Source organism: Streptosporangium sp. NPDC002524 (assembly GCF_040295985.1).
Taxonomy (GTDB): domain Bacteria; phylum Actinomycetota; class Actinomycetes; order Streptosporangiales; family Streptosporangiaceae; genus Streptosporangium.
Genome location: NZ_JBEOWK010000006.1, coordinates 113304 through 461290 on the forward strand (window position 1 = coordinate 113304; position 347987 = coordinate 461290).

A 347987-nucleotide genomic window follows, 5' to 3' on the forward strand; every position below is an offset into this window, starting at 1 on the left:
GCGCGGATCTGCGAGGCGCCGATGACCCACACCGTGCTTGTCACCGGGGTCTCGCGCCACATCGGCGCCCGAGTGGCGAGCGTTCTCGCGGATGACCCGGACATCGACCGGGTCATCGGAGTGGATACGGTGCCGCCGCCCTCGCTCTCACGTGATGGCGGCGTACCTCTCGGCCGGACGGAGTTCGTCCGCGTCGACCTGCGCAGCCCCGACATCGCCCAGGTGATCGCGGCCGCCGACATCGACACCGTCGTTCACATGAGTCTGGTGAGCGCTCCTCCCAGGAGCGGCGGCCGCGCGCTCATGAAGGAGCACAACGTCATCGGCACCATGCAACTGCTCGGTGCCTGTCAGCGGTCCGCGACGGTCCGCCGGGTCGTCATTCGCTCGACCACCGCCGTCTACGGTTCCTCCCCGCACGACCCCGCGGTCTTCACCGAGGACGCCGAGCCGGGAGAGCCGCCGAGCCGTGGCTACGCCAAGGACGCCTCCGAGGTGGAGGGCTATGTCCGGGGCTTCGCCAGGCGGCGCCGCGACGTGGCCGTGTCGACGCTCAGGTTCGCCAACTTCATGGGACCCGGCGTCGACTCACCGCTGACGCGTTACTTCACCCAGCCCGTCCTGCCGACCGTGCTCGGGTTCGACCCGCGGCTGCAGTTCGTCCACGAGGACGACGCGGTCGAGGTGCTGCGGCGGATGGCGATGGAGGACCACCCCGGCACGTTCAACGTCACCGGAGACGGCGTGCTGCTCCTGTCGCAGTGCGCGCGCAGGGCGGGCCTGCTCCCGATGCCCGTCCCCTCTCCGGTCTTCCGTTTCATGGGCGACCTCGCCCGGAGCGCGGGACTGGTCGGATTCTCCCCCGAGCAACTCCGCCTGATGTGCCACGGGCGCGTGGTCGACGGCACCGCGCTGTCGACGGCGCTCGGCTGGAGGCCGAAGTTCTCCACCGCGGCCGCCTTCGAGGACTTCGTCCGCGCGCGTGACCTGGCCGGAGGCCTTCCCGCCGCCCTGGTGGACATGGTGTCCCGGCCGGTGGCCGGATGAGCGAGACGGTCGCCGGGAGCGAGGACGCCGAGGTGATTCCCATCACCAGGGCCCGCGCCTCCCGCGAACACCGGCACCTCCCCGATACGCCCGACGCGCCTTCCAGCACGCCCGACGCGTCTGACGCGTCTCCCGATACGTCCGACGCGTTTTCCGGTACGTCCGACGCCTCCTTCCCGGAAACGTCCGACATGTCCGGCGACCCTTTTTCAGAGGCGTCCGGTACGTCCGGCGAACCCCTCCCAGAGGCGTCCGACCGGTTCGACCCCGACGCCGGGTGGCCTTTCCCAGAGCCGTCGAGCGGCGAGGAGGGCGGCGATCACCGGTTGACCGGGTTGCTCGCCTTCCTGCGCCGCCGGGTGACCGGAGACTACGAGGTCGACGAGTTCGGGTTCGACGCGGAGCTCACCGACAGGGTGCTGCTGGAGCTGATCCGCCCGCTGTACCGCCACTGGTTCCGCACCGAGACCGTGGGCACGCACAACGTGCCCGGCGACTCCGGGGCCCTGATCGTGGCCAACCACTCCGGCACCCTCCCGCTCGACGGGCTCATGCTGCAGGTGGCCCTGTACGACGACCACCCCGCGCGTCGCGCGCTCCGCCTCCTGGGGGCCGACCTGGTCTACCGGCTCCCGGTGCTCGGCCACCTGTCCCGCAAGACCGGCCACACCCTCGCCTGCCGCGAGGACGCCGACCGGCTGCTCCGCAAGGGCGAGGTCGTCGGCGTCTTCCCCGAGGGTTTCAAGGGGGTCGGCAAGCCGTTCTCCGACCGCTACCGGCTGCAGCGCTTCGGCCGGGGCGGCTTCGTCGCCTCCGCCATCCGCGCGGGCGTGCCGATCGTGCCCTGCGCCATCGTGGGTGCGGAGGAGATCTACCCCAAGATCGGTGACCTGCGGCTCCTGGCCAGGGTGCTCGGTCTTCCCTACCTGCCGGTCACGCCGCTGTTCCCCTGGCTGGGGCCCCTCGGGCTGGTCCCGCTCCCGTCCAAGTGGATGATCGGCTTCGGCGAGCCGATCCGCACCGACGAGCTCGACCCCGCCGACGCCGACGACCCCATGCTGGTCTTCAACCTCACCGACCAGGTCAGGGAGGTCGTCCAGCAGCAGCTCGACGAGCTGCGGCTCAGGCGCGGCCACGCCTTCCCGCCCTTCCTCTGATCCTCCCGGGACCCTTCCCCGGGGCTTCGAGGCCCGTGGCTCTCCGGCGTACCCCGAGCGGAGGGGTCAGCGGCCGGAGCGGTAGTGGCGGCGCAGGGCGACGGCGGCGGCGATGCCGCCCGCGACGGCTCCGGCACCCGCCGCGATGGGCAGGCCGATCATGGTCGCCTTGCGCCCCGTACGGAAGTCCTTGATGTCCCAGCTGTTCTGCCGGGCGAACTCGCGCAGCTCGGCGTCCGGGTTGATCGCGGTGGCGCGGCCGACGAGGGAGAGCAGGGGCAGGTCGTTGGCCGAGTCGCTGTAGGCGGCGCAGCGGGACAGGTCGAGCCCCTCCCTGCGGGCCAGGGCCCTGACGGCCTCCGCCTTGGCGGGGCCGTGGAGCAGGTCGCCGACCAGGCGGCCGGTGTAGACGCCGTTCTCGGTCTCGGCGACGGTGCCGAGCGCGCCGGTCAGGCCGAGGCGCTGGGCGATCACCCGGGCCAGCTCCACCGGGGTCGCGGTGACCAGCCAGACCCGCTGGCCCGCGTCGAGGTGCGCCTGCGCGATGGCGCGGGTGCCCGCCCAGATGCGATCCGCCATCACCTCGTCGTAGATCTCCTCGCCGAGCCGGACGATCTCCTCGACCTTGCTGCCCGCGACGAAGGCCAGCGCGGTCTCCCTGGCCTCGTCGATGTGCGCGGGGTTCTCGTCGCCGCGGATCCGGAAGACCAGCTGGCCGATCGCGAACCTGAACAGATCCTTGCTGGTGAACAGGCCCCGGGAGGCGAGGCCGCGGGCGAAGTGGTAGATGGAGGCGCCACGCATCATGGTGTTGTCGACGTCGAAGAAGGCGGCGGCCACCGGGTCGGGCTCGGCCATCGGCATCGCCACGGCGGCCGCGGCGGCGACCTCGCCCGCCGCGACCTCCCCGACCGTCGCCCGTCTGGCCGTCTCCGCTTCGTCCCGCCGTCGTAGTAGCCGCCTCATAGCACCTCAGCTTAACCGGGACACAGGGGTGAGATCGGTAGCGCCGGTATGAGTTGGATGTGACGTCTTGGTGTCGTACGACATCCCGCGATCCCCGGCGGGACCGGGGATCGGGTTACGCCGGCGCGGTCCGGGGCGGGAGGGCGGCCCGGCGGTCCGAGGCGGTGGGGCGGGTTCCGTCGTGACGTTCCAGGCCGGGAGGTCCGGGCCGGGAGGTCCAGGCTGGGAGGTCCAGGCTGGGAGGTCCAGGCTGGGAAGGTCCGGGGGCGGGAGGTCCGGGGTACGAAGGCGGCTCGGCCGTTCGAGACGGTGAGGCGGGTTCCGTTGTGACGTTCCAGGGCGGGAGGTCCGGGACGGTGAGGCGGGTTCCGTGCCGGAGCGGTCACCCGGGTGGGGCGAGGCCCTCGATGTAGTTGAGGTAGACGTGGGCCTTGCGCTGGTTCTCCGCGCCCATCTTGGGGATCATCCCGGCGATCTGGGTGCGCTGTTTCTGGACGAAGCGCTTGAGCTCCTTGGCGCTCGCCGAGTCGCGCCGCCGCATCTGCCGCAGGGAGGTCACCGCGGAGCGCGTGGTGTCCTCCATGGCCTGGAGGGTCTCCCCGATCACCTCCTCGCGCTCTCCCTTCCCCTCGCCCTCGCCGGAGCCCAGGAGTTCCTTGACCTCGCGGGCGCGGGTCTCGGCGTAGCCGAAGGAGCGGTCGGCCCGTTCGGCGTCGTCGCTGCTCAGGTGGAACAGCGTCCTCTCGGCGGCGCGCTTGAGCGGGTAGAAGGTGTCACCGGGCATCGACCGGTAGGTCCACATCCCGGACACCACCATCGCGGCCACCATGGCGATGCTCAGCAGCTGCGGGAGCAGCCCCGCCCGGGACCTCCGCCGGGAGTGGCGGGGGCCCGCCGGCCGCCGCTCGGGGACGTTTTCCCCGGAACCGGGGGGAGACTGCGTGAGCTGCTCGCGGAGCCTGGCGTTGAACTCGGGTCTGGGGGTGGCCGTCATGCGGGCGCCGAGCCGTGACACGCGGTCCTGAATGCGCGCCTGCGACCTCCGCGAGAATCCGGGCAGCCACTTCCCCATGAACGCTCCCTGCCGCCCCCAGCTCATGATCCATCGGTGTCACTTGCCTAACGACGACTCGGCACGGCAGGTTACGCGCTGCGCGACATCGGCATGGGAACATTGTTTCGGGCATGACGGCCGTAACCGGGAGCCGGCAGGCCCGGGCGGGCCGGTCTCAGCTGAGGTCCGAGGGCAGCGCGCGGGCCAGGGCGCGGATCGCGCGAAACTGGAGTGCCTTGATGGCGCCGCTCTTCTTGCCCATGATGAGCGCGGTCTCCGCCAGCGACATGCCGTGCAGGAAGCGCAGCACCACGCACTCCTGCTGCTCGGGACCGAGGTCGCGGACGGCGGTGAGCACCCGGTCGCTGATCATCGCGGTGACCACGGCGTTCTCCGGGATGTGCGGGCCGTCGAGCGGGGTGTCGATCACCTCGGCCGTCGTGACCTCAAGCCGGTACCTGCCGGACTTGAAGTGATCGGTGATCAGGTTCCTCGCGATGGTCACGAGCCAGGCCCCGAAATCACGCCCTTGCCACGTGAAGTCCGTGATCCGGCGGAGTGCGCGGAGAAAGGTCTCGCTCGTGAGATCCTCGGCCAGCGGGTGTGAGCCGACCCGGAAGTAGACGTAGCGATACACCAGGGTGAGGTAACGATCATAGAGCGTGCCAAAAGCGTCCGTGTCTCCGGTTTTGGCACGCAAAACGAGCCTCCGGAGTTCTTCGGAGGCATCCTCACGCACGGTGAGGTCACTACTGCGGACGGGCTGGGCTACCCCGGCTGTCGTGGGGAGGTGCCCGGCGAGCGGCCACGTTTCAGGCATCCGGTATCCCTGAGGGGAGGGGGTACGGCGTGCTCGATCACTCTAGAAATGAAGTGGAAATTCCACAATCCACTTTGATGCGTCGTGACTGGGGGTAACCGCCGGATACGGTGTGGGGTCGGTCGTTTCAGACCGGCACCGGGAGCCAACCGAGGGTTCGGCTACCGGTTGGGGGGTAATGTCCGGCAGCATTGGAGACACCATGGAAGTCCTCGTCGCTGTCATCGCCTTCGCCGGTGCATTGCTCGCAGCCATCGCCACCGGTGCTCTCGTCAGTCGCCTCCGCAGTGAGCCCAAAGGCTGGCTGATCGCCTGGAGCATCACGACGGCGTCTCTCTCCGTCTCACTCGGAGTAATCGCCACCGGTTACCTGATCGGGTTTGGGGCAGGCACGTTCCGTATTTATCAACTGACCGGATCCATGCTGGCGCCCCTGTGGCTCGCCGTCGGGGTCATCCAGTTGCTGGCCCGCAAGAGCACGGCCAGGTTCTCCTCCTGGCTCCTGGGGATCGCTCTCACCGTCATCGCCACGGTGATCCTGGCGATCGACCCGGTCCTGCAGGAGAAGGACTTCTCCAAGGTCCTCCCGCTGGGCAGCCGTCACTGGAACCTGCCCCCGGCCTACCTGCTCGCGGCCGTCCACGTGATCGTCGTGCTCGTGCTGCTGGGCGGGCTGCTGCTCGCGGTCCTCCGCTGGCGCGGCGGCGACGACTACGACGCCGACAACATGCACGCCCTCCTGGTGCTCGGCCCCACCGGCCTCGCCCTCGTCGGAGCCGTCAGCTTCGCGGTGCCCGGCATGTTCACCGCGCTCCTGCTCTTCGTCACCGCCGCCGCGGTCTGGTACGCCATGCTGCGCCCGCTCGCGCCCTACGAGGACGACGACGAGGACGCCGACGACGCGGACGACGAGTGGGAGAACCGTCCCCCGCAGCCGCGCCGCCCCGAGCACCAGCCCCGCGACGTGCAGGTCGCCGGCCGCCGCGTGACCCCGGAGGGTCCCCCCACCCGCGCCCTGGCCGAGGAGACGCCCCGCCGTTCGGGCCTCGGCGACCTCGTGGCCGAGTACCGGGCGGGTGAGCAGGACGTCGACTACGCTGCGCGCATGCGGCAGCAGCAACCCCCACCACCCGACGACCGGTTCGGCGGCCCCGCCACGGGGATGTTCATGGCGGGCGAGTACGGCATGCCGCCCGCCGACCAGCCGCCCGGCGGCGACCCCGGCAGGCGCGGCGGCGACCCCGGCAGACAGCAGCCGCCGCCGGTCACCGGCCAGTTCGGCATGCAGGGCGTGCCCGGCCCCGCGACCGGTGAGTACAACATCCCGGCCCACGAGTTCGGCAGGCACGGCGCCCCCGGTTCCGGCAGGCAGCCGGGTCCGGGCACCGGCGAGTTCGGCAGGCCGGGGGGCACGGGGGAGTTCGGCAGGCCCGGAGGACCCGGGGGACCCGGCACCGGTGAGTTCGGCAGGCCCGGTGAGTTCGGCAGGCCCGCGGGACCGGGCACCGGCGAGTTCGGCATGCAGGGCGTGCCCGGCCCCGGCAGGTCGGGCAGCCTCCAGCCGATGCCCGCCGACCAGGCCTTCGGCGGCGCGCCCTCCCCGGGCTCCGAGCAGGGGCGCGGAGGCTCCCGGGGCTACGACCGGGGAGGCCCCCAGGGCTACGACCAGGCGTTCGGCTCCGCCCCCTCGACCGGCGCCATGTATCCGGGCGGGCCGGGAATGCCGGGCGGTGCCGGTGACCTGCCGGGCGGCTCGAACCGCCCCTCGCCGAGCATCTTCGGCCTGCTGACCGTCTTCACCCTGCTCGACGGCACCGGCGAGAGGTTCGACCGGCTCGCGGAGGAGACCGTCGAGGCGGTGCGCCGCTCCGAGCCCGACACGCTCGTCTACACCTGCCACTCGGTGAAGTCGGCGCCCCTCCAGCGCATCGTCTACGAGCTCTACCGGGACGAGGTCGCCTACAGCGATCACCAGCGCCAGCCCCACACCCAGCGCTTCGTCACCGAGCGCCAGGTGATGGTGCTCGCCACCAATGTGATCGAGCTCACGGTGAACGCCGCGAAGGTGATGCCGCTCCCGACCGCCTTCAGGTCGTGAGCGCGGCCAGGTCGTGAGCGCGGCGCGGGCGGCCTCTCAGCTGGGCACCCGCGAGGCAGACCCGGGCGGGGAGATCCTCAGCCGCCGAGCACGAGCGTGGAGGTTCCCAGCCGTCGAGCCCAGGCGCCGAGCACGGGCGAGGACATCCCCAGGCGTCGAGCGCGGGCGAGGACACCCCAGGCGTCGAGACGCGGGCGGGGAGGCGTCCCCGGGCGTCAGAGCGCGGGCGGGAGCATCCTCAGGCGTCGAGGGGTGAGGAGCGTCAGGCATCGGGAGCGCCGAGGGCGGCGCGCAGGCGGTTCTCGTCGACGCGCCAGAAGTCGTGCTGCACTCCGTCGACGAGGGTGACCGGGATCATCTCCCAGTAGCGGGCCTGGTCCTCCTCGGAGGCCGTTATGTCGCGTTCCTCCCACGGGACGCCGAGGTCCGCGGCGACCCGCTCGATCACCGCCCGCGCGTCGTCGCACAGGTGGCAACCGGGTTTGCCGAGCAGGGTGATGCGATGGTCTCGCGGTGACATGACCGCCACGGTAGCCGAGCCGCGGCGGCGCGACGGCCCTCGCGGCGAGGGGTGAGGATCCGGTCTCGCGGCCGGGAGAACCCTGTGGCGACGGGGCTCGTACCCGCCGAAGGCGCAGGTCAGGTGCCTGGTGAGGGGGTCGGACGACGGACCGGAGGGGGACGCGGCCAAGATTGTGAACACTCACTTTGTGCACCGGTTCACAAAAGGACTAACCTGAATGACAGTGGTTTCACCTCGTCATCCGTCGCGTCCGGGCCGCGCCGGCCGCCTGTCCCCCTGGAGTTCCGGCACGTGATCCGCCGTCTGTCCCAAGCCCGCGAACGCGGCATCCCCGAGGCGACCGTCGCCCGGCTGCCGCTCTATCTGCGAGCGCTGAACGGCATGGCCGAGCGTGGCCTGGCGACCGTGAGCTCGGAGGACCTCGCCGTCGCGGCGGGCGTCAACTCCGCCAAACTCCGCAAGGACCTCTCCCACCTGGGGTCGTACGGCACCCGGGGGGTCGGCTACGACGTCGAGTACCTCATCTACCAGATCTCCCGCGAGCTGGGCCTCACCCAGGACTGGGCCGTCGCCATCGTCGGAGTGGGTAACCTCGGGCGTGCGCTCGCCAACTACGGCGGGTTCGTCTCCCGCGGGTTCAGGGTCGCGGCGCTGCTCGACGCGGACCCCGAAGTGGTGGGCGACCACATCGCGGGATTGAATGTGGAGCACATCGACGAGCTGGAAGCCGTCATAAGGCGGCGGGGAGTGTCGATCGTGGTGCTCGCCACACCGGCCCTGGCCGCCCAGCAGGTGGCCGACCGGGTCGTCGCCGTAGGAGTGACCAGCATCCTGAACTTCGCCCCCGTCGTCCTTTCCGTGCCGGAAGGCGTTGATATCCGTAAAGTCGACCTGTCGATTGAATTGCAGATCTTGGCGTTCCACGAGCAACGCAAGGCGGATCGGATGAGTGGGGGGCCCGCGATGGCCGAGGAGTGGCCCGAGGCGGTGGACTTGTGAGGAGACACGGCGCACGAGCCTCCCGGAGCGGTCTGAAGACGGGAGAGGGCCGATGAGCGTTCTCGTCGTCGGCCTGAGCCACCGGACGGCACCGGTGGCCCTGCTGGAGCGGGTCTCCGTCTCCGGCGACTCGCTGGTCAAGCTGCTCCACGACATCCAGCAGGACGTCCACGTCGCCGAGACCATGGTCGTCTCGACGTGCAACCGGGTCGAGATCTACGCCGAGGTCGACCGGTTCCACGCCGCGGTGACCTCGCTCTCCCGGCTGCTCAGCGCCCATTCCGGCGTTCCCATGGAGCAGCTGGCCTCCCACCTCTACGTGCACTACGAGGACCGCGCCGTCGAGCACCTGTTCTCGATCGGCTCCGGCCTCGACTCGATGGTCGTGGGAGAGGGGCAGATCCTCGGCCAGGTGCGTTCGGCGCTCAGGCTCGCCCAGGAGGAGGGCACCCTCGGCCCGACGCTCAACGAGCTCGTCCAGCAGTCACTGCGGGTGGGCAAGCGCTCGCACACCGAGACCGGCATCGACCGGGCGGGCGCCTCCCTCGTCGGGGTGGGGCTCACCCTCGCCGAGCGCGCCCTCGGCCCCCTCCAGGGGAAGCGGGCCCTGGTGGTGGGCGCGGGCTCGATGAGCGCCCTGTCGGCCGCGACCCTGCAGCGGGCGGGCGTCACCGACATCGTGGTGGTCAACCGGACCCACGACCGCGCCGTACGGCTGGCCCAGACGGTCGGCGGCAGGGCCGCGGCGTTCGGCGACCTGGTGGCCGAGCTGGCGGAGGCCGATCTGGTCATCTCCTGCACCGGCGCCACCGACGTGGTCATCACGGCCGACATGGTGACCCCCCGTGAGACGTTCCTGCTGGACCTGGCCCTGCCGCACGACATCGACCCCGCCGTACGGCGGCTGCCCGGGGTGACGCTGGTCGACCTGGGGTCCATGCAGGAGGGCGAGGCCGACGCCGGCACCGACGACGGCGGCCGCGCCGAGGCGGTCGCCGCCGTGCGCGGCATCGTCGCCGAGGAGGTCACCGCCTACCTGTCGGCCGAGCGCGCCGCGCGCGTCACGCCGACCGTGGTGGCGCTGCGGAGCAAGGCGGCCCAGGTGGTCGAGGCGGAGCTGGGGCGGCTCGTCGCGCGGGTCCCCGATCTTGAGGGGCGCGTCAGGGACGAGGTCGGCCAGACCGTCAGGCGCGTGGTCGACAAGCTGCTCCACGAGCCCACCGTGCGCGTCAAGCAGCTGGCGGAGTCCCCGGCGGGTGATCATTACGCCGAAGCGTTGCGTGAGCTGTTCAATCTTGACCCGAAGGTGCCCGAAGCGGTGAGGCGCATCGAGACGATCGACGCCGAGCCGGGTAAGAACACCGAGCCGAGCAAGAAGGAGGCAGGCCTGTGAGCAGCGTTTCTCCTCCGCTCCGGCTGGGAACCCGGCGGAGCGTCATGGCGACGACGCAGTCGGGCCTGGTCGCCGCTCGCCTCACCGAGCTCACCGGCGCGGCCGTCGAGCTGGTCGGCGTCACCACCTTCGGCGACGTGACCAAGGCCGACCTCACGCAGCTCGGCGGCACGGGGGTCTTCGTCAGCGCCCTGCGCGACAAGCTGATCGAGGGCGAGATCGACTTCGCGGTGCACTCGCTGAAGGACCTGCCCACCACGCCCGACCCGCGCGTGGTCATCGCGGCGATCCCGCCGCGCGACGACCCCAGGGACGCCCTGGTGAGCGTCGCCAAGCTGGCCGACCTGCCGTCCGGCGCGAAGATCGGCACGGGCTCGCCGCGCCGGATCGCCCAGCTCAGGATGATCCGTCCTGATCTTGACTACGTGCCGATCCGCGGCAACGCCGACACCCGCATCGGCAAGGTGACCTCCGGCCAGCTGCAGGGCGTCGTGCTCGCCGCGGCCGGGCTCGGCCGGCTGGGCCGCGACTCCGAGATCTCCCAGGTCTTCGAGGTCGAGGAGATGCTGCCCGCCCCCGGCCAAGGGGCGCTGGCCGTGGAGTGCCGCTCCGGCCGCGCCGACCTGGTCGAGCTGCTGAGCGTGCTCGACGACGCCCGCACCCGGGCCGCGGTCACCGCCGAGCGCGCGGTGCTCAACGCCCTGGAGGCGGGGTGCGCCGCCCCGGTGGGCGCCTACTCGGCCGAGAACGGGCCCGATCTGATCCTTACCGCCGCCGTCGTCGCCGTCGACGGCAGGCGCGCGGTGCGCAAGTCCACCGCCGGAAGCTCTTCCGCGCCCATGGATCTCGGCCGCGACCTCGCGGCCGAGATGATCGCGGAAGGGGCCGGCACGTTGATAGGGGAGCGAGCACATTGAGCTCCGGAAGTACCACCTTCGAGCGCCCGTCCGGGTTCGTCGCCTTCGTCGGCGCCGGTCCCGGGGACGAGGGCCTGCTCACGCTGCGTGGCGCCGACCTGCTTGCCAGGGCGGACGTCGTCATCCTCGACCGGGAGGCGTACGGCCCGCTGTTGCGCCACTGCAGGGAGGACGTCGAGATCGTCGACGTGGCCGAGGACGGCGCCGTCTCGCTGAAGGTCGTCAAGACCGCCAAGGGCGGCAGCGGCGTCGTTCGGCTGTGCGCGGGCGACCCGATGTTCTTCTCCTCGATCACCGAGGAGGTCGCGGCCTGTGCCAAGGCGGAGGTGGACTTCGAGATCGTGCCCGGCGTGCCGCCGGCGACGGCGGTGCTCACCTACGCGGGGATCCCCGCCGCGGTGTCGGTGCCCGAGTTCCGGGTCGTGGACGCGACCCAGATCGACGACTGGTCCGCGTACGCCACCGGGGCGGGCACCCTGGTGATCTACAACGGCGTCGCCGAGGCCGTCCCGATCGGCAAGGCGCTGATCGCGGCGGGCCGTCCCGACTCGACGCCCGTGGCGGTGAGCAGCGCGGGCACCACCACCGAGCAGCACACCGTGGTGACCACGCTGGGCCGTCTCGCGCCCGATCTCAAGCACGCGGGGATGACCGAGCCCGCGCTGATCGTGGTCGGCGAGGCCGTCGGCATGCGTGACCGGCTGTCGTGGTTCGAGACCAAGCCGCTGTTCGGCTGGCGGGTGCTCGTGCCCAGGACCAAGGAGCAGTCGGCCAGCCTGGTCGAGCAGCTGCGCTCGTACGGCGCGGTGCCCGAGGAGGTCCCCACGATCTCCGTCGAGCCGCCGCGCACCCCGCAGCAGATGGACCGCGCGATCAAGGGCCTGGTCACCGGCCGCTACGAGTGGGTCGCCTTCACCAGCGCGAACGCGGTCAAGGCCGTGCGCGAGAAGTTCGAGGAGTACGGCCTGGACGCCCGCGCGTTCGCCGGGCTCAAGGTCGCGGCCGTAGGCGACAGCACGGCGCGGGCGCTGGTGAGCTTCGGCGTCAAGCCCGACCTGATGCCGTCCGGCGAGCAGTCGTCGGAGGGCCTGCTGGCCGAGTGGCCCCCGTACGACTCGATGCTCGACCCGATCAACCGGGTGCTGCTGCCGCGCGCCGACATCGCGACCGAGACGCTCGTGGCCGGGCTGACCGAGCTGGGCTGGGAGTGCGACGACGTGACCGCCTACCGGACCGTCCGCGCCGCGCCGCCGCCCGCCCCGACCCGCGAGGCCATCAAGGGCGGCGGGTTCGACGCGGTGCTGTTCACCTCGTCGAGCACCGTCCGCAACCTGGTGGGCATCGCGGGCAAGCCGCACAACGTCACGGTCATCGCGGTGATCGGCCCGCAGACCGCCAAGACCGCCGAGGAGTTCGGGCTGCGCGTCGACGTGATGGCCGACAAGCCCTCGGCTTCCGCCCTCGCGGCGGCGCTGGCGGAGTATGGTGCCAAGCAGCGGCAGGCCGCCGTCGTGGCGGGGGACACCCCCCGCAGGCCCTCGCAGACCCGGCGAGGGGCCCGGCGCCGCGCGAAGTGACCTCGAGACGCGCCGAGTAACCTTGGAAGTGGCGCCCGCCCGCGCACGACGGGCGGGCAGGCCGCGTTCGACGGCCTTGGGGTCAATGATCCTGGGTTCGACGGCCTTGGGCTCGACGATCCCGGGCGAGCGCCACGGGGCGTGGTCGTCGCCGTGAGGATCGGCGTCGCGGTCGGCGTCGTGGCCGGCACCGTGTCGCGCTGGAACGGACCTGCGTCACGCCGGGACGGTCGGCGTCGCGTCACGTCGATCGGCACCGCGCCGCGTCGAGCGGCGAGCCAGGAAACACACACCGAGCTCCTCCGGCCCGCGGATCCCCTACCGGCCGGGGAGAGGGGGAGACAGCATGACGGCCCAGTTCCCTGTCGCGCGACCGCGCAGGCTCCGTCGTACGGCACCGATGCGCAGGATGGTGGCCGGGACCCGGCTGCACCCGGCGGAGCTGGTGCTGCCGATGTTCGTGAAGGAGGGCATCGCCGAGCCGAACCCGATCGGCTCGATGCCCGGGGTGTTCCAGCACACCCGCGACTCGCTGCGCAAGGCCGCCCACGAGGCCGCCGAGGCCGGGGTCGGCGGGCTGATCCTGTTCGGCGTCCCCGAGGTGAAGGACGGCCGGGGTTCGGCCGCCGACGACCCGGAGGGGATCGTCCAGCTCGCCGTCGCCGACCTGGTCGCCGACGTGGGCGACACGCTGGTGGTGATGACCGACACCTGCCTGGACGAGTTCACCGACCACGGGCACTGCGGCATCCTGACCCCGGAGGGGGAGGTCGACAACGACGCCACCCTGGAGCGCTACGCCGCCGCGGCGGTGGCCCAGGCGCGGGCCGGGTCGCAGGTCATCGCGCCGAGCGGCATGATGGACGGCCAGGTCGCGGCGATCAGGGCGGCGCTGGACGGCGACGGCTTCGAGCAGACCCCGATCCTCGCGTACTCGGCCAAGTACGCCTCGGCGTTCTACGGCCCGTTCCGCGAGGCGGCCGAGTGCGCTCCCCGGTTCGGCGACCGCAGCGCCTACCAGCAGGACGCGGCGGGACCGGTCGGCGAGGCGCTGCGCGAGGTGCGGCTGGACCTCGACGAGGGCGCCGACGCCGTCATGGTCAAGCCCGCGCTGGCCTACCTCGACATCCTGCGCCAGGTGCGCGACGCTGTGGACGTCCCGGTGGCGGCGTACCAGGTCAGCGGTGAGTACGCGATGGTCGAGGCCGCGGCGGCGAACGGCTGGATCGACCGGGACCGGGTGATCATGGAGTCGCTGGTCGCGATCCGCAGGGCCGGGGCCGACATGATCCTCACCTACTGGGCGACCGAGGTGGCCGCGAAACTGGGATGAGATCGACGGCACGTACCGAGAACTGGAGGTTCGTCGCTTGATGGAGAAGCGTGTGCGTTAGAGTGCGATAACCGGTGCGGATGTGTCCCAGGTGGCGTAGACCCTGGGTATTTGACGTTCTTCACTGACCAGAGTGGGACAGGTCGATCGCATCCGGGTGGCACGCGGGATGCGCGGACGACGGAGGACACAATGGTCGGGGTACCGATGGTTCGTCGAAGTAGACGGCATGCTCATCCGAAGCAGATGATCAACTCTGTGCTGGAGTACGCCGCCCTCGGCTGGGCGAGCTGTCCCGGCGCGAGGCCGCTGAAGGGCGGTTCGCGCTCCTGTTCCTGCGACCGGATCGGCTGTCCCGACCCGGGGGCCCACCCGCTCTCGCGGGCCTGGCAGATGCAGGCCACCACCGACCCCACCCTGCTCACCAACTGGTGGCGGTACGAGCCCGAGGCGAACGTGGTCCTGCCCACGGGGCGGGTGTTCGACGTCTTCGACGTACCGCTCGCCGCGGGGCGCACCACCCTCGCGAACATGGACTCCGCGGGAGCCACCTCGGGCCCGGTCGCCGTCAACGGCGACCGGGCCCTGTTCTATGTGGCCACCAGGAACGCCTCCGACGACGAGGACGAGTGGTGGACCTGCGCCCTCGACTTCGGCCCGTCCAGCATCGACGAGATGCCCGGCCTGCGCTGGCACTGCCGCGACAGCTACGTCCTCGCCCCGCCCTCGCTGCTGCCGACCGGGGGGACCGGTTCGTGGCTGCGCCCGCCCGACGGGCGCCCGCTGCCCGACCCGCTCCGCGTCCTCGACTGGCTCGCCGACACCTGCGAGTGAGTCCTCTCGCCCGTGCCCGCCCGTGCCCGCTCGCGAGGCCGGACGGCCGGATCCTGATCGCGCTCTCGCTGTCCGTTACGGCGGTGTACGACGGCTGAGAGCCCGTCTTCCGGTGGCTACGCTGGAGGGCGTGAGCCGTACTGAGAACTCCGAGGCCCTGTTCGCCCGCGCACGCGAGATCGTCCCCGGGGGCGTCAACTCCCCGGTCCGAGCCTTCGGCGCCGTCGGCGGGACGCCGCGCTTCATGACCTCGGGGCAGGGCCCCTACATCACCGACGTCGACGGCAACCGTTACGTCGACCTGGTCTGCTCCTGGGGGCCGATGATCCTTGGCCACCGGCACCCCGCCGTGATCGAGGCCCTGCAGGAGGCGCTGCGCGACGGCACCTCGTTCGGCACGGCGACACCCGGCGAGGTCGAGCTCGCCGAGGAGATCGTCGCCCGGGTGGAGCCGGTGGAGAAGGTCCGCCTGGTCAGCTCCGGTACCGAGGCCACCATGTCCGCCGTGCGGCTGGCCCGCGGGTTCACCGGCCGGTCCAAGATCGTGAAGTTCGCGGGTTGCTACCACGGCCACGTCGACGCCCTCCTCGCCTCGGCCGGTTCCGGCGTGGTGACCTTCGGCCTGCCCGACACCCCCGGGGTGACCGGCGCCTCGGCCGCCGACACCGTGGTGCTGCCGTACAACTCGGTCGAGGCGGTCACGGAGGCCTTCCGGGCCTTCGGCTCCGACATCGCGTGCGTGATCACGGAGGCGTGCCCGGCCAACATGGGGGTCGTCCCGCCGCTCGACGGGTTCAACGCCGCGCTGCGCGAGCTGTGCACCGCGCACGGCGCGCTGCTGATCGTCGACGAGGTGCTCACCGGCTTCCGGGTGTCGGAGTCCGGCTGGTACGGGCTCGACCCGGTCGACGCGGACCTCATGACCTTCGGCAAGGTCATGGGCGGCGGCCTGCCCGCCGCCGCGTTCGGCGGGCGCGCCGACGTGATGGCCCATCTCGCGCCGGAGGGGCCGGTCTACCAGGCCGGTACGTTGTCGGGAAACCCGCTGGCCTGCGCGGCCGGTCTGGCGACCCTGCGCGCCTGCGACGAGGGGGTCTACGACCGGGTCGACGCCGCGGCGCTGGTCATCGGCCGCGCGACGGCCGACGCCCTGTCCGCGGCCGGGGTGCCGCACCGCCTCCAGCGTGCCGGGAGCCTGTTCTCGATCTTCTTCACCGACGAGCGGGTCACCGACTTCGCCGCCGCCCAGAAGCAGGACACCGCCGCCTACCGGGCGTTCTTCCACGCGATGCTCGACCAGGGCGTCTACCTGCCGCCGTCGGCGTACGAGGCGTGGTTCCTGTCCTCCGCCCACGACGACGAGGCCCTCTCCCGCATCGCCGAGGCTCTTCCGGTCGCCGCGAAGGCCGCCGCTCAGGCTTCCGCTTAGAGGTACGGGTGTTCGCCGGCCGGGCGTGCGCGGGTGTGTTCGTCGGTTGTCCGGCCGGTGAGTGCCGGGTTCGCGCTCCGGTGGGTGGGTGCTCCGGGCGGCCGTCGTTGGTGGCGGCTCCGGTGTGTCAGGCCTCCGGCCTGGCGGGCGCGCTGCTCGCGGATTTTTATAAGCCGCCCGGAACACCCACCCACCTCCGCACACGACTCGTCTCGCCGTATGTCGTGTGGGCCGTAGTCGCTCTGTGTCGGGCCGCCCACTGGGCCCTTTGACGCTGAAGCAATCCGTACGGGGGCGTTCGGGGTCTGGCACCGTAGCTGAAGCGCCGGTGCGGAAAGGAGCGCACGGGCGCTCGCCGGGGCTCGCTCGCCGTACGAGGCCCGTGGGGGCGTGCTCTGGACTGCTTGCCGGGGAGACGGCCTTGGCCGAAGGCGATGTCCCGACGACCGGCGAACCTTCGGCGGATTCGACGGTCTGGGCTGATCTGAGTGCCTACCTGGGCAGGTCGCCGAGGTCGATGGTGAGCGGGAAGGGCACCGGGACGGTCAGCCGGTCGTGGTGGATGCCGGTGAGGGCATACGCGTGGGTGGCGGGGTCGAGCTCGTAGACGTAGACCACGGGGGAGCCGCCGTTGTTCTCCACCCGCCAGAAGTGCGCGATGCCCGCCTCGGCGTAGCGGGACGGCTTGGTCTTGCGGTCGCGATCCTCGGACTCGGGGGAGACCACCTCGACGGCGAGGTGCACCTCGCCGGGGGTGTAGAACGTCCGGTCGTCGTCATCGGCCGCTTCCGCGTCGACGACCACGACGTCGGGGCAGGGACGCATCCGATGGCCGAGCTTGACGTCCATCCGGGTCACGACCGCGAGCCGCTCGGGAGCCCGGGTCTTCAGAGCGATCGCCAAGCCGGTCAGGACGCGCTGGTGGAAACGTGTCTGGGGGGCGGCGAAGACGAGTGCTCCGTCGATCAGCTCGACGCGTTCGAAGAAGCCGGGTTCGCCGTCGGGGCCTTCGCCGAGGCGGTCGAGGTCGTCGGCGGTCCAGCCTTGCGGGGGTGGGGACGGCCAGTGGTCAAGGGCGGCATCCATGCCGGTCACCGTAGCTTCCGGCTCCGTCGCCCGCCGGGGTCATTCAGACTCTCTCCGCTTCCGGTGTCCTGTCCGTCAGGGTGGGCGTACGGGCTCGGGTGCTGGCGTAGAGGACGCCGGAGAGGATCAGGGCGGCGGCGGTGAGTTTGGCGGGGGAGAGGGATTCGCCGGTGAACAGGGCGGCCGAGGTCATGCCGAAGAGGGGGATGAGCAGGGCCGACGGGGCGACCACCGAGGCGTCGTAGCGCTTGAGCAGGAAGCCCCAGATGCCGAAGCCGCCGAGGGTGGCGATCAGGGCCACGTAGATCACCGACAGGCCGCCCTCCACCGAGAACTCCAGCCGGGGGACCCCCTCCACCAGCAGGGCCAGGACCATCATGGGGATGGCCGCGACCCCGCAGATCCAGACCATGAAGCGGAACGAGTCGGGCGGCGCGGCGTTCCTGATCACGATGTTGCCCACGCTCCAGAAGAACGCCGCGCCGACGACCAGCAGGAACGCGCCGATGGGGCCGCCGGAGCCCAGGTCGGCGGCGATCAGTGCCAGACCGGCGAACGCGACCGCCATGCCGGTGATCCGCCGCCGGGTGAGCCGTTCCCCCAGCAGGAGAACCGCCAGGACGGCGGTGAAGACCGCCTGGATCTGGACGACGAGCGAGGTCAGCCCGGCGGGCATGCCCGCCCGCATGCCCATCAGCAGCAGGGTGTACTGCCCGATGCCGAGGGTGGCCCCGGCCACGAGCACCTTCCGCCAGGGCACTCCGGGGCCGCCGACGAGCAGTACGGCGGGGAAGGCCGCCAGCAGGAAGCGCAGCGCCACGTAGAACAGCGGGGGGAAGTGCCGGAGCCCCGCTTCCATGACCACGAAGTTGAAGCCCCACATGGCGGCGAGGCCGATGGCGAGGAGAAGGTGCCGGGTACGCATCCAACAATCGTCGTTTCCAACGATATTTCAGCACAAGTGAGACTTTCTGGCGGGTGCCGTTTAGGATTGCTTACATGTTGGATCTCAACCGGCTCAAGGCCCTGCACGCGGTCTCCGTCTACGGCTCCGTGGGCGCCGCGGCCGAGGCGCTCATGGTGACCCCCTCCGCGGTCTCCCAGCAGCTGGCCAAGCTGGAGCGGGAGACCGGCGCGACCCTGCTGGAGCGCAACGGGCGCGGGGTGCGGCTCACCGACGCGGCCGGGCTGCTCGCCGACCACGCCGAGCGCATCCTCGCGCTGGTCGAGACCGCGGAGGCCGACTTCGAGGCGCTGCGCGGCAAGGTCGTGGGGCGGCTGAGCATCGGCGCCTTCCCCACGGCGGCCCGGGGCCTGATGCCCGCCGCGCTCGTCCTGCTGCGCACCCGCCACCCCGACCTGCGCCTCCAGCTCACGGAACGCGAGCCGGAGCGGCAGATCCGCGAGGTGGGCAGGGGCGAGCTCGACCTCGCGGTGATCCAGGACTGGATGAACCGCCCGATCGCGATCCCCGAGGGGCTGTCCAGGGCCACGCTCTTCGACGACATCGCCGACGCGATCCTGCCCGCCGCCCACCCGCTCGCCGACCGGTCCGAGATCGAGCTCGCCGAGCTGTCCGGGGAGCAGTGGATCAGCTCCGCGCCCGGCACGGTCTGCCACGACTGGCTGGTCCACACGCTGCGCTCGGCCGAGCTGGAGCCGGACATCATCTGCATGACGGACGAGTACCCGACCCAGATGGCCCTCGTCGCGGCGGAGCAGGGATGCGCGATCATTCCCCGGCTGGGCCGCGACTTCGTCCCGCCGGGGGTGCGGGTCGTCCCGATCCGGTCGCGCCCGACGCGCAGGATCTACGCGCTCTGGCGGAGCGACGCCGCCCGGCGCCCGGCCATCCGCGCCGCGGTCGAGGCGCTGAAGGCCGTCTCCGCCGACTTCCGCGGCCCCGTGTCCGAGCCGGTCGGGCCGGTCGGGCCGGTGGCGGCTCCGCCGGTGGTCTCCCCGGTGGCTTCGAGCGGTCCCGGCGGCTCCGGGTGACCCCGGGTGACCCCGTCCCGCTCCATCCCGTCCCATCCGACCCGAGTGGCCCACCTGCCCGGCCACCAACCCGTACCTGTCGGTAGGCTGGCGGCACCATGGCTGAGACCACCGTCGTTCACCTCCTGCGCCACGGTGAGGTGCACAATCCCGCTAACGTCCTGTACGGCAGGCTTCCCGACTACCACCTCTCCGACAACGGCCGGCAGATGGCCGAGACGGTGGCGAAGACGGTCGCCGGACGTGACGTCACCGCGCTGTTCTCCTCGCCGCTGGAGCGTGCCCAGGAGACGGCCGCCCCGTTCGCCGAGACCTTCCACCTGGACGTCACGGTCGACGAGCGGCTCATCGAGGCCGAGAACATCTTCGAGGGCCTCTCCCTCGGCAGGGGCGACACCCTCTTCCGCAACCCGCGCTTCTACCGCTACCTGTGGAACCCGCTCCGCCCCTCCTGGGGGGAGCGCTACACCCACCTGGTCAGCCGGATGAGGGCCGCGATCGACGCCGCCCGCGACGCGGCGCGCGGCCATGAGGCGATCATGGTCAGCCACCAGCTCCCGATCTGGACCATCAGGCTCGCCGCCGAGGGCAGGCGACTGCCGCACGACCCGCGTCGCAGGCAGTGCGGCCTCGCCAGCCTCACGAGCTTCTCCTTCGACGGGAACCGCCTGATCGGCGTCGGATACAGCGAGCCCGCGGCGGCGCTCGTCAAACGCCCCACTGTGCCGGGCGCCTGACCCCGCCGGTACAGTGATTGCTCTACCGCTTGTAGTACAGGGAGCCTCCGTCACCCATGCGCGCACAATCCTTCGCCGCCGCCGCGCTGCTGATCGCCGTGGCCGGATGCGCCGGAAACCAGGGATCGCAGCCGCAGACCGGCGACACCCGCTTCGTGGCGGGCGACGGCAAGATCACCCTGTTCCAGGCCGCTGACCGCAAGGTCGCCCCGCAGGTCCGGGGAGAGACCCTCGACGGGGGCACCGCGAGCCTCGCGGCCCACAAGGGCAAGATCGTGGTACTCAACTTCTGGGCCTCCTGGTGCGCGCCCTGCCGGGCCGAGGCGCCGGTGCTCAAGGACATCTCCGCCAAGACGAAGGCCGGCGGCGTGGAGTTCCTCGGCGTCGACTTCAAGGACCGCAAGGCCGACGCGCTCGCGTTCGAACGCAGCCACCAGCCGGGTTACCCGAGCATCTTCGACCAGCCGGGCAAGGTCGCGCTCTCCTTCCAGGGCACGGTCCCGCCCGCGGCCATCCCCTCCACCCTGATCATCGACCGCCAGGGCCGGATCGCGGCCAGGGCCCTCGGCGCGGTCAAGTACACCGACCTCCTCGACGCGGTGACCAAGGTCCGCGATGAGGGCTGACGGCTCCGGGCGACGGCCGGGCCCGCGATGAGCGCCGACCTCGTGGGCACCGTCGCGAGCGGCTCGCTGGCGCTCGCGCTGCCGATCGCGGTCGCGGCCGGGCTGGTGTCGTTCCTGTCGCCGTGCGTGCTGCCGCTGGTCCCCGGCTACCTGTCGTACGTGACCGGCATGAGCGCCGACCCCCGGCGGGGGCGCATGGTCGCGGGCATCGTGCTGTTCGTCCTGGGCTTCTCCTTCGTGTTCGTGGCCGGAGGAGCGCTCTTCGGCGGCCTCGGCGCGGCCCTGTTCGGCAACGCCGGGATCATCACGCGGGTGCTGGGCGCCCTCACGATCGTGCTCGGCCTGGCCTTCATGGGGGTCGTCCCGGGGCTGCAGCGCGACTTCCGCATCCACCGGCTCCCGGCCGCCGGTCTGGCCGGGGCACCCCTGCTCGGCCTGGTGTTCGGCCTGGGCTGGACCCCCTGCATCGGCCCCACCCTCGGGGTCGTGCTCACCCTCGGCCTGAACGAGGGCAGCGCCGGTCGCGGCGCGATCCTCGCCTTCGCGTACGCGCTCGGCCTCGGCCTGCCGTTCGTGGCGGCCGGGCTGGCGTACAGCAGGGCGCTGAGGACGTTCAAGGCGGTACGCCGGCACTCGCGGCTGATCACGCGGGTGGGCGGCGTCATGCTCGTCGTCGTCGGCGTGCTGCTCGTCACCGGGCTCTGGGAGCAGCTCGTCGCGATGACCCAGGGCTGGGTCGGCGGATTCGAGCCGGTGATCTGATGGTGTCCGTCGACCCGAGGACGGGGGAGCGAAAGGTGAGCGAGGCGCAGCGGCCCACGGGTCTCGGGGTCCTGGGGTGGGCGCGCTGGTTCTGGCGGACGCTCACCTCGATGCGGACCGCGCTGATCCTGCTGTTCCTGTTCGCGCTGGGCTCCATCCCCGGCTCGATCTGGCCGCAGCGCGGCGTCTCCGACGCCAAGGTCTTCCAGTACTTCGAGGACAGCCCGCGACTGGCCGAGTGGCTGGACCGGTTCTGGCTGTTCGACGTGTTCCAGGCGCCCTGGTTCGCCGCGATCTACCTTCTGCTGTTCGTGTCCCTGATCGGCTGCGTGCTCCCCCGCACCGCGACCCACCTGCGGGAGCTGCGCAGGAAGCCGCCCGCGGCGCCGCGCAACCTGAGCAGGCTGCCGCAGCACGCCTCCTTCGAGGCCGACCTCACCGTCGAGGAGGCGGCCAAGAGGCTGCGCGCCAGGCGGTTCCGGGTGACCACGGGGCCCGGCTGGGTCGCCGGGGAGAAGGGCTACCTGCGCGAGACCGGCAACCTGCTCTTCCACGTGGCCCTGCTCGGCCTGCTGGTCGCGGTCGGGGCCGGGTCGCTGTACGGCTACCGGGGCAACGTGCTGGTCGTGGAGGGCGAGGGGTTCGCCAACACGGTCGCCGCCTACGACCGCTACATGCCGGGCCCCCAGGTGAACGCCGAGTCGCTGGAGCCGTTCTCCTTCACCGTCGACGACTTCCAGGCGACCTACATCGCGAAGGGCGAGAAGGCGGGGCAGGCCCTCGACTACGAGGCCAGGCTCAAGGTCGAGGACGCCCCGGGCGCCGCCCCGCGCGACTACGTCCTGAAGGTCAACGAGCCGCTGGACGTCAACGGCACGCTGAGCTACCTGATCGACCACGGCTACGCGCCGACCTTCAGGATCACCGACGGCAAGGGCCAGGTCGCCTTCGACGGCCCGGTGCCCTGCCTGGTCGTCCAGCCCGCCACCTTCACCTCCGAGTGCGTGATCAAGGTCCCGGACGCGCGGCCCGAGCAGCTCGGCATCCTCGTCGGCTTCCTGCCGACGACCGTCCCGATGGGCACCGAGTGGGTCTCGGTCTTCCCCGGCGCCGCCAACCCCACCGCCCAGGTGTACGGCGCCTTCGCCGGCGACCTGGGCCTCAAGGACGGCCGGCCGCAGTCGGTCTACGAGCTCGACCCGGCGAGCCTCAAGAAGATGAAGCCGCTGGTCATGAAGGCCGACCCGCTGGACGTCGGCGGGAAGCTCACGCTCCCGAACGGCGCGGGCTCGATCGAGTTCACCGGCGTGAGGGAGTGGATCGCCCTGCAGATCACCCACGACCCGGGCCGGATGCCCGCGCTCGTGGCCTCGATCCTCGCCGTCCTCGGCCTCGTCCTCACCCTGACCGTCCGCCGCCGCAGGGTGTGGGTGCGGATCCACGAGGACCGTACGGTCGAGGCGGGCGGCCTCACGCGCACCGAGGGCGGCGATTTCGGCGAGGAGTTCACCGAGATCGTCTCCGCTTTGAACCCAGGAGTTTTGAACCCGGGAGTTACCGATTCAGGAGTGAAGGATGTCCGCTGAGGTCGACGCCGGCCTCGCCACGTTGAGCGACCAGCTCATCCTGGCGACGGTGCTGCTCTACGTCTCCGCAATGATCGCTTACGCCCTCGACCTGGCCTTCGGCCGGGCCGCGGCGGCACCGGCCCGCGCCGAACGGCTCGTTCCGGCCACCGTCGGCGGGGGCGCCGCCGATTCCGTCCCGGCTGAGGGCGGTCCCACGGAGAAGGCGCCGCCCGCCTGGACGGTGTGGGCGGGACCGGTGGCCGTCGGGCTGAGCTGGCTCGGCTGGGCCGCCAACCTCGCCTCCCTCCTCACCCGCGGCCTGGCCGTGGACCGGTGGCCGTGGGGCAACATGTACGAGTTCGTGGTCGCGATGTGCTTCGCGGCGGTGAGCGCGTTCCTGTTCATGCAGCTCCGCTACCCGGTCCGCTTCCTGGGCGCGTTCGTCACGGTCGCCGCCGCGCTGGGGCTGGGCTTCGCCGTACGGTACCTGCACGTGCAGGCCGGTCCCGTGGTGCCCGCGCTGAACTCGTACTGGGTCGCGATCCACGTGTCCGCGGCGATCGTCGCCAGCGGGCTGTTCATCGTGGCCGGGGTCTCCGGCATCCTCTACCTGGTCAGGAAGGACACCGCGGTCCGGCTGCCGTCCCGGCAGGACCTGGAGCGGGTCGCGCACCGGGCCATCGTGATCGGCTTCCCGATCTGGACCTTCGCCGTCATCGCCGGGGCGCTCTGGGCCGACAAGGCGTGGGGCCGTTACTGGGGCTGGGACCCCAAGGAGATCTGGGCGTTCATCACCTGGATCGCCTACGCCGCCTATCTGCACGCCAGGGCGACCGCGGGCTGGAAGGGAAAGGCGGCCATGATCGTGCAGCTCGTCGCCTTCGCCTGCCTGCTGTTCAACCTGGTCGGGGTGAACATTTTCCTCGGGGGGCTGCACTCCTACGCCGAGGTTCCCTGAGTTCCGGGCCGATTCCCGGCATCGGGATGATTCTCGATGCCGAGACTTCCCCGGGCCGAATTTTCACATCGGAATTTTCCGGCGAATTTCCGCGCCGTGGTTCACGCTGATTTCACGCCGGATTCCCGGCGGGTTTCCAGCCGGAATTCCCGGCCGATCGGCGTGATCGGCCGATCACGCCGATCGGCTGTATGGCTGTGTGGCCGCACGGCCATGCGACCACATGGCCGATCAGTCGTCGTCGCGCAGGCGGCGGTCGAGGTCCTTGAGGAAGTCGGGGTCGTCGTCGGGGCCCTTCGGGGCCTCGCCGCGCGGCGGCCTCTCCTCGGCCAGGAGCGAGCGGGGCGCCGTGGGGCCGGTCGGCCGGCCGAGCAGCAGCCAGAAGGCTCCCCCGGCGATCGGCATCAGCACCACGATGACCACCCAGAGGAGCTTGGGCAGGTTCCTGGACTCCTCGTCCGGCGTGGTGATGACGTCGAACAGGCAGTAGAGCCAGAAGGCGAGTATCGCCAGACCGACAAGCAGGGGCATGCCCGAACTGTAAGCCATCGTGGGACCTGCTGCGGTCCGGCTCCGCGTTACGGATGACTGGCAAGGCTCCCACCCCGTACCGTGGACCCGTTGCCACTTCCCCAGGGGGTGTGATGGCACATTCGGGCGACAAGGGCCGCCATCGACGGCGGTGGTGGCAGCGAGGTCCGGGCGCGCGTGCGGAGAGTGCCGTCAGGGAGGCTCCGCGTGAGGTTCCCCGCGAGGCCGAGCGCCGGGTCGGGACGGTCACGGCCCCGGTGGCCGACCGGCCGCAGTACACCTGGAAGGACTTCGAGCTCGACGACGAGAGTCCCCGGGCCCAGCCCAACTCCCCCGACACCCCGGACCTGGGTGACGGCCTGCGCCACTGCGGGCGCCTGGAGCGCATCCTGCACCGCCAGTGGGACTCGCGGCGGGAGACACCGTCCCCGGAGGTCGTACGGGCGGTGGAGAGCCTGGCGAGGCTGCCCGACGTGCTGAAGGACAAGCTGGCCGAGGGCCTCGACGGCATCTACGTCGGCGAGGGCGGGGTGCCCGACCTCGACGACATGGGCTACCTGCGCGGCGCGCCGCTCCCCTCGGGCCGGGCGACCTGGGACGTGTGCGCGGGGGCGTACGGCGACCGCAAGATCGTGGTGGGGGACCGGCCCTCGCCGACCCCCGACGTGATGATGCACGAGGTCGGGCACGCCCTGGACGACGTGGACGCCCCCCACGGCGGCTGGGTCTCCGACTCCCCGGAGTTCGCCGCCCTCTACGCCCAGTGCGTTCCCGCGCTGGCCTCGGGGTTCCATCTCCAGTCGGGCGACCTGGGCCGCAAGGAGTTCTTCGCCGACGCCTTCGCCGCGATCGTCTCCCGGCAGCGCCCCGCGCTGGTCGACATGCTGGGCGGCGACACGCGGATGGCGCTCAACGTCATGTTGTTCTTCAACCGGCGCTACGGAATCTAGGTGATCTGGGATGTACGTCATCAGACTCGCTGACGGGACCCTGCGCGTGCCGCAGACCCTGGCCGGCGATGACGGGCGCCTGATCGGCAACGCCTACGTGGAGGTCTCTCCGGGGGATCCCGACTACGACCGCTGGCTGGCCGAGTCGCTCACCGAGGAGGAGTGGGCCGAGAGGCGGCGGCGGTGGCTGGAGGAGAACGACGAGCTGGAGCGGGAGTTCCTGGCCTTCAAGGCCGAGCAGGAGACCTAGCCGGTCCTCGCCGTGGCCGTCCTGCGGAGGAGAACCTGGGCCCTGCCGAGGAGAACCCGGGCGGGCGCCGGGGGGGGGCCATTCGGGGGCCGGAGCACGCCGTGGGGTTCCGGGTGCGGAACGCGGCGGCGGGCCCGGCGGGGCGGGTGGCCCGGTGACGGGGGAGGTCACCGTCCGTGTCGTGTCGTACTTCACACGACTCCACGGTGACCCTGCGGCTTCCGGGTAAGGCGCGCAGGATCACCGATGGTGTGACGTCCTAAGTCGTCAGACGCGCGGGGACTCGCCTGCCGGCCGTTCGGCCGTCAAGACGTCCTCTCCACGCAGAAGGGCGTGCACTTCCGACTCGCGGAAACGCCGGTGCCCTCCGGGGGTACGGATGCTGCTGATGCGGCCTGCCGCGGCCCAGCGTGTAACCGTCTTTGGGTCGACCCGGAAGAGGGCGGCAACCTCTCCGGGCGTCAGCAGACGCTCGCTGCTACTCTCCACAATCTCTCCCCCTCGCATCCCGCTTCCTGCCAGCGGGCGGACAGGTAACCAGTGTGCCGAGCGAAGCCTGATTTATCCGTGGTTTTCAACAAAGATCACGGGTTGTTATCTACTGCCTGCCCGATTGTTATATGATAGAGCCTTTTTGGGACTCTCGTGGGTGTTTCTTTACGAAACAGATCTCTTGGGAAGACTAGCAGCGCTCGCAGTAGATGCGAAGAGTTACCCGTGCAACCACCGCGATCGCGACCGCGGGGACAGGGTGACGTAGCCTTGGCACCGTGCGTCCCGTCATCGTTTACACCGCGTCCCGGGCCGGGCTGCTGCTCGTGACTCTGGGAGTGCTCTATATCCTCGGCCTGCGCGAGCCCCTGGGCCTGCTGATCGTCGCATTCCTGATCAGCGGGGTGGCCAGTTACGTCCTGCTCTCGAAGCAGAGAGACGCGATGAGCGAGCGAATCACTAAGAATCGGGAGTGATCGGCAACGGGAACATGCCGACTCGGGCATGGTACTCGTGACCAAGGCGAGTTGTGTCACTACCAACCAGTAATCCGCCGGGGTGCGCGAGGAATGCCTTGATCCCGATTCCGCGGTCCCGTGTCGGGTTCCATGTCAGGGCCTTGCCGGTGCGCGGATGGATCGCGCCGATCCCCGGCCGCGCCACCGCCCCGGGGCCCGCCGAATCATGGCCGGACGGATTGTCCAGCCAGCGCTGGTGCCCGCCGACGTAGACGGCCGGGCCCGTCGCCGCCACCGCGTACAGCGAGTCACCGCCGGTGTGGTTCACCCACGTCGGCCGCACCGCGGCGTTCCCGGGGCGGGCGGCGGTCTCGAACCGGGCGGCGGTGTCGCACATTTTCGCCTGGCCCCCGGGTCCGCCGGTCGTGACGACGGCGAGATAGCTCCCGTCGGGGGCGAAGTCCAGGCCCCGCACGTAGCTCGGGAAGTCGGCCATGCACCGGCCCCGGTAGGCGTCGGTCCGCCACGGCGCGACCGCGGCCGGTGAGGCGGCGAGGCCCGGGGCGGAGGCGTCCGGCGCGGTGACGGGGCCGGAGACGGTGATCAGGCCGAGCTGGGCCCGCGGCAGGCCGCCGAGGGTGGTGAAGTCGCCGCCGACCGCGAGCCTGCCGCCGCCGAGGGAGATCGCGTGGACCCTGGTCCTGCCTCCCCTGGGCGCGCCCGGCTCGATCGCGAAGGACGGGTCGGCCTCGCCGGTGACGGCGTCGAGCCTGGCCAGTGCCGTACGGGCGGCGGAGCCGACGTGGGTGAAGTCGCCGCCCGCGTAGAGGTGCCGGCCGAGCCTGGCCAGGCTGGTGACCGTGCCGCCGCGGACCTGGGCGCCGAAGCGGGGGACCGGGGAGCCGTCGGAGAGCCTGAGCAGGGCCAGGCCCCGCGTCCGCGCGCCGCCGGTCCTGGTGAACCGCCCGCCCGCGTAGACGGTGCCGTGGACCCCCGCCGCGAGGGCCTGGACCGGCCGGTCGAGGCGCGGCGCGAAGCCGGGCAGGATCCGGCCGGTGGCCAGGTCGTAGGCGAAGAGGTTGGCGCGAGGCAGCACCCTCGCCGCCCCCGCGCCCCCGGCCTCGCGCACCTCGCCGAACGAGCCGCCGACCACCACCGTGCCGCCCACCAGCGCGATGGCGTTGACGATCCCGTCGAGCACGTGGGGGGTGGTGTTCACCGGATCGGCCGAGACGACCCTGCTGTGCTTCGTGGTGCCGGCGGCGGCGATCCCGGGGGGAACCAGGATCAGGACCGCGACCAGCGCGTAAGTGGCTCTGGCAAACATTCGACAATTTTTAGCATGCGCTGGGTAATGGAATGACTACTTTCCGTGGATTATCGGGGCGGGCCTAGGGTGGGAGTCATGACGCGCGCTTCTCTGGACAAGCAGCCGCACGAGGTCGCCGCGATGTTCGATCGCACGGCCAGGCGGTACGACCTTGTCAACGACGTTATCTCCCTGGGCCAGGTCCGACTGTGGCGCAGGGCCGCCGCCGCGGCCGTCGACGCGGGCCCCGGTGAGCTGGTCCTCGACCTCGGCGCGGGCACCGGTACGTCGACCGACGCGTTCACCACCCTGGGCGCCCGCGCGATCGCCTCCGACTTCTCGCTCGGCATGCTGAGCACCGGGGTGCGGCGCAGGGGAGGCTCGGGGATCTCCGGGGGCGGGGTGCGGGGCGTCAGCTTCGTCGCGGGCGACGCGCTGCGGCTGCCCTTCGCCGACGGGGTCTTCGACGCGGTGACGATCTCCACGGCGCTGCGCAACGTGCACGACACGGGGCAGGCGTTGCGGGAGATGCACCGGGTGGCCAGGCCGGGCGCGCGGCTGGTGATCCTGGAGTTCTCGCACCCGACGCCCAGGTCGTTCGACCTCGTATACTCGCAGTACCTGATGAAGCTGATGCCCCAGGCCGCGAAGCTCTTCGGTTCCAATGACGACTCCTACGAATACCTGGCGGAGTCGATCAGGGCCTGGCCGGACCAGGCGGGGTTGGCGAAGATCATTCAGGGAGCGGGCTGGGAACGGGTCGCCTGGCGCAACCTGAGCCTCGGGATCGTGGCCCTGCACCGCGCGTACAAGCCCGCGTAGCGCCCCCCGTGGAAGTTTGGCGACGAGGGCAACACCCGCCTGACACTTTGCCCCGCAAAGGCGTTAGACTTCGGCCCGACAAGTTTGTGAAGCCCTTCACAAAGGAACGAAAGGCCCCTTACCCCGAGGCCCCCACAGCGTGTAGGACAGGACAGGTCCCGTGACCGTGCCAGCCGCCACACAGCGGAAAGTCGCTGAGGCTGACGCCGACGTCATCGTCGTCGGCGCCGGGCCCGCCGGTTCGACAACCGCATTCCACCTCGCGCAGGCCGGGCTCGACGTCCTGCTGCTCGAGAAGACCACCTTCCCCCGCGAGAAGGTCTGCGGCGACGGGCTGACGCCCCGAGCGGTCAAGCAGCTCATCGCGATGGGGATCGACATCGACGCCCCCGGCTGGGTCCGCAACAAGGGCCTGCGCGTGGTCGGCGGCGGGATGCGCTTCGAGCTCGACTGGCCGGAGCTGTCGAGCTTCCCCGACTTCGGCCTGGTGCGCACCCGCCAGGACTTCGACGAGATCCTGGCCGCGAACGCGGTCAAGGCGGGCGTCCGCCTCCTGCAGGGGGTGAACGTCACCGCCCCGGTCCTCGACGACCGCAGCGGGCACATCGTCGGCGTGACCGCCAAGCGCGACGGCGAGGAGGTCACCTACCGCTCCCGGCTGGTGGTCGCCGCCGACGGCAACTCCACCCGCGTCTCCCTGGCGATGGGGCTGCACAAGCGCGAGGACCGCCCGATGGGCGTCGCGGTGCGGACCTACTTCGAGAGCCCCCGCCACGACGACGACTACCTGGAGACCTGGCTGGAGCTGTGGGACGGCGACACCCTGCTGCCCGGCTACGGCTGGATCTTCGGCGTCGGCGACGGCACCTCCAACGTGGGCCTGGGCCTGCTGAACACCAGCGAGTCCTTCAAGGGCATGGACTACCGCGACCTGCTCAAGCGCTGGGTGAAGGGCATGCCCCCCGAGTGGGGCTACGTCGAGGAGAACATGACCACCCCCATCAGGGGCGCCGCGCTGCCGATGGCCTTCAACCGCCAGCCGCACTACACGCGGGGCCTGGTGCTGGTGGGCGACGCCGGCGGGATGATCAACCCGTTCAACGGCGAGGGCATCGCGTACGCCATGGAGACCGGCCACATCGCGGCCGAGACGATCGTCCAGGCGCTCGGCAGGGTCACCCCCGCGCAGCGGGAGCGCGTGCTGCGCGCCTACCCTCAGACGTTGAAGGACGCATACGGTGGTTACTTCACCCTCGGCAGAGGATTCGTGGAGCTGATCGGGCACCGCGGTGTGATGAACTTCGCGACCCGTCACGCGCTGCCGCACCCCCACCTGATGCGGTTCGCGCTCAAGCTCCTTGCTAATCTCACCGACCGGCGGGGCGACGCGTCCGACCGCATCATCAACGCACTCTCGAAGGTGGCGCCACCGGCATGAGAGCGACGAGGGCCCGGCACCTGGAACCTGGGGCGATGATCGCCCTGCCTAGACTTTCGAAATACACCACAACGCAGAGCTACGCGCCGGCGCGCGTGGAGATTGGAGAGGAGGCGTAGCGATGGAGTTGTACGCACCCATCCTGGTGCTCGCCGTTCTCGCGGCGGGATTCGCGATCTTCTCGGTGACGATCGCCCCCTTCACCGGTCCCAAGCGCTGGAACCGCGCGAAACTCGACGCCTACGAGTGCGGGATCGAGCCGACGCCCCAGCCCGTGGGCGGAGGCCGCTTCCCGCTGAAGTACATGGTCACCGCGATGCTGTTCATCGTGTTCGACATCGAGATCATCTTCCTCTACCCGTGGGCGGTCGCGTTCGACCAGCTCGGGATGTTCGGGTTGGTCGAGATGCTGCTGTTCATCGTCACCGTGCTCGTGGCCTACGCGTACGTGTGGCGCCGCAAGGGTCTGGACTGGGACTAGATATGGGTCTTGAAGAGAAACTTCCGAGCGGGTTCATGCTCAGCACGGTCGAGCAGGTCGCGGGCTGGGCGCGCAAGAACTCCGTCTGGCCGGCGACGTTCGGCCTCGCCTGCTGTGCCATCGAGCTGATGTCCACCGGCGGTCCCAAGCACGACCTGGCGCGCTTCGGCATGGAGCGCGCGTCGGCGTCTCCGCGCCAGGCCGACCTGATGATCGTCGCGGGGCGGCTGTCGCAGAAGATGGCCCCGGTGCTGCGCCAGATCTACGACCAGATGGCCGAGCCCAAGTGGGTCATCGCGATGGGCGTGTGCGCCTCCAGCGGCGGCATGTTCAACAACTACGCGATCGTCCAGGGCGTCGACCACGTCGTCCCCGTCGACATCTATCTTCCCGGCTGCCCGCCGCGGCCCGAGATGCTCATCGACGCGATCGTCAAGCTGCACGACAAGATCCAGAACACGAAGTTCGGCGCGCACCGTGCCAAGCAGATCGACGAGCTCGAGCTGCAGGCCCTGCGGACGCTGCCGCTGATCGACCAGGGGACCGCCAAATGACGAGCGAACCCGCCGACAACCTCCCGAAGGTGCCGGAGGAGCCGGTCGCGCACCTGGGCATGTTCGGCGCCTCGGGCACCGGCGACACCTCCGGCTACGGCCGCCTCGTCGTGCGGCGCAAGCCCGAGCTGTCCAGCGCCCGCCCGTACGGCGGCTACTTCGACACCGTCGCCGACGAGCTGGAGCGCGCCCTCGGCGGCGATCTCGGCGACGCCGTCGAGCGCGTGGTGGTCGACCGCGGCGAGCTCACCTTCCACGTCAGGCGCGAGCGCCTGCTCGACGTGGTCAGGGTCCTGCGCGACGACCCCGCCCTGCGCTTCGAGCTCTCGCTCGGCGTCTCCGGCGTGCACTATCCCCACCTGGCGGGCCAGGAGCTGCACGCGGTGATCCACCTGTGCTCGATCACCCACAACCGCCGCCTGCGCGTCGAGGTCTCCTGCCCCGACGACGACCGGCACATCCCCTCCACGGTCTCGGTCTACCCGACGCACGACTGGCACGAGCGCGAGACCTGGGACTTCTTCGGCATCGTCTTCGACGGGCACCCCGCGCTGACCCGCATCATGATGCCCGACGACTGGGACGGTCACCCCCAGCGCAAGGACTACCCGCTCGGCGGCATCCCGGTCGAGTACCGCGGGGCCGAGATCCCCGCGCCGGACCAGAGGAGGTCCTACACATGAGCGTCCCCTACCAGGAGACGAAGGAGACCATCGGGTCCCCGTACGACGACCCGTACGACGAGGCCACCGAGGGCAAGGTCTACACCGTCTCGGGCAACGACTGGACCGAGCTCGTCGAGACCCTCTCCGGCCAGCAGGACCAGCAGCTCGTCATCAACATGGGCCCGCAGCACCCGTCCACGCACGGCGTGCTCCGCCTGGTCCTGAACCTCGACGGCGAGACGGTCACCGAGGCCCGCACGGTCATCGGCTACCTGCACACCGGCATCGAGAAGAACCTCGAGTACCGGACGTGGACCCAGGGCACGACGTTCGTCACCCGGATGGACTACCTGGCGCCGATCTTCAACGAGACCGCCTACTGCATGGGCGTCGAGCGGCTGCTGGGCATCACCGACCGGATCCCCGAGCGGGCCCAGGCCATCCGCGTGATGATGATGGAGCTCACCCGGATCTCCTCGCACATGGTGGCGATCGGCACCTTCGGCATGGAGCTGGGCGCGACCACGCCGTTCCTCTTCGGGTCCCGCGAGCGCGAGATGGTGCTCGACGTGATGGAGTACATCACCGGTCTGCGGATGAACATGGCCTACGTCCGGCCGGGCGGCGTCTCCGTCGACCTGCCCGCGGGGGCCGTCGACAAGGTCGGCGAGCTGCTCAAGGTCATGCCGGGGCGCATCAAGGACATGCGCAAGATGCTCGACGCGAACCCCGTCTACCTGGCCCGCACCAAGGACGTCGCCTACCTCGACCTCACCGGCTGCATGGCGCTGGGCGTCACCGGCCCGATGCTGCGGGCCGCCGGCCTGCCCTGGGACCTGCGCAAGTCGCAGCCCTACTGCGGCTACGAGACCTACGAGTTCGACGTCCCCACGGAGAAGACCGCCGACGTCTACGGCCGCTACCTGGTACGGGTCGCCGAGATGGAGGAGTCGCTCAAGATCATCGAGCAGGCGCTCGACCGCCTCTCCGGGCCGCTCAAGAACGACCGCGTGATGGTCGACGACAAGAAGATCGGCTGGCCCGCGCAGCTCGCGCTCGGCCCCGACGGCCTGGGCAACTCGCCCGACCACATCGCGCACATCATGAGCGGCTCCATGGAGGCGCTGATCCACCACTTCAAGCTGGTGACCGAGGGTTTCCGGGTCCCGGCGGGGCAGGCGTACGCCTCGGTCGAGTCGCCCCGCGGCGAGCTCGGCGCCCACGTGGTCAGCGACGGCGGGACGCGCCCCTACCGCGTACACTTCCGCGACCCGTCCTTCACGAACCTGCAGGCCATGCCCGCGACGTGCGAGGGCGGCGCGGTCGCCGACGTCATCTCGGCGGTGGCCTCGATCGACCCGGTGATGGGAGGTGTCGACCGATGAGCTCCAGCAAGGGCCCGGCCGGCCAGTCGGCGAACGCCGCGGACGAGAAGGTCGACGCGAGCACGGGCACCGGCCTGACGGGCGAGAGCGCCCTCGGGACAAGCACCGCCCTGGGCGGTGAGCCCTCGAACGAGGAGGTGAGCGCGACCGTGACCAAGGGGTACGCGCCGGAGGTGCGCGAGCGCCTGGAGCGCGACGCCAAGGAGATCATCGGCCGCTACCCGAAGCCGCGGTCGGCCCTGCTGCCCCTGCTGCACCTGGTGCAGTCGGAGGACGGCTACGTCTCCGACGACGGCCACGAGTTCTGCGCCGAGATGCTCGGCCTGAGCAAGGCCGAGGTCGTGGGCGTCTCCACCTTCTACACGATGTACAAGCGCAGGCCGATTGGTCAGTACCACGTGGGCGTGTGCATCAACACGCTCTGCGCGGTCATGGGCGGCGACCAGATCTGGGACGAGCTGTCGGAGCACGCCGGCATCGGCCACGACGAGACGACCCCCGACGGCAAGGTCTCGCTGGAGCGGCTGGAGTGCAACGCCGCCTGCGACTTCGCCCCGGTGATGATGGTCAACTGGGAGTTCTTCGACAACCAGACCCCGGCCTCGGCCAAGCAGCTCGTCGACGACCTCAGGGACGGCAAGGAGCTCTCCCCGACCCGGGGACCGAAGAAGCTCTGCACGTTCAAGGAGGCCTCGCGGGTGCTCGCGGGCCTGCCCGACGGCCTGGCCGGCGACGGCCCCTCGGCGAACGGCGCCTCCCTGGAGGGCCTGAAGATCGCCAAGGCCAAGGGATGGAAGGCTCCGGAGGCGTGAGCGTGCCACGGAGCGGAGCCACCACGAGCGGGCGCGCCGGCCAGACCGGCGCGTGCGGGTGTAACGAGCGTGCCGGCAGGCACGGCGCGGCCTCGTCACGGAGCGACGGGCTGCCAGGCGAGGAGACGAAGTGACCACTCTCACCCCGGTTCTGACCGCGAACTGGGACCAGCCCAACTCCTTCACCCTGGAGGGCTACGGCGACTACTCGGCGGCCAAGAAGGCGCTGGGCATGGACCCCGACGCCGTCATCCAGGCCGTCAAGGACTCCGGCCTGCGCGGGCGCGGCGGCGCGGGCTTCCCCACCGGCATGAAGTGGGGCTTCATCCCCCAGGGGGACGGCAAGCCGCACTATCTGGTGGTCAACGCCGACGAGTCCGAGCCCGGCACGTGCAAGGACATCCCGCTGATGATGGCGAACCCGCACTCGCTGATCGAGGGCGTCATCATCACCGCGTACGCGATCAGGGCCAACCACGCCTTCATCTACGTGCGCGGCGAGGTGCTGCACGTCGTGCGCCGCCTGCAGGCGGCCGTGGCCGAGGCGTACGCCAAGGGCTTCCTCGGCACCGGCCTGTTCGGCTCCGGCTTCGACCTGGAGCTGGTCGTGCACAGCGGGGCGGGCGCCTACATCTGTGGCGAGGAGACGGCGCTGCTCGACTCGCTGGAGGGCTATCGCGGCCAACCTCGGCTCAAGCCCCCCTTCCCCGCCGTGGCGGGCCTGTACGCCTCGCCGACCGTCGTCAACAACGTCGAGTCGGTCGCGAGTGTTCCCTCCATCATCGCCAACGGCGCCGACTGGTTCGCCGGGATGGGCACCGAGAAGTCCAAGGGCTTCGGCATCTTCTCGCTGAGCGGCCACGTGACCAGGCCCGGCCAGTACGAGGCCCCGCTCGGCATCACGCTGCGCGAGCTGCTGGAGATGTCCGGCGGCATCCGCGAGGGCCACCGGCTCAAGTTCTGGACCCCCGGCGGGTCGAGCACCCCGATCTTCACCGACGAGCACCTCGACGTCCCGCTGGACTTCGAGTCCGTCGGCGCGAAGGGCTCGATGCTCGGCACCCGGGCCCTGCAGATCTTCGACGAGACCACCTGCGTGGTGCGCGCGGTGCTCCGCTGGACGGAGTTCTACGCGCACGAGTCGTGCGGCAAGTGCACCCCCTGCCGGGAGGGCACCTTCTGGCTCAAGCAGGTGCTCAAGCGGCTGGAGAAGGGCCAGGGCACCGAAGAGGACCTGACCACGATCACCGACATCGCCGACAACATCCTGGGACGCTCGTTCTGCGCCCTGGGCGACGGGGCCACCAGCCCCATCCACTCGTCGGTGAAGCACTTCCGCGACGAATACCTCAAGCACTTCGAGATCGGCGGCTGCCCGTTCGATCACGCCCCGTCCACGGTGTGGGGTGCCCAGTGAGCGCGCGGACCCCGGCAACCGGCAAGCACACCGGCAAGCACAGCACCGTCTCGGTCATGAGGCCGACGGAGGAGACGCCATGACCGTCGAAGCCACCACCCCGGCGCAGCAGGTGCCGGTGAACCTGGTCACCGTCACCATCGACGGCTTCCAGGTGAGCGTCCCGAAGGGCACTCTGATCATCCGGGCGGCCGAGCTGCTCGGCATCCAGATCCCCCGGTTCTGCGACCACCCGCTGCTGGAGCCGGCCGCCAACTGCCGCCAGTGCCTGGTGGACATCCCCGACGCCGGCAACGGCCGGGGCTTCCCCAAGCCGCAGCCCTCCTGCGCGATCGAGGTCGCCGAGGGCATGGTCGTGCAGACCCAGCTCACCTCCCCGGTCGCCGAGAAGGCGCAGCGCGGCGTGATGGAGCTGCTGCTCCTGAACCACCCGCTCGACTGCCCGGTCTGCGACAAGGGCGGCGAGTGCCCGCTGCAGAACCAGGCGATGTCCAACGGCCAGGGCGAGAGCCGCTTCGTGGAGAAGAAGCGGACCTTCGAGAAGCCGGTCGCGCTCTCCTCCGAGGTGCTGCTCGACCGCGAGCGCTGCGTCCAGTGCGCGCGCTGCATCCGCTTCTCCGACGAGATCGCCGGAGACCCGCTCATCGACTTCTTCGAGCGCGGGGCCAAGGAGCAGGTCGCCACCGCCGACGGGCGCCCGTTCGAGTCCTACTTCTCCGGCAACACCGTGCAGATCTGCCCGGTGGGCGCGCTCACCGGCGCCGCGTACCGCTTCCAGGCCCGCCCGTTCGACCTGGTCTCCACGCCCAGCGCCTGCGAGCACTGCGCGAGCGGCTGCTCCCTGCGCACCGACCACCGGCGCGGCAAGGTCACCCGCCGCCTGGCCGGGGACGACCCCGAGGTCAACGAGGAGTGGAACTGCGACAAGGGCCGCTGGGCCTTCACCTACGCGACCCAGCCGGACCGGCTCAAGACCCCCCTCGTCCGTGACGAGGAGGGACGCCTCGTCCCGGCCTCCTGGCCCGAGGCGTTCGCCGCCGCGGCCAAGGGCCTGTCCGCCGCCCGCGGGCGCGCGGGCGTGCTCGTCGGCGGTCGCGTCACCGTCGAGGAGGCGTACGGGTACGCGAAGTTCGCCCGGATCGCCCTCGGCACGAACGACATCGACTTCCGCGCCAGGCCGCACTCCGAGGAGGAGGCGCTGTTCCTGGCGCACGCGGTCGCGGGCAAGGGCATCGAGGTCCGCTACGCCGACCTGGAGAAGGCGCCCGCGGTGCTCCTGGCGGGCTTCGAGCCCGACGAGGAGTCGCCGATCGTCTTCCTGCGCCTGCGCAAGGCCTGGCGCAAGAAGGGCCTGAAGGTCTTCTCGGTCGCGCCGTTCGCCGGCCCCGGGCTCGCCAAGATGGGCGGCACCCTGATCCCGGCGGTGCCGGGCACGGAGACCGCCGTCCTGGACGACCTGGCCGCCGTCGACGCCCTCGCCGCCGAGGCGGTCAGGCAGCCGGGCGCGATCATCCTGGCCGGTGAGCGGCTCGCCACCGTGCCGGGCGCGCTGTCGTCGCTGCTGCGCCTCGCCGACACCACCGGCGCCCGCCTCGCCTGGATCCCGCGCCGCGCCGGTGAGCGCGGGGCCGTCGAGGCCGGGGCGCTGCCGAACCTGCTGCCGATCGGCCGCCCGGTCGGCGACGAGACCGCCCGCGCCGAGGTGGCCAGGGCGTGGGACGTCGCCTCGCTCCCCGAGGGCGAGGGCCGCGACACCACCGCCATGCTGGCGGCGGCGCTCGACGGCGAGCTCGACGCCCTCGTCATCGCGGGTGTCGACCCCTACGACCTGCCCGCCCCGCAGGCCGCGCTGCTCGCCCTGGAGAACACCCCGTTCATCGTGAGCCTGGAGCAGCGCGCCAGCGCGGTCACCGACCGCGCCGACGTGGTGCTCCCCGTCGCCGTGGTGGCCGAGAAGTCGGGCACCTTCGTCGACTGGGAGGGACGCGGCCGGACCTTCGAGACGGCGCTCCCGGTTCCGGGGATCATGAGCGACCTGCGGGTCGTCTCCTCGATCGCCGACGCGATGGACGTGCACCTGGGCCTGCCCGACCCCGAGGCCGCGCGCCGCGAGCTCGGCGCGATCGGCGCCTGGCGTGGCACGCGAGCCGCCGCCCCCGACGCGGCCGGCCGCGACGCCGCCAGGCCGGGAGCCGGGGAGGCCGTGCTGGCCAGCTGGCACCTGATGCTCGACGACGGCCGCCTGCAGGCCGGGGAGCCGTACCTGGCGGGCACCGCCCGTCCGGCCGTGGCGCTGGTGTCGGAGTCCACCGCGGCCGAGAACGGCCTGGCCGAGGGCGGCGAGATCGTCGTGAGCACCGAGCGCGGCTCGCTCGCCCTGCCGGTGCGGATCGCCGACCTGCCCGACCGGGTGGTGTGGCTGCCCGCCAACTCCGCGGGCCGTTCGGTCACCCGGGACCTGCGCGCCGTCGCCGGTGACGTGGTCGGGATCGGCGCCTCCTCCGGGAGCGCCGCGTCCGCCGCCGTCGCGCCCGTCGCCGCCGCCCCGGTCACGCCGGGACCGGCGAGCACCGTCGCGGGTGCCGTCACGAGCACGGCCACCGGCACCGGGTCCGACGAGCGTGCCACCGGCACGACGGCCGGCGAGGCACGTGCCGCCGGCGAAGCCAACGAGGAGCGGTAATGAATGCCCGGACTCTTCTAGCGGCCGATCCGAACTTCCCGGGCCTCGCCGACTTCGGCAAGGACCCGCTCTGGATCAGCATCATCAAGGCCGCCGTCATCTTCATCGTCCTGATGCTGGGCGTGCTGTTCGGCGTGTGGTTCGAGCGCAAGCTCATCTCCCGCATGCAGAACCGGTACGGCCCCAACCGGGCGGGCAAGTTCGGGTTGCTCCAGTCGGTGGCCGACGGCCTCAAGATGGGGCTGAAGGAAGACCTGATGCCCCGGACCGTCGACAAGGTGATCTACTTCATCGCCCCGGTGGTCCTGGCGGTCCCGGCCTTCCTCGCCTTCTCCGTCATCCCGATGGGCCCGATGGTCTCGATGTTCGGGGTCCAGACGCCGCTGCAGCTCACCGACCTGCCGGTCGCGGTGCTGCTGGTGCTGGCGATGGCCTCGATCGGCGTGTACGGCATCGTGCTGGCCGGCTGGGGCTCGCGCTCCCCCTACTCGGTGCTCGGCGGCCTGCGGGCCAGCGCCCAGGTGGTCTCGTACGAGATCGCGATGGGCCTGTCGTTCGTCGGGGTCTTCCTGTTCGCCGGGACCCTCTCCACCTCGGAGATCGTCGCGGCGCAGGCCAACGGCGGGGTGGTCACGCTGGGCGGGCTGCAGATCACGATGCCCTCCTGGTACATGATCCTGCTGATCCCGTCCTTCCTGATCTACATCATCACGATGCTGGGCGAGACCAACCGGGTCCCCTTCGACCTGCCCGAGGGCGAGGGCGAGCTGGTCGGCGGCTTCCAGACCGAATACTCCAACTCGTTGAAGTTCGCGGTCATCATGCTCGCCGAGTACGTCAACGTCTTCGTGGTCTCCGCGGTCTCCATCACCCTGTTCATGGGCGGCTGGCAGGCCCCGTGGCCCATCTCCGTCTGGGACGGGGCCAACACCGGCTGGTGGCCGCTGCTGTGGTTCTTCATCAAGATGGTGCTGGTCTTCTCCTTCTTCGTCTGGTGCCGCGCCTCGCTGCCGCGCGTCAGGTACGACCAGCTGATGGCCCTCGGCTGGAAGATCCTCATCCCGGTCAACCTGGCCTGGATCATGCTCGTGGCCACGGTCAGGGCTCTCCAGATGGAGAGCGCCGACCGGTCGCTGGTGCTCATCCTGGCCGCGGTCGTGGTGATCGGCTGCTTCGGGATCTGGTGGCGCTTCGACAGCGTGCTGCAGAGGCGCAAGGAGGAAAGGGCCGCCCAGGTCCAGGCCGAGTTCGAGCAACTCCAAGCCGAGCCGTCCGCCGGTGGCTTCCCGGTGCCGCCGCTCGACCTGCCGCACTACCACGGTGTAGCGCGCAAGGAGGTTCCCAGTGGGAGCAACTGATTGGCTGAACCCCATCAAGGGGTTCGGCGTGACCTTCCACACGATGTTCAAGAAGGTCGAGACGGTCAACTACCCCGAGGAACAGCGGCCCACGGCCCCGCGCTTCCACGGCCGGCACCAGCTCAACCGCTGGCCCGACGGCCTGGAGAAGTGCGTCGGCTGCGAGCTGTGCGCCTGGGCCTGCCCGGCCGACGCGATCTTCGTCGAGGGCGCGGACAACACCGACGAGGAGCGGTTCTCGCCCGGTGAGCGCTACGGGCGCACCTACCAGATCAACTATCTGCGGTGCATCCTGTGCGGCCTGTGCATCGAGGCGTGCCCGACACGGGCGCTCACGATGACCAACGAGTACGACCTCGCCGACAGCAGCCGTGAGAGTCTCATCTACACCAAGGAGATGCTGCTCGCGCCGCTCGGCCCCGGCATGGAGGTCCCGCCGCACCCGATGCGTCTCGGCGAGACCGAAGAGGACTACTACCGGCTGGGACGCAACAATGGGTGAGACCATCACGTTCTGGGTTCTGGCGGTCGTCTCGGTGGGGGCGGCCCTCGGGCTCGTCTTCAGCCGCAAGGCGGTCTACTCGGCGCTGATGCTGGGCGTCGTCATGCTGTCGCTGGCCGTGCTGTACGCCGTCCAGGACGCCCCCTTCCTCGCCGCGGTGCAGATCATCGTCTACACCGGCGCGGTCATGATGCTCTTCCTGTTCGTCTTGATGCTCGTCGGCGTCGACTCCGCCGACTCGCTGGTCGAGACGATCAGGGGACAGCGTCTGTGGGCGTCCGTCGCGGGCCTGTCCTTCGCGGCGCTGCTCGCCCTGGGCGTCGGCAACGTGGCCTTCGCCGCGCCCACCGGCCTCACCGAGGCCGCGAAGGTCGCGGGCGGCAACGTGCCCTCCCTGGCGCAGCTCATCTTCACCAGGTACGTCTTCGCCTTCGAGGTCACCTCGGCGCTGCTGATCACCGCCGCGCTCGGCGCGATGGTGCTGGCGCACCGCGAGCGCGTCCGGCCCAAGGCCACCCAGCGCGACCTGTCCCGCGCCCGCTTCACCGGCCCGCAGCCCTCGCCGCTGCCGGGGCCCGGCACCTACGCGCTGCACAACGCGATCGACATGCCCGCCCTGCTGCCCGACGGCACGGTCGCGGAGAAGTCCATCAACCGGGTGCTCGCCAGGCACGAGATCGAGGACGGCTTCGCGCCGACCGACCCGGCGAAGGCGGCGCTCATCAAGCAGGTCCTGGAGAGGGACGCGGCGCAGGGCCGCGGCTCCGACCCGGACGACGAGCCCGTCCATGTGAGGGACGCGGCACTCCAGCAGGAGGACGGCAAGTGACCACTCACTACCTGGTGCTCTCCGCGCTGCTGTTCGCGATCGGCGCCGTCGGTGTGCTGGTGCGGCGCAACGCGATCGTGGTGTTCATGTGCGTGGAGCTCATGCTCAACGCCTGCAACCTCGCGTTCGTCACCTTCGCCAGGCAGCAGGGCAACCTGGACGGCCAGATCATCGCGTTCTTCGTGATGGTGGTGGCCGCGGCCGAGGTCGTGATCGGCCTCGCCATCATCGTGATGATCTTCCGAACCCGCAGGTCCGCGTCGGTGGACGACGCCAACCTGCTGAAGTACTAAGAGGTGGCCGTGGAACCCGCTGAGATCATCCAGCATTCCGGGGGCGTGATCGGAGTCTCCTGGCTCATGATCGCACTCCCGTTGCTCGGCGCCGCGGTCCTGCTGCTGGGCGGGCGCCGCACCGACCGCTGGGGTCACCTCCTCGGTGTCGCGATGTCCCTGGGCGCCTTCGTGGTGGCGGTCGTCGCCTTCGCCGAGATCCTCGGCCTGCCCGACGCCCAGCGCCGGCAGGGTGTCGCGCTCTACCAGTTCATCCCCGGCGTCGCCGACATGGGGCTGCTGATCGACCCGCTGTCGATCAGCTTCGCCCTGCTGATCACCGGTGTGGGATCCCTGATCCACATCTACTCGATCGGCTACATGTCGCACGACACCGACCGGCGCAGGTTCTTCGCGTACCTGAACCTGTTCGTCGCGGCGATGCTCCTGCTGGTGCTGGCCGACAACTACGTCGCCCTGTTCATCGGCTGGGAGGGCGTGGGCCTGGCCTCGTACCTGCTCATCGGGTTCTGGCAGTTCAAGCCCTCGGCGGCGGCCGCGGCGAAGAAGGCCTTCATCGTCAACCGCGTCGGCGACTTCGGCCTGCTGATCGCGATCTTCACGGTCTTCACGACGTTCGGCACGGTCGCCTTCGGTGACCTGACCGGCGAGACCGTGAGCGGGGCGATCCAGTCCGGCGGCGCCTCGCAGGGCACGATCACCGCGATCGGCCTGCTGCTGCTCCTGGGCGCCTGCGGCAAGTCGGCCCAGCTGCCGCTGCAGTCGTGGCTGCTGGACGCGATGGAGGGCCCGACCCCGGTCTCGGCCCTCATCCACGCGGCGACCATGGTCACCGCGGGCGTCTACCTGGTCGTCCGCTCGGGCGCGTTCTTCGAGGCCGCCCCGGCCGCGCAGCTCGTCGTGACGATCGTCGGCGTGGCCACGCTGCTCGCCGGTGCGATCATCGGTTGCGCCAAGGACGACATCAAGAAGGGCCTCGCGGGCTCGACGATGTCGCAGATCGGCTACATGATGCTCGGCGCGGGCCTCGGCCCGGTCGGCTACGCCTTCGCCATCGCGCACCTGATCGGGCACGGCTTCTTCAAGGCCAACATGTTCCTCGGGGCGGGCTCGGTCATGCACGCCATGAACGACGAGGTCGACATGCGCAAGTACGGCGGGCTGTTCTCGGTGATGAAGGTCACCGCGGCCACCTTCATCGTCGGCTACCTCGCGATCATCGGCTTCCCGCTGCTGTCCGGTTACTTCACCAAGGACGGCATCATCGAGACGGCCATGGAGCACAACCAGATCCTGGGCTGGCTCGCGGTCCTGGGTGCCGGAATCACCGGCTTCTACATGTCGCGGATGGTCTTCATGACCTTCTTCGGCAAGAAGCGCTGGGCCGACGACGCGCACCCGCACGAGTCGCCCTCGGTGATGACCGTGCCGCTGATCCTGCTCTCGATCGGCTCGATCGGCCTGGGCGCCTTCCTGGTCCTGGACAACCGGTTCATGAGGTTCCTCGCCCCGGCGGTCGGCCTGCCCGAGGAGCTCCCGGGCTTCCACCCCTTCAGCGTCCCCGGCCTGACCACGCTCGCGCTGGTCGCCGTCGGCGTCGTCCTCGCCTGGTTCCGCTACGGTGCCGCCGAGGTGCCCCGGGTCGCCCCGCGCGGCTCGTTCGTCACCACCTTCGCCCGCCGTGACCTGTACGGCGACGCGCTGAACGAGGCGCTGTTCATGCGCCCCGGCCAGTGGCTGGCCCGCATCGCGGTGTTCTTCGACAACCGCGGCATCGACGGCCTGGTCAACGGCCTGGCGGCGGGGATCGGCGGGACCTCCGGGCGGCTGCGCCGCATCCAGACCGGCTACGTGCGGTCCTACGCGTTGTCCATCCTCTTCGGTGCCGCCGTGGTCGTTGGCGCGCTGCTCTACGTAGGGAACATGTGATGCCCTGGCTCTCGACCCTGATGGCCGTGCCCGTTCTGGGCGCGGTGGGTGTCTCCCTTGTCAAGAGTGACAAGCTCGCCAAGCAGCTGGCCCTCGCGGTCTCGCTGGTCGTGCTCGCGCTGACCGTCGTGCTCGCGGTCCGGTTCCAGCCGGCCTCCGAGACGCGCTTCCAGTTCGCCGAGGTCTACGACTGGATCCCGCGCTTCGGCGTCCACTACGGCGTCGGCGTCGACGGCATCGCCCTGGTGCTGATCGCGCTGTCGGCGGTGCTCGTGCCGATCGTGATCCTCGCGTCCTGGCACGACGCCGACGGCCCCGGCGGTGACGCCCGCCTGGGCGAGGCCTCGCCCAAGCTGGTCGCGACCCCGCCCAAGCGGTCGGTGAAGACCTACTTCGCGCTGCTGCTGGTGCTGGAAGCGATGATGATCGGCGTCTTCGCGGCGACCGACGTCTTCCTCTTCTACGTCTTCTTCGAAGCCATGCTCATCCCGATGTACTTCATGATCGGGTCGTACGGCGGGGCGCAGCGGTCCTACGCGGCCGTGAAGTTCCTGCTGTACTCGCTGTTCGGCGGCCTGCTCATGCTGGTCGCGGTGATCGCGCTCTACGTGGTCGCCGGGAAGAACACCTTCATGTTCCCCGAGCTCATCGCGGCCGTCCAGGACCCGACGACGCAGAAGTGGCTCTTCGCGGGCTTCTTCATCGCGTTCGCGGTGAAGGCGCCGCTGTGGCCGTTCCACACCTGGCTGCCCGACGCCGCCGCGCAGGCCCCGGCCGGCGCCGCGGTGCTGCTGGTGGGCGTGCTGGACAAGGTCGGCACGTACGGGATGCTGCGCTTCTGCCTGGAGCTGTTCCCCGAGGCGTCGAAGTTCTTCACCCCGCTGGTGATCGTGCTCGCGGTCGTGGGCATCGTCTACGGCGCGATCGTGGCCATCGGCCAGACCGACATGAAGCGCCTGATCGCCTACACCTCGATCTCGCACTTCGGCTTCATCGCGCTGGGCGTCTTCGCGATGACCACGAACGCGGGCGCGGGCGCCACCCTCTACATGGTCAACCACGGCTTCTCGACCGGCGCGCTGTTCCTGATCGCCGGGTTCCTGATCTACCGCCGGGGGTCCAGCCGGATCGCCGACTACGGGGGCGTGCAGAAGGTCGCCCCGCTGCTCGCGGGCACCTTCCTGATCGCGGGCCTGTCCGGGCTCTCCCTGCCGGGCCTGTCCACGTTCGTCAGCGAGTTCATGGTGCTGCTCGGCACCTACCAGCGCTACCCGGTCCCGGCGATCATCGCGACGAGCGGCGTCGTCCTGGCGGCCGTCTACATCCTGTGGATGTACCAGCGCATGATGACCGGCGCCCCGAAGGAACCGGCGTACGCCGTGCCCGGTTCCCCCGGGGAGGCGGCGCACGTGCTGCCCGGGGCCCCGAAGGAGCCCGTCTCCTCCGAGGAACCTGTGGAGCCCGTCGCCTCGAAGAAGCCGGCGCTGAGCCTGCCCGACCTCAACCTGCGCGAGATATTCGTGGTGGCCCCGCTGGTCGCGGTCCTCCTCGTCCTGGGCTTCTACCCCAAGCCGGTGCTCGACGTGATCAACCCGGCGGTGGACAAGACGCTCAGCAGTATCAACCTCGAACAGCCCAAACCCGCCGTGGCGGACCAGAAGGGGGCCGGGCAGTGAACGACGCCATCATCCAACCCCCGACAATCGAGTACGCGCTGCTCTCGCCGATGCTGCTCGTGTTCGGCGCGGCCATCGTCGGCGTGCTGGTCGAGGCGTTCGCGCCCCGCTACCTGCGCAAGTCGATCCACATGCCGCTCACGCTGCTGGCCCTGGTCGGCGCGTTCCTGATGACCGTGCTCAACGCGGTCAACGGCCTGCCGGACGCCCCGGCGGCGATGGGTTCGGTCGCGGTCGACGGCCCCTCCCTGTTCATCTGGGGCATCATCCTCGTGCTCGCCCTGGTCAGCACGCTCCTGATCAACGACGAGGAGCAGTTCGTCGCGCAGGCGGCGGCGGTGCCGGGAAGCCCCGACGAGGAGGAGGCGATCCTCAGCGGGTACGCCCAGACCGAGGTCTACCCGCTGCTGCTGTTCTCGGTCGGCGGCATGCTGCTCTTCGCCTCGGCCAACGACCTGCTGATCATGTTCGTCGGCCTCGAGGTCATGTCCCTGCCGCTGTACCTGCTCTGCGGCCTGGCCCGCCGTCGCCGCCTGCTCTCGCAGGAGGCCTCGGTCAAGTACTTCCTGCTCGGCGCGTTCTCCTCGGCCTTCTTCCTGTACGGGATGGCCCTGATCTACGGTTACGCCGGGTCGGTGGACCTGCGGGCCATCAGCGCCTCGCTCAGCGCGGTCAGCGGCCAGGAGACCCTGCTGCTGATCGGCACCGCGATGCTCGGCATCGGCCTGCTCTTCAAGATCGGAGCCGCGCCGTTCCAGGCGTGGAAGCCTGACGTCTACCAGGGCGCGCCCACCGCGGTCACCGCCCTGATGGCCTCCACCGTGCTCGTCGCGGCCTTCGGCGCCGTCCTCAGGGTCTTTTGGGTGGCTCTGGGCGGGCTTGAGTGGAACTGGAAGCCGGTCATGTGGGGCGTCGCGATCCTGACGATGATCGTCGGCGCGATCCTGGCCATCACCCAGACCGAGATCAAGCGCATGCTCGCCTACTCCTCGATCGCGCACGCGGGCTTCCTGCTCACCGGCATCGTCGCGGTCGGCGCCGCCGAGCAGAACGCCCAGGCCCTGTCGGCGATCCTGTTCTACCTGGCCGCGTACGGCTTCACCACGGTCGGCGCCTTCGCGGTCGTCACCATGGTCCGCGACGCGGGAGGCGAGGCCGGGCACCTGTCCCGGTGGGCCGGTCTGGGCAAGCGCTCCCCGGTCCTGGCGGGCATCTTCGCCTTCTTCCTGCTCGCCTTCGCCGGCATCCCGCTCACGAGCGGTTTCTTCGGCAAGTACGCCGTCTTCTCGGCGGCCGTCGCCGGGGACGCCCTGCCGCTCGTCGTCGTGGGTGTGGTCAGTTCGGCGATCGCGGCGTTCTTCTACGTCCGCGTCATCGTGCTGATGTTCTTCAGCGAGCCCGCCGCCGACGGGCCGTCCATCGCGGCTCCCACGGTGGGCACCTCGGCTGTGGTCGCCCTCGCGGCAGCGGCTACGGTAGTGCTGGGGATTTTCCCGCAGCCGGTGCTCGATCTCGCGGATCAGGCTGCGTCCGCGTTGTTCATTCGCTAAAGGAGTAACGTTTCATGGCTGCGCCACCGGTTGTTGATCTTCCGTTCGTCGACGAGCGGCTGGCGCAGGACATCGCTACCGGACTGGCAGAGGTCGAGAAGCTGCTGCGGTCCTCGGTGCAGAGCGACGACGCCTTCGTCACGGAGGCGTCCAAGCACCTCATCGAGGCCGGCGGCAAGAGGTTCCGGGCCATGCTGGCCCTGCTCGCCGCCCAGTTCGGCTCCCCGGAGGCCGCCGGTGTGGTGCCCGGGGCCGTGGTGATCGAGCTGACCCACCTGGCGACGCTCTACCACGACGACGTGATGGACGAGGCCCCGGTCCGCCGGGGCTCCCAGTCGGCGAACGCCCGCTGGGACAACACCGTGGCCATCCTGACCGGCGACTACCTGTTCGCCCAGGCGTCGGAGATCCTCGCGGACCTCGGCGCCGACATCATCAGGATCCAGGCCCAGACGTTCTCCCGCCTGGTACGCGGCCAGATCCGCGAGACCATCGGCCCCCGCCCCGGCGACGACCCGGTGGCCCACTACATCGGGGTGCTGGCCGACAAGACCGGTTCGCTGATCGCCACCTCCGGCCGGTTCGGCGCCATGCTCAGCGGCGCCTCGCCCGAGGTGGTCGAGCGGCTGACCCGGGCCTGCGAGGCGATCGGGGTCGCGTGGCAGCTCAGTGACGACCTGCTGGACGTCGCCGCCGAGACGGTCGAGTCGGGCAAGACCCCCGGAACCGACCTGCGCGAGGGCATCCGGACCCTGCCGGTCCTCTACGTCCTCGCCTCCGACGCCCCCGAAGGCGCCCGCCTGCGCGAGCTGCTCGCCGGTCCGGTGGCGGAGGAGGACGTCGAGGAGACCCTGGGCCTGCTCCGCGCCGACCCGGCCATGGAGCGCGCCCGCGCCGAGCTGCTCGCCTGGGCCGGCCGCGCCCGCGAGGACCTGGCCAGCCTCCCCGACATCCCGGCCCGCACCGCCTACCTGGCTTTGTGCGACTACGTGGTGGAGCGGTCCGGCTGACCGCTGCTCGTTGACCGCTGGGGGCCCGGTGGTGTGCGGGTCCGGCTCGCCTGATGGGGGCGCACGCGCGGCGGGGCTTCGTGGTCCGGGTCCGGTTCGCGTGGTGGGGCGTTCGGTTGACCGCTGGGGTGCTCGGCGGTGTGCGGCTTCGTGGTCCGGGTCCGGTTCGCGTGGTGGGGCGGTTGGCTGACCGTGGCCTGCCCGGTGGTGTGCGGCCCCGCCGTCCGAGTCGAGGCGTCCGAGCCGAGGGATCTGCCGGCATCCGGCGTGACGTCAGCTCACGGACTGCTTGACGAGGGTGGCGAGCGTCTTCTCGGCCTCCTCGCTCAGCTCGGCCACCGCGAAGGACGTGGGCCACAGGCCGCTGCCGTCGCCGAGGTTCGCCTCGGAGGTGAAGCTGAAGGTCGAGTAAGGCTCCTTGTCGGCGTGCCCGCTGCGGAAGAAGCACACGACCTTCCCCTTCCTGGCGTAGGCGGGCTGCCCGTACCACAGTTTCGGCGACAACCCCGGGGCGTTGGCGGTGACGATGGCGTGGACGCGTTCGGCCACCGCGCGGTCCGGCGCCTCCATCTCCGCGATCTTCGACAGCACGTCGAGTTCCTCGGCGGCCGTCTTGTTGCCGCGGCCGCGGTTCGTCTCCTTCCTCAGTTCCGCGGCACGCTCCTTCATCGCGGCACGCTCCTCCTCGGAGAAGCCGTCCGTGCTCCTCGTGCTCTTAGTTCTCTTCGCGCCGGTGTCCGCGCTCATCGCCGTCACTCTCCTGGTCGTTTGGTCGTCTGTTCGTTTGGTCGTTGTCGGGGTGGGGCGCTTTCGACGCTAGCCGTGCCGGGAGAGCCGACGCTTCTCGATTCTTGATCGATGCGCGCCCCGTGCCACGGGGGCACACCCCGTCGTACGGCCCGGCTGGTCCGGGTGAGCCCGGTCCCATGGCGGCGGTGGGCCTGTCGCCCGCGCGGCGGGCGCGACGTGGAACGATGGTGCGCATGGGTCTCGGGCGTGCGGAGGCGCAACGGTTGCGCGACATCGCCGTGATCCGCCGTGTTCGGGACCGGATCGATCGTGAGTACGCCGAGCCGCTGAACCTTGAGGCGCTGGCCCGTGCGGCGCACATGTCGATCGGGCACCTGAGCCGGGAGTTCCGCCGCGTCTACGGTGAGTCCCCGTACTCGTACCTGATGACCCGGCGAATCGAACGGGCGATGACGCTGCTGCGCCGTGGGGACTTCAGCGTGACAGCGGTGTGTTTCGAGGTGGGTTTCTCCTCGCTGGGCACGTTCAGCACGAGGTTCGCCGAGCTGGTCGGCGTGCCACCGAGCGTCTACCGGCGCGACCACTCCCAGGCCGCGGCGGGTATCCCGCCGTGCCTGAGTAAGCAGGTGACCAGACCGGTCAAGAATCGAGAAGCCCACCCCCGGTAGTCGTGCATAGCGTGGCGGGGTGAAAATCACCATTCATCACGCCTTCCTCCCGCACACCGATCCCGAGGCCGCCCTGGTCTTCTATCGCGACATCCTGGGCTTCGAGGTCCGGGCCGACGCCGGTTACGAGGACATGCGGTGGATCACCGTCGGCCCGGTCGGGCAGCCGGACACCTCGATCGTGCTGCACCCGCCGGCGGCCGATCCCGGCGTCACCGACGAGGAACGCCGCGTCATCCTGGAACTCATCACCAAGGGCGCCTACACCGCCATCACCCTGGCCACCGACGACCTCGACGGGCTTTTCGACCGGCTTCAGGCCGCGGGTGCCGATGTCGTCCAGGAACCCATCGACCAGGACTACGGGGTCCGCGACTGCGCCTTCCGCGACCCCGCCGGCAACCTCATCCGCGTAACCGGATCGCCCGGGTGAGTGCGCACGACCGCCGAAAGCCCAGGCCCTTCTCGTTCGGCGGCTGATGACGCGTTCGTCGGCGGCACCCCGCGATCCAGGAGGCGTTTCGGGCGGAACGCCTCCTGGATCACGCTTCCGAGGAACGGCAAGATCGCGGGCGATGGTACGGCTCTCCTCCCGGCCGATTCGAGTTTTTCGTGCCTCTTCCACGATTTTCATTGCATGTATAAGCAAAGATTGTACGTGCATGTAGACTCCTGCCGACAGAACACTCCAGGAGGAATCACCATGTCGTGGGACCGTTTCGCCCTCTTGCACGCGCGCGTGGAGGCGGAGTTGACCAAGGCACTCCAGCGCGGACACGGCCTCGGGCTGTCGGAGTACCGCGCGCTGGGACGACTCGCCACCGCCCCCGGCGGCTGCATGCGCATGCAGGAGCTCGCCGAGGCCGTGGGGCTCAACCAGAGCTCGGTGACCCGCCTCGTCGCCCGCCTCGAGGAGGCCGGGATGACCCGGCGCGACCTCTGCTCGGACGACCGCCGCGGCGTCTACTCGGTGATCACCGACGAGGGGCGGGCCCGCCTGGCCGGGGCCACGCCCACCTACGAGCGCTCCCTCGCCGCGGCCCTGGAGCAGGCCGGAGTCGACCCGGACCTCACCCCGCTGGTCCTCGCCGTACGCGGCTCCTGACCGCCCCGGCTCGCCTCGGCGGCTCTCCAGTGCCACCAGGTGGCGCTACGAGGCCCTTGTGCGGCATATGGAACGCTTATGTGGGCTTATCGCACCGGAACGGGCTCGGGAGCCGCCCGGCGGGCCTGAGCGGCCGTCCGGAGGCTGTCCCAGGTGAAGACCGACAGCGCCAGCCAGATGACGCCGAACCCCAGCCAGCGGCTGGGCGGCATGACCTCCTGCATCACGAACACCCCGCACAGGAACTGCAGTATCGGAGCGATGTACTGCAGCAGGCCGATCGTGGTGAGCGGTATCAAGATCGCGGAGGCGGTGAAGCAGAGCAGCGGGACGGCGGTGACCACCCCCGCCCCGGCCAGCAGGAACGCGTGACCCGCTCCCGCGTTCCCGAACGTGCTCGTCCCCTGCTGCCCCAGATAGAGCAGGTAGGCCAGCGCGGGCAGCAGCAGCACCAGCGTCTCGACCGTCATGCTCTCCACCGAGCCCACCCCGGCGATCTTCTTGACCAGCCCGTACGTGCCGAAGCTGACGGCCAGCACCAGCGCGATCCACGGCGGACGCCCGTAGTCGACGGCCAGGATGATCACCGCCGCCGCGCCCAGCCCCACCGCGACCCACTGCCACCGCCGCAGTCGCTCCTTCAACAGGAGCACCCCGAAGAGCACGCTGACCAGCGGGTTGATGAAGTAGCCGAGCGCGCCCTCGACCACGTGCCCGCTGTTGACGGCGTAGATGTAGACGCCCCAGTTGACCGTGATGATCATCGCTGCCAGGACGAGGAGGCCGAGCGTCCGCGGGGTGCGCAGGAGCCCGCGGAACCAGGACCAGTGGCGCCGTACCGCCAGGATCGCGACGACGGCGACCAGGGACCACGCGATGCGGTGCGCCAGGATCTCCAGGGCGGCCGAGGGCTTCAGGAGCGGCCAGTACAGCGGGAACAGGCCCCACATGCTGTAGGCGGCGATGCCGTACAGGACTCCACGGCGCGTTTCAGGCATGATGCCCATCTTCGCTGCTTACAGGGTTTAATACAATTTAGTAGTACTTTCTGCTCTGTTAAGCGGGCCTTACGGGAACACGGGAAGGTCGCCGGCGGTTGCCTCCTGGTGAGAACGTGTCAGGAGGAGGTTCACAATGGGCTGGTTGTTCGGCAAGGACAAGACGACGATGGTGTCCCCGGAGAACGCGCTCCCGGGCCGCCCCACGCGGATCACGACACCCGGCCGCCACGCGGTCCTCGACGCCCCGCTCGCCCCGCCGTACCCCGAGGGAAGCGAGATCGCCGACTTCGGCCTCGGCTGTTTCTGGGGCGCCGAGCGCATCTTCTGGCAGACCCCGGGCGTGATCACCACCTCGGTCGGCTACGCGGGTGGCTACACCCAGAACCCGACCTACGAAGAGGTCTGCACCGGCCAGACCGGCCACACCGAGCTCGTCCGCGTCGTCTTCGACCCCACCAAGGTCTCGTACGAGGAGCTGCTGCGCGTCTTCTGGGAGGCCCACAACCCCACCCAGGGCATGCGCCAGGGCAACGACGTCGGCACGCAGTACCGCTCGGCGATCTACTTCCACTCACCCGAGCAGGAGAAGTCGGCCCTCACCTCGCGCGACACCTACCAGAAGGTACTCACCGAGTCGGGCTACGACCCCATCACCACCGAGATCGCCCCGGCGGGTGACTACTACTACGCCGAGGAATACCACCAGCAGTACCTGTACAAGAACCCGGGCGGCTACTGCGGGATCGGGGGGACCGGGGTGTCATGCCCGGTCGGTTTGACCTCCGGCGAGGCGTAGACCTGCGGATTTAGCTAGATTCTGGCCCTTGATCGCCCGGTACGTCCGGTGTCGATCTTGGGCCAGAGCCGTTTTCGGCGACAAGTATCACTACAGGGTCAAGGCGCGTGCTGTCTGCGGCGCCCCGCGCGCGTCGGGCGGTCGCTGGCCACGCTGCGGCCCTTCGGCCGGTCGCGGCCAGCACCGCCCATGCGTAGAGAGCCCGAGGCGGCAATGCAGGTATCAAAGCTGGCCGAACACAACTGAGTCAGGTGACAAAACTACATGGCCACGGCTTTTCTTCTCCCTAAACCTGCAGATTCAGTCGCGCGCCCGCATCGTCGCATCCGCCCAGATCAGCTAACGAATGGCGGCTGTCGTACTAGGCTGAGTGCCATGCCATCCGCAGATGAAGTCGCAGATGAGTCAGTATGCGCCGAATACAACGCCGCCGAAGGGCGACCGCTGCGCCTCACCACGGGCCGTGACGCTGATCATTGGGACAGCTCCATTGAACATGACTTCTGGCTGCTCAGTAGCGATGCATCGGAGCCGCGCACAGCTCGCTATTTGGCGCGGCTGGATAAGCATGAGCGTGCAAAGCAGGAACGGGAGCGCCGGGAGCAAGAGCGGTGGGAAGCTGCTGGCCGCCCTCTATATCACATGATGTCGTTGGACGGCCCTGATCTCAATGTCGTGGAGAAGTTGGCAGACGAAGCCATCAAGCGACATAAGGATGACGGTTCCGCGCTCATCAGCATCATGTTCTGCCACCCACGCTCAGTCGTGTTCCGTGATCTGAACCAAGACTTCGCCTACCTTGACCGTCGCTCCGGCGTGCACTGGGATCTCTTCTTTGCCGGATACAGCGGCCGGCGCCGGTGGCTCAGTCCTCGCGCGCTAGGCGTGCCGATTTGGAAGTTCTCCCCCTCCGACTTCGATGAAATCAGACGCCACGTGGAGCGACTCCACCGCGAAGCGCTAAGCGATGACGTGCCCGACGGTCTCACCCCGTGGCGATACTCCGGAGTTCCTGAGCTCGTAAGTGTGATGGCCTACCGGGCAACCTGGACTGATCGCCAACAGCAATTCGTCAATCGCTTGCACGAGTTCGGGGAGCGCGCTCCTGGCTTGTGGAAGGAACTCGACGCGGTGAATGATAACGTCTCCGCAAGAATCCGCGCTGAGGTCATCACCCAATACACGAGTCCGGTGAAGATCGATTGGGCCTCCCTTCACGCAGTTCGTCTCACGGATTTGAACGGCGCATACGAGAATCACAATCTTGCGACCGTGGCCGAAATTCTCAGCGGCTGGCGAGAAGACGCCGACAGTCCATGCCCCCGCCGAGAGTTTCTCGAACTCGCGCCCGGGGAGGTACCGTCCGAGACCGCGTCCTTAAAAGTCTTACACCCTCTTCTCCAAGCTGCTGGCGCCGCGATCGCAGGCGGTGTTACGGGCAACGCTGCCTATGATCTTATCAAGAAACTGATCGGGATCTAGGAGCAGCGAGTCCGATCGATTTTCAGAAGGGAGATTCGTCAGAGAGGGTGGCCAAGAGAAGCGTCAAGGGCGTTTCCGGGCCAATTGCGAGCTGCTTTCGTGATCTTCCCACTCGTCGCAATAAAGGCATTATCAAAGAGAACTGGCAACTTTCTGAAAGCGTGGAGACTTTCTATGCAGCGATGAGCTGCTGAAGTCTCGCCGTGATGGCCGCTCTGGCGGTGGTGATCTGCTGTTCATAGATGAACGGTGGTAGTCCATCGGCGGCGCTGTGCCAACGTCGGGTGTTATAGAAATCGGCGATCCAGGTGACGATCTTCAAGCGGGCCCCAGCCCGGGTGGTGAACCGATGGCGGTAGACGAATTCGACCTTGAGTGTGGAGTTGAATGATTCGGCCGCGGCATTGTCCAGCGCGCAGCTGCCCCGGCCCATCGACTGCACCACACCCCAGTGCTGGCAGGCGCCCTGAAAGCGGGCGGCGGTGTATTCGCTGCCGCGATCGAAGTGAAAGATCACCTCGTCGACGTCATCGCTCCGGGGCACCGCGGCCATCTGCAATGAGGCCACCGTGAGGGTGGCGTCGTGATGTTCTGACATGGCGTAGCCGAGCAGTCGGCGTGCAAACAGGTGCTCCACCGTGGCCAGATATAGCTTGCCCTCATCGGTGAGGATCTCGGAGACATCGCCGCACCACAACACATCCGGTGCGACGGCGGTGAAACTGACGGCCGACCAGATCTGGCGCCGTCGGACGCTGCCCTTGACGGGTCAGCGCCCGAGACTTTCTGCGCACTCGGGCGACCAGCCCGAGCTCGGCCATCCGGTCCGCGGCCGTGTAAACCGACACCCGCCAGCCTTTCTCCCACAGATTCCGGGTGATCCGTAGATGCCATCGGAGGCGGTGAAGTTAGCAGTGATCGCCGTATCCAGCTCGGCCTGTTCGAGACCGCCGCGAACCGCTGTGGGATGACCTTTGCCGACGTGGGACGGATGGTCGATGACCATCTGGTTGCTGACGTCGGCGGGGGATGGGCGGCTGGCCTCCGTACGGTGTGGCTGGACCGGGAGCATGGGGCGGATCACGTTGTTACGGACGTGCTCCAAGCGATGGAGACCCTCCAAGCGGAATAGCAACCGGTCCGGAGGGCCGAAACACGAAAACTGATCTTGCTAACGCGGATGCTAGTAACAGGTTCGGACGACTCTGGACGACCCTGGACCGAAAGAGCCTGCAGATCCCGCTCGATCAGGCTAGGAAGACGGCCGTGGACGGTCTTGGACGATCGCCCCTTAATTTGCAATGAAGTGTTCTGACTCCCCGCTCCATTGCTTCCTGGTCGACTTCATATCCGTCCGTACCTACTGGGTTGAGGACACATGATTCGGCAGCTATCGGGGGCGGGGAGGAATGGACCAGGAGTTGGTGAGATGACTTCTGGCAGGCGTGGCGGCGCCGTCCCTCTAGATCCCACGCCGCCACGCCTGGTTTACCGGGTTCTTCCGGACAGCAGGGCCGCCCAGATCGCCCGAGCCTCATGGATCGAGTAGACAGAGGTCTCGTAGACCTCGTGTCCGCCGTCGCGCTGAACGGTTCGCCGGATGAACGCCCGTCCGCCGCCCTCGCACAGTTCGTAGACCGTGGCGCGACAGAAGCAGGTCCAGGCCACCGGCCGCACCCGTTCCAGTGCCGGGTACGGTCGTCGCCATTCCAGTCTCAGGTGATCTCGCTGGGCCAGGACCACGTGCGGGCTCAGGCACTCGTCAGACAGGATCACATCGAGCCTCGGCCAGCACGGCCGGCAGCGAACGGCTGGTGTGAACCTCGCGATACCGGAGGGCGACATGGCGCGCGGTGGTGACTGGGTTCTCCGTACTGTGGACGGCGTACAACCGTCTCCCCGTCTTCTGTGACACCTGCCCTGTCCACCACCGGTACCAGCGCCCGTTCGTCCAGACGATGAGATTCAGCCAGACCGACACGAGCGCGATTCCCTGCCCCTCGTGGACATCGGCGGCGATCTGAAGGTCTTCTAGGGAGAGCTTCAGGCGCTCGGCGGAGGCGACATGTGACGGATGACAGACAAAGTCGTCAGCAGCACCTCTGATGATCTTCGTTCTGGGGGGCGATTCCATTGCTCCGCCTGAATGAGTCGGTCGCGCCAGGCCCTTGCGGGTTACGCTGGATCGGCTTGTCCGTGCTGGTGACAACGCTAGGAACAGCGCGGATGTCGCAGAACTGACCGGAAGTACGAGTACGGACGGCGGTGGCTCCCTTTCATGACTGTCCACGGCGCGGGAACCCTGACCACCCGTCGGGGTAACGCTGAGCGCGGCCGTGAAGGCCGGATCTCCGGGTATGTGCTCAAGGTCATCCGTGAGTCCGCGGGGTTGACTCAGGAGCGGTTCGCCGAACGCCTTGGCCTGGACGTCACGACGGTTCAGGGGTGGGAATCCGGGCGGCGCCCACTGATGGCGATCCCCACGGGCACATACCTATCGTTGAGACACTGGCTTCTACGGCTCGGTGTCCGGTCGCGGCTGCTCTCTCAGCTGGACATGGCCCTTGAGGCGGACCGGTTCGTCGGCTACGTGCTCAGCACGGAACCCGGAAAAGCCGGGACCGGGGATCATCCGCTGGCGTCATGGGTGATCACACGCCCGTTCACCGATCTCGTGGCGTGGCTGTTCACCAAGTCTGCGCCGTCTGCCATGGCGGGAGCCGTTCGCGGGACCGGCCACCGAGGGCCGGTGGCAACCGCGCCTTCTCTTCTGCCCGACGAACGCACGCACTTCTTCGAGCATCTGAAGTCAGTGGCCGAGGGCGCCGATACGGACCGGGTGGACGGCATGCTGCTGCGCCGCCAAGCCCACTATGTCGCCAGCTTCGACGACACGGACGACACCGCCGGCTGGCTCACGGCCATGCAGCACGCCGAAGAACGACGGATGGGCCGGGCGGGCGAATGGACCCCGTCATGGGCCGTCGTCTGATCCGGTGCCCATTCACTGGCCCGGCTCGGCGACCGCGAAGGGTTGCAACACTTCATTCGGGTTCATCTGGCCGACGAGATCTGTGAGATGGCGAACCTCAACTACTGGGCTTACTGGCTCGGTGAGGTCAGCGAGCCACAGCTGGCGGACACGTTCATGGTCGAGCTGAACCCGGACGTCTGGCGCGGTAACGAGCTTCCCAGGCATCTGACCAGGAAGCTGGACTCCACCAACCCCTACCCCGACGTGGTGGCGCACACACTGTGGGCGCTGGTCATGCTGCGCCCCTCGGCGCTGGACACCCAGAGCACGGATGCTCTCAGAGATGCGGCCGTTCGTACCCTGGACGAGGCCACCGCGTCGCCACAGTCCCAGCGGGAACTGGAGGCGGTCATCTACGCTCCGCGCATGATCCACCAAGGGTGAAAGAAGGGCTTCCATGGCGGAGGAACTGTCGAGGCTGACGGGCCTGCTGTACGAGATCGGATTGCTCAAGCGCTACAAGCGCACCGGCTGGCTGGTCGCGGGGGTACGGGATCCCGAGAGCATCGCCGACCACTCCTTTCGGACAGCGATCATCGCGAGTGTGATCACGGTGTTGGAAGGCGGCAACCCCGAGCGGGCGGCGTTCATGAGCCTGTTCCACGACACCCAGGAGACCCGCGTCACCGACATTCCCTACATCGGCAAGCGGTATCTGAAGACGGCGCCGAACGAGGAGGTCACCGCCGACCAGGTGCGCGGTGTTCCGGAACCGGTGGCGAAGATGGTGAGCGGCGCGGTCGGCGAGTACGAGGAGAAGACCAGTCTCGAAGCGGTCTGTGCCCGTGACGCCGACAAACTCGAATGCCTGATCCAGGCCATCGAGTATCGCGAGCAGGGGCACCAGAACGTCCAGCCGTGGATCGACAGCTCACTCGCCGCGCTGAGGACGGCGTCCGCGAAGCGCCTCGCGGACGAGGCGCTCAGGACGGGGTCGCTGGAGTGGGTAACCCGCGTCTTGAACGGAGACTGAGACACCTGACGCTCATCAAGGATCGAGCTCTTTCCAACTCGCAGGACTATGACCAGTGTTTTGCTACTTCAAGTAGTAAGCTATTTCCATGAGTATGCCTGAGCGGGAGTTCGCTCCGGGAGACGGGCCGGCCGCGAAGGTCAGTGTCTCTCTGAGGGCAGGCAACATTCGCGCCGTCAGGGAGCGGGTCGGAGCCCGCGGGTTCTCCGCCTATGTCGACGCCGCGGTGGAGCGCCAGATCGAGCGGGATCTCCTGGAGGAGGCCCTTCAGGAGAACGAGGCCGCTTCCGGTCCGATCCCCCAGTCCTTGCGTGACGAGGCGGCGGCACTGTTCCACCGCGTCAAGTCGGCACCCGAACTCCAGGAGGAGGACGAGTGACGCGTGCACGAAGCAGGCTGAGCGCGGGCACTGTGGTCCTCGACTGCGAGGGACTCGTGAAGTGGTGTGAGGCCGACCGGCGGGTGACCGCGTTCGTACGGGAGGCCCAGGACAATGACTTTCGGGTCGTGGTCAGCGCGATGACACCGATCGAGGCGCAAGACGTTCGCGTCAAAAGCGATCGTCTCAGGTGGTATCTGTCACGCTTGAAGATCGAGCCCGTGACCGAGGACATCTCGTCACGGGCGATCGAGCTTCTCCGAGATGCACGTCTGCACGGTCACAAGTACGCCATCGACGCCGTGGTCGCGGCTACCGCGCTGCGCTCGGTGCGCCCGGTCGTCGTCCTGACATCCGATGAGGACGACATGGGCAAGCTGTGCGGGAAAACCGTGGAGGTGGTTCACGTCTGAGACCGCTGAGACCGCCCTTGAGGTGACCAGGCATCGGTGTCCGGAACCATTGCGAAGTACCACAGCGGTATCTGTACGAGAACCCGGACGGCTATTGAGGAATCGGGGGACCGGGGTCTCGTGCCCGGTCGGCCTGATTTCCGGTGAGGCGTAGACCCGTGGATTCAGCCGGGTCCTGGCCCTTGATCACCCGGAAGATCCGGTGCCGATCTTGGGCCGGAATCGTTTTCGGCGACAGGTGTCACCACAGGGTCAAGGCGGGGCGGTGCCGGTCAGGGCCGGTGAAGAGGCCGCCGACGCCACGGGGCGGGTGGGGATGCGTGCCGCTGCGGCGCGTCTTCGGAGTCGCTACCACCGAGGAGGAGATACCCCGGGGCGGGACCGAGTCGGCCGCCTTCCACCTGGTGGTTCACGGCGACGGCCGTCGCTGGGCCGGGGCTTGTGTCATCGGGGGGACGGGAGCCCGCGAGGCGTTGACTTTGTCGCAAGGTTTGACGCACCATGTTGCTACAAACCTTGCGACAAAGGAGGCGCCGTGACACGCGGACCATTGCCGGACGCCGACCCGCCGGTGCGTGAGGTCGATCTGCGGCTGGCGGGCGAGTGGCTGGCCCGGCACGACCTGGCCGACGCCGGTCCAACCCCGCTGCTGGCCAGCCGGCTGGCGGTTCGCAGGCGCGCCCGTCTGGCCGCTCACATCATCCTGGCCGTGCTGATCATCGCGAGCGCGCTCGCCGCGACCTTCGACCGGTTCGCCGGTTCCGTTCGCCCGTGGCCGCTGCTGGTCCTGGCCGCGCTGGTGGCCGGGCTGCTGCTGGCGCAGTCGCTGCTCGACTGGTGGGTACGACGCGTCGACCAGCGGGCGGGCGCGACGCTGTCCCGCAGGGCCGCCCATCTGGTCCAGCCCGGCTGGCGGGCCGTGCTCGGCCGACCGTACGCCGTCTTCGTGGTCGCCACGTTCGCCGGCGCGATGGTGCTGGCCGGGAGCGCGCTGGCCCTCCCCGACCCCACCGTGCGGCAGCTGGCCGTCGTGCTGCTGATCGGCCTGCTCGGCGTGACGGCCATCACCGTCATGCAACTGCGCCACCTGCTGCGGCGTCCGGTCGTGGCGCAGGACGAGGAGTCGCTGACCGCCGACGTCATCATGCGTGTGGAGGACGCCCGCGAGCTCACCACGCCGAGCGTGCAGTGGTCGCTGCCCATGGTGCTGCTGTTCGGCACCGCGCCCGGCTGGTGGAGTGCCGCCGCGGTCGTCTACCTGATCCTGGGCCTGGTCGCGCTCATCGCGCTCCAGGCCAGGATGCCGTCGAGTGTGACGGTGGCCCGGCGGGTCATGAGCGTCTGATGATCGTCATAGACGCGGCCTCGCCGGTGCCGCCGTTCGAGCAGCTGCGGGCCCAGCTCGCCCGGCAGATCCAGGACCGCACGCTGGCCGTGGGCGCCCGGCTGCCGACCATCCGCAACCTCGCGGCCGACCTCAGCCTGGCCGTCAACACGGTCGGCCGGGCCTATCGGGAGCTGGAGGAGGCGGGGCTGATCGAGACACGCGGGCGGGCGGGCTCGTTCGTGTCGGCCGCCGGAGAGGAGGGCCGGGAGCGGGCCCGCCGGGCCGCCGCCGACTACGCGGCCGTGATCGCCAGCGTGGGCATCGACGCGGGCGAGGCGATCCGCATCGTGCAGGCGGCCCTGACCTCCGGCGCGGCAACACCGGCTTCGTCGTGACCGTGCCCCGGCTTCGACTCGGCTTCGACCCGGTCTCGTCGTGAGCGTGCCCCGGCTTCGGCCCGGCCTCGATCTGGCTGCGGTGGCCGAAGCCGGGGGAGCGGCTCCGGTCTGGGGCGAGTGCCCGTCGGCGGCGCCCGGCGGCATCGCGCGGGGCTGTGACCGGCATTCCGCTACTTCTTCGGAATCCGAGGAGTGGGCTTCCCTGACCGGTCGGGCTCGGCGGTTACTGCGTAGCCCGACATGTCATACTTGCGCCCCCAGTGAACGGTCTCGGTGGAAGGTCGACGGACGGGAGCCGCGTGGAGCTACGGGACATCGAGATCTTCCTCACCCTGGCCGAGGAGCTGCACTTCGGCCGGACCGCTGAGCGGTTGCACGTCTCCGTGGCCCGGGTCAGTCAGGCGATCAAGAAGCAGGAACGGGCCATCGGCGTCGAGCTCTTCGTGCGGAACAGCCGCAACGTACGGCTGACGCAGGTGGGTGAGCAGCTCCGGGACGACCTGCGCCAGCTGCACTCGGGCCTGACGCGGAGCCTGGAGCGGGCCCGGCTCGCCGCCCGGGGCAAGACGGGCACGCTCCGGATCAGCCTGTTCCCCGCCAACCTCCAGGAACTGCGCCGGTACTGGGAGACCTTCCGCGCCCGCCACCCGCAGTGGGAGCTCCGCCTGCGGATGTCGGGGTACGCGGATCCGTTCGCCCAGTTGCGCGACGGCGAGGCCGACATCCTGGTCACCTGGCTCCCCGTCGAGGAGCCCGACCTGACCGTGGGGCCCCTGCTCTTCGCCGAGCCGAGGGTGCTGGCCGTGGCCGCCGACGACGCCCTCGCCAAGCGGTCCTCGGTGTCCCTGGAGGCGATCGGCGACCGTCGGCACATCTCCGTGGAGCCGGTGCCCGGTTACTGGTTCGACCGCTACGTCCCCGAGTTCACCCCGAAGGGCAGGCCGATCGACCGCGCGGCCCCCGTGGGCAACCTCGAGGACATCTTCGTGCACACGGCCATGGGGGACGCGGTCTCCCTCTTCCCGGTCCACGTGAGCTGGTACTACTCCCGCCCCGACATCGTCTACCTGCCCGTCAGGGACATGGAGGCGCTGCCGTACGGGCTGGTGTGGCTCGGCGAGGCGGAGAACGACCTCATCCGCGCCTTCGCCCGGGTCGTGCGTGACCTGGGACCGCTGCCCGGCTGAGACCGTCGGCCGTGGGGCGTGGGGCTGACGGTCGTCGTGTTCCCCGTTCCTCGATCTTCCCGGCGTGACGCACGGTTCGGCCGAAGATCGCGAAATGTGGGAGCCGGCCGTACGCGCCGGTTCACGACCCCGGGGGCGGGGGCGGACCTGCCGGGCGGCGGGCGGTACCCTCCTTCTCGGCTCGTCGCTGACCAGGGAAAACGCGAGCCACGGGAAACACGGGGGAGACAGCCATGGACACCACCGCCGATCGGACGGCGGCGGCGTACTTCGGGGCCGTCGAGTTCCTCCGCGAGGTGACGCCGATGGGCCGGCACGCCGGGCGGGGCACCGCTCGCGCGGCGGTGACCGGTGCGGGCAGCGCGACGCCGAACGCGGTCTACGACACGGCACCGAAGCCGGATCGCATGACGCCGGGCGTCGGGACCCGCCTCCACGCATGACGCCGACCACCGGGACCTACCCGCACACATGGGGAAGAGGAATCATGAACTTCAGCGAGAACGTGCGCTCGGCCTTCCGGCGCGGTGAGAGTGACGCCGTGGTGCGCATGAGCGAGGCCGAGATCGAGCGGGCCCGGGCGGCCGGCGACCCGGCGGGCGAGGTGGAGGCACGGTACAGCCTGGCCCGGGTCGCCATCCGCGGCGGTGACCTGCCGGGCGGAGAGACCCTGGCCCGGGAGGCGCTCGCGGTCGCGCTGCGCTCCGGTGACCGGAGCCTTGAGGAACGGCCGAGGCACGTGCTGGCCGCCGTGGCGCGCATGTCCGGCGACCTGCTCCGTGCCCGGGGGCTGTACCGGGAGAGCATCGCCCTCAACGAGGCGCTCGGCCGACCCGAGGCGGTCAACTCCGAGTACCACAACCTCGCCTTCTGCGAGCTGGGCCTGGGCAACCTCGACGTCGCGAGGGAGCTGTTCGCCGAGGGCCGTGAGCGGGTGTTCCGCAACGGCTGGGACGACTTCGTGCCGTACGTCTGCGTGGCGGGTGCCGCGCTCGCCTCGGCCGAGGGTGACCACGCGCGGGCGGCGCGGCTGGCCGGAGTCGCGGACGCCGCGTTCGCGTCGCTCGGCCAGGTACCGGATCCCGACGACGCGGCCGACCTCGCCAAGGTGCGTACCGCCGCCGTCGAGGCGCTCGGTGCGGGCGCCTTCGACGAGGAGTACGCGCGGGGCCGGCTCCTCGATCCGCGCGCGGCGTTCGCCGACGACCGGCGCTGACCCGGCACTGATCTGGCGCCGACCCGGCGCTGATCCGGCGGTCCCCGAGGCTGCCCGTGGTCCGGACGACGGCACACGCCTTCTTCGGCTACTCGACTGCTCGACGATTCGCCGGTGCGGGCTGTGCGGGCTGTGCGGGCTGTGCGGGCTGTGCGGGCGCGTGGCCGACGACACCGGCGAGCACCAACGAGCACCGGCCAGCACCGCCGAGTGCCGGTCAGCGCCGGAGAGCGCCGTCGTGTGCCGGACGGATCGGTGCCGGGCGTGCGAATACCCCGGTTTCCGGGAGATCGAGGAGGTCGTGTTCCCGCCGTTGCTCTCCGTGGGCACGTGACGTATGTTCCGGCTATATACCGCCGATACCAGGGAGAAGTCGTGCCCGAAGTCGTGGCCCCCCAGCTCGTCGTCAACAGCCGGATGATCTATTTTGGCTGGGTGCCGGCCGACCCCGAGGCCGTCGCGGCCCTGGTGCCCGACGGTCTGGAGCCCATGGCCAACCGCAAGGTCTTCATGAACCAGTACGTCGTCGACCGGCCCGAGCAGACGTCCGGTTTCGGCGCGTACTCGCTCACCTACATCGGGCCGGACCTGGAGGGCGCCTACGCTCCCGACGGTGAGACCCCCGGCCGCTGGTGGACGCACTACTTCAACTCCAGCGCGGTGGTACGCGAGTACGCGGCGGCCCGAAGCGTGCCCGCGACCGTGGGCCGCACCACGATCGAGGTCGGGGACGGGAAGCTGGTCGCGACGACCGAGGCGGACGGCGTGCCGGTGATCCGCACGACCGCGCGGGTCGGCGAGACCGGTACGGCGGTCAACCGTGGCCAGCTGCGCTACATCACGGACGTCGGCGGGCAGCGGCTCAGCGGGATCTATCCGTTCGTAGCCGAACCGGTGGACCCGTTCGAGGTCGTGTCGCTGGAGTTCCTGGACCCGAGCCACTCCGTCTACGCGCTCCGTCCCGCCGATCCGCTGCAGATCGAGTGGGGCTTCTACTCGCCCCGGTCGTCCTTCACCTATCCCGGCGGGGAGTCGGTGATGACCTGACGCCCGTCACCGGCCGGCACGTCCGGTCCTCGGCGCAGGGCAGGACTGTGCGCCTGAGGCTCCTCCGGGTCGGCCGGGACGTGGAGGAGCGTCAGGAGACGGCGGCGGAGGTCGCCGAACCCGGGGACGTCGACGGAGCGGGGGTGGCCGAGCTCGACCTCGATCTCCTCGGCGATGCGGCCCCTGTCCAGGACGAGGAGCCGGTCGGCGAGGAGGAGTGCCTCCTCCACGTCGTGGGTGACGAGGAGGGCGGCGAAGCCGTGCCGGGCGCGCAGCCTGCCGAACAGCGCCTGCATCTTCAGCCTGGTCAGCGCGTCGAGCGCGCCGAACGGCTCGTCGAGCAGGAGCAGGTCCGGCTCGCGGACGAGTGCCCTGGCGAACGCCACGCGCTGGGACTGCCCGCCGGACAGCTCCGACGGCCAGGCGCCCCGCCGGTCGGCGAGCCCCACCTCCTCCAGCGCCGCCGTCGCGCGTTCCTGGGCGTCCCGGCCGCGGACGCCCAGCGCCACGTTGTCGGCCACCCGCTTCCACGGCAGCAGCCGGTGCTCCTGGAACACGACGGCCGTCGACCCGGAGGTCGTGAAGTCACCGGACGCCGCCTCGTCGAGTCCCGCGAGGATCCGCAGGAGCGTGCTCTTGCCCGATCCGCTCTCCCCGAGCAGGGCGACGACCTCGCCCCGCCCGATCCGCAGGTCGACGCCGTCCAGGACCGTCGTACCGGCGAACACCCGGCGTATCCCGGTGGCGGTTACGACGCTTGCAGGCCGCGTCGCCATGACAGCGTTCTCCTCTCCGCGGTGCGCAACGCCAGGTCGGACAGCAGGCCGAGGGCCGCGTACACGACCAGGCCCAGCACGACGATCTCCGTCTGGCTGAAGTCTCGGGCCTCCATCATCATGAAGCCCAGGCCGCTCTGCCCGTTGACCTGCTCCCCGACGACGAGGCTGAGCCAGCCCGCGGCGAACGCCAGCCGCAGGCCGAGGAACAGGGACGGCATCGCGCCCGGGAGCACGACGTGCCGGATCCGTTCGAGCTGGGTGAGACCGCAGGTCCGGGCGGCCTCGACCAGCCTCTCGTCGATGTCGCGGATGCCGGCGTAGGTGTTGAGGTAGATCGGGAAGAACGCGCCCAGCGCCACCAGGGACACCTTCAGCGACTCCCCGATGCCCACCCAGATGATGAGCAGCGGGACGAGTCCGAGGTGCGGCAGCATCCGGGCGGCCTGGACCGGCGGGTCCACGAGGTCGTCGCCGATCCGGAGCAACCCCGCGATCGCGCCCAGGACGAGGCCGAGCGAGCCCCCGATGAGCAGCCCGAGGGCGGCCCGCTCCACGGATTCCAGCAGGTGCAGGCCGAGGGACCCGTCCAGGGAGAGCCGCCAGGCCGCCGCCGCGATCTCGCTCGGCGGGGGAAGCTTGTCGGGCGAGAGGACACCGGCCTGCGCGGCGCCCTCCCATCCGGCGACGAGTACGACCGGCGTGATCAGCCGCCGTGGTCTGAACCTCACTTCAGGACGTCCGCGAAGCTCGGGTCGATGAGGCCCTTGACGTCGACCTTGCCGGGAATGAGCGCGAGCTCGGCGAAGCCGTCGGCGATCTGCTGGAGCTCGCCGCCGATCGTGGCGTCCACCTGCGCGAGGGGCTGGGCGCTGCGCTCCAGGGCGCGGCGGGCGACGTCCTCGGGGATCTTCAGCTCGGGGGCGAGCAGCTTGACGCGCTCCTCGGGGTTGGCGATGCCCCAGTCCGTGACCTCGCGGTAGACCTTCAGGTACTCCCGTACCAGGTCGGGCTTGTCCCGCAGGGCTTCGGGCGACACCAGGAGATACTCGCGGTTGTTGGCCAGGCCGGTGGCGTCGGCGAGGACCTTCACGCCCGGCTGCTCGGCGAGGGAGAAGTACGGGTCCCAGATGATCCAGGCGTCGACCTGGTCGTTGTCGAACGCGGGACGGGCCTCGGCCGGCTTGAGGTACTGGACCTCGATGTCGGTGATCTTCATGTCGTTGGCCTCGAGCAGCTTGACCAGCAGCCAGTTGACGTTCGACCCCTTGTTGAGCGCGACCTTCTTGCCCTTGAGGTCCTTGAAGGAGGCGAAGCCGCTCTTCTCCTTGACCAGGACGGCCTCGCCCTTCGGCACCGGCTCGGAGGTTGCGATGATCTTGAACTTGGTGCCGCCGGCCGCGGCGAAGATCGGCGGGGCCTCGCCCGTCTGGCCGATGTCGATGGCGCCCGCCTTGATCGCCTCGGTCAGGGCGGGACCGCTCTCGAACAGCGACCAGGAGGCGTTCGGGGCAAGGCCCTTGGCCTTGAGCAGGCTCTGTCCGCCGAACCGCTGGTATCCGACGCGCAGCTGCTCCTTCTCGGCCTTCGTCTCACCTCCCCCGCACGCGGTGAGACTGCCGAGCAGGATGAACAGGCCGAACAGGGCAGCGACGCGGCGCATGGGGGGCTCCTTGGGGGACGAAGCAAACGGCCGCAAGTATGCCTACTAATCCTACCTTTTGTATAGGGTTAGTAGAGAATTGACCCGGAGATCACGAATGGTGCGAGGGTGCCTGCCGAACCTGCCGAACCTGCCCGCCGACCGGACCTGCCCGCCGACCGGACTCGTCTGCCGGGTCGGCCTGCTGGATCGGTCGCGGACGGCGTATCGGTCGCGGGCGACGCGCCGGTTGCGCGCGGCGCGTTGGTCGCGGGCGACGCGTCGGTTTCGGACAGCGCGTCAGCCGTGGGCGGTGCCTTGGTCGCGGACGGTCGCCTCGGTCGCGAACGGTGCCTCAGTCGCGGACAGCGCAGAGGAGACGGTTGTGGCCGCGCTGCCAGAGGGTGCCGGTCTCGGCGAACCCGGCGTCGCGGAGGGCCTCGACGTGCTCGGAGAGCAGCGAGGACTCCGAGCCGTGATGGTCGGCGCCCGCGGTGGTACGCGCGGTGCGCAGCTCGGCGAAGTCGGGATCCGCGTCGACCGCCTCCCACCACCGGCGCCAGTCCTCCGGGTGGCCGTCGGCGAACACGCGCCGGGTCTCCCGGTCGTGCACGGCGCGTTCGAGGCGGGCGATGGCCGGGGTGGTGTCGTCGCTCTCCAGGTGGTCGCCGTTGAGCAGCAGCCCTCCCGGACGCAGCACGGTCGCCAGCTCGGCGTACATCTTCCGCAGGTCCGGTCCGGAGATCCAGTGCAGCGCGGTGGTGCTCACCGCGACGTCGGCCGGCCCGTCCAGGCCCAGGGACTCCGTCCAGCCGGGGGTGCGCAGGTCGAGGGAGACGAAGGTGAGGTGCGGGTAGGCGGCCCGGCCGAGGCCGAGCAGCAGGGGGTCCGCGTCGACCGAGATCACCCTCGCCTCGGGCAGTCGTTCCAGGAGGCGGGCGGAGAGCGAGCCCGGTCCGCAGCCGAGGTCGATGACCAGCGGGTCGGGGCGGCCCGTCGCCTCGACGGCGTCGATCAGCGCGGTGAAGCGCTCCTCGCGGTCGGGCAGGTAGCCCTCCTGCTGTCGGTCCCATCGTGCGATCCACTCGAGTGCGGCATCGTGGGTGAGCACCATGAACTCCTTGTAACTGTCTTATAAGCTTATGACAGTCACAATCTAGAACGCGAGGATGTAACCGGTCAAGTGAACTTCAACAGTCACGCTGATGCGATCGTCCGGGTGGCGGTGGGGTTGGTCAACGAGCTGACCCCGGGAGAGAGGCGGGGTCGCGACTTCCCGCCGCCGCACGATCTCGCCGCCGCCGCCGCGGAGGGCCTGCGCACCGGCTACCCGGGTCATCGGGAGGTCACCGAGGTCGAGGCCGGTGAGCTCGCCGAGATCGCGACGCGGCTGCGCGTGGTCTTCGACGCCGTCACGAGGGGGGACGTCGACGCCGCCGCCCTGCGGATCAACGATCTTCTGGAGGAGGCCCGCGCCCGGCCGATGCTCGAACGTCACGACGGGGAGCCGTGGCACCTGCACTTCCACGGCCCGGGTGGCACCATGGCGGGCGACTGGGCGGCGAGCTGTGCCACCGGTCTCGCGATCGTGCTGGGGAGCGAGTACCACGACCGTCTCGGCGTGTGCACGGCACCGCACTGCGACCGGGTCTACGTGGACGTCTCCCGCAACGGCACCCGCCGGTTCTGCGGCACCACCTGCCAGAACCGCGTCAAGACCGCGGCCTTCCGCGCCAGGGGCAAGGCCTCGTGAAGGCGCGCTCCCGGCTTCTGTGCCAGGGGCAAGGTCTCGTGGAAGCGTGCTCCCGACGGCCGGCCCGGTCTCGCGGGACCCCTTCCGGCGATCCCGCGCGGGCCCGCGGCCGGGTTCGTGCTCAGCCGACGAGGCGTTTGCGCCAGTCGAGGGGGACGACGGTGATGGCCCGTGAGGGGTCGCCGTCCCACTCCGCCGGGAGGCCGGCCGCCGCGAGCGCGGCCACGACCTCTCGCCCGATGGACGCCGTCGTGTCCGGTGAGCCGTCGAACCCGCCGTACAGGAGTGTCAGCCCGTGTCCGGCCGCGGCCGAGACCGTGCACTGGCTGTGGAAGTAGACGTGGCCGCGGGCGTCCGGTGAGCCCGCCGCCCCGATCTCCGCCTGGCCGCACGTACGGCAGCAGGTGAAGTTCTCCCTCGCCGTGATGCCCGTGGCCTCCAGGGCGGCGAAGGCCCGGGTGAGCCGTTCCGGGTCGGTCTCCCCCTCCCAGGAGGACTGCTCCCCGACGCGTTCCAGCCACATCCGGTCCACCAGCAGGCGCGCCTGCTCGGCGGAGACCGGCCGGCGGTCCCCCGACACCAGGTGGTCCTGGGCGATCTCGGCCAGTTGCGCTCGCGTCGCGTAACCGCCCACGATCACCTCACGGACGCGCGCGTCGAGACTCTTACGCTCGTCCTCGTCGAGTTCGAGTTCGAGTTCGAGAGGGGGCGGAGGTCCGGGCAGGCCCAGGTCCAGGGGGGTCCAGCGCGCCTCGGAGTCCCATCCGTCCTCCGAACGCGCCCAGCGGGTCATCGCCGCGACCACCGGCTCGGGCGCGTCGAACACCGCCTGGAAGTGCCGGTCGGGTGCCCCGTCGCGGTGTTCCAGCGTGTAGTCGCCGCCCTCCTCGTGCCACACCTGGACGAAGACCTGGGGCAGGTCGGGAATCCGCTGGACGACCAGGAACCTGTTGTCCCGGCCGCCCAGCCCGCCGACCAGCTCGGCGAGTTTCCCGGCACTCGCCCGGACGTGCCGGTGACCGTCTTCCGTCAGTACGGTGATCGCTAGCATGCCGGTCACCCTGGCACAGTGCGCGGACGGGTGGCCAGCCCCCGGATCTCTCCCGCGGTCCGCGCCTCACGGGTGCGAGCCTTTCTCACCGCCCGGGTGCCGGAGCGCTTTTCCATGACGCGCTGGAACGCGATCGGCCGGATTCCGTTCATGCGCGTCGGGACGAATCCGAGATAGCGTCGTGATCTTCGATTGGCAGGATTCCCTCCCTCTCCGGATGTCGAAGGAAATCACATGAAAAGGGTTGTCGCCGGCCTCGTCGCGAGCCTCGTTCTGCTCACGCCGTTGCCCGCCCGTGCCGCCGCTCCCGATCCGGTGAAGGCGCTCCGCGCCCAGGTCGTGCCGGGCAGGGGTGTCACCGTCTCCCTGGTCACCCGCATGTCGGCCGACGGCAAGCGGTTCATGACCACCCGGACCGACCGGGTCGCCGGATTCGGCAAGGGAGGGCTGGTGGAAACGGATGACAGCATCACGTACTACGCGCCCGACCTCCCGGAGGAGCTTAAATCAGACATACTCTTCCCGGCACTGCTCATCAGGGTCAGGGACGCGCACTACACCTCGGGTGGTGAGCTGGTCGGCAGGCTGCCGCTGGGCAAGAAGTGGGTACGCAGCCAATGGCCGGAGAGCAGTCCGGCGGACATCGCGGTCGATCTCTTCCAGCCGGGCGCGCTGCGGGCGCTGCTCGACACCGCCTCCTCCGTCGGCCCACGTGCCGCGAAGGGCACCATCCGCACCTCCAAGATCCCCGGCCTGCCCTTCGGCGGGATCCCGTCGGAACGCGGCGAGAAGCTCACCTGGGCCCTCTGGTTCGACGCGAGGGGCAGGGTCACCCGCCTGACCACCAGGACCTCTCAGATGACGAACGACAACGTCGAGCTGGGCATCAGCTCCGACCTGCGCTTCACCGGCTGGGGCGCCAGGGTGACCATCGAGCCGCCGCCCGAGGACCTGGTCGTCAAGGCCGAGGACCTTCCCGAGGAACTTTCCGGGTTCGACCTGTTCGGGGAGTCGCCGGTGACGCTCGAAACCTCCCCGAAGGGAAACTGAGGTCCGGGGCCGCACGGTTGCCCCGCCGGAGCACTGAACCCGCGATCGCGGCGGGCGTGAGCAGTCCGGTCTTGTCGTGGTGGCGCAGGGTGCGCTCAGTGACGCCGGCCATGCGCGCCAGTTGTCCGGTCCGCCACATCTCGCCCCCTCGTGTTGACCTTGTCCCCGCGTCAGGGGCCTACCGTCACCGTCCATGACCGGCTCGAACCCCGGGAACCGGCGCGCTTTCCTGGCCTCATCTGAGGAGGACGTCCGGGAAGCGCGCCCGCCGCGGGCCTGATGCCGGTGACTCCGGTGCCGATAACCCCGGTGCCAACGACTCCGGTGCGGGCGGCCCGGATGCCTGCGGACTTGATACCGGTGGCCCAAATGGCGGCGGCCCGGATACAGGCGGACCGGATGGCGGCGGCCCTGATGCCGGTGGCGCCAACACCGGTGGCGCCAACACCGGTGGCGCCGATGCCGGTGGCGCCGATGCCGACGACCTCGATGACGGCAGCAGGGCCGCGTCGCCGTTGAGTACGGCGGCCTCCATGGCGCGCAGTTCCGGTCCGGGTTCGAGGCCGAGTTCCTCGACCAGCACCCGGCGGGCCCTCCGGTAGACGTCGAGCGCCTCGGCCCGCCGCCCGCCGCGGTAGAGGGCGAGCATGAGCTGGGCGTACGGCTTCTCCCGCAGCGGGTTGGCCGCCACCAGGCGGCGCAGCTCGCCGACCAGCTCACCGGAGTGGCCGAGGGAGAGCTCGGCCTCCACGCGCGACTCCGCCACGACCTCGCGCCGCTCGTCGAGGGCGTCGGCCGTCGCGCCGATCGGGCCGCGCCGCGGTACCTCCGCGAACGACGTACCTCCTCGCCACAGCGCCAGCGCGCCGCCGAACGAGCGGCTCGCGGCGGCCGGGTCTCCGGCGGCGCGGGCGGCCAGTCCTCGGTCGGACAGCTCGGTGAAGGTGTCGGCGTCCAGCTCTCCTGGCCGGACTTCGAGGGCGTAGCCGTACACGCGCCGGACGATCCTGCCCTCGTCGCCCAGGATCCGCCGCAGGTGGTACACGTAGATCCGGAGGTTGTCCCCGGCCGAGCGGGGTGGGCGCTCTCCCCACAGGGTGTCGATCAGGCGGTCGCGGGAGACCGCCTCGTTGGCATGGCACAGCAGCGTCGCGAGAAGCACGCGCTGTTTGGGAGCCGAGATGTCGGCACACAATCCATCACGCCATACCTCGAGTCGCCCCAATACTCGAAACTCCATGTCCGGTTCCCCCCGTACAGGCCCCCGCCGATCCCCCCAAGCATCCGGTGATAACGGATGAATGACGATGAAAGTTTCTAAAGCGCATTAAAGGCGGAATATACGGTTCCCTCAACGGGGTGCGGTCACCATGGGCGTGCGCGGCGGCCAGAGGGGCGTCCTCGGAGGAACCGGGGGCGGGTCGCGGGCACTCTTCAGGGGAGAGAACGCTTTGAACCACTTACGACCACGTGCCGCCTTCGCGGCACTGATGGCGCTGACGGCGGTACTGGCGGTGCTGCCGGTGCTCGTGGCCCCGGCGGCGGCCCAGGCGCAGGGGAGCACCACCATCCCCCGGACCCACTGGACCTACGTCTCCTCCAAGCACCAGAACGCGACGCACTGGCAGGAGGACCGGGTCTTCGTCGGGTTCCAGGAACGGCCCAGGAACATCACCCGGGCGTTCTTCCAGATGGACCTGACCTCGCTCGCCGACGTGGAGCGGATCACCGAGGCCTGGTTCGGCGTGAGGAGGACCCATTCCTCGGAGTGCCGCCGCGACGTCGAACTCTGGGAGACCGGGGACATCAAACCCTCGACCAGCTGGAAGAGGCAGCCGAAGTGGAAACGCCCGCTCCTGGTCGCTCCCGGCTGGTTCTGCATCGAGTCGCTGCCCTTCAGGATCACCGCCGTCGTCAGGGAGGCGGTGGCCGCGGGGAAGGACCACATCACGCTGGGCATCAGGTCCGTCGACGAGACGAACCCGGAGATCAACCACGAACTCCTCAACCTCGCCGATCTGTCGGTCACCCACAACGCTCCCCCCGACCTCCCCGCGGAGACCTCGGTCACGTCCGATCTCGACTCCTGCCACACCTCCGGGACGGCCGGCCGGTACGTGAACTCGGTCACGCCGGCACTGGGCGCCAAGCTGTCCGACCCGGACAGGGGCACCTATCGGGAGCTGGTGCGAGGCCGTTTCGAGTGGGCGGCCCAGGACGGGACCAGGCTGGGTGAGCTGGTCAGTGACCTGGGGGACGTCGACACCCGTTACTGCGTGACGGTGCCGGAGGGGCAGCTCACCGCCGGTTCGTCGTACCGCTGGCGGGTCAGGGCCGAGAATCCGTACACCAACGAGGCCGGAGAGCCGGACCACGACGTCAGCGAGTGGACCCCGTGGCAGGAGTTCACCGTCGACATGACCGCCCCCGAGAAGCCGCCGCTGGTGTCCTCCACGGATTATCCGAGGGAGACGCCGGGCGGGCACGTCTACCTGCCGGGCGCGTTCACCTTCACGCCCAACGGCGTCGACGACGTCGCGGCCTACGTCTACGACTTCGACGGGCTGTTCGAGGAGACGCCTGCGGGCACCGGCGGTTCCGCCACCGTCACGTTGAAACCGTCTCGCGAGACCGGCAACTGCCTGCGCGTGCGGAGCGTCGACCGCGCGGGAAACCGCGGTCCCGAGTCCGAGTACTGTTTCGACGTCAGGGGGCTGGAGCACCCGCCCGGCGTCTCTTCCGGCACCTACCCCGAATCCGGCGGCGAGCCGGGCGGGGGCGTCGGGATCCCGGGCGAGTTCGTCTTCGGCTCCGGAGACCTGCGGGACGTCGTCACCGCCTTCCGCTACTCCTACGGCGAGGTCCAGGCGGAGGTGGCCGTGGACGGGAGCGGATCGGCGAAGGCGACCCTCACTCCCACGGAGGCCGGCCTGAACCTGGTCTACGTCGAGGCCCTGGACCGTGACGGCACGGTGGTCTGGGGTTACGGTTACGCGTTCGATGTGAAGGCGAGCTGATCGCGGGTGACCCGCGTCCCGGGGACGCGGGTCACCCGTTCCGGCGACGGCGACGGCGACGGTGTCGGCGTCGGCGTCGTGGTCGTGGTCGTGGTCGTGGTCGTGGTTGTCGTACGCGTGGAGGGGCCGGGTCCGCCGTCTCACAGCGTGACGACGACCTTTCCCGGCACGTGCCCCTCCTCCTGGTATCTGACGGCCGCCCGGATCTCCTCGAACGGGTAGAGCCGGTCGATGACCGGGGTGACCTTCCCGGCCTCGATGAGCTCGGTCAGCGTCACCAGGTTCCTCGTGTTGTCCGGGCATTGGACGATGTCCGTCCTGGCCGTCCGCTGGGACACGAACGGCGCGGTCGCGAGGGCCGAGACCATGTGGCCGACGGGACGCAGCCATCGGCCGCCGGGCCCGCCGACGATGACGTAGGTCCCCTTGGGAGTCAGCGTCCGGCGGCAGGCCGACACCGGGCGGCCTCCCGCGACGTCCAGCAGGAGGTCGTAGCGCCGCTCCCTCCGGGTGAAGTCCTCCTTGGTGTAGTCGACGACCTCGTCGGCGCCGATCGAGCGGACCATGCCCACGTTCCCCGTACCGCAGACGCCGGTGACCTCCGCGCCGAACGCGCGGGCGATCTGCACGGCGAACGTCCCCACCCCTCCCGAGGCGCCGTTGACGAGGACCCGCTGCCCCGGCTGGATCCGCCCGTCGTCGCGCAGGCCCAGCAGGGCGGTGCCCGCCGCCATCGGCACCGCTGCCGCCTGCTCGTACGACAGGTTCCTCGGTTTCGGCGCCAGCTCGTCCTCCCCGACGCACACGTACTCGGCGAAGCCGCCCCCCTTGAGCAGCGCGAACACCTCGTCGCCGGGGCGGAACGCCGTCACGTTCGCGCCGACCGCCTCGACCTGCCCGGCCATGTCGGCGCCCAGGACGCCGAGCTTCGGGGCGCGGAAGCCCAGGCCGCCGGGCATCAGGCGCGCGACGTACGGCTCGCCTCTCATGTTGTGCCAGTCGTAGGGGTTGACGGAGGTGGCGCGCACCCGGACGAGCACCTCGCCGTCGCCGGGGACGGGCGTGTCGACCTCCGTCAGGTCGAGGACGTCGGGGGAGCCGTACGAGCGCAGGACGAACGCTTTCAACGCATTCTCCTCATCCATCGCGGGTGGGGTACGGGTCTGCCGGGGCGCCGTGCTCGCGGACCGGCGTCGTGGCCGGTGGCGGTGTATCGGAGGTGTCGCCGGCCGGGTGGCGCCGAGGATGTCCCGTGCCACGGGAATCACGGTAGAAGAGCCCCGCGAGGGACTCATCAGCCGAAAGTACGCCCGATCGATGGATGATCGGCCGGTCCGGGGCGGGCCGTCCCGCCGGGGAAACGCCACCGTCCGGGCCGTTTCCGCGCCGCCTAGGAGCGCCCGGGGAGACGGGCTGTTCCACCGATGGAACGCCACCGCCCGGGAACGCCCGGCGGAACGAGGTCCGGCTCAGTTCCTGACGCGTTTGGTCTCGTAGGCCCACATGGCGATCTCGACGCGGTTGCGGGCACCGAGCTTGGCCATCAGGCTCGCGATGTGGGTCTTCACGGTGCTGAGGGAGATGTGGAACTCGCCGGCGATCTCGCTGTTGGTCCGTCCCCGCGCCACGGTGACGAGGATCTGCTCCTCCCGTTCCGTGAGCGCCTCGACGGGGTGCGGCAGCGACGGTGAGGCGGGCCCGTTGTCGGCGAAGGCGCCGAGCAGCCGCGCGGTGACGCTCGGGGCGATGAGCGCGTCACCGTCGGCGGCGGCGTGGACGGCCTGGGAGAGCAGCACGGTGCCGGCGTCCTTGAGCAGGAAGCCCCGGGCACCGGCCCGCAGCGCGGCGTAGACGTACTCGTCGAGGTCGAACGTGGTGATGACGACGACGGCGAGGGGGTCGTCGACGTCCGGCCCGGCGAGGAGGCGGGTGGCCTGGATGCCGTCGAGGCCGGGCATGCGGATGTCGAACAGGCACACGTCGGGGCGCAGGCGCCGCGCGAGCTCGACGGCCCGCCGCCCGTCGGCGGCCTCGCCGACGACCTCGATGTCCGGCTGGGCGTCGAGGATCATCACGAGCCCGGTGCGGACGATCTCCTGGTCGTCGGCGACGAGCACCCTGATGCTCACGTCGCCGCCCCGGCCCTGGGCAGTACGGCGGTGACGGTCCAGCCCCGGCCGGGGGCCGGGCCTGCCTCGCAGGTGCCGCCGAGCAGCTCGGCGCGTTCGATCATGCCGATGAGCCCGTACCCCGGCGTCGCGGCCGGGCGTACGGAACCGGTGTCGCCGTCGTCGCTCACGCGCAGGCGCACCGACGTGTCGTCGGCGGTGACGCGGACCTCGACGCGGGTGGCGTGACGGGCGTGCCGCCGGGCGTTGGTGACCGACTCCTGGGCGAGGCGGTAGACGGCGGCCTCGACCGACGGGGGGAGGTCGCCGAGGTCGTCCGGGATCTCCACGTCGACGGACGGGCCGGACGTGCCCCGGCTCGCGAGCTGCCGGAGGTCGGTGACGCGCCGGCCGGGCGCGAGGTCCGCCGGTTGGTCCCGGCGCAGGACGCGGACCATGGCGCGCATCTCGGCGAGGGCGCGCGACGCCTCGGCCTCGATCACGTGGAGCGCCTCGGTCGCGGCGTTCGGCCGCGCCGCCGAGGTGGCGAGACCGGCCTGGGCGCGGATCGCCATCGCCGAGACGTGATGGGCGACGATGTCGTGCAGGTCGCGGGCGAGCTGCTCGCGTTCGAGCATCTTGACCTGGTCGAGCTCGCGCATCCTCGCCCTCGCCCGGTACCGGAGCGCCCCGCCCAGGGCGACGGCGGAGAACATGACGGCGAACGCGGCGACCACGTCGCCCGGGGCGAGACGGTCGAAGACGATCGAGAGGTGCACCGCGACGAGCATGATCGCCAGCCCGGCCACCACCTCGCGCCCGGACCCCCACCGGACCAGCGAGTACACGACGAGCAGCAGGTAGCCCATCGTGTACGTCTCCATGGGGTCGCCGCCCGTCAGCAGGGGGGCGAGGCTCGTGGTGCCGAAGACGATCATGACCACCGGCAGCGGCCTGCTCCGGCGCCACAACAGCGTGGGGACCAGCGCGACGGTGACCGCCACCGAGACGACCCGCCACGGAAGGTCCGGCCGCAGCACCCCTTCGAGCAGCGCGACCGGCACGAGCACCCCCACCAGCGCCCAGTCCCGCCACACCCGCGCCGGCGGGTCGGGGGGACGGGGCTCGTCCCACAGGGAGCGCACTAGGGGGAGCACCTCATCATGGTACGAGAGCACGCATCACTTCGGATCGGCCCAAAGTACGAGAGGTGCATTCCCCCGGGCTTCAACGCCCCGGCGACTCAGCGACCCGGCGCCCCAATGACCCGGTGACTCTGGTGACTCGGTGATCCGACGACTCAACGGCTCGACGGCTCGACGACCCGGCCGACCGGTCGACCGGTCGTCGCGACGGAGGGCCGCGCGGCTCCGGGGGCCGGCCGGGGGGTCACTCCGGCGCGGGGTCGAGGCCGCCCACGACCGCTCTCAGGCCGGCCACCACCTGCGCCGCGGACGGCGCCCGCCCGGGGTCGAGCAGCCACTGCATCATGACGCCGCTCATCAGGGCCAGCTGCACCGCGCCCAGGGTGCGCGTCACGTCGTCGTCGATCGTGTCCTCCCGAACACCCGTCAGGATCGCCGCCAGCCCGCGGCGGCCCTCGGCCTGGCCGCGCGCCAGGTGCTCCCGCAGCTCGGGGTAGTGCTCGGCCTGCAGGAGCGCCTCGAAACTGGCGATCCACAGCGGCCGGTGCGCGATGAAGGACTCGATGATGCTCGCCCACATGGCCTCGTACTGCTCGGCCGGACCGGCGCCCGGCCTGGCGTAGCCGGACAGGGTACGGCCGGTCTCGGTGCCCCACTCGTCGATGGCCTCGATGAGGGCCGCGTTCAGCAGTGCCTCGCGCGAGCCGAAGTGGTAGCCGATGGCGGCCATGCTGACCCCGCCCGCCGCGGCCGTGATGTCGCGGATGGTGGTGCGCGCCCACCCCTTCTCCTCCAGGCAGCGCCGGGCCCCGGCCAGCAGGTCTTCGCGATTTCCCATGCCAGGCATGCTATCCACGCCTGGGACGGACGAATCAGGCGTTTGCCTAATGCATCCGTCTTGCGCAAGCGCCCAAATCCGCACTAGGGTCGCCGTTATAACCGAGCGACGACACCAGGGAGACCCGCAGTGACCAGTCCCATCCGCGCCGAGCTGCGCGTCGACGGCCGCCGCCTGTCCTATCTCGACTTCGGCCGCACGGGCCGTCCCCTGCTCGCCCTGCACGGCCACCTGTCCGAGGGCGCGAGTTTCGCCGACCTGGCCGCCGGGCTGGCTCCCGGCTGGCGTGTCATCGCCCCCGACCAGCGCGGCCACGGGGACTCGGACCGGGCGCCCGACTACTCCCGCCGGGGATACCTCGACGACGTCCTCGCCCTGCTGGACCATCTCGGCCTCGACCGGGTCGCGATCCTGGGCCATTCGCTGGGCGCCGTCAACGCCTACCAGTTCGCCGCCCGTCACCCCGGCCGGGTCGAGGTCCTCGTCAACGCCGAGGGGCCGGTCTCGCTCGACCCGCACGGCCCCAACCCGCTGGCCTTCGTCCTCGCCCTGCGCGACCAGGCCCCCACCCGCCGGGAGCTCCTCGAAGGGCTCGGCGAGATGGCCCCCTTCTTCGCTCCCACGGTGCGGGAGAACGCCGACGGCACCTGGCGGCTGCCCTTCCATCCCCAGGACATGGTCGACTCCGAGGACCTGGTCCACGGCGACCACTGGGACGACTGGCTCGCGACCACCTGTCCCGCCCTGCTGGTCCGGGGCACCCAGGGCGTCATCCCCGCCGACCAGGCGCGGGCCATGGTCGAACGGCGCCCGGGCACCCGCCTCGCCGAGCTGGACACCGACCATTTCGTCTACGCGAACGACCCCGCAGGATTCGTCAAGGTCGTCCGGGAGTTCCTCACCTCGGCGACCGGCCCGCGGCGGGATTGATCACGAGGGAACGGCCGGGGCCCCGAACCCGCTCGCGCCCGCGTCACGGGCCGTCGGGTGACGCCAGGCGGGCGGTCTGGGCTTTGAGGACCGCGATGGTGTTGGTGACGTAGTCGAGGATCGCGGCCAGCTCGCGCTCGTCGTACTTCGTCATGAAGGCGCCCATCTCGCGGCCGAGGTCGGCGAAGATGCCGCCGAGGTCGGGGGTGCTCCCGGTGACGGCGGAGACGAGCACGCGGCGGCGGTCGCCGGGGTCGGGGACGCGTCGCACGTAGCCGGCCCGTTCCAGCCGGTCGACCAGCGCGGTGATCGCGCTGGCGCCGAGCCCGAGTTCGGCGGCGAGCGCCCCGGCGGGCAGCGGGCCGTTCCCGGTGACGAATCCCAGGGCCTTGTGGTCGACGGCGCTCAGCCCGAGCCGCCGGGCGACCGCCTCGTGGAAGAGCACGACCGCGGTGCTCAGCTCCCGGCCCAGCTCGTCGCCGTTCATCCTCGCTCCAATACTTCGATGTAGTGAATAGTTCACTATCTTGAAGTATCTTAGCGGTATGACTCTCTCCTCGGGACTGCGGCTCAGCGCCGACGCGGCGCGCTGGGGCGTCCGCTTCTACGTCCGGCACCTCTGGGTCATCCTGGGGCTCTCCCTGATCCCGACGGTCCAGCGCTTCGTCGCCGTGCGCTGGGGACAGGACCTCCCGGCGGCGGACGTCGCCGCCGAGATCCTCACCGGGGCGAGCCGGGTCCTGCTGCTCTACGTGATCCTGCGGCTGGCGATCGTGAACGACCCCGAGCTGGGGCCACTCGGCCGCGACGCCCGCTGGAAGCGTCTGGGGGCGTTCGTCGAACGCGGGAGGTACGAGATCGTCGTCCAGTGTCTCGTCCTGGGGGCGGCCTTCCTCGTGCTGGACGTCCTGCCCAACCTCGCCGTCGCGCACTGGGTCGCGGAGGACCGGCGGGAGCTGGTGACGTCGGTCCTCGTCTCCGCCAAGAACCCGACGGTGATCGCCTTCACGTTCGTCTGGATGGCCGGGGTGGCCCGCCGGATGATCCTTTCCGGCGGGCCACGGGAAACCGCCCCTACTCCCGCGGGTCCCGATGCCGGCGGCTGACGGCCGGCGGGTGGACGCCCGGTCCGTCACCTCATGACGCTCTGGTGGTCGTGCGCCTGTCTCTGGAGCGGGATGCCGCCGAGCGCGTCGTTCTCCACCGGGGTCTCCACCGGCCTCTCCGTCGGCGTCTCCTCGACGGACGGAGTCCGCCGGTGGCGGCCGAGGCGCGGTACCGCGGCGACGAACAGCGCGCCCAGCAGGGCGGGCAGCACGAACCCGTAGAAGTTCCATTCGAACGCGAGGCCGGAGCCCAGCAGCCAGCCGCCCAGGAGCGGACCGGCGATCGCGCCGGCCCTGCCCACGCCGAGCGTCCAGCCGAGGGCGGAGCCCCTGCCCGCGGCCGGGTAGAAGATCGCCACATAGCCGTTGACCAGGATCTGGGTTCCCACGCTGCCCAGTCCCGCGACGGCGACGCAGAGCATCAGCAGGCCGGTGCCGAGGTCGAGGCTCATCAGGTAAATGGAGACGGTGGCGGCGAGGAAGGCGCAGACCGTGATGGCCTTGGCCCCGATCCTGTCGGCGAGGACCGACATCACAATGGTGCCGGCGATCGCCCCGATGTTCAGGACGAGCAGGAACTGCAGCGCGGGCCCGAGGGGGTAGCCGGCCTCGCGCATGATCTGCGGCAGCCAGGTGTTGAGGCCGTAGACCAGCAGCAGGCCGCAGAAGCTGGCGGCCCCGAAGAGCAGGGTGGCGGCGAGGTAGCCCCGCCGGAACGGCAGCGTGACACCCTTCCCGCCGCGCGGCCCGGCGGGCTCGTCGCGGCCGTCGGCGAGGTCCAGCCCGTAGCGGGCGGCCACGGCCTCGGCCTCGGCCCGGCGCCCCCGCGCCAGCAGGTAGCTCGCCGACTCGGGGAGCAGCCAGATCGCGAGCGGCAGGATCAGCACGATGGGCGCGGCTCCGACCAGGAACATCGCGCGCCAGCCGTGGTCGGCGAGAAGCGCCATCGCCACCAGCGCGGTGAGGCAGCCGCCCACCGGGTAACCGCAGAACATGAGCGCGTTGTAGAGGTTGCGCCGGTTTCTCGGGGCGTATTCGACGGTGAGGGCGATCGTCGTCGGTACGACGCCTCCGAGGCCGAGTCCCGCGACGAAGCGGAACAGGCCGAGCGTCTCCGGTGACGTGGCCGTGGCGCACAGCACCATGGCCACGGAGAACCACGCGATGCTGACCAGGATGATCTTTCGCCGCCCGACGACGTCGGTGATCATGCCCGCGACGACCGCGCCGATCAGCATCCCGATCAGGGCGTAGCTGCCGATGGCCCCCGCCTGCGCGGGAGTGAGACCCCACTCCGGGTTGCCGAGCAGGCTGGGAACCACCGACCCGTAGACGATCAGGTCGTAGCCGTCGAAGACGATCGTGAAGAAGCAGATGGCGACGACGGCGAGCCCGCTCCTGGGGCGCGTGGGTGACGAACGGTCGGTCGTGTGCATTGTTCACTCCGGGACGTGAGGCTCGGATATAGGCGTTGTGGCGAAATTACAACGCGTGCACGACGACGGTCCAATAAAACATCATGCTGAAAACGATAAGGGCTTTTTAATTGCCATTTCTCGTTTTTGCTCTATGAGAGAAAGGCTTGGCCGCTGTTATTGATATACGGACATACGAATATACGGATACACCGTGCCGGTCAAGGCGCGGATCGGCGGATCACCGGGCGAGCGTCTCGGCGGACACCTTCCAGAGGCGGGCGGCCGCCTCGGGGTCGAGGGCGTATGCGGCGACCCCGTTGCGGGTGCCCGGCAGGTTCGGGCCCGCCTCGTTGCAGTCCTCGAAGTAGCGCCCGCCGACGCCTTCGAGCAGCGGCGACGTCGCGACCAGCACGGACGTGGCGGCACCCTGCTCGGGCGTCTTCCACGTGATGCCCGAGCCACCGGCCGCCGCGACCGCGCGGTCGAGGTCCTCCTGGGAGACGTGCCGCTGCAGGTTGGTCCGGATGCCGCCGGGCATGAGCGCGTTGACGGTGATGCCGTCGCTCTCCCAGCGCTTCGTCGCCTCGACGCCGAACAGTACGTTGGCCGTCTTCGACTGCCCGTACGCGGACCACGGCTCGTAGGCGCGCTCCTCGAAGTGGATGTCCTCGAAGACGATCGGCGAGCGCAGGTGCGCGCTCGAACTGACGGACACGACGCGGGCGCCGCCGGCCGCCGCGAGTGCCCGGTGCAGCCCGGTGGCGAGGGCGAAGTGGCCGAGGTGGTTGGTGGCGAACTGCAGCTCCCAGCCCTCCGGCGTGCGCGTCTCCGGCGAGGCCATGACGCCGGCGTTGTTGACGAGGAGGTGCAGCGGGCCGTCCCAGGCGGCCGTGAACGACGCCACGGACGCCTGGTCGGCGAGGTCCAGCGGCGCGACGAGGACCCGCTTGTTGCCAGTGGTCGCGATGATGTCGTTCGCGGTGCGCTCCCCGGCGTCGAGGTCGCGTACCGCCAGCGTCACCTCCGCGCCCGCCCCGGCGAGCGCCCGCGCGGTCTCGACGCCGATGCCGGACGCTCCGCCGGTCACGACGGCGCGGTGGCCGGTGAGGTCGATGCCGTCCACGACCTCGGCGGCGGTGGACGTGGCGCTGAACGGGGTGGTGATACGGGTGGTCTCGGTCATGATCGTGCCTGTCCTGTCGGCGGTGTTCTCGGCCGTGCACCGCTGTGCACGGTCGTGCATGGCTGTGCTCGGCCGTGCTCGGCTGTACGAAGGGAGACCCGGCCGGTACGATGTGAAAACGGAGGAGCCTCCACTACGAGCCACTGTAAGTGGAGTTTCCTCCGTTTAGCAAATCGCCCCCCGGCGTCCCGCGCGCCGGCCACCACGTCCAGAGAGACCGAGCGTCCACGGACCGAGCGTCCACAGGGACTGACGAGGAGAGACCGTGTCGGCCACCGGCCCCCGACCGTTGCGCGCCGACGCGCGGCGCAACCGCGAACGGCTGCTGGAGGTCGCGGTGCGCGCGTTCTCCCACGAGGGGCCGGACGTGACGCTCGACGCGATCGCGAAGGCCGCGGGCGTCGGCATCGGCACCCTCTACCGCCATTTCCCCACCCGCGAGGCGCTCATCGAGGAGGCGTACCGCAGCGAGCTGGACAAGCTGTGCGACGTCGTGCCGGACCTGCTGGCGGGCATGCCGCCGGACGAGGCGACGCGCGCCTGGATGGATCGCTTCGTCGACTACATGACGACCAAGCGCGGCATGGCCGACGCGTTGCGCGTGGTCATCGCGTCCGGCGGGAACCCGTACGCGCAGAGCCGCGACCGGCTGGTCGAGGCGATCACGACGCTGCTGCGGGCCGGTGCCGCCGCCGGGACCGTGCGGTCGGACGTCGAGCCGATCGACGTGATCGCGAGCATGGGCGGCGTGTCCCTCGCCGCGGGGGAGCCCGAGCAGCGCGACCAGGCCCGCCGCCTGCTCGACCTGCTGATGGACGGCCTGCGCTACCGCGCCGCCGCCGCGCCCTGACGCGGGACCCGGCCGGCGTACGGAACCGGCATGGGCCGGCGTACGGAACCGGCGACGGGCATAAACGGGCATGAAGAAGCCGTGGGCCCCCGCGGTCAGCGGGGACCCACGGCGTGGGGTGGAACGCCTGATCAGCGAGGAGAGCGCTATGACCACCGCTGATCAGGCGGGCTCAGGACCTCAGGGGTAGGAGACGAGCTTGGACGGGATCGTCGCGGTGCCGTAGGCGGGACCGCCCACACCGTTGATCACGTGGTTGATCCGGCCGTTGCCGCCGAGGGAGACGGTGAGCAGGCTGTGGAACTTCACGCCCGGCTTCACCGGAGTCTCGAACGCGCTCTCCACCTCGATCGTCGGGTCGACGTTGAAGTAGACGTAGCTGCCGAGTCCCCAGCCCTCGTGGGTGTTGACCGCGGGGCCGACCTTGTAGGCCGCCCACCCCTTGCTGGTGCCGTTCATGTAGGCCGCCTGGTTCGGCGGGTCGTACGCCTTCTCGTTCTGGAAGAAGATCGTCCGGCCGCGCTCGCCGTACCACTCGACGTCGTACTTGCGGTAGTGCTCGACGAACAGGCCGGTGGCCAGGACGTCGTCGCCGTTCACGATGAGGCCCGTCTCGGCGGTGTTGACGTTCCAGCCGATGCCCTCACCGTGGTCACCGCGCCACAGCCAGGTGTGGTCGATGATCACGTCGTCGCTGTTGACGACGACGCTGGTGGTGGCGTTGCCGGCGAAGGCGCCGCCGATGCGGACGAAGACGTCCTGCAGGGTGGTCGGGTTGGCGGCGTGGTCCGCGCTCGACCCCGCCGGGCCGACCTCGATGAGCACGTCGGACTTCTGCGGGCCCGCGTCGACCAGGAACCCGGCGAGCTTCACGCCGTCCACGTCGGCCACCTTGACCGCGGTGGAGCCGCCGCCGGGGATGATCGTCGCGAGACCGAGGCCGAGGACCACGGTGTTCGCGCGGGTCACGTTGATCGGCTGGGTGAGGTTGTAGATGCCGGGGGTGAGCAGCAGGTGCAGACCCTGGTTGAGCGCGGCGTTGATGGTCGCGGCCGAGTCGCCGGGCTTGGCGACGAAGAACTGGCTGAGCGGGAGCGAGCTGCCCGGGGTGGGGCCGTTCGCCCAGCTCACGCCGCGAGCGTTGGTCCGCTTGGCCGGGACGAACACGCGGTAGGCGCCGGCGCCGTCCACGTAGAGGTACGGCTTCTCGCGGCTGATCGGGGTGTTCTCCAGCGTGGTGTACGACTGGTCGAGGAAGTTGGTCGCGGGAGCGCCCTGCACCCCGGAGAAGACCATGTTCCACACGCCGTTGACCCAGCCGCCGACGGAGCTGTCACGGGTGTACCACTGCTGCTGCGAGTACGGGCCGACGGCGCCGTCGATCTTGCTGTCGGCGATGTAGCCGCCGCTCGCCCAGCCGTAGCCGGTGGGGGCCAGGTTCAGCGCGCCCTTGATGTGCATGCGGCGGAACGGCGCGGCCTGGGAGACGGCCCACTGGTTGGTGCCGCCGGGAGGCTGGACCGACAGGTTCTCCGTCGAGCGCCAGAAGTTCTGGGTCGCGTTGCCGCCGAACCAGCCCGCGTCGACGGTCACGCCGTTGAGGGTGACGTCGTCGGGGTTCTGGCCCAGGCCGATGATCGAGGTGTAGAAGCCGACCTTGGCGTTCACGTTGTAGGTGCCCGGCTTGAACAGGAAGGCGTGGCGCCCGGTGCCGAACTGGGCCGACTCCTGCTGGGTGAAGACCGAGTCCAGCTGGCTCTGGATGGTGGCGCTGGACATCGACGGGTCGAAGACGTGGACGTTCGGGCCCAGCGGACCGCCACCGGGGAGCTCGGGGTCGCCGCCCGAGGTGGTGTACACCGCGAACTCCCACAGTGAGTAGCCGTAGGCGGTGCCCCGCGCGCTGCCCAGCATCCGGACGTACCGGGCGGAGCCGGTCACGTCATGCGACTGGACACCGCCGGTGGCGCCGGTGACGGTCTTCAGGTCGGTCCAGGTGGTGCCGTTGGTCGAGCCCTGGAGCTTGAAGGCGCTCGCGTACGCGGCCTCCCACCTCAAGTCGATCTTGCAGAGGGTCTGCGCCGAGCCGAGGTCGACCTGGACCCACTGCGGGTCGCCGGCCGCGCTGGCCCAGCGGGTCCCGTTGTTGCCGTCGAAGGCGGCGCTCGCGGGAAGGCCGGCGCCCTGGATCGACGAGGCGCTGTAGGTCTTGTTCAGCGCGGCGTTGGTGGTGCCGCACGGCCCGCCGGGGCCGGGGCCGCCGTCAGGACCGAAGACCTGGAACTCCCAGAGGGAGTAGCCGTAGCCGGTGGCCCGCGTGACGCCCTGCACCCGGACGTACCGGCCGGTGCCGGTGACGTCCCAGGTGTCGATCCCGCCGTCACCGCCGGTGACGGTCTTCAGGTCCGTCCAGGTGGTCCCGTTCGTGGAGAGCTGGACTTTGTATCCGCTGGCGTACGCGGCTTCCCAGTTCAACACGACCTTGTTGACACTGGTCGAGGCGCCGAGGTCCACCTGGAGCCATTGGGCGTCGGTGTTGGCGCTGGACCAGCGGGTGCCGGCGTTACCGTCGACCGCGGCGCTCGCCGGGGTGCCGGCGTTCTCGGTCGACGAGGCCGTCGCGGTCTTGCCCTGCGACAACAACGTGTCGGCGAAGGCGGGAGTCGACGGTACTGCGAGCAGAGCTGCCGCGACTGCCGTGGCAGTCCATAAGGCGGCAGGACGGAACAGACCTCTCATGCATGTCTCCACTGCGGATCCGGGGGGTGGAAGGTCTAACTGCAGGTGAAGGGCGACTTACGGGGAACGGTAAATCAACGCCTTATTTCTACACTTAATTTAACTTGTCGGAAACATGGCGTCAATGGGTCAAAAGTCATGGATGGCCGTTTTGGGAACGGTTCGGCACTCCCGCCGGTCGCGGGCCCGTCCGCGAGCCGGGGACCGGCTCGGGTCTCCGCGTGGCGGATCTGGGCACTGACCCGGGCTTCCGCACGGCGAGGGCGCGGGGTTTCCGCGCGGCGGGGGCGCGAGACTTCCGCGCGGCGGGAGGCGCGAGATTTCTGGACGGCGAAGGTGTGAGACTTCTTGGCCGCGGAGGTGCGGGCCGACCCGGGTCTGTGGGCGGCGGGGCCGGGCGCACGACGTCGCCGCCAGCGCTTCGCTCGGGGGGACGTCCCGAGCGCGGTTGGAGGGTCCCACGAACCGCGACTACGCCAGCGCTTCGCTCGGGGGGACGTCCCTCTGCGCGGCGGGGCCGGGCGCGCGACCCGGTCCTCATGCGGCGCGCCGGGCGCGCCGGTCCGGGTCTCTGCGCCGCGCGGTGGAGCGGGCGCCGACCCGGGTCTGTGCGCGGGCGGGGCCGGTGGTGGTCGTACGGCGGGCTCGGGCTGTCAGTCCTCGTCGGCGGGCATGGCGAAGAGCCGGATGTGCATGGGACGCGCGCCGGGGGACGCGTTCTCGGGCAGGGGGCTGTACCTCTTCAGCAACGCGATGTACTCCTCGAAGAACTCCTTGAACTCGGCCTTGGTCATCCGGCCCAGGCCGCGCGATCCGGTGGCCCACTCGGGATCGCGCAGGTAGGCCTCGGGGAACCGCTCCATCAGCTCGCGGTCCTCCTCCATGCCGACCCGGTGGAACTCGGCGAGCACGGGCCGGTCCTCGGGGGCGAGCTGCCCGGGCGTGGGAAGCCGCAGGTCACGCGGGCCCTTTGCTTTGCGCCACCAGCGTTCCCTGCCGGTCGAGCGCTCCGGGACCTCCTCGATGAAGCCGTACTTCTCCAGCTGGCGCAGGTGGTAGCTCGTCGTGCCGGTCTTCGCGCCGAGCAGCTCGCCGAGCGTGGTGGAGGTCGCGGGGCCGTGCACGGTGAGATGGCGCAGCATGAGCCGCCGCATGGGGTGAGCGAGGGCCTTGAGCTTCCCGGGGTCGTCGAGCAGGAACGGCTCGTCATCCTTCATGAGGAGCAGCCTAGTCCTGCAGAACGATATCTGCAGACAAAGCTTTGCCGAGAACTCTCTGCAGAGTAGTTTCGGGACATGAGAAGAATCCCCCCGGCCTCCTTGGGACTCCGGGCGGTGGTCGCCACCACCGCTCTATGCCTGCTCGCGATTCCAGCGACCGCCGCCGCCACGTCCGCGCCCCTGTCCGCGCCTCTGTCCGCGCCTCTGTCCGTGCCTCTGTCCGTGCCCCCGTCCACGTTCACATCCGCCCACCCGTCCACGTTCACATCCGCCCACCCGTCCGCGTTCACATCCGCCCACCCGTCCGCGTTCACATCCGCGTCCGCGCCCACAGCCAGGACCCCCGCCACCGCTGCGGCTCCCGTCACCGCTCTTTCCCTCAACACCGCGGGGGCCGCGACCACGAGCCCGGCTGTCGCGACCACGAGAGCCGGGCTCGCGGGCACGGTCCCGGCGAGCGCCGCGTCTCCCGGTGTCCCGCCCGACCTCGCGGCGACGGAGGTGGGTTTCCGCGGGGGCGGGGGCCTCGCCATGCGCGGCACGGTCGTCTCGCCCACCGGCGCGCGATCCGCGCGTCCGGGCATGGTTCTGGTCCACGGCGCGGGCACCGGCACGCCCCGCGGGAAGCTGATGGGCGAGGCCGTCGCGTTCGCCCGCCAGGGGATGTCCGTGCTGGTCTACGACAAGCGTTCGAAGGACTACTCGCTCTTCGAGCGCTCCTACTCGCTGCTCGCCGACGACGCGATCGGCGCCCTCGGCGTGCTCCGCTCCCAGCCGGGCGTCGACCCGGCGAAGGTCGGCATGTGGGGGCTGAGCGAGGGCGGCTGGGTGGTCCCCATCGCGGCGGCGCGGTCGAGCGACATCGCCTTCGTCGTGCTCGTGGGCGCCAACGGCCTGTCACCGCTGCGGCAGCAGACCTGGGCCGTGGCGGCCGGGCTGCGCAAGGCGGGGGTGTCGGGATCGCTGATCGACCGGGCCGAGTTCAACCTGTACCGGACGATCGCCGACGGAGGCATGTTCCCCGAGCCGTACTACGACCCCGGGCCGACGATCGCCAGGGTGCGCCAGCCGGTGCTCGGCATCTGGGGGACCCACGACCTGCTGACCCCGCCCGAGGAGAGCCCCCCGCTCTTCGTCAGGGCGCTGGAGAAGGGAGGCAACGAGCACTACACGTTCCGCTTCTTCGCCGGTGCGGAGCACGCCGCCCACCTGAGTCCCGACGGCGGCGTCACCCGGCTGCCCGAACTCGCCCCGGGCTACGCGGATCTGGTCGGCTCCTGGGTCGGCGACGTCACGGCGGGCAGGCCGCCGGCGGCGGGAACGTCCGGGCCCGCTCCCGTGCAGGCCTCGCGGACCGTGCCGGTGAATCCTCCCGCCCCGTGGGAGTCGGCGCCGGTCCAGCTGGCGGTCCTGCTGCTGATCCTGGTCGCCTTCACCGCCTACCCGGTGACCGCGCTGGTACGGCGTCTCGGCGGGCGGTCGCGTCCCCCGGTGACCAGGGCCGCGCGGCTGCTCAGCGCCGGAGGGCTCGTGGCGGTGCTCGGATCGTTCTCCTACCTGTTCTACCTGGTGATGACCGGGGGCAAGCTGGCCGCTCCCGGGCCCGTGGTGGCGGAGCGTCCGGTGCTCTGGCTGGCGCTGCAGGCCCTCGCGGTGGTCTCCGTGGTCGCGGCGGTCCTCACCGCGCTGGCCTGGCGCCGCGCCCGCGCCTCGGTGCCGAGGGGGGAGCGGGTACGGCTCGGCCTCCTGCTCGCCGGTGGGGCGATGTTCGTCCCCTGGGCCCTCTACTGGGGGTTGCTGCTTCCCTGAGCTTCCCTGAGTTTCCTTGAATGAAGGTCCGTCGTGGCGCCCGGCCCGGTCACACCCGTGGAGGTGACCGTACGCCGGGCGCGGGGTGTCCCTCCGGCCCCGAAAGGCGCGGGGTCCGGGGGCCCTCGCGACAAGTCCCGTTCGGCTGAAACCAGCGGAGGGAGGTGATATAAGTGCTGATAAATTATTTATCTACGTCAATTCTGACATACAGGACATTTGTGGTGTTATGAGAGTTTTCATTTGGTCCGTGGCGGCCGTTGGCACCCTGATCGCCGTCATCGGCTGGCTGGGTGCCATCGATATCCGGGACACCTTCTCCGCCTCGGCCGTGAGCTCCGCCACAGGTCCCACCGCGAGCGCGGACAGGCGGGCGATCAGAAGCTTCATCGAGGCGGACAAGGGGGTGAGCGGCGCTTCCGCGTTGGTGGACAAATGGGTGAACGCCGCTCCCTCGGCACCGGCCAAGCGGGTGGTCAAAACCTCCGTGACCAGGGTCGGCGGCAAGTCCTATCTCAGGGTGCAGGTGACGAACGGATACGGAACCGCCAAGCGGTTCTCCGTGAAACAACGCGTCTGCGTGAAGAAGAAGTGCCGGACGGTGACGGCCGCCCTGTCGGTGAGCGCCGGGCGGACGGCCTGGCACGAAACGTATCTCGGTACCGCCACCTATAAGAAAAGCGGTAATTTCTCCGTTGCCACGACGACGCCGCCGGCCCGGACGACCCCCGCCCCCCGGGTGACCGTCACCGCGACGGTGACCGCTCCGGCCGTGAGCACCACGGTCACGGTGACCGAGACCGTGACCACCACCGTGACGGCGACCGTGATGGCCACCGCGACCGTGACCGCCACCGCGACGGTCACCGCCACCCCCACGCCGACCCCCACACCGACCCCCTCGCCCTCGCTGAGCCCCTCCGTGACCGTGACCGGCCCGCTCTGCGACGCGCCCCCCAACCCCTACGGGTTCACGTTCTGCTCCACGGTGAACAAGGTGTACGCGCCCGCCGACGGCGTCTGCCAGGTCTTCACGTGCATCGAGAACTTCCCCAACGGGAGGGGCCACCTGGTCATGTGCGTGGACGGCAGGGTGAGCCTGTCGGGCGGGATCATGGGAGCCTGCTCCTCCCACGGCGGGGTGCTCCGGGACGTGAACCGGAACATCGCGTAACCGGCCGGGGTGACGGCGCGCTCGCCGTGCCCGCTCCCGCCGTTCTCCGCCCGCAGGGGCCTCCCGCGAACCTTTCCCGTACCGACGGGAGGCGCGGTCACCCTCACCGTGATCGCGCCACCCGCCGGTACGTGGATACGTGGGTACGCGTTTCCCCGCTCCCCGGTGTGCCCGTCGGGTTCAGTCGTCCTTGTTCCGTCTGGCGGGGGTGCGTTGATCGGCCTCGTCGGCCAGCTGGTCCTCGACGATGGCGCACCAGCGGTGCCACCGCGCCAGATCCAGATGTTCGTCCACGTCGCCCACACCCGCCTCGGCCATGAGCTGATGGCTGCTCGCCGCCGCCTCGTGGGCGTTGACCAGCGCGTGGTGGCCGTGATTGGCGAGTGATTCGCTGACCGCCAGATTCACGGCTATCTCTCCCATTGTCCTGGGCCGGCCCGAAAGCTCGTCGCCGAACCCCTTCCCGGTGAAGTCGCGGTGCTCCGAATCGTCGCTCATAGCTGCTGAGTGCCCCGCACGTCCTAGATCTATCTGTGACTTCCGATCCGATGTGGACGATTTCCCGACGTGGGAGCCGCGAGCCGGATCCGGGGCCCGTTCCATGCCCAGGGCGCGATTCGCTTACGGGCGTGTTGCGGTTGGCCGGAGAGTGTCTTCTCACCAAGATCTTTAAAATAGCCTCGATGCACCCGGCGTAAGGATTGTGGAGGATGACGACGCGGCTTGATCTCTCGGTCCGCAGGCACGAGGGCGCCTCGGTGATCGCGATCGCCGGTGAGCTGGACAAGCTGTCCAGCCCTCGGCTCCGTGATGTCATGGTCACGGAGCTGGACGACGGGTCGTGTCATCTGGTCCTCGATGTCACCCGCCTGAGATTCTGCGATTCCACCGGCCTGTGGACCATGCTGGAGTTCCAGCGGCGCGCGGGCGCGGCCGGGGGTTGCCTGCGGCTGGCCGGTGTCCACGGGGTCCTGAAACGGATCCTGACGATCACCGGCCTCGCGGGCGCGTTCTCCCTCGACCCCGACGTCCCCGCGTCGCTGCGGGCCGCGTCCTCCCTCGCTCGGGCCACGAAGCCTCCGGCGGTGTCTCCGTCCGCGTCTCCATCCGTGTCACCGTCCGCTTCATCTGCTCCGTCCGCTCCATCTGCTCCGTCCGCTCCGGACGCGAAGCCGCCCTCCGGTACGGGGTGAGGCTTCCCGCTCCGCCCGCCGTCGTGTTCACCACATCTCCACCTCTGGTCCCGTACGCGTGAGATGGTTCGCGGGTCTTTCCGCCCATTGGTGCAGACTTGTCCTCCGGGTGCCACCGTCCCTCGGGGGCGGTGACCCGGTCGCGCGGGCGATACCGGCGCGCGGCGCGGTGCCGAGATGAGGGTGGGAAGCCAGTGTCGGGTGAGGTACCCGGGGTGAACGTCCCGGACGGGCGGGGTCGTACGGGACTGGACAGGATGGGGCTGGATCTGACCGGCAACCCCCGCGTCCGGGTGCGGGAGGTGCGGCTGCTCTCGTCCAGCTGGTACGTGCTGCGCAAGACGACGTTCGACTACCGGCGCAGGGACGGCGGCTGGAGCACCGAGCAGCGGGAGACCTACGACCGTGGCAACGGCGCGACGGTGCTGCTCTACGACGCCGGGCGGGCGACCGTGCTGCTGATCAGGCAGTTCCGCTATCCGGCCTACGTGAACGACCACCCCGACGGGTTCCTGCTGGAGACGGCGGGGGGTCTGCTCGACGACGACGACCCGGAGACCGCGATCCGCAGGGAGGCCTCGGAGGAGACCGGCTACGACATCGGTGAGGTGGAGCACGTCTTCGACGTCTACATGAGCCCCGGCTCGGTGACCGAGCGCGTCCACTTCTTCGCCGCCCCGTACAGCGCGGACCGGCGGACCTCCGAGGGCGGCGGGCTGGCCGACGACGGCGAGGACATCGAGGTGGTGGAGCTGCCCTTCGCGAAGGCCCTGGGCATGATCGCCTCGGGTGAGATCGCCGACGCGAAGACCATCATGCTGCTGCAGTGGGCGGCGCTGTCCGGCCCGTTCTCCGGCCGGGGCAGGTAGCCGGTCCGGGGCCGGGGGCCGGGCCCTCCCGTGCCGGCTCCGGTCGCCGGAGCCTTTCACGGGCCGGTCGCCGGGCATTACCCTGCACGGATGACGGAAGTGGAGTTGCGCGGATGGCGGCCGGACGACATGCCGGTCGTGCTCGACGCGTTCGGCTCCCCGGACATGGCGGAACAGGCGGCCCGGCCCATCGACACCGCCCAGGCGGCGCTGGAGTGGATGGGGGTCTGGGGGTTCCGCGACGACGCGCGGGCGTTCGCGGTGGTGTCCAACGGCGAGGTCGTGGGGAACGTCGCGGTGAGCAACATCGACGCGCACGGCACCGGCTGGGTCTCCTACTGGACGCTCCCGCGCGCCAGGGGGCGGGGCGTGGCCGTGGCCGCCGTCAGGAAGATGACCGCGTGGGCGTTCGGGGAACGAGAGCTGTTCCGCCTGGAGCTGGCGCACCGGGTCGGCAACGAGGCCTCCTGCGCGGTGGCCACCAGGGCCGGGTTCCTGCCCGAGGGGATCGAACGGGCCAAGCTGAGCTACGAGGGCGTCCGCTACGACGTGGAGCGGCACGCCCGCCTGGCCACCGACTGAGCGACGCGGGGCCGGGAGCCGCCCGGCTTCTCGCCCGCTTTCTCGCCGGGGTTCTGTCCGGGGTTCTCTCCGGCGTTTTTCGGCGCTCCCGCGGGAACCGTTCGCCGGTGCTCCCGGGAGGCGGTTCGCCGGTCTCCCGGAGTGACCGTTCGTCGGCGCCTCCGGAGTTTCCGGGGTGACGCCGGGAACCGGTAAGCGGTCAGAGGGTTCTGAGACCGGCGAGCAGGTCTCGGAGCAGGTTCTCGCGGGGAACCGCGGACGGGGGCGTGGGGGCCCGTACGGTGATGAGGCCGCTGTCGCGCAGGTCGCCGAGGAGCACCCGGAGCACCCCGACGGCGAGGGCGGTCCGCGCGGCCAGCTCGACGACCGGGATCGGCGCGCGGCAGGCGTCCAGGATCGACAGGTGCTCGGGCTGCAGCTCCCGGTGCGGTGCCCCGATCGCCACCACCACGGCCATCAGGTCGAAGTGGGCTCCGGCGGGCTTGGTCCGGCCGCGCGTCATCGTGTAGGGGCGGACGACCGGGCCGGTCTCCTGCCCGAACCGGTCGGACTGACCGGACTGACCGGACCGGCCGGACCGGTCGGACCGGTTGGGCTGATCGAACTGATCGAACTGGCCGGACCGGTCCGATTGGCCGGACCGGTCGAACTGGCCGGACCGATCCGACTGGTCGAAACGGTCGAACTGGCCGGACCGGTCGAACTGGTCGGGCCGGTCCGACTGGTCGAAACGGTCGAACTGGCCAGACCGGTGGTGCTGGTCGGACCGATCGAAACGGTCGGACCGATCGGACCGATCGAACTGGCTGGACCGATCGGACCGATCGAACTGGTCGGACCGATCGAATCGGTCGGACTGGCCGGGCCAGTTGGACTGGTCGGATCGGCCTGACCGGCCTGACCGGTCCGACCGGCCGGGTGAGTGCTCCGATGTCACGGTCCACCCTCCTGCCCGGCGGGCCGCCGTCCGTCGCGAAGCGTCCCGGACACGCCGCTCGGGACGGCGCCCCCGCCCGCCCCGCCCCCGCGGGTCCCCCGGCTTCCCGCGCCAGGGACCCCGCCGGCGGCCCGCTCGGCGGGTACGGTCTGGCGCACCCGTTTGGGCAGGCCGTCGGCCGAGGGTAACCGTTCGACCTCGACCGAGTAGGTGAACCGCGGATCGACCGGTTCGACCACCAGCTCGCTCGGGAGCATCACGATCGCCGTGGTGCCGCCGAAGGGGGAGGGCCGCAGGGAGACGCGGATGCCGTGCCGTACGGCGAGCTGCGCGACGACGAACAGGCCGAGCCGGTCGCTGTCGGCCAGGTCGAACTCCGGCGGGTCGGCCAGCAGCGCGTTGAGCCGGGCCGTCTCCTCGGGGGAGATGCCGAGCCCCCTGTCCTCGACCTCGATGGCGTAGCCCCTGGCGACCAGGTCGCCGTTGACGCGTACGGAGGTGTGCGGGGGAGAGAACATCGCGGCGTTCTCGACCAGCTCGGCGACCAGGTGGATCACGTCGGTGGCGACCGCGCCGATCACGGACGGGCCGTGCGGGACGCCGATCGTCACGCGCGGGTAGTCCTCGATCTCCTCGACCGCGGCGCGGACCACGTCGTAGATCGTGACCGGGTTGCGCCACCCCCGGCCGGGAGCGGCGCCGGACAGGATGATCAGGCCCTCGGAGTGGCGGCGCATCCGGGTGGTCAGGTGGTCCAGGCCGAAGAGGTCCTCCAGGGTCGCCGGGTCGCTGGCCCGCCGCTGCATGGTCTCCAGCATGGCCAGCTGCCGGTACAGCAGGGACTGGCTGCGCCTGGCCAGGTTCACGAAGACCTTGTTGACGCCCTTGCGCATCTCGGCCTGGCCGACGGCCGCCTCGACCGCGGTCCGCTGCACGGTGGAGAACGCCTCGGCGACCCCGGCGACCTCGGCGGTGTCGCCGACCTCGATCTTGGGGGCCTCGGAGCACACGTCCTCGCCCCGGCGGAGCCGCTGGACCACGTCCGGCAGCCGCTTGTCGGCGAGGTCGAGGGCCGCCTGCTGGAGGCCGACGAGCTCGGCGCCGAGCCTCCGGCCGAACCGCACCGAGACGAAGACGGACAGTCCGACCGCGAGCAGCCCGAGCCCCGCGGCGAGGCCGATCCTGACCATGATGTCCCTGGCGAGGGGCATGGACCGTTCGCTGATGTGCCTGCTGGCGTCCCCGGCGAGCTTGTCGAAGTCGTCGGAGAGCCGCGTGGCGATCCCGGCCCAGGAGGGGTCGGGCACGGCCGAGGCCGAGAGGGCGTCCTCGATCCTCTCGAACGAGGCGTGGTCGGAGGAGTCGCGCAGCGGCCTGTAGAGGGTCTGGAACCCGGCGTCGAGCTGGTCGAAGCCCATGGAGAGGAGGAGCCTGCGGCCGGTGACCAGCTGGCCGAACCGCACGCGCTCCGCGGGGCTCATGGCCCCCTCGACGACGGCCCCGGAGATCAGCGCGGCCTGCTGGCTGAGCATCTCGCGGCTCCGGCCGATCATGACGACGGCTCGCGTCTGGTCGCTCAGCTCGACGTCGGCGGATATCCGGATCTTCTCGTAGGCGTCGAAGGCGGCCGCGATGATCGCGCTGTAGGCGTCGAGGGTCCGCAGCCGGGTCTCGGTACGGGTGTCGACCCCGCTGCGGATCTCGGTGAGCCGGTCCAGCGAGGCGAGGAGCCGGCTCAGGCGTCCCCAGGTGGCGGGGTCCATGTCGGCCCGGACGGCGGAGGTCAGCCGTTCCAGCTCGGCCTGGGCGGCGTTCGTCCGCAGGCGCTGGTCGTCCAGCTCCTTGCGCGAGACGCCGACGTCCCCCAGGACGGACAGCGACAGCATCCGCTCGTGCTGGAGCGCGGTGGTCACCTTCCTGGCGGGGACGACCACCTGCTCGTAACCGCCCCGGATCCTGAGCAGCTGCTGCCCATCTTGGACCGTGATGCTGGCCGCAAATACCCAAATCACTACAAGGGATATAATGGGTACGAGGAGTAAGGTAAAAATCTTTACCCTGATTGAGTATTTTCGGCTGGCCATAATACCTCGCACACCTTGAGATGCGTGGTTAACAATGGCCAAACATAGCAATGTGGGTCACTTGGGACTAGACGTACACGTGGGCCCCGTTGAGATGATTTATCGCGATGTGGCGGTCCGGAACCATCGGCCCCTCGCGTACGTCTCTGTTAGACAGGAGGGGGGTCGACGATGCAGAAGATCGCGGACCTGATCGGAACCGAGGCCGAGCGCGCCGACCAGGCGACGCTGGCCCGTGGTGGCGAGCTGGCGAGGGCGGGGGCGGTGCAGCTGGTCCGCTTCAGCCCGCCGCGGGTGACCGCCGAGGTCGACGACGGCGCCGCGTGCGTCGAGTTCCGGCTCGTCGACGACACCCTTCTCTGGCACTGCAGCTGCCCCGAGGGCAGGAACGGCGTCTTCTGCGCCCACTGCGTGGCGACGGCTCAGTCGGTCAGGATCAGGACGGACAGGAAGGACTCTCCCGTCGCGCCGTCGGTGACCGCCTCGGCGAGAACGGTCCGGATCGCGTCGTAGGCCGGGCGGTCCCCGGCCCGGAGCGTCGACGGCTCCGGCCAGATCAGCAGGTGCTCGCCCGGCGGCAGCCACGACAGGTCGGTGAGCACGTCGTAGAGCGCGTCGAGGTTGTGCCCGAAACGGCCGGGCAGGTCGAGGGCCTCGGCGATCGCGTCCATCGCCTCGGCCGAGGTGGTGATCTTCGCACCGTCCAGCCGATGCGGCGTGGCGGATCCGAGCATGGACTCCACCTCGTCGGCCGTGCCCTGGCGGAACGTGCCCCTGGAGACCGTGGTCATCCTCGCCCCCGGCCGGTGACGGGCACGCCCCGGGTGCCCGCGCGGTCGCACTCGCGGGCGACGTCCTGGACCGTCATCGGCCGTGCCCCCTGAGCTGCTGGTTCGCGCTGTCTCTCGGACCTCTCACCCCGCCGAACTACCCGCCCGCGGAGCCGCGAAAACGGGGTGCCGGGCGTGTCGTCGTCGCTGTCGGCCGCTGGATCGCCGTTTATTGGATTGTCTAGTTGTCATACAATCTGCCTACAATCGGCTCATGAAAATCGCCGTGATCGGAGCCGCCGTGCTCTGGGGGACCGCGGGGACCGCGGGCCTGCTCGTCACCGGGGTCGATCCCGTCTCCCTGGCCTCCGCCCGCCTGGTGATCGGCGGCCTCGTCCTCGCGGCCGTCACCGCACCCGCGGCGCGGCTCCTGCTCTCTCCCACGGGCTCTTCCGGCGAGGCGGGCGCTCCCGATCAGGCGGGCACTTCCGGTGAGGCGGGCTCTCCCGGCGAGGCCGGCGCTCCCGGTCAGGCGGGCTCCCCCGGCGGCGGGGAGGGCGGGGGCCGGAGACGCGGTCCCGGGGCGCGTCCGGGCCCGCTCGTGGCGGCGGCGGTGGCCGTGGCCGCGTACCAGCTGTGCTACTTCGCCGCGGTCGGCAAGACCGGGGTGGCTGTCGGCACGGTGGTCGCCATCGGCAGCGGTCCCGTCTTCACCGGGTTGCTGTCCCGGCTGCTCGACCGCGCGTGGCCCGGCCGCCGCTGGGCGGGGGCGACCGCGGTGGCGATCGCCGGCTGCGCCGTGCTCACCGGCGGGGGAGGCGAGGTGCGGGCCGACGGTGTCCTGCTCGCGCTGCTCGGCGGCCTGCTGTACGCGTTCTACGCGGTCACCGCGGCGCGGGCGATCGGCGCGGGGGCGCCCTCCGACGCGGTGATGGGGCTGATGTTCGGCGGTGCCGCCGTCGTCATGGCGCCCGTCCTGCTGTGGACGGGCACCGGCTGGCTGGCCGAGCCGCGCGGCCTGCTCACCGCCCTCTACCTGGGCTGCGCCACCACCGCGCTCGCCTACTTCCTGTACGGCAGGGGGCTGCGCACGACCCCGGTCGCGACCGCGGCCACCCTCGCCCTGGCCGAGCCCGCGGTGGCGGCCCTGCTCGGCGTCGTCGTGCTCGGCGAGCGGCTCGCGCCCGTCTCGGTCGCCGGGCTCGTCCTGCTCGGCGCCAGCCTCGTCGCGGTCTCCCTGCCCGGGCGCGCCCACCCGGGAAGTCCGGGAAGCCGGGACCGGGGGGCAATAGGGTCGTCGGCGTGACCCTCCCGCTCCATCCCGTCTCCGCCGTCGGCGCGCTCGCCGACGCCCTGCGCCGGAGGGTGCTGTCCGGCGAGATCCCGCCGGGCACCACGCTGCCGGAGCAGGAGCTCTCTGCCCTGTACGGGGTGGCCCGCCCGACCGTCCGCGAGGCGCTCGCCGTGCTCGTGCACGAGGGGCTGCTCAGGCGCGAGCGGCACCGCAGCGCCCAGGTGGCCGAGGTGACCGCGGCCGACCTGGACGACCTGATGTTCGTCCGGCGCCCGCTGGAGGAGCTGATGGCCACCTCGCTGGCGGGGCGGCGGGTCGGGGAGGCCGACGCGGCGCTGGCGCGGATGGCCGCGCTGCCCGCCGACGCCCCCTGGTCGGAGGCGGTGGCCGAGCACATGGCCCTGCACCAGGCGCTGGTCGTCGCGGTGGGCAGCCCCCGCCTGGAGCGGCTCTACGGCATGCTCGCCGCCGAGACCAGGCTCGGCCTGGTCAGGTTGCGCGCGGTCTACTCCGACCGGCACGTGCTGGTCGCCGAGCACCGGGACCTGCTCGACGCGATCGGCCGGGGGCCCGGGGAGGCCGCGAGGGAGGCGGTCGCCGCGCACCTCGACCACGGCTGGGGCGATCATTAGGGACTCGACTTGCATGGCTCTATTGCACGCGGAGCCCTGCAGTCGTCACAATCGCGCCCATGCACGGCAACTCAGTGCCGGACTCCTACGTGTATGTCACCGAAGAAGGCGTGACCCGTCACTACGCGGACGGCAGCGTCGACGCCCTCGCGTGGGAGGACGTCGTCGAGGTGCGGGTAGTGGGCGACACGGACTCGGACATCCTGTACATCCTTCTTGATCGGCAGGGAGAGGGGTGCGTGGTGCCCAATTCGGCGACCGACGCGACCTTCCTCGCCCGTCTCCGGTATCTCCCGGATTTCGATCTCGACCGGCTCGGTGCGGCGGTGGAGTCAGCGCGCGACGATTACGTCGTCGTATGGCGCAGCCCGGAACCGCCTTCGGCACTGCCGGATTTTGAATACGACTAATTTCCCATTATCGCGCAAATGCGACGGCCAAACTTACACGTTTGGACCGTTCCGTCAAGATGCCATCTCTGCCCAGTTCGGCCAATAGTGGACAGTTAGCGGTATTCCCCTACTCAATGGTGATCACTAGGATTTCCATGGGTATCCACGCTCCTGATGCATAAGGAAATGCTGTCAACCATTGAATGAGATGCGCGGTGCTTTATCCTGTCGCGTCCGGGCATCTTGGGTGGGACGGGGTGGTATGAGAGTGGAAACTGAGGAGCTCGTCGTCGGGCTTCTCAAAGGTCCTGCACGCACTGCTCCAAGCATTTGGACGCGCTCTTATGTCCGTATTCTGCTTGCCGGAGACGTCGCGTGTTCCGTGGTCGCCTGCGAGACCGTTCTGGGGGTCCGGCTCTGGTTCGGTGCCTTTATCCCCGAGACGGAGGCCCTGCTCGGGCTGAGTCTCGCCCTGATCTGGCCGCTCGCCCTGGCGTCCGGAGGCGCCTATCGCAAGCGTACTCACGGCGAGGGAACGGACGAATTCCGAGCGGTTTTCAATGGCGCCGCCGGTCTGACGGCGGCGGTCGCGATCGGTGCGTACATCACGCAAACTCCGATCGCCCGCAGCTTTGTCATGGCGATGTTCCCGCTCGCTTTCGCCCTCACCCTCTTCTTCCGCTACCGGATGCGCAAGCGGCTGCACCGCAGGCGCTCGCGCGGCGACTACATGCGCCACATGGTCGCCGTCGGCCACCGGGAGTCGGTGCTCGACCTGGTGATGCAGCTGCGCAGGCAGCCGCACCACGGCATGACCGTCGTCGCCGCGTGCCTGCCCGCGGGGCCCGACCTGGTGGAGGTCGACGGGGTTCCGGTCCTCGGCAACTTCTCCGACGTCCCCACGGTGGTGGCCGAGGTCAACGCCGACGCCGTCGCCGTCCTGGCCTGCCCGGAACTGGACGGCGCGGCGCTGCGCAGGCTCGCCTGGGGCCTGGAAGACGCCCGCACCGACCTGTTCGTGGCCCCCGCCCTCATGGACGTGGCCGGCCCGCGCATCAGCATCAGCCCGGTCGCCGGAATGCCGCTCCTGCACGTCGAGCACCCCGACTTCCGCGGCGCCCGGCGGCTGGCGAAGAGCCTGTTCGACCGGACGGGCGCGGGCCTCGCCCTCCTGGCGCTGGGCGCGCCGATGCTCGTGATCGCCGCGCTGATCCGCGCGACGAGCCCGGGACCCGCCCTCTTCCACCAGGTCAGGGTAGGTAAGGGGGGCATGGAGTTCCATGTCGTGAAATTTCGCACCATGGTGGTCGACGCGGAGCAGCTCAAGATCGACCTGGAGCGGGAGAACGAGTTCGACGGCGTCCTCTTCAAGATTAGGAACGATCCAAGGATCACCCGCGTGGGCGCCTTCCTGCGCCGATACTCCATCGACGAGCTGCCCCAGCTGCTCAACGTGCTGCGCGGCGAGATGTCCCTCGTCGGCCCGCGCCCGCCCCTCCCCGACGAGGTCAGGCAGTACGGCGCGGACGTGCGCCGCCGCCTGGTCGTGAGACCCGGGATGACCGGCCTGTGGCAGGTCAGCGGGCGCTCGGACCTGACCTGGGAGGAGTCGGTCCGCCTCGACCTCCGGTACGTCGAGAACTGGTCGCTCTTCCTGGACCTGCAGATCCTCTGGAAGACCTGGAGCGCCGTGACCGGCGGAGAAGGGGCCTACTAGTGAAAGCGCTCGTGCTCGCCGGGGGGTCGGGCACCCGGCTGCGGCCGATCACCCACACCTCCGCCAAGCAACTCGTCCCCGTCGCCAACAAGCCCGTCCTGTTCTACGGCCTGGAGGCCATCGCCGCCGCGGGCGTCCGCGAGATCGGGATCGTCGTGGGCGACACGCACGCCGAGATCGAGGCGGCCGTCGGCGACGGGCGCGCGTTCGGCCTGGAGGTCACCTACATCCGCCAGCGGGCGCCGCTGGGCCTGGCCCACGCGGTGCTCGTCGCCCGCGACTACCTCGGCGACGACGACTTCGTCATGTATCTCGGCGACAACTTCATCGTCGGCGGCATCGACGACGTCGTCGAGCGCTTCACCCGCGAGCGGCCCGCCGCCCACATCATGCTCACCACGGTCGGCGACCCCCGGCAGTTCGGGGTCGCCGAACTCGACGCCACCGGCCGGGTGGTCGGGCTGGAGGAGAAGCCGCCCGTCCCCAAGAGCGACCTCGCCCTGGTCGGCGTCTACCTGTTCACCGCCGCGATCCACGAGGCGGTGGCCGAGCTCAAGCCCTCGTGGCGGGGAGAGCTGGAGATCACCGACGCCGTCCACTGGCTGATCGCCGACGGGCGCAGGGTCGAGTCCTCCGTCATCTCCGGCTACTGGAAGGACACCGGCAACGTCACCGACATGCTGGAGGTCAACCGGCTGGTGCTGGAGTCCCTGGAGCCCCGGGTGGACGGCCTGGTCGACGACGCCAGCCAGCTGATCGGCCGGGTGGTCGTCGAGCCGGGCGCCGAGATCGAGCGGTCCCGCGTCGTCGGGCCCGCGATCATCGGTCCCGGGGCCCGGATCCGCGACAGCTACATCGGCCCCTTCACCTCGATCGCGGCGGGCTGCGCGATCAGCGGCAGCGAGATCGAGTACTCGATCGTCCTGCCCAGATCGTCGATCGCCGGAGTCTCGCGGATCGAGGCGTCCCTCATCGGCCACGACGTCGAGGTCACCCCCGCCCCCGCCACCCCCCGAGCCCACCGTCTCGTACTGGGCGATCACAGCAAGGTCCAGATAAGTTCATGACAGCAGCCGACAGGGGGGCGACTCCTGCCCCAGCGAAGGTCCTGGTCACCGGGGGTGCCGGATTCATCGGTTCCCACTTCGCCCGCATGCTCGCCGCGGGCGGGGCCACCGTGACGGTCCTCGACAAGCTCACCTACGCCGGGAACCCGGCCAACCTGGAGGGGACGCCCCACGACTTCGTGCACGGCGACGTCTGCGACGGCGAGCTCCTGGCCGCCCTGGTCCCCGGGCACGACCTCGTCGTCAACTTCGCCGCCGAGTCCCACGTCGACCGGTCGATCGACGGGGCCGCCGACTTCGTACGGACCAACGTCCTCGGCACGCAGGCGCTGATGCAGGCTTGCCTGGACGCGGGCACCCCGCGGGTGGTGCAGGTCTCGACCGACGAGGTGTACGGGTCGATCGAGATGGGGTCCTGGGACGAGCGCGCGCCGCTCAGCCCGCGCTCGCCCTACTCCGCCGCCAAGGCGAGCGGTGACATGGTCGCCCAGGCGTACGCGGTCACCCACGGCCTGCCGGTCTCCATCACGCGCTGCGGCAACAACTACGGCCCCCGCCAGCACCCGGAGAAGCTGATCCCGCGCTTCGTCACCCATCTCCTGCGGGGCCGCAGGGTCCCGCTCTACGGCGACGGCGGCAACGTCCGCGACTGGGTCCACGTCGACGACCACTGCGCGGGCATCCGCCTCGTCGCGGAGCGCGGCGAGTGCGGCGAGGTCTACCACATCGGCGGTACGGCGGAGCTGAGCAACCTCGACCTCACCGCCCGGCTCCTGGAGGCCTGCGGCGCCGGGTGGGACATGGTCGAGCGCGTCCCCGACCGAAAGGGGCACGACCGCCGTTACTCCCTGGACGACTCCCGGCTCCGCGCGCTCGGCTACCGGCCGTCCGTGCCGTTCGAGCGGGGCCTGCTGGAGACGGTCCGCTGGTACGAGGACAACCCCGGCTGGTGGGAGGCGACGGCGGAGGAGCCGGGCGGGAGCCCGCCGCCGGGCTCGCCGAACGCCGCGGGCCCGCCACCGGGTCCGGCGAGGTCGACGAGGTCGGCGGGTGCGGTGAACGCGGCGGGTCCGGCGAGGTCGGCGGGTGCGGTGAACGCGGTGAACGCGGCGGGTCCGGACGGCTCGGCGGGTTCGGACGGCGCGGTGGGCGGGCGGCGGGGAGGGGAGACCGGATGACCCGCTGGATGATCGTCGGTGCCTCCGGCATGCTCGGGACCGAGCTGACGGCCCGCCTGCGCGCCGGGGGGCGGTCCGTCCTCGCGCTGGGCAGGCGGGAGCTGGACCTCCGCGACACCTCCGCCGTGCGCCGCCTGGTCGCGGCCCGCAGGCCCGACGTCGTGGTGAACTGCGCCGCGTGGAACGCCGTCGACGACGCGGAGACGCGGGAGGACGAGGCGCTCGCGGTCAACGGCACCGGGGTGCGCGCGCTCGCCGAGGCGTGCGCGCAGGCGGGTGCGCGGATGATCCAGCCCTCCAGCGACTACGTCTTCGACGGCACCGCGCTGGACCCCTACCCCGAGGACGCGCGGCCCTGCCCGGTCAACGCGTACGGCAGGACCAAGCTCGCCGGTGAGCGTGCCGTGCTGGAGGTGCTGCCGCGCGGCGGCTACGTGGTGCGCACCGCCTGGCTGTACGCCGCGTCCGGCCACAACTTCGTCCGCACGATGGCCCGCCTGGAGAGGCAGGGGGTGGACCCCGACGTCGTCGGCGACCAGTTCGGCCAGCCCACCTGGGCCGGAGACCTGGCGGCGAGGATCGTCGACCTGGCCGGGAGCGAGGCGCCGCCCGGCGTCTACCACGCGACCAACTCGGGCCGGACGAGCTGGTGCGGCCTGGCCAGGGAGGTCTTCACGCTGCTCGGCGCCGATCCCGCCCGGGTGGCCGAGGTCTCCTCCAAGGACTTCCCGCGTCCCGCGCCCCGGCCCGCGTACAGCGTGCTCGGGCACGACGGCTGGCGCGCGGCCGGGCTGCCGCCGATGCGGCACTGGCGAGAGGCGCTGAGGGAGTCCCGTGTGCTCGCGGCGGGCTGACGGGGGCGAGGCCGGTCCCCGCGGGGAGCCGGGCACGGGAGCGATCGAGTCGGAGAACCGTCGGACCGCGTCACGCGGCGAGGGAGCGCATACATGACAACCTGCAGGCTGTGCGGCTCGACGAGCCTCGCCAGCGTCGTCGACCTCGGGGCGACCCCGCCCTGCGAGCGGTTCCTCACCGAGCGGCAGCTGGAGGAGCCCGAGGTCACCTACCCGCTGCACCTGCGGGTCTGCACCGGCTGCTGGCTGGCGCAGATCCCGCCGATGATCACGCCGGAGGAGACCTTCACCGAGTACGCCTACTTCTCCTCGTACTCCACCTCGTGGGTGGAGCACGCGCGGGAGTTCGTGGACGAGACGGCAGACCGGCTCGGGCTGGGGGCCGGGTCGTTCGTGGTCGAGGTGGCGAGCAACGACGGGTACCTGCTGCGGCACGTCGTCGAGCGGGGCATCCGGTGCCTGGGCATCGAGCCGTCGGAGAACGTCGGCCGGGCGGCGAGGGACGCCGGGGTGACGACCTTCACGGCGTTCCTCGACCCGGAGACCGGCGTCTCGGTGCGCGCGGAGCACGGGCCCGCCGACCTGGTGGTGGCCAACAACGTCTACGCCCACATCCCGGACGTCGCCGGGTTCACCCGGGGGCTGCGCGCCCTGGTGGCCGACGACGGCTGGGTCTCGATCGAGGTCCAGCACCTGCTGACCCTGATGGAGCGTAACCAGTACGACACGATCTACCACGAGCACTTCCAGTACTACACGGTCGCCTCCGCCCAGCGCGCCCTCGCCACCGGCGGGCTCGCCCTCGTGGACGTCGAGTCGCTGCCCACGCACGGCGGCTCGATCCGGCTGTGGGCCAGGCCGGTGGAGGCCGTGAGGGAGTGCGAGCCGGGCGAGCGGGTGGCCGCGCTGCTCGCGGCCGAGAAGGCCGCCGGGCTGCACGAGCTGTCCGGGTACGCCGAGTTCGGCGAGCGGGTGTCGCGGGTGCGGCGCGACCTGCTGGCCTTCCTGCTCGACGCGGCCCGCGAGGGCAGGACCGTCGCGGGCTACGGGGCGCCGGGCAAGGGCAACACCCTGCTCAACCACTGCGGCATCCGGCCCGACCTGCTCCCCTTCACGGTCGACCGCAACCCGTACAAGCACGGCAGGTTCACCCCCGGCACGCGCGTGCCGATCCTGCCGCCCGAGCGGCTCGCCGAGGAGCGGCCCGACTACGTGCTGGTCCTGCCGTGGAACCTCCGCGACGAGCTCGTCGGCCAGCTGTCCTTCGTGCACGCCTGGGGAGGCCGGCTGGTCTTCCCCATCCCCAACCTGGAGATCGTCGAGGTGAACCCGTGAAGGTCGTCCTCTTCTGCGGCGGATACGGCACCAGGATGCGCACCGGCACCCCCGGCGACGCGCCCAAGCCCATGCAGCTCGTGGGCCCCCGGCCGCTCATCTGGCATGTGATGCGCTACTACGCGCACTTCGGGCACACGGAGTTCGTCCTCTGCCTGGGGTACGGCGCGCACCACATCAAGGACTTCTTCCTCAACTACCAGGAGACGACGTCCAACGACTTCGTGCTGCGCGGGGGCAGGATCGAGCTGCTGTCCACCGACATCTCCGAGTGGTCGATCTCGTTCGTGCAGACCGGGATCGCGTCGCCGATCGGCGAGCGGCTGCGCCGGGTCCGCGACCACCTGGACGGCGAGGAGATGTTCCTGGCCAACTACGCCGACGTGCTCACCGACGCGCCGCTGCCGGAGATCGTCGACCGCTTCACCCGGTCGGGCGCGGGCGCGTCGATGATGGTGGTGCCGCCCTCCGACACCTTCCACTGCATCGAGCTGGGGGAGCGCGGCACGGTCGGCGGGATCACCCCGGTCAGCGAGATGCCGCTCTGGGTCAACGGCGGGTACTTCGTGCTCCGCCAGGAGATCTTCGACCACATCCCGGAGGGCGGCGACCTGGTCGCGGACGGCTGCGCCGAGCTGGCCAAGCGCGGCAGGCTGCTCGCGTACCCGCACCGCGGCTACTGGCGGCCGACCGACACGGTCAAGGAGCGGGTGGCCCTGGACGAGGCCTACTCGCGCGGCGACCGCCCCTGGGCGCTGTGGGAGCACGGGCGGGCGCCGGTGCCCGTACGCGGATCCGTGACGGTCCTGGAGCGTGAGCCCGCGCCGGTGCTGGGACAGCCGCCCGCGTACGAGCCCCCGGTGGTGCTCGGCGGAGGACCCGCGGCGCCGCTCGGCGGAGGACCGGCGACGGTGCTCGGGGGAGGGCCCGCGACGGTGCTCGGAGGAGGACCGGCGGGGCTCGGAGGAGGATCGGCGGGGCTCGGGGGAGGACCGGCGGGGCTCGGCGGGGGGCCCGCGGCGGTGACGGTCACGTGATCCGGTTCAGGCCGGCCGGGACGGGCCGGATCGCGCTGCTCGCCGCGCACTGCGACGACCTCGCCATCGGGGCGGGCGGCAGCCTGCTCACCCTCTGCTCCGCGCGCCCCGGCGTCCGGGTGGACGCCCTGGTGCTCTCCGGCGGCGGGACCGAGCGGGAGGACGAGGAGCGCGCCGCGCTGGCCGCCTTCTGTCCCGGCGCGGATCTGCGGCTCACCGTGCTCAAGCTGCCCGACGGACGGCTGCCCGCGCGCTGGGAGGAGGCGAAGGAGGCCGTGGAGGAGCTGCGGGCGCGCACCGACCCCGACCTGCTGTTCGCGCCGAACCCCGCCGACGCCCACCAGGACCACCGGGGCCTGGCCAGGCTGGTGCCCACGGCCTTCCGCGACCACCAGGTGCTCGGCTACGAGATCGCCAAGTGGGACGGCGACCTCGGGCGGCCCGCGGCCTACCAGCCGCTCACGCCCGAGGTGGCCGAGGCGAAGGTGGGCCTGCTGCACCGCCACTACCCCTCCCAGCGCCACCGCCCCTGGTACGACCGCGAGGCGTTCCTGGGGCTGGCCCGCATCCGCGGGATCGAGTGCCACGCCCGCTACGCCGAGGCGTTCCACGTCAACAAGCTGACCTTCGACCTGGCTGGAGGCTGAACCGGATGCGCGTGCTGCTGACCGGGCACCAGGGCTACCTGGGGAGTGTGATGGCCCCGGTGCTCGCCGCCGAGGGCCACGAGGTGACCGGGCTCGACTCCGGGCTCTTCGCCGGACGCGTGCTGGGCCCCGTGCCCGACGACCCGCCCGGATACGCCGTCGACCTGCGGGACGTCACCCCCGGGCTCCTGGCGGGGGTGGACGCGGTGGTGCACCTCGCCGCGCTGTCCAACGACCCGCTGGGCGCGCTGGCGCCCGAGCTGACCTACGACATCAACCACCGTGCCGCGGTGCGGCTGGCCCGGCTGGCCCGCGAGGCGGGCGTGCGCCGGTTCCTGTACGCGTCCACCTGCTCGGTCTACGGCGCCTCCGGCTCGGACCTGGTCGACGAGGACGCGCCGCTGCGGCCGGTCACCCCGTACGCCGACTCCAAGGTCCGGGTGGAGAGCGACCTGCTCAAGCTGGCCGACGACGACTTCAGCCCGGTGTTCCTGCGCAACGCCACCGCGTTCGGGTACTCGCCCAGGCTGCGCGCGGACATCGTGCTGAACAACCTCGTCGGGCACGCCCTCCTGTCCGGGGAGGTCAGGGTGCTGTCCGACGGCACCCCGTGGCGCCCGCTGGTGCACGCCGCCGACATCGCGAACGCCTTCGCCCTGGCGCTGACCGCCCCGCGCGACGCGGTCCACGCCAGGGCGTTCAACGTCGGCACCGAGGAGAACAACGTGACGGTGGCGGAGATCGCCGCCGAGGTCGCCGAGGCGGTGCCCGGCTCCAAGGTCGTGATCACCGGGGAGACCGGGGCCGACCCGCGCTCCTACCGGGTCGACTTCTCCCGGATCCGGGACGCGCTCCCCGGCTATCGGACGATGTGGACGGTGAAGGCGGGCGCGGTCGAGCTGGCCGAGGCCTACGGGCGGTTCGGCCTGACCGAGGACGGCTTCCGGCGCCACTTCACCAGGCTGGCGTGGCTGTCGGCCCGCCGCGAGGCCGGAACCGTCGACGGGTCGCTGCGGCCACGCGGGGCGGTGAACGGTGACGGGTGACGCCGATGACGAGGGACGCGAGATGCACGCTCTGGTGGAACGGCTCTACCCGCTCTGCAGGAGCATCACCGGCGACGGCGTGCGCCGCACCCTGGAGATCATCGGGGAGTCCCTCCGCCTGCAGGTCCGCGAGGTGCCGACGGGCACCCAGGTCCTCGACTGGACGGTGCCCAGGGAGTGGAACATCCGCGACGCCTACGTCAAGGACGCCTCGGGGAACAGGGTCGTCGACTTCGGCGCCTCGAACCTGCACGTGGTCGGCTACAGCGTCCCGGTGTCGGCGACCATGACCCTGGACGAGCTGCGCGGGCACCTGCACACGCTCCCGGAGCAGCCCGGCCTGGTCCCGTACCGCACGAGCTACTACGCGGAGACGTGGGGCTTCTGCCTGGCCCACGACACCCTGGAGGGGCTCCCCGACGGGCCGTACGAGGTCATGATCGACTCCACGCTCGCCGACGGGCACCTGACCTACGGCGAGCACGTGGTGCCCGGCAGGGTCGCCGAGGAGGTGCTCGTCTCCTGCCACGTGTGCCACCCCTCGCTGGCGAACGACAACCTGGCGGGCGTCGCGGTGGCGGTCCGGCTCGCCCGGCGGCTGGCCGGGGCCGACCCGTGGTACACCTACCGCTTCCTGTTCGCGCCGGGCACCATCGGCGCGATCACCTGGCTGGCGCGCAACCGGGAGCGCGCCGGGCGGATCAGGCACGGCCTGGTGCTGGCCTGCGCGGGGGACCGGGGCCCGCTGACGTACAAGCGCAGCAGGCGGGGCGACGCCGAGATCGACAGGGCCGTGCGGCACGTCCTGCGCAGCTCGGGGCGCCCCCACACGGTCGTGGACTTCTCCCCGTACGGCTACGACGAGCGGCAGTTCTGCTCGCCCGGCTTCGACCTGCCCGTCGGCTCGCTCACCAGGACCCCGTACGCGGGCTACCCGGAGTACCACACCTCCGCCGACGACCCGGACCTCGTCTCCCCCGAGGCGATGGCCGACACCCTGGAGACCTGCTGGGAGGTCACCCGGGTGCTGGAGGACAACCGCGCCTACCTCAACCTCAGCCCGCACGGGGAACCGCAGCTGGGCAGGCGCGGCCTGTACGGGTCGCTGGGCGGGCGCAGCGACACCAAGGAGGCCCAGATGGCGATGTTGTGGGTGCTGAACCTCTCCGACGGGAGGCACAGCCTCCTGGACATCGCGGAACGGTCCGATCTTCCCTTCGGTGCCGTGGCGGAGGCGGCACGGGCCCTTCGCGGCTCGGGACTTCTCAAGGAGTGTTCGCTGTGACGCGGTTCCAGGTCGTGACGGGCTCCCGGGCGGGCTCCAGGGCGGGCTCCAAGGCGGGCTCCAGGGCGGGGGCGCTCGACCTCCGGGTCGGCGAGACGGTGGAGGTGCTCGGCGAGGCCGAGATCCTGGCCACGCTGGACGGGAAGGGGGAGCTGGACGAGCTGCCCTTCATGCCGGAGATGCTCGCCTTCTGCGGGCGGCGGCTCACGGTGCACAAGGTGGCGCACAAGCTCTGCGACACGATCAGCAGCAGCGGCATGCGGCGGATGGAGCGCGCCGTCCACCTGACCGGGGCCCGCTGCGACGGGCAGGCGCACGGCGGCTGCCAGACGGCCTGCCAGTTCTACTGGAAGGAGTCCTGGCTCAAGCGGGTGGACCCGGACTCCTCCGTCACTCCCATCACGAGGAACGGTCCCACCTCGGGGAACGGTTCTACCTCGGGGAACGGTCTCGCCACGGGGAACGGTTCCGCCACGGGGAACGGTCTCGCGGCGGGCAGGCCGCTGCTGCCGATCCTGCAGGCCGCCACCAGGAAGGAGCCCGGCCCCGACGGGGAGGAGCGCTTCTCCTGCCAGGCGACCGAGCTGCTGCGCGCCGCGCCCACCTGCCTGCCGTTCAAGGACGTCGGGCAGTACGTCGCCGACGTGCGCACCGGGAACGTGGGCGTGACCTGGATGCTGCGCTCGTTCCTCGTCGGGCTGTTCAACCGCTTCCAGCAGGCCAGCAAGCGCGTCCTGCCCAGGTGGCTGTGGATCAGGGGCGGGATGCGCTGGGGGTTCGTCAGGGGCGAGGCCGGGCCGACCACCCCGACGCAGACCCTGGACCTGCAACCCGGAGAGCTCGTCAGAGTCAAGTCGAAGGAGGAGATCCTCAAGACGCTCAACGACGGCCTGCTCAACCGCGGCATGGGGTTCGAGGAGGAGATGTCGCGCTACTGCGGCCACGTCGCCCGGGTGAGCGCCCGCGTCGAGAGGTGCCTGGACGAGAAGACCGGCCGGATGCTGCGGATGAAGAACCCGTGCATCATCCTGGAGGGCGTCGTCTGCGCGGGCGCGTACAACGTCAGCTGCCCGCGCGAGTTCGTGCCGTTCTGGCGGGAGATCTGGCTCGAACGCGTCGAGGAGCCCCGTTGAGCGGGCCGTCCCACGAGACGGACGACGGAACCGGCTCGGCTGACTCGGCTCGCGCGGCTGATTCGGTTGGCGCGGCCGGTTCGGTCGGCGCGGTCGGTTCGGCCGGGTCGGTCGGGTCGGTCGGTGAGGCCGGGTCGGCCGGTTCGGCCGGTGAGGCCGGCCCCGACGGCGGGGCCGGTGGTGCCGGCACGGCCGGTGAGCAGGTCGGGACGATCGGCAGGAAAGCCGGTCGCGGGCTGCGCTGGAGTCTCCTCGGCAACCTGGGGACGAAGGCCACCACCTTCGTCATGGGACTGGTGCTCGCCCGGCTGCTCGTACCGGAGGACTTCGGCCTCTACGCCATCGCGCTCGCCGCGACCACCTTCGTCATGCACGTCAACGACGTCGGCATCATCGCCGCCACCGTGCAGTGGCGGGGCAGGGTCGAGGAGATGGCGCCGACGGCGACGGTGATGGCCGTGGCGTTCAGCACCGGGATGTACGGGATCTTCTGGGTGGTGGCCCCGTACTTCGCGGAGCTGGCCGGAAGCGCGGAGGCCACCCCGGTGGTCCGGCTGCTCACCGCGATCATCCTCATCGACGGGATCACCGCCGTGCGGGCGGGCTCGCTGATGCGCGGGTTCGGGCACGACAGGCTGACCAAGGCCAACATCGCGGGCTCGCTGGTCAACGCCGGGGTGGCCGTCACCCTCGCCGCGAACGGCGCCGGTGCCTACAGCTTCGCCGTCGGCCAGGTGGCGGCCAACACGGTCACCGGCGCGCTGGTGCTCGCCTGGGCCGGGCTGCCGTTCCGCCTCGGCTTCGACCGGGAGGTGGCGGTCAGGCTCCTGCGGTTCGGGGCGCCGCTCGCCCTGGGGCTCGGCATCGAGGCGGTGCTGATGAACGCCGACTACGTCATCGTCGGCGCCGTGCTCGGCCCCGTCGCCCTCGGGTTCTACCTGCTGGCGTTCAACGTCTCCAGCTGGGTGCCCAGCGTGATCGGCACCGCCCTGCGGTACGTCACCGTGCCCAGCTTCTCGCGGCTCGCCGAGCAGCGGCCGGAGTCGCTGTCGCTGGGGGTGCAGCGCTCGGTGCCGTTGCTGGTCGCGTTCGTCCTGCCGGTCGCGGTGGTGACGGCCACGCTGGCCCCGGCGATCGTGGCGTTCCTCTACGGCGAGAAGTGGGCCCCGGCCGCCGGGGTCCTGTCGCTGCTCGCGGTCCTGATGGTCGTCCGGATGCTCACCTCCCTCGCCTTCGACATCCTCACCTCGGCGGGCGCCACCAGGGCCACCGTGTGGATGAACCTCGGCTGGGCCGTGGCGCTGGTGCCCGCTCTGTGGGCGGGCACGCACTGGTACGGCATCCGCGGCGCGGCGATCGGGCACGCGCTCGCCGGTGTCCTGGTCGCCCTGCCGATGGCGGCCTGGGCGCTGAGCCGCGCGGGGGTGCGCCTGGCGCCCGTCCTGCCCGCCCTCGTACGCCCGCTGCTGGGCGCCGCGGTCGCGGCGGCCGTTACGGTGACGCTCGCCGACCTGACGAGCGGCCTGGTGGGCGGTCCGGTGAGCGGTCCGGTGAGCGGGGTGACCGCGGGCTCCGCGCTCGTCCAGCTCTGCGTGGCCGGGGGCGGGGGGCTGCTCGCGTACCTCCTGATCGCCGTACCAGCGGCGCGGCTCAAACAGTTCGGCGCGCGGGCGGTCCCCGCCCGCGCCCGCTGACCTTCCGCAAGGCACACGAGATCCACGAGATCCACGAGATCCGCAAGGCACACGAGATTCACGAGACCCGCGAGATTCACGAGAGGAGAGACCGGATGGAGAACTCCGACACGCTGGTGTCCGTCGTGCTTCCCGTGCGCAACGGGGCCGGGCGGATCGAGGGTGCGATCCGTTCGGTGCTCGGCCAGGACCACGAGCGCCTCCAGCTGGTGATCTCCGACAACGCGTCCACGGACGGCACCGAGGAGATCTGCCGCGACCTGGCCGCGGCCGACCGCCGGATCGTCTACCGCAGGCACCCCGAGAACGTGGGCCTGTTCGACAACTTCGTCCGTACGACCGAGCTGGTCGAGGGCACGTTCTTCCGCTGGGTCGGCGACGACGACCGGCTGGAGCCCGCGTGCGTCTCCCGGTCCCTCCAGGCGTTCGCGGAGGACGAGCGGCTCGTCCTGGTCACCACGCAGGTCGCCTACACCGGACCCGACGGTACCGTCACCACCGCTCCCCTCGACGGCTCCGGGCTGGCCTCGGACGACCCGGCCGAGCGGTTCGCCGAGATGCTGCGGCTGCTCAACGAGAGCCACCTGCTCATCGACCCGCTGTACGGCACGCTGCGGCGCGACCCCCTGGCGGGCATCCCCCGGCGCAACATGCTGCGCGAGGACGAGGTGTTCGCGGCGAAGCTCGCGCTGGCCGGGCCGTGGGGGCACGTCCCCGAGGTCCTCGCCCACCGCAACTGGAAGCACGACACCCTGTCCGCGATCGCCCGCCGCCTCGACGTGCCGCCCTGGCGGGCCCGCTGCTCCAGTGTCCTGCAGTGCGGGGAGCTGTTCCGCTGGCTGCGGGAGGCCGACCTCACCCCCGACCAGCGCCGCCGCGCCCGCGCGGCCGTCCTCGGCATGTACGCCCGACGTCAGCGGCTCACCGCGGCCCGCCGTGGCCGCAGGCTCGCCCTGCTCGCCTCGGGACTCGTCCCCGGCGGGCGGTGAGAGACGCCCCGGCCGCCCCGGAGATCCCAGACCAGTGACTCCCGACCAGCGATTCCAGAAGGAGAACCCCGTGACCACCGTCTTCTCCAACAGCGTGGTGGACGACGACACGCGCAGGGAGCAGCTCTACCAAGGACAGGTCTTCGTCTACTCGGCGACGCCCGCCTCCACCCTGCTGGCCGCCTTCGCCAGGGAGCTGATCGCCGAGGCGTTCGGCGAGCGCGACCCGGAGACCGCCCAGTTCGACATGCCGGTCGAGGAGTTCGCCGGCCTGCTCGCCGGGCTCAAGCCCCGGTTCATCCATCACCCCAGGTGCAAGGAACTGCTGCCCGCGGTACTGGAGGAACTGGGCTGCGACCTGGACCGCACCTACTTCGACGTGCCCCGGCTGCGCACCTCCACCTCCCACGACTACCTCACCTCCGGCATCTCCTACGCCTTCCACCCGCACCGCGACTGCTGGTACTCGGCCCCGTTCAACCAGCTCAACTGGTGGATCCCCGTCTACGAGGTGGTCCCGGAGAACGTGATGGCCTTCCACCCCCAGTACTTCGGCAGCCCGGTGCGCAACGGCAGCGCCCGCTACGACTACGCGGAGTGGAACCGGACGAGCCGGCTCACCGCCGCCCAGCACGTGCGCGGCGACACCAGGGACCAGCCCCGTCCCGAGGAGACCGTCGTGCTCGACCCGCAGGTGCGGGTGGTGCCGGAGCCGGGGGGCGTCATGGTGTTCTCCGGCGCCCAGCTGCACTCCACGGTGCCCAACACCTCGGGCAGGACCCGCTTCAGCATCGACTTCCGCACGGTGCACATCGACGACGTACGCACCCGCCGAGGCGCCCGCAACGTGGACGCGGAGTGCACCGGCACCACCCTGCGTGACTTCGTCCGCTCCTCCGACCTCGACCCGATGCCCGAGGAGCTGGCGCTGGAGTACGAGGCGGAGGCCCTGACCAGGGTCGGGTGAGCGGCCGGACACCCGTCCACCGCCACACCGGGGCGACGCCGTGTGACGTCCACGGTGACGCCCGTAGTGACAACAAGGAGTTCGTGTGCTGCCACCAATACGCATCGTGTCCTGGGCGTCCGGCGCGCTCGGGGGAGCGGGGACGACGTAGTGGAGTTCTGGAAGACCATCCTCGACCTCGCCAGAAGGAAGCGGGTCGGGTTTCCGCTGGCCGGTCTGGCGCTCCTCGCCGCCGTGGTCGTCTTCTCCATGGTGCCCCCGCGCTACGTGTCGAGCGCCTCCATGGTGCTGACCACGCCCCCCGCGGGAGGAACGACGGACCCGGCCAAGCCGCCGGGGCGGACCAACCCGCTGCTGCAGTTCAGCGACGGCCTCAGGACCACGGCGGGCATCCTCATCCTGTCCATGAACACCGAGGCGGTCGCGACGGAACTGGGCATCGTCAAGGACGGCCCCGTCACGGTCACGATCAACGACGGGCGCACCAACCCCAACATGCTGGGCATCCTCATGAACGGGCCCTTCGTGTACCTGGAGGTGGAGAGCGACTCCGCCGAGGTCACCCGTACCGTCATGGCCAGGACCCAGTTCCGCCTCAGGACCGAGCTGGTCCGCAGGCAGGAGGTGCTCGGCGCCCCCCGCTCCACCTTCATCGGGTTCGTCGAGGTGGTGCCCGCCGCCTACCCCGCGATGGACCGGGGCGGTACGTGGCAGGCCGCGGGCGGAGCGGCGTTCGCCGTCGTCCTGCTCGGCCTCGGCACGGTGTACGCCGTGGAGCGCCGGAGGGTGTTCCAGCGGCGGAGATCCGGTGGCGGCCGGCCCGATGAGCCCCGGCCGGGCACGGACACCGCCCCGGCCACGGACACCGCCCCGGCCCCGGCGGGGGCGGACCGGTCCGACGAGCCGCGTCACGGTGACCTTCCGGAAAAGACCCGGGAGCACGAGGACGGCGAAAGTCGGGAGGACCGCGAGGGCCGGGCGGGCCGTGACGGCAGGGGCGTCCCCGAGCCGTCGATCACCGTGTATCCGGTGGAGGCGATGTCCCCGGCGCCCTCGGCGGCACCCGGACGAGGACGCCAAGTGGACGACGACAAGTAGACGGCGACAAGCAGACGGCGACAAGCAGACGACCGCGACAGGAAGACGAGAGGAAACGCGTGGACTTCTGGGGGACCGTACTCATCGTGTTACGGCGCTGGTACATCGCCCTGCCGGCGTTCCTGCTGTCCATCGGCGCCGCGCTGGGCGTCTACTCGTCGATCCCCACCCTCTACGTCTCGAACGCGGTGCTCGTCCTCACCATCCCGCCCACCGGCGGAAGCCTGCCGAGCAACCCCGAACGCCCAAACGGGCTGACCAACCCCCTGCTGAACTTCGACTGGGGCCTGAGCATGTCCGCCTCGATCCTCATCCAGGTGATCAGCGCGCCGGAGACGGCGGAGGCGCTCGGCGTGCGGCCGGAGGGCGACACCACCTTCACGGCCACCAACGGCAGCACCAACCCGGAGGCGCTGGACGGCGGGCCGTTCGTGTACATCGAGGGCACGAGCATGTCGCCGGAGGGGGCGCGGGACATCGTGACGCGGGTCAGGGACCGCGCGAGGATCGAGCTGGCCGGTCGCCAGCGGCAGCTCAACGCGCCTCTTGCGACCTACATCACGATGAACGAGATGGTGCCGCCGACGGAGCCGCAACCCCAGACCGGCGGGAAGACGCGCGGGGCCGCCGCCGCACTGCTTCTCGGGGTGCTCGCCAGCCTCGCCGCGGTGTTCTCCCTGGAGAGCTTCCTGGACGCCCGGAGGCGGAGACGAAGGGTGCCCGTGGCGGCGTCCGGGCTGCCCGCCGAACCCTCCCTCATGAGGAGGTGAGAGTCTCCGTGGCCCGTACGCTCTCGCCCCCGGCCCCGGCCGAGGCCCCGGCTCCCGTGTCCGTGGCCTCCCTGGACCGCCCCGGTCTGCGCAGTGCCGACGGGGCCACCCTCGCCGCCGCGTTCGCGGTGGTCCTGATGCTGTCCCCGGCGCGGCTGGTCTTCCGCGGCCTGCCCTTCTCGCTCACGCCCGCCGACGCGGTCGGTCTCTTCGCCGCGCTGTGGTGGTTCTGCGCGCAGCTCACCACCACGCTCGGCGCCGCCAAGGGCTCCAACCCCGTACGCACCGCGCTGTTCCTGTACACCGCGGCGATGCTGGCCACCTACGGGTACGCCAGCGCCGCCTACCTCCCGCCCGACGAGCTCGACATGGCCGACCACAGCATCGTCCTCGTCGTGGCGCTGGTGGGCATCGGTCTCGGGGCGTGCGACGGCATCCGGGGCCGGGAGCGGCTGGACTTCGTCCTGAGGTGTCTCGTGATCTCCGGCGCGGCCGTGGGGGTCATCGCGGCGCTCCAGTTCGTGCTCGAATTCGACCTGACGAAGTATCTGACCTTCCCCGGTTTCCGGTTCACCTCGGAGCTGCCGGCGATCCTCGAACGCAACACCCTGCGCCGGGTCGCGGCCACCACGGGACACCCCATCGAGCTCGGCGTCGTCTGCGCGATGATCATTCCTCTCGCGCTGCACTACGCGTTCGGCGCCCGCGACCGGGGTGAGCCCTCCCTGCGGTGGTGGGCCTGCTGCGCGCTGATCGGTACCGGCCTGATGTTCTCCGTGTCGCGGTCGGCGGTCCTCGGGCTCGGCGTCGTCAGCGTGGTGCTGGTCGCCGGGTGGCCCGCACGTAGGAGGATGTGGGCGGCGATCGGCGGCGTGGGCTTCCTGGCGGGGATGAAGGTGGCCGTACCCGGCCTGATGAGCGTCTTCCTGGGACTGTTCACCAGCCTGTCCAGCGATTCGAGCATCCAGTACCGGACCCACGACTACGCGGTGGCTGCCACCGAGATCGGGAACCACTTCTGGGTCGGCAGGGGACTGGGCACCTGGTACGCGCCCAAGCACCTGATCTTCGACAACCAGTACATCCTGTCGCTGGTGGAGACCGGGGTCATCGGCACGGCCACCTTCTCCGGGATCTTCCTGACCGGCATCTGGGCGGCGTTGCGCGTCCGCCGCCTCAGCTCCGACCCCGCCGTACGGGACCTGGGGCTCACCCTGGCCGCGTGCCTGGTCGTCCCCCTGGTCGGGGCGGCCACGTTCGACCTGCGCTCGTTCGCGACCGTGACGGGCCTGTCATTCCTGATCATCGGAGCCGCCGGATCGCTGCTGCGCGCCACCCGGCAGCCGAGGACTCAGGCCGTCCGGCCGCCGGAGGGTTCCGGCGGGGAGGTCTCGCGGTGAACCCGGTGAATCTGGTTAGCCCGGTGGGCCCGGTGAGCCCGGTGGGCTCGATGAGTCCGGTGCATTCGGTGCATCCGGCGAGAAGGCCGTCGGGGTCGTCGATGCCGTCGGGAAGGTCACCCGGCCAGCCGGGCGCGCAGATCCGCCCAGGAGCCCGCGGCCAGGTCCCGCTCGCTGATCGCGGTGACCGGCAGCGGCCACCGGATGCCGAGGTCGGGGTCGTCGTAGCGGACGGCGAGGTCCTCGGCGGGATCGTGCTCCCGGTCGATCCGGTAGCAGACGTCGGCCTGGTCGGTCAGTGCCTGATAGCCGTGCAACAAGCCAGGAGGAACGTAGAGGTGGACGAACGTCTCATCGTCGAGGATCACCGACATCTGGCGGCCGAAGGTCGGCGAGCCCGGCCGGGCGTCGACGAGCACGTCGTGCACGGCCCCGCGGGCGCACCGGACGAGCTTGGCCTCCCCCCGGCCGCCCCGGCCGTGCAGGGCCCTGATCGTCCCCAGCCGGGACCGGGACTGGCTGTCCTGGACGAACGCCTCGGGCCGCAGCCCGTGGGCGGCGGCGAGCGCCGCGTCGAAGGTGCGGGTGAACAGCCCGCGGTCGTCCCTGTGCTGGGTGGGGACGAAGAGCAGGACATCGTCGATCTCGGCGCGTTCGACTCTCATGAGCCCATCTTTCCGACTCCCGCCCCTCCCGGCCACGAAGAAGCGGGAAACGATACCGATCGGCGTACGGAGCCTCCGGGCCGTGGAGAAGCGGGAAACGGTACCGATCGGCGTACGGGATCTCCGGGCCGTGGAGAAGCGGGAAACGGCACCGATCGGCGTACCCCTGGGAGGTCCGGGGCGGGGTTCGCGCGCGTCCGGGTCGGGGCCGTCGAGGTCATGGCCGTCAGCGAGGCGGAACTCCTCGACCACGTGACGGCCGAGTGGCGACGGGGACGCGGCGGCGCGATCGTCACCGCGAACGTCGACATCGTCCGCGCCGCCACGCGTGACCCCGCCCTGGCGGACCTCGTCACCCGCTCCGAGATCGTGGTCGCCGACGGCATGCCGGTGGTCTGGGCGTCGAGGCTCGCCGGAGCGGCGGTTCCCTGCAGGATCACCGGTGCCTCGCTCGTACACTCCCTGACCACGCGGGCCGCGCGCGAGAACCGCTCGGTCTACCTGCTCGGAGGGGAGCCCGGCGTCCCGGAGGAGGCCGCGCGGGTCCTCACCGGAGGCCGCCCCGGACTGCGCGTGGCGGGCACCTGCTCACCCCCCTTCGGGTTCGAGAGCACGCCGGACGGGATGCGCGAGGTGGTCGAGGGGGTGGTCGCCGCCGCTCCCGGCCTCGTCCTCGTCGGGCTGGGCTTCCCCAAGCAGGAAAGGGTCATCGAGGCCCTCAGGGCGGAGCTGCCCGACGCCTGGTACCTCGGCTGCGGAGCCGGGATCCCCATGGCGGCCGGACGGTTCAGCCGCGCCCCGGGGCCGGTCCAGCGGGTGGGAGCGGAATGGCTGTACCGGCTCGCCCTGGAACCGCGCCGCCTGGCCCGCCGCTACCTGCGCGACGACGCCCCGTTCGCGATCGCCCTACTCGCGGGCGCCCTGCGCACCCGCCTGACATCGGGACGCCGCACATGACCCTCGATCCCGCGCCCGAAGTACTTCGCGCGACCGCCGATCCCGCGCCCGCGCCTGAGGCGTTTCACGTGACCCCAGATCCCGCGTCCGCGCCCGAGGTGTTCCACGCGACCCCGGATCCCGCGTCCTCCTCTCTCACGAGAAACGGCTCCGACATGGCTGTTCCAGACCGGCCTCCGCTGGCCGTAGTGATCGTCACGTATTCGAGCGGCAAGGTCGTCGAGGGCTGCCTGCGCTCGCTCGACGCGGCACTGGCCGGTGCCGGTCCGGCACGGGTCGTGGTGGTGGACAACGCCTCGGCCGACGACACCGTCGAGCGGGTGCGCGAGGTCGCGCCCGAGGCCGAGGTGATCCAGACCGGGCGCAACGCGGGCTTCGCCGCCGGGGTGAACGCGGGCATCGCCGCCGCGGACGGCTGCGACGTACTGGTGCTGAACCCCGACATCCGGCTCGCACCCGGCTCCGTACTCCCGCTCCGGCAGGCGCTCGCCCTGCCGGGGACCGGGATCGCCGCCCCCCGCCTCACCGGCGAGACGGGAACGCTCCACCTTTCCATGCGCAGGCGCCCCACCGTGCCGAGGGCGCTCGGGGAGGCGCTGCTGGGCGGGCACAGGGCCGGGCGGATTCCGGCGCTCGGCGAGCTGGTCGTGGATCCGGCCGCGTACGACAGTCCGCAGGTGGTCGACTGGGTGGCCGGTGCGGCCTGGATGATCTCCCGCGCGTGCCTGGACGCCCTGGACCCCCTCGACGAGCGCTACTTCCTGTACTCGGAGGAGACCGAGTACATGCTCAGGGCTGGGGAGGCGGGGTTCGCCGTCCGGTACGAGCCCCGCGCCGTGGCCGTTCACCTCGGTGGTGAGCAGGCCACGTCGAGCAGGCTGTGGGCGCTGTCGTCGGCGAACCGGGTCCGGATGCACCGGGAGCGGTACGGCCGCCCGCGCGGGCAGCTGATGCGGCTGGCCGTCGGGCTCAACGAGCTGGTCCGCGCGGTCGCCAGAGGCGGAGCGGGCGGGACACGGCACCGGGCCGCCCTGCGCCAGCTGGTCCCCCTGCGCGAATGGCCCCTCCTGCCCGGCGAGGAGGAGACCTCTCCGCCCCGGCCCTCGACGACCTCCCCCGCTCGTGGGGAAGGGGCCCTCCGGACGGCGGAGAACCCCGTCCACACGACGGCCTTCCCCGGCTACGTCTGCTTCTCGGCGCAGGACTGGTGGTACCACAACCGGGCGCACTCGGACTTCCAGCTCATGCGCTCGGTGGCCGCGCACAGGAAGGTCCTCGTAGTCAACAGCATCGGGATGCGCATGCCGATGCCGGGCAGGTCCACGCAGGTGCTGCGGCGCGTCGGGCGCAAGCTGCGCAGCGTCGCGATGCTCGTCAGGAGACCGCTGCGGGAGCTGCCCGGCTTCTACGTGATGTCCCCGCTGCCGCTGCCCTTCTACGGGTCGCCGCTGGCCAGGCGGGTGAACGCGCTGCTGGTCAGGGCCCAGGTGCTCGCCGTCTCGCGGGCACTGGGACTGCGCCAACCCGTGATCATGGTGACCATCCCCACGGCGTGGGACGTGGTGCGGCCGATGCGCAGGCGGGCGCTGGTGTTCAACCGCTCCGACCGGCACTCGTCGTTCCCCGAATCCGACCGGCCGACCATCGAGGCGCTGGAACGCGGCCTGCTCGAACGCTCCGACCACGTGGTCTACGTCAGCAACGCGCTGATGGGCGAGGAGAGCGGCGTGACCGGCGAACGCGCGCACTTCCTCGACCACGGCGTGGACACCGATCACTTCCGGCGGCGCCCGGAGAGCGAGCAGCCCGCCGACCTCCGCGCGATCCCCGGGCCGAGGGTGGGCTTCTTCGGCGCGCTGGACGACTATCTCGTCGACTTCGACCTGCTCGAACGGATCGCCGTCGAGATCCCCGGCATCTCGCTGGTCCTGATCGGCGACGCGACCGTCCCGATGGAACGGCTCACCCGCCATCCGAACGTGCACTGGCTCGGATTCCGGCCGTACGAGCAGATCCCCGCGTACGGATCGGGATTCGACGTCGCGATCATGCCGTGGCTGGACAACCCGTGGATCAGGAACTCGAACCCGATCAAGCTCAAGGAGTATCTCGCGCTGGGCCTTCCGGTGGTGAGCACCGATTTCCAGGAGCTCGCCGGATACGCCGACCGCGTGCGGATCGCCGCCGACGCCGACCTCTTCCTCCACGCTGTCCGTGAGACGTTGCGCGACGGGGGCCTGCAGCCCGCGGACACCATACGAGGGTCCGTACTCGGCGCCTCCTGGTCCTCGCGCGCCGCGCAGCTGATGGCGCTCGCCGAGCTGTCACCGGGCCCGCGATGAGGAGGACGAGACCATGAGCTCCGAAGACCACGCGCGGACGACCGACCGGGAACAGACGACGAACCACGCGCAGACCACGGACCGGGAACGGACGACGAATCAGGAACGGACGACGGAACGCCGGGCCAGGCGGTCGTTGCCGATGCTGGTCGGGGCGGGGGCCGTCTCGGTGTCGGTGGCGGTGCTCGGGCTCTCCTGGATCGACGTACCCGGTAACCAGGACCGAGGCCCGCTCGCCGGAGCGCCGGCCGGTGCGTGGTCGGCCGCGGGCCCTCCCGCGACGGCCGCGCGGGTGCCGTGGGAGGGCGGTCCCGCCTACTACGGGCGGTTCGCCGCGCCCGCGGCGGCGGGCTGGACGAACCCGTCGTTCTTCCCGGTGGGCGTCTGGTTCGAGTCCGTGATCACCCAGGACGACGCGGACAAGGACCGGGCCGCCGGGCTCAACACCTACGTGGAGCTGACCGGGACCAGCGACATGGAGCTGGTGCGGAAGAACGGCATGTCGGCGCTGACGAGCGTCCCGCTGCCCGGCCACGGCGGGGAGACGGTGGGCTGGCTGCTCAACGACGAGGTCGACATGTGGGCGAAGGCCGGGGACGCGGGGTGGACCGGCAACCATCCCGGCGAGGGCCCCCTGTGCGTCCCCGAGGACAAGGGGTGCGGTTTCACCGTGCTGCGCACCCGCAAGGAGAAGGTCCCCAAGGACGACGGCAGGATGCACTACGCCAACTACGGCAAGGGCGTGATGATGTGGGAGCGGGACGCGGACGCCGCCACGTTCGTCAACCGCTTCACCGACGTCGTCTCGTCCGACGTCTACTGGTACACCAGCGCGAGCGTCTGCCTGGACGGCCAGAACTTCCTCTCCCTGCCGGTCTCCCGCTGCCGCAGGGCCGCCAACTACGGCGCCGTCCTCGACCGCCAGCGCGAGCTGGACGCGCTGGACGGACGCCGCCAGCCCATCTACGGCTTCGTCGAGGTCGGCTGGCCCGCCGAGAACGACACCCGGGCCATCCAGCCGCAACAGGTGACGGGCGCGGTCATGAACTCGCTGATCCACGAGGCCCGGGGCATCATCTACTTCAACCACAACTTCGGCGGGCCGTGCCACTCCCAGCACGTCCTGCGCGAGGAGTGCGGGAAGAAGGTCAGACCCGCGGTGACCGAGATCAACCGGCGCATCGCGCAGCTGGCCCCGGTGCTGAACACCCAGTCGTACGCGCACCGCTTCGGCCCGGACCTCGACACCATGCTGAAACACCATCAGGGCTCGTACTACGTCTTCGCGATGCCCAGCGCGAACACGGCCACCGGCAGACGCACCTTCACCCTGCCACGCGGGATGCGCGCCACCCGCGCCGAGGTCCTCTTCGAGAACCGCACACTCCCCGTCGACGCCACAGGCACATTCACCGACTCCTTCACCGCCGAGTACTCCCACCACATCTACCGGATCACGCCTTGAGGAAGACCCAGCGGGCCCAGACGGTCTTGCCAGGGCGGTCGGGAAGGGGAGTGACGCCGTGGTCGTGGGCGAGAGCCGCGACGATGGCCAGACCACGACCGTGAACGGCCTCGGTGTCGAGGGCGAGGTGGCGGGGCTGCCTTGAAGTGGCTCCGCTGTCAGGCGGTCGGGTGGGCTTGCGCGACACCGAGGCTCCAGGGGGCACCCTTCGTGGTGAGCGCGAGCGTCTGGGACGCCTTCGTCGACGGTGCCAAGAGGGGCGAGTTCGACTTCTGAGCCACTCTCCGGAAGCACCCGAACCCCCTGGTCACCCGGCCAGCGGGTTCCGTCGTCGACCTACCCGCGCTCGATGACCGAGGCTGCCGGGCCGGAAACTCCTGCGGTGGCGCCCACGTCGCGCCGGGTCAGCTCCTGCTCGTGCCCGATCTCCGCAGCGAGCCACTCCGTCGCGGCAGACTTCTCGGCATCCGATCGCACGGATAGTCCCGCGGCCTGACGCCGCTCCCGCGCCCGCTGCCTCACCTCGTCCCAGCCGACCGCGCTCATTCGTGCTCCCGTTGGTCTCTTGACGTGTGCTCGGCATCGTCCTGGTCGCCCGGTTCGATCCTGGAGCGATCATGCTGTCAGCGGAGTCTGATCCGCATGTCGCTGAGCTTCGTCTCGTTGATCGCCATGAACCAGGGGCCAGGACCGCGTTCTTTGATCTCCCGCTCGATGTCATCCCATCGGCGTGTCAGCAGGCACATGGTGTCCCAGTTGGACAGGTCCTTCTTTCCGGCGATCCAGAAAACGCGTAATCCATTTTCGGCGTAGAGCATGCTCTTCGCGTGCTTGGTGCGAATGCGTTTGTCACGTGTGATCACCGCCAGGTTCCTGGTCGCGACCTGCGGGATCCAATCGTCATCCAGCGTGCCGAGGGGCACTTCGGGGATGAGCGGATGGTTGGTGTGGATCACGTCCCGACGCAAAAGCGCCAGGGCTCGGCCGACGCCGAGGGAGGTTTCGTCAACGAAGAAACGCAGGCTCTGCGGGTCTGTGGGGGCACGACTTTCCAGAAGGTCAGGCGCTGTGGCGCTTCTCGAACAGGACCGCAGCGTGCACCTGTTCAAGGGACAGTTCGTACAGTTCGGAAATCAGTTCTTTGGGGTCGCCCGCCCTGACCTGCTCGGCGATCACTTCGGTGGGGACGGATCTGACCGTGGGCTCGCCGAATGCCCGCAACGGGTCGATCTTGACATCGGGGAACCTTGGATCGGGGCGCATGCGTACGGCGGTTCCGTTGTCGAACTCCACCGCGTTGACGAAAAGCTCAACGGGGTCGGCCATGACGAGCTGGCCACTGCGCAGCACTACCAGCAGAAGCTCGGTCTGCAAGCCGACCTGATCCTGAACTCGCTGAACGAGCTCTTTTCCGTGCGGAGTCACGAAGTTCGCCAAATGGGCGAGAGGATATTGTGATCTGGTTTCGCTCCGCAGTCTTGCCATGGCCGGCCGCATGTTGATGATGGGGACGCCCGCGTCGCGATATCCGGCCAGCAAGCGGGTTTCGACGAACTCACCCCACGTCGCGAGCTCCTCGCCGGTGCGACGCTCCCTGATGACCGGTTCGTAGGCGCGGCCACCGCGGGTATACCCGTCGATCCATCGTCGCGCGGTGCCTGGGCGCAGGCCGAGCAGGCGATCGACCTGTGTCATCGTGTAGGTCGGCCGTTCGAGGAGGTCGACGACGACGTTCATGGCGTGAATCATCCCATGGATGCTTTCTTCGAAACCCTTGCCGTTGAGCGTTGCGAGAATCAGATCACGGAATCACGTTTTGCGTGGGTGCTTTGGATGATTCTGCGTCTGATTTATAACTTATTGGCGATAAAGGCAGTTTTCTGCTTCACTTTCGTAAGCCGTACTCACGGAGTGCGAAAATCTCCCTCATCCTTCGCTCGTCACGAAGATCCCTCTGGCGGGGCATGGTCATCGGGATGCACAATCATGACCCATGAAGACGTACGTCGGAGTGACCGATGGCGAGTGGCATCGTTTTCTCGCGGCGCGTCCCGCGCTGACCGAGGCCAATTTCTGGAGGCCTTCCGGTGGCGGGTTCCAGGCTCTGCGTCCCGGGGAGCCGTTCTTCTTCAAGACCCATCATCCGCACAACCGGGTGGTGGGCGGCGGGTTCTTCAACGGGTTCGAGAGGCTCCGCATCTCCGAGGCGTGGGACATCTTCCGGGAGGCGAACGGTGCCACGAGTCTCCAGCGGATGCGCGAGAGGGTGAGCCGGTACCGCAAGCAGCCGATCGCCGCCGGGGAGGATCCGATCATCGGGTGCATTCTGCTGCGTGACACCTGCTTCTTCCCTCTCGACGCACCTGCGGACCAGCCGCCGGACTTCGCTCCGAATCTCGTGCAGGGCAAGAGCTACGACCTCGCGTCTCACCCTCAGGCGGATTACTTCCACGAGTTGTTCCCGAGGCTGCTCGGGACCGTCGTCGAACTCGACCTGTCCAGGCCGTGGCACCGGGACGGGCCGATCTACGGCGACCCCCGCCTGACCCCGCAACGGCTCGGCCAGCAGGCGTTCCAGGCCGTCGTGCTCAATGCCTACGATCGGCGCTGCGCCATCAGCGGCGACAAGATCCGTCCCGTCCTGCAGGCCGCTCACATCCGTCCCGTCTCCGCCGGGGGCGAGCACCGTCTGGACAACGGCCTGTTGCTGCGTTCGGACGTCCACACCCTCTTCGACCGCGGTTACCTGGCGGTCGATCCCACGTACCGGCTGCGGGTCAGTCCACGGCTTCGCGAGGAGTTCGGGAACGGTGAGCAGTTCTACCGGCGCGCCGGAAGCCGGATAGCCCTTCCCCAGCACCGTCATGACCGTCCCGACCCCGAGACTCTCGAATGGCATCTCGACGAGGTGTTCCTGGCGTCCTGACTCACGCCCGATCTCCGACCTGCCATGAAGGCCCCGGAACGGGAAACGCTCACGCCCGCCTACCAGTCATCAAGGGAACTGAACAGCATCCAGGCGGGGACGCCGACGAAGAAGGCGCACAGGACGATGTCCAGGACGAGAGCCCATCCGGTGTTCAGGTCGTAGGCCAGGGCCCGCGTCGCCATGTTCACCGGCATGATGCTCATGAACATCCAGGCGAAGGTGCGCCAGACGAGCATGAAGAACCCGTCCCACCAGCCGAACAGCAGTCCCCACAGCAGGATTCCGAGTCCGAGGAAGGCCAGGCGCAGCCAGTTGCCGAGCGTCCCGCCCACCTCCGGCAGGAACCACTGCGCCCTGCCCGCCACCTCCGCGCCGACGACCTCCTCGTGCCAGGACCGCAGTGTGACCGGCTGGCCCTCCCGCGCCTTCTCGTAGAGGCTCCACGACACCTCGCGGGCCTGCCGGGCGCCTTCGGCCCGCTGCCAGGTGATCTCGTAGTGCGTGGTCGTGGTCGTGTGCCCCTCGGAGTCGGTGTGCGTCGTCGTGTAGGTGCGCCGGCCGACGACGGAAGCCGGCTCCCTGACGAAGCAGTCGTGGGTTCTCCGCTCGCATGTCACGACTTCGTGGAACTCACGGGTCTGCCGGTACGGGTCGGCGGCGGCGGCGAGCGCCGCCACGATCACGCCCAGGCCGAGCGTGACCACGATCAACCGTCCGACGGAAAATCCGGGCGCCGACCCGGAGAACGACGCTCGGCGGTATCGGCGGAGCATCATGAACCCCCACCCGTTACTCGTCAACGGCGTTCAATCGCTGTCTCTATGATGCTTCCGCGCGGCTCGCGACGGGCGCTGCCCGCTCGTTCGGGTGCTCCGGCCCGGATCCGTGCGGATCACGTCTCCACGGGATCCACACGGGTCCGGGGTCCGAATCCTCTGGGACGACAGGCGGGTGGGTCCGCGTGACGCCGAGGCTCCCGACCAGGCGTCCTTCGTGGTGGGTGCGAGCGTCTGGGACGCCTTCGTCGACGGCGCCAAGAAGGGTGAGTTCGACTTCTGGCCCCGCTCCCGGAAAAGAGAGAAGCCCTCGGCGGCCTGGCCGAAGGCCTCTGCTGTCGTACGAGCCATGCCACGGTGCGTTCGGCGTCTCCGAAGTCGGCCACCACGCGCAACCGCCCGCCGAGAGCCTCGACATAGGAGCGCGGAGTCGGCCCGGAGGTCCCGGCTGTCTCGGTGGCGGCAGAGCCGGGCAAGGGGGCGCTGGGGCGGGGAGCGTGGTCTTCCTGACCACTACTGTCCGGGCGATGTGTCCGCCGTGGGGGCGGTGCGGAGCTGGGCGGTCAAGGTGGCGTAGGCCCATTCCTCCCACCTGTCCGGCGACCAGCCGCGGTCCTGGACGAAGAGCAGGTACAGCTGCGGGCTGAGCAGCCCGAACAGCAGGTCGGCGGCCATCGCCACGGAGACGTCGGGGCGGGCGTCGGGCTTGCCGACCAGCGCCTGGGCCGCGGTGCGATGCACGGTGTAGCGCGGATCGGGGCCGTCGGGCCACTGCGCGGCGATCTGTGGGTCGGTGGCCGCGGCGTTCGCGATCAGCGGCATGAGCGGGGCGACCCGTCCGAGAATCTCGCGGGTACCGTGAACGTGCGCACGCAACTGCTCGGCCACGGTGGGCGCGGCACACGCGGCGCCGAACCACTCCCGATCCATGGTGGCCACCGGCTCGGCGTCACCGGTGATGGACGTGTCGACGACGTCCTTGAACAGCGTGCGCTTGTTGCCGAAGACGAAGTAGACCGTCTGAACGGCCACACCCGCCCTGTCCGCGACCTCCTGCAGGCTCGTCGCCCCGTAGCCCCGCGCGACGAACAGCTCCCGCGCCGCCTTGGTGATCTTCTCGCGGGTGCGGCGTGAGCGCTCGGCCCGCTTGTCCGGTGGCTTGACGATGTCCATGGTGCGAGTTTATATCTAGAGTCGAACACTAGAGTTCAACTCTAAGAATATGGAGGGGCCATGGATCAGCTCGACGCCGCTCAGCGACCGAACCCGCCTCAGGGCGAGGACGCCGGCCGGGCCGACACCGAACACGACCAGGAGGAGGCCGTCCGCCGAGAGCTGGAGGGCTACTACCGCGCGGGCAAGCCGCCGTGGGACACCGACGTGACACCGCCCGAGCTCGTCGCCCTGGCAGAGGGGCGTGGTGCGCTGCCACCCGGCCGTGCCCTGGAGCTCGGTTGCGGCACCGGAACCAACGCCGTCTATCTGGCCCGGCACGGCTGGGACGTCGTGGCCGTCGATCTGATCGACAGGGCGGTCGAGCAGGCCAGGGCCAAGGCCGCCGCGGCGGGGACGGCGGTGGGGCTGCTGTGCGGAGACGCCACCCGGCTCGATGAGCTGGATGTGCCCGGCCCCTACGAGTTGTTCTTCGACCTGAGTTGTTACTGCGGGATCCCGCCGCACCGCCGCGACGCCTACGCCGCCGGACTCACCCGCCGCGCCGCTCCCGGTGCGCGGCTGCTGATGTTCGGGTACGGCCCCGAGGCGTTCGACGACCCGATTTCCGGCGTCACCGCCGACGAACTGCGCGCCAGGTTCACCGGCTGGGATCTGGTCGACGTCACACCCGGCACGAACCCGGTGCCCACCTTCTGGTTCACGTTGCGCCGCATCGCCTGGGAAGCCTGAGCCGGCCGGGGGCGTCTTCCGCCCACCTCGCGCTGGTCGTGGTCACGGCAGTGGTGGCCGCCCGGGAACGTGGTCCATCGCGTTTCGCGCTCGTCGATTCCGACGGCTGCTGTGGATCCGCCGAAGACCTCGCTTTCGATGTGCCGTGGAGGATCGTTCATATCTGCCGAGGTCGTGGTCTCGGCCGGAACGGAAGCGCGTCGCGACGATCGACGCCGACGCCGACGCCGACGCCGACGCCGACGCCGACGGTGCCGGTTCCGCCGGGAGCACCTGCGTGTACGGGCCGCCTTCGAGGGCGCGGCCCGGCCGCACCCTCAGCCGTTCTCGCGGGCGAACCACTCGACGGTCCGCCGCAGACCCTCCTCCAGCCCCACGGTCGGCCGCCAGCCGAGGATCTCCGCGGCGGGGGCGGGGTCGGCGATCCTGGCGCTGTCCAGGGCCCTGTCGGCGAGGACGCCGTAGCGGGGGCGGGCCCGGCCGCCGACGATCTTGGAGAGCAGGTCGGCGGTGTCGCTGATGGAGGTGCCCGTCCCGGTGCCGATGTCGAAGGCGCGGCCCGCCGCCTCCGGGGTCTCGCCCGCGGCGAGGAAGGCGTCGACCACGTCGTCGACATAGACCCAGTCGAGGTGGCGCGTTCCACTGCCGAGCTCGGGGGTCCGCCCGCGCAGCAGCGACAGCGTCACGTAGGGGACCAGCTTGCGGGTGTCCTGGCGGCCGGGCCCGTAGACCATGCCGATCCGCAGGTTGCTCACCTGGACGCCCCACAGGTGGTGGAACATCCGCGCGTAACCGTCGGCGGCCCACTTGGACACCGCGTACGGCGAGGACGGTGCCCGGTCGCCCTCCTCGGGCCGGGGCTCCTCCAGCGAGCCCGCGAGCACCACCCTGGTCTCGGGGGCCTCGGCGACCGCCGTCAGCACGTTGACCACGCTGGTGAGGTTGCTGCGCAGCATGGGCAGCACGAGCCGCGGATCCCTGGCTCCGGCGACCTCGCTGGCCAGGTGGAACACGACGGCCGGGCGGGTCGAGCCGATGAGCCACTCGATCGCGCCCGCGTCGGCGACGTCCGCGACGTGCCACGTCTCGCCGTCCGAGCTCTCCCTGGACCGGCGGCTGACCGCGTGCACCCGTGCGCCGAGCGCGCTCAGGCGCCGTACCAGGTGGGCCCCGATGAAGCCACCGGCCCCCGTCACCAGCACGGGCCTCGTACACCAGTGGTCTTCGCTCGCCGGGCTCGGCATGGACGCTCTCCTCGTTCTTTCCGTACGTGACGAGTCTCGCCGGGTGGCTTCCACGTGAAGGGCGGGATCTCCCGCCGGCGGGAACGGCGCCGCGCGACGCCACGCGGACCAGGGGACCAGGGGGAGCCGGGACGGAGCCGTGCCGAGCCGTGCGGGGCCGCGCGAAGCCGCTCGGTCCAAGGAATTCATACCTTGCCGTACGGGATGCCGTGGCGACGACGGAGATAATCCCCCGAAAAGGTGATTCAAGGGGGCCGCCCCCGGAGGGGAAAGGGCAACTACCCCGGAGGGGAAGGGGCCTGCCCCGGAGGAGAAGGGGCCGAAAAACGGTCAGGGCCCGCTCCGAGGAGCGGGCCCTGGTCGTTCAGCGGTGTCTCGTGCGGTGCGGCGTCGGCCGCCGCGCCGGGTGTCGTTACTTCACCCGGTGGGGCGTCGGCCGCCGCGCCGGGTGTCGTTGTTTCACGTGGTGCCGCGTCAGCCGATGCGCCGGTGTCGTTGTCCCACCCGGTGGGGCGTCAGCCGATGCGCCAGGTGTCCCCGCCGAGCAGCAGGTCGTTCAGGTCGCCGGGACCCCGCTCGCCGACGGCCTCCTGGAGCTGCTCGGCCATGAGCTCGTCGTAGGAGGGCCGGTCGACGCTGCGGAAGACGCCGATCGGGACGTGCTCGAAGGAGGGCTCGTCCAGCCGGGAGAGCGCGAAGGCGAGCGACGGGTCGGCGCGGTGGGAGTCGTGCACGAGGATCTCGTCCTCGCTCACCGACGACCTCGGGACGACCTCGATGCCGCCGTCGGCCGCCCTGCGCACCGCCTTGGACGCCGAGGCGATGGGCTGCCCGTGCTCCAGGCGCAGCGTGATGTCGTCGCGCTGCTCCGGGTCCTTCAACGGCTCGAAGGCGTTGTCGTTGAAGATGTTGCAGTTCTGGTAGATCTCGACCAGGGAGGTGCCCCGGTGCTCGGCGGCCTCGCGCAGCACCGACTGCAGGTGCTTGCGGTCGGAGTCGATGGTCCTGGCCACGAAGGAGGCCTCGGCCCCGATGGCGAGCGAGATCGGGTTGAACGGCTTGTCCAGCGAGCCCATCGGGGTCGACTTCGTGATCTTGCCGATCTCGGAGGTCGGGGAGTACTGGCCCTTGGTCAGGCCGTAGATCCTGTTGTTGAACAGCAGGATGTTCAGGTTGACGTTGCGGCGCAGCGCGTGGATGAGGTGGTTGCCGCCGATGGACAGCGCGTCGCCGTCACCGGTGATCACCCACACCGACAGGTCGGGACGCGAGGCGGCGAGGCCGGTCGCGATCGCCGGGGCGCGGCCGTGGATCGAGTGGAACCCGTAGGTGTCCATGTAGTACGGGAACCGGGAGGAGCAGCCGATGCCCGAGACGAACACCATGTTCTCGCGCTTGAGCCCGAGCTCCGGCACGAACGACTGGACCGCGGCGAGGATCGCGTAGTCACCGCACCCGGGGCACCAGCGCACCTCCTGGTCGGACTTGAAGTCCTTCATCCCGAGCTTGACCTCGGACTTCGGGACCAGCGAAAGCGCCCCGCCCCTTCCGGGCACGGACACCGCGGGCAACTCGGTACCACTACTCACTGTCGATCACGTCCTGAATCACGCCGGCGAGTTCCTCGGCCTTGAACGGAAGCCCGCGCACTCGGTTGTAGCTGATGATGTCGACCAGGAAGCGGGCGCGGAGCAGCAGCGCGAGCTGGCCGAGGTTGATCTCCGGCAGGAGGACCCTGTCGTACGCGCGCAGGACCTCTCCGGTGTTGACGGGCAGCGGGTTGACGTGCCGCAGGTGGGCCTGGGCGACCTTGCCCCCGGACCTCCTGATGCGCCGCACGGCCGCCGCGATCGGCCCGTACGTGGAACCCCAGCCGAGCACCAGCACGCGGGCGTCGCCGTCGGGGTCGTCCACGGCGAGCGGCGGGATGTCGTTCGCGATCCCGTCGATCTTGGCCTGCCGGACCCGGACCATCCGGTCGTGGTTGCCGGGGTCGTAGGAGATGTTGCCGGTGTTCTCGGCCTTCTCGATGCCGCCGATCCGGTGCTCCAGGCCCGCGGTGCCGGGGATCGCCCAGGGGCGGGCGAGGGTCTCGGGGTCGCGCTTGAACGGCAGGAAGGTCGTGCCGTCCTCGCCGTTCGGCCCCGAGGCGAACTCGGTGGAGATGTCGGGAAGGTCGGCCGCGTCGGGCAGCTTCCACGGCTCGGAGCCGTTGGCGAGGTAGCCGTCGGAGAGCAGCATGACCGGGGTGCGGTACTTCACCGCGATCCTGACCGCCTCCACCGCCGCGTCGAAGCAGTCGGAGGGGGTCGAGGGCGCCACGATCGGCAGCGGCGACTCGCCGTTGCGGCCGAACATCGCCATCAGCAGGTCGGTCTGCTCGGTCTTGGTGGGCATGCCGGTGCTGGGGCCCGCGCGCTGCACGTCGACCACGATGAGCGGCAGCTCGGTGGTGACCGCGAGGCCGACGGTCTCGGCCTTCAGCGCGACACCCGGCCCGGAGGTCGTCGTGACGCCCAGCGCCCCGCCGAAGGCGGCGCCGAGCGCCGCCCCGACGCCCGCGATCTCGTCCTCGGCCTGGAAGGTGCGGATGCCGAACCGCTTGTGCCTGGACAGCTCGTGCAGGATGTCGCTGGCCGGGGTGATCGGGTACGAGCCGAGGAACAGCGGCAGCTTCGACTGCACCGACGCGGCGATCAGGCCGTAGGCGAGCGCCTGGTTGCCGGAGATGTTGCGATACACCCCGGGGGCGAGCTTGGCCGGCTTGATCTCGTACGAGACCGAGAAGGACTCGGTGGTCTCGCCGTAGTTCCAGCCCGCCTGGAAGGCGGCGATGTTGGCCTTGGCGATGTCGGGCTTCTTGGCGAACTTGGTCTCGAGGAACTGGATCGTCGCCTCGGTGGGCCGGTGGTAGAGCCAGCTCAGCAGCCCGAGGGCGAACATGTTCTTCGAACGCTCGGCGTCCTTCTTGGACAGCGCGAAGCCTTCGAGGGCCTTGACCGTCAGCGAGGTCAGCGGCACCGCGTGGACCCGCCACTCGGCGAGCGAGTCGTCGTCGAGGGGGCTGCCGTCGTAGCCCACCTTCTGCAGGTTGCGCTTGGTGAACTCGTCGGTGTTGACGATGAGGTCGGCGCCGCGCGGCAGGTCGGAGAGGTTGGCCTTCAGCGCGGCGGGGTTCATCGCGACCAGGACGTTGGGCGCGTCGCCCGGCGTGAGGATGTCGTGGTCGGCGAAGTGCAGCTGGAAGCTCGACACGCCCGGCAGGGTGCCCGCGGGGGCGCGGATCTCGGCCGGGAAGTTGGGAAGCGTGGACAGGTCGTTGCCGAACTCCGCGGTCCCGGCCGTGAAGCGGTCACCGGTCAGCTGCATGCCGTCGCCGGAGTCGCCGGCGAACCGGATGATCACGCGGTCGAGTTGCTGAACCTGCTTGGTCACAGCTCAGTCCTCCTCGACGCGACAGGGCGCCGTTGCTCGTGGCACATTCTTTTTTCCATGCTAGATCCTCGGGGTCACGCGTAGTCTTTTCGCGTTCCACTCGGCGAAGGAAAGTGACCTTTGTCGCATATCCTTGACGGCCGCTGAGTCGAATCTGAGTCGAAGCTGGGCGCGGACATCGCGCGCCGCGGCCGTCGCACGGCCTACGGGGGAGTCACGATCGCGGACGGTCGGCCCGACACAGCCCGGCCGCGAGCCGACACAGGTCAACGTGCAGGCGGCCGAAGAGGACAGTTGGGATCACGATGCCCAACTATATGTCCCGTTACGAAGACGCTCTCATCGCCTCCGGCTATGGCCCCATAGCCTCAGGTTATGACAGAGCCTGCTTGTCCAGCACGGTCGACACGGCTCCGGAGTCATAGGTCCGGCCCGGTTCCATCGCGCGCGGGCCGAACAGCTCCGGGACAGTGACAAAGGTATAACCCTTCGCGCCGAGCTCGCGCAGGATGGCGGGTGCCGCGTCGACGGTGGCGTGGTGGAAGTCGCGCATGAGGACGATCGACCCGGGCTTGACCTGGGCGACGGTCCGGCGGGCGATCGCCCGGGGGTCGGAGTCGTGCTGGTCCGCGGCGTCCACGTTCCAGCGCACCACGGACATGCCCAGCCGGCGCGCGACGGAGGCCACCTGCTCGTCGGTCCCGCCGTACGGCGGGCGCATCAGCGTGGGCACCTGGCCGATCGCCTGGACGATCGCGTGCTGCGCGCGGGTGAGCTGGTCGGCGAGCATGGCGGAGGGCAGCGCGGTGAGATCGCGGTGGGACCAGCTGTGGTTGGCCACCAGGTGTCCCTCGTCACGCATCCGCCTCAGCAGTTCGGGCCGCGCGGAGGCGTTGGAGCCGAGGGCGAAGAAGGTCGCCCGCGCCCTGTGGGCGCCGAGGACGTCGAGCAGCCGCCCGGTCTCGGGGCCCGGCCCGTCCTCGTAGGTCAGCGCCACGCACTTGACCTTCGCGCAGTCCACGGTGCCCGCCATGGAGCTGCGCGCCGCGGGCTTGTCCCCGCTCGCCGCGAGCATGTCCTCCTGCGAGGTGAGGGTCGCGGTCCCCACGGAGGCCCGGCGGGCCCGCAGCCCGGTCGCCGACAGCAGCGGCGTCGCGGTCGCGGACGGTACGGCGACCGCCACCCGGCCGGCGACGCCCAGGCCCACCTGCTTGTCGTCGAACTCCACGACGAGGTCACCGCGCGGGTTGAAGCCGATGGAGTCGAACATCGAGGGATCCGGCCTGAGCGCGTTGGGGTTCACCAGCGGTCCCCGCAGCGCCAGCTCGCTCTTGACGAGCCCGGCCAGCGTGGTCAGCGCCGCCCCGTCCCTGAGCAGATCGGGGGAGTCCAGGGCGTGGCGGCTCGCCCGGTCGTACCAGACGGTGGTCCGCGACTCGCTCCAGCCGGAGCCCATGGACTGGCCGATGCGCAGGCGTACGCCCAGGACCTCGGGGGACGCGGCGGCGAGCTGCCAGTCCACGTTGAACTCGGGGGCGGGCAGGGCGCCCGAGGGGACGGCCTGCCGGGTGAACCGGCCGAGACCCCCGGTCACCGTCTTGAGGAGCTTCTCGGTGAGCCGGGGGGCTCCGGCGATGACCGGGTAGGTGGCGTGCACGCGCCGGCCCGTCGTCTCCCCCGCGTTCAGGCTCCTCGTGCTCAGGTCCTGGACCATGGAGGGGTCCACATAGTTGATCAGCGTTGGCTCCGAGGGAACCGGGGGATCCACGTGGGGGGAGGCGGTGGCTACGCCGCAACCGGTCATCATTGCGGCCATCAACGCGATTCCTCCGCCGAATCGCACTTTAGGCATAAAATAACGCTATATGGGTTGATGGGGTATTTGCCTTACCTTGATGTTAAGTGGACGGAGGCTTTAGCGTTCCGCGCCCGCCGGTTTCCCCGCGTGGGGGGAGGCGTTTCCGCGCGTGACGGGAGACGCGGATGCTGCTATAGGTAGGGCGAAGAGCCTCGTACGGCAGATCCTTGAACGTCCGGGCCGTGGTTCTGGATGGTTCTGGGTGGTTCAGGGCTGCGGTTCTGGGGTGTTCGGACGGTGTTCTCGGGGCGCTGTGCGAAGTCCCGGAGCGTTCGGGGGTGCGGTCCCGGGGCGTCCGGGGTGGCGGTCTCGAGGTGTTCGGGGTGTGGTCCCGAGGTGTTCCGGGCGGTGGTTCTGAGGAGGTGAGGCCATGAGCGGATATTTCGGCTCTTATGTGGTGGTCTTCGCGCTGTTCGCGATCGGCCTGCTCATCGTCGCCGGGGCACTGCTCGTCAACCGGGGGCTCCGGCCGAACCGTCCCACCCCGGAGAAGCTGCTCACCTACGAATGCGGCGTCGACCCGGTCGGCGACGGCTGGGCCCAGTCCCAGATCCGCTACTACGTGTTCACCTACCTGTACGTGGTCTTCGCGGTGGACGCGGTCTTCCTGTTCCCCTGGGCGACGGTCTTCGCCGCCCCCGGTTTCGGGGCGACCACCCTGGTCGAGATGTTCGTCTTCCTCGGCTTCATCGCGCTCGGCATCCTCTACGCCTGGCGCAAGCGCGCGCTCACCTGGACCTGAGGGCCCGGCGGGCCCGGATCCGAGAGCTCGGCAGGCCGCACCTGGGAGCTCGAAGGACCGGGGCCGGGGCTCGAAGGGCCGGGCGAGCGCGAGCACCGACTCTGAAGGAGAATGCGTGCCATGGCGGATCTCCCGATGCCCACCGTGGGGCCAGTCTCGCGTCTGGCTCCCAAACCCATGCGCTTCATCCTCAACTGGGGGCGCCGTTACTCGCTGTGGGCGTTCAACTTCGGCCTGGCCTGCTGCGCGATCGAGTTCATCGCGACCTCGATGAGCAGGCACGACTTCATGAGGTTCGGGGTCATCCCGTTCGCCAACGGTCCCCGGCAGGCCGATCTGATGATCGTCTCAGGCACGGTGACCGACAAGATGGCGCCCGCGGTCAAGCGGCTCTACGAGCAGATGCCCGACCCGAAGTACGTGATCTCCTTCGGCGCCTGCTCCAACTCCGGCGGCCCGTACTGGGACTCCTACTGCGTGACCAAGGGCGTCGACCAGATCATCCCGGTCGACGTCTACGTCCCCGGCTGCCCTCCTCGCCCCGAGGCGCTGCTCCACGGCATCATGATGCTCCAGGAGAAGATCGCCGCGGAGAACCTGGGTGACCGCTATGCCTGACCTGCCCGAACCCCCTCGTCCCGCCACACCCGGTCCCGCACCCGAACCAGTGTCCGGTCCCACGTCCGAATCGGCGTCCGGCTCCGTACCCGCGCCCGGCTCCGCGCCCGAACCCACGCCTGGCTCCACGCCCGAACCCACGCCCATGCCCGAACCCGCGTCCGGCTCCGCGCACGGTTTCGCGTACGGCGAGGGGGCCCGGGTGTCGGAGTCCTTCGGCCAGACCACGGTCGACGTGGACCCCGGCGGCTGGATCGGCCTGCTGGAGTCCGCCAGGGCCGGGGGGTACGAGTTCTTCGACTGGCTCACCGCGGTGGACGAGCCGCCGGAGGCGTTCGCGGTCGTCGCCCACCTCTTCGCGCCCGGCTCGCACGCCCACCTGCTGCTGCGCACCCGTGTCCCGCGCGCCGACCCCCGGCTGCCCAGCGCGGTCGGCGTCTTCCGCGGAGCCGACTGGCACGAGCGCGAGACCTTCGAGATGTTCGGTGTCGTCTTCGAGGGCCACCCGAACCTGGTGCCGCTGCTGCTCCCCGAGGGCTTCGAGGGCTTCCCGCTGCGCAAGGACTTCGTGCTCGCCGCCCGGGTCGCCAAGGCCTGGCCGGGGGCGAAGGAGCCCGGGGAGTCCGGCGGCGGGTCGCCGAGCCGTCGCAAGACGCTCCCTCCGGGGGTGCCCGCCGACTGGGGGCGCGAGCGTGGCACCTGAGACCTCCCGGCGGCCGTCCCGCCGCGATGCCCGCGACACCTCTGCCGCCCACGCAGTCCGCGATGCCCGCGACACCCATGCCGCCCACGCAGTCCGTGATGCCCGCGACACCCGTGCCGCCCGCGTAGTCCGTGATGTCCGCGATGCCCGTGATGGCCGGGGGGTTCCCCCGGGGGACCGGAGGTGCCCGTGATCGCCGAGGTGCTCGACGTCGCGGTGCGGCTCGTCGTGATCGTCGCGGTCTTCCTGGTGCTGCCGCTGGTCGCCGGGCAGATGGAGCACAAGGTCATGGCGCACATGCAGTCGCGCCTCGGTCCCATGTACGCCGGGGGCTTCCACGGCTGGGCCCAGCTGATCGCCGACGGGGTCAAGTTCATGCAGAAGGAGCAGGTGATCCCGACCGCCGCCGACCGCCGGGTCTTCAGCCTGGCTCCCGGCGTGGCGCTGGTCCCCTATCTCCTGGTGATGGTCGTCATCCCGGTCGGACCCGGGCTGGTCGGGGTCGACCTGGACGCCGGGCTGTTCTTCGTCCTCGCCGTGATGGGGGTCGGCGTGCTCGGCTCGATCATGGCCGGGTGGTCCTCGGGCAACAAGTACTCCGTCCTGGGCGGGATGCGCTCGGCGGCCCAGCTCATGTCGTACGAGCTGCCGCTGGTCCTCGCGGCCTCCAGTGTCGCGATGGCGGCGGGCACGCTCTCCCTGCCGGGCATCGTGGAGGCCTGGCAGTGGTGGTGGCTGCCCTGGCAGGCGATCGGCGGCGTGGTCTTCTTCGTCGCGGGGCTCGCGGAGCTCCGCCGCCCGCCCTTCGACATGCCGATCGCCGACTCCGAGATCATCATGGGCCCGATGACCGAGTACACCGGCATGAGGTTCGCCCTGTTCATGCTGGCCGAGTACGCCGGGATCGTCGTGGTGTCCGCGCTCACCAGCGTGCTCTTCCTCGGCGGCTGGCACGGCCCGTTCCTGCCGGGGCCGGTGTGGATGCTCCTCAAGGTCTTCCTGCTGGTATTCGTGATCATCTGGCTCCGGGTGAGCTATCCCCGTCTCCGCGAGGACCAGCTGCAGCGGCTCGCCTGGGTCGGGCTGGTACCGCTGGCCCTCGTCCAGCTGGCGTTGACGGGAATCGTGCGGGTCGCCGCGGGATGAACCCCTTCCTCCCGGCCTCTTCCGTGTCGTCCGGGCTGTCCTGCCGGACGGTCCGACGTTCGAAGTGCCCACGCAGGGCAGGGAGTAAATACACTCTGTGACACCACCTGCCAAGGACGGAACGCATGACCCTCGCGCTTGCCGTGGAAAAGGATGAACTGGTCGTCGACGTGCCGGAACATCCGCCGGTGCGGCTGCCGCTCGCCGGAGAGGGCCGGGCGAGCACGCTGCTGATCTTCGGCTACCCCGGCAGGGGGAGGACCAGATACGGCCTGGCGGTGCTCGACGAGTCGGGCCTGGTCATGCTGGAGGCCCCGGGGTCCCGGTCGAAGAGGGCGGTGAAGGCGTTCGCCGCGGACAACGGGCTGGAGTTCGAGTTCCGGGCGTTCGACACGCCGCAGCACGCCAGGGTCGCCCTCGCCCGGAGGTCGCCGAGGTGGCGCGCGGTGACCTGGCGCCGGGCGCCCGCGCCCCTGCCGCGCCTGCGCGTACCCGGCGTGAGAAGCCTCAGGCCGCCCCTGAGCTCACCGAAGGTGTGGTGGCGCGAGCAGCTGCTGTACGTGCTCATGTGGGCGGTGCTCGCCTACGGGGCGGTCTTCGTGGCGCTCGTGCTCCTCAACCTGACCGAGACCCGCGGCGACGTCACCCGGGGGATGGGCGCGCTCGGGATCGCCGCCCTGGTGCTGGCCGCGCTGACGGTCGCCGGGGCCGTCGTCGTGGTCGGGGTCGGCCGCCGCAGGTCCCGCAACCAGACCGTCCAGGGACGCGTGCTCAGGCGCGAGGGCCAGCCGCACTGCCGCCTGGTGGTCGTCCACGGCCGCCTGCTGCTGGAGACCGCGCGCAGGACCCGCGAGCTGGACGCGTCCGAGCTGCTGCTGTACTCGGCGGAGTCCGGGGTGACCGGCCTGATGGTGGGCGGGGACCTGTTCCACCTGCCGGGACACTGGGACCCCGAGGAGGTCGAGCGCTTCGCCAGCGGGAACGGTCTGGCGCTGGAGGTTCGCGCGCTGACCCGCGACGCGTACCTGGACCTGACGACACGGGCGAAGGACGCGGTTCCCTAGGATCCCCGGAGTTCCCGGAGTTCCCCGAGTTCCCCGAGTCCGGGATTCGGGAGTTTTAGCCGGGTCTCCTCCATGGGGTTTCCGGTGTGGACCCCGGCGGTCGCGACCCTCCACCGCCCGCCGGTTAACCGCCCACCGCCTAACCGCCCACCGCTTACTGAACGATCCGCAGCATGATGTCGGCGGCCGTGGGCCGGTTGCCCGGCCGCTTGTCCAGGCAGGCGGCGGCCAACGGGCGCAACGACTGGGGCAGGGCGGCCAGGTCCGGCTGGTGGTTGATCACCCGGTTCAGGATCGCGGGGATGGTGTCCTCCCCGAAGGCCACCTTCCCCGAGGCGGCGAAGATCATGGTCGCGGCCCAGCTGAACACGTCGGTCTCCGGGCCGATCGCCTCGCCGGAGAGCTGCTCGGGGGACATGTAGGCGGGGGTGCCCATGATGTTGCCCGACGTCGCGGTGACCTGGTCGAGGGCTCGGGCGATGCCGAAGTCGATCACGCGGGGGCCGTCGGCGCCGATCAGCACGTTGGCCGGTTTGAAGTCCCGGTGCACCACGCCGGCCCGGTGGATCGCGGCCAGCGCGCCCGCCGTGGCGAGGGCCAGCCGGGTCAGGCCGTCCCCGTCGCGCGGGCCCTTGTCGCGGACCAGCTGCTCCAGGGAGTCGCCCTCCACGTACTCGCTGACGACGTACGCCTGGTCCTCGTTGATGTTCACGTCGAGCACCCGTGCCGTGGAGAATGTCGCCACCCTGCGTGTCGCCTCCACCTCCCGCAGGAACCGCTCCCTGACCACCTGGTTGCCGTTGAAGTGCTCGTGCAGGACCTTGATCGCGACCTTCTGCCCCTGCGGGTTGAGCGCGAGGTGAACCGTTCCCTGGCCGCCCTTCCCCAGGCTGCCGATCAGCCGGTACGGGCCGAGCCAGCCCTGCGGGGCCGGGGTGTTCCGGCCCTGCGAGGCGTAGCCGGGCCGGCCCTGTGTGAAGGGGGCCTGGGGGCCGTGCGAGGTGTGGGTGGGCTGACCTTGTACGAAGGGGACGTGCGGGGCCTGCGAGGTGTGGGTGGGCGGGCCCTGCGCGAAGCGGCCCTGGGTGTACTGGGGCGCGTACTGCGGCGGCCGGCCGTCATGGCGGGGCTGCGACGGCCGCTGGTACCCGCCTTGGTGCGGGTGCTCCGGGTGGTGAGGCTGTGTCCCCGCGCGTGTCCCTTGCGCGGGCGGGTGCATGGCCGAGGGCACGGTGGGCCCCGTCTGGTGCGGGGTCTGGTGCGGCGCCTGGTACGACGTTTGGCGCGGCGTCTGATGTGGCGTCTGATGTGACGGCATCTGGGACGGGCCCTGGGAGTGGCCGTACCCGGGATGTGGCCCGGGGTGGAATTCGCGGGAGGGGTCCTGCCGGAAAACCGCCCCCCTGAGGATCAGCGCGTGGCCCAGCCCGCCGATCCAGCTGCCGAACAGGCCGATCGTCCCGATGACGTCCAGTGTGACCGGGGTGTTGTTGGAATCCCCGTAGGTCGCCGCGATGATCACGAAGAAGCCGACGCCGAGACCGTAGAGGGCGGCGGCGACGGCCAGCAACGGGCTCCGCAACCGGCGGGCGGCGTGGCCGATGACGAACGGCGTCCCGACACCGCAGGTCAGCAGGGGTACCAGTGCCCACACGACACTCAGTGCCATATTGGATCGCGCCGGTGGTTGCGACTGCCAGGCCGGCCCGTACTGGTGGGACATGTGGCGAACAATACGATTTTTTCAGGAGGTCCGCAGTCGCTTCGGTGGGGAGCCTGTGGTTGGTGTTCGGTTATCGAACACACAGTCTGTGGATAACTTCTGTGGATAACCCGTTTCCCCGGCCGACATGCCTTACCGCTCCCCCTTGGCGCGGTGGTCTCCGGGGCCCACGCATTCCCGAGCGCCCCGCTGTGCGCCATGATGTTGAGTTGTGGCACGGATACCAGGAGTGGGACTGGCGAAGGGGCTTTCCATCACCCTTCGCCACATGCTGCGCAGGTCGGTGACCCAGCAGTATCCCGAAGTCCGGCCGGAGTTGCCCCCGAGGAGCAGGGGGGTGATCGCGCTGGTCGAGGAGAACTGCACGGTGTGCATGCTCTGTGCCCGTGAGTGCCCCGACTGGTGCATCTACATCGACTCCCACAAGGAGACCCTCCCCGCCCCGGAGGGCGGCCGTCCCCGGGCCCGCAACATGCTCGACCGCTTCGCGATCGACTTCTCCCTGTGCATGTACTGCGGGATCTGCATCGAGGTCTGCCCCTTCGACGCGCTCTTCTGGTCTCCGGAGTTCGAGTACGCCGAAGGCGACATCCGCAATCTTCTTCATGAGAAGGACAAGCTGGCCGCCTGGGCCCAGACCGTCCCGCCGCCCCCGGCCCACGAGCCCAACGCCGATCCGCCCAAGGAACTGGCCGCCACCTCCCGCCCGGTCCGCCCCCGTCCCGCTCCCACCGCTCCCGCTCCCGCTTCCGGGGCTGCTCCTGCGACCGGGGGCGCTCCCGCTTCCGGAGCCAGGACCGATCCCGCCGCAGGCCCCGGCCCCACAGCCGGTCCTGCCCCCGCCACCGGTTCCGGCTCCGCGGCCGGTCCTGCCCCCGCCACCGGTTCCGGCTCCGCGGCCGGTTCCGGCCTCACCGCGGATTCCGATCCCTCGGCCAACCCTGGTCCCGTAGCCGGACCTGGCCCCGTAGCCGGTTCTCGCCCCGCAGCCGGTCCAGGTCCCGCGACCTCCACGCCAGGCGCGTCGGCTCCCCCGGCCGGAACGCCCGGAATACCCGAAGCCCCCGGAACGTCCGGCCCCCCGGCTTCTTCCGCCGGCTCCCGCTCCGGCTCCGATTTCGGCCTCCCGCAGGGCCCCGGAACGTCCGCGTCCGGCTCCGAAGCGTCCGTGCCCGGTGCCCCGTCTTCGCCGTCCGGATCTTCGCCGTCCGAGGCATCGCCATCTGCCTCCCCCGCTCCCGGCGCCTCCGGCGACCCCGAAGCCCCCAGCGCTCCTGAAGCCACCGGCGCTGCCGACGCCCCCGGCCCGGACGCCCGGCGCGGTCCATCCCCGGGCAGGCCGTCCAGACCGGCTACCTCGGCGGGGCACGCGAGCGTCCGGGCCATCCGGCCACCGGGTGCCCTTCCGAAGAGAAGCGATCCGTCCACAGGCGGGTCATCCGTCGAGAAGTTATCCACAGGCGGGGGTGAAGCACCTCCGGCGGCGGCCACACCGGAGCAGACTCCTCCCACGGATCCGAGCGGAGAGCCCGAGGAGGAGAAGTGACCGAGGTGCCGTCCTACCTGTCGCCGACCGGGCAGGAGATCGTCTTCCTTCTGCTGGGCGCGGTGGCCGTCGGGTCGGCGCTGCTTGTCGTGACCACCAGGCAGCTCGTCCACGCGGCCCTGTGGCTGGTCGTCTGCTTCGGCGCGCTGGCCGGGTGCTATCTGGTGCTCACCGCCGAGTTCGTCGCCTGGGTCCAGGTGCTGATCTACGTCGGCGCGATCGTGGTCCTGCTCCTGTTCGGCATCATGCTCACCCGCGCCCCGATCGGCAGGAGTGCCGACCTCGACAGTCCCAACCGTCCGACCGCGGCGATCGTGGCGATCGCCACCGCGGCCGTGCTGGTCACCGTCGTCGTCGACGGCTTCCGCATGGCCTACGTCCCGCTTGAGCCCGGTGGCGGCTCGGCCGGTGAGCTCGGCGCCAGCATCTTCCGCAACTGGGTGCTCCCGTTCGAGGCGCTCTCGGTCCTGCTGCTGGCGGCCCTGATCGGCGCCATCGTCCTGTCCCGCACGGACATTCGCGGGAGGGACTGACGTGCACGTCGTCTATCCCGCCGTCGTCTCGGCGCTGCTGTTCTCCATCGGCGTGTACGGGGTGCTCGCCCGCCGCAACACGATCCTTGTCCTGATGTCCGTCGAGCTCATGCTCAACGCCGTCAACCTCAACCTGGTCGCCTTCGACGTGTGGTTGCGCGACCGGCTGCACGGCGGGCAGGTCCTCACGCTGTTCGTCATCGTGATCGCCGCCGCGGAGGTCGGCCTCGGTCTCGCGATCATCCTCGCGCTCTACCGCAACCGCCAGACCGTCGATCTCGACCGCCTCCGCTCCCTGTCCGACCTCACCGACACGTCCGGCCCTACCGATACCGGCCCCACCGACACCGGGCTCACTGGCACCGGACCCACCGACACCGGCCTTACCGACGCCGATCCCGGCAACCCCGGTTCCCACTCCCCGCCCCGGGACCGGCCCCCGGCCGAGTCCCGGAGCCTGCCCCGGACACTCACCCAACCCCAACCCCAGACCCAGACCCACACCGAGACCGATACGCGGCGGTCCCGGCCCGAGCCCGGCTCCGAGGCGGACACCAGGCCGGGTGACGCGCCATGATCACTGTTGCCTCACTCGTGATCCTGCTGCCCTTCCTCGCGGCGGCCACCGGCCTTCTCGGCTCCCGCTTCCCCCGGCGGCTCCACAACGCGACGCCCCCGGAGACCGGCGACGACGTCGTCCTCCAAGCCGATGCTCCCAAGACCGGCGCTCTCAAAGCCGGTGTCCTCAAAACCGACGTCTCCAAGACCGACGTCTCCAAGACCGACGTCTCCAAGACCGACGTCTCCAAGACCGGCGCCTCCAAGGTCGACACCTCCAAGACCGACACCGCCGCCGGTCGCCGGGCCGCCTGGATCGCCGTGGTGCCCACCGCGATCTCCGCCGCCCTGGCGATCTGGCTGGCCTACGCCACCTGGGCCGCCACCGGCGGGGGTGGAGTCGAGCCGTCCGCCCCGGCCGGGCCGGCGGGGCAGGGGGCGATCGACGGGGTCTCCGCGACGTTCACCGTCATCGAGACGGGTTCGGTGCCGATCTCGGTCGGGCTGCTGGTCGACGGCCTCGCCGCGTCGATCGCCGTCCTGGTCGCCGTGGTCGCGCTGGCGGTGCAGGTCTACTCCGTCGGCTACATGCGCGGTGACCGGCGCTACCCGTCGTACAGCTCCTTCATCAGCCTGTTCACCAGCGCCATGCTGCTGGTCGTCTACGCGGCCGACCTCCTGGTCCTCTACGTGGGCTGGGAGATCATGGGCCTGTGCTCCTACCTGCTGGTCGGGCACTGGTGGGAAGACAGGGCCAACTCGCGAGCGGCGATCAAGGCGTTCCTCGTCACGCGGATCGGCGACGTCGGATTCCTGTTCGGCATCTTCGTCCTCGGCACGGCGGCGGGCAGCTTCAGGATCGCCGACGTCATCGCCGGGGTCCCCGAGATGTCGTCCGGCACGCTCATCGCCGCGACCATGCTGCTGCTGGCCGGAGTCGCGGGGAAGAGCGCCCAGGTGCCGCTGCACGTCTGGCTCCCCGACGCGATGGCCGGACCGACACCGATCAGCGCCCTCATCCACGCGGCCACCATGGTCGCCGCGGGCATCTTCGTCGTCGCCCGCCTCTACCCGGTCTTCCTCGGGGCCCGTCCCACCCTGGACGTCCTCGCGGTCCTGGCCGCCATCGGCATGCTCGGCGCGGCCCTCGCCGCCCTGGCCCAGGACGACCTCAAACGCGTCCTCGCCTATTCCACGATCAGCCAGCTCGCCTACATGGCCGGTGCCCTCGCCGCCGGGTCCCGGAGCGCCGCGGTCTTCCACCTGATCACCCACGGCGCCTTCAAGGCGCTCCTCTTCCTCTGCGCCGGAGCGGTGATCCACGCGGTCGGCTCCAACCTGATGAGCACGATGGGAGGCCTCAGGAAGGAGCTTCCCGTCACCTTCGCCGCGACGACGATCGGTTTCGCCGCGCTGATGGGCCTGCCCCCGGCCAGCGGCTTCTTCAGCAAGGACGAGGTGCTGGTGGCCATCGAGCACTCCCTGTCCTCGGGGCCGCTGACGGGCGCCGCGGCTCTGCTGCTCTACGGCTCCGCTCTCGCCACGGTCGCGGTGACCGGCGCCTACGCCACCCGCGCGTGGCTGCGGACCTTCTTCGGGCAGCATGCCCCCCAGCCCGAACCCCGCTCCCAGCCCGAAGCACGATCCCATCCCGGACCACAGCCCGAGTCCGAACTTCGGTCCCAGCCCGAATTCCAGACCGCGTCCGGCGCGCCGCACGCCGTCCACACCACCCATGACGTCGTTCACGAGGTCCCGGCCGTTCACGAGGTCCCGGCCACCATGCGCTGGCCCATCCTCGTCCTGGCCGTCCCGGCCCTGCTCCTCGGCTTCGCCCGCGTCGGCGACGTTCACTGGGACGCCGCCGCCCTCAGCCTCGCGGTGGCGCTGCTGGGGGCCGGAGCGGTCTACGCCGCGTGGCGCTCCGACCCCCTGGCCGACCCGGCTCGCCTGCTCGGCCCCTTCCGAGCCCCCTGCGAGCGGGCCTTCCACGTCGACTCCGTCTACACCGCGCTTTTCGTCCGACCCGTGCTGCTCGTCGCACGTATCGTCGTCCGCGCCGACGGCCGCGTGGTGGACGGTGCCGTACGCGGCTCGGGCCGGGCGACCCTGGGCCTGGCGGGGCTGGTCCGCCTGGTACAGAACGGCAACGCCCAGCTCTACGTCACCGGCCTGCTGGCCGGAGTCCTCCTGATAGCGGCCGGGGCGGTGATCTTTAGATGATCTCTCTGCTGTTCTGGGGCATCGTGGCACTCGTCGTGCTGCTCCTCATCCGTCTGGCGGTGACACGCCGTTGACCTCCTCACCGCGCCCGAACACAGAACCAGACCCGACACCGACCCCGGACCCGAAGCCGAGACCAAACCCGAAGCCGGGGCCGGACCTTGGTGAGGTGGCCGCCGCATGAGCTGGGTGCTGATCGCGCTCCTCGGCGTGCCACTCGCCGGAGCCGCCGCGCTGCTCGTACCGTTCGGGGCGGACGCCGAGGCCAGGGGGCGGCTGCTCAGGGTGCACGGCCTGGTCGTCTCCGGCCTCACGTTCGCGCTGTCGGTGGTGCTGGTCGCCGCGTTCGACCACGACGACGCCGCTCGGATGCAGTTCGTCACCGACCTCGCCTGGATCCCCGGTCTCGACCTCAGGTTCCACCTCGGTGTGGACGGGATCTCATTGCCGCTGGTCGCGCTGACCACGCTGCTGACCTTCCTCTGCTTCGTCTACCTGTGCCGGGGGCGCGCCGACGGCCCCGGGCAGCTGCTGAGCCCCCGGCCCGGCGGCAACCGGCCGCGGGCGCTGGTGTTCACGCTGCTCGTCCTCGAAGTGGGCATGATCGGCACCTTCCTCGCGCTCGACCTGTTGCTGTTCTTCGTGTTCTTCGAGGTTGTCCTCATCCCGATGTACTTCGTGATCGCCATCTGGGGCGGGCGTGCCCGCCGGGCGGCGGCGATCAAGTTCATCCTCTACACCCTGCTCGGCTCGGTGGTCCTCCTGCTCGGCCTGCTGCTCATCTGGTCGCAGACCGGCACCCTGGACATGACCGCCCTCGCGCGGGCACGCGGAACGGGCATGTCCCCCGCGGTGCAGACCATCGCCTTCCTGGCCGTCGGCATCGGCTTCGCGGTGAAGACCCCGATGTGGCCGCTGCACACCTGGCTGCCCGACGCCCACACCGAGGCGCCGACCGTCGGCTCGGTGCTCCTGGCGGGCGTGCTGCTCAAGATGGGCACGTACGGCTTCGCCCGCGTCGCGATCCCGGTCCTGCCCGACGGTGCCGCCGCGACGGCCCCGTGGCTCGGGGCCTTCGCGGTGGTCGGCATCGTCTACGGCTCGCTGGCCTGCCTCGCCCAGCGTGACCTCAAACGGATGATCGCCTACTCCTCGGTCGGCCACATGGGCTTCGTGCTCCTGGGCTTCGCCACGCTCACCCCGGCCGGAATCAACGGCGCCCTGTTCGGCAACATCGCCCACGGTCTCATCACCGCCCTGCTGTTCTTCGTCGCCGGAGCGATCAAGGAGCGCTACGGCACCTCCGACATGCCGGCCCTCGGCGGTGGCATGCTGACCCGCCTTCCCCACCTCGCCTCCCTGCTCACCTTCGCCTGCGTCGCCTCACTCGGGCTGCCGGGGCTGGCGGGCTTCTGGGGCGAGATGCTGGCCCTCCTCGGCGCCTTCGAACCGGCCGCGGGTCTGTCCCGCCCCCTCTACCTGGTCTTCATGGCCCTCGGAGGTCTCGGTACGGTGCTGACCGCCGCCTACTTCCTGCTCATGCTCTCCCGCGTCACCCACGGCCGGGGCACCGAGACGGTCCATGTCCCGGTCCTCGCCGCGGTCGCCGCGGGCGGTCTCCCCTCCACGGGCCCGACCGGTGAGGAGGGCGACCACGGGGGTGGTGCCCCTGCCACCGAGGCGGAGAAGAAGGAGGGGCCCTCCATGGCAACCGTCGGCGGAGAAGACGCTTCCCCTCCGGCGACCCCGGCGACCCTGGGAGCTTCGGACACTCCGGGGTCGCCGGGCGCTTCGGGGACGACCACGCGAGTGGTCTCGGAAACGACAGGTAGGACGACAGGTAGAACAACAGGTAAGACGAGTGAGAGGAGCACAGGCAGGTCGCGAATGCCCGACGTCGCGGGCCACGAGCTGGCCGCCTGGGTGCCGCTGATCGCGCTGATCCTGCTGTTCGGGCTCTGGCCCAAGGCGCTCCTCCTCCTCACCGATCCGGTGGTCCGGACCCTGGTGGGCGCGCCGTGATCCAGTCGATCGACTACTACGCGGTCGCGCCGCCCCTGATCCTCGCCCTCACCGCCGGGCTCGTGCTGCTCCTGGACGCCTTCCTGCCCCGCAGGCCGTACGTCAGGACGGCACTCGGTGCGGTAACGCTGGCCGGGGTGATCGGCGCCCTGGCGGTGGTGATCTCCCAGGCCGTACGCACCGGAGGCCCGCTGAGAACCTTCTGCGTGCCCGAGGGGCTGCTCGGCTCCCCCCGCGCGGTGATCGGCGCCATCGTTCCCCCGGTCACCGAGCCGACCGCGACCGCGCCCGCGGCCGCCGTGGCGCCGTGCTCGTTCGTGGTCGACGACTTCACCCTCGTCTTCGCGGGGCTCGCGCTGGCCGCCGGGATCGTCGTGGTGCTGCTGTCGGCGGCCGAGCTCTCCTCCGGGGACATCCCCGTCGGGGAGTGGTACTTCCTGCTGCTCTGCACGCTGGCCGGTGCCGTCGCCCTGCCCGCCTCCCGCGACCTGATCATGCTGGTGGTCGCGCTGGAGCTCGTCTCGCTGCCGGTGTTCGCGCTCACCGCGCTCAGGCGTTACGACGGCCGGAGCTCCGAGGCGGCGGTCAAGCTCTTCCTCGTCTCCGTGGTCTCCACGGCGGTGATGCTCTTCGGGGTCTCCCTGCTGTACGGGACGACCGGCACCGTCTACCTCGACCGGATCGCCCGCGTCCTGCGACAGGACGTCAACGTCACCGGCCCGGGGCCGGGCCAGGGAGACGTCGGCACCGCCTACAGCTCCTGGCTGCAGATCGGTTACGACCTGCCCGCCGTGGTCACCGTGGCCGTGGTCCTGGTCCTCGCCGGGTTCGCCTTCAAGATCGCGGTGGTGCCGTTCCACGCGTGGGCGGGCGACGTCTACCAGGGCGCGCCCATCCCCGTCGCGGCGCTCCTCTCCGTCATCTCCAAGGCGGCGGGGTTCGCGGGGCTGATCCTCATCCTGGTCGTCGCCCTGGGCGGGCAGGGGGCCACCTGGGTCCCGCTGGTCGCGATCCTCGCCGCGCTGACCATGACCGTCGGCAACCTCCTGGCCATGCGCCAGCGCCACGCCGTACGGCTGCTCGCCTGGTCGTCCGTCGCCCAGTCGGGCTACATCCTCGCCCCCCTCGGCATCAGGAGCGACGAGGCGATGAACGCCTCGATCGCCTACCTGGTCTTCTACGCGGCGATGAACCTCGGGGCGTTCGCCGTGGTCACGCTGGTGTCGAGGAGGTCGGGCGGGGGAGGGCTGGACGACTACCGGGGCCTGGCGTTCCGGAGCCCGGCGGCCGGGCTGGCGCTGGCCTTCTTCCTGATCTGCCTCGCGGGCCTGCCCCCGGGGCTGGCCGGGCTCTTCGCCAAGATCGTGGTGTTCCGGGAGCTCCTCGGCGGGGGCGGTGGCTGGCTCGCCGCCGTGATGGCGGTCAACACGGTCGTGGGCCTCTACTACTACGCCGCCTGGGTCGTACGGATCTTCACCCCGGCCCCGGTGACCGAAACCGCCGCGATCGGGGCCGGGGTCAGGGCCGGGGGCGCCATGCCGGGCAGCGCCGCGACCGGGAACGTCGTGACCGAAAGCGCCGCGACCGGGGGCGCCGTGACGGGCAGCGCCGCGACGGAAAGCGCCGTGACAGGCAGTGCCGCGACGGAAAGCGCCGCGACAGGAAACGCGGAGACGGGCGGTCGCGGTGCCGGGTGGATACCCGCGAGTGTGGCGGTCGCGGTGGCCGGGATCGTCGCGATCGCGTTCTCGGTCGCCCCCCAGCTGGTCCTCGATCTCGTCCCCGCGGCGCTCATCTCCGCGGGCTGAACCATCCGGGAACGTTCGACCTGGCCGGAGACGTTGTCACAGGTGAATCAGCATCAACCGAGAGGGGGGTGTAGTGCACCACAACGGTCTGCGTACCGCGGTCCTTCTCGGCGCACTGTCCGCGGTGATCATCGTGGTGGGGGCGTGGTTCGGAGGCGGCGCGGGAGTGCAGATCGCGCTCCTGGTCGCGCTGGCGACCAGCGGCGTCGCCTACTTCTTCTCCGACCGTATCGCGCTGTCCGCCATGCGCGCCCGGCCGGTGGGCGAGGTCGAGCAGCCGCTCCTCTACCGGATCGTGCGCGAGCTCTCCACCGAGGCCCGCCAGCCCATGCCCCGGCTCTACGTCTCCCCGACCATGCAGCCCAACGCCTTCGCGACGGGGCGCAACCCCCGCAACGCCGCGGTCTGCGTGACCTACGGGATCACCCAGCTCCTCGACGAGCGCGAGCTGCGCGGGGTCATCGGGCACGAGCTCTCCCACGTCTACAACCGCGACATCCTGATCTCCTCGGTGGCCGGCGCGCTCGCCACGATGATCACCTACCTCGGTTACGTCGGCCTGTTCTTCGGCGGCGGGGACGAGGACGAGGGTCCCGGGTTCATCGGCGCGATCCTCATGATCGTGCTCGGCCCGGTCGCGGCCGGGATGATCCAGATGGCCATCTCCCGCTCCCGCGAGTACCAGGCGGACGAGTCCGGTGCCCGGCTGACGGGCGATCCGCTCGCCCTCGCCTCGGCGCTGAGGAAGATCGAGATGGGCACCCGCCAGCTGCCCCTCCCGGAGAACGGCCGGATCGCCTCCGCCTCCCACCTGATGATCGCCAACCCCTTCCGCGGCGCCGGGATCGGCCGGATGTTCTCCACCCACCCGCCCACCGCCGAGCGTGTCGCCCGCCTGGAGCGCATGGCCGGTTACCGTCGCTGATCCCGCGCTCCGGTAACCCTCGCGGTCCACGGCGGATCAGGGAGTCAGGCCGGTGACGATCGGATTGTGGACGGATCCGGGCACGACGAAGCCGCCCATCCGTTCCGTGACGCCCCACTCCTGATCGACCCGATACCAGGTGTAGCGGGTGCCGCCCCCCTTCCTGATCCTGCGCGGGACGACCGTCTGCAGGTCGAGGTGGCCCGCGCCGTTCCAGCGCATCCGGGTCGGGGTCCTGTCGGCGGGCACCGCGATGGGGTCGCGCCGGGGAATGCCGCCGGTGGGCACGTCCCACAGGCGGATCCCCGCGTCGCGCGCGGTGAAGTGGGCGACGATCTCACCGTCCGGGCCGAGCGCGCCCCCCACCGGGACGTGCCCCCGCTCGGTGAAGGGCGACACCGAGTAGATCCCCGCCTGGAAAGCATCGTCCACCACGAGTACGAACCGCGCGTCAGGGCTGAAACTCCACGGTCGCAGGCCAAGCGGCACCGGGATGCCCTCCCCGCTGTACGTGTCCAGGATCCGATGCTCCCCGCCGACGCCCAGCACCGCGTACCGCCCGCCGGGAGAGAGCTCGACCCGTGCCGCGCGCATCGCGTTCGACCACCTCACTCCCGGCACCGCGCGCACCTCGCCGGTGGCCACCTTCAGCACCACCAGCGCCCCGTCCCTCCGCTGGAAGTACGCGACATGCCTGCCGTTCGGCGACAGGGCGAGCGGTGCCCGTTGCCTGCCCACGGAGAACACCCGGGCGCCGGGGAGAGCGACCACCCCGCCGCCGCGTATCCAGAGTTTCCACGGAGCGCAGACGCACCCGTCGAGTCCCGCGTACCGGACCGGAGGTCGCGCGCCCCCGGCCTGCGCGGGAACACCCGCGCCCATGACCGCGGCGACCGCGACCGCGCCGACGCAAACGCTCAAGCGGCAGAACAACCCCACTGAGGCCCCCCGAGTCCTCCGGACAGGGGGGTGTCCGTCGCGTACGGGCTCACTGTACGCCCGGGGGAAGGCAGGCACCGTACGCCTCGGGTAAGGCCGGCCGCTGGTGTCGCCGTGAGTGTCATCCGACCACGGGCACCTCCCCGGGACCGGCCTCCCGCAGAGGCCGGTCCTGGGGAGGACACGGGCCGGGCGGCTCAGGAGTGCTGCGTGACCGGGTCGGTCTCCTGCGCGGAGAGGCCGGGAACGCCGTCGATGCTCTCGCGGTTCTTCCGCGCCCGGTGAGCGCGCTTCTGCTTGGTGTCCTTACGTCCCGCCCATTCGTCCAGCAGCGTCCGGTCCTTGTCGAAGGACATGAACGGCACCGAGAAGCCGCAGGAGTCGGCGATACGGTCGCAGTCGACGACGATGATCGACCGCACGCCCGGATGCGGGCCGAAATTCTTGATCAGTGTCGCGAAGTCGGGGTTCTCCGGTACGACGACCCGGCCGGTGCCGTACAGGCGGAGGATGTTGGGAGGGCCGGAGAAGGCGCAGAACATGACCGTGATGCGGCCGTTCTGGCGGAGGTGGGCGATGGTCTCCACCCCGCTGCCGTCCAGGTCCAGGTAGGCGACGGTGGTGTCGTCGAGAACGGCGAAGGTGTCGGCGTACCCCTTGGGGGACATGTTGACGTGGCCGCCCTGCTCGGGAGCCGTCGCCACGAAGTAGATCGGCTGCGCTCCGATGAACTCACGCAGCCGGTCGTTGATCCTGTCATGAATTTTCCCCATAAACAGGACGATAATTCTTTGCCGTTCGCCGGTCGGCACCGCCTCCGGTGATTGCCTCTGTGGAGTCCTTCCCGCCGAGGGGCCGTACCGCCACTCGGCCGGGCCCGGCAGGGGGCGGCGCGGTGCGACTGCGAGACAGGCCTGCCGGGCGAGAAGCCGGGACCTGGTCACGACACCGGCGTGGCCGTTTCCCGAACATGAGAGAACGGAGCGGCTGCGGAACGGGTTCGCTGAGCGAGAGGCGGGGACCTGGTCACCACGTTGCCACGGCCGTATCCCGAACATGACACGTTGCCACGGCCGTATCCCGAACGTGAGAGGACGGGGCGGCTCCCGCGAACCGTCCCGTCCTCTCGTTCGAGGGGGAGAACGTCAGGCGATCGCCGGTTCGGCCACGGGGCGCGGCGTGCTCACCGGAGCCTCGTCGAGCGGCTGCGGGGGAGCGTTGAGCACCGCCTCGTCGAGACGGCTCTCGCTGCGAGCGACGAGGACCGGCACCACGATCTGTCCCGCGACGTTGGTCGCGGTGCGGATCATGTCGAGGATCGGGTCGATGGCCAGCAACAGGCCGACGCCTTCGAGCGGCAGGCCCAGCGTGCTCAGCGTCAGCGTGAGCATCACGGTCGCGCCGGTCAGACCGGCCGTCGCGGCCGAGCCGACCACGGAGACGAACGCGATCAGCAGGTACTCGCCGACCCCCAGCGGGACGTTGAACACCTGCGCCACGAAGATCGCCGCCAGCGCCGGGTAGATCGAGGCGCAACCGTCCATCTTGGTGGTCGCGCCGAACGGCACGGCGAAGGAGGCGTAGTCGCGGTCGACGCCCAGACGCTCGATCGTGACCTTCTGCGTCAGCGGCAGCGTGCCGACCGACGAACGGGAGACGAAGGCCAGCTCGATCGCGGGCCACGCGTTGCGGAAGAACGTGATCGGGTTGACCTTGCCGACCAGCGCGAGCAGCGTCGGGTAGACGGCCAGCAGGACGATGAAGCAGCCGACGTAGACGCCGAGGGTGAGCTTGGCCAGCGGTGCGAGCAGGTCCCATCCGTACGTGGCGACCGACTTGCCGATCAGGCCGGCGGTCCCGATGGGGGCCAGGCGGATGACCCACCACAGCGCCTTCTGGACCAGTTCGAGGATAGAGCGGCTGAAGTCGAGGAACGGCTCGGCTTTCTCCCCGATCGCGAGGGCCGCCGCGCCGAGGACGACTCCCAGGAAGACGATCTGGAGGACGTTGAGCTCGGTGAACGCCGTGACGATGTTCGTCGGGATGATGCCGGTGAGGAAGTCGACCCACGTGCCGACGTTCTCGGGCGCCTTCGCGCCCGCCGTGCTCAAGGTGACACCCTGGCCGGGGTTGATGATCAGGCCGAGGCCGATGCCGACGATGACGGCGATCAGCGCGGTGGCCAGGAACCAGAACAGCGTCTTGCCCGCCAACCTGGCCGCGCCGTTGACGTTGCGGAGATTGGCGACGCTGACCAGTACGGCGGTGAACACCAGCGGCGGCACCGCCAGCTTGAGCAGCTGGACGAAGATCTTTCCGATTTCGGTGAGGGTGGTGGCCAGCCAGGCGAGGTCCCAGACGCGGGCGGCGAAGCCGAGTGCCACGCCCACGACCAGGCCCAGCAGCAACTGCAGGGAGAACGAGAATCTCTTCACGATGAGGAAGGCTCCGAAAGAAGGCACGCCTGAAGAAGGCATGCGAAAGAGAGGAGGTGGTGAGAGGCGGTGGTGAGGGATCGAGCGCTCGTCAGAGCGCGATCAGCGACATCAGAACGCGATCAGCGACAGAGGCAGCCGGTCAGGCGGCAGAGATCGACGTGCAGCCGCTCGACGAGCCACACAAACAGGACGTAGAACCTCACAGGATCAGTAAGCCACAGTGAACGGGACATCATTCCGACTGTAGAAGTGACCTGCCTCTCAAATCAAGACTTTTCCGACTGGTAGTAAGGGGATTAAGTCATCGGAGGCCGGGGTGATCGGAACCGAGAGGCCGTGACCGAGGGGATCGAAGGGCTCGGGCACGCCCCCTCAACCGAGGTGTCAGGGTTCTACGTCTTGGGCCGAACGTTCGTCCCCGGGGGTTGTGGGGGCCCGGTGTTTCGGGAGGCCGGGGGTTCCGAGGGCTCTGGGGGATCCGGGGGGTCCAGGGGTTCGCAAGCCCCGGAGTCCTGGGCCTCCCGCTGTGTCGAGCCCTTCGCCCGGTCGGCACCGGCGGTGGCGGCGTGGACGGACGACGCTCGCCGTCGCTGTTTCAGATCAAGAACGCTTCAGGCCAAGAACGCTTCAGGTCAAGGACGTCGGCCTCGGCCCGGCGTAGTGATCACCTTGAGGACCACGGAGCCATCTCGTGACTCGGTCGGGGTCGGGGCGCTCACCTTCAGTGATCTGCCCGAAACGGGGAGCGGCCGGGGCGCAAGAGAGTCTCTTGCCCCGGCCGTGTGCCCTGGATGTGCCCTTCCGGAGCGGTAAGGTCCTGAAACCACAGGTCAGAGCCTCGGTTTCCCTTCCGCTAGCGGTAGTTCGAGAACTGAAGCGCGATCTCCAGGTCCTTGCCCTTGAGGAGGGCGATGACCTCCTGCAGCTCGTCCCTCTTCTTCGAGCTCACCCGCAGCTCCTCGCCCTGGATCTGGGCCTTGACGCCCTTGGGCCCCTCATCGCGAATGATCTTCGAGATCTTCTTGGCGTGCTCCTGGTCGATGCCCTCCTTGAGGGTCACCAGAAGCCGGTACTCCTTGCCGGACAGCCTGGGCTCGTCGGCGTCCAGGATCTTGAGGGAGAGCCCCCGCTTGATCAGCTTGTCCTTGAAGACGTCGAGGACCGCGTTGGCGCGCTCCTCGCTGTTGGCCTTGATCTCAACGGCCTTCTGACCGCCCGACCAGGCGATGGTCGCGCCGGTGCCCTTGAAGTCGAATCGGTGCCCGACCTCCTTGACCGTCTGGTTCAGCGCGTTGTCGGCTTCCTGGTGGTCGATCTTGCTAACGATGTCGAACGATGAATCCGCCAAAGCACAATCCCCTCTGACCTGCTAGAACTATGAATCGCCGCCCGGCTCCCGGAGGCCACGGACCTCGAATCGCGCTGGCACCCGCGAGCCGGTTCGGTAGACGCGTACGTAACGGATCAGCCTAGCCAGCATCTCCCGCCCATGCCGAGGCGACAGCCTGTCCCTCTCCCACCCTCAGCGGGTCCTTCCTCCGCCCTCAGCGTGTCCTCCTCCCGCCCTCGGCAGGTCCCGTCCCACCCTCACCGGGTCCCGTCCTGCCCTCAGTAGGTCCCGTCCCGCCCTTGCGTGTCTCATTTCCACTCCCCCTCCTCCTGCTCACCCTGGCGTGCTCGCCCTTCCTCCGACCGTCCCGGCCATTCCCCAGGACCCTCACCATCGAGCCCTGTCCCACCCCGGCACCGCGATGCCTCTGGTGTCACTCCCTCCCCGGATTCCCCAGACGGCACCGTCGCAAGCGGCGACGTACGCACCAAAAGTCCTGATAGGAGCGGGTATCGGGAGGTGCCCGCCGTCGATGTCACGTCACACTCGGAAGTCCGCTATTCTTCTACCTGTCGCCGCCGCAAGCGGAGGACATGGCAGGTTGCCCGAGTGGTCAAAGGGAGCGGTCTGTAAAACCGTCGGCTCAGCCTACGCAGGTTCAAGTCCTGCACCTGCCACCAGCCAAACTGGCAGCTCAGAGGCCCTCCGGGGCCTCTTTTGCGTTTCCGGGAGATGCAGCCGCAGGCAGTCGGAAGCAGCCGCATGTCACTACTCCACCAATATGCGTGCAATGATCTTGAAGGCGTTTTCCCAGGTCACGCTGGGCTTTCTGGTGGCTCTGGAACGGGCATCGGCCTTTCGATGGCCTGCTGAGACGTGACAGGATGTGCCGCATGCTGACTCGAAGGAACCGTGCCGCGTAGGCCGCCCAGCACTCTGCGTTCAGGGTGCCCTCGATCACCCGCCCCCACCCCGGCCAGGCAGATACCTGGAATCTCCCGCAAAACCCATGCCGCGATACGACGACTGGAAGCCGAGCGTCTGTGGCTGAACGCCCTGGCCGACGCCTTGGACCAGTACGCGGGGTTTCTCCGGCACTCTGGCCGGTACCTCTATCTCCGTCCGGATGGGTTGCCGTGTTGCGATCCGGTAGAAGCTCGTGACCTCCTGGAGGAAGCCCTTCACGCCCTCCCCTCGTCTGCTCGATCTGAGCTCTGGCGAATCGTGGAGCCTCTGGACACGAAGTTCCGCGACCGGACCCTGCCTGATCCAGGGGCGGACGGCGGACGCTCGTTGATGTCAGGCGCATGGTGGCGCCATCGGCTGGCCGAGTTGTGATCATGTGATGGCTCCACAGCGTGCAGAACAAGCGAAAGGGCCCCGGATGGCTTCCGGGACCCTCTTCGTGCGATGAACACCTCAGCCGACCAGCGCGTCACCGATCCGCTGGTTCGCCAGATCCTTGTGGCCGTCGAGGCACTTGGCGTAGACCCGCAGCAGGACGTCCACGCTGTGCCCGGCCCGCTCCGCCACATCGGGAGCCGAGACACCCGCGTTAAGCCAGAGTGAGACCGCCGCGTGCCTCAGGTCGTACGGTCTACGAGCTAGGTTCTGTCCGGCGGATCAAGGCGTCGTACGCTCCAGAACATGCACAGCACCCTGACGGAGCACGCCCGGTGTCTCTATGGAGACGAGTACCGACCTACGCCAGAGTGCGACCTCGACCATCGGGAGCACTACTTCATCGAGGAGCTGACCTTTGCTGACGCGGATTCGATCCTGGCAATGCTGCGTGAACTCTGCCCGCAAGTGGTCGACGGCCGCCTGCCGGTCTGGGTCCGCAACTTGTCCTATCGGCTGGTGCTTTTACAGCGACCGGACGAGCCGGCGCTGATGCGAGAGGCTGCCGAGAACCTGTGGTTGCACGGACCGGACTGGGACGACATCGCAGCAGACCTGACGCGGCGGGCAGACACTCTAGAAGCGGGATGATCATGGCTTGAGCTAGAGGCGGATCGAGGCCACGGTGACGGTGCCGTGGAAGACATAGGCGCGTTTGTCATACCGCGTGGCCACGGCCCTGGAGTGTTTGAGCCGGTTGATCGTGCGCTCGACTTCGTTGCGGCGCCTGTACAGCTCCCTGTCGAAGCCGACAGGCCGTCCGCCTCGGCTGCCACGGCGGCGGCGGTTGGCCCGCTGGTCCCTCGGCTCGGGGATGGTGTGCTTAATCTGCCGTCTGCGCGGGTAGCGACGGTTGCGGCGGGAGCTGTAAGCCTTATCACCACCCAGGCGATCGGGGCGCGTGCGCGGATGGCCACCGCCCAGTCGCTTGACCCGGATGCGTTCAAGCACCGGGATCAGCTGCGGGCTGTCGCCCCACTGGCCGGGTGTGACCTGCAGGGCCAGCGGCCGACAACCGCCCTCCCCGGCAAGGTGGATCTTGCAAGTCAGACCACCCCGGGAGCGTCCAAGTCCTTCGTCGAAGCGGTGCTGCCGCGGTGTCGATCTCCTCTTCGGAAGGCGCGGCGCTCTGCGCGGCACCCCGGCCGTATGCTGATGGGCCCGGCACGAGGTGGAGTCGACGCTCACCATGCTCCAGTCCACCCGCCCCTGGGCATTGGCATCGGCCTGGACCGCCTGGAGGATACTGTCCCAGGTACCGTCCGCGGACCACCGACGGTGACGCTCATAGACGGTCTTCCAGCTCCCGAACCGCTCCGGCAGATCCCGCCACGAGATGCCCGTGCGGATCCGAAACAGGATCCCGTTGATCACCTTTCGGTGGTCACTCCAACGACCACCCTGGCGCCCGGACTTCGGCAGATGCGGCGCAAGTCGCGCCCACTCGTCATGCGTCAGATCGCCCCGCCCCACGACCGGAATAATGATCCCAAAGCAAGACGGTCGCATAATCCGCCGGACAGAACTTAGTCCGTAGGCGCATGCCTCTCCCACACGGTTGCCAGCGAGCGGCCCATCGACAGATTCACTACCGAAGACGCGCGGATCGGGCTAAGTGTCAGGTCGCAGCCCCTACGGGGTGCGGATCGCTTCACCCCCGGTCAGGGCGGCGCGCTCGGCCAGTGCCTTGGCCTGTACGTCGGCCCCCACCTCTTGCAGGGCGCTTAGCAGGCGGGATATGGACTTGGGGGAGTCCAGGGGCACGCTCACCGAAGCTCGTTCCGCAAGTGCCATGACCTGGTCGTCAGCTCCTGCACGTTGCAGGGCATACAGCCCTACGATGATGGCCTGTGGGCTGTCCAAGGAGACATTGGTGGCAATGCGTTTGGCCAGGGCTGTGATCTGCGCGTGGGCTCCTAGCCGCTGAAGGACATCCAGCAGTTTGGCCATAGCGTGCAGGTTCCTGAGATGTAGGTCGGGAAGATGCTCGACCACCCCCGCCACCTGCTCAGTGGCTCCCATCCGTCGAAGGGCATCCAGAAACCCGGCCAATTTATACGGATCCCTCAGGTCGAGCTGGAGGGAAGAAACGCGCTCAACCAGGGCCCCGATCTGCGTGTAGGCTCTTACCCGCCAAAGAGCATCCAGCAGCTTGACCATGATGTGCAGGTCGTTGAACTGAAGGTCGGGAACATGCTCGACCAACATCGCGATCTGCTCCTCGGCTCCTACCCGCCGAAGAGCATCCAGCAGTCCAATTACGGCATGCGGATCGTTGATATCGAGATGAAGGTCGGGGACACGCTCGACCAACATCGCGATCTGCTCCTCGGCTCCTACCCGCCGAAGGACATCCAGCAGCTTGACCACGGCATATGGGTTGCTGAGATGAAGGTCGGGGACACGCTCGACCAACATCGCGATCTGCTCCTCGGCTCCTACCCGCCGAAGAGCATCCAACAACCCGGCCACTTCGTACGGATCCTTCAGGTCGAGAGGGAGGTCAGGGATGCGCTCGACCAACATCGCGACCTGCCCCTCGGCTCCTGCTCGTCGAAACGAATCCAGCAATCCGGTCACGGCACGCGGGTCGTGAGGATTGATGTCGGTGGGAAGCTCGCCCTGGGTCGGTTGCTGGCTCTCCAGTTGATCGAGAAACTCTTCGAGTGCCTGAACACGATGTTCCGCTTGGCGGGCTCGGTCGCGGGCTAGTTCCAGTTGCTGGGCCAGATGGGTGGTCTCTCGGTGGTATTGAGTCCGGACGTGGTCCCAGGAAGCACGGAGACGGTCGGTCTCGGTGCGCAGCCCTTGGAGAGTTCGAGTGCGTTCTGTGAGCTGTTGTTCCAGGATCTGGGCGTAGCGCTCGGCTTCCTTCCAGCTAGTGACCGCGATCTCCAACTTGTCGCTGACTTTCCGGACTCGATACTCGTGGGGGTGGGCAACTTTGAGAGCAGTCATCTGAAGCTTGACCAGGTGTGCGCGGACCTCATCGGTCACCGGGGTGCCCGCACCTGCGCGTAGGGCCAGAACCTGGTCGAGGAACCACCGGTCGGTAGGCACGCGCTTGCCACTCAAGTAGCGAGACACGGTGCCCTTATCGATTGGGTGGAGCCGGCAGAACAGGCTGATCGACATGTCTAGGGCGGTGAACTGAGCTCGTAGCTCTCCTGTCCAGGCCATCACCTGCGGGCTGAGCTCCAGGCTCAATGGAGCCAACTCGACTGGACGACGGGCAATCTCGCTCACCCGCCCATCATCACCGCCCCAGGCGCTTTCCGCGACGAACCGCAGCCCCTGCGGGTGTTGCCGAATGTCTGCAACCCCCGTCTGTAACCGTTGCAGTGCGGCGCAACCCCCCTGGATTCTGGCTTTCTAGAACCGAGCATTTGCACCTCGCCTCGCCATCGCGCGGCGATACGAAAGAGAGGAATCCTGTGTCCCGCCCGGTTCACTCAACATCCCCGCTCTTGACCGTTAGGGCCGCCCTGATCCTTGGTCTAGCTCTGATCTTCGGTGCGGTCACCGGAGCTCTCACCTATTGGGCCACCAGTTCGGCCCCTGGGGCGATCCTGGGCGTCGGTGCTGCTACCGCCGGTGCGATTGGGCTGCTAAACCAGATCATCGACGGCACGCTTAGCGACAACGGCGACTAGGTTCTATAGATCTGCCGAACAGAACTTAGCGGTCAGACACACTGCTCCACATGCACACGGGGGGCGGAGTTCCTGAGGGCCGGAGGGGGTCGACAGGAACTTGTACCCGCAAGCGGTAACCAACGACGAGCCCCTGTTCTCACAGTCAGAGCACAGGGGCTGTTTGCTGCAAGGTGGCATCCAGCGGGATGGCGCATGAAGCTCAACGCTAGCCAGCACAAGAGACATCAGACCAGTCCCACCAGGACAATCCGTCATCGTGCACACAGGGCAATCAGTTGATGAGGAAGGCCGAGAGCAGGTACACGCGAATGACGGCGCGATCTAGCATGTCCGGAAGGGAGGTCTCTCTAGTCATCATGGCTTACGTACACCTCGATCGCCAGTCTGTGAAGAGTGGGCCGCGTGTAAGAGTCTCATCCGGTTACACCGGATTGATCTTTTTCGCTGTCGATGGAGCAAGTTCGTGAGGCAGGATCCTTCTCGACTCTCCTTACCTCGGCCTCTTGTTTGAGCCAGGGTGGCGGACCGCTCGCCAGGCCGATGGCCGGTCGGTCTAGGAGTCGGCCTCGGACTCTCAGGCCAGCAGCGATCAGGTCTCAGGAAGGCCGGCCGTCTCACGCTTACCGCTGGGTTCGAAGAACTCTCAGTGTTGACTGTGCCGAATGCGTGCCGAAGTCTTCCCTGAAAAGTACATCCCTGCTGGTTAGAGCGTTTTCGCCGTAGGACTGTAAAACCGTCGGCTCAGCCTACGCAGGTTCAAGTCCTGCACCTGCCACCAGCCAAACTGGCAGCTCAGAGGCCCTCCGGGGCCTCTTTTGCGTTTCCGGGACATGCAGCCGCAGGCAGCCAGAAGCAGCCGCATGTCAGCGCTCCACCAATATGCGTGCAATGATCTTGAAAGCGTTTTCCCAGGTCGTGCCGAGTTTTCCGGGTGGTTCGCAAGCGAAAGACGACCCCGGGAACGCAGAAGGGCCCCGGATGGCTTCCGGGACCCTCTTCGTGCGATGAACACCTCAGCCGACCAGCGCGTCACCGATCCGCTGGTTCGCCAGATCCTTGTGACCGTCGAGGCACTTGGCGTAGACCCGCAACAGGACATCCACACTGTGCCCGGCCCGCTCCGCCACGTCGGGAGCCGAGACGCCGGCGTTGAGCCAGAGAGAGACCGCCGCGTGCCTCAGGTCGTACGGTCTGCGAGCCAGGGGAGAGGCCACCTGAGCCGGAGTGAAGGCCAGCTTCCGAGCCTCCTGCCACACCTCGGTATAGGCCGTCGACGCGATCACGCCGCCACGCTCGCTACGGAAGATCCGCCCGTCCGCGCCGGTCCCGTACTCCTCGATGTGCCGACGAAGAATCGCGACCAGTTCCGGCGGGATCGGCACCGGACGCACGTCGGCCCGGCCCCGGTGCTTGAGCCCTCGTTCCTCGTGGGCGTTCCCGCTGTCCGTCCAATGTGTGTTGACCTCTGGCCGGGAGATGTCGACCGTCAGCCGCCCCCAGCCCTTGGGCGGAAGGTGGCAGTCCTGGAGTCGCAGGCCGACCGCCTCAGCCGGGCGCAGCGCCGCGTAGTACATGCAGGCGAACAACGCCATGAGCCGCCGGCCACGACCACGCCCGCCCACGTAGGTCACCATCGTGAGCAGCTCTTGAGCCTGCCGGGGGTTGACCGCGACGCGGGGATCAACGGTCTCGGTGACCTTGGGCGGCTTCCAGGTGACCTTGTGCAGCGGGTTGGCGTCCAGCTCCTCCAACTCCACCGCGTACTCCAGCACGGCATGGAAGACGGCCCGCTTCCGGGCGATCGTGTTCGGAGCCGCCGCCTTGCCGTCGAGGCGGAGGGCGAGCGCGTCGAGTGCCAGCCGTACCGTCTTGGCGTCGTTCAGGGCGGTCAGGTCGAGCGACGAGGACTGAAGCCAGCGGGCCGCCTGTGCCATCTCCGGGGAAATCTCGGCCCTCTTGCTCTCCGGGAGGAGGAGGTGTTTCCGGAGAGCCGTCCGCATGATCTGGGCATCGGGACGGCCGGGACGGTCCTTGGTCAGCGAGGGGAGAACCGTGGCGAGCGCGTCTGACATGCTGTCCCGGCTCTTGGCCGCCGCGTGGGGCCACTTCATCTCGATGAAGGCCGCGACGAATTCAAGGACGGTCCGGGCGTCCTTTGCCTTGATCATCGAGAGGGGGAGACCACTCTCGATTTCGAACGCTTCGCCTCGCTTGGCGGCCTGCCGCAGGTCCGACAGGAAGCTCTCGGCGAGTGCCTTGGTGCGATAGGTCTTCGAGGAGCGCTTCCGGGCGACCGCCCAGCGCACCACGTACGAAGGCGTCTTGCTCGACTTGTTCCGGCTGATCTCGAAGAACTTGACGTCGTATGAGGTGTTCACGCCGCCTCCCGGAGGGTTTCCAGCCATGCCTCGAACTCGCTGCGGTGGAGGCGGATCTCGTCGTTGGGGAGTCGCAGGCCGCGGGGGAACTTGCCGATCTCGCGCCAGCGGTAGAGGGTCCGGACGGAGACCCCGCCGAGCTTGTCGAGGATCTCCGGAACGGTCAGGAGCTCGTCGTCCTTCTTCTTCATGCCGCCTCCCTCGTTGCCGAAAGATCTCGTCCGGTCGCTTCCGCTTGCAGGGTCAGCAGGGTTGTTCGCCAGCGCTGGCGTTCGGCGACCATGCGCAGCAGCCGCAGGGCCAGGGAAGGGATGTTGCCGTCGCCGGCCGGGACGGGCTTCCAGACGTAGCGGTGTGGGTCGACAGGCTCGTCAGCCAGGCCGAGCGCTTCCATGACCCAGGTGCGGCGGTCGCGCTTGTGCTCGGACAGGGTCTTGTTGGACCACTTGCGCGAGACCAGGACGCGACGGCCCGCGTAGCCGAGGTGTTCGGGCTTATGTGCCTTGCTCCGGCACCGGCCCGGCGTCATGCCCGCCTTGGGATTCTTGGGCTGGACTCCGTAGCGCAGCCAGTTCGGGCAGGCCGGGGAGCAGGGTTCGTAGCGGAGCGCCTCGACCATGCGGGCCGCGTGGTCGCGTTGGGCCGGGTTGTCGGCGTCGAGGGTGTCGCCGAGGCTCTTGGTCAGGTACTTGCTCAGGTAGCGGATGCACTGGTCGGCATCCGGGGTGCCACCGAGGACGCCCTGAACGTCGACCTGGTCGCCGAAGCGGACCACGTGCAGCGGTTCGGCCTCTTCGTCGGCGTCGAGCCGGTCGAGTGCTTCGCGCCAGGTGGGCAGCACTTCCCCGGTGACCGGATCGAGGTAGTCGCCGTCCTGCCCGTCCAGGTAGGGCGTGCCGTTTTCCCGCGCGGGACGCTCGACCCACACCGGCAGGTGATCGCCCTCGAAGCGCACCTCGTCGACCGAGGGCCACCACACCTGGTGGTAGGTAGCCGCCGCGATCGCTTTGACCTCGGCGCGCGGCATGGTGCCCCGGATGGCCATGTGCAGGTGCGGCGCGAGCCGCTTCTGTGGTTCGACCGAAGAGAAGTACTGCAGGTCATAGCCCGCGACGCGGCGAAGGTTCTGCACGAAGCGGTCGACGAGCTTGGAGAAGTGCAGCGCGTCTCGGACCGCCCGCCGGTAGTCGTAGCTGTCCGGGTCGACGGGCACGCCGTTGCGCACCTTGCCGTAGGAGGGAAGCGTGAGCGTGACGAACAGCGACGGCCGGTAGACCATCCCATCAGAGCTGGTGAACGTCCGTCCCAGGGTGGTGTTCTGCCGCACCTTCCTGGGCAGGTCGGGGGCGTCCTGGCGTCGCCGGGTCGAGCGGTTGCGCTTGGCGGTGGTACGGCCGAGCAGGGTGCGGCGCATCCCGGCCGCGGTGATCTCGGCATCCAGTCCGGTGAGGATCGCGTCCAGGTCGGTGGTGTCGTCGCCGGCCTTTTCCGCGGCATCGCGCTGGGCCTGCATGTCGGCGCGGAACTCCACCAGCCAGAGCTGTTCCTCGTTGGGCTCATCCGGGGTGATCGAAGGTTCGGCCTCCAGGTGCCAGCCTTCCCGGCACTGGGCCATCCGCAGGTAGCGGTTACGTCGGGCGCACGACGAGCACTTGGCGTCCATGGTGGCCCCGCAGGGCACGTTGACGTCCTCGGTAAGCCCGGTGCGCGTGTCCAGCCGACGCAGGACCACCGGCCGGATGCACACCCCGTTGTGCTTGGCGATCTCCACCGCCACATCCAGCGCGAGCGGCATCCTTTGACGTTCGGCGCGTGACAGGCTGCGGTCGTTGGGGTTGCTCACGCGTCCGCCTCCTGGTCGTGGTCGAGGAGTGCGCCCTGTCCGCATTCGCGGCACTCGACCAGGCCGCGGATCAGGTCCAGCCACAGCGTGTTGACCGCGTGACAGACAGCACAGCGCAGGCCGTCGAGGATGTAGGCCAGCTCAGTCACGCTCGCCCCTCTCTCGCACTTCGGACAGGTCGGCCACCAGCCGGAACATGCTCTGGTACGGGTCGGTGGTGACGCGGACGTTGAACAGCTCGAAGGCCAGGACGGGCTGAGCGTGGTGCGGTCCCAGGGCGGCCAGGATGGGCCGCTCGCAGAGGCGGGTGATCTCCTCTTCGGTGCCGTAGAAGCTGACCCTCACGCGGTCACCTCCATGGCCATCGCGCGGATGTCGCTGTCGGAGACGTAGGCGGCACGGACCCGGATCGGGTCGGGTGAGGTCTCCAGCCGGACGTAGCCGATACCGGCGCCCTGCTCGGGGATCGGGGAGATGTGATCGGCCAGTGCCCCGCGGTCGCGTGCGCCGTCGCCGAGCACCATGTCGACCTGCTCGGACTCGTCGAGGCGGAGTGCGATCTTGTCGGGGAACAGGTTGCGGATGTTCATGACCTCCTTGCGCGGATCCTGGAGAGCGGCCAGGACACCGAAACCGACCGCGCGGCCCTGCGTGGTGAGCGTCGCCAGGGCGGCGGAGATGCGAAGCTTGAGACCCTTGTCGGACTGGTAGGCGGTCAGGAACGCCACCTCGTCGACCACCACCAGGACGAACGGGTCATCGACAGTGGGAGTGTGGGAGCGCTGGAGTCCGGCGTAGCGGTCAGCCCGTTCCTGCATGATCTTCACCGCCGCTTCGAGGAGATCGGCGCAGTCGGCTGGGCTCGCGGCGTAGCGGTCGCCGAACAGGTCACGCCCGTAGGACAGCTCCATCCGTTTGGGATCCAGCGCCCACACCTGTGCCAGGCCCGCACGCGTGGCGGGCAGCAGGCCGCGGATCGCCGACCAGATAACCGAGCCCTTGCCCGCCCCGGTGGCCCCGGCGACCAGGACGTGAGTGCCGTGGACCTTCAGGAGCCAGGGCTTGCCGTCTTCACACTTGCCGACCTCCACCGGACCCACCGATGCCTCATCCGGGACCGGTACGGCCGGGAGCGGAGTGGCGAGGGGATCACGGCGGGGGAAGACGAGCAGCAGCCGGCCGGAACGCGCGATGGAGACCCGGCAGGAACGGGCGCCGAACCCGTGGGCGAGGTGCTCGGTGCGGTCGGCCCAGTCCTTGACCGCCTGTCCGGTGAGCATCCGCACCGTGACCACGTCGGCCCACGAGGTGCAGGTGACGCGGACGACGTGAGGCAGGTAGTCCCGGCCGCGTAAGTGTCGTCCGAGCCCGGAGATGATCATCACCGGTTGCCAGTGCCGCCGGTAGACCCACACCAGCCGCCACCAGGCCAACAGACGCCAGCCCAGCAGGCGAAGGAACGAGGGACGAGCGAGGAAGAACCAGGCGGTGAGGCTGAGAGGGGTCACGGTGACGAGGCCAAGACCCCAACGCCAGCCACAGACGTAGGTGACCACGCCGGGGGTGAGCACGACGGCCGAGGCGATGGGGTGGCGCCACAGCAGCCGCAGACCACCGGCCAGCAGCCGCCACGCGAAGATCACAATGGTGACGATCGCCGGAGTGCGGAGGACAGCCGGCCGGAAGACGACGGCGGTATCGGGGGTGGTGGAGACGAGGTTCTGCGCCTCGTCGCCGGGCAGTTTCTTGAACATTAGGCTGGGGGCCTTCCTTGAATTCGCGTGAGAGGGAGAACCGAGGGGCCGCCGGAAGTTGGCGCTTCTGGCGGCCCCGCTTACGTGTCAGGCCGCGACCTCACCGGACGGTGTGGTCTGGTCGGTGGGGTCGGGCGGCTGTTCTGCGTGGAGGCGCTCGCAGTTGGCCAGGTAGCGCGCGGAGGCGGTGAAGATCTCCCGCGCGAGGGTCACGTCCTGCTCGGTGACCGGCCCGCCGCCCGTGGTGGTGACCGTCATGTGTGCCTCAGTGCTGGACAGGGCCAGGAACGGTCGCTCACCGTCGCCCCCGAACGCCTTGGCCGACATCTCCGAGGTGCAGAACGAGACATCGAATCGGGTGACGCCCTCGTGAATCGACGCGGTGACGTAGGTGTAGGGCTTGTGTTCGCTCATGCGGCCACGTCCTTACCGGCCGTCTCCTTGACCGGCGCCGGAGCGCTCTGCCGAGCAGGAGCCGCGGCGGAGCGGGGAGGACGCATCGAGGTAGCCCGGATGGACCAGGCCAGGCGTCCGGTGTTCTGGTTGACGTAGGCGGTGGCGGTCATGCCGTCGAACTCCACCGGCACGAACGGCAGGCCCGGCAGCGCGGCCGGAACGGTCGGCTGAATGGGGGACAGGATCTTGACCGAGACCGTCTTCTGGCCGGCCTTGACGGTCGGGTCGGCGTCCATGACGGCGACCTGCCACACCAGCTCACCGGTGTTCTTGTCCTTGGCGTAGACGGTGCGGCCCTTGGACGAGGCGTCGAAGTCCTTGACCTGCTCGACCTCGCCGACGATGAAGCAGCCGTGCGGGAATACCTGTCCGAAGTGGACGGGGATGGGGCCTTGGATGGCCATGTCGGGTGTTCCTTTCACTTGGACGGCCGATGTTCGGTCGTCCACTTGTCCGATTGAGTTGAGAGTAGCCCACAGCAACTTGTCCGCACAAGTGAATGAGTGGATCGGTGGAGAGGGGATGGTCGTGTGTGCGGGCTTGCCTCTCGGGCGTCTTAACGGCGCTCGGTGCTCAAGGAGGATGCGCGATCATGTCGGTCATGGCCTCCATGACTTCGCCGGAGCACGAGACCGCCGAGAACAACCGGATCAAGGTCTGGTTCCGGTTCGTGCCGCGGGAAGGCTGGCTTCCCTACGACACCGAGGGGATCTGGGCTACGAGGATCAGCGAGGACACCGCGCGCCTGGAGAACGTCCCCTTCCTGCAGGAGGGGGTGGCTGAGGGAGATGTCGTGCGGTTCCTCACAGACGCCGACGGTCTCCACTGGTCTACGGAGCGGGTGGAAGCGTCGGGAAACTGCACCGTTCGGGTCCTGCCCGTTCCCAGCGGTCCACTTGGGGCAAGCGCTGAGGCCGTACACGAGCGGCTGGCACCGTTCGGCTTGGGGGGAGAGGTCTTCAGTAAGGAACTGCCGCTGGTCGCCTTCAACGTGCCGGCCCGCGCAGAACTCGGCCGGATAAAGGCGCTACTGACACGTGGCGAGGAAGACGGTTGGTGGCACTTCGAGGCTTCCTGCGTCACAGATGCCTGGCACGACGCTTAACTAGCTCACCGGGTAGACGTCCTGGAGCTCGTGAAGGTCACCGGGGAGCGCCACGCTCATCACCAGGAGCACAGCCCCGGCAGCGTCATGCACGCTGGCCAGCACCCCCATGACGGGTTTGGAAGAGCCGAGCAGCTCGGCTTCTTCCTTGGTGGGGTTGCGCGCGGTCAGTCGCTCGGTGACGTGGTCGAAGCGCAGATGCTTGACCGCCTGGAGGTGATGGCGCACCCCGCGCGCGAGCGGTTCGGGCTTGTCGACGTCGGTGCCCAATGCGATCTCCAGCGGGAACCACAGGGTTTCCACCGCAGACAGCCGGCCACCCTGCTTGGCCACTCGCCGACGCGAGATGACTGGGGTCTTGTCTTCAACACCAAGAAGGCGAGCGATGTGGCGAGGAGCCGGAACACGGGCGACGTCGGTGACCATCTCGCCGCTCTCGGCCTGCTCGGCCACCGCCAGCCCTGGCCGGATGCGATCGACGGCACTCTCGGGACGGCCCTTCACGAACGAACCGCGGCCATGCTCACGCTCGATCCAGCCTTGCATGGCCAGCGTCTGAAGCGCCCGGACCACCGTCGTGCGACCTACGCCGAACTCTCTGACGAGCTGTGTCTCCGAGGGCAGCATGTCACCGGCCGCGTACTGCCCGGCCTCGATGCGCTCCTGAATCGTGCCCATCACCTGGGCATACTTCGGAGGGGCGAAATCCTTGCTCATCTTAACCGCCCGATCACTCTTCCACTTGTCTGCACAAGTACAGTACCGGCTAAGAGCAGCCCTGTCAGGACCCGCGATAGCAGGAAACAACTACCTGGCCAACCCCGCCAGAACTCTGATCCACACCACCCGTGCCTGAGCAGGCGACCACGCGTCACTGTGAAACACGGTCACCTTCCCTTTGTCCTGAACCGTCTTACGAATGAACGACAACCCGCCCGCATCGCACAATTCGTAAAACGTCACCCGATGCTCATGACAGGTCCAGGCCACTACCCGAACCCGCCCGAAACGCCGCGACCTGTGCCAGGCCAAAGGCATGCATCCTGGAGCGGCCGGAACGAGATGCTCAGACAGGCATGACACTCCCCGGCGGGAAAAATCATCGCTCACGATTCCTGCCGCTCGAAACGCACCGAACCGGCCAGGTCCACGGTGGCGTGAAAGATCACTTGCCGTGACCAGTCGCCCGGCGCCATGCCGAAGTCGTAGAGTCGCCGCGTGATCCGCCCCCACAGCGCCGGTTGCGGATCCATCCTGCGCAGCGCCTTGCGCAGCTCGTCCATCGAGGTCGCCTGCCCCGAACTGGTGCCGCACGGCCCGAGCCGGTCGACGCCCTCGGAGGTGAAGACCTCCCATTCGAACATCTCGACAATGGGCTCGGGACCGTCGCAGTACAGGCAGTCCTCCTGAGAGGAAACCGCACCTCCCAGAAACGAGGTAGCGACATGTCCCCGCCGCGTAACGATCTTCCAGCCGCGCCCATCGCATTCATCGCACTTAACCGGTGTTGTCATACCGGAAAGGATCGATGGAAGAACTTCTCAGCCCTATCCCACGCGTATATTCCACCAAGGCATATAGGGTCTCAACATGTAGCGACGCACCACCTCGGGAACCGACAGCCGGAGGGCGGAATGAACGGGAGTGCTTTTGAGCCGATCAAGATCCCAGTCGAAGTATGGGACCGCGAAGACAGCAGGGAAATCCTCAAAAATCGCGACGTAGCAGGACTTTTCAAACTCGCCGCGAAGTACGCAGGCGCCAGCCAAGTGGACATCGGCGCGGCAACCGGCCTGTCCCAGGGACGCGTCAGCCGGATCAGCCGAAACCAGTCCCACATCACCGAGCTGGACGTCTACGAGCGCATCGCCACCGGTCTCGGCCTGCCCGACCACGCTCGGATGGTTTTCGGCCTGGCCCCTCTCGACACCGCATCCCCGACCGGGAACTACGGCGACGACCATCAGGAGCAGAGCGAGGAACTGACGGCCCGGATCAAAGCAGCCGCCGCCATCGACCCCACCATGGTCATGATCCTCACCACCGACACCAACAACCTGCGCCTTATGGACCGCCGAGTCGGCGGAGTCGTCATCGCCGACAAGATGCGCGCTCAGATCGCCCAGTTAGAACGTGCCCACCGGCACGCCATACGGCCAGGCATCCGCGCCCAACTCGCACACGTACTGTCGGAGACCGCAGCCCTCGCCGGATGGCAGGCCATCGACACATGCGCCCTCTCAGACGCCTGGGACCACCACGAGCACGCCATCTCCGCCGCTCGCGAAGCCGAAGACTTCGCTCTACTCGCCTACGCGAGCGGACAACAGGCGTACGTCCTGATCGACCTTGGACGACCGGCGGAAGCCACCGAGCTACTTCAACACGTTCGCACCACCTACGACCATCGCGTCCCCGGCCATCTACGGACCTGGCTTGCCGCCGCCCAAGCGGAAGCCGCCGCGATCCTCGGCGACGAGGCCACCTGCCGCACAGCCTTGGACCAGGCCGCCGCGCTACTACCCGGAGACGACGCCGATCCCCACTTGCCGTACGTCTCCCTCAATACTCATCACCTCGCACGATGGCGGGGCAACTGCCTTGTCCGCTTCGGCGATCCCGACACTATCGAAGACCTCCGGTCAGCCCTCGCAGGGATGGACGGCACCTACAACCGCGCCGAGGCCGGCCTTCGATGCGACCTCGCCCACGCGCTTCTGGCCACAGGAGAGACGGACGCCGCACAGCCACACCTCTACCGCGCCGAACAACTCGCCACCATGACCGGCTCTCGCCGGCACGGACGACGCGTCAAGGAACTCACCCGAGCGGCTACCCGCGGCCCTCGTTAAGCCGCTCCCGCGCATACAGCAGCCCCACCAGCACCCCGGAGTTCCACACGTCCCCACGGGCAATCATGTCCGGGACCTCGGTCAGTGGAATCCACTCCAGCCGATCGGCCTCCACCTCTCCAACCGGCTCACCGACCAGTTCGGCACCCCGGCCAAGGAACACAAGGTGCTCCGAATCGACCATGCCCACCATCGGCTGGAACGTAATCAGGTGCTCCATCTCCTTGGGCCGGTAACCGGTCTCCTCTTCCACCTCACGAGCAGCCGTGTCCTTCGGATCCTCGCCAACCTCCACGAGGCCACCCGGGAGCTCCCAGCCCCAGCGATCGAACAGGAACCGATGTCGCCACATCATCAGCACACGGTTCTGATCATCGACCAGCACCGTCATGGCTGCTCGACCCAGATGAACCGCGTGATGCTCGAATCGCTCCCCGTCAGGGATCTCGACGTCCACGAGCCCGAGTCGGATCCACTCGTTGTCGTAGATCAGCCGCTCACCGTGCACGATCCAGCGCGTCTGCTCCTCGTTGGTAGCCACACAGCGAAGTTACAGCTCAACATCCCCGCCGTACACGGGCATCAGCACACAGCCAACGGACTGCGGCGATCACGGAGGATGTGCCCCGGAGGAACATTGCCGAATTGTTCTCATGAAGATCAAGGCGGCGGCGCGCCGCGCCGCCGTACCCCCGGCCCTCCGCCCGCCCGCCGTCCGGGCGTGCGGCGTGGGCGCCGGTCCCGGACGGCGGCGAGACACCGGGCCGGGCACCGCACACCGCCCCCGCCGCACGGACCGAACGCGCCAGCCGGGGTTGCCACGCCGCCGCAAAGATGCAGCCCTACGATCGCCACTGCCTGGCAGGCCACCGTAGATGGCTGGGGGCGATCGACGAGCCGTGCTTTGTTCCTCAGCACGGCTCACTGAACAACGTGGTTGCGGTCCGCTTCCAAACTCGGTCACATCATTCTGATTGTCTGTGACATTCTCTGGTCCATGGCGATCAAGGCTCTCCTGTTCGATGTCGATGGGGTGTTACTCGACTCCAGCGCAACGCACCGACGCATCTGGGATGCCTGGTCGGACATGCGCGGGCTGGACCGAGACCTGGTGTGGAGCCTCACCCACGCCCGCCGGCCTGAAGACACCATCCGCGACGTTGCCCCTGGCCTCGATCCCGCCACCGAGCGCAAGGTGTTGAACCAGTTGATGATTAAGGAAGGTGATGCCTTCCCCGCAGCACCTGGAACTGTAAGCCTGCTGGACAAGCTCGACCAGCGTCCATGGGCATTGGTCACCTCAGGTAGCCGAGCACCCGTTCACCGGCGCTTTCAGCTTGCCTCACTTCCGCTGCCCCCCGTGCAGATCTATGGCGAGGACGTCCAACGGTCGAAGCCTCATCCCGAGGGCTATCTCAAGGCGGCTGAACTTCTCTTGGTCGATCCCAGCGACTGCATCGTGATCGAAGATGCCCCCCATGGAATCACGGCAGGGAAGGCAGCGGGATGCACGGTGGTTGCTGTAGCCACGACCCACCCGTCTCACAACCTGATCAAGGCGGATGCTTGCTTCCCCTCACTTGAGGAAGCAACTCCATATCTCATGACGGCGATCAGCAACGGCGAGACCTGACTATCATCCCCGATGGTTTATACGTGCCTGTCAGCCGACCGTCATGGTTGCATTTTGGGTTGCAATACGACGCAGTTCAAAGGCGTTCAAGATGGACCGCGCATAGGCGTTGACCTGCATTGAACGATCCGGAACGGCTCGAACTGGATCTTTTAATCCGTGGGTTCTTGATTCAAAGAGCGCGACGCCTAAAGGGCTCTCATGATCAATTATTCAGTGAGCAGATCTAGTCCGAATGTACTTCATCTTCGTACGGACCGCATGCTCGCATGCAGCTTCTGGGTAGTCTCTTCGATGCGGATCCATAACCTTACATCGCTACTCTCTCTCGACGGTGACTCACCGCCTTGTATTTATTATTTCTCAACATCGTGCTTTGCCGTTTAAGAACGGGAAGTCGATCCTCGTCATCACGTTTGAGCTTGATGTTTCTACTTGCTCCGCTTGCTCTCCCCTCTGTCGAGACCTTAAGTTAGCTGGCACGTAGCGCATCCCTGTCGATCGAGGTGTGAGCATGGAAAGTTTCGAAGCACTTTCGGACTACGACTTCGAACGTCTGGTGGCTGACTTGCTCTCAGCTCACTGGAGGGTCAATGTAGCCACTTTTCCGCGCGGTAGAGATGGTGGTGTGGACCTAAGTGTCCTTGGTCCGACTGATGGCCCGATAAATTTGCTCTCCGGCGAGGAGCTTGTTGTGCAGTGCAAGCACTATCCTTTGGCAGGAATGGCGGAATTACGTACGAAGTTGAAAGCCGAGGCGAAAAAACCCATTGTCGACCAAGTGCAGCGGTACATTATAGCCACTTCTGCACGCCTAACACGCCATAACAAGGAAGAAATTGTCGCGCTGTTCGGTAACCGAGTATCGCGAAATGACATCTTCGCAAAGAATGACCTTACTGATCTCCTCAGGCGTCACCCCGATGTAGAAAAAGCAAATCTTAAGCTCTGGCTGTCTAGTAGCGCTGCGTTACAGTCGATGCTCCACCAAGTGGAGCATCTACGCTCATCGAGCCTTGCTGAAGACCTGTTGAGACTAAGATATCGCTTTGTAGAAACGCCAGCGCTGCGATTGGCGCACAACAAGCTCGATCAATATGGAATTTGCGTTCTTGCCGGTCCTCCTGGAACAGGGAAGACGACAACTGCACATCTGATGCTCCTTCAGAAGATGTCTGAGGGGTGGCAGCCTATAACGGCACTGTCGCATGTCGGTGAGCTGGAAAAGCAAATAATACCAGGTAAACCACAAGTGCTTTTCTATGATGACTTTCTGGGCCAGAACAGCCTTGATGCAAAACTGCATAAAGGCGAAGACTCCGAGTTGATCCAGCTTATGAAGCGCATTGAAAAAGATCAATCAAAGGCGTTTGTGTTAACGACTCGCGACTATGTGCTTAGGCAAGCAAAATTGTTCTACGAAAAACTATCTGATGGAATCTTCGACGTAACAAAAGTGGCTGTCAATATTTCTTTGCTGTCACATTCCTTGCGAGAGCATATTCTCTATAATCAACTATATTTCTCACCGATTCGAGAGCTAGCGGCTAGCGTAGAGGATGCGTCTACCCGCTATTCGAGCGTAGCACGACACAAAAATTACAATCCACGCGTTACGGCTGTGGCTCTTGAGAATCTCGCGCGAGACCTCGGAGTCAGGCCAAGGGGAGCGGAAAAGGCGTCGATTCCCACTAAGGAAGTTAAACGTCTGGATATCCCGCAGTATTTGATTGATGCTCTCGATAATCCCGAAACCGTCTGGCAACACATCATTCGGCGTCAGCTGACGAGTGTTCAGCGTTATTTGCTTCTCGCGCGCTCGTCTTTCGGCTCCGAGTTGGTCTACCTTGATGACTTGTACGCGGCTACTATCACCCTCACGCGCACTAAGGGCACCGTTCCTACGCTATTCGAACTGGATACAGCCTTGTCTGTCCTGGATGGGGACCTCCTTCATATCGAGGTTGGAGAATCACGCGCAACGACAGTAGTAGAAAAGCTGAGCCCCGGGCTGGCCGACGCCGTAGTCGCTTTCCTCTCGATGTATCCGGATTCTCTTGAAAACCTCGTCGTGCGAGCTGAGTACTGGATGCAGGTCGGCTGGCTAAACGCTCTATTGGAAGTACTGCCTGCGCTCGATGGCGCTAAACGTTTCTGGGCCCTGCTGACTCGTACCGCTGAAAGAGTGCTGTTAAATCCTGAATCTTATCCCGTTCCAGGAACACTCTTCGCCATTCGTCAGTCATCGAAGATTCTTGACCTAGAACAGCGAATTACACTTCTAGCTGGCCTCTACCGGAAATCTGGTCAGCTCTGCGACCCGGAAACCACAGCGGCGCTGTTTGGCCACCTACGTGTCCATATTCGTAGCATGACACCAGACGAAATTAAAGCACTACTCGCAGCATTCCGCGGTGAGATTCCAGTCTCCTGGAGAGCTAGCAGAACTGAGGTTGAATTCATTGGATTAAAGCAACTCGATCAACCACAGGACTTGACCTCCTGGAAGATACTGCGTGACGTCCTCGATATAGTGCCTACAGTCGTCGAATATCAAAGGGATATGAGAAGCCTGTTTGATGAATTCGTGCAGTCTGAGTTAGATAATTTACGACAAGAATTTATCGACGATTATTGGGAAGGCGGCGAAAGGCATCTGATCGAACAGCTCGAATATCAGGCAAGCCGGTGGGGGCTAGCTGTAGACATGGACGATGTTCGTAATAAATTCAAATCAGGAGAATCTGAAATCTCGATTTTTGATGTGGGCGATGAAGTTGTGGTGAAATATGCAGAGATCCATCAAAGGTCAAAAATGGATCGGCGAAAGGAGGAGGGGTGTTCAATATTCGACTATTTGTGATATTTGAAAGATGGTGCTCGGCCCGTAGGCTTTTAGGTGCTATCGATCAACAGAGTTGAGGGGTTATGCAGGCCAGGGTAACCGCTGCCTCCATCAAATACGAGACCATGATCGACATAGCGAAGTCGATCGATAGCAACTGCGGGATATGCGTGGGATGATCTTTTGTGAAGAAAGTCTGAAAGGGAAAATCTGTCCTGGTCAGAAGCCCTGTTGCTGTTCGGAACGCAGTCCTCTTGAAAACCGCTAGGCCGGGTGACCGGTCTCGTGGGTTCGATCGAAGGGTGAGCCGACGACGGACAGAACAACCCAGCAGACTGGATCTGCCTGCTGGGCACGCCTACGATTTAGACAAATGACCCAGCATGAGGCAGACCCAGTAGCTCATGACCTGCCATGATCCCGCGAGCGGGTGTGCCGCGAGTGCGGAGAGCAGTACCGCATGGGCTCTCGTGAAGAAGGCGGACCGTTTCACTTCTGGGCAATGTGGATGAGCGCAAGGCCGGAGGGCAATGTCAGAATTGACGGCCATTGGCGTTCTGGGGACTGGAATCCAGGCGGGGCACTTGAACTCCGGCGACGAGACGGATATAGACTCACGATCATCGGTGCTCAGATGGAGCCGGCCATCAGTGAAATGGCCGAGATCAGAGGACAACGAAGCCTCTTAGTGCCGGAGCACCGGTCACTCCAACCTGGCTGTATCTGGGCGGTGCCTTCGAGCGATGAGGCCGATTAAACGAGAGCAAGATCCGCAACATGTGCAGAACGCCAGCTTCTCATCAAGGGTGATCACATGCGTTGGCCGCAGGCCAAGGCGTTGTCCGATGGAAGAGCAGCGCTCCACTTCTAATCCGCCGGTCCCAGGTTTGAAATTTGCAGGGCATTCTTCAGTAGCCTGTAAGGCTTCCCGATACGGCTGTCACCGTGAGCCACCTCGTCCCTGTCTCCGATTTCGGGATGCTTCTCACGTGTATGGGTGTATCAATGATTGCTGCAGCTCCTGGATCACCTCACAATCTTCTTTCAAGGACGGTTTATCTAAATCGTCACTACCTGGCTGCTCATCTTGCGCGCAGCCTCGAAGCAAGCGTTTACCACGTTGCAGTCAATGATCCAATCATCGCCCACAACTGCTGCAGCCCCTAGTGGAAGCTTCCAGTAGCTGTTCTTTATCTGAGCGATCAAACCTTCCTTTGCGGCCTGATCATGAACCACGTAGATGGTGACATCACGGTACGGTGTGCGGGAGCAATCAGCCTCACTTGCTCCTGGGTCATCTGATACGTAGCCCAGTTCACACGCATACCCGGCATTCGCCAGGGCCTCGGCTATCGCTTCTACTCGCGAGGCGGGAGCGGAAGTTTGCGTCTTTGAGCCGCTTGCCTCTGCGCCGACCAATTCCAAGACGGCAACGATGGGGACCCCGAGCAAAACGATGAGGGCCAAACCAGCGATTGCCCACATCATCTTTGCCGAAAGCGCGCGAGCATCGTCGGCAGGAACCTGCGCCTCTTCCCCTACCGCTCCTGGCGCGGAGGTCAGGCCAAGCGGTGTCGCAGAGTCCCTAACCCACCAGGACCAATACGGTGGAGCATGTGGCCAGTCAGGACCAGGACCTGCCCACCCCTCTGTTGGCTCCCAGCCGTCTGGGGGTGCCGGCCATCCGGGAGGTGAATTAAAACGCCAGCCAGGTCCTGGGCGCGCAGGAATAGACATGCCATCCGTCCAGTCATCTCGACCTTGCACCATCAGATAGATCATTCCATCGGATTATGGCGGGATTTGAGTCAGGAGGTGAGCAAGTTGAACCTCACGAATCGCTGCGTGTCTTCATCCGCGTTGCTCCACTCCTTGATCGTTGAGGGGGCCGATCACGGTGACCCCCTGGCTGCGTAGCGGCAGGGCGGGTCAGCAGCCGTTTCGATGCTGGGGTCACACCTCACCAGGTGGCGAACATGGCTGATAACCAAACCTGAACTCACGTGCCATGACGTGCAATATGCGTGCAATGATCATGGGGGAGAGATCGCTGTAGAGGTGTCGCGCCGCAGGTCAGACACTACGTCGAAGCGAGAAGGGTCACGTCCTGTAAAACCGTCGGCTCAGCCTACGCAGGTTCAAGTCCTGCACCTGCCACCAGCCAAACTGGCAGCTCAGAGGCCCTCCGGGGCCTCTTTTGCGTTTCCGGGTCATGCCGCCGGATGCCGTTCTAAGCGGCCCTGTGTCGGTGGTCGCGCAATATACGCGCAATGATCTTGAGGACGTTTCCCCAGGTGGCGACGAGCTTCCAGAGACTTTGAGCCAGGACTGTCCCATGGCGCCGACCCGTGTCAGCGATCACGGGAAGGGCTCCTTGAACGTGCCTTGATCGACAGCCGTTCATACGTTGGTCCCTCCCAGGAACGTGTGAGTCCAGGAGGAATCCGGCACATAACGAAACATGATCATGTGGTGTATTCAAGCCCTCGGCCACTCGCTGCGAGACCATGCTGGCGGCATGAGACTGGTCAAGCCGTTGATCGTCATCACCGTGATAGGGCTGTCCCTGCCTGCGTGTGGTGCGGCACCCACTGTCTCCACCTCGGCGAGAGGTGTAGCCGAAGCCGGTTCGGCGTCCGCGTCCAGCAGCATGCCGACGACTTCCACTCCTGACAAGGGCTTGTATCCACCAGGCTTTGATCCGGGCGCCTACAGACCTCCCGAGCACTGGCGAACTCCCTGCAAGGACGCCTACTCGAGTTTGTCTGTGGGCTTGCTCTCCAGCTGGAACGCGATCAGAAACCTACTTGAACAAAAGGGGGATGCTGCCTACCATGCTGCGACGGTGAAGGTCGGTTACGAACAGCTCATCGATGCCCCGCAGAAAGAGGCATTGCGAAACTGCCGGCAGGCTGACCCGACGATCGGTGCCCAGTTCGACCGTGGAATCGAAGCCACCCGTATCGCTGTGGGCATCGTCTGTGCCGGGGCAGAGCTGTCGTCCTGCCAGGGGGCGGAGCTCTCGCCGGATGAGCGTGCCGAACTGGGCAACACTGTGCGGTCTTTGCTGAATGCCGTCCCCGCGCAGCGCTGAAATTTCTTCGCCTGTCTGCGCTGAGACATTGGTAGCTGTGCCAGGTTCTGTGTTAATGAACGACCTCACCGCTTTGAGCAGGTTGCATGACGCTGGGCATCGGTGGCCGCCATCAACTAAATCGGCGATGCCCGAGTCGTCGTGATGGTGCTGGTTTGCAGTGGAACAAGAACATGGCCTACACGGACGCGTGCACCTCGTTCGCCCGATCATCCCAACTGCCGTCGACCCGCACACCGAGGAAGCGGGTTATGAGCCGGACATCGTCACTCAGAATGCGTGAAAACCGTTGGTGCCACTTGGATGTGATGGTGAGGGGTATGGAAGGCATCGACGACGCCGAAATCGACACGGATCGCATCAACGAGTGGTTGGGCGCGTGGCAGCTCAACCAGTCCTATGCGCAGGATCACGATCGGGGTGAAGCCCGGCGAATCTGGGCACGGGTTGCTTTCTTCGCCCTCGGCGGTGCCGAGCAGGCCGGCTACCCCACAAGGGACGCGAACGTGTGCCGCTTCAACCTTAGGGCGTTGCTGATCGTTGATCTCGCTCCGGATGGTGACCCGCTATGGAGTCCGGACCATCTGGCCTCAGACGTTTTGGAGGCATTGCCTCTGGGCTTGGAGCAGGCGAGAGCTTGGATGACCGATTGGCGCATGCGTCCTCGACACGAGATCTCGGCTCTGCGCACGTGCAAGAACTTTCTCGGTCCGATGGAGTTGATCGCGGATCAACTGGCGGCAGGGCCGGTAAGAACTCAGATTGATCGATGGCTGGACCTCCGAGCTCACCTGCCGTGACGTGCGATATGCGTGCAATGATCATTGGGGTGAGAGCGGTGCAGAGGTGACGCGCCGCAGGTCGCGAGCAGTGTCACGCCGGTAGCGGTCACGTCCTGTGGAACCGTCGGCTCAGCCTGCGCAGGTTCAAGTCCTGCACCTGCCATCAGCCAAACTGGCAGCTCAGAGGCCCTCAAGGGCCTCTTTCGCGTTTCGGGACATGCAGCCGGAAGCAGCCGCGTGTCACCACGCCACCAATATGCGCGCAATGATCTTGGCCGTGTTTTCCCAGGTCGCGCCAGCTTTCTAGCGTCTTGGTCGCCGGCAGCCATTCCCTCGGCTTCGCGGGCGCCTGGTGGCCAGGGTTGCTCAAGACGGGCATGCTGATCAGATGATGGACGCTGTCGTACCGTGCGCTGTTCGGACTGCCCGTCCAGAGGACCTGTTGGCGGTCCTGCAGGTCTACGCCGCCGAGCAGGATCGCGGAGATGACTCTCCCCGTGCAGTTTCGGATCTTGAACAGCGGACCTGGGCGCGGATGATGCGATCCGGCGATCTCACCGTCTACCTCGCTGAGGTCGACGATCGGGTGGTCGGGACGGCGACGTTGATGACGATGCCGAACCTGACCTACGGCTGTGCCCCTACCGCGTTCGTCGAAGCGGTCGTGGTCACCGTCGGTCATCGCCGCACAGGCGTGGCCACCGCGATCATGCGTCGGCTTCTCGATGACACCCGATCCGCGGGGTGCAACAAGGTCCAGCTCCTGTCCCACAAGCGTCATGCCGCCGGCGGTGCCCACCGCCTCTACACCTCGCTGGGCTTCGAGCCGGAGGCGGAGGGATTCCGGCTCTATCTCCAGCAGGTTCCCGCCGCCGTTCGGGCCGCCAAGGTGACACAGCGCTGAGAACCGGTTTCCTGAAAGGCGGAAGGACCTCGGAGAGACTCCGAGGTCCTTGTCGTACGGCAGGCATGACGTATCGTGGCGCGGCTCACCTCGGTGAGCGTCCACGTGTTCGTCATGGGCGAAAGAGCGGCCGGCCGGATCACCGTGACGGCAGACGACATGGCAACTGGCCAAGGCGTTCGCCGGCGTGTCCGGATACCTGTCGATTGGCGGAACGGGGAGCGCGCCCGTGTTGGCGAGCCGTGTTCTCACATGCCCCGTTGACCGGAAATCCGCTGCCAGACGATGTTGCCGTACGTATTGACCTGGACGCGGTCGCCGAGCACGTCCAGGTAGGACCCAGGTCGTCCATCAGTGGCGGTGGCCCGCACCGGTGAGCCGTCGTTGCGGAGCAGTACGAGGTTGCCGTCGTACTGCATGTAGATCCGCTTGGCGCCGCTGCCCAGGGTGTCGCTTGCCCAGATGACGAAGTTGTCGCTGTTGCGGTACTGCACCAGGTTGCCGTCATCCTGCATGCAAAGGCGTGACGAACCGTTGTTGAGACAGTGCGGAGCCTGCAGGAACTGGTTCTGGCGCAGCTGGGTTCCGGAAGTCACCTGCGCCGGGGCTGCTTTGTCCACGATGTTCCAGCGGACGAGCTCCCGCCCTTCCGGCGGGTCGTCCGGGGTCACGATGCTCCGTACATCGCCGATGTTCTGCCAGGCGGGCATGTCCCAGCCGCAGCTGCTGCCGACCCCCTTGATGAGTGGTGCGCCGCGTACAGTCCAGTTGACCGCGTCCGTGCTGCGGGCGATGCCGACCGCGGTCTGTGAATTGGTCTGCCCGCAGAGTCCGTTGGCGCCTCCGAAGGCTTCAAATATCATGTACCAGTAGCCGTCGGCTTCACGGGTCATGTCACCCATTCCCAGGCCGTAGTTTCCCCACGAGGGAGCCGGGGTGAGGGTGAATTTTGTTTTGGTGCCGTTGTAGTCCTGCGTCAGGTTACTGAAGCGGACGGTCGCGCGGCCCTGCGGCAGGCGTCCGGTGGAGTCATGGTAGTGAAAGGTCATCACGTAGCCGACGCCGTCTTTTTCGATGTCGGGCGTGCCCACCTCGTCGAAAGAGTCACCGACGACTCCCTCTTTCAGAAGGCGTGTACTGCCCGACCAGTTGACGCCGTCGGAGCTTGTCACCCACCGGACAGAATGCAGTGCCCGGCCGGTTCCGTTTCCCGCGGGCACCCAGTCGCGCTGTTCGAAGACCATCAGCAAATGGTTGCCGTCAACGATGACGTCCGGAGCGAAAACCCATGTACTCCTCGCGTTGTTGTCGTTGACGCACGTATTGCCGTTCTGCTGCACCGACTGCAGCATGCTGAGCGGCTTACCTCCGTTGTACTGCGCCCACGTCCTTCCGCTGTCGCCGGAGGTGGCGAGGGCGATGCCCTGAGGTATGCCGCATATACTCCCGCTTGAACTGATGAACGTGCGATAGTACATGAGATATTGATTGTTCCATACGATGGTGCTGGTCTCGGCATGAGCGCCTATTCCCCATCCAAAGGGCTTTGGAATCTGTTGTTGCAGACCGGCGGCGTCGGTGAAAAGTTTGCAAGCCGTATCACACGCGGCGGCGATCGCTTTGTTCGTCAACGGCGCCGGCGTCACCGGGGCGACGATCATGGAGATCCCCATGACCAACACCGCCAATATCCTGGAGACATGCCCTGGGTATTTTTTCTGCGGTGCCGTCATGGGTTCCTCCTGCGTGAGACGTAGTGCATGGGGAGAGCGATCCCGCTGCTGGCCGAGATCGCGCCGAGAGCCTGGGGCGGTCACGAAAATGTCATGTTCGATTGACCGCGGTTCGTCGGAGCCAATGTTCGACTCGGGTGTCCTCTCGCGCAAGAAAAGGCATAGGAGTCTTACCTTTTAGCATCCAATCTACGTGTCATGCTCTATTTATAATGATTTATATCTATATGTATGCTTATAGCCGAAATGTAGATTTTGGTCAACTACCTTCGGCGGCCAGGGAGAAATCGGCCGCGCCCGAGGTGGGATGCGGGTGGACGGTCCGCGCGGTCAAGATTTTCGTCCCGCCTGTGTTCAGGGCTGGCGGTTGAGATCCCTGTGCACTTCTGTTGCGTATTCCAGCCCTGGTCGACTCATTTTCGGTGGATGGAACCAGTTGACGCCCTCTCCCGTTCTTGGAGTAGGGGCGGAAAGTCCCACGGCGTGGTCGGGAGTTTCCATGGGCCGGATGCGCGAATGGTGGCGACGTCGGGTGATGACGTCGATGTTGCCGCCCATCGGGGTGCCTGTCGGACGGATGCGTGAGTGGTGGGGGCGTCGAAGCGCCACGTCGAAGCTGCTGATCACAGGAGTGGCGACCGTACTCATCGCGGCGCCCTTTGTCGGCGTGCTGGAGGATCTGGGGCGGCGAGTGTTCCTGCCCGATTCGGGCGCACCGACTCCGTCGGCCCGTGTTCCCACGCATCTACCGACCTCGACGCCGAAAACCGATGACGAGATGTCGAAACGGCCGATTTACTCGTATCACGCCAAGGCTTCCTCGGCGAACGAGGACATCGACGTGAAGATCGAATCGCGTGGTTTCGTACGCCAGGTATTCGTTGCGGCCGCGCTGCGGATAAGATCTGTCGGCGTCATCGCATCGCGTGAGATGCGCCCCGGCGCTGATTTCTCCCTCGATAATCTCGGCCCGGTGGGTCTGCGAATCGACGAGGTGGATGCGAAGGACAGGGTCGTCGCGGCCGTCCCCCTGGCAGAGGCAGACGGCGGCGCAGCCCCCAGTACGTCCGGGATCGTCATTTACGCGGGCCCCAACCACAAGGACACGGTGTTCCGCCTGGCCCCCGTGAAGGTGAAGCCGGGAGCGCGGTACGCGTTCACCGTCACGAACCTGTCCGGCGGCGTCATGTCGTTCTCGCTACGGCCCCGCGGACTACCGGGTCTCCCCATGTACATGTGGGGCTACCAGCCCGACCCGCATGTACTTCAGTCGCGCACCAATCGTGCGGTCACCGGGTTCGTCTGCGACCTGCACGACGGGTGTTCCTAGAGTCAGTACGGGGTTGAGATCAGAGGGATTCGCCCGGCGTGGTGGTCTGCGGCCCTGGCAGGCCGTCGTCATCTCGGTGCTGATCGGTGCTGATCGGTGCCGAGGGCGCCGGCGAAGGGGGAGAGGGCACGACCGTGAAAGGCCTCACCAGATGTCACTCTGGCGAGGCCTTTCACGAGGTCCGGACGATTCCGCGAAGGCCGGGTAGCCGGGTAGCCGGGGCTACCCGGCTACCCGGCTCTGCGGCGGCGTTCGAGAGCGGGGGAGTGAGCGGCGAAGGCTCAGGGGCAGCCCAGGGCTCGGTACTCCCAGCCCGCCGCGCGCCAGACGGTGGCGTCGAGGGCGTGGCGGCCGTCCACGATGCGGGTGTGCTTGACGACCTTCGCCAGCGCCGAGGGCTCGACCTCGCGGAACTCGGCCCACTCGGTGAGCAGGACGACCACGTCCGCGTCCTGGGCCACGTCCAGCGCGCTCGTGCCGTACCTGAGCTCCGGGTAGGTACGGCGCGCGTTGTCCAGTGCGGCCGGGTCGTACACCCGGACGTTGGCGCCCAGGCCGTGCATGGTGCGGGCCACGTCCAGGGCCGGGGCGTCCCGGATGTCGTCGGAGTTGGGCTTGAAGGCCGCGCCCAGGCAGGCGACCCTCTTGCCGGCGAGCTGGCCGCCGAGCAGTTCCCTGACCAGGTCGATGGTCCGGGAACGGCGGCGCCGGTTGATCGCGTCGACCTCGCGGAGGAAGGACACGGCCTGGCCGACGCCGATCTCCTCCGCCCGGTGCGCGAAGGCGCGGATGTCCTTGGGCAGGCAGCCGCCGCCGAAGCCCAGGCCGGGCTGGAGGAACCGGCCGCCGATCCGGTCGTCGTAGGCGAGGGCCTTGGCCAGGTCGCGTACGTCGGCGCCGGTGGCCTCGCAGACCTCGGCCATCGCGTTGATGTAGGAGATCTTGGTGGCCAGGAACGAGTTGGCGGCCACCTTGACCAGCTCCGCGGTGGCCAGGTCGGTGACCACCACCGGGGTGCCGAGGTCGAGGATCGGCTGGAACGCCGCGGCGAGCCGCTCGTGCGCCCACTCCGAGGTGACGCCGAACACGAGCCGGTCGGGCTTGAGCGTGTCGTCGACCGCGAAGCCCTCCCGCAGGAACTCCGGGTTCCAGGCCAGCTCCACCTCCTCTCCCGCCGGGGCCAGCTCGTGCAGCAGGCCGGCCAGGCGGGCGGCGGTGTTCACCGGCACGGTCGACTTGCCGACCACCAGGCAGCGCCTGGTCAGGTGGGGGGCCAGGTTGCTGATGGCCGCGTCGACGTAGGTCAGGTCGCAGGCGTCGGAGCCCGGCTGCTGGGGGGTGCCGACGCAGACGAAGTGGATGTCGCCGTGCTCGGCGGCCTCCTCGTAGGAGGTGGTGAACCGGAGCCGTCCCGACTCCAGGGCCTTGCCCAGCAGCTCGGGCAGGCCGGGCTCGAAGAACGGCACCTCCCCGGCCTGCAGCCTTTCGATCTTCTTGCTGTCCACGTCGAGACCGACCACGTCGTACCCCAGTGACGCCATACAAACCGCGTGCGTCGCCCCGAGGTAGCCGGTTCCGATCACCGTCAGTCGTGGGAGCTCGGCTTCGCCCATGTCCGTCTTTCCTTATCTACTTGTCCTTGGGGTCGTGTTCAGGAGCAGACATCGGTCTTGGAGAGCAAGCCGCCGGTGACCTTGTTGTCACAGGCGATCTTGTTTCCGCCGGCCGTGTCGTTGATACCGAAACCGCCTGAATTGCCAAGATCGATAACGTTGGCCCGGAACACATTTCCGGTTCCCCAGCCGTCAACGATCTTGTGGGTCTGGAAGCCGTCCTCGTTGGTGCCGCTACCGGTGTTGCCCTGGATGAGGTAGCCGTTGCCCTTGACGTCGACCCAGGAGTCGTTGTGCTTGGAGCCGCCGAGGCTGGAACCGTCGAAGACGTTGCCGAGGATGTGACCGCCGGAGGTGCCCTCCTTGATGTCGATCGCCTCGGCGGTGGCCCGGATGACGTTGCCGCGCACGGTGTTGCGATCGCTGCGGTCCATCTTCCCGCCGGAGAAGGTCGCCCAGTTGCTCTCCGCGGTGCCGAGGTAGACGCCCTCCCCGAACTTCTCCCGGCGCAGGCCGGTCGCGTAGACCATGCAGTACTGGACGGTGTTGTCGGTGCTGAAGTTGCGCAGGTGGATCGCCTCGTCCCCGATGTGGTGGACGGTCAGCTGCTGGATGGTCGTGTTGGTGGTGCGGTCGGCCATCACCCCCTTCTGGCTGTTGCGGACGGTGAAGCCGACCAGCCGCACGTGGCTGACCTCGTTGAGGTGGAGGGCGTAGCCCTCCTTCACCCCGCCGCCGTCGATGATCGCCTCGGGCGAGCCGCAGATGAAGATCGGTTGGTTCTCCGTCCCCGAGACCGCCGCGACGAACCGGCCGACGTAGACGCCGGGCTCCAGCTTGATCACCGCGCCCGGCTCGGCCGCCTCCAGGGCCTCGGCGAACCCGGTGGCGTCCTCGACGGTCACCGTGGCCTCGGGGCAGTCGATCAGCCCCTTCCCGAGGGGGACGGCGATGTCGGGCGGCTCCTGCGACGCGACGAACTCCTCCACGTCGTCGTCTTCCTCCACCCGCGAGGTGTCGTTCTCCGACCCTCCCGACCCCTCCGACCCCGATGGGTCCGACGACCCCGACGGTTGCTCCGGTGCCTGGGCGGCCGGCGCGTCCGCGCTCCTCGGCCCGATGTCCTCGATCGGGGTGGCCGAGTTATCCGAACCGCCGAACAGCCCGTACAGCAACACCACGACGATCACCGTGATGACCGCCCCGGCAAGCATCCCCACCAGGGTTTTCCGGTCGATGTCGATGGTCAGGCGCATCGCTCAGCTCCTCTCCGCCGGCGGCTGGGCGGCGGCGGCAGGCTCCAGGAACCGGGCCGGTCGCTCTTCCAGCAGCGTCTGCTTCTCGTATGGGTGAACGAACCGTTGGCCCACCCGCGGACCGTCGCCGCGCAGTGCCCGCAGGGCCGAGATCACGATCAGGGAGATCACGCCCAGCCAGATCAGGTTCATCGGCTTGGCGATCCGCTTGACCGTCGTCCAGAAGCCGGCGGTGTCCTGCCAGCCGCTGGTGTTGTTCTGCGTGACGGTCGTGGTCCCCTTCGCCCGGCTCATGTCGAGCGCGCTGCGGCCGGCGCCGCCCAGGGTGTTGCCGGTGACCTTGGTGCCCTGGGCCGTGCCAAGCAGCGAGATCGCGTGCAGCGAGGCGGACTCGACGGTGTTGGCGGAGACGGTGGCCGCGGAGTTGCGGAGGTAGATCGCGGTCTGGGTGTCCCGGACGATGTTGCCGCTGATCCTGGCCCCCCGCACCCCGTCGCGGAGCGCGATCCCCTGGCTGCGCTGGCCGGTGAGACGGTTGCCTGAGAGCCGTACCCCGGTCGCGTCCTGACTCACCACGATGCCCATCTCCCCGCCGATCACCTCGGTGGTCTGTACGACGAGCTTGTCACCGCCCTGGATCTCCACGCCGTAGCGGCCGTTGTCCCGCGCCGTGCTGCTCGTCACCGAGCTGCCGCCGAAGCTGCGCAGCGACTCCCCGGACGCCGACGGCCCCCGGGCCAGCGGCAGGCCGCTGATGGTGAAGCCGTTGCCCTCGTTGCGGGTGGCCTCCGAACCGGTGATCGTGACGTTCTGCGTGCCTCTGGAGAGGACGAAACCGTCGCCCCTGCTGTCGGTCACGGTGGTGTTCTCGATGGAGGCGTTGCGCGCGAACCGGTGCAGCAGCACCCCGTGGACCAGGCTCCCGGTGACCGAGACGTCGATGATCCGGGTCTCGTTGGAGGCCGTGATGAAGATCCCGTACGCGTTACCGGTGATCTTGGTGTCGGTGATGTCGCCGGTGACCAGGTTGGCCTGGGGCAGCCGGTAGGCGACCCTGCCCCGGCCCGTCCCGTTGGTGATCTCGATCTCGTTGTTGCCGCCCCTGCTCGGCACGAGGAGACCGTTGGGCAGGAGCGCCCGCCGCTGGGAGCCGGTCGGCTGCGGGGTGGGCGTCGAGCGCGGGACGGTGGCGGCGGTGGCGGCGGTCGTGGTGGCGGTGGTCACCAGGTCCGCGGTACTGGTCGGCCGGTCGCTGCCGGTCAGCGCCAGCCCGCCGGTCGGGCCGCTCCAGAATCCGAGGTGCTCCACCTGCGCGTGGCTCATGGTGAGCTCCCCGCCGACCACGCGCAGGTAGGCGCGCCCGTCGGAGACCTTGGTGTCGGCCGTCCTCTCGTGCGCGTTCCAGCTCGTGATCCGCACCGGGTTGCGTGCCGAGCCGTTGATGCGGATGTTCGCGCCGAAGCCCACGATCGAGACGAAGGCGCCGGGGTCGCTGCGCATCCGGAGCACCAGCGGGCCGGTCGCGTTCTGGAGCACCACCTTGGCCCCCGGGCCGGCGAACAGGTTGATGCCGAGCACGTAGGAGCCGTCCGGCTGCTTCTGGAAGTGCTCCTGACCCAGGCGCTCCAGGTCGGCGATCCGGTACGGGTCGCGGCGCTGCGGCAGCACGAGCGTCTGGCCGTTGGCCGAGCTGGAGATGTGCGGCACGCGGGACCGCGCGGCGGCGGGCCCGCCCCGCGCGAGCGCCGAGGACAGCGTCGCGCGGGTCTGCATGATCCGCAGGTCTTCCTGGTCGACCAGGGCCGACTGCTGCTGGGCCTCCGCCGCGGACACCTCGTTGACACCCGGGGTCGGGGCGGAGCGGTCGAAGTAGGAGAGGTACGCCCAGGTGCCGGTCGCGGACAGGGCCACGACCAGGACCATGAGAAGGGTGCGGCCCCTCCGCCTGCGTGAGCGGCTCATCCCCTGCCTCCCACGGGGGCCGAGTCGGCGTGCCGCGACGCCTGGCGGCGTCGCGAGGGAGGTCCGGCGGGCGCGAAGGGATCCGGCGCGGTCTCGAAGGGGTCAGGCGGGGGCGGGGTGGCGTGGCGCAGCAGCTGGAACCGCCCCTCGGCGAGCAGCCGCTGCTGCTCGTAGGGGTTGCGGATCTCGGTGCGGCGCTGCCGCCGTTCGAGGACGCCGCGGGACCGGATCGCCGACACGACCACCAGGAGGATGACTCCGGCCCAGATCACGTTCATGGGCTTGACGTAGCGCTTGGCCTTGACCCAGAACGACGAGGTGTCGTTCCACTGCTCCTCGTCGTTGTTGTGCTTGTTCACCGTGTCGGCGGCCCGCGCGACGCTGATCGCGCTCGTCCCCGCGCCGATGACGGTGTTGCGGGTGATCTCCGAGCCCGTGGCGTCGCCGACCACGGTGATCCCGTGGGCCTTGGGGTTCGGCTTGGTCGTGATCTTGTTTCCGACGACCATGCCCGCGGAGTCCCGCAGGTAGATGCCGGTGACGGCCCCGGTGATCGTGTTGCCGGCCACGTGGGCGCCGGTCGCCCCGTCGCGCAGCGCGATCGCCTGGCGGCGCTGGTCCGTCAGCCTGTTGCCGGAGATCTGGACCCCGCTGGCGCCCTCGCGCACCACGATGCCCATGTCACCGCCGGTGATCTCGCTGGTCTGCACGGCCAGCCGGCTGCCGCCGAGCACCTCGACGCCGTACCTCCCGTTGTCGCGGGCGGTGCTGTTGCTGACCGAGCTGTCGCCGTAGACGGCGAGCGACTCGCCGCTCGCGGACGGTCCGCTCGCGAGCGCCCGCCCGTTGAGCGTGAAGCCGTTGCGCTTGTTCTGCGCGGCGAGGCAGTCGACGACCTTCACCTTCTCGGTCGCCCGTGACAGCACGAAGCCGTCGCCGCCGCTGCCGGTCACCTCGGTCGCCTCGATCGTCGCGTTCTTGGCGAACCGGTGCATGAACACGCCGTGCACCAGGCTGTTTCTGATCTTGTTGTTGATGATCTGCGTCTGGTTCGAGCCGGAGACGAAGATCCCGTAGGCGTCGCCGGTGATGACGCTGTTCTTGATCGATCCGGACACCAGCTCGTCGGCGAGCACGTGGGAGGCGGTGCCGGGGCCGATCGGGATGGTCTCCACGTCGCCGAAGTTGCTGCCACCCCGCTCGCCCCGCTTGGTGTTCGCCAGTCGTTCCTGCTTGTCCTGGTGGCGCTGGTCCTTCGTCCGGTGCCGGTAGACGCTGGCCGGCCGCTCGGTGCCGGTGAGCGCGATGCCCCCGGTGCGGCCGCTCCAGAATCCCAGGTGGGAGACCTGCGTGTGGCTCATCTCGAACTCGCCGCCGACCGCCCGGATGTAGGCGCGGCCGTCGGTCGTGGTCAGGTCCGGCTTCTGGGTGCGTACGTCCCAGCTGGTGATCCGCACCGGCCGCTTGGCGGTGCCCTTGATCTCGATGTCGCCGCCGAACGCGATGATCGAGCTGAACGAGCCGGGCAGGCTGCCCATCCGCAGCGTCAGCGGGCCGCGCAGCTGCAGGCGCGCGCCGTCGGCCACGAAGACCTGGACGCCGAGCAGGTAGGAGCCGTCCTTCAGCCGCCGCAGGTACCGGCCCTTCTCCACGCCCGCGAGGTCCCTGAGGGTGTACGGGGCCTCGGTGTTGCGCGCGGGCAGCACCAGCGTCCTGCCGTGCCCCGACACGAAGACCTGGGGCTGCTTGCGCTGGGCGGCCGCGATGCCACCGGTCTGCAGCATGGCCGTGAGCGCGGCACGGGTCTGGATGATCCGCTGGTCCTCGACGTCCACCAGGGTCGCCTGCGCCTCGGCGTCGCCCGCCGTGAGGGTGCCGGCCTCCAGGATCGCGTCGTCCGCCATGATCGCGTCTTCGACCAGGGCGGGGGAGTCCTCCGGGGTGGGTTCGGCCGTGGGAGCCGGGGCGGTGGTCGGTTGCGAACCGCTTCTCGTGGCCGGCTTGGCCGTCTGGCTCGCGCTCGCCGTCGGAGTCGGCTTGGCGGTCGGGACCGGGTCGGGTTTCGGAGGGGGTTCCTCCTTCGGCGGAGGTTTCTCCTCGGCGGGAGGTTCCTCCTCCTCTTCTGGGGCAGGGGGGTTCAGGAACGGATTGTCGTCCGGGGTCGCGACGCCCGTCGGGGCCGAGCTGGGATTCGTGACCGCCTCGGAGTCACCCAGCGGGCGGGGAGACGAGAGGGCGGCCGCCGGCGCGGCCGCGAGCCCGAGCGCCAGCACCGCGGCGCCTAACAGGACAGGAGCGGAGCGCGTCATCTCAGGCCAGTCCCTTGAGCGTGGCCGCGCTCTGACCCGCTCCGCCGACCTGGTCGGAGGTACGGGTGAGCCAGCCCTGCTTGTTCATCGTCACGAACGCGTACAGCTTGATCGGCAGCGCGATCATGATGACCACCAGGCAGAGCAGCGGGAGCAGCAGGATCTCCGAGGGGTGGCGGCGCAGGTGGGACCAGCCGCGGACGCCCCGGCCGAGGAGCAGCCAGCCGACGGCGAGCCCGATGCCCAGCGGGGTGAGCTCAAGCCTGCTGAAGAACAGGTAGGCGAGCGTGACGCCCATGGTCACCGGGGTGAGCAGGATCTGCAGCACGGTCACCTTGGTGACGAGCGGGGTCTTCCACAGCCACCCCTTCCACAGCGCGGTCAGGTAGCAGCGGTAGGAGTTGCGGCTCCACCGGACACGCTGCTTGACGAAGGCGCGGAAGGAGTCGGGGAACATCGAGATGGCGCGGGCCGAGGACTGGTGCACGGTCTTGTACCCCGAGGCGAGGACCAGCCAGGTGAGCCGGCCGTCGTCGCCGGCGATGCACCGGCGGCCGAGGAAGAACTCGTTCTCCAGGTGGGTGAGGACCGGGAGGATGGCCTCGCGCCGGTAGGCGGCGGTCCGGCCGGACAGGCAGGCCACCCCGCCCCTGCTGCCCATCGCCGGCACGTAGTCGTAGTAGCGCAGGTTGACCAGCCAGTCCGCGATGCGCCGCCAGACGCTGCTGGTCCGCTGGAACACGTTCTGCTGGGTGCCGACACCGCCGACCGCCGGGTCCTCGAAGGGCATCTGCACGGCGGCGAGCAGGCCGGGCTGCCACCAGGTGTCGGAGTCGGCGAAGACCACGACCTCGCCCTGGGCCGCCCGGATGCCCACCCCGAGCGCGGAACGCTTGCCCGAGTGCTCGTAGATCAGGACGCGCAGCCGGGGGTCCGTCACCTCGCGGAGCTTGGCGTGGCATTCGGTGTCCGCGACGTCCACCACGATGATCACTTCTTGCGGGTCCTGGGACAGCCAGCTGGCCAGGCAGCGCACCAGGATCTCGGCGTCCTCCCGGTAGGAGGGGACGACCACGGACACCGAGGTGCGGTAACCGTTCACGATCGGCTTGGCGAGCCGTGACAACACCACTCGATAGATCCACAGGCCCCAGACGAGCAGGCCGGCCAAGCCCAGCGGGATCAGGTCTCGCCAGGACCCGTTGGCGCTGGAGCGGACGATCCATTCATAGGCAGCATCAAACCAATCAACAACTGACGCCACTGATCCTCCTGGGCGAATCGTCCCAATATGCCCATGGGGAAAGCCCCCCTAGCTGATGGACCAGGACATTACTGGGCCAACGTTGGCCAAGTATCTTGGAACGGTACAACCGTTACAAGACTGAGTGAGTTTGCACATGGTGCGCCCGGGGTCGATGAGGTGATGTCGTGGGCATCACGGACCTCACGGGCCCCACGGACTCCGTACGACACTTGCGGAATGTCAGATATATCAGCTTTTGAGCGATTTTGGGACTGATATTGAAGGATTGAGGGACAAGTCCACGGACTGAGACGCTGGCGTGGACAAAAGCTGGGGCTCCAAGTGGGGATCGCGGACCGACACTCCAGCCGCGCCTAGGGAACCGATGGGACTCATGGGGCTCATGTGACTCATGGGACCCCTGGGTCTACGAAAATCCGCGGAGCCTGTGGACAGGACGCGGGCAGAGGCGGCGGGCATCGCCGAGCCCTTTCCGGGCGGACCCGGAGCGCGTCGCTCACGAACCCCGCGCCGCGCCAGCGGGCGCTGATGCGGGCCGCCTACCTGCTCACGGGAGACGCCCGCCTCGCCGAGGACCTGCTGCGGAGCGTCCTGATCAAGGTCGTGGGGCAGTGGCCCAAGCTGTCGGAAGGCGGCAACCCGGAGGCGTACGTGCGCAAGGCGCCGGTCAACCAGTACATCTCCTGGTGGCGCCGGCCCCGCCCCGAGTCACCGAGCGCTGACCCGCCGGAACGCGGTGCCTCCTGCGACGAGGCCGCACTCGACCGGATCGTGCTGCGCCAGGCGCCGGCCGGTACGGTCACGATCACCCGCTGGAATTCTCACCGCGGCGCCGTGGTTTCCGCCTACTGTCCGCCCGCTGTCCACGCCGTCGAACGACGGCCGGAAAGCGGCTGAGACGCTCGGAAAGCGGCTGAGACGCTCGGAAAGCGGCTGAGACGCTCGGAAAGCGGCTGAGAGGCGGTTGTGAAGCGGCTGAGACGGCCGGAAGCCGTCGGAGTTGCCGGGGAGCCGTCGTAAGTCGTCGGGAAATCTTCAGGAAGCCGTCGGGAAGCCGTCAGGAAGCCGTTGGGAAAGAGGGAGATGATGTCCGCACCGCTTGAGTTCGCGATCGACACCTTCGGGGACGTCACCGTCGACGCGGACGGAAACCGGCTGCCGTACGCGCAGGTGATCCGTAACGTCGTCGAGGAGGCCGTGCTCGCCGACAGCGTGGGGATCGACGCGATCGGCATCGGGGAGCACCACCGCGACGACTTCGCGATCTCGGCACCGGAGATCGTGCTGGCGACGATCGCCGGCCGTACCGAACGCATCCGTCTCGGCACCGCGGTGACCGTGCTCAGCTCGGACGACCCGGTGCGCGTGTTCGAGAGGTTCGCGACCCTGGACGCGGTGTCCCAGGGGCGTGCGGAGATCATCCTTGGCCGTGGCTCGTTCACGGAGTCGTTTCCGCTGTTCGGCTTCGACCTGTCGCAGTACGAGGAGCTGTTCGAGGAGAAGCTCGACCTGTTCTCCCATCTCCTGGAGGAGGGGCCGGTCACCTGGCAGGGCCGGCTCCGTCCCGGGCTGGAGGACCAGCACGTGTATCCGAAGACGGAGTCCGGACGGCTGCGGACCTGGATCGGCGTCGGCGGCAGCCCCGAGTCCGTGGTGCGCGCGGCGCGCTACCGGATGCCGCTCATGCTCGCGATCATCGGCGGCTCGCCGGAGCGTTTCGCGCCGTACGTCGACCTCTACCACCGCGCCCTCGACCAGCTGGGGGGACGGCGGTTGCCGGTCGGTGTGCACTCGCCGGGGCACATCGCCGAGACCGACCGGCAGGCCCGCGACGACCTCTGGCCGCACTACCGGGCGATGCACGACCGCATCGGCCGCGAGCGCGGCTGGGGTCCCACGAACCGCGACCGCTTCGAGGCGGAGGCCGACGAGGGCTCGCTCTACGTCGGATCTCCCGAGACGGTGGCCGCGAAGATCGCGAAAACGGTGGGCGCGCTCGGCGTCGACCGCTTCGAGCTGAAGTACAGCTCGGGGACGCTCGCGCACGAGAAGCTGATGACCACGATCCGCCTCTACGGGGAGGAGGTCGTGCCGAGGGTGAGGCGGCTGCTGGCCCAGACCCCCGCCGCGACACCGGCCGGCTGACCCCTGCTGCTCCCGGCTGACCCCGGCTGATCCAGAGTGATCCAGGCTGACCCCTGCTGCTCCCGGCTGACCCCGGCTGATCTCGGCCGATCCAGGCGGGCCCGTCGGCCATGGGCTCGCGCCCGCGGGGCCTCCCGATCCGGACGTGCCTTCACCCGCTCACGTGGCCGCCGTGTCGAGGAGGGGCGAGAGGGCGTCGCGGAGGTCCTCGATCCGGCGGTAGTGAATGGCGGTCATCCCCATCTCGCGGGCCGCGGCGACGTTGGCGGCGGTGTCGTCGACGAACAGGCAGCGGTGGACCGAGGTCCCGGTTCGCTCGGCGGCGATGAGGTAGACACGCGGGTCGGGCTTCGCGACGCCGATGCGGGCGGTGTTCACCACGACGTCGGCGAGGTCGTCCAGCCCCTGCCGGGCGAGATCGCTCTCCAGCCGCGTGGTCGCGTTGGAGACCAGGGCCACGGTCGCGACGTCGCGAGCCCGGGTGAGCAGGGCGACGACCTCCCGATCGACCCGTGGGACGACGTCGGACCAGGCGGCGACGACGGCGCGGGCGCGGTCGGCCGATCCGCAGGTGTCGGCGAGGCCCGCGGTCACCGTGGAGCGCCACCGCTCGTCGGTGATCTCTCCGGTGATCGCGGAGCGCAGCAGGGACGGTGCGAAGGCCGCCGCCGCGAGGGTGCCCGGGGGGAGTCCGTGCGTACGGTCGAGGTCGTCGGAGGCGGGCCAGTGGCGAAGCACGCCGTCGATGTCGCAGAGCACGGCGTCATAGGGGAGAGCGGTCACGATCGGAACTCCTCGGTGGTCGTTCGGCGGCTCACGTCGACGGTCCCGCCGGTCCGCCGTGGTTCCCCTCGGCGGTCTGCTGTGGTTCACCCCGGCGGTCCGCCGTGGTTCACCCCGGCCGGTACGGCCGGCTCCGGCCGGCCCGGCACGGCTCATTCTGATCGATCCGGTGGCACGACCTGCCCGGGCCGGTCCGGTGCCGTCCTCCCGGCCCGGTCCGGTGCCGTCCTTCCGAACCGGGCCGGCGCTGTCCGCTCCGGCTGGTCCGGCACGGCTCGCTCCGGCCGGTCCGGCACGGTGAGCCGGGCGGCGCGGGTGGTGAGGTAGTGCCGCTCCGGAGCGCTCGTCGTGCGGCTCGCCGCCGCGCGGTAGTCGTCGGCGGCGGCCCGCCGGTCACCGGCCATCTCCAGGAGGTGGGCCCTGGCCGTGTAGAAGCGGTGGTGGCCCGCCAGGCGGCCGTCGGCGTCGAGTGCCCTGAGCAGGTCGAGTCCGGCCGCGGGACCGTGCGTCATGGCGGCGGCGACGGCGCGGTTGAGCGAGACCATGGGATTGTCGGACATGCGTTCCAGCAGGCCGTACAGCGCCAGGATCTGCGGCCAGTCGGTCTCCCCGGCCGTCGCCGCCTCGTCGTGGACCGCGGCTATCGCCGCCTGGAGCTGGTAGGGGCCGACCGCGCCCCTGGCCAGGGTGCCGGTGATGAGCGCGATCCCCTCGGCGACGGCCTCGCCGTCCCACAGGCTCCTGTCCTGTTCTGCCAGCGGGATCGGGGTGCCGCTCGCGTCGGTACGGGCGGGGCGCCGGGCGTCGGTGAGCAGCATCAGCGCGAGGAGCCCGGCCACCTCGCAGTCGTCGGGGAGCAGGCCGTGGACCATCCTGGCCAGCCGGATCGCCTCGCGGGACAGCTCCACGCGCTGCAGGTCGGGACCCGCGCTGCTGGCGTAGCCCTCGTTGAAGACGAGGTAGAGCACGTGCAGCACCGAGCCGAGCCGTCGTGCCCGTTCCTCGGGAGCGGGCATGCGGAACGGGATCCCGGACGCCTTGATGCGCTGCTTGGCCCGGCTGATCCGCTGTGCCATGGTCGGCTCGGGCACCAGGAAGGCCTTGGCGATCTCGGCGGTGGTGAGGCCGCCCGCGGACCGCAGGGTGAGGGCGATCGCCGACGCCGGGGTGAGCGCGGGGTGGCAGCACAGGAACAGCGTGGTGAGCGTGTCGTCCCGGTCCGTCTCGTACGCGTCGTCCGCGGGCGGAGCCGTCCGCCGGTCGGGGGGTGCCTGGGCGACCACCAGCTCCTCCCGGCGCCGCCGCGCCCGCTCGTTGCGCACCTGCTCGGTCATCCTGCGGTACGCGACCTGGACGAGCCATCCCCGCGGGTTGGCGGGTACGCCCTCCCGCGGCCACTGGGCCACGGCGTCGATCAGTGCCTCCTGGACCGCGTCCTCGGCGGCGGCGAAGTCCCCGAAGCGCCGGGCGAGCACGCCGACGACCTGCGGCACCAGTGGGCGCAGCAGGTCGTCGACGGCCGGGTCATCCAGCGGTCACAGCTCCTCCGAGGAGTCGATCGACATCACCTGGCGCAGCTCGATCGGCATGTTCAGCGGCCTGCCGCCGGGGCCGGGGGCCGCCGAGACGTGCGCGGCGAGGTCGACCGCCCGCTCGGGGCCGTCGCAGTCGACGATCCAGTAGCCGACCAGGAACTCCTTCGTCTCGGGGAAGGGGCCGTCCGTGACGACGGCGGCACCGCCCTCGCCGGCCCGTACGATCCTGGCCTGGTCCGGGGCCGCCAGCCCCTGCGCGTCCACGAACTCCCCGGCGTCGACGAGCTTTTTGTTCGTGTCGTTCATGAACTGGATGTTGGCCCGGACGTCCTCGGCGGCCCAGGTGTCGATCGGCGGGACCTCATCCGTCTGCCCGCTGAACTGCATCAACAGCATGTACTTCATGTCTTCGCTCCTCGTGTTCGAGCGCCTTCGCCGGCGCTCTCACCCGCAGGTAGAAGCAGACGACCGCGTTCTCGACATTCTGCCGGGCGTCCGGTGAGAAAAGTTCCGCTCACGGAACCGGGACACGGAGCGCCAGGATGGCCATGTCGTCGGTCATGTATCCCTGGCTGTGGTCGAGCGTGGCGTCCCCGATCCGCCGTACGACATCGGCGGCGTCGAGATCCCGGCAACCGGCCAGCAGGGTGATCAGGCGTTCGTCGCCGAACAGGTCCTGCCGTCCCGGCGGGTGCGCCTCGGTGACGCCGTCGCTGTACAGCACCAGCGTGTCACCGGGCTTCAGGTCGAAACGGATGTTCCCGAGTCTCGTCTCGTCCATGATGCCGAGCACGACACCGGGCGTCCTCAGGGACTCCACGCTTCCGTCGGCCCGTCGCAGCAGGGCGGAGGGGTGCCCGGCCGTGGACAGCATTCCCGTGAAACCGTCGCCGTCCGGGCGGAAGATCGCGCACACCACCGTCAGGAACCGCCCGTCCCTGGCCCGCTGTGCCAGCAGGGCCCGGTTCAGCTGCTCCAGCACCCTGCTGGGCGAGACGTGGCGGGGCGCGTCGGCCCGCAGGGTGTACCGGGCCAGGGCGGTGATCTGCGCGGCCTCCACGCCGTGCCCGCACACGTCGCCCAGCACCGCGCACCAGCGCGAACCGCTCGCCAGGAACAGGTCGTAGAAGTCGCCGGTCACGTCCACCTCGCCCGTGGCCGGGATGTAGGTGGCGGCGGCCTGCAGGCCGGGAACCGTCGGCATCATCGGCGGCAGGAGGCTGTCCTGGAGCGTACGGGCCAGCCTCTCGGACACCTTTCCCGCGGCCTTCAGCTCCATCACGTGCCGCTCGGAGCGGGCCAGCGCGTCCCTGAGCCGGATCTCGCCCGACACGGCGCGCGCCAGGATGGCCAGCGTCTGCGCGTCGGAGTCGGACCACTCGCGCGACACCGAGTCCACCACGCAGAGCCCGCCCAGGACCTCGCCGTCCGGGCCGTGGATGGGATAACCGGCCCACCCGCCGATCCCCAGCCGTTCCACCGCCGGGAGGTGGCGTACGCGGGTGTCGGTGGCGGCGTCGTCCACGAGCAACGGCTCGTTCGTCGCGATCAGGATGTGGCAGGGGCCGTCGGGCACCGGGTTCTGCCGCTCGGACACGGACAGCTCGCCCATCCCGATCGCGCTCTTCCAGAACGACCGCCGGTCGTCGACCAGGGTCACGAACGCCCGCGGCGTGCCGGTCACCCGCGCGGCCAGACGGGCGAGATCGTCGAACGACGGCTCGGGCTCGGTGTCGAGCAGGCCGGTGGCCCACACCGCCGACAGGCGCTTGGGGTCGAACACCGCCGCCGGGATCTCAACGCCCATGTGCGTGACCGCCTTCTTCCGGGTACGCCGTCCACGATCCCGCCGCTCATACCCGGAGCCGCCGGAATCAGCCCGGGGCGGACGATTGTGCCTCACAGAGCAGTACAGACCCCTGCGGATCAAACTGTAGGTCAGCGTTCCCGGGACGGCGATGCCCATCCTGGTCCGACCTGCATGATCTGTGCCGGGTCACACGACTTCACCGGGCGGGTGGCCCGCCGTGGATCATGTGGTCGTGGCGCGGATTCTCACGGTCACTGCACGGATCGTGTCGCGGTGCGGGGCGTGTCGCGTACGGGGCGTGAGGTTCGGCCGCGGGCTCTCACCGTGGCGGTGTGGCGGCGTTGAGGTGCGGCGGTGTCGCGTGGCGGCGTTACGGGCTCGGGGGCGGGAGGGTGTGGTTACAGGCCCATCTCGCGGGTCAGCAGCAGGTGGTGCGCCTGCTGGATGTCCTCGGAGGTGTAGCCGGGAATGCTCCGGTCGAGCTGCTGGAGAAGATCCATCAGGGCCTGCTTCTGTGCCATGTGCTGGACGGGAAGCTGGTCGAGATCCACGCTCAGGAGCCAGTCGAAAAGCACCACCGCGTCGGCGGTCCACAGGCTCAGCGCGGTCTTGTCCGAGGCTGCCATCCTCAGGCCGGGCGTTCCGCTCATGCGAGCAACTTACCCCTATGCATATATGCGAAATAACCCACTTTGTCATCCGGATGCGGCGATCTTATGGCGCGGCCGTAACGGGGGCTGTCCAGTGGTCGAAAACAGTCGAAAATCGCTGGAAAGGGCTGGTAGATGCCATTCACCCGCCGGTGCGGAACGGTCGGCGACCTAGGTCGTATCCGTGGGTCGAGGACGGGAGAGGACGGGAAGGGACGGGACCGGCCATGGCACGGGTGGCGGGACGGCCCGGGGCGCCCTCACCCGCCGAGGGCGGTCCACAGGGTGCCGAACTCCTCGGCGGTGAGGGCGTTCAGACCGAAGTCGCCGGGATAGATCGGCCCCTCGGCCAGGAAGCCGTGCTCGTCCTCGATGTGCCGCCACGAGTACGTGCGGGCGATGCCGTCGGAACCCAGCTCGGCGTGTCTCACGGGCCAGTACTCCCCGCCGCTGTCGATGACGGTCTCGAAAAGCCACACGTGGCCGTCGCCGTCCACTCCGTGCCAGTACAGGTGCGGCCGGTCGCTCTCGTCGAGCGCCCGGATCGTGTCCCTGCGACGGTCCTGCAGCATCGTGCTCCTCGGTGTTCCGCAAAAGGCACCGAAGGGTGTTATTCCACCTTTTGCTGTGTTGCGTATTCTCGGTCCGCTCCGGAAGGGGATCAACGACCGTACGGCGGACCTGGGCACTTCCCGGCAGCGGGCCTTCGGCGGTCAGGCTCGTGATGCCGAGCGGGCACGTGACCTCCACCCATCGTTTCACCGATGACCCGCGGTGTGGGCGACCGCCGCCCAGGACACCGGCGGACTCGGCGGACTCGGCGGACCCGGCGGACCCGGCGGACCCGGCGGACCCGGCGAAGGGGCGCCGCCGCGGGCGCCCCTTCGAGCGGTAGTGCCGGGATCGCCACGATACGAGGACGGTCCTCTCATCCGTCCCCGGGGTGCGGGCGCCGTGTCAGGAGACGGCGCGAGGGGGTGTCTACTTCGGCATGAGCACGGTGTCGACGATGTAGACGGTGGCGTTGCCGGTGGGAACATTCCCGCAGACAACCTTGGCGTCGTTGACCGTGTAGTCCTCGCCCGAGCCCTCGACGGCCAGCGTGCCGCCCTGCAGCGTCTCCAGCGAGGCGTCGCCCAGGTCCGCCGGGGCCTTCCTGCCGGAGACGACGTGATAGGTCAGGATCTTGGTCAGCGTCGCCTTGTCGGCGAGGACCTTGTCGAGGGTCGCCTTCGGGATCTTGGCGAACGCGTCGTTGGTGGGCGCGAACACCGTGATGTCCTTGGCGGAGTTGAGCGTGTCGACCAGACCGGCCTTCTTGACCGCCGTGACCAGTGTGGACAGGACCGGGTTGTTGGACGCGGCGGTGGCGACCGGGTCGTCGGCCATGCCGGTGAAGCTTCCCTCACCCGACGCCGGTACGGCGGAGCAGGCGGCGCCGAACGGGGCGTCGGCCATGGCGTCCTCGGTGGGAGTCTCCATCGGGCTCTGCGTCGCGCTCTCCATGGGGGAGGACGTCGCCGGTGCCGCCGTGCCGCCGCTCGCCGTGGTGTCGCCGCTCCCGCAGGCCGCGGTGAGGGCCAGGACGGCCAGGGTGGTGGCGGCGAATGCCGTGCTTCTCATGGTGGTGCTCCTTCTGCCGGTTCTCATCGGTGTGTGAGGTGTGTGAGGTGTGAGGTGTGTCACGCGACGGTGACCACGACCGAGTGCCAGCCCGTCGCGCCGTCGGGGAACGGCGTCACGCGGGACGACCGCTGGACGCTCCCGGTCGCGTCGGTGGCGCGGGACTCCAAGGTGTGGGTGCCTGAGGTGGCCCGCCAGGTCCAGGTCCACTGCCGCCAGGTGTCGGGACCGGGGGTGGCGGCCAGCGTGGCCTCCTGCCAGGGGCCGCCGTCCACGCGGACCTCGACGGCCGCGACGCCCCGGTGCTGGGCCCAGGCGACCCCGGCGACCCGCACGGTCCCGGCCGGCAGGCGTTCGAGGGGAGCCGGGACGTCGATCCTGGACATGGTCTTGACGGGCGCGTCGACGGCCCAGCCGCGTTCGGTCCAGTAGGCGCGCTCGTCGGCGTAGCGGGTCAGCCGGAGGTCCACGACCCACTTGGTGGCGGACACGTAGCCGTACAGGCCGGGCACGAGGAGCCGGGCGGGGAAGCCGCGTTCGGCGGGGAGGGCCCGGCCGTTCATGCCGACGGCCAGCATCGCGTCGCGGCCGTCCATGACGATCTCTATCGGGGTTCCGCAGGTCCAGCCGTCGGCCGAGGTGCTCAGCAACTGGTCGGCACCGGCCGGAACGCCCGCCTCCCGCAGGAGGACGGGCAGTGGCACGCCCAGCCAGCGGGCGTTTCCCGCGTACGGCCCGCCGACCTCGTTGGAGACGCAGGTCAGGGTGATGTCGCGCTCGATCAGCCCTCGCCTGAGCACGTCGGCCATCGTCAGCTCGATCGTCCGGGTGCCGTGGACGCGGAGCGTCCAGCTCGCCAGGTCGGGGCGGGGGACGACCAGCGCCGTGTCGACCCGGTAGAAATCAGCGGCCGGGGTGACGAACGGGCTCAGGCCGGGGACACGGAGATCGGTTCCCGCCGGGAGCGGCCGGGCCGGGGAGGCGGGTGCGGGCAGGGCGAGTTCGGTGGCGGCGGGGACGCGGGAGGAGAGCAGGCGACCGGCCGCGAAGGCCGCTCCGGCACCCGCGCCCGTGAGGAGAAAGGCCCTGCGGTGCGAAGCGGACGGCGCCGTCCCCCGGTCGGAGAGGACTTCGTCCCCTTCCACGGGTGCCGCCTCGATGTTCTTCGGGGGTGCCGCGCCGATGTTCTTCGGGAGTGTCGTCCCGCTGTTCTTCGGGAGTGTCGTCCCGCTGTTCTTTGCGGGTTCCGCGCCGGTGTCTTTCGGGGGTGTCGTTCTTGTGTTCTTTGCGGGTGCCGTCCCGCTGTCCTTCGAGGGGGCAGTCCCGGTGTTCTTCGGGAGTGTCGTTTTGATGTCCTTCGAGGGTGCCGCGCCGGTGTCCTTCGAGGGTGGTGCCGTCCCGGTGGCGGCGCGGGTGAGGAGGAGCAGGGTGAGGGCTCCCACGCCCGCCGCCACCAGGGACGGCACCACGTCCAGGGGTACCGCCGCCGGCCGTGTCCCGGCCGCGAGGGCACCGAGGGCGCCGAGCCCGGCCACGCCCGCCGCGGCCCAGGCCCGTCGCCCGGCCGCCGCGAGGAAGCCGAGCAGGACGGCGGCGGCGAGAAGGACGATGATGATCGTGCCGATCAGGACGAGCTTGTCGTAGGTCCCGAAGGCGCTCACGGCGAACTCCTTCACCGGGGTCGGCGTCAGGTCGATGACCGTGCCGCCCACGGCGACGAGAGGAGAGGACCGCGGCCCGAGCAGCCCCGCCGCCAGCTCTCCGCCGCCGAGCGCGGCCAGCGCCGGCAGGAGTCCCGCCCCCGCCGCCCTCACCGCATGTCTCAGATTCGCCACGCAACGTATTCGGAGACCTCGCGGCCGAGGATTGGTGCGGATCTGGCCCCTTCAGCCGCCGGGCCGGATCGCCCCCTCGATCGCCGGGCCGGATCCGGTGCCGCCGCACCTCATGGCGGGGTCGCGTTCTCCGAGGTTCCCCCGTGGGATTCGAGGAGATGGGCCGATCTTGGACGGGGTGCTTCGCGAGGGGCGGCGTGGGGGCTTCGAGGGGGAGGTGTGGTGGTCCGGGCGGACCTCAATTGATTTCGCATCCCGCTGCGGAGCCGTGTATGGTTACACCTGTCCGCAAGCGAGAGCGACACGGACAGGCCCCTTTAGCTCAGTCGGCAGAGCGTCTCCATGGTAAGGAGAAGGTCTACGGTTCGATTCCGTAAAGGGGCTCAACAGCCTAAAAGCCCTAGCCTATCGGTTAGGGCTTTCGGCTTGGTTGGCCTTGATGGCAGGTAAAGGCGGGCCAGAAAACACTCAAGGTTCCTGACGCGCGAGCGGGCATACTGGGGCGACCCAGAAGAGATCGCCCTGACCTGCACAAGTTCGCAGGCGCTCCGCGGGTCGGGTATCCTTGCGGGGTCGGTCGATTTCGTCGGCCTCAAGGCGGAGTAGCTCAGCCAGGCAGAGCAAACGGCTCATAATCGTTGTGTCGCCGGTTCAAGTCCGGCCTCCGCTACTACCCATCCGGGGCTTCCCCCACAGGGAAGTCCTGTCGTGGGTTGTCCACTGTCCAGAACGTAGAAAGGCACTCCCAAGTGGCTGCCACCGACGTTAGGCCGAAGATCACGCTGGCCTGCCAGGAGTGCAAGCACCGCAACTACATCACGCGGAAGAACCGGCGCAACGACCCGGATCGGCTTGAGCTGAAGAAGTACTGCCCCAACTGCAAGACGCACCAGGCGCACCGCGAGACTCGTTAGTCTGCGCGAAGCCTTCCGCCGCGGCGGGAGATGAGTGCCTCTTCGGCACGCACACACTCCACGGAAACCGGCGTCCTCAGACGAGGCGCCGGTTTGTCGTATCCGCACAGTTCTCTGGCACGAGCGTTGACGGTGGAGGAGATCCGGCGCGGGATCGGGCCGGGCTAGGGTTTCCTGGCGGTTCGTCCGCCGGTGGGCCGCTTTCCGGTGGTCCGCTTCTCGGCGGCCCACCCGAGGGCACATACTGGAATCTTGTTCTGTCAATGTCTCGTCCGACCCGCCGGTGTCGGCCCCACCGGTTCGATCCGGTCGATCCGGTTCGATATCCGCAAAGGAGCACGATGGCTCTGAACCGTGACTTCGTCGGGCGGGCGTCCGCGCCCTCCTCGCCGTACGAGGTCAGTCGCGTGAAGATCAAAGAATTCGCGACGGCGATCGGCGACAACAACCCGATCTACCGGGACAGGGAGGCCGCCCAGGCCGCGGGGCACCCCGACGTGATCGCGCCGCCGACCTTCCCCATCGTGTTCAGCCTGGCCGGAGGGACGATCCTGACCGACCCGGAGCTCGGCCTGAACCTCGCCATGGTGGTCCACGGCGAGCAGCGCTTCGAGTACCGGCGGCCGATCCACGCCGGGGACGAGCTGGTCAGCGTCTCCACCGTGACCGACATCCGCAGCGTCGGCCGCAACGAGCTGATCACCGTCAAGAGCGACGTCAGCACCGTCGAGGGTGAGTTCGTGTGCACGACCTACAACACCATCGTCGAGCGTGGAGGGGCGGGCTGAGATGGCCGCGACGGTCAAGTACGACGAGGTCGAGACGGGCCAGCAGATCCCGCCCGCCGAATACACGGTGCGCCGCGCCAACCTGGTGATGTACGCCGGGGCCTCGGGTGACTTCAACCCCATCCACTGGAACGAGCGCTTCGCCAAGACCGTCGGGCTTCCCGACGTCATCGCGCACGGCATGTTCACCATGGCGCAGGGCGGCCGGTTCGTCACCGACTGGGTGGGCGATCCCGGCGCGGTCGTCGACTACGGGGTGCGCTTCTCCTCCATGGTGGTCGTCCCCGACGACGACCAGGGCGCCGTCATCACGGTGAGCGGGATCGTCGAGGAGAAGCTGGAGGACAAGCGCGTGGTGGTCGCCCTGACCGCCAGGTCCAACGACTCCCGGGTCCTGTCCAAGGCCCGCGCGGTCGTCCAGCTGTCGTAGGGGTTCTGCCCGGCAGGGGTCCCGTCGTGGGTGCCGCCGGCGTCCGTCCGGCCCGCGCAGGCCCGGCCCGTGCCGGTCCGGGGTGCGGTGGGCCGGGCGGGGTTTACCCGGGGGCAGCCCCGCCCGTGCCGGTTCGCCGGTACGGGCCACGATGGATCTCCGTACGTCTCGCGGTGAGGCGGGACGTGGTTCGCGGGGCTGGTCGTGGCTCGCGGCAGGCTCGTGGGGCGGGGCCGAATCTTCTCCCCGTCCAGGGGTAGCTCCCCAGCATGAGCGAAGTACCTCCTAACGTGACCGGCCTGGCCGAGCGGCGGGCCAAGGCGCGAGCCGAGCACGATCATGCCGCCTCCGACGCGCTCCGTGACGAGATCAGAACCGAGGGCTGGCTCGTCCGGGACACCGCCGACGGCTTCGAGCTCATCCCCTCTCCCTCCTTCGAGGTGTGGCCCACGGTGGGCTCCCTGCCCGAGGGGGGTTCCCCGGGGACGAAGCGGGACGGTTCTGACGGTGATCCGGACAGGGAGCCGGGAGCCTCCACGGCGCCGGGACGGGTCAGCGCCGAGGACGCCGACGACAGGGACACGGACGCCGCCACCGGACGGGACGACTCGGCCGACCCCGGGCGGGTCGCCGAGGCCGCCGAGCCGGGACGCCACCCGGAGCGGCTCGGGGACCTGGACGCGAAGAAGGTCGCCGAGAGCGAGGCGGCTCCCCAGCAGAGGCCCGAGGGGTCGGAGCTGGTCGGCCGGGCCGACGATCTCGACGGCCGTCCCGAGCGGATGGTCTCCTCCCAGCTGCTGTGGGACGCCAGCCTGTCGGTCTCCCGGCTCGACGAGACCATCGTCCCCCCGGCCGAGGTCGAGGAGGAGAGGGCCGCGCGGTCGACGGTGACCGTCGCGCTGCTGGTCGACGGCCGTCCCGACGAGGTGCGCGAGTGCGTACGCGCCCTGGTCGCCCGTACGGAGGCGAGGGTCCTCGCCCTCGACCTGGGAGACGTGGACGGCGCGGGGGCGGTCCTGCAGGAGCTGGTGGAGGAGTTCCCCCGCCGGGTGGAGGCCTGGCACGTGGCCGAGGCGCCGCACTGGAAGGGCGGCTCCGCGGGGTGGGGCGAGAGCCGCGACAAACTGCTGCGCCTCGACACCTCGGACGTGCACGTCGTCATGGACACCTCCGTGATCCTGGACGGCGACGCCGTCACCCCTCTGGTCAAGGCGCTGGACGACGACGTGACCGCGGCCGGGTGGAAGGGCGTGAACCCCCGCGAGGACGACGAGGAGTGGCTGGAGGCCGAGCCCGGGGAGGTCCGGGGACTGCTCGGTCACCTGTTCGCGGTGAGGCGCGACACCGCGCTCGACGCGGGCGGCTTCCCCGCCGAGGCCCGCTACTACCGCAACGCCGACCTGGAGTTCTCGCTCAGGCTGCCCGGCACTCTCGTCGCCCTGGGGAAGGATCTCCCGGTCCATCAGGACCGGCACCGCCGCGACGACGGCGTGGACCCCGGATACCGCGACGAGGAGTCCCGGCGCACCTATGACCGGGTGCTGGGGCTGCTGCGCTCCCCGTAGGCTGGTCGCGGATTTCGGTCGGGCCACGAGTGGTCGCGGGTGGGCGCGAGTAATCGCGAGTGGTCGCGAGTAATCGCGAGTGGTCGCGAGTGGTCACAGCGGTCGCGGGTGGTCGCGCATGGTCGCGGATGGGGAAAAGCGCATGACGGAGCGGGTGGCGGGGGTGCGGCTGGCGCCGTACACGACGCTGGGGCTGGGGGGGCCGGCCGGGGCGTTCGTGGAGGCGGGGTCGTCCGAGGAGATCGTCGAGCTGGTGGCGGCGGCCGACCGGGCGGGCGAGCCGGTGCTCGTGCTGGGGGGCGGCAGCAATCTGGTCGTCTCCGACGAGGGCTTCGACGGCCTGGTCGTGCGCGTCGCCTCCCGGGGCGTCGAGGTCGCGGGGGACCTGGTCACCGCGCAGGCGGGCGAGGACTGGGACGCCCTGGTCGAGCGCGCGGTGGGTGAGGGCCGGTCGGGTGTGGAGTGCCTGTCCGGCATCCCCGGGCTGGTCGGGTCCACGCCGATCCAGAACGTCGGCGCCTACGGGCAGGACGTCTCCCAGACGATCACCGCCGTCCGGGTCTACGACCGACTAGTCGGTGAGGTGCGGGACCTGGCGGCGGAGAAGTGCGGGTTCGCCTACCGGCACAGCGCGTTCAAGGACGACCTGGGGCGGTACGTCGTGCTCGCGGTCACCTACGAGCTGGCCGGGGACGCGCTGTCCGGACCGGTCGCCTACCGGGAGCTGGCCTCCCGGCTGGGCGTCGCCTTGGGCGACCGGGTGCCGCTCGCGGACGCCCGGACGGCGGTGCTGGAGCTGCGCGCGGGCAAGGGCATGGTCCTGGACGCCGCCGACCCGGACACCCGCAGTGCCGGGTCGTTCTTCACCAACCCGATCCTGACCGCCGCGCAGGCCGCCGAGCTGGAGCTGCGGGCGCCGGGATTTCCCCGATGGGACATGCCGGAGGGGGCCGTCAAGGTCCCGGCGGCATGGTTGATCGAGAACGCCGGGTTCCCGAAGGGCTACCGGCGCGGCCCGGCCCGTATTTCCACCAAGCACACCCTTGCCATGACAAATCCGGAAATGGTGGCTTCGACGGAGGAGCTTCTCGACCTCGCCCGCGAGGTGCGGGACGGCGTCCTGGAGAAGTTCGGTGTCACCCTGGTCAACGAGCCTGTGATGGTGGGGACCCGGCTCTGAGGTTCTCTGGGTGCTCTAGGTCTGGGGATTCCGGGTTCCTGGGTTCCCGGGTTCCGGAGGTCCTTGGGTTCCCGGGGTTCTCCACGGTTCCCCGGGGTCCTTCGGGTTCCCGAGGTCTTTCAAGGTTCCCGGGGTTCTCCACGGTTCCCCGGGGTTCTTCAGGTTCCCGGGGTCCTTCATGGTTCTCCGGGGCTTCCGAGGTCTTCCCCGGCCCTCCGGGGTTTTCCCGGGTTCTCGAGGTCTCCCGGGTTTCTCGGCTCCCCCCGGGCCGCTGAGGTGCTTCGGGGCGGGAATGGGCATCCGATTTCTGCTGCTATGGTCTGATGGAAAGACCCGAAGGGGAGTAGTCCCAATCGCGTGATCGACATGCTGGCGCCCGAGGCGCCCGGTCGCGCGGGCCCCGGATCCGGCCGTTTCGGCCAGGTTCCGTGGCGGACGAGACCTTCGGCCTGGCAGGCATTGTTGGATGCCGCCGGGCCGAAGACGTGCCCGAGACTCCCCGGGTTCCCCCTTCCGCCCGGCTGCGTACGCGGGAAGGGCACCCTCGTTGGAAGCGTTCTGGATCAGTCTTGTCGTGATCTTCGTCGCCGAGCTCGGTGACAAGAGCCAGCTCATGGCCATGACCTTCGCCACCCGGTTCAAGCCGTGGCCGGTCCTCGCCGGAATCACCCTCGCCACCGCGGTGGTCCACCTGTTCAGCGTCGGCCTGGGCGGGCTGGTCGGCGACTTCCTCCCCACCACGGCGATCACGATCATCGCCGGGATCGCCTTCCTGGGCTTCGCGCTGTGGACGCTGCGCGGGGACGAGCTGACCGACGAGGAGTCGCGGAAGGCACAGCGCACCACCCGGTCGGCGATCATCGCCGTGACCGTCGCCTTCTTCCTCGCCGAACTGGGTGACAAGACGATGCTCGCGACCATCACGCTCGCCACCCAGTACGGCTGGCTCGGCACCTGGATCGGCTCGACGGTGGGCATGGTCGCCGCCGACGCCCTGGCCATCGTGGTCGGCCGGATGCTCGGCAAGCACCTGCCGGAGAAGGTCATCCGGTACGGCGCCGCCGCGGCCTTCGCCGTCTTCGGGGTGATCCTGCTGCTCGAACCGCTGTTCGTCTGATCAGGGCCAGTAGGGGCGCGCGTGCTCGGCGGCGGCGGCGATCGCCGCGCCGTCGACCTCGGTGAACGTCAGCGGCACGTCGAAGGCGGGCCACTCGACCGCGACCTCGAACGGCTCCGCGGGAGGCAGTGGCCACAGCCACAGTTTCCAGTTGAGGGAGACGAGATGGTCGCCACCGCTTCCACCTCCCCCGCCGTGCTGCTGGAGGATCGGGCCGTCGGGACGCGGCGGGGGCCACTCCCCGTCGTAGCGCGGTCTGCCGTCGACGGTCGTGGCCTTGCCGCCGTCGGGGAAGCGGACGCCGAAGCGGAGGACCTCGTCCTCCAGGGACCTTCCCGGACGGAACCGGTGGTGGCCCCTGTCGAACATCAGGTCACGCCGCTCCCACCACGTGTCCTTGTTCACGCCCTCGACGGGACGGGCCGCTATCCGGACGTCGAGTTTCACCCCTTCGGGAAAGGCGATGGCGCTGGTGAGCACGATGGCCAGCGCCTCGCTGTGGAACAGCGTCCGGCTGATGTCGACGACGCGGCCGAGCACGGTGTCCGGGGGGCCGAGCCAGGGGGGAAGCGTTCTCTCCTCTTCGGGCTCCCGGTCCCGGGCCGGTGGTGCGGTGAAGAAGTCCATGGGATCAAGATACGTAACCATAAAATCTTGTGCGTATATATCGATATATAAGCCTTTTTGTGCATCTTTAGTGCTTTGTGGGATGCGTATCGGCCCGGATGACCGGTGTGAAAAGGCCGCCGGATTCATCCCACCGCGTCGCGCCGCTGTCCGCCGCGTCGCTGTCCGCCGCGCCGCTGTCCGCCGCGCCGCTGTCCGCCGCGCCGCTGTCCGCCGCGCCGCTGTCCGTCGTGCCGCCGTCCCCCGCGCCGCCGTCCGCGTACCGCCGTCCGCGTACCGCCGTCCGCGTACCGCCGTCCGCGTACCGCTGCCCGTGCACCACCGTCCGCCGTACCGCGGACTGGTGATCGCTCGCGACGAGGGAAAGGCGAGACGAGGGAGGTCAGCCGATCAGGGCGAGGCGGTGGGCGGTCGCGACCGCCTCGCCCCGGGTGGAGACGCCCAGCTTGCCGAGGATGTTGGAGACGTGGACGCTCACGGTCTTGGCCGAGATGAACAGCTCGGCGGCGACCTCGCGGTTGGACCGTCCCTGGGCGACCAGCCGGAGCACCTCCAGCTCGCGCGGGGTCAGCGACGACTCCCCGCCCCCGGCCCGCCCGGCGGTTCCGGCCTGCTCGGTGAGGGAGATCCCGATCCGGCGGGCGAGCGCCTCGATCTCGGTGGCGAGCGGCCGGGCGGAGAGCGCCACGGCGATCGGGTGGGCCGCGCGCAGCCGGGGCGCGGCACCGTCGCGGTCACCGGCACCGGCCGCCATCCGGCCCGCGTACAGCAGTGCCTTCGCCTGGGGGAAGGGGCGGCCGAGGCGTTCCCAGGCGGTGGCCGCGGCGTCGTGGTCGCGGGTGAGACCGAGCCGGTAGGCCTCGGCGACCGGGCTGTCCACGATCATCGTCGTCGCGGCCTTCCCGACGTGGGCGCGCAGCGCCGCCACCCGTTCGGGCGCGAGCTCCTCGACCGTCTCGCAGATGCCGCCGAGCAGGCCGAGCGTCCGCCAGCCCAGCATGGGCTTGCTCGTGATCTGCCCTTCCAGGGCGACCCGCTCGGCGACCTCCAGCGCGGTCAGTGGCTCCCCGCTGAGCACGTGCAGGCCGATCATGAGCCGGGAGTCGGTGGTCAGCTCCTGCATGAACTCCTCGGGGACGGTGCCGAACGAGGTCACCTCGTCCAGGACGGCTCTGAGCACGTCCGTCTCGCCGCGGGCGACCGCCACGTCCCCGCGGACCCGCCGCAGGTGGTGGCGGGTGCGCAGGGTGGGGTCCATGCCGAGGACCTGCTCGACCAGCTCGGTCGCCTCGTCGAACCTGCCCAGTGCCTCCAGCGCCTCGGCCCGGTTGTTGGCGATGAAGGTGCCCTGGTTGCGGTAGCGGCCGTACTCCCTCGCCAGCCGCTCGCCTTCGAGCGCGAGCTCGATCGCCTCGACGGAACGGCCCATGTTGTTCAGCGCGTCCACGTTGTTGGCGATGGCGCGCAGGACGCTGCGGCCCGACTCGACGCGCTCGCCGATCGCCTGCGCGGTCTCGTTGAGCTCGATCGTGGTCTCGATGCGCCCCGCGATCGAGTGGCCCAGCGCGAGGTTGAGCAGCAGCTCCGCCTCCAGGGTCCCCTCGCCGTGCTCGCGCGCGATCCGCAGCGCCTCCTCGGTGTGCGCCGTCCCCTCCGCCAGCTCGCCGCTGAATATCAGGTACGAGCCCAGCTTGGACAGCACCTCGGCGCGCTCCAGGCCCGGCTCGGGGACCAGCCGCTCGGCGTAGCGGAGGTCGTCGAGCACCCCGGGCCGCCGCTTGGCCTTCTTGAACTGCGATCTCCGTACGACCAGGTTCGCCACCCGGGCGGGCTCGGTCCGCTCGTCGAGCTCGTGCAGCGCGGCCTTGACGAACTTGCTGCCCCGGTCGACCTCCCCGCACGCGCTCGCGGCCTCGGCGGCCTGCTCCAGGACGGTGGTGTGGTCCACGCCGATGCGCTCGGCGGCGTCGGGGACCTTGCTCCACAGCGTGAGCACCCGGTCCAGCAGCTGCATCATCTCGCGGTGGGCGAAGGTCTTGGCGGCCTTGCCCGCCGCCTCCCAGGCGGAGATGAGGGCCCAGAGGTCGTCGCGGGCGGAGTGCCAGTGGTGGGCGATCTCGATGGCGGCCCGGCCGGGGGGCACCAGCGTGCGGTCGTTGCCGATCTCCTCGGCGAAGCGGGCGTGCAGCCGTACGTGCTCGCCGGGCAGGAGCTCGTCGTGCACGGCCTCGCGGATCAGCGCGTGCCGGAAGACGTAGGCGCGGCCGTCGGCGACCTGCAGCACGTTGGCCGCGATCGCGGTGCGCAGCGCGTCGTCGAGCTCGACGTCCGACAGCGCGCTGACCGCGACGAGCAGGGCGTGGCTCACCCGGATGCCTCCGGCGGCGGCGATGCGCAGCACCCGCTGCGTCTCCTCGGGGAGCCGCTCCACGGAACCGATGATCAGGTCGTGCAGCGAGTCGGGGAAGGTGCAGTTTCCGCCGCACTCCATCAACGCCTCGACGAACAGCGGGATGCCCTCGCTGCGCTGGAAGACCCTCTCGACCTGGACGAACTCGGGCGTGGTGCCGAGGATTCCGGCCATCTGGGCCGCCACCTCGGACTGGGTGAGCCGGGGCAGGTCCATCCGCAGGACCCCGTCCAGGCGGCCGAGCTCGGCGAGCACCGGCCGGAGCGGGTGCTGGCGGTGGAGCTCGTCGGAACGGTAGGTGAGGACCATCAGCACCGGAGCGGTGCGGAGGTTCCGGCTGAGGAAGGCGATCAGGTCGCGGCTGGAGCTGTCGGCCCAGTGGACGTCCTCGATGAGGAGGATCACCGGGTGGCGCTCCGCGAGCCGCTCCAGCAGGGTGAGGATCTGCTCGAAGAGCCGGGCGCGGGCGGTGTCGCTCTCGGTGTCGCCGCTCGGCTCGCCGAACTCGGGGAGCAGCCTGGCCAGGTCACGGGCCCCTCCCTCGGGGAGCAGGGCCGCGACCCCCTCGGCGCCGCACTCGCGGACGAGCTGGCGGATCGCCGCGGTGAACGGGGCGTAGGCGAGACCCTCGGTCGACAGCTCCACGCAGCCCCCGTTGAGCACGTGGGCGCCGTCGGCCGTGGCCCTCTCCGCGAAACACCCGATCAGCCGTGACTTGCCGACACCCGCCTCGCCGCCGAGCAGCACGGTCACCGCCGCGTCCTTCCGGGCCTGCTCGAACGCCTCGGTCAGGTCCGCAAGCTCCCTCTCCCGCCCCACGAAGACGGGACTCACCGCCCGGCCCACCATGTCTGCCAGCATGTCATGCCTTAAAGGTGCGATCTCCCTATTTTTCGTTCGGTGGAACCAGCGGCTCAGGGGGGCAGCGAGGCCCGGCCGGGCGCGTGGGAGCGGCCGGGCTCTCGGGTCGGGGTCATGCCGGGAGGATCTTGCCGAAGAGGCTCCGGCGAGGCTTCTCGGACGTGTGGGCCTTCCTGTCCTCCTGCGCCTCGCGGGCGCGCCGGTAGCTGTCGGCCTCCTGCCGGAGCTCGGTGGTGCGGTGGGCGATCATCTGAAGGTGAAGCTCGGGACCCATGGGGGTTCCCCTTCCTGGTGTGGCGCTCTGCGGCGCGCTTTCCTTACAGACTCAAGATTCGTCCTAAGACCCCCGGTCCCACATCGGGAGGATGTCCTATCTCCCGGAGGCTTCCCGGCCCCGGCACTACCTAGATCACGCCTAAGCCGTCCCGGACTACCTAGACGGCGCCGGTTCGCCCGGTCGCCGGGGTGCCTGCCTCACCTCGCCCTCGCCCCTGCCTTCCCCCCGGGGGCCTCGCCCTCGCGTGGGGTTCCCGCCGCCCTCGGCGGCGCTCTTTCCCCGGGACGGGCGCGTTTTCCCGGAACGGTCACGGCCGGCCCGCCCGACGTGGAAAACCGAAAAGGCGCCGCGCTTCGCGGTATTCCTTCCGCCGATTTTCGGTAATCACCCGGCCATTGTCCACAAGGCCGCTATTTCATGACATGGCGGTGCGGCCTGACGCGGCGAGCCAAGGGGGGTGACGGGCATTCCGCTGTTTTCCGTTCCCTCCGCGAGGGGGGCGGATCGGGGTCGCCCCGCCCGGAGGCGACCCCGGCAACATGGCCTTGACCTGCGAGTTCTTCCTCGAACGGCGTTCCGTTGCCAGGTGTTCGCCGTGATTTCGTATCGCGGGTTCTCGCGAGGGAGGACGACATCTATATGTTTGGCCCGAAATATTTGATCGTCCGGATAAAATAACTCTAATTCATTGCTTCGCGCTCGTTTCCTCGGCAACGTGATGAGCACAACAAGTGCGGACGCCCCAAGGCGCCCGTCTCGTTGAAAGGGAACTCTCATGATGCGTCTTCAGAAAATCGCTGTCCGCAGCGTCGCGGTCGCCGCTCTCGGCCTGGCCGTACTCGGCACTCCCGCCGTCGCCAGTGCCGCGACTCCCGGCCCGGCCGTCTCCGGTGCCGCCGTGGCGGCTCCGAACCCGTCCCTCTCGCAGGCCGACCTGTGCCAGACCGTCAAGACCATCGCCGGGCCGCTGCTCGCCCTGGTCGGAGCCGGGCTGCTTCCGCTCAACACGGCCCTGAACCTCATCGCCAGCCTCACCGGTGTGACGGTGCCTCAGGTTCTCGGCTGCCTCGTCTGAGCACGTCCGTGTGCCTCGTCTGAGCATGCCTATGTGTTGAAGCCGGGCCCTCGTGTGATACGAGGGCCCGGCGGTGTTCGTGCCCGGCGCGGGCCGGTCGGCGGATGTTGACGAAAACCGGCAAGCCTGCTGTGCAGGGTCCAGTTTGGAAGTAATCACACCAGTAGGCATGCTGGAGAGGTGTCAACTATGACGACCTCGCTCACCGACGTGGCAACGTCCAATGTCACGCTGCGAAGCTTCCTGCACGGCCTGCCCGGTGTCGACCGCGTGGGCGCCGACCAGCGCGCCGCGATGCTCGGCACCCGATCCATCAAGACCACCGCCAAGGCCCGGGCCATCGACCTCGCCATCGGCATGGTGGACCTGACGACCCTCGAAGGTGCCGACACCCCGGGTAAGGTCCGCGCGATGTGCGCCAAGGCCGTCCACCCCGACCCGGCCGACCCCTCCGTGCCCAGGGTGGCCGCGGTGTGCGTCTACCCCGACATGGTCGCCGGGGCCGCGGCGGCCGTGAAGGGCTCCGGCGTCAAGGTGGCCAGTGTCGCGACCGCCTTCCCCAGCGGGCGCTCCTCGCTCGACGTCAAGATCTCCGACACCGCCTTCGCGGTGGCGGCCGGGGCCGACGAGATCGACATGGTCATCGACCGGGGCGCGTTCCTCGCGGGCGACTACCTCAAGGTCTACGAGGAGATCGTCGCGATCAAGGCCGCGTGCGGCGAGGCCCACCTGAAGGTGATCTTGGAGACGGGCGAGCTGTCCACGTACGACAACGTGCGCCGCGCGTCCTGGCTGGCCATGCTGGCCGGGGGCGACTTCATCAAGACCTCCACCGGGAAGGTGCAGCCCGCCGCGACCGTACCGGTGACGCTGGTCATGCTGGAGGCGGTCCGCGACTTCCTCGCCGTGACCGGCCGCAAGGTCGGGGTGAAGCCCGCGGGCGGCATCAAGACCACCAAGGACGCGATCAAGATGCTCGTCCTGGTCAACGAGACCGTCGGCGACGGCTGGCTCGACCCCGACTGGTTCCGGCTCGGCGCCTCCAGCGTCCTCAACGACCTGCTGATGCAGCGCCAGAAGATGGCCACCGGCAGGTACGCGGGTCCCGACTACTTCACCCTCGACTAAGGCGTTCACATGTTTGAGTACGCACCGGCGCCCGAGTCGCGTGACGTCGTCGACATCAGGCCGTCCTACGGCCTGTTCATCGGTGGCGAGTGGGTCGACTCCCAGGGTGAGAACCGCAACAAGACCGTCAACCCGGCCTCCGAGGAGGTCCTGGCCGAGGTCGCCTGGGCCACCGAGGCCGATGTCGACCGGGCCGTCCAGGCCGCCCGCAAGGCGTTCGGCGTCTGGTCGGCGCTGCCCGGCTCGGAGCGGGCCAAGTACCTGTTCCGGATCGCGCGCATCATCCAGGAGCGCTCGCGCGAGCTGGCCGTGCTGGAGTCCCTGGACAACGGCAAGCCGATCCGCGAGTCCCGCGACGTGGACCTGCCCCTGGTGGCGGCCCACTTCTTCTACTACGCCGGCTGGGCCGACAAGCTCGGCTACGCCGGGTACGGCCCCGACCCGCGCCCGCTCGGGGTGGCCGGCCAGGTCATCCCGTGGAACTTCCCGCTGCTCATGCTCGCGTGGAAGATCGCGCCCGCGCTGGCCTGCGGCAACACGGTCGTCCTCAAGCCCGCGGAGACCACCCCGCTCACCGCGCTGCTGTTCGCGGAGATCTGCGAGCAGGCCGACCTGCCGCCCGGCGTGGTCAACATCGTGACCGGCGCGGGCGAGACCGGCGCAGCCCTGGTGAACCACCCCGACGTGAACAAGGTGGCCTTCACCGGCTCCACCGAGGTCGGCCGCCAGATCGCCAGGTCGGTCGCGGGTACCGGCAAGAAGGTCACCCTGGAGCTCGGCGGCAAGGCCGCGAACATCGTCTTCGAGGACGCCGCGCTCGACCAGGCCGTCGAGGGCATCGTCAACGGGATCTTCTTCAACCAGGGCCACGTCTGCTGCGCGGGCTCCCGGCTGCTGGTGCAGGAGTCGATCGAGACGGAGCTGCTCGACGCGCTGAAGCGGCGTCTCGGCACCCTCCGGCTGGGCGACCCGCTGGACAAGAACACCGACATCGGCGCGATCAACTCCGCGGCCCAGCTCGCCAAGATCCGCGAGCTGTCCGACCTTGGGGAGGCGGAGGGCGCCGAGCGCTGGTCCCCGGCCTGCTCGCTGCCCGACAAGGGCTTCTGGTTCCCGCCGACCATCTTCACCGGCGTCGCCCAGTCGCACCGGATCGCCCGCGAGGAGGTCTTCGGCCCGGTCCTGTCCGTGCTGACCTTCCGCACCCCGGCCGAGGCGGTGGAGAAGGCCAACAACACCCCGTTCGGCCTGTCCGCGGGCGTGTGGACGGAGAAGGGCTCGCGCATCCTGTGGATGGCGGACAGGCTCCGCGCCGGCGTCGTGTGGGCCAACACCTTCAACCGGTTCGACCCCACCTCGCCGTTCGGCGGCTACAAGGAGTCCGGGTACGGGCGAGAGGGCGGGCGGCACGGGCTGGAGGCGTATCTCGATGTGTGAGCATCACAGGGCCAAGCGCCGCCCCCGCCGTGCCCAGAGCACCCGGGGCCACGGCTTCGCCCGCGCCGGACGGCCGGTGCTGCGGGGCTGGTTCGCCCACCGGTGCGGCGTGAGCCGCTGCGGTCAGATCTTCGTGCCGGCCCGGCTGGCGCAGCAGGAGAGCTCGTGGAGAGGGCTGGGAAATGAGTAAGGCGGAGCGGCCGAGCCGATCACGGGCGGGCAAGCAGGCGACCGTCCCCGCGGGAGACGGTACGGGCGAGGGCGCCGGGAACCGTACCGGCGAAGGCGAGGGGGCCGGGGACCGCGCGGGTCTCGGGTCCGCGCGGCTCGCCGTGCGCAAGACGTACAAGCTGTACATCGGCGGGGCGTTCCCGCGCTCCGAGAGCGGAAGGTCCTACGCCGTGGCCTCCTCCAGGGGCGACTTCCTCGCCAACGCCTCCAGGGCCTCCCGCAAGGACGCCCGCGACGCGGTGACGGCCGCGCGCAAGGCCTTCGGCGGCTGGTCGGGCGCCACCGCGTACAACCGGGGGCAGGTCCTCTACCGCGTCGCCGAGATGCTGGAGGGCCGCCGGGCCCAGTTCGTCGCCGAGCTGGCGGAGGCCGGGACGAGGAAGGCCGGGGAGGTCGTGGACGCGGCCGTCGACCGGCTGGTCTGGTACGCCGGGTGGTCCGACAAGATCGCGGCCGTCGCCGGGTCCTCCAACCCGGTCGCGGGGCCCTACTTCAACATCTCCACGCCGGAGCCGACCGGCGTGGTCGCGGTGGTCGCCCCCGACGAGCCGCTGCTGGGGCTCGTCTCGGTGATCGCCCCGGTGATCGTCACGGGCAACACCTGCGTCGTGGTCGCGAGCGAGCGCGCCCCGCTGCCCTCGATCACCCTGGCCGAGGTGCTCGCCACCTCCGACCTGCCCGGCGGGGTGGTGAACATCCTCACCGGCTCGGCCGCCGAGATCGCGCCCTGGCTCGCCGCGCACATGGACGTCAACGCCCTCGACCTCACCGGGGTCACCGACGAGGGCCTGTCGGTCGCGTGCGAGGAGGCGGCGGCGGAGAACCTCAAGCGGGTCTTCCGTCCCGCCGTGGCGATCGACTGGTCCGCCGACCCCGGCACCAGGCGCCTGACGGCCTTCCTGGAGACCAAGACCGTCTGGCACCCTACCGGCGTCTGACCTCCCACGGCTCCGGCCCTTCGGGCTCGGTCCGCCGGGCTTCTCCAGGTCTGGCGGGCCAGGCGTCGTCGCGTCCGGCCCGTCGCATCCGGTCCGTCGCGTCCGGCCTGCCGAGCCTCACCGGGTCTGGCGGGCCAAGCCGCCGTCCGGCGTGCCAAGTCAGGTGGTTCAGGCGGGTCAGGCGGGCGCGGTGGTCAGGGGAGCGGGGCGTGGCGGGGCCAGGGGCGGGCGGTCTCCAGCTGGCCGGCCAGGGCGAGGAGCTGTGCCTCGCCGCCCGGGGCCGCGACGAGCTGGACCCCGATCGGCGTGCCGTCGGAGTGCCTGCCGTACGGGATGTTCATGGCCGGCCAGCCGGCCATGTTCCACGCCGCGGTGGCGGGCGCGTACGACAGGTTGACGCGGACGTTGGCCAGCAGCCCCCGGCGGCCCCAGCGCCCGGCGGGCGGGGGCACGGCGGCGAGCGTCGGGGTGACGAGCACGTCGGCGTTCCCGAACCACTGGTCGGCGCCGTACGCGCGCCAGCGGTCGCGGCCCGTCGCGCCGTCCGCCCCGAACCCGGCGAGCAGCCGGCCCATCCTCGCCAGGGACCTGGTGCGCCGCTCCAGCCCGCGCGGGTCGAGACCCTCGGCGTCGCCCCTGGCGCACGCGAACCAGGTGGCCACGGCGGCGGCACCGGTCCGGAAGGGCATCCGCTCGGTGTGGTCCACCACGGTGTGCCCCGCCGCGCCCAGGACCTCCGCCGCCCCGGCCACCGCCCGCTGAAACTCGGCGTCGATCGAGAACCCCGGCGGCAGCGGCATCGGCGCGACCGCGATCCGCAGCCTCAGCGGCTCCGACAGGGTGAGCCCGCCCGGGTAGTCGTCGATGGCGCTGCCCACGCCGAGGGCCTCGCTCTCGCCGGGCGTCGCCAGCGACATGTCGCCCGCCATGACGGCGAGGGCGAGGGCGAGGTCGGCGACGGTGGTGGCCAGCGGCCCGTTCTCCGACATGCCGTACCAGTCGTGCCCGGGCGGCGGGACCAGCCCGTGCCCCGGCTTGATCGAGACCAGGCCGCAGCAGGCGGCGGGGATGCGCAGCGAGCCCAGCCCGTCGGCGCCGTGGGCCAGCGGGACCATCCCCGCGGCCACGGCCGCCGCGCTCCCGCCCGAGGAGCCGCCGGCGGTGCGGCCCAGGTCCCACGGATTGCGCGTGACGCCGTACACGCTGTCGGAGACCCCGGCCAGGCACAGCTCGGGCACGTTGGTGATGCCGACGACCACCGCGCCCGCCGCCCTCAGCCTGGCGACCACGGGGTGGTCCTCGTCCGCGGGCACGTCGGGCGTCGCCGCCGAGCCGTTGCGCGACGTCTCCCCCCGGACCGGGACATTGTCCTTGATCGCGATCGGTACCCCGGCGAGCGGCAGCCCGGACAGGTCCCCCCGCTCCTGCAGGGCCCGCGCCTCGGCCAGCGCCCGCTCGGCGAGGACCACGCGGAACGCCCCGATCCGCCCGTCACGCTCGGCGATGGCGTCGAGGTGCTCGGCGACCACCACGGGTGCCGTGACCTTCCCCCGTCGCACGGCATCCGCGATCTCCACTGCGGAACTTCCCACCCACGACATGCACCGAGTGTGGTCTGGCGAGTGCGTGAGGGGAAGCTTCCCACATCTCAATCAGATGACTTGTCCGGCTCGTTGACGTTATTTCACCCGGCGCGGCCGGACCCCCGGGCCCCCGGGCCCCCGGGCCACCGGGGTCAGCGGCGGGGGTTGGTGCGGCGGGTGGCGGTGGCCGACAGGGGATCGTCGGGCCAGGGGTGCCGGGGATAGCGCCCGCGGAGCTCGGCGCGGACCGCGCGGTAGCCCTCGCGCCAGAAGGAGGCCAGGTCGGCGGTGACGGCCGCCGGGCGGCCCGCGGGGGAGAGCAGGTGGATCACGAGCGGGACCCCCGCGACGCGCGGGGCCTCGGCCCAGCCGAACAGCTCCTGCAGCTTGGCCGCCAGCACCGGCCGCTCACCCGAGTAGTCGATCCTGACCCGCGACCCGCTCGGCACCTCGATCCGCTCCGGGGCGACCTCCGCCAGCCGGGCGTTCCACGGGACCAGGCGGTGCAGCGCGGAGACCACGTCGAGGCGCTCCAGGTCGGACCGGCGGCGCGCTCGCGACAGTTCGGGCTCCAGCCAGCGGTCGGCCGCGCCGACCAGCGCGTCGTCGTCCGTCGCGGGCCACGGGTCGCCGAGCGTACGGCGGCAGAAGGCCAGCCGCTCGCGCAGGGCCACGGCCTCGGGCGTCCAGCGCAGGATCGACAGGCCCTCCGTGCGCAGGCCCTCCAGGACGGCGGGCCGCACGTCGGCCCCGCGGAGCGCGCCGCTGGACAGCTCGATCGCGCCCAGCCGCTCCACCCGCCGCGCCGACACGTCGCCGCGCCGCTCCCCCGGCGGCGTGTGCCAGGTGATCTCCTCACCGGAGCTGTACAGGGAGGCCGCGGCGAGCCTGGCGATCTCCTCGTCGATCACCACCGCCTGCCTGATCCTGGCGGACGCCGCTCCGGTGGGCCGGTCGGCGACCGCGACGGCGATCCACTCCGCCGTCCCCAGCCTCGACCCGCGCGGCAGCTCCGCGGCCGTTCCCGAGGCCATCAGGTACGAGCCGCCGCGCCGTCGCGCCACCCGTTCCGGGTAGGCCAGCGCCACGACCGTCCCCGCCACGGCGTCGTCGCCACCCGGCCGGACGGCGTCCGCCGGTTTCCGGCCGGGACGCCGGGCGGTGCCGGGTACGGCCCGCGCCAGGCGTCCCGCCTCCTGGCGCCAGCGGGCCGAGAAGCCGTCACCGCCCTGGCGCGCGGAGCGCCAGACCGCCACCAGGTCGTCGCCCGCGTCCCGGGGCAGCTGCTCGGACAGCAGCGCCACGACCTCGGCGGCGGCCCGGGAACCGGGGTCGATCGCGTCCGTGGCGTCCGTGCCAGTCTTGTCAGCCGCACCGGCCGCACCGGTTGGGCTGGTCGTACCGGTTGTACCGGCGTCGATCAGGGCCCGTGCCAGGCGGGGATGGACCCCGACCCCGGCCATCCGCCGTCCCCGGTCGGTCACCCGGCCCGAGGGAAGGTCCGGCGCGTGTCCCGGCGGACGCTCGGGCGCGCCCGGTGACCGTGAGGTGCCGGGGGAGTCCAGGGCGCCCAGGGCGTACAGGGTGCGGCGGGCGGCGTCCATCGCGGCGGGCGGCGGCGCGTCGAGCAGGGCGAGGCCGGTGGCGGCGGGATCGCCCCAGCAGGCGACCTGGAGGGCGAAGCCGGTCAGGTCGGCGAGCGCGATCTCGGGGCGCGCGTGCTCGGGCAGCCGGTCGTGCTCGGCCCGCGACCAGCACCGGTAGACCACGCCAGGCGCCTCGCGGCCCGCCCGCCCCGCCCGCTGGGTGGCCGAGGCCCTGGACGCGCGGACGGTGGTGAGCGAACCGAGACCGCGGGCGTGGTCGGTACGGGGCTCCCTGGCCAGGCCGGAGTCGACCACGATCCGCACTCCCGGCACGGTCAGGCTCGACTCGGCGACCGAGGTGGCGAGCACCACCCTCCTTCCGTCGCCCGGGGACAGGACCGCGTCCTGGACGCGGGCCGGGGCCTGGCCGTGCACCTGGAGGACCTCGACGCCGGGGAGCATCGCGGCCACCCGGCCGATCTCGCCGACGCCCGGCAGGAAGCAGAGCACGTCCCCCTCGTGCTCGGCCAGCGCGCGCCGTACGACACCGGCGACGTGGGCGAGGAACGCCGGGTCCACCCGCATGCCGTGGGGCGGGGCGACGGTCCCGGCAGGCGGGGCCCAGACGGGCGTGACCGGGTGCATGGTGCCGGAGGCGTGCACGATCGGCGCGGGTCCGCCGGGTCCGCCGGGTCCGTCGGCGGTGTCGGGAGGGCCGGAGGGATCGGAGGCTTCATAGGAGTCGCCGGTGTCGCCGGTGTCGGCGGAGCCGTCGAGCGGTGCGCCGGTGTCGCCGGGTGCCGGGGGGCCGCCGGGGGAGCCGAGGAGGCGGGCCCAGGGGGCGGCGTCGGCGGTGGCGGAGGTGGCGAGGATCCGCAGGTCGGGGCGGAGCGCGGCGCGGACGTCGAGGAGGAACGCCAGCGCGGTGTCGGCGTCCAGGTGGCGCTCGTGGCACTCGTCGAGCAGGACCGTGTCGACGCCTTCGAGCTCGGGGTCGCGCTGGAGCCGCTGCAGGAGGACTCCCGTGGTGACGACCTCGACGACCGTCCTCGGACCGACCCTGCGCTCGCCGCGTATCGAGAACCCGACCTCCGCCCCCACCTCGGACTCCAGCAGCCACGCCATCCGCCACGCCGCCGCCCGTACCGCCATCCGCCTCGGCTCGGCCACGATCACCCGCCTGGGCGCCGAGCCGTCAAGGAGCCCGGCCAGCGCGAGCGGGACGAGCGTGGTCTTGCCGGTGCCCGGAGGCGCGGTGAGCACGGCGACGCCCCGCCCGTCGAGTGCCGCGAGCAACTCGGGCAGGGCATGACGTACAGGCAGGCCGGACCAGTCGGAACGCACCCGTCCAGTGTCCCCGAGTCCTGTACCGGGTGAGACGCGGCGACCGGCCGGGCCCGTGAGGCCCCTCCAGGCCCAGGCCCCTCCCAGGCTCTTGCCAAGGCTCTGCCCGGAGCGCGATCGCGGGCTCCCGCTCGCGGTGGTGTTCGCCGTGCCGCTCGGGGGAATGATCCCTCCGTGATCGGTCTGACCGCTATGTTCGTCGCCACCGTGACCGCCTACCAACACGCCGCCCGGCTGCGGGCGGACGACCGGCAGTCTCCCGCAGCAACGGGGGCAGGAGCCGGGCTCGTCCCGGAGAGCGACGTCTCGCGCCCGTCGCCCAGGGAGCCCGTGAAGCCCAGGGAGCCCGTGGAGTCCAGGGAGCCCGTGGAGCCTGTGGAGTCCGTGGAGCCTCCTGTGGAGGACGTCCGTGGAGGCCCGAAAGCCCGGGAAGCCCGGAAAGGTCTGTGCACCCCGTGAGAGCCGGGAAGCCCTACGTACCCGGGAAAGCCTGACCCCGTGAGAGCCGGGAAGCCGAGGAAGTCCGGGAGGCCACGAGGGGTCGTGGAATCCGGGGAGGGGCAGACCCGCTCGCCACCGTGTGATCCATAACGCGGTGGCGAAGAGTGTGTCTCGGGAACATGTCAAATGGGTTACGACGGTTTTAACGTGCGCTGGTAAGGGCCGGTGATACAGGTCACAGGGCCACAAAGGAGCACGTCATGGCCGCATCCCTTCCCGCGGGTCTATTCCGCATCCTCCTCACCCTGTCGCTCGGGCTGCTCGGACTGCTCGGCGCGGCGACCGCGACGACGTCTCCCGCGCGAGCCGCGTCGCTCGTCCAGGTCGGCTCGTTCGGCAGCAACCCCGGCAACCTCACCATGTTCAGCTACCGTCCCGACGGGTCGACCGCCGGACGCCCGCTGGTCGTCCTGCTGCACGGCTGCACGCAGAACGCGAGCGGCTACTTCGCCAACTCGGGCTGGCGCAAGTACGCCGACCAGTCGGGATTCACCCTCGTCCTGGCACAGACCAGCAGCGCGAACAACTCGTCGAGCTGCTTCAACTGGTTCCAGACCGGCGACACCACCCGGGGCCAGGGCGAGGCCGCCTCGATCCGCGCCATGGTCGCCTACGCGGTCTCCACCTACGGGACCGACCCCGCGCGCGTCTACGTCTCCGGCCTGTCGGCGGGCGGGGCCATGTCGGCCGTCATGCTCGCCACGTACCCGGACGTCTTCGCGGGCGGCTCGATCGGGGCGGGGCTCGCGTACCGCTGCGCGGCCAGCCTCACCCAGGCCTCCACCTGCCAGTACGGTCCCGTCAGCAAGACCCCGCAGCAGTGGGGCGACCTGGTGCGCGGCGCCCACTCCGGCTACTCGGGGCCGTACCCGCGCGTCGCGATCTGGCAGGGGACGTCCGACTACACCGTCGTCCCGGCCAACGCCAACCAGCTGCGCGACCAGTGGACGAACGTGCGGGGCGTCTCGCAGAGCCCCACCTCCACGCGGAGCCTCACCGGCGGCACCTCGCTGAAGGTGTACGGGAGCGACGTGGTGCGCGTGTACGAGATCGCGGGCATGGGACACGGCCTGCCGATCGATCCCGGCGGCGCCGCCGACCAGTGCGGCAGCGCGGCGGCGTACTTCCTCGACACCATCTGCTCGGCCTATCACGACGCGCAGTTCTTCGGCCTGACCGGCGGGACGACCCCGCCCCCGACCACCACGCCGACCCCGACACCCACTCCGACGCCCACCCCGACGGTGCCGCAGACCTGTGTCAGGGCGAGCAACTACGCCCACACCACCGCCGGACGGGCCTACCAGTCGGGCGGCTACACCTACGCCAACGGGTCCAACAACGCGATGGGCCTGTGGAACACCCTCGTCACGCACGGCCTCAAGCAGACCGGTCCCAACCACTGGGTCCTCGCCGACAGCCAGTGCTAGAACGCCACCGGACGACGGGAACCTGAACGCGACCGGCCGCCGGCGAATCCGCCGGCGGCCGGTCGTCCGCCAGGACCGGGCTCCAAGGCCCCGTACGGAGCCTGCATTCCCGGGTGGAGCAGGGCTTGGGACCTTGGGCCCCGTGAGTTCGTCGCGCACCGGTCGGTCCACCGCCTCGGAGAGACCGGCCCGCGAGGAGGTCCGTACCGGCCCGGGCACGCTACCTCGGGCCCTCCTCGGCGAGACACCCCTCGGCGGACCCGGACCTCCTCACGTCTCAGGTGAGCTTGTCCTTGAGCTTGCCCAGCGGGCCGGCCTCGGTGCCGAAGGCGGGGCTCGCGGGCTCGCCCATGCTGCCGTCGTAGGTGGCGTACAGCTTGGGGTCGGGCGGCGGCGCGGTGGCGACGCCGCCGAGCGGCTGGGGGTCGAGGAGGTACGAGAACTCGTGACGGCCGTCCGGTTGCGGGCCGGACGCCCAGCCGCCCAGCGTCCCCTCGGTTCCCTCTGACAGGTCCCAGATGGCTGAGGCGTGCTCGGCGTACTCCTCGTCGAACAGGTCGTCCGGGACGACGACGTCCTCCAGGCCGTCGGCCTGGAGCTCCTCGATGGCCTTGAGCCACAGGTTCTGGTGCAGGGTGTCGCGGGCCAGGTTGAACTTGAGCATGTCGCGCACGCCCGGGTCGTCGGTCATGTGGTAGAGCCGGGCGGTCTGCAGGCGGCCCTGGGCCTCGGCGGCGACGTTGGCGCGGAAGTCGGCGAGCAGGTTGCCGCTCGCCACGATGTAGCGGCCGTTCCACGGGTAGCCGTTGCTGTCGGCGGGCAGGGGGCCGCATCCGGCGACGATGACCTGCTGGGGGTCCATGCCGCCCAGCACGGCGCCGACCACGGGGTCGGCGGCGGCCATCTTCGTGGTCGCGGTGGCGGGCGCGCCCTCCAGCAGGCGGGCGATCATGGTGGCGATCATCTCGACGTGGCCGATCTCCTCGGTCGCGACGTCCATGATCAGGTCCTTGTACTTGCCGGGCATCCGGCAGTTCCAGCCCTGGAACAGGTACTGCATGGTGACGGTCATCTCGCCGTAGGCGCCGCCGATCAGCTCCTGGAGCTTGTGGGCGTAGACCGGGTCGGGCTTCTCCGGCTTGGACTCGAACTGCAGGTGCTTGGTGTGCAGGAACATCGATCGCTCCTCGGCTCGGGCCCCGGGTGGAGCCGTCCGGGACCGCCCGCCGCCCGCCGCCTGCCGGCGAAAAGACGCGACCCCGCTGGTGAGTTCAGTGGGGGTCTTGCAAATCCCAACAGATCAACCAGCGGAGTCGTAGCAGCGACACACCCGCCCCTGCCGCCCACACCCTAAAATCCCGCCCAAAACGCCGGGCGCTTCGTCCGGCACGCCTGGTTGGTCGTGGACGCAGGTGGTACGGCACCGGCCGAGCCCGCACCCGCTTGTACAAGCCGTCCAGACCGCTCAGGCGGTTCAGGCCGTCCAGGCCGTCCAGTCCGTCCAGTCCGTCTAGGCCGAGGGGTCGAGGACCCCGAAGCTCACCAGGGCGATGATGACGATCCCGAGGGCGATCCGGTAGATCACGAAACCGGTGAACCGGTGGGTGCTGATGTACTTCAGGAACCACGAGACCGCCAGGTAGCCCACGATGAACGAGATCACGGTGGCCAGGATCGTGGGCCCCCACTCCGGGGCCGCGCCCTCGCCGATCTTGAACAGCTCCAGGAAGCCCGCGCCCAGCACGGCCGGGATGGCGAGCAGGAAGGAGTACTTGGCGGCCTCCTCGCGGCGGTAGTCCAGCAGCAGCCCGGCGCTGATGGTGCCGCCGGAGCGGGACACGCCGGGGATGAGGGCGAGCGACTGGGCGAAGCCGTAGATGAGGGCGTGGGTGAAGCTGAGGTGCCGCTCCAGGGTGAGCCTGTTGCGGGCGGTGTGGTCGGCGAACCACAGGACCAGGCCGAAGACGATCAGCGTCATGCCGATCAGGCGCAGGTCGCGGAAGGCGCCCTCGATGGAGTCCTTGAAGAGCAGGCCGAGCACCACGATCGGGATGGTGCCGACGATGACGTACCAGCCCATCCGGGCGGCGTGGTGGGCGCGCAGGGCGGGGGTCCACAGGGAGCGCGTCCAGGTGGAGACGATCTCCCAGATGTCCTTGCGGAAGTAGATGACCACCGCGGCCTCGGTGCCGAGCTGGATGACCGCGGTGAACGCGGCTCCCGGATCCTGCCAGCCGAAGAACGCCGACACGACCCTGATGTGGGCACTGGAGGAGATCGGCAGAAACTCCGTCAATCCCTGAATCAGTCCGAGGACCACCGCTTCGAACCAGCCGATCACTTGAGCACCTTCCGTACCAGCGCGTGCGTAACCTACGCGAGGCTAGCGGAGCGGCGGGGGAACTGTGACCCGGCCGTTCGGCCGATGCCGGTCGTGCTCCATCCGTGATCCCGTTCGCGAACGGCCGTACCTGGCCCTTCGCCCGCCGGGACGACTCCCGTCAGATCGTTCGGCCGCGGGCGTACCTGGCCGCCATCGTGTGGAACACCTCCTTCGGCACCCAGCGCTCCCGGTCGATCATCCTGACCACGCCGTAGGAGGCGAGGTCCCCCTCCCCAATACGGCCGAAGCCCGCGAAGGTGAACCAGAGCGCGGTGTCCACCCCCTCCTCGCGGGTGTTGCTCTGGCCGGGGAGGAACCCCGTGTCGTATTTGATCCCTTTCGCGCGCATCATTCTCCCGGTTGGTCGAGCGGTCGGTCGAACGGTCGGTCGAGCGGTTGGCCGAGACCGTTTTCCAGCAGGTCGAAGGCGAGCTCGACGTCCCCGCAGAGGCGCCTGCCCGCCTCGTCCGTCGAGGCGCCGGAGACCAGGTGGCGGAAGAACCTCTCCTGCAGGGTCAGCACCGAGGCGGTGATCTGGGCGGCCATCAGCGCGGCCGTCAGCTCGTCGCGTTCTTCGGCGAGCACCCGCGCCAGCGCCAGGCGCTGGCCGTGGAGCAGGTCGTTCGCCCCGCTGCTGAGGGCGGGGCTGGCGAAGATCACCCGCATCTGGACGATCAGCGTCTCCCTGTCGACCGCCTCCGCGGGCTCGGTGGCGAACCCCCGGTAGTGCTCCCGCAGCGCCTCCAGCGGCGACCGCCCGGCCGGCCGCGCGGCGACGATCCCCGCCAGATTCTCCTGGCCCACTCCCCGCAGGACGAGTGACTCCTTGGTCGGGAAGTATTTGAACAGCGTCACCTTCGCCACCTCGGCGGCCTCGGCGATCTCGTTGACGGTCACCGCGTCGAAGCCGCGCTCGGCGAACAGCCGCAGCGCCACCGCGGCGATCCGCCGCCGGGTCTGTTCCTTCTTCCGCTCCCGTAGTCCTGCCATGCGACCACTGTAAAACCGTACTAGGTTCAAAAGCAAACCCGGTTCATCTTTTTGCGACGAGGAACGGGGACGAGGAACGGGGGAGGCGGGCGGCTCGGCGAAGTGGCATATTCCTGGGTGCTGCGACCCGGGACGACGATCGGAGAGCTGGGCATGACGGACAAGACGATCGCGGACTTCTGGTTCGACCCCTCCTGCCCGTACACCTGGATCACCTCCCGGTGGCTGGTGGAGGTGGAGCGGGTGCGGCCCGTCGAGGTGCGCTGGCACGTGATGAGCCTGTCGGTGCTCAACGAGGGCCGCGAGGAGGATCCCGAGGGCGACACGGAGGGATACCTGTGGGTGCCCGTGCGCGTCTGCGCGGCCGTCCGGCAGGAGTACGGCCAGGAGGCGCTCGGGAGGCTCTACACCGCGATGTGGACCGCCGGGCGCGCCCGCGGGGAGGACTGGGCCGGTTCCCTGCACGACTCCCTGGTCGCCGCCGGCCTGCCGCCGGAGCTGGCCGAGGCCGGGACCTCGACGGCCTACGACGAGGCGGTGCGCGCCTCGCACGCGGAGGGCATCGGCCTGATCGGCGAGCACGTCGGCACCCCGGTGGTCGCCGTCACCGGCCCCGCCACCGGTGGCGGGCGCGTGGTGTTCTTCGGCCCGGTGATCTCCCGGACTCCGGTGGGCGAGCAGGCGGGCCGCCTGTGGGACGGGACGCTGCTGGTGGCCGCGACCCCGGGCTTCCACGAGCTCAAGGGCGCCCCGCACGAGGAGCCCCGGCTCGACGACGACCCGAGCTGACGGGCCGGGGCCGGGGGCGGGTCCGCTGAGAGGGGTTCCGCTGAGAGAGGTCCCTCCGAGAGCGGGCCTGCCACGAGCGGGCTGGCCAGGAGGGGTTCCTCCAATGAGAGGAGCTTCCCGAGCACGGTCTATCCGAGCACGGTCTTCCCGAGCACGGTCTTCCCGAGCACGGTCTTCCCGTGAGCTGTCTTTCCGCGAGGGGGTGCGGCCCGCGTGGCGGGCCGCCCGGACGGGAATCCGGACGGCCCGTGGAGGGGAAGGCGCGGGCCGCACCCGGTCTCGCTTACCGCCGCCGGGTCACCGTCCCGCTCACTGGCGGGTCAGCTTCACGTCGTCGACCCCGGCCTCGACCAGGGAGGCGCCCGAGGCGTCACCGGCCTCGACCAGGATGCGGACGCTCTGCCCCGCGAAGGCGGAGACGTCGACGTTGGCCGCGCCCCAGGCGCCGTTGCGGTTGGAGGCCGCGCCGAGCTGCTGGAACACCTGGGTGGTGGTGGAGCCGACGACCTTCACGCGCAGGAAGTCGGCGTTGGACGCGTTGGAACCGTGCGCCAGGTACCAGGAGAACGCCAGCCTCAGCGTTCCCGTCGAGGGCAGGGTGACGGCCGGGGACCGGACGCTGGTGATGCCTCCGTCGAGGTCGTAGTCGCCCGCGGCCGCGCCCGCGAGCCTGCCGGTGACCAGGTCGTTGGTGCCGCTGACGGTGGTGCCGAGCTGCTTGGCGCCGCTGGAGGTGGTGGCCTCGGGGTCACCGCGCTCCCACAGGCCGGAGGTGGCGGTGTCGGTCCCCGAGGGGTTGGTCGTCCAGCCGGTCGCGGTCTCGAAGGTGTCCTGCCAGACGACCGTCGGGGCCACGGCGGTCGCGGTCGTCCACACCGCGTAGGCGATGGCGTCGGCGTTGCGGTTCAGCGCGGTGTCGCTGATGTTGGACGTGGTGTCGCACGCCCGGTGGTAGCAGGGGTCGAACGCCTGCCCCGCCGTACCGCCCCAGAGGGTGGCCTGGGCGCTGGACTTGACGCCCTCGGCACCGGTGAAGGTGCCGCCCGCGGGGATGCCGACCGAGATGAACGGCCCGTAGTCGGAGCGGCCGTCGAAGTCGGTGCCCCGGGTGGACACGCCGATCGAGGTGAAGTACGCCTGGAGCGTCGCCTCCAGCTGCGCCGAACCCGCCGGGCCGGGGCCCGAGCCGACGCCGTCGGAGTTGTCGCCGTCGTAGACGAAGTAGCCGGCGTTGGGCGAGCCGACCATGTCGAAGTTGTAGTAGCCCTTGATCTTGGCCCGCTCGGTGGCCGGGAGGTTGTTCACGTAGTACTGGGAGCCGCGCAGGCCCAGCTCCTCGGCGCCCCACCACGCGAAGCGGAGGTGCTTGGTGGGTGCCAGCGACTGGCGGGAGACCTCGAGGGCGGTCTCCAGGATGGCGGCGCTGCCGGAGCCGTTGTCGTTGATGCCCGGTCCCGCGGTCACGCTGTCGAGGTGGGAGCCGACCATGAGGATGTCGTTCGGGTCACCGCCCGGCCAGTCGGCGATGACGTTGTAGCCGGTCGCGCCGTTGTAGGTGAACGACTGCAGGGAGGTGGTGAATCCCGCGCTGTTCAGCAGGCCCCTGACGTAGTTGGCCGAGGCCAGGTAGCCGGGGCGGCCGTGGGCGCGGTTGCCGCCGTTGGCGGTCGCGATGGACTGGAGCTGTGTGAGGTGTGCCTTAACGGCGGTCAGCGAGATGTCCGGTGGGGCCGCTGCCGACGCCGATGGTGCGGTGAACGCCAACGGGATGGCAAGGATCGCCGCCATGCCCATGGTCCACAGACTGCGCATCATGCTCCTCGGGTTTGAGGGTGTGTGGGTCCCCCGAGCGGCGCGCACCCGTGGCGGGTGCGCGCCGTACAGCGTGGTGGTGCGCTTGCGAAGAGCAGTCCCTAGCGGGCGGCGCCCTCGGGGGCCGCCGCGGACTTCGCCGCGGACTTGGCGAGTGCCGCGTTGCGGTCGGGAATGCCGGTCAGGTCGTAGGCGAAGTACGCGGTGCTGTAGCCCACGGCCTTGGAGTTGCGCTCGAGTGCGGCGGCGTTGATGTTGTCGATGCCGTCGCAGGCGGCGTGGTAGCAGGGGTCGTAGGCGAGGCCCGCGGTCCCGCCGAACTTGGCGGCCTGCTCGGGGGTCTTGATGCCCTCGGCGCCGGTGAAGATACCACCGGCCGGGATGCCGTTGGCGATGAACGCGCCGTAGTCGGAGCGGCCGGTGAAGTCGGTGCCCTCGAACGGCAGGTTCCGCTTGGTGTAGAACGCCTCGAGGCGCTTCTCGATCTCCGGCGATCCGGCCGGGCCCGCGGGGGCGCCCTCGGCGTCGGAGTCGTCACCGTCGTACAGGAAGGTGCCGTCGTTCGGCGAGGCGATCATGTCGAAGTTCAGGTAGAGCCTGATCTTGTCCTTCTCGGCCTGCGACAGGCCCGCGACGTACTGGTCGGAGCCGAGCAGGCCCAGCTCCTCGGCACCCCACCAGGCGAAGCGCACCTTGTACTTGGTCGGCACGTACGCCAGCTTCAGCGCGGTCTCCAGGACGGCGGCGCTGCCGGAGCCGTTGTCGTTGATGCCGGCGCCCTCGGGCACGCCGTCCAGGTGGGCGCCGACCGCGACGATCTCGCCGGACTTGCCCCAGCGGGTGTCGGCGATCAGGTTCTTGGTACGGCCGACCGTGGTCTCGGCGTCGACCTTGAGGCGGACGGTGGTGTTCGGGCTGTCGGCCAGGTCGAGGCCGACGGCCGTGCTCGCCATCACGATGGGGAAGCCGAAGCGCCACTCGATGATGTCGAAGACGAGCGGGTCCGTACGGCCGGGCTGGCCCTCGTTGAAGAAGATCACACCGGCCGCGCCCGCCGCCTTGGCGTTGGTGGCCTTGTCGATGAACGGGCAGGTGCCGCGCTGGATCAGCGCGATCCGGCCGGGGACGAATCCGGCGAAGTCGGAGGTCTCACAACCCGCCGTCGAGGTGTTCGGGGTCGGCGCCGGCGGGATCACGGGGTCGACCACCTGCACCTGCGCGGTGACGTCACCTCCGCTGGAGGAGATCACGGTCACGAAGTCGGCCGGGTTGGCGTAGGTCTTCGCCTCGGGGGCCGTCTGCTGCAGGACGGAGGGGCTCGCCTCCTCCCAGCCCAGCGGGAACTCGACGTCGGTCGTGGAGGTCTTGTATCCGGCCTTGCGCAGCTTGTCCTGCACGTAGGCGAGGGAGGCGTCGTAACCGGGCGAGCCCGCGGCGCGGTTGCCGCCGTTGGCGGTCGCGATCTGCTGGAACTTGTCCAGGTGCTTCTTGACGTTGCTGCCCTTGATCTGCGTCGCGAACACGTTAGCGAGGACGTCGGTGACGCCGGGGGATGCCGTGGTCGCGGTTGTCGCGCTCGCCGGGACGGTGAAGGCGAGGGGGAGAGCGATGGCCGTGACCAGGGTGGCGGTCTTGACCATGCTGCGTCGTAACCTCAGGCGCATAGCGCTCCTCGGGGTGGAACGGAGGGGGGATCCCCTATTACGTACATGGCGGAACGTACCGTGATCAACTGGTTTCGCCTAGATGTGCCGACGCTCGGATTCGAGAAAAGTTACCGAGCCGACCCTGACAGGGTTTTCTCAGGGGTGTCCCGGGAACGGGTGGGTTCCGGTCGTTCGTTTGAAGAGACGAAGAACACCGATTCGGGGAGAGGTATCGTGCACCGTTCGAGAAACCACAAGATAATCGCCGGGGTCTGCGGCGGGATCGCGGAGACCCTCAACATGCCGCCCACCCTTGTCCGGGTGTTCTGGCTGCTGCTCTCGCTCATCCCGGGGCCCCTGTGGGTCGCCTACGTGCTCATGTGGATCTTCGTCCCCAAGGCGCCCGCGGTCCGCTACTAGAGTCCCAGGACGTCCCCGGGGCGTCCGCGGTCCGCCGCTGAAAATAGGCTGGGGGCATGAGGCGACGCCCACTGTCCCTGGTCCAGGACGACCTGGTCGACTACGAGAAGGCCATGGAGCGGATGACCGACCTGGTCGGTCAGCGGCAGCGCGACGAGCGCTCCGACACGCTCTGGCTGCTCAGCCACCCGCAGGTCTACACCGTGGGCAGGCGAACCCCTGAGCAGCACCTGCCCGACCCCGCTCACGGCATCCCGGTCGTGAGCACGGGTCGCGGCGGGCAGCTCACCTACCACGGCCCCGGCCAGCTGGTCGGATACCTGGTCGTCAAGCTCGGCGAGGACGAGGGGATCGTCGACTACGTCCGCGAGGTCGAGCTGAGGCTCGTCCGCGCGCTCGGCGCGCTGGGGGTCGCGGCCGAGCGCCGCGACACCCCGCCGGGTTCGGAGCTGCTGACCGGCGTGTGGACGTCCGGGACGGGACGCAAGATCGTCTCGATCGGCATGCGGCAGAGCCGCGGTGTCACCAGCCACGGGTTCGCCCTCAACGTCGACGGCGACCTCACCCCGTGGGGCTGGGCGGTCGCCTGCGGCATGCCCGACGTCGACATGACCTCCATGGGACGCGAGGCCCCCGCCGCCGCGGCGATGGACCGGGTCCGCGCGGCGGTGGCGGAGGCCTTCGAGGCGAGCTGACGGGCTCTCGGGGAGTTTTTCGAGCTCGGAGGCTTTCGAACGCGCCCGGGTTCGCGCGGGCCGGTTCTCGGTGTACGGATCCGCACCGGTCGGTTCTCGGGGTACGAGTTCGCGCGGGCGGTTCTCGGGACACGGGTTCGAGCGGGCCCGGGTTCGCGCGGGCCGGTTCTCGGGGGTACGGGGTCCGAAGCGGTGACCGGCCCGGTCTCGGGGAGCGGGCCGGTCACCTCGTGCTCTCGGGGCGAGGGTCAGCCGATCGGCTCCTTGCCGGCCGGACCCGCCGACCCCGCCGACCCGGCCGGACCCGCCGGGCCCGCGGAGGCCGCCGGGTCGAACGCCTCCGCCATGTCGACCGTGCGGCGCGGGCCGGTGAACCAGTGCCTGGCCGACAGCGTCCACCACAGGCCCACGGCCAGCACCATCACGCCGACCACGATCGGCGAGTAGTTGACCGCGGTCCAGGTGAAGTCGTCGCTGAACGGCACCGCGGCCGGGACCAGCGGCATGATGAAGTAGACCGAGACGACGAAGATCTCGACGATGGCGATCCAGCACATGACCTTGTACTTCGACCCCAGCGTCCAGGGCCCCGGCTGGAACCGGTCGCCCATCCGCAGCCGGAGCCAGATCGGGATCGCGAAGGCGATGTAGAGGCCGATGACCGCCACCGACACGACCGCGTAGAAGGCGAGCGGCAGACCGCCGGGGGCCTCGTACAACGCGGGCAGGGTGAGGATCAGCGCGGCCGCGCAGCCGAAGACGATCGCGTTGACGGGGGTCCGGTTGCGGTCCACCCTCGACCACAGGCGCCAGCCGGGGATGGCGCCGTCGCGGGAGAAGGCGTAGGTCATCCGGGACATCGAGGTCACGCAGCTCATCCCGCAGAAGAACTGGCCGATGGTGGAGATCGCGAAGATCGCCGTGGCCAGGTTGCCGGGGAGCGCGCTGTCGAAGATGGCGCCGACGAAGCCGCCCGCCTCGTTGACCGCGTCCACGTCGGTGGCCGCGAACAGGAAGGCGAGGAGCAGGATCCAGCCGCCGATCGCCGAGTAGAAGATCGACTGCCACAGTCCCCTGGCGGCGGCGGTGGAGGCGCCCTGGGTCTCCTCGGACACGTGCGCGCACGCGTCGAACCCGGTGATCGTGTACTGGGTCAGCAGGAAGCCGAGCGGCAGCACGTAGAACCAGTACGACGAGTCGGAGAAGCCGGAGTTGTTGATCGTCTCGGTGAAGACGAACGACATCGACTGGTGCGAGTCGGGGCCGAAGACCAGGATCAGCACGACCACCGCCGCGCCGAACACGTGCCACCACACCGAGACGTTCTGCAGCGTCGAGATGAGCCGGTGGCTGAAGACGTTGATCAGGGCGTGCAGCACCAGGATGACCGCGAACAGGATGAACGCGTTGGTCAGGCTGGGGTCCCAGCCGGGGAAGAACCGGTTGAGGGTGATGTTCAGGAAGGTCGCGCAGCCGTAGTCGACCGAGGCCGTCACGGCGATCAGGCCGATGAGGTTGAACCACCCGGTGAACCAGCCGTGGATCGGCTTGCCCATCTTGGCGGCCCACCAGTAGATGCCGCCCGCGGTCGGATAGGCCGAGACCAGTTCCGACATGCACAGCCCGATGATCAGAATGAAGATCGAGATCAGCGGCCATCCCCACGCGATGGCGACGGGGCCACCGTTGTTCCAGGCCTGGCCGAACGTGGTGAAGCAGCCGGCCAGGATGGAGATGATCGAGAAGGAGATGGCGAAGTTGGAGAAGCCGCTCCAGGTTCTGGAGAGCTCCTGCTTGTATCCGAGTTCGGCGAGGCGTTTCGCGTCCTCGTCGACCGAGTCGACCGATGTTGGCTTGGTCACTCAAGCCTCCTTGCGTGGTGGTGCGGGGGGGTGGGGAGATCCGGGGCTCGCGCCCCGGACGTCGTCGACGAGCCGTCCGAACCCCGGGTCGTCCAGGTCCCGTACGGCTTGCGAGAACTTGTCGGCCGCCTCGGCCTCGTAGTCGAAGTCGGCGTCGGCCGCCTGCTCCTTGAGCAGCCCGTGGTGCACGGCGAACCAGAGCGTCCAGGTGAGGTTGGACATGATCAGGTTGAGCCGGACCCGGGAGGCGAGCCGCCGGTCGCCGGTGCCGAAGTAGGCGCGGGCCAGCCGGTCGGTGAGGTCCGGGTCGTAGTCCGCCTCGGCCGCGATGTCGCCCAGCTCGAAGGCCGGGTCGTTGTTCCCCGAGAGCTGGTAGTCGACGATCCTGACCTCGCTGCCGCAGCGGATGAAGTTCTCCGGCAGCAGGTCGTTGTGGCACGGCACCGTGGGCAGCGGATCGGCGGCGAGCGCCCGTTCGATCTCCGCCGCCGCGGGAAGACGGTCCCGGTAGCCGTCGGGTGTGCCCAGTTCGTGGGTACGGCAGAGGGCGAGGAACTCGTCGAGCTTGCGGAAGATGGAGAAGTCGTTGACGAACCTGGGCCCGGCGTGCAGCCGCCGGCAGGCCGCCGCGATCGGGCCGGGGATCGTCCGTACGGCGTGGGCGTCCAGGGTGACGCCGTCGAGATACTCCAGGACCAGCGCGCCCGGCAGCCGGTGCAGCACCTTGGGCCCGACTCCCGCGTCCGCGGCGTGGACCGTGTTGGCGATCTCCTGGTCGAGCGGTATGCCCAGGCCGGCCGCCGAGACCCGGGGGTCCAGCACGCGCAGCAGCCATCGCCGCCCGTCGGCCGTGGTGAGCCGGGAGATCCGGTGGCTGAGCCCACCCTTGATCAGAGTCTCGGTCACGGGCTGGTCAGCCCATTTACGGACGTCCGCTAGAGGATCTGGCATGCCGCCCTCCTTTGGCCTACCTTCATACCATTGATCCGATTCTGTGGACTAGTTGTTACAGAGGGGTTGCGCGCCTTGAAACTTCCCAGCTCCGCGCGAGCCGTCGTGATCGGCGGCGGGGTGGCCGGTTGCAGCGTCGCCTACCACCTGGCGAGGCTCGGCTGGACCGAGGTGATCCTCGTCGAACAGCACGAACTCACCGAGGGGACCACCTGGCACTCGGCCGGGTTCGTGGGCCAGCTCCGCTCCACGGTCACCCAGACCAAGATGATCATGTATTCGGCCGGGCTCTATCCCGAGCTGGCCGAGCTCACCGGGCTCGACCCGGGGTGGCACGGGGTGGGCGGCCTCCGCCTGGCCACCACGCCCGAGCGGGTGGAGGAGTCGCTGCGGCTGGCCGGGGCCGGGGAGACCTACGGGCTGGGCCTGGAGGTGATCACCGGCGCCGAGGCCAAGGAGATGCTCCCGCTGCTGCGTGCCGACGACGTGCGGGCCGCGCTCTGGCTGCCCGGGGACGGCTGGCTGGACCCGGCGCTGCTGGCCAGGGCGCTGGCGGCCGGGGCGCGGAAGCTGGGGGTGCGGATTCACACCGGGACCCGCGTGACGGGAATCGACGTGGCGGGGGGCGCGGTCACCGGGGTACGGCTCGCGTCGGGGGCCGAGGGGTCCGAGGATTTCGAGGAGTGGTCGGTCCAGGCGGAGACCGTCGTCGTCGCGGCCGGAGCGGCCAGCGGGCGGGTCGGGCGGCTGGCCGGTGTCGATATTCCGGTCGTGCCGATCAAACACCAATATGTCACCACCGAATCATTCGGGGTTCCGTCGTCCATGCCTACGGTGCGGGACCCAGACAACATTGTCTATTTCCGGGAAGGGGCCGGCGGAATTCTGGTAGGTGGATATATCCGGAATCCGGAGATATGGGATACGGATGCTCCACTGGATGAGCCGCGAACCGTCTTTCCCCCGGATATGCCGAAATTTCGGGAATCGTGGGAATCGGCGGTGCGGCGGGTCCCCGACCTGGCCCGTACCGAGATCACGAAGGTCGTGCACGGCCCCGAGGCGTTCACCCCCGACGGCGAGTTCCTCCTCGGCGAGACCCCGGTCCGCGGGCTGTGGGCGGCGGCCGGATTCTGCGTCCACGGCCTGGCGGCGGCCGGGGGCGTGGGCAAGGTGATGGCCGAGTGGATCGTGGATGGTTCGCCCGAATACGACATGTTCGGCATGGATTTGCGGCGTTTCGGAGCCCATGCCCGTTCCGCATCGTGGACCCGCGCCAAGGCCCTGGACTCGTACTCGAAGTACTACGACATCGTCTACCCCGGCGAGGAGCGCACCGCCGCCCGGCCGCTCCGCCGCTCGCCCGCCTGGGTGCGCCACGTGGAGCTGGGAGCGGCGTTCGGCGAGAAGTCCGGCTGGGAACGGGTCAACTGGTACGAACCCGCCCGGGACCTTCTCGCGGACGACGAGGGACCCCGCCCGGACGGCCAGACTGCTCCCCTGGACAGCGGGAGCCTCCCCGCTGACGGCCAGGCTGTCGCCCCGGACGGCCCGGGTCCCCGCCCGGACGGCTGGGCGGGCCGGATCTGGTCGCCCGCCGTACGCGAGGAGTGCCTGGCCACCCGCGACGCCGCCGGTCTCTTCGACCAGACCTCGTTCTCCAAGCTGGAGGTGTCGGGGCCCGGGGCCCTGGAGGGGCTGCAGCGGGCGTGCGCGGGACAGCTCGACAAACCGGCGGGCTCGATCGTCTACACCCAGCTCCTCAACGAGCGCGGCGGCATCGAGGCCGACCTGACCGTCACCCGCCTGGCGGAGGACCGGTTCCGGCTGGTCACCGGCACCGCCTTCGGCGTCCACGACGCCGCCTGGCTCCGGGGTCAGGGCCTCGACGTCCGCGACGTCACCTCGGCGCACGCCTGCTACTGCCTGTGGGGCCCGCGGGCGCTCGACATCCTCGGTTCCGTCTCCGGCGACGACCTGACCTTCGGCTACATGAGGGCCAGGGAGATCAGTGTCGGGAACGTCCCGGTGCTGGCCCAGCGGGTGACGTTCGTCGGAGAGTTCGGCTGGGAGCTGTACTGCCCGTCGGAGTACGGGCTGACGCTGTGGGACACGCTCATGGAGGCGGGCGCGCCGTACGGCATGCGCCCGGCCGGGTACCGCGCGATCGACTCGATGCGCCTGGAGAAGGGCTACCGCGTCTGGGGCATGGACATCACCCCGGAGACCACCCCCCACGAGGCGGGCCTGGGCTTCGCGGTCGCCCGCGACAAGGACTTCCTCGGCCGCGCGGCCCTGCAGGCCCGTGCGGGCGCCGGCGTCGATACCGGTGCGAGTGCGGGGACCGATATCGGGGCGAGTGCGAGTGCGGGGACCGGTGCGCCCGCGCGGCGTCTGTTCTGCCTGGTCCTGGACGACCCCAGCCAGGTCTGCCTCGGCGGGGAGCCGGTCCGCGCCGGTGGCCTGCCCGTCTCGCGGGTGACCAGCGGCGGGTACGGCCACCGTGTCGACCGCTCGATCGCCTACGCCTACCTGCCGGAGGGCACCGCCCCCGGCGACCGCGTGGAGGTCGGCGTCACCGGCACCTGGGCAGGCGCCGCCGTCACCGCGGAACCCCTCTACGACCCGTCCTCGGAACGCGTCCGGCGCCTGCCGTCCTGACCGCTCCCGGAGGCGCGCCCCACCGGTCCGGCGTGACGCCGCCGGAGAGAACCGGAGAGAAACGGAGGGCATCGGAGCGGGCCGGGGGAGTGCCGGGGCTGGCAAAGGCGCCGGTCGGCCGGGGTCCGGCCGGTTTCCCGGCCCTCCCCTGCCCCTCGCGGCTCCGGCGGCGGGCGAACGACACCCGTCCCTGATTTCCCATAGGTCCCGTCACGGACCCGCGTTTCGGCCATCCTGTGACCTGGAGACCGGAGTCAGATATACCCCCCTGGGGTTGCCGAAAAGGTGGTGGTGTGGCACTGTGGTCGAGCGAGTAGATACCCCCCATGGGTATGAGGAGGGATGGTCGAGATGAACGGCGCGATCAAGATGGGTGCGTACGCGCTGGGGCTGGCCGTGGTGTTCGGCGGGGCTCTGGGGGCGGGCCGGCTGGCCGGTCCGGTCGGGCCGGCGGGAAGCGCGGCGGCCGAGAGCTCTCGTGACACCGGCGCCGGAAGCGGCACCGGCACGGGCACCGAGCGGGGCGCGGGTCAGGACGCCGGGGCGGGTGCGGGCCACGGCGGCCACCAGGACGCCGGGCGGGAGACGACGGCCGCGAAGGCACTGACGCTTCCCGCGGGGCTCCAGGTCGCCCAGGGCGGATACATGCTCATGCCGGAGACCGACGAGGTCAAGGCGGGCAAGCGGGCCGACTTCCGCTTCTCGGTGATCGGTCCCGGCGGATCCCCCGTCACCGGCTTCACCACCCAGCACGACAAGAAAATGCACTTCATCGTGGTCCGCCGCGACCTGACGGGCTTCCAGCACCTGCACCCCACCCAGCTGGGAGGCGGGGTCTGGTCGGTCCCGCTCGACCTCCCCTCCGCCGGGGAGTACCGCGCGTTCGCCGACTTCGCCCCCGAGGGCGCGCAGCCCCTGACGCTCGGCATGGACCTGTCGGTGGCGGGCGACTACCGGCCCGAGCCGCCCGCGATCCCGGCCGAGACGGCCAAGGTGGGCGACTACACCGTCACCCTCGCGGGAGACCTCATCCCCGGCCGTACGAGCATGCTCACGCTCTCGATCGCCAAGGACGGCGAGCCGGTCACCGACCTGCAGCCCTACCTGGCCGCGTACGGGCACCTGGTCGCGCTGCGCGACGGTGATCTCGCCTACCTGCACGTGCATCCCGACGGCGCGCCCGGCGACGGGCGTACCGCGCCCGGCCCGAACATCACCTTCTACGCCGAGGTGCCGAGCGCGGGGACCTACGGGCTCTACCTGGACTTCAAGCACGCCGGGACCGTCCGTACCGCCGTGTTCACCGCCGCCACGAGCCCGGATCCCGAGGGGAGCACGGCCACGGCGCCGTCCGGGGACGGCCACGGGCACGGCCACCAGCCGTGAAATACCCCGTAGGGGTTACGTGTTCTCATAGCGAGGAGAGATGCATGCCTGGACACACCCCTCGCGCGGGCGACGCCCCGCGCCGGGCCGGGGGACGGGCCCGCTCCCGGGCGAGGGTTCCGGCCGTCGGGGGCATCGAGGCGGCGACGGCTCCGGGCCGCGTACGACGACAGAGAAGACGACAGAGGCAGAAGAGACAGAGAAGGCACGAGGAGAGGCCGTGACGTCCATGACCACCGGCGAAGCACCCGCCCGCGGTGAGATCGAGCTCGCCATCGGCGGCATGACCTGTGCCTCCTGCGCGGCCCGCATCGAGCGCAAGCTCAACAAGCTGGACGGCGTGACCGCGACCGTCAACTACGCCACCGAGAAGGCGAAGGTCGCCTACCCCGCCGGAGTCACCCCCGACGACCTGGTCGCGGAGGTGGCGAAGGCCGGATACACCGCCGAACCGCCCGCTCCGCCGGTGTCCGCCGAGCGGGACGGGACGGACGAGGACGAGAAGGAGGGGGAGCGCGCCGGGCTCGCTCCCCTCAGGCAGCGCCTGGTCACCTCGATCGTGCTGTCGGTGCCGGTCGTCGCGATGGCGATGATCCCGGCGCTGCAGTTCGACAACTGGCAGTGGCTCTCCCTCGCCCTGGCCGGACCCGTCGTGGTCTACGGCGGGTGGCCCTTCCACCGGGCGGCCTGGACCAACCTGCGGCACGGCGCCGCGACCATGGACACGCTGGTCTCTCTGGGGACGATCGCCGCCTTCTCCTGGTCCCTCTGGGCCCTGTTCTTCGGCACGGCGGGCATGCCGGGCATGCGGCACGGCTTCGAGTTCACCCTGTCCGGGGGCGACGGCTCGGGAAACATCTACTTCGAGGCCGCCGCCGGGGTGGTCACCTTCATCCTCGCGGGCCGTTACTTCGAGGCCCGCTCCAAGCGCCGCGCCGGTGCCGCGCTCCGCGCGCTGCTGTCGATGGGCGCCAAGGACGTCACGCTGGCCTCCGGGGAGATCGTCCCGGTCGGCGGGCTCACGGTGGGCGACCTCTTCGTCGTACGGCCGGGGGAGAAGATCGCGACGGACGGCGTGGTCGAGGAGGGGTCCTCGGCCGTGGACGCGTCCATGCTGACCGGCGAGTCGGTCCCCGTCGAGGTGCGGCCGGGCGACGCGGTGGTCGGCGCCACCGTGAACGCCGGGGGGCGCCTCGTGGTGAGGGCCACCCGGGTCGGCTCGGACACCCAGCTCGCCCAGATGGCCAGGCTGGTGGAGGACGCGCAGAACGGCAAGGCCGCCGTGCAGCGGCTGGCCGACCGGATCTCCGCGGTGTTCGTGCCGATCGTGATCGCGCTGTCCGTGGCGACCCTCGGCTTCTGGCTCGGTACCGGCTCCGGAGCCGCCGCGGCCTTCACCGCCGCCGTGGCGGTGCTGATCATCGCCTGCCCCTGCGCCCTGGGCCTCGCCACGCCGACCGCGCTGATGGTCGGCACCGGCCGGGGCGCCCAGCTGGGCATCCTGATCAAGGGGCCGGAGGCGCTGGAGTCGACCCACGGCATCGACACCGTGGTCCTGGACAAGACCGGCACCGTGACCTCGGGCACGATGACCCTCAAGGACGTCTTCCCCGCCGCCGGTGAGGAGCGCGAGGAGGTGCTCCGGCTCGCCGGGGCGCTGGAGGGCGCCTCCGAGCACCCCGTGGCCCGCGCCGTCGCCCGCGCGGCGGACTCCACCGCCCAGGTCGAGGACTTCGCGAACGTCGAGGGCCTCGGCGTCCAGGGCGTCGTCGACGGGCACGCCGTGCTCGTCGGGCGGCCCCGGCTGCTCGCCGACTGGTCGCAGCACCTGCCGCCCGAGCTGGAGGAGGAGCTGGAGCGGGCACGGGCACGCGGGGAGACGGCCGTCGCGGTCGGCTGGGACGGGAAGGCCCGCGCGGTGCTCACCGTCGCCGACGCGATCAAGCCCACCTCGGCCGAGGCGGTCACCGCGCTGCGCGCGCTCGGCCTGCGCCCGGTCCTGCTGACCGGCGACAACGAGACGGTGGCCCGTACGGTCGCCGAGGCCGTCGGAATCGAGGACGTGATCGCCGACGTGCTCCCCGCCGACAAGGTGGAGGTCGTCAAGCGGCTCCAGGCGGAGGGCCGTACCGTGGCCATGATCGGCGACGGGGTCAACGACGCCGCCGCCCTCGCCCAGGCCGACCTCGGCATGGCGATGGGCACCGGCACCGACGTCGCGATCGAGGCCTCCGACCTCACCCTGGTCGGGGGCGACCTGCGGGTGGCCGCCGACGCGATCAGGCTGTCCCGCCGCACGCTGCGCACCATCCGGAGCAACCTGTTCTGGGCCTTCGCCTACAACGTGGCGGCCATCCCGCTGGCCGCGCTCGGGCTGCTCACCCCGATGATCGCCGGGGGCGCGATGGCGCTCTCCTCGGTGTTCGTGGTCAGCAACAGCCTGAGGCTGCGCCGCTTCAGGTGAGGGGCGCCTTCGAGGGGTGCCCTGACGGAGTGTTCGGGTGAGGGTTGTCTTTGAGGGGGCTCTGGCGGCGCGTTCGGGTGAGGGATGCCATTGAGGGGTGCCTCGGTGGCGTGATCAGGTGAGGGGCGCCCTCGCGGCGCGGGCGTTATGGTGGAGTCCGCGCGGCAGGGCGCACCCGGTCCGCGGGAAGGGCAGAGCCCACCTGAGCACCACACTGCTCATCGGCCGACCTCCTTTTCGGCCCGATCACGCGGACGTCGGGCGTGACGAAAGGGAGGCATCCGTGCCTGTTCGCCGTCTTCCCGACAACCCCAGCCTCGAATACCTGAGGAACCAGGCCAAGCGCCTCAAGAAGGTGGTCCGCGCCGCCGACACCGCCGCGCTGGAACTGGTCGCCGAGTTCCACCCCCGCCCGCTTCCCGGCCCCCTGGGACGGCCCGCTGGACCGCCGCTGGTCGTGGGAGACCCGCTCTCCGGGTTCCGGGCGCGGCCCGCTGGATCGCCGGTCGAGGGAGATCCGCGCTCCGGGCTCATCGCACGCCCCGCTGGACCGTCGCCGGTCGGGGGCCCGCGTTCGCCGGAGGGGTTCACGCTGGCCGACGCCCAGCTGACGGTCGCGAGGTCGTACGGCTTCGCGAGCTGGCCCCGGCTCCGCGCCCATCTCGACGTCCTCGCGCGGCACTCCCGCTCACCCCACCTGGTGCCCCGCAGCGCGGACCCGGTCGCGGAGTTCCTCCGGCTGGCCTGCCTGCCGTACGGGAACGACGACCCTTCGCGCCGTCGCGAGGCGGCGCGGGCGCTCGCCCTGGACCCGGGACTCGCCGTCGCGAGTGTCCACACCATGGCCGCGACCGGTCAGGCTGAGGCGATGGCCGCGACACTGGCGGCCGACCCGGCCCAGGCGCGGGCCGAGGGCGGGCCGCACCGGTGGGAGCCGCTGCTCTACATGGCGTACTCGCGGGTCGAGGGCGGCGACGCGCTGGAGACCGCCCGGTCGCTGCTCGCGCACGGTGCCGACCCGGACGCGGGATACCTGTGGGACGGGCTGACCTCGCCGTTCACCGCGCTCACCGGGGTCTTCGGCGGCGGCGAGCGCGGCGAGCCGCCGCACCCGCGCTCCGCCGAGCTGGCCAGGCTCCTGCTGGAGGCGGGCGCCGATCCCAACGACGGCCAGACCCTCTACAACCGGGGGCTCTGCGGATTCGGCTCCGACGACACCGAGCACCTGGAACTGCTCTTCGAGTACGGCCTCGGCCGGGGGGACGGCGGGCCGTGGCACCGGCGCCTCGGTCCCACGCACGCGACACCGGAGCAGATGCTCCAGGACGAGGTGTTCGCCTCGGTCATCAGGGGGCGGCCCCGGCGCCTGCGGCTCCTGATCGAGCGCGGCGCGGGCGTCGACGGCCCCGGCACCGGCCATCCGATCTTCGAGGGCCGTACGCCCTACGAGCTGGCCGTGCTCGGCGGGAACGTCGAGATGGCCGCGATGCTCGCGGAGGCCGGGGCGGCGGGTTCCCTGGACGAGGTCGACCTGTTCCTGGGCGCCTGCATGCGCGCCGAGCGCCTGGACGCCGCTCCCGGCCTGGTGGCCAGGGCCGTCGAGCGCGTGCCGCACCTGGTCAACCGGGCGGCGGTGAGCGGAAACGTCGAGGCGGTGCGGCTGATGGCCTCACTCGGGTTCGAGGTCGGCCTCGTGCGCCGGACGTCGCCGCTGCACGAGGCCGCGTGGGCGGGGGACCTGCCCATGGTCAGGGCTCTCCTGGAACTCGGCGCCGACCCGTCCGCGCGTGACACCGAGTTCGGCGCCACGCCCCAGGGGTGGGCCGAGCACGGGGGACGGCACGAGGTCGCGGCCTACCTCGCCTCCCTCTGACCTCTGCCCCTCTGACGTCGGGCCTCTGATCTCTGCTCGCGGGCCCGGCGACCGGCCGGTCGCCGGGCCCGCGAGCGGGTCAGACCGGCGCGGGCGCTCCCGCGCCGAGTCCGTCGCGCTCCGACAGCTGGAGGATCTCCTCGACCGCGACCTCGTCCGCGGTGTAGATGTGCGGCACGTCGACGAACACCCTCATCGACCCGCAGCCCACCGTGAGGCAGTCCGCGACCTCGCGCTGGATGCCGCGCAGCGGCACGTAGTTCAGATAGGACGTGAACACGTTCTGCGACCGGAAGGCGGCGGTCATGACCAGCCGCCCGGCACGAAGCCTGAAGGCCAGGCTGGTCAGGCAGGGCACCGCGTCGGGAGGCTCGCCGGGAGCGGTCAGCGAGATCCAGCCGCTCTTGGTGTACGGCTTGGCGCGCAGCACGTCGGAGATCCAGCCGAGCTGGTCGACACCGAGGAACTGGCGGAGCCGCCCTCCGTAGCTGTACTTGAACGGCGGGACGACGGACCGTTCGCTGAACTTGCTGGAGTACAGCGGGATCTTCCCGGTGTCGCCGTAGCATTTCAGCACCGGATCGTCCCAGGCCAGGCCGGTGACCTCGAACAGCACCGCCGGAGCCTCGATGATCGGGCCGCGGTCGTCCAGGGCGGGCCCGCCGTTGTGTGTCACGTATCGCATCAGCCAGATCCACGTCTCCCCACAAGACGCGAATCTGAGGAGGTCGGACATTCAGGTCTCCACGTTGGGAAAATGGAAGGGATTGTGTGGGAGCCGGCGTTGCCGGGAGACATTGGCGCGTACGTAGTAGACGAAATAGTGGACCAGCGCGAGCAGACCGATGATCACCAGCAGCAGGGCCGTGGTCGGCGCCGCGCCGATCATCCCGAGCACTCCGACCGCGATGTAGGAGCTGTTGACCAGGGCCAGCATCATCACGTTGATCCCCGGCCAGGCCATCGGCGCGTACGTCTCCGGATAGCGGGGATCCACCGGCAGGTTGGGAGTCCAGCCGAGGGCGGCGAACTGGTCCTTGAGGTGGACCGCGTAGAGCAGGCGGAAGTTGTTGAGCGCCCGCGCGGTCCTCATGTGCGCGTTGACCGCCTCGATCAGCCGCAGGAAGGGCAGCACGCTGAGCAGCCCGAACGCGGCGACCATCGCGAACAGGTGCCAGGGGACGTTGTGCCAGGTGGTCAGCATGGCAGGACTGACCACCTTCGCGCTCGCCAGCGCGACCGCGGCGGCGAACGGGGCCGCGAGCAGGCTCATGGACAGCCGGGTCATCTTGATGCGCTCGTCCTTGGCCGCCAGGTAGACCTGGTAGGTCCCGCTGAAGTCCACGGACACGAGGGCGAGGAATTCCCCGGGTGCCACGGGCAGCCCGTCCAGGCTCTCGGGTAGTGCTTCCGCGGTCGTCCGCGGCGACGTCTTCCGCATCGGGACCCCACCTTCGCCGGATAGTGGATTTTCCCGTAAGAAGATATTGACCCACTTGTCAGGTGAATGAGTGCGTTTTAACGACATACGTCTCAGACATCTACGCGGCGCCTTTCGTCTACCCGCGCGTCAGTGCCCCTCCGCCGCCCCGAACCCCTCGTCCAGCAGGGCCTCCTCCACGGAGGGGGCCATCGTGAAGTAGGTCAGCAGCCCGGTGGTGGCCATCATGTGGCGCAGCGTCCGGCTCACCCCGGCCAGCACCAGGCGGGTCCGGGTCTCCTGGCTCCTGCGCAGGAGCCACAGCAGCTCCGCGAGCCCGGTGGAGTCGCAGAAGGTGAGCCCCTCCAGGTCGAGGATGAGCCAGGGCCCGACCTGGGCCCGCGTGTCCCGAGACGTCTCGAAGGACTCGTGGGGGGAGAGGACCTGTGGCGGGGGAGAGAGCGAGGTCATCGTGGAGAGCGACGACTGCCCGTCCGACGGCTGCTCGTCCGGTGGCGGCCTGTCCGGGGAGAGGGGAGAGGGGCCATCGGGGAAGAGCGGTGGCGGGCTTCCCGGGGGCGGCGGCCCTTGCGGTACGGGAGGCGGCGGGCTCCCGGGAAAGAACGGGGAGGGAGGCTCGGGCGACAGCGGTGACGGCGGCTCCGAGGGGAGCGGACCTCCCGCGGTGAGCGGTACTTCCGAGAGGAACGGCGTCCCCTGCGGAAGCGGCGCCTCCGAGGGGAACGGTGTCCCCGGGAGAAGCGGTGACAGGCCGGGGAACGCCGCCGGAGGCGCCGGGAACCCGGACGGCGAGGGGTCCGGAAGCTGGGACGGCGAGAGGGCCGGGAGCTGGGACGGTGAGGGCGCCGGAAGGTCGGGGGATACGTCGAGCGGCAAGGGAACCGGGGAGAGCTCGGAGGGTGAGTTACCGGCGCCCATGCTCCAGGCCCGGATGATCTCTCTCCGGAAGGTCGGCGCATAGTCGTAGTCAAGCTCGCCGATCGCCCGGACCACGATGGCGCTTCCGCGTACACCGGCCGATATCGAGAGGGTGTTCACACCTTCGGGTGGCATGGAAAGACTCCTTAGACCCGCAGTTCACAGGGCGGGCGTTCCCTCCGTCTTACCAGGTATGCAGTTCTGGTCGCCCCGATGGCGGGGAATTACAGTGTACTTGCGTGATTTCGTCCTACCTTGCAGATGGCGGGGAAGAACCACCTGCTCGAAGCCCTGGCCATCGGGCCTACGTCCCGGACGGACGACCCGCCGCGCGGGCCTGGCCAAGCAAACACTCCTGTCGCGCCGAACGAGACGGACCGGAACGAGGCGGGACGGGACGGTCCGGAGCAAGTCGGCACGGGCTGGAACAGGCTGGAACGGGCTGGAAAACCGGCAGGCCGACCCCTCGATCAAGGGGCCGACCTGCGCGTTCCGGTGACACCCCGGCAGGGGCGTTGTGGTGCCCAGCAGACTCGGGCAATGAAGGGACCGGCTTGCGCGTCCCGGTGGCCCCGGGGCCGGATGGGTCGTGCGAGGTACGACTGGATCAGAGGCCGGACCAGAGGCCGGATCAGAGACCGGACCGCGTGCCCGAGCTGATCCGGGCCGTCGTCACCGGCTGGAGCGCCGTAACCGGTTGGGCCGTGCCGGCGGGCAGGTGAGGTTCGCGTTCCGTACGGGATCGTGCCGCTTCTTCCCGCAACTCAGCCACTCCCGTCGCTTTGGGTGTCCTCGGTGCCGGGCGTAGGCGCATGCCGCGTTCGGAGGCCGGGCGTGGTCCGATCTCCTTGCCGAGGCCCAGTCGATGGAGAAGCCACCCCAGGGCGCCTCCCAGGGCCACGACCCCCGCGCCGATCCAGAAGAAGGGGACGCTGGCGACCACCATCGCCACCCCGGAGATCGCGAAGCCGGTGATGCAGACGATCGAGCCGGTCCAGCCCGCCACGGTGTGTCCCATGTCGTGCTCTTCGTGGATCTCCGCCAACTCCGCGAGGTCTTTTCCTATCCCCACGACGTCTCCTCCATCTGAAGCGCCGATCCGTGCCGTCCCTCGTCGCCCTCCGTGGGCCGTGAGGGGTCGCCGGGCGGCAGGCGCTAGGTTGAATCCGCTCGTATCATTTATCTCACGAGCTAAGCTTCTTAGATAGTAAGGAGAGTTCGCGGTGGAACGCAAGCCGGAGGCCGGTGCCTCGCCGCCGGAGGTCCTGGCCCGGATGGACCAGCTGATCGCGTTGAGCCTGGTCGGGCAGCACACGCTCGCCGAGCGCCTCGGCATCAACGTCACGGACCTGACGTGCCTGGGCTTCGTCCTCGGCGCGGGGGAGGAGGCACTCACCGCGGGACGTCTCGCCGAGCTGGCCGGTCTCACCACGGGGGCCGTCACCGGGGTGGTCAATCGCTTGGAGGGTGCCGGATACGCCCGGCGCGTTCCCGATCCGGACGACCGCCGTCGTGTCCGGATCGTCCCGGAAAAGGATTCGGCCGCCCGCATCGCGGCGGCGTACGAGCCCACCTACCGGCGGCTCACCGAGCTCTTCGAGAGCTACGGCCCGGACGAGCTGGCCGCCATCTCCGACTGGTTCACGCGCGCCGCCGACGCCATGCGGATCTCTCTCGCCGAGATCCGCGAATCCCCGGCTCCCTGAGGCGGGATGTCACGCCTTGGCCTGATCGCCGCGTTCGAGGTCCGCCGTGTTGGAGGTCCGCCGCGTTCGGGGTCCGCCGCGTTCGGGGTCCGCGGTGTTCGAGGTCCGCGGTGTTCGAGGTCCTACGGGTTCGCCGGCCGGGAGAGCGAGGAGGGCGGCCGGAGGGGGCGACCTGGGGAAGCCGGGGCGGCGCGCGGCCGGTTCCCGGCCAACGCTCATCCTCCGTCGCGGCGCGCGTTCTGCTTCGCGATTCCCTGGAGGACCTCGGTGACGTGGGGCGCGCAGACCGGATCGCGGGAGTGCCTGCCGGAGAACCAGCGCGTTTCGATCACATAGTCGGCCGGATGGCCGCAGAGACACTTGCCGGGAGCCCCGGAATCTGCCGGTACGACCGCTGTGCGGTGGGTCACCATGAGCTAACTTTAGACTCGTTTGACGCTTTTATGATGTTTCCTCGTTCTTTTTACTAATAAATCGATTGGTGCTGGCCCGGAACCGCGCCGCCCTCCGATAGGGAGGACTCTCCGGGCCGGAACGACGAGTGCGGGCGGTGGTTCACCCGACGCCGGCGGGCAGCGGTTCGGCGATCCGCGCGCCCGCCAGATCGGCGCTGACGGCGAACTTCCCCGACAGCCCGCTGACCTTCAGCAGCCCGCGCACCACCGGCGCCGGCGCGATCAGCCGCAGCGTGCCACCGTGCCGTACGGCCCTGCGCAGGGTGGAGAGCAGCACGGCCACCCCGCTGGCGTCCATGGCGGTGACCATGGACATGTCGAGGAGGAGCCGGTATCCCGGGCGGCCCAGCGCGGCCAGCAGGTGCTCGCGAAGCGCGTGGGCGGTGAAGATGTCGATCTTCCCTGCGACGTCGCAGACCATCCAGTCCGGGTGGGCGTGCGTGGACAGGTCCATACGGACCTCCGATCGGCGGCCACGGGCGTCAGCCCGTGAGGCGTCCGTTGGAATGGGCGGGCGGTGTGACCGATCGACGCCGCTGTGGCGATGTCGAAAGTGTGCCACACCGGGGTGCGTTTTCGTGGTGCCTGCGCGTCATCACCGCCGTTTCCGGGGCCGGTGATCCGCTTCTCACCGATACCCGGCCCGGTGAATTCGCTTTCCCGGAGCCCTCGGTACTCACCGTTCGTTACGCGGGACTCGTCCTTTACGCGGGACCCACCCGCTCGCCGCCGGGCCGGACCCGCTCGCCGCCGGGACTCACCCGGTCGCCGCCGAGCCGGACCCGAGTGCCGCCAGCGCGGCGGCCACCGCCGGGGGGCCGAGCGTCGCGGCCGGTACGTCGGCGAACTCCACGGTGCAGTCCGAGAGCCCGCCGATGGCCACGACCGCGCGGGCGCGGGCGGCCAGGTCGGGGTCCGGGCCGAGCAGCAGGGCGGTGAGCCGCCGCCGCCAGCTGCCCATGCGGGGCCCCAGGTCGAGATGGGCCAGGGTGGACAGGTCGCGTACCACCATCACGGTCACCTCCCGGTGCCGGAAGGTGATGTCGAAGTAGCCCTGGAGGAGCTCGCGAGGGCTCTGCGGCGCGTTCGCCTCGGTGTCGGCCAGGAAGGCGTCGACGTCGTCGATCAGCGGCTGGACGATGCTGCGGAGCAGGTCCTCCCGCGAGGTGAAGTGGTAGTAGAGCGCGGGCTTGGTGATTCCGAGGCGGTCGGCGATGTCGCGCAGGCTCGTCTGCTGCACGCCCTTCTCGGCGAACAGCTCCCGTGCGACCGCCTGGATGCGTGCCTTGGTGTCGGACGGTCTCGCCACCTGTCGCTCTCTCCTGTCCTCGTGCCGGACTCCCGTACGCGCGGGCGTCCTCGTGCTCGGGACCAAGGGTACCGGCACGGCGAAGGGGACTGACTTAACGATAGGTAAGTACTTGTGCGTGGCCCCCCGAAGGACTTACCTTCCGTTAAGTAAAACAGCTTGAGGGGAAGGAAAGACCATGCGAATCCTCGTCTCCGGAGCCGGCGTCGCGGGGCCCGTCCTGGCGTACTGGCTGGACCACCACGGCTTCGAGGTCACCGTGGTGGAGCGGGCGCCGACGCTGCGCAGGACGGGCGGGCACGCGGTCGACCTGTTCAGACCGGCCATGGAGATCGTGGAGCGGATGGGCCTGCTCCCCGCCGTCCAGGAGAGGGAGACGGGCACCCGCCTCCTCACCGTCGTCGGCGCGGGGAGCGAGCGGCCCGTGAGCCTGGACGTCGGACGCCTCGTCATCGCGTTCTCCGACCGGCATGTCGAGATCATGCGCGACGACCTGGGCGAGATCCTGCACGGGGCGACCCGCGACCGGGTGGAGTACGTGTTCGGCGACTCGATCACGTCCCTGCGGGAGGACGCCGACGGGGTCGGCGTCACCTTCGAGACGGGCGCGCCCCGCAGGTTCGACCTGGTGATCGGCGCCGACGGCGTCCACTCGAACGTACGCGGCCTGACCTTCGGCGAGGAGTCGCGGTTCGCCGAGTTCGTCGGCACCTACCTCGGCGTCTTCTCCCTGCCCGACCACCGCGACCTCGACGCCGAGATGCTGGCGTACAGCGACGTGGGCAGGATGGCCGCCTTCTACAGCGCGGCGCACCTGGACGAGGCGCGGGCGATCCTCCTGTTCCGCAGCCCGGAGCTGGACTACCACCACCGCGACGTCCCGCGCCAGAAGCGGCTGCTGCGGGAGGCGTTCTCCGGGGCGGGCTGGGAGGTGCCGAGGCTGCTCGACGAGATGGACGAGAGCTCCGCCTTCTACTTCGACTCGATCACCCAGATCCGGATGGACTCCTGGTCACGCGGCCGGATCAGCCTGGTCGGCGACGCGGGCTACTCGCCGGGCGCGGCGGTCGGGGGCGGCACCAGCCTCGCGGTGGTCGGCGCCTACGTCCTCGCCGGGGAGCTGGCGGTGGCCGGGGGCGACCACGAACGGGCCTTCCGCGCGTACGAGAGCGAACTGGGCGAGTACGTGCGGCACAGCCGGGAGCTGGGCCGCAAGATGGCGAAGACCCTCGTCCCGGACAGCCGGTTCCAGCTGTGGACCACCATGCGGAGCACGTCGCTGCTCGCCCGCCTCCCCCACGGCGTGATCCGCGCCCTGGCCGGGCTCCGGCGTACGGGCGCGCGCCCGCACGACACGATCGAGCTCAAGGACTACTCCCGCCGGGAACGGGCCGGGCATGAGGCCGAGCGTGAGGCCGGGCGTGAGGAGGCATGAGGCCGGGCGGGCCCGGTCATCCGAACCGCCAGCGTGTCGCCGTCCTGCCGTCCGGGCCGTAGCCGAAGGCGCGCGTGGGCGTGACCTGATAGAGGCCGTACTCGGGTGAGCCGGGAAGGCTGTCCTCGTAGACGGAGCCGTCGCGCACCGCGAACTCCCACTCGTACTTCTCCTTGAAGGCGGCGGACACCAGCCGGAGCTCGTCCTCGTCCCGCCCCCGGGTGGCCCTGCCCTCGACCACCAGGTCGAGGGTCTCACCGGCGACGGTGATGACGCAGCTGGGGTTGCCGGCGAGGTTCCTGGCCTTGCGGGATCCCGGGCGGGTCGCGATCCAGGGCGCGTCGCGGGCCCAGACCAGCAGCACGGGCATGGCGTGTGCGCGGCCGTCGGGCCGCACGGTCGAGATCCAGGCCTTCGGCGCGGACTCCAGGCAGGCCCGCGCCTCGTCCCACGGTTTGAGCGTCGCCTCGTCCGTGCTGATCGGTGTCGCGTCGGCCTCGCCGAACAGGAGCTCGGCGACGGGTGTCGTCACGGTCGTCGCGGGTCTGCTCATCCTCGGGGTCCTGACTCCTCGTCGGGTGACGGTCGATCGGGTGTGCTCAGGTCTCGTACTCGTCGTGCAGGCGCCACCACTCGTAGGGCCGGCCCTGTGGCCGGTCCTCGGGGGAGTCCTCCCAGGTCTCCTGCCGGCCGAGCGGCGTCAGGTCGAGGAAGGTCCAGCCGCTGCCGAGCCGCTCGACTCCCCGCCCCGCGGTGAAGTAGGTGCGGTAGACGGTGTCGCCGTCTCGAAGGAAGACGTTCAGCGCGAACCCGTCGCCCGCTCCCATGTCGTCGTTGAAGTCGTTGCCCAGCGAGGAGAACCACGGGATCGTCCAGCCCATGCGCTCCTTGAACGGGATGATCTCGGCCAGCGGGCCGCGGGACACCAGGACCAGGGAGGTGTCGCGCGCGTGGAGATGGCTCAGATGCCCGATGTTGTCGGTGAACATCGAACACCCCGAACAGAAGGTGTCGCCGCCCAGCCACATGAAGCTGTAGACGATGAGCTGGCGTCGCCCGTCGAACAGGTCGAGCAGGCTCACCGGCCCGTCCGGGCCCTCGAACACGTATCCGCCGCCGTCCCCTTCCCCCTCCCCGCCGTTTCCGCCGACCCTGACCATCGGCATCCTGCGCCGCTCCGCGGCGAGGGCGTCCAGCGCTCGGGTGTGTTCCTTCTCCTTGACCAGCAGCGCTTCCCGCGCGGCCTGCCACTCCTGGGCCGAGACGACCTGGGAACTGTTCACGACGTGCTCCCTTCGGTTAGTTCCTTCAAGGAACTTACGAGGGAGACGGTAACAGGAGACCGTTCCTTAAGGGAACCCCCTCGCCTAGACTGCCCTCATGCAGCGAACCCGATTCGGTGACATGGCCTGCTCGATCGCCCGCACGCTGGATGTCATCGGTGAGCCGTGGTCGCCGCTGATCCTGCGGAACGTCTACGTCGGCATCAACCGCTTCGACCAGATCCAGCAGAGCCTGGACATCTCGCGCAAGGTGCTCACCGAGCGGCTCAAGTGGCTGGTCGAGAGCGGCGTGCTGGAGCGGAGGGAGTATTCGAGCCGGCCGCCCCGCCACGAGTACGCGCTCACCGCCAAGGGCCTGGAGCTGTGTGACCTGCTCCTGGTGATGGTGCGCTGGGGCGACCGGTGGACGGCGGGCGAGGCCGGTCCGCCCGTCCTCTACCGCCACCACGCCTGCGGCGAAATCAGCCACGTCGAGCTGCGCTGCGCGGTGTGCGACCGGCCGATGGGCGCCGCCGACGTCGACGTGCTGCCCGGCCCCGGGGCGGGGGCCCCGGCCGGGTCGCACGACCTGCCCGGCGCGGACCGGTACGAGCACGCCGGGCCCTGAGCCGCGCGCCCCCCAGCCTGGGCGCCGGACCCGTGCGGGCGTCAGTCGTTCTTGAAGGGGTCGTGCTCGGCCAGCAGCTTGTCCAGCCTGGCCCGGTCGACGCGGCTGATGACGGAGGCCTCCTCGTTCCTGTCCCGGACGCACTTGGCGAGCGTGAACGTCGACGTCACCACGTAGAGCAGCCCGATTCCCATGAAGGACCGGACCCAGGTGGTCACGGGCAGGTAGGCGATCCCGACCCCCAGGGCCGCCACGGACAGTCCGAAGGAGAGGACGGCCTGCGCGTAGAAGGCGGTCGTCGTCGTGTTTTTCGCCGGTCGTGTCATGCGCACCATCGTCGCGACGATCCGCTCCCGGATCGTGAGCGCGGCTACTTAGTTACCGGTGAGTACGACGGCCGGTGAGCAGGCTTCCAGCGGTGAGGCGGGCCACCGGGGTCTCGGCTCACGGTGCCGGGCCCTGCCGTGCCGGTGGCCCTGCCGTACCGGTGGTCCGGTGGCCCTGCCGTGCCGGTGGTCCGGTGGCCCTGCCGTGCCGGTGGTCCGGTGGGCCGGTGCTCGTCAACCGCTCGTGGCGGTCGCGCGGGCGAGGAAGAGGGTCCGCTCGCGCTCGTTGCGGGTGAGCCCGGCGGCCCGTTCGAACTCCTCGCGCGCCTCGTCGAGGCGGCCCAGCTTCACGAGCAGGTCACCTCGTACGGCGGCCAGCAGCGGGTAGCCCCTGAGGGCGCGCTCCGTCACCAGCCCGTCCACGATCTCCAGGCCGCGTTCCGGGCCGTACGCCATGCCCACCGCGACCGCGCGGTTCAGCTCCACCACGGGGGAGGGGGCGACGTGGGCGAGCACCCGGTACAGGGCGGCCATCCGCTCCCAGTCCGTGTCGCCGGCGGACGGCGCGCGGGCGTGGCAGGCGGCGATCGCGGCCTGCAGGCCGTACGGGCCCAGCGTGCCGAGCCCCTCGGCGCGGGCGAGCGACTCCAGCCCACGGCGGACGAGCAGCCGGTCCCACAGCCGCCGGTCCTGGTCGAGCAGCAGGACCGGCTCGCCGCCCGGTCCCGTCCTGGCGCGCGTGCGGGACGCCTGGATCTCCATCAGGGCGACGAGGCCGTGCACCTCGGACTCCCCCGGCATGAGACCCGCCAGGATCCGGCCCAGGCGCAGCGCCTCCTCGCAGAGCGAGGGGCGCATCCAGTCGTCACCGGCGGTCGCCGAGTAGCCCTCGTTGAAGATGAGGTAGACGACCTCCAGGACCGACGAGAGCCGGTCGCCCAGCTCGGCCGGGGTGGGCATCTCGATGCGCACCCGCTTCTCGGCGAGGGTGCGTTTGGCCCGGAAGATCCGCTGTCCGACGGTCGGTTCGGGCACCAGGAAGGCGCGCGCGATCTCCTCCGTCGTCAGGCCGCCGAGCAGGCGCAGGGTGAGCGCCAGGCGCCCTTCCGTGGACAGTACGGGGTGGCAGGCGGTGAAGAGGAGGCGCAGCACGTCGTCGCCGATGTGGTCGTCGAGGGTGTCGTCCAGCTCGGCCTCGGCGGACTCCTGACGGATCTCCATGTCCCGGCCGACCTCTTCGAGCTTCCGCTCGTACCGGTTCCTGCGGCGCAGCAGGTCGATCGCCCGGTGCTTGGCGGTGAGCATGAGCCAGGCGCCGGGATTATCGGGTACGCCCGTCTTGGGCCACTGCTCCAGCGCGATGACCAGGGCGTCCTGCGCCAGCTCCTCGGCCAGGCCGACGTCGTGCACCATCCGGGCGAGCCCCGCGATCACCCTCGCGGACTCGATCCGCCAGACCGCCTCGACCACCCGGTGAGGATCCCCAACCGTCATGCTCCCCGATCCAAGCACTTCGTCCCCGCCCGCGACACCGTCCTTCCCGGGGGCCTTTCCGGAGCGGGTGGGACGGTGGCACGAGTATTCCAAATCCAGGCAAGATCGGCGAAACCGGGCACTCGAACACCTGGACGCCTGGACGCCTGGACGCCTGGACGTCAGGGCATCCGGACACCCCGGCCCCCGGACAACGCGACGCCCCGGCCGGGGTTCCCGAGGGGATTCCGGCCGGGGCGTCGGCGGCAACGGTTTCAGACGGCCTCAAATGACGGCTTCGGATGACGGCCTCAAACGACGGCCTCGGATGACGGCTCCGGGCGACGGTCTCACGCGGGGGCGGCGAAGTCCTCGGGGCCGAAGACGCGGTGGAGGTCGCTCTCACCTTCCCAGCCCTCCCAGTGGTCGCGGTGGAGCCTCATGAAACGGGAGGCCCACTCCACGGCCTCCTCCTTCGACCTGACCTGGTAGACGGCGTAGCTGATCAGCTCCTTCGCCTCGGCGAACGGGCCGTCTGTGATGCTCAGTTTGCCCCCGGTGAGCTCGATCCGCGCGCCTTGCGTGCTCGGCGCCAGCCCGGCGGTGTCGAGCAGCACGCCCGCCCTGGTGGCCTCCTCGCCGAGTTTGGCGATGGCCTCCATCAGCTCGGCGGGCGGCGGGGTGTCGGGCCGGTGGGTGACCTTGAGGGTGGCCATGTATCGCATCGTGTTTCTCCTTGGTTTTGTCGTTCGTCGAAGGTTCTGCCGCTGCCGGACGGTCCGGCCGGGTCAGGCGCGCCGGGGCGCGGTGCGCCGGTAGAGGTGGAGCGAGAGGGCCGAGAGCCAGCCCCAGACGACCACGATCCCGGTGATGAACGCCAGGTTGGCCCAGGTGGCGCCCCCGCCGCTCGCGATGGCGGCGAAGGTCGCGAGGAAAAGCGCGCCGGTGAGCCCCGAACAGACCGCCCATCCCGTACGGCCCTCCGCGGCGAACCGGCGGCCGATGACGAAGCAGGCGGCGATCACGCACAGGAAGCCGACGGCACCGCAGGCGAAGTGGAGCATCCCGTGCCAGCTGACCGGTCCCGGGCCCTCGGGCGTACCGGCGGGGAAGCCCATCCCCGGGTCCGCCCGGAAGATCGCCGCGCCGACTAGGCTCACCCCGTACGCGCCGACGAGCCGGGGTGCCCAGGTCGCGCCGTGCCCCGGGGCCAGGGCCCGGCGCAGGCCGGCCGCGCAGGCGACGCTCGCCAGCCCGGCGGCGACGAGGTTGGCGATCTGGATCCAGCCGAGGTCGCCGTTGGCGAGCATGCTCCACGCGTGGCGGGTGAGGTCGAAGCCCTCCCGGGTCAGCGCCTGGGCGAGGGACACCGCGACGTACACCGGCCCGGCGATGACGCCGTAGCCCAGGAGCGACCTGGTGACGCTCGTCCGCGGGTCGCGGGCCACCGTGTTCGCGGTGCTCGCCGTCTGCTGGGCCATGGCCTTCTCCTCACGTGTCCCGGGCCGGTTCCGGTGTTCCTCCCGGCCCTCTGAACACGCTTCGAACGGGCTCGGCCCGATTCGACACGGCGGCCGGATTTCTTTCAAGATTTTTTGGAGCCGATGTCCCCGGGGTGACCCCTGCCACCCTGAGCTGCGAGGACGAGGTTCGGGCGGGCGCGGGTGGAACGATCTCGGTCCGCGGCGGGAGAGGCGCTACGGGACCCGGGCGGCACCGGCGCGAACCGCCCGCGGGCGCCGGACTTCGTACCACCGGGGTGGCGTGGGATGATTTCCCCATCATGCCCGCGACGCTGCCCTTCCGCCTCGCCCGCGCGACCGCCTTCGCCGCGGTCTGCCTGGGGCTGAGCGTGATGGCGCACGTCCTCGCGGGAGGTTCGGTCTCCGCGCCGACCGCGACCGTGGCCCTGGTGCTCGCCTTCGCCGCGGCCCTCGCCGCTTCGGGGCGCGAACGGACGCTGGCGGTGATCCTGCCGCTGCTGGCGGGCGTACAGGCCGGGCTGCACGTTCTGTTCTCCCTCGCGCACGCCGCGTCCCCCGCCGAGATGGCCGAGATGATCGGGCATGTCCACTCGGGACTGCTGCCCGGCCTGGGCATGCTGGTGGCGCACGGCTGGGCCGTCGGGCTGACCGCGCTGTGGCTGGCGCGCGGCGAGGCGGTGCTGTGGGCACTGCTCCGGCGGCTCGGCGTCCGGCTGCGCCGCGTGCTCATCGTGGTCGTGACCCCGGCGTACGCGTCCTTCCTCACCGCGGGCGCGATCGAGCCGGGCGTCCTTCGTCCGGCCGTGCTGCGCCACGTCGTCAGCCGGCGCGGCCCTCCCCGGAACGTCACCGTCACCTCCGGCTGACCGCCCAGGTCACCCGGGGGCGCGACCCGTTCCCGAACCCGCGCACATGGGCGCGCGTTCCCGAACCCGCGCGCACGTACGCGCGGGCCCGCGCCGACGCGGCCCTCCGGCCGCCCGGCGGACCACATCAGCGTGACAATCCCGGCCGCGTGTCCGGCATGGCCCCATCGAGACGGCGTTCCGCCGCGGCCTGCCGTTCCGGCCAGAAGAAAGGCGTCAACGTGTCTGCTCGTCGTGTCAACCATGCCGGAACCGACCTCGCCGCGATCGGCCGTCATGAGGTCAGCCGCGCCGTGATCGGCCGTCATGAGGTCAACCGCGCCGGAACCGACCTCGCCGTGACCGGCCGTCACGGAGTGAACCGCGCCGGAATCCGCCGTACCGCCTCCGCGGGTGTCCTGATCGCGGCCATGATGGTCCTGGGCGCGTGTGGCTCCCAGGAGACCACGGCCCCGGCCACCGCCCCGAGTTCCGCCGCGCCCGCCGCGCCCGCCGCGCCCGCCGCCACCCCTTCCGCCGCCCCCGCCGCCGTCGGCGGGGTGACGATCACCGATCCGTGGGTGAAGACCGCGAAGAAGGGGATGAGCGCCGCCTTCGGCACCCTGGTCAACAACACCGACGCCGAGGTGACGGTCGTCTCCGGCGCCTCGCCGCTGTCTCCGAAGATCGAGCTGCACGAGGTCGTCGACTCCAAGGGGAAGATGATCATGCGGCCCAAGGAGGGCGGGATCGTGATCCCCGCGAAGGGCACCCACCACCTCCAGCCCGGCGGCGACCACATCATGCTGATCGGCATCACCGAGGCGGTGAAGCCCGGCGCGCAGATTCCCTTCACCCTCACCCTCAAGGACGGCAAGACCGTGGAGTTCACCGCGGTCGGCAAGGACTTCGCCGGGGGCAAGGAGGACTACCAGCCCGGCATGGACACGGACGACGACAAGGGCATGGACATGGGCGAGGGCTGAGCGGGAAGCGGGAAACGGAGATAACTCATGCGGGAACCCCGGCTCAGCCGCAGGGGACTGCTCGCGGGAGGCGCCGCCACCGCGGCCGGCGCCCTCGCCGGATGCGCCCCTGACCAGGCTGTCCCCCCAGTCGCCCCCCGAACCGCCCCCCGGGCCGCCTCGGCGGCGTCACCCGTCTCCGGAGGCTCCGGAAGCTCCGGAGGTTCCTCGACGGAACCCTTCGACGGGATCCACCAGGCCGGGATCGCGACGGCGCCCCAGACGTACGGGGTGTTCGTCGGCCTGGACCTGCTGCCGGACACCGACCGCGAGGCGCTGGTCCGGATGATGCGGCTGCTCACCGACGACGCCCGGAGGCTGGCCCAGGGCAGGCCGGCCCTCGCCGACACCGAGCCGGAGCTGGCCGTCCTGCCCGCCCGGCTCACCGTGACCTTCGGGTTCGGCCCCGGTTTCTTCACGGCGGCCGGGCTCGCCGACCGCCGCCCGGAGGCGGCGGCACCGCTGCCCGCCTTCTCGGTCGACAGGCTCAGGAAGGAGTGGAGCGGCGGGGACCTGCTGCTGCAGATCTGCGCCGACGACGCCCTCACCCTGGCCCACGCCCTGCGCATGATCGTCAAGGACGCCCGCTCCTTCGCGAGGGTCCGCTGGACCCAGCGGGGCTTCCGGCGCGGCGCGGGCACCCAGCCCTCCGGGCAGACCCAGCGCAACGTCATGGGCCAGCTCGACGGGACCGTCAACCCGGCGCCCGGCGCTCCCGGGTTCGACCGGGCGGTGTGGGTGAGCGAAGGCCCCGAGTGGCTGCGCGGCGGCACCACGCTGGTGCTGCGGCGCATCCGGGCGGAGATGGAGACCTGGGACGCCGTGGACCGGGTCGCCAAGGAGTTCACCGTGGGCCGGCGCCTGGACAACGGCGCTCCGCTCACCGGGCGCGACGAGCACGACGTGGCCGACTTCGAGAAGCTCAACGCGATCGGCTTCCCCGTCATCTCCGAGCAGGCCCACATCCGCCGGGCCCATGTCGCCGACCCGAACCTGCGGATCCTGCGCAGGGTCTACAACTACGACGAGGGGCTCACCCCGGAAGGGCACGCCGACTCCGGGCTGCTGTTCGCCTCCTACCAGGCCGACGTCTCCCGGCAGTTCGTCCCGATCCAGCGCAGGCTGGCCGAGGCGGACCTGCTCAACGAGTGGACGACCCCGATCGGCTCGGCCGTCTTCACCATCCCGCCGGGCTGCTCCCCCAACGGCTGGATCGGGGACAGCCTTCTCGCCTGACGGAGACCGCCGTGCGCCCGTGACACCCATGGCCGTCACGGGCGTACGGCGGCCGTCCCGCGTTCCGAGCGGCGGGTCCTGGGACCGCCGGAACCGGTCAGCGCCCCGGCGGGCCACCGCTCGTCCGTGTTCCGGCACCTCGTCCGTATGTCGGCACGGGGCGGGATCGATCCGGGTGCGCCGCCTCGCAGGATCACGTACCGGGACGGGCGCTTCGCGGGTTCACGCACCTGTGCGGGTGGAGAACCACGCCACCCACCGCCGTTGCCAGGGGGTCTCGACCGCGCGGTGGTGGTAGTGCTCGCGCGTCCACTCGACGGCCTCCCGAGGGGGCAGGCCGGTGAGGGTGGCCAGGCAGGCCATGACGGTGCCGGTCCTGCCCACCCCGCCGCCGCAGGCGACCTCGACGCCGAGCCCCGACCGCGCCCGGTCGTGCAGGTGGACGATGGAGCGGGCGGCCGCGTGCCGGTCCGCGGGCAGCAGGAAGTCCGGCCAGCGGATCCATTCGTGCGGCCACGGCAGGGCGTCCCGGTGGCGGCGCCGGAGGCGTTCCGAACCGAGATAGAGCGCGAAGTCGGGGGCCGGGCCGGTGGGGGCGGCATTCCGCAGTCCCCGGCCGCGCACCCGGACACCGTCGGGGAACCGGACCGCGCCGGTCAGTGATGCCGTCATGAGGTGATTGTCGCTCACCGCCGTCCTGTGGCGAGGCGTCACCTGCTCGCTCGTACGCCGGTTCCGCATGGACCGGGGCGACGGCCGGTGTCGAGAACACGCGCCCCGTCACCTGGCTCCTCGTCGAGGAGGTCGAGAGCGGCGGCCGGGGTGTCGGTGGAAGCCCGCTGACGACCGAGACCATGAAGGCCATGGCCGCGGGCGCGCGCACCTGCCGACGGGCGGTCCGGCCGGTTCATGGGCGCACCGGCTGATAGGCGGTCGGCCGGTTCACGGGTGTACCGGCCGGAGCGTAGTCCGGATCAGGGCCTCGCCGGACAGACACGCAACCCGGCTGCCTTCCGTAACGGCAAATATCCGACGAATCACAATCGTAGGCTTTTGTGGAAAACAGCGTCGGTAAAGAAAGTGAATTGCCGGTAACACCATAATTTGACAGATCACTATTGCCGCGCGCCTAACGTTTCTGCTGATGATGGCCTGGTTATCCTCTTAAAGCCGCGGTCAGGGCAATATCACTGCGGAAAGCTCGGCCCCCCGTTCAATGATTCGACACTATTTGTCGGAATTCCTGCGGGAGGTCGGCCTTGCTGTTCTGGACTCGTGTGCGGAAGGGCTTCTTTGGGAGCGCCTTGTCCGGATTTACGGTATGTGCGGTTGGCCTGGGGCCGATGGTGTACACCTCCTCCGCTGCGTCTCATGGCGACGGCGACACCCCGTCGTTCGTCGTCACGTGCGGCCCGGGCCGGACCGGCCCGACATTGCGGCTGACGCGGGAGGCGCGGCTTGACGGCGATCGCGCGATCGTCACGGTGCACGTCGCCAACACCGGTGACGTCGACGCGGAGGGGGCGAGCTTCGCCGAGGACCTCTCCGCCGTCCCCGGCGGCGAGACCGTGGGTGACAGCCACGCGACCGCGGGCACGCTGGCCTACGACAAGCCCCTGCTCAAATGGGTGGGCGACGTGGGCGCCGGTGAGAGCGTCGACGTGCGGTACGCCGTCCGGGCGGCCGGTGACCGGATGTCCATCCCGACGGTCGACGCGCACGCGGGGCGGACCTGCCAGGGCATGACCTCCGGCCCCAGGGCCGTCGGCACACCTGCCGGTGAGCCCGCCGCCGACGCCCCGACCGCCGACGCCGACGCCCCGACCGCTGACGCCGAGGCCCCCGCCGACACTCCGGCCGACGCCCCCGCCGGCCCCTCGGCCGACAAGCGGGCGCAGGCCGAGGAGACCGGTGCGGCGACCGCTCCGGCACGGAAGAGCACGCAGGGCAGGGCCGCCCGGCTCAGGGCCTCCCCGGATGTCCTGACCGAGACCAGGCTGGCCCGAGCGGGCGCCAAGGCGGGTTCGTCGGCACGCCGAGCGCCGATCACCTTCTCCGAGCGCTACACGAGCGACTACCGGGGGGCGGTGACCCGCGCGGCGAACTCGGTGGTGACCTGCTATCCCCCGCAGGTGACCAACTGCGCCACCGTCCAGAACGGTTCGGGCAACAACAGCATCGCCGCCACCTTCATCGACGTGGACAGTGACGGGACGACCTTCAACTCCAGCACCGCCGGCCTCACGCTGTCGGCCAACGCGCAGGTCGCCTACGCGCGGCTGTACTGGGGCGGCCGGGGCCAGACCACGACCGACACGACGGGCCTGCCGGCCGGCAACCGCCTGGCGCCCGACATCAGCGTGCGCGGGCGGGTGCTGATCAAGGCTCCGGGCGACACCGCCTACCGGACGATCAACGCCTCGGCCGCCGACATCGGCGACACCCCCGACAACGTCACCGCGGACGGGATCGTCTACGGAGCCTCCGCGGACGTCACCTCCCTGGTGGCGTCGGCCGGCGCCGGCACCTACACGGTGGCGAACGTGCAGGCCGCCCGGGGGTTCGACGGCCTCGGCGCGTTCGGCGGATGGTCGCTGGTGGTGGCCTACCGGGACTCGTCCCTGCCGTTGCGGAACATCTCGGTGTTCGACGGCTTCCTGGAGCAGCAGAACGGCACCCCGGACACCACGATCAACCTGAGCGGGTTCCAGACCCCGACCATCGGGGCCGTGAACGTCCAGCTGGGCGAGATCGTCTACGACGGCGACAACGCGATCGTCGGCGACTCCCTGAGCATCAAGAGCACCAACGGGCCGCTGACCGTGCTGAGCGACGCCCTCCACCCGGCGAACAACTTCTTCAACTCCACCATCGCCAACCTCGGCAGCCAGGTGACCAACCGGAACCCGGCCTACACCAACACGCTCGGGTACGACTCCAGCATCATCGACGCGTCGTCGGCGTTCCGTAACAACGACACCTCGGCCCAGTTCACCTTCAGCACGGTCGGTGACGCCTACTGGCCCCACGCGTTCTTCACGCAGACCGACCTGCACCAGGCGAACGTCCAGATGACCAAGACCGCCCAGGTGGTCGGTGGCGGGACCCCCGCGCCCGGCTCGGTCGTCCAGTACACCATCACCGCGACCAACACGGGAGACGACACCGCGATCGGGGTGCTGCTCTCCGACCCGATCCCCGCGAACACCGTCTACGTGCCGGGGACCATCGCCGTGGCGTCGGGACCCAACGCCGGATCCAAGACGGACCAGCCGGGAGACGACCAGGCGCAGTTCGTCGGCAACCAGGTCAGCGCGCAGCTGGGGACCGGGGCGAACGCCACGAGCGGCGGCTCCCTGGCGCCCGGCCAGTCCACCTCCGTGACGTTCCGGGTCACCCTCGGCCCCAACTCGCCCGGCACGACGGTGACCGACACCGCGACCATCAGGTACGCCAGCTCCGACACGCCGACCCAGCAGGGAACGGCGAGCGCGAGCGCCTCGACGGCGGTCCCCGTGCAGGTCTCGTCGCTGTCGTTGCTGAAGACGGCCTCGCCGAGCACGGTGACGGCCGCGGGCCGGACGATCACCTATTCCTACGCCGTCACCAACACCGGTCAGACCACCCTCACCGGGGTGGGGATAACGAACACGGCGTTCTCCGGTACGGGTACGCCGTCGGCGACCACCTGCCCGGTGACGACACTCGCCCCGCAGGCCACCACGACCTGTACGAGGACGTACGTGACCACCCAGGCCGACGTGGACGCGGGCACGATCGTGAACACCGCGACGGCCACCGGCACCCCGCCCACGGGCCCGCCGGTGACGTCGTCGCCGTCGACCGCGACGGTCACGATCCCGTCGGCTCCCGGCATCGCGCTGCTGAAGACGGCCTCGCCGACCACCGTGACGGCCGCGGGCCGGACGGTCACCTACTCCTACCTGGTCACCAACACGGGTAACCGGACGCTGACCGGGGTGGGGATAACGAACACGGCGTTCTCGGGCTCGGGAACCCCCTCGGCGATCACCTGCCCGGTGACGACGCTCGCCCCGCAGGCCTCGACGACCTGCACGAGGACGTACGTGACCACCCAGGCCGACGTGGACGCGGGCACGATCGTGAACACCGCGACCGCCTCCGGCACCCCGCCGACGGGCCCGGCGGTCACGTCCGCCCCGTCGACCGCGACGATCACCCTCACCTCGGCTCCCAGCCTGTCGCTGCTGAAGACGGCGTCGCCGGCCACGGTGACGGCCGCGGGCCGGACGATCACCTACTCCTACCTGGTGGTCAACGACGGCAACCGGACGCTGACCGGGGTGACCGTGGCGAACACGGCGTTCTCCGGCACCGGCACACCCCCGGTGGTCACCTGCCCGGTGACGACGCTCGCGCCGCAGGCGTCGACGACGTGCACGAGCACGTACGTGACCACGCAGGCCGACGTGGACGCGGGCACGATCGTGAACACCGCCGCGGCCACCGGCACCCCGCCCACGGGGCCCGCGGTCACGTCTCCGACGTCGACCGCGACGGTCACGATCACCTCGGCTCCCGGCATCGCGCTGCTGAAGACGGCCTCGCCGGCCACGGTGACGGCCGTCGGACGGACGATCACCTACTCCTACCGGGTCACCAACACCGGCAACCGGACGCTGACCGGGGTGACCGTGACGAACACGGCGTTCTCCGGCACCGGAACCCCCTCGGCGATCATCTGCCCGGTGACGACGCTCGCCCCGCAGGCCACCACGACCTGCACGAGGACGTACGTGACCACGCAGGCCGACGTGGACGCGGGCACGATCGTGAACACCGCGACGGCCACCGGCACCCCGCCCACGGGCCCGCCGGTGACGTCGGCCCCGTCGACCGCGACGGTCACGATCACCTCGGCTCCCGGCATCGCGCTGCTGAAGACGGCCTCGCCGACCACCGCGACCGCGGCCGGACGGACGATCACCTACTCGTACGCGATCGTCAACACCGGCAACAGGACGCTGACCGGGGTGACCGTGACGAACACCTTCTTCTCCGGCACCGGAGTACCGTCACCGATCACCTGCCCGGTGACGACGCTGGCGCCGCAGGCCACCACGACCTGCACGAGGACATATGTGACCACGCAGGCGGACGTGGACGCGGGTGCGATCGTGAACACCGCGACGGCCACCGGCACCCCGCCGACGGGTCCGGCGGTCACGTCCGCCCCGTCGACCGCGACGGTCACCATCACGACGGCTCCCGGCATCGCGCTGCAGAAGACGGCGTCGCCGAGCACGGTGACGGCCGCGGGCCGGACGATCATCTACTCGTACACGATCGTCAACACCGGCAACACGACGTTGACCGGGGTGGGAGTGGTGGACACGTTCTTCTCCGGTACGGGAACACCGTCGGTGATCACCTGCCCGGTGACGACGCTGGCGCCGCAGGCCACCACGACCTGCACGAGGACGTACGTGTCCACGCAGGCCGACGTGGACGCGGGCACGATCGTGAACACCGCGGTCGCCTCGGGCACCCCGCCCACCGGCCCGGCGGTGTCCTCCGCCCCGTCGACGGCGACGGTGACCGCCACGTCGGATCCGGAGCTGTCACTGCTGAAGACCGCTTTCCCCTCGGACGTGGGAGTCGCGGGACAGACGATCACCTATTCGTACATGGTCGTCAACTCCGGTAACGCGACGCTGACCGCGCTGAGCGTGGCGGACACGGCGTTCTCCGGCACCGGGACGCCTCCGGTGATCACCTGCCCGGTGACGACGCTGGCCCCGCAGGCCACCACGACCTGCACGGGCACCTACACGGTCACCCAGGCCGATGTGGACGCCGGGACGATCGTGAACACCGCGGTCGCGACGGGCACCCCGCCGACCGGGCCGCCGGTCACGTCTCCGCCGTCGACCGCGACGGTCACCGGAGATCCGACCGCGAGCCTGACGCTGCTGAAGACGGCGTCGCCGGCCACGGTGTCGGCGCCGGGCCGGACGATCACCTACTCGTACATGGTCGTCAACAACGGCAACGCGACGTTGAACGCGCTGAGCGTGGTGGACACCGCCTTCTCGGGCACCGGGACACCTCCGGTGGTCACCTGCCCGGTGACGACGCTCGCTCCGCAGGCGTCGACGACCTGCACCGGCACGTACGTCACGACGCAGGCCGACATCGACGCGGGCGCGATCGTGAACACCGCGACGGCCACCGGCACCCCGCCGGTGGGCCCGCCGGTCACGTCCGCCCCGTCGACGGAGACGGTGACGGCCGCCGAGGCGCCCAGCCTGGAGCTGCTGAAGACGGCGTCGCCGAGCACGGTGTCGGCCGCGGGCCGGACGGTGACCTACTCCTACCTGCTCATCAACACCGGCAACACGACGTTGACCGGGGTGAACGCGGTGGACACGGCGTTCTCCGGCACCGGGACACCTCCGGTGGTCACCTGCCCGGTGACGACGCTCGCCCCGCAGGCGTCCACGACCTGCACCAGCACCTATGTGACCACCCAGGCCGACATCGACGCGGGCACGATCGTGAACACCGCGACGGCGACGGGCACCCCGCCGACGGGCCCGCCGGTGGCCGCCGACCCGTCGACCGCGACGATCACGGCCGCCGCGGCTCCCAGCCTGTCGCTGCTGAAGACGGCGTCACCGGCCACGGTGTCGGCGGCGGGCGAGACGATCGACTACTCCTACCTGGTGGTCAACGAAGGAAACACCACGCTGACCGGCGTGAACGTGACGGACACCACGTTCTCGGGCTCGGGGACGCCTCCGGTGGTCACCTGTCCGGTGACGACGCTGGAGCCGCAGGAGACGACGACCTGCACCAGCACGTACGTGACCACGCAGGCCGACATCGACGCCGGTTCGATCGTGAACACCGCGCTCGCCACCGGCACCCCGCCGACGGGTCCGCCGGTGGCCTCCGAGCTGTCGACCGCGACGGTGACGGCCGCCGAGGCACCCAGCCTGGAGCTGCAGAAGACGGCGTCGCCGAGCACGGAGGGCGCGGCCGGGCGGACGGTCACCTACTCGTACACGATCGTCAACACCGGTAACACGACGCTGACCGCGGTGAGCGTGGCGGACACCGCGTTCTCGGGCACCGGGGCGCCTCCGGTGATCACCTGTCCGGTGACGACGCTGGAGCCGCAGGAGACGACGACGTGCACCAGCACGTACGTGACCACGCAGGCCGACGTGGACGCGGGCACGATCGTGAACACCGCCCTCGCCACCGCCACCCCGCCGACGGGGCCACCGATCACGTCCGACCCGTCGACGGTGACGATCACCATCGACGACGCTCCCAGCCTGTCGCTGCTGAAGACGGCGGATCCGGGCACCTTCGCGGCGGCGGGCCTGACGGTCACCTACTCGTACACGATCGTCAACACCGGTAACACGACGCTGACCGCGGTGAGCGTGGCGGACACGGCGTTCTCCGGTACCGGGGCGCCTCCGGTGATCACCTGTCCGGTGGCGACGCTGGAGCCGCAGGAGACGACGACGTGCACCAGCACGTACGTGACCACGCAGGCGGACGTGGACGCCGGTTCGATCGTGAACACCGCGGTCGCGACCGGCACCCCGCCGACGGGTCCGCCGGTGAACTCCGCCCCGTCGACGGAGACGCTGGCCGCCGTGCTGGACTCCGGTCTGTCGCTGCTGAAGACGGCGTCGCCGAGCACGGTGGGCGCGGCCGGGCGGACGGTCGTCTACTCGTACACGATCGTCAACACCGGCAACACGACGCTGACCGCCGTGAACGTGACGGACACCGCGTTCTCCGGCACCGGGGCGCCTCCGGTGATCACCTGTCCGGTGACGACGCTGGAGCCGCAGGAGACGACCACGTGCACCAGCACCTACGTGACGACGCAGGCGGACGTGGACGCGGGCTCGGTCGTGAACACCGCGGTCGCGACCGGCACCCCGCCGACGGGGCCGCCGGAGGCCTCCGCCCCGTCGACGGTGACGATCACCATCGACGACCTTCCCAGCCTGGCGCTGCTGAAGACGGCGCTGCCGAGCACGGTGACGGCCGCGGGCCAGACGGTGACCTACTCCTACCTGGTCACCAACGACGGCAACACCACGCTGACCGGCGTGGACGTGACGGACACGGCGTTCTCCGGCACCGGGACACTCCCGGTGGTCACCTGCCCGGCGACGACGCTGGAGCCGCAGGAATCGACGACGTGCACGGGCACGTACACGGTCACCCAGGCCGACATCGACGCGGGAGCGGTCGTGAACACCGGGGTCGCCACCGCCACCCCGCCCACCGGCCCGCCGATATCGTCCGACCCGTCGACCGCGACGCTGGACGCCGCGCCGACCTCCGGCCTGACGGTGCTGAAGAGTGTCGCCCCGCTGGCCCTGGTCGACGAGGGCCAGACGGTGACCTACTCCTACCTGGTCACCAACACCGGTAGCGCGACGCTGACCGGGGTGAACGTGACGGACACCGCGTTCTCCGGCACCGGGACGCCTCCGGTGGTCACCTGCCCGGTGACCACGCTCGCCCCGCAGGCCACCACGACCTGCACGGGCACCTACACGGCCACCCAGGCGGACGTGGACGCGGGCTCGATCGTGAACACCGCGACGGCCTCCGGCACCCCGCCGACGGGCCCGCCGGTGACGTCCGTTCCGTCGAGCGCGACGTTGCCCGCCGAACTGCTTCCCGGTGTGGCGCTGCTGAAGTCGGCGACCCCGGCCACGGTGTCGGTGGCGGGTCAGACGGTGACCTACTCCTACCTGGTGACCAACACCGGCAACGTGACGCTGACCGGGGTGAGCGCGGTGGACACCGCGTTCTCGGGCTCGGGGACACCGGCGGTGATCACCTGCCCGGTGACGACGCTGGCCCCGCAGGACTCGACGACCTGCACGGGCACGTACACGGTCACCCAGGCCGACATCAACGCCGGTTCGATCGTGAACACCGCGACGGCCTCCGGCACCCCGCCGACGGGCCCGGCGGTCACGTCCGCTCCGTCGACGGCGACGGTCACGTCCGAGGAGGCCTCGGCGCTGACGCTCGTCAAGTCCGTGGCCCCGGCCACGGTGTCGGTGGCGGGTCAGACGGTGACCTACTCCTACCTGATCACCAACACCGGCAACGTGACGCTGACCGGGGTGAGCGCGGCGGACACCGCGTTCTCGGGCACCGGGACACCGGCGGTGATCACCTGCCCGGTGACGACGCTGGCCCCGCAGGCCTCGACGACCTGCACGGGCACCTACACGGTCACCCAGGCGGACGTCAACACCGGCTCGATCGTGAACACCGCGGTCGCGACGGGCACCCCGCCGACGGGTCCCGCGATCACGTCGGCCCCGTCGACCGCGACGGTCACGGCCACGACCGTCTCGACGCTGACGCTCCTCAAGACGGTGGCCCCGGCCACGGCGACGGCGGCGGGCCAGACGGTGACCTACTCCTACCTGATCACCAACACCGGCAACACCACACTGACCGGGGTGGACGTGGCCGACACCGCGTTCTCGGGCACCGGGACACCCGCGGTGATCACCTGCCCGGTGACCACACTCGCCCCGCAGGCGTCGACGACCTGCACGGGCACGTACGTGACCACCCAAGACGACGTCGACGCCGGGACGATCGTGAACACCGCGGTCGCGACGGGCACCCCGCCGGTGGGCCCGGCGGTCGCGTCGGCGCCGTCGACGGCGGCCGTCACGATCCCGTCGGCTCCCGGCGTGGCGCTGCTGAAGACGGCCTCACCGGCCACGCTGACGGCGGCGGGACGGACGGTGACCTACTCCTACCTGGTCACCAACACCGGCAACACCACGCTGACCGCGCTGACCGTGGCCGAAACGGCGTTCTCCGGCACCGGGGCGCCTCCGGTGATCACCTGCCCGGTGACCACGCTGGAGCCGCAGGAGACGACGACCTGCACCAGCACCTACGTGACCACGCAGGCCGACGTGGACGCGGGCACGATCGTGAACACGGCGACGGCGACGGGCACCCCGCCGACGGGCCCGCCGGTCACGTCCCCGCCCTCGACGGTGGCGATCACCATCACGGACGCTCCCGGCCTGTCGCTGCTGAAGACCGCAGCCCCGCCGGCCGTGACGACCGCGGGACAGACGATCACCTACTCGTACACGATCGTCAACACCGGCAACACGACGCTGACCGCGGTGAGTGTGGCGGACACGGCGTTCTCGGGCACCGGGACACCTCCGGTGGTCACCTGCCCGGTGACGACACTGGCCCCGCAGGCCACCACGACGTGCACCAGCACGTACGTGACCACCCAGGACGACATCGACGCCGGTTCGATCGTGAACACCGCGGTCGCCACCGGCACCCCGCCGGAGGGTCCGGCGGTCACGTCCGACCCGTCGACGGAGACGGTGACGGCCGACCCGGCTCCCAGCCTGGCGCTGCTGAAGACGGCGTCGCCGAGCACGGTGGGCGCGGCCGGACGGACGGTGACCTACTCCTACCTGGTCACCAACACCGGCAACACCACGCTGACCGCGCTGAGCGTGGCCGAAACGGCGTTCTCCGGCACCGGGACACCTCCGGTGATCACGTGCCCGGTGACGACGCTGGAGCCGCAGGACTCGACGACCTGCACCAGCACCTACGTGGTCACCCAGGCCGACGTGGACGCGGGCACGATCGTGAACACGGCGACGGCGACGGGCACCCCGCCGACGGGCCCGCCGGTCACGTCCGCCCCGTCCACGGTGACCATCGCCATCGCGGACGCGCCGAACCTGGAGTTGTTGAAGACGGCGTCGCCTGCCACGGTGACGGCGGCGGGCCGGACGATCACTTACTCGTACACGCTGGTCAACACGGGTAACACGACGTTGACGGCGTTGAGTGTGGTGGACACGGCGTTCTCGGGCACGGGTGCGCCTCCGGTGGTGACGTGTCCGGTGGCGACGCTGGAGCCGCAGGAGACGACGACGTGCACCAGCACGTACGTGACGACGCAGGCGGACGTGGACGCGGGCACGCTCGTGAACACCGCGCTCGCCTCGGGCACCCCGCCGGAGGGTCCGCCGATCACGTCGGACCCGTCGACGGTGACGATCACCATCGCGGACGCGCCCAGCCTGGAGTTGTTGAAGACGGCGTCGCCGAGCACGGTGACGGCGGCGGGCCGGACGATCACTTACTCGTACACGCTGGTCAACACCGGTAACACGACGCTGACCGCGGTGAGTGTGGTGGACACGGCGTTCTCGGGTACGGGCGCGCCTCCGGTGGTCACCTGCCCGGTGACGACGCTCGCTCCGCAGGCCACCACGACCTGCACCAGCACGTACGTGACCACGCAGGCGGACGTGGACGCGGGCACGCTCGTGAACACCGCGCTCGCCTCGGGCACCCCGCCGGTGGGTCCGGCGGTCACGTCCGGCCCGTCGACGGTGACGATCACCATCGATGACGCACCCAGCCTGACGCTGCTGAAGACCGCCTTCCCGTCGGCCGTGGCGACCGCGGGGCAGACGATCACCTACTCGTACCTGCTCGTCAACGACGGCAACGCGACGTTGACGGGTGTGAGTGTGACCGACACGGCGTTCTCGGGCACCGGGACGCCTCCGGTGGTCACCTGCCCGGTGACGACGCTCGCCCCGCAGGCCACCACGACCTGCACGGGCACCTACGTGGTCACGCAGGCGGACGTGGACACGGGCTCGATCGTGAACACCGCGACGGGCTCCGGCACCCCGCCGACGGGACCGCCGATCACGTCTCCGCCGTCGACGGTGACGACCACCGTCGCGGACGCTCCGAGCCTGGCGCTGCTGAAGACGGCCTCACCGGGCACGGTGTCGGCCGCGGGCCGGACGGTGACCTACTCGTACCTGGTGACCAACACCGGCAACGCGACGCTGACCGCGCTGACCGTGGTGGACACGGCCTTCTCGGGCACGGGTACGCCTCCGGTGGTCACCTGCCCGGTGACGACGCTGGCCCCGCAGGCGACGACGACGTGCACCAGCACGTACGTGACCACCCAGGCGGACGTGGACGCCGGTTCGATCGTGAACACCGCGGTCGCCACCGGCACCCCGCCGACTGGTCCGGCGGTGTCCTCGGCACCGTCGACGGAGACGGTGGCGGCCGACCCGGTTCCCGGCCTGGCGCTGCTGAAGACGGCCTCGCCGAGCACGGTGACGGCGGCCGGGCGGACGATCACCTACTCGTACGCGGTCGTCAACACCGGTAACGCGACGCTGACCGGTGTGACCGTGACCGACACGGCGTTCTCGGGCACCGGGACGCCTCCGGTGGTCACCTGCCCGGTGACGACGCTCGCCCCGCAGGCCACCACGACCTGTACGGGCACGTACGTGACGACGCAGGCGGATGTGGACGCGGGTTCGATCGTGAACACGGCGGTCGCGACGGGCACTCCGCCGACGGGTCCGGCGGTGGCCTCCGATCCGTCGACGGCGACGGTCACCATCGCGGCGGCTCCCGACCTCACGCTGCTGAAGACGGCCTCGCCGAGCACGGTGGCGTCGGCGGGCCGGACGATCACCTACTCCTACCTCGTCGTCAACAACGGCAACGCGACGCTGACGGGTGTGACCGTGACCGACACGGCGTTCTCGGGCACGGGAGCACCTCCGGTGGTCACCTGCCCGGTGACGACGCTCGCCCCGCAGGCCTCGACGACCTGCACGGGCACGTACGTGACCGCGCAGGCGGACGTGGACGCGGGGTCGATCGTGAACACCGCGGTCGCCACCGGTACCCCGCCGACGGGTCCGGCGGTCACGTCCGACCCGTCGACGGTGACGGTCACCATCGTGGACGCGCCCAGCCTGTCGCTGCTGAAGACCGCCTTCCCGTCGGCCGTGACGACCGCGGGGCAGACGATCACCTACTCGTACACGGTCGTCAACGACGGCAACGCGACGTTGACGGGTGTGAGTGTGACCGACACGGCGTTCTCGGGCACCGGGACGCCTCCGGTGGTCACCTGCCCGGTGACGACGCTCGCCCCGCAGGCCACCACGATTTGCACGGGCACCTACACGGCCACCCAGGCCGACGTGGACGCCGGGACGATCGTGAACACCGCGGTCGCCTCCGGTACTCCGCCGACGGGTCCGCCGATCGCCTCCGACCCGTCGACCGCGACGGTCACCGGAGATCCCGCCGCGGGCCTGTCGCTGCTGAAGACGGCCTCGCCGAGCACCGTGACGGCGGCCGGACGGACGATCACCTACTCCTACCTGGTCGTCAACAACGGCAACGCGACGTTGACGGGTGTGACCGTGACCGACACGGCGTTCTCGGGTACCGGGACGCCTCCGGTGATCACCTGCCCGGTGACCACACTCGCCCCGCAGGCCACCACGACCTGCACGGGCACGTACGTGTCCACGCAGGCGGACGTGGACGCGGGTTCGATCGTGAACACGGCGGTCGCGACCGGCACTCCGCCGGTGGGTCCGGCGGTCACGTCCGGCCCGTCGACGGTGACGATCACCATCGCGGCGGCTCCCGACCTCACGCTGCTGAAGACGGCCTCGCCGAGCACGGTGACGGCCGCTGGCCGGACGATCACCTACTCGTACACGGTCGTCAACAACGGCAACGCGACGTTGACGGGCGTGAGCGTGACCGACACGGCGTTCTCCGGCACGGGGACGCCTCCGGTGGTCACGTGCCCGGTGACGACGCTGGCCCCGCAGGCCACCACGACCTGCACGGGCACCTATGTGACCACGCAGGCCGATGTGGACGCGGGCACGCTCGTGAACACCGCGGTCGCGACCGGCACTCCGCCGGTGGGCCCGGCGGTGGCCTCCGATCCGTCGACGGTGACGATCACCATCGCGGACGCGCCCAGCCTGGCCCTGCTGAAGACGGCCTCGCCGAGCACCGTGACGGCCGCCGGACGGACGGTCACCTACTCCTACCTGGTGACCAACACCGGCAACGCGACGCTGACCGCGCTGACCGTGGTGGACACGGCCTTCTCGGGCACGGGAGCACCTCCGGTGGCCACCTGCCCGGTGACCACGCTCGCCCCGCAGGCCACCACGACCTGCACGGGCACGTATGTGACGACGCAGGCCGACGTGGACGCGGGCACGCTCGTGAACACCGCGGTCGCGAGGGGCACTCCGCCGACGGGGCCGCCGGTCACGTCCGGCCCGTCGACGGTGACGATCACCATCGCGGACGCGCCCAGCCTGTCGCTGCTGAAGACCGCCTCCCCGGCGGTCGTGACGACCGCGGGGCAGACGATCACCTACTCGTACACGCTCGTCAACGACGGCAACGCGACGTTGACCGGGGTGAGCGTGACCGACACGGCGTTCTCGGGCACCGGGACACCTCCGGTGGTCACGTGTCCGGTGACGACGCTGACCCCGCAGGCCACCACGACCTGCACGGGCACCTACGTGGCCACGCAGGCCGACGTGGACGCCGGTTCGATCGTGAACACCGCGGTCGCGACGGGCACTCCGCCGACTGGACCGCCGATCACGTCCGCCCCGTCGACCGTGACGACGACCGTCGCGGACGCTCCGAGCCTGGCGCTGTTGAAGACGGCCTCACCGGGCACGGTGGGCGCGGCCGGGCGGACGGTGACCTACTCCTACCTGGTGACCAACACCGGTAACACGACGCTGACCGCGCTGAGTGTGGTGGACACGGCGTTCTCGGGCACGGGTACGCCTCCGGTGGTCACCTGCCCGGTGACCACGTTGGCGCCGCAGGCCACGACGACCTGCACGGGCACGTACGTGACCACGCAGGCGGATGTGGACGCCGGTTCGATCGTGAACACGGCGACAGCGACGGGTACGCCGCCGACGGGCCCGCCGGTCACCTCGGCGCCGTCGACGGAGACGATCACCATCGCTGACGCTCCCGGCCTGTCGCTGCTGAAGACGGCCTCGCCGAGCACACTGACGGCGGCCGGGCGGACGGTCACCTACTCCTACCTGGTCGTCAACACCGGCAACGCGACGCTGACCGGTGTGACCGTGACCGACACGGCGTTCTCCGGCACCGGGACACCTCCGGTGATCACCTGCCCGGTGACGACGCTGGCTCCGCAGGCCACGACGACCTGCACGGGCACGTATGTGACCACGCAGGCCGATGTGGACGCGGGTTCGGTCGTGAACACGGCGGCGGCGACGGGTACTCCGCCGACGGGCCCGCCGGTCACGTCCGCCTCGTCGACGACGACCATCACCATCACGGACGCTCCCAGCCTGGCCCTGCTGAAGACGGCCTCGCCGAGCACCGTGACGGCTGCGGGCCGGACGATCACCTACTCCTACCTGGTGACCAACACCGGCAACGCGACGCTGACCGCGCTGACCGTGACCGACACGGCGTTCTCGGGTACGGGTACGCCTCCGGCGATCACCTGCCCGGTGACCACGTTGGCTCCGCAGGCCACGACGACCTGCACGGGCACGTATGTGACCACGCAGGCCGATGTGGACGCGGGTTCGATCGTGAACACGGCGACGGCGACGGGTACGCCGCCGACGGGCCCGCCGGTCACGTCCGCCTCGTCGACGACGACCATCGCCATCGCGTCGGCTCCCAGCCTGACGCTGCTGAAGACGTCCTCGCCGACCACGCTGACGGGGGCGGGACAGACGATCACCTACTCGTACGCGATCGTCAACACCGGCAACGCGACGCTGACCGCGCTGACCGTGACCGACACGGCGTTCTCCGGCACCGGGACACCTCCGGTGGTCACCTGCCCGGTGACGACGCTCGCCCCGCAGGCCACCACGACCTGCACCAGCACCTACGTGGTCACCCAGGCCGACATCAACGCCGGTTCGGTCGTGAACACCGCGACGGCCTCCGGCACCCCGCCGACGGGCCCGCCGGTGACGTCCGCCCCGTCGACGTCGACGGCGACCGTCACGGAGACTCCCAGCCTGTCGCTGCTGAAGACGGCGGCCCCGGCCACCGTGACGGCGGCCGGACGGACGATCACCTACTCCTACCTGGTCGTCAACGACGGCAACGTCACGCTGACGGGTGTGGGTGTGGTGGACACGTCCTTCTCGGGCTCGGGTACGCCTCCGGTGATCACGTGTCCGGTGACGACGCTCGCCCCGCAGGCCACGACGACCTGCACGGGCACGTACGTGGTCACGCAGGCCGACGTGGACGCGGGTTCGATCGTGAACACGGCGGCGGCGACGGGTACTCCTCCGACGGGCCCGCCGGTCACGTCCGCCTCGTCGACGGTGACGATCACCATCGCGGACGCGCCCAGCCTCGCCCTGCTGAAGACGGCGGCCCCGGCCACCGTGACGGCGGCGGGGCAGACGATCACCTACTCGTACGCGCTCGTCAACACCGGCAACGCGACGTTGACCGGGGTGAGCGTGACGGACACGGCGTTCTCGGGTACGGGTACGCCTCCGGTGATCACCTGCCCGGTGACGACGCTGGCCCCGCAGGCCACCACGACCTGCACGGGCACGTACGTGGTCACCCAGGCCGACATCAACGCCGGTTCGATCCTGAACACCGGGACCGGCTCCGCCACCCCGCCGACGGGACCGCCGATCACGTCTCCGTCGTCGACGGCGGCGGTGGGCGCCGCACCGGCCTCCGCCCTGACGCTCGCCAAGACGGCCTCGCCGTCCACCATGACGGCGGCAGGACAGACGATCACCTACTCGTACCTGGTCACCAACACGGGCAACGTGACGCTGACCGGGGTGAGCGCGGTGGACGCGGCGTTCTCCGGCACCGGGACACCTCCGGTGATCACCTGCCCGGTGACCACGCTGGTCCCGCAAGCCACCACGACCTGCACGGGCACGTACGTGGTCACCCAGGCCGACATCAACGCCGGTTCGGTCGTGAACACCGCGACGGCCTCGGGTACCACGCCGACGGGCGCGGTCACCGGCTCCAACGCGTCGACCGCGACGGTCACGGCCGCGGCGGTCCCGTCGCTGACGCTCGTCAAGACGGCGTCGCCGAGCACGGTGACGGCGGCGGGCCAGACGGTGACCTACTCCTACCTGGTCACCAACACCGGCAACGTCGCGTTGACCAATGTCGGTGTGACGGACACCGCCTCTCCGGGCTCCGGGGTCCCCGAGGTGATCACCTGCCCGGTGACGACGCTGGCGCCCCGGGCCTCGACGACCTGCACGGGCACGTACGTGGTCACCCAGGCGGGCGTGGACGCGGGGTCGATCGTGAACACCGCGACGGCGTCGGGTACGCCGCCGACGGGTCCGCCGGTCACCTCCCCGTCGTCGACGGCGACGGTGACCGCCACCCCGAACCCCGGTCTGACGCTGGCGAAGTCGGCGACTCCGGGCAGGGTGTCGACGGCGGGCCAGACGATCACCTACTCGTACCTGGTCACCAACACCGGCAACGTCACGTTGCGGGGGATCAGCGTGACGGACACGTCCGTCCGGCGGTCGGGGGTTCCCGCGGTGATCACCTGCCCGGTGACGACGCTGGCGCCCCGGGCCTCGACGACCTGCACGGGCACCTACGCGGTGTCGGGAGCGGACATCGACGCGGGGTCGATCGTGAACACGGCGACGGCCTCGGGCAATCCGCTGTCGGGTGGTCCGGGCGTCACCTCCGGCGGGTCGAGCGTGACGGTCGCGGTGGCCGCGCCGGTCAGGCCGCGGGCGTCCGGCGGCACGGACCGCCAGGAGAACAAGATCCGCAACCGGACGTCGGACTCCACCAAGATCAAGATCACCGACCGCAAGAAGAAGCGCCACCACAAGTTCCACGGAGGTCACTGGAAGAGGCGCCGCTGAGCCCCGCCGGGGCGGGTGACGGCGACCTGGACAACGGGAAGTTGATCGGCTCGGCGCCCGTGGCGGCGACACCCGGTCACGGCGACCGGTAGGCCGGGGGAGGATCCACCCGGCCCGCCGGCCGGACAGATTCCGCGGTGGGTGCGACAGCGCCCACCGCGGAGTCGCGTCCGGGGCCCGTCCGGGACGAGCCCGCACCCGGGCGGCGCGAGCACGACGGCCGCGCGGACGGCGGTTCGGCGGAGGGCGAGATCGCCGGGAAGAGATCGCCGGGACGGGGCCGGCGGGGAGAGAACCACCGGCGCCCCGGCATCGGAATGGTTTTTATCTGTCATAAAAGACAGGAGAGGAGAATTCGGCCCCGATGGGCGTGAATATTACCTCAAAAGGGGGTCAGCATGGACAACGAAGAATGCCGGTCGCCGGGGGCGGTTGTATTATCGTGGGTGATATGGCATCCACTGCGCCATGGTAATCGTGAATAAATGGCTTCGACGGTCATTCTGCGCCTCGGATGCGCAGGTTCCGTGCGGATCCAGTGCATCCGGTGGATGTCCTTGGCCTGACGCTGCGATTCCGTATCGGCCGAGGGTCTGAATATCAGTATAAATCAACTGATGCTGCGGGAGTCGTTCAGTGAATATACGATGTGCATCACCTACGGCGGTAAAAGCCCCGGTGCTGGTGATGCTGGCCTCCGTGCTGGCAGCCGGATGTTCTTCGAACGTGGACACCATGCGCAACGCCGCGGTGGTGTCGGAGAGGTCGCCGGTCGTGGAGCCGACCGGGGCGAGCGGTGAGACGGGCGGCGAGGCGAACGAGCTGCCGGCGAAGGTGGCCAACGAACCCAACGTCCGCAAGAACGTCGTCCAGACCAAGTGCGAGGCCATCCCGGGCGGCTGGAGCGCCGAGGGGACCGCGAGGAACCCCGGGAAGAAGCCCGTCACCTACAAGGTCGTCGTCTACTTCACCACCACCAAGGCGACAACGCTCGACTACGCCCAGGCCCTCGTGAAGGTCCCCCCCGGCGAGACGGTCACCTGGAACGCGAAGAAGCACTTCCCCGCGAAGCGGGAGATGCTCTGCCCCATGCCCGGCATCAGCGTCGTGTCCTGACGCCGGTCACGTCCTGACATCGGCCGTGTTCTGACGCCGGTCGTGTCCTGACGCCGGTCGTGTCCTGGCATCGGCTGTGTCCTGACGTCGGTCGTGTCGTGCACGTCGAGGGAACTCGGCGACCCGGTGCGGCAGGCGGCGGGCGGCGGGCGGTCCAAGCCCGAACGTGTGAACGCCCCGCGGGTCTCCGGACCCGCGGGGCGTTCACGTGTGCCCGAGGCGCTGACGGTGGGCCCGCGGGGCGTTCACGTGTGTCCGAGGGCCGCCGGAAGTTGGCGGGGCGTTCACGTGTGTTCGGGGCGCCGCCGGTGGACCGGCGGGACGTTCACGTGTGTTCCAGGTGCTCGCGACGGACCGCCGGGGCGTTCTCCGGCGGCCGAGGTGCTAGCGGTACTGGACGAAGACCGGGTTCGAGTAGAACCACAGGTCTTCCCAGGGGCTCTCCTTGCCGTCGGCGAGCGGCTCGGCCTCGTCGGTGCTCGTGCCGCGTACGCGGGCGTAGAAGTCGCCCTGCACGTCGCGCAGGGTGTGGCGGATGACGTAGTCGCGTCCCGACCTGCGCCAGTCGCGCGGGCCGAACCGGGCCACGACCTTCGTGGTGGGGTTGGTGTCGGCGTCGAGGTTGGCGCTCGGGCCGGTGACCTGACCGGTGATCAGGTCGACGCGCCGGACCTCGGGGTGGTCGCCGTTGGCGTTCTTGCCCTCCAGCGGCCGGAACCTGATCTCGATGTCGACGTCGGTCCGGTTGCGGCGGCTCACGGTGAGGGTCTCGCCCGTGGTGGCCTGGCGGCCCTGGGTGCTCGCCGTGACGTCGAGGCTGGTGATCAGGTCGCCGGTGCCGACCCAGATCCGCCCGTTGCGGAGGCCGTCCATGATGTCGGCGTAGTCCTGCCTGGCCAGCACGTGGGTCTTGCTGTACTCGCCCGGCCAGAAGTCGGCGCCGCCGCGCGTCCAGTGCACGTGCGAGTCCGAGGTCGCGGTGATCCACCAGCGCCGGCCCTCGCCGAGCAGCGAGTCCCAGAGGCCGCCGACGCGAGCCGTCATCTGGTCGAAGCCGCCGTACGTCGGGTGGTTGCCGTAGCCTCCGCGCGCGCCGCCGTTGAGCGGGCCCGCCTGGTGGCCGGGAGCGCCCTCGAAGCCGACGTAGATCTCCGGTGCGACGTTGTTGCCGTTGCGGAACTCCTTGGGAGTGTCCTGCCCGTAGACGCCGAGGCCGGTCGCCGACCGCGAGGCGTGGTGGGCGATGACCAGGGGCTTCTGCCGCATGCCCTTCGCGGCCTTCAGGAACTCCACCATCTTGGCCTCGGTGTCGCGGCCGGGGTCGGCGGGGAACGCGTCGTGCTTGGCGAAGCGGCTCTCCAGCTCGAACAGCTGCTGCGCCTCACCGGAGTGGTGGGGGATCATCAGCGTGTGGTGGTCCAGCGCCGGGGCGTCGAACTCCATCCCCCAGAACTGGAGGACCTCGGGCACGAGGACGCGCGAGCGCAGCAGGTCGGGGTAGGCCTGCTCAAGGTTCACCTTCGAGTGCGTCGGCCCGCCGTGGTCGGTGCACATCGCCCAGCTCAGGCCGAAGTACTTGGCCATGATCGCGTTGGTGACGATCGGGTACACGGCGTCGGCGCCCTTGCTGAACTTCGGCGGGTTCGTCGAGGTGTCGAACTCGCCGCTGTACTCCGAGTGCACGTGGTGGTCACCGGCGCGCCACACCCGGTTGCGGGAGTCGCCACGGTTCTCGCTCGCGCGCTCGGGGTCCTGCTCCGCCCACGCCGCGTTGCCGGTCGCCAGCGGGCTCGCGGCGACCAGCGTCGCCCCGAGACCGGCGTACTTGACCAACCGGCGTCGTGAGAGCGACGAGCGCTCGGGGTCTTCGGTGTTCTGGTCCTTCACAATGAAGCCTTTCGGTCATCTGCAGCTTGGTCCCAATCTGCGAGTCTCGAAGGCCGCGCTGAACGCAACATGAACAGGGAATGGGACGACCACGAACAACTGCCTCAGAAGGTTATAAATCATCTCCTGGGTGGCACCTGCCGGGCGTGCCCGGGGTTCACCCGCTCGCAGGCGGGCCCGTGGGCCGCTCCGGGCCGGGCGTGCCCCAGGGTGAGGCACGGCCGCGTGCTCTCACCCTGGGATCGAGGGTCATCACTAACGGTAATTTTTCCCCGGAGGCCTGCCGGGGATCGGCCTGGCGATGAGAGCGACGGGGACGAAGAAGCAGATCTGGCCGATCGCCAGGGTGAGCGTCCAGAGCGCCATGTCGTCGTAGTGGGCGGACACCCTGGCGTACAACTCGTCGGGGACGCGTTCCCCGAGCGGGTTCGGGGTGAGGACGGCCTCCACGAGCTCCAGCGCGACCCGTTCGGCGTCGGTGAAGTAGGGGGCGTCCCGCCACGACGCCACGGCGGTGATGCGCTCCTCCGTCTCCCCGGCCTCGCGGAGGCCGCCGGTCTGCCGGACGGCGTGGTAGGTGCTGCCGACGATCTGCCCGGCGCGGAGCTGCACCAGGCCGACGGTGGTCCGCGGGATCGAACCGTTCAGGGTGGCCTTCGCCATCGCCCCGGCGATCGTCGCCACCTCGGGAAAGAACTGGGCGGGGTCGGGCAGGCGCGACCGGAGGCCGTCCTGCCCGGAGGTCGTGGGTACGGACATCGCGAGGTCTTCCTTTCTCGATTTCACTCGATTCCAGCGGCGGTCCCAAGGCCCGCGGCCCGGTGGGCGGGATCTCTCGTCACGAAGTGGCCGGCAGCGGTTCCGGCAGTGGTTCCGGCAGTGGTCCCGGCGCGGGTTCCCGACGGCGGTCCACGTACCGGCCCGGGGTCGCGGAGCCTTCTCGTGTGCTGGATGGTGTCTCGGGAGTCCGACGACACGACCACCGGGAATGTGAGGCGACGCGCCGGCCTCACAGTTCGGCGCGCTGTCTCGTCGGACGGGTGAGGGCAGCCGCGACCGAGGGAGCCGACGACACCATGACCACCCCATCCGGGCCATCCGAGCCGTTCGAGCCATCCGGGTCGTCCGGGTCGTCCGGGTCGTCAGAGCCATCCGGGTCATCCGAGCGGTCCGGGCCGTCTGAGCGGTCAGAGCCATCCGGGTCATCCGAGCGGTCCGGGCCGTCTGAGCGGTCAGAACCGTCCGAGCCGTCAGGTCCGGGAAGGCCGGGAGGGCCGGGAGGGCCGGGAGGTGACCGGTTCGATCCGGGTCTGAGCGCGATCGTCAGCGAGCGGCGCCAGCTGATCAATCTCGCCTACCGCCTCCTGGGCTCCCTGGCCGACGCCGAGGATGTCGTCCAGGAGACCTACGCCCGCTGGTACGCCATGTCCCGGCAGCGGCAGGAGGCCGTCGAGTCCCCGGGCGCCTGGCTGACGACCGTCGCCAGCCGCGTCTGCCTGGACCTGCTCGGCTCGGCACGGGCCCGGCGCGAGCGTTACGTGGGCGCGTGGATCCCCGAGCCGCTGCCCGACCGTACGGAGTGGATCGACGGGCGGCCGGGCGGCACCGCGGCCGATCCCGCCGATCCGGCCGACCGGGTCACCCTCGACGAGTCGATCAACATGGCCTTCCTCGTCGTGCTCGAATCGATGACCCCGGCCGAGCGCGTCGCGTTCGTCCTGCACGACGTCTTCCGCTACCCCTTCGCCGAGGTGGCCGAGATCGTCGGCCGTACCCCGGCGGCCTGCCGCCAGCTGGCCACCTCGGCCCGCCGCCGCATCCGCGACTCGCGGGCTCCCGAGGCCCCCGCGACCCCCACGGCCCAGCAGGCCGGAATCGTGAGGGACTTCAAACTGGCCTGGGAGGCCAAGGACATCGACGCCCTCATCGGCCTGCTCGCCCCCGACGCCACGGCGGTCACCGACAGCGGCGGCCTGGCCGCCGCCGTGCTCCGCCCGGTCGAGGGCCGCGAGCGGATCGCGCGCTACGCCGTCGACATCGTCGAAATGGTGCCCAGCATGACGATCCTGGAGCGTACGGTCAACGGCCAGCCCGGCCTGGTGGCCCAGCAGGACGGCGTCACCGTGACGGTGCTGGCGTTCGACGTCGCAGGCGACCGGATCACACACATCTGGGCGGTACGCAACCCCGAGAAGCTCCGGCCCTGGACCGTGGGGCAGCAGCCCTAGGACCGCCCGGACACGGCCGTCACGGCACGCGCGCGACGCGCCCGGCCGGGGCCGTCGGCCCGGCCACGACGAAAAAGGCCGGGGCGATCGCCGCCCCGGCCACGACGGAGAAGGCCGGGGCGATCGCCGCCCCGGCCGTCGCCGCCACCTCCACCCGTCCCGCAGCAGTCAAGGAGTCACCCGTGTTCCTGCGTATCGTGATCACCCTGCAGACCCTGGCCCTCTTCGCCGCACCGATCACCGCCGGACTGCTGTTGTCCTCGCCCGGCGGGCGGACGCTGCACAGTGTCTCGGCGTACGGGGTGTTCGCCGTGGCGGTGTCACACCTGGTCGTCGCGATCCTGCTGTGGCGTCCGGGCGGCGGCTCGCCCAGGCCCATCCTGTACGCGGCCGGGTTCCTGGGGCTCGTGCTGGCGCAGATAGCACTGGGCATCGCGCAGGTGAAGACCCTGCACGTCCCGCTGGGCGTGCTGTTGTTCGGCCTGAGCGTCCTCCAGCTCAGCCGGCTCCGGCCGGTCGCCGCGAACCGGAGGGGCGGAGACGTCCACGCGACGTCCGGCCTTCTGGATCGTCGCTCATGAGCTGGACGTGACGACGACACGGCGATCGTGATCGAGCTTTCTCCGGGGCGGCCCCCGTCGTGGGCGCCGCCGGTCCGCGCGAGGCCGGAAACAGATCCTTACGCGAGACTGTAAACATTGTAAAGAGCTGCCGTTCACGAATATCGGCGCCGATGTTGACAAAGATCTGTTCCGGCGTCACCGGATATTTCGCCTCATTGTTAGGCCGTGGCAGAGTCCTGCCGCGAGAGGTACCCCCCGGACAAAGGCAGAGTCCATGGTCAAACGCGCCCTCGTAACCGCCGCTCTCTCCCTCGTCGCATTACTCGGGTTAACGCCGCCCGCCCACGCGGTGACACTGGAGCAAAAACTCGCCGCACTTTCGAATTTCAGCCAGCCCACGGCGGCCAGCGCCGCCAGCTGGCTGTCCGCCTGGCAGAACCAGGGAGCCTGGGGAGACTACGGCTTCGACTGGTCGACCGACCTGTGTTCGAGCAGCCCCGACCAGCCGCTCGGTTTCGACTTCAGGAATTCGTGCCGGCGTCACGACTTCGGTTACCGCAACTACAAGGCGGTGAGCCAGTTCCCGGCGAACAAGGCACGCATCGACGACGCGTTCTACTTCGACATGAAGCAGGTCTGCGCGAGATACTCCACCATCCCCAGGGGCACCTGCAACAGCCTCGCCTGGACCTACTACCAGGCGGTCAAGGAGTTCGGCACCCTCAACGTCACCGGGGCGCAGATCGAGCGGATCCGCCAGGCCGCGGAACGGGCCGACCAGGAAGCGGCGGCGTGATCCGTCCCGCTCCCCGTCGACACGGGATCGTCCCTTCGCGTTGATCCCTCACCGGCGCCTCACGGATTCTTCGTGATCTCTCGCTGACACGAAACCGGGCCGGTCCCGCACCGGCCCGGTTTCGCGTCGGTCCGGTCCCGCAACGGGCCCGGTTTCGTGCCGGTCCTGTACCGGGCCTGGTTTCGCGTCGGCCCGGTTTCGCGCCGGTCGGCGTCCCGGGAGCCGCCCCCGGGCACGGCCCGGGAGCCACCCTCCGACCCGCGCGGAGCAGATGGCCGACCACGTGCCGGCCGGCCTCGCCCGTCGCCCCGGTCAACGGACCGGTCACCGGAAACGTCATCGGATTCCCCTCCGTGGACGAGACGCCGACGCTATGTCCCCCCGCCTCCGGCGCATCGGACCGTGGGCCTGGGACTTCCGGGACACGTTCCGGCACAACCCTCGAACGGGTCACGCGGGCTCTCAGGCCCCCGTACGGCCGGAAGATCCGGGAGAGCTCCTGCCGGCCCTCCCCGGCGCGTCCCATATGATGGGCCGCGAGTGACAGGGAAAAGGGAGATCAGACGTGATAGGTGACGACGACATCTCCGGGTGATACCGGAAGTGATCGGCCACCGGCCGGCGCGTAGCAGCGCTGCCGCCGTGGCCATGCCGTCGTCTCACCGATTCCCGTTTCCCGGCTGGGCGGCCTTCGCGCGCCCGCGTCCCACACGAGGTTTTCCCGCATGTCCGATGCGTTCGTCATCTGCTCGAACCTTTCCTTCTCCTGGCCCGACGACACCCCGGTCTTCCAGGATCTCTCCTTCACCGTGGGCGGCGGCCGCACCGGCCTCGTCGCCCCGAACGGCGCCGGCAAGAGCACCCTGCTCAAACTGATCGCCGGTGAGTACCGGCCCGGAGGCGGGACCGTGTCCGTCCAGGGCGTGCTCGGCTACCTCCCGCAGAGCCTGCCGCTCACCGGTGACCTGACCGTGGCCGAGGTCCTGGAGATCGCTCCGGTGATCAGGGCCCTGGACGCCATCGAGTCCGGGGACGCGAGCGAGGAGCACTTCACCACGATCGGCAACGACTGGGACATCGAGGAGCGCACCCGTGCCCAGCTGGACCGGCTCGGCCTCGGGGAGCTCTCGTTCGCCCGGCGCCTGGACACCCTCAGCGGCGGCCAGGTCGTCTCCCTCGGCCTGGCGGCGCAGCTGCTGAAGCGGCCCGACGTCCTGCTGCTCGACGAGCCGACCAACAACCTCGACCTGGACGCGCGCCGCACGCTCCACGGCGTACTGGAGGACTGGAACGGCTGCCTGCTGCTGGTCAGCCACGACCGGGCGCTGCTCGACCGGATGGACCGCATCGCCGAGCTCGACCGGGGCGAGGTCCGCTCCCACGGCGGCAACTTCACCGCCTACGAGGAGGCCGTACGCGCCGCGCGGGAGGTCGCGGAGAAGAACGTCCGCAACGCCGAGCAGGAGGTCAAGCGGGAGAGGCGGGAGATGCGGCAGGCCCGCGAGCGCGCGGCCCGCCGGGCGAGCAACGCCGCCCGCAACCTCAAGGACGCCGGGCTGCCGAAGATCTTCGCCGGGACGATGAAACGCGACGCCCAGGAGTCGGCGGGCAGGGCGAACGAGGTCCACGCCGCGCGGGTCGACGACGCCAGGGCCCGGCTCGACGAGGCGGGCCGCGCCCTGCGCGACGAGCAGAAGATCACGCTGGAACTGCCCGGGACCAACGTCCCGGCCGGACGTACGGTCTTCCTCGGCGAGGGGATGCGGGTCCACCACGGTGAGCGGGCCCTGTTCGCGGGGGAGGGCGTCGACCTGACGATCCGGGGACCCGAGCGGATCGCGCTGACCGGCCCGAACGGCGCCGGAAAATCCACCCTGCTGCGCCTGGTCAACGGAGATCTCGAACCGGGGGGCGGCCGGGTCAGGCGGGCCGACGGCCGGGTCGCCCACCTGTCCCAGCGGCTGGACCTGCTCGACCTCGACCGGACCGTGGCGGAGAACCTGGCCGCGTTCGCCCCGGGGATGCCGCAGGCCGACCGGATGAACCTGCTCGCCCGTTTCCTGTTCCGCGGCTCCCGCGTTCACCTGCCGGTCGGCGCGCTGTCCGGAGGTGAGCGGCTGCGCGCCACCCTGGCCTGCGTGCTGTACGCGGAACCGGCGCCCCAGCTGCTGTTGCTGGACGAACCGACCAACAACCTCGACCTGGTCAGCGTCGGCCAGCTGGAGAGCGCGCTCAGCGCCTACGAGGGCGCGTTCGTGGTGGTCAGCCACGACGAACGCTTCCTCGCGGAGATCGGGATCGACCGCTGGCTGCGCCTCTCCGAGGGACGGCTGCTGGAGGCGGGAGCCCCGGCAGCGACCTGAGCCGACCCGTGACCGCCCGAACGGGCGGGGGCGGCCGGTGAGGCGGCCGAGAGAGGGGCAGGGCCTCGGGCCGAGATCGTTTCCCGGCCCGGCGCCTACCGGATCGTTTCCCGGCCCGGCGCCTACCGGATCGTTTCCCGGCCCGGCGCCTACCGGATCGTTTCCCGGCCCGGGGCCTACCGGGTCGCCTCCCGGCCCGGCGCCTACCGACCCGTCGCTTACCGGCCCGACGTCTACCGGATCGTTTCCCGGCCCTGGGCCTACCGACTCGGGCCTACCAACCCGTCGCCTACCGAATCGCCGCCGCCCACCGGCGCCGTTCCCAGTCGGCCCGGGTGAGCTCGTACTCGACGTCGCCGTGCTCGGAACCCTCGATGATCTCCGGCCAGTCCTCGGTGAAGCTCCGCACGAACGACAGACCGGCCTTCTCCATCACGCGCCGCGATCGGGTGTTGACGGTCATGGTGTTCGCGGTCACCCGCTCCACCCCGAGGTCCGTGAATCCCTTGTGGATCAGGGCCCGCGACCCCTCCGTGGCATAGCCGACGCCCCAGGCCGCCCTGTTCAGCCGGTAACCGAGCTCCACCACGGCGGGGCTGTGGTCGGCCAGCGGCCGGAACGCGAACCAGCCCAGGAAGGTGCCGGTGGTCCTCTCCTCCGCGGCCCAGTAGCCGCGGGTGCCGAAGCACGGGTGGTCATGGAGGAACCGCGGCAAGGTGTGCGCCCGGATCGCCTCGCGGCTCGCCGGGCGGCCGCCGTTGATGAAGCGCGTCACGTCGGGGTCGTCGTCCAGCGCGAGCAGGTGGTCCGCGTCGACCTCGGCGAACGCACGGAGCACCAGCCGGTCGGTCTCCAGGAAGATACGCATGCCGGAATCCTCACCACCGGAGGCCGGGACCGCCACGGGATTTCCGTTCGGCGAGGGGCGGCGGGGCACCCGACTGTCCGATCGTCCGGCGGGATCTCACGGACGTCCGGTCAGGTGATCAGCCGGGGTCGGGATTGTTGTGCCACGTCTCGAAGGAGGGAGCGGGCGACCGCGTGAGGTCCAGGAACTGCTTCGCCTTGTCCAGGCAGCCGGGACAGACGGGCTCCTGGACCGACCTGGCCGTCGCCTCCGGTGTCGGCTCGCGGAAGGTGGCCAGCACCGTCATACCGGGCAGAAGGCCGGTCTCGGGGTCGATCGTGACCGTCGTGACGCTCGCCGGGACGAAACCGAAGGTGCGCTTGCACACGTAGCATCTGCCGATTGTCGTGATCTGCTCATCTGCCATATGCGTCTGTCCTCCTCCCGGCACCGTACATCGTGGGTGGTTTCCATAGATATGGCGGATATGGCGGATATGGCGGATATGGCGGAGCTCGACGCGCTGCTCGCCCCCGGCACCGCTCGCCCCGGCACCAGCTCGGCCCGAGGAGAGCGCTGAGGACCGAGCCCGCGCCGCCGAAGGGCCGGTCGGCGTACCGACACCCCGGCCGGCCCAGGTCTCCCAGCGTGTATACCTCGGCCGGTCCGAGTACCCGGGCGTACCGATACCTCGGCCGGCCCGGGTGTCTCGCGGCCTGCCGACACCCCGGCCGGCCCGGGTGTCAACGCTGGGCGTCGGCCAGCTTCGTGCGGAGCGCCGAGCCCTCGAAGGGCACTCCTGGTGACTCCCAGAAGTTCTCGAGCCCACCCGCGTAGACGAAGCCGTACGCGGGGGTTCCCGGCTGGAAACGCCACCCGTCCGCGAGCGCGCCCGCGTCGACGGTGTCGTAACCGATCCGGTCGAGGAACGCGGTCGTCTCCCCCTTCGCGCCGGCGTCGTCGCCCGCGATCGCCAGGGCACTGCGGTCCGTCGCGCCGGAGGGCCGCGCCAGCGCCCGCAGGTGCTCGAAGTAGATGTTGTTGAAGACCTTGACGACCTTGGACGCCGCCAGGTGCCGCTGCAGCAGTTCGCTGGACGTCGTGGATCCGGCGTCGAGCTCCGGGAGGTTCCCGTCCCGCTGGGGATAGTAGTTGTTGGTGTCAAGAACGGTCTTGCCGGCGAGCGGCTCCGCCGGAACGTCGAGATAGGCCCGGAGCGGAACGCTCACGACCACCAGGTCGCCGGCCGCGGCGGCCTCGGCGGAGGTCGCGGCGCTGGCCTTCGGCCCGAGCTCGTCGACCAGTTCCTTCAATGTCTGCGGGCCGCGTGAGTTGCTCAGCACCACGTCGTAGCCCGCCGCGACGGCGAGCCGGGCGACCGTGCCGCCGATGTTTCCGCTGCCGATGAGTCCAACAGTTGTCATGACAACCATCAACCTCCCCGCCGCACCCGGCATTCCCCGCCGCCACCTGGGGCCGGGCGTACGGTCCCGGAGGCGGCGAGGAACGCCGATCTTTCCGAGACCCTGGCCGAAGGCCCGAGGACCAGAGGCGTCAGGGACGCAAGGGGCGATTGGGAACGTCAGGGGTGTCAGAGATGCATGTCGTGGGGGCGCTGGTCGTGGCGACCGGACAGCAGGATCTCCCGCAGGCTGCTTCTGAGGAGTTCGACGCCGCCGTCGTCGATCCGGAGATCGACCCGGACGACGGGCTCCACCCGCAGCTCCCTCGCGGCCTCCGCGGTGAAGTGGAGTGTCAGCCGTCCGGAGGCGAGCTCGCAGCGGGTCACGCCGCCGTAGGTCGTGCCCGCCTGGTCCTCCCGGACGACGCAGTACGTGTCCATGCCGAGGTCGATCTCCTGCTCGTCCGGTTCCTCGGCGGACATCATGAAGATCAAGGCGTTCCCGGTGCCATCCTCGTGTTCGGCCATTCCGAAAACCACCATCTCCGACTCCTCGTCCCGGCCGACGGTCCGCGCGACCATGGCCCCCAGAGGAGGCCACGCGGGACCGGGCTCACCGTCCGCCGACGAGACAGGGGCGGGGCCGGCATCCGGGAGGGGAACGCCTTCGGGCCGGGCCGCGTGCATCCACGGCGGTATGAGATCCGGACTACGCGGAAACATGGTCAGTTCCTCCACGTAGGCCCAGGCGGGCACTTCGACGCCCTCGGCGAAAGGCGGCTCCATGCCGGGGATGGGCATCGTGAAGTCGTAGTCCTGAGCGAAGGGCGACTGTATGTCGAAGGTGCTCATCATGGAGTTGTACGACTTCCCGCGAAGGCCGTAGCCGAGCCAACAGGCGAACCACGTCCCCTCGCCCGGCGTGTGATGGGCCACCTTCAACCGGTGGAAAAGGTCGTCGAGGTCCTCGACCTGTCGATTCCGCCGGGAGCCGTCCGCCATCCGGTAGCTGACCACGGTGGTGCCGAAGGTGCCGAGCTGGCGGCGAAGGACGTCGACCTCCTGCCATCCGTCCGGGGCGCTGGCCCGCACGGCCCGTCCGATCTCGACACAGAGCTCGTACGCGGGGTCGGATGACATCCTCACCGTCCCTTTTCTGTTGGGTTCTGGTTCCGCGGGCGGACGAGAAAAGGAGCCTATCGGGCGTCCCTTCGCCCCCCGTTCAGGTCTTCCCGCGCTCCGGCGGCAGGCCCAGCACCTCGTCGACCGCTTGGACGATGATCTCGGGTTGCTCGTACGGAATCTGGTGGCTCGCCCTCTCGGCGACCATCACCTTCCCGTTCGAGGACCGGCCGGCCAGAGCGCGATGGTCGGCGGTCAGATGCTCCAGATGTGCCTTGGGCATCCACGGCCGCCGGCCCGCCGTGATCACGCGGACGGGCACGGACGGCAGTCCGTTCTCCTGGCGAGCCTGGGCGGCCTCACGCATGGCGTCCTGCATCCCGGTCAGGGTGACGGCCAGTTCGCGTAGCGACCGCGCGGCGGCACCGCCGAACATCGCACGCAGACGCAGCAACCGCGGGACGAGGCCGCAGACCGGCATCACCGGCACGGAGTCCGGGCCTCCAGGCTGCCGGCACGTACGCCATCGCCGACGAGCCAGGGCCACGACGGGGACCTGCTGTCGAAAAGCAGGATGCCAAAGGACAGAACGGTGCCACCGACCAATGCGATGGATCCCCAGGTGCGAACAAACGCGACGTCGTCGTAGGGAGGCGGGGTCTCTGTGGGTTCGGTCATGCCGGAGAGAATCCCATAGCGGATCTAGGGGACGAAGTCATTCATCTACGTACACCTGATCACCCCGGAGCCGGGTGCCTTCGCCGGAGGCCTTGGGGTTCATGGTGACGTGTGGCGGGTGGGTCGAGTCGCACCCAGCTTCCGGGCGCCGGCAGGAGACAGGCTCATGGGGGTGACCCGTCCCTGTCCCGAATTGTCGGTGGAGCTCTGTAGCGTCCGAGGTCACTGTGCGAAGGGGTCATCATGGCGACGGCGACGTCACGCGACGGTACGCGGATCGGGTTCGAACGGACGGGAACGGGGCCGGCGCTCGTGCTGGTCGACGCGGCGGGAGGGTTCCGCGGGTTCGGCCCCATGAAGTCACTCGCCGAACACCTCGCCGACAGATTCACGGTCGTGATCTACGACAGGCGCGGACGCGGCGAGAGCGGAGACACGCGGCCGTACGCGGTGGAAAGGGAGGTGGAGGACCTTGCGACTGTGATCGAGGAGGCCGGAGGACCGGTGTTCGTCCACGGGTTCTCTTCCGGTGCGGCCCTTGGCCTGCTCGGAGCGGCGGCCGGGCTGCCGATCTCGATGCTTTCACTCCTCGAGCCGCCGATCGCCTTCGACGAGCCGTCACGGAAAAGTGAGCTCGCGGCCGAGATCGACGCACTGGTCGCCGCCGGTCGCCGAGCCGATGCGGTCGAGCACTTCCACACGAGCATCGGCGTTCCCCCCGAGATGACCGCGGGTATGCGGCAGGCCCCTTTCTTCCCGACCCTGGAGGGCATCGCGCACACCCTCGCCTACGACAGTCGCGTGACCGAAGCCGTCTCTCCCGCCACACTCCGATCCGTTGCCGTGCCGGCCTTGGTGGTCAACAGCGAGTCCAGTGACGAACGCCTGCGCGGCTGGGCACAGGAGACGGCGGCGGCTCTTCCTCAAGGCCGACATCTGCCCCTGAAGGGCGAGTGGCACGGCGTCCCCGACGACGTGCTGGCCCCCGCGCTGGCCGAGTTCTTCCTCCACGGAGCCATCTGACAGGCGTGTGAGCGCCATGGACCTCGTACGCGGGCGAGGGGCGCCCTTAGAGAAGATCAGGACGCAGGGATCAAAAATCTCTTCCTGCCCCGGGCCTTTGAGGGCGGAGCGGGTGACGGGAGTCGAACCCGCGCTGTCAGCTTGGGAAGTCTCCAACGCGTCTGCCCCCGAGCCGGCGAACTGCCGGCCTGTGGGGGAGTGCTTCGGCTACCCGCGATCAGGGCGGCGGCGTGGGCTGTTCGACGCGGGATCGACCCAGACGTACGCGGAGCAGGGTGATGACCGAGGGGCCACCCGAGAAGCACCAAAGGGCGATCACGGGGTCGCAGATCGCGCATCCCAGGGAGGAGTGGTCCGCGAACGGGAGGATCGGGTTGCCGTGCAGGTGGTGCGACAGATCCCAGCCGGTGTGCAGCAGCCACCCGATGCCGATGAAGGTCCACGACTCCAGGCCGCGGTAGGCGCAGTAGGTCATGACGGCCGTGAAGGCGAGTTCCCACGGGCCGAAACCCCCGCCGCTGAGGTAGGCGGCCCCGGCTCCGGCCACCATGATCGCGTTGAACCTGCGCCGGTGCGGTTCGCGGATCAGGGACATCAGGCACACGTACACGACGCCGATCATGATCGGTGCGGCGACGCTCATCGTCGGTGTCCCTCCTGGCGACGGCCGCCCGGCGCGGCGGCGGCACTCGCGGTGCCGTCCGCGCGGAGGAGCTCAAAGGCCGTGGCGGTATCGAGTCGGGCGATCACGAAGGTGTCCGTTCCGTTGGGAAATATCGGGACGCGGTCGAGGCTAACCAGCGGCGTCTCCGGCTCCTAGTGGCAGGAACGACAACTTCCAACGGGATATCGCCAACGGGTGTTCGGGGCAGCGGGACCGGCGAAGAGCAGCTGGAAGCCGTTGGCGAGAATCCGGTGGGGGGATATGTTCTCGCCATGCACACCGTCGCCGTCCTCGTGCTGGACCAGGTGATCCCCTTCGACCTGTCCACCCCCATCGAGGTGTTCACCCGCACCCGGCTGCCCGACGGCCGCCCCGGTTACCGGGTGCGGGTCTGCGCCGAGCGGCCCGACGTGGACGCCGGTCTCTTCACCCTGCGCGCCCCGTGGGGACTGGACGCGCTCGCGGACGCGGACACGCTCATCGTGCCCGGCACCGCCGACCCCGCCAGGCCCCTCCCGCCGGCCGTCCGTGACGCGCTCCGCGGCGCCGCCGCCGACGGCACCCGGATCGCCTCCATCTGCTCCGGCACCTTCGTCCTCGCCGCCGCCGGACTGCTCGGCGGGCTGCGCGCCACCACCCATTGGCTGGCCGCCGCCCAGCTCGCCACCGCGTACCCGGACGTCGACGTCGACCCGGACGTGCTCTACGTCGACAACGGGCAGATCCTCACCTCGGCCGGCGCCGCGGCGGGACTGGACCTGTGCCTGCACATGATCCGCCGCGACTACGGCTCCGCGATCGCCGCCGACGCCGCCCGACTGTCCGTCATGCCGCTGGAACGTGAGGGCGGCCAGGCCCAGTTCATCGTGCAGCGGTATCCGCCCACCCCTCGCGGCTCGGCCCTCGAACCCCTCCTGCGCTGGATCGAGGACAACCTCGCCCGCGATCTCACCCTGGCGGACATCGCCGACCAGGCCGGCACGAGCACCCGTACCCTGATGCGGCGCTTCCGCGAGCAGACCGGCACCACGCCACTGCGGTGGCTCCACCGGGCCCGGGTCCGCCAGGCCCAGCACCTGCTGGAGACCACCCACCATTCCGTGGAACGCATCGCCGCCCAGGCGGGCTTCGGCTCGCCCACCGCCTTCCGCGACCGGTTCAAACGCGTCGTCGGCGTCAGCCCCCACACCTACCGGAACAGTTTCAGCTAGAGCCGGGCCGCCGGCCGAGCGCCTCTTCGGCCCGCGCGAAACAGGCCGACGAACCAAGCGGTGATCCCATTTCCCGGCGTTGACGAATCAAGGCGAATCAAGGCGAATCAAGCGGTGATCCGGGTCATCTCCCGCAGTTCCCCCCGGGTCGACTCGCAGTCCGTCGCCCGCAGCCGGGCCAGCACCGGTCCGGCGTCCGCGTTGAAGCGCAGCTCCTCCGGGCAGCTCTCGACGATCCGTCCCAGCAGCGCCATGGCCGCGCCCGAGTCGCCGTCCATCGCGTGCGCGGTGGCCACGGCCAGCAGGTGCCGCGCCTGGCTGTCCCTGTCGGGGAGGCGGTCGGCGTCGACGCCCGCCGCGAGGCGGATCGCCTGCGCGTACCGGCCCATCCGGACCGCGACCGCCACCCGGTGCAGGTCCACCTCCAGCGCGAACTCCGGGCCCAGCCGGTCGCCGAGCTTGCGGGCGTGGTTCAGCAGCTCCTCGGTACGCAGCACGTCGCTCTCCTCGGCGGCGGCGAGCGCGGCCGTCAGGTAGCAGAGCCCGGTGACCTCCGGCGACTCGGGCCGGCCGTCGATCACCGCCATGCACAGCCAGCGCGCGTCGGCGTACCGGCCGAGCGAGACGAGCACGCCCGCCACCTCGGCCTGGGCGATCGCCGAGCCCGCCGAGGAGGCCACCGCGCGATCGGCGGCGATCAGGGCCAGCGCGTGCCGGCCGCAGCTTCGCAGCAGCGCCGTGAACAGCCGGTACACCTGGGTGAGACCGGCCGTACCGGCTTCCCGGTCCGCGCCGGTGGCGGCCCTGGCCGACAGGTCGGCCATCGACAGCAGCGGCGGCAGGCGGCGGCGCGTCTCGGTGTAGCGGCGGGGCGAGCGCTGCCAGATCTCCCACGCCGCCGTCACGTGGTGCCGCACCCGCGGCACGCTCTCGGGCGCCTCGCCGGTGAACCGGCCGGGCAGCAGCAGCGCGTTCCCGACCTCGTCGGATTCGCCGTGGTCGCAGGCGAGCGGGAGTTTCGTCCGGCCGCCGACGAGTTCGGAGAGATCCTCGACGCGGAGCACCTCGGCGATCCGCATGATGGTCGACAGCCGATCCAGGGGTTTCACCCCGTTCTCGACCAGGCGGAGCCATTCCTCGCTGCAGCCGACCAGGTCGGCCAGAATTCTTCGGGTAAGGCCGCGGGAGCGGCGCCTGGCCATGATCCGCGCGCCGTCAACCAAGAAATCGCCGACCATGTCGCCACATTAGGTGAGGAATTCGAGACGCTTGGTGGACGGAAATTGCGGCAACTCCTTGCCACCCCTACCCCCCTGAAATGTGGGTTATACTGAAAGGTTTACATGACGCAACTCCAGTTGGATCTAGCCGGTCGGGATCCGCCGAAACTGCCGCTACACCATTCGGCAGGAGGAGACCACGATGGCGATCGACGTCGAGTCGATTCGGAAGGAATTCCCGTTCTTCGAAACCGCCCCTGACGGTTCCCGCCCACCCGTTTACCTCGACAGCGCCGCCACCACGCAGAAACCAGCCGTCGTCCTGGACGCGTTGAACCACTACTACATCCGCGCCAACGCGAATGTGCACCGGGGCGTGTACCGGCTGGCCGTACAGGCGACCGAGCTGTACGAAGGGGCGCGAAGCAAGATCGCCACGTTCGTGCGCGCACCGCGGGCCGAGGAGATCGTGTTCACCAAGAACGCGACCGAGGCCGTCAACCTGCTGGCCAACTCGTTCATCTGGGCGGACGGACGGCTCCGCGTCGGTCCCGGCGACGAGATCGTCCTGACCGAGATGGAACACCACTCCAACCTGATCCCCTGGCGGCTGCTGGCCGAGCGGGTGGGAGCGAAGGTCAGCTATCTCGGCATCACCGACGACGGCCGCCTGGACCTCTCCGACCTGAACGAGAAGATCAACGAGCGGACCAAGGTCGTCGCGGTGGTGCACGCCTCCAACATCCTGGGCACGGTGAACCCGGTCGCGACGATCGCCGCCCGCGCGCACGAGGTCGGCGCCCTGATGGTCGTCGACGCGGCCCAGTCGGTACCGCACCTCGGCATCGACGTCACCGCCCTGGGAGCCGACTTCGTCACGTTCTCCGGCCACAAGATGTGCGGTCCCACCGGAATCGGCGCCCTGTGGGCCAGGTACGAGCTCCTGGAAGCGCTCCCGCCCTTCCTCGGCGGCGGCGAGATGATCGAGAACGTCGCGGTGGACGCCATGCACTACGCCGCGCCCCCGCTCAAGTTCGAGGCCGGCACGCCCCCGGTCGCGCAGGCCGTCGGCCTCGGCGCCGCCTGCGACTTCCTGAGCAGGATCGGCATGGACGCGATCGCCGCCCACGACCAGGCCCTGATCGAGTACGCCCTGGACCGGCTCGGCGACGTGCCCGGCATCCGCTTCATCGGCCCGACCGACACCGCGAACCGGCTGCCGCTGCTGTCGTTCGTGGTGGACGGCATCCCGCTGCAGCGCATGCGCGCGAGTCTGGACGAGGCGGGCATCGCCGTCCGTTCCGGCAACCACTGCGCGCAGCTCGCGTGCAGCCGGTTCGGCGTCCCCGCCGCGATCCGGGCCTCGTTCTACCTGTACAACTCCCCGGACGAGGTCGACATCCTCGCCGAGACCCTGGAGACGGCCACGAGGTCCCGGGCCGCCGTGACCGCGGACACCTCCTTCGACGTCAGCCAGGTACGCCCGTACAAGGACATCCTGCTCCCGTCGATCTTCCAGCCGTGGGCGGAGTACATGGTCGAGGAGCTGGCGCCGGCCCCCGGCACCAAGGCGCTCGACGTCGGCACCGGCCCCGGCACCGTCGCCCGGGTGCTGGCCAAGGCGGTCGGCCCCACCGGCGCCGTGGTCGGCACCGACCTCAACCCCGCCATGCTCGCCCTCGCCGCCGAACTACCCGCCGTCGACGGCGCCCCCATCCAGTACGTGGAATGCGGCGCCACCCCGATGCACGTCTCCGACCAGGCGTTCGACCTGATCACCATGCAGCAGGTCCTGCAGTTCGTTCCCGATCGCGGCGCGGCGCTGGCCGAGATGCGCCGGGCCGCCCGCCCCGGCGCGCGGATCGCCGTCGCCACCTGGCAGCCGCTGCACCGCAACCCGCTCTTCCGCGCCCTGTACGACGCCGTCGCCACCGTCCTCGGCCCCGACAAGGCGGATCTTTTCGAGGAACCGTGGTCCCTGCCCGGGATCGAGGTCGCCACGCTGGCGAAGGAGGCCGGTTTCGTCGACGTCGAACTCCGCGAATGGACGCTGCCGGTCACCGTTCCCGGCGGGCCCGACGCGATCTGCTGCCTGTTCGACTTCTCCGCGGTCAGCCCGTACATCGGTTCGCGTCGCGCCGACCTCACGGCCGCCGTACGCGCGAATCTGGCGCACTGCACGGATGAGAACGGTGTCCACTCGGAGACCGCGGTGACCCTGGTAACCGCCCTGGCCTGACCGCCGCCCTGGCCTGAACCGCCCTGGTGACCGCTGCCTTGTCCTGAACCGCCCTGGCCTGAACCGCCCTGGTGACCGCCGCCTTGTCCTGAACCGCCCTGGCCTGAACCGCCCTGGCCTGACCGCCGTTCTTTCCCGCGAAGGCCACCTCCCACCGGGAGGTGGCCTTTCCGGCGCCCTTCCTCTGACCCCGGCCGTCCGATGAGAACGGGAGGTCGTCGCGCGCATAACCGCCACCGAGGAGGTCGAGCGGCGCGGCCTGCCGAAGGAGGTCCCACTGCCGCGCGTCTACGCGCGGTGCGCGACGCGGCCGACCATGCCATGCCCTGCCCTAGTCGTGGTCGTGGTCGAGGTGCTGCTCCCGGCCGATCGCCATAAGGTGGAACCGGCCGATCGCCATGAGGCGGAAGACGCCTGCCCGACCAGCTGAAGCGCCTGCCCTCATCTCAGGGCACGCCCTCGCTCACCCCCCGGGACAGTCGTTGTCCCCACCGCTGCGCTCGACGCAATAGCCGGAAGGCAGTGGATCCGGGGGCGGGACCGATCCGCCCGAGTAGTTCCCGGCGATGAGCGTCGTGGCGGCGACCACACAGAGGGCTGTGGCGGCTCCGAACACGCATGCGGTCACCTCCCTTCGCGCTTTTCCGGCGACGACGGCAGCGAGTGCCGGTGCGGCGACTCCGACGACGACTGCGGCCATGAGGAACCGCCTGGCGCGATCGTCATCGGCGGGACCTCCGAACGAGGCTGTCAGCCCTTCCCCGGCCCAAAGCAGAGCCAGGCATGGAGTTCCTATGAGCCAGACCAGTGTCAGAACGACCAGGGTGAGATCAGTCCAGGTTCCCGGCTTTCCCGTCTCCGGCTCCATGATTCGAATTTTCGCTCGGTCGCACGAGAGTCGCCACGGACGACGTGCCAAGCGGTATCGAGTCGTTGTCCTTCCGAGGCCACCTTCGCCGGTCCGCGACGGGGTGAGGTGAGCGCGCTTTGTCGCATGGACGTCGACCTTGAACTGGATGGGTGATTGTGATCGCGAGCCGTCACGAGAAGCTGCCGCGGTACTCGTTGTAGTGCCGCCCCATCCCCGGTTTTCCCGTCCTTCTCGTAGCCGCCGATCCGAAGCGTGATCGCTGCGAGAAGGGCTCCCAGATGCCGTACCACTGCCAACTGTCGGCGCTGGGTGGAAATATGTCCGTCATGACCGAATCGGATCCGAAGTCGGACCTGCACCGCTACCTGCAGACCGCCCGTGAAGCCCTGGTGTGGAAGCTCGACGGGCTCTCGGAGTACGACGTCCGCCGCCCGCTGACACCGACCGGCACCAACCTGCTGGGGCTGGTCAAACACGTGGCCAGCGTTGAGCTGGGATACTTCGGCGACACTTTCGGGCGGCCGTCCGCCGAGTCGCTTCCCTGGTTGGAAGACGACGCCGAACCCAACGCGGACATGTGGGCGACCGCGGACGAGTCGCGCGAAGAGATCGTCGGGCTGTATCACCGGGTGTGGAAGCACTCGGACGCGACGATCGAGGCGTTGGCGCTGGACGCGACCGGCCGGGTGTCGTGGTGGCCGGATGACCGGAACCAGGTAACGCTGCACCAGATCCTGGTACACATGATCGCCGAGACGAACCGGCATGCCGGGCACGCCGACATCGTCCGAGAGCTCCTCGACGGAATCGTCGGGCTGAAGAAGGACAACGACAACATGGCGACAGGTGACCAGGCGTGGTGGGAGGACTACAGGGACAAGCTGGAGCGCGTGGCGCGAGAGGTCGGCAGGAGCTGAGCCCACGATCCGGCGAGGGTGACAGCGGCACCGAAATTCCGGTGCCGGGCCTGGCCGACGGCGATGACCTCAACGCTCCGGTTCGATGAGCGAGAGGCGGCAGCCAAGGAGGCGAACCTTTCTTTCCGGCATCCACTTCCACATCCACGACCTTCGCCGTACGGGCAACACGTTCGCCTCGCAGCCGGGCGCGACGCCGCGGGAGCCGCCGAACCGGATGGGGCACTCGACCGGGCGGGCCGCGCCGACCTGCCCGCACATCGGGAACGGGCGGGTCCAGATGATCGCCGATGATCTCAACTCCATACAGGCCTAGCGGACGACCGGCGGGCCCAGCTGTCGCCTCAGCTGGACCAAGGGCTCAACTGAGGACATAGCAGCTGATCTGGGATGGCAACCAAGATCGAGGAGTGGACACGAGGCCGGGTCTGGTACTCATCCCCGCTGCGAGTTACCATCGAGTGTATATATTATCGATTGTATGTCTCAGTGGGAGATTGATCTAGAGCCGGAGGTGGAGGCTTGGCTGGATGGGCTTTTATTTCCGCTCTACCAGCGGGTTATGCGGAACGTAGACGACTACCTCGTCACCGGTGGCATTCCTGATGGGGATCATGTGAAGAAACTGAAGGATGCCGAAGGCGTACACGAACTGCGTGTTGCTCTTGACCGCACGACCTGGCGGTTGACCTTCTGGAAGCCATCCAGCAATGTGATCGTGGTCCTGACGGCCTTCCGCAAGACACAAGATGGGGCGCAGACCGCCGACATCGACCGAGCGATCGCTGCCAGGAAGCGGTGTGAGACAGAGCACGACCTAACCACCACGCACGTGTTCGAGAGGAGCGCATGATGGGTCACAGCCGTTGGGAAACCTACAAGGCGAAGCGTCTGCGCGAGATGGAGGCAGATGCGCAGCCCCACTCCGAGTACGAGCAGGCGGGCCGTGACCTGGAGCTCGGAGATCAGTTGCGTGAGATCCGCAAGCGCCGAGGCCTGTCTCAGAAGGTTGTAGCGGAGCGCTCCGGGATGTCCCAACCCGCTCTGTCTCGCATCGAGGGCGGTGGTGGCATTCCGGATATAGCGACACTGTTGCGCCTCGGTGCGGCGATGGGGGTTCGGTTTCGCGTTGAGCTCATCGTCGACGACGACACCACTGAAATCGAGCCTCTAACGGTGCATCACCGACAGCTCACGAACGCATAAGCCGCAGGCGGCCACTTCGAGGCTCGGTCTGTAAGCTTCCGCTGCTCCTTCCGTGGCAGCGGTCTTCAGCTGCGGCAGCCTTGCTCGGGAGTCGTCGGCGCAGGAGGAATGTGGAAAGGCCCAGCTCTAGGTCACATTCTTGAGCTGGGCCTTTGACGCTGGAGTAAGTGACGGAAAGCAAACCCGCGCTGTGTCAGCTTGGGAAATCTCTTACGCGCCTGGTCGCTGAGCTGGGGCCGCCCCAGCGTTCAACGTGGGCGATCGTGCCGTCACTTCCACTCATGCAATCGTCGGCGAATCGACACAGGCGATCGATCCAGCGTTTCGGCTCGGCAGGGTCGACGTTGAGTTCCTTCAGCCATGACTGTTCCCAGAGACCGCCCGGGATGAAGAACCGGGCGGCATGGTCGGTTCCCAGACGTTCGTCCAGGTGCAGGAGCGCGCCCATCGCCCAAGCCTGGTCATAGCGGCACTCCGGACGAGGAAGGTAGCGATCGAGGTAGGCGATGAGAGGTTCCACATCCTCCACCCTCCCGAAGCGGGCGAACGCGAAGCAGTACCCCTTGCCCGCATAAGGGCCGCCGCTTTCCAAGAGCAGTTCGCCAAGCTCGCGACGGAAGCGAATACGACGGTCAAGACCTATAAGGTAGGCGGCGACGAGACGGGGGCGCCAGTCCTCGCCCAGTAGCGCGCCAAGCTCGTCGTCGGTGATCTCCTTCGCGTCACTCGCGATCGACCGGGCGAACGCGGCAAGTTCGGGCCTGGGCAGACGGAGGAAACTACCGCCGAGGAGCTTCATGTACCGTCGCGATGACCTCCCCTCCGGAGTGACCTTTCCTTTCGTGGTGACGAAGCGATAGATGAGAGGCGACACCTCGGCATTCCCGGCCTCGTAGCGCATAGAAGTATCTTTCCGTCTCTACGAATCCCATGCTCCCTCCGATCGCCGGCCTGTACCGGCATGCGCGCAGTGTGGCCTGGGCCTGCTGCCATGTAGATCCCCAAACAACGTCCAAGGGTGTTCAGACTCGTTCGCTGCTAAGGTCGCGAACGAGCCTCTTGTTCATATCAGTAGGTTGTGTTTCCGCCGCCGTTGCTCCAATAGAGACCGGGAGGAAAGAACACAATATTGTAGAGGCCGAAGAGGATGAGAAAAGTTCCTGCGGTAAGAAAGAGGTTCCGAAGCATAAGGGGCGATGCTATGAGCCGGAGGGCCGAGTTACTTCTAGTTTCCGGGCACTGGCAGGGGACAGGGCCATGGGGGTGATCCATCCCTGTCGTGTCAGGACCACTTGGGCCGGGAGAGGGGTGATCGGGTAGACCTCGATGCCCTGCGCCCAGTTCGTGAGCAGTCCTTCGGTGCCGCCGGGGTCGATCAGGACGATCGAGATGGGCTGGCCGTCCTTGGCCCAGGTGTTCCAGATCGCCCATCCTTCGGGCCGGGCTTCGACGCCCAGGCGGGCGCAGATCTCGGTGTAGCTCTCTTCCATGCCAACGGGAAGGGCGTCCGGCCGGAGGATGACCACCCCGGCGAGTCTCATCAGGGGAAGGTCCTCGTCGAGACAGCCGTCCCCGTCGAAGTGATAGTGACGGAGTTGACGGGCCGTCTCGATCACTGCTCGCCGAAGTGGCGTGGCCTCATCGGAGACGGTGGCGAGAGTGAGCCAGCCCTCGTCGCCCGCCGCGTCGACGATCTCGCGCGCCAGGTGCTCGATGTGACGTAGGTACTCGATATCACTGAGGTCGATTCGGGACACCGCGACAGCATGACATCAGGGCGTGATCCCGGGCATGTGAATTATACGGCCGGGAAGATGCTGCTTTCCTGAAGTGGAATGGGTGATGGGAATCGAGCCCACACTGTCAGCTTGGGAAGTGCATCGATCACACCTCATGGGGCGGCTGACCTGAGTGTTGGGCCGGTCGTGAGTGACCGTGGTTGACCCTTTGTCACCCTGGTTAATGGCCTGCTAATGGCCCGGCTCTACCTTACGCCGTACTGGCACGCGAATGGCGCAAGATGAGAACCCCGTGCGGACGCATATCTTCCCCGCCGGAGGCACATGGTGCTCAAAACAGTAGAGGCCGGAGGGGCCGTAGATGTCGGAGGTGATCGCTACCGTCACGACATTCCCGAGAGGACGAATGAGGAGTGGTGCGGGTGGAGATCACGTCTGCCGATGTCGCCTGGCTGGCCAGGGGGTATGAGTTGGGTGATCAGTGGTGTCTGGCTTTCGCGCGAGGGCCCGACGAGGCCGAAGCGCTTCGGCGCATAGGTGCCGACGACAGGAGTATCCGGCTGCTCACCTGTAGGGAGCTGATAGATGAGGGGGTGTTCCCCGGCATGATCCTGGCCGGGCGTCTAGAGGATTGGACGGTACTCATCGAGCCGCATGGCTGGCGGGCATCGGAACCTGGTGTTCTACGAGCCCTGTCGGCTGGAACGGAGGCTGTGATGGTCATGCGGCAGGACCACTCGGCCCATCTTTTTGAGTACGCCGTTGATGGAGAGCTGGTGACCTCCTTCGACCCGATGATTCCTGCGTGGCGTTACGGGAGTGACCCAGACCGCCTTGTGGACGCTATGCGGGCCGTGGGCTTCGATCCCGGATACGCGCCGGGAGACGGAGACGAGAACGAAGAGGAAATCTTCAATCATCCGACGGTGGACGGTGCTCTGCTGCTCGCGTTTCGTCTGACCGGCGTCGTTCTGACCCAGGATGTCTTAAACAGGTTGCTGCTGGGCGGTGCTGTCAACTCGCGTGCCTGATATGGCGGCGTCCCGATGGTCGACGCGTTGACTGGTTACCGCGGGCGCGGGTCGGGAAGTCATCCCCGACCTTGGCCTTGAAGTGTGGAGCGGGTGACGGGAATCGAACCCGCGCTGTCAGCTTGGGAATCATCTACTGACCTTGCTGCCCTGAGCTGGGAAAACGGGGGTGCAGGTCAGGGCGGGCCGAGTCCACGCGGTTCCCCGTGAGCGACCGTGGTTCCTTGCCCTGTTCTGGCGCGGATCTGGCACGAAGTCTTGATGTCAAGACACCGCTGATACGGCGGTTGGGCTGGGGTAAGCGCGGACGCTTACGTAGACTCAGGGGTATGACTGCCGGGCACGCGCACGAGGAGCTCCACCATCTGGTCGATCGGCTTTCTCCGGACCAGGCGCGTCGTCTGCTGCGTCTGGTGAAGACGGATCCGGAGTTGGCTGAGACCGTGGACGAAGAGACCGATGAGCCGGTTCGACGGCGGTTGTCGATCGCGGGGATCGGTGCCTCCGGTGAAAGGGATCTGTCGGAACGGGTCGAAGATCTGCTGGCGGAGCGGTTCAATCGGTCAACGTGACTTCTACGCTCCTGGACACCGGCCCCTTGATCGCTGTTGTTGATCGAGATGACAAGCATCATGTCTCATGCGTGCGGCTTCTCGAAGGGTTGGAGGGGCCGCTCCTGCTGCCTTCGACTATCTTGATCGAGGCGGGGTGGATCATTAACAGGCACATGGGGTCTCGCGTGCATGCGCAGTTTCTTGATCTGGCGGTTGAGGAGTTTGAACTGGTCGACCTGGTGCCAGCCGATGTGCGACGAATGGCGGAGCTCGTCCGTACCTATCGAGACGCTCGGCTCGACCCGGCTGACGTGTCCGTGGTCGCCATCGCAGAGCGCCTGAATATTACTCAGATCGCCACGCTGGACCGACGTGACTTCACCTTGATTCGGCCTCGACATGTGCCGGCGTTCGCGCTTCTACCGAAAGTGCTTGGCTGACCTGGTCTAACAAGCGTGGAGCGGGTGACGGGAATCGAACCCGCGCTGTCAGCTTGGGAAGTCTCTCACGCACCTGGTGGCTGAGCTGGGGAGACGCTGACCTGCGGGGGAGTGCTTCGGTTCCCCGTGATTCCCCGTGAGTTCCCCTTGCTCCCTCTGCTGACGGGCACGCAACGGGCACGGCCTGAGAACCTCTGTGCGGACACATACCCCGCCTGCCGGATCTTCCCGTCTGCCTCGTCCCCCCGGAGGGGCAACAGCTCGGGGACGGAGGGTCAAGGCCGTCTTCGCGTGTACGTCAGCCGGTAGACGTTCCTCGGCCATGGGATGCCAACGGTCACAGACGGCCTTGATCCGGAGGAGTCGAGCTGTTGGGCTTGCCTGGGACGTGGCAGACGGGAAGATCCGGCTTCCACCTCAACCACTTACGGCCTTCGCACTGGAACGTCGATCATCCCGGAGCCGAGTACCCCCGCCGGAGGCGCTCTTTTAGCAACGGCTCTTTGATGGGAGAGTTCGCAGCATGCAATGGCAGCGATCTATCTGGTTCAGGCTTGGGGCTGCTTTCTGGTTCGTCTTCTGTGGGTGGACTGGTGCCGGCGCGGTTTTTGGGCTCTCCGGATTTCGCGGTCCGATGCCTGCCGGGTGGTTGTTGGGCATGTTCGTGTTCGGGTCGCTCGGGATACTGCTCCAGATCGTGGCCGTGGTCGTGCACGTCTGGCGGGAGCGGAGTGGCCAGCGGGATCCGAAGGATGTCAAAGGCGCCGCGTAGTAGTCAGGCCAGCCGTCGGAGCGACCTGGCGGCGGCGTGCCGGTGATCGGCGCGTTGGCCTGGTACGGCGCGGTGTGCCTACGGCGATGCCCCGCGCGGCGCTCGCGCCGTGACCGGCCCCCAGGCCGCATGCGCGGCGCGGGGCGTACGGCGGCGCGGCGCGCCGCCGCTTGATACCTATGAGAACAATTCGGCAAAGCCTTATGGCTAGTCATTCGGAACCAGGCTGCGAGACCTACACAAGGGCTAAGAAATATGTTTCGGGGCGTGGGCCTATGGAGGCTAGGAAGATGGAAGCCTGTAGGGAACTATTGAGAGAGGGTGACCGTTTGACATGACATGACGAACATGGAGCAGCTCTGGCAAGCGGCGTGGTCATGGATTGTCGTTAATTCATCGGTGGAACGAGTATCGTTAGTGATTTCTCTTCTAGCATTTAGCGTAGCTATTCGGGGCGTTCGCCATGCGAGGCGTAGCGCTAGAGCTGCGGAAATTCAAGCTAGAGCAGCGGAAATTCAGGCTAAAGCCGCGGAAGAGCAAGTGGATGCGGCAAAGGAGCAGGTGATTGCGGCTAGGGAGCAGATATGGAGTAGTAGGGTTACAAAATCAGAGCGTATTGCCGAGATTTCTGCGTTAATCGAATACCGTGGACTCTTGGAATCTAGTCTACCTAAGATTGTAATAGGGCTAGAGTCGGCGGAGTATCCTCCCCTATGGGATAAATGCGAATGGGGTGGAAGGGGTGAGAGGCGTTCAAAATATCCATCGCTAGATTCTCGTCGAAACTTTATCATCTATAACACTAGTGAGAACGAGCATGATGAACTATCTTTTTTGATTCGCGGAGTAATGATAAACGTTGGATAGGTCGCGGCACACGTATCTGCAGATGAACCTAATTTTATTGAAGGGGAGTCGTCCTTAGTCGCAGGTAACGTTCCTATCCCCCAGCGTCTGGGTAGGGGGAGGGAATATCTTTTGAATCCTGGAGAGACGGCGCTTTTCGAGTGGAGTGCGTCCAGATCGGTTCAGCAATGGGCCGATCTTTATAAGGACAGCCACCGGGGAGATTTCAGTGAAATCCCAGATGGTTGGGGATCCTCGATTAACCGTCCCGTTGGATGTTTTAACATTCGTTTAGCTGGCTCAGCGTCTGATGCAGCGATGTTAATATCCATCGACATGGACGAGAATGTGATCTGGCCGAACTTCAATTTCAGTAGTAACGACGAGCAACCTGAAGGGGAGGAATGGTTTACGCGTAAATCGGGACACGTTCATGTCTACGTGAAGCAAGAATATGCACGTCTCCCCAAAAATCTAGATGACCTGCGAAGGCTACTTAAGCCTTTGAATCTTTGGGGAAAGGTGGAGGATTAGTTAATTATATGCTCGACGCAATAATTGCGACGATTAACTGTGTCTTAAGGTGAATTTCAATCGAAAAAATCTAGCTGGTGTTTCGTGACCGCTTTGCGTGCTGTGACGTACCGTTCGTGAAATTCTTTTGCGAGGGCTTCGCGGCGGTAGCGTTGGCGTAATAATCTATCCAAATCTCCAGCGCGGTTAATAAGGTCCGTGAGCGATTTACGTTCAATATCAAAGGCCGCCATGCCTTGTTCCGCAGCGGCGTCGAGGTTGCCGCGTCGAGCGTGAACGATGCCGAGATCAATGTGGGCGTCGGCGACTCGCATGGGCGCGTTAGAGGTGCCATCAGGGCGAGTGTGCATCTGGATGGTCTCTAGGGCGTGTTCTTCGGCGCGCTCGTTGTCTTCGAGCCAGGTGTAAGCGGTGGCAGCGTAGAAGACCCACTTGGCATGATCGAACACGAAGTGGTGATCCGGATTACCAGGGAGCGGAAGCTTGGCGAGCGCGTCAGCCCCTCGGGTGAGAGCCTTATCGGCTTCGCGGCGGTCGCCGATTCGGGCCAGTCCACGGGCCTCTTGCAAGATGAGCTGAACCTGAGCGCTGGATTCGCCGGCGACGGCCTGGCCCATGCGGGCAGAGGTCACGACATCTTCGTAGCGGCCTTCGACCAGGGCGAACCACGCGGACATCTCATGTGCCCAACCCATGAGTTCGCCGTGGCCGACCTGGCGGCCCATTTCGTAGGCGGCGCGGCGGGCGGTCTCGGCCTCCTCGCGCTCTCCCAGGTCGTAGTGAACACACCCGAGCAAGGCCGTCAGCCATCCGGTGATGACGAGGAGTTCGCGATGCTGAGCAAGGGTGATGCGTCCACCAAGTAGGCCATTGACCTGGGCAAGACGTTTCTGGGTCCGGTCGCGCAAGGTGGTGGCCGAAACGACGGGGTAGGCGCGGCAGAGCAGATCGACGGCCTCGGCGAGGGCTTCGAGCGTGCCGGTTCCGACGTCGGACGCCTGGAGCTGCTGGGCGAGTTCCATGGTGCCGTACAGGTCGGCCTCGGCTCGCAACGCGTCCATGGGGATGATGCTGGTGGCCTCGATGAGCTGGCCGGCCCCGCGTCTGTTCGGCCGGAATCCCAGGTCTTCGGGTTGAAGGCCGGTCAACTGGGTGATGGCGATCCGGTACGGAGAATGGGGCCATCTGACCTCTCCGGCCTCCCAACGTCGGATGCGCTCCTCGTCGCACGCCAGGGACTCTTTGACGCCGACCGGTGTCGTGTTGATCCGGTGGGCCAGTTCGGCGCGCGTCAGGCGGTGCTCGTTACGCCACGCTCGGAGCTGGACGTTGGGGATGTTGTCGGGCATCTGGGGCCTTCCTCCCGGCTGGGGGCTCAAGAGGGGGATTCAGGGGGCCGTTTGGGGGTCCTGTCGTTCTCGGATTGCCGGTGGACTTGTCATCGGGCAACACGGTACGTCAGCCCGCTTTCCGCCGCAGGGAACGCGGATCGATTCGAGGAGGTGGCGACGGTGACCCGGCCAGAAGAGACCAGCGAGAGACTCCCCTGCCCCGCGTGCCGGGGACGTGGAACCAAGCTGTGCGGCTCGCGCCGTGCCCTTCTCGTCGGCGAGAGCGGTGGTGATCCCGAGACGCAGGGAGAACAGGAATGTCTTGACTGCCTCGCAACCGGCCGGGTCGAAAGGAACGTGAGATGAACCCGATCATGCAGACTGCTGTGACCTGCCTTCAGCAGGAACGCCAGCAGAACGAGGCGCATGCCCTCACCCGACTGCGGAACGCGCTGCTGCGGCTCGACGTGCGGGCCGAACTGCGCGACAACGACAGTGCGCTGATGATCCCCCGTCCACAGGTGGGACTGCCGGCGTGGGTGTTCGTCGGCTACGGCGGTGCCTTCTACTCCTGGCAGTCGGCCGAGAAGCGCCACCCGATCAGCGACGTGGCGGGCGCTGCCCAAGTTCTGGCCGATTACGTCGGTCGATAGGCGGGCGCGACGGGGTGGTGTCCTTCGGTGCGGAGGGCACCGAAGAGCGTTACCGCTGCCCCGTCGCGTCTGATCACGTCCCGGCAGGCGGCAGAGAACCGCGTGTGCGGCCCCCGTATAACCATCGGGCTATCGCTGACGCACTGGGGAGATCGTCAAGAAAGGACCCACGTCCAAGGATGACGACGGCGACGATCCGCCCCTTGCCGGCGCCAAGATCAACTGATCTGGCACGCGAGTAAGGCGCGGCTCGGAAAACAACGAAGGCCCCGGTCCGGATTTACGTCCTGACCTGGGCCTTTGTGAGTGGAGCGGGTGACGGGAATCGAACCCGCGCTGTCAGCTTGGGAAGCTGATGTTCTGCCATTGAACTACACCCGCGTGCGGCGTGCCGCGCGTCACCACTCTAGCGGAAAGTTGGGCGACTCTCGTCCCCCCGGGGAGCAAGATTCATGCGGTCCTCCGGGGGCGGGCTTCGTGCGCCCCTTACCGGAGTGGGTCGGGGGTGGGCTTCGTGCGTCCCTCGCGGGAGCAGGGGGAGGTGGATTTCGTGCCCCCCTCGCTGAAGCGGGCTGGAGGTGGACTTCGGGTGTCCCTTCCTGGAGCGGGATTCGTGTGTATCTCCGGGAGCGAGCTTCACGGCTCCGCCGTTGGTAGGTTCCACACGTGCTGCTTTCCGATCGTGACATCACCGCTGAGGTCGAGGCTGGAAGGGTCAGGATCGATCCCTTCCAGCCGGAGATGATCCAGCCCTCCAGCGTCGACGTACGCCTGGACCGCTATTTCAGAGTCTTCGAGAACCACCGGTACCCCCACATCGATCCGGCGGTCGAGCAGCCCGATCTGACGCGGATGGTCGAGCCGGACAAGGGTGAGCCGTTCATCCTGCATCCGGGGGAGTTCGTGCTGGCGAGCACGTACGAGGTCGTCACGCTGCCGGACGACATCGCCTCGCGGCTGGAGGGCAAGAGCTCGCTGGGCAGGCTCGGGCTGCTGACGCACTCGACGGCCGGGTTCATCGACCCCGGGTTCAGCGGGCACGTCACGCTGGAGCTCTCCAACGTCGCGACGCTGCCGATCAAGCTCTGGCCCGGTATGAAGATCGGCCAGCTCTGCATGTTCAGGCTCAGCTCCCCCGCGGAGTACCCCTACGGCTCGGAGAAGTACGGATCGCGCTACCAGGGGCAGCGGGGGCCGACGCCGAGCCGTTCGTACCTCAACTTCCACCGGACCCCTATTTGATCTTCGGCACCCCACATGGGCGGTGAGAAAGGCCCTGAACGCGGTTTAGTGGGGGGCCGTGATGGAAATCACCCTGATTGTTCGCGGGGTCCACCGGTCTGTCCGATCCTGGTGGATCTCGGGGAAACGTCGTGGAAGCGGGGCCCCGAGGGGGAGCGCGGGCGACGCGCCGGACGATGATCCGGGGGAGAGAGTCCCATACGTGACCTGTCTTCGGCATAATGTGGCCGAAAACTAGCAAAAACGGTCACCGGAAAGATGCCCGCAAGACTGCCTCAAGCCGTGTGTCGCCGGGTATACGCCGGGTAACGACATCACGAAGAGTGCGTGTCTGGCGGGTGAAGTTCGCATTTCCGCTGGTAACCCGTACCCTTCTCTGCGGACCATCCCCGCACATCTGGAGAACGACGTGCGCCTGCGTCTCACACCTAGTGAGGACAGCTACTACGACTTGTTCGCCGACTCGGCGAACAACCTCGTCACAGCGTCCCGTCTGCTGGTAGAGATCATCAGTGACGGATCGGACCGGGAAGCCCTGGCCGAGAAGATGCGCGCATGTGAGCACGCCGGCGACGAGCGCACTCACGCGATCATGAATCGGCTCAACGAGAGCTTCATCACCCCCTTCGACCGCGAGGACATCTACCGTCTCGCCTCGAATCTCGACGACGTGATGGACTACATGGAGGCCGCCGCCGACCTGATCGTCCTGTACCAGATCGACCACCTCCCAAAGGAGGTCGTCCGGCAGGTCGAGGTCCTGGAACGCGCCGCCGAGCTCACCGCCGAGGCCATGCCGAGGCTGCGCTCGATGAAGAACCTCAACGAGTACTGGATCGAGATCAACCGGCTGGAGAACCAGGCCGACCAGGTCTACCGCCGCCTTCTCGCCAAGCTCTTCGGCGGGGAGTACGACGCGTTGACCGTCCTCAAGATGAAGGAGGTCATCGATCAGCTCGAGATGGCCGCCGACGCCTTCGAGCACGTGGCCAACACGATCGAGTCGATCGCGGTCAAGGAAAGCTAAGTGGATCTCACGCTCGCACTCGTCATCGGCGTGGTGGTCGTGGCGTTGGTGTTCGACTACACCAACGGTTTCCACGACGCCGCGAACGCGATCGCGACCTCCGTCTCGACGCGCGCGCTGACGCCGAGGGCCGCGCTGTTCATGGCCGCGGCCATGAACTTCCTGGGTGCGCATCTCGGTACGCAGGTGGCCGCGACCGTCGGCAAGGGCATCATCGACGCCCCGCAGGGAAGCCACGGCCTCGTCATCGTCGGCTCGGGCCTGATCGGCGCGATCACCTGGAACCTCGTCACGTGGTACTTCGGCCTCCCCTCGTCGAGCAGTCACGCGCTGATCGGCGGCCTGGTCGGCTCCGCGCTCGCCTCGGCGAGCACCGTCCACTGGGACGGGGTGCTGGAGAAGGTCGTCATCCCGATGATCCTGTCTCCGCTGATCGGCTTCACCCTCGCCGGGCTCATCATGATCGGGATTCTGTGGGGGTTCCGGCGCTCCCAGCCCACGAAGACCAACCGGGGCTTCCGCCACGCGCAGACCGTGTCCGCGGCGGCGATGGCGCTGGGCCACGGCCTCCAGGACGCCCAGAAGACGATGGGGGTCATCTTCCTCGCCCTCGTGGTCGGCGGGTACCAGAACGACGGCGACCCAATCCCCCAGTGGGTCATCCTCGCCGCCGCCACGGCCATCTCGCTCGGCACGTACGCGGGCGGCTGGCGGATCATGCGGACCCTCGGGCGCCGGATCATCGCGCTCGACCCCCCGCAGGGGTTCGCCGCGGAGACGGCCGCGGCGACCGTGCTCTACACGGCGGCCATCGGCTTCGGCGCGCCGATCTCGACCACCCACACGATCACCAGCGCGATCATGGGCGTCGGCGCCACCAAGCGCCTGTCGGCCGTGCGCTGGGGCGTCGCGGGCAACATCGTGACCGCCTGGATCCTCACGATCCCGGCCGCCGCGCTCGTCGCCGCGCTGTCCTACTACGCGCTCCACTGGATGGTCGAGTAGTCCTCGGACGACCGCGCCGGACCGGGGTGCCGCCCCCGGTCCGGCGCGTCCTGTCTCCAGGTCTCCGGGTCTCCGGGGCTCTAGGTCTCCGGCGGGTCTCCGGGTCTCCGGCACCCCGGAGCTCCGGGGTGCCGAACCCGGTCCGGCGCGTCCGGGTCTCCGGGTCTCCGGGTCTCCGGGTCTCCGGGGTGCCCTCCCCGCCCCTCGCAGGCCGGTTCCGGTACGTCACTTCCGGTACATCACGTCGACGTCCCACCGGGTGAAGCCCAGCCGCTCGTACAGGCGGAGTGCCGCGGGGTTGCTCTCGTCGACGTACAGCATCACCTGGCTCAGGCCCCGCGACCGCAGGTAGGTCAGGCCCGCGAGGGTGAGTGACCTGCCCAGGCCGCCGCCGCGCTCGGCGGGGTCGACGCCGACGACGTACACCTCGCCGAGGGGGTCGTGCGCGTGGTCGCCGTCGCCGTGGACCTTGGTCCAGTGGAAGCCCACCAGCCGGTCGCTCTCCCCGGGACCGCCCGGCCGTACGGCGAGGAAGAACCCGGCCGGGTCGAACCAGGGCTCCCGCTCGCGCCGCTCCAGGTCCTCGATGGTCCACGCCCCCTGCTCGGGGTGCTGGGCGAAGGCCTTGGCGTTGAGCGCGACCCACGCCTCCCGGTCGGAGGTGCCGGGCTCGAACGTGCGCAGCCGCACCCCCTCGGGAAGGTCGAAGCCGGGGATGTCGGCGGCCAGGGAGCGGCGCATCCGCCACAGGGACCTGACCTTGTCGAATCCCGCCGACCGGGCGAGGGCCTCGGCGGCCGGGTGCCCGCCGTGCGCCCACAGGCGCAGGTGCCCGCCGGTGTGGTCGAGCACGGCCTCCAGCAGCCGCCGCCCGTACCCCATCCGGCGGAACGCCGGGTGGACGACCAGCTCCCCGCTGGGGCCCTCCACGGGGTCGGTCGGGTCGACGTGGGCGTAGCCCGCGAGATCGTCCCCGGCGTACAGCAGCACGGCCCCGGCCCGTTCGTCGCCGCCGTAGCGCAGGTGCAGCATCACATGTTCGTTGAGCGGCCTGACCCCGTCGGCCTCCGTGGCCGCCTCCACCACCGCGAGGACGTCGGACACCTCTTGCTCTCCGAGCGACCCCCGGTACTCCACACGCGCGTTCATGGTGTGGACTCTAAGCGGGCACATGTATCCCGAACCCACCGGGGGACTGGCAAAAGGCGCCATGTGCCCGCCGGGTGAATCGTTACCTCTCGGTCATTCCTTGCACAGACAGTCCCCCTAGTGTCGTGGTTCATGATGTCTCGTTCCTTCCAGCGGCTGGCCATGGCGGGCGTACTCGCCGGGGCCAGTCTCGTGCTCGCGATGGGACCGGCCCAGGCGGGCAACAAGCCCGCCGCCAAGCCCGTCAAGACGGTGCCGGTCCGCCTGCTCTCCCTCAACGACTTCCACGGCAACCTCGAGCCGCCGACCGGTTCGTCCGGCCGTATGGTCGACGAGACCGGTACCACGGTCGACGCGGGTGGTGCCGCGTTCGCCGCCACCCACCTCAAGCAGCTCTCCGACAAGAACACGCTGAAGGTCGCCCAGGGCGACCTGATCGGCGCCAGCCCCCTGATCTCCGCGGCCTACCACGACGAGCCCGCGGTGGAGTTCCTCGGCAAGGTCGGCGTCACCGCCTCCGCCGTGGGCAACCACGAGTTCGACGAGGGGTACGCCGAGCTCAAGCGGATCATGAACGGCGGCTGCCACCCGGTGGACGGCTGCTCGCCCGCCGGTAAATGGAAGGGCGCGAAGTTCAGCTACCTCGGCGCGAACGTCATCTTCAAGCGCCCGGAGCGGGGCGCCGAGAAGCAGGCGCTGGAGGCCCTGGGCGGCACGAACAGCAGCTCGCTGCGCAACCTCCTCAAGGACTACGGCATCCCCGCGCTGCCCCCGGTCGCGATCCGCTGGATGAACGGCGTGCCGATCGGCTTCATCGGCCTGGTCACCCAGACCACCCCGGGCATCGTCACCTCCGAGGGCATCAAGGACCTCGAGTTCATCGACGAGGTGAAGGCCGCGAACGTCGCGTCCAAGCTCCTCCAGATCGTCGGCGTCAAGGCCCAGGTCGTGCTCGTGCACGAGGGCGACCAGGTCACCGCGGGCCAGTCGCCCGACGCGTGCAGCGCCCAGCCGGGCGCGGGCAACCGGATCGCCACCCAGGTCGACGCCGAGGTCGACATGATCCTCAGCGGTCACTCCCACCAGGCGTACCTGTGCCGGGTGACCGACCCCAAGGGCGGCTCCCGCCTCTACAGCCAGGGCGGCTCCTTCGGCCGGGTCATCACCAAGGTCGACTTCCAGGTGGACGCCAGGACCCGCGACGTCGTGCGCTCCTCGGTCGTGGCCGACAACCAGGTCGTGACCAGGACCGTCACCCCCGACCCGGAGATCACCACGTTCGTCCAGACGTGGAAGGACCGCGTCGCGTCGGTGGCCAACAGGCCGATCGGCAGGATCACCGCGGACATCACCAACACCGCCGTGGCCTCCGGGGAGTCCTCGCTGGGCAACCTCATCGCCGACGCCCAGCTCGCCGCGACCAGGACCGGCGGCAACGCCCAGCTCGCCCTGATGAACCCGGGCGGCGTGCGGGCCAGCCTCAACTACGCGGGCTCGCCCGCCGGTGAGGGCGACGGCGTGGTGACGTACGGAGAGGCGTTCACGGTCCAGCCGTTCAACAACCTCATGCAGGTGGTCACGCTCACCGGCGCGCAGCTCAAGACCGTTCTGGAGCAGCAGTTCGTCGGCGGCCCCAACGCCCAGGCGTTCACCAAGATCCTGCAGCCGTCGTCGAACTTCACCTACACCTACAGCGCGAGCGCGCCGTGGGGTTCGAAGGTCTCCGACATGAAGATCGACGGTGTCGCCGTGACGGACACGCAGACGATCAGAGTCGCGGCCAACAACTTCCTGGTCGGCGGCGGCGACGCGTTCCTCGCCTTCAGGGACGGCACGGACCTGTGGAGCGGCCCGCTGGACATCGACGCCTTCGCGGCCTACTTCGCGGCGAACCCGTCGATCACGCCTCCGGTGCCCAGCCACATCACGGTCGTTCCGTAACGCGGGCGAAAGGCACGCCACGCCGCGAGGATCGCGGTACGTCGTGAGACCGTGACACGCGTGACACGTGTGACACGCGCGAGGGGCCCACCGGACACGTCCGGTGGGCCCCTTGTCCTGTGAGCCCTCCGTCCCTTGGGCTTCCCGCTTCGCGGGCCCTTCCGTCCCGTGGGCTTTCCGCTCTGTGGGTCTTTCGCGTGCGGTGTCGCGGACGGCGTACGGCCGGGGATGTACGGGTGACCTCCTCCTTCCGGGGGTCGGCACCGCGGGTGCGGTGACCTACCGTGTCAGGGGTGAGAACCCGGAGAACCGACGCGCTGGTCGCGGCCGGGGTGCTGTCGGGGATCGTCGGGGGCACCTACGGCGGGCTGTCCAGCTCGGGTTTCCCCGAGCGCCCGCTGGACACGCTCGGCATGGCGCTAATCACGGTGTCGTCGCTGGCGCTGGCGTTCCGGCGGAGCGCGCCGCTGCCGGCGGGGACGATCACCGTGGCCTGCGTGGTCGCCTACTACGCCTGGCGGTACCCGGGGATCTTCGCCGCCGCGCCCGCCCTGATGTCGATCTACACGGCGGCGGCCCTCGGACGGCGTCGCCTCGCGGTGTGGCTGGCCGTCGCGATGGCCGTGGGGGTTTACGGCCTCATCGCGCTGGCCGAGGTCGACCCCGCCCCCGACGGCGGTTTCACCCTGCTCAGCGGCTGGCTGGTGGCGATGGTGGTCCTCGGGGAGACGACCAGGAACCGCCGCGCGTACCTGAACGAGGTCGAGAGGCGGGCGGCCGAGGCCGAGCGCACCCGCGAGGAGGCGGCGCTGCGCCGGGCCGACGAGGAGCGGCTGTGGATCGCCCAGGAGCTGCACGACACCCTCACCCACAGCATCTCGGTCATCAACGTCCAGGCCTCCGTCGCCATGCACCTGCTCGACCACGACCCCGCGCGGTCCCGCGAGGCACTGACCGCGATCAAGGAGTCGGGGCGGGAGGCGATGCGGGAGCTCCGCGCCACGCTGGGCGTGCTGAGGCAGGCCGATCCCGACGGCCCCGAGGCGGGCCTCGCCCGGTTGCCCCGGCTGGTCGCCAGGGCGGAGGCGGTGGGGCTGCCGGTCAGGGTCCTCGTCGTCGGGGAGCGCCTGGACCTGCCCCCGGACGTCGACCGGGCGGCGTACCGCATCGCGCAGGAGGCGTTCACCAACGTGCTCCGGCACGCCGGGCCCGCGTCGATCACGCTGACGACCGAGTACCGGCCCGGAGCGATCGTGCTGCGCGTCGAGGACGACGGGGAGTCCGCCACGGAGGTCACGAGATACGGGATGGGGTTGATCGGGATGCGCGAGCGCGCCGTCGCCGCCGGAGGATCGCTCAGCGCGGGCCCGCGCCCGCAGGGCGGGTTCGCCGTCCGGGCCGAGCTGCCCCTGGCGGGGCGGCCGTGACCGGGATGCCACCGCCTTACGACCGGGCACCGGCGGGTGGCCGTGATCAGGGTGCTGGCGGCCTACGACCGGGCACTGGCAGGGTGGTTGTGACCGGGGTGCTGGCGGCCTACGACCGGGCACCGGCGGGGCGGCCGTGATCAGGGTGCTGCTCGCCGACGACCAGGCGCTGATCCGCGCGGGTTTCCGCGCGCTGCTCGACCTGGCCGACGACATCACCGTCGTCGGGGAGGCGGGCAACGGCGTCGAGGCCGTCGAGATGTCCCGCGCGCTACGGCCGGACGTGGCGCTGCTGGACGTCAGGATGCCGCTGCTGGACGGCATCCAGGCCACCAGGAGGATCGGTGCCGACCCCGAGCTCGACGCGGTGCGCGTGGTGATCCTGACCAACTACGCCCTCGACGAGTACGTCTTCGCCGCGCTGCGCGCCGGGGCCGGGGGCTTCCTGCTCAAGGACATCGAACCGGCCGAGCTGCTGAGGTCGGTCCGGGTGGCCGCCGCCGGTGACGCGCTGCTCTCGCCCTCCGTGACCCGGCGGCTGATCGAGGAGTACGTGTCCACCCCGCCCAGGCCCGTCGCGGGACCCGGCCTGGAACGCCTGACCGGCCGGGAGCTGGAGATCCTGGCACTGGTCGCCACGGGCATGTCCAACGCGGAGATGGCCGGGCACCTGGCCATCAGCCACGCCACCGTCAAGACCCACGTCAGCCGTTCGATGACCAAGCTGGGGGCACGCGACCGGGCCCAGCTCGTCGTCTTCGCCTACGAGTCGGGGCTGGTCACACCCGGAGCCTCCGGTACGCCCGGAGCCTCCGGTGCGCTTGGAACCTCCGGAGCCGCCGTACCTGGAGCAGCCGAAGCGGCCGGAGTGTTCGGTGCGCCTGGAGCGCCTGGCACATCCGGCTCGTCGTCCGGTGGGCGCGCCTGAGGCACGCGCGTCACGCGCCCGGCCGGAGCAACCGGAGCAGCCGGGCACGACCGCGTACGCACCCGATGTGCCCGGTCACACCCGGCCTTGACAGGCGCGGGGACGGCCCGGCGGGCGTTGCAGGTACGGGAAGGGCCCGGCGGGCGTGTCCGGCTCCCGCCCTCGCGAGAACTCCGCGGGGCGGGGGCGGGAACGTGCCACAGCCGTTTCCGGCGACTCCCTGGAACCCCGGGCTCTGGACTCCTGGAGGACAGGGCCGGGGAGACAGGGGACCTAGTGGCGCGCGGGCTCGCGCTCCTCGATGGGCTCGTTGCCGCGCTCGGGGACGAACCGGTAACCGACGTTGCGGACCGTGCCGATCAGCGCCTCGTACTCGGCGCCGAGCTTGGCGCGGAGCCGCCGGACGTGGACGTCCACGGTGCGGGTGCCGCCGAAGTAGTCGTACCCCCAGACCTCCTGGAGGAGCTGGGCGCGGGTGAAGACCCTGCCGGGGTGCTGCGCCAGGTACTTCAGGAGCTCGAACTCCTTGAAGGTCAGATCCAGCGCGCGCCCGCGGAGCCTGGCGGTGTAGGTGGCCTCGTCGATCGAGAGGTCCCCGTTGCGGATCTCGTCCGGCACCTCCTCGGCGGCGGACAGGTGGAGCTTGCCCACGGCCATCCTGAGCCGCGCCTCGACCTCGGCGGGCCCGGCGGTGTCGAGGATGACGTCGTCGGTGCCCCACTCCGCGGTGAGCCCGGCGAGACCGCCCTCTGTGACGATCACCACCAGGGGACAGGCGACGCCCGTGGTGCGCAGCAGCCTGCACAGGCTCTTGGCCTGGACGAGCTCGCGTCGCGCGTCCACCAGGATCGCGTCGGCGGGCGGGGCGTCGAGCAGGGCGGATGCCTCCGCGGGCGCGACCCGTACCGAGTGCAGTAGCAGCCCCAGCGCCGGAAGCACCTCAGTTGAGGGCTCAAGGGCGTTGGTGAGCAGCAGGAGATTGCTCACGATGCCTCCTTCCCGCGTCATGTCGGCGATAGCCGTACAAACACGTAAGGACCCGGGGGCTACGTTGCCCAGGTCCCGTAGTAGGTGAGGATAACCCACAAGGGTTCAGCGTCCAGCGAACGTCCACCTGGTGAACACCCGTTCTCCATGTGAATTCGCCGTAATGGTGCGGTAACCCTACGTGTCCTTGGGGAGTTGATTCACTGATGGCGACGGTCATTGTCAGATATTGGGCCGCGGCGAAGGAAGCGGCGGGGATCGCGGAGGAGCGTTCCGAGGCCGCGACGCTCGCCGAGTTGATGACGAAAATCACATCGAACCGTGAAGGACTGGCCCGGGTGGTGAGCCGGTCGTCGTTCCTGGTAGACGGGGATCCGGTGGGCAGACGGGCCCACGAGACGATCATCCTGACGGACGGGGCGACGGTCGAGGTGCTCCCGCCCTTCGCGGGCGGCTGAGCGGGAGCGGGCCCGAGCGCGGTGCCCCTGGGAGGGCGGCCCTGGGAGGGATGAGATCGGGGAGGGATGGGTCCGGGAAGGGGCGGCGCTACCACCGGCGCGGCGTTTCGGACAGGATTACCAGGGGAGGTCACGCCAATGGCCCCCTCGGGCCGGGGAACGAACAGGGAGTCGGATGCGCAAGCTGATCGGTTTTCTCCTCGTGCTTCTCGTTCTCGTGGTGATCCTCGACAGGGTCGCCGTCACGGGGGTCCAGCGCGAGATCGCCACGCAGGCCACGGCGAAGTACGACCTCCAGACCCCGCCCGAGGTCACGATCGAGGGCATCCCCTTCCTCACCCAGGCGATCGCCGGGCGTTACGAGGAGGTCAGGGTCGCCGCGGGCGCGATGACCGTCTCGGGCATCCGGCTGTCGAGCGTCGACTTCACCCTGCGCGGGGTCACGGCCCCGCTGGAGGACCTGGTGCTCCGCCCCCAGCAGGTGGACATGCGCGCCGAGCGCGTGGAGGGGACGGTGGTCGTCCCGGTGGAGACGCTCAACCAGAGGGCACCTCAGGGGATCAAGGTCGGTGTCGTGGGCGACGAGCTCAACGTCAGCGGGGAGATCACCGTGCTGGGCCAGAAGGTGCCCGTGAAGGCGGCGCTGAAGGTCGACATCACCGAGGACGGCCTGCGGCTCGTCCCCGGGAAGGTCACCCTGGGCGGAGGCATCCCCGTGCCCGATCCCGAGCGGTTCATCAACTACCGCATCCCGATCGGGAAACTGCCGTACAACCTCAAGCTCACCGAGGTCAAGGCCGTTCCCCAGGGGCTGCGCATCTCCGGCGAGGCCTCCGACGTACCCCTCCGAGGCTGAACGTGCCCCGTGCCTGAACCGGATCGTCCCGCCGTACGTCGTGAGGATGTGAGCCAAGCCGGAACCGCCGACGAGCAACTCGTCAGGGCGCTCTTCGACGAGCACGGCGGGCCACTCTACGGCTACGTGCTGCGGCTGACGGGCGACTCGGGGAGAGCGGAGGATGTCGTGCAGGAAACGCTGTTGCGGGCTTGGCGCCATCCTGACGCGTTCGCCGGCCGCTCCATCCGCGCGTGGCTGTTCACGGTGGCCCGCAATCTCGTCGTCGACCAGCATCGCGCGCGCAAGGCCCGTCCCCCGGAGACGGGCGACGAGGCGCTCGCCGTGGTGCCCGCCGACGACGAGCTGGAGCGGGCCGTCGAGTCGTGGGCGGTCGCCGAGGCGCTGGCCGCGCTGCGGCCCGAGCACCGCGAGGTGCTGGCCGAGGTCTACTACCAGGGGAAATCCGTCAAGGAGGCCGCCGAGTCACTCGGCATCCCCGCCGGAACGGTTAAATCGCGCACGTATTACGCGCTTCGGGCGCTCAAGCTGGCGCTGGAGGAGCGGGGGCTCGCGCCATGATGATGACCTGTGACGAAGTACGGATGTCGCTCGGGGTCTACGTTCTCGGTGCCCTGGAGCCGGACGAGCGCGTGCTCGTCGAGGCCCATCTCGCCGAGTGCGCCGAGTGCCGGGCCGAGCTGGAGGAGCTGGCCGGGGTGACGACGTTCCTCGGCAGGGTGTCCGAGAGCGACGTGGCGCAGGTGGCGAGCCCGCCCACGGCGGTGCTCGACCGGCTGCTCAGCGCGAAGGTCAGGCGGCGCCGTACGAACCGCCTGATGCTCTCGCTGGCCGCCTCGGTCCTGGTGGTCGGGCTCGGTGGCGGGACCCTGTGGACCGTCGTCCAGACCCAGGGCTCCCAGGAGGCCGTCCCGGCGTCGGCGCCCCTGGCGGACAGGGCGCCGGCCGCCGCGAGGGAGGCCCAGGAGGACGCCCGGTCCTTCTCGGACACGACCGCGCCCGAGGCCGACGCCAGGACCAGTGCCAAGAGGGCCCCCGGGACCCCGACGGGCGCCCCGGCCCCGGCGGACGGCTCCGCGCCGGCGACCTCCGGGTCCTCGACCGCCGCCCCCGTACCGAGGCCCTCCGCGTCCCCGACGTCCGAGTCCGCGCCGGAGATCCTGCTCGCCCCGAGCGAGCTGCGGTTCAAGGGGGCGGACCGTACGGGCACGGTCCGCGCGACGGTGACCGTGTCCCCGGGCGAGGGGGCGACCACGATCAAGGTCATGCTCACCGGGGTGGCCAAGGGCACGCGCTGCCGGCTGGAGGTGATCGGGGAGGGCGGCCTCAGGGAGACGGCGGGCAACTGGGTCGTCAACAGGGCCGCCTACGACGAGTCGGGTGGCTTCGAGGGCACCACGACGATCCCGCCGGAGCGGATCACGTCGTTCGAGATCACCACCGCCGAGGGACGGGTGCTGCTCACGATCCCCGTCCCCTGAACCCGTTCCGCCCCCGCCTCCGCTTCCGCCCGCCGGGACGGTGCGGGAACGGTCGCCGGGGCGGTGCGGGAACGGCCCGGAGCGGTGTGGGAATGGTCCGGGGCGGTGTGGGAATGGTCCGGGGCGCACGCCTGTTGTCGTGTTCCGTGACCGGTTTGACGGTGGTGGTCGTCACCCTCGCCCTCGCCACGCTCGTGGGCGTGGTTCTGCGGCGTCGGAACGGCGTGGCGCGAGAGGTGAGGGGCGACGTGGAGAGGCTCACGTCCGGCGACATCCAGGCGGAGCTGGGGGAGCGGGCCACGCTCGTGCAGTTCTCCACCTCCTTCTGCCAGCCGTGCCGGGCGACCCGGCGGATCCTCGGCGAGGTGGCCGGGATGGTGCCCGGCGTCGCGCACGTGGAGATCGACGCGGAGTCCCGCCTCGACCTGGTCCGTACGCTGAACATCCTGCGCACTCCCACCGTCCTCGTCCTCGACGCGTCCGGCAGGGTCGTGAAGCGCGCCTCCGGCCAGCCCAGGAAAGCCGACGTCATCGGCGCGCTCGGTCTGGCGGTCGGCGAATGAGCGGGGCACCCTATCGCCCATTGAACGATCATGTCTCAGAAATTGGACAGGGATGTGACAGATGGCGGGACGCCGGGGTAATGTCGTGGACATGAACTCCACGACAGAGCTGCTCACGAAGCGGCGCGCGGTTGATTTCTGCCGCGTGACCACCGCTCTCTGTCGCGTTTCCTAAGGGCGATCTCAAGCGGCCGTCGAGCCGCACCGATCTGCACAACCCTTCAGGAGCATCAGGCGATGCAGGTTGATTCCCGAGCCCTCCGCTTCGCAGCGGCCGTAACCACCGTCGTGCTCGCACTCGTCCTCGTGACGGGCAGCGCATGGCTGCTGGCCGCGCAGGCCGCCGTGTTCGCACTGGGCACTCTCGGCACCTCGCCGTACGGGATGATTTTCAAAGGGATAGTGAAGAGCCCGCCGAAGGAGCTGGAGGACGCCGCCCCGCCGCGTTTCGCACAGGGGGTCGGATTCGCCTTTGCTCTGGTGGGCCTGGTCGGATACGTCGCACAGATTACGCCGCTGGCCCTCGGCGCCGTCGCAGCGGCCCTTTTCGCCGCCTTTCTCAACGCCGCATTCAGTTTCTGTCTCGGCTGCGAGATGTTTTTGATCATTCGCCGTTTACTACCCGCCGCACGATGATCCTGGAGGATCAAAATGAGCCGCTCCGCCGTCCTGGTCGACGCTGACTGGGTCGAGGCCAACCTCGACACTCCCGGTGTCGTTCTCGTTGAAGTGGACGAGGACGCCAGCGCATACGACAAGGGCCACATCCGTGGTGCCGTGAAGGTCGACTGGAAGCAGGACCTGCAGGACCCGGTCCGCCGTGACTTCATCGACCGCGAGGGCTTCCAGGCGCTGCTGTCGTCCAGGGGCATCGCCAACGACGACACCGTGGTCCTCTACGGCGGCAACAACAACTGGTTCGCCGCCTACGCGTACTGGTACTTCAAGCTCTACGGCCACGAGAACATCAAGCTCCTCGACGGCGGCCGCAAGAAGTGGGAGCTCGACTCCCGCGAGCTGGTCAAGGACGTCGTCGCGCGTCCCGCGACGAGCTACCAGGCCAAGGACCAGGACCTGTCCATCCGCGCCTTCCGCGACGACGTCGTCGCCGCGATCGGCAAGCTCAACCTGGTCGACGTGCGCTCGCCCGACGAGTTCTCCGGCAAGCTGCTCGCGCCCGCCCACCTCCCGCAGGAGGCGGCGCAGCGCGGCGGCCACGTTCCCACCGCCCGCAACATCCCCTGGTCGAAGACGGCCAACGACGACGGCACCTTCAAGACCGACGAGGACCTCAAGGCCCTCTACGAGGGCGAGGGTGTCGACTTCTCCAAGGACACCATCGCCTACTGCCGCATCGGGGAGCGCTCCGCGCACTCGTGGTTCGTCCTCCACGAGATCCTCGACCAGGCCAGCGTCAAGAACTACGACGGATCGTGGACCGAGTACGGCTCGCTCATCGGCGTGCCGATCGAACTGGGAGAGGCCCGATAATGACTCAGGGATGCGCTGCTCCGGAACAGACGGTTGCCCTTCCGGCCGGGATCGACCTTTCGAGCCAGGCCGTCATCCAGGGCGTGGTGTCGGGCGCGGGCACGGCATACGCCCGCCTGCTCGACCACGCGGGAGAGTTCACCGGCGAGGTCGTGGTGTCCGAAGAGGGCATCTTCCGCTTCTTCGCCGCCCCCGGTGACTGGACCGTCCGCATCATCGCGGGCGGCGGGATCACCAAGGACATCCCGGCCCAGGCCCGCCTGGGCGAGGTCACCCAGCTCGCCGTGGCCGTCTGACCCTCCGGGGCCGGACTCGCCACAGCGGACTAGCACGTTGACCGCACGGCACGAACAGCACGAACAGCACGAACGGTACGAATCAGCAGGGTGAAAAGGACCGGTCTCTCCTCGGGAGGCCGGTCCTTTCCGTTGGGGGCCGGTTCTTCCCGTCGCGCGGGACGTGCGGGGACATGCGGGGACGTGCTGGGACGTGCGGGGAGTGTGCCGTCGGCCCCGCCGGTCGGGCTGCGCTCCGTCGGGGGAGTCGTTAGCATGCGTCGGGTGCCTGAAACGCCTGTTATGCCCGCACAGTCGCCGGCGGTCGGCCGGAGGCCCGCCTCGCTCTCCGCGGCCTCGCTGCCCATGCACACGCTCAGGATCTTCGGTGCCTGCGCCCTGTCGCTGATCCTCTGGTTCTCGGCGGGCAGGGTGGTCCGCGCGCTGCTGATGGTGGCCGCCAGCGAGGTCTCCCACGGTGACTACCGGCAGGTACGGCTCGTCATCACGATGTTCGTCTTCACGCTGATCGTGCTGAACGAACTCGTGGTCATGGTCGGCATGCTGCACTCGGTGCGCGGGGCGCTGCGGGAGATCCGGGCGCGGCGGGAGGGCGGCGAGGCGGACGAGAGCATGTTCGGCGCGCTGAACCGCGCCACGCTCGTCTTCGCCACCATCTACCTCGCCTGGAGCTTCCAGAACGCGGACGCCAGGGAGTTCATCGCCGTCGACACCGCCAGGCGGGTCGACCAGGACTTCGCGACGAGCCTCGCGGGCGGCGAAATCGAGGGCGGCACCGGGCTCTCCACCCTGGACGTACGGGTCTCCCTGGGCGTCGCCGTGGTCGCGTACCTGCTCAAGACGCTGTTCAGCTGGTGGCACGTGAACGGCAAGGTCAAGGGCAGCGGCGTGCTCACGACCCTCTTCGAGCTGGCCTTCGCCTTCTACAGCATCAACGCCCTGTTCGCCTTCACCGAGGCGCGGGCGGACTGGCTGGACCACCGGGTCGCCGTGACGACGGTCAGGGACTGGGCCGAGACGGCGGGCGAGGCCGTGCCGTGGTGGAAGACCTTCTGGGACGCGGTCGGGGACGTCTGGCCCCACGTGATCGACGGTCTGGTCGTCCCGCTCACCTGGCTGACGGTCGCCTCGCTCGTCTACGGGGCCTTCGCTGAGGACACCCGGGCCGTCGTACGGGGGACCAGGCTCGACAACGTGGCCACCCGGATGGAGCGGACGCACAACCTCACCCAGACCACGATGACCCGTGCGACGGCCGGGTTCCAGGAGCGCTGGGTCCCCCCGGTGAACGCCTTCCGGCTCGCCGTCCGGGGCGGTCCCGCGCTGTTCGGTCTCTTCTGTCTCGGTTACGTCGGCATCAGGGTGGTCACCGACTACGCGGACCGGGGCGTGCGGATGCTGATCGGCAACGAGGACCCGTTCGTCTGGCTGGCGCTGGCCGGGCCGGTGTCCTTCGTCAGGGAGATGGTGGTGCTGACGCTGACGGTCTGCCTGCTGGCGGCCACGTTCGACATCGCGGCCACCCGCAGTCGTGAAGCGGGGGAGACGCTCACCGCCTGAAGCGCAGCACCTGGTCCTGGACGGGGTCCTTCTGCTTCGCGGCTTCCTTGAAGATGTCCTTCACGGACTGGTCCTCCACGACGCGGTACGTGGCGGGACGGACGTGGACCTCGACCTGCCCGGCCAGCTTCCTGGGCACCACGCCGACCATGTCGTAGGAGTAGGCGGTACCGACCCTGTGGTCCTTGGCCTCCTGCGGGAGGTCGTTGCTCTCGGGCAGGACCTTCCACGCGCGGCCGTCGGAATGTCTTATCTCGACCTCGGGCTCACCGCGCAGGCTGACGCCCTCGGCGTCCAGCGCGGTCCTCGTCACCTTGATCTTCAGCCACTGGCGGTCGGCGGGGAGGGGCTTCTGGCCGGGCAGGCTGTCCACCTGCTCGACCGAGGCCTTCCACGACACGTGCATCAGCGTCATGGCGCCTCCCGGCGCGACGGTGTAGATCCTGTCGGCGGGGTTGCCGGTTCTGTAGACGGTGTAACCGCTCCAGGCGGAGATCGCGAGGCCGAGCCCCACGGCCACGATCGCCCCGCCGACGCGCAGCGCCGTGCGGCGGCTCCTCGGCGGCGAAGTCTCCTCCGTGGCCGTCGTGGCCGCTGTGGCCGCTCCGGTCCTCGTGGTCTCCGCGGTCTCCGGTGGGGGGCGTTCCCCGGGAGGGGAGGCGGTGGCCGCGGCCGTCCCGGTTCCGGTGGCGGAGGGTCTGGGCAGCGGGGGGCCGGGGACGGACGGGAACGGCTGGGTCGAGGCTCCCGGTGGCTCCTCTTCCGCCGGTTCCTCCACGGGAGGCTTCGGGGGCCAGACCTGCTCGTCCGGGAACGTCCGCAGCGGGCCGGGCGTCCACTGGCCACCGCCGCCCGGAGGTTGCCGGCGCTGGGGTGGGGTGGGGCGGCTCCTGGCCGGGGTGGGCGCGGCGGGGGGTACGCCGGGGAGCCCCGGGGCCGGGGTGGAGGGTGCGGCGGGGAACCCCGGGGCCGGGGTGGCCGGGGTGATCGGGCCGGCCGGGCCGGGAGGTGCCGGTGGTGCGTCGGGCCGGGGCCGGGGGGACGGGGCCGGCCGCGCCGGAGCGGGGAACCCCTGCCCGGTACGGCGGTTCCCGGGCTCGGGCGGGTTCAGCCGCCGGGCCTTGGGCGGCGCGGGCCGTTCCGGACTCTGCCCGGCGGGCGGCCGGTGGGGCGCGGGGGGTTCCGCGCGATGCTCCACCTGACGTTCCGTTTGACGTTCCGCGTGGCGTCCGCGAGGTCGCGTGGGCGCGTCGTCATCGGGATGACCGGGCGGTACCGGGTGCCCGAGGGGGGCACCGGGGCGGCCGGGAGCGCCGGGGACGCCGGGATTGCCGGGGATTCCGGTGGCGCCGGGACCACCGGGACCACCGGGGGTGCTGACAGTGCCGGATGCGCCGAGAGGTGTCGGGGCCGGTGACATCGGATGCTCACCGACGGCACCGGGAGGCGTCGGGCCGGGTCGTACCGGGCCTTGCTGTGCCGGACCGGGCCGGGCCGGGCCGGGTCGCGTCGGGCCTTGCTGTGCCGGATGCTCACCCGGGGTGCCCGGGGGCACCGGCCAGGTGCCGAGGGTGGCGGGCCAGGGGCTGCCTCGGTAGGGATCGTGAGGCGGTGCGGAGGAGTGAGGCGGTGCGGAGGAACGGCCTTCCGAGGCGGACCGTTCTTCCCGTGCGAGCCGTTCTTCCCGTGCGAGCCGTTCCTCTCGCGTGAGCCGTTCCTCTCGCGAGACGAACCAGTCGCGGCCCTGCTCGTCCTCGGGGCCTCCCTGGTGTGGCGTCCCCATCAGGTCCTGCTCGCCAACTCGTAGACGTCCTTCGCGGTGGAGGTCAGTCGTCGCGCGGCCGCCTCGTCCAGGCCGAGGTCTATCTCGATCTCGGGTCCGTTCGGCTCGACGATGAAACCGGATGAGGGGGCGAGCAGGATCCGCGAGTCCGGGAGCTCGCCGGGCGGGATCTCGAAGACCGTCACGCCCTCGGTCCACCAGCCCGGCTGGATGTAGGGATTGGTGATGGTCAGCGTCTGGTCCACCCTGTCGGAGGACACGTAACGGTGCCCGCCGCCCGTCAGCAGCCGGGGAGGTCCCAGCCGCTGCGGCTCCCAGGTCGCCGTGGCGCCCACCTCGACGATGACGAAGATCCCCTTGGCGGTCACCCGTTCCCGCTCGCCGCCGGGCTTCGGGGCCGCGATGGCCTTGGCCGCGTGCACCGCCTTGACCCGTGCGGAGAACCGCGAGCCGGTGACCTCCTCGTCGATGTCACCGGTCGAGGTGAGGGGCGCGTCGTGGTCGTCGATCCCCGAGCGGAAGGCCTGCAGCCCCACGGCCGAGGCCGCCAGCGCGATCCCGGCCAGTACGGCGCCGGCGGTGCGCCACCGGCTCGGCGGCGCGGTGGTCCCGCGCCGGGCGGGCGCTCCGGAGCGGGAGCGGGAACCGGGCCGGGGGTTGTTCTCGGGCCGGGAAGGAGACGGCGGAAGGGTCTCGGGCTGGGGGCGGGAGGAGACGTTCACGACCGCGTTCCCTTCGGTACGACGGGAAGCGTGACCTGCGCCGTCACCACGGGCTTCTCCTTGCCCCCGTCCTCCTCCGTCACCAGGAACCAGCCCGGCGCCAGGGTGACCCCCTCACGCCACTCGTACTTGCCGACGTCGATCGTCAGCTGCTTGGGGATCCGCTGCTTGTCCTCCAGCTCGTACTTGACCACGACGCTGGTCGGCAGGGCGGGGTGGAGTTGTGTGCTCTCGCCCCCTCCGGTGGGGGAGAACAATGACGCGCCGTATTTGCCCTTGATCGCCGGGGTTATCTTGAGCAGGGACGTGCCGAGGGACCCTCCGGCCAGGGTGCCCTCGTAGAGCAGTCCCGTGCTCGCGGTCTCGTCGCCCTTGTTGACGACCCGGAGCTCGATCTCCAGGAAACGCTTGGCCGGGCTGCCGAACAGGCCGGGCTCACTCAGCGTGCGGGACCCGACGAACGTGGTCGTGAACTGCTCCTGGTCCACGGTCGAGCCCTGGCCGAGCCGCTTGGGAGGCTTCTCCGCGGCCGTGGCGAAGCCGCCGAGGGCGGCGGTGGCTCCCAGACCGGCGATCGTCACCAGGGCGACGAGCGGGACCGCGATGGGGCGCCGTCTGGTGGGACCCTCGGGAGGGGGAGTCATGAGAAATGATGTTAATCGCTGACGTCCGTCTCATCCGACCCATCTGTCCCTTAAGTACTGGTGAACCTGGGGAAAATACAGCGGATTGACGGGAACGCTGCCCGAATATGATGTCGAACTCTTACGCTGTCTCCGAGGCTTCCGATGAGCCCGATGGCGGAGGTTCCGTGGCGGACGTGCATCCAGAGCATGCGCAGCTCCAGGCGGACCGGATCTACCTGGGCTGGCAGTACGCCTTGTTGCACCCTGATCCGGGTCCGGCTCCCAAGCGACCCTCGCCCGTCGAGAATCCTCCCGAGCCGCTCGACCCCGAGTGGGTGCGCAGGGAACGCCTCAACGAGGACCTGCTGAACCGGCCGGTCAAGATCGTTCGTGGGTTCATGGCCGCGCTCGCCACCCTCATCCTCGTCCTCGGCATCACCGAGATGCTCAGCTGGTCGTTCGCCGCCGTCGGGGTGATCGCCGCCGGTGGCATCGCGGCGTTCTGCAGCTACGCCGTCCACCAGGGCGACCGGGCGGTGCGCCACCGCATCAAGGAGCGCGAGGTGGCCGGCGACCGGCTGCGGGAGGAGCGCGACAGGGAGCTCTTCCTCGCCCAGGAGGAGCACGCCGCCCGCTACCGGGAGTGGGCGGAGAAGAAGGAGCGCCACGACCGCCAGCTGACCTGGTACGCCGTGGCGGTGCCCGACGAGATCGACCGGATCGACGTGGCCGGGGGCACGCTGCCCGGCTGGTCGGCGCTGATCACCCTGCTCGGCGCGACCCGCCTCTACAGCGGCGGCCACCTCACCGTGCTCGACCTGTCCGAGGGCGCGATCGCCAAGGACCTGATCGAGCTCGCGCGCAGGGGCGGCGACGACCCGCTGGTCTGGGTGCTGCCGGTCGACCTGCCCCGGCTCGACCTGGGCGCGACGCTCGCCCCGGAGGCCTTCGCCGACGTCCTCGCCCACGTGGTGAGCGTCAGCGAGGAGCACCGCTCGACCAGGGACCTGTCGTTCGACAACGCCATCCTGGAGCGGGTCCTGGAGGTCCTCGGCGAGAGCGCCACGATCAACCAGGTCACCGCCGCCCTGCGCGCCCTCGCCCAGGTCGGCGACCCCCGCGAGGACCTGCGGTACGGCCTGATCACCGCCACCCAGCTGGAGCGGATCGGCACGCTGTTCGGCCGGGGCGTCAGCGACCGGGTGGTGATCGAGCGGGCGTGGGCGCTGGAGTCGCAGCTGCGCAAGCTGGAGACCCTCGGCTCCGAGGCGGTGCGCCTGCCGCCCGCGCGCCTGCGGGTCGTGTCGATGGACCGCCAGGCGGGCGTGTTCGGCAACCGCGTCCTCGGCACGTACGTGGCGACCGCGCTCACCCACATCCTGCGCCAGTCGCCCGCCTCCGAGCGGCCGTGGTACCACACGATCATCGTCGCGGGCGCGGACAAGCTCCGCGGTGACGTGCTCGACCGGCTGATGGACGCCTGCGAGACCTCCAGGACCGGCCTCGTGCTCACCTACCGCGCGCTGACCCCGACCGTACGGGAGCGGCTCGGGCGCGGGCACGCGGCGGTGACGTTCATGCGGCTCGGCAACGCCGAGGACGCCCGGGTCGCCAGCGAGCACGTCGGCACCGAGCACCGGCTGGAGCTCGCCCAGCTCACCGAGACGATCAGCGCCGCCGGGGCCGGGATGGACGGCGGCTACGTCTCCACGGTCGGCCAGGCCGAGGAGGGCGACGAGGAGCGCGACGTGAGCCACACAGACCTCAAGGAGGACATCACCGAGTCCACCGAGTGGGGCCGTCGCGCGACCAAGGCGATGGGGGAGACCGAGCGGGTGCTGCACCGCTCCAGGGAGTTCCTCGTCGAGCCCCACCAGCTCCAGCAGCTTCCCACCACCTCGGTGATCGTCACCGACGCCACCGCCGACGGCCGCAGGGTCCGTCTCGCCGACGCCAACCCGGCCATACTGACCTTCCCCAAGACGACGCTGGGCGAGTTCGACGAGATCAAGGAAGCCGCGCTGGACCACGTGCACCAGGAGAGGCGGGCCGAGCCGCGCGCGTCGAGCGCGTTCGAGGACGCGCCGCCCAACCTCGGCCCGCCCCCGGCCAGGCTCGACTGGCGTCGCCGCTGATGCGAACCCGGCCCGCGTCGACGAGAGCCCGGCCGACGAGAGCCCGGCCGACGCGGACCCGGCCGACTCGGGCCCGGGGGGCGGAGGATCGGGGGCGGAGGCTTGGGTGACGCGGTTCCGGGAGATGCGGTTCCGGGTGGCGCGGGCCCGGAGGGCGGAGGGCCGGGCGGTGTGGTTCCGGGTGGCGCGGGTTCGGAGAGGTCGGAGGGTGAGGGATCGGGTGGGGATCGTTCGGGCGGCGGCGTTTTCGCCGGGTGCGTCAACGAGCCGTCCGTATGTCGTAATGGGATGGTCAATGCGGGGGTGCGAGCCCCGAGTCAGGTTCGACCGTGGTTGCGGGGGTGACCTACCCTCGATCTCGATCATGCGTCGGCCGGTACGACGGAGCGATCCGTGAAGCGTCAACCCTCCGGCCTGGAGCCGGGTCCCCCGGGTGGAGACCAAATGCAGCCAAGTGTGTCCCGTCCGCCCAATGCCCTGACCGGTCCCTGGTACAGAATCCAGGCGATCACGGCGCCCTCGCGCAGCTCCTCCGCCGAGTGGGACTTCGTCACCGTCCTGCCCGCCGTACTCTCCACGGCACAGCGCAACCGGCCCTTCGTGGTCGGCTGGCTCTCGCGCGGGTCCGGCGCCCCGCTGGAGCTGATCACCAACGCCGGGCCGCTCACCCCGCCGCGCCCGCCGCGCAGGGCCGCCACCGAGGCCGAGCACGCCCCCGGCGGCCCCGAGCCGCTGCTGTTCCCCAGCGGCGCCCGTGGCGTCCGGATCGGCGACGAGTGGCTCCGCGACCTGTCCGACCTCGCCTGGACCGTCTGCCCGGGACGGCAGGCCCCGCCGCTCGGCGGGCGCCGCGAGCCGGACGCCGACGAGATCAGGCGGCCCACGCTCTTCGAGTCGACGCTGGTCACGCTCATGTCCCGGCCGTTCGCCTGGCTGGTGGTGGCCGAGCAGACCGACCTGCTCGACGCCGAGGTCGCGCACCTGCGCACCCAGCTCAACGTGCTGCGGCAGTACGGGGACGCCTCCGAGCGCTCCCGCTACGACGCCGAGCGGGCCGAGCGGCGCATGCAGGAGCTGGACGCCTTCCGCGAGGCCGGGCTCTGGAACGTCCGGGTGCTCGCCGGGGCCGCCGGGCCCGAGGAGCTGCGCCAGATCGCCCCGGTGCTCGTCGGCTCGGCCGAGATGAGCCACCACCCCTACCGCCTGCGCAGCGCGCTCTCCGGCCCCGTGTACGGCTTCGCCGAGGCGCTGGCCACCACCCTGCAGGACCCGGCGGACGGCGCGGCCTCCCCGTTCGCGGCCACCGCGGGGGCCCTCGCCGCCCTCGCCGGGCTGCCGCACCGGGAGGTGCCGGGGGTACGGGTCCTCGACGCGGGCTTCTTCGACGTGACCAGCGAGGCCGACACCGTGCCCGGCGCGCTCACCGTCGAGCTCGGGTCCATCCTCGACGGCCAGGACAGGCCGGTCGGCTCGTTCAAGGTCCCGCTGGCCACCCTCAACCGGCACGCGTTCGTCACCGGCGCCACCGGCTCCGGCAAGTCCCAGACCGTCAGGCACCTGCTGGAACAGCTCACCGGCGCGGGCATCCCGTGGCTGGCGATCGAGCCGGCCAAGTCCGAGTACGCCTCGATGGGCGGCCGGATCGAGCACCTCGCCCCGGTGACCGTGATCAACCCGTCGGCCCCGGAGAGCGTGCCGTTCAGCGTCAACCCGCTCGCCCCCGAGCCCGGCTACCCGGTGCAGGCGCACATCGACATGGTCCGCGCGCTGTTCATGGCGGCCTTCGACGCCGAGGAGCCGTTCCCGCAGATCATGTCGCTCGCCCTGCAGCGGGTCTACGAGGCCAACGGGTGGGACGTGGTCACCGGGTGGGCCGCCCCGGGGGCCGCGGTCCGGCCCGCCGTACCGACCCTCGAACAGCTCCAGCGGCACGCGATGGACGTGATCAAGGAGATCGGGTACGGCCGGGAGGTCCAGGCCGACGTGGAGGGCTTCATCTCGCTGCGGCTGCGGTCGCTGCGGGTGGGTTCCGCGGGCCGGTTCTTCGAGGGCGGGCACCCCGCCGACATCGGCGACCTGCTCCAGCGCAACGTGGTGCTCGCGATCGAGGACGTCGCCAACGACGAGGACAAGGCGTTCCTGATGGGCACCTTGATCATCCGGATCGTGGAGCACCTGCGGATGCGGGCCAGGAAGGAGCGCAGCAGCGGGCTCAAGCACGTCATCGTGATCGAGGAGGCGCACCGGCTGCTCCGCGACCGAGGCGCCGGGCGGGCCAGCACGCACGCCGTCGAGCTCCTGGCGGGCATGCTCGCCGAGATCCGCGCGTACGGCGAGGGCATCGTGGTCGCCGAGCAGATCCCCACGAAACTCGTCTCCGACGTGGTGAAGAACACCGCGCTGAAGGTGATCCACCGGCTCCCCGCCGAGGACGACCGCCAGCTGGTCGGCGCGGCGACGAACCTGAGCGAGGAGCAGTCCCGGCAGGTCGTCTCGCTCCCGCCCGGCGTCGCCGCGGTCTTCGCCGACGGCATGGACCGGCCGCTGCGCATCCAGGTGCCGCTGGGCGAGGACCGCGAGCGCCCGGTCCCCGGCCACATGCCGCCCATCTGCGGACGCCGGTCGGCGGCCTGCGGGCAGGAGTGCCGCGCCGGCCGGGCCTGCACGCTGGTCGAGCTGCGCGAGGCGGACCTGCTCGCCGGGGCGTCCGACTGGGCCTGGCTGCGGATCTGGACCGACACGCTGGTGCTGGCGTTCTGCACCAACCGGCCGGTGCCCGGGGTGCCCAGGGCGCTGGCCGACCTCTGGGCGGATCTCCCGGCGCGGCGCCGCGAGTGCCTGCTGGCCACGACGGTGGAGCGCTGCGTGGGCCGCCGCGCCTGGTCGCTGCGGACCGTGAGCGACCCGGCCACGCTGACCGAGCAGGTCGCCACGGTCGCGACCAGGCTGCTCGGCCCCGACCGCGACCCCGGCGAGCGCCCCGGCCCCGCCTGGGTCATCCCGCAGGTGCGGTGGCTGCACGAGGTGGACAGGCTCTTCCCGTACGGCCAGCCCGCGCCCAACCCGCGCGGCTCCGCGCCGGTGATGGAGTACGCCCTGTTCAACCGTCCCGCGGGCGGCACCGAGCTGCTCGGCCACCGGGCCAAGGCGCTCCGCCACCATCCGCTGTCCATGGAGGTCGACAGGAACAGGGAGCTGGCCTGGCGGGTGATCCTCGGCGACGACGAGCGCGAGAGCGTGGAGCGCGACATCCTCACGGTCACCATCGGCATTGACCCGGCCGACCGGCTCCGGCACGTGTCCCAGACCATGGGGGCGGGCTGGCTGGAGAGCGTGCTGTCGTGGCCGGGCCGGTTCGTGCTGCCCTTCGACGCCGACTCGCCGGAGCCCGCGGAGCTCGCCTTCGTGGAGCAGTGAGGGGGGCGGTCCGGCGGGGGTGCCTCCTGCGGCGGGTTCGCTTCGCGGGTTTTCCCAGAGGTCTTTTCCGGCGTCTTTCCCGGGTGCTTTCTGACCGGGTCCGAGGGCTTTCGTACCTCACCGTCACCGGGGAGTGTGTGTGACGTGCCGCCGGGGGTGACGGTGCCGAAGCAGGGCTAAGATCTGCGGCATGAACGATTCGGTGATTCCGGTCCCGCGGCCGGGCCGGTCGGCCGCCGGGTCGTCCCGTGACGGGTCGCCAAGCTCGTCCCGCGGGTCGTCAACCCCGGCCCGCGGCGGGTTGTCAGGCTCGTCCCACGACGGGTCGCCAAGCGAGGAGACGGCATGACTCAGCTTCCGCTGCGGGCGCAGCTCGCCACCGCTCTCGGCCGGACGGCCGCGACCCTGTCCCGGGTCACCGGGCGCGGGGACGGATCGGTGATCGGGGGCCGGGTCAGCCTGGTCCTGGAGCCCGACCTGCTGCGCAAGCTCGCGCACGACCGCAAGCTCGCGCTGGTGAGCGCGACCAACGGCAAGACCACGACGACCCGCCTGATCACCTCCGCGCTGTCGGAGCTCGGCGACGTCGCCACCAACGCCTTCGGCGCCAACATGCCCGCCGGGCACGTCTCGGCGCTGTCGTCGGCCAAGCACGCCCCGTACGGCGTGCTGGAGGTCGACGAGAAGTACCTGCCCGAGGTGATCGACACCACCGGGGCCGGGGTCATCTGCCTGATGAACCTCAGCCGCGACCAGATGGACCGGGCGGGCGAGATCTGGCTGCTCGCCCAGAAGTGGCGCCGGGCGCTGGCCGGAAAGAACACCCACGTGATCGCGAACGCCGACGACCCGCTGGTGACCTGGGGCGCCTCCACCGCCGCCTCGGTCACCTGGGTGTCGGCGGGCCAGCCGTGGAAGGAGGACTCCTGGTGCTGCCCCGAGTGCGGCGGCCCCCTCGACCGCAAGGGCATGGAGTACGTCCCGCCCGGCAGCATCGGCGCCGGTGCCCCCTCGAAGGCGGGCGAGAACGACTGGGCCTGCCGCGAGTGCACCTTCCGGCGTCCCGAGCCGTCCTGGATCCTCGACGACGACGCGGTGATCGACCCGCGCGGGCAGCGCTGGGTGCTCGACATCCAGCTCCCCGGGCGCGCCAACCGGGCCAACGCGGCGATCGCGCTCGCCACCGCCGAGGTGTTCGGCCTGCCCGTCGAGCGGGCGCTGCCCCGGCTGCGCGAGGTCAGGTCGGTCGCCGGCCGCTACACCACGGTGGAGCGCGACGGCCGGCACGCCCGGCTGCTGCTCGCCAAGAACCCGGCCGGATGGCTGGAGGCGTTCGACGTGCTCGACTCCTCGCTTCCGGTGATCCTCTCCGTCAACGCCCAGGGGCCCGACGGCCGCGACACCTCGTGGCTGTGGGACGTCGACTACCGCGTGCTGCGCGGCAGGCCGGTCTTCGTGGCCGGTGAGCGGCGGCTCGACCTCGCGCTCCGGCTGGACGTGGCCGACGTGCCGTTCCAGCTGGCCAACTCGTTCGAGCAGGCGCTCGCCGCGCAGCCGCCGGGCAAGGTCGACGTGATCGCCAACTACACCGCCTTCCAGCAGATCCGATCGGAGTTCGGTCGTGCAGTCTGACAGCGCCCTGCGCCTTGTCTGGATCTATCCGGACCTACTGAGCACGTACGGCGACCAGGGCAACGTCCTGGTCCTGGAGCAGCGCGCCAAGCGCCGGGGCATCCCGGTCGAGACCGTGCACGTGCGCTCGGCCGATCCGGTCCCCGAGGGCGGCGACATCTATCTCATCGGCGGCGGTGAGGACCGGCCGCAGATCCTGGCCTCCGAGCGGCTGCGGCGCGACGGCGGCCTGCACCGGGCCGTCCAGCGCGGCGCGGCCCTGCTGGCCGTGTGCGCGGGCTACCAGATCATCGGCACCACGTTCGGCGGCGAGGAGGGCCAGCCGGTCGACGGCATCGGCCTGATCGACATCTCCAGCGGGCGCGGCCAGGGCCGGGCCGTCGGCGAGCTGGCGGGGGAGGCGGACCCGGCGCTCGGCATCGCGACGCTGACCGGCTTCGAGAACCACATGGGCGTCACCCGCCTCGGGGCCGGGATCCGGCCGCTGGCGCGTACGGCGGTCGGCACGGGCAACGGCGACGGCACCGAGGGCTGCTACACCGGCAAGATCGTCGGCACCTACCTGCACGGCCCCGCGCTCGCCCGCAACCCCGGCCTCGCCGACCTGCTGCTCACCTGGGCGGTGGGCGCCCAGCTGCCGCCGATCGACGACTCCTGGTTCGACCGTCTCCGCGAGGAGCGCCTGGCCGCAGTACTGCCGCACTGACCGGGCGCCGCCGCCGACGGGGACGTCTCCCTGACGGGGGCTCCGCCGAAGACAGGGGCACCTCACCGGCGGCCCGGTCTTGCCGGGCGGCCGGTGGCTCGACGGTCGTCCGGCAGGCGTTGTTACGGCGGCCCCGGCTCGATGGTCCCGGCTCGACGGGGGCGGTGTTCCGGTGGCCGCGGGTTCGAGAAGCGCTGTTCCGGGGGCCCCGGGGCCGGTGGCCGCGAGGCCGGTAGCCATGGGTTCGGTGGACCTGGGGCCGGTGGGACGGTGGCCATGGGTTCGGTGAGCCCGGGTCCGGTTGGACGGTGGCCGTGGGTTCGGTGGGCCCGGGGCCGGTCGGCCGGTGGTCGCGGGTCCGGTGGTCGGTCGTCCGGGGTGGGCGGTGTTTCGGCGTCTTTGGTTTCGGCGACCTCAGTGTTTCGGCGGCCTCAGTAGACGAGGGCCTGGACGCCCTCGCCCAGCACCTCTTCCACGAAGGTGGGGGCCCCCGCGATGCGGATGCCCTCGATCACGTCGTCGACCGTGATGTCCCGCCGGGCCGCGCACTGCGTGCACAGGGTCACCTTGCCCCCCGCGAGGACCGCGTCGAGCAGGTCGCCGAGCTGGGCCGCGTGCGGGAGGGTGAACTCCTTCGCCCGGCCGGGAAGGGCGAACCAGGCGGATTCGCCCGTCAGCCAGAGCGAGACGGGAACCCCGCTCGCCAACGCCGCCGCGGCCACCGTGAAAGCCTGATTGCAGCGCTCGGGTGAGTCTTCGCCTGCGGTAACCTTGATCACCAGTGATCGTGCCATGCTCGAAGCCTATGCGGCCCGGTGTCACCGGCGCGAACCATACCCGAGCGGCCCTAGGCTCGTTTCCATGGACGTTCCCGAACTTCATCCCGATCTTGAGTCGATCGCCTTCCTCGTGGGCCGATGGGAAGGCGCCGGGGTCGGGGGATATCCGACGATCGAGAGCTTCAACTTCGGCCAGGAGATCGTCTTCGGTCACAACGGCAAGCCGTTCCTGACCTACACCAGCCGCACCTGGCTGCTCGACGAGGCGGGCGGCAAGGTCCGCCCGCTGGGCACGGAGACCGGTTTCTGGCGCCAGCTCCCGGGCCGCCAGCTCGAGGTGTGCCTGTCGCACCCCACGGGCATCGTGGAGATCTACGTCGGTGAGGTGGTCTTCAACAAGATCGAGCTTCAGACCGACGTGGTGGCCCGCACCGCGACCGCCAAGGAGTACACGGCGGGCCACCGCCTCTACGGGCTGGTCAACGGCAACCTGATGTGGGCGTACGACATGGCAGCCATGGGCCAGCAGCTCCAGTCCCACATCTCGGCCGAGCTCAAGCGGGTCGGTGACTTCGTACCCGACGAGGTGTGAGGTCCGTGTCGGGGGCCGGGTGAGGTTCGTCGCCGACACCGGATGAGCTCAAGGTCTCCACCTGACGTCTCCGCCCGGTGTCTTCGCTCGGGATTCGAGACCGGATGAGGCCGGCCCCCTGAAGCGGCACGAATGCCCGGGCCCGGGACCCGCGACCGGGCAGGACACGGCCCTGGTTACGCTCTGGAGCATGAGCACCCCCTTCACCCCCGACGTGGTCGAGGCCATCAAGCGCCACATGAACGACGACCACGCCGATGACGCGCTGCTGATCTGCAGGGGCCTCGGCGGCCAGCCCGAGGCCACCGGTGCGACGACGACCGGCGTCGACGCCGAGGCGATCGAGTTCGCCGCCGTGGTCGGCGGGCGGGACGTCACGGTCCGGGTCCCCTGGAGCGGCACGCTGACCGAACGCGCCCAGGTCCGCATGGAGGTCGTCCGCCTCTACCGTGACGCCTGCGCCGCCCTCGGCGTCCCCGCCCGCGGCGAGCACTGACCCGCGGATCCCCGTCCTCTCCCTCGTTCTTCACGCCGCCCGTGCGCCGGGCCGGATCCGGTGGAGGCGGTGACCCGGCACGGCCCGTGCCGTCCGGTCGGGCATGGGCTGGGGTTTCCCCGAGCGGGGCCCCTTTCTTCAACGGGCCCCGGCAGGGCTCCTCGACAGGACCTCTCCCCGACAGGGCTCCTTCGACGGGGACCCTTCTCCCGAACGGGAAGCGGGAAACGAGGAACGGGAGGAGCCGGTGGGTCGGTTGATGACGGTCCGGTCACTGTCGAGACCGATCGTGGCGTTCGTGGAAAGCTCCCAGATACCAAAATTTCCTGAAAAAGGAGGCGCGGTGAAACCACGAGCACTCGTACTGGCGCCGATGCGAGGTCAGGAGTGGAACCGCCTGAGAGAGCTGATCGACGTCCACTACGACCCGGCCGACCACCGTCCCCACCAGGCGGCCGAGCTCGCCCGGCAGCTCGCGGACACCGGCGCGCGCATCCTCATCACCGAGTCCGACGAGGTCGCCGGTCCGGTCCTGGACCTTCCCCTGCTGGTCGTGGGCTGCGCCCGTAGCGAGGCGGGGAACGTGGACCTCCCGGCCGCCACGGCGAAGGGCATCCCCGTCGTCTGCGCCCCCGGACGCGACGCCGACGCGATCGCCGAGCTCACCCTCGCCCTGGTCCTCGCGGTGACCCGCCGGGTGGCGGTCGGCGACAGGGAGATCCGGCAGGGCATGGCCTCCTACCGGCGCCACCGCGCGTGGGAGCTCGCGGGCCGGACCGTCGGCCTGATCGGCTACGGGGTGGTCGGCCACGCGGTGGCCTGGCGGATGAAGGGGCTGGGCATGCGCGTCATGGTCCACGACCCCGAGGCGGCGGAGAACCGGTACGGGCTCGACGTCCTGCTGGCACAGGCCGACGTCGTCTCCGTGCACGCCCCCGCGTCGGCGGGCAGGCTGGTCGGCGCGGGGGAGTTCGCCGCGATGAAGCCCGGAGCGATCTTCGTCAACACCGCGGACGCGGCCCTGCACGACATGGACGCGCTCGTCGGAGCCCTGAAGGCGGGCCATCTCGGCGGCGCGGCCCTCGACCGGTTCGCCGGGGAGTGGCTCGACCCGGCCCACCCGCTCGCCGACATGGACAACGTGGTGCTCACCCCTCACCTGGGCTCGGGAACCTACGACACCGAGATCAACCACACCCGGATGATCTGCGAGGACATCGTCAGGGTCCTCGGCGGCGAGCGCCCGCTGCACTGCGCCAACCCCGGCTTCCAGGAGTGAGGGCCGACGCGCCCTCGCGATGAGAAGGCGGTCTCACGGAAGGGAGCGGTCCCGCGAGGGGGGACCGGTCTCTCGACGGGGGGCGCTGCTCCGTGAAGCCCGCGAAAAGGAGACGGTCCCGCGAAGAGTGGCGGCCCGGCGAAGGGGAGGCGGTCCCGCGAAAGGTCGGTGGCCCGGCGAGGGCGAGGCGGTCCCGCAGCGGGGCGGCTTCCGGGAGGGGCTTCGCGGAAGCAGGGTGATCGAGAAGGAACGTCGGAAAGGGAAGAACCCCGGGCCACTTCCCCCTGCTCCGCAGGGGGGCCGGTGGACTACAGGCGGGATCGCCCGCCTCCGGCGGCCCGGGGTTCCGGTGATTGTCGTGGATTCGCCGAACGTCGCCAGACGCCCGGACAGAGTCCGGTCGCGGCGTCCTAGCGGACAGCCACCTCGCTAGCCCAACTATGAGCAACCATCGTTCGGACCACCTCCTTTCGGCGTGCCTGTACGTTATGAAACTCCGCGCCCCCAGGGCAAATGAATTTTCCCGGCCTGTCGACGCCACCCGAAGTCGGCCGTCTGACCAGCCATAAGGGCCGATGCGTGCACCCGCTCCGTCTCCGCTGGCGGTTCCTGAATGAAAGCCGATGCCGTCGGTCGCGTTCAGAGCGCCGGGTGCGACCGGCTCATGGGCCGGTGCTCGGCCGGGCGGCAGTGGACGGTCAGCATGCCGTACAGGCGGATGGCGTCGGCTACGGAGACGCATGTTCCGGTGGCGCCGGTGAGGAACAGTTCGACGCCGGGGTGGCCGTGGACGAACCACAGGCGGCCTGTCGTCTCCGACGAGACGATGTCGCCGGGACGCGGCTCGGTCATGCGGATCTCCTCCTTGCCGGGCAGGTAGCGGTTCTGTAGCAGCGCCTCGTTCTCCAGCGTCCGCTCGACCAGCTCGTCGGCGGATGGTCGGCGGCGTCCGGCGATGAACGTTTCCAGGTCCCGCTGGGCGGCGAGCGCTCCGGCCTGGGCTTCCGCTTCGTTCTCGCTCACCATTCCTCCTGGACTGTCGGGGCCGGTCCCTGCCCGCACCCGGAGCGGGCAGGGACCGGATGCCCAGCGGCAGGCACGGGGGCACCTGCCGCTGGACGAACGGGGTGGTCTCCGCCCGAGGTGTGGGCGGGCGGAGACCAGGCCCGGCAGTGAGTCCTGCCTCTGCCGGGCGGGTGCCGGGTCGGTGGCGAGGAGGACGAGTCCCTCCACCGGCCCGGCGTCGGGCGGTCCCGCCCTCGCCCCTCCAAGCTGGGGCGGGACCGAACCTCACGGGCCCCCACGACGCGTGAGGCTCTCGGCCGCTCATGGCCGACCGAGAAACGACCCGGCTACCGCGTCAGGCGGCGGTAGCCGGAGGTTTAGGGGAACCGGGTCGTACAGATCACGGGGTGATCTCCTTGAGGGCTTCGGCGAGGTCCTCAAGCGTTTCCCTGCTGATCGTCAGTGCCGAATGCTTGTTCATCGCCCACCAGCGGCCCGTTCCGAGGAGCCAGATCAGCCAATCGGGATGGGCTTCGCGCACGCTGTCCGCGAACAGCGTTACTCGTACAGTCATGAGACCTACACTCCGCGTAGCGGTTGAGTGCTTCTATAATCACTCCCAAGACTCAAACTTGCAATACCAAAACAAGCAAGACCCAAATGTCTGCTTTGCCGTACGATCGGCTTCTCCCTCCAGGAGGCATCCATGACCTACAGCCCCACTGTGAGACGTCGCCGCCTGTCCGCCGCCCTTCGCCGGGCGAGGGAAGAGGCCAATCTCACCGCCGACGCCGCAGCTAAGCTCCTGCGCTGGCCCGCGTCCAAAGTGACGCGTATCGAGCGGAACGAGTGGCGGCGGCCGACGGTCAGCGACGTGACCGACCTGCTCGACATCTACGGCGTCACTGACGGAGCCGTACGCCTGGCGATGACCACGCTCGCCCGGCAGGCGCGTGAACGCGGCTGGTGGGAGGGGGAGATGAAGGCCGAGCTCGGTGGCAGCCTGGTCGAGTTCGAAACCGAAGCCTCACGGATCAGAACATTTCAAGCGCTTCTGGTTCCCGGCCTGTTGCAGACCGCCGACTACGCGCGAGCGGTGTTCAGGGGCGGCATGGTCCTCGACGAGACCATGGTCGAACGACGCGTCCAGGCGCGGCTCGCCCGCCAGCGGATCCTGGAGCGCGACCAGCCGCCCGTCTTCTGGGCCGTCATCGACGAAGCCGCTCTGGCCAAGCACGTCGGCGGCCCGGCGACGATGCGCGAGCAGCTCCGGCACCTGATCGAGATGGCCGCCAGACCGAACATCGGGATCCAGGTCCTCCCGAATGTCGTGGGCGCCCACGCGGCGATGACCGGCTCGTTCGTGATCCTGGCCTACGCGACACCCGACGACTCCGAGCTGGTGTACATAGAGACCGGCGCGAGCGGGGACCTCTATATCGAATCCCCGGAGGAGATAGAGCGCTATACGCTCAAGTACGACCACGTAAGGGCGAGCGCGCTCTCAGCGGACGCCTCGGTGTCTTACCTGGCGGACCTGGTCGAACAATTGAAGTGAGGGAGATCGTGGACCACACCCAGTCCGAGACGCTCACCTGGCGCAAGGCCCGTCGCAGCAGCGCCGAGGGCGGCGACTGCGTCGAGGTGGCGGACCTGGTCGATGGCGGTCGAGCCGTACGAGACAGCAAGGATCCGAGCGGGCCGATGCTTCGCTTCACTTCCGGCGAGTGGAACGCGTTCGTCGGCGGTGTGAAAAACGGCGAGTTCGGCTGATTCGCCTGGTACGGAGCGAGCCCCCGCCGGTGGATGGGCGGGGGCTCTTCGTCGCCCGCCCTGGCGAACGACCTCGCTCCCTTGACCACCGTCGGCACCCTGAGCGCGAGGAGGCACTCACCGTGTTTGGACAATCACTGAAGGCAACAGACTTGCTATAGATGCATGATACTATTCATCTATGAGGGCAATGCCACCTCTGCTGCTACCCCTGCTCCGCTCCAACGTCATAGGCGAGTTGCTCGCCTGGCTGTATCTGCACCCTGAGAACGAGTATTCGACAACCGACCTCGCCGTACGAACAGGCTCGTCCCAGGCAACGATGAGCCGTGAGGCGGACCGGCTCGCCGATGCCGGGCTGACCTTGGAGAGGCGGCACGGCAACCTGCGTCTCATTCGCGCCAACCTCGACACGATCGTCGCGCGGCCACTGACCGATCTCCTGGCGGTGACCTTTGGTCCGGCAGCCGTCCTGCCACCTCTCCTCCAGCCGATCTCCGGCATCGACGAGGCCTACATTTACGGCTCCTGGGCCGCTCGACACGCGAATCAGGCCGGGCCTCTGCCACGTGACATCGATGTTCTCGTCGTGGGATCCGCAGATGAGGACGAGCTCTACGACGCGGCGCGAACGGCCGAACGAATTCTCGGCCGTGAGGTGAACATCAGCCGGATCTCCTCGGCGACGTGGACCGGCGACGTGGACAACCCCTTCGTAATCTCCCTGCGAAGCAAACCTCTCCACTCCCTGATTCAGAAACGGATCACCTCATGAGATGGATGCAAGGGCGCGGTCAGATCGACAGCATGCTGGCCTCGGGTCAGCTGGAGCGCGTCCCGCCGAGCCGGGAACACGCGGACACCCTGCTGGCTCAGGCCGGGCGGCACATCAAACTCGCCCACAGCGGCTTCGAGACAGATTCGACGGGCGCGTATCAACTTCTCTACGACGCCTCTCGAAAAGCCCTGGCGTCCATCCTGGAGAACCAGGGCCTGCGAGCCACCAGCAGGGGCGGTCACCTCGCCGTGCTGGACGCGGTCACCGCCCAGCTGGATCCTCCCCTCGGGCAGTCGCTTCGCTCATTCGATCGGATGCGCCGTAGACGTAACAGCGCCGAATACCCCCGCCCCGACACTCCGGGGATCACTCCCGAAGACGTCGTGCGGGATATCGCCAAAGCTGAGGAGTTCCTGACACTTGCTGCCAAGGTCCTGGATCAGATGAGCCCCTACTGATGTGAGCCTGCGGTCATGCTTTTTGTATTTCGCCGGTGGGGCCCTGCTTCTGGCGCCGGGCCGTTGTTCTCCGGCCTCTCGGGCCGTAGGACGACGAGGAGAGCCCCCGTGCTCATAGACTCTGGATATGACCGAGACGTCGTGGCATGAGGAACTGCGGGCGCGCGGTTACCGGGTCACTCCGCAACGCCAGCTGGTGCTTGAGGCGGTCAAGGCCTGCGAGCACGCCACTCCAGAGGAGATCTGCACCCGGGTGCGGGAGACCGCGCGCGGGGTGAACATATCAACCGTCTACCGGACCCTTGAGCTCCTCGAGGAGCTCGGCATGGTCACCCACTCTCACCTCGGGCACGGCGCCCCCACCTACCACCTGACGGCCGAGGCCGATCATGTGCACCTGGTCTGCCGTGGCTGCGGGGAGATCAGCGAGGTCAGCCCCGACCTGGTGGAGAACTTCGTCGCCAACCTCGACCAGAAGCTCGGGTTCCTCACCGACGTGCACCACCTGACGGTCTTCGGCCGCTGCCGCAACTGCCGCTGAACGGGCGGGGAGACCCCCGCCGGGACGCGTCACCCGGTAACCCGGAGGAACGGGGTGCGTCGCCGGGTCACCGGGAGGGACGGGGTTGCTTCGCCGGGTCACCGGGAGAAACCACCGCCCGGGTACGCCGCCGAGCCGCCAAGCCGCCGAGGTGTGCCGTACGACCGGGGACCCGCCCGGGGAAGAGGCGCTGCCGTCCTCTTTGGCGGGGCCTCGTAGGCTGTGTCCATGCGAAGCCCTCTGCTGGACACTCCCGGCGCGGTCGCGGCTGAGACGCCCGACGCCGACGTCGCCGGACACTACGGCGACCCGTTCGCCGAGCAGCGCGCGCTGCTCGCCGGAGAGGCGATGGTCGACCGGAGCAACCGCGAGGTCGTCCGGATCTCCGGACCTGACCGTCTGAGCTGGCTCAACAGCCTCAGCTCGCAGAAACTCGACGACCTGAAACCCGGTCTGCCCACCGAGACGCTGCTGCTGGACGCCCAGGGCAGGGTGGAGCACCACCTCGTCCTCGTCGACGACGGCGAGGCGGTGTGGGCGCACGTCGAGCCGGGCACCGGCGCGGAGGTGGCCGCGTTCCTCGACAAGATGCGGTTCATGCTGAGGGTCGAGGTCACCGACGTGACGGATCGCTACGCCGTGGTCTCCGTGGCGGGGGAGGCGCACCCCGACCTGCCCGAGGGCGCCGTCGCCGTCGGCCGGGACATCCTGCTCCCGCGCGACCTGCTGGCCGGGCGGCTCGGGCTGCGACTCGCCGGGCTCTGGGCGTACGAGGCGCTGCGGATCGAGGGGCACCGTCCCCGCCTCGGCTTCGAGACCGACCACAAGACGATCCCGCACGAGGTGGGCTGGATCGGCACGGCCCTCCACCTCAACAAGGGCTGCTACAAGGGCCAGGAGACCGTGGCCCGCGTGCACAACCTTGGCCACCCGCCCCGCCGCCTGGTCTTCCTGCACCTGGACGGCAGCGTCGACACCCTGCCCAAGCACGGCACCCCGGTGACCCTCGACGGCACGGAGGTCGGTTTCGTGGGAAGCTCCGCGCGCCACCACGAGCTGGGCCCGGTCGCGCTGGCCGTGGTGAAGCGGACCGTGCCGGTGGACACCACGCTGGAGGCCGGGGGGGTGGCCGCGTCTCAGGAGGTCATCGTGCCGCCGGACGCCGGGCGCAACGTCCAGATCGACCCGAGCCTGCGCCGCCGCCTCCGCTGAAAGCCGAGCTGTCGCCGTTGCCTTCGCTGAAAGCCGACGGCCGACGGCCGGTGGCCGACGTCATGTCCAGGGCGGGCCGCTCCGGTATGTCCCGGGCGGGCCGCTCCGGTCCGCCCGGATGTCGCGTCCCGGCTCCCGGCCGCATCGGCTTTCCGTGTGTCCTGAAACGGTCGTCGTCCGGCGTCGGCTCTCCCGGGTGTCGTGACGACACGACCCCGGGCGCGGTGCAGATGTGTTCAGATGTCCAGGACCAGGGTGATCGGGCCGTCGTTGGTCAGGCCGACCTTCATGTCGGCGCCGAACACCCCGGTCTCCACGCGGGCGCCCAGCCCGCGAAGCTCGGCGCAGACCGCCTCCACCAGGGGTTCGGCGACCGGGCCCGGGGCGGCGGCCTGCCAGGTGGGACGGCGTCCCTTGCGGGTGTCGCCGTACAGGGTGAACTGGCTGACCACCAGCAGGGGCGCGCCGATGTCGGAGCAGGACTTCTCGCCGGAGAGGATCCGCAGGCCCCAGAGCTTGGCGGCGAGCCTGGCCGCCTCGGCGCGCGTGTCGGTGTGGGTCACGCCGACCAGGACCAGCAGCCCCGGCTCGTCGATCGCCCCGACCGTCACGCCGTCCACCACCACCGACGCGGAACTCACCCGCTGTACGACCGCACGCATGCCCCCATCATCCCGCGCTCCCGGGCATCCCTAGACTTCGGACGAAAGGAGACAAAGGTGTCTGCTGAGTCATTGTTCGTCGAGGTCGTCCGCTCGGGGTTCGTGGAGTCCACCCACCGGGCGCGGATGCTCGCGGTGGCCGCCGACGGGTCGCTGGTGAGGGTCCACGGGGAGGTGGACGCGCTGGTGTCGCCGCGCTCGTCCATGAAGCCCCTGCAGGCGCTCGCCATGGTCCGCGCCGGGCTCCCCCTGGAGGGGGAGCTGCTCGCGCTGGCGTGCGCGAGTCACGCGGGGGAGCCGTTCCACGTGGACGGGGTACGCAGGATCCTGGCCGGGGCCGGGCTGGACGAGAGCGCGCTCGGCTGCCCGGAGGACCTGCCGGAGGACGTCGCCTCCCGCGACGAGGTGCTGCGTTCCGGGGGGAGCCGGGCCAGGGTCTACATGAACTGCTCGGGCAAGCACGCGGCGATGCTCGCCACCTGCGCGGTCAACGGCTGGCCGCTGGAGACCTACCTCGACCCGGCGCACCCGCTGCAGCGGGCCGTACGCGCCACGGTCGAGGAACTGACCGGTGAGCGCGTCGCCGCGAGCGGGGTGGACGGTTGCGGCGCCCCGCTGTTCTTCGTCTCGATGCTGGGCGTGACCCGGGCGTTCCGCGCCCTCGTCCGGTCCGGTGAGGACACCCCGGAGCGCCGCGTCGCCGACGCCTTCCGCGCCCACCCCGAGTGGACGTCGGGCACCACCCGCCCCGAGGCCCGGCTGATGCGGGCGGTCCCCGGGCTGTTGGTGAAGGCCGGGGCCGAGGCGTTCGACGCCTTCGTCTTCTCCGACGGGCGCTCGGGAACCGTCAAGGTCGAGGACGGCGGCCAGCGCGCCCGGGTCCCGGTCACCGTCGCGGCCCTGACCGCCCTCGGCTTCGAGGCCCCCGGGCTCGACGAGCTCGCCGCCGGGGTCCTGCTCGGCGGGGGACGTCCCGTGGGCGAGATCCGCGTGCGGGGACCGCTGTAGATCCGGGTACGACGACCACGACGACCACGGCGACCACCGCAGATCCGCGTGCGGCGGTCCCCGTGGTTCCTACAGGGAGCGGAACTGGCGGGTGGTGGATATCGCCCCCGAGGTGGTCATGGTGAAGGTCCGCATCGAGTCGGCGAACCTGGACAGGTCCCACTCTGCCGGGCCGTGGTACCAGTACAGGTGGTCGGCCTGCTGGCCGTTGCCGGTGACCGAGGAGACCACGCGGGCCCAGCGGTCGACGCTGTCGAAGATCACGGCGTAGGGCAGGTAGCGGGAGAACAGCTCCACCCGCTGGGCCACCGGGACGTCCCCGCCGATGTCGGCACCGGACAGATACTCCCTGAAGCCCAGGGTGTGGGCGAGGGCGCCCGCGCCCTTCGCGGTCTTCGCGGGCATGTACTGGCCGCCCACGGCGAGGGCGGCACCGGCGATGATCAGAGCCAGGCCGAGCAGCCCGTACGTGGTGAACCAGGCCAGCGCGACGGTGGCGACGACGCCGAGGCCGGTGAGGACCACCCCGACGGTCGTCCAGCGGGTGCGGACGGTGTCGGGGCGGCGGGCGAACCAGCCCTGCGTGACCACGTCGCGGTAGAGCGCCTCGCGAACCTTGCCCAGCTTGGCCCCGAACGATCCCTGGAGCTCCGAGAGCAGCACCGTGTCACGGCCGTCGAAGATGGCGTCGTGGAGCTCCCGCTCGTAGGGCATCAGCGAGGCGACCTGGGCGGCGGGCATCCGGACCAGCCTCCAGTCGGGCGTCTCGTACGTCTGCCGGGGCTGCTCGTCGATCCTGAGATAGCCCCGGACGGCCAGGTCGACGATCGTGGCGGTCACGTCGATCACGTCGGCCTGCTCGTCCATGAGGGTGCCGATCTGGCCGGGACGGACGCCGTCCGGCGGGGCGAAGTGGCCGTTCTCGACACCGCTGAGCGAGCCCGACTCGTGGCCGACCACGCGGGCGTCGCGGCCCCGGGTCCAGTAGAGGAGGCCGAGGCCGCCGAGCATCAGGAGCAGCAGGGCGGCGAGCGCGCCGCCGGTGACGGCGTTCAGGGTGAAGGCGTTGGACAGCTCGAAGCGGCGCTCCAGGATCGGCGCGCCCCTGGTCGCGCCGGTGGGGTAGCCGACGACCACGGTGAGCACCTCACCGGTGCCGAGGTCCTGCTGCCCGAACTCGGCGGTGACGCCCGTGTGGTCCATGGAGGCCTCGGTGCAGGCGATCGCCGAGCTCAGGGGACCGGCGAAGCACGACAGGTTCTGCATCGTGGCGGGCCCGCTCACGCTGACCTTGGCCTGCTCGACGGGGACGGACCAGGCGCCCACCGCGTACCACCGCAGCTCCTGGGCGTCGGCCAGCGGTGTGACGGCGCCCTGGACGTCGTACTCCAGGGTGGCGCTTCCGGTGCCCTTCAGGGTGATGGTCTCGCCGGTCAGCGTGGCGTCGCCCTTGAGGCCGGTGACCCGGTAGAGACGGTCGCTGCCGTCGTCGTAGCGGGTCCGGTCGACGAGGCCGCGCGACGGCGCGTCACCCTCGAAGACGACCTCCTCCTTGACGTGGAGCACGCCGTCCTGCCGGAGCTCCAGCTGGACCGTCGTGCTCGTCACCTTCCCGGCCTGCGCGAGCCGCGTGTTCCGCCCGGCCTGGGAGGACTCCGCACCCGCGCCGCTCGCCAGCGCAGGGAAAGCCGGTGCCGGGGAAGCTGAGGAAGCCGGTGCCGAGGAAGCGAGGGCAGGGGAGGCGAGGACGGGGGAGGCGAGGGCGGGGGACGCGCTGAGTGCCAGTGCGAGAAAGGCCGTCGCGGCCAGGCTCCCGGCCGCCCGGCGGGAGAAGAACGGCCTGCGCGAGAAAGCCGACCCGCGCGGGAGAACCGTTCGGCGTGAGGGGGCCGCTCGGTGCGAGGGAGCCGCTCGGTACGAGAAAGATGCCGCCATGTGTCGGGAGCTTAGCGAGATCCACCGGCCCGCGATGGCCGACCCCCTATCCATTTTTTCCCGCTCATAAACGCATATGTGGCTATATCCGCTAGATTGCCGCCCGGAGATCAACTCTTTGGAGAGGCGGTCGCATGCGACCACGGGGGTCGAACCCGCTGGCCTTCGGTGTGCTCGGTGTTCTCGCCCTGGCGTTCGCCGCGGTCGTGGTGATCGCGGGCCTGGCCGGGGAGGAGGAGGCCGAGGTTCCCGCCGGTCCCGGGACCGCGCCGGTGGCGACGAGGAGCGCGGTCCCCCAGCAGACGGGTGACACCGAGATCACCACGCCGGACTTCACCCCGCCGGAGAAACTGGACCTCGGCTCGCTGGGCGACGTGGCGGTCACGCCGGTCGCCGCGGCGCGGAACCTCGCCGTCGACCTCCGCTACATGCGGCGCTCGGACACCGCGGCCCGGCTCAAGCGCAACCCGCTGTACGGCACGGGCCTGATGCGCCGGACCACCTGCCGCGCCCCTCGGCCCTCGACCCAGCCCCGCGACATGCTGTCCTACCTCGACGCCGTCACCGACTGCCTGGAACGGGCTTGGTCGGCGAAGTTCTCCCAGGCCGGAGCCGTCTTCCTCCCCGCGCGCAAGGTCTACTGGTCCCGTCCCGGACGAGGCCCCTGCGGGACCTATCCCGACAACTCCGCCTCCGCCTACTACTGCCCGTCCAACCGGGGCATGTACATCGGCCTGAGCCATGTGATCGAGCAGAGCGGCGACGTCGACCCCGCCAGGAACCACGTGCCCTACCTGACCGTGCTCGCCCACGAGTACGCGCACCACGTGCAGAACATGGCCGGTATCGGCGGAGCCTGGTGGTGGGAGGTCTCCAGCAAGTCCCGTACCGCCCAGGACGCCCACTCGCGCCGTCACGAGCTGCAGGCGCAGTGCCTCGCCGGGGCGTTCGTCCGCACCGTACGGGAGCCGCTGGGCGTCACCGCCGCTCGCTGGCAGGAGGTGCTGCGGACGGAGTTCGGGCGCGGCGACGACCAGAGCGGCAACCCCCGGCGCGACCACGGCAGCGGCGACCACTACGCCGCCTGGCTCCACCAGGGCTGGAAGTACGCCAGGATCGCCTACTGCAACACCTGGTCCGTCGGCCCCTCCGACGTCAGCTGACCCGCTCCCGCCCATGCCCGGGGTGGCGCCGCCCTGATACGGGAGGGCCGGGACGGGATCGTGGGTCCGATCGTGTTCGTGAGGCCGAGTCGCCACGACGGCCGGTGGACATCTGCAATCATGTCGGGAGCCCGACGTTTCCCGAGGTGGCATGCGCGCGCCCGTACGTAGACGACCGTGGACGCCCGCGGTCGCGTTTCTTGTGGCGATTTCCTGCCTCCTGTCGGGATGCAGCCTCGGCGGTGGTGCGACCACGCCGCCGGCCGCCGCCACGGCGCTCCCGCCCGCCTCGTCGCTCCCGGCCCCGCTCGTCATGATCGTCGGTGACAGCTTCACGGTCGGGTCGGGTCCGGTACGGGCGTGGGACGGCTACGCGGCCAAGGTCGCGCGGGAGCTGGGCTGGCAGCTGATCACCGCGGGCGCCGCGGGGACGGGCTTCGTCAACCCCGGCCGGGTGGGCCGGACCTTCCAGGACTCCTTCCTCAAGGAGCTCTCCTGGCGTCCCGAGCCCAACATGCTGATCATCTCCGGCGGGCGCAACGACCGCCGGATCGGAGCCGCGAGGATCGAGGACGCGGCCGTCCACCTGGTGGAGCTGGTCAGGCGGCGGTGGCCGCACACCAGGATCGTGCTGGTCGGCCCGATCTGGATGACCAGGGCTCCCCGGTGGGCCTACGACGTGCGGGAGGCCGTCCTGCTCGCCGCCGACCGGCAGGAGGTGCCCTTCCTCGACCCGTTCGAGCCCCTCGGCCCGCACGGCCGGGGCTGGGGTCGCGGGGCGGTCCTGCCCGACGGCGTCCACCCCACCCTCACCGGCCACGTGCGCCTCTCGCGCTGGATGGTCTCCGCGCTGCGCAAGTCCGGCATCGAGGCGCGCTCCTCCTGAGGGCGTCGAACCGACCGGCCGTTCCCCTTGATGGCACATAAGGGACATTTCACTATAAAACAGTCCTTAACGCCTCGATAACTCCCATAAGACGACAACCATAGTGCAAAAGGACTGAATTATCGTTTATAGGCAGAGATCGCAGGAAAGTATGACAAGCGGGGATGGGTCATATCTATCCATCACTAATGATTTCCGGCTGATCCAGAAATGCCGGGAATCGGGGTAATTGAACCTTTCGAGGGGAAAAGCAATGCCCAAGTTCAAGAGTGTTATCGCAGGGCTCGCCTTCAGCGTGGCGCTGACCGGCGGAGTTGTCGGCATGGGCGCGGCGACCACCGTCGCGAGCGCCGCCGCGACGACCACCGCGGTCACCGCGGCGGCCTTCCCGGCCTGGGGCGGCGGTGGCTGTGGCCGCCGCTGCGGTTGCGGCGGAGGTGGTTGCGGCTTCCGCGGACACCGCCACCACAGCCGCAGCCACTTCAGGGTGCGGATCAACAACCACAACAACAACAACAATTACCTGTCGAACAGGAACCGCAGCGGCGGCTTCGGCTTCGACGACGACTGACGGGTCTCCCGATCGCCGGACCACGCCCGCGACCTGATCCGGGCACGGCGTGGAGAAACCCCGTGACCGGTGCGAGCCGGTCACGGGGCCGGGGGCGGGGCGCGCGGCGCGCGGGCGCGGCCCCCCCCCCGGCGCGCCGGGCCGCGCCCGCGGCGGGGGGGGGGGCCGCCCC

The 347987-nt window shown here is 69.7% G+C and carries 319 protein-coding genes, 4 tRNA genes and 3 pseudogenes (1 of these 326 only partly in view); 194 read left to right on the forward strand and 132 right to left on the reverse strand.

What is annotated here, in order from left to right:
* The 3 genes in view from ABT053_RS11965 to ABT053_RS11975 are tightly spaced (at most 20 nt apart) and all read left to right on the forward strand, a layout consistent with a single transcriptional unit that may run on beyond the window.
* On the forward strand, nt 1 holds a 1-nt sliver of the coding sequence (locus ABT053_RS11965) for a 30S ribosomal protein bS22 (protein ID WP_018654693.1). Its footprint begins 98 nt before the window's first position; a 1-nt sliver of its 99-nt coding sequence is all that appears in the window; its start codon lies off the left edge, out of view; the stop codon is cut by the window's left edge — 1 of its three bases falls inside, at nt 1.
* A gap of 20 nt (nt 2–21) precedes the next feature.
* Nucleotides 22–1047 (forward strand): NAD-dependent epimerase/dehydratase family protein, encoded by a 1026-nt coding sequence (locus ABT053_RS11970; RefSeq protein ID WP_350968942.1) that lies wholly within the window; start codon nt 22–24, stop codon nt 1045–1047.
* Nucleotides 1044–2204 (forward strand): 1-acyl-sn-glycerol-3-phosphate acyltransferase, encoded by a 1161-nt coding sequence (locus tag ABT053_RS11975; RefSeq protein ID WP_350968943.1) that lies wholly within the window; start codon nt 1044–1046, stop codon nt 2202–2204. The genes ABT053_RS11970 and ABT053_RS11975 overlap by 4 nt, the downstream gene beginning before the upstream one ends.
* 66 nt (nt 2205–2270) lie before the next feature.
* Here ABT053_RS11975 and ABT053_RS11980 read toward each other — a convergent pair whose 3' ends face one another.
* From ABT053_RS11980 to ABT053_RS11990, 3 genes are all read right to left on the reverse strand, one after another.
* Nucleotides 2271–3170 (reverse strand): HAD family hydrolase, encoded by a 900-nt coding sequence (locus ABT053_RS11980; RefSeq protein ID WP_502991734.1) that lies wholly within the window; start codon nt 3168–3170, stop codon nt 2271–2273.
* Nucleotides 3171–3552: 382 nt separating this feature from the next.
* Nucleotides 3553–4242, reverse strand: coding sequence for a DUF5667 domain-containing protein (locus ABT053_RS11985; protein WP_350968945.1), 690 nt, complete (start codon nt 4240–4242; stop codon nt 3553–3555).
* A gap of 157 nt (nt 4243–4399) precedes the next feature.
* On the reverse strand, nt 4400–5044 hold the full coding sequence (locus ABT053_RS11990) for a sigma-70 family RNA polymerase sigma factor (protein WP_502991736.1): 645 nt from the start codon (nt 5042–5044) through the stop codon (nt 4400–4402).
* Between the two features lie 202 nt (nt 5045–5246).
* On the opposite strand from ABT053_RS11990, the gene ABT053_RS11995 reads away from it, so the two are divergent.
* Nucleotides 5247–7142, forward strand: a complete 1896-nt coding sequence (locus ABT053_RS11995) for a putative quinol monooxygenase (RefSeq protein ID WP_350968946.1) — start codon at nt 5247–5249, stop codon at nt 7140–7142.
* Between the two features lie 262 nt (nt 7143–7404).
* Here ABT053_RS11995 and ABT053_RS12000 read toward each other — a convergent pair whose 3' ends face one another.
* Complete coding sequence (locus tag ABT053_RS12000; RefSeq protein WP_350968947.1) at nt 7405–7662, reverse strand: glutaredoxin family protein; 258 nt, start codon at nt 7660–7662, stop codon at nt 7405–7407.
* Between the two features lie 294 nt (nt 7663–7956).
* Between ABT053_RS12000 and ABT053_RS12005 the strand changes: the two genes are divergently transcribed.
* From ABT053_RS12005 to hemL, 7 genes are all read left to right on the forward strand, one after another.
* Nucleotides 7957–8664 (forward strand): redox-sensing transcriptional repressor Rex, encoded by a 708-nt coding sequence (locus ABT053_RS12005; protein ID WP_350968948.1) that lies wholly within the window; start codon nt 7957–7959, stop codon nt 8662–8664.
* 52 nt (nt 8665–8716) lie between these two features.
* Entirely contained in the window at nt 8717–10057 is a 1341-nt protein-coding gene (locus tag ABT053_RS12010; RefSeq protein WP_350968949.1) for a glutamyl-tRNA reductase, read from the forward strand.
* A 44-nt stretch (nt 10058–10101) separates the two neighbouring features.
* Nucleotides 10102–10974 (forward strand): hydroxymethylbilane synthase, encoded by an 873-nt coding sequence (gene hemC, locus ABT053_RS12015; protein WP_502991737.1) that lies wholly within the window; start codon nt 10102–10104, stop codon nt 10972–10974.
* Nucleotides 10971–12551, forward strand: coding sequence for a bifunctional uroporphyrinogen-III C-methyltransferase/uroporphyrinogen-III synthase (locus ABT053_RS12020; protein WP_350968952.1), 1581 nt, complete (start codon nt 10971–10973; stop codon nt 12549–12551). Before hemC ends, ABT053_RS12020 begins: the two co-directional genes overlap by 4 nt.
* Nucleotides 12552–12897: 346 nt before the next feature.
* Nucleotides 12898–13884 carry a porphobilinogen synthase gene (hemB, locus tag ABT053_RS12025; protein ID WP_350968953.1) on the forward strand — a complete coding sequence of 329 codons (987 nt, stop codon included), beginning with the start codon at nt 12898–12900 and terminating at the stop codon, nt 13882–13884.
* Nucleotides 13885–14076: 192 nt separating this feature from the next.
* On the forward strand, nt 14077–14718 hold the full coding sequence (locus ABT053_RS12030; RefSeq protein ID WP_350968954.1) for a bifunctional DNA primase/polymerase: 642 nt from the start codon (nt 14077–14079) through the stop codon (nt 14716–14718).
* Between the two features lie 130 nt (nt 14719–14848).
* Nucleotides 14849–16147 (forward strand): glutamate-1-semialdehyde 2,1-aminomutase, encoded by a 1299-nt coding sequence (gene hemL / locus ABT053_RS12035; protein WP_350968955.1) that lies wholly within the window; start codon nt 14849–14851, stop codon nt 16145–16147.
* A 492-nt stretch (nt 16148–16639) separates the two neighbouring features.
* Here hemL and ABT053_RS12040 read toward each other — a convergent pair whose 3' ends face one another.
* Complete coding sequence (locus ABT053_RS12040) at nt 16640–17233, reverse strand: Uma2 family endonuclease (protein ID WP_350968956.1); 594 nt, start codon at nt 17231–17233, stop codon at nt 16640–16642.
* Between the two features lie 43 nt (nt 17234–17276).
* Nucleotides 17277–18158 (reverse strand): EamA family transporter, encoded by an 882-nt coding sequence (locus ABT053_RS12045; protein WP_350968957.1) that lies wholly within the window; start codon nt 18156–18158, stop codon nt 17277–17279.
* A gap of 74 nt (nt 18159–18232) precedes the next feature.
* Between ABT053_RS12045 and ABT053_RS12050 the strand changes: the two genes are divergently transcribed.
* The 6 genes from ABT053_RS12050 to ccsA all read left to right on the forward strand — a co-directional run bounded on the left by ABT053_RS12050 (nt 18233) and on the right by ccsA (nt 23879).
* Nucleotides 18233–19228: a LysR family transcriptional regulator gene (locus tag ABT053_RS12050; protein ID WP_350968958.1), complete on the forward strand. Its 996-nt coding sequence runs from the start codon at nt 18233–18235 to the stop codon at nt 19226–19228.
* A gap of 98 nt (nt 19229–19326) precedes the next feature.
* Nucleotides 19327–19965, forward strand: a complete 639-nt coding sequence (locus tag ABT053_RS12055; protein ID WP_350968959.1) for a histidine phosphatase family protein — start codon at nt 19327–19329, stop codon at nt 19963–19965.
* Between the two features lie 56 nt (nt 19966–20021).
* Entirely contained in the window at nt 20022–20591 is a 570-nt protein-coding gene (locus tag ABT053_RS12060) for a TlpA family protein disulfide reductase (RefSeq protein ID WP_350968960.1), read from the forward strand.
* Nucleotides 20592–20618: 27 nt separating this feature from the next.
* Entirely contained in the window at nt 20619–21353 is a 735-nt protein-coding gene (locus ABT053_RS12065; RefSeq protein WP_350968961.1) for a cytochrome c biogenesis CcdA family protein, read from the forward strand.
* A complete protein-coding gene (gene resB / locus ABT053_RS12070; protein ID WP_502991738.1) occupies nt 21353–22939 on the forward strand; it encodes a cytochrome c biogenesis protein ResB in 1587 nt (528 codons plus the stop codon). Before ABT053_RS12065 ends, resB begins: the two co-directional genes overlap by 1 nt.
* A complete protein-coding gene (gene ccsA, locus ABT053_RS12075) occupies nt 22929–23879 on the forward strand; it encodes a cytochrome c biogenesis protein CcsA (protein ID WP_350968963.1) in 951 nt (316 codons plus the stop codon). The genes resB and ccsA overlap by 11 nt, the downstream gene beginning before the upstream one ends.
* A 231-nt stretch (nt 23880–24110) precedes the next feature.
* Here ccsA and ABT053_RS12080 read toward each other — a convergent pair whose 3' ends face one another.
* Nucleotides 24111–24410, reverse strand: a complete 300-nt coding sequence (locus ABT053_RS12080; protein ID WP_350968964.1) for a PLD nuclease N-terminal domain-containing protein — start codon at nt 24408–24410, stop codon at nt 24111–24113.
* A gap of 113 nt (nt 24411–24523) precedes the next feature.
* On the opposite strand from ABT053_RS12080, the gene ABT053_RS12085 reads away from it, so the two are divergent.
* Nucleotides 24524–25360, forward strand: a complete 837-nt coding sequence (locus ABT053_RS12085) for a hypothetical protein (RefSeq protein ID WP_350968965.1) — start codon at nt 24524–24526, stop codon at nt 25358–25360.
* Nucleotides 25361–25370: 10 nt separating this feature from the next.
* Nucleotides 25371–25610 (forward strand): hypothetical protein, encoded by a 240-nt coding sequence (locus ABT053_RS12090; protein WP_350968967.1) that lies wholly within the window; start codon nt 25371–25373, stop codon nt 25608–25610.
* A 267-nt stretch (nt 25611–25877) separates the two neighbouring features.
* Here the strand turns inward: ABT053_RS12090 and ABT053_RS12095 are convergent, their stop codons facing one another.
* Complete coding sequence (locus ABT053_RS12095) at nt 25878–26117, reverse strand: BldC family transcriptional regulator (protein WP_012887349.1); 240 nt, start codon at nt 26115–26117, stop codon at nt 25878–25880.
* 263 nt (nt 26118–26380) lie between these two features.
* Here ABT053_RS12095 and ABT053_RS12100 point away from each other — a divergent pair, with 263 nt between their 5' ends.
* Nucleotides 26381–26578: a DUF4229 domain-containing protein gene (locus tag ABT053_RS12100; RefSeq protein WP_350968968.1), complete on the forward strand. Its 198-nt coding sequence runs from the start codon at nt 26381–26383 to the stop codon at nt 26576–26578.
* On the opposite strand, the gene ABT053_RS12105 is transcribed toward ABT053_RS12100, so the two are convergent.
* Entirely contained in the window at nt 26562–27887 is a 1326-nt protein-coding gene (locus ABT053_RS12105) for a hypothetical protein (protein ID WP_350968969.1), read from the reverse strand. The genes ABT053_RS12100 and ABT053_RS12105 overlap by 17 nt on opposite strands.
* A 78-nt stretch (nt 27888–27965) precedes the next feature.
* Here ABT053_RS12105 and ABT053_RS12110 point away from each other — a divergent pair, with 78 nt between their 5' ends.
* The 17 genes from ABT053_RS12110 (at nt 27966) to ABT053_RS12190 (ending at nt 47273) form a co-directional block, all read left to right on the forward strand.
* Nucleotides 27966–28691: a demethylmenaquinone methyltransferase gene (locus tag ABT053_RS12110; protein WP_350968970.1), complete on the forward strand. Its 726-nt coding sequence runs from the start codon at nt 27966–27968 to the stop codon at nt 28689–28691.
* Nucleotides 28692–28851: 160 nt separating this feature from the next.
* Nucleotides 28852–30129, forward strand: coding sequence for a geranylgeranyl reductase family protein (locus ABT053_RS12115; protein WP_350968971.1), 1278 nt, complete (start codon nt 28852–28854; stop codon nt 30127–30129).
* A 121-nt stretch (nt 30130–30250) separates the two neighbouring features.
* A complete protein-coding gene (locus ABT053_RS12120; protein WP_350968972.1) occupies nt 30251–30610 on the forward strand; it encodes an NADH-quinone oxidoreductase subunit A in 360 nt (119 codons plus the stop codon).
* A 2-nt stretch (nt 30611–30612) separates the two neighbouring features.
* Complete coding sequence (locus ABT053_RS12125; protein WP_030916695.1) at nt 30613–31164, forward strand: NuoB/complex I 20 kDa subunit family protein; 552 nt, start codon at nt 30613–30615, stop codon at nt 31162–31164.
* Nucleotides 31161–31847, forward strand: a complete 687-nt coding sequence (locus ABT053_RS12130; RefSeq protein WP_350968973.1) for an NADH-quinone oxidoreductase subunit C — start codon at nt 31161–31163, stop codon at nt 31845–31847. The genes ABT053_RS12125 and ABT053_RS12130 overlap by 4 nt, the downstream gene beginning before the upstream one ends.
* Nucleotides 31844–33214, forward strand: a complete 1371-nt coding sequence (locus ABT053_RS12135) for an NADH-quinone oxidoreductase subunit D (protein WP_350968974.1) — start codon at nt 31844–31846, stop codon at nt 33212–33214. The genes ABT053_RS12130 and ABT053_RS12135 overlap by 4 nt, the downstream gene beginning before the upstream one ends.
* Nucleotides 33211–34026, forward strand: coding sequence for an NADH-quinone oxidoreductase subunit NuoE (nuoE, locus tag ABT053_RS12140; RefSeq protein WP_502991739.1), 816 nt, complete (start codon nt 33211–33213; stop codon nt 34024–34026). The genes ABT053_RS12135 and nuoE overlap by 4 nt, the downstream gene beginning before the upstream one ends.
* 130 nt (nt 34027–34156) lie before the next feature.
* Nucleotides 34157–35443 carry an NADH-quinone oxidoreductase subunit NuoF gene (gene nuoF / locus ABT053_RS12145; protein WP_350968975.1) on the forward strand — a complete coding sequence of 429 codons (1287 nt, stop codon included), beginning with the start codon at nt 34157–34159 and terminating at the stop codon, nt 35441–35443.
* 79 nt (nt 35444–35522) lie between these two features.
* The gene (locus ABT053_RS12150; protein ID WP_350968976.1) at nt 35523–38126 is read left to right on the forward strand and encodes an NADH-quinone oxidoreductase subunit G; all 2604 of its coding nucleotides are present in this window, start codon (nt 35523–35525) and stop codon (nt 38124–38126) included.
* The gene (nuoH, locus tag ABT053_RS12155) at nt 38126–39484 is read left to right on the forward strand and encodes an NADH-quinone oxidoreductase subunit NuoH (RefSeq protein WP_350968977.1); all 1359 of its coding nucleotides are present in this window, start codon (nt 38126–38128) and stop codon (nt 39482–39484) included. The genes ABT053_RS12150 and nuoH (ABT053_RS12155) overlap by 1 nt, the downstream gene beginning before the upstream one ends.
* Nucleotides 39471–39986 carry an NADH-quinone oxidoreductase subunit NuoI gene (gene nuoI / locus ABT053_RS12160; RefSeq protein ID WP_344747308.1) on the forward strand — a complete coding sequence of 172 codons (516 nt, stop codon included), beginning with the start codon at nt 39471–39473 and terminating at the stop codon, nt 39984–39986. Before nuoH (ABT053_RS12155) ends, nuoI begins: the two co-directional genes overlap by 14 nt.
* Nucleotides 39979–40815, forward strand: coding sequence for an NADH-quinone oxidoreductase subunit J (locus tag ABT053_RS12165; protein WP_350968978.1), 837 nt, complete (start codon nt 39979–39981; stop codon nt 40813–40815). Before nuoI ends, ABT053_RS12165 begins: the two co-directional genes overlap by 8 nt.
* The gene (gene nuoK, locus ABT053_RS12170; protein WP_329089089.1) at nt 40812–41108 is read left to right on the forward strand and encodes an NADH-quinone oxidoreductase subunit NuoK; all 297 of its coding nucleotides are present in this window, start codon (nt 40812–40814) and stop codon (nt 41106–41108) included. Before ABT053_RS12165 ends, nuoK (ABT053_RS12170) begins: the two co-directional genes overlap by 4 nt.
* Before the next feature lie 66 nt (nt 41109–41174).
* Nucleotides 41175–43037 carry an NADH-quinone oxidoreductase subunit L gene (gene nuoL / locus ABT053_RS12175; RefSeq protein ID WP_350969263.1) on the forward strand — a complete coding sequence of 621 codons (1863 nt, stop codon included), beginning with the start codon at nt 41175–41177 and terminating at the stop codon, nt 43035–43037.
* A complete protein-coding gene (locus tag ABT053_RS12180; protein WP_350968979.1) occupies nt 43037–44713 on the forward strand; it encodes an NADH-quinone oxidoreductase subunit M in 1677 nt (558 codons plus the stop codon). The genes nuoL and ABT053_RS12180 overlap by 1 nt, the downstream gene beginning before the upstream one ends.
* Nucleotides 44710–46263 (forward strand): NADH-quinone oxidoreductase subunit NuoN, encoded by a 1554-nt coding sequence (gene nuoN, locus ABT053_RS12185; RefSeq protein WP_350968980.1) that lies wholly within the window; start codon nt 44710–44712, stop codon nt 46261–46263. The genes ABT053_RS12180 and nuoN overlap by 4 nt, the downstream gene beginning before the upstream one ends.
* 14 nt (nt 46264–46277) lie before the next feature.
* Entirely contained in the window at nt 46278–47273 is a 996-nt protein-coding gene (locus ABT053_RS12190) for a polyprenyl synthetase family protein (RefSeq protein WP_350968981.1), read from the forward strand.
* 273 nt (nt 47274–47546) lie between these two features.
* On the opposite strand, the gene ABT053_RS12195 is transcribed toward ABT053_RS12190, so the two are convergent.
* Nucleotides 47547–48020, reverse strand: a complete 474-nt coding sequence (locus ABT053_RS12195) for a DUF1801 domain-containing protein (protein WP_350968982.1) — start codon at nt 48018–48020, stop codon at nt 47547–47549.
* A 236-nt stretch (nt 48021–48256) separates the two neighbouring features.
* Here ABT053_RS12195 and ABT053_RS12200 point away from each other — a divergent pair, with 236 nt between their 5' ends.
* The 3 genes from ABT053_RS12200 (at nt 48257) to ABT053_RS12210 (ending at nt 49796) form a co-directional block, all read left to right on the forward strand.
* Nucleotides 48257–48691, forward strand: coding sequence for a helix-turn-helix transcriptional regulator (locus ABT053_RS12200; protein ID WP_350968983.1), 435 nt, complete (start codon nt 48257–48259; stop codon nt 48689–48691).
* Between the two features lie 19 nt (nt 48692–48710).
* Entirely contained in the window at nt 48711–49124 is a 414-nt protein-coding gene (locus ABT053_RS12205; RefSeq protein ID WP_350968984.1) for a VOC family protein, read from the forward strand.
* A gap of 270 nt (nt 49125–49394) precedes the next feature.
* A complete protein-coding gene (locus ABT053_RS12210) occupies nt 49395–49796 on the forward strand; it encodes a MarR family winged helix-turn-helix transcriptional regulator (RefSeq protein WP_350968985.1) in 402 nt (133 codons plus the stop codon).
* A gap of 86 nt (nt 49797–49882) precedes the next feature.
* Here the strand turns inward: ABT053_RS12210 and rarD are convergent, their stop codons facing one another.
* The gene (rarD, locus tag ABT053_RS12215) at nt 49883–50794 is read right to left on the reverse strand and encodes an EamA family transporter RarD (protein ID WP_350968986.1); all 912 of its coding nucleotides are present in this window, start codon (nt 50792–50794) and stop codon (nt 49883–49885) included.
* A 136-nt stretch (nt 50795–50930) separates the two neighbouring features.
* On the opposite strand from rarD, the gene msrA reads away from it, so the two are divergent.
* On the forward strand, nt 50931–51593 hold the full coding sequence (msrA, locus tag ABT053_RS12220) for a peptide-methionine (S)-S-oxide reductase MsrA (RefSeq protein ID WP_350968987.1): 663 nt from the start codon (nt 50931–50933) through the stop codon (nt 51591–51593).
* A gap of 375 nt (nt 51594–51968) precedes the next feature.
* Nucleotides 51969–53075: a hypothetical protein gene (locus ABT053_RS12225; protein WP_350968988.1), complete on the forward strand. Its 1107-nt coding sequence runs from the start codon at nt 51969–51971 to the stop codon at nt 53073–53075.
* A gap of 172 nt (nt 53076–53247) precedes the next feature.
* On the opposite strand, the gene ABT053_RS12230 is transcribed toward ABT053_RS12225, so the two are convergent.
* The 3 genes from ABT053_RS12230 to ABT053_RS12240 all read right to left on the reverse strand — a co-directional run bounded on the left by ABT053_RS12230 (nt 53248) and on the right by ABT053_RS12240 (nt 55209).
* Complete coding sequence (locus ABT053_RS12230; protein ID WP_350969264.1) at nt 53248–53814, reverse strand: IS3 family transposase; 567 nt, start codon at nt 53812–53814, stop codon at nt 53248–53250.
* 749 nt (nt 53815–54563) lie between these two features.
* Nucleotides 54564–54851, reverse strand: a complete 288-nt coding sequence (locus ABT053_RS12235) for a hypothetical protein (protein ID WP_350968989.1) — start codon at nt 54849–54851, stop codon at nt 54564–54566.
* The gene (locus ABT053_RS12240; protein ID WP_350968990.1) at nt 54838–55209 is read right to left on the reverse strand and encodes a hypothetical protein; all 372 of its coding nucleotides are present in this window, start codon (nt 55207–55209) and stop codon (nt 54838–54840) included. Before ABT053_RS12240 ends, ABT053_RS12235 begins: the two co-directional genes overlap by 14 nt.
* A 144-nt stretch (nt 55210–55353) precedes the next feature.
* On the opposite strand from ABT053_RS12240, the gene ABT053_RS12245 reads away from it, so the two are divergent.
* The 11 genes from ABT053_RS12245 to ABT053_RS12295 all read left to right on the forward strand — a co-directional run bounded on the left by ABT053_RS12245 (nt 55354) and on the right by ABT053_RS12295 (nt 63049).
* Complete coding sequence (locus ABT053_RS12245) at nt 55354–56067, forward strand: helix-turn-helix domain-containing protein (protein WP_350968991.1); 714 nt, start codon at nt 55354–55356, stop codon at nt 56065–56067.
* Nucleotides 56068–56109: 42 nt separating this feature from the next.
* Nucleotides 56110–56493, forward strand: coding sequence for a hypothetical protein (locus ABT053_RS12250; protein WP_350968992.1), 384 nt, complete (start codon nt 56110–56112; stop codon nt 56491–56493).
* 13 nt (nt 56494–56506) lie between these two features.
* Entirely contained in the window at nt 56507–57082 is a 576-nt protein-coding gene (locus tag ABT053_RS12255) for an HD domain-containing protein (RefSeq protein WP_350968993.1), read from the forward strand.
* A gap of 88 nt (nt 57083–57170) precedes the next feature.
* Entirely contained in the window at nt 57171–57461 is a 291-nt protein-coding gene (locus tag ABT053_RS12260) for a hypothetical protein (protein WP_350968994.1), read from the forward strand.
* Nucleotides 57458–57874, forward strand: a complete 417-nt coding sequence (locus tag ABT053_RS12265; protein ID WP_350968995.1) for a type II toxin-antitoxin system VapC family toxin — start codon at nt 57458–57460, stop codon at nt 57872–57874. The genes ABT053_RS12260 and ABT053_RS12265 overlap by 4 nt, the downstream gene beginning before the upstream one ends.
* 535 nt (nt 57875–58409) lie before the next feature.
* A complete protein-coding gene (locus ABT053_RS12270; RefSeq protein ID WP_350968996.1) occupies nt 58410–59219 on the forward strand; it encodes a hypothetical protein in 810 nt (269 codons plus the stop codon).
* Nucleotides 59219–59596 (forward strand): GntR family transcriptional regulator, encoded by a 378-nt coding sequence (locus ABT053_RS12275; protein WP_350968997.1) that lies wholly within the window; start codon nt 59219–59221, stop codon nt 59594–59596. Before ABT053_RS12270 ends, ABT053_RS12275 begins: the two co-directional genes overlap by 1 nt.
* A gap of 302 nt (nt 59597–59898) precedes the next feature.
* Nucleotides 59899–60786 (forward strand): LysR family transcriptional regulator, encoded by an 888-nt coding sequence (locus ABT053_RS12280; protein ID WP_350968998.1) that lies wholly within the window; start codon nt 59899–59901, stop codon nt 60784–60786.
* A gap of 233 nt (nt 60787–61019) precedes the next feature.
* On the forward strand, nt 61020–61229 hold the full coding sequence (locus ABT053_RS12285) for a hypothetical protein (RefSeq protein WP_350968999.1): 210 nt from the start codon (nt 61020–61022) through the stop codon (nt 61227–61229).
* Between the two features lie 44 nt (nt 61230–61273).
* On the forward strand, nt 61274–62002 hold the full coding sequence (locus ABT053_RS12290) for a hypothetical protein (RefSeq protein WP_350969000.1): 729 nt from the start codon (nt 61274–61276) through the stop codon (nt 62000–62002).
* Nucleotides 62003–62377: 375 nt separating this feature from the next.
* Nucleotides 62378–63049: an acetoacetate decarboxylase family protein gene (locus ABT053_RS12295; RefSeq protein WP_350969001.1), complete on the forward strand. Its 672-nt coding sequence runs from the start codon at nt 62378–62380 to the stop codon at nt 63047–63049.
* Here the strand turns inward: ABT053_RS12295 and ABT053_RS12300 are convergent.
* From ABT053_RS12300 to ABT053_RS12315, 4 genes are all read right to left on the reverse strand, one after another.
* Nucleotides 63019–63825, reverse strand: a complete 807-nt coding sequence (locus tag ABT053_RS12300; protein WP_350969002.1) for an ABC transporter ATP-binding protein — start codon at nt 63823–63825, stop codon at nt 63019–63021. The two genes, ABT053_RS12295 and ABT053_RS12300, sit on opposite strands and share 31 nt — an antisense overlap.
* The gene (locus ABT053_RS12305; protein WP_350969003.1) at nt 63798–64556 is read right to left on the reverse strand and encodes an ABC transporter permease; all 759 of its coding nucleotides are present in this window, start codon (nt 64554–64556) and stop codon (nt 63798–63800) included. The genes ABT053_RS12300 and ABT053_RS12305 overlap by 28 nt, the downstream gene beginning before the upstream one ends.
* Nucleotides 64553–65488: an aliphatic sulfonate ABC transporter substrate-binding protein gene (locus tag ABT053_RS12310; protein ID WP_350969005.1), complete on the reverse strand. Its 936-nt coding sequence runs from the start codon at nt 65486–65488 to the stop codon at nt 64553–64555. Before ABT053_RS12310 ends, ABT053_RS12305 begins: the two co-directional genes overlap by 4 nt.
* Nucleotides 65489–65822: 334 nt before the next feature.
* Entirely contained in the window at nt 65823–66578 is a 756-nt protein-coding gene (locus tag ABT053_RS12315) for a class I SAM-dependent methyltransferase (protein ID WP_350969006.1), read from the reverse strand.
* A 72-nt stretch (nt 66579–66650) separates the two neighbouring features.
* Between ABT053_RS12315 and ABT053_RS12320 the strand changes: the two genes are divergently transcribed.
* Entirely contained in the window at nt 66651–67220 is a 570-nt protein-coding gene (locus ABT053_RS12320) for a CGNR zinc finger domain-containing protein (protein WP_350969007.1), read from the forward strand.
* Between the two features lie 121 nt (nt 67221–67341).
* Here the strand turns inward: ABT053_RS12320 and ABT053_RS12325 are convergent, their stop codons facing one another.
* On the reverse strand, nt 67342–68271 hold the full coding sequence (locus ABT053_RS12325) for a DUF6891 domain-containing protein (protein ID WP_502991749.1): 930 nt from the start codon (nt 68269–68271) through the stop codon (nt 67342–67344).
* 234 nt (nt 68272–68505) lie between these two features.
* Here ABT053_RS12325 and ABT053_RS12330 point away from each other — a divergent pair, with 234 nt between their 5' ends.
* A complete protein-coding gene (locus tag ABT053_RS12330) occupies nt 68506–69321 on the forward strand; it encodes a hypothetical protein (RefSeq protein WP_350969009.1) in 816 nt (271 codons plus the stop codon).
* On the opposite strand, the gene ABT053_RS12335 is transcribed toward ABT053_RS12330, so the two are convergent.
* Together ABT053_RS12335 and ABT053_RS12340 are read right to left on the reverse strand one after the other, a co-directional pair.
* Nucleotides 69230–69460 carry a MerR family DNA-binding transcriptional regulator gene (locus ABT053_RS12335; protein ID WP_350969010.1) on the reverse strand — a complete coding sequence of 77 codons (231 nt, stop codon included), beginning with the start codon at nt 69458–69460 and terminating at the stop codon, nt 69230–69232. The genes ABT053_RS12330 and ABT053_RS12335 overlap by 92 nt on opposite strands.
* Before the next feature lie 96 nt (nt 69461–69556).
* Complete coding sequence (locus ABT053_RS12340; protein ID WP_350969011.1) at nt 69557–70483, reverse strand: AfsR/SARP family transcriptional regulator; 927 nt, start codon at nt 70481–70483, stop codon at nt 69557–69559.
* 289 nt (nt 70484–70772) lie between these two features.
* Between ABT053_RS12340 and ABT053_RS12345 the strand changes: the two genes are divergently transcribed.
* Complete coding sequence (locus ABT053_RS12345) at nt 70773–72338, forward strand: hypothetical protein (protein ID WP_350969012.1); 1566 nt, start codon at nt 70773–70775, stop codon at nt 72336–72338.
* A gap of 140 nt (nt 72339–72478) precedes the next feature.
* Here ABT053_RS12345 and ABT053_RS12350 read toward each other — a convergent pair whose 3' ends face one another.
* From ABT053_RS12350 to ABT053_RS12365, 4 genes are all read right to left on the reverse strand, one after another.
* Entirely contained in the window at nt 72479–73465 is a 987-nt protein-coding gene (locus tag ABT053_RS12350) for an NAD(P)-dependent alcohol dehydrogenase (RefSeq protein WP_350969013.1), read from the reverse strand.
* 342 nt (nt 73466–73807) lie between these two features.
* Nucleotides 73808–74467: a response regulator gene (locus ABT053_RS12355; RefSeq protein ID WP_350969014.1), complete on the reverse strand. Its 660-nt coding sequence runs from the start codon at nt 74465–74467 to the stop codon at nt 73808–73810.
* Nucleotides 74464–75603, reverse strand: coding sequence for a sensor histidine kinase (locus ABT053_RS12360; RefSeq protein WP_350969015.1), 1140 nt, complete (start codon nt 75601–75603; stop codon nt 74464–74466). Before ABT053_RS12360 ends, ABT053_RS12355 begins: the two co-directional genes overlap by 4 nt.
* A 232-nt stretch (nt 75604–75835) precedes the next feature.
* Nucleotides 75836–76429, reverse strand: coding sequence for a TetR/AcrR family transcriptional regulator (locus ABT053_RS12365; RefSeq protein ID WP_350969016.1), 594 nt, complete (start codon nt 76427–76429; stop codon nt 75836–75838).
* 129 nt (nt 76430–76558) lie between these two features.
* Between ABT053_RS12365 and ABT053_RS12370 the strand changes: the two genes are divergently transcribed.
* The gene (locus tag ABT053_RS12370) at nt 76559–77359 is read left to right on the forward strand and encodes an alpha/beta fold hydrolase (RefSeq protein WP_350969017.1); all 801 of its coding nucleotides are present in this window, start codon (nt 76559–76561) and stop codon (nt 77357–77359) included.
* A gap of 43 nt (nt 77360–77402) precedes the next feature.
* Here ABT053_RS12370 and ABT053_RS12375 read toward each other — a convergent pair whose 3' ends face one another.
* The gene (locus tag ABT053_RS12375) at nt 77403–77846 is read right to left on the reverse strand and encodes a MarR family winged helix-turn-helix transcriptional regulator (protein ID WP_350969018.1); all 444 of its coding nucleotides are present in this window, start codon (nt 77844–77846) and stop codon (nt 77403–77405) included.
* 58 nt (nt 77847–77904) lie between these two features.
* On the opposite strand from ABT053_RS12375, the gene ABT053_RS12380 reads away from it, so the two are divergent.
* Nucleotides 77905–78465 (forward strand): hypothetical protein, encoded by a 561-nt coding sequence (locus ABT053_RS12380; RefSeq protein WP_350969020.1) that lies wholly within the window; start codon nt 77905–77907, stop codon nt 78463–78465.
* 26 nt (nt 78466–78491) lie between these two features.
* Here the strand turns inward: ABT053_RS12380 and ABT053_RS12385 are convergent, their stop codons facing one another.
* Both ABT053_RS12385 and ABT053_RS12390 read right to left on the reverse strand, forming a co-directional pair.
* A complete protein-coding gene (locus ABT053_RS12385) occupies nt 78492–79901 on the reverse strand; it encodes an MFS transporter (RefSeq protein ID WP_350969021.1) in 1410 nt (469 codons plus the stop codon).
* A 220-nt stretch (nt 79902–80121) separates the two neighbouring features.
* Entirely contained in the window at nt 80122–81066 is a 945-nt protein-coding gene (locus tag ABT053_RS12390; protein ID WP_350969022.1) for an SDR family NAD(P)-dependent oxidoreductase, read from the reverse strand.
* A gap of 265 nt (nt 81067–81331) precedes the next feature.
* On the opposite strand from ABT053_RS12390, the gene ABT053_RS12395 reads away from it, so the two are divergent.
* Nucleotides 81332–81916 (forward strand): TetR/AcrR family transcriptional regulator, encoded by a 585-nt coding sequence (locus ABT053_RS12395; RefSeq protein ID WP_350969023.1) that lies wholly within the window; start codon nt 81332–81334, stop codon nt 81914–81916.
* A gap of 180 nt (nt 81917–82096) precedes the next feature.
* On the opposite strand, the gene ABT053_RS12400 is transcribed toward ABT053_RS12395, so the two are convergent.
* Both ABT053_RS12400 and ABT053_RS12405 read right to left on the reverse strand, forming a co-directional pair.
* A complete protein-coding gene (locus ABT053_RS12400) occupies nt 82097–84556 on the reverse strand; it encodes a pectate lyase-like domain-containing protein (protein ID WP_350969024.1) in 2460 nt (819 codons plus the stop codon).
* 752 nt (nt 84557–85308) lie between these two features.
* Nucleotides 85309–85872, reverse strand: coding sequence for a helix-turn-helix domain-containing protein (locus tag ABT053_RS12405; protein WP_350969025.1), 564 nt, complete (start codon nt 85870–85872; stop codon nt 85309–85311).
* A 585-nt stretch (nt 85873–86457) separates the two neighbouring features.
* On the opposite strand from ABT053_RS12405, the gene ABT053_RS12410 reads away from it, so the two are divergent.
* Together ABT053_RS12410 and ABT053_RS12415 are read left to right on the forward strand one after the other, a co-directional pair.
* On the forward strand, nt 86458–87684 hold the full coding sequence (locus ABT053_RS12410) for an alpha/beta hydrolase family protein (protein WP_350969026.1): 1227 nt from the start codon (nt 86458–86460) through the stop codon (nt 87682–87684).
* 250 nt (nt 87685–87934) lie between these two features.
* A complete protein-coding gene (locus ABT053_RS12415) occupies nt 87935–88858 on the forward strand; it encodes a hypothetical protein (RefSeq protein WP_350969027.1) in 924 nt (307 codons plus the stop codon).
* A gap of 180 nt (nt 88859–89038) precedes the next feature.
* On the opposite strand, the gene ABT053_RS12420 is transcribed toward ABT053_RS12415, so the two are convergent.
* Entirely contained in the window at nt 89039–89356 is a 318-nt protein-coding gene (locus ABT053_RS12420; protein ID WP_350969028.1) for a hypothetical protein, read from the reverse strand.
* 212 nt (nt 89357–89568) lie between these two features.
* Between ABT053_RS12420 and ABT053_RS12425 the strand changes: the two genes are divergently transcribed.
* The 3 genes from ABT053_RS12425 to ABT053_RS12435 all read left to right on the forward strand — a co-directional run bounded on the left by ABT053_RS12425 (nt 89569) and on the right by ABT053_RS12435 (nt 91502).
* Nucleotides 89569–90051 (forward strand): STAS domain-containing protein, encoded by a 483-nt coding sequence (locus ABT053_RS12425; protein ID WP_350969030.1) that lies wholly within the window; start codon nt 89569–89571, stop codon nt 90049–90051.
* 215 nt (nt 90052–90266) lie between these two features.
* Nucleotides 90267–90920: an NUDIX domain-containing protein gene (locus tag ABT053_RS12430; RefSeq protein ID WP_350969031.1), complete on the forward strand. Its 654-nt coding sequence runs from the start codon at nt 90267–90269 to the stop codon at nt 90918–90920.
* A gap of 90 nt (nt 90921–91010) precedes the next feature.
* Nucleotides 91011–91502, forward strand: a complete 492-nt coding sequence (locus ABT053_RS12435) for a GNAT family N-acetyltransferase (protein WP_350969032.1) — start codon at nt 91011–91013, stop codon at nt 91500–91502.
* Between the two features lie 199 nt (nt 91503–91701).
* Here ABT053_RS12435 and ABT053_RS12440 read toward each other — a convergent pair whose 3' ends face one another.
* Entirely contained in the window at nt 91702–92004 is a 303-nt protein-coding gene (locus tag ABT053_RS12440; RefSeq protein WP_350969033.1) for a DUF742 domain-containing protein, read from the reverse strand.
* Between ABT053_RS12440 and ABT053_RS12445 the strand changes: the two genes are divergently transcribed.
* A complete protein-coding gene (locus ABT053_RS12445; RefSeq protein ID WP_350969035.1) occupies nt 91969–92394 on the forward strand; it encodes a collagen-like domain-containing protein in 426 nt (141 codons plus the stop codon). The genes ABT053_RS12440 and ABT053_RS12445 overlap by 36 nt on opposite strands.
* Before the next feature lie 41 nt (nt 92395–92435).
* Here the strand turns inward: ABT053_RS12445 and ABT053_RS12450 are convergent, their stop codons facing one another.
* Complete coding sequence (locus tag ABT053_RS12450; protein ID WP_350969036.1) at nt 92436–94451, reverse strand: sensor histidine kinase; 2016 nt, start codon at nt 94449–94451, stop codon at nt 92436–92438.
* 243 nt (nt 94452–94694) lie between these two features.
* Between ABT053_RS12450 and ABT053_RS12455 the strand changes: the two genes are divergently transcribed.
* On the forward strand, nt 94695–95036 hold the full coding sequence (locus ABT053_RS12455; RefSeq protein WP_350969037.1) for an SWIM zinc finger family protein: 342 nt from the start codon (nt 94695–94697) through the stop codon (nt 95034–95036).
* Here ABT053_RS12455 and ABT053_RS12460 read toward each other — a convergent pair.
* Entirely contained in the window at nt 94946–95314 is a 369-nt protein-coding gene (locus ABT053_RS12460; RefSeq protein WP_350969038.1) for a barstar family protein, read from the reverse strand. The two genes, ABT053_RS12455 and ABT053_RS12460, sit on opposite strands and share 91 nt — an antisense overlap.
* A gap of 253 nt (nt 95315–95567) precedes the next feature.
* On the opposite strand from ABT053_RS12460, the gene ABT053_RS12465 reads away from it, so the two are divergent.
* The 19 genes from ABT053_RS12465 (at nt 95568) to ABT053_RS12555 (ending at nt 115828) form a co-directional block, all read left to right on the forward strand.
* The gene (locus tag ABT053_RS12465; RefSeq protein WP_350969039.1) at nt 95568–96599 is read left to right on the forward strand and encodes a DMT family transporter; all 1032 of its coding nucleotides are present in this window, start codon (nt 95568–95570) and stop codon (nt 96597–96599) included.
* A complete protein-coding gene (locus tag ABT053_RS12470; RefSeq protein ID WP_350969040.1) occupies nt 96596–97219 on the forward strand; it encodes a GntR family transcriptional regulator in 624 nt (207 codons plus the stop codon). The genes ABT053_RS12465 and ABT053_RS12470 overlap by 4 nt, the downstream gene beginning before the upstream one ends.
* Nucleotides 97220–97278: 59 nt before the next feature.
* Nucleotides 97279–97629: a hypothetical protein gene (locus tag ABT053_RS12475; RefSeq protein WP_350969041.1), complete on the forward strand. Its 351-nt coding sequence runs from the start codon at nt 97279–97281 to the stop codon at nt 97627–97629.
* Nucleotides 97630–97873: 244 nt separating this feature from the next.
* Nucleotides 97874–99328 (forward strand): sugar transferase, encoded by a 1455-nt coding sequence (locus ABT053_RS12480; protein ID WP_350969042.1) that lies wholly within the window; start codon nt 97874–97876, stop codon nt 99326–99328.
* Nucleotides 99328–100395 carry a glucose-1-phosphate thymidylyltransferase gene (locus tag ABT053_RS12485; RefSeq protein ID WP_350969043.1) on the forward strand — a complete coding sequence of 356 codons (1068 nt, stop codon included), beginning with the start codon at nt 99328–99330 and terminating at the stop codon, nt 100393–100395. Before ABT053_RS12480 ends, ABT053_RS12485 begins: the two co-directional genes overlap by 1 nt.
* Nucleotides 100392–101573, forward strand: coding sequence for a dTDP-glucose 4,6-dehydratase (gene rfbB / locus ABT053_RS12490; RefSeq protein ID WP_502991742.1), 1182 nt, complete (start codon nt 100392–100394; stop codon nt 101571–101573). Before ABT053_RS12485 ends, rfbB begins: the two co-directional genes overlap by 4 nt.
* Nucleotides 101570–102427 carry a dTDP-4-dehydrorhamnose reductase gene (rfbD, locus tag ABT053_RS12495; protein WP_350969044.1) on the forward strand — a complete coding sequence of 286 codons (858 nt, stop codon included), beginning with the start codon at nt 101570–101572 and terminating at the stop codon, nt 102425–102427. Before rfbB ends, rfbD begins: the two co-directional genes overlap by 4 nt.
* Nucleotides 102428–102520: 93 nt before the next feature.
* Complete coding sequence (locus tag ABT053_RS12500) at nt 102521–103762, forward strand: methyltransferase domain-containing protein (protein ID WP_350969045.1); 1242 nt, start codon at nt 102521–102523, stop codon at nt 103760–103762.
* Entirely contained in the window at nt 103759–104799 is a 1041-nt protein-coding gene (locus ABT053_RS12505; RefSeq protein ID WP_350969046.1) for a sugar phosphate nucleotidyltransferase, read from the forward strand. The genes ABT053_RS12500 and ABT053_RS12505 overlap by 4 nt, the downstream gene beginning before the upstream one ends.
* The gene (locus ABT053_RS12510; protein ID WP_350969047.1) at nt 104796–105446 is read left to right on the forward strand and encodes a PIG-L deacetylase family protein; all 651 of its coding nucleotides are present in this window, start codon (nt 104796–104798) and stop codon (nt 105444–105446) included. The genes ABT053_RS12505 and ABT053_RS12510 overlap by 4 nt, the downstream gene beginning before the upstream one ends.
* Before the next feature lie 5 nt (nt 105447–105451).
* Nucleotides 105452–106492, forward strand: a complete 1041-nt coding sequence (locus ABT053_RS12515) for an NAD-dependent epimerase/dehydratase family protein (RefSeq protein ID WP_350969048.1) — start codon at nt 105452–105454, stop codon at nt 106490–106492.
* A 22-nt stretch (nt 106493–106514) separates the two neighbouring features.
* Nucleotides 106515–107777 carry a DUF4910 domain-containing protein gene (locus tag ABT053_RS12520; protein ID WP_350969050.1) on the forward strand — a complete coding sequence of 421 codons (1263 nt, stop codon included), beginning with the start codon at nt 106515–106517 and terminating at the stop codon, nt 107775–107777.
* Nucleotides 107774–108910 carry a hypothetical protein gene (locus ABT053_RS12525; protein ID WP_350969051.1) on the forward strand — a complete coding sequence of 379 codons (1137 nt, stop codon included), beginning with the start codon at nt 107774–107776 and terminating at the stop codon, nt 108908–108910. Before ABT053_RS12520 ends, ABT053_RS12525 begins: the two co-directional genes overlap by 4 nt.
* On the forward strand, nt 108907–110604 hold the full coding sequence (locus ABT053_RS12530; protein ID WP_350969052.1) for a lipopolysaccharide biosynthesis protein: 1698 nt from the start codon (nt 108907–108909) through the stop codon (nt 110602–110604). Before ABT053_RS12525 ends, ABT053_RS12530 begins: the two co-directional genes overlap by 4 nt.
* 95 nt (nt 110605–110699) lie before the next feature.
* Complete coding sequence (locus ABT053_RS12535; protein WP_350969054.1) at nt 110700–111593, forward strand: glycosyltransferase family 2 protein; 894 nt, start codon at nt 110700–110702, stop codon at nt 111591–111593.
* A gap of 70 nt (nt 111594–111663) precedes the next feature.
* On the forward strand, nt 111664–112560 hold the full coding sequence (locus ABT053_RS12540) for a phytanoyl-CoA dioxygenase family protein (protein ID WP_350969055.1): 897 nt from the start codon (nt 111664–111666) through the stop codon (nt 112558–112560).
* Between the two features lie 150 nt (nt 112561–112710).
* On the forward strand, nt 112711–113658 hold the full coding sequence (locus ABT053_RS12545) for a hypothetical protein (protein ID WP_350969056.1): 948 nt from the start codon (nt 112711–112713) through the stop codon (nt 113656–113658).
* Between the two features lie 59 nt (nt 113659–113717).
* On the forward strand, nt 113718–114428 hold the full coding sequence (locus ABT053_RS12550) for a hypothetical protein (RefSeq protein ID WP_350969057.1): 711 nt from the start codon (nt 113718–113720) through the stop codon (nt 114426–114428).
* Nucleotides 114425–115828: an O-antigen ligase family protein gene (locus tag ABT053_RS12555; protein ID WP_350969058.1), complete on the forward strand. Its 1404-nt coding sequence runs from the start codon at nt 114425–114427 to the stop codon at nt 115826–115828. The genes ABT053_RS12550 and ABT053_RS12555 overlap by 4 nt, the downstream gene beginning before the upstream one ends.
* A gap of 116 nt (nt 115829–115944) precedes the next feature.
* On the opposite strand, the gene ABT053_RS12560 is transcribed toward ABT053_RS12555, so the two are convergent.
* Nucleotides 115945–116493 carry a dTDP-4-dehydrorhamnose 3,5-epimerase family protein gene (locus tag ABT053_RS12560; protein ID WP_350969059.1) on the reverse strand — a complete coding sequence of 183 codons (549 nt, stop codon included), beginning with the start codon at nt 116491–116493 and terminating at the stop codon, nt 115945–115947.
* On the opposite strand from ABT053_RS12560, the gene ABT053_RS12565 reads away from it, so the two are divergent.
* The 3 genes from ABT053_RS12565 to ABT053_RS12575 all read left to right on the forward strand — a co-directional run bounded on the left by ABT053_RS12565 (nt 116437) and on the right by ABT053_RS12575 (nt 121257).
* Nucleotides 116437–117450, forward strand: a complete 1014-nt coding sequence (locus tag ABT053_RS12565) for a WecB/TagA/CpsF family glycosyltransferase (RefSeq protein ID WP_502991743.1) — start codon at nt 116437–116439, stop codon at nt 117448–117450. The two genes, ABT053_RS12560 and ABT053_RS12565, sit on opposite strands and share 57 nt — an antisense overlap.
* A 155-nt stretch (nt 117451–117605) precedes the next feature.
* Entirely contained in the window at nt 117606–119792 is a 2187-nt protein-coding gene (locus ABT053_RS12570; RefSeq protein WP_350969061.1) for a glycosyltransferase, read from the forward strand.
* A 13-nt stretch (nt 119793–119805) separates the two neighbouring features.
* Nucleotides 119806–121257 (forward strand): hypothetical protein, encoded by a 1452-nt coding sequence (locus tag ABT053_RS12575; RefSeq protein ID WP_350969062.1) that lies wholly within the window; start codon nt 119806–119808, stop codon nt 121255–121257.
* Here ABT053_RS12575 and ABT053_RS12580 read toward each other — a convergent pair.
* From ABT053_RS12580 to ABT053_RS12595, 4 genes are all read right to left on the reverse strand, one after another.
* The gene (locus ABT053_RS12580; protein WP_350969063.1) at nt 121247–121444 is read right to left on the reverse strand and encodes an ATP-binding protein; all 198 of its coding nucleotides are present in this window, start codon (nt 121442–121444) and stop codon (nt 121247–121249) included. The two genes, ABT053_RS12575 and ABT053_RS12580, sit on opposite strands and share 11 nt — an antisense overlap.
* A 149-nt stretch (nt 121445–121593) precedes the next feature.
* The gene (locus tag ABT053_RS12585; protein ID WP_350969064.1) at nt 121594–121734 is read right to left on the reverse strand and encodes a hypothetical protein; all 141 of its coding nucleotides are present in this window, start codon (nt 121732–121734) and stop codon (nt 121594–121596) included.
* Nucleotides 121735–121880: 146 nt separating this feature from the next.
* The gene (locus ABT053_RS12590; protein ID WP_350969065.1) at nt 121881–122366 is read right to left on the reverse strand and encodes a PIN-like domain-containing protein; all 486 of its coding nucleotides are present in this window, start codon (nt 122364–122366) and stop codon (nt 121881–121883) included.
* Nucleotides 122317–122994, reverse strand: coding sequence for a DUF433 domain-containing protein (locus tag ABT053_RS12595; RefSeq protein WP_350969066.1), 678 nt, complete (start codon nt 122992–122994; stop codon nt 122317–122319). The genes ABT053_RS12590 and ABT053_RS12595 overlap by 50 nt, the downstream gene beginning before the upstream one ends.
* A 256-nt stretch (nt 122995–123250) precedes the next feature.
* Here ABT053_RS12595 and ABT053_RS12600 point away from each other — a divergent pair, with 256 nt between their 5' ends.
* The gene (locus ABT053_RS12600) at nt 123251–124183 is read left to right on the forward strand and encodes an HNH endonuclease (RefSeq protein WP_350969067.1); all 933 of its coding nucleotides are present in this window, start codon (nt 123251–123253) and stop codon (nt 124181–124183) included.
* Between the two features lie 59 nt (nt 124184–124242).
* Here the strand turns inward: ABT053_RS12600 and ABT053_RS12605 are convergent, their stop codons facing one another.
* Both ABT053_RS12605 and ABT053_RS12610 read right to left on the reverse strand, forming a co-directional pair.
* Nucleotides 124243–124896, reverse strand: a complete 654-nt coding sequence (locus tag ABT053_RS12605; protein WP_350969068.1) for a hypothetical protein — start codon at nt 124894–124896, stop codon at nt 124243–124245.
* Nucleotides 124897–125475: 579 nt separating this feature from the next.
* Nucleotides 125476–126135, reverse strand: coding sequence for a TetR/AcrR family transcriptional regulator (locus tag ABT053_RS12610; protein ID WP_350969069.1), 660 nt, complete (start codon nt 126133–126135; stop codon nt 125476–125478).
* Nucleotides 126136–126195: 60 nt separating this feature from the next.
* Between ABT053_RS12610 and ABT053_RS12615 the strand changes: the two genes are divergently transcribed.
* A complete protein-coding gene (locus ABT053_RS12615) occupies nt 126196–126867 on the forward strand; it encodes a methyltransferase domain-containing protein (RefSeq protein WP_350969070.1) in 672 nt (223 codons plus the stop codon).
* Between the two features lie 317 nt (nt 126868–127184).
* On the opposite strand, the gene ABT053_RS12620 is transcribed toward ABT053_RS12615, so the two are convergent.
* The 5 genes from ABT053_RS12620 to ABT053_RS12640 form a co-directional block, all read right to left on the reverse strand.
* A complete protein-coding gene (locus ABT053_RS12620; RefSeq protein WP_350969071.1) occupies nt 127185–128111 on the reverse strand; it encodes an NAD-dependent epimerase/dehydratase family protein in 927 nt (308 codons plus the stop codon).
* 515 nt (nt 128112–128626) lie between these two features.
* Nucleotides 128627–129700 carry a 2-oxoacid:ferredoxin oxidoreductase subunit beta gene (locus ABT053_RS12625; protein WP_350969072.1) on the reverse strand — a complete coding sequence of 358 codons (1074 nt, stop codon included), beginning with the start codon at nt 129698–129700 and terminating at the stop codon, nt 128627–128629.
* On the reverse strand, nt 129693–131546 hold the full coding sequence (locus ABT053_RS12630; RefSeq protein WP_350969073.1) for a 2-oxoacid:acceptor oxidoreductase subunit alpha: 1854 nt from the start codon (nt 131544–131546) through the stop codon (nt 129693–129695). The genes ABT053_RS12625 and ABT053_RS12630 overlap by 8 nt, the downstream gene beginning before the upstream one ends.
* A gap of 214 nt (nt 131547–131760) precedes the next feature.
* Complete coding sequence (locus ABT053_RS12635; RefSeq protein WP_350969074.1) at nt 131761–131850, reverse strand: putative leader peptide; 90 nt, start codon at nt 131848–131850, stop codon at nt 131761–131763.
* 69 nt (nt 131851–131919) lie between these two features.
* On the reverse strand, nt 131920–133362 hold the full coding sequence (locus ABT053_RS12640; protein WP_350969075.1) for a polysaccharide deacetylase family protein: 1443 nt from the start codon (nt 133360–133362) through the stop codon (nt 131920–131922).
* A 412-nt stretch (nt 133363–133774) separates the two neighbouring features.
* Here ABT053_RS12640 and ABT053_RS12645 point away from each other — a divergent pair, with 412 nt between their 5' ends.
* The 5 genes from ABT053_RS12645 to ABT053_RS12665 all read left to right on the forward strand — a co-directional run bounded on the left by ABT053_RS12645 (nt 133775) and on the right by ABT053_RS12665 (nt 137677).
* Nucleotides 133775–134146 (forward strand): NADH-quinone oxidoreductase subunit A, encoded by a 372-nt coding sequence (locus ABT053_RS12645; RefSeq protein ID WP_350969076.1) that lies wholly within the window; start codon nt 133775–133777, stop codon nt 134144–134146.
* A gap of 120 nt (nt 134147–134266) precedes the next feature.
* Complete coding sequence (locus ABT053_RS12650) at nt 134267–134764, forward strand: NADH-quinone oxidoreductase subunit B (protein WP_436758505.1); 498 nt, start codon at nt 134267–134269, stop codon at nt 134762–134764.
* A 145-nt stretch (nt 134765–134909) separates the two neighbouring features.
* A complete protein-coding gene (locus tag ABT053_RS12655; protein WP_350969077.1) occupies nt 134910–135467 on the forward strand; it encodes an NADH-quinone oxidoreductase subunit C in 558 nt (185 codons plus the stop codon).
* Nucleotides 135468–135650: 183 nt separating this feature from the next.
* Nucleotides 135651–136613, forward strand: coding sequence for an NADH-quinone oxidoreductase subunit NuoH (nuoH, locus tag ABT053_RS12660; RefSeq protein WP_502991745.1), 963 nt, complete (start codon nt 135651–135653; stop codon nt 136611–136613).
* 125 nt (nt 136614–136738) lie between these two features.
* Entirely contained in the window at nt 136739–137677 is a 939-nt protein-coding gene (locus ABT053_RS12665) for a hypothetical protein (RefSeq protein WP_350969078.1), read from the forward strand.
* A gap of 154 nt (nt 137678–137831) precedes the next feature.
* Here ABT053_RS12665 and ABT053_RS12670 read toward each other — a convergent pair whose 3' ends face one another.
* Entirely contained in the window at nt 137832–139400 is a 1569-nt protein-coding gene (locus tag ABT053_RS12670) for a serine/threonine-protein kinase (protein WP_350969079.1), read from the reverse strand.
* A 373-nt stretch (nt 139401–139773) separates the two neighbouring features.
* Here ABT053_RS12670 and ABT053_RS12675 point away from each other — a divergent pair, with 373 nt between their 5' ends.
* The 7 genes and pseudogenes from ABT053_RS12675 (at nt 139774) to htpX (ending at nt 149015) form a co-directional block, all read left to right on the forward strand.
* Nucleotides 139774–140946 carry a 4Fe-4S binding protein gene (locus tag ABT053_RS12675; RefSeq protein WP_350969268.1) on the forward strand — a complete coding sequence of 391 codons (1173 nt, stop codon included), beginning with the start codon at nt 139774–139776 and terminating at the stop codon, nt 140944–140946.
* Nucleotides 140943–141479, forward strand: a complete 537-nt coding sequence (locus ABT053_RS12680; protein ID WP_350969080.1) for an NADH-quinone oxidoreductase subunit J family protein — start codon at nt 140943–140945, stop codon at nt 141477–141479. The genes ABT053_RS12675 and ABT053_RS12680 overlap by 4 nt, the downstream gene beginning before the upstream one ends.
* 1 nt (nt 141480) lies before the next feature.
* Nucleotides 141481–141762 (forward strand): annotated as a pseudogene (gene nuoK / locus ABT053_RS12685) (NADH-quinone oxidoreductase subunit NuoK); the annotation flags it as partial.
* A 290-nt stretch (nt 141763–142052) separates the two neighbouring features.
* The gene (locus tag ABT053_RS12690) at nt 142053–144260 is read left to right on the forward strand and encodes an NADH-quinone oxidoreductase subunit 5 family protein (RefSeq protein WP_350969081.1); all 2208 of its coding nucleotides are present in this window, start codon (nt 142053–142055) and stop codon (nt 144258–144260) included.
* 180 nt (nt 144261–144440) lie between these two features.
* Entirely contained in the window at nt 144441–146282 is a 1842-nt protein-coding gene (locus tag ABT053_RS12695; protein WP_350969082.1) for a complex I subunit 4 family protein, read from the forward strand.
* Nucleotides 146279–148090, forward strand: coding sequence for an NADH-quinone oxidoreductase subunit N (locus ABT053_RS12700; protein WP_350969083.1), 1812 nt, complete (start codon nt 146279–146281; stop codon nt 148088–148090). The genes ABT053_RS12695 and ABT053_RS12700 overlap by 4 nt, the downstream gene beginning before the upstream one ends.
* Nucleotides 148091–148163: 73 nt before the next feature.
* On the forward strand, nt 148164–149015 hold the full coding sequence (htpX, locus tag ABT053_RS12705; RefSeq protein ID WP_350969084.1) for a zinc metalloprotease HtpX: 852 nt from the start codon (nt 148164–148166) through the stop codon (nt 149013–149015).
* Between the two features lie 36 nt (nt 149016–149051).
* Here the strand turns inward: htpX and ABT053_RS12710 are convergent, their stop codons facing one another.
* From ABT053_RS12710 to ABT053_RS12730, 5 genes are all read right to left on the reverse strand, one after another.
* On the reverse strand, nt 149052–149936 hold the full coding sequence (locus tag ABT053_RS12710) for a WD40 repeat domain-containing protein (protein ID WP_350969085.1): 885 nt from the start codon (nt 149934–149936) through the stop codon (nt 149052–149054).
* Between the two features lie 215 nt (nt 149937–150151).
* Nucleotides 150152–150727 (reverse strand): pyridoxamine 5'-phosphate oxidase family protein, encoded by a 576-nt coding sequence (locus ABT053_RS12715; RefSeq protein WP_350969086.1) that lies wholly within the window; start codon nt 150725–150727, stop codon nt 150152–150154.
* Nucleotides 150728–151099: 372 nt separating this feature from the next.
* Nucleotides 151100–152389, reverse strand: coding sequence for a dicarboxylate/amino acid:cation symporter (locus tag ABT053_RS12720; protein WP_350969087.1), 1290 nt, complete (start codon nt 152387–152389; stop codon nt 151100–151102).
* Between the two features lie 122 nt (nt 152390–152511).
* Complete coding sequence (locus ABT053_RS12725; RefSeq protein WP_350969088.1) at nt 152512–152628, reverse strand: putative leader peptide; 117 nt, start codon at nt 152626–152628, stop codon at nt 152512–152514.
* A 617-nt stretch (nt 152629–153245) separates the two neighbouring features.
* A complete protein-coding gene (locus tag ABT053_RS12730) occupies nt 153246–153740 on the reverse strand; it encodes a YajQ family cyclic di-GMP-binding protein (protein ID WP_350969089.1) in 495 nt (164 codons plus the stop codon).
* Nucleotides 153741–154317: 577 nt separating this feature from the next.
* Here ABT053_RS12730 and ABT053_RS12735 point away from each other — a divergent pair.
* Nucleotides 154318–154402 (forward strand) — tRNA-Tyr (locus ABT053_RS12735).
* Between the two features lie 739 nt (nt 154403–155141).
* Here the strand turns inward: ABT053_RS12735 and ABT053_RS12740 are convergent.
* Nucleotides 155142–155330 (reverse strand): annotated as a pseudogene (locus ABT053_RS12740) (tyrosine-type recombinase/integrase); the annotation flags it as partial.
* A 39-nt stretch (nt 155331–155369) separates the two neighbouring features.
* On the opposite strand from ABT053_RS12740, the gene ABT053_RS12745 reads away from it, so the two are divergent.
* Nucleotides 155370–155714: a hypothetical protein gene (locus ABT053_RS12745; protein WP_350969090.1), complete on the forward strand. Its 345-nt coding sequence runs from the start codon at nt 155370–155372 to the stop codon at nt 155712–155714.
* A gap of 12 nt (nt 155715–155726) precedes the next feature.
* Here the strand turns inward: ABT053_RS12745 and ABT053_RS12750 are convergent, their stop codons facing one another.
* From ABT053_RS12750 to ABT053_RS12795, 10 genes are all read right to left on the reverse strand, one after another.
* The gene (locus ABT053_RS12750) at nt 155727–156596 is read right to left on the reverse strand and encodes an IS5 family transposase (protein WP_350969091.1); all 870 of its coding nucleotides are present in this window, start codon (nt 156594–156596) and stop codon (nt 155727–155729) included.
* A 159-nt stretch (nt 156597–156755) separates the two neighbouring features.
* Nucleotides 156756–158369 (reverse strand): hypothetical protein, encoded by a 1614-nt coding sequence (locus tag ABT053_RS12755; protein ID WP_350969092.1) that lies wholly within the window; start codon nt 158367–158369, stop codon nt 156756–156758.
* A 1423-nt stretch (nt 158370–159792) separates the two neighbouring features.
* Nucleotides 159793–161157, reverse strand: a complete 1365-nt coding sequence (locus ABT053_RS12760; protein WP_350969093.1) for a tyrosine-type recombinase/integrase — start codon at nt 161155–161157, stop codon at nt 159793–159795.
* Complete coding sequence (locus ABT053_RS12765) at nt 161154–161348, reverse strand: helix-turn-helix transcriptional regulator (RefSeq protein WP_350969094.1); 195 nt, start codon at nt 161346–161348, stop codon at nt 161154–161156. The genes ABT053_RS12760 and ABT053_RS12765 overlap by 4 nt, the downstream gene beginning before the upstream one ends.
* The gene (locus ABT053_RS12770) at nt 161345–163000 is read right to left on the reverse strand and encodes a replication initiator (protein WP_350969095.1); all 1656 of its coding nucleotides are present in this window, start codon (nt 162998–163000) and stop codon (nt 161345–161347) included. The genes ABT053_RS12765 and ABT053_RS12770 overlap by 4 nt, the downstream gene beginning before the upstream one ends.
* The gene (locus ABT053_RS12775) at nt 162997–163149 is read right to left on the reverse strand and encodes a hypothetical protein (RefSeq protein ID WP_350969096.1); all 153 of its coding nucleotides are present in this window, start codon (nt 163147–163149) and stop codon (nt 162997–162999) included. The genes ABT053_RS12770 and ABT053_RS12775 overlap by 4 nt, the downstream gene beginning before the upstream one ends.
* A complete protein-coding gene (locus tag ABT053_RS12780; RefSeq protein ID WP_350969097.1) occupies nt 163142–163345 on the reverse strand; it encodes a hypothetical protein in 204 nt (67 codons plus the stop codon). The genes ABT053_RS12775 and ABT053_RS12780 overlap by 8 nt, the downstream gene beginning before the upstream one ends.
* Nucleotides 163342–164754: an FtsK/SpoIIIE domain-containing protein gene (locus ABT053_RS12785; protein WP_350969098.1), complete on the reverse strand. Its 1413-nt coding sequence runs from the start codon at nt 164752–164754 to the stop codon at nt 163342–163344. The genes ABT053_RS12780 and ABT053_RS12785 overlap by 4 nt, the downstream gene beginning before the upstream one ends.
* A gap of 87 nt (nt 164755–164841) precedes the next feature.
* Nucleotides 164842–165168 (reverse strand): hypothetical protein, encoded by a 327-nt coding sequence (locus ABT053_RS12790; RefSeq protein WP_350969099.1) that lies wholly within the window; start codon nt 165166–165168, stop codon nt 164842–164844.
* Complete coding sequence (locus tag ABT053_RS12795; RefSeq protein WP_350969101.1) at nt 165165–165614, reverse strand: plasmid replication, integration and excision activator; 450 nt, start codon at nt 165612–165614, stop codon at nt 165165–165167. The genes ABT053_RS12790 and ABT053_RS12795 overlap by 4 nt, the downstream gene beginning before the upstream one ends.
* Nucleotides 165615–165802: 188 nt before the next feature.
* On the opposite strand from ABT053_RS12795, the gene ABT053_RS12800 reads away from it, so the two are divergent.
* Entirely contained in the window at nt 165803–166315 is a 513-nt protein-coding gene (locus ABT053_RS12800; protein ID WP_350969102.1) for a DUF4265 domain-containing protein, read from the forward strand.
* Here the strand turns inward: ABT053_RS12800 and ABT053_RS12805 are convergent, their stop codons facing one another.
* Together ABT053_RS12805 and ABT053_RS12810 are read right to left on the reverse strand one after the other, a co-directional pair.
* Nucleotides 166316–167032: a GntR family transcriptional regulator gene (locus tag ABT053_RS12805; protein ID WP_350969104.1), complete on the reverse strand. Its 717-nt coding sequence runs from the start codon at nt 167030–167032 to the stop codon at nt 166316–166318.
* A gap of 389 nt (nt 167033–167421) precedes the next feature.
* Complete coding sequence (locus ABT053_RS12810) at nt 167422–167829, reverse strand: hypothetical protein (protein ID WP_350969105.1); 408 nt, start codon at nt 167827–167829, stop codon at nt 167422–167424.
* A 120-nt stretch (nt 167830–167949) separates the two neighbouring features.
* On the opposite strand from ABT053_RS12810, the gene ABT053_RS12815 reads away from it, so the two are divergent.
* Nucleotides 167950–169167: an NsdA family TPR-like regulatory protein gene (locus ABT053_RS12815; protein ID WP_350969106.1), complete on the forward strand. Its 1218-nt coding sequence runs from the start codon at nt 167950–167952 to the stop codon at nt 169165–169167.
* Here ABT053_RS12815 and ABT053_RS12820 read toward each other — a convergent pair.
* The gene (locus tag ABT053_RS12820; RefSeq protein ID WP_350969107.1) at nt 169148–169708 is read right to left on the reverse strand and encodes an NUDIX hydrolase; all 561 of its coding nucleotides are present in this window, start codon (nt 169706–169708) and stop codon (nt 169148–169150) included. The genes ABT053_RS12815 and ABT053_RS12820 overlap by 20 nt on opposite strands.
* 456 nt (nt 169709–170164) lie before the next feature.
* Here ABT053_RS12820 and ABT053_RS12825 point away from each other — a divergent pair, with 456 nt between their 5' ends.
* Nucleotides 170165–170800, forward strand: a complete 636-nt coding sequence (locus tag ABT053_RS12825; protein ID WP_350969108.1) for an HAD-IA family hydrolase — start codon at nt 170165–170167, stop codon at nt 170798–170800.
* Between the two features lie 514 nt (nt 170801–171314).
* On the forward strand, nt 171315–173663 hold the full coding sequence (locus ABT053_RS12830) for an nSTAND3 domain-containing NTPase (RefSeq protein ID WP_350969109.1): 2349 nt from the start codon (nt 171315–171317) through the stop codon (nt 173661–173663).
* Between the two features lie 1041 nt (nt 173664–174704).
* Here ABT053_RS12830 and ABT053_RS12835 read toward each other — a convergent pair.
* Complete coding sequence (locus tag ABT053_RS12835; RefSeq protein WP_350969110.1) at nt 174705–175070, reverse strand: hypothetical protein; 366 nt, start codon at nt 175068–175070, stop codon at nt 174705–174707.
* A gap of 1093 nt (nt 175071–176163) precedes the next feature.
* Here ABT053_RS12835 and ABT053_RS12840 point away from each other — a divergent pair.
* From ABT053_RS12840 to ABT053_RS12850, 3 genes are all read left to right on the forward strand, one after another.
* Nucleotides 176164–176739, forward strand: coding sequence for a hypothetical protein (locus ABT053_RS12840; RefSeq protein WP_350969111.1), 576 nt, complete (start codon nt 176164–176166; stop codon nt 176737–176739).
* Between the two features lie 320 nt (nt 176740–177059).
* Complete coding sequence (locus ABT053_RS12845) at nt 177060–177539, forward strand: hypothetical protein (RefSeq protein WP_350969112.1); 480 nt, start codon at nt 177060–177062, stop codon at nt 177537–177539.
* Between the two features lie 373 nt (nt 177540–177912).
* Complete coding sequence (locus ABT053_RS12850) at nt 177913–178425, forward strand: GNAT family N-acetyltransferase (RefSeq protein ID WP_350969269.1); 513 nt, start codon at nt 177913–177915, stop codon at nt 178423–178425.
* A 248-nt stretch (nt 178426–178673) separates the two neighbouring features.
* Here ABT053_RS12850 and ABT053_RS12855 read toward each other — a convergent pair whose 3' ends face one another.
* Entirely contained in the window at nt 178674–180158 is a 1485-nt protein-coding gene (locus ABT053_RS12855; RefSeq protein ID WP_350969113.1) for a hypothetical protein, read from the reverse strand.
* 499 nt (nt 180159–180657) lie between these two features.
* Here ABT053_RS12855 and ABT053_RS12860 point away from each other — a divergent pair, with 499 nt between their 5' ends.
* Nucleotides 180658–181488, forward strand: a complete 831-nt coding sequence (locus tag ABT053_RS12860; RefSeq protein ID WP_350969114.1) for a hypothetical protein — start codon at nt 180658–180660, stop codon at nt 181486–181488.
* 281 nt (nt 181489–181769) lie between these two features.
* Here ABT053_RS12860 and ABT053_RS12865 read toward each other — a convergent pair whose 3' ends face one another.
* The 5 genes from ABT053_RS12865 to ABT053_RS12885 are packed head-to-tail and all read right to left on the reverse strand — an operon-like array spanning nt 181770 to nt 189892.
* Nucleotides 181770–183101 (reverse strand): UDP-glucose dehydrogenase family protein, encoded by a 1332-nt coding sequence (locus ABT053_RS12865; RefSeq protein WP_350969115.1) that lies wholly within the window; start codon nt 183099–183101, stop codon nt 181770–181772.
* 38 nt (nt 183102–183139) lie between these two features.
* A complete protein-coding gene (locus ABT053_RS12870) occupies nt 183140–184357 on the reverse strand; it encodes a right-handed parallel beta-helix repeat-containing protein (protein WP_350969116.1) in 1218 nt (405 codons plus the stop codon).
* Nucleotides 184358–184360: 3 nt separating this feature from the next.
* Nucleotides 184361–186319: a right-handed parallel beta-helix repeat-containing protein gene (locus ABT053_RS12875; RefSeq protein WP_350969117.1), complete on the reverse strand. Its 1959-nt coding sequence runs from the start codon at nt 186317–186319 to the stop codon at nt 184361–184363.
* Nucleotides 186316–188628 carry a right-handed parallel beta-helix repeat-containing protein gene (locus ABT053_RS12880; protein ID WP_350969118.1) on the reverse strand — a complete coding sequence of 771 codons (2313 nt, stop codon included), beginning with the start codon at nt 188626–188628 and terminating at the stop codon, nt 186316–186318. Before ABT053_RS12880 ends, ABT053_RS12875 begins: the two co-directional genes overlap by 4 nt.
* Nucleotide 188629: 1 nt before the next feature.
* Complete coding sequence (locus ABT053_RS12885; protein ID WP_350969119.1) at nt 188630–189892, reverse strand: glycosyltransferase family 2 protein; 1263 nt, start codon at nt 189890–189892, stop codon at nt 188630–188632.
* A 531-nt stretch (nt 189893–190423) separates the two neighbouring features.
* Here ABT053_RS12885 and ABT053_RS12890 point away from each other — a divergent pair.
* Nucleotides 190424–190792, forward strand: a complete 369-nt coding sequence (locus ABT053_RS12890) for a SigE family RNA polymerase sigma factor (RefSeq protein WP_350969121.1) — start codon at nt 190424–190426, stop codon at nt 190790–190792.
* Nucleotides 190793–190981: 189 nt separating this feature from the next.
* On the forward strand, nt 190982–192040 hold the full coding sequence (locus tag ABT053_RS12895) for an LLM class flavin-dependent oxidoreductase (protein ID WP_350969122.1): 1059 nt from the start codon (nt 190982–190984) through the stop codon (nt 192038–192040).
* 159 nt (nt 192041–192199) lie between these two features.
* Here ABT053_RS12895 and ABT053_RS12900 read toward each other — a convergent pair whose 3' ends face one another.
* The 8 genes from ABT053_RS12900 to ABT053_RS12935 all read right to left on the reverse strand — a co-directional run bounded on the left by ABT053_RS12900 (nt 192200) and on the right by ABT053_RS12935 (nt 200276).
* Nucleotides 192200–192823, reverse strand: coding sequence for an HAD-IA family hydrolase (locus ABT053_RS12900; protein ID WP_350969123.1), 624 nt, complete (start codon nt 192821–192823; stop codon nt 192200–192202).
* Between the two features lie 152 nt (nt 192824–192975).
* Nucleotides 192976–194355: an RNA polymerase sigma factor gene (locus tag ABT053_RS12905; protein ID WP_350969270.1), complete on the reverse strand. Its 1380-nt coding sequence runs from the start codon at nt 194353–194355 to the stop codon at nt 192976–192978.
* A 3-nt stretch (nt 194356–194358) separates the two neighbouring features.
* Nucleotides 194359–194763, reverse strand: a complete 405-nt coding sequence (locus tag ABT053_RS12910) for a YciI family protein (protein WP_350969124.1) — start codon at nt 194761–194763, stop codon at nt 194359–194361.
* Nucleotides 194764–194872: 109 nt separating this feature from the next.
* Entirely contained in the window at nt 194873–196165 is a 1293-nt protein-coding gene (locus tag ABT053_RS12915; RefSeq protein WP_350969125.1) for a PP2C family protein-serine/threonine phosphatase, read from the reverse strand.
* Nucleotides 196166–196566: 401 nt separating this feature from the next.
* On the reverse strand, nt 196567–196818 hold the full coding sequence (locus ABT053_RS12920) for a hypothetical protein (RefSeq protein WP_350969126.1): 252 nt from the start codon (nt 196816–196818) through the stop codon (nt 196567–196569).
* 260 nt (nt 196819–197078) lie between these two features.
* Complete coding sequence (locus ABT053_RS12925; protein ID WP_350969127.1) at nt 197079–197390, reverse strand: hypothetical protein; 312 nt, start codon at nt 197388–197390, stop codon at nt 197079–197081.
* A 409-nt stretch (nt 197391–197799) separates the two neighbouring features.
* Nucleotides 197800–198441, reverse strand: a complete 642-nt coding sequence (locus tag ABT053_RS12930; protein ID WP_350969128.1) for a fasciclin domain-containing protein — start codon at nt 198439–198441, stop codon at nt 197800–197802.
* A gap of 59 nt (nt 198442–198500) precedes the next feature.
* Nucleotides 198501–200276 carry a molybdopterin-dependent oxidoreductase gene (locus ABT053_RS12935; protein ID WP_502991746.1) on the reverse strand — a complete coding sequence of 592 codons (1776 nt, stop codon included), beginning with the start codon at nt 200274–200276 and terminating at the stop codon, nt 198501–198503.
* Between the two features lie 311 nt (nt 200277–200587).
* On the opposite strand from ABT053_RS12935, the gene ABT053_RS12940 reads away from it, so the two are divergent.
* The 8 genes from ABT053_RS12940 to ABT053_RS12975 all read left to right on the forward strand — a co-directional run bounded on the left by ABT053_RS12940 (nt 200588) and on the right by ABT053_RS12975 (nt 206270).
* A tRNA-Thr gene (locus ABT053_RS12940) sits at nt 200588–200660 on the forward strand.
* Between the two features lie 212 nt (nt 200661–200872).
* Nucleotides 200873–200946, forward strand: a tRNA-Met gene (locus ABT053_RS12945).
* A gap of 79 nt (nt 200947–201025) precedes the next feature.
* The gene (rpmG, locus tag ABT053_RS12950) at nt 201026–201190 is read left to right on the forward strand and encodes a 50S ribosomal protein L33 (RefSeq protein ID WP_030921771.1); all 165 of its coding nucleotides are present in this window, start codon (nt 201026–201028) and stop codon (nt 201188–201190) included.
* Between the two features lie 341 nt (nt 201191–201531).
* The gene (locus ABT053_RS12955) at nt 201532–201978 is read left to right on the forward strand and encodes a MaoC family dehydratase N-terminal domain-containing protein (RefSeq protein WP_350969129.1); all 447 of its coding nucleotides are present in this window, start codon (nt 201532–201534) and stop codon (nt 201976–201978) included.
* Nucleotide 201979: 1 nt separating this feature from the next.
* Nucleotides 201980–202408, forward strand: a complete 429-nt coding sequence (locus ABT053_RS12960; RefSeq protein WP_350969272.1) for a MaoC family dehydratase — start codon at nt 201980–201982, stop codon at nt 202406–202408.
* Between the two features lie 269 nt (nt 202409–202677).
* Nucleotides 202678–203973, forward strand: a complete 1296-nt coding sequence (locus ABT053_RS12965) for a CysS/YqeB C-terminal domain-containing protein (RefSeq protein ID WP_350969130.1) — start codon at nt 202678–202680, stop codon at nt 203971–203973.
* A gap of 142 nt (nt 203974–204115) precedes the next feature.
* Nucleotides 204116–205153, forward strand: a complete 1038-nt coding sequence (locus ABT053_RS12970; RefSeq protein WP_350969131.1) for a UDP-N-acetylmuramate dehydrogenase — start codon at nt 204116–204118, stop codon at nt 205151–205153.
* A gap of 547 nt (nt 205154–205700) precedes the next feature.
* Nucleotides 205701–206270, forward strand: coding sequence for a TMEM165/GDT1 family protein (locus tag ABT053_RS12975; protein ID WP_350969132.1), 570 nt, complete (start codon nt 205701–205703; stop codon nt 206268–206270).
* Here ABT053_RS12975 and ABT053_RS12980 read toward each other — a convergent pair whose 3' ends face one another.
* Nucleotides 206271–206897 carry a hypothetical protein gene (locus ABT053_RS12980; protein ID WP_350969133.1) on the reverse strand — a complete coding sequence of 209 codons (627 nt, stop codon included), beginning with the start codon at nt 206895–206897 and terminating at the stop codon, nt 206271–206273.
* 98 nt (nt 206898–206995) lie between these two features.
* Between ABT053_RS12980 and ABT053_RS12985 the strand changes: the two genes are divergently transcribed.
* Complete coding sequence (locus tag ABT053_RS12985) at nt 206996–207244, forward strand: hypothetical protein (RefSeq protein ID WP_350969134.1); 249 nt, start codon at nt 206996–206998, stop codon at nt 207242–207244.
* Nucleotides 207245–207279: 35 nt separating this feature from the next.
* Here ABT053_RS12985 and ABT053_RS12990 read toward each other — a convergent pair whose 3' ends face one another.
* Both ABT053_RS12990 and ABT053_RS12995 read right to left on the reverse strand, forming a co-directional pair.
* Entirely contained in the window at nt 207280–210168 is a 2889-nt protein-coding gene (locus ABT053_RS12990) for a helix-turn-helix transcriptional regulator (RefSeq protein ID WP_350969135.1), read from the reverse strand.
* 112 nt (nt 210169–210280) lie between these two features.
* Nucleotides 210281–210442: a hypothetical protein gene (locus tag ABT053_RS12995; protein ID WP_350969136.1), complete on the reverse strand. Its 162-nt coding sequence runs from the start codon at nt 210440–210442 to the stop codon at nt 210281–210283.
* 781 nt (nt 210443–211223) lie between these two features.
* Between ABT053_RS12995 and ABT053_RS13000 the strand changes: the two genes are divergently transcribed.
* From ABT053_RS13000 to ABT053_RS13020, 5 genes are all read left to right on the forward strand, one after another.
* Nucleotides 211224–211520, forward strand: a complete 297-nt coding sequence (locus ABT053_RS13000) for a hypothetical protein (RefSeq protein WP_350969137.1) — start codon at nt 211224–211226, stop codon at nt 211518–211520.
* A gap of 189 nt (nt 211521–211709) precedes the next feature.
* Complete coding sequence (gene deoC / locus ABT053_RS13005) at nt 211710–212648, forward strand: deoxyribose-phosphate aldolase (RefSeq protein WP_350969138.1); 939 nt, start codon at nt 211710–211712, stop codon at nt 212646–212648.
* A gap of 9 nt (nt 212649–212657) precedes the next feature.
* Entirely contained in the window at nt 212658–214085 is a 1428-nt protein-coding gene (locus ABT053_RS13010) for an aldehyde dehydrogenase family protein (RefSeq protein WP_350969139.1), read from the forward strand.
* The gene (locus ABT053_RS13015) at nt 214078–214275 is read left to right on the forward strand and encodes a hypothetical protein (RefSeq protein WP_350969140.1); all 198 of its coding nucleotides are present in this window, start codon (nt 214078–214080) and stop codon (nt 214273–214275) included. Before ABT053_RS13010 ends, ABT053_RS13015 begins: the two co-directional genes overlap by 8 nt.
* Complete coding sequence (locus ABT053_RS13020) at nt 214268–215254, forward strand: aldehyde dehydrogenase family protein (RefSeq protein WP_350969141.1); 987 nt, start codon at nt 214268–214270, stop codon at nt 215252–215254. The genes ABT053_RS13015 and ABT053_RS13020 overlap by 8 nt, the downstream gene beginning before the upstream one ends.
* Before the next feature lie 194 nt (nt 215255–215448).
* On the opposite strand, the gene ABT053_RS13025 is transcribed toward ABT053_RS13020, so the two are convergent.
* Nucleotides 215449–216855 carry an amidase gene (locus ABT053_RS13025; RefSeq protein WP_350969142.1) on the reverse strand — a complete coding sequence of 469 codons (1407 nt, stop codon included), beginning with the start codon at nt 216853–216855 and terminating at the stop codon, nt 215449–215451.
* Nucleotides 216856–216989: 134 nt separating this feature from the next.
* Nucleotides 216990–219767 (reverse strand): ATP-dependent RNA helicase, encoded by a 2778-nt coding sequence (locus ABT053_RS13030; RefSeq protein ID WP_350969143.1) that lies wholly within the window; start codon nt 219765–219767, stop codon nt 216990–216992.
* 701 nt (nt 219768–220468) lie between these two features.
* Here ABT053_RS13030 and ABT053_RS13035 point away from each other — a divergent pair.
* Nucleotides 220469–221698, forward strand: coding sequence for an extracellular catalytic domain type 1 short-chain-length polyhydroxyalkanoate depolymerase (locus tag ABT053_RS13035; protein WP_350969144.1), 1230 nt, complete (start codon nt 220469–220471; stop codon nt 221696–221698).
* Nucleotides 221699–221975: 277 nt separating this feature from the next.
* Here the strand turns inward: ABT053_RS13035 and ABT053_RS13040 are convergent, their stop codons facing one another.
* From ABT053_RS13040 to ABT053_RS13055, 4 genes are all read right to left on the reverse strand, one after another.
* Nucleotides 221976–222875, reverse strand: a complete 900-nt coding sequence (locus ABT053_RS13040; protein WP_350969145.1) for a manganese catalase — start codon at nt 222873–222875, stop codon at nt 221976–221978.
* A gap of 333 nt (nt 222876–223208) precedes the next feature.
* Nucleotides 223209–224039 (reverse strand): undecaprenyl-diphosphate phosphatase, encoded by an 831-nt coding sequence (locus ABT053_RS13045; RefSeq protein ID WP_350969146.1) that lies wholly within the window; start codon nt 224037–224039, stop codon nt 223209–223211.
* A 160-nt stretch (nt 224040–224199) separates the two neighbouring features.
* Complete coding sequence (locus tag ABT053_RS13050) at nt 224200–224430, reverse strand: hypothetical protein (RefSeq protein WP_350969147.1); 231 nt, start codon at nt 224428–224430, stop codon at nt 224200–224202.
* A complete protein-coding gene (locus ABT053_RS13055) occupies nt 224430–225071 on the reverse strand; it encodes a TetR family transcriptional regulator (RefSeq protein WP_350969148.1) in 642 nt (213 codons plus the stop codon). Before ABT053_RS13055 ends, ABT053_RS13050 begins: the two co-directional genes overlap by 1 nt.
* A gap of 153 nt (nt 225072–225224) precedes the next feature.
* Between ABT053_RS13055 and ABT053_RS13060 the strand changes: the two genes are divergently transcribed.
* Entirely contained in the window at nt 225225–225860 is a 636-nt protein-coding gene (locus ABT053_RS13060; protein ID WP_350969274.1) for a mycothiol-dependent nitroreductase Rv2466c family protein, read from the forward strand.
* 309 nt (nt 225861–226169) lie between these two features.
* Here the strand turns inward: ABT053_RS13060 and ABT053_RS13065 are convergent, their stop codons facing one another.
* On the reverse strand, nt 226170–227672 hold the full coding sequence (locus tag ABT053_RS13065; RefSeq protein WP_350969149.1) for a M28 family metallopeptidase: 1503 nt from the start codon (nt 227670–227672) through the stop codon (nt 226170–226172).
* Between the two features lie 101 nt (nt 227673–227773).
* A complete protein-coding gene (locus tag ABT053_RS13070) occupies nt 227774–229336 on the reverse strand; it encodes a M28 family metallopeptidase (protein ID WP_350969150.1) in 1563 nt (520 codons plus the stop codon).
* Nucleotides 229337–229552: 216 nt separating this feature from the next.
* On the opposite strand from ABT053_RS13070, the gene ABT053_RS13075 reads away from it, so the two are divergent.
* Nucleotides 229553–229738, forward strand: coding sequence for a PspC domain-containing protein (locus ABT053_RS13075; RefSeq protein ID WP_344743060.1), 186 nt, complete (start codon nt 229553–229555; stop codon nt 229736–229738).
* 56 nt (nt 229739–229794) lie between these two features.
* Nucleotides 229795–230433 carry a lipoyl(octanoyl) transferase LipB gene (lipB, locus tag ABT053_RS13080; protein ID WP_350969151.1) on the forward strand — a complete coding sequence of 213 codons (639 nt, stop codon included), beginning with the start codon at nt 229795–229797 and terminating at the stop codon, nt 230431–230433.
* 248 nt (nt 230434–230681) lie between these two features.
* Here lipB and ABT053_RS13085 read toward each other — a convergent pair whose 3' ends face one another.
* Together ABT053_RS13085 and ABT053_RS13090 are read right to left on the reverse strand one after the other, a co-directional pair.
* Nucleotides 230682–232295 carry an amino acid permease gene (locus tag ABT053_RS13085; protein WP_350969152.1) on the reverse strand — a complete coding sequence of 538 codons (1614 nt, stop codon included), beginning with the start codon at nt 232293–232295 and terminating at the stop codon, nt 230682–230684.
* A complete protein-coding gene (locus tag ABT053_RS13090) occupies nt 232296–233246 on the reverse strand; it encodes a phosphotransferase (RefSeq protein ID WP_350969153.1) in 951 nt (316 codons plus the stop codon).
* A gap of 75 nt (nt 233247–233321) precedes the next feature.
* On the opposite strand from ABT053_RS13090, the gene ABT053_RS13095 reads away from it, so the two are divergent.
* From ABT053_RS13095 to ABT053_RS13110, 4 genes are all read left to right on the forward strand, one after another.
* Complete coding sequence (locus ABT053_RS13095; protein WP_350969154.1) at nt 233322–235907, forward strand: GcvT family protein; 2586 nt, start codon at nt 233322–233324, stop codon at nt 235905–235907.
* 342 nt (nt 235908–236249) lie between these two features.
* On the forward strand, nt 236250–237293 hold the full coding sequence (locus tag ABT053_RS13100; protein ID WP_350969155.1) for a DUF8832 domain-containing protein: 1044 nt from the start codon (nt 236250–236252) through the stop codon (nt 237291–237293).
* A gap of 229 nt (nt 237294–237522) precedes the next feature.
* The gene (locus tag ABT053_RS13105; protein ID WP_350969275.1) at nt 237523–239757 is read left to right on the forward strand and encodes a heavy metal translocating P-type ATPase; all 2235 of its coding nucleotides are present in this window, start codon (nt 237523–237525) and stop codon (nt 239755–239757) included.
* Between the two features lie 283 nt (nt 239758–240040).
* Nucleotides 240041–241630, forward strand: a complete 1590-nt coding sequence (locus ABT053_RS13110; protein WP_350969156.1) for an ankyrin repeat domain-containing protein — start codon at nt 240041–240043, stop codon at nt 241628–241630.
* Nucleotides 241631–241709: 79 nt separating this feature from the next.
* Here the strand turns inward: ABT053_RS13110 and ABT053_RS13115 are convergent, their stop codons facing one another.
* The 4 genes from ABT053_RS13115 to ABT053_RS13130 all read right to left on the reverse strand — a co-directional run bounded on the left by ABT053_RS13115 (nt 241710) and on the right by ABT053_RS13130 (nt 245061).
* Nucleotides 241710–242315, reverse strand: a complete 606-nt coding sequence (locus ABT053_RS13115; protein WP_350969157.1) for a thymidylate synthase family protein — start codon at nt 242313–242315, stop codon at nt 241710–241712.
* Nucleotides 242316–242366: 51 nt separating this feature from the next.
* Entirely contained in the window at nt 242367–243071 is a 705-nt protein-coding gene (locus ABT053_RS13120; RefSeq protein WP_350969158.1) for a hypothetical protein, read from the reverse strand.
* Between the two features lie 129 nt (nt 243072–243200).
* Nucleotides 243201–243521, reverse strand: coding sequence for an STAS domain-containing protein (locus ABT053_RS13125; protein ID WP_350969159.1), 321 nt, complete (start codon nt 243519–243521; stop codon nt 243201–243203).
* 1099 nt (nt 243522–244620) lie between these two features.
* Nucleotides 244621–245061, reverse strand: coding sequence for an HGxxPAAW family protein (locus ABT053_RS13130; protein ID WP_350969160.1), 441 nt, complete (start codon nt 245059–245061; stop codon nt 244621–244623).
* A gap of 151 nt (nt 245062–245212) precedes the next feature.
* On the opposite strand from ABT053_RS13130, the gene ABT053_RS13135 reads away from it, so the two are divergent.
* Nucleotides 245213–245695, forward strand: a complete 483-nt coding sequence (locus ABT053_RS13135) for a MarR family winged helix-turn-helix transcriptional regulator (RefSeq protein ID WP_350969161.1) — start codon at nt 245213–245215, stop codon at nt 245693–245695.
* Between the two features lie 215 nt (nt 245696–245910).
* Here ABT053_RS13135 and ABT053_RS13140 read toward each other — a convergent pair whose 3' ends face one another.
* The 3 genes from ABT053_RS13140 to ABT053_RS13150 all read right to left on the reverse strand — a co-directional run bounded on the left by ABT053_RS13140 (nt 245911) and on the right by ABT053_RS13150 (nt 247459).
* A complete protein-coding gene (locus tag ABT053_RS13140; protein WP_350969163.1) occupies nt 245911–246108 on the reverse strand; it encodes a hypothetical protein in 198 nt (65 codons plus the stop codon).
* 142 nt (nt 246109–246250) lie between these two features.
* Nucleotides 246251–246604 (reverse strand): STAS domain-containing protein, encoded by a 354-nt coding sequence (locus ABT053_RS13145; protein ID WP_350969164.1) that lies wholly within the window; start codon nt 246602–246604, stop codon nt 246251–246253.
* Between the two features lie 303 nt (nt 246605–246907).
* Nucleotides 246908–247459, reverse strand: coding sequence for a TetR/AcrR family transcriptional regulator (locus ABT053_RS13150; RefSeq protein ID WP_350969165.1), 552 nt, complete (start codon nt 247457–247459; stop codon nt 246908–246910).
* 178 nt (nt 247460–247637) lie between these two features.
* Here ABT053_RS13150 and ABT053_RS13155 point away from each other — a divergent pair, with 178 nt between their 5' ends.
* Nucleotides 247638–248894, forward strand: coding sequence for an FAD-dependent monooxygenase (locus ABT053_RS13155; protein WP_350969166.1), 1257 nt, complete (start codon nt 247638–247640; stop codon nt 248892–248894).
* A gap of 16 nt (nt 248895–248910) precedes the next feature.
* Here ABT053_RS13155 and ABT053_RS13160 read toward each other — a convergent pair whose 3' ends face one another.
* Nucleotides 248911–249447: a pyridoxamine 5'-phosphate oxidase family protein gene (locus ABT053_RS13160; RefSeq protein ID WP_350969167.1), complete on the reverse strand. Its 537-nt coding sequence runs from the start codon at nt 249445–249447 to the stop codon at nt 248911–248913.
* Nucleotides 249448–249493: 46 nt separating this feature from the next.
* Nucleotides 249494–250177 (reverse strand): DUF899 domain-containing protein, encoded by a 684-nt coding sequence (locus ABT053_RS13165; protein WP_350969168.1) that lies wholly within the window; start codon nt 250175–250177, stop codon nt 249494–249496.
* A 97-nt stretch (nt 250178–250274) separates the two neighbouring features.
* On the opposite strand from ABT053_RS13165, the gene ABT053_RS13170 reads away from it, so the two are divergent.
* Entirely contained in the window at nt 250275–250784 is a 510-nt protein-coding gene (locus ABT053_RS13170; protein ID WP_350969169.1) for a winged helix-turn-helix transcriptional regulator, read from the forward strand.
* Nucleotides 250785–250825: 41 nt separating this feature from the next.
* Here the strand turns inward: ABT053_RS13170 and ABT053_RS13175 are convergent, their stop codons facing one another.
* The 4 genes from ABT053_RS13175 to ABT053_RS13190 all read right to left on the reverse strand — a co-directional run bounded on the left by ABT053_RS13175 (nt 250826) and on the right by ABT053_RS13190 (nt 254064).
* Nucleotides 250826–251110 (reverse strand): YiaA/YiaB family inner membrane protein, encoded by a 285-nt coding sequence (locus tag ABT053_RS13175; RefSeq protein ID WP_350969170.1) that lies wholly within the window; start codon nt 251108–251110, stop codon nt 250826–250828.
* Between the two features lie 234 nt (nt 251111–251344).
* Complete coding sequence (locus ABT053_RS13180; RefSeq protein WP_350969172.1) at nt 251345–252604, reverse strand: RNA polymerase sigma factor; 1260 nt, start codon at nt 252602–252604, stop codon at nt 251345–251347.
* Nucleotides 252605–252933: 329 nt separating this feature from the next.
* Nucleotides 252934–253308: a YciI family protein gene (locus ABT053_RS13185; RefSeq protein ID WP_350969173.1), complete on the reverse strand. Its 375-nt coding sequence runs from the start codon at nt 253306–253308 to the stop codon at nt 252934–252936.
* Nucleotides 253309–253371: 63 nt separating this feature from the next.
* The gene (locus tag ABT053_RS13190; RefSeq protein ID WP_350969174.1) at nt 253372–254064 is read right to left on the reverse strand and encodes a DUF998 domain-containing protein; all 693 of its coding nucleotides are present in this window, start codon (nt 254062–254064) and stop codon (nt 253372–253374) included.
* Between the two features lie 302 nt (nt 254065–254366).
* On the opposite strand from ABT053_RS13190, the gene ABT053_RS13195 reads away from it, so the two are divergent.
* From ABT053_RS13195 to ABT053_RS13205, 3 genes are all read left to right on the forward strand, one after another.
* Nucleotides 254367–254933, forward strand: coding sequence for an MFS transporter (locus tag ABT053_RS13195; protein WP_350969175.1), 567 nt, complete (start codon nt 254367–254369; stop codon nt 254931–254933).
* A 221-nt stretch (nt 254934–255154) separates the two neighbouring features.
* Nucleotides 255155–255898, forward strand: coding sequence for a copper chaperone PCu(A)C (locus tag ABT053_RS13200; protein ID WP_350969176.1), 744 nt, complete (start codon nt 255155–255157; stop codon nt 255896–255898).
* Nucleotides 255899–255925: 27 nt separating this feature from the next.
* Nucleotides 255926–257173 carry a Dyp-type peroxidase gene (locus ABT053_RS13205; RefSeq protein ID WP_350969177.1) on the forward strand — a complete coding sequence of 416 codons (1248 nt, stop codon included), beginning with the start codon at nt 255926–255928 and terminating at the stop codon, nt 257171–257173.
* 222 nt (nt 257174–257395) lie between these two features.
* Here the strand turns inward: ABT053_RS13205 and ABT053_RS13210 are convergent, their stop codons facing one another.
* The gene (locus tag ABT053_RS13210; protein WP_350969178.1) at nt 257396–257845 is read right to left on the reverse strand and encodes a phosphatase domain-containing protein; all 450 of its coding nucleotides are present in this window, start codon (nt 257843–257845) and stop codon (nt 257396–257398) included.
* Between the two features lie 671 nt (nt 257846–258516).
* Here ABT053_RS13210 and ABT053_RS13215 point away from each other — a divergent pair.
* The gene (locus ABT053_RS13215) at nt 258517–274992 is read left to right on the forward strand and encodes a beta strand repeat-containing protein (protein WP_350969179.1); all 16476 of its coding nucleotides are present in this window, start codon (nt 258517–258519) and stop codon (nt 274990–274992) included.
* 726 nt (nt 274993–275718) lie between these two features.
* Entirely contained in the window at nt 275719–276108 is a 390-nt protein-coding gene (locus tag ABT053_RS13220) for a hypothetical protein (protein WP_350969180.1), read from the forward strand.
* Between the two features lie 384 nt (nt 276109–276492).
* Here the strand turns inward: ABT053_RS13220 and ABT053_RS13225 are convergent, their stop codons facing one another.
* Together ABT053_RS13225 and ABT053_RS13230 are read right to left on the reverse strand one after the other, a co-directional pair.
* Nucleotides 276493–277995, reverse strand: a complete 1503-nt coding sequence (locus ABT053_RS13225; protein ID WP_350969181.1) for a CehA/McbA family metallohydrolase domain-containing protein — start codon at nt 277993–277995, stop codon at nt 276493–276495.
* Between the two features lie 255 nt (nt 277996–278250).
* Nucleotides 278251–278754 carry a carboxymuconolactone decarboxylase family protein gene (locus tag ABT053_RS13230; RefSeq protein ID WP_350969182.1) on the reverse strand — a complete coding sequence of 168 codons (504 nt, stop codon included), beginning with the start codon at nt 278752–278754 and terminating at the stop codon, nt 278251–278253.
* A gap of 560 nt (nt 278755–279314) precedes the next feature.
* On the opposite strand from ABT053_RS13230, the gene sigJ reads away from it, so the two are divergent.
* A complete protein-coding gene (gene sigJ, locus ABT053_RS13235; RefSeq protein WP_350969277.1) occupies nt 279315–280223 on the forward strand; it encodes an RNA polymerase sigma factor SigJ in 909 nt (302 codons plus the stop codon).
* 19 nt (nt 280224–280242) lie between these two features.
* On the opposite strand, the gene ABT053_RS13240 is transcribed toward sigJ, so the two are convergent.
* Nucleotides 280243–280395, reverse strand: a complete 153-nt coding sequence (locus tag ABT053_RS13240; RefSeq protein WP_350969183.1) for a hypothetical protein — start codon at nt 280393–280395, stop codon at nt 280243–280245.
* Between the two features lie 10 nt (nt 280396–280405).
* On the opposite strand from ABT053_RS13240, the gene ABT053_RS13245 reads away from it, so the two are divergent.
* The 3 genes from ABT053_RS13245 to ABT053_RS13255 all read left to right on the forward strand — a co-directional run bounded on the left by ABT053_RS13245 (nt 280406) and on the right by ABT053_RS13255 (nt 283945).
* Nucleotides 280406–280804, forward strand: coding sequence for a COX15/CtaA family protein (locus ABT053_RS13245; protein WP_350969184.1), 399 nt, complete (start codon nt 280406–280408; stop codon nt 280802–280804).
* 331 nt (nt 280805–281135) lie between these two features.
* A complete protein-coding gene (locus ABT053_RS13250) occupies nt 281136–281582 on the forward strand; it encodes a phospholipase (protein ID WP_350969185.1) in 447 nt (148 codons plus the stop codon).
* Between the two features lie 725 nt (nt 281583–282307).
* Complete coding sequence (locus tag ABT053_RS13255; protein WP_350969186.1) at nt 282308–283945, forward strand: ABC-F family ATP-binding cassette domain-containing protein; 1638 nt, start codon at nt 282308–282310, stop codon at nt 283943–283945.
* A 289-nt stretch (nt 283946–284234) separates the two neighbouring features.
* Here the strand turns inward: ABT053_RS13255 and ABT053_RS13260 are convergent, their stop codons facing one another.
* The 5 genes from ABT053_RS13260 to ABT053_RS13280 all read right to left on the reverse strand — a co-directional run bounded on the left by ABT053_RS13260 (nt 284235) and on the right by ABT053_RS13280 (nt 287806).
* Complete coding sequence (locus ABT053_RS13260; RefSeq protein WP_350969187.1) at nt 284235–284813, reverse strand: GNAT family N-acetyltransferase; 579 nt, start codon at nt 284811–284813, stop codon at nt 284235–284237.
* A 118-nt stretch (nt 284814–284931) separates the two neighbouring features.
* Nucleotides 284932–285219, reverse strand: a complete 288-nt coding sequence (locus tag ABT053_RS13265) for a hypothetical protein (RefSeq protein WP_350969188.1) — start codon at nt 285217–285219, stop codon at nt 284932–284934.
* Between the two features lie 316 nt (nt 285220–285535).
* Entirely contained in the window at nt 285536–286216 is a 681-nt protein-coding gene (locus ABT053_RS13270) for an NADPH-dependent F420 reductase (RefSeq protein WP_350969189.1), read from the reverse strand.
* A gap of 167 nt (nt 286217–286383) precedes the next feature.
* Entirely contained in the window at nt 286384–287211 is an 828-nt protein-coding gene (locus ABT053_RS13275; protein WP_350969190.1) for an Imm10 family immunity protein, read from the reverse strand.
* 205 nt (nt 287212–287416) lie between these two features.
* Nucleotides 287417–287806 carry an alpha/beta fold hydrolase gene (locus ABT053_RS13280; protein WP_350969191.1) on the reverse strand — a complete coding sequence of 130 codons (390 nt, stop codon included), beginning with the start codon at nt 287804–287806 and terminating at the stop codon, nt 287417–287419.
* 431 nt (nt 287807–288237) lie between these two features.
* Here ABT053_RS13280 and ABT053_RS13285 point away from each other — a divergent pair, with 431 nt between their 5' ends.
* Nucleotides 288238–289017, forward strand: a complete 780-nt coding sequence (locus tag ABT053_RS13285; protein ID WP_350969192.1) for an alpha/beta fold hydrolase — start codon at nt 288238–288240, stop codon at nt 289015–289017.
* Nucleotides 289018–289234: 217 nt separating this feature from the next.
* Here ABT053_RS13285 and ABT053_RS13290 read toward each other — a convergent pair whose 3' ends face one another.
* The gene (locus ABT053_RS13290; RefSeq protein ID WP_350969193.1) at nt 289235–289660 is read right to left on the reverse strand and encodes a DUF6010 family protein; all 426 of its coding nucleotides are present in this window, start codon (nt 289658–289660) and stop codon (nt 289235–289237) included.
* Nucleotides 289661–289953: 293 nt separating this feature from the next.
* Between ABT053_RS13290 and ABT053_RS13295 the strand changes: the two genes are divergently transcribed.
* Nucleotides 289954–290892 (forward strand): GlxA family transcriptional regulator, encoded by a 939-nt coding sequence (locus tag ABT053_RS13295; RefSeq protein ID WP_350969194.1) that lies wholly within the window; start codon nt 289954–289956, stop codon nt 290890–290892.
* 107 nt (nt 290893–290999) lie between these two features.
* Here ABT053_RS13295 and ABT053_RS13300 read toward each other — a convergent pair whose 3' ends face one another.
* On the reverse strand, nt 291000–292130 hold the full coding sequence (locus ABT053_RS13300; RefSeq protein ID WP_350969195.1) for a helix-turn-helix domain-containing protein: 1131 nt from the start codon (nt 292128–292130) through the stop codon (nt 291000–291002).
* A gap of 184 nt (nt 292131–292314) precedes the next feature.
* Between ABT053_RS13300 and ABT053_RS13305 the strand changes: the two genes are divergently transcribed.
* The 5 genes from ABT053_RS13305 to ABT053_RS13325 all read left to right on the forward strand — a co-directional run bounded on the left by ABT053_RS13305 (nt 292315) and on the right by ABT053_RS13325 (nt 297345).
* Nucleotides 292315–294351, forward strand: coding sequence for a SufS family cysteine desulfurase (locus tag ABT053_RS13305; RefSeq protein WP_350969197.1), 2037 nt, complete (start codon nt 292315–292317; stop codon nt 294349–294351).
* A gap of 1197 nt (nt 294352–295548) precedes the next feature.
* Complete coding sequence (locus tag ABT053_RS13310; RefSeq protein ID WP_350969198.1) at nt 295549–296139, forward strand: DinB family protein; 591 nt, start codon at nt 295549–295551, stop codon at nt 296137–296139.
* Nucleotides 296140–296224: 85 nt separating this feature from the next.
* Nucleotides 296225–296455, forward strand: coding sequence for a hypothetical protein (locus tag ABT053_RS13315; RefSeq protein ID WP_350969199.1), 231 nt, complete (start codon nt 296225–296227; stop codon nt 296453–296455).
* A gap of 165 nt (nt 296456–296620) precedes the next feature.
* Nucleotides 296621–296992: a type II toxin-antitoxin system RelE/ParE family toxin gene (locus ABT053_RS13320; protein WP_350969200.1), complete on the forward strand. Its 372-nt coding sequence runs from the start codon at nt 296621–296623 to the stop codon at nt 296990–296992.
* Nucleotides 296992–297345, forward strand: a complete 354-nt coding sequence (locus ABT053_RS13325) for a helix-turn-helix domain-containing protein (protein ID WP_350969201.1) — start codon at nt 296992–296994, stop codon at nt 297343–297345. Before ABT053_RS13320 ends, ABT053_RS13325 begins: the two co-directional genes overlap by 1 nt.
* Before the next feature lie 193 nt (nt 297346–297538).
* On the opposite strand, the gene ABT053_RS13330 is transcribed toward ABT053_RS13325, so the two are convergent.
* Nucleotides 297539–298246 carry a DUF6000 family protein gene (locus ABT053_RS13330; RefSeq protein WP_350969203.1) on the reverse strand — a complete coding sequence of 236 codons (708 nt, stop codon included), beginning with the start codon at nt 298244–298246 and terminating at the stop codon, nt 297539–297541.
* 298 nt (nt 298247–298544) lie between these two features.
* The gene (locus ABT053_RS13335; RefSeq protein ID WP_350969205.1) at nt 298545–299102 is read right to left on the reverse strand and encodes a hypothetical protein; all 558 of its coding nucleotides are present in this window, start codon (nt 299100–299102) and stop codon (nt 298545–298547) included.
* Between the two features lie 404 nt (nt 299103–299506).
* On the opposite strand from ABT053_RS13335, the gene ABT053_RS13340 reads away from it, so the two are divergent.
* The 5 genes from ABT053_RS13340 to ABT053_RS13360 all read left to right on the forward strand — a co-directional run bounded on the left by ABT053_RS13340 (nt 299507) and on the right by ABT053_RS13360 (nt 303261).
* On the forward strand, nt 299507–300115 hold the full coding sequence (locus ABT053_RS13340; RefSeq protein WP_350969206.1) for a DUF6461 domain-containing protein: 609 nt from the start codon (nt 299507–299509) through the stop codon (nt 300113–300115).
* Nucleotides 300116–300444: 329 nt separating this feature from the next.
* Nucleotides 300445–300687 (forward strand): hypothetical protein, encoded by a 243-nt coding sequence (locus tag ABT053_RS13345; RefSeq protein WP_350969207.1) that lies wholly within the window; start codon nt 300445–300447, stop codon nt 300685–300687.
* Nucleotides 300684–301109: a type II toxin-antitoxin system VapC family toxin gene (locus ABT053_RS13350; protein WP_350969208.1), complete on the forward strand. Its 426-nt coding sequence runs from the start codon at nt 300684–300686 to the stop codon at nt 301107–301109. The genes ABT053_RS13345 and ABT053_RS13350 overlap by 4 nt, the downstream gene beginning before the upstream one ends.
* Before the next feature lie 1111 nt (nt 301110–302220).
* A complete protein-coding gene (locus ABT053_RS13355; RefSeq protein ID WP_350969209.1) occupies nt 302221–302748 on the forward strand; it encodes a hypothetical protein in 528 nt (175 codons plus the stop codon).
* 111 nt (nt 302749–302859) lie between these two features.
* Nucleotides 302860–303261 carry a hypothetical protein gene (locus ABT053_RS13360; RefSeq protein ID WP_350969210.1) on the forward strand — a complete coding sequence of 134 codons (402 nt, stop codon included), beginning with the start codon at nt 302860–302862 and terminating at the stop codon, nt 303259–303261.
* A gap of 56 nt (nt 303262–303317) precedes the next feature.
* Here ABT053_RS13360 and ABT053_RS13365 read toward each other — a convergent pair whose 3' ends face one another.
* Nucleotides 303318–304610, reverse strand: coding sequence for an NsdA family TPR-like regulatory protein (locus tag ABT053_RS13365; protein ID WP_350969211.1), 1293 nt, complete (start codon nt 304608–304610; stop codon nt 303318–303320).
* Between the two features lie 344 nt (nt 304611–304954).
* On the opposite strand from ABT053_RS13365, the gene ABT053_RS13370 reads away from it, so the two are divergent.
* Nucleotides 304955–305245 carry a hypothetical protein gene (locus ABT053_RS13370; RefSeq protein WP_350969212.1) on the forward strand — a complete coding sequence of 97 codons (291 nt, stop codon included), beginning with the start codon at nt 304955–304957 and terminating at the stop codon, nt 305243–305245.
* Between the two features lie 307 nt (nt 305246–305552).
* Here ABT053_RS13370 and ABT053_RS13375 read toward each other — a convergent pair.
* Nucleotides 305553–305626 (reverse strand) — tRNA-Gly (locus ABT053_RS13375).
* 285 nt (nt 305627–305911) lie between these two features.
* On the opposite strand from ABT053_RS13375, the gene dcd reads away from it, so the two are divergent.
* The 3 genes from dcd to ABT053_RS13390 all read left to right on the forward strand — a co-directional run bounded on the left by dcd (nt 305912) and on the right by ABT053_RS13390 (nt 308519).
* Nucleotides 305912–306487, forward strand: a complete 576-nt coding sequence (gene dcd, locus ABT053_RS13380; RefSeq protein ID WP_350969213.1) for a dCTP deaminase — start codon at nt 305912–305914, stop codon at nt 306485–306487.
* Nucleotides 306488–306896: 409 nt separating this feature from the next.
* Complete coding sequence (locus ABT053_RS13385; protein WP_030924556.1) at nt 306897–307514, forward strand: DUF47 domain-containing protein; 618 nt, start codon at nt 306897–306899, stop codon at nt 307512–307514.
* A complete protein-coding gene (locus ABT053_RS13390; protein WP_350969214.1) occupies nt 307515–308519 on the forward strand; it encodes an inorganic phosphate transporter in 1005 nt (334 codons plus the stop codon).
* A 225-nt stretch (nt 308520–308744) separates the two neighbouring features.
* Here ABT053_RS13390 and mshD read toward each other — a convergent pair whose 3' ends face one another.
* Nucleotides 308745–309668: a mycothiol synthase gene (gene mshD, locus ABT053_RS13395; RefSeq protein ID WP_350969215.1), complete on the reverse strand. Its 924-nt coding sequence runs from the start codon at nt 309666–309668 to the stop codon at nt 308745–308747.
* A 132-nt stretch (nt 309669–309800) separates the two neighbouring features.
* Between mshD and ABT053_RS13400 the strand changes: the two genes are divergently transcribed.
* From ABT053_RS13400 to ABT053_RS13410, 3 genes and pseudogenes are all read left to right on the forward strand, one after another.
* Nucleotides 309801–311609: a bifunctional metallophosphatase/5'-nucleotidase gene (locus ABT053_RS13400; RefSeq protein WP_350969217.1), complete on the forward strand. Its 1809-nt coding sequence runs from the start codon at nt 309801–309803 to the stop codon at nt 311607–311609.
* Between the two features lie 293 nt (nt 311610–311902).
* The gene (locus ABT053_RS13405) at nt 311903–313036 is read left to right on the forward strand and encodes a sensor histidine kinase (protein WP_350969218.1); all 1134 of its coding nucleotides are present in this window, start codon (nt 311903–311905) and stop codon (nt 313034–313036) included.
* A gap of 136 nt (nt 313037–313172) precedes the next feature.
* A pseudogene (locus ABT053_RS13410) lies at nt 313173–313826 on the forward strand (response regulator); the annotation flags it as partial.
* Between the two features lie 411 nt (nt 313827–314237).
* Here the strand turns inward: ABT053_RS13410 and ABT053_RS13415 are convergent.
* Entirely contained in the window at nt 314238–314951 is a 714-nt protein-coding gene (locus ABT053_RS13415; RefSeq protein WP_350969219.1) for a winged helix-turn-helix transcriptional regulator, read from the reverse strand.
* Nucleotides 314952–315157: 206 nt separating this feature from the next.
* Here ABT053_RS13415 and ABT053_RS13420 point away from each other — a divergent pair, with 206 nt between their 5' ends.
* The 10 genes from ABT053_RS13420 to ABT053_RS13465 all read left to right on the forward strand — a co-directional run bounded on the left by ABT053_RS13420 (nt 315158) and on the right by ABT053_RS13465 (nt 321656).
* A complete protein-coding gene (locus ABT053_RS13420) occupies nt 315158–315409 on the forward strand; it encodes a MoaD/ThiS family protein (protein ID WP_350969220.1) in 252 nt (83 codons plus the stop codon).
* A 175-nt stretch (nt 315410–315584) separates the two neighbouring features.
* On the forward strand, nt 315585–316265 hold the full coding sequence (locus ABT053_RS13425; RefSeq protein WP_350969221.1) for an LmeA family phospholipid-binding protein: 681 nt from the start codon (nt 315585–315587) through the stop codon (nt 316263–316265).
* A 48-nt stretch (nt 316266–316313) separates the two neighbouring features.
* A complete protein-coding gene (locus tag ABT053_RS13430; RefSeq protein ID WP_350969222.1) occupies nt 316314–316826 on the forward strand; it encodes a sigma-70 family RNA polymerase sigma factor in 513 nt (170 codons plus the stop codon).
* Entirely contained in the window at nt 316823–317746 is a 924-nt protein-coding gene (locus tag ABT053_RS13435; protein ID WP_350969223.1) for a zf-HC2 domain-containing protein, read from the forward strand. The genes ABT053_RS13430 and ABT053_RS13435 overlap by 4 nt, the downstream gene beginning before the upstream one ends.
* A 224-nt stretch (nt 317747–317970) precedes the next feature.
* On the forward strand, nt 317971–318309 hold the full coding sequence (locus tag ABT053_RS13440; RefSeq protein WP_350969278.1) for a TlpA family protein disulfide reductase: 339 nt from the start codon (nt 317971–317973) through the stop codon (nt 318307–318309).
* 91 nt (nt 318310–318400) lie between these two features.
* Nucleotides 318401–318484, forward strand: a complete 84-nt coding sequence (locus ABT053_RS13445) for a putative leader peptide (RefSeq protein WP_350969279.1) — start codon at nt 318401–318403, stop codon at nt 318482–318484.
* A gap of 62 nt (nt 318485–318546) precedes the next feature.
* A complete protein-coding gene (locus ABT053_RS13450) occupies nt 318547–318945 on the forward strand; it encodes a DUF4395 domain-containing protein (protein WP_350969224.1) in 399 nt (132 codons plus the stop codon).
* Nucleotides 318946–318960: 15 nt separating this feature from the next.
* The gene (locus ABT053_RS13455; RefSeq protein ID WP_350969225.1) at nt 318961–319800 is read left to right on the forward strand and encodes a sulfurtransferase; all 840 of its coding nucleotides are present in this window, start codon (nt 318961–318963) and stop codon (nt 319798–319800) included.
* A complete protein-coding gene (locus ABT053_RS13460) occupies nt 319800–320096 on the forward strand; it encodes a DUF1416 domain-containing protein (RefSeq protein ID WP_350969226.1) in 297 nt (98 codons plus the stop codon). Before ABT053_RS13455 ends, ABT053_RS13460 begins: the two co-directional genes overlap by 1 nt.
* Before the next feature lie 282 nt (nt 320097–320378).
* Entirely contained in the window at nt 320379–321656 is a 1278-nt protein-coding gene (locus ABT053_RS13465; RefSeq protein WP_350969227.1) for a hypothetical protein, read from the forward strand.
* On the opposite strand, the gene ABT053_RS13470 is transcribed toward ABT053_RS13465, so the two are convergent.
* The 3 genes from ABT053_RS13470 to ABT053_RS13480 form a co-directional block, all read right to left on the reverse strand.
* Nucleotides 321646–322854 (reverse strand): hypothetical protein, encoded by a 1209-nt coding sequence (locus ABT053_RS13470; RefSeq protein WP_350969229.1) that lies wholly within the window; start codon nt 322852–322854, stop codon nt 321646–321648. The two genes, ABT053_RS13465 and ABT053_RS13470, sit on opposite strands and share 11 nt — an antisense overlap.
* Before the next feature lie 584 nt (nt 322855–323438).
* Nucleotides 323439–324161, reverse strand: coding sequence for a hypothetical protein (locus tag ABT053_RS13475; RefSeq protein ID WP_350969230.1), 723 nt, complete (start codon nt 324159–324161; stop codon nt 323439–323441).
* Nucleotides 324158–324805 (reverse strand): hypothetical protein, encoded by a 648-nt coding sequence (locus ABT053_RS13480; protein WP_350969231.1) that lies wholly within the window; start codon nt 324803–324805, stop codon nt 324158–324160. Before ABT053_RS13480 ends, ABT053_RS13475 begins: the two co-directional genes overlap by 4 nt.
* 176 nt (nt 324806–324981) lie before the next feature.
* Here ABT053_RS13480 and ABT053_RS13485 point away from each other — a divergent pair, with 176 nt between their 5' ends.
* The 4 genes from ABT053_RS13485 to ABT053_RS13500 all read left to right on the forward strand — a co-directional run bounded on the left by ABT053_RS13485 (nt 324982) and on the right by ABT053_RS13500 (nt 332677).
* Nucleotides 324982–326922, forward strand: a complete 1941-nt coding sequence (locus ABT053_RS13485; RefSeq protein ID WP_350969232.1) for a hypothetical protein — start codon at nt 324982–324984, stop codon at nt 326920–326922.
* Nucleotides 326923–327366: 444 nt separating this feature from the next.
* The gene (locus ABT053_RS13490; protein ID WP_350969233.1) at nt 327367–330339 is read left to right on the forward strand and encodes an ATP-binding protein; all 2973 of its coding nucleotides are present in this window, start codon (nt 327367–327369) and stop codon (nt 330337–330339) included.
* A gap of 345 nt (nt 330340–330684) precedes the next feature.
* Nucleotides 330685–331971 (forward strand): MurT ligase domain-containing protein, encoded by a 1287-nt coding sequence (locus ABT053_RS13495; RefSeq protein WP_350969235.1) that lies wholly within the window; start codon nt 330685–330687, stop codon nt 331969–331971.
* Nucleotides 331961–332677, forward strand: coding sequence for a type 1 glutamine amidotransferase (locus tag ABT053_RS13500; RefSeq protein ID WP_350969236.1), 717 nt, complete (start codon nt 331961–331963; stop codon nt 332675–332677). Before ABT053_RS13495 ends, ABT053_RS13500 begins: the two co-directional genes overlap by 11 nt.
* A 431-nt stretch (nt 332678–333108) precedes the next feature.
* Here the strand turns inward: ABT053_RS13500 and ABT053_RS13505 are convergent, their stop codons facing one another.
* A complete protein-coding gene (locus ABT053_RS13505; protein ID WP_350969237.1) occupies nt 333109–333471 on the reverse strand; it encodes a DsrE family protein in 363 nt (120 codons plus the stop codon).
* Between the two features lie 67 nt (nt 333472–333538).
* Between ABT053_RS13505 and ABT053_RS13510 the strand changes: the two genes are divergently transcribed.
* From ABT053_RS13510 to ABT053_RS13520, 3 genes are all read left to right on the forward strand, one after another.
* A complete protein-coding gene (locus ABT053_RS13510; protein WP_350969238.1) occupies nt 333539–334048 on the forward strand; it encodes a heme-binding beta-barrel domain-containing protein in 510 nt (169 codons plus the stop codon).
* 190 nt (nt 334049–334238) lie between these two features.
* The gene (locus ABT053_RS13515; protein ID WP_344746924.1) at nt 334239–334544 is read left to right on the forward strand and encodes a DUF2470 domain-containing protein; all 306 of its coding nucleotides are present in this window, start codon (nt 334239–334241) and stop codon (nt 334542–334544) included.
* A 343-nt stretch (nt 334545–334887) separates the two neighbouring features.
* Nucleotides 334888–335823, forward strand: a complete 936-nt coding sequence (locus ABT053_RS13520; RefSeq protein ID WP_350969239.1) for an NAD(P)-dependent oxidoreductase — start codon at nt 334888–334890, stop codon at nt 335821–335823.
* Nucleotides 335824–336462: 639 nt separating this feature from the next.
* Here the strand turns inward: ABT053_RS13520 and ABT053_RS13525 are convergent.
* Together ABT053_RS13525 and ABT053_RS13530 are read right to left on the reverse strand one after the other, a co-directional pair.
* On the reverse strand, nt 336463–336846 hold the full coding sequence (locus ABT053_RS13525) for a hypothetical protein (protein ID WP_350969240.1): 384 nt from the start codon (nt 336844–336846) through the stop codon (nt 336463–336465).
* Between the two features lie 382 nt (nt 336847–337228).
* Complete coding sequence (locus tag ABT053_RS13530; RefSeq protein WP_350969241.1) at nt 337229–337402, reverse strand: hypothetical protein; 174 nt, start codon at nt 337400–337402, stop codon at nt 337229–337231.
* Nucleotides 337403–337534: 132 nt separating this feature from the next.
* Between ABT053_RS13530 and ABT053_RS13535 the strand changes: the two genes are divergently transcribed.
* From ABT053_RS13535 to ygfZ, 6 genes are all read left to right on the forward strand, one after another.
* Nucleotides 337535–338386 carry a helix-turn-helix domain-containing protein gene (locus ABT053_RS13535; protein ID WP_350969242.1) on the forward strand — a complete coding sequence of 284 codons (852 nt, stop codon included), beginning with the start codon at nt 337535–337537 and terminating at the stop codon, nt 338384–338386.
* Nucleotides 338383–338601 carry a DUF397 domain-containing protein gene (locus tag ABT053_RS13540; protein ID WP_350969244.1) on the forward strand — a complete coding sequence of 73 codons (219 nt, stop codon included), beginning with the start codon at nt 338383–338385 and terminating at the stop codon, nt 338599–338601. Before ABT053_RS13535 ends, ABT053_RS13540 begins: the two co-directional genes overlap by 4 nt.
* A gap of 190 nt (nt 338602–338791) precedes the next feature.
* A complete protein-coding gene (locus ABT053_RS13545; protein WP_350969245.1) occupies nt 338792–339376 on the forward strand; it encodes a hypothetical protein in 585 nt (194 codons plus the stop codon).
* Nucleotides 339373–339837 carry a hypothetical protein gene (locus ABT053_RS13550; protein WP_350969246.1) on the forward strand — a complete coding sequence of 155 codons (465 nt, stop codon included), beginning with the start codon at nt 339373–339375 and terminating at the stop codon, nt 339835–339837. The genes ABT053_RS13545 and ABT053_RS13550 overlap by 4 nt, the downstream gene beginning before the upstream one ends.
* A gap of 127 nt (nt 339838–339964) precedes the next feature.
* Nucleotides 339965–340378 carry a Fur family transcriptional regulator gene (locus tag ABT053_RS13555; RefSeq protein ID WP_350969247.1) on the forward strand — a complete coding sequence of 138 codons (414 nt, stop codon included), beginning with the start codon at nt 339965–339967 and terminating at the stop codon, nt 340376–340378.
* Nucleotides 340379–340606: 228 nt separating this feature from the next.
* Nucleotides 340607–341590: a CAF17-like 4Fe-4S cluster assembly/insertion protein YgfZ gene (gene ygfZ / locus ABT053_RS13560; RefSeq protein ID WP_350969249.1), complete on the forward strand. Its 984-nt coding sequence runs from the start codon at nt 340607–340609 to the stop codon at nt 341588–341590.
* 236 nt (nt 341591–341826) lie between these two features.
* On the opposite strand, the gene dtd is transcribed toward ygfZ, so the two are convergent.
* Entirely contained in the window at nt 341827–342252 is a 426-nt protein-coding gene (gene dtd, locus ABT053_RS13565; RefSeq protein ID WP_344746920.1) for a D-aminoacyl-tRNA deacylase, read from the reverse strand.
* A gap of 57 nt (nt 342253–342309) precedes the next feature.
* On the opposite strand from dtd, the gene ABT053_RS13570 reads away from it, so the two are divergent.
* On the forward strand, nt 342310–343260 hold the full coding sequence (locus ABT053_RS13570; protein ID WP_350969250.1) for an asparaginase: 951 nt from the start codon (nt 342310–342312) through the stop codon (nt 343258–343260).
* Nucleotides 343261–343329: 69 nt separating this feature from the next.
* Here ABT053_RS13570 and ABT053_RS13575 read toward each other — a convergent pair whose 3' ends face one another.
* Nucleotides 343330–344868, reverse strand: coding sequence for a DUF2207 domain-containing protein (locus tag ABT053_RS13575; RefSeq protein ID WP_350969252.1), 1539 nt, complete (start codon nt 344866–344868; stop codon nt 343330–343332).
* Between the two features lie 461 nt (nt 344869–345329).
* On the opposite strand from ABT053_RS13575, the gene ABT053_RS13580 reads away from it, so the two are divergent.
* From ABT053_RS13580 to ABT053_RS13590, 3 genes are all read left to right on the forward strand, one after another.
* On the forward strand, nt 345330–346358 hold the full coding sequence (locus ABT053_RS13580) for a neutral zinc metallopeptidase (protein WP_350969254.1): 1029 nt from the start codon (nt 345330–345332) through the stop codon (nt 346356–346358).
* Between the two features lie 202 nt (nt 346359–346560).
* On the forward strand, nt 346561–347244 hold the full coding sequence (locus ABT053_RS13585) for an SGNH/GDSL hydrolase family protein (RefSeq protein WP_350969255.1): 684 nt from the start codon (nt 346561–346563) through the stop codon (nt 347242–347244).
* Between the two features lie 253 nt (nt 347245–347497).
* Nucleotides 347498–347815, forward strand: a complete 318-nt coding sequence (locus ABT053_RS13590) for a hypothetical protein (protein WP_350969256.1) — start codon at nt 347498–347500, stop codon at nt 347813–347815.
* The last annotated feature ends 172 nt before the right edge of the window (nt 347816–347987 follow it).

Bases quoted from the DNA above. Each gene is read 5' to 3' on its own strand.
- ABT053_RS11970 (WP_350968942.1), top strand. From the start codon at position 22: ATGACCCACACCGTGCTTGTCACCGGGGTCTCGCGCCACATCGGCGCC.
- ABT053_RS11975 (WP_350968943.1), top strand. From the start codon at position 1,044: ATGAGCGAGACGGTCGCCGGGAGCGAGGACGCCGAGGTGATTCCCATC.
- ABT053_RS11980 (WP_502991734.1), bottom strand. From the start codon at position 3,170: ATGAGGCGGCTACTACGACGGCGGGACGAAGCGGAGACGGCCAGACGG.
- ABT053_RS11985 (WP_350968945.1), bottom strand. From the start codon at position 4,242: ATGGGGAAGTGGCTGCCCGGATTCTCGCGGAGGTCGCAGGCGCGCATT.
- ABT053_RS11990 (WP_502991736.1), bottom strand. From the start codon at position 5,044: ATGCCTGAAACGTGGCCGCTCGCCGGGCACCTCCCCACGACAGCCGGG.
- ABT053_RS11995 (WP_350968946.1), top strand. From the start codon at position 5,247: ATGGAAGTCCTCGTCGCTGTCATCGCCTTCGCCGGTGCATTGCTCGCA.
- ABT053_RS12000 (WP_350968947.1), bottom strand. From the start codon at position 7,662: ATGTCACCGCGAGACCATCGCATCACCCTGCTCGGCAAACCCGGTTGC.
- ABT053_RS12010 (WP_350968949.1), top strand. From the start codon at position 8,717: ATGAGCGTTCTCGTCGTCGGCCTGAGCCACCGGACGGCACCGGTGGCC.
- hemC (WP_502991737.1), top strand. From the start codon at position 10,102: ATGGCGACGACGCAGTCGGGCCTGGTCGCCGCTCGCCTCACCGAGCTC.
- hemB (WP_350968953.1), top strand. From the start codon at position 12,898: ATGACGGCCCAGTTCCCTGTCGCGCGACCGCGCAGGCTCCGTCGTACG.
- ABT053_RS12030 (WP_350968954.1), top strand. From the start codon at position 14,077: ATGGTCGGGGTACCGATGGTTCGTCGAAGTAGACGGCATGCTCATCCG.
- ABT053_RS12040 (WP_350968956.1), bottom strand. From the start codon at position 17,233: ATGGATGCCGCCCTTGACCACTGGCCGTCCCCACCCCCGCAAGGCTGG.
- ABT053_RS12045 (WP_350968957.1), bottom strand. From the start codon at position 18,158: ATGCGTACCCGGCACCTTCTCCTCGCCATCGGCCTCGCCGCCATGTGG.
- ABT053_RS12050 (WP_350968958.1), top strand. From the start codon at position 18,233: ATGTTGGATCTCAACCGGCTCAAGGCCCTGCACGCGGTCTCCGTCTAC.
- ABT053_RS12055 (WP_350968959.1), top strand. From the start codon at position 19,327: ATGGCTGAGACCACCGTCGTTCACCTCCTGCGCCACGGTGAGGTGCAC.
- ABT053_RS12060 (WP_350968960.1), top strand. From the start codon at position 20,022: ATGCGCGCACAATCCTTCGCCGCCGCCGCGCTGCTGATCGCCGTGGCC.
- ABT053_RS12065 (WP_350968961.1), top strand. From the start codon at position 20,619: ATGAGCGCCGACCTCGTGGGCACCGTCGCGAGCGGCTCGCTGGCGCTC.
- resB (WP_502991738.1), top strand. From the start codon at position 21,353: ATGGTGTCCGTCGACCCGAGGACGGGGGAGCGAAAGGTGAGCGAGGCG.
- ccsA (WP_350968963.1), top strand. From the start codon at position 22,929: ATGTCCGCTGAGGTCGACGCCGGCCTCGCCACGTTGAGCGACCAGCTC.
- ABT053_RS12080 (WP_350968964.1), bottom strand. From the start codon at position 24,410: ATGCCCCTGCTTGTCGGTCTGGCGATACTCGCCTTCTGGCTCTACTGC.
- ABT053_RS12085 (WP_350968965.1), top strand. From the start codon at position 24,524: ATGGCACATTCGGGCGACAAGGGCCGCCATCGACGGCGGTGGTGGCAG.
- ABT053_RS12090 (WP_350968967.1), top strand. From the start codon at position 25,371: ATGTACGTCATCAGACTCGCTGACGGGACCCTGCGCGTGCCGCAGACC.
- ABT053_RS12095 (WP_012887349.1), bottom strand. From the start codon at position 26,117: ATGCGAGGGGGAGAGATTGTGGAGAGTAGCAGCGAGCGTCTGCTGACG.
- ABT053_RS12105 (WP_350968969.1), bottom strand. From the start codon at position 27,887: ATGTTTGCCAGAGCCACTTACGCGCTGGTCGCGGTCCTGATCCTGGTT.
- ABT053_RS12110 (WP_350968970.1), top strand. From the start codon at position 27,966: ATGACGCGCGCTTCTCTGGACAAGCAGCCGCACGAGGTCGCCGCGATG.
- ABT053_RS12120 (WP_350968972.1), top strand. From the start codon at position 30,251: ATGGAGTTGTACGCACCCATCCTGGTGCTCGCCGTTCTCGCGGCGGGA.
- ABT053_RS12125 (WP_030916695.1), top strand. From the start codon at position 30,613: ATGGGTCTTGAAGAGAAACTTCCGAGCGGGTTCATGCTCAGCACGGTC.
- ABT053_RS12130 (WP_350968973.1), top strand. From the start codon at position 31,161: ATGACGAGCGAACCCGCCGACAACCTCCCGAAGGTGCCGGAGGAGCCG.
- ABT053_RS12135 (WP_350968974.1), top strand. From the start codon at position 31,844: ATGAGCGTCCCCTACCAGGAGACGAAGGAGACCATCGGGTCCCCGTAC.
- nuoE (WP_502991739.1), top strand. From the start codon at position 33,211: ATGAGCTCCAGCAAGGGCCCGGCCGGCCAGTCGGCGAACGCCGCGGAC.
- ABT053_RS12150 (WP_350968976.1), top strand. From the start codon at position 35,523: ATGACCGTCGAAGCCACCACCCCGGCGCAGCAGGTGCCGGTGAACCTG.
- nuoH (WP_350968977.1), top strand. From the start codon at position 38,126: ATGAATGCCCGGACTCTTCTAGCGGCCGATCCGAACTTCCCGGGCCTC.
- ABT053_RS12165 (WP_350968978.1), top strand. From the start codon at position 39,979: ATGGGTGAGACCATCACGTTCTGGGTTCTGGCGGTCGTCTCGGTGGGG.
- nuoL (WP_350969263.1), top strand. From the start codon at position 41,175: ATGATCGCACTCCCGTTGCTCGGCGCCGCGGTCCTGCTGCTGGGCGGG.
- ABT053_RS12180 (WP_350968979.1), top strand. From the start codon at position 43,037: ATGCCCTGGCTCTCGACCCTGATGGCCGTGCCCGTTCTGGGCGCGGTG.
- ABT053_RS12190 (WP_350968981.1), top strand. From the start codon at position 46,278: ATGGCTGCGCCACCGGTTGTTGATCTTCCGTTCGTCGACGAGCGGCTG.
- ABT053_RS12195 (WP_350968982.1), bottom strand. From the start codon at position 48,020: ATGAGCGCGGACACCGGCGCGAAGAGAACTAAGAGCACGAGGAGCACG.
- ABT053_RS12200 (WP_350968983.1), top strand. From the start codon at position 48,257: ATGGGTCTCGGGCGTGCGGAGGCGCAACGGTTGCGCGACATCGCCGTG.
- ABT053_RS12210 (WP_350968985.1), top strand. From the start codon at position 49,395: ATGTCGTGGGACCGTTTCGCCCTCTTGCACGCGCGCGTGGAGGCGGAG.
- rarD (WP_350968986.1), bottom strand. From the start codon at position 50,794: ATGCCTGAAACGCGCCGTGGAGTCCTGTACGGCATCGCCGCCTACAGC.
- msrA (WP_350968987.1), top strand. From the start codon at position 50,931: ATGGGCTGGTTGTTCGGCAAGGACAAGACGACGATGGTGTCCCCGGAG.
- ABT053_RS12225 (WP_350968988.1), top strand. From the start codon at position 51,969: ATGCCATCCGCAGATGAAGTCGCAGATGAGTCAGTATGCGCCGAATAC.
- ABT053_RS12240 (WP_350968990.1), bottom strand. From the start codon at position 55,209: ATGGAATCGCCCCCCAGAACGAAGATCATCAGAGGTGCTGCTGACGAC.
- ABT053_RS12245 (WP_350968991.1), top strand. From the start codon at position 55,354: ATGACTGTCCACGGCGCGGGAACCCTGACCACCCGTCGGGGTAACGCT.
- ABT053_RS12255 (WP_350968993.1), top strand. From the start codon at position 56,507: ATGGCGGAGGAACTGTCGAGGCTGACGGGCCTGCTGTACGAGATCGGA.
- ABT053_RS12260 (WP_350968994.1), top strand. From the start codon at position 57,171: ATGAGTATGCCTGAGCGGGAGTTCGCTCCGGGAGACGGGCCGGCCGCG.
- ABT053_RS12275 (WP_350968997.1), top strand. From the start codon at position 59,219: ATGATCGTCATAGACGCGGCCTCGCCGGTGCCGCCGTTCGAGCAGCTG.
- ABT053_RS12285 (WP_350968999.1), top strand. From the start codon at position 61,020: ATGGACACCACCGCCGATCGGACGGCGGCGGCGTACTTCGGGGCCGTC.
- ABT053_RS12290 (WP_350969000.1), top strand. From the start codon at position 61,274: ATGAACTTCAGCGAGAACGTGCGCTCGGCCTTCCGGCGCGGTGAGAGT.
- ABT053_RS12300 (WP_350969002.1), bottom strand. From the start codon at position 63,825: ATGGCGACGCGGCCTGCAAGCGTCGTAACCGCCACCGGGATACGCCGG.
- ABT053_RS12310 (WP_350969005.1), bottom strand. From the start codon at position 65,488: ATGCGCCGCGTCGCTGCCCTGTTCGGCCTGTTCATCCTGCTCGGCAGT.
- ABT053_RS12325 (WP_502991749.1), bottom strand. From the start codon at position 68,271: ATGCTAGCGATCACCGTACTGACGGAAGACGGTCACCGGCACGTCCGG.
- ABT053_RS12330 (WP_350969009.1), top strand. From the start codon at position 68,506: ATGAAAAGGGTTGTCGCCGGCCTCGTCGCGAGCCTCGTTCTGCTCACG.
- ABT053_RS12335 (WP_350969010.1), bottom strand. From the start codon at position 69,460: ATGTGGCGGACCGGACAACTGGCGCGCATGGCCGGCGTCACTGAGCGC.
- ABT053_RS12365 (WP_350969016.1), bottom strand. From the start codon at position 76,429: ATGGGAAATCGCGAAGACCTGCTGGCCGGGGCCCGGCGCTGCCTGGAG.
- ABT053_RS12375 (WP_350969018.1), bottom strand. From the start codon at position 77,846: ATGAACGGCGACGAGCTGGGCCGGGAGCTGAGCACCGCGGTCGTGCTC.
- ABT053_RS12380 (WP_350969020.1), top strand. From the start codon at position 77,905: ATGACTCTCTCCTCGGGACTGCGGCTCAGCGCCGACGCGGCGCGCTGG.
- ABT053_RS12385 (WP_350969021.1), bottom strand. From the start codon at position 79,901: ATGCACACGACCGACCGTTCGTCACCCACGCGCCCCAGGAGCGGGCTC.
- ABT053_RS12390 (WP_350969022.1), bottom strand. From the start codon at position 81,066: ATGACCGAGACCACCCGTATCACCACCCCGTTCAGCGCCACGTCCACC.
- ABT053_RS12405 (WP_350969025.1), bottom strand. From the start codon at position 85,872: ATGAAGGATGACGAGCCGTTCCTGCTCGACGACCCCGGGAAGCTCAAG.
- ABT053_RS12410 (WP_350969026.1), top strand. From the start codon at position 86,458: ATGGTTCTGGTCCACGGCGCGGGCACCGGCACGCCCCGCGGGAAGCTG.
- ABT053_RS12420 (WP_350969028.1), bottom strand. From the start codon at position 89,356: ATGAGCGACGATTCGGAGCACCGCGACTTCACCGGGAAGGGGTTCGGC.
- ABT053_RS12425 (WP_350969030.1), top strand. From the start codon at position 89,569: ATGACGACGCGGCTTGATCTCTCGGTCCGCAGGCACGAGGGCGCCTCG.
- ABT053_RS12435 (WP_350969032.1), top strand. From the start codon at position 91,011: ATGACGGAAGTGGAGTTGCGCGGATGGCGGCCGGACGACATGCCGGTC.
- ABT053_RS12440 (WP_350969033.1), bottom strand. From the start codon at position 92,004: ATGACGCGCGGCCGGACCAAGCCCGCCGGAGCCCACTTCGACCTGATG.
- ABT053_RS12455 (WP_350969037.1), top strand. From the start codon at position 94,695: ATGCAGAAGATCGCGGACCTGATCGGAACCGAGGCCGAGCGCGCCGAC.
- ABT053_RS12460 (WP_350969038.1), bottom strand. From the start codon at position 95,314: ATGACCACGGTCTCCAGGGGCACGTTCCGCCAGGGCACGGCCGACGAG.
- ABT053_RS12465 (WP_350969039.1), top strand. From the start codon at position 95,568: ATGAAAATCGCCGTGATCGGAGCCGCCGTGCTCTGGGGGACCGCGGGG.
- ABT053_RS12475 (WP_350969041.1), top strand. From the start codon at position 97,279: ATGCACGGCAACTCAGTGCCGGACTCCTACGTGTATGTCACCGAAGAA.
- ABT053_RS12480 (WP_350969042.1), top strand. From the start codon at position 97,874: ATGAGAGTGGAAACTGAGGAGCTCGTCGTCGGGCTTCTCAAAGGTCCT.
- rfbB (WP_502991742.1), top strand. From the start codon at position 100,392: ATGACAGCAGCCGACAGGGGGGCGACTCCTGCCCCAGCGAAGGTCCTG.
- rfbD (WP_350969044.1), top strand. From the start codon at position 101,570: ATGACCCGCTGGATGATCGTCGGTGCCTCCGGCATGCTCGGGACCGAG.
- ABT053_RS12500 (WP_350969045.1), top strand. From the start codon at position 102,521: ATGACAACCTGCAGGCTGTGCGGCTCGACGAGCCTCGCCAGCGTCGTC.
- ABT053_RS12515 (WP_350969048.1), top strand. From the start codon at position 105,452: ATGCGCGTGCTGCTGACCGGGCACCAGGGCTACCTGGGGAGTGTGATG.
- ABT053_RS12520 (WP_350969050.1), top strand. From the start codon at position 106,515: ATGCACGCTCTGGTGGAACGGCTCTACCCGCTCTGCAGGAGCATCACC.
- ABT053_RS12535 (WP_350969054.1), top strand. From the start codon at position 110,700: ATGGAGAACTCCGACACGCTGGTGTCCGTCGTGCTTCCCGTGCGCAAC.
- ABT053_RS12560 (WP_350969059.1), bottom strand. From the start codon at position 116,493: ATGAGAGTCGAACGCGCCGAGATCGACGATGTCCTGCTCTTCGTCCCC.
- ABT053_RS12570 (WP_350969061.1), top strand. From the start codon at position 117,606: ATGGCTGTTCCAGACCGGCCTCCGCTGGCCGTAGTGATCGTCACGTAT.
- ABT053_RS12575 (WP_350969062.1), top strand. From the start codon at position 119,806: ATGAGCTCCGAAGACCACGCGCGGACGACCGACCGGGAACAGACGACG.
- ABT053_RS12595 (WP_350969066.1), bottom strand. From the start codon at position 122,994: ATGAACGTCGTCGTCGACCTCCTCGAACGGCCGACCTACACGATGACA.
- ABT053_RS12600 (WP_350969067.1), top strand. From the start codon at position 123,251: ATGAAGACGTACGTCGGAGTGACCGATGGCGAGTGGCATCGTTTTCTC.
- ABT053_RS12610 (WP_350969069.1), bottom strand. From the start codon at position 126,135: ATGGACATCGTCAAGCCACCGGACAAGCGGGCCGAGCGCTCACGCCGC.
- ABT053_RS12615 (WP_350969070.1), top strand. From the start codon at position 126,196: ATGGATCAGCTCGACGCCGCTCAGCGACCGAACCCGCCTCAGGGCGAG.
- ABT053_RS12620 (WP_350969071.1), bottom strand. From the start codon at position 128,111: ATGCCGAGCCCGGCGAGCGAAGACCACTGGTGTACGAGGCCCGTGCTG.
- ABT053_RS12640 (WP_350969075.1), bottom strand. From the start codon at position 133,362: ATGGCCGCAATGATGACCGGTTGCGGCGTAGCCACCGCCTCCCCCCAC.
- ABT053_RS12645 (WP_350969076.1), top strand. From the start codon at position 133,775: ATGAGCGGATATTTCGGCTCTTATGTGGTGGTCTTCGCGCTGTTCGCG.
- ABT053_RS12650 (WP_436758505.1), top strand. From the start codon at position 134,267: ATGGCGGATCTCCCGATGCCCACCGTGGGGCCAGTCTCGCGTCTGGCT.
- ABT053_RS12655 (WP_350969077.1), top strand. From the start codon at position 134,910: ATGCCCGAACCCGCGTCCGGCTCCGCGCACGGTTTCGCGTACGGCGAG.
- ABT053_RS12665 (WP_350969078.1), top strand. From the start codon at position 136,739: ATGACCCTCGCGCTTGCCGTGGAAAAGGATGAACTGGTCGTCGACGTG.
- ABT053_RS12670 (WP_350969079.1), bottom strand. From the start codon at position 139,400: ATGTCCCACCAGTACGGGCCGGCCTGGCAGTCGCAACCACCGGCGCGA.
- ABT053_RS12675 (WP_350969268.1), top strand. From the start codon at position 139,774: ATGCTCTGTGCCCGTGAGTGCCCCGACTGGTGCATCTACATCGACTCC.
- ABT053_RS12690 (WP_350969081.1), top strand. From the start codon at position 142,053: ATGATCACTGTTGCCTCACTCGTGATCCTGCTGCCCTTCCTCGCGGCG.
- ABT053_RS12695 (WP_350969082.1), top strand. From the start codon at position 144,441: ATGAGCTGGGTGCTGATCGCGCTCCTCGGCGTGCCACTCGCCGGAGCC.
- ABT053_RS12715 (WP_350969086.1), bottom strand. From the start codon at position 150,727: ATGGGGAAAATTCATGACAGGATCAACGACCGGCTGCGTGAGTTCATC.
- ABT053_RS12725 (WP_350969088.1), bottom strand. From the start codon at position 152,628: ATGATGTCCCGTTCACTGTGGCTTACTGATCCTGTGAGGTTCTACGTC.
- ABT053_RS12745 (WP_350969090.1), top strand. From the start codon at position 155,370: ATGCACAGCACCCTGACGGAGCACGCCCGGTGTCTCTATGGAGACGAG.
- ABT053_RS12765 (WP_350969094.1), bottom strand. From the start codon at position 161,348: ATGAAGAAGAAGGACGACGAGCTCCTGACCGTTCCGGAGATCCTCGAC.
- ABT053_RS12785 (WP_350969098.1), bottom strand. From the start codon at position 164,754: ATGTTCAAGAAACTGCCCGGCGACGAGGCGCAGAACCTCGTCTCCACC.
- ABT053_RS12790 (WP_350969099.1), bottom strand. From the start codon at position 165,168: ATGAGCGAACACAAGCCCTACACCTACGTCACCGCGTCGATTCACGAG.
- ABT053_RS12795 (WP_350969101.1), bottom strand. From the start codon at position 165,614: ATGGCCATCCAAGGCCCCATCCCCGTCCACTTCGGACAGGTATTCCCG.
- ABT053_RS12800 (WP_350969102.1), top strand. From the start codon at position 165,803: ATGTCGGTCATGGCCTCCATGACTTCGCCGGAGCACGAGACCGCCGAG.
- ABT053_RS12805 (WP_350969104.1), bottom strand. From the start codon at position 167,032: ATGAGCAAGGATTTCGCCCCTCCGAAGTATGCCCAGGTGATGGGCACG.
- ABT053_RS12810 (WP_350969105.1), bottom strand. From the start codon at position 167,829: ATGACAACACCGGTTAAGTGCGATGAATGCGATGGGCGCGGCTGGAAG.
- ABT053_RS12815 (WP_350969106.1), top strand. From the start codon at position 167,950: ATGAACGGGAGTGCTTTTGAGCCGATCAAGATCCCAGTCGAAGTATGG.
- ABT053_RS12825 (WP_350969108.1), top strand. From the start codon at position 170,165: ATGGCGATCAAGGCTCTCCTGTTCGATGTCGATGGGGTGTTACTCGAC.
- ABT053_RS12830 (WP_350969109.1), top strand. From the start codon at position 171,315: ATGGAAAGTTTCGAAGCACTTTCGGACTACGACTTCGAACGTCTGGTG.
- ABT053_RS12840 (WP_350969111.1), top strand. From the start codon at position 176,164: ATGAGACTGGTCAAGCCGTTGATCGTCATCACCGTGATAGGGCTGTCC.
- ABT053_RS12845 (WP_350969112.1), top strand. From the start codon at position 177,060: ATGGAAGGCATCGACGACGCCGAAATCGACACGGATCGCATCAACGAG.
- ABT053_RS12850 (WP_350969269.1), top strand. From the start codon at position 177,913: ATGGACGCTGTCGTACCGTGCGCTGTTCGGACTGCCCGTCCAGAGGAC.
- ABT053_RS12855 (WP_350969113.1), bottom strand. From the start codon at position 180,158: ATGACGGCACCGCAGAAAAAATACCCAGGGCATGTCTCCAGGATATTG.
- ABT053_RS12860 (WP_350969114.1), top strand. From the start codon at position 180,658: ATGGGCCGGATGCGCGAATGGTGGCGACGTCGGGTGATGACGTCGATG.
- ABT053_RS12865 (WP_350969115.1), bottom strand. From the start codon at position 183,101: ATGGGCGAAGCCGAGCTCCCACGACTGACGGTGATCGGAACCGGCTAC.
- ABT053_RS12870 (WP_350969116.1), bottom strand. From the start codon at position 184,357: ATGCGCCTGACCATCGACATCGACCGGAAAACCCTGGTGGGGATGCTT.
- ABT053_RS12875 (WP_350969117.1), bottom strand. From the start codon at position 186,319: ATGAGCCGCTCACGCAGGCGGAGGGGCCGCACCCTTCTCATGGTCCTG.
- ABT053_RS12880 (WP_350969118.1), bottom strand. From the start codon at position 188,628: ATGACGCGCTCCGCTCCTGTCCTGTTAGGCGCCGCGGTGCTGGCGCTC.
- ABT053_RS12890 (WP_350969121.1), top strand. From the start codon at position 190,424: ATGCGGGCCGCCTACCTGCTCACGGGAGACGCCCGCCTCGCCGAGGAC.
- ABT053_RS12895 (WP_350969122.1), top strand. From the start codon at position 190,982: ATGTCCGCACCGCTTGAGTTCGCGATCGACACCTTCGGGGACGTCACC.
- ABT053_RS12910 (WP_350969124.1), bottom strand. From the start codon at position 194,763: ATGAAGTACATGCTGTTGATGCAGTTCAGCGGGCAGACGGATGAGGTC.
- ABT053_RS12915 (WP_350969125.1), bottom strand. From the start codon at position 196,165: ATGGGCGTTGAGATCCCGGCGGCGGTGTTCGACCCCAAGCGCCTGTCG.
- ABT053_RS12920 (WP_350969126.1), bottom strand. From the start codon at position 196,818: ATGAGCGGAACGCCCGGCCTGAGGATGGCAGCCTCGGACAAGACCGCG.
- ABT053_RS12925 (WP_350969127.1), bottom strand. From the start codon at position 197,390: ATGCTGCAGGACCGTCGCAGGGACACGATCCGGGCGCTCGACGAGAGC.
- ABT053_RS12930 (WP_350969128.1), bottom strand. From the start codon at position 198,441: ATGAGAAGCACGGCATTCGCCGCCACCACCCTGGCCGTCCTGGCCCTC.
- ABT053_RS12955 (WP_350969129.1), top strand. From the start codon at position 201,532: ATGGCTCTGAACCGTGACTTCGTCGGGCGGGCGTCCGCGCCCTCCTCG.
- ABT053_RS12960 (WP_350969272.1), top strand. From the start codon at position 201,980: ATGGCCGCGACGGTCAAGTACGACGAGGTCGAGACGGGCCAGCAGATC.
- ABT053_RS12965 (WP_350969130.1), top strand. From the start codon at position 202,678: ATGAGCGAAGTACCTCCTAACGTGACCGGCCTGGCCGAGCGGCGGGCC.
- ABT053_RS12970 (WP_350969131.1), top strand. From the start codon at position 204,116: ATGACGGAGCGGGTGGCGGGGGTGCGGCTGGCGCCGTACACGACGCTG.
- ABT053_RS12980 (WP_350969133.1), bottom strand. From the start codon at position 206,897: ATGGACTTCTTCACCGCACCACCGGCCCGGGACCGGGAGCCCGAAGAG.
- ABT053_RS12985 (WP_350969134.1), top strand. From the start codon at position 206,996: ATGACCGGTGTGAAAAGGCCGCCGGATTCATCCCACCGCGTCGCGCCG.
- ABT053_RS12990 (WP_350969135.1), bottom strand. From the start codon at position 210,168: ATGCTGGCAGACATGGTGGGCCGGGCGGTGAGTCCCGTCTTCGTGGGG.
- ABT053_RS12995 (WP_350969136.1), bottom strand. From the start codon at position 210,442: ATGGGTCCCGAGCTTCACCTTCAGATGATCGCCCACCGCACCACCGAG.
- ABT053_RS13000 (WP_350969137.1), top strand. From the start codon at position 211,224: ATGCGTCTTCAGAAAATCGCTGTCCGCAGCGTCGCGGTCGCCGCTCTC.
- deoC (WP_350969138.1), top strand. From the start codon at position 211,710: ATGACGACCTCGCTCACCGACGTGGCAACGTCCAATGTCACGCTGCGA.
- ABT053_RS13010 (WP_350969139.1), top strand. From the start codon at position 212,658: ATGTTTGAGTACGCACCGGCGCCCGAGTCGCGTGACGTCGTCGACATC.
- ABT053_RS13015 (WP_350969140.1), top strand. From the start codon at position 214,078: ATGTGTGAGCATCACAGGGCCAAGCGCCGCCCCCGCCGTGCCCAGAGC.
- ABT053_RS13020 (WP_350969141.1), top strand. From the start codon at position 214,268: ATGAGTAAGGCGGAGCGGCCGAGCCGATCACGGGCGGGCAAGCAGGCG.
- ABT053_RS13025 (WP_350969142.1), bottom strand. From the start codon at position 216,855: ATGTCGTGGGTGGGAAGTTCCGCAGTGGAGATCGCGGATGCCGTGCGA.
- ABT053_RS13035 (WP_350969144.1), top strand. From the start codon at position 220,469: ATGGCCGCATCCCTTCCCGCGGGTCTATTCCGCATCCTCCTCACCCTG.
- ABT053_RS13040 (WP_350969145.1), bottom strand. From the start codon at position 222,875: ATGTTCCTGCACACCAAGCACCTGCAGTTCGAGTCCAAGCCGGAGAAG.
- ABT053_RS13050 (WP_350969147.1), bottom strand. From the start codon at position 224,430: ATGCGCGCGAAAGGGATCAAATACGACACGGGGTTCCTCCCCGGCCAG.
- ABT053_RS13055 (WP_350969148.1), bottom strand. From the start codon at position 225,071: ATGGCAGGACTACGGGAGCGGAAGAAGGAACAGACCCGGCGGCGGATC.
- ABT053_RS13060 (WP_350969274.1), top strand. From the start codon at position 225,225: ATGACGGACAAGACGATCGCGGACTTCTGGTTCGACCCCTCCTGCCCG.
- ABT053_RS13065 (WP_350969149.1), bottom strand. From the start codon at position 227,672: ATGCGCAGTCTGTGGACCATGGGCATGGCGGCGATCCTTGCCATCCCG.
- ABT053_RS13070 (WP_350969150.1), bottom strand. From the start codon at position 229,336: ATGCGCCTGAGGTTACGACGCAGCATGGTCAAGACCGCCACCCTGGTC.
- lipB (WP_350969151.1), top strand. From the start codon at position 229,795: ATGAGGCGACGCCCACTGTCCCTGGTCCAGGACGACCTGGTCGACTAC.
- ABT053_RS13090 (WP_350969153.1), bottom strand. From the start codon at position 233,246: ATGCCAGATCCTCTAGCGGACGTCCGTAAATGGGCTGACCAGCCCGTG.
- ABT053_RS13100 (WP_350969155.1), top strand. From the start codon at position 236,250: ATGGTCGAGATGAACGGCGCGATCAAGATGGGTGCGTACGCGCTGGGG.
- ABT053_RS13105 (WP_350969275.1), top strand. From the start codon at position 237,523: ATGACCACCGGCGAAGCACCCGCCCGCGGTGAGATCGAGCTCGCCATC.
- ABT053_RS13115 (WP_350969157.1), bottom strand. From the start codon at position 242,315: ATGCGATACGTGACACACAACGGCGGGCCCGCCCTGGACGACCGCGGC.
- ABT053_RS13120 (WP_350969158.1), bottom strand. From the start codon at position 243,071: ATGCGGAAGACGTCGCCGCGGACGACCGCGGAAGCACTACCCGAGAGC.
- ABT053_RS13125 (WP_350969159.1), bottom strand. From the start codon at position 243,521: ATGACCTCGCTCTCTCCCCCGCCACAGGTCCTCTCCCCCCACGAGTCC.
- ABT053_RS13140 (WP_350969163.1), bottom strand. From the start codon at position 246,108: ATGGTGACCCACCGCACAGCGGTCGTACCGGCAGATTCCGGGGCTCCC.
- ABT053_RS13145 (WP_350969164.1), bottom strand. From the start codon at position 246,604: ATGGACCTGTCCACGCACGCCCACCCGGACTGGATGGTCTGCGACGTC.
- ABT053_RS13155 (WP_350969166.1), top strand. From the start codon at position 247,638: ATGCGAATCCTCGTCTCCGGAGCCGGCGTCGCGGGGCCCGTCCTGGCG.
- ABT053_RS13160 (WP_350969167.1), bottom strand. From the start codon at position 249,447: ATGAGCAGACCCGCGACGACCGTGACGACACCCGTCGCCGAGCTCCTG.
- ABT053_RS13170 (WP_350969169.1), top strand. From the start codon at position 250,275: ATGCAGCGAACCCGATTCGGTGACATGGCCTGCTCGATCGCCCGCACG.
- ABT053_RS13175 (WP_350969170.1), bottom strand. From the start codon at position 251,110: ATGACACGACCGGCGAAAAACACGACGACGACCGCCTTCTACGCGCAG.
- ABT053_RS13180 (WP_350969172.1), bottom strand. From the start codon at position 252,604: ATGACGGTTGGGGATCCTCACCGGGTGGTCGAGGCGGTCTGGCGGATC.
- ABT053_RS13185 (WP_350969173.1), bottom strand. From the start codon at position 253,308: ATGCGATACATGGCCACCCTCAAGGTCACCCACCGGCCCGACACCCCG.
- ABT053_RS13190 (WP_350969174.1), bottom strand. From the start codon at position 254,064: ATGGCCCAGCAGACGGCGAGCACCGCGAACACGGTGGCCCGCGACCCG.
- ABT053_RS13195 (WP_350969175.1), top strand. From the start codon at position 254,367: ATGCCCGCGACGCTGCCCTTCCGCCTCGCCCGCGCGACCGCCTTCGCC.
- ABT053_RS13205 (WP_350969177.1), top strand. From the start codon at position 255,926: ATGCGGGAACCCCGGCTCAGCCGCAGGGGACTGCTCGCGGGAGGCGCC.
- ABT053_RS13210 (WP_350969178.1), bottom strand. From the start codon at position 257,845: ATGACGGCATCACTGACCGGCGCGGTCCGGTTCCCCGACGGTGTCCGG.
- ABT053_RS13215 (WP_350969179.1), top strand. From the start codon at position 258,517: ATGGTGTACACCTCCTCCGCTGCGTCTCATGGCGACGGCGACACCCCG.
- ABT053_RS13230 (WP_350969182.1), bottom strand. From the start codon at position 278,754: ATGTCCGTACCCACGACCTCCGGGCAGGACGGCCTCCGGTCGCGCCTG.
- ABT053_RS13255 (WP_350969186.1), top strand. From the start codon at position 282,308: ATGTCCGATGCGTTCGTCATCTGCTCGAACCTTTCCTTCTCCTGGCCC.
- ABT053_RS13260 (WP_350969187.1), bottom strand. From the start codon at position 284,813: ATGCGTATCTTCCTGGAGACCGACCGGCTGGTGCTCCGTGCGTTCGCC.
- ABT053_RS13265 (WP_350969188.1), bottom strand. From the start codon at position 285,219: ATGGCAGATGAGCAGATCACGACAATCGGCAGATGCTACGTGTGCAAG.
- ABT053_RS13270 (WP_350969189.1), bottom strand. From the start codon at position 286,216: ATGACAACTGTTGGACTCATCGGCAGCGGAAACATCGGCGGCACGGTC.
- ABT053_RS13285 (WP_350969192.1), top strand. From the start codon at position 288,238: ATGGCGACGGCGACGTCACGCGACGGTACGCGGATCGGGTTCGAACGG.
- ABT053_RS13290 (WP_350969193.1), bottom strand. From the start codon at position 289,660: ATGAGCGTCGCCGCACCGATCATGATCGGCGTCGTGTACGTGTGCCTG.
- ABT053_RS13295 (WP_350969194.1), top strand. From the start codon at position 289,954: ATGCACACCGTCGCCGTCCTCGTGCTGGACCAGGTGATCCCCTTCGAC.
- ABT053_RS13300 (WP_350969195.1), bottom strand. From the start codon at position 292,130: ATGGTCGGCGATTTCTTGGTTGACGGCGCGCGGATCATGGCCAGGCGC.
- ABT053_RS13305 (WP_350969197.1), top strand. From the start codon at position 292,315: ATGGCGATCGACGTCGAGTCGATTCGGAAGGAATTCCCGTTCTTCGAA.
- ABT053_RS13310 (WP_350969198.1), top strand. From the start codon at position 295,549: ATGACCGAATCGGATCCGAAGTCGGACCTGCACCGCTACCTGCAGACC.
- ABT053_RS13315 (WP_350969199.1), top strand. From the start codon at position 296,225: ATGAGCGAGAGGCGGCAGCCAAGGAGGCGAACCTTTCTTTCCGGCATC.
- ABT053_RS13320 (WP_350969200.1), top strand. From the start codon at position 296,621: ATGTCTCAGTGGGAGATTGATCTAGAGCCGGAGGTGGAGGCTTGGCTG.
- ABT053_RS13325 (WP_350969201.1), top strand. From the start codon at position 296,992: ATGGGTCACAGCCGTTGGGAAACCTACAAGGCGAAGCGTCTGCGCGAG.
- ABT053_RS13330 (WP_350969203.1), bottom strand. From the start codon at position 298,246: ATGCGCTACGAGGCCGGGAATGCCGAGGTGTCGCCTCTCATCTATCGC.
- ABT053_RS13345 (WP_350969207.1), top strand. From the start codon at position 300,445: ATGACTGCCGGGCACGCGCACGAGGAGCTCCACCATCTGGTCGATCGG.
- ABT053_RS13355 (WP_350969209.1), top strand. From the start codon at position 302,221: ATGACGAACATGGAGCAGCTCTGGCAAGCGGCGTGGTCATGGATTGTC.
- ABT053_RS13365 (WP_350969211.1), bottom strand. From the start codon at position 304,610: ATGCCCGACAACATCCCCAACGTCCAGCTCCGAGCGTGGCGTAACGAG.
- ABT053_RS13370 (WP_350969212.1), top strand. From the start codon at position 304,955: ATGAACCCGATCATGCAGACTGCTGTGACCTGCCTTCAGCAGGAACGC.
- mshD (WP_350969215.1), bottom strand. From the start codon at position 309,668: ATGAACGCGCGTGTGGAGTACCGGGGGTCGCTCGGAGAGCAAGAGGTG.
- ABT053_RS13400 (WP_350969217.1), top strand. From the start codon at position 309,801: ATGATGTCTCGTTCCTTCCAGCGGCTGGCCATGGCGGGCGTACTCGCC.
- ABT053_RS13420 (WP_350969220.1), top strand. From the start codon at position 315,158: ATGGCGACGGTCATTGTCAGATATTGGGCCGCGGCGAAGGAAGCGGCG.
- ABT053_RS13425 (WP_350969221.1), top strand. From the start codon at position 315,585: ATGCGCAAGCTGATCGGTTTTCTCCTCGTGCTTCTCGTTCTCGTGGTG.
- ABT053_RS13435 (WP_350969223.1), top strand. From the start codon at position 316,823: ATGATGATGACCTGTGACGAAGTACGGATGTCGCTCGGGGTCTACGTT.
- ABT053_RS13445 (WP_350969279.1), top strand. From the start codon at position 318,401: ATGAACTCCACGACAGAGCTGCTCACGAAGCGGCGCGCGGTTGATTTC.
- ABT053_RS13450 (WP_350969224.1), top strand. From the start codon at position 318,547: ATGCAGGTTGATTCCCGAGCCCTCCGCTTCGCAGCGGCCGTAACCACC.
- ABT053_RS13455 (WP_350969225.1), top strand. From the start codon at position 318,961: ATGAGCCGCTCCGCCGTCCTGGTCGACGCTGACTGGGTCGAGGCCAAC.
- ABT053_RS13460 (WP_350969226.1), top strand. From the start codon at position 319,800: ATGACTCAGGGATGCGCTGCTCCGGAACAGACGGTTGCCCTTCCGGCC.
- ABT053_RS13465 (WP_350969227.1), top strand. From the start codon at position 320,379: ATGCCCGCACAGTCGCCGGCGGTCGGCCGGAGGCCCGCCTCGCTCTCC.
- ABT053_RS13480 (WP_350969231.1), bottom strand. From the start codon at position 324,805: ATGACTCCCCCTCCCGAGGGTCCCACCAGACGGCGCCCCATCGCGGTC.
- ABT053_RS13490 (WP_350969233.1), top strand. From the start codon at position 327,367: ATGCAGCCAAGTGTGTCCCGTCCGCCCAATGCCCTGACCGGTCCCTGG.
- ABT053_RS13495 (WP_350969235.1), top strand. From the start codon at position 330,685: ATGACTCAGCTTCCGCTGCGGGCGCAGCTCGCCACCGCTCTCGGCCGG.
- ABT053_RS13505 (WP_350969237.1), bottom strand. From the start codon at position 333,471: ATGGCACGATCACTGGTGATCAAGGTTACCGCAGGCGAAGACTCACCC.
- ABT053_RS13510 (WP_350969238.1), top strand. From the start codon at position 333,539: ATGGACGTTCCCGAACTTCATCCCGATCTTGAGTCGATCGCCTTCCTC.
- ABT053_RS13515 (WP_344746924.1), top strand. From the start codon at position 334,239: ATGAGCACCCCCTTCACCCCCGACGTGGTCGAGGCCATCAAGCGCCAC.
- ABT053_RS13530 (WP_350969241.1), bottom strand. From the start codon at position 337,402: ATGACTGTACGAGTAACGCTGTTCGCGGACAGCGTGCGCGAAGCCCAT.
- ABT053_RS13535 (WP_350969242.1), top strand. From the start codon at position 337,535: ATGACCTACAGCCCCACTGTGAGACGTCGCCGCCTGTCCGCCGCCCTT.
- ABT053_RS13545 (WP_350969245.1), top strand. From the start codon at position 338,792: ATGCCACCTCTGCTGCTACCCCTGCTCCGCTCCAACGTCATAGGCGAG.
- ABT053_RS13550 (WP_350969246.1), top strand. From the start codon at position 339,373: ATGAGATGGATGCAAGGGCGCGGTCAGATCGACAGCATGCTGGCCTCG.
- ABT053_RS13555 (WP_350969247.1), top strand. From the start codon at position 339,965: ATGACCGAGACGTCGTGGCATGAGGAACTGCGGGCGCGCGGTTACCGG.
- ygfZ (WP_350969249.1), top strand. From the start codon at position 340,607: ATGCGAAGCCCTCTGCTGGACACTCCCGGCGCGGTCGCGGCTGAGACG.
- dtd (WP_344746920.1), bottom strand. From the start codon at position 342,252: ATGCGTGCGGTCGTACAGCGGGTGAGTTCCGCGTCGGTGGTGGTGGAC.
- ABT053_RS13580 (WP_350969254.1), top strand. From the start codon at position 345,330: ATGCGACCACGGGGGTCGAACCCGCTGGCCTTCGGTGTGCTCGGTGTT.
- ABT053_RS13590 (WP_350969256.1), top strand. From the start codon at position 347,498: ATGCCCAAGTTCAAGAGTGTTATCGCAGGGCTCGCCTTCAGCGTGGCG.